The organism is Mucilaginibacter sp. 21P, from assembly GCF_019331605.1.
Lineage (GTDB): Bacteria > Bacteroidota > Bacteroidia > Sphingobacteriales > Sphingobacteriaceae > Mucilaginibacter > Mucilaginibacter achroorhodeus.
On the sequence record NZ_CP063061.1, the window covers coordinates 1,152,969 to 1,614,341 of the forward strand.

The 461,373-nt window shown below is 43.5% G+C and carries 445 protein-coding genes and 1 pseudogene (2 of these 446 running past the window's edge); 232 read left to right on the forward strand and 214 right to left on the reverse strand.

The window, feature by feature from the left end; all coding sequences use genetic code 11:
* The 7 genes from INP83_RS05030 to INP83_RS05060 all read left to right on the forward strand — a co-directional run.
* On the forward strand, window positions 1-202 hold the 3' portion of the coding sequence (locus INP83_RS05030; protein ID WP_219126543.1) for a hypothetical protein. Its footprint begins 83 nt before the window's first position; the window shows 202 of its 285 coding nt (coding positions 84-285); its start codon lies beyond the left edge, outside the window; it ends in the stop codon at window positions 200-202.
* A 232-nt stretch (window positions 203-434) separates the two neighbouring features.
* Window positions 435-725 (forward strand): hypothetical protein, encoded by a 291-nt coding sequence (locus INP83_RS05035; RefSeq protein ID WP_219126544.1) that lies wholly within the window; start codon window positions 435-437, stop codon window positions 723-725.
* A 9-nt stretch (window positions 726-734) separates the two neighbouring features.
* Window positions 735-2,573 carry an AAA family ATPase gene (locus INP83_RS05040; RefSeq protein ID WP_219126545.1) on the forward strand — a complete coding sequence of 613 codons (1,839 nt, stop codon included), beginning with the start codon at window positions 735-737 and terminating at the stop codon, window positions 2,571-2,573.
* 232 nt (window positions 2,574-2,805) lie between these two features.
* Window positions 2,806-3,252, forward strand: coding sequence for a hypothetical protein (locus INP83_RS05045; RefSeq protein WP_219126546.1), 447 nt, complete (start codon window positions 2,806-2,808; stop codon window positions 3,250-3,252).
* Window positions 3,249-4,205, forward strand: coding sequence for an IS1595 family transposase (locus tag INP83_RS05050; protein ID WP_219126547.1), 957 nt, complete (start codon window positions 3,249-3,251; stop codon window positions 4,203-4,205). Before INP83_RS05045 ends, INP83_RS05050 begins: the two co-directional genes overlap by 4 nt.
* 2 nt (window positions 4,206-4,207) lie before the next feature.
* Window positions 4,208-4,414, forward strand: coding sequence for a hypothetical protein (locus tag INP83_RS05055; protein WP_219126548.1), 207 nt, complete (start codon window positions 4,208-4,210; stop codon window positions 4,412-4,414).
* A gap of 95 nt (window positions 4,415-4,509) precedes the next feature.
* Entirely contained in the window at window positions 4,510-4,806 is a 297-nt protein-coding gene (locus tag INP83_RS05060; RefSeq protein WP_219126549.1) for a hypothetical protein, read from the forward strand.
* Here INP83_RS05060 and INP83_RS05065 read toward each other — a convergent pair.
* Complete coding sequence (locus INP83_RS05065) at window positions 4,781-5,308, reverse strand: hypothetical protein (RefSeq protein WP_219126550.1); 528 nt, start codon at window positions 5,306-5,308, stop codon at window positions 4,781-4,783. The genes INP83_RS05060 and INP83_RS05065 overlap by 26 nt on opposite strands.
* A 4-nt stretch (window positions 5,309-5,312) precedes the next feature.
* Window positions 5,313-5,543: a helix-turn-helix domain-containing protein gene (locus INP83_RS05070; protein WP_219126551.1), complete on the reverse strand. Its 231-nt coding sequence runs from the start codon at window positions 5,541-5,543 to the stop codon at window positions 5,313-5,315.
* Between the two features lie 75 nt (window positions 5,544-5,618).
* On the opposite strand from INP83_RS05070, the gene INP83_RS05075 reads away from it, so the two are divergent.
* From INP83_RS05075 to INP83_RS05090, 4 genes are all read left to right on the forward strand, one after another.
* Window positions 5,619-5,954, forward strand: a complete 336-nt coding sequence (locus INP83_RS05075; RefSeq protein ID WP_219126552.1) for a hypothetical protein — start codon at window positions 5,619-5,621, stop codon at window positions 5,952-5,954.
* Between the two features lie 218 nt (window positions 5,955-6,172).
* Window positions 6,173-6,436: a hypothetical protein gene (locus INP83_RS05080; protein ID WP_219126553.1), complete on the forward strand. Its 264-nt coding sequence runs from the start codon at window positions 6,173-6,175 to the stop codon at window positions 6,434-6,436.
* A gap of 32 nt (window positions 6,437-6,468) precedes the next feature.
* A complete protein-coding gene (locus tag INP83_RS05085) occupies window positions 6,469-7,596 on the forward strand; it encodes a hypothetical protein (protein WP_219126554.1) in 1,128 nt (375 codons plus the stop codon).
* A gap of 209 nt (window positions 7,597-7,805) precedes the next feature.
* The gene (locus INP83_RS05090; RefSeq protein ID WP_219126555.1) at window positions 7,806-8,582 is read left to right on the forward strand and encodes a DUF1835 domain-containing protein; all 777 of its coding nucleotides are present in this window, start codon (window positions 7,806-7,808) and stop codon (window positions 8,580-8,582) included.
* On the opposite strand, the gene INP83_RS05095 is transcribed toward INP83_RS05090, so the two are convergent.
* Window positions 8,579-10,555, reverse strand: a complete 1,977-nt coding sequence (locus tag INP83_RS05095) for a thiamine pyrophosphate-dependent enzyme (RefSeq protein WP_219126556.1) — start codon at window positions 10,553-10,555, stop codon at window positions 8,579-8,581. The genes INP83_RS05090 and INP83_RS05095 overlap by 4 nt on opposite strands.
* A gap of 58 nt (window positions 10,556-10,613) precedes the next feature.
* Here INP83_RS05095 and INP83_RS05100 point away from each other — a divergent pair, with 58 nt between their 5' ends.
* Window positions 10,614-11,462 carry a DUF4198 domain-containing protein gene (locus INP83_RS05100; RefSeq protein ID WP_219126557.1) on the forward strand — a complete coding sequence of 283 codons (849 nt, stop codon included), beginning with the start codon at window positions 10,614-10,616 and terminating at the stop codon, window positions 11,460-11,462.
* On the opposite strand, the gene INP83_RS05105 is transcribed toward INP83_RS05100, so the two are convergent.
* The 19 genes from INP83_RS05105 to INP83_RS05195 form a co-directional block, all read right to left on the reverse strand.
* Window positions 11,459-12,007 (reverse strand): dihydrofolate reductase family protein, encoded by a 549-nt coding sequence (locus INP83_RS05105; protein WP_219126558.1) that lies wholly within the window; start codon window positions 12,005-12,007, stop codon window positions 11,459-11,461. The genes INP83_RS05100 and INP83_RS05105 overlap by 4 nt on opposite strands.
* A 6-nt stretch (window positions 12,008-12,013) precedes the next feature.
* On the reverse strand, window positions 12,014-13,399 hold the full coding sequence (locus INP83_RS05110; RefSeq protein ID WP_219126559.1) for a LutB/LldF family L-lactate oxidation iron-sulfur protein: 1,386 nt from the start codon (window positions 13,397-13,399) through the stop codon (window positions 12,014-12,016).
* A gap of 134 nt (window positions 13,400-13,533) precedes the next feature.
* Window positions 13,534-15,114, reverse strand: coding sequence for a M28 family peptidase (locus tag INP83_RS05115; RefSeq protein WP_219126560.1), 1,581 nt, complete (start codon window positions 15,112-15,114; stop codon window positions 13,534-13,536).
* Window positions 15,115-15,142: 28 nt separating this feature from the next.
* The gene (rpiB, locus tag INP83_RS05120) at window positions 15,143-15,577 is read right to left on the reverse strand and encodes a ribose 5-phosphate isomerase B (protein ID WP_146269219.1); all 435 of its coding nucleotides are present in this window, start codon (window positions 15,575-15,577) and stop codon (window positions 15,143-15,145) included.
* Between the two features lie 249 nt (window positions 15,578-15,826).
* On the reverse strand, window positions 15,827-16,687 hold the full coding sequence (gene tatC / locus INP83_RS05125; protein ID WP_146269218.1) for a twin-arginine translocase subunit TatC: 861 nt from the start codon (window positions 16,685-16,687) through the stop codon (window positions 15,827-15,829).
* A 73-nt stretch (window positions 16,688-16,760) separates the two neighbouring features.
* Window positions 16,761-18,095 (reverse strand): acetyl-CoA carboxylase biotin carboxylase subunit, encoded by a 1,335-nt coding sequence (accC, locus tag INP83_RS05130; RefSeq protein WP_146269217.1) that lies wholly within the window; start codon window positions 18,093-18,095, stop codon window positions 16,761-16,763.
* Window positions 18,096-18,211: 116 nt separating this feature from the next.
* Entirely contained in the window at window positions 18,212-18,694 is a 483-nt protein-coding gene (gene accB / locus INP83_RS05135; protein ID WP_219126561.1) for an acetyl-CoA carboxylase biotin carboxyl carrier protein, read from the reverse strand.
* A gap of 156 nt (window positions 18,695-18,850) precedes the next feature.
* Window positions 18,851-19,840, reverse strand: a complete 990-nt coding sequence (locus tag INP83_RS05140) for a beta-ketoacyl-ACP synthase III (RefSeq protein ID WP_146269215.1) — start codon at window positions 19,838-19,840, stop codon at window positions 18,851-18,853.
* 11 nt (window positions 19,841-19,851) lie between these two features.
* Window positions 19,852-20,790 carry a phosphate acyltransferase PlsX gene (gene plsX, locus INP83_RS05145; RefSeq protein WP_219126562.1) on the reverse strand — a complete coding sequence of 313 codons (939 nt, stop codon included), beginning with the start codon at window positions 20,788-20,790 and terminating at the stop codon, window positions 19,852-19,854.
* A 16-nt stretch (window positions 20,791-20,806) separates the two neighbouring features.
* Window positions 20,807-20,998 carry a 50S ribosomal protein L32 gene (gene rpmF / locus INP83_RS05150; RefSeq protein ID WP_146269213.1) on the reverse strand — a complete coding sequence of 64 codons (192 nt, stop codon included), beginning with the start codon at window positions 20,996-20,998 and terminating at the stop codon, window positions 20,807-20,809.
* 12 nt (window positions 20,999-21,010) lie between these two features.
* Window positions 21,011-21,532 (reverse strand): DUF177 domain-containing protein, encoded by a 522-nt coding sequence (locus tag INP83_RS05155; protein WP_219126563.1) that lies wholly within the window; start codon window positions 21,530-21,532, stop codon window positions 21,011-21,013.
* Between the two features lie 306 nt (window positions 21,533-21,838).
* The gene (locus INP83_RS05160) at window positions 21,839-22,822 is read right to left on the reverse strand and encodes a pyruvate dehydrogenase complex E1 component subunit beta (protein WP_146269211.1); all 984 of its coding nucleotides are present in this window, start codon (window positions 22,820-22,822) and stop codon (window positions 21,839-21,841) included.
* Window positions 22,823-22,918: 96 nt separating this feature from the next.
* Window positions 22,919-23,623 (reverse strand): peptidoglycan DD-metalloendopeptidase family protein, encoded by a 705-nt coding sequence (locus INP83_RS05165; RefSeq protein ID WP_219126564.1) that lies wholly within the window; start codon window positions 23,621-23,623, stop codon window positions 22,919-22,921.
* 4 nt (window positions 23,624-23,627) lie between these two features.
* Window positions 23,628-24,005 carry a 30S ribosome-binding factor RbfA gene (gene rbfA, locus INP83_RS05170; RefSeq protein WP_117391900.1) on the reverse strand — a complete coding sequence of 126 codons (378 nt, stop codon included), beginning with the start codon at window positions 24,003-24,005 and terminating at the stop codon, window positions 23,628-23,630.
* A 237-nt stretch (window positions 24,006-24,242) separates the two neighbouring features.
* Window positions 24,243-25,469, reverse strand: a complete 1,227-nt coding sequence (locus tag INP83_RS05175; protein WP_219126565.1) for an FtsX-like permease family protein — start codon at window positions 25,467-25,469, stop codon at window positions 24,243-24,245.
* Window positions 25,470-25,495: 26 nt separating this feature from the next.
* Window positions 25,496-26,131: an MBL fold metallo-hydrolase gene (locus INP83_RS05180; RefSeq protein ID WP_146269208.1), complete on the reverse strand. Its 636-nt coding sequence runs from the start codon at window positions 26,129-26,131 to the stop codon at window positions 25,496-25,498.
* Between the two features lie 116 nt (window positions 26,132-26,247).
* A complete protein-coding gene (gldD, locus tag INP83_RS05185) occupies window positions 26,248-26,844 on the reverse strand; it encodes a gliding motility lipoprotein GldD (protein WP_219126566.1) in 597 nt (198 codons plus the stop codon).
* On the reverse strand, window positions 26,820-27,623 hold the full coding sequence (locus tag INP83_RS05190) for a shikimate dehydrogenase (RefSeq protein WP_370630585.1): 804 nt from the start codon (window positions 27,621-27,623) through the stop codon (window positions 26,820-26,822). Before INP83_RS05190 ends, gldD begins: the two co-directional genes overlap by 25 nt.
* A gap of 57 nt (window positions 27,624-27,680) precedes the next feature.
* Window positions 27,681-28,328, reverse strand: coding sequence for a methyltransferase domain-containing protein (locus INP83_RS05195; protein ID WP_219126567.1), 648 nt, complete (start codon window positions 28,326-28,328; stop codon window positions 27,681-27,683).
* A gap of 151 nt (window positions 28,329-28,479) precedes the next feature.
* Between INP83_RS05195 and INP83_RS05200 the strand changes: the two genes are divergently transcribed.
* From INP83_RS05200 to INP83_RS05210, 3 genes are read left to right on the forward strand one after another with little or no spacing between them, the layout of a single operon-like run.
* Window positions 28,480-29,679, forward strand: a complete 1,200-nt coding sequence (locus INP83_RS05200; protein ID WP_219126568.1) for a glycosyltransferase — start codon at window positions 28,480-28,482, stop codon at window positions 29,677-29,679.
* 44 nt (window positions 29,680-29,723) lie between these two features.
* Window positions 29,724-30,944 (forward strand): HAMP domain-containing sensor histidine kinase, encoded by a 1,221-nt coding sequence (locus tag INP83_RS05205; protein WP_146269203.1) that lies wholly within the window; start codon window positions 29,724-29,726, stop codon window positions 30,942-30,944.
* Window positions 30,922-31,437, forward strand: coding sequence for a DinB family protein (locus INP83_RS05210; RefSeq protein ID WP_219126569.1), 516 nt, complete (start codon window positions 30,922-30,924; stop codon window positions 31,435-31,437). The genes INP83_RS05205 and INP83_RS05210 overlap by 23 nt, the downstream gene beginning before the upstream one ends.
* A gap of 43 nt (window positions 31,438-31,480) precedes the next feature.
* Here INP83_RS05210 and INP83_RS05215 read toward each other — a convergent pair whose 3' ends face one another.
* Window positions 31,481-31,837, reverse strand: coding sequence for a DUF6249 domain-containing protein (locus INP83_RS05215; RefSeq protein WP_255563259.1), 357 nt, complete (start codon window positions 31,835-31,837; stop codon window positions 31,481-31,483).
* A gap of 329 nt (window positions 31,838-32,166) precedes the next feature.
* Here INP83_RS05215 and INP83_RS05220 point away from each other — a divergent pair, with 329 nt between their 5' ends.
* From INP83_RS05220 to INP83_RS05230, 3 genes are all read left to right on the forward strand, one after another.
* Window positions 32,167-32,748 carry an RNA polymerase sigma factor gene (locus INP83_RS05220; protein WP_219126570.1) on the forward strand — a complete coding sequence of 194 codons (582 nt, stop codon included), beginning with the start codon at window positions 32,167-32,169 and terminating at the stop codon, window positions 32,746-32,748.
* Window positions 32,745-33,251: a hypothetical protein gene (locus tag INP83_RS05225; protein ID WP_219126571.1), complete on the forward strand. Its 507-nt coding sequence runs from the start codon at window positions 32,745-32,747 to the stop codon at window positions 33,249-33,251. Before INP83_RS05220 ends, INP83_RS05225 begins: the two co-directional genes overlap by 4 nt.
* A 316-nt stretch (window positions 33,252-33,567) precedes the next feature.
* Window positions 33,568-34,425, forward strand: a complete 858-nt coding sequence (locus INP83_RS05230; RefSeq protein WP_146269199.1) for a DUF2911 domain-containing protein — start codon at window positions 33,568-33,570, stop codon at window positions 34,423-34,425.
* A 60-nt stretch (window positions 34,426-34,485) separates the two neighbouring features.
* Here the strand turns inward: INP83_RS05230 and INP83_RS05235 are convergent, their stop codons facing one another.
* The 4 genes from INP83_RS05235 to INP83_RS05250 form a co-directional block, all read right to left on the reverse strand.
* Window positions 34,486-35,427: a cation diffusion facilitator family transporter gene (locus tag INP83_RS05235; RefSeq protein WP_219126572.1), complete on the reverse strand. Its 942-nt coding sequence runs from the start codon at window positions 35,425-35,427 to the stop codon at window positions 34,486-34,488.
* Window positions 35,428-35,483: 56 nt separating this feature from the next.
* Complete coding sequence (locus INP83_RS05240) at window positions 35,484-37,190, reverse strand: sodium:solute symporter (RefSeq protein ID WP_219126573.1); 1,707 nt, start codon at window positions 37,188-37,190, stop codon at window positions 35,484-35,486.
* A 111-nt stretch (window positions 37,191-37,301) separates the two neighbouring features.
* Window positions 37,302-37,502, reverse strand: a complete 201-nt coding sequence (locus tag INP83_RS05245; RefSeq protein WP_219126574.1) for a hypothetical protein — start codon at window positions 37,500-37,502, stop codon at window positions 37,302-37,304.
* A gap of 65 nt (window positions 37,503-37,567) precedes the next feature.
* Entirely contained in the window at window positions 37,568-40,081 is a 2,514-nt protein-coding gene (locus tag INP83_RS05250) for a PIG-L family deacetylase (RefSeq protein ID WP_219126575.1), read from the reverse strand.
* A gap of 171 nt (window positions 40,082-40,252) precedes the next feature.
* On the opposite strand from INP83_RS05250, the gene INP83_RS05255 reads away from it, so the two are divergent.
* The gene (locus tag INP83_RS05255; protein WP_219126576.1) at window positions 40,253-40,714 is read left to right on the forward strand and encodes an acetyltransferase; all 462 of its coding nucleotides are present in this window, start codon (window positions 40,253-40,255) and stop codon (window positions 40,712-40,714) included.
* Between the two features lie 18 nt (window positions 40,715-40,732).
* On the opposite strand, the gene INP83_RS05260 is transcribed toward INP83_RS05255, so the two are convergent.
* From INP83_RS05260 to INP83_RS05270, 3 genes are all read right to left on the reverse strand, one after another.
* A complete protein-coding gene (locus tag INP83_RS05260; RefSeq protein ID WP_219126577.1) occupies window positions 40,733-41,536 on the reverse strand; it encodes an alpha/beta hydrolase in 804 nt (267 codons plus the stop codon).
* Between the two features lie 154 nt (window positions 41,537-41,690).
* Window positions 41,691-42,782 carry a serine hydrolase gene (locus INP83_RS05265; protein ID WP_219126578.1) on the reverse strand — a complete coding sequence of 364 codons (1,092 nt, stop codon included), beginning with the start codon at window positions 42,780-42,782 and terminating at the stop codon, window positions 41,691-41,693.
* Window positions 42,783-42,903: 121 nt separating this feature from the next.
* Complete coding sequence (locus INP83_RS05270) at window positions 42,904-43,536, reverse strand: polysaccharide deacetylase family protein (protein ID WP_219126579.1); 633 nt, start codon at window positions 43,534-43,536, stop codon at window positions 42,904-42,906.
* A 92-nt stretch (window positions 43,537-43,628) separates the two neighbouring features.
* On the opposite strand from INP83_RS05270, the gene INP83_RS05275 reads away from it, so the two are divergent.
* Window positions 43,629-45,074 carry a TolC family protein gene (locus tag INP83_RS05275; RefSeq protein ID WP_219126580.1) on the forward strand — a complete coding sequence of 482 codons (1,446 nt, stop codon included), beginning with the start codon at window positions 43,629-43,631 and terminating at the stop codon, window positions 45,072-45,074.
* Between the two features lie 21 nt (window positions 45,075-45,095).
* Window positions 45,096-46,430 carry an efflux RND transporter periplasmic adaptor subunit gene (locus tag INP83_RS05280; RefSeq protein WP_219126581.1) on the forward strand — a complete coding sequence of 445 codons (1,335 nt, stop codon included), beginning with the start codon at window positions 45,096-45,098 and terminating at the stop codon, window positions 46,428-46,430.
* Between the two features lie 254 nt (window positions 46,431-46,684).
* On the opposite strand, the gene INP83_RS05285 is transcribed toward INP83_RS05280, so the two are convergent.
* Complete coding sequence (locus INP83_RS05285) at window positions 46,685-47,674, reverse strand: IS110 family transposase (RefSeq protein ID WP_219124727.1); 990 nt, start codon at window positions 47,672-47,674, stop codon at window positions 46,685-46,687.
* 702 nt (window positions 47,675-48,376) lie between these two features.
* Between INP83_RS05285 and INP83_RS05290 the strand changes: the two genes are divergently transcribed.
* Window positions 48,377-49,003, forward strand: coding sequence for a LysE family translocator (locus INP83_RS05290; protein ID WP_219126582.1), 627 nt, complete (start codon window positions 48,377-48,379; stop codon window positions 49,001-49,003).
* A gap of 95 nt (window positions 49,004-49,098) precedes the next feature.
* On the opposite strand, the gene lepB is transcribed toward INP83_RS05290, so the two are convergent.
* Genes lepB through INP83_RS05315 form a run of 5 tightly spaced genes read right to left on the reverse strand, consistent with a single transcriptional unit; the run spans window position 49,099 to window position 53,449 of the window.
* The gene (lepB, locus tag INP83_RS05295) at window positions 49,099-50,223 is read right to left on the reverse strand and encodes a signal peptidase I (RefSeq protein WP_219126583.1); all 1,125 of its coding nucleotides are present in this window, start codon (window positions 50,221-50,223) and stop codon (window positions 49,099-49,101) included.
* 29 nt (window positions 50,224-50,252) lie between these two features.
* Complete coding sequence (dapB, locus tag INP83_RS05300; protein ID WP_219126584.1) at window positions 50,253-51,002, reverse strand: 4-hydroxy-tetrahydrodipicolinate reductase; 750 nt, start codon at window positions 51,000-51,002, stop codon at window positions 50,253-50,255.
* Window positions 51,003-51,014: 12 nt separating this feature from the next.
* Window positions 51,015-51,710, reverse strand: a complete 696-nt coding sequence (locus INP83_RS05305) for a DUF5683 domain-containing protein (RefSeq protein ID WP_219126585.1) — start codon at window positions 51,708-51,710, stop codon at window positions 51,015-51,017.
* A 9-nt stretch (window positions 51,711-51,719) separates the two neighbouring features.
* Window positions 51,720-52,640, reverse strand: a complete 921-nt coding sequence (locus tag INP83_RS05310) for a ParB/RepB/Spo0J family partition protein (protein WP_146269158.1) — start codon at window positions 52,638-52,640, stop codon at window positions 51,720-51,722.
* Window positions 52,641-52,648: 8 nt separating this feature from the next.
* On the reverse strand, window positions 52,649-53,449 hold the full coding sequence (locus INP83_RS05315; protein ID WP_146269159.1) for a ParA family protein: 801 nt from the start codon (window positions 53,447-53,449) through the stop codon (window positions 52,649-52,651).
* Between the two features lie 280 nt (window positions 53,450-53,729).
* On the opposite strand from INP83_RS05315, the gene INP83_RS05320 reads away from it, so the two are divergent.
* Window positions 53,730-54,251, forward strand: coding sequence for an NADPH-dependent FMN reductase (locus tag INP83_RS05320; RefSeq protein WP_146269160.1), 522 nt, complete (start codon window positions 53,730-53,732; stop codon window positions 54,249-54,251).
* A gap of 5 nt (window positions 54,252-54,256) precedes the next feature.
* Here the strand turns inward: INP83_RS05320 and INP83_RS05325 are convergent, their stop codons facing one another.
* Together INP83_RS05325 and INP83_RS05330 are read right to left on the reverse strand one after the other, a co-directional pair.
* A complete protein-coding gene (locus tag INP83_RS05325) occupies window positions 54,257-56,203 on the reverse strand; it encodes a gliding motility-associated C-terminal domain-containing protein (RefSeq protein ID WP_219126586.1) in 1,947 nt (648 codons plus the stop codon).
* A 65-nt stretch (window positions 56,204-56,268) separates the two neighbouring features.
* On the reverse strand, window positions 56,269-58,215 hold the full coding sequence (locus tag INP83_RS05330; RefSeq protein ID WP_219126587.1) for a gliding motility-associated C-terminal domain-containing protein: 1,947 nt from the start codon (window positions 58,213-58,215) through the stop codon (window positions 56,269-56,271).
* A 144-nt stretch (window positions 58,216-58,359) separates the two neighbouring features.
* On the opposite strand from INP83_RS05330, the gene INP83_RS05335 reads away from it, so the two are divergent.
* Together INP83_RS05335 and INP83_RS05340 are read left to right on the forward strand one after the other, a co-directional pair.
* Complete coding sequence (locus INP83_RS05335; protein WP_219126588.1) at window positions 58,360-59,673, forward strand: sorbosone dehydrogenase family protein; 1,314 nt, start codon at window positions 58,360-58,362, stop codon at window positions 59,671-59,673.
* Window positions 59,674-59,743: 70 nt separating this feature from the next.
* A complete protein-coding gene (locus INP83_RS05340) occupies window positions 59,744-61,822 on the forward strand; it encodes a TonB-dependent receptor (RefSeq protein WP_219126589.1) in 2,079 nt (692 codons plus the stop codon).
* A gap of 152 nt (window positions 61,823-61,974) precedes the next feature.
* Here INP83_RS05340 and INP83_RS05345 read toward each other — a convergent pair whose 3' ends face one another.
* From INP83_RS05345 to INP83_RS05360, 4 genes are all read right to left on the reverse strand, one after another.
* On the reverse strand, window positions 61,975-62,640 hold the full coding sequence (locus INP83_RS05345; protein WP_219126590.1) for an RDD family protein: 666 nt from the start codon (window positions 62,638-62,640) through the stop codon (window positions 61,975-61,977).
* 264 nt (window positions 62,641-62,904) lie between these two features.
* On the reverse strand, window positions 62,905-63,918 hold the full coding sequence (locus INP83_RS05350) for a LiaI-LiaF-like domain-containing protein (protein ID WP_219126591.1): 1,014 nt from the start codon (window positions 63,916-63,918) through the stop codon (window positions 62,905-62,907).
* A gap of 3 nt (window positions 63,919-63,921) precedes the next feature.
* Complete coding sequence (locus INP83_RS05355; protein WP_219126592.1) at window positions 63,922-64,536, reverse strand: PspC domain-containing protein; 615 nt, start codon at window positions 64,534-64,536, stop codon at window positions 63,922-63,924.
* Between the two features lie 23 nt (window positions 64,537-64,559).
* Window positions 64,560-65,264 carry an SDR family oxidoreductase gene (locus INP83_RS05360; RefSeq protein WP_219126593.1) on the reverse strand — a complete coding sequence of 235 codons (705 nt, stop codon included), beginning with the start codon at window positions 65,262-65,264 and terminating at the stop codon, window positions 64,560-64,562.
* Between the two features lie 92 nt (window positions 65,265-65,356).
* On the opposite strand from INP83_RS05360, the gene INP83_RS05365 reads away from it, so the two are divergent.
* The 6 genes from INP83_RS05365 (at window position 65,357) to INP83_RS05390 (ending at window position 70,335) form a co-directional block, all read left to right on the forward strand.
* Entirely contained in the window at window positions 65,357-66,088 is a 732-nt protein-coding gene (locus INP83_RS05365) for an ABC transporter permease (protein WP_146269169.1), read from the forward strand.
* Window positions 66,085-66,837: an ABC transporter ATP-binding protein gene (locus INP83_RS05370; protein ID WP_219126594.1), complete on the forward strand. Its 753-nt coding sequence runs from the start codon at window positions 66,085-66,087 to the stop codon at window positions 66,835-66,837. Before INP83_RS05365 ends, INP83_RS05370 begins: the two co-directional genes overlap by 4 nt.
* A gap of 111 nt (window positions 66,838-66,948) precedes the next feature.
* Window positions 66,949-67,839, forward strand: coding sequence for a class I SAM-dependent methyltransferase (locus INP83_RS05375; RefSeq protein WP_219126595.1), 891 nt, complete (start codon window positions 66,949-66,951; stop codon window positions 67,837-67,839).
* An 80-nt stretch (window positions 67,840-67,919) separates the two neighbouring features.
* Entirely contained in the window at window positions 67,920-68,987 is a 1,068-nt protein-coding gene (locus INP83_RS05380; RefSeq protein WP_219126596.1) for a hypothetical protein, read from the forward strand.
* An 86-nt stretch (window positions 68,988-69,073) separates the two neighbouring features.
* Complete coding sequence (locus tag INP83_RS05385) at window positions 69,074-70,039, forward strand: Gfo/Idh/MocA family protein (RefSeq protein WP_219126597.1); 966 nt, start codon at window positions 69,074-69,076, stop codon at window positions 70,037-70,039.
* 44 nt (window positions 70,040-70,083) lie between these two features.
* On the forward strand, window positions 70,084-70,335 hold the full coding sequence (locus INP83_RS05390) for a hypothetical protein (protein ID WP_219126598.1): 252 nt from the start codon (window positions 70,084-70,086) through the stop codon (window positions 70,333-70,335).
* A 144-nt stretch (window positions 70,336-70,479) separates the two neighbouring features.
* On the opposite strand, the gene INP83_RS05395 is transcribed toward INP83_RS05390, so the two are convergent.
* Together INP83_RS05395 and truA are read right to left on the reverse strand one after the other, a co-directional pair.
* Window positions 70,480-72,234 carry an ABC transporter ATP-binding protein gene (locus INP83_RS05395; RefSeq protein WP_255563305.1) on the reverse strand — a complete coding sequence of 585 codons (1,755 nt, stop codon included), beginning with the start codon at window positions 72,232-72,234 and terminating at the stop codon, window positions 70,480-70,482.
* A gap of 142 nt (window positions 72,235-72,376) precedes the next feature.
* Complete coding sequence (gene truA, locus INP83_RS05400) at window positions 72,377-73,144, reverse strand: tRNA pseudouridine(38-40) synthase TruA (RefSeq protein ID WP_219126600.1); 768 nt, start codon at window positions 73,142-73,144, stop codon at window positions 72,377-72,379.
* Between the two features lie 73 nt (window positions 73,145-73,217).
* Between truA and INP83_RS05405 the strand changes: the two genes are divergently transcribed.
* Window positions 73,218-73,685 (forward strand): DUF4293 domain-containing protein, encoded by a 468-nt coding sequence (locus INP83_RS05405; protein ID WP_219126601.1) that lies wholly within the window; start codon window positions 73,218-73,220, stop codon window positions 73,683-73,685.
* 41 nt (window positions 73,686-73,726) lie between these two features.
* Here the strand turns inward: INP83_RS05405 and INP83_RS05410 are convergent, their stop codons facing one another.
* Window positions 73,727-74,602, reverse strand: a complete 876-nt coding sequence (locus tag INP83_RS05410; RefSeq protein ID WP_219126602.1) for an alpha/beta fold hydrolase — start codon at window positions 74,600-74,602, stop codon at window positions 73,727-73,729.
* A gap of 99 nt (window positions 74,603-74,701) precedes the next feature.
* Here INP83_RS05410 and truB point away from each other — a divergent pair, with 99 nt between their 5' ends.
* On the forward strand, window positions 74,702-75,403 hold the full coding sequence (truB, locus tag INP83_RS05415) for a tRNA pseudouridine(55) synthase TruB (protein WP_219126603.1): 702 nt from the start codon (window positions 74,702-74,704) through the stop codon (window positions 75,401-75,403).
* A 109-nt stretch (window positions 75,404-75,512) separates the two neighbouring features.
* Here truB and INP83_RS05420 read toward each other — a convergent pair whose 3' ends face one another.
* The gene (locus INP83_RS05420) at window positions 75,513-76,463 is read right to left on the reverse strand and encodes a bifunctional riboflavin kinase/FAD synthetase (RefSeq protein WP_219126604.1); all 951 of its coding nucleotides are present in this window, start codon (window positions 76,461-76,463) and stop codon (window positions 75,513-75,515) included.
* Window positions 76,464-76,622: 159 nt separating this feature from the next.
* On the opposite strand from INP83_RS05420, the gene INP83_RS05425 reads away from it, so the two are divergent.
* The 5 genes from INP83_RS05425 to INP83_RS05445 all read left to right on the forward strand — a co-directional run bounded on the left by INP83_RS05425 (window position 76,623) and on the right by INP83_RS05445 (window position 81,915).
* Complete coding sequence (locus INP83_RS05425; protein WP_219126605.1) at window positions 76,623-77,666, forward strand: DUF2157 domain-containing protein; 1,044 nt, start codon at window positions 76,623-76,625, stop codon at window positions 77,664-77,666.
* Window positions 77,667-77,879: 213 nt separating this feature from the next.
* Window positions 77,880-78,758 (forward strand): ABC transporter permease, encoded by an 879-nt coding sequence (locus INP83_RS05430; RefSeq protein WP_146269182.1) that lies wholly within the window; start codon window positions 77,880-77,882, stop codon window positions 78,756-78,758.
* An 83-nt stretch (window positions 78,759-78,841) separates the two neighbouring features.
* Window positions 78,842-79,120, forward strand: coding sequence for a DUF3098 domain-containing protein (locus tag INP83_RS05435; protein ID WP_219126606.1), 279 nt, complete (start codon window positions 78,842-78,844; stop codon window positions 79,118-79,120).
* Window positions 79,120-79,914, forward strand: a complete 795-nt coding sequence (locus INP83_RS05440; protein WP_219126607.1) for an undecaprenyl-diphosphate phosphatase — start codon at window positions 79,120-79,122, stop codon at window positions 79,912-79,914. The genes INP83_RS05435 and INP83_RS05440 overlap by 1 nt, the downstream gene beginning before the upstream one ends.
* 159 nt (window positions 79,915-80,073) lie before the next feature.
* Window positions 80,074-81,915: a DEAD/DEAH box helicase gene (locus INP83_RS05445; RefSeq protein ID WP_219126608.1), complete on the forward strand. Its 1,842-nt coding sequence runs from the start codon at window positions 80,074-80,076 to the stop codon at window positions 81,913-81,915.
* A gap of 98 nt (window positions 81,916-82,013) precedes the next feature.
* Here INP83_RS05445 and INP83_RS05450 read toward each other — a convergent pair whose 3' ends face one another.
* From INP83_RS05450 to INP83_RS05460, 3 genes are read right to left on the reverse strand one after another with little or no spacing between them, the layout of a single operon-like run.
* On the reverse strand, window positions 82,014-82,346 hold the full coding sequence (locus INP83_RS05450) for a hypothetical protein (protein WP_219126609.1): 333 nt from the start codon (window positions 82,344-82,346) through the stop codon (window positions 82,014-82,016).
* Window positions 82,347-82,402: 56 nt separating this feature from the next.
* Window positions 82,403-82,750, reverse strand: coding sequence for a hypothetical protein (locus INP83_RS05455; protein ID WP_146269187.1), 348 nt, complete (start codon window positions 82,748-82,750; stop codon window positions 82,403-82,405).
* 26 nt (window positions 82,751-82,776) lie between these two features.
* Complete coding sequence (locus INP83_RS05460) at window positions 82,777-83,784, reverse strand: NAD(P)H-dependent glycerol-3-phosphate dehydrogenase (RefSeq protein ID WP_146269188.1); 1,008 nt, start codon at window positions 83,782-83,784, stop codon at window positions 82,777-82,779.
* Between the two features lie 853 nt (window positions 83,785-84,637).
* Between INP83_RS05460 and INP83_RS05465 the strand changes: the two genes are divergently transcribed.
* The 8 genes from INP83_RS05465 (at window position 84,638) to INP83_RS05500 (ending at window position 92,764) form a co-directional block, all read left to right on the forward strand.
* Window positions 84,638-85,627, forward strand: a complete 990-nt coding sequence (locus INP83_RS05465; RefSeq protein ID WP_219124727.1) for an IS110 family transposase — start codon at window positions 84,638-84,640, stop codon at window positions 85,625-85,627.
* A gap of 171 nt (window positions 85,628-85,798) precedes the next feature.
* Complete coding sequence (locus INP83_RS05470) at window positions 85,799-86,722, forward strand: cobalamin-binding protein (RefSeq protein WP_219126610.1); 924 nt, start codon at window positions 85,799-85,801, stop codon at window positions 86,720-86,722.
* 74 nt (window positions 86,723-86,796) lie between these two features.
* Window positions 86,797-89,346 (forward strand): family 20 glycosylhydrolase, encoded by a 2,550-nt coding sequence (locus INP83_RS05475; RefSeq protein ID WP_219126611.1) that lies wholly within the window; start codon window positions 86,797-86,799, stop codon window positions 89,344-89,346.
* Between the two features lie 143 nt (window positions 89,347-89,489).
* Window positions 89,490-89,786, forward strand: a complete 297-nt coding sequence (locus INP83_RS05480; RefSeq protein ID WP_219126612.1) for a hypothetical protein — start codon at window positions 89,490-89,492, stop codon at window positions 89,784-89,786.
* Window positions 89,787-90,013: 227 nt separating this feature from the next.
* On the forward strand, window positions 90,014-90,178 hold the full coding sequence (locus INP83_RS05485; RefSeq protein WP_219126613.1) for a hypothetical protein: 165 nt from the start codon (window positions 90,014-90,016) through the stop codon (window positions 90,176-90,178).
* Window positions 90,179-90,254: 76 nt separating this feature from the next.
* The gene (locus tag INP83_RS05490) at window positions 90,255-91,121 is read left to right on the forward strand and encodes a nucleoid-associated protein (protein WP_219126614.1); all 867 of its coding nucleotides are present in this window, start codon (window positions 90,255-90,257) and stop codon (window positions 91,119-91,121) included.
* Window positions 91,122-91,298: 177 nt separating this feature from the next.
* Window positions 91,299-92,147, forward strand: coding sequence for a hypothetical protein (locus tag INP83_RS05495; RefSeq protein ID WP_219126615.1), 849 nt, complete (start codon window positions 91,299-91,301; stop codon window positions 92,145-92,147).
* Window positions 92,148-92,161: 14 nt separating this feature from the next.
* Window positions 92,162-92,764: a hypothetical protein gene (locus INP83_RS05500; RefSeq protein WP_219126616.1), complete on the forward strand. Its 603-nt coding sequence runs from the start codon at window positions 92,162-92,164 to the stop codon at window positions 92,762-92,764.
* A gap of 65 nt (window positions 92,765-92,829) precedes the next feature.
* Here the strand turns inward: INP83_RS05500 and INP83_RS05505 are convergent, their stop codons facing one another.
* The 3 genes from INP83_RS05505 to INP83_RS05515 are packed head-to-tail and all read right to left on the reverse strand — an operon-like array spanning window position 92,830 to window position 94,748.
* Window positions 92,830-93,459: an RDD family protein gene (locus INP83_RS05505; RefSeq protein ID WP_219126617.1), complete on the reverse strand. Its 630-nt coding sequence runs from the start codon at window positions 93,457-93,459 to the stop codon at window positions 92,830-92,832.
* An 8-nt stretch (window positions 93,460-93,467) separates the two neighbouring features.
* Window positions 93,468-94,079, reverse strand: a complete 612-nt coding sequence (locus INP83_RS05510) for an RDD family protein (protein ID WP_219126618.1) — start codon at window positions 94,077-94,079, stop codon at window positions 93,468-93,470.
* A gap of 42 nt (window positions 94,080-94,121) precedes the next feature.
* Complete coding sequence (locus INP83_RS05515; RefSeq protein WP_219126619.1) at window positions 94,122-94,748, reverse strand: DUF4159 domain-containing protein; 627 nt, start codon at window positions 94,746-94,748, stop codon at window positions 94,122-94,124.
* Between the two features lie 226 nt (window positions 94,749-94,974).
* Here INP83_RS05515 and INP83_RS05520 point away from each other — a divergent pair, with 226 nt between their 5' ends.
* From INP83_RS05520 to INP83_RS05560, 9 genes are all read left to right on the forward strand, one after another.
* Window positions 94,975-95,970 carry a MoxR family ATPase gene (locus INP83_RS05520; protein WP_219126620.1) on the forward strand — a complete coding sequence of 332 codons (996 nt, stop codon included), beginning with the start codon at window positions 94,975-94,977 and terminating at the stop codon, window positions 95,968-95,970.
* Window positions 95,971-96,090: 120 nt separating this feature from the next.
* Window positions 96,091-96,969, forward strand: a complete 879-nt coding sequence (locus INP83_RS05525) for a DUF58 domain-containing protein (protein ID WP_219126621.1) — start codon at window positions 96,091-96,093, stop codon at window positions 96,967-96,969.
* Between the two features lie 73 nt (window positions 96,970-97,042).
* Complete coding sequence (locus INP83_RS05530; RefSeq protein WP_219126622.1) at window positions 97,043-98,500, forward strand: BatA domain-containing protein; 1,458 nt, start codon at window positions 97,043-97,045, stop codon at window positions 98,498-98,500.
* Window positions 98,493-100,610: a hypothetical protein gene (locus INP83_RS05535; protein WP_219126623.1), complete on the forward strand. Its 2,118-nt coding sequence runs from the start codon at window positions 98,493-98,495 to the stop codon at window positions 100,608-100,610. Before INP83_RS05530 ends, INP83_RS05535 begins: the two co-directional genes overlap by 8 nt.
* 29 nt (window positions 100,611-100,639) lie before the next feature.
* The gene (locus INP83_RS05540; protein WP_219126624.1) at window positions 100,640-102,364 is read left to right on the forward strand and encodes a hypothetical protein; all 1,725 of its coding nucleotides are present in this window, start codon (window positions 100,640-100,642) and stop codon (window positions 102,362-102,364) included.
* Window positions 102,365-102,509: 145 nt separating this feature from the next.
* Complete coding sequence (locus INP83_RS05545) at window positions 102,510-104,147, forward strand: TldD/PmbA family protein (RefSeq protein ID WP_219126625.1); 1,638 nt, start codon at window positions 102,510-102,512, stop codon at window positions 104,145-104,147.
* A 4-nt stretch (window positions 104,148-104,151) separates the two neighbouring features.
* Window positions 104,152-105,483, forward strand: a complete 1,332-nt coding sequence (locus tag INP83_RS05550; protein WP_219126626.1) for a TldD/PmbA family protein — start codon at window positions 104,152-104,154, stop codon at window positions 105,481-105,483.
* 78 nt (window positions 105,484-105,561) lie between these two features.
* The gene (locus INP83_RS05555; RefSeq protein ID WP_219126627.1) at window positions 105,562-106,554 is read left to right on the forward strand and encodes a phosphotransferase; all 993 of its coding nucleotides are present in this window, start codon (window positions 105,562-105,564) and stop codon (window positions 106,552-106,554) included.
* A 2-nt stretch (window positions 106,555-106,556) separates the two neighbouring features.
* Entirely contained in the window at window positions 106,557-107,417 is an 861-nt protein-coding gene (locus INP83_RS05560; protein ID WP_219126628.1) for an NAD(P)-dependent oxidoreductase, read from the forward strand.
* Here INP83_RS05560 and INP83_RS05565 read toward each other — a convergent pair.
* On the reverse strand, window positions 107,414-108,217 hold the full coding sequence (locus tag INP83_RS05565) for a hypothetical protein (RefSeq protein ID WP_219126629.1): 804 nt from the start codon (window positions 108,215-108,217) through the stop codon (window positions 107,414-107,416). The genes INP83_RS05560 and INP83_RS05565 overlap by 4 nt on opposite strands.
* A 173-nt stretch (window positions 108,218-108,390) precedes the next feature.
* Here INP83_RS05565 and ispG point away from each other — a divergent pair, with 173 nt between their 5' ends.
* Window positions 108,391-110,457 (forward strand): (E)-4-hydroxy-3-methylbut-2-enyl-diphosphate synthase, encoded by a 2,067-nt coding sequence (ispG, locus tag INP83_RS05570; protein ID WP_219126630.1) that lies wholly within the window; start codon window positions 108,391-108,393, stop codon window positions 110,455-110,457.
* 114 nt (window positions 110,458-110,571) lie between these two features.
* Here ispG and INP83_RS05575 read toward each other — a convergent pair whose 3' ends face one another.
* Entirely contained in the window at window positions 110,572-111,714 is a 1,143-nt protein-coding gene (locus INP83_RS05575; RefSeq protein ID WP_219126631.1) for a glycoside hydrolase family 26 protein, read from the reverse strand.
* A 308-nt stretch (window positions 111,715-112,022) separates the two neighbouring features.
* Here INP83_RS05575 and INP83_RS05580 point away from each other — a divergent pair, with 308 nt between their 5' ends.
* From INP83_RS05580 to INP83_RS05590, 3 genes are read left to right on the forward strand one after another with little or no spacing between them, the layout of a single operon-like run.
* Window positions 112,023-112,751 carry an ABC transporter permease gene (locus INP83_RS05580; RefSeq protein WP_255563306.1) on the forward strand — a complete coding sequence of 243 codons (729 nt, stop codon included), beginning with the start codon at window positions 112,023-112,025 and terminating at the stop codon, window positions 112,749-112,751.
* A 6-nt stretch (window positions 112,752-112,757) separates the two neighbouring features.
* The gene (locus INP83_RS05585) at window positions 112,758-113,531 is read left to right on the forward strand and encodes an ABC transporter ATP-binding protein (protein WP_146269130.1); all 774 of its coding nucleotides are present in this window, start codon (window positions 112,758-112,760) and stop codon (window positions 113,529-113,531) included.
* Between the two features lie 16 nt (window positions 113,532-113,547).
* Window positions 113,548-114,537, forward strand: coding sequence for an MlaD family protein (locus INP83_RS05590; RefSeq protein ID WP_219126633.1), 990 nt, complete (start codon window positions 113,548-113,550; stop codon window positions 114,535-114,537).
* 60 nt (window positions 114,538-114,597) lie between these two features.
* Here INP83_RS05590 and INP83_RS05595 read toward each other — a convergent pair whose 3' ends face one another.
* Complete coding sequence (locus tag INP83_RS05595; RefSeq protein WP_219126634.1) at window positions 114,598-116,397, reverse strand: hypothetical protein; 1,800 nt, start codon at window positions 116,395-116,397, stop codon at window positions 114,598-114,600.
* A gap of 138 nt (window positions 116,398-116,535) precedes the next feature.
* Between INP83_RS05595 and miaB the strand changes: the two genes are divergently transcribed.
* The 12 genes from miaB (at window position 116,536) to INP83_RS05655 (ending at window position 129,925) form a co-directional block, all read left to right on the forward strand.
* Complete coding sequence (gene miaB, locus INP83_RS05600; protein WP_219126635.1) at window positions 116,536-117,975, forward strand: tRNA (N6-isopentenyl adenosine(37)-C2)-methylthiotransferase MiaB; 1,440 nt, start codon at window positions 116,536-116,538, stop codon at window positions 117,973-117,975.
* A 33-nt stretch (window positions 117,976-118,008) separates the two neighbouring features.
* A complete protein-coding gene (locus INP83_RS05605) occupies window positions 118,009-118,374 on the forward strand; it encodes a four helix bundle protein (protein ID WP_219126636.1) in 366 nt (121 codons plus the stop codon).
* Between the two features lie 70 nt (window positions 118,375-118,444).
* Window positions 118,445-119,692 carry a sigma-54-dependent Fis family transcriptional regulator gene (locus INP83_RS05610; RefSeq protein ID WP_146269125.1) on the forward strand — a complete coding sequence of 416 codons (1,248 nt, stop codon included), beginning with the start codon at window positions 118,445-118,447 and terminating at the stop codon, window positions 119,690-119,692.
* Window positions 119,693-119,701: 9 nt separating this feature from the next.
* Window positions 119,702-120,259, forward strand: coding sequence for an LptE family protein (locus tag INP83_RS05615; RefSeq protein WP_219126637.1), 558 nt, complete (start codon window positions 119,702-119,704; stop codon window positions 120,257-120,259).
* A gap of 11 nt (window positions 120,260-120,270) precedes the next feature.
* On the forward strand, window positions 120,271-122,163 hold the full coding sequence (locus INP83_RS05620) for a hypothetical protein (RefSeq protein WP_219126638.1): 1,893 nt from the start codon (window positions 120,271-120,273) through the stop codon (window positions 122,161-122,163).
* A gap of 11 nt (window positions 122,164-122,174) precedes the next feature.
* Window positions 122,175-122,537: a preprotein translocase subunit SecG gene (gene secG, locus INP83_RS05625; RefSeq protein ID WP_146269122.1), complete on the forward strand. Its 363-nt coding sequence runs from the start codon at window positions 122,175-122,177 to the stop codon at window positions 122,535-122,537.
* Between the two features lie 246 nt (window positions 122,538-122,783).
* Window positions 122,784-123,080, forward strand: a complete 297-nt coding sequence (groES, locus tag INP83_RS05630) for a co-chaperone GroES (RefSeq protein WP_219126639.1) — start codon at window positions 122,784-122,786, stop codon at window positions 123,078-123,080.
* A 110-nt stretch (window positions 123,081-123,190) separates the two neighbouring features.
* Entirely contained in the window at window positions 123,191-124,822 is a 1,632-nt protein-coding gene (groL, locus tag INP83_RS05635) for a chaperonin GroEL (RefSeq protein ID WP_146269120.1), read from the forward strand.
* A 384-nt stretch (window positions 124,823-125,206) separates the two neighbouring features.
* Window positions 125,207-126,046, forward strand: a complete 840-nt coding sequence (locus tag INP83_RS05640; RefSeq protein WP_219126640.1) for a mechanosensitive ion channel family protein — start codon at window positions 125,207-125,209, stop codon at window positions 126,044-126,046.
* A 247-nt stretch (window positions 126,047-126,293) separates the two neighbouring features.
* On the forward strand, window positions 126,294-127,550 hold the full coding sequence (locus INP83_RS05645; protein ID WP_219126641.1) for a pyridoxal phosphate-dependent aminotransferase: 1,257 nt from the start codon (window positions 126,294-126,296) through the stop codon (window positions 127,548-127,550).
* Window positions 127,551-127,613: 63 nt separating this feature from the next.
* Window positions 127,614-128,324 carry an SAM-dependent methyltransferase gene (locus tag INP83_RS05650; RefSeq protein ID WP_219126642.1) on the forward strand — a complete coding sequence of 237 codons (711 nt, stop codon included), beginning with the start codon at window positions 127,614-127,616 and terminating at the stop codon, window positions 128,322-128,324.
* A complete protein-coding gene (locus INP83_RS05655) occupies window positions 128,324-129,925 on the forward strand; it encodes an FAD-dependent monooxygenase (protein WP_219126643.1) in 1,602 nt (533 codons plus the stop codon). The genes INP83_RS05650 and INP83_RS05655 overlap by 1 nt, the downstream gene beginning before the upstream one ends.
* A gap of 79 nt (window positions 129,926-130,004) precedes the next feature.
* On the opposite strand, the gene INP83_RS05660 is transcribed toward INP83_RS05655, so the two are convergent.
* From INP83_RS05660 to INP83_RS05710, 11 genes are all read right to left on the reverse strand, one after another.
* Window positions 130,005-130,529 carry a hypothetical protein gene (locus tag INP83_RS05660; protein ID WP_219126644.1) on the reverse strand — a complete coding sequence of 175 codons (525 nt, stop codon included), beginning with the start codon at window positions 130,527-130,529 and terminating at the stop codon, window positions 130,005-130,007.
* Window positions 130,530-130,574: 45 nt separating this feature from the next.
* Window positions 130,575-131,303, reverse strand: coding sequence for a hypothetical protein (locus INP83_RS05665; protein ID WP_219126645.1), 729 nt, complete (start codon window positions 131,301-131,303; stop codon window positions 130,575-130,577).
* Window positions 131,304-131,415: 112 nt separating this feature from the next.
* Window positions 131,416-132,117: a LytTR family DNA-binding domain-containing protein gene (locus INP83_RS05670; RefSeq protein WP_146269113.1), complete on the reverse strand. Its 702-nt coding sequence runs from the start codon at window positions 132,115-132,117 to the stop codon at window positions 131,416-131,418.
* Window positions 132,118-132,121: 4 nt separating this feature from the next.
* Window positions 132,122-133,318: a sensor histidine kinase gene (locus INP83_RS05675; RefSeq protein ID WP_219126646.1), complete on the reverse strand. Its 1,197-nt coding sequence runs from the start codon at window positions 133,316-133,318 to the stop codon at window positions 132,122-132,124.
* A gap of 70 nt (window positions 133,319-133,388) precedes the next feature.
* Complete coding sequence (locus INP83_RS05680) at window positions 133,389-133,988, reverse strand: tRNA-(ms[2]io[6]A)-hydroxylase (protein ID WP_255563260.1); 600 nt, start codon at window positions 133,986-133,988, stop codon at window positions 133,389-133,391.
* A 56-nt stretch (window positions 133,989-134,044) separates the two neighbouring features.
* Window positions 134,045-134,356, reverse strand: a complete 312-nt coding sequence (locus INP83_RS05685) for a type II toxin-antitoxin system RelE/ParE family toxin (RefSeq protein ID WP_219126647.1) — start codon at window positions 134,354-134,356, stop codon at window positions 134,045-134,047.
* Window positions 134,350-134,487 (reverse strand): hypothetical protein, encoded by a 138-nt coding sequence (locus INP83_RS05690; RefSeq protein WP_219126648.1) that lies wholly within the window; start codon window positions 134,485-134,487, stop codon window positions 134,350-134,352. Before INP83_RS05690 ends, INP83_RS05685 begins: the two co-directional genes overlap by 7 nt.
* Before the next feature lie 66 nt (window positions 134,488-134,553).
* On the reverse strand, window positions 134,554-135,126 hold the full coding sequence (nadD, locus tag INP83_RS05695) for a nicotinate (nicotinamide) nucleotide adenylyltransferase (RefSeq protein WP_146269111.1): 573 nt from the start codon (window positions 135,124-135,126) through the stop codon (window positions 134,554-134,556).
* A 48-nt stretch (window positions 135,127-135,174) separates the two neighbouring features.
* The gene (locus tag INP83_RS05700) at window positions 135,175-135,543 is read right to left on the reverse strand and encodes a four helix bundle protein (protein WP_219126649.1); all 369 of its coding nucleotides are present in this window, start codon (window positions 135,541-135,543) and stop codon (window positions 135,175-135,177) included.
* A 39-nt stretch (window positions 135,544-135,582) separates the two neighbouring features.
* Window positions 135,583-136,152 carry a guanylate kinase gene (gmk, locus tag INP83_RS05705; RefSeq protein ID WP_219126650.1) on the reverse strand — a complete coding sequence of 190 codons (570 nt, stop codon included), beginning with the start codon at window positions 136,150-136,152 and terminating at the stop codon, window positions 135,583-135,585.
* Window positions 136,153-136,245: 93 nt separating this feature from the next.
* A complete protein-coding gene (locus INP83_RS05710) occupies window positions 136,246-137,121 on the reverse strand; it encodes a YicC/YloC family endoribonuclease (RefSeq protein WP_255563261.1) in 876 nt (291 codons plus the stop codon).
* A gap of 200 nt (window positions 137,122-137,321) precedes the next feature.
* On the opposite strand from INP83_RS05710, the gene INP83_RS05715 reads away from it, so the two are divergent.
* On the forward strand, window positions 137,322-138,044 hold the full coding sequence (locus tag INP83_RS05715; RefSeq protein ID WP_219126651.1) for a hypothetical protein: 723 nt from the start codon (window positions 137,322-137,324) through the stop codon (window positions 138,042-138,044).
* Between the two features lie 42 nt (window positions 138,045-138,086).
* A complete protein-coding gene (locus INP83_RS05720; protein WP_219126652.1) occupies window positions 138,087-138,446 on the forward strand; it encodes a four helix bundle protein in 360 nt (119 codons plus the stop codon).
* A gap of 39 nt (window positions 138,447-138,485) precedes the next feature.
* On the opposite strand, the gene rnc is transcribed toward INP83_RS05720, so the two are convergent.
* The 3 genes from rnc to INP83_RS05735 are packed head-to-tail and all read right to left on the reverse strand — an operon-like array spanning window position 138,486 to window position 140,738.
* Complete coding sequence (gene rnc, locus INP83_RS05725; protein WP_146269106.1) at window positions 138,486-139,211, reverse strand: ribonuclease III; 726 nt, start codon at window positions 139,209-139,211, stop codon at window positions 138,486-138,488.
* 9 nt (window positions 139,212-139,220) lie between these two features.
* Window positions 139,221-140,474, reverse strand: a complete 1,254-nt coding sequence (gene fabF, locus INP83_RS05730) for a beta-ketoacyl-ACP synthase II (protein WP_146269105.1) — start codon at window positions 140,472-140,474, stop codon at window positions 139,221-139,223.
* A 24-nt stretch (window positions 140,475-140,498) separates the two neighbouring features.
* Window positions 140,499-140,738, reverse strand: coding sequence for an acyl carrier protein (locus INP83_RS05735; protein WP_067058906.1), 240 nt, complete (start codon window positions 140,736-140,738; stop codon window positions 140,499-140,501).
* A gap of 390 nt (window positions 140,739-141,128) precedes the next feature.
* Here INP83_RS05735 and INP83_RS05740 point away from each other — a divergent pair, with 390 nt between their 5' ends.
* Together INP83_RS05740 and pyk are read left to right on the forward strand one after the other, a co-directional pair.
* Window positions 141,129-141,548: an IPExxxVDY family protein gene (locus tag INP83_RS05740; RefSeq protein ID WP_219126653.1), complete on the forward strand. Its 420-nt coding sequence runs from the start codon at window positions 141,129-141,131 to the stop codon at window positions 141,546-141,548.
* Between the two features lie 64 nt (window positions 141,549-141,612).
* A complete protein-coding gene (gene pyk / locus INP83_RS05745) occupies window positions 141,613-143,049 on the forward strand; it encodes a pyruvate kinase (protein ID WP_146269103.1) in 1,437 nt (478 codons plus the stop codon).
* A 205-nt stretch (window positions 143,050-143,254) separates the two neighbouring features.
* Here the strand turns inward: pyk and INP83_RS05750 are convergent, their stop codons facing one another.
* From INP83_RS05750 to INP83_RS05760, 3 genes are all read right to left on the reverse strand, one after another.
* Window positions 143,255-143,767 (reverse strand): thioredoxin family protein, encoded by a 513-nt coding sequence (locus tag INP83_RS05750; protein WP_219126654.1) that lies wholly within the window; start codon window positions 143,765-143,767, stop codon window positions 143,255-143,257.
* A gap of 130 nt (window positions 143,768-143,897) precedes the next feature.
* Window positions 143,898-144,167, reverse strand: a complete 270-nt coding sequence (locus INP83_RS05755) for a hypothetical protein (RefSeq protein ID WP_146269101.1) — start codon at window positions 144,165-144,167, stop codon at window positions 143,898-143,900.
* A gap of 442 nt (window positions 144,168-144,609) precedes the next feature.
* Entirely contained in the window at window positions 144,610-148,533 is a 3,924-nt protein-coding gene (locus tag INP83_RS05760; protein WP_219126655.1) for a methylmalonyl-CoA mutase family protein, read from the reverse strand.
* Between the two features lie 652 nt (window positions 148,534-149,185).
* On the opposite strand from INP83_RS05760, the gene INP83_RS05765 reads away from it, so the two are divergent.
* The 7 genes from INP83_RS05765 to INP83_RS05795 all read left to right on the forward strand — a co-directional run bounded on the left by INP83_RS05765 (window position 149,186) and on the right by INP83_RS05795 (window position 160,628).
* Window positions 149,186-152,380 (forward strand): SusC/RagA family TonB-linked outer membrane protein, encoded by a 3,195-nt coding sequence (locus INP83_RS05765; RefSeq protein ID WP_219126656.1) that lies wholly within the window; start codon window positions 149,186-149,188, stop codon window positions 152,378-152,380.
* 13 nt (window positions 152,381-152,393) lie between these two features.
* Window positions 152,394-153,896 (forward strand): SusD/RagB family nutrient-binding outer membrane lipoprotein, encoded by a 1,503-nt coding sequence (locus INP83_RS05770; protein WP_219126657.1) that lies wholly within the window; start codon window positions 152,394-152,396, stop codon window positions 153,894-153,896.
* 136 nt (window positions 153,897-154,032) lie between these two features.
* Window positions 154,033-154,983 (forward strand): TIGR01212 family radical SAM protein, encoded by a 951-nt coding sequence (locus INP83_RS05775; protein WP_255563262.1) that lies wholly within the window; start codon window positions 154,033-154,035, stop codon window positions 154,981-154,983.
* Between the two features lie 202 nt (window positions 154,984-155,185).
* Window positions 155,186-156,424: an acyltransferase gene (locus tag INP83_RS05780; protein ID WP_219126658.1), complete on the forward strand. Its 1,239-nt coding sequence runs from the start codon at window positions 155,186-155,188 to the stop codon at window positions 156,422-156,424.
* 14 nt (window positions 156,425-156,438) lie between these two features.
* Window positions 156,439-157,743 (forward strand): acetylxylan esterase, encoded by a 1,305-nt coding sequence (locus INP83_RS05785; protein ID WP_219126659.1) that lies wholly within the window; start codon window positions 156,439-156,441, stop codon window positions 157,741-157,743.
* Window positions 157,744-157,752: 9 nt separating this feature from the next.
* Complete coding sequence (locus tag INP83_RS05790) at window positions 157,753-158,598, forward strand: hypothetical protein (protein WP_219126660.1); 846 nt, start codon at window positions 157,753-157,755, stop codon at window positions 158,596-158,598.
* Window positions 158,599-158,606: 8 nt separating this feature from the next.
* Window positions 158,607-160,628: a tetratricopeptide repeat protein gene (locus tag INP83_RS05795; protein ID WP_219126661.1), complete on the forward strand. Its 2,022-nt coding sequence runs from the start codon at window positions 158,607-158,609 to the stop codon at window positions 160,626-160,628.
* A gap of 243 nt (window positions 160,629-160,871) precedes the next feature.
* Here the strand turns inward: INP83_RS05795 and INP83_RS05800 are convergent, their stop codons facing one another.
* Complete coding sequence (locus INP83_RS05800; RefSeq protein WP_219126662.1) at window positions 160,872-162,515, reverse strand: M28 family metallopeptidase; 1,644 nt, start codon at window positions 162,513-162,515, stop codon at window positions 160,872-160,874.
* A gap of 414 nt (window positions 162,516-162,929) precedes the next feature.
* Here INP83_RS05800 and ileS point away from each other — a divergent pair, with 414 nt between their 5' ends.
* The 4 genes from ileS (at window position 162,930) to INP83_RS05820 (ending at window position 167,781) form a co-directional block, all read left to right on the forward strand.
* A complete protein-coding gene (gene ileS, locus INP83_RS05805) occupies window positions 162,930-166,313 on the forward strand; it encodes an isoleucine--tRNA ligase (RefSeq protein WP_219127581.1) in 3,384 nt (1,127 codons plus the stop codon).
* Window positions 166,314-166,691, forward strand: a complete 378-nt coding sequence (locus tag INP83_RS05810; protein WP_146269093.1) for a TraR/DksA C4-type zinc finger protein — start codon at window positions 166,314-166,316, stop codon at window positions 166,689-166,691.
* Window positions 166,692-167,297, forward strand: a complete 606-nt coding sequence (locus tag INP83_RS05815; RefSeq protein WP_146269092.1) for a lipoprotein signal peptidase — start codon at window positions 166,692-166,694, stop codon at window positions 167,295-167,297.
* Window positions 167,298-167,589: 292 nt separating this feature from the next.
* Complete coding sequence (locus INP83_RS05820) at window positions 167,590-167,781, forward strand: DUF4834 domain-containing protein (RefSeq protein ID WP_370630586.1); 192 nt, start codon at window positions 167,590-167,592, stop codon at window positions 167,779-167,781.
* 105 nt (window positions 167,782-167,886) lie between these two features.
* Here the strand turns inward: INP83_RS05820 and INP83_RS05825 are convergent, their stop codons facing one another.
* A complete protein-coding gene (locus tag INP83_RS05825; RefSeq protein ID WP_219126663.1) occupies window positions 167,887-168,078 on the reverse strand; it encodes a hypothetical protein in 192 nt (63 codons plus the stop codon).
* Between the two features lie 98 nt (window positions 168,079-168,176).
* Between INP83_RS05825 and INP83_RS05830 the strand changes: the two genes are divergently transcribed.
* Window positions 168,177-170,648: a YfhO family protein gene (locus INP83_RS05830; protein WP_146269089.1), complete on the forward strand. Its 2,472-nt coding sequence runs from the start codon at window positions 168,177-168,179 to the stop codon at window positions 170,646-170,648.
* A 220-nt stretch (window positions 170,649-170,868) separates the two neighbouring features.
* Here INP83_RS05830 and INP83_RS05835 read toward each other — a convergent pair whose 3' ends face one another.
* A complete protein-coding gene (locus tag INP83_RS05835) occupies window positions 170,869-171,384 on the reverse strand; it encodes a DUF2911 domain-containing protein (protein WP_219126664.1) in 516 nt (171 codons plus the stop codon).
* 273 nt (window positions 171,385-171,657) lie between these two features.
* Between INP83_RS05835 and INP83_RS05840 the strand changes: the two genes are divergently transcribed.
* Window positions 171,658-173,310: a glycosyltransferase family 39 protein gene (locus tag INP83_RS05840; protein ID WP_219126665.1), complete on the forward strand. Its 1,653-nt coding sequence runs from the start codon at window positions 171,658-171,660 to the stop codon at window positions 173,308-173,310.
* Here INP83_RS05840 and INP83_RS05845 read toward each other — a convergent pair whose 3' ends face one another.
* From INP83_RS05845 to INP83_RS05860, 4 genes are all read right to left on the reverse strand, one after another.
* Window positions 173,311-175,692 carry an MG2 domain-containing protein gene (locus tag INP83_RS05845; RefSeq protein WP_219126666.1) on the reverse strand — a complete coding sequence of 794 codons (2,382 nt, stop codon included), beginning with the start codon at window positions 175,690-175,692 and terminating at the stop codon, window positions 173,311-173,313.
* 211 nt (window positions 175,693-175,903) lie between these two features.
* Complete coding sequence (locus INP83_RS05850) at window positions 175,904-176,098, reverse strand: hypothetical protein (protein WP_146269085.1); 195 nt, start codon at window positions 176,096-176,098, stop codon at window positions 175,904-175,906.
* Window positions 176,099-176,182: 84 nt separating this feature from the next.
* Complete coding sequence (locus INP83_RS05855; protein ID WP_219126667.1) at window positions 176,183-178,675, reverse strand: TonB-dependent receptor domain-containing protein; 2,493 nt, start codon at window positions 178,673-178,675, stop codon at window positions 176,183-176,185.
* A gap of 88 nt (window positions 178,676-178,763) precedes the next feature.
* Window positions 178,764-179,177, reverse strand: a complete 414-nt coding sequence (locus INP83_RS05860; RefSeq protein ID WP_146269083.1) for an EamA family transporter — start codon at window positions 179,175-179,177, stop codon at window positions 178,764-178,766.
* A 175-nt stretch (window positions 179,178-179,352) separates the two neighbouring features.
* On the opposite strand from INP83_RS05860, the gene INP83_RS05865 reads away from it, so the two are divergent.
* Together INP83_RS05865 and INP83_RS05870 are read left to right on the forward strand one after the other, a co-directional pair.
* Window positions 179,353-180,378 carry a fatty acid desaturase gene (locus INP83_RS05865; protein WP_146269082.1) on the forward strand — a complete coding sequence of 342 codons (1,026 nt, stop codon included), beginning with the start codon at window positions 179,353-179,355 and terminating at the stop codon, window positions 180,376-180,378.
* Window positions 180,379-180,448: 70 nt separating this feature from the next.
* Window positions 180,449-181,354 carry a hypothetical protein gene (locus tag INP83_RS05870; protein WP_219126668.1) on the forward strand — a complete coding sequence of 302 codons (906 nt, stop codon included), beginning with the start codon at window positions 180,449-180,451 and terminating at the stop codon, window positions 181,352-181,354.
* On the opposite strand, the gene INP83_RS05875 is transcribed toward INP83_RS05870, so the two are convergent.
* Window positions 181,351-182,100: a hypothetical protein gene (locus tag INP83_RS05875; RefSeq protein WP_219126669.1), complete on the reverse strand. Its 750-nt coding sequence runs from the start codon at window positions 182,098-182,100 to the stop codon at window positions 181,351-181,353. The two genes, INP83_RS05870 and INP83_RS05875, sit on opposite strands and share 4 nt — an antisense overlap.
* Window positions 182,101-182,294: 194 nt before the next feature.
* On the opposite strand from INP83_RS05875, the gene INP83_RS05880 reads away from it, so the two are divergent.
* The 6 genes from INP83_RS05880 to INP83_RS05905 all read left to right on the forward strand — a co-directional run bounded on the left by INP83_RS05880 (window position 182,295) and on the right by INP83_RS05905 (window position 186,620).
* Window positions 182,295-182,936, forward strand: a complete 642-nt coding sequence (locus tag INP83_RS05880) for an RNA polymerase sigma factor (protein WP_219126670.1) — start codon at window positions 182,295-182,297, stop codon at window positions 182,934-182,936.
* Window positions 182,933-184,228, forward strand: a complete 1,296-nt coding sequence (locus tag INP83_RS05885) for a hypothetical protein (RefSeq protein WP_219126671.1) — start codon at window positions 182,933-182,935, stop codon at window positions 184,226-184,228. Before INP83_RS05880 ends, INP83_RS05885 begins: the two co-directional genes overlap by 4 nt.
* Before the next feature lie 4 nt (window positions 184,229-184,232).
* Complete coding sequence (locus INP83_RS05890) at window positions 184,233-184,775, forward strand: YceI family protein (protein WP_219126672.1); 543 nt, start codon at window positions 184,233-184,235, stop codon at window positions 184,773-184,775.
* A gap of 22 nt (window positions 184,776-184,797) precedes the next feature.
* Window positions 184,798-185,745: a DUF5777 family beta-barrel protein gene (locus tag INP83_RS05895; RefSeq protein WP_146269076.1), complete on the forward strand. Its 948-nt coding sequence runs from the start codon at window positions 184,798-184,800 to the stop codon at window positions 185,743-185,745.
* 11 nt (window positions 185,746-185,756) lie between these two features.
* On the forward strand, window positions 185,757-186,200 hold the full coding sequence (locus tag INP83_RS05900) for a ubiquinol-cytochrome c reductase iron-sulfur subunit (RefSeq protein WP_146269075.1): 444 nt from the start codon (window positions 185,757-185,759) through the stop codon (window positions 186,198-186,200).
* 147 nt (window positions 186,201-186,347) lie between these two features.
* Window positions 186,348-186,620 (forward strand): hypothetical protein, encoded by a 273-nt coding sequence (locus tag INP83_RS05905; protein WP_146269074.1) that lies wholly within the window; start codon window positions 186,348-186,350, stop codon window positions 186,618-186,620.
* Window position 186,621: 1 nt separating this feature from the next.
* Here the strand turns inward: INP83_RS05905 and INP83_RS05910 are convergent, their stop codons facing one another.
* The 8 genes from INP83_RS05910 to INP83_RS05945 all read right to left on the reverse strand — a co-directional run bounded on the left by INP83_RS05910 (window position 186,622) and on the right by INP83_RS05945 (window position 194,376).
* Window positions 186,622-187,770 (reverse strand): MFS transporter, encoded by a 1,149-nt coding sequence (locus tag INP83_RS05910; RefSeq protein WP_255563263.1) that lies wholly within the window; start codon window positions 187,768-187,770, stop codon window positions 186,622-186,624.
* A 64-nt stretch (window positions 187,771-187,834) separates the two neighbouring features.
* On the reverse strand, window positions 187,835-188,371 hold the full coding sequence (locus INP83_RS05915) for a hypothetical protein (RefSeq protein ID WP_219126673.1): 537 nt from the start codon (window positions 188,369-188,371) through the stop codon (window positions 187,835-187,837).
* A 104-nt stretch (window positions 188,372-188,475) separates the two neighbouring features.
* On the reverse strand, window positions 188,476-189,174 hold the full coding sequence (locus tag INP83_RS05920) for a DsbA family protein (protein WP_219126674.1): 699 nt from the start codon (window positions 189,172-189,174) through the stop codon (window positions 188,476-188,478).
* 213 nt (window positions 189,175-189,387) lie between these two features.
* A complete protein-coding gene (locus tag INP83_RS05925; protein ID WP_219126675.1) occupies window positions 189,388-189,600 on the reverse strand; it encodes a heavy metal-binding domain-containing protein in 213 nt (70 codons plus the stop codon).
* A 2-nt stretch (window positions 189,601-189,602) separates the two neighbouring features.
* Complete coding sequence (locus tag INP83_RS05930) at window positions 189,603-191,042, reverse strand: PepSY domain-containing protein (protein ID WP_219126676.1); 1,440 nt, start codon at window positions 191,040-191,042, stop codon at window positions 189,603-189,605.
* Window positions 191,043-191,045: 3 nt separating this feature from the next.
* Entirely contained in the window at window positions 191,046-193,391 is a 2,346-nt protein-coding gene (locus INP83_RS05935) for a TonB-dependent receptor (RefSeq protein WP_219126677.1), read from the reverse strand.
* A gap of 129 nt (window positions 193,392-193,520) precedes the next feature.
* Window positions 193,521-193,892, reverse strand: a complete 372-nt coding sequence (locus INP83_RS05940; RefSeq protein WP_219126678.1) for a hypothetical protein — start codon at window positions 193,890-193,892, stop codon at window positions 193,521-193,523.
* A gap of 121 nt (window positions 193,893-194,013) precedes the next feature.
* On the reverse strand, window positions 194,014-194,376 hold the full coding sequence (locus tag INP83_RS05945) for a hypothetical protein (RefSeq protein WP_219126679.1): 363 nt from the start codon (window positions 194,374-194,376) through the stop codon (window positions 194,014-194,016).
* Window positions 194,377-194,730: 354 nt separating this feature from the next.
* On the opposite strand from INP83_RS05945, the gene dnaK reads away from it, so the two are divergent.
* Window positions 194,731-196,638: a molecular chaperone DnaK gene (dnaK, locus tag INP83_RS05950; protein ID WP_219126680.1), complete on the forward strand. Its 1,908-nt coding sequence runs from the start codon at window positions 194,731-194,733 to the stop codon at window positions 196,636-196,638.
* Between the two features lie 223 nt (window positions 196,639-196,861).
* Here the strand turns inward: dnaK and INP83_RS05955 are convergent, their stop codons facing one another.
* Together INP83_RS05955 and INP83_RS05960 are read right to left on the reverse strand one after the other, a co-directional pair.
* Window positions 196,862-197,611: a bifunctional 2-polyprenyl-6-hydroxyphenol methylase/3-demethylubiquinol 3-O-methyltransferase UbiG gene (locus INP83_RS05955; RefSeq protein WP_219126681.1), complete on the reverse strand. Its 750-nt coding sequence runs from the start codon at window positions 197,609-197,611 to the stop codon at window positions 196,862-196,864.
* Window positions 197,611-198,138 (reverse strand): serine acetyltransferase, encoded by a 528-nt coding sequence (locus INP83_RS05960; protein ID WP_219126682.1) that lies wholly within the window; start codon window positions 198,136-198,138, stop codon window positions 197,611-197,613. The genes INP83_RS05955 and INP83_RS05960 overlap by 1 nt, the downstream gene beginning before the upstream one ends.
* A gap of 39 nt (window positions 198,139-198,177) precedes the next feature.
* Between INP83_RS05960 and INP83_RS05965 the strand changes: the two genes are divergently transcribed.
* Both INP83_RS05965 and INP83_RS05970 read left to right on the forward strand, forming a co-directional pair.
* A complete protein-coding gene (locus tag INP83_RS05965; protein ID WP_219126683.1) occupies window positions 198,178-199,509 on the forward strand; it encodes a glycosyltransferase family 4 protein in 1,332 nt (443 codons plus the stop codon).
* Window positions 199,506-200,258, forward strand: coding sequence for a glycosyltransferase family 2 protein (locus tag INP83_RS05970; RefSeq protein ID WP_146269062.1), 753 nt, complete (start codon window positions 199,506-199,508; stop codon window positions 200,256-200,258). Before INP83_RS05965 ends, INP83_RS05970 begins: the two co-directional genes overlap by 4 nt.
* Before the next feature lie 158 nt (window positions 200,259-200,416).
* Here INP83_RS05970 and INP83_RS05975 read toward each other — a convergent pair whose 3' ends face one another.
* Both INP83_RS05975 and INP83_RS05980 read right to left on the reverse strand, forming a co-directional pair.
* The gene (locus INP83_RS05975) at window positions 200,417-202,237 is read right to left on the reverse strand and encodes a serine hydrolase (protein WP_219126684.1); all 1,821 of its coding nucleotides are present in this window, start codon (window positions 202,235-202,237) and stop codon (window positions 200,417-200,419) included.
* Window positions 202,224-203,858, reverse strand: coding sequence for an amidohydrolase (locus INP83_RS05980; protein ID WP_219126685.1), 1,635 nt, complete (start codon window positions 203,856-203,858; stop codon window positions 202,224-202,226). The genes INP83_RS05975 and INP83_RS05980 overlap by 14 nt, the downstream gene beginning before the upstream one ends.
* Before the next feature lie 218 nt (window positions 203,859-204,076).
* Between INP83_RS05980 and mutL the strand changes: the two genes are divergently transcribed.
* From mutL to INP83_RS06010, 6 genes are all read left to right on the forward strand, one after another.
* Entirely contained in the window at window positions 204,077-205,942 is a 1,866-nt protein-coding gene (gene mutL, locus INP83_RS05985) for a DNA mismatch repair endonuclease MutL (RefSeq protein ID WP_219126686.1), read from the forward strand.
* 38 nt (window positions 205,943-205,980) lie between these two features.
* Window positions 205,981-206,697, forward strand: coding sequence for a rhomboid family intramembrane serine protease (locus INP83_RS05990; protein ID WP_219126687.1), 717 nt, complete (start codon window positions 205,981-205,983; stop codon window positions 206,695-206,697).
* 35 nt (window positions 206,698-206,732) lie between these two features.
* Window positions 206,733-207,608, forward strand: a complete 876-nt coding sequence (locus tag INP83_RS05995; protein ID WP_219126688.1) for a rhomboid family intramembrane serine protease — start codon at window positions 206,733-206,735, stop codon at window positions 207,606-207,608.
* 3 nt (window positions 207,609-207,611) lie between these two features.
* Window positions 207,612-208,724 (forward strand): endonuclease/exonuclease/phosphatase family protein, encoded by a 1,113-nt coding sequence (locus INP83_RS06000; RefSeq protein ID WP_219126689.1) that lies wholly within the window; start codon window positions 207,612-207,614, stop codon window positions 208,722-208,724.
* A 45-nt stretch (window positions 208,725-208,769) separates the two neighbouring features.
* Window positions 208,770-210,263, forward strand: coding sequence for a cysteine--tRNA ligase (gene cysS, locus INP83_RS06005; protein ID WP_219126690.1), 1,494 nt, complete (start codon window positions 208,770-208,772; stop codon window positions 210,261-210,263).
* A 93-nt stretch (window positions 210,264-210,356) separates the two neighbouring features.
* Window positions 210,357-211,220: a hypothetical protein gene (locus INP83_RS06010; protein ID WP_146269054.1), complete on the forward strand. Its 864-nt coding sequence runs from the start codon at window positions 210,357-210,359 to the stop codon at window positions 211,218-211,220.
* Between the two features lie 82 nt (window positions 211,221-211,302).
* Here INP83_RS06010 and INP83_RS06015 read toward each other — a convergent pair whose 3' ends face one another.
* Together INP83_RS06015 and INP83_RS06020 are read right to left on the reverse strand one after the other, a co-directional pair.
* Window positions 211,303-212,265 carry a MoxR family ATPase gene (locus INP83_RS06015; protein ID WP_219126691.1) on the reverse strand — a complete coding sequence of 321 codons (963 nt, stop codon included), beginning with the start codon at window positions 212,263-212,265 and terminating at the stop codon, window positions 211,303-211,305.
* Window position 212,266: 1 nt separating this feature from the next.
* Window positions 212,267-213,688, reverse strand: a complete 1,422-nt coding sequence (locus tag INP83_RS06020) for a peptidylprolyl isomerase (RefSeq protein ID WP_219126692.1) — start codon at window positions 213,686-213,688, stop codon at window positions 212,267-212,269.
* A 152-nt stretch (window positions 213,689-213,840) separates the two neighbouring features.
* On the opposite strand from INP83_RS06020, the gene INP83_RS06025 reads away from it, so the two are divergent.
* Both INP83_RS06025 and rdgB read left to right on the forward strand, forming a co-directional pair.
* A complete protein-coding gene (locus tag INP83_RS06025) occupies window positions 213,841-214,458 on the forward strand; it encodes a hypothetical protein (protein WP_219126693.1) in 618 nt (205 codons plus the stop codon).
* A 1-nt stretch (window position 214,459) separates the two neighbouring features.
* Window positions 214,460-215,041: an RdgB/HAM1 family non-canonical purine NTP pyrophosphatase gene (gene rdgB, locus INP83_RS06030; protein WP_219126694.1), complete on the forward strand. Its 582-nt coding sequence runs from the start codon at window positions 214,460-214,462 to the stop codon at window positions 215,039-215,041.
* Here rdgB and INP83_RS06035 read toward each other — a convergent pair.
* Window positions 215,038-217,629: an OstA-like protein gene (locus tag INP83_RS06035; protein WP_219126695.1), complete on the reverse strand. Its 2,592-nt coding sequence runs from the start codon at window positions 217,627-217,629 to the stop codon at window positions 215,038-215,040. The genes rdgB and INP83_RS06035 overlap by 4 nt on opposite strands.
* 49 nt (window positions 217,630-217,678) lie before the next feature.
* Here INP83_RS06035 and tilS point away from each other — a divergent pair, with 49 nt between their 5' ends.
* Both tilS and INP83_RS06045 read left to right on the forward strand, forming a co-directional pair.
* Complete coding sequence (tilS, locus tag INP83_RS06040; RefSeq protein ID WP_219126696.1) at window positions 217,679-219,013, forward strand: tRNA lysidine(34) synthetase TilS; 1,335 nt, start codon at window positions 217,679-217,681, stop codon at window positions 219,011-219,013.
* Window positions 219,010-219,495: a hypothetical protein gene (locus tag INP83_RS06045; protein WP_219126697.1), complete on the forward strand. Its 486-nt coding sequence runs from the start codon at window positions 219,010-219,012 to the stop codon at window positions 219,493-219,495. The genes tilS and INP83_RS06045 overlap by 4 nt, the downstream gene beginning before the upstream one ends.
* A gap of 65 nt (window positions 219,496-219,560) precedes the next feature.
* Here the strand turns inward: INP83_RS06045 and INP83_RS06050 are convergent, their stop codons facing one another.
* From INP83_RS06050 to INP83_RS06115, 14 genes are all read right to left on the reverse strand, one after another.
* The gene (locus tag INP83_RS06050; protein WP_219126698.1) at window positions 219,561-221,174 is read right to left on the reverse strand and encodes a capsule assembly Wzi family protein; all 1,614 of its coding nucleotides are present in this window, start codon (window positions 221,172-221,174) and stop codon (window positions 219,561-219,563) included.
* 12 nt (window positions 221,175-221,186) lie between these two features.
* Window positions 221,187-222,323 (reverse strand): GDP-mannose 4,6-dehydratase, encoded by a 1,137-nt coding sequence (gmd, locus tag INP83_RS06055; RefSeq protein WP_219126699.1) that lies wholly within the window; start codon window positions 222,321-222,323, stop codon window positions 221,187-221,189.
* Between the two features lie 75 nt (window positions 222,324-222,398).
* Entirely contained in the window at window positions 222,399-222,962 is a 564-nt protein-coding gene (locus INP83_RS06060) for a DUF3109 family protein (RefSeq protein WP_219127583.1), read from the reverse strand.
* A 9-nt stretch (window positions 222,963-222,971) separates the two neighbouring features.
* Window positions 222,972-223,754 carry a DUF3108 domain-containing protein gene (locus INP83_RS06065; protein WP_219126700.1) on the reverse strand — a complete coding sequence of 261 codons (783 nt, stop codon included), beginning with the start codon at window positions 223,752-223,754 and terminating at the stop codon, window positions 222,972-222,974.
* Between the two features lie 34 nt (window positions 223,755-223,788).
* Window positions 223,789-224,304, reverse strand: a complete 516-nt coding sequence (locus INP83_RS06070) for a DUF2480 family protein (protein ID WP_219126701.1) — start codon at window positions 224,302-224,304, stop codon at window positions 223,789-223,791.
* 80 nt (window positions 224,305-224,384) lie between these two features.
* A complete protein-coding gene (locus INP83_RS06075) occupies window positions 224,385-226,490 on the reverse strand; it encodes a peptidylprolyl isomerase (RefSeq protein ID WP_219126702.1) in 2,106 nt (701 codons plus the stop codon).
* A gap of 97 nt (window positions 226,491-226,587) precedes the next feature.
* The gene (gene lptC / locus INP83_RS06080; protein ID WP_219126703.1) at window positions 226,588-227,163 is read right to left on the reverse strand and encodes an LPS export ABC transporter periplasmic protein LptC; all 576 of its coding nucleotides are present in this window, start codon (window positions 227,161-227,163) and stop codon (window positions 226,588-226,590) included.
* A gap of 9 nt (window positions 227,164-227,172) precedes the next feature.
* Complete coding sequence (locus INP83_RS06085) at window positions 227,173-228,495, reverse strand: hypothetical protein (protein WP_219126704.1); 1,323 nt, start codon at window positions 228,493-228,495, stop codon at window positions 227,173-227,175.
* A complete protein-coding gene (locus INP83_RS06090; RefSeq protein ID WP_219126705.1) occupies window positions 228,488-229,231 on the reverse strand; it encodes a type III pantothenate kinase in 744 nt (247 codons plus the stop codon). Before INP83_RS06090 ends, INP83_RS06085 begins: the two co-directional genes overlap by 8 nt.
* The gene (gene purQ, locus INP83_RS06095) at window positions 229,231-229,923 is read right to left on the reverse strand and encodes a phosphoribosylformylglycinamidine synthase subunit PurQ (RefSeq protein ID WP_146269038.1); all 693 of its coding nucleotides are present in this window, start codon (window positions 229,921-229,923) and stop codon (window positions 229,231-229,233) included. Before purQ ends, INP83_RS06090 begins: the two co-directional genes overlap by 1 nt.
* Window positions 229,924-229,968: 45 nt before the next feature.
* Entirely contained in the window at window positions 229,969-230,955 is a 987-nt protein-coding gene (locus tag INP83_RS06100) for a DUF6427 family protein (RefSeq protein WP_219126706.1), read from the reverse strand.
* An 83-nt stretch (window positions 230,956-231,038) separates the two neighbouring features.
* Window positions 231,039-231,230 carry a hypothetical protein gene (locus INP83_RS06105; RefSeq protein ID WP_219126707.1) on the reverse strand — a complete coding sequence of 64 codons (192 nt, stop codon included), beginning with the start codon at window positions 231,228-231,230 and terminating at the stop codon, window positions 231,039-231,041.
* A gap of 368 nt (window positions 231,231-231,598) precedes the next feature.
* Window positions 231,599-232,591: a glycosyltransferase family protein gene (locus INP83_RS06110; RefSeq protein WP_219126708.1), complete on the reverse strand. Its 993-nt coding sequence runs from the start codon at window positions 232,589-232,591 to the stop codon at window positions 231,599-231,601.
* A gap of 41 nt (window positions 232,592-232,632) precedes the next feature.
* Window positions 232,633-233,487, reverse strand: a complete 855-nt coding sequence (locus INP83_RS06115) for a UDP-2,3-diacylglucosamine diphosphatase (RefSeq protein ID WP_219126709.1) — start codon at window positions 233,485-233,487, stop codon at window positions 232,633-232,635.
* Between the two features lie 499 nt (window positions 233,488-233,986).
* Here INP83_RS06115 and INP83_RS06120 point away from each other — a divergent pair, with 499 nt between their 5' ends.
* The 3 genes from INP83_RS06120 (at window position 233,987) to INP83_RS06130 (ending at window position 236,000) form a co-directional block, all read left to right on the forward strand.
* A complete protein-coding gene (locus INP83_RS06120; RefSeq protein WP_146269034.1) occupies window positions 233,987-234,460 on the forward strand; it encodes a ribonuclease H-like YkuK family protein in 474 nt (157 codons plus the stop codon).
* 155 nt (window positions 234,461-234,615) lie between these two features.
* Entirely contained in the window at window positions 234,616-235,461 is an 846-nt protein-coding gene (locus INP83_RS06125) for a sulfurtransferase (RefSeq protein WP_219126710.1), read from the forward strand.
* A 71-nt stretch (window positions 235,462-235,532) separates the two neighbouring features.
* Window positions 235,533-236,000 carry an SRPBCC family protein gene (locus INP83_RS06130; protein WP_146269031.1) on the forward strand — a complete coding sequence of 156 codons (468 nt, stop codon included), beginning with the start codon at window positions 235,533-235,535 and terminating at the stop codon, window positions 235,998-236,000.
* A gap of 1 nt (window position 236,001) precedes the next feature.
* Here INP83_RS06130 and INP83_RS06135 read toward each other — a convergent pair whose 3' ends face one another.
* Window positions 236,002-236,616 (reverse strand): HAD family phosphatase, encoded by a 615-nt coding sequence (locus INP83_RS06135; protein WP_219126711.1) that lies wholly within the window; start codon window positions 236,614-236,616, stop codon window positions 236,002-236,004.
* Window positions 236,617-236,727: 111 nt separating this feature from the next.
* Here INP83_RS06135 and INP83_RS06140 point away from each other — a divergent pair, with 111 nt between their 5' ends.
* Window positions 236,728-236,913, forward strand: a complete 186-nt coding sequence (locus tag INP83_RS06140) for a hypothetical protein (protein ID WP_219126712.1) — start codon at window positions 236,728-236,730, stop codon at window positions 236,911-236,913.
* On the opposite strand, the gene INP83_RS06145 is transcribed toward INP83_RS06140, so the two are convergent.
* Window positions 236,910-237,686, reverse strand: a complete 777-nt coding sequence (locus tag INP83_RS06145; protein ID WP_219126713.1) for an SDR family oxidoreductase — start codon at window positions 237,684-237,686, stop codon at window positions 236,910-236,912. The genes INP83_RS06140 and INP83_RS06145 overlap by 4 nt on opposite strands.
* A gap of 45 nt (window positions 237,687-237,731) precedes the next feature.
* Between INP83_RS06145 and INP83_RS06150 the strand changes: the two genes are divergently transcribed.
* Genes INP83_RS06150 through INP83_RS06165 form a run of 4 tightly spaced genes read left to right on the forward strand, consistent with a single transcriptional unit; the run spans window position 237,732 to window position 239,978 of the window.
* On the forward strand, window positions 237,732-237,932 hold the full coding sequence (locus INP83_RS06150) for a hypothetical protein (protein WP_146269027.1): 201 nt from the start codon (window positions 237,732-237,734) through the stop codon (window positions 237,930-237,932).
* Entirely contained in the window at window positions 237,929-238,294 is a 366-nt protein-coding gene (locus INP83_RS06155; RefSeq protein ID WP_146269026.1) for a diacylglycerol kinase family protein, read from the forward strand. The genes INP83_RS06150 and INP83_RS06155 overlap by 4 nt, the downstream gene beginning before the upstream one ends.
* Window positions 238,284-239,000, forward strand: coding sequence for a DNA repair protein RecO (recO, locus tag INP83_RS06160; RefSeq protein ID WP_219126714.1), 717 nt, complete (start codon window positions 238,284-238,286; stop codon window positions 238,998-239,000). The genes INP83_RS06155 and recO overlap by 11 nt, the downstream gene beginning before the upstream one ends.
* Before the next feature lie 27 nt (window positions 239,001-239,027).
* On the forward strand, window positions 239,028-239,978 hold the full coding sequence (locus INP83_RS06165) for a hypothetical protein (protein ID WP_219126715.1): 951 nt from the start codon (window positions 239,028-239,030) through the stop codon (window positions 239,976-239,978).
* 3 nt (window positions 239,979-239,981) lie between these two features.
* On the opposite strand, the gene INP83_RS06170 is transcribed toward INP83_RS06165, so the two are convergent.
* The 9 genes from INP83_RS06170 to typA form a co-directional block, all read right to left on the reverse strand.
* Entirely contained in the window at window positions 239,982-241,076 is a 1,095-nt protein-coding gene (locus INP83_RS06170) for an AI-2E family transporter (protein ID WP_219126716.1), read from the reverse strand.
* 69 nt (window positions 241,077-241,145) lie between these two features.
* Window positions 241,146-241,388 (reverse strand): hypothetical protein, encoded by a 243-nt coding sequence (locus INP83_RS06175; RefSeq protein ID WP_219126717.1) that lies wholly within the window; start codon window positions 241,386-241,388, stop codon window positions 241,146-241,148.
* A 243-nt stretch (window positions 241,389-241,631) separates the two neighbouring features.
* Window positions 241,632-242,549 (reverse strand): glycosyltransferase, encoded by a 918-nt coding sequence (locus INP83_RS06180; RefSeq protein ID WP_219126718.1) that lies wholly within the window; start codon window positions 242,547-242,549, stop codon window positions 241,632-241,634.
* Between the two features lie 37 nt (window positions 242,550-242,586).
* On the reverse strand, window positions 242,587-243,357 hold the full coding sequence (locus tag INP83_RS06185) for a class I SAM-dependent methyltransferase (protein WP_219126719.1): 771 nt from the start codon (window positions 243,355-243,357) through the stop codon (window positions 242,587-242,589).
* Window positions 243,358-243,366: 9 nt separating this feature from the next.
* The gene (locus INP83_RS06190; RefSeq protein WP_219126720.1) at window positions 243,367-246,840 is read right to left on the reverse strand and encodes a gliding motility-associated C-terminal domain-containing protein; all 3,474 of its coding nucleotides are present in this window, start codon (window positions 246,838-246,840) and stop codon (window positions 243,367-243,369) included.
* A gap of 101 nt (window positions 246,841-246,941) precedes the next feature.
* A complete protein-coding gene (locus tag INP83_RS06195) occupies window positions 246,942-247,595 on the reverse strand; it encodes an FkbM family methyltransferase (RefSeq protein ID WP_219126721.1) in 654 nt (217 codons plus the stop codon).
* Entirely contained in the window at window positions 247,592-248,911 is a 1,320-nt protein-coding gene (locus INP83_RS06200) for a flippase (protein ID WP_219126722.1), read from the reverse strand. Before INP83_RS06200 ends, INP83_RS06195 begins: the two co-directional genes overlap by 4 nt.
* A gap of 164 nt (window positions 248,912-249,075) precedes the next feature.
* The gene (locus INP83_RS06205) at window positions 249,076-250,077 is read right to left on the reverse strand and encodes an Ig-like domain-containing protein (protein ID WP_219126723.1); all 1,002 of its coding nucleotides are present in this window, start codon (window positions 250,075-250,077) and stop codon (window positions 249,076-249,078) included.
* 136 nt (window positions 250,078-250,213) lie between these two features.
* Complete coding sequence (gene typA, locus INP83_RS06210) at window positions 250,214-252,025, reverse strand: translational GTPase TypA (protein ID WP_146269015.1); 1,812 nt, start codon at window positions 252,023-252,025, stop codon at window positions 250,214-250,216.
* A 360-nt stretch (window positions 252,026-252,385) separates the two neighbouring features.
* Here typA and uvrA point away from each other — a divergent pair, with 360 nt between their 5' ends.
* Window positions 252,386-255,232, forward strand: coding sequence for an excinuclease ABC subunit UvrA (uvrA, locus tag INP83_RS06215; protein WP_219126724.1), 2,847 nt, complete (start codon window positions 252,386-252,388; stop codon window positions 255,230-255,232).
* Between the two features lie 2 nt (window positions 255,233-255,234).
* Here uvrA and upp read toward each other — a convergent pair whose 3' ends face one another.
* Window positions 255,235-255,891, reverse strand: a complete 657-nt coding sequence (gene upp / locus INP83_RS06220) for a uracil phosphoribosyltransferase (protein WP_219126725.1) — start codon at window positions 255,889-255,891, stop codon at window positions 255,235-255,237.
* A gap of 305 nt (window positions 255,892-256,196) precedes the next feature.
* On the opposite strand from upp, the gene uvrB reads away from it, so the two are divergent.
* The 7 genes from uvrB (at window position 256,197) to INP83_RS06255 (ending at window position 262,740) form a co-directional block, all read left to right on the forward strand.
* A complete protein-coding gene (gene uvrB, locus INP83_RS06225) occupies window positions 256,197-258,224 on the forward strand; it encodes an excinuclease ABC subunit UvrB (protein ID WP_146269012.1) in 2,028 nt (675 codons plus the stop codon).
* Between the two features lie 126 nt (window positions 258,225-258,350).
* Entirely contained in the window at window positions 258,351-259,025 is a 675-nt protein-coding gene (locus INP83_RS06230; RefSeq protein ID WP_146269011.1) for a tol-pal system YbgF family protein, read from the forward strand.
* 92 nt (window positions 259,026-259,117) lie between these two features.
* The gene (gene ribH, locus INP83_RS06235; protein WP_219126726.1) at window positions 259,118-259,615 is read left to right on the forward strand and encodes a 6,7-dimethyl-8-ribityllumazine synthase; all 498 of its coding nucleotides are present in this window, start codon (window positions 259,118-259,120) and stop codon (window positions 259,613-259,615) included.
* A gap of 208 nt (window positions 259,616-259,823) precedes the next feature.
* Complete coding sequence (gene ytxJ / locus INP83_RS06240; protein WP_146269009.1) at window positions 259,824-260,153, forward strand: bacillithiol system redox-active protein YtxJ; 330 nt, start codon at window positions 259,824-259,826, stop codon at window positions 260,151-260,153.
* Between the two features lie 292 nt (window positions 260,154-260,445).
* On the forward strand, window positions 260,446-261,324 hold the full coding sequence (gene lipA / locus INP83_RS06245; protein ID WP_219126727.1) for a lipoyl synthase: 879 nt from the start codon (window positions 260,446-260,448) through the stop codon (window positions 261,322-261,324).
* A gap of 25 nt (window positions 261,325-261,349) precedes the next feature.
* Window positions 261,350-261,904, forward strand: coding sequence for an RNA polymerase sigma factor (locus INP83_RS06250; RefSeq protein WP_146269007.1), 555 nt, complete (start codon window positions 261,350-261,352; stop codon window positions 261,902-261,904).
* On the forward strand, window positions 261,904-262,740 hold the full coding sequence (locus INP83_RS06255) for an anti-sigma factor domain-containing protein (RefSeq protein WP_219126728.1): 837 nt from the start codon (window positions 261,904-261,906) through the stop codon (window positions 262,738-262,740). The genes INP83_RS06250 and INP83_RS06255 overlap by 1 nt, the downstream gene beginning before the upstream one ends.
* A gap of 243 nt (window positions 262,741-262,983) precedes the next feature.
* Here INP83_RS06255 and INP83_RS06260 read toward each other — a convergent pair whose 3' ends face one another.
* A complete protein-coding gene (locus INP83_RS06260) occupies window positions 262,984-264,489 on the reverse strand; it encodes an NAD(P)H-hydrate dehydratase (RefSeq protein ID WP_219126729.1) in 1,506 nt (501 codons plus the stop codon).
* A 111-nt stretch (window positions 264,490-264,600) separates the two neighbouring features.
* Between INP83_RS06260 and INP83_RS06265 the strand changes: the two genes are divergently transcribed.
* The gene (locus tag INP83_RS06265; protein ID WP_219126730.1) at window positions 264,601-265,296 is read left to right on the forward strand and encodes a YjjG family noncanonical pyrimidine nucleotidase; all 696 of its coding nucleotides are present in this window, start codon (window positions 264,601-264,603) and stop codon (window positions 265,294-265,296) included.
* Window positions 265,293-265,817 carry a DinB family protein gene (locus INP83_RS06270; RefSeq protein WP_219126731.1) on the forward strand — a complete coding sequence of 175 codons (525 nt, stop codon included), beginning with the start codon at window positions 265,293-265,295 and terminating at the stop codon, window positions 265,815-265,817. The genes INP83_RS06265 and INP83_RS06270 overlap by 4 nt, the downstream gene beginning before the upstream one ends.
* A 56-nt stretch (window positions 265,818-265,873) precedes the next feature.
* Here INP83_RS06270 and INP83_RS06275 read toward each other — a convergent pair whose 3' ends face one another.
* A complete protein-coding gene (locus INP83_RS06275) occupies window positions 265,874-267,535 on the reverse strand; it encodes an SUMF1/EgtB/PvdO family nonheme iron enzyme (protein WP_219126732.1) in 1,662 nt (553 codons plus the stop codon).
* A 213-nt stretch (window positions 267,536-267,748) separates the two neighbouring features.
* Here INP83_RS06275 and porV point away from each other — a divergent pair, with 213 nt between their 5' ends.
* Entirely contained in the window at window positions 267,749-268,933 is a 1,185-nt protein-coding gene (gene porV / locus INP83_RS06280; protein WP_219126733.1) for a type IX secretion system outer membrane channel protein PorV, read from the forward strand.
* The gene (gene ispF, locus INP83_RS06285; protein ID WP_219126734.1) at window positions 268,934-269,416 is read left to right on the forward strand and encodes a 2-C-methyl-D-erythritol 2,4-cyclodiphosphate synthase; all 483 of its coding nucleotides are present in this window, start codon (window positions 268,934-268,936) and stop codon (window positions 269,414-269,416) included.
* Window positions 269,417-269,431: 15 nt separating this feature from the next.
* On the opposite strand, the gene INP83_RS06290 is transcribed toward ispF, so the two are convergent.
* Window positions 269,432-270,241, reverse strand: coding sequence for an esterase family protein (locus INP83_RS06290; protein WP_219126735.1), 810 nt, complete (start codon window positions 270,239-270,241; stop codon window positions 269,432-269,434).
* A 133-nt stretch (window positions 270,242-270,374) separates the two neighbouring features.
* On the opposite strand from INP83_RS06290, the gene INP83_RS06295 reads away from it, so the two are divergent.
* From INP83_RS06295 to INP83_RS06330, 8 genes are all read left to right on the forward strand, one after another.
* Window positions 270,375-271,082, forward strand: a complete 708-nt coding sequence (locus tag INP83_RS06295) for an esterase family protein (RefSeq protein ID WP_219126736.1) — start codon at window positions 270,375-270,377, stop codon at window positions 271,080-271,082.
* Window positions 271,083-271,197: 115 nt separating this feature from the next.
* On the forward strand, window positions 271,198-272,331 hold the full coding sequence (locus INP83_RS06300; protein ID WP_219126737.1) for a RimK family alpha-L-glutamate ligase: 1,134 nt from the start codon (window positions 271,198-271,200) through the stop codon (window positions 272,329-272,331).
* A gap of 157 nt (window positions 272,332-272,488) precedes the next feature.
* Complete coding sequence (locus tag INP83_RS06305; RefSeq protein ID WP_219126738.1) at window positions 272,489-273,586, forward strand: carboxylate-amine ligase; 1,098 nt, start codon at window positions 272,489-272,491, stop codon at window positions 273,584-273,586.
* A 100-nt stretch (window positions 273,587-273,686) separates the two neighbouring features.
* Entirely contained in the window at window positions 273,687-274,532 is an 846-nt protein-coding gene (locus INP83_RS06310) for a type 1 glutamine amidotransferase (protein WP_219126739.1), read from the forward strand.
* A gap of 158 nt (window positions 274,533-274,690) precedes the next feature.
* Complete coding sequence (locus tag INP83_RS06315; RefSeq protein WP_219126740.1) at window positions 274,691-275,887, forward strand: hypothetical protein; 1,197 nt, start codon at window positions 274,691-274,693, stop codon at window positions 275,885-275,887.
* A 56-nt stretch (window positions 275,888-275,943) separates the two neighbouring features.
* Entirely contained in the window at window positions 275,944-276,105 is a 162-nt protein-coding gene (locus tag INP83_RS06320; protein WP_219126741.1) for a FeoB-associated Cys-rich membrane protein, read from the forward strand.
* A 47-nt stretch (window positions 276,106-276,152) separates the two neighbouring features.
* Window positions 276,153-279,536 carry a glycosyltransferase gene (locus tag INP83_RS06325; protein ID WP_146268992.1) on the forward strand — a complete coding sequence of 1,128 codons (3,384 nt, stop codon included), beginning with the start codon at window positions 276,153-276,155 and terminating at the stop codon, window positions 279,534-279,536.
* A gap of 80 nt (window positions 279,537-279,616) precedes the next feature.
* Window positions 279,617-280,918: an esterase-like activity of phytase family protein gene (locus tag INP83_RS06330; protein WP_146268991.1), complete on the forward strand. Its 1,302-nt coding sequence runs from the start codon at window positions 279,617-279,619 to the stop codon at window positions 280,916-280,918.
* A gap of 109 nt (window positions 280,919-281,027) precedes the next feature.
* Here INP83_RS06330 and INP83_RS06335 read toward each other — a convergent pair whose 3' ends face one another.
* On the reverse strand, window positions 281,028-281,825 hold the full coding sequence (locus tag INP83_RS06335) for a lytic transglycosylase domain-containing protein (RefSeq protein WP_255563264.1): 798 nt from the start codon (window positions 281,823-281,825) through the stop codon (window positions 281,028-281,030).
* A gap of 233 nt (window positions 281,826-282,058) precedes the next feature.
* Between INP83_RS06335 and INP83_RS06340 the strand changes: the two genes are divergently transcribed.
* Window positions 282,059-283,462, forward strand: a complete 1,404-nt coding sequence (locus INP83_RS06340; RefSeq protein ID WP_219126742.1) for a pseudouridine synthase — start codon at window positions 282,059-282,061, stop codon at window positions 283,460-283,462.
* A gap of 157 nt (window positions 283,463-283,619) precedes the next feature.
* Window positions 283,620-284,753 (forward strand): lactonase family protein, encoded by a 1,134-nt coding sequence (locus tag INP83_RS06345; RefSeq protein ID WP_219126743.1) that lies wholly within the window; start codon window positions 283,620-283,622, stop codon window positions 284,751-284,753.
* 74 nt (window positions 284,754-284,827) lie between these two features.
* Here the strand turns inward: INP83_RS06345 and INP83_RS06350 are convergent, their stop codons facing one another.
* From INP83_RS06350 to INP83_RS06370, 5 genes are all read right to left on the reverse strand, one after another.
* The gene (locus tag INP83_RS06350) at window positions 284,828-285,316 is read right to left on the reverse strand and encodes a hypothetical protein (RefSeq protein WP_146268988.1); all 489 of its coding nucleotides are present in this window, start codon (window positions 285,314-285,316) and stop codon (window positions 284,828-284,830) included.
* A 65-nt stretch (window positions 285,317-285,381) separates the two neighbouring features.
* Window positions 285,382-286,518: an N-acetyl-alpha-D-glucosaminyl L-malate synthase BshA gene (gene bshA, locus INP83_RS06355; RefSeq protein ID WP_219126744.1), complete on the reverse strand. Its 1,137-nt coding sequence runs from the start codon at window positions 286,516-286,518 to the stop codon at window positions 285,382-285,384.
* 207 nt (window positions 286,519-286,725) lie between these two features.
* On the reverse strand, window positions 286,726-287,139 hold the full coding sequence (locus INP83_RS06360; protein ID WP_219126745.1) for a hypothetical protein: 414 nt from the start codon (window positions 287,137-287,139) through the stop codon (window positions 286,726-286,728).
* Between the two features lie 87 nt (window positions 287,140-287,226).
* Window positions 287,227-287,472, reverse strand: a complete 246-nt coding sequence (locus INP83_RS06365) for a hypothetical protein (RefSeq protein ID WP_219126746.1) — start codon at window positions 287,470-287,472, stop codon at window positions 287,227-287,229.
* A gap of 108 nt (window positions 287,473-287,580) precedes the next feature.
* Complete coding sequence (locus tag INP83_RS06370) at window positions 287,581-288,270, reverse strand: SIMPL domain-containing protein (RefSeq protein WP_146268984.1); 690 nt, start codon at window positions 288,268-288,270, stop codon at window positions 287,581-287,583.
* Window positions 288,271-288,617: 347 nt separating this feature from the next.
* Here INP83_RS06370 and INP83_RS06375 point away from each other — a divergent pair, with 347 nt between their 5' ends.
* Together INP83_RS06375 and INP83_RS06380 are read left to right on the forward strand one after the other, a co-directional pair.
* Window positions 288,618-289,718: a DNA replication/repair protein RecF gene (locus INP83_RS06375; RefSeq protein WP_219126747.1), complete on the forward strand. Its 1,101-nt coding sequence runs from the start codon at window positions 288,618-288,620 to the stop codon at window positions 289,716-289,718.
* The gene (locus INP83_RS06380) at window positions 289,711-290,001 is read left to right on the forward strand and encodes a DUF721 domain-containing protein (protein ID WP_219126748.1); all 291 of its coding nucleotides are present in this window, start codon (window positions 289,711-289,713) and stop codon (window positions 289,999-290,001) included. The genes INP83_RS06375 and INP83_RS06380 overlap by 8 nt, the downstream gene beginning before the upstream one ends.
* Before the next feature lie 4 nt (window positions 290,002-290,005).
* On the opposite strand, the gene INP83_RS06385 is transcribed toward INP83_RS06380, so the two are convergent.
* Entirely contained in the window at window positions 290,006-290,206 is a 201-nt protein-coding gene (locus tag INP83_RS06385; protein WP_146268981.1) for a hypothetical protein, read from the reverse strand.
* Between the two features lie 142 nt (window positions 290,207-290,348).
* Window positions 290,349-290,768 carry a nucleoside-diphosphate kinase gene (locus INP83_RS06390; RefSeq protein WP_219126749.1) on the reverse strand — a complete coding sequence of 140 codons (420 nt, stop codon included), beginning with the start codon at window positions 290,766-290,768 and terminating at the stop codon, window positions 290,349-290,351.
* Between the two features lie 124 nt (window positions 290,769-290,892).
* On the opposite strand from INP83_RS06390, the gene INP83_RS06395 reads away from it, so the two are divergent.
* The 5 genes from INP83_RS06395 to INP83_RS06415 are packed head-to-tail and all read left to right on the forward strand — an operon-like array spanning window position 290,893 to window position 295,803.
* On the forward strand, window positions 290,893-291,903 hold the full coding sequence (locus INP83_RS06395) for a bifunctional oligoribonuclease/PAP phosphatase NrnA (protein ID WP_219126750.1): 1,011 nt from the start codon (window positions 290,893-290,895) through the stop codon (window positions 291,901-291,903).
* Window positions 291,904-291,917: 14 nt separating this feature from the next.
* Window positions 291,918-292,883 (forward strand): FKBP-type peptidyl-prolyl cis-trans isomerase, encoded by a 966-nt coding sequence (locus INP83_RS06400; RefSeq protein ID WP_219126751.1) that lies wholly within the window; start codon window positions 291,918-291,920, stop codon window positions 292,881-292,883.
* Between the two features lie 56 nt (window positions 292,884-292,939).
* Window positions 292,940-293,926, forward strand: coding sequence for an FKBP-type peptidyl-prolyl cis-trans isomerase (locus INP83_RS06405; RefSeq protein ID WP_219126752.1), 987 nt, complete (start codon window positions 292,940-292,942; stop codon window positions 293,924-293,926).
* Between the two features lie 50 nt (window positions 293,927-293,976).
* A complete protein-coding gene (locus INP83_RS06410) occupies window positions 293,977-294,744 on the forward strand; it encodes a TatD family hydrolase (RefSeq protein WP_219126753.1) in 768 nt (255 codons plus the stop codon).
* Between the two features lie 39 nt (window positions 294,745-294,783).
* The gene (locus INP83_RS06415) at window positions 294,784-295,803 is read left to right on the forward strand and encodes an asparaginase (RefSeq protein ID WP_146268975.1); all 1,020 of its coding nucleotides are present in this window, start codon (window positions 294,784-294,786) and stop codon (window positions 295,801-295,803) included.
* A gap of 109 nt (window positions 295,804-295,912) precedes the next feature.
* Here the strand turns inward: INP83_RS06415 and INP83_RS06420 are convergent, their stop codons facing one another.
* On the reverse strand, window positions 295,913-296,623 hold the full coding sequence (locus tag INP83_RS06420) for a LytTR family DNA-binding domain-containing protein (RefSeq protein ID WP_219126754.1): 711 nt from the start codon (window positions 296,621-296,623) through the stop codon (window positions 295,913-295,915).
* Window positions 296,620-297,636: a sensor histidine kinase gene (locus INP83_RS06425; RefSeq protein ID WP_146268973.1), complete on the reverse strand. Its 1,017-nt coding sequence runs from the start codon at window positions 297,634-297,636 to the stop codon at window positions 296,620-296,622. The genes INP83_RS06420 and INP83_RS06425 overlap by 4 nt, the downstream gene beginning before the upstream one ends.
* 219 nt (window positions 297,637-297,855) lie before the next feature.
* Here INP83_RS06425 and INP83_RS06430 point away from each other — a divergent pair, with 219 nt between their 5' ends.
* The gene (locus INP83_RS06430) at window positions 297,856-298,662 is read left to right on the forward strand and encodes a hypothetical protein (protein WP_146268972.1); all 807 of its coding nucleotides are present in this window, start codon (window positions 297,856-297,858) and stop codon (window positions 298,660-298,662) included.
* 8 nt (window positions 298,663-298,670) lie between these two features.
* On the opposite strand, the gene INP83_RS06435 is transcribed toward INP83_RS06430, so the two are convergent.
* Window positions 298,671-299,231: a cysteine hydrolase family protein gene (locus INP83_RS06435; RefSeq protein ID WP_146268971.1), complete on the reverse strand. Its 561-nt coding sequence runs from the start codon at window positions 299,229-299,231 to the stop codon at window positions 298,671-298,673.
* A gap of 245 nt (window positions 299,232-299,476) precedes the next feature.
* Here INP83_RS06435 and INP83_RS06440 point away from each other — a divergent pair, with 245 nt between their 5' ends.
* The 5 genes from INP83_RS06440 (at window position 299,477) to INP83_RS06460 (ending at window position 306,949) form a co-directional block, all read left to right on the forward strand.
* Window positions 299,477-300,754, forward strand: a complete 1,278-nt coding sequence (locus tag INP83_RS06440) for a BamA/TamA family outer membrane protein (RefSeq protein WP_255563265.1) — start codon at window positions 299,477-299,479, stop codon at window positions 300,752-300,754.
* A gap of 8 nt (window positions 300,755-300,762) precedes the next feature.
* Window positions 300,763-301,122, forward strand: a complete 360-nt coding sequence (locus INP83_RS06445; protein WP_146268969.1) for a hypothetical protein — start codon at window positions 300,763-300,765, stop codon at window positions 301,120-301,122.
* Between the two features lie 161 nt (window positions 301,123-301,283).
* A complete protein-coding gene (locus tag INP83_RS06450) occupies window positions 301,284-303,638 on the forward strand; it encodes a TonB-dependent receptor (protein ID WP_219126755.1) in 2,355 nt (784 codons plus the stop codon).
* Between the two features lie 116 nt (window positions 303,639-303,754).
* The gene (locus tag INP83_RS06455) at window positions 303,755-304,534 is read left to right on the forward strand and encodes a phosphatase PAP2 family protein (protein WP_219126756.1); all 780 of its coding nucleotides are present in this window, start codon (window positions 303,755-303,757) and stop codon (window positions 304,532-304,534) included.
* Window positions 304,535-304,621: 87 nt separating this feature from the next.
* Complete coding sequence (locus tag INP83_RS06460) at window positions 304,622-306,949, forward strand: S9 family peptidase (RefSeq protein WP_255563266.1); 2,328 nt, start codon at window positions 304,622-304,624, stop codon at window positions 306,947-306,949.
* A gap of 70 nt (window positions 306,950-307,019) precedes the next feature.
* On the opposite strand, the gene INP83_RS06465 is transcribed toward INP83_RS06460, so the two are convergent.
* The 6 genes from INP83_RS06465 to INP83_RS06490 form a co-directional block, all read right to left on the reverse strand.
* Window positions 307,020-307,424, reverse strand: a complete 405-nt coding sequence (locus INP83_RS06465; RefSeq protein WP_146268965.1) for a heme-binding protein — start codon at window positions 307,422-307,424, stop codon at window positions 307,020-307,022.
* Window positions 307,421-307,945 carry a hypothetical protein gene (locus INP83_RS06470; RefSeq protein WP_219126757.1) on the reverse strand — a complete coding sequence of 175 codons (525 nt, stop codon included), beginning with the start codon at window positions 307,943-307,945 and terminating at the stop codon, window positions 307,421-307,423. The genes INP83_RS06465 and INP83_RS06470 overlap by 4 nt, the downstream gene beginning before the upstream one ends.
* An 11-nt stretch (window positions 307,946-307,956) precedes the next feature.
* Window positions 307,957-308,883 (reverse strand): TIGR01777 family oxidoreductase, encoded by a 927-nt coding sequence (locus INP83_RS06475; protein WP_219126758.1) that lies wholly within the window; start codon window positions 308,881-308,883, stop codon window positions 307,957-307,959.
* A gap of 10 nt (window positions 308,884-308,893) precedes the next feature.
* A complete protein-coding gene (locus tag INP83_RS06480; RefSeq protein WP_219126759.1) occupies window positions 308,894-309,709 on the reverse strand; it encodes a DUF393 domain-containing protein in 816 nt (271 codons plus the stop codon).
* Window positions 309,710-309,791: 82 nt separating this feature from the next.
* Entirely contained in the window at window positions 309,792-310,298 is a 507-nt protein-coding gene (locus INP83_RS06485) for a GbsR/MarR family transcriptional regulator (protein ID WP_146268962.1), read from the reverse strand.
* Between the two features lie 243 nt (window positions 310,299-310,541).
* On the reverse strand, window positions 310,542-312,053 hold the full coding sequence (locus INP83_RS06490; RefSeq protein ID WP_219126760.1) for a cryptochrome/photolyase family protein: 1,512 nt from the start codon (window positions 312,051-312,053) through the stop codon (window positions 310,542-310,544).
* Window positions 312,054-312,301: 248 nt separating this feature from the next.
* On the opposite strand from INP83_RS06490, the gene INP83_RS06495 reads away from it, so the two are divergent.
* Complete coding sequence (locus INP83_RS06495; protein WP_219126761.1) at window positions 312,302-312,745, forward strand: hypothetical protein; 444 nt, start codon at window positions 312,302-312,304, stop codon at window positions 312,743-312,745.
* A 23-nt stretch (window positions 312,746-312,768) separates the two neighbouring features.
* Here INP83_RS06495 and INP83_RS06500 read toward each other — a convergent pair whose 3' ends face one another.
* Window positions 312,769-313,914: a glycoside hydrolase family 130 protein gene (locus INP83_RS06500; protein WP_219126762.1), complete on the reverse strand. Its 1,146-nt coding sequence runs from the start codon at window positions 313,912-313,914 to the stop codon at window positions 312,769-312,771.
* Between the two features lie 98 nt (window positions 313,915-314,012).
* Window positions 314,013-314,609: a dihydrofolate reductase family protein gene (locus INP83_RS06505; protein WP_146268958.1), complete on the reverse strand. Its 597-nt coding sequence runs from the start codon at window positions 314,607-314,609 to the stop codon at window positions 314,013-314,015.
* Window positions 314,610-314,829: 220 nt separating this feature from the next.
* On the opposite strand from INP83_RS06505, the gene INP83_RS06510 reads away from it, so the two are divergent.
* Together INP83_RS06510 and INP83_RS06515 are read left to right on the forward strand one after the other, a co-directional pair.
* Window positions 314,830-316,284 carry an SGNH/GDSL hydrolase family protein gene (locus tag INP83_RS06510; protein ID WP_219126763.1) on the forward strand — a complete coding sequence of 485 codons (1,455 nt, stop codon included), beginning with the start codon at window positions 314,830-314,832 and terminating at the stop codon, window positions 316,282-316,284.
* Between the two features lie 115 nt (window positions 316,285-316,399).
* Window positions 316,400-318,073: an RluA family pseudouridine synthase gene (locus INP83_RS06515; RefSeq protein WP_219126764.1), complete on the forward strand. Its 1,674-nt coding sequence runs from the start codon at window positions 316,400-316,402 to the stop codon at window positions 318,071-318,073.
* A 59-nt stretch (window positions 318,074-318,132) separates the two neighbouring features.
* On the opposite strand, the gene INP83_RS06520 is transcribed toward INP83_RS06515, so the two are convergent.
* Together INP83_RS06520 and INP83_RS06525 are read right to left on the reverse strand one after the other, a co-directional pair.
* Window positions 318,133-319,155, reverse strand: a complete 1,023-nt coding sequence (locus INP83_RS06520) for an LLM class flavin-dependent oxidoreductase (RefSeq protein WP_219126765.1) — start codon at window positions 319,153-319,155, stop codon at window positions 318,133-318,135.
* Window positions 319,156-319,270: 115 nt separating this feature from the next.
* Window positions 319,271-320,776, reverse strand: a complete 1,506-nt coding sequence (locus INP83_RS06525; protein ID WP_219126766.1) for a hypothetical protein — start codon at window positions 320,774-320,776, stop codon at window positions 319,271-319,273.
* A gap of 130 nt (window positions 320,777-320,906) precedes the next feature.
* On the opposite strand from INP83_RS06525, the gene yiaA reads away from it, so the two are divergent.
* The 4 genes from yiaA to INP83_RS06545 all read left to right on the forward strand — a co-directional run bounded on the left by yiaA (window position 320,907) and on the right by INP83_RS06545 (window position 322,559).
* Window positions 320,907-321,374, forward strand: coding sequence for an inner membrane protein YiaA (gene yiaA / locus INP83_RS06530; RefSeq protein WP_219126767.1), 468 nt, complete (start codon window positions 320,907-320,909; stop codon window positions 321,372-321,374).
* A 241-nt stretch (window positions 321,375-321,615) separates the two neighbouring features.
* A complete protein-coding gene (locus tag INP83_RS06535; RefSeq protein WP_219126768.1) occupies window positions 321,616-321,963 on the forward strand; it encodes a hypothetical protein in 348 nt (115 codons plus the stop codon).
* Window positions 321,964-321,988: 25 nt separating this feature from the next.
* Window positions 321,989-322,147, forward strand: a complete 159-nt coding sequence (locus INP83_RS06540; RefSeq protein ID WP_219126769.1) for a hypothetical protein — start codon at window positions 321,989-321,991, stop codon at window positions 322,145-322,147.
* A complete protein-coding gene (locus tag INP83_RS06545) occupies window positions 322,137-322,559 on the forward strand; it encodes a hypothetical protein (RefSeq protein WP_219126770.1) in 423 nt (140 codons plus the stop codon). The genes INP83_RS06540 and INP83_RS06545 overlap by 11 nt, the downstream gene beginning before the upstream one ends.
* A 39-nt stretch (window positions 322,560-322,598) precedes the next feature.
* On the opposite strand, the gene INP83_RS06550 is transcribed toward INP83_RS06545, so the two are convergent.
* A complete protein-coding gene (locus tag INP83_RS06550) occupies window positions 322,599-323,786 on the reverse strand; it encodes an FAD-dependent monooxygenase (RefSeq protein ID WP_219126771.1) in 1,188 nt (395 codons plus the stop codon).
* Window positions 323,787-323,937: 151 nt separating this feature from the next.
* On the opposite strand from INP83_RS06550, the gene INP83_RS06555 reads away from it, so the two are divergent.
* Entirely contained in the window at window positions 323,938-324,654 is a 717-nt protein-coding gene (locus tag INP83_RS06555; RefSeq protein WP_219126772.1) for an SDR family NAD(P)-dependent oxidoreductase, read from the forward strand.
* Complete coding sequence (locus INP83_RS06560; protein WP_219126773.1) at window positions 324,655-325,287, forward strand: flavin reductase family protein; 633 nt, start codon at window positions 324,655-324,657, stop codon at window positions 325,285-325,287.
* A gap of 56 nt (window positions 325,288-325,343) precedes the next feature.
* On the opposite strand, the gene INP83_RS06565 is transcribed toward INP83_RS06560, so the two are convergent.
* Genes INP83_RS06565 through INP83_RS06585 form a run of 5 tightly spaced genes read right to left on the reverse strand, consistent with a single transcriptional unit; the run spans window position 325,344 to window position 327,953 of the window.
* Window positions 325,344-325,976 (reverse strand): nitroreductase family protein, encoded by a 633-nt coding sequence (locus INP83_RS06565; RefSeq protein WP_219126774.1) that lies wholly within the window; start codon window positions 325,974-325,976, stop codon window positions 325,344-325,346.
* Window positions 325,977-325,987: 11 nt separating this feature from the next.
* On the reverse strand, window positions 325,988-326,410 hold the full coding sequence (locus INP83_RS06570) for an organic hydroperoxide resistance protein (protein ID WP_219126775.1): 423 nt from the start codon (window positions 326,408-326,410) through the stop codon (window positions 325,988-325,990).
* 21 nt (window positions 326,411-326,431) lie between these two features.
* The gene (locus INP83_RS06575) at window positions 326,432-327,109 is read right to left on the reverse strand and encodes a type 1 glutamine amidotransferase domain-containing protein (RefSeq protein ID WP_146268947.1); all 678 of its coding nucleotides are present in this window, start codon (window positions 327,107-327,109) and stop codon (window positions 326,432-326,434) included.
* Between the two features lie 23 nt (window positions 327,110-327,132).
* Window positions 327,133-327,534 (reverse strand): DoxX family membrane protein, encoded by a 402-nt coding sequence (locus INP83_RS06580; protein ID WP_146268946.1) that lies wholly within the window; start codon window positions 327,532-327,534, stop codon window positions 327,133-327,135.
* The gene (locus tag INP83_RS06585) at window positions 327,534-327,953 is read right to left on the reverse strand and encodes a MarR family winged helix-turn-helix transcriptional regulator (protein ID WP_219126776.1); all 420 of its coding nucleotides are present in this window, start codon (window positions 327,951-327,953) and stop codon (window positions 327,534-327,536) included. Before INP83_RS06585 ends, INP83_RS06580 begins: the two co-directional genes overlap by 1 nt.
* Before the next feature lie 355 nt (window positions 327,954-328,308).
* On the opposite strand from INP83_RS06585, the gene INP83_RS06590 reads away from it, so the two are divergent.
* The gene (locus INP83_RS06590) at window positions 328,309-329,850 is read left to right on the forward strand and encodes a VCBS repeat-containing protein (protein ID WP_219126777.1); all 1,542 of its coding nucleotides are present in this window, start codon (window positions 328,309-328,311) and stop codon (window positions 329,848-329,850) included.
* 376 nt (window positions 329,851-330,226) lie between these two features.
* Here the strand turns inward: INP83_RS06590 and INP83_RS06595 are convergent, their stop codons facing one another.
* Window positions 330,227-331,390, reverse strand: coding sequence for a hypothetical protein (locus INP83_RS06595; RefSeq protein ID WP_219126778.1), 1,164 nt, complete (start codon window positions 331,388-331,390; stop codon window positions 330,227-330,229).
* Window positions 331,391-331,680: 290 nt separating this feature from the next.
* Between INP83_RS06595 and INP83_RS06600 the strand changes: the two genes are divergently transcribed.
* Genes INP83_RS06600 through INP83_RS06610 form a run of 3 tightly spaced genes read left to right on the forward strand, consistent with a single transcriptional unit; the run spans window position 331,681 to window position 333,183 of the window.
* A complete protein-coding gene (locus INP83_RS06600) occupies window positions 331,681-332,283 on the forward strand; it encodes a hypothetical protein (RefSeq protein WP_219126779.1) in 603 nt (200 codons plus the stop codon).
* A gap of 37 nt (window positions 332,284-332,320) precedes the next feature.
* Window positions 332,321-332,608: a hypothetical protein gene (locus INP83_RS06605; RefSeq protein WP_219126780.1), complete on the forward strand. Its 288-nt coding sequence runs from the start codon at window positions 332,321-332,323 to the stop codon at window positions 332,606-332,608.
* A 5-nt stretch (window positions 332,609-332,613) separates the two neighbouring features.
* Entirely contained in the window at window positions 332,614-333,183 is a 570-nt protein-coding gene (locus tag INP83_RS06610; RefSeq protein WP_219126781.1) for a PDZ domain-containing protein, read from the forward strand.
* A 416-nt stretch (window positions 333,184-333,599) separates the two neighbouring features.
* Here INP83_RS06610 and INP83_RS06615 read toward each other — a convergent pair whose 3' ends face one another.
* The 3 genes from INP83_RS06615 to INP83_RS06625 all read right to left on the reverse strand — a co-directional run bounded on the left by INP83_RS06615 (window position 333,600) and on the right by INP83_RS06625 (window position 336,224).
* On the reverse strand, window positions 333,600-334,712 hold the full coding sequence (locus INP83_RS06615; protein ID WP_255563267.1) for an AI-2E family transporter: 1,113 nt from the start codon (window positions 334,710-334,712) through the stop codon (window positions 333,600-333,602).
* Between the two features lie 104 nt (window positions 334,713-334,816).
* Window positions 334,817-335,287 (reverse strand): DUF2147 domain-containing protein, encoded by a 471-nt coding sequence (locus INP83_RS06620; RefSeq protein ID WP_219126782.1) that lies wholly within the window; start codon window positions 335,285-335,287, stop codon window positions 334,817-334,819.
* A 22-nt stretch (window positions 335,288-335,309) separates the two neighbouring features.
* Window positions 335,310-336,224: a universal stress protein gene (locus INP83_RS06625; protein ID WP_219126783.1), complete on the reverse strand. Its 915-nt coding sequence runs from the start codon at window positions 336,222-336,224 to the stop codon at window positions 335,310-335,312.
* Window positions 336,225-336,697: 473 nt separating this feature from the next.
* On the opposite strand from INP83_RS06625, the gene INP83_RS06630 reads away from it, so the two are divergent.
* Both INP83_RS06630 and INP83_RS06635 read left to right on the forward strand, forming a co-directional pair.
* Window positions 336,698-338,443, forward strand: coding sequence for an APC family permease (locus tag INP83_RS06630; RefSeq protein ID WP_219126784.1), 1,746 nt, complete (start codon window positions 336,698-336,700; stop codon window positions 338,441-338,443).
* A 9-nt stretch (window positions 338,444-338,452) separates the two neighbouring features.
* Complete coding sequence (locus INP83_RS06635; RefSeq protein ID WP_219126785.1) at window positions 338,453-339,337, forward strand: mechanosensitive ion channel family protein; 885 nt, start codon at window positions 338,453-338,455, stop codon at window positions 339,335-339,337.
* 181 nt (window positions 339,338-339,518) lie between these two features.
* Here INP83_RS06635 and INP83_RS06640 read toward each other — a convergent pair whose 3' ends face one another.
* Window positions 339,519-340,736 (reverse strand): DUF2254 domain-containing protein, encoded by a 1,218-nt coding sequence (locus INP83_RS06640; RefSeq protein WP_219126786.1) that lies wholly within the window; start codon window positions 340,734-340,736, stop codon window positions 339,519-339,521.
* 274 nt (window positions 340,737-341,010) lie between these two features.
* Between INP83_RS06640 and INP83_RS06645 the strand changes: the two genes are divergently transcribed.
* The 6 genes from INP83_RS06645 to INP83_RS06670 all read left to right on the forward strand — a co-directional run bounded on the left by INP83_RS06645 (window position 341,011) and on the right by INP83_RS06670 (window position 348,576).
* On the forward strand, window positions 341,011-342,891 hold the full coding sequence (locus tag INP83_RS06645; RefSeq protein ID WP_255563268.1) for a mechanosensitive ion channel family protein: 1,881 nt from the start codon (window positions 341,011-341,013) through the stop codon (window positions 342,889-342,891).
* Between the two features lie 45 nt (window positions 342,892-342,936).
* Complete coding sequence (locus tag INP83_RS06650) at window positions 342,937-343,332, forward strand: hypothetical protein (RefSeq protein ID WP_219126788.1); 396 nt, start codon at window positions 342,937-342,939, stop codon at window positions 343,330-343,332.
* A gap of 110 nt (window positions 343,333-343,442) precedes the next feature.
* Window positions 343,443-345,686: a bifunctional alpha,alpha-trehalose-phosphate synthase (UDP-forming)/trehalose-phosphatase gene (locus tag INP83_RS06655; protein ID WP_219126789.1), complete on the forward strand. Its 2,244-nt coding sequence runs from the start codon at window positions 343,443-343,445 to the stop codon at window positions 345,684-345,686.
* 6 nt (window positions 345,687-345,692) lie between these two features.
* Window positions 345,693-345,908, forward strand: coding sequence for a hypothetical protein (locus tag INP83_RS06660; protein WP_219126790.1), 216 nt, complete (start codon window positions 345,693-345,695; stop codon window positions 345,906-345,908).
* Window positions 345,909-346,004: 96 nt separating this feature from the next.
* Window positions 346,005-347,249, forward strand: a complete 1,245-nt coding sequence (locus INP83_RS06665) for a sodium:proton antiporter (RefSeq protein ID WP_219126791.1) — start codon at window positions 346,005-346,007, stop codon at window positions 347,247-347,249.
* A 4-nt stretch (window positions 347,250-347,253) separates the two neighbouring features.
* A complete protein-coding gene (locus INP83_RS06670) occupies window positions 347,254-348,576 on the forward strand; it encodes a TIGR00341 family protein (RefSeq protein WP_219126792.1) in 1,323 nt (440 codons plus the stop codon).
* Window positions 348,577-348,886: 310 nt separating this feature from the next.
* On the opposite strand, the gene INP83_RS06675 is transcribed toward INP83_RS06670, so the two are convergent.
* The 5 genes from INP83_RS06675 to INP83_RS06695 are packed head-to-tail and all read right to left on the reverse strand — an operon-like array spanning window position 348,887 to window position 351,341.
* On the reverse strand, window positions 348,887-349,111 hold the full coding sequence (locus tag INP83_RS06675; protein ID WP_219126793.1) for a hypothetical protein: 225 nt from the start codon (window positions 349,109-349,111) through the stop codon (window positions 348,887-348,889).
* A 9-nt stretch (window positions 349,112-349,120) separates the two neighbouring features.
* A complete protein-coding gene (locus tag INP83_RS06680; protein WP_219126794.1) occupies window positions 349,121-349,357 on the reverse strand; it encodes a hypothetical protein in 237 nt (78 codons plus the stop codon).
* A 7-nt stretch (window positions 349,358-349,364) separates the two neighbouring features.
* Complete coding sequence (locus tag INP83_RS06685; RefSeq protein ID WP_219126795.1) at window positions 349,365-349,739, reverse strand: hypothetical protein; 375 nt, start codon at window positions 349,737-349,739, stop codon at window positions 349,365-349,367.
* A gap of 47 nt (window positions 349,740-349,786) precedes the next feature.
* Window positions 349,787-350,854, reverse strand: coding sequence for a DUF932 domain-containing protein (locus tag INP83_RS06690; RefSeq protein WP_219126796.1), 1,068 nt, complete (start codon window positions 350,852-350,854; stop codon window positions 349,787-349,789).
* A 31-nt stretch (window positions 350,855-350,885) separates the two neighbouring features.
* A complete protein-coding gene (locus tag INP83_RS06695) occupies window positions 350,886-351,341 on the reverse strand; it encodes a single-stranded DNA-binding protein (RefSeq protein WP_219126797.1) in 456 nt (151 codons plus the stop codon).
* A gap of 385 nt (window positions 351,342-351,726) precedes the next feature.
* Between INP83_RS06695 and INP83_RS06700 the strand changes: the two genes are divergently transcribed.
* A complete protein-coding gene (locus INP83_RS06700; protein ID WP_219126798.1) occupies window positions 351,727-352,794 on the forward strand; it encodes a PAS domain-containing sensor histidine kinase in 1,068 nt (355 codons plus the stop codon).
* A 128-nt stretch (window positions 352,795-352,922) separates the two neighbouring features.
* On the opposite strand, the gene INP83_RS06705 is transcribed toward INP83_RS06700, so the two are convergent.
* From INP83_RS06705 to INP83_RS06730, 6 genes are all read right to left on the reverse strand, one after another.
* Window positions 352,923-354,014, reverse strand: a complete 1,092-nt coding sequence (locus INP83_RS06705) for a PepSY domain-containing protein (protein WP_219126799.1) — start codon at window positions 354,012-354,014, stop codon at window positions 352,923-352,925.
* An 8-nt stretch (window positions 354,015-354,022) separates the two neighbouring features.
* Window positions 354,023-356,203, reverse strand: a complete 2,181-nt coding sequence (locus INP83_RS06710) for a TonB-dependent siderophore receptor (protein WP_219126800.1) — start codon at window positions 356,201-356,203, stop codon at window positions 354,023-354,025.
* Between the two features lie 105 nt (window positions 356,204-356,308).
* Window positions 356,309-357,277 carry a DJ-1/PfpI family protein gene (locus tag INP83_RS06715; protein WP_219126801.1) on the reverse strand — a complete coding sequence of 323 codons (969 nt, stop codon included), beginning with the start codon at window positions 357,275-357,277 and terminating at the stop codon, window positions 356,309-356,311.
* A 12-nt stretch (window positions 357,278-357,289) separates the two neighbouring features.
* On the reverse strand, window positions 357,290-359,638 hold the full coding sequence (locus tag INP83_RS06720; protein WP_219126802.1) for a TonB-dependent receptor: 2,349 nt from the start codon (window positions 359,636-359,638) through the stop codon (window positions 357,290-357,292).
* 129 nt (window positions 359,639-359,767) lie between these two features.
* Window positions 359,768-360,124, reverse strand: a complete 357-nt coding sequence (locus INP83_RS06725; protein ID WP_255563269.1) for a hypothetical protein — start codon at window positions 360,122-360,124, stop codon at window positions 359,768-359,770.
* Window positions 360,125-360,340: 216 nt separating this feature from the next.
* The gene (locus INP83_RS06730; protein ID WP_219126804.1) at window positions 360,341-360,709 is read right to left on the reverse strand and encodes a response regulator transcription factor; all 369 of its coding nucleotides are present in this window, start codon (window positions 360,707-360,709) and stop codon (window positions 360,341-360,343) included.
* Window positions 360,710-360,954: 245 nt separating this feature from the next.
* On the opposite strand from INP83_RS06730, the gene INP83_RS06735 reads away from it, so the two are divergent.
* Window positions 360,955-361,314: a response regulator transcription factor gene (locus tag INP83_RS06735; RefSeq protein WP_219126805.1), complete on the forward strand. Its 360-nt coding sequence runs from the start codon at window positions 360,955-360,957 to the stop codon at window positions 361,312-361,314.
* A gap of 1 nt (window position 361,315) precedes the next feature.
* Window positions 361,316-361,840, forward strand: coding sequence for a DUF892 family protein (locus tag INP83_RS06740; protein WP_219126806.1), 525 nt, complete (start codon window positions 361,316-361,318; stop codon window positions 361,838-361,840).
* Window positions 361,841-362,493: 653 nt separating this feature from the next.
* Here the strand turns inward: INP83_RS06740 and INP83_RS06745 are convergent.
* The 5 genes from INP83_RS06745 to INP83_RS06765 form a co-directional block, all read right to left on the reverse strand.
* Complete coding sequence (locus INP83_RS06745; protein WP_219126807.1) at window positions 362,494-362,862, reverse strand: VOC family protein; 369 nt, start codon at window positions 362,860-362,862, stop codon at window positions 362,494-362,496.
* An 89-nt stretch (window positions 362,863-362,951) separates the two neighbouring features.
* On the reverse strand, window positions 362,952-363,389 hold the full coding sequence (locus INP83_RS06750) for a hypothetical protein (RefSeq protein ID WP_219126808.1): 438 nt from the start codon (window positions 363,387-363,389) through the stop codon (window positions 362,952-362,954).
* A 156-nt stretch (window positions 363,390-363,545) separates the two neighbouring features.
* Entirely contained in the window at window positions 363,546-364,247 is a 702-nt protein-coding gene (locus tag INP83_RS06755; protein ID WP_219126809.1) for a MarR family winged helix-turn-helix transcriptional regulator, read from the reverse strand.
* Window positions 364,248-364,393: 146 nt separating this feature from the next.
* Window positions 364,394-364,813: a nuclear transport factor 2 family protein gene (locus INP83_RS06760; protein WP_219126810.1), complete on the reverse strand. Its 420-nt coding sequence runs from the start codon at window positions 364,811-364,813 to the stop codon at window positions 364,394-364,396.
* Between the two features lie 48 nt (window positions 364,814-364,861).
* Window positions 364,862-365,743: an alpha/beta fold hydrolase gene (locus INP83_RS06765; RefSeq protein WP_370630590.1), complete on the reverse strand. Its 882-nt coding sequence runs from the start codon at window positions 365,741-365,743 to the stop codon at window positions 364,862-364,864.
* Window positions 365,744-365,821: 78 nt separating this feature from the next.
* On the opposite strand from INP83_RS06765, the gene INP83_RS06770 reads away from it, so the two are divergent.
* Window positions 365,822-366,829 (forward strand): AraC family transcriptional regulator, encoded by a 1,008-nt coding sequence (locus tag INP83_RS06770; protein WP_219126812.1) that lies wholly within the window; start codon window positions 365,822-365,824, stop codon window positions 366,827-366,829.
* A 43-nt stretch (window positions 366,830-366,872) separates the two neighbouring features.
* On the opposite strand, the gene INP83_RS06775 is transcribed toward INP83_RS06770, so the two are convergent.
* Entirely contained in the window at window positions 366,873-367,451 is a 579-nt protein-coding gene (locus tag INP83_RS06775; RefSeq protein WP_219126813.1) for a TetR/AcrR family transcriptional regulator, read from the reverse strand.
* Window positions 367,452-367,539: 88 nt separating this feature from the next.
* On the opposite strand from INP83_RS06775, the gene INP83_RS06780 reads away from it, so the two are divergent.
* From INP83_RS06780 to INP83_RS06790, 3 genes are all read left to right on the forward strand, one after another.
* Complete coding sequence (locus tag INP83_RS06780) at window positions 367,540-368,757, forward strand: FAD-dependent monooxygenase (protein ID WP_219126814.1); 1,218 nt, start codon at window positions 367,540-367,542, stop codon at window positions 368,755-368,757.
* Between the two features lie 750 nt (window positions 368,758-369,507).
* On the forward strand, window positions 369,508-370,488 hold the full coding sequence (locus INP83_RS06785; protein WP_219126815.1) for a BtrH N-terminal domain-containing protein: 981 nt from the start codon (window positions 369,508-369,510) through the stop codon (window positions 370,486-370,488).
* Window positions 370,489-370,566: 78 nt separating this feature from the next.
* On the forward strand, window positions 370,567-370,938 hold the full coding sequence (locus INP83_RS06790; protein WP_219126816.1) for a VOC family protein: 372 nt from the start codon (window positions 370,567-370,569) through the stop codon (window positions 370,936-370,938).
* A 121-nt stretch (window positions 370,939-371,059) separates the two neighbouring features.
* Here the strand turns inward: INP83_RS06790 and INP83_RS06795 are convergent, their stop codons facing one another.
* The 5 genes from INP83_RS06795 to INP83_RS06815 all read right to left on the reverse strand — a co-directional run bounded on the left by INP83_RS06795 (window position 371,060) and on the right by INP83_RS06815 (window position 374,665).
* Window positions 371,060-371,626 carry a GrpB family protein gene (locus tag INP83_RS06795; protein ID WP_219126817.1) on the reverse strand — a complete coding sequence of 189 codons (567 nt, stop codon included), beginning with the start codon at window positions 371,624-371,626 and terminating at the stop codon, window positions 371,060-371,062.
* A gap of 67 nt (window positions 371,627-371,693) precedes the next feature.
* Window positions 371,694-372,572: a hypothetical protein gene (locus INP83_RS06800; protein ID WP_219126818.1), complete on the reverse strand. Its 879-nt coding sequence runs from the start codon at window positions 372,570-372,572 to the stop codon at window positions 371,694-371,696.
* Between the two features lie 3 nt (window positions 372,573-372,575).
* A complete protein-coding gene (locus INP83_RS06805) occupies window positions 372,576-373,289 on the reverse strand; it encodes a hypothetical protein (protein ID WP_219126819.1) in 714 nt (237 codons plus the stop codon).
* Between the two features lie 61 nt (window positions 373,290-373,350).
* The gene (locus INP83_RS06810) at window positions 373,351-374,247 is read right to left on the reverse strand and encodes a GNAT family N-acetyltransferase (RefSeq protein WP_219126820.1); all 897 of its coding nucleotides are present in this window, start codon (window positions 374,245-374,247) and stop codon (window positions 373,351-373,353) included.
* A 40-nt stretch (window positions 374,248-374,287) separates the two neighbouring features.
* Entirely contained in the window at window positions 374,288-374,665 is a 378-nt protein-coding gene (locus INP83_RS06815; RefSeq protein WP_219126821.1) for a VOC family protein, read from the reverse strand.
* 225 nt (window positions 374,666-374,890) lie between these two features.
* On the opposite strand from INP83_RS06815, the gene INP83_RS06820 reads away from it, so the two are divergent.
* The 4 genes from INP83_RS06820 (at window position 374,891) to INP83_RS06835 (ending at window position 379,891) form a co-directional block, all read left to right on the forward strand.
* The gene (locus INP83_RS06820; RefSeq protein WP_219126822.1) at window positions 374,891-375,727 is read left to right on the forward strand and encodes a phytoene/squalene synthase family protein; all 837 of its coding nucleotides are present in this window, start codon (window positions 374,891-374,893) and stop codon (window positions 375,725-375,727) included.
* Window positions 375,724-376,215, forward strand: a complete 492-nt coding sequence (locus tag INP83_RS06825) for a hypothetical protein (RefSeq protein ID WP_219126823.1) — start codon at window positions 375,724-375,726, stop codon at window positions 376,213-376,215. The genes INP83_RS06820 and INP83_RS06825 overlap by 4 nt, the downstream gene beginning before the upstream one ends.
* 5 nt (window positions 376,216-376,220) lie before the next feature.
* On the forward strand, window positions 376,221-376,757 hold the full coding sequence (gene idi, locus INP83_RS06830; RefSeq protein WP_219126824.1) for an isopentenyl-diphosphate Delta-isomerase: 537 nt from the start codon (window positions 376,221-376,223) through the stop codon (window positions 376,755-376,757).
* Window positions 376,758-376,945: 188 nt separating this feature from the next.
* Entirely contained in the window at window positions 376,946-379,891 is a 2,946-nt protein-coding gene (locus INP83_RS06835; protein ID WP_219126825.1) for a lantibiotic dehydratase, read from the forward strand.
* 37 nt (window positions 379,892-379,928) lie between these two features.
* Here INP83_RS06835 and INP83_RS06840 read toward each other — a convergent pair whose 3' ends face one another.
* Both INP83_RS06840 and INP83_RS06845 read right to left on the reverse strand, forming a co-directional pair.
* On the reverse strand, window positions 379,929-380,666 hold the full coding sequence (locus tag INP83_RS06840) for a LytTR family DNA-binding domain-containing protein (RefSeq protein WP_219126826.1): 738 nt from the start codon (window positions 380,664-380,666) through the stop codon (window positions 379,929-379,931).
* Window positions 380,663-381,748, reverse strand: a complete 1,086-nt coding sequence (locus INP83_RS06845) for a sensor histidine kinase (RefSeq protein ID WP_219126827.1) — start codon at window positions 381,746-381,748, stop codon at window positions 380,663-380,665. The genes INP83_RS06840 and INP83_RS06845 overlap by 4 nt, the downstream gene beginning before the upstream one ends.
* Before the next feature lie 101 nt (window positions 381,749-381,849).
* Here INP83_RS06845 and INP83_RS06850 point away from each other — a divergent pair, with 101 nt between their 5' ends.
* The 17 genes from INP83_RS06850 to INP83_RS06930 all read left to right on the forward strand — a co-directional run bounded on the left by INP83_RS06850 (window position 381,850) and on the right by INP83_RS06930 (window position 394,498).
* Window positions 381,850-382,014, forward strand: coding sequence for a hypothetical protein (locus INP83_RS06850; RefSeq protein WP_219126828.1), 165 nt, complete (start codon window positions 381,850-381,852; stop codon window positions 382,012-382,014).
* A gap of 110 nt (window positions 382,015-382,124) precedes the next feature.
* Window positions 382,125-383,192, forward strand: coding sequence for a hypothetical protein (locus INP83_RS06855; protein ID WP_219126829.1), 1,068 nt, complete (start codon window positions 382,125-382,127; stop codon window positions 383,190-383,192).
* Between the two features lie 90 nt (window positions 383,193-383,282).
* Window positions 383,283-384,116 (forward strand): RteC domain-containing protein, encoded by an 834-nt coding sequence (locus INP83_RS06860; protein ID WP_219126830.1) that lies wholly within the window; start codon window positions 383,283-383,285, stop codon window positions 384,114-384,116.
* Window positions 384,117-384,218: 102 nt separating this feature from the next.
* Window positions 384,219-384,743, forward strand: a complete 525-nt coding sequence (locus tag INP83_RS06865; RefSeq protein ID WP_219126831.1) for a hypothetical protein — start codon at window positions 384,219-384,221, stop codon at window positions 384,741-384,743.
* Between the two features lie 64 nt (window positions 384,744-384,807).
* Window positions 384,808-385,089 (forward strand): DUF4134 domain-containing protein, encoded by a 282-nt coding sequence (locus tag INP83_RS06870; protein WP_255563307.1) that lies wholly within the window; start codon window positions 384,808-384,810, stop codon window positions 385,087-385,089.
* Window positions 385,086-385,574, forward strand: coding sequence for a hypothetical protein (locus tag INP83_RS06875; RefSeq protein ID WP_255563270.1), 489 nt, complete (start codon window positions 385,086-385,088; stop codon window positions 385,572-385,574). Before INP83_RS06870 ends, INP83_RS06875 begins: the two co-directional genes overlap by 4 nt.
* Before the next feature lie 10 nt (window positions 385,575-385,584).
* Window positions 385,585-385,890, forward strand: coding sequence for a DUF4133 domain-containing protein (locus INP83_RS06880; RefSeq protein WP_219126833.1), 306 nt, complete (start codon window positions 385,585-385,587; stop codon window positions 385,888-385,890).
* Window positions 385,877-388,336 (forward strand): TraG family conjugative transposon ATPase, encoded by a 2,460-nt coding sequence (locus INP83_RS06885; protein WP_219126834.1) that lies wholly within the window; start codon window positions 385,877-385,879, stop codon window positions 388,334-388,336. The genes INP83_RS06880 and INP83_RS06885 overlap by 14 nt, the downstream gene beginning before the upstream one ends.
* Window positions 388,333-388,638, forward strand: a complete 306-nt coding sequence (locus INP83_RS06890; RefSeq protein WP_219126835.1) for a hypothetical protein — start codon at window positions 388,333-388,335, stop codon at window positions 388,636-388,638. Before INP83_RS06885 ends, INP83_RS06890 begins: the two co-directional genes overlap by 4 nt.
* Window positions 388,635-389,294 carry a conjugal transfer protein TraI gene (locus INP83_RS06895; RefSeq protein ID WP_219126836.1) on the forward strand — a complete coding sequence of 220 codons (660 nt, stop codon included), beginning with the start codon at window positions 388,635-388,637 and terminating at the stop codon, window positions 389,292-389,294. Before INP83_RS06890 ends, INP83_RS06895 begins: the two co-directional genes overlap by 4 nt.
* Window positions 389,281-389,970: a hypothetical protein gene (locus INP83_RS06900; RefSeq protein WP_219126837.1), complete on the forward strand. Its 690-nt coding sequence runs from the start codon at window positions 389,281-389,283 to the stop codon at window positions 389,968-389,970. Before INP83_RS06895 ends, INP83_RS06900 begins: the two co-directional genes overlap by 14 nt.
* A 22-nt stretch (window positions 389,971-389,992) precedes the next feature.
* Complete coding sequence (locus tag INP83_RS06905) at window positions 389,993-390,598, forward strand: TerB family tellurite resistance protein (RefSeq protein ID WP_255563308.1); 606 nt, start codon at window positions 389,993-389,995, stop codon at window positions 390,596-390,598.
* Window positions 390,599-390,611: 13 nt separating this feature from the next.
* On the forward strand, window positions 390,612-391,820 hold the full coding sequence (gene traJ / locus INP83_RS06910) for a conjugative transposon protein TraJ (RefSeq protein WP_219126838.1): 1,209 nt from the start codon (window positions 390,612-390,614) through the stop codon (window positions 391,818-391,820).
* A 5-nt stretch (window positions 391,821-391,825) separates the two neighbouring features.
* Window positions 391,826-392,443, forward strand: a complete 618-nt coding sequence (traK, locus tag INP83_RS06915; RefSeq protein ID WP_219126839.1) for a conjugative transposon protein TraK — start codon at window positions 391,826-391,828, stop codon at window positions 392,441-392,443.
* Window positions 392,440-392,667 carry a hypothetical protein gene (locus tag INP83_RS06920; RefSeq protein WP_219126840.1) on the forward strand — a complete coding sequence of 76 codons (228 nt, stop codon included), beginning with the start codon at window positions 392,440-392,442 and terminating at the stop codon, window positions 392,665-392,667. Before traK ends, INP83_RS06920 begins: the two co-directional genes overlap by 4 nt.
* A gap of 5 nt (window positions 392,668-392,672) precedes the next feature.
* A complete protein-coding gene (gene traM, locus INP83_RS06925) occupies window positions 392,673-393,698 on the forward strand; it encodes a conjugative transposon protein TraM (protein ID WP_219126841.1) in 1,026 nt (341 codons plus the stop codon).
* 35 nt (window positions 393,699-393,733) lie between these two features.
* Window positions 393,734-394,498: a hypothetical protein gene (locus INP83_RS06930; RefSeq protein WP_219126842.1), complete on the forward strand. Its 765-nt coding sequence runs from the start codon at window positions 393,734-393,736 to the stop codon at window positions 394,496-394,498.
* 47 nt (window positions 394,499-394,545) lie between these two features.
* Here INP83_RS06930 and INP83_RS06935 read toward each other — a convergent pair whose 3' ends face one another.
* Together INP83_RS06935 and INP83_RS06940 are read right to left on the reverse strand one after the other, a co-directional pair.
* On the reverse strand, window positions 394,546-395,589 hold the full coding sequence (locus INP83_RS06935; RefSeq protein ID WP_255563271.1) for a macro domain-containing protein: 1,044 nt from the start codon (window positions 395,587-395,589) through the stop codon (window positions 394,546-394,548).
* Window positions 395,590-395,592: 3 nt separating this feature from the next.
* Entirely contained in the window at window positions 395,593-396,228 is a 636-nt protein-coding gene (locus INP83_RS06940; RefSeq protein ID WP_219126843.1) for a DUF4433 domain-containing protein, read from the reverse strand.
* A gap of 417 nt (window positions 396,229-396,645) precedes the next feature.
* Between INP83_RS06940 and INP83_RS06945 the strand changes: the two genes are divergently transcribed.
* The 8 genes from INP83_RS06945 to INP83_RS06980 all read left to right on the forward strand — a co-directional run bounded on the left by INP83_RS06945 (window position 396,646) and on the right by INP83_RS06980 (window position 403,021).
* Complete coding sequence (locus INP83_RS06945; RefSeq protein WP_219126844.1) at window positions 396,646-398,184, forward strand: SulP family inorganic anion transporter; 1,539 nt, start codon at window positions 396,646-396,648, stop codon at window positions 398,182-398,184.
* Window positions 398,185-398,421: 237 nt separating this feature from the next.
* Window positions 398,422-398,643: a helix-turn-helix domain-containing protein gene (locus tag INP83_RS06950; RefSeq protein WP_219126845.1), complete on the forward strand. Its 222-nt coding sequence runs from the start codon at window positions 398,422-398,424 to the stop codon at window positions 398,641-398,643.
* A 249-nt stretch (window positions 398,644-398,892) separates the two neighbouring features.
* Entirely contained in the window at window positions 398,893-399,867 is a 975-nt protein-coding gene (locus INP83_RS06955) for a DMT family transporter (protein WP_219126846.1), read from the forward strand.
* Entirely contained in the window at window positions 399,860-400,240 is a 381-nt protein-coding gene (locus INP83_RS06960) for a YidH family protein (protein WP_219126847.1), read from the forward strand. Before INP83_RS06955 ends, INP83_RS06960 begins: the two co-directional genes overlap by 8 nt.
* A 139-nt stretch (window positions 400,241-400,379) precedes the next feature.
* Window positions 400,380-400,637 carry a hypothetical protein gene (locus INP83_RS06965; protein WP_219126848.1) on the forward strand — a complete coding sequence of 86 codons (258 nt, stop codon included), beginning with the start codon at window positions 400,380-400,382 and terminating at the stop codon, window positions 400,635-400,637.
* Between the two features lie 98 nt (window positions 400,638-400,735).
* A complete protein-coding gene (locus INP83_RS06970; protein WP_219126849.1) occupies window positions 400,736-401,704 on the forward strand; it encodes a YihY/virulence factor BrkB family protein in 969 nt (322 codons plus the stop codon).
* A 40-nt stretch (window positions 401,705-401,744) separates the two neighbouring features.
* Entirely contained in the window at window positions 401,745-402,308 is a 564-nt protein-coding gene (locus INP83_RS06975; RefSeq protein WP_219126850.1) for a Crp/Fnr family transcriptional regulator, read from the forward strand.
* 50 nt (window positions 402,309-402,358) lie between these two features.
* A complete protein-coding gene (locus INP83_RS06980; RefSeq protein ID WP_219126851.1) occupies window positions 402,359-403,021 on the forward strand; it encodes a hypothetical protein in 663 nt (220 codons plus the stop codon).
* Between the two features lie 250 nt (window positions 403,022-403,271).
* Here INP83_RS06980 and INP83_RS06985 read toward each other — a convergent pair whose 3' ends face one another.
* From INP83_RS06985 to INP83_RS07015, 8 genes are all read right to left on the reverse strand, one after another.
* Window positions 403,272-403,781 carry a hypothetical protein gene (locus INP83_RS06985; protein WP_219126852.1) on the reverse strand — a complete coding sequence of 170 codons (510 nt, stop codon included), beginning with the start codon at window positions 403,779-403,781 and terminating at the stop codon, window positions 403,272-403,274.
* Window positions 403,782-403,965: 184 nt separating this feature from the next.
* A complete protein-coding gene (locus INP83_RS06990; RefSeq protein WP_255563272.1) occupies window positions 403,966-404,595 on the reverse strand; it encodes an alpha/beta fold hydrolase in 630 nt (209 codons plus the stop codon).
* Window positions 404,568-404,894 carry an alpha/beta fold hydrolase gene (locus INP83_RS21160; RefSeq protein ID WP_255563273.1) on the reverse strand — a complete coding sequence of 109 codons (327 nt, stop codon included), beginning with the start codon at window positions 404,892-404,894 and terminating at the stop codon, window positions 404,568-404,570. Before INP83_RS21160 ends, INP83_RS06990 begins: the two co-directional genes overlap by 28 nt.
* A 1-nt stretch (window position 404,895) precedes the next feature.
* Window positions 404,896-405,801 (reverse strand): NmrA family NAD(P)-binding protein, encoded by a 906-nt coding sequence (locus tag INP83_RS06995; RefSeq protein WP_219126853.1) that lies wholly within the window; start codon window positions 405,799-405,801, stop codon window positions 404,896-404,898.
* A 74-nt stretch (window positions 405,802-405,875) separates the two neighbouring features.
* Window positions 405,876-406,436 carry a Crp/Fnr family transcriptional regulator gene (locus INP83_RS07000; protein WP_219126854.1) on the reverse strand — a complete coding sequence of 187 codons (561 nt, stop codon included), beginning with the start codon at window positions 406,434-406,436 and terminating at the stop codon, window positions 405,876-405,878.
* Window positions 406,437-406,686: 250 nt separating this feature from the next.
* Window positions 406,687-406,902 carry a hypothetical protein gene (locus INP83_RS07005; RefSeq protein WP_219126855.1) on the reverse strand — a complete coding sequence of 72 codons (216 nt, stop codon included), beginning with the start codon at window positions 406,900-406,902 and terminating at the stop codon, window positions 406,687-406,689.
* On the reverse strand, window positions 406,902-407,525 hold the full coding sequence (locus INP83_RS07010; protein WP_219126856.1) for an SOS response-associated peptidase: 624 nt from the start codon (window positions 407,523-407,525) through the stop codon (window positions 406,902-406,904). Before INP83_RS07010 ends, INP83_RS07005 begins: the two co-directional genes overlap by 1 nt.
* Before the next feature lie 2 nt (window positions 407,526-407,527).
* Window positions 407,528-407,776, reverse strand: a complete 249-nt coding sequence (locus INP83_RS07015) for a hypothetical protein (RefSeq protein ID WP_219126857.1) — start codon at window positions 407,774-407,776, stop codon at window positions 407,528-407,530.
* A gap of 282 nt (window positions 407,777-408,058) precedes the next feature.
* Here INP83_RS07015 and dinB point away from each other — a divergent pair, with 282 nt between their 5' ends.
* From dinB to INP83_RS21165, 5 genes and pseudogenes are all read left to right on the forward strand, one after another.
* Window positions 408,059-409,216 (forward strand): DNA polymerase IV, encoded by a 1,158-nt coding sequence (gene dinB, locus INP83_RS07020; protein ID WP_219126858.1) that lies wholly within the window; start codon window positions 408,059-408,061, stop codon window positions 409,214-409,216.
* Window positions 409,217-409,219: 3 nt separating this feature from the next.
* Window positions 409,220-412,162: a DNA polymerase III subunit alpha gene (locus INP83_RS07025; protein WP_219126859.1), complete on the forward strand. Its 2,943-nt coding sequence runs from the start codon at window positions 409,220-409,222 to the stop codon at window positions 412,160-412,162.
* Between the two features lie 5 nt (window positions 412,163-412,167).
* Window positions 412,168-412,395, forward strand: coding sequence for a hypothetical protein (locus INP83_RS07030; RefSeq protein ID WP_219126860.1), 228 nt, complete (start codon window positions 412,168-412,170; stop codon window positions 412,393-412,395).
* Window positions 412,382-413,053 carry a GNAT family N-acetyltransferase gene (locus INP83_RS07035; RefSeq protein ID WP_219126861.1) on the forward strand — a complete coding sequence of 224 codons (672 nt, stop codon included), beginning with the start codon at window positions 412,382-412,384 and terminating at the stop codon, window positions 413,051-413,053. The genes INP83_RS07030 and INP83_RS07035 overlap by 14 nt, the downstream gene beginning before the upstream one ends.
* Window positions 413,050-414,032, forward strand: a pseudogene (locus tag INP83_RS21165) (nucleotide kinase domain-containing protein). The gene INP83_RS07035 and the pseudogene INP83_RS21165 overlap by 4 nt, the downstream one beginning before the upstream one ends.
* 7 nt (window positions 414,033-414,039) lie before the next feature.
* On the opposite strand, the gene INP83_RS07050 reads toward INP83_RS21165, so the two are convergent.
* The 3 genes from INP83_RS07050 to INP83_RS07060 all read right to left on the reverse strand — a co-directional run bounded on the left by INP83_RS07050 (window position 414,040) and on the right by INP83_RS07060 (window position 416,385).
* Complete coding sequence (locus INP83_RS07050; RefSeq protein ID WP_219126864.1) at window positions 414,040-414,693, reverse strand: alpha-ketoglutarate-dependent dioxygenase AlkB; 654 nt, start codon at window positions 414,691-414,693, stop codon at window positions 414,040-414,042.
* Window positions 414,694-415,029: 336 nt separating this feature from the next.
* Window positions 415,030-415,293, reverse strand: coding sequence for a hypothetical protein (locus tag INP83_RS07055; protein ID WP_219126865.1), 264 nt, complete (start codon window positions 415,291-415,293; stop codon window positions 415,030-415,032).
* Between the two features lie 405 nt (window positions 415,294-415,698).
* Complete coding sequence (locus INP83_RS07060; protein WP_219126866.1) at window positions 415,699-416,385, reverse strand: ADP-ribosyltransferase; 687 nt, start codon at window positions 416,383-416,385, stop codon at window positions 415,699-415,701.
* Between the two features lie 117 nt (window positions 416,386-416,502).
* On the opposite strand from INP83_RS07060, the gene INP83_RS07065 reads away from it, so the two are divergent.
* Window positions 416,503-418,209 (forward strand): hypothetical protein, encoded by a 1,707-nt coding sequence (locus INP83_RS07065; protein WP_219126867.1) that lies wholly within the window; start codon window positions 416,503-416,505, stop codon window positions 418,207-418,209.
* 19 nt (window positions 418,210-418,228) lie between these two features.
* A complete protein-coding gene (locus INP83_RS07070; RefSeq protein WP_219126868.1) occupies window positions 418,229-419,551 on the forward strand; it encodes an HNH endonuclease in 1,323 nt (440 codons plus the stop codon).
* 287 nt (window positions 419,552-419,838) lie between these two features.
* Here the strand turns inward: INP83_RS07070 and INP83_RS07075 are convergent, their stop codons facing one another.
* A complete protein-coding gene (locus INP83_RS07075) occupies window positions 419,839-421,497 on the reverse strand; it encodes a DUF4209 domain-containing protein (RefSeq protein WP_219126869.1) in 1,659 nt (552 codons plus the stop codon).
* Between the two features lie 53 nt (window positions 421,498-421,550).
* A complete protein-coding gene (locus INP83_RS07080) occupies window positions 421,551-423,221 on the reverse strand; it encodes a hypothetical protein (protein WP_219126870.1) in 1,671 nt (556 codons plus the stop codon).
* Between the two features lie 110 nt (window positions 423,222-423,331).
* Here INP83_RS07080 and INP83_RS07085 point away from each other — a divergent pair, with 110 nt between their 5' ends.
* Entirely contained in the window at window positions 423,332-427,636 is a 4,305-nt protein-coding gene (locus INP83_RS07085) for an NACHT domain-containing NTPase (protein WP_219126871.1), read from the forward strand.
* A gap of 76 nt (window positions 427,637-427,712) precedes the next feature.
* On the opposite strand, the gene INP83_RS07090 is transcribed toward INP83_RS07085, so the two are convergent.
* The 4 genes from INP83_RS07090 to INP83_RS07105 form a co-directional block, all read right to left on the reverse strand.
* Window positions 427,713-428,573, reverse strand: coding sequence for a restriction endonuclease (locus tag INP83_RS07090; protein ID WP_219126872.1), 861 nt, complete (start codon window positions 428,571-428,573; stop codon window positions 427,713-427,715).
* 97 nt (window positions 428,574-428,670) lie between these two features.
* Window positions 428,671-429,474: a hypothetical protein gene (locus INP83_RS07095; protein WP_219126873.1), complete on the reverse strand. Its 804-nt coding sequence runs from the start codon at window positions 429,472-429,474 to the stop codon at window positions 428,671-428,673.
* A gap of 36 nt (window positions 429,475-429,510) precedes the next feature.
* A complete protein-coding gene (locus tag INP83_RS07100; RefSeq protein WP_219126874.1) occupies window positions 429,511-430,338 on the reverse strand; it encodes a hypothetical protein in 828 nt (275 codons plus the stop codon).
* A 613-nt stretch (window positions 430,339-430,951) separates the two neighbouring features.
* Window positions 430,952-431,176, reverse strand: coding sequence for a helix-turn-helix domain-containing protein (locus INP83_RS07105; RefSeq protein WP_219126875.1), 225 nt, complete (start codon window positions 431,174-431,176; stop codon window positions 430,952-430,954).
* Between the two features lie 333 nt (window positions 431,177-431,509).
* Between INP83_RS07105 and INP83_RS07110 the strand changes: the two genes are divergently transcribed.
* From INP83_RS07110 to INP83_RS07125, 4 genes are all read left to right on the forward strand, one after another.
* A complete protein-coding gene (locus INP83_RS07110; RefSeq protein ID WP_219126876.1) occupies window positions 431,510-431,767 on the forward strand; it encodes a hypothetical protein in 258 nt (85 codons plus the stop codon).
* 139 nt (window positions 431,768-431,906) lie between these two features.
* A complete protein-coding gene (locus INP83_RS07115) occupies window positions 431,907-433,199 on the forward strand; it encodes a TlpA disulfide reductase family protein (protein ID WP_219126877.1) in 1,293 nt (430 codons plus the stop codon).
* A gap of 12 nt (window positions 433,200-433,211) precedes the next feature.
* The gene (locus INP83_RS07120) at window positions 433,212-436,397 is read left to right on the forward strand and encodes a SusC/RagA family TonB-linked outer membrane protein (protein WP_219126878.1); all 3,186 of its coding nucleotides are present in this window, start codon (window positions 433,212-433,214) and stop codon (window positions 436,395-436,397) included.
* Between the two features lie 3 nt (window positions 436,398-436,400).
* On the forward strand, window positions 436,401-437,750 hold the full coding sequence (locus INP83_RS07125; RefSeq protein ID WP_219126879.1) for a RagB/SusD family nutrient uptake outer membrane protein: 1,350 nt from the start codon (window positions 436,401-436,403) through the stop codon (window positions 437,748-437,750).
* A gap of 34 nt (window positions 437,751-437,784) precedes the next feature.
* Here INP83_RS07125 and INP83_RS07130 read toward each other — a convergent pair whose 3' ends face one another.
* Window positions 437,785-438,075 carry a hypothetical protein gene (locus tag INP83_RS07130; RefSeq protein ID WP_219126880.1) on the reverse strand — a complete coding sequence of 97 codons (291 nt, stop codon included), beginning with the start codon at window positions 438,073-438,075 and terminating at the stop codon, window positions 437,785-437,787.
* 141 nt (window positions 438,076-438,216) lie between these two features.
* Window positions 438,217-438,675 carry a MauE/DoxX family redox-associated membrane protein gene (locus INP83_RS07135; RefSeq protein ID WP_219126881.1) on the reverse strand — a complete coding sequence of 153 codons (459 nt, stop codon included), beginning with the start codon at window positions 438,673-438,675 and terminating at the stop codon, window positions 438,217-438,219.
* A gap of 417 nt (window positions 438,676-439,092) precedes the next feature.
* On the opposite strand from INP83_RS07135, the gene INP83_RS07140 reads away from it, so the two are divergent.
* Window positions 439,093-440,481, forward strand: coding sequence for a HAMP domain-containing protein (locus INP83_RS07140; protein WP_219126882.1), 1,389 nt, complete (start codon window positions 439,093-439,095; stop codon window positions 440,479-440,481).
* Window positions 440,482-440,550: 69 nt separating this feature from the next.
* On the opposite strand, the gene mobC is transcribed toward INP83_RS07140, so the two are convergent.
* From mobC to INP83_RS07165, 5 genes are all read right to left on the reverse strand, one after another.
* Window positions 440,551-442,491, reverse strand: a complete 1,941-nt coding sequence (gene mobC, locus INP83_RS07145; RefSeq protein ID WP_219126883.1) for a conjugal transfer protein MobC — start codon at window positions 442,489-442,491, stop codon at window positions 440,551-440,553.
* An 11-nt stretch (window positions 442,492-442,502) separates the two neighbouring features.
* A complete protein-coding gene (locus tag INP83_RS07150) occupies window positions 442,503-443,711 on the reverse strand; it encodes a relaxase/mobilization nuclease domain-containing protein (RefSeq protein ID WP_219126884.1) in 1,209 nt (402 codons plus the stop codon).
* On the reverse strand, window positions 443,678-444,085 hold the full coding sequence (locus INP83_RS07155; protein WP_219126885.1) for a hypothetical protein: 408 nt from the start codon (window positions 444,083-444,085) through the stop codon (window positions 443,678-443,680). Before INP83_RS07155 ends, INP83_RS07150 begins: the two co-directional genes overlap by 34 nt.
* A gap of 145 nt (window positions 444,086-444,230) precedes the next feature.
* Window positions 444,231-444,491 (reverse strand): hypothetical protein, encoded by a 261-nt coding sequence (locus INP83_RS07160; RefSeq protein WP_219126886.1) that lies wholly within the window; start codon window positions 444,489-444,491, stop codon window positions 444,231-444,233.
* A gap of 165 nt (window positions 444,492-444,656) precedes the next feature.
* Complete coding sequence (locus tag INP83_RS07165) at window positions 444,657-445,259, reverse strand: ParA family protein (protein WP_219126887.1); 603 nt, start codon at window positions 445,257-445,259, stop codon at window positions 444,657-444,659.
* Between the two features lie 312 nt (window positions 445,260-445,571).
* Between INP83_RS07165 and INP83_RS07170 the strand changes: the two genes are divergently transcribed.
* From INP83_RS07170 to INP83_RS07190, 5 genes are all read left to right on the forward strand, one after another.
* On the forward strand, window positions 445,572-446,216 hold the full coding sequence (locus INP83_RS07170) for a Crp/Fnr family transcriptional regulator (RefSeq protein WP_219126888.1): 645 nt from the start codon (window positions 445,572-445,574) through the stop codon (window positions 446,214-446,216).
* Between the two features lie 72 nt (window positions 446,217-446,288).
* Window positions 446,289-447,092 carry a sulfite exporter TauE/SafE family protein gene (locus INP83_RS07175; RefSeq protein WP_219126889.1) on the forward strand — a complete coding sequence of 268 codons (804 nt, stop codon included), beginning with the start codon at window positions 446,289-446,291 and terminating at the stop codon, window positions 447,090-447,092.
* Window positions 447,093-447,245: 153 nt separating this feature from the next.
* Entirely contained in the window at window positions 447,246-448,661 is a 1,416-nt protein-coding gene (locus INP83_RS07180) for a rhodanese-like domain-containing protein (RefSeq protein ID WP_219126890.1), read from the forward strand.
* A 107-nt stretch (window positions 448,662-448,768) separates the two neighbouring features.
* Window positions 448,769-449,311, forward strand: coding sequence for a YeeE/YedE family protein (locus INP83_RS07185; protein WP_255563274.1), 543 nt, complete (start codon window positions 448,769-448,771; stop codon window positions 449,309-449,311).
* A gap of 3 nt (window positions 449,312-449,314) precedes the next feature.
* Window positions 449,315-449,728 (forward strand): DUF6691 family protein, encoded by a 414-nt coding sequence (locus INP83_RS07190; protein WP_219126892.1) that lies wholly within the window; start codon window positions 449,315-449,317, stop codon window positions 449,726-449,728.
* 308 nt (window positions 449,729-450,036) lie between these two features.
* On the opposite strand, the gene INP83_RS07195 is transcribed toward INP83_RS07190, so the two are convergent.
* The 4 genes from INP83_RS07195 to INP83_RS07210 all read right to left on the reverse strand — a co-directional run bounded on the left by INP83_RS07195 (window position 450,037) and on the right by INP83_RS07210 (window position 452,786).
* Window positions 450,037-450,303 (reverse strand): helix-turn-helix domain-containing protein, encoded by a 267-nt coding sequence (locus INP83_RS07195; RefSeq protein ID WP_219126893.1) that lies wholly within the window; start codon window positions 450,301-450,303, stop codon window positions 450,037-450,039.
* 186 nt (window positions 450,304-450,489) lie between these two features.
* Window positions 450,490-451,023: a GNAT family N-acetyltransferase gene (locus INP83_RS07200; protein WP_219126894.1), complete on the reverse strand. Its 534-nt coding sequence runs from the start codon at window positions 451,021-451,023 to the stop codon at window positions 450,490-450,492.
* Between the two features lie 19 nt (window positions 451,024-451,042).
* Window positions 451,043-451,756 (reverse strand): LytTR family DNA-binding domain-containing protein, encoded by a 714-nt coding sequence (locus INP83_RS07205; protein ID WP_219126895.1) that lies wholly within the window; start codon window positions 451,754-451,756, stop codon window positions 451,043-451,045.
* The gene (locus INP83_RS07210; protein WP_219126896.1) at window positions 451,749-452,786 is read right to left on the reverse strand and encodes a sensor histidine kinase; all 1,038 of its coding nucleotides are present in this window, start codon (window positions 452,784-452,786) and stop codon (window positions 451,749-451,751) included. Before INP83_RS07210 ends, INP83_RS07205 begins: the two co-directional genes overlap by 8 nt.
* A gap of 166 nt (window positions 452,787-452,952) precedes the next feature.
* Between INP83_RS07210 and INP83_RS07215 the strand changes: the two genes are divergently transcribed.
* The 5 genes from INP83_RS07215 (at window position 452,953) to INP83_RS07235 (ending at window position 458,566) form a co-directional block, all read left to right on the forward strand.
* Window positions 452,953-455,397 (forward strand): outer membrane beta-barrel family protein, encoded by a 2,445-nt coding sequence (locus INP83_RS07215; protein ID WP_219126897.1) that lies wholly within the window; start codon window positions 452,953-452,955, stop codon window positions 455,395-455,397.
* 12 nt (window positions 455,398-455,409) lie between these two features.
* A complete protein-coding gene (locus tag INP83_RS07220; RefSeq protein ID WP_219126898.1) occupies window positions 455,410-455,832 on the forward strand; it encodes a DoxX family protein in 423 nt (140 codons plus the stop codon).
* Complete coding sequence (locus INP83_RS07225) at window positions 455,829-456,440, forward strand: NAD(P)/FAD-dependent oxidoreductase (protein ID WP_219126899.1); 612 nt, start codon at window positions 455,829-455,831, stop codon at window positions 456,438-456,440. The genes INP83_RS07220 and INP83_RS07225 overlap by 4 nt, the downstream gene beginning before the upstream one ends.
* 555 nt (window positions 456,441-456,995) lie before the next feature.
* Window positions 456,996-457,574 carry a Crp/Fnr family transcriptional regulator gene (locus INP83_RS07230; RefSeq protein WP_219126900.1) on the forward strand — a complete coding sequence of 193 codons (579 nt, stop codon included), beginning with the start codon at window positions 456,996-456,998 and terminating at the stop codon, window positions 457,572-457,574.
* Window positions 457,575-457,645: 71 nt separating this feature from the next.
* A complete protein-coding gene (locus tag INP83_RS07235; protein ID WP_219126901.1) occupies window positions 457,646-458,566 on the forward strand; it encodes a DUF4267 domain-containing protein in 921 nt (306 codons plus the stop codon).
* 179 nt (window positions 458,567-458,745) lie between these two features.
* On the opposite strand, the gene INP83_RS07240 is transcribed toward INP83_RS07235, so the two are convergent.
* The 4 genes from INP83_RS07240 to INP83_RS07255 all read right to left on the reverse strand — a co-directional run.
* A complete protein-coding gene (locus tag INP83_RS07240) occupies window positions 458,746-459,990 on the reverse strand; it encodes a type II toxin-antitoxin system HipA family toxin (RefSeq protein ID WP_219126902.1) in 1,245 nt (414 codons plus the stop codon).
* Window positions 459,991-459,994: 4 nt separating this feature from the next.
* Entirely contained in the window at window positions 459,995-460,303 is a 309-nt protein-coding gene (locus INP83_RS07245) for a helix-turn-helix domain-containing protein (protein WP_219126903.1), read from the reverse strand.
* 163 nt (window positions 460,304-460,466) lie between these two features.
* Window positions 460,467-460,991 (reverse strand): ORF6N domain-containing protein, encoded by a 525-nt coding sequence (locus INP83_RS07250; protein ID WP_219126904.1) that lies wholly within the window; start codon window positions 460,989-460,991, stop codon window positions 460,467-460,469.
* A gap of 29 nt (window positions 460,992-461,020) precedes the next feature.
* On the reverse strand, window positions 461,021-461,373 hold the 3' end of the coding sequence (locus INP83_RS07255; protein ID WP_219126905.1) for a site-specific integrase. 862 nt of this gene lie beyond the right edge of the window; only the last 353 of its 1,215 coding nucleotides appear in the window; its start codon lies beyond the right edge, outside the window — the gene reads right to left on this strand; it ends in the stop codon at window positions 461,021-461,023.

Below are 461,373 nucleotides of genomic sequence, written 5' to 3' on the forward strand. Positions count from 1 at the left end.
CAATCCCTCTGGTAACGTAGATGAAATTCAATTTGGTGATTACTCTGTTCAGGAATTTAAGAAAAACTATCTTAAGGTTTTTAAACAATTACAGGCAGAATTAGAGTCCGGATTAGGGCTAATGCTACCTAACCAAGAAAATTTTAATAACGAATTTTCGTCGGTTACATTAGACATCGAAACAGCAAATTTTGGTAATTAATGACAACAGTGACCAAGAAGAGATTAGTATGAATCGATGCTAAACGAAGATTCTTATACATATCTATTTTGTTAGAAAGAATCTTGCGTCAGTTACGTGATGCAGCCATTACTCGCAAAAATGTAATCCGTGTTAGAGATTGGTTTTGATTTATAAATAGTAAATTATAAATTTATAAATCAAGTTGGATATGATGACCATATTTAACAATTAACTAAATCTAAACCTTACTATGATTACCTTACTTACTAAAGCAATTCAATCCCAATTTTTAATAGAATTTGAATATGATGGCGGCATCCGGGTTGTAGAACCACATTGCCACGGATTATCTTTAAAAGGAAACCATGTATTAAGAGCTTATCAAGTCGATGGTTATTCATCTACCGGAGCTTATGGATGGAAACTGTACGATATATCTAAAGTCACGACCATAATTATCAGAGAAGATATATTTCCATCAGTTAGAACTGGATACTCAAAAGGTGATAAAGGAATGATTAGTATTTATTGTGAGTTATAACAGATTAAAATGATACTGGAAGAATTTTCCTTGGAAGGGTATAGGTGTTTTTTTAATCCCACGATTATACCATTTCACAATTTAACTGTCTTAATAGGGGAAAATGATAGTGGCAAATCAACTGTACTCAAAGGACTAAATCTATTTTTAAGTAAATTCAATCAGCAGGATGATGATTTTTACAATTTAGGTGACGTAATTTCTGAGACATTTACCCTTTCGGGAAAGTTTAAAATCGACGTTAATGACGCTTCGGAAGTTTTAAAACCTTTTATTATAGATGAATTTGTAGAGTTTAAAAAAGTATATACAAAAGCTCAGGCTTTTCGTTGCTATTCTAATAAGAAAGTACTCGAAGATGATGAATTAGAGAATTATCTATCCCTAAATGCTAATGAAACGCGTGATTTACTAAATCGACTCGGTTTGCCATCAAAAGCAAATCAAGAAGAACGAAGGGCAGAAGTGAAGGCTTATCTTGATGGAAAGTGGGAGGAATTGCCAAAAAAAATATCTGAAGTCGAAGTCAACTTTAACACAATTAGTCAATTTTTACCCTACTTCCAGTACTATGGAAGCCACGATTATGGTAATCCGCAATTGTTAGTTAAAAAGACACTTGAGAATATAATTAGAAGTAGATTTTACGATGAAAATAATGAACTGAAATCATCTGCAATTCGAAATATCAGGGGAGGCTTACTTCAAAAGTTGAATTCAAGCATTGAACAAAATCTATTATCTAAAATTCAGAAATATAATTCTAAGATAAAAAAAATCCAAGGTAGGATAGATATCGACTTTACTCAAGGTTTAAGTTTTCAAGGTCTTGAACTTGACGAAGGTCAAGGCTTTAAATTGGTTGACCAAAAAGGCGAGGGGTCAAAAAAAAGGTTATTCCTTTCTATATTGGAGTGGGATAAAGAAATTCAAATTAACAATCAACAGAATCGCCCTGTTATAAGAGCATATGACGAACCAGATTTGAATCTCCATTATGAGGCGCAACGGAAGATGTTTTATGCAATTTCAGAAGTGGTGAATAACGTCCACTCAAATGTGCAAGCAGTTATTGCTACTCACTCTTTAACAATGATTGACAGAGCACCTTCCCATGCTATAAATCACATAATACAAACTGAAGGAATATCAACGGTGCAATTTCTTCAAACGAACGGAGATGCAGACATTAAAGCTTTTTTAAATCAAATAGCAATTATTGGAGGAATTAAAAACAGCAGTATCTTTTATGAAAAATGCTTTTTGATTGTTGAAGGCGACAGTGAAGAAGCCAGTATAGGTAAAATTTATAAAAAGCTATATAACCGGACTTTATCTGAAGATGGTATTGTATTGATAAACCTTCAGACTAATGGAGCTTGGTACAATTTTTTAAAGCTACTGAGAAATAACAAAAAGCATTGCACAGTTATGCTATTAGACACTGACACACAAAATGCAGAATGTGGTGCATCTGTTACGGTTGCCAAGTTAAATGAGCTTGGATTTGATGCTGACTTTTTAAACAATCAAGTATTTTTTGCAGGCGTGCAAGAGTTTGAAGATTTATACCCTGACAGAAGAATTAGAGATGTTTTTAATTATTTATACCCTAAACCTACAAAGCGTAAATGGACTTTACGAGACATTGAAAAGATAAGAGTTGACTATCAAAAAATTTCTAAAGGATTCAAGGACGAGACACTGAAATACATTAAACATCACAAAACTTCATATAAGAAACCGGAATTTGCTATGAGAATGGTTGAAATAATGACCGCTCAAGAAATACAAGCTATTCCGGTGCTAAGTAATTTATTCATTAAAATTGAAAATATTTTAAAATAAAACCTTTAGTGCTCTCGTAACTGAAATCAATGGTTTTCTAATTCACCAGATTGCACCTTGTATTGTTAGGCTTTTGCTCGGTCAGTTATTTATAATTAATTTTTTTGCCATTTGATATATCAAACTTACTGACAGTGAGTGGGTTTGATACATCAAATTTCATAGAAGTAGAATTTGAAAAAAGTGTAAAACAAATCCACTTTAAAGTGTTTTATGCGACCAAATTTTACGCATGAAACAAAAAATTATAACAAAAGTCAAAGAGGCGCTGTTCCGCCTACATTCTGACGTCAGACCTTACTACGAAATCCTTAAGCTCATTGAGGACATAAGACCTGATACCGAAACCCTACAACATTCTAAAGCCAAAAGGAAATATGAAAGAGGTACGATAACTTTAGACGAATTATCACCAGTTACACGGCGAGTTCGCAATTCCGGGGAAAATTTACAAACCCGCGTACTTAGCGCGATAACTGAACTCGGTCGGTTTGTAAGATTGGGGGAAATATTGGAAAAAATAAAAATTGAAGATGTCAATTTCTCAGCAAGTATATCTCCTGCTCTGACTCAACTTAAACAATTAGGTACTATCAAGAACTATAAGCCGACAGGTAATAGGAAGCTGACTTATTGGGGGCTTACTGAATGGGAATGGAAGGATGAATCTAAAGCATGAGCACTTTTACTGAGTTTACCGGGTTATACAGCCTAATAGAATACTTCAAAGATGAAAAAACCTGCCACCAATATATCGCTGAAAAACGATGGAACGGTTTGATGTTATGCCCGCACGTTATGTGTGATGGAGAAGAAGCTTATGTATTTAAGGACGGGGTGAGATATAAATGCAAATCCTGTTATAGAATCTATACTGCAAAAACGCGGACAATATTTGAACATTCCAAGTTGCCCTTAAAATTATGGTTCATTGCTATGTATCACGTGATGTATGATAAGGGTATTAGTAGCATACAATTCTCGAAGAACTACCACATATGTCAGAAAACAGCATGGATACTTCTTCAAAAAATCAGAACTGTCTTAGCTAAAATACCTCACGACACAACGTTGGAAGGAGTTGTTGAGATTGATGAAGCCTATATCGGAGGAAAGAACGGGAACCGACATCACCATAAAAAAACAAAGGTTATAAAGGATAATGAAGACCGAGAGTTTCAAGACAAAACAACCGTTCTCGGTTTAATGGAACGCGGTACCGGGTTTGTTAAAACTTTTATAGTTGACAATCGTCAAAAATCAACGCTAACGAAAGCAATCTACAAAACGGTACTCCCCGGCTCAACGATAATGACCGATGAATGGCGTGGATACAACGATGTAATTCATCATTACAACAGGCTTGTTGTCAATCACAAAAGCCGTCAATACGTTAAAGGCGACATTCACACAAATACTCTGGAAGGATACTGGACTATCTTAAAGCGTATGATTAAAGGAAGACATCATTGGGTTTCAAAACGGCATCTGAGTAGATATTTAGCAGAAAGTGCCTATCGCTATAATAGTCGGCTTAAAAATGTAGGCAGCAAGTTCGATGAATTTATAAACGGGTGCTCTAAAGTGATAATTCGCGTTAAACAATTAATGGGTATAGGTTTAGCTATTTAAGTATGAAAGATATCGAAACGGTCTCTCTGAGAGAGTTAGAGCACGGGTATTTTATGGACTTAGTTTACGATTATATGAAACGTAATGACGTGTTGACATTTGATTTTCACTACGATAAACGACATCCAGAAGAAAGCGGCGAAATTTTAGTTTATGACCCGCACAGTGATTGCGGGAATAGTAAGCAAATATTTATTCAGATTGAATAATCGCTTTTAGCCACTACAACGCTTGTGCAACTTAATGTTTTTGATTTGATTTTTGGGCTTTACTTAAAATCTTTTGTATCATATTTTTAACAAATATGAAATTCAAAGAAATACATCCTGAGGTAACTTTAGATAGTAAAGCATTCTTAAAACAAAAGAAACTTTATAATACTTTAATCAAAGATTTAAAGAAAGCTGTGGTCAAGTACAACGTCAAAAGCAATGATGGTTATGGCGCGTCGTTAATTAGTTACAACGATTTAGTTGAATTTTCGAAGCTTGGGAACATACATGATGCCAAAACTTTTTACCAACAAATAGACAATTTTTGGAAAATGAATATTGCTCTTACATATCGATTAGCACCTATTCCTCTCGAAGACTTGCTCTAATTCGATTATTTGCATCGGTCAATAGGTAAACTCCGTTTTCCTCAGTTATCAATAGTGGTGCGTTATCTAACTGAGATTCCAGGAAGAATTTATGCTCCAATTCGATAATTCGATATTGGGAATATGGCGTATCTGAAATAATCAATGTATCGTTTTTAAAAACATAAGATATGTTAGAATCTACCTCCCGGAATTTCTTTACTAAGAAAACCTCTTTCAGCCTAATGAGCGGCAGCGCATAACCTATGCTATCAATTATTTTTTTCAACTTGACTGTTTTAGGTTCGAGAGCATTTTGCAAGTTTCGCAAGGCATGGAGTTGTTCAATATACTTTTCCATTTGTTCGGCGTTATCAAAATAGAGTAAAACATCATCATTTGTGCCTCCTCTAAACCCCTTTTCAGGTGCAGGTATCCCATAGGATTCAAAATCTGTGGTAGCCAAGGAATAAAACGGTTCAGTTTTTTCTTGAGAAGAAATGCTAACTTCATTTAACTGCATAATGTTACTTTTCTAAAAGTTTGCTTGGTTCAATTTCCAGTGCCTTTGCTATCAAATAAATCATGCTTACTGAAGTGTTTATTTCAGCTAATTCTATCCGCGCAATCTGGCTGTAGCTCACGCCCACTAAATCAGCGAGTACCGTCTGACTGATATTAGCTTTAAGTCTGTACTTACGCACATTTGTAGCCAACATTTCTATAGCCAGTGGTTCAACTATATGGGTTTTTGCCATCTAAGCAAATCTCCACATACCTGTTTTTGGATATATAGCATAAATGCTATATAATTGTATTAATTATCATTTATTATGAACCAAGACCCATATCAGAGTTTTAAAAAAGGCATCAAAGATGATGTGAAGAATGCGGCAATGGGCTTTTATCTTATAAGTGGATTAGCCTTGCTTGGCATTGTTCTCTTCTCCATTTTGCTTAATGCAATAAAGAGTAAGACAATGGATAGTAGTCTGCGTCTGTGGCTGATAGTTGGAGTAGTTGTAATCGCATTATTGATGATTTTAAGTAAATCTTTGCGAACGCGAATTATGCAAGGTTGGCTGATTTTACTAATCGGGATACCAATATGTTTTGTGCTTTTTATAGTTGGTTATTTACTGTATACAGTTATCGCAAATCCCCTCTGATTCTTATGAGTGAATATAAATCTGAATTTTTAGTGATAGAGGAAACATCTAACGGAAGATTTATAGCAGCGTTAGAAAACGCGTCGGGGCAAGGATTTATGGTTGTGTCTTCTAATATAACTCCGTCTCAATTCGTAGGAGAGATTATATATTATGCTTTAATGAGCAAGAAATCACATAGGAGCGAATTAAGAGAAATTCCGGTTTTAAAACTTTGAATGTTAAGTGTTTTAGTATTTTTGCTTTATAAATATAAAGCTATGCTACCATTAGACATCATCAAGAAAGCCTTCAAAAGTACAAAGCACAAAATTACCTCGAATAATTCAAAGGTTGTTAAGTTCACAATAGCCTCAGGATTGGATTTTAATAAAACACAACAGGAAATCTTTAATGGGGTGGTTTTATTAAAGCCAGAATTAAACACAGAAATTAAAATAATAGTTGAGCAATTAAATACAGCAGAGATGACTATAAAATAGATTTAAGCTGTTAGTAAATCTTATTTCTCTTCTTGGTTACCGTTGTCATTAATTACCCAAATTTTAATAGCTATCTCCAAAATTTTGTCAATCGAAATTATGCAGCCGAAATCTTAAAAAGATTTATTTATTATCAAATAAGGCAAGGCTTTTGGAATAAATCTGTCGTAAAACAACATAATGTTGATGTTGAAAAGCTAAATGAGGCACAGGAAGAACTAATACTCGTCCAAAAAAGTCTAAGTGAAAACCTACAAGCTTTTGAATCTTTAAAAAAGCAGATTAATGATCGACTAAATGAGTTAACGTCGATCTATGAAGAGAAAAATACACAGAGTAATGAGATAACAGGTTTTAGGGAAACTGCGAATTTAGATTCAAGTTCTATTACTACTTTATTAACAAGCGCAACAAGCAAAGAGAGAGAAATTTCTGGATTTGTAGGAACCATTAAAAGCAAAGTCAATGATGTCGAATCTGACATATCAAATTACCAAGATGCCTTTGAAAATATAAAAAAGCAGAACAAAGATTTAAGTGATCAATTAACCCAAAACTTAGATGATGCAATTGAGAATCTCAAAACCGCTAAAGAGGGAAATGAATATATAACCAATCAAAAAGAAACCATTAGTAAATTAATTGGTTTGGCAGCAGATGGGTCATTAGGATATAAATTTGATAGCAGAAAGTCAGAATTACAAAAAGGGATAAAGTTTTTTTGGCGATGGGCGGTGCCAATTAGTGTCTTAATTGCATTAATTTGGGTAGTCGTCGTTTTTACAAAACTAAGTGCCCATTTAGGAAATGAATGGATTAATCTACTTGTCAACGTAGTCAAGACAGCACCAGCATGGATTTTAGTAGGGTTTGTTTTTTCACAATACGGTAAGGAGCGAAATTTACAAGAAGAATATGCGTTTAAATCGGCTATCGCTATGACGTTGACATCCTATTCCCAGATGTTATCGGAAAATGACGCGAGTGACAAGAAAGCAAAATCTTCAAAACAAGAGATGCTTTTGAAATCAATCGAAAATTTATACACTCAACCAATTTTGAAAAATGATAAAAGTGAAAACATTAAACTACTGAATTCGAAAGAACTTGTGGATTCACTCAAGGCCCTCGCTGATATGTTAAAAAGTATGAAAAATTAGTCGCCTTTGTTTTAAGGAAACAAAATACTTACATCATTAAATTATGATTTCCAGTTTTAAAAAAGTATTGTTCAATGAAGCAAGAATAATTTTGGCTATCAGGTTCATGTAAAGGCTATTTATCAGTAATGTTTAAATTAAACAAATGGAAAAGATACGATGTTAGCAATACATTAAGTTAAGCAAATGCCGTTACCTATCTAAAAATCATGAGCAACATTCTGCACATTCTAAACGGCGATGCCACCCTGCATGGTTTTGAGCGCACCGGTATTGATGGTGACGTACTGGTTTGGCGCGAAGTTCTATCGGAAGGGCCATTGTTGGAGAACATCAATTCTGCTGGTTTTTGGAACAACCGAGCGACTTGGATAGGTGAGAATTTCGGCGAAACTGCTGAAGACTATCAACAAAAAGTAATTGAACCATTGTCTAAACTAAGTGCCGATTATGAGGAAATAGATCTTTGGTTTGAGTTTGACCTCCATTGCCAGGTAAATATGCTGGGTGTTATGATGATGCTTTCGCAACATACTGATCTTAACGAGCGGAGCATTTACCTGATATGCCCGGACAGCTTTCCTAACAAACACGACTTTCGCGGCATGGGCGAACTGACTGGCGACGAGATGGAATACCTGTACGATACTATCCGCGTGCAGCTAAGCGCTTACGATTTTGAACTCGCCACCGAAGCCTGGGATGTTTATATTGCCAGAGATGCCACCCTGTTACAAAACTGGCTGGCAGCAGAACGTTTCTGGGGTAACCTGCATTCGCTGCAAGCAGCGCTGAATGCCCATCTCAAACGCTTGCACACCGACGCAAACGGGCATAATTATATTGAGCAGAAATTATTGGAGATATATAATCGTGGTATTAAAGACCGCCCATCTATTCACCAGCAATTTTGGAAAGCCGAACCTATTTATGGAATGGGGGATAGCGAGCTGAATGGTTATTTAGATAAGTTGGGGATAGGCTAAAACTTAATTAGCTTTTCCATCATCTCTTCCAATCTCGCTTTAGCCAGAAACTGGTCTTCCAATGCTTTGTTCATTGGTATAGCTGTATCAAGGCTGGCGCATCGCATTACCGGTGCATCAAGATATTTAAATAAATGTTCGCCAATGTAAGCGGCAATTTCACCGCCAAAGCCGCTGGTTAGCGTATCTTCATGCAATACCATCACCTTAGAGGTTTTCTTAACGGTTTTTTCTACTGCTGCTTTGTCCCATGGCTGCAAGCTGCGAAGATCAATGATCTCGATAGATTGATCGGGGTGGTTATCGACATACTCAATTGCCCAATGTACACCCAAGCCATACGTGATGATGCTTGCCTTGGTTCCTTCTCGTATAACACGGGCTTTGCCTATTTCCACAAAATAATCGTCGTCCGGCACGTTGCCGCTAATGCTGCGGTAAAGGGCCTTATGTTCAAAATACATTACCGGGTTAGGGTCGTTAATAGCGGCCATCAATAAACCTTTGGCATCATCAGGAAAGGCCGGGTAAACTACCTTTAATCCCGGCGTTTTAGTGAACCAGGCCTCGTTGCTTTGGGAGTGGAAAGGGCCTGCACCGCTACCCGCCCCCGTTGGCATCCTTATCACTGTATCAACGGTTTGGCCCCACCGGTAATAGGTTTTGGCAAGGTTATTTACTATCTGGTTAAAGCCGCAGCTCACAAAATCGGCAAACTGCATCTCCACCACCGATTTATAACCATTAATAGCCAACCCCATCGCCGTACCAACAACGCCCGATTCGCAAATAGGAGTGTTGCGCACGCGGTCTTTGCCAAATTCGTCAACAAAACCCTGTGTTATCTTAAAGGCCCCGCCATACTCGGCTATATCCTGACCCATTATCACCAGGTTTTGGTGAGCTTGCATACTAAAACGCAAAGCATCAGATATGGCATCAATATAGCGTTTATCCTTGCTTGTTTCTGACGGTACGTGCCGTGGTGTATTAAACAGCCGGTACATTGCCTGCTCTTCTGTTTGCACGTGGGGTATAATATCAGGCTCGTTAAATACCTTTTCAATTTCGGTATCTATGAGCGATGTAAATTCATTTCTAAGATATGGTACCCACTCGGGCCTTAACACCTGTTCATCCAGCAGGAATTTTTCAAAGCAATCCAATGGATCTTTCTGCTTCCATTGTTCGATTAAGTGTGGTGGTACGTATTTTACACCTGATGCTTCCTCGTGCCCGCGCATACGGAATGTCATGCATTCGATGAGTACCGGGCGGGGATTCTCCCTTATCTCACGCGCCAGTTCACTAATGGTTTGATAAACTTCCAATACGTTGTTGCCATCAATGCGGCGGCCCTCTATGCCATAGCCTACAGCCCTATCGGCCAAAGTTGCGCAACGGTACTGTTCGTTTGTTGGGGTAGATAGCCCGTAGCCGTTATTCTCTATCAGGAATATAACCGGTAAATCCCACACGGCGGCAATGTTCAGCGCCTCGTGAAAATCGCCTTCGCTGGTTGCCCCTTCGCCTGTAAAAACAAGCGTGACCTTTTTCTCTTTTTTTAATTTATGGGCAAGTGCAATACCATCGGCCAGAGCCATTTGCGGGCCAAGGTGCGATATCATGCCAATGATCTTATGTTCCTGCGTGCCAAAATGGAAAGAGCGGTCGCGGCCTTTTGTAAAACCTGATGCCTTACCCTGCCATTGCGCCATCAGGCGCGATATTGGGATATTGCGCGATGTAAATACACCCAGGTTACGGTGCATAGGCAAAATATACTCGTCAGCATCAAGCGCAAGCGTGGCGCCAACGGAGATAGCTTCCTGACCGATACCCGAAAACCATTTGCCAATACGGCCTTGGCGAAGCAGTATCAGCATTTTCTCTTCAACCAGCCGGGGCAATAACAGTTTCTTGTAAAACGTTATTAGTCCGTCGTTATCTATATTTTTCCGGTCAAAAATCATTACGTAAAGCTAAGAAGTTTTTAAAACTTTGTATGTTTGAACAATTCACTATTTCGCTATGAAGCAACTGTACGTTAGGTCCCTTTTATTTTTTGCCCTTATTGCACTGGTAAGCTTTGTGCCTGATCATTTTCTGGTGCCAGAGCATTTCTTTCTTAAAAAAGGCGACACTATAAATTTGCACCTGGTGTTAGGTGAAAACCTGGCCGGCGAAAGTGAAGTCCCCTACACGGCAAAACAAACTACCAAATTTGCTATATATGAAGGCAAAAAGGTTACTGACCTTACCAAAGTGACAAAAGATAACAGCAAGCCTTTGTTGAAGTATAAAGTTGAGAATAACGGCCCCGTGCTTATTGCTTTAAATAATAACGAGCTTAACGAGATACCACGAGAAGACTTTCTGGCATTTTTAACCGAACAAGGTTATGATGATATTGCTGATAAGCTTAAAAACAGCAACGCTTTAAATTTTACTGAAAAGTATAACCGTTATATTAAAACCCTGCTTACCGTTGGTGATGCAGGCGGTAGTGAGCATAGTAAGGTAATAGGCGATGATTTTGAGATAGTATTAAAACAAAACCCATACAAGCTTAATTACGGTGAAGACCTTACCGCAACCGTAACATTTAAAGGCAAGCGTTACGATGGCCCGGTTTGGTTGTATATTAAAGCTTCATCAGGGAATATCTATCCGCAAAAACTGGCTACAGATGGTGCAGGTCGGGTTTATATGAATATCAGTCGCGAGGGTGTATACATGCTGCGTGCTACCAAGTTTGAGGCGTCGAAAGGAAAAGATGCAGATTATGAATCATGGGTGGCCAGCTACATCTTCTCATTCCGCAACCATGATGACGAACCAAATACCTATAAAGAGTTTGGCTTTGGTGATAAGCATTAAAGCAGCGGCAGGGTCTCAGGATTAAACCAGGGCTTCAGTTCATACCTTACTTGTAACAGGCCTGAATCGTATGCCTTGCTTTCCAATAAGTTGAGTTGTACCCGGCTTTTGATCTCCTGGAAAAGCGCTTTACCTTCACCCAGTACAATAGGGTGGATAGCCATTAACAATTCGCTTACCAAACGCTTTTGCATAAATATGGATATCAGTTCGGCGCCGCCGAAAAGCCAGATATCACCGCCTTCAGCATTTAAAATGGCGTCGACTTTGGCATCAAAATCATCGCGACTGATCACCTTGAATTTTTCATTTTCTTCAGGCTCCAGGCTATCTGAAAAAACGTAGATATTGGGAACCGGGAACATGTCCAGATCATTGCGGATGATCTCAAAGCTTTTGCGGCCAATAAACAGTGTATCCGTGTTGGCGTAAAAGGCTTCCATGCCATAATCCTGGTCGTTAAAACACCAGTCGTACTCGCCGTTTGGGCCTTCAATAAACCCATCGAGGCTCACGGCAACATTCATGATCACTTTTCTTCTCATAAAATCTTATTGCTGCGGGCGCTGACCCTCTTTCCATTGCTGACTAAAAGATTTTTCGGCAACCTTTGGCATTTCTTTGTAATGTCCCCATGATTTTTTGAAGAAGGTACGAAGCATCCAGTTTTTCAGTTTACCACCAAAGAAGTCGGTAAGTTTGCGTTTAAGCATACCTTTGGTCCATGCCTGCCAGCCCAGTTTTTCTACTACCGGTGCCAGCCCTTCCTTAACCGAATCGCGGCGGTTTAGCAGCAGCATTTTGTGTATGTCGATCTTAACCGGGCACACTTCGGTACATTTACCACAAAGGCTCGATGCAAAGCTGAGGTGCTTAAACTCCTGCATACCCCTTAAATGCGGGGCGATAACCGAACCAATTGGGCCACCGTAAGTATAATCATAAGTATGGCCGCCAATGTTTTGGAAAACAGGGCAAACGTTTAAACATGCGCCACATCGAATGCAGTATAAGCCCTGCCGCTGCTCTTTTTGAGCGAGCAAATTAGTGCGGCCATTATCAAGCAAAACAACATACATTTCTTCCGGGCCATCGGTTTCGTTAGCCTGGCGTGGGCCGCTCAATATGGTATTATAAACGGTAAGATTTTGGCCGGTACCATGGGTAGCCAGCATTGGCCAAAAAGTGTCCAGGTCTGCAATTGATGGTATCATTTTTTCGATACCCACAACGGCAATGTGTATTTTGGGGAAGCTTGTAGTTAAGCGCGCATTACCCTCGTTCTCGCTGATGGCGATACTGCCTGTATCGGCAATTAAAAAATTAGCACCTGATATGCCTACGTCTGCCTGCAAATATTTGCTGCGCAATATCTCGCGGGCTTTTTGGGTAAGCTGCTCTGGTGTGCTATCTATAGGGCTGCCAAATTTTTCATTAAAAAGTTTGGCTATGTCCTCTTTAGATAAGTGCATGGCAGGGGTAACCATGTGGTAGGGCTCCTGGCCCAGCAGTTGCACAATATATTCCCCAAGGTCGCTTTCAAGGGCTTCAATACCATGTTCTTCTAAAGCCGCGTTGAGGTGTATCTCCTCGGTAGCCATAGATTTTGATTTGATAACCGTTTTTGCGCCTGCCTTTTGAATAATATCCAGGATCTCTTTGCGGGCTTCTTCGGCATCATTGGCCCATATTACCTTACCACCGCGTTTTTGGAAGTTCGATTCAAACTCCGGTAAAAACTTATCCAGGTTTTCCATCACCCGCCATTTGATGGTGTGGCCTTTCTTTTTGGAGTGGTCCAGGTTGGCTAAGCGGGATTTGCCTTTTATGAAAGACACATCATACTTATCAATGTTGTTATTGATAATGCGCCTGTGTTCTGTTTCAAAGGCTTTTTGCTCTGATGCTACCAAAAAATCTTCTGCCGTGCTTGCCATGTATGCGAAAGTAAGTAAACCTGATAAAAGTTTTATGATATGTTAAAAATACAACAAGGACAGGTTAAACAAATAAGGGATATAAACAAAAAGAGCGGCCCAAGGGTCGCTCTTTTGTTTTAAACAGGTACTATTTATCTTGTGCCTTTTGCGGCGTCGGCTTTGTCAACAACCGGGCGGGCATCACGGTTAGCCAGTTCCCAACCGGTGTAAAAGGCCAGTTGCGCACGTTTAGCTAATAGCGGGAAGTTGATCTTACTTACTTCATCGCCAAGGCCGTGGTAATCTGCGTGTACACCGTTAAAGTAGAATATAATTGGCACGTTGTAACGGGCAAAGTTGTAATGATCTGAGCGGTAGTAGAAGCGGTTTGGATCGTTAGGATCATCATATTTGTAATCCAGCTTCATTTTGGTGTATGTGTTGTTAGCTGCCTCGCCAATTTTATGCAGATCAGAGCTTAGCATGTTTGAGCCGATAGAATATACGTAGTTAGCAGAATCCGGTTTGCCAACGTATTCTTCACCAACACGGCCGATCATGTCAATGTTTAGATCGGCAATAGTGTTAGCCAACGGGAAAACAGGATGATCTGTGTAATACTCAGAACCTAATAAGCCTTTCTCCTCACCAACGTTGCCTAAGAACAAAACGCTGCGGCGCGGGCCTTTGCCGTCTTTCTTAGCTTGAGAAAAAGCACGTGCGATCTCCAGGATACCAGTGGTTCCTGAGCCATCGTCATCAGCACCGTTGTAAACCTTATCAGTAGCACCAGGCTTGGTATTTAAGCCGATATGGTCATAATGTGCAGAAAATACCAAAACCTCATCTTTAAGTTTTGGATCGCTGCCCGGCATAAAGCCTAATACGTCTACAGCTTTTACATCTGTCTTGGTTGAACTTATGGTTACATCTGCAGTACTTTTTACAGCCTGAGATTGTTTTGCAGTAGCTGCAGCCTCTTTAAGTTGGGCAAACGTTTTGCCACTTGGTTTTAAAGCTGCATCAGCAACCGGCCCTGTTACAATAAATAATGGAGCAGTGGTAGCTTTAGCAGCCGCGTCATCCCCTTTTTTAAGTGAAAGCTGACCGGCACCACTTGGATTTACACCGTTAAAGCGTGCAAGTACAGCGCTAACGCCTTCATTTGCAGCCAATATCAATGCAGGCTTTTGCTCTTGTATAGCTTTAACAATAGCACGGCGCCCTTCAGTCATGCGGTAACTGGTGTTGGCGGGTTTGCCTGCTTCAGGTTTGTCTTCGTTTATCCAAAGTACCACTTTGCCTGCCAGGTTTAGGCCGGCTAATTCTTCCGGTGTACCAAAACCAACAAATGCAACTTCGGTAGCATTTACCTTGGCATCAGCAGCACCCTGGAAAACAAAATCCTTCCAGTTCATGAAGCTTTGGCCGTTGATGGTTAAGGCGCTAACATTAACAGTGTTTTGCGTAAGCGGAACATCTAAAAAGTAAGAGCCTTTTACAGGAGCCTGCAGGCCTAATCTTTTAAATTCGGCTGCAATGTAATTAGCAGCCATTTCGGCACCGCGTTTGCCTGTCTCGCGGCCTTCATACTCATCTGATGCCAGTATGCTCAGGTGTTTTTTTGCATCGGCAGGGGTAATTAGATTACCGTACTTAACCGCTGTTGGGTTTTGTGCACATGCCGATGCCGTTATAGCAACGCCGGCTACCCATAATGATACTTTTTTCATTGTTTATTTTAAATAATAGGTCAGTTTGTTAGCAGCTTATTTTGTCAACCCGCCTTGCGTGGCGGCCACCCTCAAATTCTTCGGTAAGGAAGGTCTCGATCGTTTTCTTAACCTCTTCAAGGCTCATGTGCCTGGCAGGCAGGCAAAGTACGTTCGCATTGTTGTGGGTGCGTGCGGGTATGGCAACATCCTGTTTCCAGCATAAGGCAGCGCGTATGCCCTGGTGTTTGTTAGCTGTCATAGCTACGCCATTGGCGCTACCGCAAAGCAGGATGCCAAAATCAGCTTCTCCTTTTTCAACTGCGGTGGCAACAAGGTGTGCAAAGTCAGGATAGTCGGCAGAGTCAGAAGAGTAGGTTCCGTAATCTTTAAAAGAAATGTTATCAAACATGCCCAAGATGGCTTGTTTGTAATCGAACCCGGCATGGTCTGCACCAATGGCTATCTTTAACCCATTTTTCATCAGCTCAAATTTAAAGTTTAAATGCGTAGCCGAAGGTAAAGATTTTGTTGGAAAAGGGGCGTGTGTGCGGAGGATAATATGAAATGAGAAAAGATGCATCTGCTGCTTTGTGGTCTTGGCTTGTTGAAGACCTGTATCAGCGATAAGTGTTTCAATAGGCTGACCGTAACAACCCTATAAAGCAAATGCCGGATAACGAAGCTTACTTCATTATCCGGCATTAAATTCTTTATTGGATATTGCCAAGGCTTATTCGCCTGCGACTTCCCTGGCTAATTTGCGTTTTTCGACTACACCTGCTACCACTATACCAACTTCGTAAAGCACAAATAGCGGTATACTTACAACGGTCATGGTAAGCATATCGGGCGTTGGCGTAATTACTGCCGCGATGATAAGGATAATAACAATTGCATAACGACGGCCGCTACGCATATATTTTGGCGTTAAAATACCCAAGCTCGATAAAATATAAACCAAGATTGGCAGTTGGAAAACCGCACCGCTCGCCAGTGTCAAAGTAGCCACCGAAGAAATGTATGAATCAATAGAGAACCAATTCGTGATTTCGGGGCTGATGGTGTAGCTGGCAAGGAAGTTAACCGACATGGGGGTGATGATGTAATACCCGAACATGATACCGATAACGAAAAGTGTGGTAGCATAAAATACAAACCCTCCTGCTGCTTTGCGCTCTTTTTCGTGTAATGCCGGCTTAATAAAGCGCCATACCTCCCAAAGCAAATAAGGGAACCCTAATACCATGCCTATCATCAATGCTGAATTGATCTGTAACGTGAACTGGCCTGCCATCTCGTTATTCATCAATTTAACAGGTATTTCATGTACACAGAAGCCATCACGATGCAAAGCATCTCCCAACTTACAAAGCATCCGGTAGGTCCAGAAAGTTGGCTTTGCGGGGCCCATGATAATTTGGGAAAATATGAAATCGTAGTAGTAGAACGCAACGCCCATGAAGATACAAACTGCAATGGCAGACCTAACAAGGTGCCAGCGCAATTCTTCAAGGTGGTCAAAGAACGACATTTCGGCCTCCATGTTCTGGCCTTTTTCCTTAATTGCTTTTATTAATTTGTTATCGCTCATTTGCATGTATCCCCACCTTTAACGTGGGGATATTATTTACGTTGTATACTACTAAAAAGATTTTTTGAGCCTGTTAAAACTCAAAGGTTTCCATAAACTTGGTTGTAAAGTTACCCGCACGGAAGTTAGGATCTTTTAACAACTTTAAGTGGAATGGAATGGTAGTTTTAATACCTTCAATCACAAACTCGCTTAACGCACGCTCCATGGTTGATAGTGCTTCCTCACGGGTTTGTGCTACACAGATAACTTTCGCTATCATCGAATCGTAGTTTGGCGGAATCACATAACCACTGTAAACGTGGGTATCTATACGTACGCCATGGCCACCCGGCGAGTGGAAGTTTGTTATTTTACCCGGCGAAGGGCGGAAACCGTTTGCAGGGTCTTCGGCGTTAATGCGGCACTCAATAGCACACATTGTTGGCTCATAGTTTTTACCTGAGATAGGGATACCAGCAGCAACTTTGATCTGCTCCTTTATAAGGTCAAAGTTGATAACCTCTTCGGTTACCGGGTGTTCTACCTGAATACGGGTGTTCATCTCCATGAAGTAGAAGTTGCGGTTCTTATCAACCAAAAATTCTACTGTACCTGCACCCTCATACTTAACGGCTTTGGCACCTTTTATGGCGGCCTCACCCATTTTTTTACGAAGTTTTTCGGTCATGAACGGAGATGGTGCCTCTTCAACCAATTTCTGGTGACGGCGTTGTATTGAGCAATCACGTTCTGATAGGTGGCAAACTTTACCGTACTGGTCACCTACTACCTGTATCTCAATGTGGCGTGGGTCTTCTACGTACTTTTCAAGATAAAGGCCATCATTGCCGAATGCTGCGCCGGACTCAGCTCGTGCGCTGTCCCAGGCTGCTTCAAATTCTTCGTCTTTCCAAACTACGCGCATACCACGGCCACCACCACCGGCAGTAGCTTTAAGTATAACAGGGTAACCTATTTTTTTAGCAATGCTGATACCTTGTTTAACATCAGTTAACAAACCTTCTGAACCAGGAATGGTTGGTACACCAGCCTTTTTCATGGTTTCTTTAGCAGATGATTTATCACCCATGGCATTGATCTGGTCGGCAGTTGCGCCGATAAACTTAATGCCGTACTCAGCACAAATAGCAGAGAATTTTGCATTCTCAGACAAGAAACCATAACCCGGATGTATTGCATCGGCGTTGGTTAATTCTGCTGCTGAAATGATATTGGGGATATTTAGGTAAGAGTCGCGGCTTATTGGCGGGCCGATACATACAGCTTCATCAGCAAAACGCACATGAAGGCTGTCACGATCAGCGGTTGAGTATACAGCTACGGTTTTGATGCCCATTTCCTTACAGGTGCGAATAATACGCAAGGCAATTTCACCACGGTTAGCTATTAATATTTTTTTAAACATGATTCTAATTTGAAAATTTGAAAATGTGTTTATTTGAAAATTCTTTGATCTTCAAAGTATAAGCAGTTGGTTTGAGGCTGACATTGTCAAATCTTCAAATCAACTAATTTTCAAATTTACTTAGGTTCAACTAAAAATAACGGCTGGTCGTATTCAACCGGAGAAGCGTTCTCAACCAATACTTTAACAATACGGCCTGATACTTCAGATTCAATCTCGTTGAATAATTTCATCGCTTCGATGATACAAACTACTTTACCTGCGCTTATTTCGTCGCCAACGTTAGCAAAACTTGGTTTATCCGGCGATGATGAACGGTAGAAAGTACCGATCATCGGCGATTTAATGGTAATGTAATTGCCGGTATCTGCTGCTGCAGGCTCTGGTGCTTCAGTTGCTGCCGTTGCCGCAGGTAAACTTACAGGCTGTGGTGCAGGTGCCGCTGCCAACGGTGCCTGTGCAGGTACTGTGGCATTTACATAAGTAGGTGCCTCATTGGTTTTTATAGTGATTTTAAAATTTTCCTGCTCGATAGAAACTTCATTAACGCCTGATTTTGATACGAAGCGTATTAGATCCTGAATTTGTTTAATATCCATAGTAGCGATAATTGGTTTGGATAAAATTAGTTATTTAAATGTGCAATGTGCAAATATGCAGATGTGCAGGTGATTTTTACTTATTTATTGTTAACATGAAGTATTTCAAGATGTTTTGAAATGCAGTTTGCATCTTTCCACACCCAAAGCACTATGTTAGTACGCCCACTTTAAAAAGATAGAACCCCAGGTAAAGCCGCCACCAAAAGCCGCTAATATAAGGTTATCGCCTTTTTTAAATTTGCTTTCCCATTCCCACAGGCACAAAGGTATGGTACCATTGGTAGTGTTGCCGTAGCGTTCTATATTAACGATAACCTTTTCAGGTGTTAAGCCTATACGGTTGGCGGTAGCATCGATAATACGCTTGTTAGCCTGGTGCGGTACCAGCCATGCAATATCATCACCGCTCAGGTTGTTACGCTCCAGCACTTCGGCAGCAACATCAGCCATGTTGGTTACAGCAAATTTAAAAACCGCTTGCCCTTCCTGGTATGCATAATGTTCTTTAGCATCAACAGTTTGATGGGTAGCAGGATGCAAAGAACCGCCTGCTTTCTGGAAAAGTAACTGAGCACCGGCACCATCACTTTTCATTACGGTGTCAATAATGCCATAACCCTCTGTATTGGGCTCAAGTAAGGCACAGCCACAACCATCCCCAAAAATGATACAGGTTGCCCTGTCCTGGTAATTAATGATAGATGACATTTTATCGCCGCCTACGATCAATACTTTTTTATGCTTGCCGCTCTCAATGAACTGGGCGCCGGTAGTTAAGCCAAATATAAAGCCTGAACATGCTGCCTGCAGATCATACCCCCAGGCGTTTTTTGCACCTATTTTGTGGGCAAGTACGTTGGCAGTTGCCGGGAAAGGCATATCAGGTGTGGTAGTACAAAATATGATCAGATCGATCTCTTCGGCAGATATGCCGCGTTTTTTCAGGAGGCCTTCAACAGCAGGTACTGCCATATCAGAAGTAGCAAGGCCTTCGCCTTTTAATATCCTTCGCTCCTTTATACCGGTACGGGTGGTTATCCACTCATCGTTGGTCTCCACCATCGTTTCCAGCTCGTGGTTGGTTAAAACGTAGTCTGGTACGTAACCGTTAACGGCGGTGATAGCAGCAGTAATTTTGCTCATTCTGTGATTTTTTACTGAAAAGCCAGTTTTATTTTGTCAACAAGATTGGTCTCGATCATGTTTTTAGAAAGGAGCACCATATTCTTGATAGCCTCGGGGCTTGAGATGCCGTGGCCAACAACAACAGGGGCGTTTACACCTAAGATAGGGCTGCCGCCATATTGCTCATAATTAAAACGATCAAGAAATTCGTCTTTTAACTTCTTTTTAAGGGTAATAACGTAAAACGATTCTGCCAGTTTAAGGATCACGTTTCCTGTAAAGCCATCGCATACAATAACATCGTTATTATCGTTAAACAGGTCGCGGCCTTCTACGTTGCCCACAAAGTTAAATAATTTGGTATCCTTCATTAAAGGGTAGGTTGCAAGGCTTAATAAATTGCCTTTTTCCTCTTCTTCGCCTATATTCATAAGCGCTACACGAGGGTTTTGGATACCATAAACAGATTCGGCCAGCAGGCTGCCTAAAACGCCAAATTGCAAAAGCGTATCAGGCTTGCAATCGGCATTGGCTCCTACATCTAAAATAATACCCAAACCTCCTTTAAGTTTGGGTACTATGGTAGTCATGGCCGGGCGTATAACGCCGGGTATATTTTTTACGCTGAACATACTGCCAACCAGCATAGCACCTGTATTCCCTGCCGACGAAAATGCATCAATAGCACCTTCTTTAAGCATCTGGAAACCTACGGCAATACTTGAGTTGGGTTTCTGTACAATCGCTTTAGTTGGGTGTTCGCCCATACCAATAACCTCGGTTGTATGTACAAACTCAAAGTTATCGGCACTAAAGTTATTTTCATTGAGAATAGCAAGGGCTATATCCTTGGCGCCAATTAGCACAAGCTTTTGCCCGGCGGTTAATGTTTTACAAGCTTCGATGGCCCCTAAAACTGCCGCTTTAGGAGCGTAATCACCGCCCATAATGTCTAAGCCAATCTTCATTCTCAGAAAATTAAACTTAAACTGCTACTGCTTTCTCAATAAGGATTTTGCCGTTGAAGTAAACGTTACCATCAACAGTGTAAGCTCTGTGCGGCAAGTGTACTGCGCCGGTAGTTTGGCAAGTAGTTAATGAAGGAGCGTCAGCTTTGTAATGCGTTCTGCGTTTATCTCTTCTTGATTTTGAAATTTTGCGTTTTGGATGTGCCATAACCTTTTTGTATTATTTTAATTTTTTGAGCGCTTCCCATCTCGGGTCTGCGTTCTGTTCCTGTTCATCATTTACTGAAAGCTTGTTTAAGTTTTTCAGCATTTCCTCATCACATTGTTTGCCGTCGCCCTGGTTGCTGCAATTTGCAATAAACGGCATTGAAACGGTAACATATTCATATATCAACCCGGCAATGTTTATCTCATGATCATTTTTGCCAAGGGTAATAATTTCATCATCTTCGCCCATTTCGTCTTCAGTGAAGCGGGCAATTTGCTGCTCTTGAATATCAACCGGCTGCTGGTACTCTGCCAGACACCTGTCGCAGGTGGCGGCAACCGTACCGGTTATGTCAAAATTAAGGATAAGCATCGTTTCCTGCTTATCAAGCTCTAATTTGCATACCAGGTTAGCCTTTTTTACCAGCGAATATTCAAACTCGCTGAAAAACTCGTCGTTTATCTCGTATTCAAAATAATGCTTGCCCAGCTTTAGGCCAGAGAACGGTATTGAATATGTGCGTAGCGATTTCAATGAGCAACAATTAGCCCGCAAATGTAGGTATTTTTATTAAAACAGGAAAGTGTTTTTTTAATAAGGCAAAGGGTTAAAGAGGAAAGGTAAAAGGTGCGCGAAAATAGTACTCTATTGTCGTTTCGAATAAGCTACAGCAAGAAGAAATCTTCTACGTTATGCGCTTACTTGTTGTATGCAGAAGATTTCTCGTCGCCCCTGCACTCAATAAGCCCGCCCTTCTGCTCTGTCGAAATGACAAAAAGCGGCCTTAAAACAAAAACGCCCTCAGTAAGCGGGCGTTTAAATATATCTGTTTACTGCTAATTACTTAGCAACGTACATTACCTCTTTAACGGCCTTAACCAGGCGCTCTGGGTTTGGTAAGTATTCCTGGATAAGGGTTGGTGCGTACGGCAATGGTACGTCGCCACCGGTTAAGCGCAGGATAGGTGCATCTAAATAATCAAATGCATCTTTTTGTACCTTAAAGGCAACCTCAGTAGCTATTGAACCTAATGGCCAGCTTTCTTCGATGATCACTAAACGGTTTGTTTTCTTAACCGATTCGATAACGGTAGCGTAATCAATAGGGCGAACAGTACGTAAGTCTATAACTTCAGCATTGATGCCTTCTTTTTCTAATTCGGCAGCAGCAGCAATAACCACTTTCATGATCTTACCAAAGCCTACCAACGTAACATCAGTACCTTCTTTAACAACTTTTGCCTTGCCTAATTCTATATAGTAGGTTTCTTCAGGCACCTCGCCTTTATCACCATACATTAATTCAGACTCCATGAAGATCACCGGGTCCGGATCCAAAATAGATGACTTTAAAAGCCCTTTTGCATCATACGGATTTGATGGAACCACAACCTTTAAGCCCGGGCAGTTAGCATACCAGTTTTCAAAACACTGGCTGTGCTGCGAGCTAAGCATACCTGCGTTACCGGTAGGGCCGCGGAATACAATTGGTACAGAGAACTGACCACCACTCATTGACATCATTTTAGCTGCGCCGTTGATGATCTGGTCAATAGCTACCAACGAGAAGTTAAACGTCATGAACTCAATGATAGGGCGTAGGCCATTCATGGCCGAACCGATACCGATACCTGCAAATCCTAACTCAGAGATAGGCGTATCAATGATACGTTTTGCACCAAATTCATCAAGCATACCCTGGCTTACTTTGTAGGCACCGTTGTATTCGGCAACCTCTTCGCCCATAAGGTAGATATTCTGATCGTTGCGCATTTCTTCCTGCATGGCTTCACGTAGCGCTTCTCTGAATTGTATTTCTCTCATTATATTATTAAAATGAAGTTTTTAGCGAGGCAAATATAAGCACTAATGTTAAATATGCAATCGGTATGTATGCATAATAAACCCGTTACATAAAGCTTACGCTTTTATGGCATTAGCAAAGTTTAAAACCAGCTCCGGGTCAGGAATGTTTTGGTCATACTCGCCTCTGCGGCTATAATAGCCTACCCCGGGATAATCGCCATTTGCATCGCCAATATCCAGCATTAGTTGAAAATGAAGATGCGGCGGCCAACTGCCGTTTTCAGAAGCATCACCCAAAGTTGCTATCAGCTGGTTCTTCTGGATCACCATACCTTTATGCAAGCCCTCAATGCTTTTGCGACTTAAATGACCGTACAAGCTATACAGGGTAAAGCCGGTAAACTGATGCAGCAGGATGATGGTTGGCCCATAATCGCCAAAATTGTTGTTATCTGCAAAGCTATGAACGGTGCCAGCAACAGGCGCATAAACCGGCGTGCCAGCCGGCCCCCAGATATCTACCCCCAGGTGCAGGCGGCGCGGTTCACCATCTGCATTAAAAAGCTGACTGCGATTATAAACCGAACGATGTTCCATGTAGCCACCAACTGCATAACGACAATTGTTAACGGCCAGGCGACCATCCACCCAGGCGCTAAAAGCAGCGGTATCTGCTAATAGCTCTGGTGTCAGTTCTGTATTTGAAATGGTAAGATCAAGCGGGTACAGTTTATCATGTACAGGATCCAGATCTACCAATTTCCCAAAAGCGTTAGGATTTGCCTTTATATAAGCTGCCAGCTTTTCGGTAGCAGTCATCAGCTTAGTTTTCGTCGGTATCAGGCTGGCGGTCTTCCTTGCTTATTTTATCGAATATCTTGTCCATACGCTCAACGTACTCATTGGTATCATCCACAAAAAACTCAAGCTGCGGGATAACCCTTACCTGGTCTTTAATGCGCGCGCCCAATTTATAACGTATCTCTGATGCGTGCGACTTTACGGTTGCCAGCGACTGCTGCGTATTGGTATGATTAAAAAAGCTGAGGAAAACACGTGCAATTGCCAGATCTGGCGTAACGCGTACTTTAGTGATGGTAACCAGTGTGTTTGGCAGGTAGTTCATGCCCTCGCGCTGAAATATTGCGGCCAGGTCTTCCTGAATTACCCCGGCAAATTTTTGCTGACGTTTAGATTCCATAGTATTGTAACGCCCTTTGGGCGATTGAGTTTTTAATTAATTGATAAGCCGGGTAATACCTAAAGCTATGATTTTATTTTAATAGTTACTGCTGGGATAACACCCTAATCCCTGTTGGTTAAAATAACTTGTGTTAACTGCCCGCAGATTTGACTCACCCCGACATCGCTCTCGCTTGTTGCCCCTCTCTTCGCTGCGCGGAAAGAGGGGATCGAATAAGCTTTCGACTTTGAACTTTTACAAGTCTTTCTTAAGCTCATCCAATTGCCTTACGCTTAAACGTGCGCTTATACCTGAAGCGATAACCGCTATACCTATCACGGTTAAAAAAACAAGGCCAAAATCGCTTAGTTTAAATGCTACCGGATAGGCATCCAACACAGACAGACTTGAGCCCATTTTGATCAGTTTGAAATACATCTGAGCCAAACAAACGATGGTACCAATAGCTAAGCCTGCAACGCACCCAATAAGCGATATCATCATCCCCTCTAAAAAGAAGATGCCTTGTATCAATGATTTATTGGCACCAAGGCTGGTTAAAATGGCAATGTCCTTTCGCTTATCTATCACCAGCATAGTCAACGAGCCTACAATGTTAAACAGCGCTATAATAAGCACAAAAACGAGGATCATGAATATTGACCAGCGCTCAAAATTGATGGTTTTGTACAAGCTGGTATTCTGCTCCTTCCTGTTTTTAACCGTGTAGTTCTTTTCAATTTTTTCAAGGATGCTTTCCTGCACTTCATCCAGATCGGTGCCCGGCTTAAAGTTAATGTCTAAAGAGGATACCCGGTTTGGTTCGTCAAGCAGGTCGCGGGTAAACTCGAGCGGTGTGATAACGATATCATCAAAATCAGCCTGTATGCCAAACACGCCCGAAGGTTGTATTGAACGGAACACAAAATCGTTTATGGGATTGGTTGAGTTGCCGGCAGTACGTTTTGGCGAAAAAACCTGCATGGGCGTAAACTGGTCTTTCAAACTTACACCAAGGGAACCTTGCACCGTTGCGCCGATGACGGCATAATCTGCACCCTTATCTTTAAGCGTAAATGAACCGAACTGTATAGTACTATCTAAATGGCGGCCTTTTAAAAAATCGTCGCTTACGCCTTTAACGGTACCTATGAAAGAACGATCGGCATATTTGATCAACGCGCGCTCCTGCAACACTTCGGTAAACGAAACAATGCGCGGGTCTTTTCTAAGCGCTTGAAAATATGGCTCGTCGGGATTAAAGGTCTTACCGAGGCGCGGTTCTATCTTAAGCTCGGGTGTAAAGTTGCTGTACAAACTCAGGATCACCTTTTCCAAACCGTTAAAGACTGACAAAATAATGATCAATGCCGCACTACCCACCAATACACCCAACATGGATATACCCGATATGATGTTAATGGCGTGTGTTTGTTTCTTAGAGAACAGGTAACGCTTAGCTATGTAAATGGAGGTGTTCAATGTGCTTGGATGATTGCCTTTATAACCTACAGATAGGGATTATGTTGTTTTTCGAAACCGATTGTTGTTTCGGGACCGTGGCCAGGATAAACGGTACAATCATCAGGCAGGGCGAAAAGTTTTTCTTCGATGCTTTTGATAAGTGTAGAATAGTTGCCACCCGGCAGATCGGTACGTCCGATACTTTGGCGGAATAGCACATCGCCCCCTATCAAAATATTATCTTTCTTATCGTAAAAACATAAGCTGGCAGGCGAATGGCCCGGTGCAAAGATCAGCTCTAACGTGGTATCCCCGAAGATTATGGTGCCGGTTTCCGGTAGAAAGGTATCAGGCAAAGGCGAAGCATCGTACCTGAAACCCATGGCCGGGGCATATGCCACTACAGCAGCAAGCGTTTCTGATTCCCCTTCATGAAATTGAGGTTTTAGTCCGTACTGCTCAAACACAAAGCGGTTGCCCAGTATATGGTCTACATGGCAGTGTGTATTCAGTAGCAATACCGGTTTAAGGTTATTATCCTTAATAAAATTTACAACGGCATCCTGCTCGGGCCGTGTATACATACCCGGATCGATGATAGCGCATTCGCCTGTTTCATCAAAAAGGATATAGGTATTCTCCTGGTAAGGATTATTAACAAAGGACTGAACTTTAGCCATGGGGCAAAGGTAGGGTATTGAGTTGAAAGGTAAAGGGTGAAAGCTAAAAGGCAAAAGGTTTTTGCGGGCGGGGATTACAAAACCCTTAACCTTTCGCCTCTTATCTTCTAACTTTCCTATTTCCACTTAAAACTCTTGATCATCACATCTACATCCTTTTTGATAAAAGTAAGAACAGGCTGTATCGAATCGAGGCGTGGCTCAGTATTGAAATATAGTGCGCCCCTGAGATAATGCTTGGTGCTATCAGTAAGGAAAAACTGGGCGGATGATGCAGCATTGCCGTCGATAGTGTAATATATGCCGTAAACTTTACGATCGGGGTAGTGGATAACGCCTTCGTCAATGGAGGTCGCTTTTACCGTATGTTTAAAGCTAAGTTTATGCGCGTCTTCTATCAGTTCATTGAATTCCTTTTTAGATGTTACAGGCTGATAGCTTAAGTGCAGTGTTGCATTAAATTGCGGGAACTGGATATTTTGCCAGCAGAGCTTAGCCCCGGGCGACTTGTCGGCCTCTATTTTACCATAAACAGGATATTGAAAGGTAAACGGACAACCCTGGTTATATTCCTGGTAGGCCTTTTTAGGAAACTTGATGCGGAAATATCCACGGGGCTTAGGCGAAAAGTCGTTACCACCGCAACCAACCGCTAAGAAAGCGAAGGTTAGCACCATCAGGAAACCTTTTATTTTATTTTGTTTGAATTCCATATTTCCCAGGCTTTTTCGGCTTGTAAAACCAACATTTCGTAACCGTTTTTTATTGTTGCGCCGTGTTCTGCACCCTTCTTTAAAAATAAGGTTTCTGCAGGATTATATACCAGGTCAAACAATACATTTCTGTGTGTAATTGCTTCGTAAGGTATAGGAGGGCACTCATCAATATTGGGGTAGGTGCCCAATGGTGTTGTGTTGATGATAAGCCTGTTTTCTTGAATGTGCTCGGCTGTTAATTCATCAAACAAGATGCCGCCTTCAACGCGCTTACGCGTAACGGTGGTATAATTAATTCCCCTGTTCTCTAACGAACATTTAACCGCTCGCGCTGCGCCACCGTCCCCAAGGATGAGGGCTTTATCGAAACTATCATTTATTAATGGCCCTAAGGAAGTATCGAAGCCATATATGTCAGTATTATGGCCTTCAAGAAACAGGTCGTCATTATTAAATGCAACCTCGCCGGAGAAAGCGGTGGAAACCGGGCTCTGTGAAATTACCTTAATACAATTTACTGCGCCAACACGTTTGGCGTCGTGTTCAATCCAATCCAGGTGTTTTAGTACAGATATTTTGTGTGGGATGGTAACATTTAAGCCACATAAATGTGGATGCTTATGTAACAGCTTTGGCAGGTCGTTAATATTTTCTAAAGGATAAAGTTCGTAAGTACAATCTTCAATCCTCTCTTTCTCAAATTTTTCAGTAAAGTATTTTTTTGAGAATGAATGCGAAAGCGGGTAACCTATGAGGCCAAAATGTTTCATCGCCATAATATTAACACAAAAGATGCTGCAGGCATCAGCTGTGCGACAATATTAACGAATTAATTATTTTATACACTCAAATTTTACCACCAGTTCCCAGCGCTTTGGATTTTCAACCAGCTTAAACATCGGGTCGGCAGAATCATTAAATTCACAACGGCGAATGTTCTGAAAACCGGCGTCACGCAATTCTTTTTCGGTCGATTCCCAATCCCAAAGCCAAAGGTGCTCCAGATAGCCAAACAGATGTTTAGCAACTGCCTTAAAATTGCGCGGGCGTACCTCTACGCCCATCATCATCCTTTTTATCAGGCGGACAGACGCTTCAGGATCATGCTTAACGTCTTTGTCAGTGATATAATCCCGCACTAAAACTTCCAGATCCGGCATAATAATGCGGAATATTCCGCCTGGCTTCAGCATTTTATAGGTATTGCGCAGCGCTATTCTGAAATGCTCTAATGACATATGTTCGAGTACGTGCGAACAGTACACACCATCAGCAGAACCGTCCATAATGCCCGGCAAACCTTTGGTTATATCGCCATATTTTACGTTTTTATCAAACACCTGGCCTAGGCTTTTCTTTAGTAAAAATCCTAAAACGGGTGTGTTTTGGATTACCAGGGTGGGCGATACATCAAAGTTTTTCCATTCGGCAGGTGCGGTTTGGCCGCAGCCGTAGTGCACGTAAATTTTGTTATCAGACATTTGTTATCTTGTGGCAGTGTTAACGGGTTTAAAGGTAATCCAATTTTAACTAACAAGCCTATAGTTTAAACGTGTATTTATCACTTTAGGTTACATAAAACACATCCATATATAACACTTAGCCGTATAAAGTAAAAATTTATTACACCCCATGCTTAACAACCGAAATATACTTTGCATTAGTGGTACTGAGTGGAATGGCAACTATATTAAGGCAGTTGTAGAATTAATGAAAGTGTTATCAGTAAACAACAACGTGTTGTTTGTAGAGAACGCCTACACTTACAAGGATGCCCTGATGGGTGTAAACAACAAAGATAAGATAGACTTTAAACAGGTGTTGGGCTTAAAAAGCCGCATACGCACAGTACAAACAGAAGGAGATGGTACGGTGCACGTACTATTCCCGCCGCTGGTTTTTCCTGTAAGTTTTCTGTCTGACGGGCCTTTGTACCGTCAGTTGCTAAAATTCAATGGTTGGTTGCTAAAACGAACCGTTAGAAAGGCGCTGAAAAAATTGAACATGCAGGATGATCTGATTAACTTCACTTCATTTAACCCGGGCATGGGTGCCATGACAGGGAGAAAGTTCAACGAGAAGTCGCTCATATACCATTGCTATGACGAGATCAAAGGTGCGCACTCCTGGTTAAGTCGGCATGGTTTGCGCCTTGAAGCCATATTTATGAAAATGGCTGATGCGGTAATTGTAACATCGCAAGGACTTTACGAAAGCAAAAAAGACTTTGCCAAACAGTGCTTTATAGTGAAAAATGCCGTAAAGGTTGATCTGTTTAAGAAAGGTTTTAAAGCAGAGCCAAACCGCTCAAAAACGGTAATAGGTTATGTTGGCACCGTTGACGATCGAAGCAACTATGATATTTTAGAACATTTGTTCACCAACATGCCCGATGCAGCATTTGTATTTGTTGGCCGAATTTTGAGCGAGCGAGGGGTTAACATCTTAAAAAAATATCCCAACGTTAAAATAGAGGGTGCCAAACGGCCCGAGGAATTACCTGCCTACCTGCAAACCTTTAGCGTAGGCATTATTCCATTTGTAAAGGATGATCTTACCAAGGGCATTTATCCCATGAAGATAAACGAATATTTGGCAGCAGGGTTGCCTGTAGTGAGCACCAATTTTGGTGACATAAGCGATTTTGCCAGCCTGGTTAAGATTACCGATGATAAGCAGGATTTTTTAGAAGCCTTACTTGCCGAAATTGGCAATGACAATGCTGAAAAGCGCACCGCTCGTTTAAAAACTGCCGAAGGCAACACCTGGAACAAACGTACCGAAGAATTGTCTGATGTTATTGAACGCGTTGAGGCCGGCTTAAAACGTTAAAGATTTTTCGCCCCGTTCAAAAAAATGTGTTATTTACCTTTTCTATGAACCCGTACGAACAGAAACGCCGCTGGAAATATTTTTTGCTTGCCTTTGCCGTAGTTATTGCCAGCGGCTCGGTGTTTTATACCAGTTATCTGGTAAAAAAGATCTCTCAAAGCGAGCGTACCCGTGCACAGGTATGGGCGTTAAGTATGAAACAGCTCGCCAATACTTATGATAACGACTTCTTAACGTACGTTTTGGCTGTGCGGGATAGCCTTGTAGTACCAGCAATTGTAACAGATACCAAGGGCGGTATCAAATTCGTGCGCGGTTTAGACTCAACCAAAACCTATATTAAAATGGATGCGCAAGAGGCAAAACTTGCGCACAAATGGTATGACCCGCAATATTTTAAGGATGAGCTGGAGTATATGAAAAGCCAGCATGAGCCGTTCAAAATAACCATGCTGAACGAGCCATACCTCGTTTATTACAAAGACTCGGCATTATTAACCCAGTTAAAGATCTTCCCCTATATACAGTTATCTGTTATTGCTATATTCTTATTAGTGGCTTATACTGCCTTCAGTTCGTCAAGAAAGTCGGAGCAGAATCAGGTTTGGGTAGGGCTTGCGAAAGAAACGGCGCACCAGTTAGGCACGCCAATATCTTCGCTGATGGCCTGGATAGAGTTGATCAAAGAGAAATTTAATGCGGAGACCGACCCGCTGATGGCAGAGATGGAAAACGATGTGAAGCGGCTGGAGATAGTTGCCGATCGTTTTTCTAAGATAGGCTCAAAACCACAATTAGAGGAGCATTCGGTTTATGCGGTTGTTAAAGAGTTTGTTGATTATTTTAAAGTGAGAGTAAGTTCCCGTATCACTTTTGAAATGACGGGTAACCGCAGGTTAATAGCCGGTTTAAACATACCGTTATTTGATTGGGTGTTAGAGAACCTTTTAAAAAATGCCGTAAATGCCATTGAGGGGCCAGGCACTATTCGCGTGCAGATCACGGGAAATAAGCAAAAGAAATTAATTTTTATCGATATAAGCGACAGTGGAAAAGGTATACCGCGGTCAAAATTTGATACCGTTTTCCAGCCGGGTTATACTACACGTAAACGGGGGTGGGGGCTTGGTTTGTCACTAACCAAACGGATCATACAAAATTACCACAACGGGCAAATATTTGTGAAAGAGTCTGAAGTGGGCAAGGGAACAACTTTCAGGATAGTACTAAAAACCATGAAATATGATAAAGAGGCCAAACTCTGATGACTACGCGCCATATGCGGCCAACTATGTAATCCTTGTTCCGGAAGGAACGGATGTGCTGGCCCTACTTGCGGAAAATCAACAGGCATCATACAGCCTTTTCAGCGGCCTTTCTGAAGAACAGGCTATGTTTGCTTACGCAGAGGGTAAATGGACTTTAAAAGAAGTGCTCGGCCATATGATAGATACGGAGCGTGTATTCTCTTTCAGGGCATTTGTATTTTCACGGGAAGATATCTCCCTGCCGGGATTTGACCAGGAAACTTATGTTGCCAGTACGGATTTCAATAGCCGCAAGATAGCAGACCTGGCTAAGGAATTTAAAGCTGTTCGTGAGGCTACTTTATATCTTTACCGCTCTTTCAGTGAAGAGCAATTAGGCAGATCAGGAGTGGCCAGCGGTGCGCTTGTGAAAGTTGCTGCACTTGTTTACATGACCGCCGGGCATGAGCTTTATCATCTTAATTTAATACAGGAAAAATACCTGCAATAAAAAAAGCGCCGATAAGGCGCTTTTTTTATTTGTTTAAAGCCTTTTACTCTTTGTCCCGGTTATTATAAAGCTCTTTTTTCTCGATAACATAAGAGAGCACTAAGCCAAAACCTCCAAATACAGCTATCAATCCGAAGTAAATTGCTTCGTTCTCATCTCTCGTTGTGCTAAATACTGTGCGGTCTAACAGATAAGCGACAAACAAACCCAAACCGGCACCTATCAGTAATAATCCCCATTTAAGGTTCTGCCATGGAGCTGGTTGCGGTTTGTAACTGCGTGGGTCCATACCACGCTCAATCATCGCCATGCGTTCACGGTTTTTGATGTATACAATTCCAAAAATCATGGCAAACAGGCCCAGCGGCACTAAGATCGGTATTAATAATTCTCCAGGCATAATATTAATTTTTAAGTTATTTCTGTAATGTGATACACCACTGTGGTGTATTTGTATGCTATGACCACATAATTTTCAAGCAGGTTACACCCGGCATAAAAATATTTTCGGAAGAATCTTTATTTGTTTTCTTAGCAGTAAGTGACGGTTGTTGAATAAGCTAAGAAGAGTTTATAAATAATACAATATCGGAAGCTCTTGCAATATGGGCAAAAGATATATAATCCCGCTACGTTGTGCTTTGCTCATTATTATGTGATACTGTTTTATTAATAAAGTAAATTAGCGTGTAACCTGGTCCAGAAAAGTGTAGTCAGAGATGGCGTAATATGCAAAGCAAGCTTGCTGATATAGAACTGATAATACAAACTATCAATGGCAACCAATCGGCCTATGCTGATCTGGTTAAGCGCCACCAACGGTTTGTATTTACGCTTGCCTTGCGTTTTACAAAAAGCCGCGAAGATGCAGAAGAAGTGGCGCAGGATTGTTTTGTTAAAGCATACCGGTCGTTAAATTCATTTCAGCAGCAATCTAAATTTAGCACGTGGTTGTACACCATTGTTTATACCACTGCTATGACCTTTCTACGAAAGAAACGGGTGGACACGTCTTCAATTGATGATGAGCAAACGTTTTTACAATTAGAGAATAAGCCAGGCGGCTTTGACGAAAATAATGCGGAAAACAGGTCGCGGTCTTTTTATTTGAACCAGGCTATTGAGCAATTACTGCCCGATGATGCAGCAATAATCACCATGTTTTACAAGGGCGAACAATCGCTTGATGAGATTGCACAGGTGATGGGTATTGAGGCGAACACCGTGAAGGTTAAACTTTTTAGGGCGCGCCAGCGTTTGAAAGAAAAGCTGGAGCGCAATTTAAAACACGAAGTTAAAGAACTGATATGAACAGCATTGAAGAAAAACTTTGGAACTATATTGATGGCAGCTGCCCGCCGCAAGAACAGCAGGCCATTGAGAAACTGATTGCGACAGATGAAATCTATCGTAGAAAGTACGATGAATTGCTGCAGCTAAATAACGAGTTTATGTTGGCAGAAGTTGACGAGCCGCCAATGGCTTTTACTTACAATGTAATGGAGGCTATAAGAACCGAAAAAGCGATGCAGCCATTAAAGGCTCGTATCGATGGTCGCATAATCTGGGGGATAGCTGCTTTCTTTATTATAACTGTGGTGGCGATGCTTGCCTATACGTTAGGCACAGTAAATTGGTCATCAGGGGCATCTGTGGTTAAACAAGTTGAGCTGCCGGTACAGTTAAATGCAAATAAGCTGAACGGGATATTCACCGGCCCGATAGGAAAGGGATTTTTGTTTTTTTATATGGTAATGGGATTGTTCTTTATTGATTACTATTTGCGACGCCGCAATATGACAAAACCGCAATGATTGTCACACTTTGGGTACAAAATTTCTGATATTACTTAAAAGCTTACGCCAGGTGGCTATAATCGTAATAGCTGAAAGTGCTTGTTAGTGTCTGCAAGACACATTTGGATACAAATGCTAAACTTTGGTACAGTCTTTGTTAAATACTAAGCATACCGGTAAACTTACCGGTTAATTGTGATAAGGTTTAGGTTGAAAGTCCTCCGGAGCAAGTCTGGAGGGCTTTTATTTTTTTAGCCCTTTTTCATAACTGTCAATTAAACCTTTTCATTAAAAAATCATCTTTCAATTATTACCTTAGTGGTAAAATACAATAATGAGAAAAGCCAAACTATATCTTTTTGCTGCGTTTTTAACGTGTGCAAGCCTAAATTTATTTGCGCAACAGCAGGAACCGCGCATCCCGGAAGCAAGTTCTACTCAAACCATTATACAGGATTTTGGATTAGGAAAAATTACAGTAACCTATTCGCGACCAAATGTAAAAGGCCGCAAAATATTTGGTGGCATTAACCCATACGGACAAGTTTGGCGCACAGGTGCCAATGCCGCCACAACTATCAATTTTACTGAAAATGTGATGTTAGAAGGCCATAAAGTGGCTGCAGGCACCTATGCTTTGTTTAGTATACCTGAAAAAGATAAGTGGACCATTATCCTTAATAAAACGGTAAAACAGTGGGGTGCTTACGATTATAAACAGGCTGATGATTACCTGCGTTTTACGGTTAAGCCTATCAATGTAAAGGAGAAACGCGAGACCTTTACCATCGCCTTTGCTAACTCTACCACAAAAAGTACAGATATGTACATTATTTGGGACCATACCGCAGTGCCTATCAGTATGCAAACTGATGACGATGCCCAGATAACTGCCAACATCGAAAAACTGATGCAGGGCGAGATCAGGAAGCGCCCTTATTTCAACGCGATACAGTATTACTACGAAAACGATAAGGATCTAAAAAAAGCAATGCAATGGGCTATTGAAGCCGAGAAGCTTGAGCCAAAAGCACCATGGTTCAAATTATGGAAAGCTCGTATACAGCTAAAGATGGGTGATAGGGCAGCTGCCATAGCAACCGCGCAAGAAGGTATCAAACTTGCAAAAGCAAGCAACGACGACGAATACGTTAGATTGAACGAAGCAGTTATTGATCAGGCTAAAAATTAATTGCGGTGCAAACAGTATGCCTCCGATAGTCGGCAAATAATAGAAAGCTCTGGGTAAATCTCAGGGCTTTTTTATTTCGCTTACAAAGCTGCCGGGCAAAAGGCTGTAAGTTTGTGGCTGGATGAATACGAGCTTTATCAACGGGTAAGCTTGTTTAATAGCTTTTCGTATCCTTTCTATTGATGCAGTTATATCTTCCGTGTCAATAGCCGGTTCAAAATCAATGATCAGCATTAGTATCACGTCATCAGGCGCCTGGTAGGTCGATAGCACATTTACAACTTTGATAACAGCTTTATCCTGCTCAGCAAGTGTGCATATTTTACGCTGTGTTTCGGGTGCAATGCCTTCACCCATCAGCAAGCTCCGGCTTTCTCGGGCCAATATCGCCGATGTAAATACCAGTAACAATCCTACCAAAACTGATGCAACGCCATCCAGATAAGGCAAGTTAAAATTATGGCCTATTACCATTAGTATAAATACGATGAGCAAACCTAAAACTGCCGCGCCATCCTCAAACAAAACCAGGAAACTACTTGGGTCTTTGCTTTTAACAATGGCTTTCCACCAACTAAGGCCATTGCGCACCTGGTTAAATTCTTTGGCCGCAATTATAAATGAGCTCCCCTCAAATATCAGCGAGAGGCCTAATACAATATAATTCCAAAGCGGGTTTTCTACGGGTTCTGGCCGGATAATATGCTGAATGCCCTGGTAAATGGAGATGCCTCCGCCTAAGCCAAATATTAATATAGAGACTATGAACGACCAGAAATAAAGTTCTTTACCATACCCAAACGGGTGGGTGGCATCGGGTTCTTTCTTACTGCGCTTAAGTCCGTACAGCAGTAAAACCTGGTCTACGGTATCTACTAAAGAATGGATGCCTTCCGATATCATCGAAGAACTCCTGGTGAACCCTCCGGCTATAAATTTAGTTACAGCAATAAGCAGGTTGGCAATAAGCGCACTATATATTGATTTTCTGTTTTTAGCCATTTAGCAGTTGTGTAACTACTAAAGTTTAAAACGGCATTTCTGTTTCAGAAATTAGTTTAAGCTTTTATCAGATCAGACTTGTTGCCTGGAGTAGCGATGTTGATGATAACAGCAATGATGATAACTCCTATGCAGCCAATTGCATTAAGCCAAAGGTAGGCAACCGTTTCGTAATAACCCATCACGCAAATAATGGCCTCCGTAATTACTGCCGCTATAAATACCGGCGTTGCTCTTACGTTTTTTAGATAAAAGGCAACTACGAAAACTCCTAAAATTGTGCCGTAGATGTAAGAGCCTAACTGGTTAACAGCCTCAAGCAAGTTGCCTATCTTACTTGCGTAGAGCGCCATACCTATACAAACTAATCCCCAGAATAATGTAGATAGCCTTGATGCCATCACATAATTCCGTTCAGATGCGTTGGGTTTTAAAACGCGTTTGTAGATATCAACTACGGTTGTTGAAGCAAGGGAATTTAACCCGCTGGCCGTTGAACCCATTGATGCCAGAAATATGATGGCGATAAGCAAACCAATTAAGCCTTTAGGCAGGTATTGCGTAACAAAGGTTAAGAACACATAATTAGTATCGTTAACATTATCATTACCGCTGCTTTTTTTGATCACACTTACCGCTTGCTTGCGGATAGTATCCAGATTGGCATTAGCTGTTTTGAGCGCAGCTTTGGCAGAAACTAACCGGGAATTGTCGGCACTTTTTTCGGCCTTACTAAAGGTTTCTACTATAGCCTTCTTTTCAGCAAAGGCTTTATTATAATCGCTTTCGAGTTTATTAAACGCATTTGCATATGGCGTTTTCTTTATCTGCTCAACTTCGTAATTATTAAAAAAAACCGGCGGGCGATTAAATTGGTAGAACGTGAAAACCAGCACACCTAAAAGCAGTATCAGAAACTGCATGGGTATCTTGATAAGCCCATTCATGATGAGGCCCAAACGGCTTTGACCAACTGAGCTGCCCGTGAGATATCGGCCAACCTGACTTTGATCAGTGCCGAAGTAGGAGAGCTGCAGAAAGAAACCGCCAATGATGCCGCTCCAGATGTTATATCGGTTATTGGGATCAAATTTCCAATCAATGATATTCATGCGGCCTTCGGTACCGGCAATCTTTATGGCATCAATAAAGCCAACTTGTTTCGGCAGCAGGTATACCACAAAGCAACCAGCAGTAAACATCCCCAAAAAAATGATACTCATTTGCAGCAGTTGCGTATACGATACGGCCTTAGCACCACCGTAAACGGTGTAAAAAAGTACCAGTCCGCCGATGAAAAGTGTAGTGTAAGTGGTATTGATATGCAATATGCCAGACAGGATAATGGCTGGGGCATAAATAGTGATGGCAGTTGAAAGCCCACGCTGTATCAAGAAAAGCAATGCAGTTAAAGCACGGGTTTTAAGGTCAAACCGTTTCTCTAAAAACTCATACGCGGTGTAAACCTTAAGGTGATGGAATATAGGCACAAAGGTGATACACAGCACGATCATAGCCAGCGGCAGGCCGAAGTAAAACTGTACAAAGCGCATCCCATCACTGTAAGCCTGCCCCGGAGCCGATAGAAAAGTTATAGCGCTGGCTTGCGTTGCCATAACAGAAAGGCCTACATGGTACCATGGTAAGGAGCGGTCGCCGGCCAGGTAATGATCTATATTATTACTACGGCCACTTTTCCAGATGCCGTAGCTAACAATACCCAGCAGGGTTAGGGCAAGAACTATCCAATCGGTTAAGCTCATTCAAATGCATTTGTAATGAGCCAAAATATAAAAATTAAAAAAACCAGCCATACGATAACTATACCGTAAAACTGGTTCCAGTTTTTTATGAATGAAGGAAGGTCTGTTTCGTTAGACCTCTTCACGGCCTTTCACTAAAAATTTAAGGAAAATAGCTGCAGTTAGTAAGCCTAAAACACCACCAACAGGTATCCAGATAAAGCCTCTTTCAATAACAGCGCCTACAAATAAGCCACATACCAATGCTACAAGGTAATAGATATAATCGTAGCTTTTTTCTTCTTCGTGATGTGGGTGATGATGATGTGACATAGTATGTTAATTATATAATGCGTTGCAAATTTAAATTAATAACCAATTGCTGCCTAATGCAATTATCAGTTTTTAGGCTTACTCAATAAATTTATAAATAAGCGGTAAGCGCCGGGTACACCTGCAGGCAATTCTCTAAAGAAAGCCAGCGATGTATACACAAAACGCCCTTTGCCATAATTTGTTACAAGAAGGGAACCTTTGTTGGGTGCCATCCCGGTATCGTTCATTTGCAACGGGGTAGCATATTTACTGTCGATATTGTCAGCAAAATAAAGGCCTCGCTCTTGTATCCATCCGTTAAAGTCGGCATCTGTTATTTTGTTTGGATAATTTAACGCCGGGTTCTGCTGATCGGTAAGTGTTACTTTCGCATCTTCCTCGGTAACGCGCTGGTTTACGATATTGAACGGATAAGGCCCTATATCGCGGGTGACCAAGCCATTATTTACGTTGTATTGCACCACTACATTACCACCATTTTTTACATATTCCATTAATCGCGGCTGCTGGTATGCAATACGTTGGTTAACATTAAATGCCCTCACGCCAAGTACAATGGCATCATATGCTGACAGGTCGCTGTTAGCAATTTCATTTTCGTTTAAAATGTGCATATCATAGCCAACTTCACGTAACGACTCTGGGATCAGGTCGCCGGCGCCGGGAATGTAGCCTATTTTTTTGCCAGCTGTTTTCAGGTCGATGCTCACCAATTTTGCCTCTGCCGGCGGAAAAATTGTGATAGCAGGGATATGGTTATACCGAATATCTAAAATGCTTTGCGAGGAAGTTTTACCATTCGCAATCACTTCTGCCTGTAATTGCGCCGTGCTGGTTTTAGTGTCATTAGGTGCAATGCTAAACGCCGCAGCCCATTCATCACCTTTTTGCTTGTTGCTAAAATCGATCTTCGCCGGGCTGATCTTCCAGCCGTTGACCGGCTTTAAGTTAATGCTGCCACTAACGTTGGTAAAGCTCTTTAATTTAAGCTGAACTGTTTGTGGTTGCGTGCTGTTAAAAATGTAAACCTTTTCGGCAATGTTGGCCGTTACCGGAGGAGTTATTTCTAATGGCTGATAGATCTCACCGCGAGCTGGATCAACGTACTTATAATCGATAACACGTTTATAACGGAGCGTTTTGCCGTAGATATTGAAGCTAAACCAAATGGCCGGGGCATCCGGGTTCTCCGGGTTACCAACCTTTTTGTCATCATTTATAGCATAGCTGCCTAAACTGCGTGGCGACTCCAGCCAATAAGGCTGTGAGACCCTTTCAGCGGGTAAGGTATAACCCCAATTCTTTAGCTCGCCTTTTTTCAAGGTACTATCTGCATGACCAATAAATGTGTCCGAATTTTCAAAGCCAAAAAGTTTGATTGGTATTTCCCCGTTGTTTATCGCCTGTAGTTGAACATCGATTTTATCTCCTACCGCATAAACGGGCTCTTTAGCGTACGCCTCAAACCACAAACCAGCACACTGCGCTATCAGGTCTTTAAGCTCTTTTGTTTTTTGTTTGTGCCAGTAATCGTAGCTTGAGTTGGCTACTTCGGTTAACCTTACAGTTTGGAAAGCTTTGTTGGTAGCTACGGTTTGGTCAATATCACCCAACAGGTCTACCAACGATTTTACTGAAGCCTGCGGTGCATCGCTGTTAAATGCTTTGTTGATAGCCGCCAATTTAGTTGCGATGGCTGCGCCGAACGGGATCCTGTTCCAGCTTACATCCACGCCATCCATCAGGTCGGTTTTAGGGGCATCGCCTAAAATGGTTTTAAAATATTCAAAGGCATCACCCCGCTGGCGTGCCGAGCCAAAGCCCTGGGTTTTGTGGTTACTGCGGCTTTCAGCAGCTATTTCGCCATAGCTTTTGCCTAATACGGGGTTGTAACCACCTACGTTTATCTTAAACTGATCTGGCGATGTGGTGTTTACGCTGCCAAAACTAAACGTATTCCATAACAAACGTTTTGCCTGCCAAACGCCAACATATTTTAATTGCTCCGGGTAGCGCTTTGGGTCGGCGGCGGCACTGAATGCCTCCTGTGCTAATATAGCTGAAGCCGTATGGTTGCCGTGGCCTCCCTCACCTGTTGTAGGGAAACGGCATATCATCACATCGGGCCTAAAGTTGCGTATCACCCATACCATATCACCCAGCACTTTATCCTTGTCCCAAAATTTTAAAGTTTCTTCGGGATTTTTAGAAAATCCGAAGTCGTTAGCGCGGCTAAAAAACTGCTCTGCGCCATCTACACGGCGGGCAGCAAGTAGTTCCTGAGTACGTATCAAGCCCAGCAGTTCGCCTTGTTCTGTTCCTATTAGATTTTGGCCACCGTCACCGCGGGTAAGGGACAGGTAACCGGTGCGGTAATGTTTCTCCTGAGCCAGGTAACCCAATAATCGTGTATTCTCGTCATCCGGGTGGGCGGCTATATACAGTACGCTACCCAGTACGTTAAGCTTTTTAAGATTTTGTTTGATAGAACCGATATCAGATGGCGGTGCGGTTTGGGAGAAGGCCCTTGAGCAAACTATCAAAAGGGTAAACGTTAACGGCAATAGGCGTTTCATGCCCGCAAATATATCTGAAAGATAGCGTGATATATATAAGTTAATTGTAAAACGATGCTTTGGTAACGGTGCGCGGTGTTCACGTTCACGCCATGAACACTCGTGAACACCGTGAACGGTAGTTTATAAATTAAGAAGCTATACCTAAGGTTAATTTTTTATCTTTAGCGTATGCAGACTACCATCCGCCAACCACAAATTAGTGAATACCCGCTGTTGCTTGATCTTTGGGAAGCATCGGTAAGGGCAACTCACCATTTTCTTGCTGAAGGAGATGTCGAATTTTATCGGCCGCTGGTTGCTACCTACCTGCCCTTACTCAAGGTTTACTGTGCCGCCGATGATAATGGTATTAACGGTTTTATAGCCATAGGTGAGGAAATGATACAGGCTTTATTTGTGCACCCGGATGCAAGGGGAAAAGGTATAGGAAAACTACTGATAGATCATGCAATTGTACAGCTGAATATCATCAAGGTTGATGTTAACGAACAGAACCAGCAGGCGCTGGGCTTTTATGAACGTTTGGGTTTCAGGGTAATTGGGCGCAGCGAAATTGACGGAGCAGGCAAACCATATCCTATTTTAAATATGGAATTAAATTACGAACTATCAGATTATCCTCAGCCGTAGGCTAAATAACGTTATACCTTACTGCTTTATCCACCAGGCGTAGAACACTGCAAAGGCTTTACGCCATTGGGCTTCATTATGTTTAGCATTTTTCACGATCAAAGGTGCAGGCACATGACCACGATCAAATTCCTTAGCCGATAACAGGCTGTCCATCCGCGCCACATAGGTTGTCTCGTCGCCTTCCTGATCGCCGCAGGCCAGGAAAAAACGATTTTTGGTAACCGGTTTCTCTGTTGATACCATTTTATACATATCAGGTGCTATCCAGAATGATGGAGAAAATACCCCAGCCGTACCAAATAACTGCGGATATTTAACCGCTGCATACATGGATATCAAGGCACCCATCGAGCTGCCAGCTATAACCGTGTGCTTCGCATCCTGTAATGTTCGGTAAGTGCTGTCTATATGCGGCTTAAGGGTTTTTACAATAAAATCTGTGTATGCAACACCCTCCTGTTTGCCATACTTGCTATCCCATGCATTATATTCCATAATGCGGTTAGGCCCGTTATTAATGCCTACAACTATCACTTGTTTTTTTGCAGGATAGGTTTTTAATAACGAATCGATATACCAGCTAAATGCAGGGTCTTTTGTACCGCTGAAAAGGTTCTGCCCATCGTGCATGTATATCACTGGATATTTTTGTTTTGACGAAGCGTAGCCTGCCGGCAGATAGATACGCAGGCTGCGGTCGCGGTTTAGTTGCGGGATATGGATATTCTCTGTTACGATCCTGGCGGTATCCTGTGCAATGCTCACAGAGGAAGCGGTAAGCAGTGCAAGCGTCAAAAGCTTAAGGCGAAGTTTTAGCATGCCATTAAATTAGGCATAAATCCGGCTATTGCAAAGCCTGGTAGCAACTCAGTTTGTATTCACTTGTTTTGACGATGATGATCTTGACTACTCCGGCAGCATCAAAATTTTTTGTACTATGGGTGTCGTTTAAGCCGTTTATACCCCAGCCTCGTCAGCGTTTAATAACCGTATCAGTTAAGTAAGCATTCAGAATATCTAAACGCATTTGGTTAAGTATTGCGGTGTCTGTATTGCTTAACAAAATTAAAGTGATATCTCTGTCCGTAAGATGCACCCAGTTAGATTCGTTACCGTATCCACCGCCCTGCCGCTCCATAAAGATGGTGTTAAATTTGCCTATTCTACGAGGATATATCCATACTCCAAATGCAACATCGCCCAACTTAGGGTAAGCTGTCATCATCAGATCAACAGTTTGTTTTTTTAATAGATGATAATCGAAAATGCCCTTATCAAATTTAAGCAGATCTTGTGGTGTTGAATACATGGCACCTGCTGAGAAATGATTATCAATATAGTGGTTTGTTGGCATGATGATAGCATTTACATCATCTCCATTATGGTAGTAGCCTTCAGCCAAATTGGGGATGATATCCTCGTGCCCGTAATAACCGGAGTTATCCATGTGCAGCGGTTGTAAAATCTGCTGGCTTAGTACTTTTTTAAAAGATTTATTATATAATTTTTCGATAATGCGCCCTAAGATAATATAGTCGCCGTTGCTGTAGTTGAATTTGGTACCTGGAGTATCGATCAGCTTTTCTGAGCAGTAGCGGTTAATAAAGGTATCCACAGGCCAAAGATTCTGATCATAAGCTTCGGGAATATATTTCGGATCCATCTCCTTTAGATAGCGACCACTGCTGTAGGTAAGCAGATTGCGGATGGTAACCTTATGAGCAGCCTCACCTTTATATTCAGGATAGTAAGCCGATATGGTAGAATCAAGACTGAGCCTACCTTGTTCATATAATTGAAGAATGAGTACGGCAGTAAAAGTTTTAGTGACAGAGAAGATCTGAAACCGTATTTTGGATGAAAACGGGATATCGTAATGACGGTTTGCTATGCCAGCGTATTTAACGTATACCGGAATGCCTTTTTTGGCAATCAACACTGCACCGTTAAAGTTTCTATGTCGGACGCATGAATCGAGTATCTGGTTAAGATGTTTAAATTGGGCGCTGGCGCAATTTGTAATGAGCGAAAAAATAATCAATATCAGATATACAATTCGTTTCATTTTTGGAGAGGTCTAATTTCAGTAATAAATCAAAAAGCGCACGTAAGATATTTTAAATATAGCCAGCATATTACTGAAAGATATTTTAATCGAATACTTGATCCTTCGCGGAAAAGTTAAGTCAAATTGAGGCACTATCCAAGGCCTTAAAAGTATAGCCTTGTTCGCTAAAATGCTCCAATACCTTTGGCAGGGTGTACTCCATTTTAAGGTAAGCCTTAATACTATCGTGAAAGAGCACTATTGAACCGTCGCCGGTGTTTTTGAGCACATTGTCCAACGCCTCATGTTTTTTTAAGCCGATGTCAAAGTCGCCGCTAAGCACATCCCACATGATGATCTTAATGTCCGGCCTTGCCTGTTGCAAAAGTTTTACCTGCGACCGCTTGATACGGCCGTAAGGCGGGCGAAACAGGGCGGTATCCATCAACTCCGCAGCCTTAAGGTAATTCTCCAGGTAAACCTGGTCATGGGTGTCCCAGCCGCGTAAATGATTATAGGTATGATTACCGATAGAATGCCCTGCTTTTTTTACCTCTTTATAAATGTCAGGATGTTTGCGTACGTTATCGCCAATGCAAAAGAAAGTAGCCTTTGCATCATACTTTTTTAAAATATTTAAAACGAAAGGTGTAACAATGGGTATAGGGCCGTCGTCAAAAGTCAAAAAAATAGAACGGGTACCCGGTTCGGCATTCCATATCAGCTGCGGATAAAGTTTTTTTAACCACCAGGGGGTCTTTACCAGGTACATTCTTGAGACAAAGTTAGCTGCTTAGCTTAATACAAATTAATGCATGGCTCGCAAGGTAATTATCAGTTACTTTACAATTGTACACAATTAATATGAAACTAAACTTACAAGTCACAAAAGTAACCATTGCTTGCCTTATTGCATTGTGTGGCTTTAATTATACGGCCAAGGCGCAGGAAGTTATAACCCTGCAGCACGCTATTGACCTTGCCCTTGAGCGTAACCTAAATATAAAACAGGCGCAATTTAGCGAGGCATTATCTGAGGAGAATTTAAAGCAATCAAAATATAACCTGCTTCCAAACTTAACCGCGGGCCCGCAGGCATCATTCAACTTTGGCCGTAATATCGACCCTTCTACCAACCAGTTCATTAACCAGCGTATTTTCGCATTAAGCGGAAACATAACCTCGCAGGTGACGCTTTTTCAGGGCGGGCAGTTACGCAACCAGATCATCGAAAACAAGTTATTGCTTAATGTAGACCGCAGCAACACTACAAAAATTAAGAACGACCTTATTCTGAACGTTGTAACGCAATACCTGCAGATATTAACCAACCAGGATTTAGTAACCGCTGCACAGCAGCAGATAGATGTGGCCAAAATTACGGTAGACCGCGCGCAAAAGAACTTTGACGTGGGCAACCAAACCCTGGCCGACCTGGCACAGGCCAAAGCCCAGCAATCAACCGCCGACCTGAATTATACTACGGCTGAGAACCAACTGGAGCTATCTATACTTACGCTTAAGCAATATATGGAGATGCCGCCGGCAACACCTATAAGCTTTGAGAAACCGGATATCAGCAAGTTTCGCCAGTTGGCAACTTCGTTTAATGCCGAAGAGGTGTTGAAAACAGCACTGGCTGTTAACCCCGATGTAGGCCTTGCCGAAGCCCGCCAAAAAGCCACCGCCCAGGACATTAAAGTAGCACGCGGAAATTATTACCCAAGCATTGTGCTTTTTGGCCAGGTAGGTTCTAACTATTCTGATGCGCGGAAACTGGTATCGGGCGTGGTACCTAACGGCCGGGCAGATACTGTTGGCTTTGTTGGTGGCAATACCGCTAACCCGGTAACCATACAAGGCCTTAACCCTGTATATTCAAACTACAGGTTCTTTAAGCAATTTGGTGATAACTTTAACCAATCGGTTGGGTTAAGCTTGCAGATACCCATCTTTAACCGATTTACAGCGCGTACTTCAGTCAGAAAGGCAAAGATCACTAACGAGAATGCCATTGTTGGCGTGCAATTGGCCCGCAATAACTTAAGTAAGATAATTTACCAGGCAGTTTGGGATGTGCAGGCAGCAAATAAAAAATACCAAAGCACTATGCAAACTTATACAGCTAATAAAGAAGCCTTTAACGTGATACAGCAGCGCTACAACGTTGGCCTGGTTAACTCGCTTGATTATAATACATCGCTTACCAATTTAAATAAATCGCAGTTTGATATGATCAACGCGCAGTACGAATTGGTATTCAGGAATAAAGTAATTGACTACTATCTCGGAAACCCTATAACTCTATAATCTCATAACCCTAATACCATCATGGGAAAAACTACTAAATATATTCTGTTCGGCGTTGGCGGCTTGGTTGTACTGCTAATTGTGCTAAAGGCTGCCGGCATTATCGGTAAACCACAGCTTACCCAGGTTGCCGTTGAAAAGGCCGAAAGTCGCGATATTAATGAAACGGTATCTGCCAGTGGTAAGATAAAACCGCATATTGCTGTAAAAATTAGTCCCGAAGTATCGGGTGAGGTGGTAGAACTGCCTATCAAGGAAGGTGATGTGGTTAAGAAGGGCCAGCTGCTGTGCCGTATCCGCCCGGATATTTTAAAATCGGGTTACGAGCGTGCCGTTGCATCTTATAATACGCAAAAGGCCAGCGTTGGTAACTCAGCACAAATGCTTAAGCAATCTGAAGCGTCTTTTGCAAATCAACAATCAACCTATAAACGCAGCAAGGAACTTTTTGATAAGAAAGTGTTGACCATAGCCGAATTTGATAAAATCAAGGCTGATTATGAAAGTGCAAAAGCAGCGCTTGAGGCAGCACGACAAAATGTTATCGGGTCGAAATTTGGTTTAGAGCAATCACAGGCATCTGTTAAGGAAGCATCAGATAACCTGGCAAAGACCACTATCTATGCACCGGTTGATGGTGTGGTCTCAAAGCTTTCTATCGAGAAAGGCGAGCGCGTATTAGGTACCCAACAGTTTGCCGGTACCGAGATCATGACCATATCTGACCTTACCAAAATGGATGTTAACGTTGATGTGAACGAGAACGACATCAACCGCATCAGCGTAGGTAACAAGGCCCAAATTGAGGTTGACGCTTTCCAGGGTAAAAAATTTGAGGGTGAGGTGATAGAAATTGGTAGTTCTGCAAACGTTGTAGGCACTAATGCCGACCAGGTGACCAATTTTACGGTGAAGGTTAGGATCACAGCGCAATCTTACATGGATATCTTAAGAAAGAACGCCGAGAACCATTCACCCTTCCGCCCCGGATTGACTGCTACTGTTGATATCAATACCAATCATGTAAAGGCCTTATCAGTACCAATACAGTCGGTAACCACCCGCGAGGATAAAAACAAAGACAAAGCTCCTGCTAAAGAGGGCGACGACGACAAAAAGAAAGCTTCTGAAGCACCGGCCAAAGAATACGTATTTGTTTTGCAAGGCACTAAAGTGAAACAGGTTGAAGTAAAGACCGGCATACAGGACGATACTTACATACAGATACTCTCCGGCCTTAAAGGCGGCGAAGAAGTTGTATCAGCGCCGTTTGCAGCTATTTCCAAAACGCTAAACGATGGTATGCAGGTAGAAAAAGTTGATAAATCAAAACTGTTTACGGACACGAAGAAATAAGTCTTTAAGAGATTACGGATGTAAGGACAAAGGATAAAAGACTTTGTCCTTTTTTTGTATGTTTCCCCACCATGTTATTACGAGCGATAGCGCGGACAACCGACCTTAGGGAGCTCATTGATACAATAACTTAAAATAAAATCATCAATAATCTCGTAGGTAGTACTTCGTTAGGAATGGTAGTAGCTTTATGATCGTTAGTGGATGTACTTTTTCTTTTTTCCGCAAAAGATTTCTATGATAAAAACAAATTCTTATGCAGCAATTTTCGAGCTGTATGGTAGATCTTTATTTATCACAGAAACAATACGCTGTAATATTTTATTCCGCAGTGCATTGATGACGCTCATTTTGTTTTTTCCTTCTTTCACTTTCCTTTGATAGTATTGGTACATTTCGCAATTTTTGTTTTTAACTATGGTCAATGCTCCCAGATGCAATAATGATTTTAGTTGTTTGTTAGCCATCATGCTGACCCTTGTCCTTGCTTTCACTGAAGTGCCCGAAGAATGTTCAAACGGGGCCACACCGCAATAACAGGCCAGTTGTTTAGCGTTGGTAAAATTCCTCATTCCGTTACTATAGGCGAGTAAATACCAAGCTGTTATTGCACCTACACCGGGTACAGATAACATCAGGTCATACACTCGCTTCATATCACCCTGAATGCTGATCAGTTTTCTTATGATCGCCTCTGCTTTTCGGATGCTTGTATCGATGCTGTTGATAGCCGGTTGCAGAACGCGTTTCATTTCTTTCGCCTGTGCAGTAAGTCCCATATCCGCAAACTCATTTACCGGCTGTTGCAATTGTTGCTTTTGCTTAATAAGCCGGTCCCTGAATGAGAGCCAGTCTTTCAACTTATAGATCATCTCTGATGGTTGTTCGGTGTCCGCTTCGCTATGGTGTTTAGCTGCATAAGAAGCAATACGTACTGAATCTACTTTATCGTTCTTGCCTCTTTGCAGGCCGATCGACCGCTTTATCTCAACGGGCATCACAACCCAGACCTTGTAACCGAGGCCAAACAGGTAAATCATCAGCGGACGGCTGTACAAACCAGTGTTCTCCATACAAAAAAGCGTTTGTTCGGGCAACATCTTTTCCAGGTTTACCCACTTCAGCAGTTGCTTATAACCTTTGGTGTTGTTACTGAATTTACTGTACAACTTACATCCCTCTGAACTCAACAACGTCACATCTAATGTGGCCTTGGATACATCAATTCCTGCAAAATAGTTCATAACTTTATTTTTGATAATCATCTGTAACCGGTACTGAACGTATTTCAATTCCCTGATAATAGGTAATCACACCTCAATTTCTATTTGAAAATGTGTTCAGTAAGCAGCAGGGTCTTCAATCTTTTGATAGGCATGCACGCCTTAAAAAGTCACATAAGAACATCCTGCTGCTCTGGTTACTATTTATGAATAATAAACAAGTCTAAGGGAAAAAGTACCAAAAAGAAAACTCGCGGCTGCCGCAAAATGCTTTAAAGTTTCTGCTAAAGCAATGCCTGTGCTTACCGCCTTTTGCGAAGGCCGCATAGGTTCGGTTGCGTTAGGTTCGTTACGATATTTATATTCTACTTTCTTACTTTTTTTTCTCCTTGTCAGCAAAAAAGCTTCCGCCGAAAGCGGGCAGAACAATAGCGGCCTTGTGCGTTGGCAAGGGCATAGCAATACTTGCCAGAAGAGATGGCCATTAGCGAACGAAGTGGCGGCAAGATTTTGCAGCCCGTGGTTCTGCCCGCTTGCAGGGCAATGGCTTGTGCGCAAGAAGTCTCTTTGCTGACTTGATCTTTTGCTTCTTTTGTATCAAGACAAAAGAAGTAGCCCCTGCGGCAATGAGCAGAATGTCAACGCCCCCGACTAACAACCCACCAATTAATTCGTTAACATGAAAAAGCTTTTAATTTAACTATTAAACATATCTTTACGCCAATGATATTCCTGACCTTTTTCATTGGCATTATTGCCAATTTTATAGGGTACATACCCCCCGGAAACATAAATCTTACCCTCGCCCAGATCACCATTAACCGTGGAATGAAACAGGCGCTTCAGTTTATCATTGCTTTCTCCTGCGTTGAATTTTTCTTTACTTTTTTTGTGATGCTTGGGGCCAAGTGGCTGGCAGAGCAGGTGCGTTTAGATACCATAATAGATTGGGTGATGGTGGTGTTGTTCACCGTTTTAGGGATAGTCGCCTGGCGCGCTCGCAACAAGCCACCGCAAACCACATATTCTGATCATGCGGCTATCAAATACGGTATCCTTTTGGGCTTTCTTAATCCTATGCAGATACCTTTCTGGATGGTGACAGGCACATACCTTATTACCCACGAGTGGATATTAGATCAGAAACTGCCATTGGTTATTTTCAGCATTGGTTCGGCATGCGGGGCATTTATTGCGTTGTTTTTGTATGCCAAGTTTGCAGGCTACATTAAGAAGAAATTTGAATTAAGTAACCGTTTGATAGATACCGGGATCGCCATTTTATTTTTCTCCTTTGCGGCGTATCATATCTTCAAACAGATCTACCTGGCGTTCTTCAAGCATCATTAATTAGGGCTTTGGCGCCCGGTAGTCCGAATTTAACAATCTGCTTAAACTATTATAAATTCAATAAAAAAGCCCCGCTTTTAGCGAGGCTTAAGGTTTTAGTGGATGCCCATAAACAAGCGGCTCCAGCGTATCTTGTGGAAGAAGGAAGCATTATCATCCCAACTCATCCATACAAACAGCGCCTTACCAACAATATGGTCCTCGGGAACAAAGCCCCAGTAACGCGAGTCTAATGAGTCGTGGCGGTTATCACCCATCATCCAGTAATAATTCATTTTAAAGGTATAGGCGGTAGTTTCCTTATCATTGATAAATATCTTACCGTTCTCTATCTTCAATTTATTGCCTTCGTAAACCTCAATGGCACGGCCGTAAAGCGGCAGTGTAAGGCTATCCAGCTTAACTGTCCAGCCCTTTTTAGGGATGATGATAGGGCCGTAATTGTCAACGTTCCAGTCATAACCCTTATTTTTAGGATTAAGTTTGTATTTAGGATAAGCAGCCGGGAAAACAGGGTTAAAAGGATCTGCAATACCCGGTTGTTTAACGTTAGGCGTTACAGCCTGTACGTTATTAATACGCTTAACTTCCTCGGCAGTGGCCTTGGTCATGGTTGGCGGGGCGCCTTCATAATTAGATACACCAAGGTCGGCCAAAACATCCGGGTTGATTTCCATACCGGTTGTTTTAATGGTGTAGTCGGTTTGCTCGCCCGGAGGGTTAGGCGCAGCTTTACCATTTACATACACCTGTGCGTTTATTAACCTGAGCGTATCGCCGGGAGCGCCCTGGCAGCGTTTAATGTAATTTTCTCGTTTATCAACCGGCCTAAAGTACGGCGAATCAGCCTCCATCGGATAGTTAAACACAACCACGTCGCCTTTTTTTACCTCACCCAAGCCCGGCAAACGATAGTATGGCAACTTAACGCCATCCCAGTAAGCTTTTGTGCCGATGATAGGCATGGTATGGTGTGCAAAAGGGAATGCAATAGGCGTCATGGGTGTGCGTGCACCGTAATTAACCTTGCTTACAAACAGAAAATCGCCAACTAAAAGCGAGCGTTCCATTGATGGGGTAGGTATGGTGTAAGCCTCTATAAAAAGCGTACGTATCAAAGTAGCAGCAACAACCGCAAAAATGATGGCCTCGGTCCACTCGCGGGTGGCGCTTTTCTTTTTAGCGTGTTCTTGTTTCTTTCTCCAAAATTTCCAGTTCATTACTTATATTTTTCGCAGCAAGTTAATTACTACTTATTAAAATCAAACATTTCTTCAATAGAGTGAAAGCCCTTTTTATCCTGTATCCACTCGGCAGCTAACACTGCACCCAAGGCAAAACCGTTGCGGTTGTGTGCCGTGTGCTTAAATTCAATGGTATCAACCTCCGAATCGTAAATAACGGTATGTGTACCGGGCACGCTCTCAATACGTAACGATTCTATCAAAACCTCGTTAGCCGGCGTTACTTCAGTATTAGGGTGATCATCGCCTACCAGTACATTTTTCCAGTTTTGTTTGCTTTCAAGGTTGTCTATAATACCTTCGGCAATGGTAATGGCGGTGCCACTTGGCGAATCAAGCTTTTGCGTATGGTGTATCTCTTCAACCTGTACCTCGTAATAAGGGTAATTGTTCATGATACGCGCCAGCATCTTATTTACGTGGAAGAAGATGTTTACACCTACGCTGAAATTGGTGCCGTATATAAGCGATGCCTTGTTAAACTCACACTGCTCTTTAATCTTCTCCATTTCGTTATGCCAGCCAGTAGTGCCAACAACTATGGGCACGCCTGCACTAAAACACAATTCAATATTATTTAACACTGTTGATGGTGTACTGAATTCGATAGCTACATCAGCCTTTTGAAGATTTTCGGCAGTTAATTCGTTGATGTTATCTTTGTCTATCTTCAGGACTATCTCGTGCCGGCGGCTAAGGGCTATCTGCTCAATCATTTTGCCCATTTTGCCATAGCCTAACAGTGCTATCTTCATTTGTGTAAGTGTTTATAGCGCAAATGTAATTTTTAATCCGGGAATATAAGAACTCATTGAGGTTGCCGCATACATGGGCTGATTAATAAAGGCAGGGCTAATTTTGAATGACAGGTTATCATCAACCGTATAGGCGTTTATAAATTTGGCCTCGATATAGGCCTCAACAGCCTGCACACCCCATACCACTAAAACGCTAAGGATACTGATCTGGAAGTTACGCTGGTAGTTACTTGATGCCTCTTGCAATTGGGTGGAGTTTGCGTTGGCATAAAGCGCAACTTCGCGCTGATATTTTATGTAATCTGCATAATACAGATCGCCGGGTTGTGGTATACCGCCTGTATTTTTAATGCGCGTAAGCGCCAGAAACAGTTTGTAATTTTTATAGCTATCAACTATTGAATAACCTAATGCACCTAAACCGGCATAAATAGCCGGAACTTTCCACCAGACACCTTTTTTATTATATAGCTGTCCCCAGCCGGGTATTATCAAAGATCGCCTAACGGCAAGGCTTGGGCTATGCGTGCTATCAGGGTGATACGTTGGCTCTTTTTTAATTTTGGGCTTAAAAACTTCCTGTTTAGGGTTGGCTTTAGGCAGGGTATCTGCCTTTGCTTTTGCAGCCAATGTATCGGCCGTTTGGGCCATAGCAAGGGTTACAAATCCTACAAGAAACAAGGTAGCTAAAAGTTTTTTGATCATGATAGTGGTTTACCAATCCAGCATTTCCAATATACGGCCCAGATCGTCTTCGGATAAGAACGGTATTTCTATTGATCCATTGCCCTGGCTATTAACTTTTAAGCGCACCTTGGTGCTAAACTTTGATGCTAGGTCATCCTGTATCTTTCTAAGTTGATAAGGCAGGTCTTCAGGCTGTTTACCTTCTTTTTTGGTGGGTGCTTTTTGTATTTCCCTAACCAGTTCTTCCGCTTTACGTACAGAAAGTTCATTCTTGATGATCTGCTGATGGATATACAATTGCGCAGCAGGGTCTTCAACGGCTAAAAGCGCTTTGGCGTGGCCCATACTTATCTCATTATCGCGCAGCGAAGCCTGTATGCTTGGCGGTAACTTTAACAAACGCAGGTAGTTGGTTACAGTAGAGCGGTTTTTACTTACACGGTCGCCAAGCTCTTCCTGTTTAAGGCTACATTCGTCTATCATCCGCTGAAAACTTAGGGCAACCTCAATGGCATTCAGGTTCTCGCGCTGTATGTTTTCTATCAAAGCCATCTCCAGCATCTGCTGGTCGTTGGCAGTGCGTACGTACGCTGGTATTTGCGTAAGGCCGGCCAGTTTCGATGCACGCAACCTGCGCTCGCCTGATATTAACTGATAAGCATGTGCGCTAACTTTACGTACGGTAATGGGCTGTATCAGTCCTTGCAATTTTATTGACGCTGATAGATCGGCAAGGGCCTGCTCGTCAAACTCGGTACGAGGCTGAAAAGGATTGACCTCGATCTCGCTGATCTTTATTTCGTTAATGGAGCCAAGGCTATCCACCTCAGATACCGGGCGCGGAACGGCCTGCCGTGCTTCGTTATTTTTATTAGGAAGTACGCTCGGGGTATCATTCAACAAAGCACTAAGGCCTTTACCCAAAGCGTTTCTTTTCTCTGTACTCATAAATTAAATTAAGCGGTTACGGTGGCCAGTTCTTCGTCTTTAACCAAGCCGTTCTTGCGGATGATCTCGCGGGCAAGGTTAAGGTAGTTTACAGCACCCTTACAATTGGCATCGTGCATAATTACCGATACGCCAAAACTTGGCGCTTCGCTTAAGCGGGTATTACGCTGTATAATGGTATCAAATACCATATCCTCAAAATGGGTGCGTACCTCATCTACCACCTGGTTTGACAGGCGAAGCCTTACATCGTACATGGTTAACAAAATACCTTCAACCGCCAGTTGCGTATTTAAGCGCGACTGTACAATTTTAATAGTATTTAACAGCTTACCCAATCCCTCTAATGCAAAGTATTCGCACTGTACAGGAATAATAACTGAATCTGCCGCTGTTAGCGCGTTAATGGTGATCAAACCCAGAGATGGAGAACAGTCAATGATGATAAAATCATATTCATCACGCACGCTGTCTAAAACCGCTTTCATTTTGTACTCGCGGCTTTCCATGTTTATCATCTCTATCTCGGCACCTACCAGGTCAATGTGGGCAGGCAAGAGGTCGAGATTAGGTGTATCTGTTTTCTGAATAGCATCATGCGGATCGATCTCATTGATGATACATTCATATATACTGTTCTTAATATTGCGAGGATCGAAACCAATACCAGAAGTTGAGTTGGCTTGCGGGTCGGCATCAACCAAAAGGGTTTTAAACTCCAATACGGCCAGGCTTGCTGCAAGATTGATAGAAGACGTAGTTTTTCCAACGCCACCTTTCTGGTTGGCTAATGCAATAATTTTACTCATTCTTTATCTCCAAAAAATTATATAAACTGCGGTTTTTTATCAACGAAAAACAGGCACATAAATTTCTATGTTTGTACTGTTTTTTATCCGCTGCTAAAGATACGGATTAAAACAATTGAGAAATTAACAGTTTTGCCAACTTACAAACATAATTGGGTTTGGAAGATTAGTGATTAGAGAATAGAGATTAGGGTCGCATGTGATTTATTTACAGCAATCTATGAACGTTCCAATCGCAATAGAAACTAATCTCCAATCACAAATCTCTACTCTCTAAAAAATGATAACAATCATAGCATCTACCAACCGCCCCGGAAGTTCTACCCTTAAACTGGCGCAATATTACCAGCGGCAGCTTGCAGAAAAAGGAATGGATGCCAAGCTGTTCTCATTGTTAGAACTTCCCGGCAGTTTAATAGAGACAGACCTTTACGGCAAACGCAGCGAGGTCTTTACGCCCATACAGGAAATGGTTACCGCTACTGAAAAGTTCCTGTTCATCATACCCGAGTATAACGGCAGTTTCCCGGGTGTGCTTAAGGTTTTTATTGATGCCTGCAGTTTTCCGGAAAGCTTTTACGATAAAAAGGCGGCGTTGGTGGGCCTTTCATCCGGCAAGTATGGCAACATCCGCGGTATTGATCATTTTACCGGCGTTTGCCATTATTTAAACCTGCATGTGATGCCGCTGAAATTGCACATCCCATCCATCCGTACTGAAATGGATGCCGATGGTAACCTCTACAAAGAAGATACGCGTAAGTACACCAACGAACAAATAGATAAATTCATCAGGTTTTAAGTTTATCATCGTATAATTAGCACCCAACCTGACAGTGGTTTTGTACCGTTGTTTAAGTTAATAACGTAATAATATGTGCCGGAAGGCAGATTGTCGCCGTTTAGCTTACCATTCCAGGGCGTGGTATAACCGCGACTAAAAAACACCTGCTGCCTGTTGCGGTTGTAAACTGCCGTTGTGCTTTGGGCATAAGTGAATAAAGCTTCTATGTTCCAAAGATCGTTCACCCCATCGTTATTAGGCGAAAATGAATTTGGGATAATGATCTTCTTATACACCCTTACAAATACTGACTTGATAACCGGTTCACAGATAGGTGAAGTTACCGTTAAGGTGTAGATAATATCATCAGTAGGGTTTACAATGGGCGTAAGTGTATTAGGATTGCTCATGGCTGTTGTGGGGCTCCAGCTAAAGCCTGTGAAATCGCCGGTTACGCTGCCATTTAAGGTTGTTGATTGCCCTTCAAAAATAGCCTTTGCATTGCCGGCACTAACTACCGGCGGCTTGTTCACTACAATGGTTATAGAGTCGGTCACGGAGCATCCATCGGCATTAAAGGCGGTAAGTTTGTAAGTAGTTGTCTTTGTAGGTGAAGCCGCGGGGTGGGATGATGCGGCATCAGACATGCCGTCTGCAGGATACCAACTATAGGTGTTTGCTCCGCTTGTTGTAGCTTTCAATGAGCTGGCTCCACCTTCACATATCAGTGCATCGGCCGCTATTGATGAGATCACCGGCCTTGGTATCACGGTTACCTGTACAGATTTTGGCGTTGAACAACCAGTTTCAGAGATAACTTCAACATGGTACTCACCGGCATTTGAAAGAATAACATTATCTACTACCAGCGGGTTGGCAATTACGCCCGCTGCAGGCAGGTTTGGGCCGGTCCATTTATAATTAGCCCCGCCGGTAGCTGATAAGATTAACCTTTCGCCCTCGCACACTTTTTTTGGCAATATATCCAGTGGGTGCGGATAATCATTTATAACAATGCTGACAGGATTAGAGTATATTCTGCAATTAAGGCTCGCCAGGTTTCCTTCATGTGCAATACCTAATCTATATCGATAAGTGCCAATCGGATAACCCGGTGGAAAAGACCGTAATAATAATGTGGATTTTTCAGCATCAAGATCAATCCAGCCGGCCTCATTTTTGTTTTCCTGCCAAACCATGTCATACCCGGCTGGGGGCGTCGCTGTAATAGCGTAATCTCCCTTATCTCCCACACATTGATTTTTAATGGTGCCAGTTGGCTGGTTTAAAAAACCTGCTTGTATTGTATTTGATATACATGGCCTAAAGCTTATATCATCCAGAAGCAAGTCGTTACCATTGCCGCCGGGGGCATTATTCACCATTTTAACAATCACTGACGTAGTATGTGCCGGCGTTTCAAAAAACACGCCGTATTTCTCCCACCCGTTATCGTCGCTTGTTTCGGGAATGGTTATTGGAGAAGATTGCGTGATTATTTTTCCGTCCAGATCGGTGATAATAAATGTTACACGCGGGCTTATAATTCCCGGCTGGTTCGGTTTCATCAAGTTTAAGATATAGGCCGAAAACTCGTAACCAGTTTTCTCACACAATGCCCCTACATCGGTACCATCAATATTTGTGTTTTTTGTAAAGAAAACCTTATCAGCAACTGCGTCAGCGTTTACAACCATCATGTAACCATTATTGCCTGTATGATCGCTAAGAACCCGGTGCCACGTTGCATCATGACAACCCGTTTCGGTTTTTGATATGGAATATTGCCCATCCTCAGGACAAGAACCCGCCTTGTAGATATAACCGGTTACAGGAAATTTTGGCGTGTCACCAGAGCCAAAGTCGAATTTAAAAACAGGATCGCCTAAACTCCCGGTACAAACCTGGGCCGATAGATTGTTGCAAAATAAAATCAGTAATAGAAAAAGGAGCCTGAAACTTAATTGCATTATAAATTCTGCAGATGCGTCTAAATTATACGTTTACAAAAGAGTTATGAAATATAAACTGATTATTATCTGATCAGCAATACCCATCCTGATAGTTTTGAAAGGTTGTTCTTTCTATCGATAACGTAATAGTAAGTGCCGGCTGGCAGTTGCTTGTTGCCAAGCGTTCCGTCCCATTGCTTGGCGTCTCCTACCGTCCTGAAAACCTCCTGTCCGTTGCGGGTGTAAACGCTTAGCACACTTTCCGGATAGGTGTAAAGTTTTTCAATTCGCCAAAGGTCGTTTACGCCATCGCCATTTGGTGAAAAGCTGTTAGGGATCAGGAGCTTTTTAAATACTTTCACATTCACAATGTCCGTAACTTCGCCGCATTGCTGCGATTTTACATGTAGGGTGTAGGTTAAGTCTTCTGTAGGATTAACAGTTGGCGTTAGCGAAGTGGGATTGCTGATATCATCTGCCGGGGTCCAGTAGTAGGTTATCTCACTGCCGTTTGCAGAGCCTTGTAATTTGATCGGTTGGCCTTCTTCCATACTTAGATCCGGCCCGGCATTTACCAATGGTGGATCCAGCACAGTTACTTTAGCGCTACGTTCCTTTACACACCCACCGTTACTTATAGCTACAATATATTCTGTGGTAACCTTGGGGCTGGCAGTGGGGTTTGCTACATTATCCTTATCTAACCCTGTTGATGGTGTCCACTTAAAAATCGTGCCGCCGGTAACCTTTAGTTGCACACTTTCTCCCCTGCAAATAATCGGTACTGTATTCTCTACCACAGGGTTAAGCGCCGGAAATACCTTTACCTGTGTCGATGAAGTTATCGAGCACCCGTTTTGCGTGATGGTAACGGTGTAAAGCCCCTCATAGCTTTTGTCGGCACTAAGGGCAACATCCAGCCTGGATTGCGTAGAATGTGATCCATCAGGCAAGGTCCAGTAATAGTCAGAGCCGCCTTGTGCGGGAATTGATAAGATATCACCTTCGCAAAAGGTACTCACCGGTGGTAAACTGAATGTCGGATTTTTCACCACATCAACCGTTATAGGCAGCGAAAACGTTTGGCAATTAAGCGAACCGCCCGGTGCGCTAAGTACACCCGCCCTAAATTGATACTTACCAACCGGCGGGTTTTGAAATTCTGTAACCAGGTCTAAGGTTGCATTAGTTTTACCCGGCATATTTATCCAGCCTTGCTTGTTAAAATTAAACTGCCATTGATACTGGGGCGTTACCACGTTGTGCGCAAAAGCTTTTAAAACGTACGTTTGCGGACCGGCATTTAAACAGAGCTGTAAGCTTTGTGGGCCGGTTGGGCTGCCTTCGCCTGCATCAATTTGCGGGCCTATTGGTTTAACGGATATATCATCCATCGCAAAATCATTGCCTGATGTGCCTGTAAGGCTGTTGTTCTCCAGTGTTACTATCACATCGCTGCCGTCTGCCGGGGCCGAAAAATCACCATAATATTCTGTAAAAGTGTCTGAAGTTATGGCTTCGGTAGCTCGGTTTAGCAGAAGTACACCGGATGTTGCAGATCTGGCCACCAAACGTGTGTGGGGATCAACATAACCTGCAGGCTTAGGCATGCCGATGTTGATATTTTCAATAAATACCGAGAATCGGTATTGGGCACCTGCACAAAATTTGGCGGCTTCTATACGCCTGCGATAGTAAACAACAGGTTTATCGTCGCCGTTCACCATCATCAGGTAACCGTAGGGGTTGGTATCGGTGTGGTCAAAATTAATGGTCTTAAAAGTGTCGCCGAAGCAATTGGAAGAACTGTTCAATATTAAATAGGCGCCGTTTGCCGGGCATCTGCCGACAATGCTGGCCGATATCATATCGGTGCGGCCCGCCGGTAGGGGCTGACCAACAGGAGAATAATTTGTACCATGCCCAAAATCTTCCTGCACCACGGGGTTGCCAAGGCTCACCTGTGCTTTTACTTTAAAAGTAAATACAGTAGTTAACGCTATTAGCGTCAGTTTGTAAAAGGTTCGCATTGGTGCAACCCGGGCAGGGTTTAATCAAATATAGCTTTACAATACCGCATTCGCAAACTGCTCACCGGCAATCAATTACTCATTAAAGCTAAGCGGCAAACAAAGTGTTAATCTGTAAGTTATTTATTTAACTAAAAGTCTACCATGAACAACCATTTTACCCTTGCAGCCGCTTTTGTTTTATTACTTACTGCCTGTGAGCAAAAAAAGCCCGACCCGGCAAAGGCGGATAGTGTTGCCACCACACAGCAGGAGGTTAAATTGCCTGCGCCATATGAGACCAAAGCGGTAAAAAATTATTGCAAGGTAATTGGCTGGCCTGCCGGTAAAATGCCTGTAGCACCTGCAGGTTTCACGGTAAGCTTGTTTGCCGATACCTTAAAGAATCCACGCAATATTTATGTAGCCCCTAACGGTGATATTTTTATTTCTGAAGCCAACACTGAAGCGCGGGGCGTTAAAAAATTAGGCGCAAAAGTTTTAGGCGTTGCCCAATCACAAAACTTAGGTAAGAGCGCCAACCGTATCACTTTACTGCGCGATACGGATGGTGACGGTAAAATCGATTTCAGGCAGGTTTTTCTTTCAAACCTCAATCAGCCTTATGGCATGCTGGTAATTGGCAACGCATTTTACGTAGCCAATACCGATGGACTTTGGAAGTATGATTATAAACCGGGGCAGGATAAGATGACTACGCCCGGTAAAATGATATTAGCGTTGCCTGCGGGTGGGTACAACAACCACTGGACACGCAACCTGCGCGCTAACGCGGATGGCAACAAAATTTTCATTGCCGTAGGATCAGGTACCAATATAGCCGAGCACGGTATGGATGTGGAAAAACGCCGGGCAAATATTTTAGAGATAAACCCGGATGGCAGCGGCGAGCGCGTGTATGCAAGCGGTTTGCGTAACCCTGCTGGTATGGATATACAGCCCGGAAGCGGAACACTTTACACTGTAGTGAACGAGCGCGATAACCTGGGCGACGAACTGGTGCCCGATTATTTTACCAGCGTTAAAGAGGGTGGCTTCTACGGCTGGCCATGGGCTTACTTCGGCCAGCACGAAGACCCTCGCCCGGAGGTTAAACGCCCGGATATGGTAAAGAAAACCATCGTTCCCGACCTGTCATTAGGGTCACATACCGCATCATTAGGATTAGTATTTTATAATGCGGCGCAATTCCCGGCTAAGTATAAAGATGGTGCCTTTATTGGCCAGCATGGTTCCTGGAACCGTTCGGTGCTATCGGGCTATAAAGTATTGTTTGTTCCATTTGCTAACGGGAAAATAAGCGGCAAGCCGGAAGACTTCCTGACGGGTTTTGTAGCTAATGCCGATAAAAATGAGGTTTATGGCCGCCCGGTCGGCGTGGCTGTTACTAAAGACGGATCGCTACTGGTAGCAGATGATGCCAGTAATAAGGTTTGGCGTGTAAGCAAATCGAAATAAAAAAAATTAGAAAAGCTTTAACGTAGCCCCTGCATATCTGAGGGGCTATTTTGTTAGCTTAGCGTCCAACATGAAGAACTTTTACCTCGGCACTATTTTCTGCTTTTCCTTTTGCATTGCTGCACAAGCGCAAAATGGCAAAGCCAAGCAAACCGATACGCTGAGGCAATTGACCCCCGTTACCGTTCGTGCTTATTTAACGGAGCAACCGGCTATCAGTGTACCGGCATCTATAAGCGTGCTTGGGGCAGCACAATTAAGGTTACAGCCCGATAACTCATTTGTTACTGCATTAAACACCGTACCCGGGGTGCGTGCAGAGGAGCGCTCGCCGGGGAGTTATCGCCTAAGTATCCGCGGTAGTTTGCTGCGCTCGCCTTTTGGGGTGCGTGATGTAAAGATCTATTTTGATGAGATACCGCTAACCGATGCAGGTGGCAATACTTACCTCAACGCAATTGATATAGGCAACATACGGCACATAGAGATTTTGAAAGGGCCGGATGGTAGTTTATTTGGCGCCAACTCAGGCGGTGTGGTTTTGCTGAGTCCGGTAAGTAAAGTTGATGGCACCTATTTAAATGCGGGTATCAACGGTGGCTCGTATGGCTTATTCCACCAAAAAATATCGCTTCAAAAGCAAAGCGGCAATAACAGGTTCAGCCTAAATCAATCTTACCAAACTTATGACGGTTACAGGCAAAACAGCCGTATGCACCGTTTGTACCTGCAAGCTGGTGACACTTACAAATATGCGGAAAATAGCGAGCTGAGGGCCATAGCCTTATATTCCGATCTTAACTACCAGACGCCCGGCGGCTTAACTCTTGCCCAGATGCAGGCAGACCCACGCTTGGCCAGGTTGCCTACGGCTACGTTGCCCGGCGCAATTCAGCAAAAGATAGGCATTGATACTAAAATGTTTTTGGGTGGCCTTGTTAATGATGCCCGTTTGAGTGATCGCATAAGCAACGTTTTGGCAGTTTATGGCAGCCATGTTGATTTTGTCAATCCTTTCATCACCAATTACGAGCAGCGCGATGAGAATACCTACGGATTACGAAGCTATTTTACCCTTGCAGCTATCCCCAAAGAAAACTTTGACTGGAAACTGAACCTGGGTACTGAGTGGCAGCAAACCAACTCGCTCATCAGTAACTATGATAACAATGGCGGAGAGAAAGGGAACGTCCAGAAGATAGACCGCATCAACACCGGCCAGCATTTCTTTTTTACGCGCTTTGCCGCAGATATTTTTAAACGCCTGCATGCCGAAGCCGCAGTAAGCTTAAACTATTACGGCTATAAATTCCGTAACCTGCAGCCGCTTAATGAGAGCACTACAAACACCCGTAACTTTGATGCCGTGCTGATGCCGCGACTGGCGTTATCATACCAGGTCACAACCGATTTTATCTGGCGTGCATCGGTAAGCAGGGGTTACTCCACACCAACCACGGCCGAGGTACGCCCCACCGATAATATCATCAATACCGCTTTGCAAGCACAGATAGGCTGGAATTATGAGACCGGCTTCAGATTGCGTAACAGCGATGAAAGCATGCTGTTAGATGCTTCCGTGTTTTACTATCGTCTCAATGGTTCTATTGTGCGGCAGTTAAATCCAAATGAAACGGAGTATTATCTTAATGCTGGCGGCACTAACCAGCCCGGCTTTGAACTGGCTTTTACGGATTGGCTCATCAAACGCAACATTGATCAATTTGTACGCGGCCTGCAGTTTAATACAGGTGTATCTATCAGCCGCTTTAAATTCAGGGATTATAATGTGGCAGGATCCAGTTATTCGGGCAACCGTTTAACGGGCGTACCACTCGAGGTGATCGTTTCGTCCTTGTTGCTCAATATGCCTTTAGGTTTATCTGCTTTTGTGCAGCATAATTATACCTCCTCCATACCACTTAACGATGCTAATACGGTTTATGCCGCAAAATATCACCTGCTGCAAGCCAAAGCATCGTGGCAAACAAAAGTGAGCAATAAGACCAAACTTGAGCTTTACGCAGGCGCCGATAATCTTCTAAACCAGCGCTACAGCCTGGGTAATGATCTTAACGCTGTTGGTAACCGCTACTTTAACCCTGCACCATTGCGTAATTACTTTTTTGGGGTGAGTGTAAGTTTGTAAGTATTCAAACCCTGTCATTGCGAGAAGTCACGATGGCTATAGGGATGATGCGGCAATCTCATCGCGTTTGACATGCATGCGAGGAGATGCCACGCTACGCTCGCAATGATAACTTGAAAAATATCTCTGCTCTCCTTTTAGGGGATAGGTGTCTACTCGTCCAGCCTATCTCTTATGGTTAGCGTATCTGCTATCATATCGTGCAGGCACTGTTGTTTGGCATTAAAGAAACACAACAGATAACCGATGAAAAATATAGCGGTAGAAATAATCTTGGCTGCATTACGGGTAAGGGCTTTTGAGGTGGTAAGCCTGTCGCCATAAACATCGCACACTCGGATTCGTAAGAGCTGTTTGCCTATAGTCCCCTGCTTTGGGCCACTCTCCAACTTAACGTTGTAAAAGAATTTAGCAACAGGTGTTAGTGATACGATACCCATAATAATACCCATACGCAGCATCTTATTATCCTCACCCGGGATAAAGATGTAGAGCATCAGCATCACTACAAAAGCTGCAAGCACAAAAACGGCAAACACTAGCAGCCAATCCACAACCGCTGCAATGGCGCGTTGATCAAAGCTGCCGAAGTATTGCATGGTTAAAGGGCGGCGTTGAAAACCTAACAGTTCTCTTAAAGCCGGGATCTCGTGCGCCTCTTTATAATCGATCATTGCATCGGTTTTTACAAAATCGCCTGGCTTGATATTATGTTGGCGTAATTCGGCAATGGTAAACGGACCTTGCGGTTTACCATCTATAACCAGTATGTAATTATCAGCTACTGACGGATCAGGAAAAGAATTGCCGGCTTGCATTGGATGTAAAAGTAATTAAAAAGAGGGCCGATTGATAATCGCGCGCATAGTTTACTCACCCCGACATCTCCGCCATGCGGCGGCTCGTCGACCCCATCCACGCAAGCGTAATGAGGGTAAGTGATTTAGTATTTCACCCTCTTTTCGCGCAGCGAAGAGAGGGTGGTCCAGCGTAGCGAAGACCGGGTGAGTCAACTATGCCACCTGCAAAAACAAAAGCGTCCCCACCAACACGGCAGGGGCGCTTTTTAAGAAAAACTGTAATTAATAACGACTCACTTTAAAATCAGACAGGCCACCTTTCATCACGATGAACATTTTGTTGGCTGCGCTGTCAAAGTTCGGAGTTTCATAGGTGCTGTTACCTTTGTCGGTAAAGCCCGGGAAACTATCAGAAGATAAGCCTGTGCTGGTTTTGATCTGCACTGCTGCACCTTCAGGTACTTTTATATCAATTGATGATACGCCTGTTGCAACTTCAATCCGGGTGGCACTAACCGGCATACCCATTCTTACATCAAATTCTCCGGCACCGCCATTAATATTAAGGTTTCGCACGCGGAATTTTGAAAGGTCAAAATCAACTTTGGTTGCACCTGCTTTTACATTGATGTTCCAAACTGGTTTAGCGTTCAGCTTCATAGTAGCAGCGTTGGTATTATCGCTATCCCATTGGATGTTGCCTTTTTTATCTTTCATGCGTAGCTGAACAACTGGCATGCTACCTTCCATGGTATGGCTGTACACAAAACGGTTAAAGAACTCTTTTGTATTAGCCTCAAATAATTGTGAGGTTGTATCTTTTAAAATATATTCTGTACCGCCACCGTTAACCTCGAGCCTGGCTTCTGCCGTGCCGGGTTTAAATGATTCTACATAGTTACTGCTGCCGTTAACCTTGGTGATCGAGTGGCTTGTGGTATCATTGTCGTTGTCGTTGTCATCACTGTCATCATCCATGTCAAAATCTTTATCACGATGGTTCCAGCCTTTTTCACTAAGGCGCCAGTGCCTGTCAAACGGCGAGAACCACGGGTTTTTGAAATGGCCGAATATAAGCAGTGCAAAACCCAGTATAACAACACCTATTTTAATGGCACTTGCCCAAACTGCTTTATTGTTGGCTAAAACCAGGTTAACGCCGGCCATTATCAGGAATATTGGCCAAAGGTGCCAAAGGTTACCCCAATGAAAATCTATAATGTTAAAGTTATCTAAAAGGAATATGACTCCTATGCCTACCAGGATAAGGCCCGGTACCAATTTATCGCTTCTCATGGCTTATAAAGTTGAGGTGTTATTGTCTTCGTGTTTGTTATTATCGGTATCAGTTTGTGGCGCAGCTGTGCTAAAATCTGCTTCCTTTTTTTCCTGCTGAAAAGCTTCCGGATGTTCCCAGGGTTTCTTTTTTCCGCTGAATATAACCGCTAAACCAGCTATTACCAATGCAATTGGCCAAAGCAGATCAAAATCAAAATCAGGAATAAAATCAAGGTTATCAATTAAAAATAAACTGCCCAAAACTATCAATATGGCACCGAATATCATACCCATGTTGCTTTTCTTTTGAGGCGGGTAAGCAAAGGGATGGCCTGCCTGGTTAACTGGAGGCACGGTATAATCTACCTTAATATCGCCATATGGCTGGCTGTATCGGCTGTCGTAGCCAGGCATCGGGTTCACACCGGGCTTAAACGGATCGCGGTAGCCAATTGGTTTTTTTGGCAGCACTATCCATAAGATAATGTAGGGAATAAGGCCTACACCTTTTAATACCAGGGCCAAAACAAATACTAATCTTACAATAGATACATCTACATTAAAGTACTCTGCCAGGCCTGCGCAAACCCCACCAATTGATTTGTGTTGTTCGTCGCGATACAGTTTCTTTTCCATTTTATTTAGTTGTTAAGTAGTGTTTATATCTGGCCCGGTGCAGGTCTGATGATCATTTCGTCAACATTGGCGCCGGCGCTCATACCAAGTACGTTTATTATTGCCGATGCCACATCCTCGGGAAGTATCATGGTGTTTGCTTCAACTTCAACACCCTTCCACGAATCTGTTAATGTTGAGCCCGGGATCACTGCGGTGACTTTAACACCATGCTCCTGCATTTCGAGCCTCATTACCTTATTAAGACCAAGCAAAGCGTATTTGGTTACACTGTACATACCCGCCACTGCTATGGGGTTTAGCGATGCTACCGAGCATATATTGAAGATATGCCCTTTACCGACAGAAACCATTCGTTTACCGAAGAAACGGTACAGTTCATAGGCAGGCATCAGGTTAGTATCTATCTGTTTCTGGAAGCTGTCATCACTATCATTTAGTATGGAAACATGCTTGTACATACCTACATTATTCACAATAATGTCGACGAAGCCCATGTTTTTCTCGGTGAATTCGGCAAATTTTTTTAGCTCATCGTGCTTACTGCAGTCGGCAAGGGTGATGTAAACCTGTATAGCGGGGTTAATATTTTGTAACTCAACTTTAAAATCTAACAATTCTTGCTCGTTGCGAGAACAAATTGAGAGGTTTATTCCTTGTTTAGCAAAAGCAACAGATACCGCCCGGCCTATGCCCTTGGTGGCACCGGTTATAAGTGCGTTTTTCATGTGTTTTTATTTAAAGTTTAAATTAAGGCAAATACCCGCAGGTATGCAGCTTAAATTAAAAAATGTATTTTTAGCAGATTTTTACCCTATCTATGTTCACAAGTTTTGGAAAATATATACTGCTCCTTCGTTTAAGTTTTAAACGTCCCGAGAAGTTTAAAGTATACTGGGCAGAGATAATGCGCGAGATGGTGTCTGTGGGCATAGGCTCGTTAGGTATCATTGCCATCATTTCAATATTTATTGGTGCGGCTACTACTATACAGGTGGCCTTTCAGTTAGCCAGCCCATTGGTGCCGCTAAGTATTGCCGGTAAGATCTCCCGCGACTCAAACATCCTGGAGTTTAGTCCAACCATATCATCATTGGTACTGGCTGGCCGTGTAGGGTCAAATTTCGCTTCTCAGATCGGTACCATGCGGGTAACCGAGCAGATAGATGCCTTGGAAATAATGGGTGTTAATGCACCGGGATACCTCATATCTCCTAAAATTATTGCAGGCATTACTATGGTACCTATTTTGGTTATCGTATCCATTTGCCTTGGTATCACAGGTGGTTACATTGCCTGTATGGCCGGAAGCGAAATAACACCTTCAGACTATGTTGCAGGCGTGGTTGATGGCTTCGATGGTTTAACCATCCGTGTAGCATTGGTTAAAGCTTTCGTATTTGGATTTTTGATAGCATCAATTTGTTCATACCAGGGCTTTTACACTTCAGGCGGTGCGCTTGAAGTAGGCCAGTCGGCTACGAGAGGTGTAGTTTACAGCTGTGTGATGATTTTATTTGCCGACCTTGTTATAACCCGTCTAATGCTATGATCGAAGTTAAGGATATTGTTAAAACCTTTGGTGAAAACGAGGTACTAAAAGGCATTTCGGCAACCTTTCAAACAGGTAAAAATAACTTGATCATCGGTGGATCAGGCTCAGGTAAAACAACCATGCTTAAATGTATTGTGGGTTTGCACGAACCAACCAAAGGAAAGGTGTTTTTTGATGGTGAGAACTTTACCGAAATGGATTTTGAGCAGCGCGTACCCATCCGTACGCAGATAGGTATGCTTTTCCAGAACTCGGCTCTGTTTGATAGTATGACGGTAGAGGAGAACATCATGTTCCCGCTTAATTTATTTACCAACCAGTCTGTATCCGAGAAACGCGACCGTGCCAATTTCTGTTTAGAGCGTGTTAACCTTAAAGGGCGTAACAAATTGTACCCGGCTGAGCTATCCGGCGGTATGAAAAAACGTGTGGGTATTGCACGTGCCATATCAATGGAACCCAAATACCTTTTTGTGGATGAGCCAAACTCCGGCCTCGACCCAAAGACATCTATATTAATTGATGAATTAATTGCCGAACTGACCATAGAATACAAGATGACCACCGTTGTGGTTACACACGATATGAACTCGGTAATGGGTATCGGCGATCATATTATATTCCTGCACCAAGGCCAAAAATGGTGGGAAGGATCAAATAAAGAAATAGCCCATACCGATAACCAGGAACTTAACGACTTTGTATTCGCCAGCAAATTTATGCAGGCGGCTAAGGAGAAGTTGTAGTCAGTAAATAGTAGCAAGTATCAAGTCGCAAGACTTAAGTCGCTTCAAATTTGTAGTTTTGCGCTTTGCAAGTATCTTAATACTTGATACTAATTACTTGATACTTTAAAAATGATCAACCTTCTCACCCCAGCCCACTGGAAAGATTACGAGCTGATAGATTGCGGCGACTTTGAAAAACTGGAACGGTTTGGAAACCTGATATTGATACGCCCCGAGCCCCAGGCCGTATGGAGCAAAGCCCTTAACCAAAGCGAATGGCAAAAACTGCATCACATACGGTTTAAAGGCCGTAGTGCAACCGCGGGCGACTGGGTAAAAAAGTCTCCCCAGGTGCCCGATCGCTGGCATATCGAATATAAGAACGATGATGTAGTTATAAAATTCCGCCTTGGCTTAACCTCGTTTAAGCATGTTGGTATTTTCCCGGAGCAGGCTGTTAACTGGGATTACATATCGGGCAACATCAAAAAATTTACCACCCCAAACCCAAAGGTGCTTAACCTTTTCGCCTATACAGGCGGCGCATCGCTTATTGCGAGAGCTGCCGGTGCCGATACTACACACGTCGACTCGATAAAACAAGTGGTTACCTGGGCTAACGAGAACCAGGAACTGTCAGGCATCAAAGACATTCGGTGGATGGTTGAGGACGCCCTGAAATTTGTTAAACGCGAGGTGAAACGCGGCAAAACGTATAACGGCATTATCCTTGATCCGCCGGCTTACGGCAATGGCCCCAACGGCGAAAAATGGAAACTGGAAGATAACATCAACGAGATGATGACCGATGTTATCAGCCTCTTAGATCCCGAAGAGCACTTTCTTATCCTCAACACTTACTCGCTTGGTTTTTCATCAGTCATTATAGAGAACTTGATTAAGAGCGCATTCCCAAAAGTGGAGAACCTGGAGATTGGTGAACTATACTTACAAGCAACAGCGGGCCCCAAGCTGCCACTGGGGGTGTTTGGAAAATTTTTTAAAAATAAGGCCTCATAAGGCTGCTATTTCTATCTTTACATTGGTAAAACTCAAACAATACTAAACACTTAAACAACTTGCGTTCGCAACTACCTTTTATGAAATTCAAAAACGTTCTATTTACAGGCCTCATACTAACCCTGTCATTGGCCATTCTCAGTAGCTGCGGTAACAGCGGTACAGATAAAAAAGGCGGCACCGCCTCTGATACTTCTAAGAAAGCAAAAGCAGCCGGCGATTCTCCGGACACGCTAAGTGTAGTTAAATCGAGCTACCCGCCAATTGATAAAGCTAAATACGATTCGTTACTAAAGTTTAACGCACATAATGATACCAGTGGCCGCTGGCCGGTAAAAGGCACGCCATACCCATTAGGTGGCGCTATACTGCCATTTAAGCGTATTGTTGCTTTCTATGGTAACTTATACTCTAAAAAGATGGGTATCCTTGGCGAATTGCCCCCTAATGAAATGCTTGCAAAGCTAAAAGGCGAAGTTAAAGCCTGGGAAAAAGCAGATCCTAAAACACCGGTACAGCCTGCATTACATTACATTGCAGTTGTTGCGCAGGGCGATGGCGGTAAAGATGGTAAGTACCGTTACCGTATGCCATTTAAGCAAATAGACAGTGTATTGGTATTGGCTAAAAAAGCACATGCTATTGTGTTCCTGGATGTGCAGGTAGCTTTATCAAATATCCGTGCCGAATTACCTTTATTTGAGCAATACCTTAAAATGCCGCAAGTACACTTTGGTATGGACCCTGAGTTCTCGATGAAAGACGGAACCAAGCCGGGCAAAAAGATAGGTACTTATGATGCAGATGATATCAATTATGTATCGGGCTATCTGGCCAATATTGTTAAAAAGAATGGCCTTCCGCCGAAAATATTGATTGTGCACCGCTTTACCCGTAAAATGGTAACCAACTACAAAAACATCAAATTACGCCCGGAAGTACAGGTTGTAATGGATATGGACGGTTGGGGCGAGCCTGATCTTAAAACAGGCACGTACCGTTACTTTATCAACCAGGAGCCGGTACAGTTTACAGGCTTTAAATTATTCTACAAAAACGATATTAAAAAGGCACCGCACCACATGCTAACGCCGCAGGAGGTATTGTCGCGCTATAGCCCATATCCGCTGTACATACAATACCAATAGTAAGTCAAAATTCAAAAGTAATAAGTCAAAAGCCTCAGTTAATTCAGCCGAGGCTTTTTTAATTTTGAATTTTTACTTTTGACTAAATGACGAAGTTCGGTATAATAGGTTGCGGGCGCATTGCGCAGCGTTTTGCGGAAGGGATAAAAGCATTGCCTGATGCCGAGCTTGCTGGCGTCTATTCGCGCCGGCCAGAGAGTGTTGCGGCTTTTGTTACTGAGCATGGAGGCATCCCTTTTGACAGTGCGGAGGCTTTGCTTACAAGCGATATCGATGCGGTTTATATCGCTACGTTGCCGGATAGTCATGCGGCTTACAGCATTGCAGCTTTCCGTGCAGGCAAGCATGTACTTTGTGAGAAGCCTGCCACCATAAATTTAAATCAGCTTGATGAAGTGCTGGCGGTTGCGAGCGAAACAGGCTTGCTTTTTATGGAAGGAATGAAACCGCCTTTTTACCCGCTTTACCAAAAGCTGAAGGAGCATCTCGTGAACGACCCCATAGGGAAAACAGGATATGTGCGGGCAGGTTCGTCAGTGGCAGATATCGATCCAAACCATCCCAACTTTAGCTACGAGCTGATAGGCGGCAGCCTGATGCAGATCGGCATTTATGAGGCTTTCCTGGCTATCGACTGGTTAGGAAAAACTGAAAATGTGCAGGCGATGGGGCGTTTTAATGGTACGGAACTGGATATGTTCAGCGTTTTCCAAACCATGCACCAAAACGGGGGATACGCGCAACTTTACAGCGGCTTTGATCTTCATGGAAAAGGCGATGCCCTGATCTGCGGAACCCTGGGCAATATCACCATCCACAAAAACTGGTGGAATCCTGCCAAAGCGACCATAGATTATCTTGACGGCCGGGTGGTAGAGCTTGATGAACCTTTTACCGCAGGCGGATTGAATTATGAAATAGCGCATTTTTGTGAACTCATTAGGCAAGGCAAAACCCAAAGCCCTATCGTTAGCCATGAGATGTCGAGGCAAATGATCGCTATGATAGATGAAGCGAGGCGGCAGGTAGGATTGAAGTATCCCGGCGAATAGCTTGCTGCAAAACAACCTTTTCGTTTTTGCTGTGTTATCTTTACATGACAACACCAGCAAACAACCACGATAAACCATCATCTTCTGATACGCCAACCAAACGCCCAAATGATAACGGTAACGAAAGTGTAGTGCGTAAGGAAGACGAACAATACAATGCCGACCAGCCCGAGCAGGAAAACATTGCCAAAAAAGCAGAACGTGAGGAACAACCTGTTGATCCGATCAAGAATCCCCCGTCAAAAGATCAACCTGATGCATCAGATGATGATGAGCGGAGATTGGAATCGAAGTAGGAAAATAAAAATGTCATTTCGAACGAGGAACGAGGAGAAATCTTCTGCACGGGAACTATTGCGCGTAGAAGATTTCTCGTCACCCCCTTTTCTCATCCCCACTCTTCTGTTCGCTCGAAAAGACATGGCGTTTTGAGTAGAAACTCAAATACTTTTCGCTATACCTGCCGAGTTAAATTGCAGATCGTACAATTTACGGTAATAACCACCCTCTATACGCAACAGTTGCTGGTGGGTACCCATTTCCTTTATCTCACCATGGTCAAGCACGATGATCTTATCAGCGTTTTGGATGGTAGATAGCCTGTGGGCAATAACAATAGCCGTGCGTCCCTGCATCAGTTTATTGATGGCGTTCTGGATCAGGATCTCAGTCTCAGTGTCTACCGATGACGTGGCCTCGTCCAAAACCAATATTGCCGGGTTATAAACCAGGGCCCGTATAAATGATATCAGCTGCGCCTGCCCTGCCGAAAGCGTGGAGCCACGTTCCATTACGTTATAATCATAGCCTCCGGGTAAACGCTCAATAAAATCATGTGCACCAACGTCTTTTGCAGCTGCAATGATCTGTTGGCGGGTAATGTCTTCGCGGTTAAGGCTGATATTGTTGCCAATGGTATCGGTAAACAGGAAAACATCCTGAATAACGGTGGCAATTTTTGAACGGAGGTAATCAACTTTATAATCGCGGATGTCGTGCCCATCTACCTTCACATCTCCCCTGCCGATATCGTAAAAACGGTTAAGGATATTTATAGTAGATGATTTGCCGGCACCTGTTGCCCCTACCAAAGCCAGGGTCTCGCCGGGCTTAACGTGGAAGCTGATATCTTTAAGCACCCAATTTTCATCGTTGTAAGCAAACCAAACGTTGTTGAACTGAATATCGCCCTGCAAAATTGATGGGGCAAGTTTACCTTCGTCAGGTGCAACATCGTCGGTATCCAAAACCTTAAAGATGCGGTCGGCGCCTACCATCCCCATTTGCAGGGTGTTAAATTTATCTGCCAGTTGGCGTATCGGGCGGAAAAGCATGTTCAGCAGAACAATGAAACCGGTTATTACACCTGGCGTAATGCCATTCGGCGAGGCCGAAAGAGTGTGCATTTGCTGGTCGTTTAATATACGCTTACAGCCGTACCAAACCAGCAAGGCTATACAAACAGCAAACAGTATCTCCACAACCGGGAAAAATATAGAATAATACCAGTTTGAGCGGATGTTGGCATCGCGGTATTTTTTGTTTACATCTACAAATTTGCGCATCTCCTGCTCCTCCCGGGCAAAGTATTGGATGATGCTGATACCGCTGATGTGCTCGGCCAAAAAAGTGTTCAATTGCGCCACCTGTGTACGTACTTCCTGGAACGATGATTTAATAGCCTCTTTAAAGACATAGGTTGATGCAAACAGGAAAGGCATCGGGATCAACGTAATCAAAGCGAGTTTCCAATCCTGCCACAGCATATAACCAATAACGGCAACAACCAATAACAGATCGCCCATAATGGATATTAACCCCTCAGAAAAAATATCGGCAATGGTTTCCAGGTCTGATACAGTGCGGGTGATGAGCATACCGATAGGCGTACGGTCGAAATATCGTAAACGCAAGCTGGTGATGTGGTTAAAAACATCCTTACGCAGATCACGGATAACGGATTGACCCAAGGCGTTGGTAGAGTATGTTTGATAATACTGGGCAATGGTTTGTACCACCAGTTGTACCAGCATAAGGCCTATCATAAAAACAAGGCCGTTATAGTCGTTACCTAAAATATATTTATCCAGGGTTATCTGTATCAGGATAGGTTGTAGCAAAGCTACACCCGCCAAAAAGATAGTGAGGATAGTGGCGATCACAAACACCCGGTTGTAAGGCGCAACGTAGTGCATAACGCGCTTAAGCAACTTCCAATCAAAGGCCTTACCGGTAACGGTGCCCCCTCCGCCCCCTGAAGGGGGAATTTTTGATTTGCTCTCTTTATCCTGTTTCGCCATTTTTATATTCTACTCCCCCTTTAAGGGGCTGGGGGGCTTAATACTTCACTTCTGTTAAATACAAGCCGCAGGCGGGTACACTGGTGCCAGCGTTGCTGCGGTTTTTGCTTTCAATAATATTGCGCACTTCTTCGGGTGCTATATCACCGCGGCCAACCATCATCAGTGTGCCTACTATAGCCCGCACCATATTTCGCAAAAAACGGTCGGCCGCAATTTTAAATACAATACCGTTGGGCGTTTGTTCCCAGCGGGCATTTACAATTTTACAATTATTGGTGAACACCTGGGTATTGCTTTTGCTAAAACAACTAAAATCTGAGTATTCCATGATAATTGCCGCTGCCTGGTTCATTAAATCCAGATCTGGCATATCGCGCTGCAACCACGACCAGTTGTGCAGGAACGGATCTTTCTGAAAATGTATGTGGTACTCATAAGCACGTTGCGTAGCGCTGAAACGGGCGTGCATTTCATCGCTTACAGGAAATATCCTGCTAACAGCTATGTCATAAGGGAGCAGGGCGTTTAACCCCCTAACCCCCTGAAGGGGGGATTTTGGAAGTGCGTCTTCGGCTGCCCCTTCAGGGGACTGAGGGGCTTCAAAATGCGCAAAATACTGTGTGGCGTGTACGCCGGTATCCGTACGGCCGCAGCCAACGGTTTCTATGGGCTGGCGCAGCAAAGTGCTTAATGCCTTGTTTAACAACTCCTGCACGGTTATGGCATTGGGTTGTACCTGCCAGCCGTGGTAATTGGTGCCATCGTAACTTAATTCAATAAAATAGCGTTGGAGGTTTGCCACGGGGCAAAGTTAGCATTACCATTTTAGAATTACGATTTACCGTTCTATCTTTGAGCACCTTTAAAAATCAAACATGTTACAACGTATCCAATCTATATATTTATTATTCGCGTCGCTGGTATTGTTTGCTTTATTCATTTTCCCATTAGCCCATGGCTTATTTGTGGATGGCAAATTGATTGATGTTACGGTAACCGGCGTTACTGAAAACGTTAACGGCGCAGATAGACCAGTCCAGTCTTTTGTGGCGCTTACCGTGTTGACAGCCATTGTAGGGTTGATACCTCTGGTGATCATCTTCCTTTACAAAAATCGTAAACAACAGATCGCGCTGATCTATAGCACCATCCTGGTACTGATAGGCTACAGCTTCTGGATGGCCCAAACCGTTAAGAAAGTAGTTGGCCCTATCACCCTGGAATACCGCAATATGGGCATAGGCTTGTTTCTTACCTCGCTAAGTATCATCCTGCTGATATTTGCCGCTAAAGCCGTTCAGCGCGACGAAAAGCTTGTCAAATCTGCCGACAGGTTACGCTAAACAAAAAGAGACGCATTACATGCGTCTCTACATAAATTGCGTTAATTGAACCTGGCCGTTTTCTCAATCGAACGATAGGGCTTTGCAAAAAAGTCGCTAACCACCTGGTTAAATATATCCCTGTAAAATATTGGTGTAGAGTGGCCCGAGTTTGGCAATATCCACAGGTAAGCCTTCGGGATGTTCTCAAATATTTCTAAAGTATGGCGTGTGGTGATCACATCATGGTCGCCGCCAATAACTAAAACAGGGCAGCTTATCTTTTTCAGATCCGCAGTTTTAATGTTCGGTTCGTACGATAGCAGGTGCATCAGCTTTAGTTGGTTCTTCATTTCAGCCGGCGGGTTCTTCATCTTCTTTAATGAATCGGCTCCTTTTATATTTTCTGCCAAAACCATTTTCTGCACAAACGGATCAACAGCCGTAGTATCAGGGCGAAGATTAGCACCCGTAACAGCCAGCTTGTTTACTTTATCGGGATGGCGCATGGCTAATAAAAGACCTTCAATGCCGCCATCGCTCCAGCCTATTACATTGACATTTTTGATCTTCAAATGGTCGAGCAATCCGTTTAGGTCATCTGTGATCATTTCGTAACTTAATGAGTCCGCACTATCAACGGTTTTGCCCTGGGCACGGCTATCTGCCAGTATCACCTGGTATTTTTTGGCGAAATATGGTATCTGAAACAGGAAGTTATTGATAGAACCACCGTTACCATGGATGATGAGCAGTGGTTCACCTTTACCATAAACTTCATAATACATTTTGATACCGCGTATGTTAGCATATTTACCAACAGCAGGGTTGCGGCCATACTTTGTAGTATCCATCATTTTGCGGATATCCTGCGCCCGGATAGCGGCTGTGCTCAACATTGATAGCACCATGAACATCAGTAAGGCAATTCTTTTCATTGTGATTGTGGGTATTTGAGTGTGATACTAATCTAAGTTTAAAATTCGGTACTTTTGCCGGCTAATTAAGCCTGTTTTAAGCAGGCTATTTGTTATATAATGTTCAACTCTATACAAAATTTTGCCGACGGGAAATTGCTGCTGGTAAACAAGCCCTACAAGTGGACCAGCTTTGACGTGGTAGGCAAAATTCGTAATTCGTTCAAACCACTAAAACTAAAGGTTGGCCATGCCGGCACTTTAGATCCGCTGGCTACCGGCCTGCTCATTATCTGCACAGGTAAAATGACCAAGCAGATTGATACCTTCCAGGCAGAGGAAAAAGAATACACCGGCACCATGGTGCTGGGGTCAACAACACCAACTTACGACCTGGAAAGCGAACCTAAAAAGCTGTTCGAAGTTGATCATATTACCCATGAACAGATCTACGCCGCCTGTGCGCAATTTATGGGTGAGATACAGCAATACCCACCTGCCCACTCTGCAATCAAGGTTGATGGCGAACGCCTTTATGAAAAAGCCCGCCGGGGTGAAGAAGTTGAACTTAAAGCCCGCACTGTAACCATCAACGAGTTTGAGATAACCCGCGTTGAACTGCCCGAGGTTGATTTTAGGGTAGTATGCAGCAAGGGAACTTACATCCGCTCATTGGTAAATGATTTTGGCAAGGCGCTTAACAATGGTGCCTATATGTCGCGCTTACGCAGAACCCGCAGCGGCAATTTCAGGATCGAAGACGCGCACGAAGTGATGGAGTTGGTTGGGAAGATAAGGGAGTTGAAAGAGCCGAAAGAATAGCGCTAATTTAAAAATTTCATTGTGAGGAGCGGAGCGACGCGGCAATCTCGTCGCGTTTATCTGTAAGAGAGGAGATTGCTACGCTGTCGCTCGGAATGACAAAAGGCTCTTAAGCATCAAACTGCGGCCCATCAATCACCATCAGCGCCAGCACATCTTCCCTGTCTTTACCTAACTGTACCACCAGCTCGTCAAGTGAGGCAAATTTGATATCGCTACGCACAAAATGCAGGAACTCCATGCGTAGTTGCTGGTTATAGATATCGTCACTAAAATCAAAGATGTTAACCTCAATGTTTCGGCTCATGCCGTTCACTGTTGGGCGATGACCAATGTAGGCCATGCCTTTGTATTGCCTGCCGTTCACATTTACGCGCACGGCAAAAATGCCGTCATCGGGTATCAGCTTATAGCTTTCTTCTATCAAAAGGTTTGCTGTGGGGTAGCCAAGCTGGCGGCCTAATTGGTCGCCTTTGATCACTTTGCCCGTGATAAAGAATGGATATCCCAGGCACTCGTTTGCAATATGGATATCATTCTCCAGCAAGGCCGTACGTATGCGTGTCGAACTGATGGCTACATCGTTAATATCCTGCTCAGGTATTTCTACTACCTCAAAGCCATAACGGGGAGATAATCTTAACAGATCTTGCAGACCACCCTGGCGGTCTTTTCCAAAACGGTGGTCGTAACCTATCACAATTGTTTTGGTTCCTATCTGGTTCACCAAGATATCACGGATATACTCTTCAGCAGTTTGATTTGAAAAATCGCGGGAGAAAGGTGTGATGATCAAATGGTCTATACCTAATTGCTCCAGTAATTCAGCCTTCTCATTTATGGTATTGATAAGTTTAAGGCTTTCGTCTTCAGGATGCAATATCATCCTGGGGTGCGGGAAAAAAGTAAGGATTACTGTTTCGCCGCCTGTACGTTTAGCCAGGTCTTTGATGTGCGCTATGATCTTACGGTGCCCAATGTGCACCCCATCAAACGTACCAATGGTAACCACGGCATTTTCAACGCGTGTAAAATCGTTTATATGATGGTAGATCTTCATAACTGCGGCAAAGGTATAACGACAAACTAAATTGCCGAAAGGTTTTTAGTTATTTTATGAAACAAAGCTCGCGCTTAACCCTCTTAAAAAGAATGTTCTGTAAGGCCTGTTTGGGTTGATATTGGGGCGGGAATTATAATTTATTACTTTAGCACTTACATGGCCAGGTTAAACCTTGATAAGCAGGAGAGCGATTTTTTAAATAACACCATTGCCCATTGGGAAAAGGAAAACCTGGTGGATGCCGACCAAGCTGCGCGTTTAAGGCAATCTTATGAAGTTAAAGGGTTCGACTGGATGCGGCTGGCCAAGTATAGCATTTGGGTGGCCCTTTTTTGCGGTGCCATTGCCATTGGGTCGTTATTTGTAAATAACGCCGTGCTGGAGTGGATAAAAACACTTTATGATACGCCCGATATCGTAATAAGCCTGATATGCGCTGTTGGTGCGGTGGGTTTATTTTACCTAGGCCGACAACGAGAGAAACGCCATCCCGAGCAGGTTTTCAGCAATGAAGGAACTGTTTTTTTGGGGGTATTTTTTACCGCTTGCTGCATTGCTTACCTGGGTAAAACGTTTGATGATGGCTCAGGTCACTATTCGCTGCTTTTTCTGATTTCGATAGTTGTTTATGCTTTCCTTGCTTACCGCATGCAATCGAGGTTAATATGGCTGTTTGCGCTGGTATCATTTGGCAGTTGGTTTGGCACCGAAACAGGCTACCAAACTAATTGGGCATTTTATTTTCTGGGGATGAATTACCCGCTGCGTTTTGTAGCCTTTGGACTGCTATTGGTTGGGGCTTGCCATTTGCTCAGGAATAAAAAGTGGTTCAGCCATTTCTGGGACCTTACCTACGTAGTGGGTATGCTTTACCTGTTTATGTCGTTATGGTTACTAAGCATATTTGGCAACTACGGCAGCCTTGATACCTGGTGGCATATCAAACAAATAAGTTTGTATTACTGGGGCATTATCTCAGCCATCGTAGCCGGTTTGTTCCTGCTCTATGGTTTAAAAAAGAAAGATGTGATAGCCCGCGAATTCGGCATCACCTTCCTCATTATCTCCATATACACCAAGTACTTTGAGTATTTTTGGGAAAGCACCAACAAAACGCTTTTCTTCGCCATATTAGCGCTGTCATTTTGGCTGGTTGGCCGCAAGGCAGAGAAGATTTGGAATGTTAAGATCAATGATTGAACTTCTACATTTTAGTCTCATAACAACTTTATCAAAGCTTTGGCAGCCTGAAGCTATCCCTACAGCTCACATTACCGTTAAATATTGTTAATTATAAAACATAAACTTTTACCTTTATAGCTGGTTTGTTAATTTCGCAAACTATAAGACTGGGTGTAAGGTATTAGGGTTGTCTCATATCTCACATCTAAAATCTCATATCTATAAGGGCACATGGAAGAATTTGAAGCAAGCGCATCGGCGAAGAAAACCAAAACCATATATATATCAACCGTATTTGGTATTGCTATGGTATTACTGATGGTTGGCCTGCTGGGTTTGATATTAGTACACGCCAACAACCTTTCGCGCTACGTAAAGGAGAATATCGTGTTGAATATTTTTATGGATGACTCTGCCCATGAGACAGACGTACTGCAATTGCAAAAACAACTGGACGCCAACCCCATGGTAAAGCAAACGCAATATGTAAGTAAAGAACTTGCTGCGCGTAACCTGCAGAAAGACCTTGGTGAAGACTTTGTGAAGTTTTTGGGTTACAACCCGCTTTCGCAATCGCTTGATGTTTACTTAAAGGCTGATTACGCCAATAATGCAGGTATTGATAAATTTAAAGCCGAGCTACTGAAGAACAAACTGGTTAAAGAGGTTAAATATCAGCAATCACTGGTAGATCAGATGAATGCTAACATCACTTCCATCAGTTTAATAATTGTGGTTTTTGCGGGCATATTTGTGATACTTTCAGTGGCGCTTATTAACAATACCATTCGCCTGGCTATTTACTCCCAACGTTTTTTGATCAAATCAATGCAGTTGGTTGGTGCAACTAAAGGGTTTATTCGCAAGCCATTTTTACTTTACGGTTTATGGCATGGTTTACTGGGCGCTTTAATTGCCATTGTGATACTGGTAGGTACGCTTTACTTTGCCAATCAGCAGATACCAGACCTGGTGATACTGCAAAGCCCGGTAGAATTTGGCTTTGTGTTTTTGGGGGTAATTGCTATCGGCATTTTCATTTCAGGGTTCAGTACGTTCTTGGCAGTTAACAAGTTTTTACGTTTAAAAATATACGATCTATATAGGTAGTCATTGAGTCATTAGGCTATTGAGTCATTAGTACTCATAACCATTACTCATTCACACCATCACTCATTTCACTCATTAAAAAGATGGCATTAAGAGAAACAAAAACAACAGGTAAAGCTGCAACACCAGCTGCAAAAAGCACTGAAGCGCCTGTGAACACCATACCTACACAATTTGTATTCAGTAAAGACAATTATATGTGGCTTATCATAGCCATTGCGGTGGTTGCCTTTGGTTTTGTTTTAATGAGCGGCACTACTGATATTTACAGCACTACCAAAATTGTGATAGCGCCCATCGTGGTTTTAGCCGGCTTCGGCATCGGTTTTTATGCCATCCTAAAAAAGCCAGCCGCTAAATAATGAACATTATACACGTTATAGTCCTTGCTATTATTGAGGGACTAACTGAGTTTTTGCCGGTATCCTCAACCGGGCACATGATCATTGCATCATCGGTAATGGGTATAGCAACAAATGATTTTGTAAAGCTATTTACCGTTGCTATACAGTTAGGTGCTATCCTATCGGTGATCATTTTATACTGGAAGCGTTTTTTTCAATCGGTTGATTTTTATATTAAACTCATCGTAGCGTTTATTCCCGCCGCTGTATTTGGCTTGCTTTTCAGCAAAAAGATAGACGCGCTATTAGAAAGTGCACTTACTGTAGGCATCACATTATTTATTGGCGGTATTATCCTCTTGTTCGTAGATAAATGGTTTAACCACGCGGATGTAAAAGAGGAGAAAGCCATAAATAACCCAACTGCGTTTAAAATAGGCCTGTTCCAGTGTTTGGCCATGATACCGGGTACCTCACGCTCAGCAGCTACCATTGTTGGTGGTATGGCGCAGAAGCTTAGCCGTAAAGCAGCGGCAGAGTTCTCTTTCTTTTTAGCCGTGCCTACTATGTTTGCCGCAACCGGCAAAAAACTGTATGATTTTTACAAGGAAGGGCACCGCTTTACCGGCGAAGAAATTAAGCTATTGGCCGTGGGCAATATCATAGCTTTTATAGTTGCATTATTAGCTATCAAAACGTTTATTACCTTTTTAGAAAAACGTGGCTTCAGGTTATTTGGCTGGTACCGTATATTGGTAGGCGGCGTTATTATTATCCTGTATATGACCGGGCACAATCTTGAAGTGATATAAATTTGGCAATTTATCTGCCTGATTTTCTGTTTTTTACACTTTAAAACTGCAATCCTACTGTCATCATTGTTAAATTGATGGCCAATATTTGATTTACAAAAAATTAAACGTACTTTTGCACCCGATTTGGCGATGTTGCCAGATTCGTTATTTTAATTCATGAACAACCCATTTATTGAACTGGGAATCCGTCATGATATTGTTAATGCCATCTCTGAATTAGGATTTGAAAATCCTACTCCAATCCAGGAACAGTCAATCCCGGTATTGTTAACAGGCAGCAACGATTTTGTCGGATTAGCCCAAACCGGGACCGGTAAAACAGCTGCCTTTGGACTGCCGTTATTAGAACTATTAGATTTCGAAGAAAATCATCCGCAGGCTCTTGTTTTATGCCCAACTCGCGAACTTTGTTTACAGATCGCGAACGACATTAACAACTACGCCAAAAAAATGAACAACGTACATGTTGTTGCCGTTTATGGCGGTGCAAGTATCAGCGATCAGCTGCGTCAAATTCGTCGCGGTGTGCAGATCGTTGTAGCTACACCAGGCCGTATGCTGGACATTATTAACCGTAAGGCGATAGACTTTTCGCAGGTTAAGTATGTTGTTTTAGACGAGGCAGATGAAATGCTCAACATGGGCTTCCAGGAAGATATTGACAATATTTTATCAACCACTCCCGACGAGAAAAAGACCTGGCTGTTTTCGGCCACTATGCCTGCTGAGGTAAGAAGAATTGCAAAAAAATACATGGATAACCCTTTTGAGTTAACCATGGGTACTAAAAATACAGGTAACGCTAATATCGAGCATGAGTACTACGTAGTACGTGCCCGCGATAAATACGCTGCCTTTAAACGCATTGTTGACAATAACCCTGAGATCTTCGGTATCGTATTTTGCCGTACCAAAATTGAGACCCAGGAAATTGCCGAAGCGCTTATTAAAGACGGTTACAATGCTGATTCTTTACATGGTGACCTTTCGCAGCAACAACGCGACAAAGTAATGAAACGCTACCGCGAACGCAGCCTGCAGTTGTTAATTGCAACTGATGTTGCCGCACGTGGTATTGATGTTAATGACGTTACACACGTAATTAACTATTCGTTACCTGATGAGATAGAAAACTACACACACCGTAGCGGCCGTACTGCACGTGCCGGTAAAACAGGTGTATCTATCGCTATTGTAAACAGCAAAGAGCTGGGTAAGATACGTCAGATAGAGCGTGTTATTGGTAAAAAGTTTATCAAGGCTGAGATACCTTCTGGTTTCGACGTTTGCGAAAAACAACTTTTTGCCCTTGTACACAAAGTACATAATGTAGAGGTTAACGAAAGCCAGATAGAGCAATACATCCCGCGTATTATGGATGAGTTTGCCGAGCTGAGCAAAGAAGAAATTATTAAACGATTTGCATCGCTTGAGTTTAACCGCTTCTTAGAATATTACCAGAATGCACCGGATCTTAACGCCCCTGCTGATGATTTCCGCAGCAGAGAAGGCGCAGCTCAAGGCGATCGCTTTAACCGCGATGGCATGCGTTCAGAATACACACGCCTGTTTATTAACTTAGGCAGTGTTGATGAGTTTAACCGCGGCGATCTGCTGGGTTACATTTGCAACAACGCTAAGATAACCGGCCGTAACGTTGGTAAAATTGACGTTAAAGGTGTTTACTCTTTCTTTGAAGTAGTTAATGCCGATGTAGATAACGTAATGAACAACTTTAAAGGTATTGACTTTAAAGGCCGTCCGGTACGTATCGAGATATCAGGCGAAGGTGTTAGCAGCAGCAACCGTGGTGGCGGTGGTGGCCGCCGTGAAGGTGGTTATCAAAAACGCGAAGGCGGTTACCGTGGCGACAGGCGCGAAGGCGGCGAACGCCGCGAGAAAAGCTTTGCCGGTGCCGGCGCTAACAGCGGTGGTGGTTTCCGTGATTTTAGTGGCAAACGCCGCGAAGATCGGCCAGAGCGCCGCAAAAGGTTTTAGTTTAGTTTAAGTATGCCTGCGGTTTAAAACCGCATGGCATCATGTTTTTAGTTTTGTTTTTTCATAAAGCCTTCCGCCACAAACGGAGGGCTTTTCTTTTATTTACTAAATTCAACAGCCACAGTATCATCAGGCATAATCAAGCTAAGGCTATGGTCATCAAGTTTCTTGATCACAAATTTGGTATAAGGCTGGTTGCCTTCAAAAGAAGTAAATATAGTATCGGCTTTCATAAAATAATCCTCGGGGATGGGCGCCTCACCATCTGCCATGGTAAATTGCTTATCGGTTATTTTAAGGGTGATAGCGCCGTCTTTAGATTTCCACGTGCCATGCAATCTTTTATCGGTTTTTCTATTGGTATGGCAAGCGCTCATGCCCAGTACTACTGCGCCGGTTACGTGTATAAATACGAGTGCAAAAGTTTTCAATATGGTATAGGTAGTTAATAAAAGCACCCGCTTAAGCGGGTGCTTTTGTATTGTTATTACATTTCTGCCGGTTTGTTTTTCAACCGTGCTTTAGATACGTAAACATGATGGCCTTTTTTGTTTACGTAGTAGTACTTAGAGTCCTTATCGATGTAAATAGTTTGTCCTTGTGGCCCTACTTTATCATCGTATTTTTTATCAGCAACAGCTGAAGCACCTTTTGAAGCAAGCTCCGCAGTTTTATTACCAACTGTTTTACCGGCTTTTTTGGTAGCTTTCCAACCTTTTTTTGCTGTCATACCAACCTTTTCGCCAAAGGTGGTGTCTTTGTGGGTTTGTGCCATAGCCGACGATGCTGCAAACAACGTAGCAGCAAACAAGGCTGTTTTAAATAGTTTTTTCATGATCGGATATTAAATTAACTACCCTATCAACTCAATTTCTCTGCCAGTTTTTGCATTTCTATTGCAGGCGAGGCCTTCTTGTACAAAATAGCGTAAACAGCCTCGCATATAGGCATTTCTACCTTGTATTGTTTATTCACCTCGTGTAGGCAATTTACTGCATAGTAGCCTTCTGCGATCATGTTCATCTCCAGCTGCGCCGACTTAACTGTATATCCCTTACCTATCATGTTACCAAAGGTACGGTTGCGGCTAAACTGCGAGTAAGCGGTAACCAACAGGTCGCCAAGGTAGGCCGATTCTTTGATGTCCCTGTCAATAGGGTGTACAACGTTTACAAAACGCTCCAGCTCACGTATGGCATTTGATATCAATACCGACTGGAAGTTATCGCCATAACCAACTCCGTGGCATATGCCGCTGGCCATGGCGTAAACGTTCTTTAAAACAGCACCATATTCGGTCCCATAAATATCGTCAGAAACAACGGTTTTAATGTACCGCGTACTTAGCATACCTGCAAATGCAGCAGCAAGCTCTGTATCCTGGCAGGCAATGGTAAGATATGATAGTTTTTCAAGCGCTACTTCCTCAGCATGGCAGGGACCACTGATGACCAATATTTTTTCAAATGGCACCTGGTACGTTTCATGCAAAAATTCACCGATGATCTTGTTCTCGTCGGGTACGATACCTTTAATGGCCGATACGATATTTTTGCCCTGCAGATCTTCTGCTGTTATGCCCGTTAATGCCTCTTTTAAAAAAGCCGCCGGTACATTCAGTAATATAAAGTCGGCGTCACTGATCAGTGGTTTGATATCAGTTCCTATATTCTCTGCATCAAGTTTTATTTCAACAGAGCTTAGGTAATGTGGGTTATGACGAAAGTTTTTAATGTAGTCCGCTGCCTCAGCGTTACGCATCCACCATGATACCTCTTTAGGCATGGTGTTATCGGTAAGCATTTTGATGTTAGCAGTAGCCCAACTGCCACCGCCTATAACAGCAATTTTATTGATTTGCTTAAGCATGTATATGATTAATGTCCCTCCCGGCCATTCGGTTTGCCGGTGCCGCAAATTAGTGAAATTATACGTAGAAGCCGAAAGGATTTACATTCGTCATTAGCTGTTCTTGATAGTGTTTTAGGTAGCCAAAGGAATCACTATTGAATATAGGCCTTTGCTTTGATCAATGTTAGCCCGCTCAATTGCCGCGGAGAGCTACTTCTTTTGTCTTGATACAAAAGAAGCAAAAGATCAAGTCAGCAAAGAGGCTTCTGGCGCATAGGGCCTTTACCCTGCAAGCAGTCAGAACCACGGGCTGCAAAATCTTGCCGCCACTTCGTTCGCTTATAGCCCCCGCTTCAGGCAAGTATTGCTATGCCCCTACCAACACACAAGGCCGCTATTGTTCTGCCCGCTTTCGCCCCGAAGCTTTTTTGCTGCCGAGAAACTCCTTTTTGTCATTCTGAGCGAGAGCGAAGAATCTATAATACACCGCGCATTAATATAGATGCTTAGTTCCTCAGCATGACAGGGTTACTAACCGCTTAGCAATGAACCTAACGTAACCGAACTCATGCGGCCTTCGCAAAAGGCGGTAAGCACAGGCATTGCTTAAGCAGAAACTTAAAAGCATTTTGCGGCAGCCGCGACTTTTTTTTGGTGACTTTCCCTTAGACTTGTTTATTATTCATAAATAGTAACCAGAGCAGCAGGATGTTCTTATGTGACTTTTTAAGGCGTGCATGCCTATCAAAAGATTGAAGACCCTGCTGCTTACTGAACACATTTTCAAATAGAAATTGAGGTGTGATTACCTATTATCAGGGAATTGAAATACGTTCAGTACCGGTTACAGATGATTATCAAAAATAAAGTTATGAACTATTTTGCAGGAATTGATGTATCCAAGGCCACATTAGATGTGACGTTGTTGAGTTCAGAGGGATGTAAGTTGTACAGTAAATTCAGTAACAACACCAAAGGTTATAAGCAACTGCTGAAGTGGGTAAACCTGGAAAAGATGTTGCCCGAACAAACGCTTTTTTGTATGGAGAACACTGGTTTGTACAGCCGTCCGCTGATGATTTACCTGTTTGGCCTCGGTTACAAGGTCTGGGTTGTGATGCCCGTTGAGATAAAGCGGTCGATCGGCCTGCAAAGAGGCAAGAACGATAAAGTAGATTCAGTACGTATTGCTTCTTATGCAGCTAAACACCATAGCGAAGCGGACACCGAACAACCATCAGAGATGATCTATAAGTTGAAAGACTGGCTCTCATTCAGGGACCGGCTTATTAAGCAAAAGCAACAATTGCAACAGCCGGTAAATGAGTTTGCGGATATGGGACTTACTGCACAGGCGAAAGAAATGAAACGCGTTCTGCAACCGGCTATCAACAGCATCGATACAAGCATCCGAAAAGCAGAGGCGATCATAAGAAAACTGATCAGCATTCAGGGTGATATGAAGCGAGTGTATGACCTGATGTTATCTGTACCCGGTGTAGGTGCAATAACAGCTTGGTATTTACTCGCCTATAGTAACGGAATGAGGAATTTTACCAACGCTAAACAACTGGCCTGTTATTGCGGTGTGGCCCCGTTTGAACATTCTTCGGGCACTTCAGTGAAAGCAAGGACAAGGGTCAGCATGATGGCTAACAAACAACTAAAATCATTATTGCATCTGGGAGCATTGACCATAGTTAAAAACAAAAATTGCGAAATGTACCAATACTATCAAAGGAAAGTGAAAGAAGGAAAAAACAAAATGAGCGTCATCAATGCACTGCGGAATAAAATATTACAGCGTATTGTTTCTGTGATAAATAAAGATCTACCATACAGCTCGAAAATTGCTGCATAAGAATTTGTTTTTATCATAGAAATCTTTTGCGGAAAAAGAAAAAGTACATCCACTAACGATTCACAAAATCACTGCTATTCCTAACGAAGAACAGAACATCACTATAATAAGCTAAATACGGCCAGGGTACATTATTAACGTTACTCTCAAAAAATCGCATATTTGCAAACTATGCCAGAAAGAATTGTATCACTACTGCCTGCCGCTACGGAAATTGTTTGTGCCCTGGGATTGGAAGACCGTTTGGTTGGCCGCTCGCACGAGTGCGATTACCCGGAGAGCGTACAACAACTGCCGGTATGTTCTGAAGCGAACATTCCTGATGGCTTAAGCAGTGCCGAAATTGATGTGAAGGTAAAGGAAATACTGGCTGATGCACTATCCGTTTATACCGTAAAGCGCGAGGTGATCAAAAGCCTGCAGCCTGATGTGGTGCTCACTCAGGCACAGTGCGAGGTCTGCGCCGTTAGTTTGCCCGAGGTTGAACAAGCCCTGAGCGATTACCTGGATAACCCCGCACAGATCATCTCCTTACAACCCAATAGTCTTGAAGAGATTCTTAACGATATCAAACAGATTGCCGGTGTTTTAGGCGTAGCCGAAAAAGGCGAACAACTTTTAGAAGATCTTACCGAACGTATCGACATTATACGCCATAAGCTGAAGTTTATGGAGGTAAAACCTACCGTAGCCTGCGTAGAATGGCTGGAACCAATGATGATCTCCGGCAACTGGATCCCCGAACTGGTGAGTATTGCAGGTGGCACACCAGTACTGGCGCAGGCAGGCAAGCATTCCCCTTATGTGGAATGGAACGATATTGTCGCCGTCGACCCTGATATCATCCTGCTGATGCCTTGCGGTTTTTCTATAGAACGCACGATGCGCGAAGTTGGCTTGTTGTTAGCCCAACCAGGCTTTGCTGAGCTGAAAGCCGTTAAGAACAACCGCGTTTACATTGCCGATGGCAACCATTATTTTAACCGCCCCGGCCCGAGAATAGTAGACTCGTTGGAGATACTGGCCGAGATCATTCACCCAAAGCAATTCATATTTGGTAATGAGGGGAAGGGCTGGGTTAAATTCGTACTTTAAAAAATATTTTAAAAAGTAGGTTATTGCGCTGGTTTACTGGCTATATTTACGATTAAAACAAACCTGAATTAGCCATGCGCCGTTTTATTGCCCTTATCGTTATTGCGTTTGCAAACGTTGCCGCCTTTGCTGCCGCCCCGGTTTTTAATGTTAAAAACTTGAGCCTTACCTGGGAGGTGGTTGATAACAACTACAAAAACAAACAGCAATCTTTAACGGCGCTTATCATCACCAATAATGGTACAGAAACACTGCCTGCCGGTGGCTGGAAGATCTACTTCAATTCGTCGCGCAATTTTATTGCAGATGCCGTTAGTGGTAATGCCAAAGTATTGCAGGTAAACGGCGACCTCTACAGCATTACCCCAAACCAAAACTTTAAAGCCATTAAACCCGGCGAAAGCGCCCGTATCGAATACATCTGCGAGAACGTTGTGGTAAATTATACCGATGCCATCGAAGGCCCTTACTTTGTTTGGGATGCCTCGCCTGATAAAGGCTACCTTCCCGGCAACTTCATCATCAAGCCCCTCGATCCAAAATATCCCGGCCTGGTTACGCCCGAGGTTATTTACAATCAGAATAAAAGCATTATTGATATCCCTGCCGATAAACTGCCCAAGATCGTCCCGCTGCCGTTGAGCTACCAGGAAACAGAAGGTATGTTTAAACTCGAACCAAGTGCAAAGGTGATCAGCGCCGACCCTCGTTTCGCTAAAGAGCAGGCCAAACTGAGCGCTTTTTTAATGAAGGCCTTTGGTATGCAGTTCACGTCGGTAGCTGCAAGCAACACCATAACGCTGGGTTACAAGGTTGGATTTGGTAAAGAGGGTTATGAGTTGAGTGTTAAGCCTAACGCCATCCAAATAAACGCCACTACTGCAACCGGTATGTTCTACGGTATACAATCGTTAAAGAACCTTTGTCCGTCCGCAGTATATGCCGATAAGCAGAAAAGCCTGGAGATTCCTTGTGTAGAGGTTAAAGACTCGCCGCGCTTTGGTTACCGTGCCGTGATGTTGGATGTTGCCCGCAACTTTCAGAGTAAGCAGCAGGTATTACGCCTGTTAGATCTGATGGGTGCTTATAAATTAAACACCCTGCACATGCACCTTACCGACGATGAAGGCTGGCGCATAGAAATACCATCACTGCCCGAGCTCACTTCCGTAGCATCAAAACGTGCCCACACGCTGGATAGCAAAAACTTTTTGCCGGCATCGCACGGCTCCGGTCCGGATTTTAGTAATCCTGCCGGTACGGGCTTTTATACCGTTGCCGATTACATCGAGATATTAAAATACGCCAACGACCGCCACATCACCGTAATGCCCGAGATCGAGACGCCCGGCCATGCCCGTGGTGCCATTAAAGCCATGCAGGCGCGCTACAATCGCCTGGCGGCTGCCGGTAAAAAGGCCGAAGCTGCTAAATATCTTTTGTATGATACCGGAGACCAGTCGGCTTATCGCTCGGTACAGTACTGGAATGATAACGTGATAGACGTTTCGTTGCCATCAACCTATACTTTTGTTGAGCGCGTGGTTGATGACCTGGTTGCCATGTACAAACAAGCCGGTGCGCCGCTGCCTGCCATCCACTTTGGTGGCGACGAGGTGCCTGCACACGTGTGGGAAAAATCGCCGGCTTACGAGGCGCTTAAGAAAACTCACCCCGAAATAAAAAATACCGGCGACCTGTGGTATTACTTCTATGGCCGCGTGAACAACATCTTAAAAAAGAAAAACATTACCCTTTCCGGTTGGGAAGAAATGGCCCTGCGCAAAACCACGCTTGATGGCCGCCCTGCTTACGTGCCCAACCCGCAATTTGTGAACGAGGGTATGCAGGTTGATGTATGGAACAACGTATTGGGCGACGGGCAGGAAGACCTTGCCTATAAACTGGCAAACGCTGGCTACAAAACCGTGCTTACCTGCGTTACCAACCTATACTTTGATATGGCCACCTACAAAAGCTGGGACGAACCCGGCTACTACTGGGGCGCATTTTTGGGTATAGATAAATTCTTCTCGTTTATCCCTTTCGATTATTTTAAGAATACCGATGTGGATAAGAACGGCAAAGCTATCGACCGCCGGATGTTTGTTGGCAAACAGCGCCTTACCGACTATGGCAAGGAGAACATCATAGGCCTGCAGGGTGCGCTTTGGGCCGAAACCGTTAAAACGCCGCAGCAAATGGAATACATGATATTCCCTAAGCTGATTGCCCTGGGCGAACGTGCCTGGGCCAAAGACCCTGCCTGGACAACTGAGCTCGACTCGGCCAAGGCCAAACAAATGTATAACGAGGATTGGAGCCGATTTGTGAACGTGCTGGGCAAACGCGAACTGCCGCGACTGGCTTACGAAGGCGGCGGTTACGCCTTCAGGATACCAAAGCCCGGCGTTATGCTTAAGGATGGAAAATACTACGCTAACGTGCAGTACCCTGGCATGGTGATTCGCTACACCACCAACGGTGCCGAGCCAACCGCCGAGAGTCCGCAGTATACCGGCCCGGTTGATGCCACAGGTACAGTTAAGTTCCGTGTGTTTGATGCTAAAGGCCGCGGCGGCAACATCGCCCAGGGAGCGGAAAATGATAAACCGGCGATATAAAAGCCTCACCCCAAACCCCTCTCTCCAAAGGAGAGTGGCTTATAACATCATTCCTTCACGCGTCATTGCTTCGTGCCTCGCAATGACGCGTTTATTTGCTGTTGTCCTGGATAATTCAAAAAACTTGTTAACTTCATTTCATCATGATTGCCCATTTTATTCAGCATCGAGGTAAAGGCCATTGGGTATTGGCTGCTCCATTAATTATTGGTGTAATACTTTTTGTACTTACTGATGCAATTGGCTACGGTGAGAAATACGTACGTCCGGCAACTTTTTTTATTTCAGCAGCTTTTATCTGGTTCTTTGATAAGGGGCACCTGTTACTGCAGGTTGGCCGCAACATTAACCGGGGGCAAAATACATTGATGTGGATAGACATGAAGTTTTGGGCTATCCCGTTTGCTATAGCAGGTGCTATTTCGTTAGCTGTGATATAAATAAATCAGTTCCCCTCTCGAGAGGGGCCAGGGGTGTGTTTATGGGCCATGCAGAACGTAATATACTTCACAATTTGTCATGGTGAGCCTGTCGAACCACACTATCCCGCTGGCAGGTCTTCGACAAGCGCAGACTAACAATCTCATCTACCATCCATAACTATTTGCTAAAAATATTAGTAAATATAAGCCATGGTTGTTACCTTTGTTTGAAAGCGATAACCATCATGAGCACTACCGAACAACTAAGCCAAGAGCGCCTGCAACTCCTAAGCGAAGCCCTGGAACTGCTGGAAGACATGAAAATAAAAATGGCCCTCTTTGAGCGCCAATACTACAGCAAACTAAAAGCAAAGGCGGAGAAGGTTGGAAAGAAGGGTGAAATTATTTGAAAATCAGGTGTTTTTACGGTAGTTATAATTCTCTTTTTTTATGATATTTATAACACTTTAAACCAAATAATTCACAATGAAAATAATATTTAATTCTTTGCATAAAATAGATATCGAGAATAATCTAGTCGAATTTATGCCTCACTCATCTGACAAGAATGACCTCGATGGTTATGTCATGGAACTAGTAACTAATATTTTATCTGGTTCCGATAGAAAAGGATATCATTTTCGAAGCGATAGTACTGAAGTGCGGACTTTATTGACGGAAATTTTAGATAACAATAAAACGGATGAAAAGCATTACGATACGTTATCCCAAAAGATATCTAAGCGCCTTCTAACTATGGAAAAATCTTCTCAAGCCAAGGTAGATAAGTTGGGCATAGAAATATTAAAAGGAGTATTAGTCGTTTCATTAATTGAATTTGACGACAAAACATCTAAAATCATTATATCAAAAGCCGATCACAACGACTTTATAGATTCAATTACTTTTAGAAGAACATCGGGACTGCCAATAAGAAAAAAAATTTATAAAGCTTTTATTTCTGAATTTAACGACAAGAGAGAACTTACAAGGACTTCTGTCTATGACACCAATTCAGTTTTTTCTGTTTATTGGTGGAGAGACTTTTTGGAATTGACAGAAGTTTACACTGACGAGCACAACACAGAAACTGCATTTGCTGTGTTGAATAGTAGAATTTTGGCTCCTTTAAAAACGAGTTCGAAAGCAGACTATATAAACCTATGGAACACAACAGTGCATTACTTCAGAACCAAAAAAGAATTTGCGCTTGAAGATTACATTGATAATGTCATAAAAGAATATAGGCCTTTCAATGACAAGATTGATATTAATGATATTGAAAAAAAGCGAGGAAATTATCTGAAAAGGGCAAATTTGATAGTAGATTTCAGATTGTACCCAATCTGTTAAATAAAAGATTCAAAAATACTATACCGTTGACACCTCAAATAGAATTGTTGTTAAAGCAAGATATTAACGATATTTCCAGCACTATTCGTCCACATAAAGAGGGTGACGGCTCTAAATGGGTAATGATTAAATCTGACACAGGTTACGAGCATTTTCAGAGAGAAATGAGCAAGTAGAATGGCAATTGATATCAATGAATTCATTAAATTATTTGCTTTTGCGCCAGCGAATTTCATAGAAGAAAGTTTTAAAGAAGTTAGAATTCGCTTTACTGCAAACGAATTAGTTCAAATTTCCAATGAAATAGGTCAAACAGATTCTATATCGTTTCTCAACGACAGAGATCTATTAAAGATATCTGTTTTCGTGGGAGATGATGATCCTATTGATTATTACTCCCCAGGAAGCACTGTCAATTTTTTTCGAGAGGTTTTTAACCGATTAGAAATTAGAGAAGACGATGAAAAAATTGAAATACATTTCGATATAATTAAGAAAACGGTTTACGGCATTCTTTCAATCTATTTTCCCGACAAATTTATTGAATACGTGTCTGACCTTGAATTAACTGAAGTTCTTCATGGATTGCATAATGAATTTCAACAGGAACAAAAATTAATTTTGCAACCGCTTACCGGTAAACTAACTTTTCGGACAGCGACGATTGCAAGTGATATAAATAAGGTTGATTCGCGATTTATGTCCTATGAAATGAGGGAATCTAGAGTTGCTTCGTTGAATTCCATAGGAAACTTTAATCTAACTAATAGCTTTAAATTCATACCGGATGATTTTCATATTTTAGAATGTTCCAACCAACAGCTTAAGATTCTTTTTAATAAAATTTGTGCGATTTATTCAACAGCATATTTGTTTGACATAATTGCAGTGTCAAAATCCATTATCGATTACAAGCTTAATGGATATAAGACTATCATTGGTCAATTAGACTTCCGAATATTGCGTGAAAGACATCTTGCGGAATATTTCAGAATTTATGACTGGACGTTCAAAGGGGAAATTTAAATGATAAAGTCGGCTTGGCAAGAAACATAATTTCTTTACATTTAGATAATTCCAAGGGTATTGAAATTATTGGAAATCCTTTCCAGTCTATTCAATCGAGTTACAAAGTATATGAAAAACAAAACATTAAGCAATATATAGAAATTAGAAATAAGATATCAGATCAACTTTTAACGTTTCATGATAGAGCAAATAAAATAGTTGAATCTTTTGCTTCTGGCTTTCAAAAAAGTGCTCTCGCGCTCATTAGCTTTTATATATCTGCCATTATAATTAAACTTATAGGAAAGCCTGTATTTAAAGACATATTTACCATTGACTCAACTATCTTGTCTAGTGTATTCATTTGTTTTTCTTATATATATTATCGAATAGCATTATGGGAAGTTAAAGAGCAACGAAAAAGGTTTATCGGAAGTTATAAAAATATGAAGCAAAGATATCTAGATTTGCTTGACGTTGAAGACATAAAGAGAATACTAAATGATGATAAGGAGTATTATGCAGACTTGTCTTTTTTAGACGACAAACAACAGAAGTATGCTAATTTATGGAAGTACTATTTGTTAGGTCTTTTTATAGTTACCACAAGCTTGTTTTTATATTACCATCATTGAATATTACCCCAACCAAAAAGGCCCCTGCGTACACAGAGGCCTTTCATATTTTATCTCAAAACTGATTACCTATTCTTCACCAGTACATAAGCTTTGGCCCATTTGTCGTGCCAGGCTTGTTTGCGGTCGTCCCATAGTACCCACAGGTAGCCGATAAATAGTGCCGTGCCCGATACAATTTTGCCAATGTTGCGGGTTAGTGCCCTAAAGAAGCTTAGCCTGCGGCCGTCGGCATCAACCACCGTAAGCCTGAAAAGCTTTTTACCCAAACTGCCCTGCAGCGGCGAAAACTCGCAGATGGTGTGGTACATAGCCATCACCAAAAAGGTGAGCAGGTTAAACTGCATCATGGTGCCCAGGTCGTCAACCGTGGCGCCGCCGTTTAGGGCGCGTTTATATATGGCATCAAAACTCTCCGGTTTCAGTAATGCTATCGGGTACGACATAATGAACGAGTCGGCAATGTAAGCCAGCAGGCGCCAGCCAAACCCTGCCAGGTTATCCTCGGTAGGGAAGTAGTAACCACGAGCCTCAAAATAATGGAACAGCTCCGGCATGTCTGATGCACGCTGCCAGTCTGCGGCATTAGGGCTTAGTATCAGCGTGTCGGCATCAATATCGGCCTGCATGAGTTCCTTAAGGGTAAACGGGCCTTCCTCGGTTTTATCTCGTGCTATGTAGTAGTTCTCTTCCATTTAAAAAATCATTTTCTTCTAATGACGTAGGCCTTCGCCAGCTCATCATGCCATCCCTGTCGCTTATCGTCCCAAAGGATACGTAAAAATCCTAATCCAAAAATTATACTGGATAATATCTTGCCAAAATTACGGCCAAGTGCGTTGGCAAAGGTAAGGCGTTCGCCCTTAACATCCACTACGCAAAGTTTACAAGCTACTTTGCCAATGCTGCCCCGTAGTCTACTTGATTCGCAAGTGGCGTTGTAAAGACTCGCTGATAAACCAAAAAATAAATTTAACCCATTTTCATTAGCAAAGCCCGCTGATGGAGCTACTAAATAAACAAAAAGATTATACGCGAGTGACAACATCATTACCGAAAGTATCACAATTGCTGTATCAATAAGGTACGCCAGGATCCGCCATCCAAAGTGGGCATAATTACTTTTGTTAGGCGGATAAATGCCGCGGTTCTCAAAGTAGTAGTTAAACTCGGGCAGGTCTATCATTTCCTCCCAGCCGGTAGCAAGCGGCGAAAGCACCATGGTGTGCACATCAAGCTGCATATCCATAATTTCGTACTGGGTAAAAGGGCCGGTTTGCTCGCTGCCTTGCATTAAGTAATAAGTATTGATCATGATGGCTAAGGTTTTAAGGGTATTAAGATAAATATTTTACGCTTAAGAGTTTAGCGCATACATAATAATATTTACCCCAAATTTGGTGTTGTCCTCGGCCAGGAAACGCTTATTTCTAAAATCGTAATCCCACTCGCAGCCGTAGTCCTTGCTGCTGTATAAAACGCCTATGCGGCCGTTTATCTCAATGGCTTTCAGGTAATCGTGCACCAGGTCGTCGCCCCAGCCGTTAAGCTCAAATGAGGTGGTAGGCGGCCCTTTCTCAAATTTAAAGAAAGAGCTGTACAGCTTATGGTTATTGGGGATCTTCTTTAATGCCGTTGGACCGAATAGCGCTGCCATCTGCGCCTCAAAGGATTTAGCGAAAAGTCCGTCGATATCGTGGTTGCAATCGTCAACAAAAACAAAGCCCCCGTTTTGTACATACTGCTTAAAGTTGGCTTTCTCCTTGGCATCAAACTGAACCAGCTTATGCCCGCTGAGGTAGCAAAAAGGATAGTTAAAAATGTCGTCGCTGCTTAGCGGGACAACCTTCTCCTGCGGATTAAAGGCAACGGTAGTATACTCCAGCAACGAGTTAAGCAGGTTTGATGGCATGCGCTGGTCGGTATCCCAGTCGCCGCTGTGGTAACTGAGCCGGGTGAAAGTAAATTTTTGCGCCTCTGCCATAGCTGCTAAAATTAACACAAATATTTTGCCCCGATCAGTGCAGATGCTACAGCCGGTGTAAAGTTTTAGATACTTAGCGGGGTGGTTATGCTAAAATTGCTGTGAATAGCTATCTTGTGGACTCACATGCCTCACCCCGGCCCTCTTTAAAGGAGAGGGAGTTTATACTCCCTTAAAGATAGTTCCCTCTCCTTTGGAGAGGGTTAGGATGAGGCTTTTTACAAAAATGCAACTAACTGAACAACAAATTAAATCCCTCCTGGCCAAACTGCCGGCGTTAAAAACCGAGATACAAAAGGTAATTGTGGGGCAGGATGCCATACTGGACGAGCTGCTGGTGGCTTTCCTGGCGGGAGGCCACTGCCTGCTGGAGGGTGTGCCCGGACTGGCGAAAACGCTGATCGTAAAAACCATGTCGCAGGCACTGCAACTGGCTTTCAGGCGCATCCAGTTCACCCCCGACCTGATGCCTACCGACATCATTGGTACCGAGATACTGGAAGAAGACCATGCCACGGGCAAGCGTTTCTTTAAGTTTAACAAAGGCCCCTTGTTTGCCAACATCATCCTGGCCGATGAGATCAACAGGACGCCACCCAAAACGCAGTCGGCATTGTTGGAGGCCATGCAGGAGTTTGAGGTAACCTGCGGCGGGCAAACCTATCCGCTGGATAAGCCCTTCTTTATACTGGCTACCCAAAACCCTATTGAGCAGGCCGGCACTTACCCACTGCCCGAGGCACAGTTAGACCGTTTTTTATTGTTGGTGAAAATAGGCTACCCAACCGAACAGGAAGAGTTTGAAGTATTGAACCGCACCACCGGCATCCGCAATGCCGATGTACAGGCCGTTATATCTGCCGAAGAGATTATACAAGCCCAGGCGCTGGTAAGGCAGGTAACCATCAATGAAGATCTGACAAGGTATGTTAGCCAGCTGATACGCGCCACCCGGCCGGATACCAGCACGGTAAGCTACGTAAAGGAATGGGTACGCTGGGGCGCAGGCCCGCGCGCAGGCCAGGCTTTGATACTAACCGCCAAAGCACGCGCCCTGTTAAAAGGCCGCTACACCGTTTTGATGGAAGATATCCATGCCATGGCACCGGCCGTACTGCGGCACCGTATCCTGATGAACTTCAGAGCCGAGGCGGAAGGGATAAACTCCGATAAGGTAACAGAGGAATTGATAAAGGTAGTGGAAAGGAAGGGTTCTTTATAAATCATGTCATTGCGAGCGAAGCGCGGCAATCTCAGAGGATAAGCACGCTGACCTGCCTGTTAGATTGCTTCGTCGTTCCTCCTCGTAATGACATGGCTTTTTACCCAATAAAATATCACCATGCTCAACCCTAAAACATTAACCACCATAAAGGATTTGCTGCTGCTGGCGAAAACGGTTGTTGATGGCTTCATGAATGGGTTTAATAAAAGTACACTGAAGGGGCCGGGACTTGAATTTTCACAATATCGAAGCTACCAGCCTGGTGATGACCTGCGCTGGCTGGATTGGCGTATGTTTGCCCGTAGTGATAGATATTACATCCGCGAATCGGAGACAGAGACCAGTATTTCGGTGCGTTTCCTCGTTGATGCCAGCGCATCAATGAACCACGATGATGACGGAATAGCCAAGATAGCTTACGCCAAAATGCTGGTGGCTTCGCTGGCATGGCTGGCCAACCTGCAGGGCGATGCCGTAGCACTCAACGTGTTTCAGAATGGCAAGCTATTCTCGCTGCCGTCCAAACCCGATCCACAACATTTGCAAAGGTTGTTCTACCATTTAGAGCAGGTAAAACCGGGCGGACAATTCACCAGACCAGCCCACTACAAAGAACTCTTTGCCAGTAATAATCGTAAGGAATTATTGGTATTTATAACCGATATGTACCAGGCCAGTGGTGAGATATTCTCATTGCTGAATACGCTTGCTGCCTTAAGGCATGAGATCATCGTGTTCCACCTTATGGGGCAAAACGAACTGGACTTTAACTTTAAAGGCTACACCACACTGGAAGATATGGAAACGGGCGAAACCATCCAGGTGAATGCCCAAACTGCAAAAACCGTCTATAAAGAAAAGCTAAAACAACATCTTGACGTCATTAAGGCTGAGCTGCTTGGCAAACGCATTGCCTATCGCATGCTCAGCACCTCCCAGCCGCTTGATGAAGCCCTGAGAGAATTTCTGGTCCAACGCAAAAAGGGGTTGATATGATAGACTGCGGGTTAATTTTAAAACAATTAAAGAAAGTCCTCTCCTTTGGAGAGGATTTGGGAGAGGCTTTCTAATGCAATTCCTTTCCCCCATATGGTTTATCTCATTGGCAGCGCTAAGCATTCCGCTGGTGATACACCTGTGGAATATCAGGCCGGGAAAAACGTTGAGAATAGGCAGCATATCGCTTATCAGCGAAGCATCAAAAGCAAGCAGTCGAAGCCTCAAGCTATTGGAGATCCTGCTGCTGATATTACGCTGCCTGCTACTGGCGCTGATCACTGCATTTTTGGCAAAGCCGGTATGGGAGAAGATCAATTCGGCTTCCAAAGCCAAAGGCTGGGTGCTTATTCCGAAAGAGAACTTTAAAGAGACCTATTTCAGGTTTAAACCGCAGGTAGATTCGCTCGTTAGCAAGGGGTATGAGTTTCATTATTTCAGTAAAGGCTTTGAAAAGCGCGATAGCACAAAACAACAAGTCGATACTGATTCTAACACTAACTACTGGAGCTTGATTAAGCAGCTTGAGAGAATCGGGCAAGGCAGACAGGTTTACATCTTCAGTCCGAATTTTAAAAAGCATTTCAAAGGCAGCAAGCCATCGGTAAGCATTAATCTAAAATGGCAAACCTACACCCCGGCAGATTCTGTAAGTAGATGGATAGTGTCGGCTGCATTCACAAACGATGGCAGCATTAAGGTAACCGATGGCACAAGCACTCCAAGCGGCACATCGTACATCAACATCCTACTAAAAGGCAATGGCGATGCCGTGCACGCCGTCCTCACCCAAAACGGACGGACAACGGTAAGCTTTAAAAACAGCAAAGAGGAGCCCATGCTGGTTGATACAGCTACACAGCGTATTGCCATTTATAATGATAAATATCCTTTAGATGCGCAATATCTGAAGGCTGCGCTGGATGCAGCAACGGCTTTCCATGGCACTAAAACAACCATCAAACAGTACAGTAACACAATCATACCCAATAAGAAGACCTGGCTTTTCTGGTTGTCCGAAAAGCCTGTGCCTGCAGCATTAGCTAATAATGCAAAGCACATTTTCGCTTACGCTGATGGGAAACCCATAGAGGTCAATTCCTGGATTGAGCCGGGACATATTGCTTTGAACAAACGTGTTGCTGCAAGTAAAATACAACAGCTCATTTGGACAGATGGTTTTGGGGATGCCATTCTATCTCACTCCCCCTTGAGGGGGCAGGGGGGCTTCTACCGCTTCTACACCCACTTCAACCCGGCCTGGAACAACCTGGTATGGAGCGATGATTTCCCTGCAATGATGCTAAAGTTGCTGTATCCGGAAACTGACAGCCAACCAAACAGCCACGATCGCCGTATCCTTACTGATCAGCATATACAGCCGGAGGTGGTTAAAGCTGCTTCGCACACATCTCCCTATCGCGTAAGCGAACAAAAGGATGTTTCAAGATATTTCTGGCTGTTGTTAATGCTGATATTTGCTGCAGAACGCGTGTTGAACTTTAAACTTAAACAACAGGAAAATGGCTGAGCAGGCAGGCTTACATAAAATACAAAGCCTGCGCAGGCGGTGGGTGACCTACCAGGTGCTGGAGGCCGTGCTGTTTGCGGCCTACGCCGCTCTGTACGTAGGTGCTATTACCTATTATTTTATCTCGCCGAAACTGCTTTGGGGTATACTCACGTTTCCTATTGCCTTATCGTTGATATTGCTTTTGCGTAAGCCTTGGCAAATGTCTGATAAAAAGATAGCCGCCTTCCTGGATAAAGAATATCCTGAGCTGCAAGAAAGTACCCAATTGTTGCTGATCCCCGCGCAGCAGCAAAATACCTTGCAACAATTAGCCTCGGCAAAGGCTGCGGAGACTTTAAGCAATTTAAAGGTATCTCATAAGCCATTTGCAAAGAAACTTGCTGTTGCTTTTGTTGCCTTGCTGGTAGCTACCGGCTTTATTTGGGCCATGGGTGAATTGTTCTATGTCGATCAGATCCTTTACACGCATGACCGCGATGTGGCCTTTTGCGCACCTGAAAAACCGGAAGTGCTGCTGCCACAGGTTAAGGGTGTCCACATCACCATTACACCACCGGCTTACATCAGCCGTACGCCGTTTACCTGGGATAAATTTAACATCACCATTAACGAAAACGCAAGCCTGCGTTGGGATGTGAAAACCAATGTGAGCGTTAAGGCACTTTCCCTCATTTTTAACGATGTACAGGAATTGAAGCTCCAACCCTCAGCAGATGGTAAGGAATGGGTGGGCAGCAAACAGCTAAGCAAACCCGGTTTTTACCAGGTAAAGGTGGATGGCAAACTATCCGACCTTTATCGCATCATTGTGTTAAAAGATGCCCCGCCGGTTATCCATATCAAAACGCCGAAGACCTATACGTACATCGATGCAGGTGAGGTACAGCGGGTAAATATCAGCGCTACGGTTGATGACGATCATGGCATCATCAACGCGCAGCTTGTTGCAACCGTAGCCAAAGGTCGCGGTGAAGGCGTTAAGTTTACTGAATATAAAATTCCGTTTGCGGAAGAATTCAGAGGGCAGAAAACTAAATACGATCTTGCTAAATTGATAGACCTGCCATCTCTGAAAATGGAGCCGGGTGACGAGCTTTATTTTTACCTGCAGGCGCAGGATACCTATCATCAGCAAAGCCGCTCTGATGTGTTCAAGGTGAGCATACAGGATACTGCGGAATTGTTGAGCATGACCGGCATGGTAGCAGGATCGAGCCTGAAGCCTGAATTTTTCAGGAGCGAAAGGCAGATCATTATCGATGCTGAGCAATTGCTCAAAGATAAAGACAGCATCAGCGCAGAGAAATTTAACATCCGCAGCAATAACCTGGCGATAGACCAAAAGTTGCTGCGCTTGCGTTACGGCAAATTTTTAGGTGAGGAAGCAGAGGACGAGATAGGCAAAGGCAATAATGACCTGGATAACCCGGAAGATTTCAGCAATGCCAAAAAGATATTGAAAGAGTACACTGACGACCATGACAATGCCGATGATGCAGGTTTGTTTGAGCCAACCATAAAAGCGCAGCTTAAAGCCACTCTTACTGAAATGTGGAAGGCCGAACTGCAACTGCGCCTGTACAAACCTGCTGCGGCGCTGCCGTTTGCCTACAAAGCGCTGCGATTGTTAAAGGATCTGCAGCAGAAATCGCGTGCGTATGTGGCAAAAACGGCTTACAACCCGCCACCATTAAAAATGGAGAAACGCCTGAGCGGCGAACTAGACAAGGTGACTTCGCCAACTGATAAGCAGGAAATAAAAGCTACTGCGGACAGGCAAGCTGCCCTGCGTAATGCTGTTGCTGTATTGCAAGATCTTAAAAAAGGCATGATACTTAACGCTACGCAAAAACATATTCTACAATTGGCAGATCAAAAGCTGAGCGAAAATGCCTCGGCGCAGCCGGGCGTTTATTTGCAAGCATTAAACGCTATGAGGCGTGTCCTGGCTACGTCCGCACCAAAACGGACGGACATAGAGCTGGTTGAGCGCGCCATTCAGAAAAGTTTATCGCCACTGAAGCCCGCACCAACATCGGCACAGTCGCCTGCCGATATGGGGCTATCTAAACAATATTTCAAAAACCTTAAAGCCTTGAACCGTTAATGCAAAGCTTGCCGCCATATCTTGTTATTATGGTTAGCGCCCTGGCTGCCATTATCTTTGGCTGGCTGGAGGTTAAACGGCGAAATAGATCGCGGTTGGGGTTGCGCTTGGCGGCGGTATTGATAGTAGTGGCAGCTTTGGCATGCATTGCCTTACCGCTTAAATACAACGCTACGCAAAGTGTCAACCAAGCTCAAAAACATATCTTACTCACATCCGGCTTTGACAACGACAGTCTGCCTACGGATATCAATAATCACATTTATACCTTAGATGCATCGGTAAATAAAAGATTCCCCAAGGCAAAGCTACTTACCGGATTGGATGAGTTACCTGATTTAAAATTGCTGCACATTTACGGCGATGGTTTAAAGCCATATCAATTAGAACAGTTGGAGGGAGTACCTATCGCTTTCCATCCATCATCTAAACCGCACGGTGTAATTGCTGCAAGTTGGCCGGAGAAAGTTAAAGATGGCGATAATTTGCAGGTACAGGGCTTGTATAACAATATATTGAACAAAAAAATTAAGTTAACCTTAAAAGGATCGGCAACGGCTCTTGATTCTGTCACTATCGAACCAAGATCTGAGGCTAAATTCAACCTTTCGGCTAAGCCAAAAGCCACTGGTGAGTTAGTTTATCAGTTATATGTCGATACTGCTTTGCAGGGTGATGTTCCGGTGCAGGTTATTCCTACTAAAACGCTTAAGGTATTGATGCTTTCGGCTTCGCCGGATTTTGAAACCAAGTTTTTAAAGAACTGGTTGGCGGGTAACGGCTATGCCGTAGCCATGCGCACAGTTATAAGTAAGGATAAATACAATACCGAGTTTATCAATTTGCCACAACCTAACATCAATAGCCTGTCAGCAACCATCCTTAATAAATTTGATGTGGTTATTGGTGATCTGTCTGTTTTGGCTTCACTGAACCCGGCAGAAGCAGCAGTGCTTAAACAGCAGATAAATGATGGCGGCTTGGGTGTCATATTACGGGCAGACAGTACTGATAAAAAAACGTGGCTGCAAAACGGTTTTGCTGTCGATAGGCCATCCGGCAAGGAAGCTTCGCCGGGTTTTATTAGTATCGGCACCCAAAAGAGCAGATCGGGTAAATTGCCGGTTGGGGCCGCATACATCAACCATAATAACGGTACGCAGGCTTTAGCTAAAACAGGTGCTAAAACAGTTGCTGCCATAGCGCAAGCGGGCGCAGGGAAGGTTGTATTTAATATCGTCAACAACAGCTATAGTTGGGTATTAGGTGGTGACAAAGAAGACTATGCCTGGTACTGGTCGGCGCTTATCAGTAACGCAGCGCGTAAAGCAGAACCAGATCCGTTAAAAATAACCTTCTCCTCACTTCCTGTTACCGGCGAACCGGTAAAATTCAATATTGATCGTGGCGATAGCGGCCCCATACTTATCAACAACGAACGTGTTGCCCCAGAGCAGAGCCAGTCCGTTCCGTTCTTGTGGTTTGCGGACGGACAAACAACGGCTCCCGGCTGGCAAACATTGCAAAGCGGTGGCCATTCGGCCTTATGGTATGCCTATCCGGGCGACCAATGGCTGGGCATACAATCCGCTCAAAAAATTGCCGCTACTACGGCTTATCAATCAGCCCATCCTATATTATCTGATGTAACAAAACAGATACAAGAAAAAATTAGGATTGACGTGCCAAAAATTTATTTTTATATGCTGCTGCTTGCAGCTTGTACTTTCCTGTGGATCGAGGCTAAGCTTTAAAGCCTCACCCTGCCCTCTCCATGGGAGAGGGTTCAAAAAGTCTTATATTAAAGTCCTCTCCTTTGGAGAGGATTTAGGTGAGGCAAACTATGTTTTTATTTAAACCGTCTTCCCCGGTTGGGAATTAATTTTTGGAGGACAAACTTTGAGAAGAAGAGATTTTATTTATCTGACGGGTATTGGAGCCGGTGCCATGGCCCTGCCGTCGTTAAACAGTTATGGCAACACCATTGATGTGCAGCGGGCGCTTGAGGGTATTGATGTAAGCCTTAAAAAGCAACTGGCTGATGCAGGCTTAAACACCGCAAAATCTGCCGGGGCAAGTTACGCCGATGTGCGCATTGGCCGTTACCTTAATCAATTTGTGATAACCCGCGAGAACCGGGTCATCAACGTAGCCAACACCGAATCATTCGGGGTGGGCATACGCGTTATTGCAAATGGCTGCTGGGGCTTTGCTGCCACTAACGAGGTAACCAAAGAAGGCATTGCCAAAGCTGCACAACGTGCAGTTGCAGTTGCCAAAGCCAACGCTAAACTGGGCAGTGCACCGGTACAACTGGCACCACAAAAAGGCTACGGTGAAGTAAGCTGGAAAACGCCTATCGAAAAGAACGCATTTGAAGTACCTATTAAGGACAAAGTCGACCTGTTATTAGGTACCAATGCCGTTGCCATGAATGGCGGTGCAAACTTTGTAAACTCCATGATATTTGCCGTTAACGAGCAAAAATATTTTGCCTCAACGGATGGCTCTTATATAGACCAGGACGTTCATCGCCTGTACCCAACTTTTACCGTGACCAAGATAGATGCGGCAAGTAACTCGTTTGAAACGCGCCGGTCGTTAAGTTCGCCAGTGGGTATGGGTTATGAATATCTGACGCCGCTTGCCGATCAGAAAATATCTTCCATTACGCCGTTGTACAAACAGCGTTACGATATGCTTGAGGATGTAAAGTTTGCTACAACACAGGCTGCAGAAAAGGTAAAATCAAAAAGTGTGGAGCCGGGTAAATACGACCTGGTTTTAGACCCAAGTCACCTTTGGTTAACTATCCACGAATCGGTAGGCCACCCAACCGAGCTTGACCGCGTGTTAGGTTATGAAGCCAACTTTGCAGGTACCAGTTTCTTAACATTGGATAAATGGAAATCGGGCAATTTTGCTTTCGGCAGCAAGAACGTAAATATTGTTGGCGATAAAACCCAGGTGGGTTCGCTTGGTGCTGTAGGTTATGATGATGAGGGCGTTGCCTGCAAAAAATGGGATATCATTAAAGATGGCATCCTGGTAAATTACCAGGCCATTCGCGATCAGGCGCATATTATCGGCTTAAAAGAGTCGCAGGGCTGCTGCTATGCACAAAGCTGGCAGGATGTGCAGTTCCAGCGTATGCCAAACGTATCGTTACAGCCGGGCAAAACGCCAATGGCCGTAAACGATATGATCAAAAATGTGGAAAAAGGCATTTACATTATTGGCGACGGGTCCTTCTCTATCGACCAGCAACGTTATAACTTCCAGTTTGGCGGACAGCTTTACTATGAGATCAAGAATGGTAAAATTGTAGGTATGCTTAACGATGTGGCTTACCAGGCTAATACCCGTGAGTTCTGGAACTCATGCGTGGCAGTGTGCGACGAGCGCGATTACCGTTTGGGCGGATCATTTAACGATGGCAAAGGCCAGCCAAGCCAAAGCAGCGCGGTATCGCATGGTTCATCAACAGCAAGGTTTAACGGTGTTAATGTAATTAACACAAAAAGAAAGATCGGATAAGCATATGCCTATATATACAAAAGAACAAGCGCAGGCTTTACTGAAGAAAGTACTTAGCTATTCAAAAGCCGAAGAATGTGAGGTGAACCTTGGCGGCAGCGAGGGCGGTAACGTACGTTACGCGTTAAACGCCGTTTCAACAGCAGGCGATATCAGCAATGTTGGCTTAAGCGTAACATCTGTTTACGGAAAAAAAGCCGGTTCAGCATCTATCGACCAGTTTGACGATGCATCATTGGAAAGGGTGGTACGCCGTGCGGAGGAACTGGCCCAACTGGCTCCTGAAAACCCGGAGTATATGCCGATGCTTGGCCCACGAGAATTTAAAGAATCTATCACCTTTAACGCAAATACCGCGGCCATGACGCCTGAGAGCCGTGCGGATATGGTTGGTAAAAGCTTACAGGTATCTAAAGATAGCAAACTGAACGCGGCTGGCTTTTTGGAGAACTCAAGTGGCTTTAATGCCATGATGAACTCGAAAGGTTTGTTTGCTTATAATAAAAGCAGTGATGTTACTTTCTCAGTTACTACTCGTAATGAAGCAGGTACCATCTCCGGCTATGCGGCACGCGGCTTTACTGACGTTTCTAAATTAGATACCGCCGCTGCAACACGTGTAGCTTGTATGAAGGCCAATGCTTCGGCCAATGCAAAGGCGTTGGAGCCCGGTAAATATACGGTGATATTAGAGCCTGTTGCAGCCACATACATGATGGAGAATATGTTCCGTTTTGATGCGCGCAGCGCCGAAGAAGGCCGTAGCTTCCTGAGCAAAAAAGGCGGGGGTACCCGTTTGGGCGAGCAATTGGTTGATCCGAAAGTTACCATCTATTCAGACCCATTCAATCCTGATCTTCCTGCCTCAACCTGGAATGGTGATGGCTTACCCCGCGAGAAAACGCTATGGATAGATAAAGGCGTGGTTAAAAACCTTTCTTACTCCCGTTACTGGGCGCAGAAGAAAGGCGTTGAGCCTGTTCCCGGTCCATCAAATATCATCATGCAGGGCGGCGACGCTACTTTAGAAGATCTGATCAAAAGTACAGAGCGTGGTATCCTGGTATCAAGGTTATGGTATATCCGTATGGTTGATCCGCAATCGTTACTGCTTACAGGCCTTACCCGCGATGGTACGTTCTATATCGAAAATGGCAAGATCATTCACCCGGTTAAAAATTTCAGGTTTAACGAGAGTCCGGTAATTATGCTTAACAATCTTGAAGCGTTAGGTAAAACCGAGCGCAGCATCAGCGTGGAGAGCTACCGCAGCTACCTGATACCACCAATGAAAATTAGGGACTTTACATTTAGCTCGTTGTCCGACGCGGTATAATCAACCTATTAAATAATTTACGCCACTGCCCATAAGCAGGGGCGTTTTTTGTTTATTTGTACCCCCAATATTAAACCCATGAATACCTTTCCTGTCGTTAGTTCTATTTTAGCCCCCAATATTTTAGCGCCTTATGTACAAGATGTTTACAATCTTGATACCGGTGTAACATGCAAGCTGCTTAAGGCAGGTGTTAATCATAGCTATCTGATCAATGATCAGGGCAGGCAGAAATATGTATTCAGGGTTTATAGCTTTGGCTGGCGCAACAGGCTTGAAATTGAGGAAGAATTGAGGTTGCTTAATCTGCTAAAGGACAACAATATACCGGTTAGCTATGCACTGCCTGATAGCGACGGCATTTACGTACAGGAGATATATGCTCCCGAGGGCATGCGTTACGGTGTATTGTTCACCTATGCTGATGGTGAGAAACTATTGAACTTCCCGGCAGATGTCCACTATTCCGTAGGGCGGATCATGGCGCAGATTCATCAACTAACGGAGGGCTTCTCACTCAAACGGAATACTTACACGGCAGAACTGATGCTGCAACGATCCGTAGAGCAGATCAAGGACTTTCTTCCCGAATCTTCCGCCGAAATGCATTGGATGCTTTCTACGCAACAAACTTTACTCAAACTGTGGGCCCATGCTGATGATAGCCAATTGCGGAAAGGTGCAGTGCATATGGATTTGTGGTTCGATAATATGAATATAACCGCAGAGGGCAAGATAAATTTATTTGATTTTGACTTTTGCGGTAATGGCTGGCTTTGTTTAGATATTGCCTACTATATCCTCCAGCTTTACAGCACCGAGAAAGTTAACACGGAACGTAACGAAAAATTGAACAGCTTTTTAGCGGGCTACGAAAGTATTTCGCCTATAAATGATGAGGAGCGCCGCCTGCTGCCTATGCTTGGGGTTAGCATGTATTTCTTTTACCTGGGTGTACAGTGCGAAAGATTTGAAAACTGGTCCAACGTTTTTTTAAACGAAACCCATTTAAAACGGTTTATTAATTTGTTGGTTAAGAAATATTTCGACGACCACGTACTTACATCATAAATATGAACACAACAAAGATCGGTTGGATAGGCCTCGGCCTGATGGGAACTCCGATGTCGCAGCAATTGCTTAAGGCAGGTTATCCTCTTACAGTGTATAACCGGAGTAAAGAGAAAGAAGCAGGATTAAAAGAGCAGGGCGCAAATACCGCATCAAGTCCTGAAGAATTATTAGGGCAATCAGATATCATCATCATTATGGTGACTGATGATAAAGCTATCCGCAGTGTTTTTGAAGGCGAAGACGGCTTATTAGCCGGCAAAGGTGACGGAAAAGTGATCATCAACATGAGTACGGTGTCGCCTGCTATCAGTAAAGAAATGGCGCAGCAATGTAAGGCACATGGGCTTAGCTATCTTGATGCCCCTGTATCCGGCAGTGTAAAACAAGCAGAAACCGCACAACTGGTGATTATGGTTGGCGGCGAGCACAACGTATTTGAAAAGGTTAAACCGGTTTTAGAAACAATAGGCAAGTTGGCCTTAAATGTTGGCGACACCGGAGCAGGTAACGCGGCAAAGCTTGCCATAAACACGCTGTTAAGCTTTTACACACAAGGACTGGCTGAGGCGCTTATTCTTGCAAAAAATAACGGGATAGAGCCACAAGTGCTGCTTGAGCTTTTAGGTAATGCAGCCATCGCCAACCCATACACCAAGCTAAAGGGCGAAGCCATCGTAAACAATAATTTTAAACCGGCATTCAGCTTAAAAAATATTTTAAAAGACCTTAAACTCTCGCGGGATATCGGTTTGACTACACCTTTAGGCAAAACAGCTTTAGCAACATTTGAGGCCGCATCTCAAAAGCATGGCGACGAAGACCTGATAGCCGTTTATAAATATTTGAATGGCGATAACTAATCGCGTTTGCGTTTCAGGGTATAAGATGGCTTGTTAGATTTAATGTGTTCGGCATCATCATACAGGTACAGGATTTTCTTGTTGATGATAAATGAATAAGATTTTTGGCCGGCGGCATTCATGTTAAAGATGATCTCGTCATGGCTGTGCTGCGGATCGGCAATATGGTCGTTCTGTACAAAATAGGTGTTTAAGCCGGGCAGGCCACTAACTTTGCCATCATCGGTGAAACGGGCGTTGACAGGCTTGCCTGTTGCATCTGTTCCCTGGTAGTTTCCGCTAAGTATTGCCTGGTTGATCATCAGGTTCATGGCAGTTGCAAGATCACTTACCTTATTTTCATCAGGTGCTTTAATGTATTGGGCGCTACTGGTTTCTTTTGTTCTGTTGTCGTAATGATAGATGATAAGCGTGGTATCGCTATTTTTAAGCTTGTAGCTCAACTCGTCATTACCAAAAACAATGGTTGTGGTATTTCTGCCGGGTTGAAACCTCAAGGTTAAAGTTTCGCCCTCATGGTTATTTACCACCGCGGCCACAGGTATGCTATCGCCCTTCATTTTTGAAGTATCGATGCGGAATACGGTAACGCCCACGCCATGGTCAACCGCCTCCAGTGGTGATTTGCTTTTCTTTACCTTTTTAATGTAATCCTTTTTAACCCAGGTGCCATTTATCAGTGGTTTAAATTGCTGTACCAGTTCGGGGCCCTGGTTAAGTGGTTTATCAGCACTTTGCTGGTTGTTATCGCAACTACAAAACAAGACGGCGGATAAAACAAGTGGTACAATACGCTTCATGCAGATAGTTTATAATGCCTAATATAAACTTTATGTTATCAAAAAACATGCTACGGAAGCGTATTGTTAAAACTTGGGGGTTTAAAAACTATTCGGATATCATACTGTACTATGATAACGTTTAACTTCTAAACTTCTTTCGTAAATTTGTGCTCATCTAATTCCACGCCTGCATGAATGCTGATGCCGTTAAAGTGCTGCCCGGTAAATATTGTAATTCGCTAACAGATTATTCGCGCTTCGTTACTCGCGAAGTATTTATTGGCGATGTGCCTATGGGTGGCAATAACCCCATCCGCATACAAAGCATGACCACTACCGATACCATGGATACAATTGGTACCGTTGAGCAGACCATCCGTATGGTTAACGCCGGCTGCGAGTATGTGCGCATTACCGCACCAAGCATTAAAGAAGCCAATAACCTGGCCGAAATAAAAAAGCAGCTCCGCATGCGCGGATGCAATGTGCCGCTTGTTGCCGATATACACTTTACGCCTAACGCGGCCGAAGTTGCTGCCCGCATAGTAGAGAAAGTACGTGTAAATCCCGGTAACTACGCCGATAAAAAGAAATTTGACCAGATAGACTATACCGATCTTGAGTACAGGGCCGAGTTAGAACGCATATTTCAAAAGTTTAAACCTTTGGTGGGCGTTTGCAAGGAATATGGTACTGCCATGCGCATAGGCACTAACCACGGCTCACTAAGCGATCGCATCATGAGCCGTTATGGCGATACCCCACAGGGGATGGTAGAAAGTGCCATGGAATTTATCCGCATGTGCGAGGAACTGAATTACTATAACCTGGTAGTATCCATGAAAAGCAGTAACCCGCAGGTTATGGTACAAGCTTACAGGTTACTGGTTGAAACCATGGTGGCCGAAGGCATGAATTACCCGTTACACCTTGGCGTTACCGAAGCCGGCGACGGTGAGGATGGCCGTATCAAATCTGCCGTGGGCATAGGTACATTATTGGAGGATGGCCTCGGCGATACAGTGCGCGTATCATTAACCGAAGAACCCGAAGCAGAAGCGCCGGTTGCAATTGCTTTAGTTCAGCGCTACGCGCTTAGAAGTCAAAAGTCAAAAGTCGAAAGTCAAAAGAATGAAACAACTCCCTCTCCTTTGGAGAGGGCCGGGGAGAGGCTTTTATACTCTCCATACGAATATAAAAAACGCGAAACCTATGAGGCCAACGCCTTTATAGGTGGGCATATGGTGCCGCGCGTAGTTATTGATCTGCAGCACGCTAATCTTAAAGATCCATCGGTGTTGAATGCAGCCGGCTACATTTATTCGCCGTTGCTGGATAAGTATAACATGGGTGAGCAATCTGTTGATTTTGTTTTCCTGGGCGATAGCTTGCCATCGTTTAACATGCCGGGCAACTTGCGCCAGCTTTACAACTACAATACCTGGAAAAAGCTTGCCAATAAAATGCTTTGCCACCCCCTGTTCACGCTTGAAGAATATACTGCGGCAGACGCAGACCGTTCATCGGCACTTAACCTGGTACGCATAACTCATGCCGATTTGGATACCGACGCTTTTGGCGCTATTCCTTTAGACAGATCTTTGGTATTTGTACTGGAAACTACCGAACTTCACGGAATGGCCGATCAGCGTTCGTTCTTCCTTAAAATGCTGGAAATGGGCCTCGATATACCGGTTATTGTTAAGCGTACTTATGATTTTGAAAGCCCAAATCCAAAATCCAAAAGTCAAAACGAGGAAGCGGATCTCGCATCTCACATCTCAGATCTCAATACTAATTTACAACTCTTCGCCTCAACAGACCTCGGTGCTTTGCTGGTTGATGGTTTTGGCGACGGTATATGGATTGATGCACTTCAATTGCCGTCAGGTATAATAACTTCAACCGCTTTCGGTATTTTACAGGCTACCCGCTCGCGTATCTCTAAAACAGAATATATCTCGTGCCCAAGCTGTGGCCGTACCTTGTTTGATCTGATGGTAACCACACAAATGATCCGCAGCCGTACAAGCCATCTTAAAGGATTAAAGATCGGCATTATGGGCTGCATAGTAAACGGCCCCGGTGAAATGGCCGATGCTGATTACGGCTATGTTGGTTCGGGGCCGGATAAGATCACGCTGTACCGCGGCAGGGAAGTGGTGAAGAAAAATGTGAATACTGATAAAGCGCTTGATGAACTCATTGATATCATCAAAAGCGACGGGAATTGGATTGATGCGGTGGAAGATATTTAACCACCTGACCCATCATTGCGAGCGATAGCGCGGCAATCCCCTACTTACAGAGCAGCTCTACCAATGGAGGATTGCCACGTCGGCTACGTCTCCTCGCAAGGACGAGGCAAGAACTTACTTCTTCAACACATACTTCCCATACACTCCCAGTGGTGCTATCCTATTCTCAAATATCACCTGCGGACTGGCGAAGAACTTTTTGAAATCAGCCTCGCTTATCTGTCCTGGGTAGGGTGCGTAATAATGATCCGGGCGGCCGTTGCGCCAAATCATAACGTATGATGGCTGATGGTTAGCAAGTATGGGTTGCAGCACGGTGGTCCACCAATTGGCTTGCGGAATTTGTTCATATCCTGTCTCCGGTAAGCAGGTAAGCTTATTATTTCGTTTGGCAATGCCATCAATAATGCCCAATCGTTTATCAAGGTTGTATTTGTAGTCTTCAATATTTTTATAGCAATAATTATCGAAGCCGATAAAATCTACATAGCCGTTGCCGGGATAGCGCTGTAAAAAATCGGTCTCGCTGTTAAAATCGGCTTCAGAGAATACAATGAGCAGGTTATGCAACTTTTTAGTTTGGCGCAGGTAATCGATAGTGAATCGCCATAGCTGCTTAAACTCTTCCGGGCTGCTTGTGTTGGCACACCACCAAAACCAATTGCCGGTCAACTCATGAAAAGGGCGAAAAAGGATAGGTATCTGTTCTCCGTCATCACCTTTTAGGTCGGCCATGTAGGCGGCTGCCTTATCAAGCCATTGCTTATAGGTCTCGTGATGCTCCCCGCAGGGCAATATGGTTGCAACGGTACGCATGCTGGTATCCCAGGCGGTTTTACCATTGGCAGGGTTATCCATGTGCCAGCAAAATGTATTGATGCCGCCCCGGCGGTAGGCCTCCTGTACCAGTTGTTTTTGATATTTAAAAGGTACGCCGTTTATATCGCGAACGCTGTCGTGTTCTATCTTAGCCAGGTCCCAGCCGTAAATGGCCGGATAGGTTCCGGTAACGCTTTTTACGTCAGACTGATCTTTCACAAAGCACCAGCCAACGCCATAAGCAGTATCATCATGGTGGCCAAATATGGTACCTGCCCCTTTAAGGCGCTGCATACTGTAGTAAAGTTGCCTGGTTTCGTTAGTAGCTTGCGGGTCGCTGGGGTTAAATAACTGTGCATTTGCCGGCAGCCAAAGTGTTAGAAAAACCGTTATCAATAAAAACAAATACCGGCGGCAGATACTAAATCGCAAACTCATTTCACCTCAATTTTAAAATCTAAGACAAAGTTTAAAGGCCATGAATGAGAAAGTTTGAACGTTCCTATCCCTAATCAAATCATAGCCCCAATTATTATACAACATACTTGTGTATCAACTTAATGCCTGCATTAAAACAATTATTACAATTAACTGATTTAACTTTTGAAACAAATCGGTCAATCCGGGTTTCTATATCTTACGTAAATTATACCTTTGCCCAGTTAATGGAAGGCACAGAATCGACATCAGGCACAGCGCTATCGCGCTTTAAAAAAATTGGAAACGCAATATCAGATTTTTTCCTGATGCTGTACCGTATCTATGCCTTTGTAATTCGTTTTTTTAAGGAAGTTTTTCTACCGCCTTACGAGTTTAAAGAAGTGGTAAGGCAATGTTATGAAACCGGCGTTAGGTCATTCACGCTGATAACCCTTACCGGTTTTATCATTGGGGTTATCTTTACCAAGCAAAGCCGCCCTTCACTCACAGAATTTGGTGCAACATCATGGCTGCCGTCACTGGTATCTATCGCTATCATGAAGGCACTTGCACCATTGGTAACGGCGCTTATCGCAGCCGGCAAGGTGGGTTCAAGCATAGGTGCGGAATTAGGTTCTATGCGGGTTACCGAGCAAATTGATGCTATGGAAGTATCCGGCACCAAGCCCTTTAAATTTTTGGTATGCACACGTGTTATTGCCACAACATTCACTATACCATTGTTAGCTACTTATGTAGCACTTATTGCCTTGTTCGGCGGGTATTTGAACATAGCACAAAACGAGGGCACCAGCTACGCTACGTTTATTGAACAGGCCTTTGAGCCTATAACCTTTGTGGATATTTGGGCATCGTTGGCTAAGGCTGTAGTTTTTGGCTTTACTATAGGTATAGTTGGATGTTACCAAGGGTATAATTCAACCAAGGGTACCGAGGGCGTTGGTAAAGCTGCTAACGGCGCAGTGGTAACAGCAATGTTTATTGTGTTTATTGAAGAAGTTTTAATTGTACAGATAGCCGGATGGTTCCGCTAATATAAAATGGAAAAGCAAAAGGCAAATATCGACATGAATAACGAGGTGATCCGCATCCGCGGGTTGCAAAAATCGTTTGGCGATTATCACGTATTGCGCGGTATCGATCTTGATCTTTACCAGGGCGAGAACCTGGTTGTATTAGGCCGATCAGGTACGGGTAAATCGGTATTGATAAAACTGATATCTGGCATGCTTTACCCTGATACCGGCACCATAAACGTGTTAGGGAATGAGTTAACCACCATAACAGAAAAGGAAATGGAAGCATTGCGTATCCGTATTGGCTTCTCTTTTCAAAACAGCGCATTGTATGATAGTATGACGGTGCGCAAAAACCTGGAGTTTCCATTAGTGCGTAACCGCAAGGGCATCACCCGCAAGGAGATAGACACCAATGTACACAGCGTTTTGGATGCGGTTGGCTTATCGCAAACCATTAACCAGATGCCGTCAGAACTATCTGGCGGGCAGCGTAAACGTATCGGTATAGCGCGTACACTGATCCTTAACCCGGAGATAATGTTGTATGATGAGCCTACGGCTGGTTTGGACCCTATCACTTGTATTGAGATAAACGAATTGATAAACGAAGTGCAGCAGCGCTATAATACATCATCAATAGTTATTACACACGACCTTACCTGTGCTAAAATGGTGGGCGACCGTGTGGCGATGTTGCTTGATGGACAGTTTCAGCGGGTTGGTTCTTTTGACGAGGTTTTTGCAACGGATGATGCCCGCGTGAAACCTTTTTATGATTATAATTTTATAGAATAAAGATATAGTATCCATTATGGACGCAGCAGAAAGTAAAAAATCAATAATTGTAGGGGTATTTGTGTTTTTAGGCGTTGCAGTATTTGTACTGGGCGTACTAACCCTTGGCGGGTCACAAAAAACCTTCGTAAAAAGCATTCACATCAGTTCAAAGTTTAACGATGTTGCAGGGCTTAAAAAAGGTAACAACGTGTGGTTCTCCGGCGTTAAGGTGGGTACCATTAAAGAGATCAAATTTACAGGCCTGCACGAGGTAGATGTGATCATGAGCATAGATGCAGCAACCCAGTCTTACATTCACCGTAACGCAGGTGTGCGCATTAGCAGCGATGGTTTTATCGGTAACAAGATCATCGTGATAGACGGCGGCAGCCCGCAGGCGCCTATTGTACAGGATGGTGATGTTTTACAATCAGAAAAGTTATTGTCTACCGATGATATCATGAAAACCCTGCAACAAAATAACCAGAACATCCTGGCCATAACCAATGATTTTAAAACGCTGAGCAAAGATATTTTGTCAGGTAAGGGTACCGTTGGTGCATTGCTTGCAGATAGTACCATGGGTAACCAGTTAAAGCTTACCATGCGTAACCTGGCAAGTGCAACAACAAGCGCATCAAAAATGGCCATGCAGTTGAACAGCTTTAGCCAAAAGATAAATACCAAGGGGGGGTTTGCTGATAACGTACTTACAGATACCATTACATTCAATCGTATCCGTTCATCGGTTACCAAATTGCAGGAAGCTGCAGCAAATGCCAGCACACTTACAGATAACCTGAATAAAGCATCAAACAAGCTTAACACCACTGATAATGCCCTGGGCGTCTTGTTAAATGATCCTAAAATGGCAACGCAGGTAAAAAGTACTATGAACTACTTGCAACAAAGCTCAGTAAAATTAAACGACGACCTTGAGGCAGTGCAGCACAATTTCCTGCTTAAAGGTTTCTTTAAAAAGCGAGAGAAAGCGAAACAAGACAGCTTGAAAAAAGCAATGTAAAAATAACAAAGGCGATGAGCAATCATCGCCTTTGTTATTTTAAGCACTATTATTTCTACATCAATTCTTCTTTTCCTTTTTTAGCTGCTCTCTAAAATTCTTATCCTCTTTCTCTTTTTCCTTTACTGCTTTTTTGATGATCTTCTCTTGCTCTTTCTTGTCTTCTGTATCCTGCTGCGCGTTCAACCGTTTCTCTTGTGCCGGGCCTACACCTGCGCAGTTCTTAATTCCATTAAGCAGCACATGCCATACTGTTTTAAAGAAAGGAAAGTTCTTAGGACGAATGTAAACCACGTTAGCCAGTCGGGGCGTAGTATTGCCGTCATCAGGGTTATCGTGCTTAAGCACAACGGTATTTACCAGGGCTGTTAACAGCGTGTTTTTAGTGTAGTTGGGCCGAAGCATGTCTACGCTTAGGTCTTTATATAAAAGTGAGACTGTACCTTTAGAGATCTTTTGTGTGCTGTAGACATTAAAGTCAAGGGAAGTTAAATGGCCCTTAGTAACTTTCACCATACCAAGCGGCATCAATACCGGGTTTATAGCCAATAAGTCCATCGTGGCAAGATGGCCTTTATAACGGTAACTGTAGGCCGCATCGCTTAAATTAAAAGCAAAGTGGATATCGAACCTACTGTTTCCCAAAAATGTGCTGCTGATATCTGCAGTGGCAATGTTGTTCTTTTGAAGCAGATCCTTCCGGTTTGTAATATTTAATAATCTTCCGTTGGTGTTATTGAATTTAAGGTGACCAAATTTCATCGTATTTTGGTTCCGCTCAGCGTAGCTAAAATTCATACGTTTTATTTCAAGCGTATCTACATTGACAGGAAAAGGAATTTTATTACGGATAGCCCAATTGGGGAATGTGACAAGCCTGTCTGTAGTTGGCAAGGGGCCATTGTAGTTACTATATAAACCAAAATTACCTTGATCAATTATAAGTTTTTGTACGTCAATGCTTTGGTCTCGCTGAAAGCCATCGTAATCAAAATTGTACAATACCATATTATCGATATGGAGATCGAACCTGTCGTTTTTGCTTTTGCTAAAAAAAGCAGGGTAAGCTACAGGTATAAGATCAATCCCCTTAACAATTAGTTTTTTTGTTTGGGTTGAGAGCTCTGCTGATCTCACCTTAAATGTGTACAGCCCGTCGGTAGATTTACTATTGTAGTTGTAAAATTTGGTTGTGATATTTTTAAAGAACAAAAAACGTGTAGTATCACTTTCAGATGTGGAATCTATCAGCAAGTTGCTACCCATAATATCCATATCTTTCAATTCGGATATGGATGGTTTGGGCCCGGTATAGTCAATATTTTTTAAATGGACGTCACCGAGCCTCAATTCGCCCACGCTTACCAGCTTAAAGGTCTTTTCAATCTTTTGATAAAGCGTTCGGTCATCTTTTTTATTACTATCGGGTTTATTGGCGTATTTGCTTGCGGTTATATCAGGCTTATCCAACGCAATGCGTGAAATTTGCAGATTTTTGTTGAACAAAAGGTCCGTTATTTTTACACCCGATATTATAAGGCGTTGCACTTGTAGTTGATAAAGGCTGTTTGGGACACGCTCTTTCTGCTTTCGTTTTGCTCTATAGACATCCACCGAAGGGTTTAAACGGATACTGTAGAATGTTGCCCTACCGCGGAGTACGTTTAATTTTATATCGCTAAAATCAATACTGTACATGCTGTCGCTGCCCTTGCTTACAGCGGTTTTTAACTTTTCAGAGAGTTTATTTTCGAGGTAATTGTTGAGAAATAGCACAGGTATCAGTAGCACTATCAAAAATATTCCCGATGCTATGAGCAGCATTTTGAGCCACCTGTTCTTCCTTATCGTGTCTGCCATAAATAATGGTGGCTGTAAGCGTTTCTTATTCCTTAAAGTGTTAACAACAGAAAACCGAATTTGTTAAGCGCTGACAAACTGTCACGCTGGTAATGAATTTTTATGTATTTTTGCGGTTCATTTTTTAAGATCTTAATAATGGAATTCCTTACACCGGATAAAACGCACGACGAGGCAAGGCAGGGAGAGGCTTTAGTATTAGAGCCCGGTGAAAAAAACCTGGGACGCAAACTTTATATTGAAAGCTATGGTTGCGCTATGAATTTTTCTGACAGCGAGATAGTTGCATCCATATTGGCCGAAAAGGGTTTTGAAACGACAAGCGATTTTAATAACGCAGATGTAGTTTTTATCAATACCTGCTCAATCCGCGAGAATGCCGAAACCCGTGTTCGTAACCGCCTTAAAGAGTTTGCTTATGCCAAGGGTAAAAACCCCGGTATGGTGGTAGGTGTATTGGGTTGCATGGCCGAGCGCTTAAAATCCAAATTCCTTGAAGAAGAAAAGTTGGTGGATGTAGTTGTAGGCCCCGATGCTTACCGCGACCTGCCAAACCTTATAGATAAAGTTGACGGAGGGCAAAAAGCAGTAAACGTTCTGCTTAGCAGGGAAGAGACCTATGCTGATATTAACCCTGTGCGTTTAAACAGCAATGGTATTAATGCATTTGTGTCAATCATGCGTGGGTGCGATAACATGTGCTCGTTCTGCGTGGTGCCCTTTACCCGCGGCCGCGAACGCAGCCGTGACCCACATTCTATTGTAGCGGAATGCCGCGACCTTTTTAATAAGGGTTACCGCGAGGTTACTTTGTTAGGGCAGAATGTAGATTCATATAAATGGAGTGCCACACAGTCGGCAGATGGTAGTGAGCAGTTAGCAGAGCAGCCTATTGTAAACTTTGCTGACCTATTAGAAATGGTTGCGCTTATTGAGCCTGATCTGCGTGTGCGCTTTTCTACCTCGCATCCAAAGGATATCACCGACGAGGTTTTACATACCATTGCTAAATACGATAACATTTGTAATTATATACACTTACCGGTGCAAAGCGGTAACAGCCGTGTGCTTGAGCTGATGAACCGTACGTATGACCGAGAATGGTATATGGGCCGTGTGGATGCTATTCGCCGGATTATTCCTGATTGTGCCATTTCAACAGATATCATCACCGGTTTCTGTACTGAAACTGAAGAAGAGCATAATGAAACACTCAGCATGATGGATTACGTACAGTATGATTATGCTTACATGTTTATGTACAGTGAGCGCCCGGGCACCTTGGCAGCAAAACGCTACGCCGATGACATACCTGAACCTATAAAAGCTGTGCGTTTGAACCAGGTGGTGGCAAAACAACGCGAATCATCGCACTATCGCCTGCAGCAACATGTTGGCAGGGTTGACAGGGTGCTGATAGAAGGTTTCTCAAAAAAATCAGACCAAGACTATTGCGGCCGTAACGACAAAAATGCCATGGTCGTATTCCCCGTACAGGAAGGCTACAAGCCTGGCCAATACGCCAATGTACTGGTAGAGAAATGTACCTCGGCTACGTTGATTGGAAAGATCATATAAGGGAGTCAAGACGACAAGAGGCAGGAAACAGGAGTGAAACATAATTTCAAAAGTCTACGAATTTGGCAAAAGGCAACGGACCTTACGGATTTCGTTTATGACTATTGCAAAGTCCTGCCAATTGAGGAGCGCTATAATCTGATAGACCAGCTTAACCGCTGTTCGTGTTCGATACCCTCAAATATTGCTGAAGGCTCCGGTAAGCGGACCAAAGCACATTTTGCAGAGTTCCTGACGACGTCGTTAACATCGTCGTTTGAGTTAGAAACGCAACTACTGATTTGTGAAAGAAGAAAATATGGATCTTCTGACAAACTGAAGCAGTGTTTGGCTTTTGTTATTGAATTGCAAAAAATGATCTTCAATTTTAGAGGATACGTACTTAACGGAGATGATTAAAAAATGAGTCAGTAAGTGGGCGAACCTTCTTGTCTTGGTTCCTAACATCCTGATTCCTGATTCTATCTAAATGGATATTCAAGAAATAAAACAACGCTTTGGTATCATTGGCAACTCGCCGTTGCTTAACCGGGCTATAAATATTGCAAACCAGGTTGCACCTACTGATATTTCGGTATTAATTACCGGTGAAAGCGGTAGCGGTAAAGAGGTTTTTTCACATATCATTCATCAGATAAGTGCACGTAAGCATGGTCCCTTCATAGCAGTTAACTGCGGTGCCATCCCTGAGGGAACTATCGACTCAGAACTTTTTGGTCACGAGAAGGGTGCCTACACCGGCGCTATCGGCGAGCGTAAAGGTTACTTTGAAACGGTAAACGGTGGCACTATTTTCCTGGATGAGATAGCAGAGATGCCTTTGGGTACGCAAGCGCGCTTGTTGAGAGTTCTTGAATCAGGCCAGTACATCAGGGTGGGTTCATCCAAAGTGGAAAAAACCAACGTACGCGTAATAGCTGCAACCAATGTTGATGTTTATGAAGCTGTAAAGGCAGGAAAATTTCGTGAGGATCTTTACTACCGTTTAAATACCGTGCCGCTGAAGATACCACCTTTGCGTGAGCGTAAAGAAGATATCTTCTTGTTATTCCGCAAATTCACGTCTGATTTTACCGATAAATACCGCACGCCGCCTATCCAGTTAGATGATGATGCGCAGCAGGTACTGATCAATTATTCGTGGCCCGGCAACGTTCGCCAACTAAAGAATATGGCAGAACAGTTGGCCGTTTTAGAGCGTGACCGCGTGATTACTGCACAGACATTATTAACCTATATCCCGCATGAAACCAGCAGAACAAACCTGCCAATGCGTTTGGATAACCAGCCCAAAGAAGATTTCTCTGAACGCGATATCCTGTACAAAGTACTGTTTGATATGAAGCGCGATATGGTAGAGTTAAAAAAACTGGTTGCAGATATTATTGAACATGGTGGTGTTAGCCATGCCCACCAGCATCACCCGCAAGCTATTACCCAGCTTTACCGCGATATTGAACTACCTCAGGCAACCATTCCCGAGTCGCAGTTTACGTTGCAGCAGCCGGTGAACAATAATATCAGCAGCGGTAATAACAATTTCGACATTGTTCATCATACCGAAGAGGTTGAAGAATCGTTATCACTGGTAGACAAAGAATCAGACCTGATACGCAAGGCGCTTAAAAAGCACAAGGGCAAACGCAAACTTGCCGCTAATGAGTTGGGCATATCTGAACGCACCTTGTATCGTAAAATAAAAGAGCTAAATTTATAACAGATAAAAATGAGCAAAAAGCTGTTGTTTAAGTTATTGACCGGGTTGTATGTGATGGTATTGCTTTTTACATCATGCTCATATAAGTTATCGTTAACAGGTGCATCTATCCCTGCCGATCTTAAAACTGTAGATGTCCAGTTTTTTGAAAATAATGCTCAATTGGTTGTACCCACACTTAGCCAGAACTTTACCGAAGCTTTAAAAGCACGGATACGAAATACCACTGATATTAAAATTGTACGTGGCGATGCTGATGCAGTATTTAGCGGCGCTATAACAGGTTACAGTATAGCGCCTATATCAATTGAGGCTACAACCGGCGGGCAACGACCCATCGCAGGAGCAAGCCGTTTAACCATCACAGTGGCAGTGAAGTATGTAAAATATATTTACAAGGATGGTAAAAGAACCAGTGATCCTGATAAAATCCTTAGTTTTGATGAAACCTTTACGCGGTTTGCAAATTACAGTGGTGACATAGCCTCGCAGGAGCAGGGCTTGATAGCTGATATAAATAAGCAATTAACGGAAGATATTTTTAACAGGGCATTTGCCAATTGGTAAAAACAACAAAAGTGGATCAATACATCGATAACAGGCAAAAAGAAATTTTCTGGAACTTGTTGGCCAACCCGGCCGATGATGGCGCTGCGCAATTGCAAAGTTTAGAGCGTTTGCTTGCCGACCATCCGCAAAGCGCTGTTTTGCATATGTTAACAACCAGGGCTAACGGTGGAAAGTTTGCCGGCAAGGCAGCTGCTTATATTTCGCCAAGGCTGCTGCACAAGTACATTACCAATGCGCAGGAGTTGCCGGTTGTTGAACAAGCAAGTATTACCGACCTTACTTATCTGTCGCATGGCACCACGCAAACCGGAGCAACGCAAAGCGAGGGGTCGCGACCAGCAGATGCTGTTTTAGTTGATCCTTACGAACAGCTTAGAGAGACAGAGGTAGCAGAGACACCGCAAGAAGAAAGCCAACCGGAAGTGATAACCGAACCCCAAGTTCAAACAGCTGAGCCGGTTATTGAAGAAGAACCGCAGGATGTTGAGGAAGGGCCTGTTTCAGAAGAAGGCAGTGATATCGTCACCGATGTTATCGTTCCGGAAAAATCTGAGTCTGATAACATTGATGAAGAGCCAATAGAGGAAATTTCCGAAGCGCCGTTTGTGCCTGTTAATGCCGCCATTGAAGCGCCCCAAACAGAACCGATTATTCAGGTTGCGGATAGCGAACCGGTTGAGGAAAAACAAGTTGTTCCTGCAAACGAGCCGGTAACTGTTGATCAATTACCGGAAGCCCCAGTTGAGCAACCTGCGGCTCACGATTTAAACGACGAAGCACCTGCTGAAACCAAAGTTGAGGAACAGGCCGTTGAACAGCCTGCTGTAAACGAATACCGTTTTGCACCACGTTTCCCTAAGCGCGAGGCACCCGCTGCTCAGGAACATGAGCAGCCTAAAGAGGCAGAGCCAATTGAGGATGAAGTTTATGATGAAATAGTTGGCATTGACGATATTGGTTTCAAACCTGTTACCTCTGAACCCAACGCTGACACTGCAACTGAACATCGCTTTAGCGAACCTGCTACCGAAGCCGGTATGGAGGAAGAAGAGCCTCTGTCTGAAGTGCTTTTCCATCAGCCCGATGGTGAGGTAGAGCCTACGCAAGACGATAAAGCAAACGACATTCATAAGGAAGAAGAAAAGCTTATCCTCGGTGGTATTGTGGGCGGGGATTACCTGTCTTTCGATAAAAAGCTGGATGAATTACGCGAAGCCAGCGGCTATGTAGCGCCACGGTTTAAACCCCAGGAAGAGGAAGAGCGGCCTGAACCTGACGAGGCACAAAAAGCCCCTGAACAAACAGGGCCGGCAGCACAGCCGGAGCAACCTGTTGCACATACCGAACAAGCTGCTGCCAGTCATATCGACCCTAACCATGTGTCTCGGTATGATGACGACAAAATGCCGTATACGTTTTTATGGTGGCTTGATAAAACCCGTAAAGAGCATGCTGAGAACCTGAGGCCTTATGCTGAGACGGGTTTGCAACAAGTGCCAATCGGCGGTAATCAAAATTTAAAACGTCCGGATGAACTGCAACAGCAATATTTTGAGAACATATTTAGTCTTACCACGGTAAGCGGTGTGGAACGTGATCCTGAACAGGAGCGCGTACAGTTTAATCCGGAGAAAAAGGAGGATGTTATTATCGAACGCTTTATACAAACTGATCCGCAGATAAAGCCGCTTTCGGCAGATAAGCTGGACAATGAAAATAAGGCCAAGCGCAGCTCTGAAGATAGCAACGAAGTAGTGACAGAAACCCTTGCCCGTATATATGCCGACCAAATGCTATATCATAAAGCGATAGCTACTTATAAAAAATTAATATTGAAATTCCCGGAAAAAAGTACGTACTTTGCAGCCCGGATTGAAGAGTTAGAAAAGAAAACCAATTGATATAAAAAGAAATGTATTTAGTATTAATCGTAATCACGATAATTTTGTGTGTGCTTTTAGGCCTTATCGTATTAATCCAAAACCCTAAAGGCGGTGGTTTGGCATCAAACTTTTCAGGTTCGTCGCAATTAATGGGCGTACAAAAAACCGGCGACTTCCTTGAAAAAGGTACTTGGGTACTGGCAATCGGTATTATGGTATTGTCGCTTGTTATTAATGTATCTGTTAAAGGTGGTGCACAAAAATCAGAAGACCCTGCGTTAATGGAGCAGATCAAAAAAGCTTCTAAACCTTCTGCAGCGCCTGCAACTACAACCCCGGTCATGCCTGCACCAACCAATACACCGGCTCCGGCTAAAAAACCTGCTCAATAACAAGCAGTAAAATAATATAGGCAAAAGGCTTTGGACACGTCCAAAGCCTTTTGTGTTTATTAAAGTTGCCGACTGACACGATGACACCCGGCGTTAAGTGCACTTTAACTGGTTGTAACTAAATGCCATAAAAAGTGACAATAAAACAGAAAAATATGCCAATTTTAGCGCCCCGGCTTGCTTGGCACAATTGCTGTGAAAAGCAAATCACAAAACTTAAATTATATAATTCAAAATAACATTACTATGTCATTAAACATTAAACCAAGTGCAGACAGAGTGGTTGTTGAGGCTGCTGCTGCAGAAACCAAAACCGCTTCTGGTATCTACATTCCGGAAACAGCGCAGGAGAAACCACAAAAAGGCACTATCGTAGCTGTTGGCCCTGGTAAATACGCCGACAACACAGGTACATTGATCCCAATGTCAGTTAAAGTGGGTGACCAAGTATTGTATGGCAAATATGCCGGCACCGAGATCAATATCGACGGTAAAGAGTATTTGATTATGCGTGAAACAGATATTTACGCAGTTTTTAATTAATTAAATGTTGAAAGGTTGGACGTTGAAATGTTATAATCAATACAACAGCAACGATCCGCACCAAACCTTAAAACCTTACAACTTTATAACACTACAACAGAACAAAGAAAATGGCAAAACAAGTTAAATATAATGTTGAAGCCCGCGATACTCTAAAACGCGGTGTTGATATCCTGGCTAACGCCGTAAAAGTTACTTTAGGCCCTAAAGGTCGTCACGTAATTATTGACAAAAAATTTGGTTCACCTGCTGTAACTAAAGATGGTGTTACTGTAGCAAAAGAAATTGAACTGAAAGACCCTATTGAAAACATGGGTGCACAAATGGTTAAAGAAGTAGCGTCTAAAACTGCTGATATAGCAGGTGATGGTACTACTACAGCAACCGTTTTAGCTCAGGCTATTGTTACTGCGGGTATTAAAAACGTTGCTGCCGGTGCAAACCCAATGGATTTGAAACGCGGTATAGATAAAGCCGTTGCGCAGGTTGTTGCTAACTTAAAAGAGCAATCACAAACTGTAGGCGAAGACAATAACAAAATTAAACAAGTTGGTTCTATCTCAGCTAATAATGACGAGGTTATCGGTTCGTTAATTGCTGAGGCGATGCAAAAAGTAGGTACTTCTGGTGTTATCACCGTTGAAGAAGCAAAAGGTACTGAAACTGAAGTTAAAACTGTAGAAGGTATGCAGTTTGACCGTGGTTACCTTTCTCCGTACTTTGTAACCAATTCTGATAAAATGGAAGTGGAATTAGAAAGCCCTTACATTTTGATCTACGATAAAAAGATCTCTTCAATGAAAGAGTTGTTGCCAATACTTGAAAAACAAGTACAAACCGGCAAACCACTTTTGATCATTGCTGAAGACTTAGACGGCGAAGCGTTAGCTACCTTGGTAGTTAACAAAATTCGTGGTTCACTAAAAGTTGCTGCTGTTAAAGCACCAGGCTTTGGCGACCGCAGAAAAGCAATGTTAGAGGATATTGCTGTATTAACTGGTGGTACCGTGATCTCTGAAGAACGCGGTTACAAACTGGAAAGCGCTGACCTTTCAATGTTAGGCCAGGCTGAAAAGATCTCTATCGATAAAGATAATACTACTATCGTAAACGGTGCAGGTGATGCTGAGCAGATCAAAGGCCGTGTTGGCGAGATCCGTTCACAGATCGAAACCACTACATCTGATTACGACAAAGAAAAACTACAAGAGCGTTTAGCTAAACTATCAGGGGGTGTTGCCGTGTTATACATCGGTGCTGCATCTGAAGTTGAGATGAAAGAGAAAAAAGACCGTGTTGATGATGCTTTACATGCAACCCGCGCTGCGGTTGAAGAAGGTATCGTAGCAGGTGGTGGTGTTGCTTTCATCCGTGCAGTTGCGTCATTAACTGATCTTAAAGGCGCTAACGAAGATGAGAATACTGGTATCCAGATCATCCGTCGTGCTATCGAAGAGCCTCTTCGCCAGATCTGTGAGAACGCAGGTATCGAAGGTTCTATCATCGTTCAAAAAGTGAAAGAAGGCTCTGCTGACTACGGTTATAACGCACGTACCGACAAGTTTGAGAACCTGATAGGTGCTGGTGTAATTGACCCAACTAAAGTAAGCCGTGTTGCATTAGAAAATGCTGCTTCTATCGCTTCAATGTTGTTAACTACCGAGTGTGTGTTAGCAGATGAGCCAGAAGACGAAAAAGCTGGTGCTCCACCAATGGGCGGCGGCATGGGCGGTATGATGTAATATCATTAAGTCTAAAGTTAAAATCCAAAAGTCAAAAAAGACATAGGAATTATAACCTTAGACTATCGACTAAATAAAAGAAACCCTTGTACGGTAAAACGTACAAGGGTTTCTTGCTTTTGGGTGATTGATTGGCCCTTATGTATCATTTTAGTCACCAAAAAGTCCTGGAGGGCGCTAAAACGTTAAGCTGTGTTAAATGTTTGTTACATAATTTGGGTTTGGTTTTTTGGGCATAGGCTTTGCTTTTAACGCTGCATGAAACAAATAGTGCATAAAAAGAGACATTTACACAGCCGGATAGTGGAGTGGGTGCTGTATAAAGGCCCCGAGCTATTTGTAGCACTTTACAGTTAATAAATAGTATTATTTTTAGCTCCAATTATGGAGCTCGAATCTTTCTACAATACTTTTCACCGTTGGCTCATTAACAGAGGCCCGGTTTACGCTTTCGGTATTATTGTTTTACTTGTCGGTTTTTGGGTAATATCATTTATCCGGGCCAGGTTATTACAACGCTTAAGCAACCGCAAGGTTAATTCATCTTTACAGCCTTTTATTCTTAGTCTTTGTATTACGGGAATGTATGTACTGCTGATCATCAGCGTGCTTAACATTGTAGGGTTCGAGCTCACGCTGATCAACACGGTGATAGGTGCTTTTGGTGTTGCAGCAGGTTTGGCCTTATCGGGTACTTTGCAAAACTTTGCAGGTGGTGTTTTGATATTGTTGTTAAAGCCATTCTCCATAACGGACAGCATTAAAGCGCAAGGGCAAGAGGGAACAGTTACATCTATCCAGTTGTTCTATACTGTACTGCTTACTGCGGATAACAAAACGGTAATTATCCCCAATGGTAAATTATTTAACGAAGTTATTGTAAATATTACCCGCGAGCATAAACGTCGCTTGGATTTCGAGCTCAAATTGGGCTACGCAGCAGACATAGATAAGGTAAAAGACATCATCAACAACATCATAAAATCAACGCCCGAGGTACTTACCGAACCTATAACCCGGGTAGGTGTGAGCGCTTTGGAGAACGATGGTATGCGCTTTATTATAAACGTATGGGTAGAGCCTGCCAATTATCTAACCACCAAAATTTCCTTGCAGGAGCGCATTGTTAAAGAGCTTTCCGCCGCAGGCGTTAAACTCCCCGGCACCGGTGACCCGAGCGGCGCAGAGTTGATACAAGCGCTGGTAAACAGGACTAATAGGTAGTAGCCGTTTTCCTGAGCAACGTAAGGCTTGATGAATATACATAAGATGTGATTTTTTGGGTGTATAGGATCTCTCGTTGTGCTTCGCAGAGACTTACACTTCTGCCCGCTCAAAATATAATCGTAGCCTGATCTTTAAAATCTCTCCTATCTCAGGGAGAGATTACCACATTTAATTGTTTGGTGTTCACGATTGCTTCGCGATTTCGAGGGGGCTTTCCTATCTTTGGCGCTCAATATATCTTATAATGAAAATATCAGTATTAGCACAAAATCTTCATGGCTCTGAGATCATCAAAATAGCCGGAGAGATAAACGAATTGAAAAAGCAAGGCCAGAACATTGCCAATTTAACGATTGGTGATTTCGACGCTGATATTTATCCTATCCCGGCTGAACTGCGCGATGGCATTATCGATGCTTATAATCATAACCAAACCAACTATCCACCGGCAGATGGTATGCTTAGCTTGCGCGAAAGTGTGTCATCATTTCTTAACCGCACATTAGGTTTGGATTATGCTGCCAACCAGATACTGATCTCGGGCGGATCGCGACCATTGATATATTCTACTTACCTGGCCCTGGTTGACCCCGGCGATAAAGTGGTTTTCCCTACACCATCATGGAACAATAACCATTACTGCGACCTTACCGGTGCCGAAGCAGTATTGGTAGAAACCCGCCCTGAAAATAATTTTATGCCTACGGCAGAAGAGATCCGCCCGCATTTAAAGGGCGCTACTTTGCTGGCTCTTTGTTCTCCGCTTAACCCAACCGGTACCATGTTTGATAAAAAGGATCTGGAAGAGATATGCGACCTGGTGATAGCCGAAAATAAAAGCAGGAGTGCCGATGAGAAACCATTGTACCTTTTGTATGATCAGATCTATTCTCAGCTAACGTTCGGTGAGTACAAACATTACGACCCGGTAACGCTTCGCCCTGAATTAAAAGATTATACTGTATTCATCGATGGCGGCTCAAAATGCTTTGCTGCTACAGGTGTACGTGTAGGTTGGGGCTTTGGCCCGGCGTTTATCATCAATAACATGAAGGCCATTGTTGGCCACATGGGTGCATGGTCGCCGAAGGCAGAACAGGTTGCCATGGCCGAATACCTGAAAAACGATGATTTTGTAAACGGTTATCTTGATACGCTTAAAGGCAGGATACAAGCCAGCCTGAACACCTTGCATCAAGGTTTCCAGCAGCTTAAATCAGAAGGCTTTGCGGTGGATTCAATAGAGCCGATGGGTGCTATATATCTTACCATTAAATTAGACTACACCGGCAAAACAACCCCGGATGGTAAAGTATTGGAAAATAGCGCCGACGTTAATTTTTACCTGATAAAAGAAGCAGGCGTTGCCTTTGTGCCATTCTCTGCATTTGGTACCGGCGAGGAAGTTACCTGGTTCAGAGCATCGGTTGGTGCAACCACGCTGGAAGATATCGAGCAGATGACACCAAGAATCAGAGCGGCATTAGCTAAACTCAAATAACGATACACTATCCTCAAAAAGCCCCCTATTATGGGGGATTTGTGAAGGCTATATACTTGTACCATGCCAAACGGAACACTCTACCTTATACCTGTACCCCTTGCTGATGAAGCTGCGGCTAAATCTTTTACGCCGTATCTTACCGATACGATCAACAGTATTAAGGAATATATTGTAGAGAATGAGAAAACTGCCCGCAAGTTCCTGAAACAGGCCGGACTTAAAACACCACAGAGCGAATTGCTTATACACGATTATGGCAAGCACAATCGCGATAGCGGGCTAAAAGATTTTTTTAAGGGCTTGATGGCAGGCAATGATGTTGGTTTGATGAGCGAGGCTGGTTGCCCCGGTATAGCTGATCCTGGTGCGGATATTGTTGCTGAGGCACACCGCAAGGGAATAACGGTGGTGCCATTGGTAGGGCCAAGCTCCATTTTATTGGCGCTGATGGCATCGGGATTTAACGGGCAAAGCTTTACTTTTCATGGGTATTTGCCCATAGATAAAGCGGATCGCGCTAAACGCATTAAAGATCTTGAGAGTGCGGCTGAGAAGCATAAGCAAACTCAGCTGTTTATAGAAACACCATTCCGTAACGATAGCTTGCTGCAGGAGGTTTTAAAGACTTGTAAACCTAACACCCGCCTTTGCATTGCCTGCGATATTACGGCCCCTAAAGAATTTATCAAAACACAAACCATAGCAGCCTGGCAAAAACAGGTACCCGATCTGCGTAAACGCCCGGCAATATTTTTGCTGTTCCATGCCTGATGCTGAACCCGCCGCAACATACCAGTGTGCTCATTGTAGGGGCAGGTCCATCTGGCTTAATGATGGCTGCACAACTGCTGCGTTATGGTATACAACCGGTTGTTATAGATAGCAAGCAAGGACCAACAAACCAATCAAAAGCGTTGGCTGTACAAGCCCGTTCTTTGGAGATATACCGCCAAATGGGCGTTGTTGATAGATTATTGGATGAGGGTAAAAAGGCAAAAGGCTTAGCCTATTACAAGGAAGGTGAACACCTTGCAGAACTCGATCTCGATCAAATTGGCGACCAGCAAACGCTATACCCATATATACTCCTCTATCCGCAAAGCAAAAATGAACGCCTGTTACTGGATTTTCTAACGCAAGCTGCATGCCCGGTTTATTGGCAAACATCGCTTGTATCGTTACGCCAGTTAGGCGCTAAAAGCGAAGCCAGCTTACAGATAGATGATCAAACTTATCAGATTACCTGCGATTACGTAATTGGTGCAGATGGCGCGCATAGTATGGTACGCAAGCAAATGGGTATGCATTTTAGCGGTGATACCTACAAGCATAAGTTTTTTCTGGCAGATGTTAAGCTAAGGTCGGTTATTGATGATCAATTGATCAGTTTATACATAGATAGACGAGGCTTCGCCGGGTTTTTTCCATTACCGGAGACTGATAGCTTCAGGATATTGGCCAGTTTGCCGGATGAGTTGGAGAACGAAGAAAGCCCCACGCTTGATACTGTTTTACCTGCGTTAAAAAGTATTTCTAAAAAGGACTTGCAGATAGAAAAAGTTAACTGGTTTACCATCTATAAACTACATCACAGAATGGCTACCCAATTTAATGATGGTAACTGTTTCCTCGCAGGTGATGCTGCACATATCCACTCGCCGGTTGGCGGGCAGGGCATGAATACCGGTTTACAGGATGCTTACAACCTGGCTTGGAAACTGGCTGCGGTTATCAACGGACAAATACTCCCCAATATCCTTAATAGTTACGCAGAAGAAAGAATGCCGGTAGCAAAGCAATTACTGAACACTACTGATAGGGTCTTTAACGTGGTAACCTCCCGAACATGGTTTGGAAATATTCTAAAAAAATATGTTGTGCCGCGTGTACTTAAGTTTGGCTGGGAGAAAGAAAGCACCCGTAATTTCTTTTTTAAACGGGCATCACAGATCGGGATCAGTTATCGCGAAAGCAAACTGAGCCTTTCATTAGGCAGACCGACGGAAATTAAAGCCGGCGACAGGCTGCCTTATCTTGAAATTTTCGACGAAAAGAAAAAAACCAAGACCGACCTTCACAGTTGGTGTGCTAAGCCCGGTTTTACACTACTTACCTTTGGGCATGTGCAGGAGAGCTTTTTGTTTACTATAGCAAAATGGCTTACGCAGGATTACAATGGCGCCATTAACTTTTTTCATTTGCCTTACTCGCCGGCTAACCAAAAGGTATTTGATGTGCTGCAGATACCGGAAGGAACCCGCAAAGCTGTTATTGTAAGGCCGGATATGCATATCGGTTACCTGAATGACCTGATAGATATCAGCATGATGAATAATTACCTGCGTAATGTGGTTGGTTTTAAAACCCCATAAAAAGTTATGCCCCCGCAATCGCTGCAGAGGCATAAACACTAAACCAAACACTAATTATGAAAAAATCGGGGGTATACCGTTATGCAGCTAAAGCATTTTGTTTGTTTAAAACATTGCTGCCAACAGGTTGATAGCTGCTTATAGCCAGGTGGTCTTGCATCTTTATGGTAAATGTTGTTTCGCCTTTGTTGGCAGATAGCACAAGGTATTCGCCTATGGTGTTCAAAAGCAGTAACTCGCCGGTAATGTAGTTAATAGCAACTTTATGCGCCTTAATATCTGTTATATCAGATTCTATCAACTCCATTTGGGGCACCTCAAAGTTGATGCTGTTGCCCAGCGTATCGGTGAGTGACGGTATCTTATTCTTCAACGTTTCAATAAAATAGCCTATCACAAAACTGAGTTTGTAGTGTAACGAATTGGCCCGTCCATCGTTATTCTTCATCTCGCTGAACGTTTTTAAAACATTACCGGGGTTATATGCCTGCGACTTGAGTAAAAACTCCCGGTAAGAAGCAGAAAGAATGTTGCGCTCAAAATCTGTTTTGGCCGATGAATCGATAACCTGTTTGTAAGTAAGTTTGATGATAGCTTTTGACATGGCGATAATTTTTTTTGTGATCGAAATATATGTTGTCCCGGTGATCTATAATGCAATGCCGAATGTATACGTACCTTTGTAACCTGCTGCAATGCTGCCTGTTAATGATGGCGTTTCGTTAGCCAGGTCGGTAGCCGAGTTGCCCAAAATGCCATCATTGGCGTTTCGGGTAGTATTTACGCCTACGCCGTAATGCGTATGCACCGCGTCGGAGATATTTTCAGGAAAGGCAAACTGCGCTGTTTTCTTCATTACATTATTAACAAAGATCTCAAAGTGAATATGTGTTGCCCGGCCCTGGTACCACCCCGGATAAACGGTGGTAAAGGTTACAGCACCCTTAGAATCAGTGGTTTGATAACCGCGTAAAAAGGTTTCGCCTACAAAGCTTTTACCATTTTGGTTACCGTAACCAGAGTAATATCCATCTTTGCTGCAGTGCCATATGTCAACCCTGGCATTTTGTACTACGTTACAATTGTCGTTAGTATTAACAACTAAAAGGTTAAGCACCAACGGTACACCTGTTTGTCCGCCGGTGATGTCAGATCGGTCAAGGGGGTTTTTCAATTCACCTCCGGGGTAAGGGTAAGGGCCTTCTACCTCGGTTGGGGTAACCCGGCAGGCACTACTGCCCGTGTTGGTGTCTGCCGATGTTGTGGTGCCTGTGCTGTCGATTGCGGTATCTGTTGAATCTTTTTTACAGGCATCTAACAGCATTGGGGTTGCCGCGGCGGCAATGGCAAATGATCTTAAAAAATGTTTACGCTCCATATTACAGAAATTAGCAGGGGTGTGTTTATTTGTTTCTGTAAAAGTAGAACGCTAATAACGGGGACTGAAGCGGGTATCGGTAAACGCCTGTTTTGTGTCGATTACTGCAGATTTACTTCATTTTCATCCAGCGGCGCGCGAAATCAGCATAGCTGTCGCTTACCGGTAATTCAACGGTAGGGAGTTTAATTTTGCGGTTTTGTATAGAGATGATCTTGTTTACCGGCACAATATAGCTGCGGTGAATACGCTGAAACCTATCCTCCGGCAGTTTCTCTAAGACCCGCTTAAGCGGCATCAGCGTTAGTATGGTTTTATCAAACTGCAGGTGTATCTTAATATAGTCTTCCATGCTCTCAATGTATTCGATATCCTTATGGTTTATCTTAACCATTTTGTATTCCGAATAGACATATAAGCTTTCGCCCTCCCCATCACCATTGGTTGCATTTTTGTACCGGTGGTAATCAGCGGCTTTCTCAATAGCCTTACCGAAACGTTTAATATCAATAGGCTTAAGCAGGTAGTCTACAGCTTCCAACTCAAAGCCCTCAAACGCAAAGTTTTTGTATGCTGTAGTAAATATCACCATGGGTTTGTTCTCCAGCGCACGCACCAGGTCTATACCCGTAATATCGGGCATGTTGATATCGATGAATAGCAGGTCGATAGGATTGTTACGCAGGTATTCCGCACCGTATATGGCATCCTCAAAAGTTTGCATAAGGTTCAATGATGGAAACTTTGAGATATAATTTTTTATCAACTCCAGTGCCAGCGGCTCATCATCTATGGCAACACATTTCAATTGCATATCATCAGCTGTATAAGGTAATTATCACGGTGAATTGGTTATTCTCCTCGTTGATGTTGAGGATGTGTTTACCGGGATAAAGATATTTTAATCTTTCGCGTGTGTTGTTAATGCCGATGCCGGTACGTTCCAGATTTTGGTTTCGTTCAAATATCGGGTTCACACAAAGGAAGGTGATGGTATCAGGTTTAACAAGCAGGTTTATGTCGATATTGCTTTGGTGCTGTTTGCTTATGCCATACTTAAAAACGTTTTCTACGAAGGTCATTAGCAGTAAGGGGGCTATCTTTTTGTTTGCAAGATCGCCTTGCACGGTAAAGCTTACAACCGTTTTTGCACCCAGGCGTAACCGTTGCAGATCAATGTAATTGGAGATACAATTAACCTCATTTTGCAGATCTACCAGGTCTTCTCTCACATCATCGGTAACGTAGCGCATGATGTTCGATAGCTTCATGATGCTATCTGCCGTATACTCGTTATTGGTAATGGCAAGCGTGTAGATATTGTTAAGTGTATTGAATAAAAAGTGAGGATTGATCTGTGCTTTTAAGAAAGATAATTCTGCACTTGCCTTTTCGGCCTCGGCACTGATTGCTCTTTGCTCTGTTGTTTGCCATTGCACTACGGTTTTGATAGCGGTACTCAAAGCCATTATCATCAGGAACAGGAATAAACTTGAAGAATCAAAATGTTTTCTTCTGCCATTACGCCAGCGCTCTCTGAATTGCGGAGGAGGCATCCCTCCGGGGTACATTTGCGACCTTTGAGCGCTGTCAGGCTGCATATTCGGCGGTGGCGGCGGCTGTTGACCATTGCTATCCGGTGTAAAACCTGGTGGCATACCTGCAGGCGGCATACCAAACTGCGAAGCCGCCATTTGTGCAAAAGCTTTTTTGTTAATGCTGTGCAACAACTTATCGTAAGGCTTAAGAACGTATACTACGCTAAGCAGACAAAAACAGATGACGGCATAGTCAATATATTTTTTCCTGAGGAAAAACCGCGGAAAAAGGAAGTTGGTGTTGAGATAGAATAAGGCAATATAGGTAGCACAGAACATCCAATAGTATGGCGACACGATGATAGTGCCCATGGAAACATTGCCATCCGGGCCGTTCAAGAACAACAGCGGGAAGGCCATGAACAATAACCAGCAGGCTATATGTATGAGTACCGAAAAGGTTTTTAAGCGTAGCATCCCCAAAAGAACTGTTAATCAGCTTAAAAATAAATAAAGTATCGGTAAGCGGGCAGTATGTGTGGACGAATTATCCGTGTATGGTTTCGGCCTTGCCGTAGTTTTGGATAACCTGGGCTTCAAAAGCCAAAAATGCTGTCCAGCGTTTATCTACATCAACATCAACAGCATACTTTTTAGCCAGGCGGATAAAGGTGGCATAGTGGGTAGCTTCACTCGCCATCAGTTCATAGTAGAAATCGGATAGTTCTTTATCTTCAATGTTTTCTGAAAGAACTTTGAAGCGTTCGCAGCTACGCGCCTCGATCATGGCAGATAGCAAAAGGCGGTCTATCAATTGTGCCTCGCGGCCACCGCCAACAATCATAAATTTGCGCAACTCATTAACGTAGTCATCCTTTCGTTCCCGCCCCAAGGTATAGCCGCGTTGAATAATGATCTGGTGAACGCGTTTGAAATGTTCCATCTCTTCCTGCACCAAGTCGCACATCTCCTGTACCAGGTCACTAAGGTTAGGATTTTGTACAATAAGTGTGATGGCATTGCTGGCAGCTTTTTGTTCACAAAAAGCATGATCGGTCAGCAATTCTTCAATGTTACTTTCCACAACATTTTTCACCCACAACGGATCAGTAGGTAATTGCAGCTTCAAAATGGTTTTCTCGTTCACAGGAGCAAAGATAGAGGTTATGAGCGGAAAGGTGAAAAGACTACGGATAAACGTTACTAATCCTCAGATGAAAATGCATTATTATTTTGAAAACTTCGAGAATGATGATGTATGGAGAGAATGTTTAATTGCTTATCAGAAATGATCTCATCAATAATTCTGTAATTCCTGAAGATCACTTCTCGTATGTGCTCATTACCTAATTCCGGAACCATCCTGCCAGCAAGAATTTGATTTGGTATTTTGTTTATGGCATCAATTATCTTCGCTTTGTCCAAATTAGCGTAATACACAGAATCTCGTTTGATATAAGCTACAATGTCTTTAAGAACGGTACGTGCAGAAGGAGATATGATAATTTTTACCATGAATCCATTTCGCGTTTCAAGTCTTCCCAGTCGATACCTTTACCTTCAGCTATTTCTCTTTGACCAGTTTCTATTTTTTGTAAAATAATCACCCTTTCTACTAAATCATCGACTGAAAAGGTATCCGGCATGTGATCCACTAACTCTTTAACTTTTTTTTGGTAAGCATCGTTACTCCTTTTTATAAAAGTACAAAATTACTTATACAAACTTTTGCTCTCTATAAACTTAAGAACAGGATCGGGCACGAAAAACTGTATGTTCTTTTTTTCTTTGATGGATTTTCGGATAAATGTCGCTGAGAGTTCCATCAACGGTGTCATGGTGATGGTTACTGATGGATGAGATGCAAACTCAGCATTTTCATACCCGGGGCGTGGGTAAACAAATATCTGGTAATCGCGCAGAATGAGGTTATAATTCTTCCACTTGTGCAAGGTAACCAGGTTGTCAGAACCCATGATCAGCGCAAATTCGTGTTCAGGATATTTTTCTTTGAGATGGGCAAGTGTATCAATGGTATAAGACGGCTGCGGCAGCTTCAACTCCACATCGCTTACCGAAATATTTGAGGCATTCTCGGTAGCCAGCTTAGCCATCTCTAAACGATCATAAGTATTGATGAGGTCTCCGTATTTTTTTAAAGGGTTTTGCGGCGATACTACTAACCAAACCTTATCCAAAGCGGTATGGTTAGCCATGTAGTTGGCAATTATCAAATGCCCGATGTGGATAGGATTAAATGAACCGAATAGTAAACCAATCTTCATAAGTTTGCAGTTTTCAGTGAGCAGTTTGCAGTAAAAACCTAAATTGGTTCATAAAGCGCCGAATTTTTCCGGATTATTAATCATGAAGTGAAGCAGTTTACCAACTTCAATTGATTGATTATTTACACGGGTAAACTCTTGTTCTGAAATGTAATTGCAGGCAAGTGAAAATTCTAACCAGCCTTGTGTTTCGCTATTTTCCATATCTGCATCTGTTAGCTTGCTGATAAAATGATTGGGATAACGGCGCTTTCTGTAAGCTTCTATCATACAAATATTAACCGACCTTGATGAACGTCTAATCTGATCAGTTAATGAGTACGTTTCTTCTTTTGGAAATCGCTTAGTCATTGCAAAAATTTCCATTGCCAGCTCGAAACTCTTTTGATAAAGGAGAAGGTCTTTATAAGTGCCCATCGATAAATAATTTGCAAACTGCCAACTTAGAACTGCAAACTATCCCCCGATAAACTTAGTTACCAATTCCTCAGCTTCTTTACAAGCTGTCTGAAGATCGTAATTTTTAAGGATAATATCAAACTGAGGTGCGTAATTTAGCTCCTTTTCTGCTTTTGCAAAACGTTCCTGCAGCTTTTCGGGGCTATCAGTCCCGCGGCCGGTTAAGCGTTCTATCAACACCTCTAAAGATGGCGGCTGTACAAATATAGCCAGCGCCTGGTCGGCATATTTGCGCTTAAGGTGCATGCCGCCCTCTACGTCAATATCAAATATTACCGTTTTACCTGTAGACCATATTCGCTCTATCTCCGTACGTAAGGTTCCGTAAAAAGTACCGCTGTAAACTTCCTCAAACTCAACAAATAGTTTTTTAGCAATGCGATGCAAAAATTCTTCTTTGCTGATAAAGTAGTAATCAGAGCCGTCTTTTTCATCGCCGCGCGGGGCGCGTGTGGTAGCCGAAATAGAAAACTCCAATTCGGGTATTTTGCCCAGCAGGTGGTGCACTATAGTTGTTTTACCTGCGCCCGACGGGGCCGAAAATATAATGAGTTTTCCTTCTTTCATTATTGTTGGAAAGTTAAAAGGTTACAATGTTTGAATGTTATAAGCTTGATTATCTTAACGTTTCAACCTTATAACATTTAACCTTAAAACCATTTATAGTACATTCAATAATTGTTCTTTAATTTTCTCCAGCTCTTCTTTCATGCCTACAACCAGTTTTTGGATGTCGGCATCGTTTGCTTTTGAGCCAAGGGTATTTATCTCACGACCGATCTCCTGCGAAATAAAGCCAAGCTTCTTACCATTGGCGTCGGCAGCCTTAAGTGTTTCAAGGAAATAGTCGCAATGGCTTTTAAGCCTTATTTTTTCTTCGGTTATATCCAGCTTGTCTATGTAGTAGATCAGCTCCTGTTCAAAGCGGTTTTTATCTACGTTTTCAGAACCAACAGCTTCAGTTAGAAACTGGTTCAACCTTTCGCGGATAACCGGTATGCGTTTAGGCTCCGCTACTTCAACAGCGGCAAGGTTATTCAGGATTATAGCTATACGCTGCTTAATATCATTCTCCAGCACATTACCCTCGTCTCTTCTGAATTTCTGGAAAGCGGCCAAGGCTTGCTGAAAGGTCTTTTCAACCTGTTTCCATTCATCATCGTTAACGGTGTCCTCATCGTACTTAACCACTTCAGGTAAACCAAGAGCCAGTTGAAATAGGTTTGCTGACGGCTCTCCAACTTCTTCGCTAACGCTTTTAAGCTGGTTGTAGTAGTGCATTAAAAGGTCGCGGTCAATCCCTGCAGCTTTTACATTGGCACCGGTTTGTTCTACATTAATGCTCAGGTTTACCTTACCACGTTCTATCTGCTTGCTGCATTCGTTTCGCAGTTGAAACTCTTTTTCAGAAAACATTTTGGGCAAGCGTAAAGACAGCTCCAGGAATTTGCTGTTCAGCGATTTAAGCTCGACGGTATATTTAACATTGCCGGCATCGAAAGTGGCAATACCATACCCGGTCATGGACTTTATCATGTGCAAAGATAAAGATTTTAGGGGAAATTGGGGTAATAGAGATCAGAGATTGGTGATCAGCGATTAGGCAATACAAATCATCGTGATATAACCATTAACTGATCTCCATTCAGTAATCTCTAATCGTAACCACAAACCTTAACATTTTTTCACATTTGGCAACCATGTACATTTTGTACTTTTACTACGTTTAAATTTATATGCACCTTAGGTTTCTATCATTCTTAATTATCCTGTTATGTTTATCGGTTGTGGCGGGGGCCCAAACCGGCGTAATAAAAGGTGTTATATATAAACGCATCTCTTCTGAAAGGCTTAACGCGGTGGCTGTGACAAATATTAAAACCAACGTATTTGTAATGTCTGATGATCTGGGGAACTTTTCTATCAGCGCAATGCCCGGCGACACACTGGAATTTACCAAAAAGGGATTTACACCGCAAAAACAAGCGGCATCGGCTTACGGAGGTTTGGTTGTGTACATGCAGCCCTCAATGGAACTCGCGGAAGTAAAGGTGGTTGGGCAAACCAAAAAGCAGGAACTTAACGAGGTGATGAAAGATTACCGCAAGCAAGGCACCTTCTACAATGGTAAACCTCCGGTGTTAACAATGCTTACCAACCCAATAACCGGCTTATATGAGCTCTTTGGCAAAACTCCAGGCAGGGCCAAACGATTTGCTGCATATCAGAAAAAGGAACTGGAAGCCAGTGAGGTCGACCGGCGTTACAACCGCCCGTTTGTAATGCGCGTGACCGGAGAAGCAGATAGTACAAAAGTGCTTCAGTTTATGAACTTTTACCGACCCAGCTTTGAAGACCTAAAGCAATGGGGCGATTATGACCTTATAAAGCACACCAAGATACAGTGGGAGTATTTCCAAAAAAATGGGGGTAAGGATAGATTGCAGAAATTGTATTGAAGATTAGAGGTTGGAGATCAGAGATTAATTAGCTATCTTAATATGGCAAGTTTTACTGATCTCGATGTTTGGAAAAAGGCAAGGCTTTTGAGAAATAATATTACAGAGATTACGAGAGAATTTCCAGTTGAAGAAAAATATCGTTTAGTAGATCAAATTATTCGTTCATCACGATCCATTGGAAATATCATTGCAGAGGGGCATGGACGGTTTCACTATCTTTACGCGTCAAAATTTCTAATAACTGCGAGAGGTTCTTCTTCGGAAACAATTGATCACCTGATAATAGCGTTAGATAATAATTTGATTAGCGTAGAAATGTTCGATTGCTTGAAGGCTGATTGTGAAGAATGCTCAAGTATGATAAACGGTTATATTAGTTATCTTAATAGCAAGGCTTAAAGTTAACTAATCTCTAATCTCCAGCCTCTAATCCTTAAACTATATCCCTAACGCAGCACAGGCTTTCTCAGCGGCCAGCTTCTCAGCGTTTTTCTTACTGAACTCTTTGCCAGATCCCAATATTTCACCGTCAACATTTACCTGTATGGTGAACAGTTTGGCACTTTCGCCTTCCAAGTTAGTGGTTAGCTCAAAGGTAATATCCTTGCCATGGCGCTGGCACCATTCTATCAGTTTACTTTTAAAATTAGTTTCGGTTTGCTCAAGGGTATGGATATCAATGTGAGCTTTGATAATGTGGTTCACCAGGAAGTGGCGGGTAAAATCGTAACCTTTATCCAGGTAAACGGCACCAACAAGCGCTTCAAAGGCATCACCTAATAACGAACCCTGGCGGCCATTGGCCAATATCTTGGGGTCAAATTCTATCAGCTTATCAAAGCCCAATTTGCGCGCAAGCTGATTGAGGTTATTGCGGCTAACAATTTTTGAGCGAAGCTCGGTTAGGAAACCCTCATCCTCGTAAGGGTAAAGTTTAAATAGCACTTCGGCCACTACACTGCCCAAAACGGCATCCCCGAGAAACTCGAGGCGTTCGTTACTGTTCTTTACACCCTTGCGTATATTTTGCGCAACCGACTTATGGCGAAAAGCCAGCCGGTATAACGACAAATTGCCCGGCACAAAGCCGAGCAAATTCTTTAAAACCTTAACGTATTTTCTATTGGGCGAAAGGTATAGCTTATAAAAGCGGCTAATTGGCATCCAATGAGATTAATCCTGGTATTTTCTAAATATAACCGAAGCGTTATGGCCACCAAAACCGAAGCCATTGCTTTGCGCTACATTAACTACACGTTTTTGCGCCTTGTTAAATGTAAAGTTAATTTTAGGGTCAAACGCCGGATCATCAGTAAAGTGATTGATGGTTGGCGGTATAATATCGTTTTTGATAGCCAAGATAGCTGCAATTGCTTCAACGGCACCGGCAGCACCTAAAAGGTGACCAGTCATTGATTTGGTTGAGCTGATGTTGATATCATAAATACGATCACCAAACGCATCTGTTATTGCTTTAACTTCTTGCGGGTCGCCAATTGGGGTTGATGTACCATGTACGTTAACGTAATCAACATCGGCAGGCGTTAAACCGGCATCCTCAAGGGCCGCTTTCATCACCAAGCAAGCACCAAGTCCTTCAGGGTGTGGGGCAGTCATGTGGTATGCATCGGCGCTCATGCCGCCGCCAACCATTTCAGCATAAATTTTAGCACCGCGAGCTTTCGCGTGCTCCAATTCTTCTAAAATAATGGTACCTGCACCTTCACCGGCAACAAAACCATCACGATCCAGATCAAACGGACGGGATGCAGTTGCAGGGTCATCGTTACGGGTACTTAGCGCGTGCATAGCGTTAAAACCACCAATACCGGCTTCGTTTATAATAGCTTCAGACCCGCCGGTAATAAACATGTTTGCTTTACCAAGGCGAAGGTAATTGAAAGCATCAATAAGCGAATTGTTGGATGAAGCACAAGCGGAAACCGTTGTGAAGTTTGGCCCGCGTAAACCATATTTAATGGAGATATGGCCCGGTGCAATATCGGCTATCATCTTTGGGATAAAGAACGGATTGAACTTTGGCGTACCGTCACCTTTTGCAAAGTTAACAACCTCATCCAAAAACGTTTTTAAACCACCAATGCCCGATCCCCAGATAACACCTATGCGGCTGGTATCAAGTTTTTCAAAATCTAAACCGGCGTCTTTAACAGCTTCTTCTGTTGAAAATAAAGCATATTGTACAAATGGGTCAAGCTTACGTGCGTCTTTACGACCCAGAAAGCCATCGGCATCAAAATTCTTTACCTCACAGGCAAACTTGGTTTTGAATTTTTCAACATCAAAACTCTTAATAAAGGCAGCGCCGCTTACCCCATTAATAAGGCCGTTCCAATATTCTGCAACGGTATTACCAATCGGAGTAAGCGCTCCAAGCCCGGTTACTACAACTCTTTTAAACTCCATTTAACAGTCTTAAGGAGCTTTAAATTAAGCTTTAACGTTTTTTTCTAAGTAAGCAACAGCCTGGCCAACAGTGCCGATTGTTTCAGCCTGATCATCAGGGATAGCCACGTTAAATTCTTTTTCAAACTCCATGATTAATTCCACGGTGTCTAAAGAGTCAGCACCAAGATCGTTGGTGAAGCTTGCTTCTGGTGTAACTTCACTTTCGTCAACACCCAGTTTTTCCACGATAATAGCTTTTACTCTTGAAGCGATATCAGACATAGTCTTTATGATTTAATGATTAATAAATTCAGTGCAAAGAAAAATAAATTATGTTAAATATCAAATTGCAAAAACTTATACAATAAATGGCTAACACCTGTTTATTGTAAAAGGTTTGTTTTGAGTTCCTAATGCCTCAAAAGTAATCAAATTGTACAGAGTAATAAATAAAAATGTAGTTAGCCAAAATTAAGCTATATTGGTGATAATGAGGTGCAAAGCAGTTTTGTGTAGGTGAGTTTTATTTAAGCACACTTATTTTAAAGGCAAAATGGGTAATAGCTTCTGCGTTTATTATAACGTTTGGTATGCCTGTGCCGTTAAAACAAAACTTTATGGTTAGGTTAAGCTAAGTGTTTGTACTTTTGCTCATCAATAAAGTAAAGCCGGTTGAATAGGAAAATATTAAAGTTTGAGATAGATCTGGATTTTGTATTGATAGCCATCACTACATCACTGAAAGATTACCGCATTTGTTATCATATAAACAAATGTTTGAATTTTAATTTTACCCGCGTTGATGACCTGAAACTGGATAGTGGTAACTACGGCAACGAGATGCTTTTCTCTTTCTATAATTACAGTTGGGAAAACACCGAAACGGATTTCTATTTTATTGGTAATAAGGGAACTGAGGGTTACCTGGTGCCCGAAATGCGTGAGGCAGACTATTTTTTAATGATCAAAAACTACATTGATGATGAAGACCTGGAGAACATCATATCATGCCTTAATAAGATACCGGAAATTGTTGCAGCCGTAAAGATTGACCCAAAAAAAATAAAATCACGGGAAAATCTTTTATTTTAGCCAAAATTTTAAAAATGTGTATTTAGTACACATTCATCCAAATAGCCTGAATTAATCTGAGAATATGAATTTTAATTATAATCGTACCAAGATCGTTGCTACAATGGGCCCTGCGTCGGCCAAGAAAGACACATTATTGGCAATGATAAGGGCTGGTTTAAACGTTTGCCGCCTTAATTTTTCTCACGGTAAAACCGAAGATCATAAAAAAGTAATTGACATTATTCGCGAGATAAACGCGGAATATAAAACCAACGTAGGTATTCTTGCCGATCTGCAGGGCCCTAAGATCCGCATAGGCCTTGTAAAAGATGGCGGTATACACCTTGTTAACGGTACCCGCATTAATATCACTACCCACGAATTAATTGGTGATGATAACCAGATCTACATTACTTACCCAAGCTTTCCCCAGGACGTACAGGCAAACGAGATCATTTTGCTTGACGATGGTAAACTGCAATTACGCGTAATTGATACCAACCGTAAAGATACAGTGGTTTGTGAAGTGGTACACGGCGGTATATTAACATCACGTAAAGGTGTTAACCTTCCAAATACTAAAGTATCTATCCCAAGTTTAACGCCAGAAGATATTGAGAACCTTCATTTCGCCTTAGAGCAGGATGTAGATTGGATAGGCCTTTCGTTTGTGCGTACCGGTGCTGATATTGTTGATCTTAAACGCATCATCCGCGAAAGCGGCAAAGGCGCACGTGTTATCGCTAAAGTTGAGAAGCCTGAGGCTATTGACAATATAGATGATATTATTGCCGCTACTGATGCTGTGATGGTAGCCCGTGGCGACCTGGGTGTTGAATGCCCGCTTGAGGAAGTACCGTTGTTGCAAAAAATGATCGCAAGAAAATGCCGTGACGCATCTAAACCTGTTATTGTTGCAACACAGATGCTGGAATCTATGATCACAACTCCACGCCCAACACGTGCGGAGGTTAACGACGTTGCCAACTCTGTATTAGACGGTGCCGACGCGGTAATGCTTAGCGGTGAAACATCAGTTGGTGAGTTCCCGGTTATTGTTATCGAAACCATGGCAAAAATCGTTCGCAATGTTGAAGAATTGGGCTATCCGTTCAATGCTGCCAAAGCGGAGAATAAAGACACCGCTTCTTCAAACTATTTAAGCGATGCGCTTTGCGGTTCTGCCGTTTATTTGGCAGAGCATACCAACGCGGTAGGTATCGTATCGATGACCACTTCAGGTTATACCGCTTTTGAGATATCAAGCTATCGCCCTAAAGCTGGTACTTATATCTTCACATCAAACAGGCAATTATTGAACTCGTTGAGTTTGGTTTGGGGTGTACGTGCGTTCTACTATGATAAACTGGAAAGCACCGACCAAACTATTGCTGATGTTAACGCGATACTTAAATCAGAAGAATTGCTTCGTCCTGGTGATGTAGTTATCAATACTGCTGCCGTGCCAATTGTTAAGCAAGGTAAAACCAACATGATCAAAGTTAGTGTTATTGAATAGTTGTGAGTCTTCAGTCTTTGGTCGAAAGTCCGAAGGTTTGATATAAAGGAAAAAGGGTTAAGCGATGAGCTTAACCCTTTTGTGTTATACTCAAACTGATATGCTGAGAAACTAAGCATCTTTAAACTGTGCAGAGAACGCGGTCAGATTCTTCGCTGTCGCTCAGAATGACAATTATATCCAGAGCCCAACTAATCTCCAATCTCTACTTAGCCTTCTCTTCGTAGCTTTTAGGATCAAGTGCCGCCGGCGACCATCCTTGCAAAAACTCCATTACTTTTGCTTTGCTATGGCCCTTGCCTTCTTCAAGATAACCGGAGTTTTGGGTATGGAGGCGATTACCTTCCCCATCCAAAACCACAAATACCGGGAACCCAAAGCGTTGCGGATATCCTAAACTTGCCAGCACCTTTTCATTCTTATTTTCGGGGCTGTAGTTTACGTGTAATACTACATAGTTGTCTGCAAGATACTTGCTAAGGTCTGCATCCGTAGTAACCAGGTTGTTGAACCGCAAGCACCATATACACCAGTTACCACCTATTTGCAATAACACATTCTTGTGCTCAGCATTTGCTTTTTTGATTGCAGATGTAATATCAGCTTTAGCATCTGCCGCCGGGTTGTAAATTTTAGGTGCATCTGCCTTTTGAGCGTCTTGTGCCTTAACACTTGCCGCAGTAAACGCAAGTGCGGCTATCAGGATAATTTTTTTCATTTGTTAGTAGTCTTTCTGCTAATATACTGCAATGCGCAGTTGGTGAATATACTTTTAAAGTAAATATGCTATTACAAAAAAGCCCCTCAAGGTATTACTTGAGGGGCTCGAGAAATTTTATAGGTTATACTTAGTGCGCGTAACGTTGCATTCTTAAAGTATTTGGCATGTTTTGCCCTTTCATCTCTGCAACCGGTTTACCCTTTCTATGGTTAACATTGGTATTAACAGAATTATGTTTTTCGTTATTTCTCATCAATCTGCGGCGGCGTTGTTTTAAACGGTAACGCTCGGTCCAGTGGTCAAATGTACCTGTAAGCGCTAATATACCACCCACCACAAACACAACCATCATAAAAACCACAAAGAGGTGTAATAAATTCGATAACAGATTTTCCATAACGTATAATATATATGTACAATAGATGTGAGGCAATCACCGTGCCTGTTTTTAGCAGTTGTAATTTTCAATTGTAACAAAAGCGTTGTTTTGCACCGTCAGCTGCGTTGGTATTTAACCCGTTTTAGTGACACTTTATTGTAATCTATACGGCCTGGGTTGCTGTTGCAGCGTTGTTGGTTGCTGTAAATAGCTGTAAACAAGGGTAAAAAAATTATACTTTGGTTAAAGTTTGTTAGAGACTGCAGTTGTATAGTTAAGTTTTTTGATTTTTAAGCGAGATTTGAAAAACATTTGGGATAGGCTGCGTTTACAATTTCGCGGTAAGGTATTTCCACAACTTGGGGTAAATTAAACCACAGTGAGCCGCCTTCCAACACGCGTATATTTTGGGCCGGCATAAGGCTCTGCGTGTGGTGATAGTCTTACTCAAACACCTATTTTACATGTTACGCCTGTATTGCCCGCCAACTTCGTAGAGGGCATGGCTTATCTGGCCAAGTGAACAGTATTTACATACTTCCATCAACTCCTCAAAAATGTTTTTGCCGGCAATAGCGGCCTGTTGCAAATGCTTTAACAGATCTTCTGCTCTGTCGGCATTACGTTGATGGAAGCTTTCCAGGTTGGCTATCTGCGCCCGCTTCTCATCCTCAGTAGCACGGATAACTTCTGATGGGATGATAGTTGGCGATCCTTTTTTGTTAAGGAAAGTATTTACACCGATAATAGGGTATTCGCCTGTGTGTTTCAGGGTTTCGTAATACAAAGATTCTTCCTGTATCTTGCTGCGCTGGTACATGGTTTCCATGGCGCCCAGCACGCCACCACGATCGTTGATGGCTTTAAACTCGGTGAGTACAGCTTGTTCTACAAGGTCGGTCAATTCTTCGATAATGAATGCGCCTTGAATAGGGTTCTCATTTTTTGCGAGACCCAACTCGCGGTTAATGATCAGCTGTATAGCCATTGCCCTGCGTACCGATTCTTCGGTTGGGGTGGTGATAGCCTCGTCGTAGGCATTGGTGTGCAGCGAATTGCAATTATCATAAATGGCGTAGAGCGCCTGCAAGGTGGTTCGGATATCGTTGAAGTCTATTTCCTGTGCATGTAAAGAGCGGCCGCTGGTTTGGATATGATATTTAAGTTTCTGCGATCGGTCGTTGCCCTTGTACTTGTTCTTGATGGCCTTAGCCCAGATGCGTCTTGCTACACGTCCGATCACCGAATATTCCGGATCGATACCGTTACTGAAGAAGAACGACAGGTTGGGCGCAAAATCATCAATATGCATACCGCGGCTGAGGTAATACTCAACATAAGTAAAACCATTGGACAATGTAAAAGCCAGTTGAGTAATAGGGTTAGCACCGGCTTCAGCAATGTGGTAGCCTGAGATAGACACCGAATAAAAGTTTCTTACTTTTTCATCAATAAAATATTGCTGAATGTCGCCCATCATCCGCAGGGCAAACTCGGTACTAAAAATGCATGTGTTTTGTGCCTGGTCTTCCTTCAGAATATCGGCCTGTACGGTGCCTCTTACAGTTGATATAGCTTTTGCTTTGATTGTTTGATAAACATCCGCCGGCAAAACCTGATCGCCGGTTAAGCCCAGCAGCATTAAACCAAGGCCGGAGTTGCCGGGTGGGAGAGTGGATGCTAAGGAATTGGTCGCCTCTAAATCTTCCGTTGTAGAAGCCTCACCTAAATCCTCTCCAACTTTAGCCCCCTCTAAATCTCCCCCGATAGGGGAGACTTTCATTTGTTCATTAGAATAGATATTTCTCTCGGGTTGCGATTTTAATTTTTCTATAACTGTATTTACAACCGAATTTATATCTGACGTCACTTCATCGTTGTTGAAGCGTAACACATCAAACCCGTACTCTTTTAAAACCCGAGTTCTTACCTCATCCTGTTCTTTTGTAAATTGATGATATCCTCCGTCAACTTCTATCACAAGGCCTTTTGATAGTGATACGAAATCAGCAATGTATCCATCGATAGAATGTTGACGCCTAATTTTAAAACCGGTTTGTTTTGACCGTAAGTGTTGCCATAACAAATCTTCCACTATGGTAGGATTTTTTCGATTCTCAACAGAATTAGCTTTTAATATATCCCATAACTTCAGGTCGGCAGTTTGAAAATTCTGTTTAAAGTCTTTCACTCCCTCTCCTTCGGAGAGGGTTGGGGAGAGGCTTTTTTTCAGAATTGAAATACCTACTCCATACACCGGTCTCTTCAACCCTTTATCATCGTATAATTCTTTAAACTTTGCCTCAACCAAATGCTGCAAGTTGTTTTCTATGATGTACTTTTCGCACTGCTGATCTATGGCGGCATTCATGAAAAAGCCGAGCAACATAGGTGCAGGGCCGTTGATGGTCATGCTGACCGAAGTAGATGCATGGCAAAGGTCAAAGCCTGAATACAGTTTCTTTGCGTCATCAAGCGTGGCGATACTAACGCCGGCATTGCCTATTTTTCCGTAAATATCCGGTCGTACGTGTGGGTCCTCGCCGTAAAGCGTAACTGAATCAAACGCCGTTGATAGCCTGTGCGCGGGCTGACCGAGTGAAACGTAGTGGAAGCGCTTGTTTGTACGTTCGGGACCGCCTTCACCGGCGAACATACGCGTGGGGTCCTCACCTTCGCGTTTTAAAGGGAATACACCTGCAGCATAAGGGAATTCGCCGGGAACATTCTCAGTTAATAGCCAGCGCAATATGTCGCCCCATGCTTCATATTTGGGCAGCGCTATTTTTGGTACCTTAAGTTGTGAAAGAGAGGTATAATAGAGCGGTTGTTTTATTTCCTTATCCCTTACTTTATATATAAAGTTATCGGCCTTGTATTTGGCAACGGTTTCCGGCCACTCTTTAAGTAGACGCCTGCAATCAGGATGCAGATGTTCTTCCAAATTACTGTAGATCTTTTCCAATTCGGATTTGAAACCTTTCGTTTCAATCTTATCCTCGGTAATTTCTATCGTCCCTTTTATGTTATATAATTGCTGCGCTATGCGGCGTTGTTCGTTCACCCAATTAGTATAAGATGCGCTGCTTTCAGCTATCTCCGCCAGGTAGCGTATCCTATCCGGCGGAATGATGTAGATCTTTTCAGATTCTCCATCCTGATTGTTTAAAGGTTGCTCTTTACCTTCAAAAATATCTACACCGGTTTTGTCTCTCAGTTTGGCCGCAAGCGCAGCAAACAGCATGTTCATGCCAGGGTCATTAAACTGCGATGCCATGGTGCCGTAAACCGGTATATCTTCGTCTTTGGCCTCAAAAAGCATATGGTTGCGGCGGTATTGCTTGCGCACATCGCGTATGGCATCTAAGGCACCACGTTTATCGAATTTATTAAGCGCAACCAGGTCGGCAAAATCAAGCATGTCAATTTTCTCTAACTGTGTTGCAGCGCCAAATTCAGGGGTCATTACGTAGAGCGACAAGTCGCAATAATCGGTGATCATGGTGTCAGACTGGCCTATTCCACTGGTCTCAACGATCACCATATCATAACCAGCAGCTTTACAGATGTCAATAGCTTCCTGGACATGTTTGCTTAACGCAAGGTTGGCCTGGCGAGTAGCCAGCGAACGCATATATATCCTGGGATTATTGATGGAGTTCATCCTTATCCGGTCGCCAAGTAAGGCCCCACCGGTTTTGCGCTTACTTGGGTCAATAGAAATTATAGCAAGCGTTTTATTGGTATGCAGCAGATAACGGCGTACAATTTCATCAACCAGGCTTGATTTACCTGACCCACCCGTTCCGGTGATACCAAGTACAGGGACCCGGAGCGAAGTGCGGGGAGAGGGAACAGGAGTGTAGTTGCCTTTTTCAGCGGCGGATATGAGCCGTGCAATTTGTTTGATCTGATCCGCACCCTCACCGATCTCTCGCTCTGCTAAAGAGAAATCGCACTCCTGCATCATATGGTTGATCATGCCTTGTAAACCCATCCGGCGGCCATCATCCGGCGAATAGATCTTACAAATGCCATAGGCCTGTAATTCGTCTATTTCTTTTGGCAGGAAAACGCCGCCACCACCACCAAAAATCTTGATATGTCCCGCTCCGCGTTCCCGCAAAAGGTCATACATATATTCAAAATATTCAACATGCCCGCCCTGGTAGCTGGTGATGGCAATGCCTTGTACATCCTCTTGTATGGCGCAATTAACTATCTCGTCAACACTTCTATTATGCCCCAGGTGTATCACTTCCGCACCTGTACTTTGCAGGATACGCCTCATGATATTTATGGTAGCATCATGGCCATCAAATAATGAGGCTGCAGTAACCAGGCGGATCTTATTTTTAGATTGATACGGGGCAATACTTTCCATTACAGGCTATTATAATTGGGAGTAAGCAAAAATAGGATTTTTTAATCAGGCATAGCAAATACGCTACGCTCACCTACATCTATTGGCACAATAGTTTAATTTTTCCTGATTGTTAATGATGAAGGTGTCCTGTTAACACAATAGAAATTTTAACGAAAAAAAATGTCAGATATGTAAAATTGATGTTACCTTTGGGTAATAAACCGATTGTTTAATCGAAAATTTGACCAATACAACTCGTTGGTTTATAGTGTAAAAGGGTAGAGATTTAACCTTTTCGCCGTGCTGGCATTGTTTTAGGCGGCACCTGTTCTAATCAATTTTTAATTTTTGGTGATACCCCTTAATCAAAAATTAATAGATTTGCGATGTTGATGTTCGTGATCGATGGGATTTTAAACTCGTCGTCATGCGTTTGCAATAACCTGAACCTTAACGACCAATACCCATACCCCTCCTAATTTACTATTGGCTTAAACCAAGTTGTTAAGACTTTTTTTCATGCATAATTGCGCGTGCTCAATAGATATTTCACGCTTGTTGTTCTTTATAAGATCAGTTAATTAGTTAAGCAACCTTCTTGAGGCGTAGAAGGTTGTTTTTTTTGTTAAAGTGCTCAAACTAAAATCGTTTATGAATAGGAGTGAAAAGTATGAATAGAACATTATTACTCATTTTTTTTCTTTTTAATGTTGCCGTTGCGGCAGCGCAAAACAGCACAGTAACGGGTACCGTTACTGCCGCCGCCGATAAAGGCATATTGCCCGGTGTAAGCGTGCGTGTAAAAGGCAGCCAGGCTGGTACTGTTACCGATGCCAATGGCCGGTACTCTATCGGTGTGCCATCAAGCTCTTCAGTGCTTGTTTTTTCGTTTGTGGGTTTCGCACCACAAGAAGTAGCCGTAGGTGGCCGCTCAACTGTTAATGTTGCCCTTGCAGAAAGTAGCCAGCAACTTGGCGAAGTAATTGTTACGGCCCTTGGCATCTCACGTTCAGAAAAATCTGTTGGTTACGCTGCACAGCAAATTAAAGGTGAAAACCTTACCATGACGCGCCAGCAGGATTTCAATACATCATTAGCCGGTAAGGTTTCTGGTGTGCAGATACTTGGTGGTTCAGGTGCTAAATTTGGTGCATCAACCATTCGTATCAGGGGTATCAACTCATTACAGGGCGGTAATCCAATCTACGTTGTTAATGGCGTTATTACTGATCCAAACGCAATCAACAATGATGACGTTGAAACACTTACTGTACTAAAAGGCCCTGCAGCTACCGCATTATATGGCCAACGTGCATCTGAAGGTGCAGTTGTTATTACACTTAAGAGAGGTTCAAAAAAAGGTATCGGTGTTACCGTAAACCAAACAACCACACTTGAGCGTGTTTACACCTTACCACAATACCAAAACGAATATGGTGGTGGTACCAGCCAAACCTGGAATGTTTATAACTACAAAGCAGGTGATCCTGATTATCTGAAAGGTTTTAATGGTATCAAATACTACAACTATTCTGTTGATGAGAGCTGGGGCCCAAAAATGGATGGTACGCCTTATGCGCCATGGTATTTCTGGGATCCGTCAAATCCTGACTTTGGTAAGCTAAAACCATTTGTTGCGCAGCCAAATAACATCCGCGATTTCTATCAAACCGGTGTTACCACTAACAACAACGTAGCTTTTGCGAAAGCAGGTGATGATTACAACACCCGTATCTCGTACACAAACTTAAACCGTACAGGTGTTAGCCCTAACACTAAGCAAAGGCGTAATAACCTTAGCTTTAACGGCGATGTAAAACTTACTGATAAATTAACAGTTAGCGCAAACATCAACGTATTCCAGGAAAATTTGAAGAATGTACCTACCGAAGGTTACGGTACACAAACTGCGGGTTCATTTAACCAGTGGTTTCACCGCGACCTTGAAATGGATAAGTTGAAAAACTACCGCAGGGCGGATGGTACTTATACCACCTGGAACATTACCGGCCCAACTGATCTGACGCCTAAATATTGGGATAACCCGTACACAGAGGCTTATGTTAACACATCAGAAGCTAACAGCAACCGCTTATATGGTAACGTTACCGCTGCTTACAACTTCAGAAAAGATCTGAAACTTTCTGTTATAGCACGTGGTGACTATTTAAACCGTGATGCTAATAACAGGGTAGGTTCTTACACGCTTAATCCTGATTCATACAGCGAGAACACTTACCAGTACAAAGAATACGATTACGTGGCATCGTTAGAGTATGACCACATGTTTGGCAAAGATCTTTCTTTCCGGGCAGGTGCTTATGCCGAATCGAGACAAGATGTTACCAAGTATTTGTTTTCTGGCACCAACGGTGGTTTGTCTGTACCGGAATTATATACTGTAGGTAACTCTTTAGACCGCCCAAGCACCACGTCACTACATAGTAACAAAGTAGTTAACAGTGCTTACGGTTATACTTCATTCGGTTACAAACAGTTCTTGTACTTAGATTTGAACGTAAGGAATGACGTTTCTTCTGCTTTGCCAACAGATCATAACTCTTATTGGTATGGTGGTGCTTCCGGTTCATTCGTGTTTACTGAGTCTGGTTTAATTCCTAAGAATGATGTACTTTCTTTTGGTAAGATCCGAGCTTCGGTAGCTAAATTGGGATCCGATCTTGATCCTTATCAGATTTATCAAACCTATACGCTAAGCAGCGTTCCTTACGGTAGCAGCCCGGTACAATTTGTGCCTAATACTTTGCCTAATGGTAACCTGAGGCCTACGTTATCAACTTCTTACGAATTAGGTACTGAGTTACACTTCTTAAGAGGCGATCGTATCCGTTTAGACTTCAACTACTATCACCGTAACACTAAAGATCAGATACTTAACCTGCCTGTTAACGGTAACACCGGTTACTCTGCTATTACTATCAACGCTGGTTCGATTGTTAACCAGGGTATCGAGATCTCATTAGGTGGTACGCCGGTTAAAACAAGTGATGTTACTTATGATCTTAACTTTAACATTGCGTTTAACCGCAATAAAGTTGTTCAATTGTATCCTGGTTTTAATACGCTACGCAATTCACCTGAAGGTGCTGGCGGTGCTACACTATCAGGTTATCAGGCAGCAGGCTCAACAGGCTTCGGTTTCGTAGGTTCGCCAAGCTTCTCTGTAAACAGTGTGGTAGGCCAGCCTTACGGTCAGCTTATTGGTTCTGGTTTCCAGAGAGATAAATCAGGCAACATTGTTGTTGATGCAGATGGTTACCCTGAGCGTAATGACAACGTAAACCTGGGCAGTATCCTACCTAAATTTACAGGTGGTTTTACCAACAACATCAATATCAAAGGTGTTAACGTTGGCTTCTCTCTCGATTATCAATATGGTGGCAAATTCGTATCTGTAACCCAACAAAATCTTGCCGGTTCAGGTCTTGCCATGTCAACCATTGGTAACAACGAGAACGGTGTTCCTCGTCGTAACGACCCTGCAGCAGGTGGCGGTACATTGGTTAAAGGTGTGCATGAAGATGGCACCCCTAACACCACTTACGTTGATACCCGTACCTTAAATGAACAGGTTTACAGCCAGATTTGGGAGCAATACACTTATGATGCTACCTACATTAAATTAAGGGAAGTAAGCGTGGGTTACAATTTGCCAAAACGCTGGTTTGGCCGTTTCCCACTACAATCAGCAAGGTTCTCCATCGTGGCTCAAAACCCATGGTTGATCTATACTAAAGCGAGAGTTAAGGGTATTGATCCGTCGCAACTGCAAACATCTTTTTATGAAGGTGGCCAGTTACCGGCAACACGTACCATTGGTTTCAACCTTAATTTAAACTTTTAAGAAATAGACATATATGAAAAAGTTTTTAAATAAAGTTATGGTTGTATTTGTTGCAGGTGCTGTTTTAACATCATGCAAGAAAATAACCGACGATATAAACATCAGCCCTAACCAACCTGCAAATCTATCTACCGGTTATGCACTTACCAGTGCGTTACAATATATAGGTGGTACAGGTGGTGGTGGTGCTACAACTAACATCAACAGCTACGCCGGTGAGTTATATTCGCAATATATTTCTGAAACGTACTATACCAATGAATCAAGGTTTGCACTTGCGCAATATGATTACCAGGGATATTACACCGGCCCGCTTACCGATCTTAAGCAGGTAATTGATTTTAACACCAATGATAAAACCAAAAACCTGGCTACCACAATCAGATTTGGGTCAAATGCTAACCAAATAGCATCCGCACGCATTCTTAAAGCGTTCATATTCCTTACCATGACTGACCGTTGGGGCGATATCCCTTACTCTCAGGCTTTGCAGGGTAATGTTAATTTAACGCCTAAGTTTGATGCTCAGAAAGATATCTATACAGATCTTTTCAAAGAGCTTACAGAGGCGCAGGCTCAATTTGATGATGGTGCACCGCTTACCGGCGACGTACTTTTTGGTGGTGATAACACTAAATGGAAACACTGGGCAAACTCGCTGCGCGCCGTTATGGCATTGCGCTTAAGTAAAGTTGACCCGGCAACTGGTTCAGCAGAATTTAAGAAAGCTGTTGCTGATGGCGTAATGACCTCAAATGACGATAACGCAACTTACCAGTACCTATCTGAGCAAAATAACGAGAACCCATACTTTGGTAATTACAGAACAAGGTATGACTACGCAGTTAGCAGTCAAACTGTAAATACGATGAAAGCTAACAGTGACCCTCGTTTACCTGTTTTTGCAGAAAAAGCAAACACAGGCGACTACATAGGCTTGCCTTATGCTACGCAAGGTGATGACTTAAACAACTTTAGCATCGGTAACAGGAGCGGATCTACTATTAAAGCAGGTAATATTTCACAAATAGGCCTTGCTTACTCAAGCCAAAACAGCCCAACTACCTGGACAAGCTATGCGCAAACACTTTTTGCCGAGGCTGAAGCAGCTCATTTGGGTTGGATACCTGGCGGCGATGGACAAGCTGCTACTTACTACACTCAAGGTATAACAGCATCCTTAGAGCAAAATGGCGTAGATGCTGCATCTATCACCGCTTATCTTGCAAAACCGGGTGTTGTTTTCAACGCGGCAAACGCAGTTGAACAAATCGTTACGCAAAAATGGTTAGCTAACTATCTTGGTGACGGCTGGGAGTCATGGTCTGAGTACCGTCGTACCGGTTTCCCAAGGTTGCTTGACCCTGTTCCAACTGCAGTAAGTGCTGATAAACACATACCACGCAGACAACAGTATCCTCAATCAGAAAACGACCTAAACAAAGCAAATTACAACGAAGTAATTGCAAGGCAAGGTCCGGATGCTTTGAGCACACACGTATGGTGGGATAAATAACCGATCATATAAACCTGATCTATAAAAGGGTGGCACAGCGGAAGCTTGCCACCCTTTTTGTATTTAAAAGTCATCTTTTCTACCAAAGTCATCAAGCCTTTACCGCCAAAACAAAAACCGTATCTTTGCGGCTATCATGATGTTATCAAACCAGGCAGGTGTACAGTGGGAGAAAGGTTACAATAATTACGGGCCGTGGCTTCGCGAGAAGTATAAGGGCAAACGCGTGTTTAAGGTAATTGTTGATGGCGGTTTTACCTGCCCCAACCGCGATGGCAGCAAAGGTTATGGAGGTTGTACTTATTGCAATGTAGATTCGTTCACACCATCTGTAAGCCGTAATGCCACTACCGTAAGGCAGCAGGTAATGGAAGGCATGGAACGCGCCCGCAAAGGCAATAAAGCCGATAAGTTCATTATCTACTTTCAGCCTAACACCAACACTTATGCGCCTGCGCATTATTTAAAGATGATGTACGATGAGGCACTTAGCTATGGTACCGAAGATATTGTTGGTTTAAGTGTAGGTACCCGCCCGGATTGTATCGACTTTGAAAAAGTGGCTTTATTAGAGAGCTACACCGATCGTTTTGATGTTGACCTGGAGATGGGGATGGAAAGTATTTATGACGATACGCTTGCCCAGATAAACCGCGGTTGCAGCCATGATGAATTGCTGAAAGCCTTAAAACTGTTAGAGAACAGTCCTTTAGATATTTGTGTGCATACCATTTTCGGCTTGCCGGGAGAGACAAAAGACATGATGCTGGCATACGCCGATGAGATCAATCGCCACCAACAGATCAAGTTTGTAAAGTTTCACCACTTACATATAGTGGAAGGCAGCGTAATGGGTGTTAAATATAAACGCGAACCATTTAAACTTTTCAGCCTTGATGAGTACGCCGATTTCCTTTGCGACCTGTTACCATTGGTTCGCCCGGATATTGTGATACAGCGCCTGTTCGGCCTCAGTGATCGCGAATTGTTGATAGCACCCAATTGGGGTTTAAAAAAGAGCGAGATACAGTACCGGATAGATCAGCGCATACTCGAGCGTGGAGTAGTGCAAGGCAGCGCTTTGTAGATAGTTGCACAACTGCGCAGATGCGTTTAAACATAAAACGCTGTCATTGTTATTCCGTATTTCTCTAAAGTGGTTTTAAACAATTAGCCCATAAAATCCTTAATTCAGTATTTGATACCCACAAGAAAATAGCAGTTGGTACTTCCTTTGTATAACTATTAGGAACAATTTACCGTAAAAATTAAATTCAAATACTGTTTTGGTGCAAAAACCTTTACAAAATTACATCCCGGCTTTAACAGGCGTACGTGCATTAGCAGCGTACCTGGTGTTTATATCACATTACGCGTACGCGTTTGATGAAAAATTTCCCCAGGGCGTGCAACGTTTTCTTAATGAATTCCATATCGGGGTAACCATCTTCTTTGTTTTGTCAGGGTTTTTAATTGCGTTCAGGTATTTTGATAATTTTAAACTAACCGGTGATTGGTTCAAGCAATATTTAAAGAACCGTGTAGCGCGTATTTATCCAATGTATTTCCTGCTTACGGCAGGCGCTTTCATATCTTACTATTTTACCCGCGATCCAAAAACGGTTAACGGCTTTGGCAGTCCGGTGGGTTTGTTCTTTATGAACATCACTTTTGTTCGCGGATTTTTTGATCAGCTTAAATTTACGGGCATAGCGCAAGGCTGGAGCCTTACTGTTGAGGAATGTTTCTATTTTTCGGCACCATTTATATTCTACTTTGCAAAAAAATACAACAAATTCTGGCTGCAGTGGGCTGTGGTTACACTGTTTGGTGTTGGGCTGGTAATGATATTCAGGAATGTTAACTGGTATGGTTTCTTCGGCAACTTTACGTTTATGTTCTTATATACTTTCCTGGGTCGGTGCTTCGAGTTTTTTGCAGGGATTCAGCTTGCATTGATTGTAAAACGCAGGCAGGATAAAATTGACGGGCATGCTAAAACCTGGTTTACTTATGGCGGCTTTCTGGCCATATTTGTTTGCGTATGGATCATGTCTATCCTGCCAATCCCGAAAGGCGAGGTGGCAGGTTTGCACCATCCGTTTGGTATTGTTACCAACAACTATCTTTTAGCTACATCCATTGCCGTGTTTTTCTATGGTTTACTTACCGAGACCACCGTGCTTAAAACGATACTCAGCTTTAAATTTGTTGAGTTGCTGGGCAAAAGCTCTTACATTTTTTACCTTATACACCTGGGTTGGATGTATGATCTGTTCCACAATTATCTGAATAAATGGAACGACGATATTTTTGAACTCTACGATAAGTGGGGTAAAGACTGGAACTCGCCCTTCCAGTATGATAACCTGAATGTGCTTTACGGCTTCATTGTATTAAACGCCGTCTCTATACTGTTGTTTAAACTGGTTGAGGAACCGCTGAATCATTATATCCGACAGTCGGATTTTTTGATCAAAAATAAAGCACGTAACCCTGAGAACAGATCGGAGGCCATTAAAGCTTAAGTTTTATTTATACTATGTTAATCAGATCAAATAAGATATTTTTCATGTTGCTTTGCATCTTCACCCTTGCGGGCATAAACCATGCCCTTGCACAGGATGATGAGGAAGAAGGAATTTCGACTGTGCTTACCGCAGGTAACAAGAACGCCATTTTTGGTGATCATGCCAGCTATACCTTCGAGGTGAAAAATCCTACCAATAACCCGCAAACAGGTACGGTTTCCTACATTATAACCCAGCATGGTAAGGACATCAAAACAGCATCGCAGAAGGTAAATCTCGGCAAGAAAAGCTCGGGGAAATACAGTTTCGAACTGCCATCGCTGCCAACAGGTTTCTATAAGGTTAACTTTATGGTTAACGTATCTGAGTATGACGATACTACCCGCAGGGTTTTTGGTATCCGTCCAGAAGAGATACGCTCTAAATATCAAAAACCTGCAGACTTTGATTCTTTTTGGAATAAAGCCAAAGCAGAGCTGGCCGCGGTTAAACCTAATTTTAAGGTAACGCCAATGCCTAAAATGAATACAGATAACCGTAAGGTGTTCCTGATAGAAATGCGCTCGCTGGATAATTACCTGATAAAGGGATGGATGACAGTGCCGAATAATCCCAACCCAAATCGTAAATTTTCGGTACTGTTGGGTTTGCCGGGCTACCAGGTTAACCTGATGCCCATAACGGGATTGGATGAAGACCTGGCCATTATTACATTAAACGTAAGAGGGCAGGGCAACAGTCGCGGCCAGATAGACACCCGCCGCGATGAATTTATATTTTACCGGATAGAAGACAGGGATAAATACGTTATGCGCGGCGTTATAATGGATTGTTTACGCGCCATTGATTTTATCTACGCGCAGCCAAATTTAAAGCACGATAATATCCTGGTATCAGGCGGTAGTATGGGTGGTTATTTGGCGCTTGCTACGGCATCGCTTGATAAAAGGGTTAACCTGTGCTCTGCCCAAAACCCTATACTTTGTGATGTAAATAATCTGGACGGTGAAGTTACCTGGCCTATCAGCGATATTAAGAAATACATACGCACTCAACCAGGGTTAACCCTGGATAAGGTGATGAGCAACCTTAACTACTATGACGGTAAAAACTTTGCAGAAAATATAACTTGCCCCTCCATAATGGGTATAGGTTTATTAGACCCTTACGCACCGCCTTATAACGAGTATGCCACTTACAACGTAATACCCGGGAAGAAAAGGATGATGGTATTTAAAGACCTGGGGCACGAGATATCACAATCATATAAAGACCTTGAAGGGCGTTGGATGCGCGACCATTTTGCACTATTTTAAGCTTACGACATGACAGTACCTAAAACTCACTTTAAGATATTTTTATTAGCAGCAAGCTTTATGTTGCTGGCTAACACCAGCAGTTTTGCGGGTGGTTTCCCGGTAAGGCCAAAGCGGTTATTGCTGTCGCCATCTGTTAGCTATTTTTATGCAAACAGCGGTTGGGATTCGTTACGCCGCAGAACGCCTTTTGCTAATAATGGGCAGTTCTCATCAATAGGTTTTTCGCTTTACGCGGAGTATGGCATAAGCAGGCGCTTAACCGCAGTGGCTTTGCTGCCTTATGTGCGCAACACGTATGAAGATATCAACTCGAAAACAACCAGTACTGGTTTAACCGACCTGGAAATAGGCCTGCGTTATTATGTGGCCAACATCAATTACATCTATTATTTTACTGTGCAGGGTACGTACATTACACCATTGTACAATGATCTTACGCTGGGTTACCGCGAACAGGGCGCTGAAATTAAACTTGCCTTTGCAGGTAGCGGTAAAGTTTTAGGGAAGAACTATTATTTTACATTGGAGAATGGCGTACGCCAGTATTTTGGTCCTGATGGCCCAACCCAGGACCGCTACACCGGTACCTTTGGTTTAACGCTGGATAGGCGTTTCCATCACCAGCTCTCGGTATCATTGGGTGGCTTTTACTCATCAAGTAACTTTACCAGGTTTTCGCCCATATTGGCTGTAAATAAAAACTTTGCATTTAACCAGGCAACACTTACTTATGGTTACACGGCAAACAAACGCCTGTCGTTTTTTGCAACTGGGGGGCATTTCATAAACGGCCGTAATACCGGCTATGGCACCACGGCATCGTTCTCTGTTTTAGTTAAGCCTTTCAGATAATATTTAAGATGGTAAGATTTACAATAGCTTTTTTACTGCTGCCGTTTTGCTGCCTTGCGCAAAGCGCGGAAACCTACATTGGCGTAGGAAATACCGAAGCTAATATTAAAAATTATCGCCAGGCTATTGTTGATTTTAGTAAGGCTATAGAAATAGAGCCTAACAACGCTAAAGCCTATTTCTATCGCGGTAACGCATACAATAATATAAAGGACGCTGACAAGGCCATAGCCGACTATACAAAAGCTATTCAGTACGACCCTAATAATGCCTTTGCCTATATGTACCGCGCTAATATCTATAATGATAAAGGCCGGTATAACGAAGCCATTGCCGATTTTGATAAGGCAATAGCGCTTAACCCACGGGCAGATATGTATCACTACCGTGCTAATGCCAAAGCAAACATGGGCAATCACCAGGGAGCGGTAGATGATTTTACCAAAGCCATTTCACTTGACCCGCGCGACCCGTCATTATACGAGTACAGAGGTGTTGCCAAAGCTAATTTAAAGGATAACGAGGGTGCTATTGAAGATTTTAATAAAGCAGTTGCGCTTGATCCAAAGAACTCAGACCTGATCTATTACCGGGCAAACTCTAAAGGTAACATGGGTGATTACCGGGGTGCTATTGCAGATTACACCGTAGCATTGGCGCTTAACCCTAAAAATGCCGACGCCGTGTTTTATCGTGGCAATGCTTACGGAAACCTTAAAAATTACAAAGCAGCCGTTGCCGATTACAAAGCAACCATTGCTTTAAACCCACGGATGCCTAATCTGTACAAGTACCTGGCCAATGCTTTAAGCAATAACAATGATAAGAAAGGGGCGCTGCAGTATTTTGGCGAGGCCATAAAACGAGACCCAAACAATGCCGAGCTGTATCTTTATGATGGTTTGGTTAAATATAACCTTAATGATAAACAGGGGGCGCTGGCAGATTTTGATAAGTCGATAGAATTGAAGGAAACCTCAGATGCTTTTCAGAACCGTGCGGATCTCAAACTGGATATGAGGTCTTTTGAAGATGCCAAAGACGATGCCGACCGCGCCATCGAGCTGGACGCAAAAAATGCTTATGCCTACGTAAGCCGTGCCCGTGCCAACCTGGAGTTGAAAGACACCACCGCAGCATTGGCTGATCTTAACCAGGGAATAAAAATGAACCCCTCTAATGATTATTCTTATGTATTGCTGGGTAACATTGCGGCAGGGAAACATCAGTACGATGCTGCTGTGGGCTATTACAACAAAGCATTGAGCTACAATGGTGGTGATTCTGAAACATTATTAAAACGCGCAGAAACGCGTTTAAAAGTTAACGACCGTGAAGGTGCGCTTGCCGACTACAAGCGAATTGCGGCCATTGACAAAGACGATGATAACCTGCGCGACAGGTTTGTACGATCAATGGTGAAAGCTCAATTTTACAACGAAGGTTTGCCTTTGTTTAATACGCTGGTGAGTAAAAACCCTAAGAACGCTAATTACCTGATAGGCAGGGGAGCCGCCAAACAACATACCGGCGACCTGCAGGGCGCCATTGCTGATTACAACGCAGCACTTAAGTTGGATACTGCTTCATCGCAGGCTTACTTTAACCGCGGCAGCGCCAAGTTTGATATGAAGGATAATAACGGTGCATTGGCCGATATTGCCAGGGGTATTAAGATAAATGACGGCCAGGAAGATGCTTATTTTATTCGCGGGCAGATACGTTTGGCTATGCAAAACTACCAGGGCGCTGTCGATGATTTTAACAGTGCCATATTTATTGACATGAACAACACTGTTGCCTATGCGTGGCGTGGACTGGCCCGAAGCCTGGCCGGTGATACCCAGCGCAGCAACCTTGATTTTAATTACGCGCTGAAGATAGAGCCTAAAAACCCGGAGATCTACCTGCTTCGTGGCCGTGCAAGGGTAAACCAAAAGGATACAGGCAACGCCTGTACTGATTTTAAACAAGCCGTTAACCTCGGCTCAAAGGCCGCCGCTGCTCAAGTGGCACAATATTGTAAATAGAAACTATTAACTAACTGATCTATAAAAACCAAGGCCGGGCGCAATGCCCGGCCTTTTATGTTTTATCACTTAGCGCCTACTGACAGGATCATGTCAGCGTTCACGGCGTTCACGATGTTCACAAGTGTTCATGGCGTGAACGTGAACATTACCCTTGTCATACTGAGGAACGAAGCATCCGTTCTACGACTTACGGCGTTTTCACTGGATTCTTCGCTATCGTCCAGAATGACATAATTAAGCCTATTTCCCCATCGCTTTATCTCTCACCGCTTTAAACTCCGAGCCTTTTTTCCAGCCCGGGAAGGTAGTTTCATTGCTCAACTGTACGCCGAGTTTGTACATTAGGTCGGTGGTCTGCGCCATGCCACGGGTGTCCATAGCATCGCTGTACTCGTCTGATGGTTGGTGGTAACGCTGGTCGTTGTATTCTTTTAGCTTCTCTTTACCAAACTCTTCACCACGCTGTATGCTTTTGGCCCCGTTGTGCAGGTCTAAAGCGGGTACACCAACTTTGGCAAAATTGAAATGATCGGACCGGTAGTAACTTCCCGAGCCTGGGTTCTCATCACCTACCACATCCCAACCTTTGGCTTTGGTCAGTTTGATCACGTAGTCATCCAAGTCGTTCTGGCCTTTTCCGGTGATGGAGAAGTTGCTGGTTTCACCAAAGTCTGACAGCGCATCGAGGTTCAGATCAGCCACCGTTTTGATAAGCGGGTAAATAGGATGCGTGGCATAGTATTCTGAGCCTAACAAGCCTTGTTCTTCGGCAGTAACTGCAAGGAAAACAATAGAGCGTTTAGGCTTCTCTTTTTGCGAAGCAAACTTTTTAGCAACCGCCAAAATAGCGGCTACGCCACTGGCATTATCAACCGCACCGTTATAAATGCTGTCGCCTTTAGCATCAGGTTTGCCAATGCCAAAGTGGTCCCAGTGAGCGGTGTACAGTATGGTTTCATCCGGGCGCTCGGTACCTTGGATGATACCGATAACGTTGTTTGATTTTGAGTATTTCAAATTGTTTTTCAAGTCGAGCGAAACGCTGCTGCCTAACGCCACCGCTTTAAAATCCTTACGGCGTGCATAGTCACGGATGTTGCCGTTGAAGCCGGCGCTTGCCAATAATTTAGTAGCGGCCTGTTCGCTTATCCAGCCCTCAACCTTGCAGCGGTTCATGTGCTTATCGGCTTGTTGCAAATAAAGTTTTGAGCCTGCAAAGCTGTTTTGTATCACCTGCCAGCCGTAGCTTGCCGGTTCGGTTTGATGGACGATGATGACACCTGCAGCACCCTGGCGCGCGGCCTCTTCGTACTTGTAGGTCCAGCGACCGTAGTAGCTCATTGTATCGCCTTTGAATAACTTTTCCGGCGCTTTAAAACCGGGGTCATTTACAAGTACAATTACGGTTTTGCCTTTTACATCAAGGCCTTTGTAATCGTTCCAGTTAAATTCGGGCGCTACCACACCAAAACCGGCAAATACTAAAGGTGAATTTTTAAGGCTCAAGGTATCCTGCTCGCGGCGGGTTGAGGCGACAAAATCCACACCCGGTTTCAGGTCCATAGTAGTTTTGCCACTGATGCTCATATCATTTGCGGTAGAAGTGATCTCTACCATCGGCACTTCCTGGAAATAACTGCCATTGTTACCCGGCTCAAGGCCGAGCTTCTTGTATTCAGATGCGATGTAGTTAATGGTTTTTTCTTCGCCCTTAGTAAACGGTTTGCGGCCCATCAGGGAGTCGTTAGCCAATACGGCTATGTGATGTTTGATGTCTGCCGCAATACCTGTATCGGCAGCAATGGTTTGGTTTTTATCAGTATTACCGGCGCATCCTGCAAAAAGCGCGGCTGCGGCAACAATAGCTATTGCATTTATTTTCATAGTAAATATGGGTTTTAATTCAAATATAGGAATTTTACTCACCCGGTTTTTGCTCCGCTCGACCACCCTCTCTTCGCTGCGCGAAAAGAGGGTTAGAAGACTTTGTCTATTCACTCGCAATGACGCGGTGTTGAGTTTGCGTTAGCGATAGTAGCGGATACCGGCCCCGAGCCTAATGCCTGTGCGCGTATAATTAGAATAGCGCGGGCAGGAGGCAACGCCCAAAAGCCCCCTCTAAATCTCCCCAACAGGGGAGACTAAAAAAAGAAAAGCTTCTTATAGCCCCTCTCCTTTGGAGAGGGGTTTGTGGAGAGGCTTCCGTGTAAAGCTTTATGTCTTTATAGTAAAACATATACCTATTCACAATTAAATTGCCTATTTTTGCAACCTTTAAAATTCGAGTTGAACATATTGATGTACAAGGAATATAAGCAATTAGATCTATCGAAAACGGGTAAAGAAGTCCTGGAGTTCTGGAAACAAAACAACATCTTCTCCAAAAGTATCAGCAGCCGGCCGGCAAGTAACCCCTACACTTTTTATGAGGGCCCGCCGAGCGCAAATGGTATGCCGGGTATTCACCACGTAATGGCCCGCTCTATTAAGGATATTTTTTGCCGTTACAAAACGCTTAAGGGCTACCAGGTTAAACGTAAAGGTGGCTGGGATACCCATGGCCTTCCTATAGAGCTGGCTGTTGAGAAAGCCTTGGGCATCACTAAAGATGATATAGGTAAAAAAATTACCGTTAAAGAATATAACGATGCCTGCCGTAAAGAGGTAATGCGTTACACCGACGTGTGGAACGACCTTACCGAAAAGATGGGCTACTGGGTTGACCTTGAAAACCCGTACGTTACCTACGAGAACGAATACATTGAAACCCTTTGGTGGATACTGAAGGAACTTTATAAAAAAGACCTTTTATACAAAGGTTATACCGTACAACCTTACTCGCCAAAATCGGGCACAGGCCTTAGTTCGCACGAGCTGAACCAGCCGGGTACTTACAAAATGGTGAAGGATACCACCATCACTGCGCAGTTTAAAGTTAAACGCGACGGCGATTCTGAATTCCTGTTTAACGGTGTAAATACCGATGTGTTTATCCTGGCCTGGACGACTACTCCGTGGACTTTGCCTTCAAACTGTGCCTTGGCCGTTGGTGAGGATATCACTTATGTAAAGATCAATACTTTTAACCCATACACTTACAAGCCTGTTTGTGTGGTATTAGCTAAAGAGCTGATTAGCAAATACTTTAAAGCCGATGGTGAGAACGCTTCTTTTGATGATTACAAAGGCGGCGATAAAATTATCCCATGGCAAACTGCCGGTGAATTTAAAGGCAGCGACCTGGTAGGCATCCACTATTACCAACTGATGCCTTATGTAACTAATGAAGACCTGCAGAAAAATGCGTTCCGCGTTATCCCTGCTGATTTTGTTACTACAGGCGATGGTACCGGTATAGTGCACACTGCATCAGTTTTTGGTGCGGATGACTTTAGGGCATGTAAGGAGAACAACGTGCCATCGGTGATGGTGAAGGACGAGAACGGTAAAGATGTGCCACTTGTTAACAAACAAGGCCGTTTTGTTGCCGAAGTTACCGACTATGCCGGCCATTACGTTAAAGAAGAATATTATACAGATGCTGAGCGCGGCGCGGCGGACTTTAAACCGACCGACGTGCTGATCTCTATCAAACTAAAAGAAGAGAACAAAGCATTTAACGTACAAAAATACGAACACAGCTACCCGCACTCATGGCGTTCTGATGAGCCGATACTTTACTATCCGCTGGATAGTTGGTTCATCCGTACCACTGCCGTTAAGGACAAGATGGTGGAGCTGAACAAAACGATTAACTGGAAACCAGAGAGCACTGGCACGGGCCGTTTTGGTAACTGGTTGGAGAACCTGGTTGACTGGAACTTGTCGCGCTCACGTTACTGGGGTACCCCGCTGCCTATCTGGCGCGAGGAGAACGGTGGCGAAGAAAAATGTATAGGCTCAATTGCCGAACTGAATGCCGAGATAGGGAAAGCTATCGCCGCAGGTTTTATGCCTGAAGGCTTTAAGCTGGAAGATATGCACCGCCCTTATGTGGATGATGTGATCTTAGTATCATCAACCGGCAATAAAATGATCCGCGAGACAGACCTTATCGACGTTTGGTTTGATAGCGGGGCCATGCCATATGCACAATGGCATTTCCCTTTTGAGAACAAAGATGAGTTTGAGGCCGCTTACCCTGCAGATTTTATTGCAGAAGGCGTTGACCAAACCCGTGGCTGGTTCTTTACCCTGCACGCCATAGCCGTAATGCTAAGCGAAGCAAGCGACGAGGTGAAAGCCGTTAATGAGAAGGTTGGTAACCGCGGCATAGCCTTTAAAAACGTTATCTCAAACGGTTTGGTGCTGGATAAGAACGGTAACAAAATGTCTAAACGTTTAGGCAATGGTGTTGATCCGTTTGCTACCATTGAACAAGTTGGTGCCGATGCTGCCCGCTGGTACATGATCAGCAATGCATCGCCTTGGGATAACCTGAAGTTTAATACCGAAGGTTTGGACGAGGTGCGCCGTAAGTTCTTTGGTACGCTTTATAACACGTATTCGTTCTTTACACTTTACGCCAACATCGATAAATTTAAATACGAGGAAGCGGAGATCGCTATTGAGAACCGCCCCGAGCTTGACCGTTGGATCTTATCATTACTAAACACCCTGAGTGCCGAGGTTGACGGCTACTATGCCGACTTTGAGCCTACCAAGGCAGCACGTGCTATACAGGAATTTGTTGATGCGCATTTGAGTAACTGGTACGTACGTTTAGGCCGTCGCCGCTTTTGGAAATCAGATAATTCTGACGATAAGCTATCGGCATACCAAACACTTTATACTTGTTTGATAACCATCAGCAAACTGATGTCGCCTGTTGCGCCATTCTTTGCCGAGCGTTTATATACCGACCTGAACAGTGTAACCGGTAAAGAGGAATTTGAATCGGTACACCTGGCTTACTTCCCTGAGTACCACGCCGACCTGGTAGACAAAGCTCTGGAAGAGCGTATGCAATTAGCGCAGGACATATCATCATTGGTGCTATCATTACGGAAGAAAATAGAGGTGCCGGTCCGTCGTCCTTTAAGCAAGATATTATTGCCTATCCTCGATAAAAACTTTAAATTACAGGTTGAAAAGGTTAAGGAATTGATCCTGTCTGAGACCAATATTAAAGACATTGAGTACATCACCGATACCGCCGGTTTCATCAAGAAAAAGATAAAACCAAACTTTAAAGCCCTTGGTGCTAAGGTAGGCAAGGATATGAAGGATGTAGCTGCTGCCATAAACGCCTTCAATCAGGACCAGATAACAGAGCTGGAAACTAATGGCTCCATCTTAATACTTGATACTAAGTACTCGATACTATCATCAGATGTAGAGATCATAGCCGAGGATGTTCCAGGATGGCAGGTAGCCAATTTAGGTAAACTTACTGTGGCGCTGGATGTTACCATCACAGAAGAGCTAAAAGAAGAAGGTTACGCCCGTGAATTTGTTAACCGCGTACAAAATCTGCGTAAAAGCAAAGGGTTTGAAGTTACAGACCGTATCACCGTACAAGTGAATTGCGGTGCTGAGATCTGGAAAGCCATTGAGAGTAATATAAGCTACATCTGCGCTGAGGTATTGGCAGATAGCATAACCCAGGCTACCGACCTTGCCGATAGCGAAAAGGTAGTTATAGACGAATTTGAGATATTGATAGCCATAAATAAAAGTTAAATGGAACACGAAAAAACAAGATATTCTGATGCTGAGCTGAAAGAATTCAAAGAACTGATACAAGAAAAATTACGCAGCTCTAAAGAAGAGTTGGCTGCATTGGCTTCATCGCTAAGTTCGCCTAATGCAAATGGCACTGATGATACTGCAGGTACTTACAAAACACTTGAGGATGGTTCTGCCACGCTTGAGAAGGAATCGATAAACCAACTGGCTGCCCGTCAGAAAAAATTTATCGAACAGTTAGAAGCCGCATTGGTACGTATCGAGAACAAAACTTACGGTATTTGCCGCGAAACCGGTAAACTGATACCTAAAGAGCGCCTGCGTGCCGTGCCGCATACCACGCTGACTATGGAAGCTAAACTAAAGCAATAGATGAAGGCTGCTTATACAAGACCGTTTTTAACTGCTGCATTTATCATCCTGCTGGATCAGATCATCAAGATCTGGGTACGAAAACACATGACTTTGGGCGAAGAGATCCATTTTCTCGGCGACAGAGGCATGCTTCACTATACCGAAAATAACGGTATGGCTTTTGGAATGGAGTTAGGCGGCGAGTTTGGCAAACTTGCATTAACGTTATTCCGTATTGTGGCAGTTTTTGGTATCGGATATGCGCTGGTGCATCTGATAAAACATAAATACCACCGTGGTTTAATTATGATGGTAGCCCTGATATTGGCCGGTGCCCTGGGTAATATCATTGACTCGACGTTTTACGGCCTGATATACAATTACGCGGGTATCTTCCATGGCCGCGTGGTTGATATGTTCTATTTCCCACTATTGCAAGGCCACTTTCCTGATTGGTTCCCGATATGGAAAGGAGAGGAGTTTATCTTCTTCCGCCCGGTGTTTAATCTGGCAGATGCCGCTATCTCCATCGGTGTTATCATGATCCTGATCAATCAGAAGCGATACTTCAAGCATGAAACGCCTGAGGTTAGTTACCCCAACAGCGAAATGGTAGAAGAATAAATTTGAAAGCCCTGCAGCGATGCAGGGCTTTTTTGTTGCCAAAACGATGTTAATTCGAACAAGCGGCAACGAAGAGAGATCTAATTGCGCGATACTTTCAACGCATATGATTGCTTCGTTCCTCGTAGCGGCACTGTCTCATCTCATCTATTTTTGACACTTTCCCAAGTAAACTATCAGGTTAAATTATTCGTTATATACTTATATTTGTATACTGACTAATGATAATGCCATGATATTGATACGTTTTCTAATTATAACTATCTGCTCTCTTTATATCATACGTAGCCTGGTGCGTATATTTTTGCCGATGCTGTTCCAGAGTGTTGTAAACAAAGCGCAGGAGCAAGCGCGTCAGCAACAAAACCAATACCAGCCACCCCGCCCCGACGGTAAGATCCGTATTGACCATATGCCCGAACAGCGCAAAAGTTCTGTACCTGACTCTGAAGGGGAATTTGTAGATTACGAGGAAATAAAATAACCTGAGCCTATGCTTCCCGAGGGAATTTACAAGAGAAGAAAGAACCATAACAACACGCCACCAACAGTGCTTCTTGTTATTACAAATTGCATTGTACTGGCTCTGCTAACACAACTTTTTACCGGCTGTAACAGCATCAATAATTTTTTTTGGGGCGCTTTGGCCATCCTTGCACTTTACAACGTTTACACTATAAGGCGTAATCCGGATGAGTACACTTGGCTCAACGGCATCATCTACGTGGTAAGCATCGGGATGATGATATTGCTTTTCTTTTACTTCCAAAACCAGCCTCATAACTGCTGATTCTGTAAAACTTATCATTTTTAATCTCATCCATTTTTCTATTTTTGGGAGATTTTACGATTATAATACTATTCCCTAAAGAAGTTTAAATGAACAACTGGATAAAGCGCAATGGCGGGCATCTGATAGTTGCTGCAATTTTTTTCGTTCTAACGTACGCCTATTTCTTAAACCCTATTATGCAGGGTAAGATCTTATACCAGGGCGACGTTTTGCAGGCAAAGGCGATGCAAAAAGAGATAATGGACGTAAAGGAAAAAACCGGCCACGCACCATTATGGACCAATCAGATGTTTGGCGGTATGCCAAGCTACCAAATATGGGCCAAATACGGTAAAAACCTAACCACTTACGTTATTGATGGCTTAAAGGGGATATTCCCTAATCCGGTTGATACGGTTCTGCTGTATTTGTTCGGCGCATATATGCTATTTAATACCCTGGGTTTAAAACGTTGGTTAGCTGCCGCTGGTGCGGTTGCGTTCGCTTTTTCATCATACAACTTTATTTATATTGAGGCAGGGCACGCAAACCAGGCTTACGCCATTGCATTCTTTGCGCCTTTAGTTGCGGGTATCATCATGACCTTGCGCGGCCAATATATCCTCGGCGCTTCGCTCACAGCGTTTTTCCTGGCCATGGAGATCCGCTCTAACCACGTACAGATGACCTACTATCTTGTTCTGGCTTTGATCATCCTTGTATTTATTGAACTGTACCACGCTATTAAAGCTAAAACTACTGCGCAATTCTTTAAGGCAATTGCTTATTTGTCTGTGGGGACAATTATTGCAGTGCTGGTAAACGCCGGGTCACTTTGGACTACCTACGAATACAGCAAGCTTACTATACGCGGTAAACCTAATTTGAAAAGCGAGACCACGGCACAAAGCACCGGCCTTACCAAAGATTATGCCTACCTGTGGAGCGAAAGCCCAACCGAGATATTTACCTTTTTTATACCCAACGCATACGGTGGTAGCAGTAGTACTACGATGGGTGAAGATTCAAAAGTTGCCAAAGCTCTGATCGATAAGGGAGTTGATCCCGGTCAGGCACAACAATTTGCTTCGCAGCTACCGTTGTATTGGGGTAACAAACCAAGCACTGTAGGCCCGTGGTATTTTGGCGCTGTAGTATTCTTCTTTTTTGTACTTGGTTTGATCATCATTAAAAACCGTATTAAGTGGTGGTTATTGGGTGCCGTTTTGTTGAGTGTATTTTTATCATTCGGTAAAAACCTTCCTTTTATATCTGATTTGTTTTTTGATTACTTCCCGCTATATAATAAGTTCCGCGCAGTAGAGTCTACCTTGGTCATCGCATCGCTTTGCTTCCCAATACTGGCTTTCCTGGCGCTTAACGAAGTATTTGAAAATCCAGATAAGGCATACATTTTTGCAAAAGCCAAACTGGCGTTCTACATTACCGGTGGTATTACCTTATTGATGATCGTTCTACCTGGACTTGTGCTAAGCTTTAAGGGAACTGAACACCAAAATCTTATCAACAATTTAGCGCAGTTGTTTCGTGGTGATATGGGAGCGGCCAATTCTGTTGCCGGTGCCCTTGTCGAAGACCGCCAAACACTTGAAAGGCAAGATGCTATACGTACGCTGATCTTCATCGCAATTGCTTTTGGTTTGGTATGGATAGTTATCAAACAAAAGATCAATACTACGTTTGCGGCTATAGTGGTATTAGGTGTGGTGCTGATTGATATGTGGAGCGTGGACAAACGCTATTTAAAGGACGATACCTTCGTATCAAGTGATGTGATAAACCAGGCTTATGTACCGCGCGAGGTAGACGAATTTATCATGCGCGATAAAGACCCAAACTTTAGGGTGATGGACCTGAGTTTGAGCGATCCTTTCCATGATTCGCACTCTTCTTATTTCTATAAAACAGTTGGTGGTTTCCATCCGGCAAGGTTGCGTCGTTTTGATGAAATTGTAGAAAATCAGTTCTCCAAAAGCGTAAACCATGATGTACTGGATATGCTGAATACTAAATACATCATCACTGCCGACCCTAAAACAGGTACTGCCAATATGCAAACTAATAACACGGCCTGTGGTAACGCATGGTTTGTTAAAAGTGTTAAGTATGTGAGTGGTGCTGACCAGGAAATGCAGGCCATCAGCAGCTTTGATCCTAAGAACGAAGCGATGATCGACCAAAGCTTCAAGAAAACTGTTGAAGCTAAAACCTTGGGTTATGATGCCAATAGCTCTATCAAATTAGTAAGTTATGAGCCGGAGCATTTAGTATACCAAAGCGGTTCTATGGCTAACCAGGTGGCTATATTCTCAGAGATATTTTACGATAAGGGCTGGAAAATGCTGATAGATGGCGTGGAGCAACCTTATTACCGTGCCAACTATGTCTTACGTGCCGCTACTATACCTGTTGGTAATCATAAAGTGGAATTTATATTCCATCCGGCATCGTACTACACCGGCGAAAATATCTCTTTAGCAGGTTCGGTATTATTGATACTTGCCCTTGGCGGTGCGGTATATACGGAACGTAAGAAAACCCAGCCGGCAAAAGCTTAGTTAGTTCCCCAATAAAATTGAAGGCGATGAGAGATCATCGCCTTTTTTATTTTCTAAATATTGCATTGCGGGGAGCGACAACAACGTGGCGATATCAATTGGGCGGATCGAGTAAGCTTATCAATTGATATTGCAGCGCTATCGCCCACCGAAAAAAATATTTATAACAAACAAGGCCACGAACTACCGTGGCCTTGTTTGTTTATCTTAAGTTCTGCAATTATTTGATACGTACAGGAACAGATAATTTATCCCAGCTAAGTGTAAAACCTTTTTTGTTCATTTTGTAAACCAAACGCTCGTTCATTGCAGACGGCATAGGTTTAACCATTACGCGTAGGGCATCCTGGCTTTCATCATATTTAAAGGCGCCCCATTGTTTAGCGGTCTTATTGAAGATGATGGTCCATGTGCTTGCAGTTGGTATAGCAAATAATGCATATGTGCCTGCAGTTAGTTTTTTACCCTCAACCGTAATGTCTTTTGTGGTGGTAAAAGTAGTAGCTTCATTAGCACCGGTGCGCCATACTTTGTCATATGGTACCAGCTCGCCCCAAACCTTGCGGCCTTTTACAGACGGGCTGCCATAATTAATGGTGATAGTTGAACCGTTAATGGTTGCACTAACGCTATCGCGCGGACTCTGCATAGGTTTGTTTTGCGCAAAAGAAATTGTAGCAAATAACATAGCGCATACAAACATCGCTGTATGCTTAAACAGATTGGTGGTTTTCATTTTTTAGATGATTTAGTTTTTCTTGGTGGCTAAGATAGTATATAAACTTAACCAGCTAAAAATTATTACGTTAAGCTTTTGAAAAGTGAAATTTGGCACGATACGTGCGTTACAACATATGAATTCACATTGCAGTTAGGAATAGACCGAAAGGTTAAAACAATTGTTGTGAGTTTTTGCCCTTGTCGCTCTTTCGGGCGACAGGGGTTTTTTGTTTTATAACTCTCACCGTGGCTCGACAAATTTAGCGTTACAAAGCTATATTTGTCTGTAATGAGCAATAGCCCCAAGCGTATATATATAGTGCTGTTAATATTGGCGCTGATAGTAAACTTCGCCGGTTTAAACGCGGGCTTTTTTACCGACGACCCCGGGCTTTATGCATCCATCGCTAAAAATATTGTTAAAAAAAGCGACTGGCTGCAGCTTTTTACCTACAACACCGATTGGTTAGATAAGCCTCATTTTCCTTTTTGGATGGCGGCATTGTCGTTTAAAGTTTTCGGGATAAGCGCTTGGGCGTATCGCCTGCCTGCATTACTTTTCTTCTGCCTGAGTTTGCTGTACACCTGGCTGTTTGTCCGCAAGTACTATGGTAAAGACAGTGCATTTATTGCTGTATTGATATTAGCCACTGCCGAACATATCATTATCTCCAACATAGATACCCGTGCCGAGCCTTATCTAATGGCGCTGGTAATAGGTAGTATTTATCACATCAGTCAGTATAAAAACAAAGGCACGCTTAAGCATTTTATCTTAGCTGCCTTACTTACAGCTTGCGCTATCATGACCAAAGGGCTTTTTGTGGTAGTAGCGATCTATGGCGCACTACTGGGGCAGATGATAGCCGAGAAACAATTTTTGAAACTTTTTAGCGGCAAGTGGCTATTGCTTTACCTGTGTACTGTTGTTTTTACGTTACCTGAATTCTATGCACTGTATGTGCAGTTTGATCTTTATCCGAAAAAGTTGGTGTTTGGCAGGTACAATGTAAGCGGCATCCGTTGGTTTTTGTGGGATAGCCAGTTTGGACGTTTTGCTAACAATGGGCCTATTCATCAAAAAAAGTCAGGCGATCCGTTCTTTTTTTTGCATACCATGCTATGGACGTTTTTGCCCTGGTGCCTGATGTTCTATTTTGCGGTTTATAAGAACGTAGCAAAGCTGATCAGGAAAATTAGCCTGCCGGAATATTACACCTTTGCAGGCGGAATGTTACTGCTGCTGTTGTTTTCACTCTCAAGGTTCCAGCTGCCGTTTTACACCAACATTCTTTTCCCGCTCTTTGCCATTATGATGGCTCCTTATATGCTATCGGCGTTGACAAGATCTGAAGAAAGATTAAGGAACGCGTTCTTACTAATATTTGCCATTGCATTGCCACTAATAATTATTGCTGTTCACATTTTACTTAGGCCAGCAAGCAGTTTGTTGTTCATTGTGGATGTTATGCTATTCGGCGCGCTTATTATCTGGCTTATCAAACAGCAAATACTATCAGCTTTAAAGGTTTTTGCCTGCACATGCTGTGCGGCATTATTCGGAAATTTTTATATGAATACCGTTTTCTTCCTTAAAATGGCATCTTATAATTCACAGATCCAGGCGGCTAATTTTATAAATCAACCACTATTTGCCAATGCCAATATTTACAGTTTGAGGCAATCAAACAACAGCTTCCAGTTTTACTGTAAAAAACCGGTTAATTACATTGGTCTTGAAGATTTCGGCAAGTTCTCGCCTAAAGGAAAATCCATATTTTACGCCAGCCAAGCCTCTTTAGACCAGCTGAGAAACGAAAGTGCGCAGTTTACCATCATTGCTACTTTTGTAGATTATCCGCAAGAGAATATCCTGCCTAAGTTTATTAACTACAAAGCCCGGCAACAGGTATTGTCAAAGGCCTACCTCATTACTAAATAGTTACTTTACGGTGTATCGATAAACAACCCTGCCGAGGCGCCCGTTATTATTGATCCCTTCAAGTATTACACGGTAGTTACCTGGCACGGCATTATTAAAACTGAAGGATGCTCCGCCACCGCTATCAGTTGCGATATTAGACTTCCACAAAATTGTAGGGCGTTTGGATTTATTTATTGCAAATGAGGGTTGATAAACCGGGTTGTAAAAACTGCGTGCATTATAGTAACCCTGGGGAGTTACAGATATAATGCCCGGAGCCATTTCCTGGCTTATGGGTTCGGCCTCGGCTCCCTGCCTGGTATTAATGATTATTACCCCGGCACCGGCACCCATGCCATAAATCGCTGCATTGGTACCCTTTAGTATCTCTATGTTATCTACGTCTTGTATCATAACATTATCTATGGAGCCTCCCTGACCAAGCAACCCGTCCACCACTACCATCATGGGTTCTCTTACATAGTTGCCATTTGCAACCACACCACCGGTACGTAAAAAAGCCTGCCCGTTAATAAAATCAACTCCGCGAATTATATTTTGTAAGCCTTGTGACAAGCTTGTTGCACTGGGTATATCTTTTCTAAAAACAACCTGATCAGCATTACCTGCGCCTATTAGACTGGTGGTATGATAGCTTGCACCGGCTTTTCTTTTTCCTGGTTTACTCATCGCTAAATTTACAGCTACATTATTTCCTGTTGAACTGTAATTTGATCTGTCCACAACTTGAACCGGTTCCCTTGTTGGAGAAACAGGCGCCGGGTTGTAGGTTTTTTCAATAGTTACCATGGCGTTTTTACGAATCGATTTATTCTCAACGTTAAATATAAACTTACTTCCGTTGTTAAAGGATACATTGTCAAAAACAAAATTTCCGTCTTTGTCGGTAGTGGCCTGTGCGCTTTGATTAGCATCCGTTAGTACGGAAACTTTTTCATTGGCAATAGGCTTGCCCGCCTTTGTGGCCAGTTTACCCTTTAGCTGTAAGTTACTTTCAGGTTGATAATTGTTTGCAGCAGGCTTTTCAATCTGCGTTTTTACTAAACCTTTGTAACCCTGGGTAAGCAAAAACAGATCAAGGTTGTTGCGTGTATCTGCATTGTTTTTTTCAAAATAGTAACCTGGCTGCTCTATGTAACCGCGAATATCGGAACTAAGTAACAGGTACGATAAAATATTATCTGTCGCCATATCCTTGCATGGATCTTCGTCCTCATTTACAACCGCTGCTGAGAAACTACCTCTTTCGCTACTGCCTGTATTTTGCTTGACATTGACATTAAGGGTCACCTTTTCCCCGCTTTGGTAGATCTGTTTATCAGTTCTAAGATCTATGTTAAGACCATCATTGCCGTTGATAAATAACATCCGTTCGCCTACTTCCATCTCGTCAGGGCCAAACAAAATAACAGTTGTTAAGCCGGATGGAAAATCCTTCTTAGGCATATCAAAGCCAATTATCTGGTTATCTAATGCTGTTTTAACCGTTTTAACTATTCCCGCAGCGGAAATAACAACGGAAATGTTTTTATTCTTATTTTCCAGATAATAAGCTTTGGTTGTATTGATATCTACCGAAAACTTTGCAGAATCTGAATTATTAACTGTCATGGCAATGCCGTTGGCTACTGGTTTCAGCAGATCCACTGTAGATGACGAGCCATCGGCAAAGTTTAATTTTGCGCGGTAGGTTTTACCTGCGATAGCTGTTAAATAAAATTGCCCCATGCCCAGATGAGCCGATCTTAATTTAGCGACAACTACATCATTGTTGTCGACCACCACGCCATGCACGTCAATGCCTAAACCATTATCAGCTACTGCCTTAAACGCAAAACGGGTGGGTATACCGGCTACAAATACCCCTGCTTCCGCAAAAAATTGCATATCGGGCTTGCCGCCTGCATTTTGCGGTTTAGCAGCCGATATGGTGCTATTGACAGGTATAGTGCGATAAAAAAAGTTGTTATCCCTATAGTTACGCATCCAATTGGTATACGCCCTTACCCGGTAATTGCCTTTTTGAAAATAAGCAGGTAAGGCAAAATCGCCGGCGGCAGTTCCGTTTTGCGTTTGCAATAAGATCGATTGTATTATCGAGTCGCGGTCGCTTATCAGATCAACATGCAGCACGCCGCTTACCTTTGATGGTTCGTGTTTTTCTCCAGTTGTTAAATATGCCTTAAAATACATAGTATCGCCTGCATTGTAGCACGCTCTGTCAAAGTGTAAATAGGCTTTCTCGATAAAAGAGTTCGCTGCTGCGGCTTTTAAGTTCTGTACAAACTCATCCGCATTTGCAGGGCTTGATGCCACCTGCGCGCTTAATGGCAATACAAACCCCAACAGGGAGTAAACGCAAAGCAAGGTCTGTCTCATATTTCCTGTGATTTAGATCAAACCGGGCGTTGGATACCCGGCAATAATTGGTATCTAAATATACTGATTTTGAGGGGAATAAGAAATTAACACAAGCCAAAGCCAAATAGGTATGTATTGCACGCCTACTTAGGTAAGAAAAGTTATCCCGGCTGAACGACGTCTTAAGGTTATAGCTTATCGATATAGCATAAAATAACGCTTCGTTAGATCAATTGTCGGCTTTTATTTCTTCCCAATAAACCGTGCCATGGTAGAGGCCATTTTTGCTGGCTACCTGGAATTTAACCTTTTCCAATTCTTCCTTTAACTTCTCGGTAGGGAGGCCTGCGTTAAGCGAGGTGTAGAAAATTACATACCCAGTCTTACTGTTTATGAATTTAAAGTGTTTGTCAGCAGTATTCATAGTAATAATGCTTTATTATATAACTGCGTTCTTTAAATTTTAGTTTGTAAAAAGGGCGGTTATTTTTGTTAACCGCCCTTTTTATTATTTACCGCCGCCGCTTTCAGGAATATCCGTTCCGCCATTATTATCGCGGCCCTCTTTCTCCTTGTCTTTGGCAAAATCAAGCTTACCAAATTTGTAGCTTAAAGTGATCCCGAACGAACGTAATGGCATCTGCCTCAGGCTTTCCTGATTAAAGCTTACACCCGTAGTGGTAGAGTATTGATCAACATATTTATTAAACGGATTATTTGCTACCAAACCTATGCTGGCCTTCTTATCCCAAAACTGTTTACGTACTGCAAAATTGTACCAAAAGAACTGCGGCCTTGTGCCTTGTAACGTTCTCGCGCTGGAGTTGTAGTTGCCAAATATCTCAGCCATAAAATTATTAGGGAACTGATAATTAGCATTTAGGTTTATGCGATAGTTAAAAGCACTTACGCGTTGGATAGCATTATTATTAGCAGGGTCTGGTGCGGTGTTCCAGCGGTTGGCAATAAAAATATTGCTCCGCAGGTTAAGTTTACCAACAGGCACAGATGCAAATATATTACCACCCAACGTGCTTTGCGTACCACGGTTAGCACGCTGGCTAAGCAATACGTTGGTATACCTGTCTCCATTGACAACCAATGTATCAAACTGGGTGGTATATTGCTGTATATCATCTTTGTTATGGCGGTAAAAACTACCTACATAAAAATTAGCGCCGCTATTGAACGATCGATTGTAACCCAGTTCAACACTATTGCTTTTCTCTGGCTTTAAGTTAGGATTACCTGTGCTGATGTTGTGTGGGTCACTGATGTTATAGAAAGGATTTACTTCGCCGTAATCAGGGCGCTCTATCCTGAATGAGTAACTCAATTTTATGCTTTGCGTTGCATCCAGTTTATGTGAAATAACCGCCGATGGCGCCACAGTGTTGTATCCAGGAATAACCACGCCGGGGAAATTGGCGTTGGTTGTGGTATACTCATTACGCAAGCCCAATTTCACATCCAAAAAATTCTTGAATAACGATGCCGTTGTAGAGATATAACCGGCGTAAATGTTACGCTTATAGTTAAAGCCGTAAGTTTGGTTGGCGTTGTTTAAATAATTCCCGGCAGCATCGAGCGTATCTGTATTAATGATATTGGTAAGGTTTTCTAAAACCACTTTTGCACCGCCTTCCAAACTAAAGTTTTTGGTAACCGGGTGCGTATAATCTAATGAAATGTTGGTTTCCCTGTCCCGGCCTGGGTTATAGCCCCTTGTGCCGGTAGCGGTCATCATTGGCGCATCATAATCCTGGCGTTGAAAATAGTTTACGGTGTTTTTACTACTGCTGGTGGTAATTAAAAACTCTAACTCCTGGCCTTCTTTTGCAAAGGTCTTCTTATAGTTTAAGCTGAGATCGGTAGAGTAAGCACTAAAACGGCTTTCAGAATTTCTGACACTGTTAAGGTCGTTCAATAAAGCTCCTGATATACCGTACAAACTTTCTTCCTGGTTGGTAATGCCTTTATTGCTGTTGCCAAAATGATCAAAACCTACAGAAGCGGTAAGGTCGTCTTTTGGGGTGATGCTCCAGTTGAAACTTAAGCCCGATTGATAGCCACTGCGTTTAGTATCTGCGTACCCATCCTGGAAAAGTTCGCTTCTGCTACCATCCGGATTACTGGATGTACGCTTATTCGTATTCAGCGCCCTGGTATTCAGCATAGCGTTGCCGCTAAAAAATGCGTTAACACCAAAATTCCCTTTGCGGGCGTTCAGGTTAAAAGATCCATTCTCCTGGCGTGTACCTGCTGTTAGGTTAACACTTCCATTAATACCCGATACCTTACTATCCTTTAAAATAATATTAATGATACCACCTGTGCCTGCTGCATCGTATTTAGCGCCCGGGCTGGTTATTACCTCTATACTTTTAATCTGGCTGCCCGGGATGGCCTGCAAGGCATCGGCAAGGCTTGCCCCAAAAATACTGCTTGGCTTACCGTTGATCAAAAAACGGATATTAGCATTACCCTGTAGCTCCACGTTGCCATCAATGTCAACAGTTACTTGCGGAACTTTCTTTAACACATCAATAGCTGCCCCGCTTTGCGCCGTAAGATCATTTTGGGCATTGAATACCATTTTATCAATACGGTTTTCAATTATCGGTGCTTTGGCAATAATATCTACTCCCTTTAACTGGTTTTGGTTAGGTTGCAAAAGCACAGTGCCAATGGTAGCAATACCGCCATCTTTAACTATAACATGCTCAACTATGTACTTTTTATAACCTAAAAAATCCACGGTAACACGGTAGTCACCTGCCGCTATGCTTTGTATGTTGAATGTGCCTTTTTCATCTGTACTAATGCCATTGAACGGGCTTGTACTGCCTTGCTTAAATACAGATACTGTAGCGTAGTCTACCGGTTGTTGCGTGGTGGCGTCTATTACCTTTCCAATCAATTTACCTTTGCCCCCGGTGTTTTGGGCAAAAGTGCAGAACGATAACAGGATAAATGAAACTGACAGGATGTAACTACGCATAATGGCCTATAATGGAGGCGCAAATCTCCACAGAAAAATCCGATTAATGCGGAGGTTTCGTAAATGTTACATACACACTAAGGCAATGTTAAAAAATAAGCACAATGCTGCCGCCGATGATCAATAAAGCGCCCAAAGCATTCTTTAAAGTGAGTTGCTCGCCCAAAAACACTACAGACAAAACAATTGCCAATGCCACACTCAGTTTATCAACAGGGGCCACTTGCTGCACCTTACCAATTTGCAATGCCTTAAAATAAAATACCCATGATAACCCGGTAGCACAACCGGAAAGGATAAGAAAGGTCCAATTGAGCCGGTTAAGCGTTTGGATGCCCGTTTGTGCGTGCTTAAAAAACACAATTGACCAGGCAAGTACCACTATCACAACAGTACGTATTGCCGTAGCTAAGTCGCTGTCAATGTCCTTGATGCCTATCTTAGCAAAAATTGCAGTTAGTGCTGCAAATACAGCCGAAAGTAAAGCGTATATCCACCACATAGTTTTCTGTTTATCTAATTATTTGGCTTGCTATTCAAAAATTAATGTTATTTTAGTCAAATATATTTCGTTAAGATTAACAATAATTGATTTTTTAGCCGTATTTTTAAAAAATATTTATAGTTGAAATACAACCGTTGTACGGAATTGTTATCTTCAACGTTTTAACCCTAATATGAAGAAAACAGATTTTATCTACTCGCAGGAGTCCGAACCGCATCGTATACGTACAAAGAAAATTCTTAAGCAGTTCCCACAGCTACGAAACTTAATAGGTAAAAATCCAAAAACCATCTGGGCTATCTTAGGCATTGTTGGCTTCCAGGTAGCATTAGCATGGTTTCTTCGCGATCAATCTTGGTGGCTTGTTTTTGGCGCAGCCTATCTGCTTGGGGCATTTGCAGACCATGCTTTGTTTGTAATGATACATGAGTGTACCCACCAGTTATTATTTAAAAATCGTAACGCTAACCGCTGGGCAGCCATACTGTCAAACTTACCGCAGGTAGTGCCAACGGCAATGTCGTTTGAAAAATATCATATTAAACACCACTCTTTCCAGGGTATACACGAGCTTGACGCCGATCTGCCAAACCGTTGGGAAGCCAAACTGATAAGCAACTCATTTGTGGGTAAAGCTATCTGGTTATTGTTTTTCCCGCTATTCCAGATCTTCCGCCTTTCCCGCTTACGCGAGATCAATCCTTTCGATAAATGGATAGTGATCAACTTTGTGGTACAAATGGCTTTTAACGTAGCTATATGGTACTTTATGGGCTGGCAATCGGTTGTTTTCCTGGTGGCAAGCTTCTTTTTTTCTGTTGGTTTACACCCGCTGGGCGCACGCTGGGTGCAGGAGCATTACCTTACCCACGGCGAGGAACAGGAAACTTACAGCTACTATGGTGGTTTAAATAAAGTAGCATTTAACGTAGGCTTCCATAATGAGCATCACGATTTTCCATCAATACCATGGAACAGGTTGCCAGAGATAAAAAAAGCAGCACCTGAATACTATGATACGCTGCACTCGCACCAATCATGGACCAAATTATTTTTCCGTTTCCTTTTTGATAAAGAGATATCGTTATTTAACCGCATATTGCGTAAAGAACGCGGCAAGGTAACCTTGAAGGACGTTTCTAAGCCTGATGCTGAGATCGTTTACACAGAGAAAACAACCCTCATTGTTCAAGACTAATAACTAATTATAAACTTAAATTAGAGCGGCCTGTAATATATGGGTCGCTTTTTTGTTATATAAGCTTACTATGGTCAGATCAAGAGCTGTTAAAATAATTGTCCCGCTTGTTGTATTGGTGTTTGTTGCAGCATTTGCCAAACACCGCTTTATCGACAGCAAAATGCAGCCCGAAGGCAATTTGAAAGATAAAGCGATGGACGAAACATCGGGCATAGCAGCTTCTACTATCAATCCCGATATATTTTATGTACATAATGATAGCGGCGACACCAGTCGTTTTTTTGCAATAGATGCAAAAGGAAATCTTAAAAGCACCATTTATTTTAAAGGAAATGAACAACCTCCGGGCGTAACAGATTGCGAAGATATTGCCGTTGGCCCCGGACCTAAAAAAAAACAGAGCTACGTTTACCTTGGTGATATAGGCGATAACGCTGCGCACAGAAAAGCTATCACCGTTTACCGTTTCGCAGAATCAGCAGCCTGGGCAAGTGCCGGCAACACAGAAGCTAAACCAATAGCTTTCACTTATCAATATCCTGACGGGCCAAAAGATGCAGAGGCTATGGCCATAGATCCGCTGCAAAAACTGCTTTACATTGTTACCAAACGTGGCGACAGCGTTGGCGTTTACACGGCCCCGCTCAACACTGGTGAAGGGGATACTACAAAACTCACCTTTAGAGGCAAATTGTTTTTCTCGGGCTTAAAGCCTTTTAAATGGATCACCGCTGCAGACATATCAAAAGATGGCAGCCAGGTATTGGTTAAAAGCTATGAACGGGTTTACTATTGGCGCAGGCAAGGCAACGAGGCTATTTGGCAAACACTGCAACACCCTGCCCGTGAGTTACCATACAAACAAGAACGCCAGGGCGAAGCTATCGGCTTTAGCGCAGATGGTAAAAGTTATTACACTACCAGCGAGGGCGTTTTTGCCCCCATATACCACTATTCTTCTCCCGATAATTAACGGTTTTTTATAAGGGCCTGGTAGTTTACTTTGTCAAATTCAAACTCGGGCATTTTGGCGGCTTTGCAATAATTTACCACCATATTGTAACTACCGGCACTTTGGCGTGGCACATACATGCGGTAGCGATAAGCAGGCGGTAGCTCGGTATCTTCCCAAACACTTAGTTTTGTTTTAGGATCAATAATGTAAATATTGATGTTTGATTTTTTTACAAATTGGTAAAAAGGTGGTGCTTTGAGGTTATATTTATTATTACCTATCTTTTTAAAATCATTTAATACATGCGGCTCGGGGCCTTCTTCGCCTCGGTAGATGATCGTGCTATCAGTAATCATTCTTTTGTCTGCATTTCCCCAATCAGCCGGTGCATATAGGTAGCGCTCGCCCCTGTAAGTGTAAACCGGCAGCCACTCGTTAGGCAGCCCGGCCAGGTCATATTTTTTTAGCGGCTTTGGGTTACGCACCTTTAATACCCTATACGCTTGCTTATAGTTCACAGTATCGTAATGGTCAAACTTAAAATTTACCAGATCTTTAAAGATCTGTGCAGCATGATTTTTCTCTACATAAACTATGTGGTAATAATCTTTGGTCTTCTCTTTCTGCAGAAACATGGTATCGGTTGCTGCAGGTGCGGTGGCTGTTTTTGCGATGTCTTTTTTTGCGGTATCATCAGCTTTGTTGTTGTTATTGCCGACACAGGCCGTAAGTAAAAGCGGTATCAGGTAGAGTAATTTTTTCATAGTTGTATTACCTTATTAATAAACAAGCGTAATAATTACTTCAATATTATTCATTATTTCCTGATTATTTTTGAAGGATCATTGCGATTATTAAATATCAAAAAAAATTTAATCGGAGGCAACCTTAGCAACACCTGCTGCGTGATGTATGCAGATAAGGTAAAATTCGGGGTAGTTAACAGATAAACCCAAATATGGGCGAAGAAGAATTACGAGAACTGGTAAGCGGCTGTTTAAAGGATGACAGGTTAAGCCAAAAGCTGTTATATAAGGCTTTTTATGGCTTTGCTATGGGCATCTGCCTCAGATATGCCAACAACCGTTACGAAGCTTCTGAAGTGATGAACCAGGGTTTTTTTAAGGTTTTCAAAAACCTGGAGAAATACGATAAAGCCAAACCTTTTAAAGCCTGGCTCGGCCGTATAATGGTAAACACTTCCATAGATTATTATCGAGCTAATCTTAAAGTTGCCTATACGGAAGAGCTTGATAAGGCAGAGCACGTTAATGACAATGATTACGCAGATAAAAATTTAAGCTATAACGAACTGCTTGAGATGATTACCAGGCTGCCACGGGCATACCGCACCATATTTAACCTGTTTGCCATTGAAGGCTACACACATGAGGAGATTGGCGAAATGCTGAACATCAGCGTGGGGACATCAAAATCAAACCTGCACAAGGCACGTGAAAAATTAAAGGTAATGATAGCGGAAAGTGAGCGTTTGCCCGGATACCTATCAAAACAATCAGGAGACAACATTATAACAGTAAACCAAACAAATACACCCAACCTGTCCGTATCTTTTTTTAGCAGAAACAACAAGAAATGAAAGAGGAAAAAGAAGATAGTATTGATAAATTGTTTAGCCGCGGCCTTAGCGACCCGGGCGACAATGCATCATACCGCGAGGCGGATTGGGACAAACTTGAAGCTATGCTGGATGGCCGAGCCCCTAAGGCCGGTGGCATCCCTAAAAACATTATTTATCTCATCACTACCATTGCAGCAATGCTGTTGATCGTAATTGGATTGGCTTACTTTAAGGGTGATAATAAAACCACAAACCAACAGGTAACAACTAAGAAGCCGCAGATAAAAAAAGACTCAACTAAAAACGGTTCGCCCGTGCAGCAACAGGAAGTTCTCGCAAGTGGTACACTTTCGGCCGGTAAAAACAGCGTAGTTAGTGCAAATGAAAAGAGCCGTAAACGTAAATCGTTCTTCACCTTATCTGCTGCACCGGGCAACCGTATGTTTAATAATGGCATCATTGTGCCACATTATACAGGTGAGCCATTATTGAAAGATTCTGCAAATAAAAGTTTAGTAAGGAGCAGCAGCAACGAGCCTGCTATCACTTACAATAGCATAAAGCGTGACACAACACCGCCAGATCCGGCGGTGAACCTCGCAGCACTGAAACATGCTGATAGTGTGATCAACGGCGTTAAAAGGACGGAGTTGGTATCGGTTGTAAATGATATTAAAAAGCCTCTTAAAACAGTTGGAACGGCGGTAAGCTATCAACCTACTTTCGCCATGACGATTGTTGCTTCACCGGATGTAAACAGCGTGAACGGTTTAAGTAATACCCGCGTGGGTACAAACGCAGGTTTAATGTTTACGGTTGGCTTATCAAAATGGACCATTAGCACGGGCGCGGTTTATGCTGATAAACCTTACGCTGCGCCGTTCTCCGCCTACTCATCAGCCTATAAATTTTCAACAAACCCCAGTGAGGTTTATGCAAGCTGTGCCGTGCTGGATATTCCACTTAACATTGGTTACCGGGTTTATAATAAAAATCGCAATAAGTTCAGCATAGGTACCGGTCTGTCATCTTACTTTATGCTGCGAGAAAATTACACTTTTGATTATCCACCAAATGGGGTGCAGGGACCGGCTACCTACAATATCCGCAATCAAAACCAGCACATATTTGGCATACTTAATTTAAACGCTACTTATCAGCGGGATATCAATTCGAGGTTCGGGATAGCTATACAACCTTACATGAAATTACCGCTCACAGGTATAGGCTACGGCAAGGTCAACCTCCAGTCGACAGGGGTTGCAGTGGGAGCTACATGGAACATAATATCGGGCAAAAAACCTAAGTAAAAACATGAAACATATCGGGTTAATTTTACTCGTCTGGTTTGGGATAAATCAGGCGGGGCAGGACATCTATGTCTGTAAAAATGCAGTTGTAAACATCTATTCGAAGGCACCGATTGAAGACATCGAAGCCAGATCTGCTAAGGGGACATCCGTGCTGAACACCACAACAGGAGAGGTTGCATTTGCGGTGCCTATCCGCTCTTTAAAGTTTGAAAAGGCCCTGATGCAGGAGCATTTTAACGAGAACTACATGGAGAGTGATAAGTATCCTCAGGCATCCTTTAAAGGCAAAATAAATGAAAAGATAGATACCGGTAAAGATGGAGTTTACCCGGTTACCGCTACAGGTGTGTTTGAAGCGCACGGTGTAAAGCAAAACCGCACCATACCGGGCAAAATAACCATCAGCGGCGGTAACCTTGCATTAACCAGCGAGTTTATGGTGGCTTGTAAAGACCACAAGATAGACATACCCACACTGGTATTTAAGAACATCGCCGAAACTATAAAAGTGAACGTAACGGCGGCATACTCGCCTAATAAATAACAAAAACTCCCTCACAATAACCATGAAAAGATCCCTCTTATTTGCAGCATTGCTGTGCTCGGCAATTATGGCTTCTGCGCAAACAAAATCTGATAGTACTACAAAAGCCAGCAGTACGGATTCATTAATGAACACGCTAAGCTCACCCGAAAAAGGCGAACCTGTTATTGCAACCTTTAAGGCAACCCGCCTCATATTTTCGCAAACCACCGAGACCGTAAAAAAGAAAGAACTCAACTTTTTGGTGATACACCGCTTTGGCGACATTGCTGGCGCACAGGGTGGCGGCAAAACCTTTTTCGGGCTCGATAACTCTTCGGACATTTACATTGGTTTTGAGTATGGCATCAGCGACAACTTTAACATAGGCCTTGGCCGAAGCAAGTATGAGCAGCTGATAGATATGCACCTTAAATACTATCTACTGCACCAAACCACCGATAATAGCGTACCGGTAGCGGTAAGTTTATTTCTGAAGGGCGGTTTTAAACCCTACCATGTTGAAACCAACATTTACGACAATTTTGCCAATCGTTTCGCCTACTTTGCACAAGCTATTGTTGCACGCAAATTCTCAAGCGCTTTATCCTTGCAGATATCTCCCTCTTACGTAATCGACAATATTCCCTTCCCGCTGGCGCCAACAAACGAAAATAACTTCTTTGCTATATCAGCTGCAGGCAGGCTCAAGTTCTCTAAACGCATGGGTATCGTATTGGATTATTTTCATCCCTTTTCCAGGTTTAGGAACAACAGCGTAGATCCTAAATTTTATGATGGGTTAGGCGTGGGCCTGGAGATAGAGACAGGTGGGCACGTATTCACTATCAACTTAAGTAACGCCCAGGCCATATCAGAGATCAACTACATGAGCAACACAACTTCAAACTGGGCTAAAGGCCAGTTCAGGTTAGGTTTTACCATTTCAAGGATATTCGACTTTAACAAGAAACATAAATCAGCTTACTAAACAAAAAACTCATGAAAAGGCAAGAATTTCTTTCAAAATTAGGTATCAGTGTAGCTGCTGCATGCATTGGCTGTGAAGTAGTTAGCTGCACAAAAAATAACCCGAGTGCTATTGATGATAAGGGGGGCGACAATAATCCACCATCGTCGGGGGCTGTATTATCTGCAGATCTAAGCAGCGAGTTACAAACCGTGGGCAGCTCAAAAGTGGCCAATGGCGTTATCATTGTTAGGTTAGCTGCGGATAATGTACCTGCTTCTTTTACCGCAGTACAGGTGGCCTGCACACACCAGGGTACGGCTATAAATTTCAATAGTAACCAAGGTGTTTTCATTTGCCCTAATCATGGCAGCGAGTTTACCACAACCGGCGCTGTTAAGGTTGGCCCGGCCACACAACCACTTAAAAAGTACAACGTAGCTATCGCAGGTAGCAATTTAACGGTTACCGCATAGCATTTAACATTGCAAACGGCCGGGCAGCATAACGAAAAAATTTGAGGGGTTATTTCGGGATGCCGGCCGTCTTGCTTTTACATTCCATAATTTCAGAAAAAACTTAATGGCGCAGGCCTTGTTCTTATTAGCAAACTAATAATTGTAATGATGAGTGCCTACCAGCAAAAATGGATAGATATATTGCAAGCAGCCAACTTAAAAGGCTGGGAGATAAAAGCCGAAGGAAATGAGATACATGTTGAGATGCCGCATGTGAGCGATCTGAAATTGATAAGGGATAACTTACCGGCAACACTTGCTGCATTAGCACTGGACATTAATTTACCTCCCGAGCGTTTAAAGTTTATCTTCCACAACGGATACGAGAACTTTGAGTACGTGCTTAACCCAAGCGCCGAGGAACTTAACGAGGAATAGCTTAAATTTTAGCTTTGGTGGAAAATGCGGTTACGCAAACGCCCATTAAGGCAATTAGCGTAAAAGATGCGCGTAGCGAAAACGCACCTGCGATAAAGCCGATTACCGGGGGGCCAACCAAAAAGCCCATAAAGGCTATGGTAGATACCGCCGCAATAGCAACACCCGGCGACATGGTTTTTGACTTACCTGCAGCACTGTAAACTAACGGTACTACAGATGATACGCCAAAGCCTACCAGTAAAAATCCACCCAAAGCGGTGTAAATATGTGGGAAGATAACAGCAATGGCCAAGCCTGTTGCCGTAAGCATACCGCTCAATTGCAGGGTTCGCTTTAAGCCAAACCTGTGCGAAAAGCTGTCGGCTACAAAACGCCCTGTTGCCATGGTAAACATAAAGGCAGTGTAACCCAAGCCCATAATTTCTTGAGGCGCGAGCACTACCTTTTTAAAATAAATAACGCTCCAATCGAACATTGCACCTTCGCAGATCATAGAACAGAATGCGATAAGCCCGAGTTTAATAAGCGATTTATCAGGCATTACAAATGCCGGTCCTGCACTTGCGGGCTTATCAAACTTAAGGAATCTTGAGGTCGCTACAATGGTTAGCAACACCACCAGCATGATCATCACGAAATGATGCAGTGGTACAATGCCGCGGCCAATCATAAAAGTACCTATGGCTGCACCGGTAAACCCTGCCAGGCTCCATAGGCCATGAAATGAGGCTAAGATAGGCCTGCCATACATTTCCTCAGCAGCAACGGCTTGGGTGTTTACAGATATATTGACCGCATTGCTGGCAAAGCCAAACAACAATAAGCAGCAAATTAATTGAATAGTATTGGTGCAAAGTCCTAACACCGACAACGTAATGCAGTAAATGGTAAGCGAAGCAATTAACAAATTACGGCTGCCTATGCGGGTAATTATCCAACCGGAAAATGGAAGTGAGCAGATCAACCCAACCGGAAGAGAAAACAAAACACCGCCTAATGCGGCATCACTAAGTTTAAGCGTTTGTTGTATGGTTGCTATACGCGATGCCCAACTGGCAAAACAAAGCCCGGTCATAAAGAACATTACGCCAACTATTGCACGTAGCGTTGTTCTCGAAAATTTATAAGTTGGTAATACTGCGTTCAATTCAATGTGTAAATGTTACACAAATATAACTATATCCTTTTTAGGAATTAGGTCTGCTTTGGGATTATTGTTGTATGTTGAACGAACCTCTGATAGATTCTTTATGACCACTGCTATTTACAACATCAGCGGTAAAGCCCCCTTTTATCGTTCCTTTTGAATACTGATCCATGGTTGATACCGTTACCTCTACCTTACCTGTCTCGCCGGGAGGCAAACTATAGTCAAGGTAGCTGAACAGCAGTAGATCAAACGTTCCAGTTTTATCGCCTACATAGGAAAAGGTTATTGAATCAGAATTAAGCAATCCAACAAAACCAAGTATGCCTGAAACATCGTTGTACATTACCTGGTTAAAAGTTTGAATACCGTTAGCGCTGTTAAGTTGTATCCTGATGGTGTTTGTGCCGCCGATTGGTAAACCTATACTATTTACCGGTTCTGGTGTGCCTGGGTTAGTACCCGTGCCCGGATCTGTTACTTTAGGGCCATCTGTTATAGGTATTAAGTTGGCCGGCAACACAGGCGGATCCATTTTGCAACTGCTAAAGGCCACACACAAAGTTGTAGCCAATAATATTTGACAGTAAATTTTTTTCATACACTTAACATTTACACTGCGCAGCAAGGTTTTTAAGACTTAATGATCTATTACGAAAGATCACTGCCTAAAGTTAATGTTAAGGTAAGAATATTTTGTGCAAATCAACAGTTACCATCAGGGCCGCATACTGGTCCATCTATCACTTCAAACGCGCTACGCTGCTGTCCCCACTCTTCGTAAGCTTTCTCAAGGGTTTGCGTAAACACCGGTGCAGGCTGTGCGCCCGATACCGCATACTTATCGTTCATTACAAAAAACGGAACGCCGCGTATGCCCAATTGCTGCGCTTCATTTATATCCCTCCTAACTTCGTCGGCAAAGGCATCAGATGCGAGCGTTTGTTTTACCAATTCAGCATCGAGGCCAATGGAAATGCCAAGCTCAACAAGCGTAGCATCATCATCGGTATTTTTGCTATCGGTAAAATAGGCTTTAAAAAGTGCTTCTTCGGCAGCATCGCCTAAACCATGTTGTTTAGCCAGGTGGCCAAAACGGTGAGCTTTAAAACTGTTTGCCACCACGGCGTTTGATAAGTTGTAGGTTAAGCCAACTTCTGCCGCCATTTGGGTAACATGCTGGTCCATTTGATGCACATAATCTTCTGTCCAGCCTTTTATTTGGGCAAGGTATCGTGTGTGGCTAACACTGAGATCTGTTTTCAGATCAGGGTTTAGCTGAAAACTTTTCCATTCTACCTCAACTTTATCTTTATGAGGAAACTGTTGCAACGCCTCTTCAAAACGGCGTTTGCCGATATAACAGAAAGGGCACATCACATCAGACCATATCTCAACTTTCATAAGCTTTTTATTTTTGATAAAGTTACGATCAGGAGAAATGTGAAGGGTAAGGGGAAAGTCAAAAATTGACTCACCCCGACATCGCTTCGCTCGCCGACCCTCTCTTCGCTGTGCGAAAAGAGGGTAAGGAGTTTTCTTTTACCCTCTTTGCTGCTTGTAGCAGAGAGGGTGATCAAGCGTATCGTAGAACGCGTCAGTCAACCGGGCCGCGGATTACTTGGTCGTATCGCGCTCAACCAGTTCCATGCCGCATTTGCTGCAGGTGCTCGGTTTGTCTGATGTTACATCAGGATGCATAGTGCAATAGTACTTGCCTTTAGGCTTTGCGACCTCTGTGGCCTTTGCATCTTTTTGTGATGATGAATTACACGCAGTGATGCTCAACGCTGCCGCTGTTACGGCTAAGATCAAAATGTATCTTCTCATAATTATCTGTTTTTTAAAAATCCAATAAAGCCAAATACCGACACAACCAAAATGCCTAACGCTGCTAACATGCTGGCAATGTCCCGCACGTTTTTTCCTGCCCAGGCCATGCCAAAGTATTTGTGTAAAAATATGAACGATAACCCTTCCGCCCTGTCTATACCGGCAACCTTTGCAGCCAACTGGGAGGTTGTAGTTTCAACATACCAGTTTTCGCCATTGGGATAGCTGATTTGCTGCACCGGCAAACGTTTATTGATGAAACCATACTCATTTGTAAATTCACGTATCTGGGCTGTCTTAACCTTACCATCAACATTCTTCTCCGGCTCGGCACCATAATAGGATGCAAGGTAGTTGGCATACATGGCATCACCATTCTCAAGTACAGCACCGTTATCCACATCGAAATATCGCACTTGCTTTTTGGTGCTATTTAACTGGTAAAAAGTTCGTCCGTTAAATTGAACTAATCCGACGTTTTTAACCAGGCTATCCTCAACAGGGAGTGAAAGATTGGATGTTGTCAGTTGAGCTGTTTTCACCATTTGCCTGATGCCCGACTTGGCGGCATGCTTGTCATTAGCCAGTTTAACGTACAGGTGAAACGCCCCGCTGACTGTAAAAGTAAACATAACCAACGACACGGCTAAACCTAACTGCCTGTGAAAACGATGCACAAATCGGGTGTCTTTACGTTTATCGCGGCGGCGGTTCTCAGTGGCTGTCTTAAATTTTTTCCAGAATAAACCATAAACCGTAAGCCCCGATATGAGGGATAACAGCATTATCCCAACGATAATCAATAACACTACTACCCTGAACTGCTCACCGGCTATAGCAGCCAGGAACTGCCATGTATGCAATTGTTCAAACACAACCAGCATTGCTTTGCGGGTGTTGTTATTAAAGGTGCCCATACGGCTCTGGCCGGTTTCGATGTATACATCCATTCCATCAGGGCGGTCAAATGAAATTTTCCAAACCGGCAACAGATGGTTTATCGGCTGATACTCGGCATCAAAAGCTTTTTGGATAGTGATGCTTGTAATTTTGGATGTACTATCCTGCGTGAAATATCTTGCGAGATAAGTAGCGTAAAGCCTGTCGCCATTAGCCAACACGTCACCCGTGTTAGCCGAATAGTATTGGTACGTACTATCCATACCCATCACCTGGTAATAGGGTTGTTCTTGATAAGTTATTGTACCAAAATTAATGAAACCGGGCACCTTATTCTTATCCAGCACCTGCTTAAGCGATAAGGCTGGCTTTACCTGCAGAGGCTGCGATTTATAAATTTCTCTGGCAATGGTAGGCCTAAACCAGTTTGACATGAACGGGTGCGAAAGGCCGCTTAGCGTCCACATCATGACAGGGATAAGGGCTATTAAGCCCAATATCCTATGCCATTTATAAAAGTTTTGTTTTGCAGTTGCCATCTCTTAATATTTTGCAAATGAGTAGCTGATACCTAACGAATACACCCTCGGCGGCGCAGCGTTATAGGTATCGCCATATTGGTTACTGGTAACCGTTGTTGCATACAGCTTATTGGTTAAGTTAAGCACGTTAAACCAAATACCGCAACCTTTAAGCGGCCCGCCTTTTACGTCAAAGCCGGTACGGGCGTTAAAAAGATCATACCCGCCATAGGTTTTGGTATTAGCAGGATTGGTAAAATATGAACCAATGTGTTGCCACTCTCCGGAAATGCGGAAACCGTTTAGATAAGCTGGTTTGTAAGTGATCTCGCTGTTTGCTATCCAGTTTGGTGCATTAGCCATGCGGTTGCCGTTGTATACCAGTACGGTGTTTGTCCCCGTCGCATAATTGGCTCTTACTTCGCTGTAATCGCGGTAGGTATGCCATGCATTGGTACCGCTGAAACGAAAAGCCAGCTCTTTAACCGGCGCAAAAGCTATGGAGTATTCCACACCGCGATGCCGGGTAGCACCGGCGTTTTGATTCTGAGTAGTATTATCGGGCAGCAACTGGCTGATGATCTCATTACGGCCTTCCAGGTCATAAACCGATAGTTCCAGGTATAACTTTTTATCAAAGGCAGCAAACCAGCCGCCTGCTTCGTAATTGTTAAATGTTGCCTGTTTAAGAGGAGTTAGCTGGCGGGCGCTGTAAAGGTCTCCTGTCTCTGGTGGCTGAAAGCCAACGCTGTAATTTGCGTACAAACCTTTGTTGTTACCAAAATTATAGGTTAAGCCCAATTTAGGAGCTACAATATTAAAGTCGTTCGTTTCCTGCTGCTTGTATTTACTACCACTGGTGATGCCGTTAGTAAAATTATAATGGATCCTGTCGTAACGTAAACCCATAACTATTCGTAAGGCATCAGTTGGCTTGATCTCGTACTGTGTGTATGCAGCGGTGTTGAATAATTTAATGCGGTAGTTGTCAATATACTTGCCAGTATTGGTATATCCTGTGTAGAAATTATTCGCCACATCTTTCTGAATGTCGAGATATTTGGCATAGTAAGAGCTCGGGCTGTTATCCATGTACGCACCTATTATCAACCTCGAATGCAGGAAATCGAAGCCCTGGCGGTGCTGGGTTAATATGCCAATGCTGTGGAAGCTTTGGTTATTCTCCTGCCCGTTTGAGCTTACATAGTTGCCGGCATTATCCCTTACGTCAGAAATAAAATAGCTTGGTAACTGGCCGGTTGAATTGTTGCGATAGAATAGCGTAAAGAAAGTATTGCTCTTATCATTCCACTTATGATCTAAACGTGTATTGGCGCGCAGGGCTTTTACCTCGCGATAAGTGAAGCGCTGATTTGCACCGTACTTTCTGCTGTAAAATTTGGCGCTATCTAAACTGCCCGGTGTTTGGGTATTCAAATAATTATAAGCCAGCGAGGTGGTTAAGCGGGTGTTGGCATCAAAATCATAAGTTGTTTTAAAATTGCCGCTGCGTTTATCAAAGTCAGTGTAATCCTGCCAGCCATTACGTTGGCGGGCCAGATAGCCGCCTACGTACAAACCAAACTTACCACTGCTGAAACCACCATCTGCATCAACCCTGCGGTAATGGTAATTATCACCTTGTAAGGAAATATTACCTGCATAACCTGCGGGCGGCCCTTGCGTTATGAAATTGACCGCACCGCCTACAGCATTACTTCCATATAGAGAAGAGGCCGGGCCTTTGATCACTTCAATATCGCGTACACCGCTCATATTTATTTCGTATAGTGAGTTGTGATTGAAAATGCCCGTAGGACGAATAGGCAGACCATCTTCCATATAAAGATAAAGCGCATTATAAGTGATAGGTTGGCGAATAGCCATAGTGTGCTGCTCGTTACCGAGGTCGACCATGTAAACACCGGTTACCTTGTTCAGTAGCTGATAAAGTGCAGTGGCTTTGGTATCGTGGATCTGGGTAGCGTTTATTTTGCTAATGGCGATGGGCGCATCCTGCCTTGCCTGCCTTTCGCGGCTGGCAGATACTACTACCTGCTGCAGGTCGATAGTGGATGGCTCCATCATTACATCAATGGCTTTACCATCTGCGACACCGATTATCTGCGGGGTAAAGCCAACCATGGCAAATCGCAGGGAAGAAACGTTTTCAGCCTTAATTTCAAATTTACCTTTGTTATTTGTAGTGGTTAATACAGCACCGGTAGCGTTGTTGCTTATCATTACGCCCGCCAAAGGTTCATGGGTACGGGCATCTGTAACGGTACCATGCAGGTTATTTTGTGCAAAAGAAAATGCACTAACCATACACAGTATTATGGTATATAATAATGTAGAGAGTTTCATAAAAAAGTGTTCGATAGCCTGCGCAAACAGGCATCAAGTAGAAAAATACAGTCGGGTGCAAATGCACGGTTGCGCAAGCCTTTAAAGGATGCGTCAAAAACTGTAACCTGTAAAATGAATTATACTTTTTTATGCAAGCCGGGGCGGCTGATAGATATCACGGATCTGTTGCGGCAAAGCAATGCGGTGATTTGGGACTTTGGTAACCGATAGCAGCACATTGTAAAAAGTAACCTTATTAGCCTGATTGTAGAAGGCTTCCTGAAAAAGGTTCTTTTGTGCCTGGCGCTCCTCTGTGCTTTTGTTTTCTTCGGCCTGCTTTAATTTCTTCATGAAATAGCATTTGCCATTACAATGCAGCTGAGGTTTGTTACGGTTCTCGCAAAGCTTTGTCGCAATGTAATTACGGTTCAGCTCAAAACCCGCGTAGATAAAAAAACGCGAGAAGTTGGCCGATACCAGCGCTACAATCAATAAGTAAGCGGTTATGCGTTGCAACATGGGCGCAAAGGTAAAACTTGTTAGCTACATTAAAGCACAAAAATGTGCTTTACTAAACAGCATTACGAACAAAAGCCCCGCCGGGTTGGCAGGGCTTAATTAAATTATAATATGGTTAAGATTATTTTGCGCGTTTAAGTACAAAATGAGATTTGCTGCCACCAAAATCAATGTCCATAGCACAAGAGTCTGCATATGCTTTTCCTTTGTGTGGGTAATCCGTACCGGAAACGTTTACGCTGAAGGTAAAATCGTCGCCCATCACTTTACCGTTATCAATAGCAATCTCGCCCATCTGTGAGGTGGCCGTACCTGTCAATTTATCGCCATTAACTTTAAAATTATAAGATACATCAAGGGCGTTACCATCTGGCGTGCTGATGGTGCCGCTCCATTTGCCGTTAATGTCTGCAAAAACTGCTGCAGCAACACAAACTGCTACAAAGCATGATAGTAAGATGGTTGTGAATAATTTTCTCTTCATGTTCAAATTGATCTATAGTTTATAGCTCTAAGATAGCGTTTTAATTGAACCAAATTATAAACAGGAGATTAAATTGGTGATTAGTTAATTATAGGGTAGAGGCAAGACTTCAATTGAGTAAGTAATGTTTTGAAAGAGCTTAAATACATAGTCATACTTAATCTCTGATTACAAGTTAACTAATCTCTTCCTTTTTCCCTGCCAACCTGTCACCGAAAAGTAATCACTGCCTGACTGATTGTACAAGTACTGACACTAAATTATTTGATTTTCTGCCAAAATAATATTGGCACAAGCATTGATAAATAGTGGGAGAAACAAAACATTAATCAATAAAATATCAATCATCATAATATGTCTAAAATAATTGGAATTGACTTAGGAACAACCAACTCCTGCGTTGCAGTAATGGAAGGTAACGAGCCTGTAGTTATTGCAAACAGTGAGGGTAAACGTACTACGCCATCCGTTGTAGCTTTTGTTAACGATGGTGAGCGTAAAGTAGGCGATCCTGCTAAACGCCAGGCTATTACAAACCCTACAAAAACTATCTATTCAATCAAACGCTTTATGGGTAACCAGTTTAATGAGGTTACTAATGAAGTTGGTCGTGTACCTTACAAAGTTGTAAAGGGCGACAACAACACTCCACGTGTTGAAATCGGCGACCGTAAATATACTCCGCAAGAGATCTCTGCCATGATACTTCAGAAAATGAAGAAAACAGCAGAAGACTTTATTGGATCTGAAGTTACTGAAGCGGTTATCACCGTACCTGCATACTTTAATGATGCACAACGCCAGGCTACTAAAGAAGCCGGTGAAATTGCAGGCCTGAAAGTACGCCGTATCATCAACGAGCCTACTGCTGCTGCCCTTGCCTACGGTTTGGATAAAGCACACAAAGACATGAAAATTGTTGTGTTTGACTGCGGTGGTGGTACACATGACGTTTCTGTACTGGAGTTAGGTGATGGCGTTTTCGAAGTAAAATCAACCGATGGTGATACTCACTTAGGTGGTGATGACTTTGACCAGGTGATCATTGACTGGATGGCTGACGAATTTAAAAGCGACGAAGGTGTAGACCTGCGTAAAGACCCAATGGCTTTACAACGCTTAAAAGAAGCAGCTGAGAAGGCTAAAATTGAGTTATCAAGCTCAACTCAAACTGAAATTAACCTGCCATACATTACTGCAGGTGCCGAAGGCCCAAAACACCTGGTTAAAACTTTAACCCGTGCAAAATTTGAGCAATTGGCTGATAGCCTGATCAAACGTACTATCGACCCATGTAAAACTGCTTTGAAAAACGCAGGTTACAGCGCATCAGATATCGACGAGATCATCCTGGTTGGTGGTTCAACACGTATCCCTGCTATTCAGGATGCCGTACAAAAATTCTTCGGTAAAGCACCGTCAAAAGGTGTTAACCCTGATGAAGTAGTAGCTATTGGTGCTGCTATACAAGGCGGTGTATTAACCGGCGAAGTAAAAGATGTGTTATTGTTAGATGTTACCCCGCTTTCATTAGGTATCGAAACCATGGGCGGTGTGATGACCAAACTGATAGAATCTAACACTACCATCCCAACCAAAAAATCTGAAACGTTCTCAACTGCGTCTGACAGCCAGCCATCAGTAGAGATCCATATCTTACAAGGTGAGCGCCCAATGGCATCTGCTAACCGCACCATAGGCCGTTTCCACCTGGATGGGATACCACCAGCACCACGCGGTGTGCCTCAAATTGAAGTAACCTTCGATATTGATGCTAACGGTATATTACACGTATCGGCAAAAGATAAAGCTACCGGGAAAGAGCAAAAGATCCGTATCGAAGCATCTTCAGGCTTAACTGATGCTGAGATCAAGAAAATGAAAGATGAAGCTGAAGCCAACGCTGATGCCGATAAAAAAGCAAAAGAAGAAGTTGAAAAACTGAACAGTGCTGATGCTTTGATCTTCTCTACCGAGAAACAGTTGAAAGAATACGGTGACAAGATACCTGCTGATAAAAAAGCGCCTATCGAAGCCGGTTTGGAAAAACTGAAAGCTGCGTACTCTTCTAAAAACTTAGAAGAAATAGAAACAGCACAAACAGAGCTGAACACTGCCTGGACAGCAGCTTCTGAAGATATGTACAAAGCTTCTGCTGAAGCAGGCCAACAGCCGGGTGCTGATGCAGGCCAGCCTCAAGGTGGCGAACAGGGCGGCAATGCCGATAACGTAACTGATGTTGACTTCGAAGAGGTTAAATAATCGGTTCTCCTGATAAATTGAAAAGCCGGAACATTAAATGTTCCGGCTTTTTTTGTGCTCATTTCATAAACCATGTCGTTGCGAGGAGCGCCAGCGACGTAGCAATCTCATCGCGTTTATATCTTTAAGCGACGAGATTGCCGCGCTATCGCTCGCAATGACATAACACTTGAAAGCAATGACTCAATGACAGCGAAGTATAATGACTCAATACCAACGAAGCCTACAACGTTGCTTTCACCACTATATACGGCGACAACGATTTACTATCTATGGGTATAATTTTAGTGAACACCTTACCAACAATCCATATCGCTTTAACAATCCCTTTGGCAATGGCCGATTGTTCTGATTTATTTTCCAGCCAAACGGTAAACTTGCCGTGGTAGTAAGTTTCAATATCTTTTAAACCCAAGGCTTTGCAGCTATCGCGCAGCAAGTTAAGGTTCATGCTACTGATGTTGTGCTTATCGTAATTCTCTTTGTCGAAGTTTTTTTGAACCCAACCGTTAACAGCTTTAAAGTTAGGCAGCGTTATAAATAAGGTTCCGCCGGGCTTTAAAAACTTAAGGTGTTCTTTAATGATGAATTGCGTGTCATTAAAATGCTCTATTAACCCAAAAGAGAGCACCATATCAAATTTCTCTTTAGGCTCATAAGTAAACAGATCGGTTTCGATGATATCGATATCGCCGGGCTTAAGCTCATTGACGGTAAGCAGTTGATCTATCAGTTCCTGATGGATAAAATAATCCAGCAGCGTAGTTCTAAGATGCTGATATTTTTTTAGATAAATGGAATAATACCCCGGGAAGCCCCCTAACTCAATGGCATTTTTGATGCCCTTTTCCTTGATGATCTTGCCCAGTATATCGCCAAAAACGTAATTAGGCTTGATCTTAAAGATCAACCCCTTGCGCGATTCCCAAAACGATTTCCAAAAAGGGCGGTCGGTAAGTAAATTATTATCCATCAGATGCTTTCAATTGGGCTCTCTACCCTGTTATTAAATACCCGCGCCGGGTTCCCAACCGCTACGCTGTTATTGGGTATGCTTTTTACTACCACGGCACCGGCACCAATGGTTACATTATTACCAATTACTATATCTCCTATTATGCAAACGTTAGCGCCTACATCAACATTATCACCCAAGCGAGGGCAACCGCTAAGCGAACCGTCTGCCATTTTTTTGTGGCCTATTACAACGCCATTCCGTAGCACGCAATTCTCGCCGATGACTACTTTGTTATTAACAACAAGGCCCTGACCGTGATAGAAAACAAAGTTAGGCCCGATGGTAAGTTTACGCGGCAGTTCAACGCCTAACGTCCATTCTACAAAAAAGCGGTAGAACATCAGGTAAGGGAAAAAGATGATCTTGCTGAGGGTATATGTGTTAATGGCATTCACCAGCCTGAACATGGTTAGCACCAGGCGCCCCTTCACGTTGCCGCGGTTAGCCCTCCAATCCTGGAATATGTAGCTAAAGAAACCCATTTATTTTGCCGATGATGCTTAAACTTCATTTAAACGCAAATGAAGCAATCAAAAGTAAAATTTTTATATTTAGTATCATTATACTTGCCGCGGGAAATGAAGGTTGCACTCATAAATACATCTGATGCAGGCGGGGGCGCAGCAGAGGCCTGCATGCGCTTGCTTAACGCCCTTAGGCAACATGGCATTGAGGCAACCGTGGTGGTGCAGGAACAGCGCCGCCAGGCCGAGCATGTACATGGCGTTAACCAAAGCTTTTTTGGAAAGCTGAAAGCGCGGTTCAATTTTTTGTTGGAACGGATTCCCTATATTTTATTTGAAGAACGCGAGAAGGCTGTACGCTTTGCATTCTCAACTGCAAACGTCGGTACCGATATAACCAAGGATGATGTGATCAAACAGGCGGATGTTATACACATTCACTGGACAAACTCCGGCTTCCTTTCTGTACAAGATCTTAAAAAACTTCTTGCGTTAAATAAACCAGTGGTTTGGACGCTCCACGATATGTGGGCCTTTACCGGTGGCTGCCATTATGCAGGCCCTTGTAACCACTTTAAAAACCAGTGCGGCAATTGCTATTTCCTGCGTGATCCACAGGATGACGACCTGTCGCATAGCGGATGGCTGCGTAAAAGTAGTTTGTTCGAGCAGGCGAAAAATCTGTCTATCGTAACCTGCAGCCATTGGTTGGGCGAGGTAGCCATGAAAAGCAGCCTGCTTAAAGGTTTTATGATTGAGGCTATCCCTAATCCTATTGATACGGAAGTATTCTCGCCTAAAGATAAAGCAGCCATGCGTGCCAAGTGGAAAGTAACCGATAGCGCTAAAGTGATCTTGTTCGGTGCCGCTAATATTAATGACCGCCGTAAAGGGATAAATTTCCTGGTGGAAGCTTTAGATCATTTAAAAGCTTTATCTGCTGATGAGCGTGTGGAGATTGTGATCTTTGGAAAAAACAAGCATTTCGATACTTCAACGCTACCATTCCCGGTGCACCAACTGAATACGATTACATCTCCATCAGACCTGGCAGAGATCTACAGCCTTGCTGATGTTTTCATTTCGCCTTCGGTAGAAGATAACCTGCCCAATATGATTATGGAAGCTATGGCCTGCGGAACGCCCGTGGTCGCCTTCAATACCGGCGGCATTCCTGACCTGGTAGATCACTGGACCAATGGCTACCTTGCTGAATTTAAATCATCATCAGATCTGGCAACCGGCCTGCAAATGTTGCTTAACACCCATGAGTGGGACAAATATTCATCTGCGGCACGCTACAAAGTGAAACGTGTTTTTAATAACGAGAAGGTTGCCGGTCAGTATATCTCCCTTTACCAATCAGTATTAAAGCCCGTAAACGGATGAAACAGCCCGTACTTTCGGTTATAACCATTGTATATAACAATGTTCGCGATATTGAACGAACTATGCTATCTGTTTTGAATCAAACCTATCCGGATATCGAGTATATTGTTATCGATGGCGCATCAAACGATGGGACGTTGGATGTAGTTAAAAAATACGAAGACAAGTTAGCCAAACTTATCAGCGAAAAAGACAAAGGCATTTATGATGCCATGAATAAGGGGCTTGTGTTAGCCACAGGCGACTACATTATCTTCATGAACTCGGGCGATGAGTTTTATGACACCAACACAGTTGCTAAAGTATTTGCTGCTTCGCCAGATGCCGACATTTACTACGGCGAAACCGAAATGGTTAGTGACGAGCGCCAAAGCCTTGGCCGCCGCCGACACAAAGCTCCTGAAAAGTTTAACTGGCGAAGTTTTAAATATGGTATGAGCGTTAGCCATCAGGCAATTTACATTAAGCGCTCCTTGGTAGAACCATACGATCCAAAATATCAGCTCAGCGCTGACATTGACTGGATCATCAAAGCAGCAAAGAACGCAAAGAAGATCGTAAAGGTTGAAGGCTACGTTGCCAAATACTTGGTAGGAGGTATGTCAAAAGCCAAACACCGCCAAAGCCTGCTGGAGCGTTTTGATATCATGAAAAGACATTACGGTTTGGTACCGACGCTTTTTAATCACGGTGTGATCGCCTTTAACCTCGCCTGGTATTGGCTGCTGAATAGAAGGACGAACGATTGATCCTATCGTCGTCCTGAACTTGTTTCAGGATCTGAAAGTTTGCAAATTCTTATTAAAAAAACATCAAAGCGAACTTCTATTGCAACGCACTCTTTTTGATTGCAAAAAAAAGGGTGGCCTCTTGTAAGCCACCCTTTCATCATGCTATGTTCACGATGCTACATTCCTTTCTGTATTGCCTCGTAAACTGCATCCTGTATGCGCGGGCGTATGTTTAAACTACCAAGTTTGTTACCCACATTAGGATAAACACGGTTGGATAAGAAAACATACACCAGGTTATATTTAGGATCTACCCAAATGCAAGTGCCTGTAAAACCGGTATGTCCGTAAGTTTGGTCTGATGCCAGTTTTGATGGGTAATGCCTGTCGGTAATTGGATCCCAGCGGTCAAAGCCAATACCACGGCGACTAACCGCGGATTGTTTCGAAGTCCATAGGTCAACCGTTTCCGGTTTAATATATTGGACACCGCCGTAGGTGCCGCGGTTAAGCATCATCTGATAAAGGATGGCTATATCGTTTGCGCTGGCAAATAGGCCTGCGTGCCCGGCAACGCCGCCCATTAAAGCTGCAGTTGGGTCATGTACGTAGCCGTCAAGCAGTGCTTTACGGTCTTTCCTGTCATCTTCTGTTGGCGCAATTCGTACAGCCGGGAAACGCATTAGCGGCAAAAAACCAGCGGTTTGCATGCCAAGCGGATCATAAAATTTCTTTTGTACGTAAAGGTTAAGCGGGGTTGATGTAATAGTTTCAACTATTTGCTGCGCGAATATCAAACCTACATCACTGTACACATATTGGCCGCGGGTTTTTACCGGCGAGGTTAACATTGCCGGCAGCATCACATCCTCGAAATAATTTCTTCGCAGGTAATAACCCTCGTTTACTTTAGTTGGGAAAGCTGCAGATGAGTCAACGGTATGGTCAGTAGGTTTTACAACTTCAAAGGTTTTAATATCCGGTATAAGGCCTGCCTGGTGTTCTAATATTTCGCGGACAGATAAAGTTTTTTTATTAGTGTTGCGGGCTATAGGCATATAACTGCCGATGGTTGAGTCGAGGTTTAGTTTACCCTGATCGTACAATTGCATGGCCTCCATCGTGGTAGCCGATATTTTAGTCATGGATGCAACATCGAATATATCAGTTATCTTATCCTGTATACCATTGTCATACATGTGGTAGCCATATGCTTTATTGAAGATCACCTTTCCATCCTTGGCCACTAATACTACACAGCCTGGCGTAGCACGCTGCGCAATGGCCTCGCGGGCGATGGCATCTATGGCGCTGTTCAGGTTATCGGCATTAATACCGGCATCTTCCGGTACAGTGTATTGCAAACGAACTTTTGAAGTAATAAAGCCCGTATTAGCAGCATATTTAGGCGAATAGCTTTTAGTGAGCCTTTGCGTTATCGAAACACCGCCAAATATGGCCTGTGCGCTAAATAAAGCCGAAACAGGTGATACCCTTGCCGACCAGATAACAGGAGCTGTAATATCATTCAGTTGAACAAGTGAAGCGCTGTTACCAATGAATGATATCACCACATCCTTCATTTTCTGATTATTTTTGATGAACTGGATGATCTGCGGATTACTCAATTCAGCGTCGGTAAGTTGGAGGATAAGCGTTTGATAAAACTTGGTGTCCTGTACCAGCATATCAAGCGGTTTGGCACCCATGTAATCGGTTCCATTTATCACATCAACTTTGGCATACTTGTTTAAAAGGCTGTCAAAGCCAACGGCATAAGCTGTAGAGAAATGGATGCTCGCTATCCTGTTGTTATCCAGGTTACGTAGTGGAATAATATTCTTTTCGTTGTTAAGCAATACGGTGGCCTGCTCTGCAGACCGCTGTTCATTTACATATGCTTTTCCGGTAAATGGCTGTGGCTGCGCACAAGCCGAATGAACTAAAATTAACCCGAACAGTGCAGTTAAGTATAAACCGCGCTTATTTTTTCTCATAAACCTTAACACCATTTACAAACGTTTTTAACACTTTAATTTTTGGCAACTCGCTGCCCCTGGCTTTCATGATATCCTGGTCGAGGATAACGAAGTCGGCAAATTTGCCCGGCTCAATACTGCCCTTTTCCTTCTCTTCAAAATTTGCTTTGGCTGCCCATATGGTCATGCCGCGCAGGGCTTCCTTGCGGTTAAGGGCATTCTCCATTTGAAATCCCCCATCCGGCTGGCCCTTTAGATCCTTTCGTTCAACTGCAGCATAAAACGTGTACATAGGATTTATATTTTCAACCGGGAAATCGGTACCCAAGGGAATCCATCCATTTTGCTTAAGCAGATTTTTGTAGGCATAAGCCGTTTTAAGCCGATCAGCACCGAGGCGTTTAACTGCCCATGCCATGTCTGATGTAGCGTGTGTAGGCTGTACAGACGGTATAATGTTGTTATCGCCAAACAGTTTTATGTCCTCTGGTGAGATGATCTGCGCATGCTCAATTCTCCAGCGTTTATCATTCTTACCTTTCAGGTTCTCTGCATATATCTTTAAGATCATTCTGTTGGCAGAGTCCCCAATGGCGTGCGTTGCCATCTGGAAACCATGTTCGGCAATTTTTTTAGCAACCTCTTCAAAATGTGTTTTTTGGCTCAACAAAAATCCGTTCCATTTAGGTTGGTCGGTATATGGTTTCAGCAAACAGGCCCCACGCGAACCCAAAGCGCCATCGGCATAAACCTTAAAGGCGCGTACATTTAAACCTGGTGTTTTATAGGCGCCACGTTTAAACAGGTAGTCATAATTTTCTGGTTGATCTGCCAGCATCAGGTACAGGCGCATCTTAAGGTCGCCTTTGTGCTGAAGTTGCGCAATTACATTTATAAGCTGGTAAGGAACTCCGCAATCATCAACAGTGGTTAAGCCTACAGCAAAGCAGTTCTTTTGAGCATCCAGCAGGGCAGCCTGTATCATCGGCTCGGTTGGGGTAGGTATTTTGCGGGTAACAATACCAACGGCGTTATCCACCAAAATGCCTGTTAGCTTGCCATTGATGGTTTCAATGGAGCCACCTATAATTTTTTGTCCGGGCTTAACACCCGCTATATTCAACGCCGCCTGGTTTGCAATAGCTGCATGGCCGTCAACTCGATTCAAAATAACCGGGCGTACAGGGAATAGCGAATCTAGCTTTGCCTTGTTAGGGAATGCTTTGTTTGCCCAGGTGTTTTGGTCCCAGCCCCATCCAACTATCCAGCCTTCTGTTCTATGGGTAGCATAATTTTTAACGGTATCCAATGTGGCCTGCCAGCTTTTAAGACCTACTAAATTTGCGTATTGCAAGCCCAGCCCATACTCCATAAAATGTGCGTGAGCATCAATAAACCCCGGATAAACCGCTTTGCCCTGCGCATCTATCACCTCGCGTGCCACGTATTTATCTTCAAGCGAGTCTATGTTACCAACTGCCTGTATCTTGCCATTGCTCACTACAAATGCATTTGCAGTAGAAAAAGTACTATCGACGGTGTAAACAACAGCATTTTTGATGAGCAGGTCGGCGTTATATTCCTTTTTGGGTTTGCAAGCGGCTGCAAGCAATAGTATTGCGAGGAGAGGTTTCTTCATATTGATAAACAGGCGGATGTAAATATTGTCAACACAAATAGTATATACAACTATGTAACCGTAAAGTTATGCAATCAAATAATTAATTTAGCACCTGAAAAGGTGGTTAAAGAAAGCCTCGCCCCAAACCCCTCTCCAAAGGAGACGGGCTATACCTTTTTAACCCTTTCCTTTGGAGAGGGCAGGGAGAGGCCGAACAGAGAAGGGAAGATTTTTTAATGCCAGATATAATTCAGCTTTTACCGGATGCCGTTGCCAACCAGATAGCCGCAGGTGAGGTGGTGCAACGACCAGCATCGGCAGTAAAAGAATTGATAGAGAACGCTATAGATGCCGGTGCCGATAAAATTCAGCTGATCTTAAAAGATGCAGGTAAGGCCCTGATGCAGGTAATTGATAATGGCTGCGGCATGAGCCTAACTGATGCGCGTATGTGCTTTGAGCGCCATGCCACATCGAAGATCCGCAAGGCTGAAGACCTTTTTGCCATCCGTACCATGGGTTTCAGGGGAGAGGCAATGGCATCTATCGCGGCTATTGCACAGGTTGAATTGAAGACCCGCCGCCATGAAGATGAGTTAGGAACATGTATCCTTATAGAAGGGTCGGAAGTGATCAGTCAGGAAGCTTGCTCAGCGCCTACGGGCACCTCCATTTCGGTTAAAAACCTATTTTACAACACCCCTGCCCGCCGTAACTTTTTAAAAAGTAACCCAGTGGAGATGCGTCATATCATTGATGAGTTTCAGCGTGTGGCGTTGGCTAATCCGCAGATATTTTTAACCCTGCACCACGACGGGCAGGAAGTGTACCATTTGCCCGCGGCATCGCTTAAGCAGCGCATTGTACACTTGTTTGGTAATAACTATAACCAGCGATTAGTGCCGGTTGAGGAGGATACGACCATCATCAAACTGCATGGCTTTGTTGGCAAACCCGAATTTGCGCGTAAAACCCGAGGCGAACAGTTCTTTTTCGTAAACAACCGGTTTATAAAGGATAATTACCTTAACCATGCGGTACTGATAGCTTTCCAGGAATTATTGCCTGATGATACTTATCCGCTGTATGTATTATTTATTGACATTGATCCGGCCAAGATCGATATCAATGTGCATCCTACAAAAACGGAGATCAAGTACCATGATGAGAAATCTATTTATGCAATTATTCGCTCTGCGGTAAAGCGTTCGTTAGGAAAATATAATATTACACCAACGCTTGATTTTGACCAGGAGAATAGCATCGGTCACCTTATCACCCCAAAACCTTTTGAGGAGATTGTGCAGCCGAGCATTGCTTTTAATCCGGATTTTAATCCTTTTGCTACAGAGAAGAAAACGAACGAGCGCGAACCTGCGTCTTATAGAAGTACCGGCGTAAGTGATCACCGTACAGCCATCCCGCGTAACTGGGATACGCTTTACGAAATAGCCAAAAAGGAAGAAACGCAACAGTATGAATTACATCAGGAAACGGCTACCATGGCAGTTAATGAGCAGGATGTAACTAAAAACAGCGAAAAGCAATTCTTCCAGGTGCATAACAGGTATATACTTTCGCAGATAAAATCAGGGTTTATGCTGATAAGTCAGCAGGCAGCGCATGAACGTATCTTATACGAGCGTTTTTTACAGCAATTGCAAAACCACTCGGGTGTTAGCCAGCAAAGTTTATTCCCGCAGTCGGTTACACTAAACAGCGCCGATTTTGAGTTATTGAAAGAACTGTTACCTGATATACGCGCTTTGGGTTTTGATATACGCGAGTTTGGCCGTAACACCGTTGTAGTTGAGGGGATTCCTGCCGACCTTACCAATGCTAACGAACACGAATTGCTTGAGCAGTTATTGGAAGGTTTTAAAAACAACCTGGCCATCCTAAAGTTAGATAAGCGTGATAACCTGGCACGTTCGCTTGCCCGTAATGGCGCCATGAAAGCCGGCACAAAGCTATCAATGGAAGAGATGAACCAACTGGTAGATCAGCTTTTTGCCTGCCAGATGCCAAACCTTGCCCTAAATGGCAAACCGGTTATCAGCACGGTAACACTTGTAGAACTTGCCGAACGATTTGAAAAATAGCAGCAATGCTTAAACCATAATTACAATAATAGAAAAGGATGCAATCACCATTTGCCAATTTAACGCCGGTTGTAAAAAACCTCATCATTATAAATATCATCTTTTTTATAGCAACATATGCTTTAGCAAAAGTGATTGATATGGAGGCTTTATTCGCTGCGTATTATCCCGCTTCGCCTTCTTTTAAACCCTGGCAGCCCATAACCTACATGTTTATGCATGGCGGGTTATCACACATCTTTTTCAATATGTTTGCCTTGTTCTCTTTTGGGCCATTGCTTGAATATGCTTTAGGTTCTAAAAGATTTTTCAATTACTATTTCATCACCGGCCTGGGCGGCTACGTATTGTACATGGCTGTACAGGCTATACAGATACATGCTATCACAGGCTCGTTCTCTGTACCAAATGCAGGTGTAGAAGCATCTTACTTTCAGTACGGAGGCGGTCAGGAAGCCGCCCAAAAATTATACACGCTGGTGAATATGCCAATGGTTGGTGCATCGGGTTCTATATTTGGTGTATTGGTGGCTTTTGCAATGCTTTACCCAAACCTGGAGATGATGATCATCTTTATACCGATCCCTATAAAAGCCAAATACGTAGTTATCGGTTATGTGGCTATAGAGCTGTTCTCTGGTATAGGCAGGTTTGCAGGCGATAATGTAGCCCACTTTGCACATCTGGGCGGGGCTTTGTTTGGCTTCCTGCTAATTAAGTTATGGAATATAAAGCGCCCCAACAATTTCTATTGATAATGGTTTAATTGTATATAATAGTGGAGTAGGTTATGAGTACGCTTTGGCAGGACATCCAATATAAAATGTTGAAATCGCATAGCAGGTTAAGCCTGCTAATTGGCGTAAACGTTATACTTTTTCTGGCGGTTAACATTGTCTCGGTGATCTGGAAACTTGCCAATAACATGGGCGATGATACGATAATGTACTACACCAATGAGTACTTGCTGTTACCTGCCTCATTACCCAAACTCGCTCACCGCTTTTGGACGCCTTTCACCTACATGTTTATGCATGCGGGTTTTTTTCACATCCTGTTTAACATGCTTTGGCTGTATTGGATGGGGCAGATATTTGAAGAATACCTGGGTAATAAACGCACTATCGGATTATATATCTTCGGCGGCCTCGCAGGCGGTTTACTGTTTGTAGCTGCGTATAACCTGATACCCGGATTTACCAGGATAGACGCTGCGGCTAACGCCACTGTAGTTGGGGCATCAGCCAGCGTTATGGCTATAATCATTGCCACCGCTACGCTGTTGCCCAATTATACCATCCAACTGTTTTTGATCGGTCCGGTTAAATTAAAATGGCTGGCTATATTTTACATTGTGATAGATTTTATAGGCATAGCAGGTGCCAACGCAGGTGGAGAAATTGCTCACCTTGGTGGCGCGCTTATGGGTTTCATTTATATTAAGCAGTTGCAACGTGGTAATGATTGGGTAGGGGGAATCACCAAACTGTTTGCACCTAAGCCTAAACTTAAAGTGGTAAGCACCAATTTTTCAGCAAAAAAAGCTGTTGCCGGCGTACCACATCAGGATGAGATAGACAGGATCTTAGATAAGATATCAGCTACAGGTTACGATAGTTTAAGCAAACAGGAAAAGGAAAGCCTTGATAGCTTAAGCAAGCATTAACAAATGAAGTTTAGAGACAGGAACCTTCCTTTTATTGATAAACTATTTCTTTGGATAAATTACCTGCTTTGCCTGGCTTTGTTGATAAGCTACCTGGCACCGGTAACAGATCCGCGTAAGTTTTGGCCAATAGCTTTCTTTGGGCTTGCTTACCCGCCGTTATTGGTTGGTAACCTGATAATGATAGGGTATTGGTTATTAAGAAGAAGATGGTTTGTTCTTATTTCTGTAATAAGTATCCTCGTTGGCTGGAATGTGCTTGCCAATAATGTAGGTATACGCCTGCCCGCAGGCGAAAGCAGCACGCCTCCGCAGCACCAGCTTAGGATCATGACCTACAATGTGCATGATTTTAAACGTTTTGGCGCCAAAAACGATGTTTCAACAAAGCATGAGATACTCAATCTGATTGGCGAGCAACAGCCTGATGTGATAGGCATGCAGGAGTTTTTTACCAAAAAGAAAGGTATTTATAATATGATAGACTCTTTAAAGCAGGTGATGCGGGCCCAGTATTATTATTTTGAGCCTACCATGACCAGCCAAAGTGAATCTATCGGCTTGGCCATTTTCTCTAAATTTCCAATTAAGGCTTATGGTTTAGTACAACTGTCTGAGAAGAACAGTGGAAACCAATGTATTTATGTAGATATACAGAAAGATAGCACAATATTCAGGATGTACAGCGTTCACTTGCAGTCTATCAAATTTGAGCCCCAGGATTATCAGTATCTTGATAAGTTGTCATCAAAAGGCAAAACAGACATTGGCGCTACAAAAAGGGTGGGCTATAAATTAAAGCTTGCGTTCCAAAAACGGGCCGATCATGTTTTTATCATTAAGAACCACGCTAAACAATGTCCTTATCCATACATCATTTCCGGCGACTTTAATGACACTCCATCTTCATTTGCGGTAAACCAAATGGCGAAAGGATTAAAAAACGCATTCAGGGAAAAAGGTGCAGGATTGGGCCGTACTTATAACGGTGCGTTCCCCAACTATCAGATAGATTATGTGATGGTTAGCCCGCAATTTTCAGTGGCCGAATATAAGATCATCGAGAAGAAATTGTCAGACCATTATCCTTTAAGCACCGTTGTTTCACTAAAATAAAAACAGCCAAATAAACTCAGCGCGTAAAATTGTAAGTTTGCCCTCATGACGGAACAAAAACTGTTTGTTTACAACTCGTTAACACGTACCAAAGAGGAATTTATCCCGCTTAATCCAGGCCACGTTGGCATGTATGTTTGCGGGCCTACTGTATATAGCGATGTGCATTTGGGCAACTGTCGCACATTTATTTCTTTCGATCTTATCTACCGTTATTTATTGCACCTGGGCTATAAGGTGCGTTATGTACGCAATATAACTGATGCTGGTCACCTGGAAGGCGATAGCGATGAAGGCGAAGACAAAGTATCCAAAAAAGCCAAATTAGAACAACTGGAGCCAATGGAGATCGTACAGAAATACACTGTAGATTTTCATAAAGTAATGGAGATATTTAATACCCTGCCGCCAAGCATTGAGCCCACCGCAACCGGCCATATTATTGAGCAGATTGAATTGGTAAAAACCATATTGGATGCAGGTTTTGCCTATGAAGTTGGTGGTTCTGTTTATTTTGATGTAGAGAAATATAGCGAGACCCATGATTACGGCGAACTTAATGGCCGTAAACTGGAAGACCTGCTGAACAATACCCGCACCCTTGGCGGCCAGGATGAAAAACGCGGTAAGCTCGATTTTGCACTTTGGATAAAAGCGAAACCCGAGCACCTGATGCAATGGCCGTCGCCATGGGGAATGGGTTTCCCGGGCTGGCACCTGGAATGTTCTGCAATGAGTAATAAATACCTGGGCCATCAATTTGACATTCACGGTGGTGGTATGGACTTAATGGCTACTCATCATACTAATGAAATTGCGCAAAACATTGCTTGCTGCGGAAAAACGCCTGCGCACTATTGGGTACATACAAACATGCTTACGGTGAACGGGCAAAAAATGTCAAAATCAGTAGGTAACAGTTTTTTACCTTACCAGCTTTTTACCGGTGAGCATGCCTTGCTTAGAAAAGGGTATAGCCCAATGGTGATGCGGTTCTTTTTTATGCAGGCCAGTTATCGCAGTACAGTTGATTTCTCAAACGAGGCAATTGATGCTGCCGAGATCTTTTACAAAAAACTGGCAGAATCAGCTAAAAAACTTGCGGCATTACAGCAACAGAAAATTGGGAATATTGACGAAGAGACCGATAAGACTATCAATGGATTTTGTGATGATTGCTATGCCAGCATGAATGACAATTTTAATTCGCCTAAAACGTTAGAGGCTTTGAACAATCTATCAAAGTGGATCAACTCGTATGCGGCCACTACCCGTAATTCGGGGGAGATACGTACAGAAACTTTTGACAGGTTACGCAAAACTTATAACGCTTTCTTTTTTGATGTGCTGGGTTTAAAGTTAGAAGACACTGAAGGTGGCGATACTGATGAACTAATGCAACTGATAATAAAGCTGCGTAATGAAGCGAAAACAAATAAAGATTACGCTACATCAGATAAAATAAGAGAAGGCCTTAAACAGATCGGGTTTCAGTTAAATGATAGCAAACAAGGCACAACCGACTGGATAAGAATTTAACAAAAATTAAGAAAACAAATTGGCACAGGTGATATTATGTAATCAGTTTTAAATTAATATTAACTTGCCCTATCAAATCTATACTATCTAAGCATGAAAAAATCATTACTGGTTGCATTAATACTTTCCGGAACTGCTCTTGGCGCTGCTGCGCAAGTTAAGGTATCTGTAAACGATGTTGTTGCCGCCGAAGAAAGTTTTAATAAGAGTGTTGCACGTAAAGGCATTAAAGAGGGCTTTTTATCAGTTGCTGATCCTGAAGGGATCGTGTTCAGGCCAAACCTTGTAAAGATATCCGAGTTCTATGGTGCTATTGATAAGCAACCGGGTAAACTCACATCTACACCAAAATTTGCACGCATATCAGCTAATGGCGACCTTGGTGTTACTGCAGGCCCTTATGTTTATCAAAATGGTAAAAGCGATGACGACAAGATCTATGGTGATTACATTTCTGTTTGGCGTAAAGACCTTACAACCGGTGTTTTCAAATTGCTTATCAATGTAGGTGAGCAACACCCGGAACCTGAGCAGGAAGCTACTGTTGACTTTAAAGAGCCTGACTTAACAAAGCAAAAGGCCGCAAGTAAAGACCCGTTTGCGGGTAAGAAGATACTTACCGCAAATGACCAAACCTTAAACCATTCATTAGAATTATCTACACTGGCTGGTTACAAAGAGTTTTTAAGCCCGGAGGCACGTTTTTATTTTCCTGGTTTTGAGCCGGTAACAGGTGTTGACAAGATATTAAAATTTGTTGCCAACGAGGCTATTAATATTACAGCCACAACGGTTAATACAGGCCGCTCAAGCAGTAACGATCTGTCTTACTCTTACGGTACAGCCCGCATTAAAAAAGGCAACATTGTTAATAACTACAATTACGTACGCGTTTGGGAAGCTGATGACAATCATCGTTGGAATCTGTTATTAGAGATATTCTCAACTATCGAATAATAGTTGAATTAAATAACGTCAACAAAAAAGTCCTGATAAAATTATCAGGACTTTTTTGTTGACGTTATTTAAACGCTAAGATTTAGAATAGCTGCTCAATGATGTCATTTGCAGATAAGCCATCGGCTTCGGCATGGTAGCTACGAACTATGCGATGGCTTAAGATAGGTTTGGCTACTGCACGTACATCTTCAATATCAGGAGAGTATTTACCGTTTAAAACAGCATGGCATTTTGCCCCAAGTATCAGAAATTGTGACGCCCGCGGGCCTGCGCCCCAGTTAAGCAGGCGTTTTATTTGTGGTGTGGCCAACTCGCCGTTGGGGCGTGTTTTACCAACCAGTTTCACGGCGTATTCCAGCACATTGTCGCTCACGGGAATGTTCCTTACCAATTGCTGAAAATAAGTTATCTGCTCTGCATTAAGCTTTTTGTTAACACTTGCTTTAACCGTACCTGTGGTGTTTTTAACTACTTCAAGCTCTTCCTTAAATGATGGGTAGCCAAGCGTAACGTTGAACATAAAACGGTCTAATTGCGCTTCAGGCAGTGGATAAGTGCCTTCCTGTTCAATGGGGTTTTGAGTTGCCAACACGAAAAATGGCTTACTTAAAGTATGGGTAATGCCAGCGGCTGTTACCGCTTTTTCCTGCATGGCCTCAAGCAGTGCGGCCTGGGTTTTAGGCGGCGTACGGTTTATCTCATCAGCCAAGATGATGTTAGAAAATACCGGGCCTTTGATAAACTTAAAATTGCGGTCTTCACCCAAAATCTCCGATCCGATAATATCAGATGGCATCAGGTCGGGTGTAAATTGTATGCGTTTAAAATCAAGGTCTAATACCTGTGCTACGGTTTGCACCAGTAAGGTTTTGGCAAGGCCAGGCACACCAACTAAAAGACAATGGCCGTTGCTGAAGATAGAGATGAGCACAAACTTGATCACCTCATCCTGCCCAACTATAACCTTACTTATTTCGGCACGTATTTCCTGATAAGCACTTTTCAATGCATCAGCGGCCTCAACCTCTGAGCGGTATTGCATATTATTTGTTGGTGGTGGCGGTTTTAGCAGGAGTTGCATCAGCCACGCTTGCCGTAGTTTTTGCAGATGCTGCAGGCAGCCATCCTTTCAACACGTCACAGCTCTGATATCCCGGATCTATTTTGATGTAGGTTTCTTTACGGCGTTTTTCAAACCACTGTGCAATAGTGCGATTAAGCTTATCGTTCATGGCTGCATCTTTCAGCTTGGCAAAGTCTTGCTCCATGTTAGCTTTATGAGCATTAACGGCTGATTTAAGGTAAAGTATCTTGTAGCTCTTTTTATTAGTTTGAGGATCAGTAAACAGCTGAGGTTTTGAAATGCTACCCACTTTCATGGTATCAACCACAAGCGCAATTTGCGGATCAAGCTTATCGGTTGGGATAAAAGTTGTACGGGTCTGTACGTTCTCAGCATTCAACATCATACCACCGTTATACTTGGTTTCTTTATCATCCGAGTAAAATGCTGCAGCACTTGAGAAATCCAGTTTCTTCATGGCAAGTAATGATTTGTAAACACTATCTGCAGTACTATGTGCACGATCAAGACTTGCTTCGGTAATGGTAGGAATGATAATGATGTGCCTTGCGTGTACTTGTTCGCCACGGCGTTCTATCACCTGCAAAAAGTGGAAACCAAATTCTGTTTCAAATACAGGCGAAATCTCACCTGCTTTAAGTCTGAAAGCGTTGGCGGTGAATTCTTTGGCCATTTGCTGGCGGTCAAAGAAACCAAGATCGCCACCTTGCTGTGCAGAACCATCTTGTGAATAAATCCTGGCGAGGTTCGCAAAATCTTCGCCCTTTTTAACGCGCTCGCGCAGATCAGTTATTTTTTTACGTGCCGATTCTTTCTCTTCTTTTGAAAGTTTAGGTTGGAAAACGATTTCGCCAACTTCTACTTCCTTATTGTAAGTCGGGATACTGTCTTTAGATATCTTATCAAAATAGTTTTTCACATCTAAAGGCGTAACATTTACCTTTTCAGTGATCTTGGCGCGCATACGCTGGGCCACTAAAGACTCTTTTATATCCGGGCGCATCTCATCTTTGTACTGGATGATAGAACGGCCCAGGAACTGTTCCAATTGCTCCTGCCCGCCAGCGCGTTGTAAAAACGAACGCATACGCCTGTCTACCTCGTTATCTACCTCATCATCTTTTACCTGCACACTATCAATAACCGCCTGTTGTGCCAAAAGCTTTTGGGTAAGCTGGTTTTGCAGTATAAGGCATTTAATGCTTGGGTTTGGCTGCTGGCCGCTAACAATATATTGTGCGTACTGTAGTTCTACGTCAGATTGTAAAACTATACTGCTACCCACAACAGCCGCAATTTTATCAAGCGTGCGTTTTTGCTGTGCATTGGCAACAGTGATAATCAACAGTATATTTAAAAGGGAAAGTCCTAATTTTCTCATGTAATGTTATAAACTAAAAGCGGGAGAGTGGCTCCGTAAGTATGCAAATTTCGGTAAAATTTATCAATATTAATGTATAATTGAACCGTTGTGCGAATATGCTCATAAAGCTTCAACCCAAATAGGTATTTTTGGTTAAAATTTGTTAAAATATGAGAGTTGAGTATCCACAAGCCTACCGCTTTATATTGCAGGAAGATCTGATTCTGCTGCCGCAGGATAGGCTTGCTGTAAGCGATATTACATCAGAGGATAAGGAAGCGCAACTACCGTTATCACCAGATGTCGTTAGCTTAGGCGAGTTCACGGATAATCAAACTCCTAAAGTTTCAGAACAACAAACCACCGCAAACCCTGCCGCGGTTCAAACTATTAAACAAACGGAAAACACCGGATTTAAGTACTTGGGCAGCAATCAAAAACAGTTTTTGATCTTGGTAAACTACGCTAATGAAGAATATATAGCTGCCGGGCACTTAACTGCACTGGAAAGCATACTTGCAAGGAAGGGTTTAACGCTTAAAGATGTAGCGATACAAAATTTAAATAGTATCGCTCCGGTAAAACTTTCCGATTTAGTGAGCCATTACAATCCCACGAGGTTGTTGATCATGGGGGAAGATGCCTTGCCACAAGGAATAGGAAACCTGCCTTTAAATAAACCCGTGCAGGGGAAAAAGATACACGTACTGTACAGTTTTAGCTTTGATGAAATGATGAGCAGTAACGATAATAAGAAAGCTTTTTGGGAACAAATGAAATCGCTTTAATATGCAACAGTTAGTTTTTGCCACCAACAATAAACATAAACTTGAAGAAGTAGCCGCCAAAGTAGGTGATAAGCTGAAACTGGTTACCCTGAATGAAATAGGCTGCCAGGATGATATTGCTGAAACCGGCCATACATTCTACGAAAATGCATCTATTAAGAGCCATTACATATTTGAGCATTACGGACTCAATTGTTTTGGTGACGATAGTGGATTGGAGATAAATGCTTTAAATGGTGGGCCCGGTATATATTCTGCACGTTACGCAGGCAAACATGGCGACCATGATGCCAACAACAGCCTTGTGCTGCAGAAACTATACGGCCAAACAGATCGCAGGGCTCGTTTTCGCTCGGTTATATCGCTGATATGGAACGGTGACGAGCATTTTTTTAAAGGCGTTTTAGAAGGTACCATCAGGCAGGAACTTAGCGGCAACAAAGGTTTCGGTTACGACCCGATATTTGAGCCGGATGGTTACGATATTACCCTTGCCGAGATGACCGTGGACGAAAAGAATGCTATTAGTCACCGCGGGCAGGCTGTGGCTAAATTGGTAGCATTTTTAAAGGAGCAAAACTAAAGCTGCTTTGTAACTACCGTATCCTTCTTAATGTTTTTAGGCGCCAGTGGTGAGGTGTTATCTTCACGCTGCCTGTTTTGTATTGGCGCAGGTACCACGTTTGTAGTGTCGGTGTTTATTCTAACCGGCACCTTTACCTTTACGCTATCGGTGGTGTTATTTGCAGGCACAGTCTGTTTGTTGCTTTTGCCAACCGTTGTTTTTGATTTGCCCGACGTGTTAGTTGCCGGTGCACTCAAAGGTGGTTTATTGCGTAGTGAATCTAATGTCCTGGTTCCTGTTGGCTTAGTACCCAGTTTAGCAACAGCAGGTTTTTTTGATGTTGGATTACGCGCTTCCATCTTACGGCGGTAGGATGGAAGGATAGCTTCTTTTGATGCAGGGCGTTCCTTCGGTTTCCAGATAAAACCTTTTAATACCTTGTCTTCCTCCGTAAATTTCGACAGCGGCCCATAACGGTGTTCCGGCTTTGTCAAGAATACGATGGTTGACGCTTTGTTGTTCTTAAAATGAACCCGCATGCGGCTGCTTACAGATCGCTGCATACCGTCAACTTTTTTTAAACTGTCACGGCTAAAATAGATACTCTCAGCATTGCCTACCACAAACATCCTGTCGAGCTTATCATTCAGAAAATACCCTTTCATGCGCTTGCCCGCAACCTGGTTAAAATGCGTGGAATCGCCTTCTTCTATGTTGACTATAAACGATGACGGATACATGGTTAGGTTATCCATCTTTTTATTTTTCATTTGCACCATTATGGTATCTCCCGATAGCTGTGAGTTTTGCGCCCACAGTATCGGGTTCACATACATGCGTAAGGTAGAATCTGCATAACTGTAGAACATTGAATCGGACTTAGCCTGCAGGTCAGACTTGAACATCTTAGCGTTGTGATAAGCTTTTACGATCCGTATCCTGGCGGTATCTTTTAATGCCAGCGGTGGTGTGTAAAACAGCGGATCCTGATCCAGATCCTCGTCATCATCTCTTGGTGCGCTACCATCGCCGCCTGCTTTCGGCTGCTTTGCGGCAACCTTGCCGTTCGCACTGGTAACACCGTTTTTGCTCGCCGCAACAGATTTATTTTTTGCAGCTTTAGCTGCTGCCGAATCCGCTCTGGCCTTAAGCATAGCAGCAAAGTAATCGCGATGGATTATAAGAGAAGTATCTCTGCGTTGCCATGGCGGCAGATAGATCAAAGTTTTGCTATTGACGGAAGATTTCTTTTTTGCCTTCGCAGTGGTATCACGTACTGGTTTGGCCTGCATAGCCTTGTAATCCTTAAAGGTCACCATCTGCGATTCAAGCGTATCGGCAGAAATAAATACCGAATCACGCTTAATTTTTTGAGGTGGCGCAACGATAGTCTTGTTCTTGGTGGTATCAGCAGCCTTTTGGCCGGACAGCGATTTTACCGACATTGTACCAGCAGGAGGCTTTACTGCTAATAGGTCTGCCTTCTTTACCAAGCTGCCTGCCTGTGTTACAGCCTTTTTTACAATGTTCTTTATACCTGCCGTATCTGATTTTACCGAATCTTGATTTGGAATGGGCAGCGATTTAAGCGGTACACCATTCTTTGGCACGTTGGCGGCTGCGTTTTTAATAATATTGGTTTGCTCCTTTGAAGAAACTTTTGATCCTTTTGCTGGGACTATCTTAACCGGGGTGGTATCTGTTTGGGTAGTGTCTTTCTGCTCTGTTACAATTATCACGTATGGGTCTTGCGTAACAACAACACGTTCCGTAGCGCGGTAGTAATCGGCCAGTTGGCCTTTAAGCGTCATGTTTTGTTTTTTATCCTTAAACACGATGTTTTTTATAGCCCTGCCATATCCCTGTGCCCTATCATAAAATAAGCTGTCGCCGGTAAGGGTCTTGGTATCCTGCTTGTAAAGGTTCTTCTTACCAAAAAAAGCTTGCTCCGTTGCCGTATTGTAAGTGCCGTTCTCCGTATAAAGGGTATCTTTTTTTTGCTTAGTATCGTAAATGTTGGTAGGCCCGTAAAAGAAAGCAATGCGGCTGCCAGTGTTGTACCGCAGCGTGTCGGTCTTTATCAGGGCATCCGGTGTAACTAAAACCACATTGTACCTGAAATATGAATCGCGCGAGTAGGCAAAATAATAGCCGTTTTTGCTGGTAAGCGTATTGTCCTTGTTTATCAGTTTACCACCACCTGTATATGTTCCTATGCGTGTTGCCGTATTATAAGTAAGGTAATTGGTTGTAAGTATTGCATCTTTATCAACCATGCGCACATTATCTGTAAGAATAGCTATTTTGGTGTTGCCGTTGTAATTGAGTTTATCTGAATAGATGTTTAGTGTATCGCCCTGGGTGATATGCACATTGCCAAATGCATCAAAGGCGTTATCCTGTGCGTAGAAGTATCCGCTGTCTGATCGCATGGTAGAAAAATCCTGCGTAAAAACACCCTGGAAAACCTTAACCACATCCTTGCCGTTAATTTTTACTAACTGGCTATTTTTTGACGAGATCAGCTTAACAACAGATTTTTTTTTCTGTGCTGAAACTGTTGAGGTTAGCAGTAAAAGTAGAGCGCTAAGGATGTATTTTATCACGTTGCAAAATTAGTTTTTTGCGGGGCTTATTAAATTAATAATTTTGGCCATGCTGCCGGTTAAACGCTTTATTGATTTTGTTGAACAAAACAGGCTTTTTAAGCCCGCCGATAAAGTGCTCGCAGCAGTAAGCGGAGGCATGGATTCCGTGTTAATGGCGCACCTGCTCAAAGCAGCAAGTTACAATTTTGCCATAGCCCATTGCAACTTTATGCTTCGCGGTGCTGATGCTGATGCCGACCAGCATTTTACCAAACAAATGGCTATTAACCTCGGCGTTCAGTTCCATACCATCAACTTTGATACAGCTCAATATGCTCGCGAGCATAAAGTATCTATCCAGATGGCTGCCCGAGATCTGCGTTACCAATGGTTTGAACAATTGCGCCTGCAACATGGTTTTGATGCCGTTGCACTTGCTCACCATCAAAACGATACGATCGAGACTATATTGTTAAACCTTACCCGGGGTACAGGCATAGCTGGCTTACACGGTATTTTGCCGGTTAATGGCAATCTTGTGCGCCCGTTGCTTTTTCTTTCGCGGGATGAGATACAGACCATAGTAGAGGCCGAAGGTTTAAATTATGTGGAAGATGCTTCCAACGCATCAACAAAGTATGCGCGAAATAAATTAAGGCATAAGGTTATACCTGTTTTAAAGGACCTTAACCCCAACCTTGAGGCAACGTTTGAAAATAACCTGCGTACGTTTAGGGAACTGGAGATGCTGTTGGATAACCAGGTAAATTTGTTGGCCAACGAACTGCTGGTTTCTCATGGGGATAATACAAGCATTTCAATAGAAAAGATTAATCACCTGTCACCAAAACGATTGCTGCTTTTTAAATTGCTGCAGCGCTTTAACTTTACCGAAGGTACGGTTGATGACCTGCTGACCGCATTGCACAAGCATTCCGGACGTAGATTTGAAAGCCCCACACACAACCTTGTAGTGGACAGGCAGGATATCATTATAACTGGGAGGAATGATATGGAGCCTGATGATATTATCTTTAATGAAACAGACCATGAACGAAAATGGGGCAACTACCGCATCAATATTCTCCATGATGATAGCCCTATTATAGTACGTGATAATCCACTGGCTGTTTCTATCGATGCATATAAATTAATTTATCCGCTTAAAATAAGAAGATGGCAGCAAGGTGATACATTCTATCCCCTGGGGATGAAAACGAGGCAAAAGCTAAGCGATTTCCTGATCCAGCAAAAAGTGCCGTTACATGTAAAGAAAACTGTTCCATTATTAATAAACGGAAACGGAGATATTATGTGGATAGGTGGCTACAGGTTAAACGACAAATACAAAGTGAGCGCTTCAACCAAAAAAGTTACTATATTCGAATTGTTTAAAATATGAGTGAAAAAGCCGTTTTTGTAGAAAAGCAATACCTTGGCCGCGAGTGGATACCTATAACCATCAGGCTGGTGCTGGCGCTATTTTGCTTTGCCGCGTATTTTTTTACCGATGAGCGCGAGCGTAATGGCGATCTGCTGGCCATTGTTGGCTTTGTCATTATCATCATATCCATTATCATGGGTTTTCTGTTGCACTTTAGTACTACTGTGAAAAACAAAAGTGTGCTTTTAGATGGCTTATGGTCAACCCGGCGTGTTAAGATAGACCTGAACAGCATTATTAAAGTAGAGAAGGGAACTTACAGTCGTTACCTTTTTAACAACCCGGTTTACAATCTGCACACCAAAGGAACAATTCGTTTTTACGCAGCCGGTAACGATGCCTTACACCTTACAGACAGGGATGGTTTAATCTACATTATCGGTTCGCAACATGCCAACGAATTTTTAAGAGCTATTAAGGCAGAGATGAAAGAAGCCTGATAGGAAATGCTCAATAAACAACAAAGGCAGCCATTAGCTGCCTTTGTTGTTTATGAAAGTTAAATTCAATGCGTTTTGTAGCTGGCGAGATCAGTATAAATATTCCTGAATGAGCTGCGGACGCCAAAAGTTATCATGCCAGTTTTATCGTTAAACTGGCTGTTTTTTTCGTTACGATAGATTCCGCCAAGCTCGAGGCGTAAATTATATTTTGGATTAAGCATGTAGCTTACCTTGCCTTGCAGGTAGATCATGTTAGTGGTTAATCCCTGGCCGATAATGTTGTTATCCTGATGCACAGGTTTTGTATACGGTTGAAAAATATCTTTTCCGTAATTGTCACCATCAACGTCTAACCCATAACGTCCGTAATCTACTTCGCCCATAAGGTTGAAGCGTTTGTAAGAATAATTTAACAATCCAAGTACTTCACGGAAATTAGCACCCCAGGGATGGGCTAATGGTTCGCTGTTAGCAGAGTAATTTAGGATAGATGCTCTTTCGCTAAAAGTATAAGGCCTAACTGTATTGTGTTCTACCAGGTAATTAAGGTTTTTAATTCCAAACAGGTTTGCACCTCTTAAGCCTAACTGATATCCAAATTTATTACGCACACTTCCGGTGTTCTGAAAAAACTCTTTTGCTTGAAATTCATCAAGGGAGAATTGGCCGTAGGCTGTTACGCCATCGGTAATTTTGTATTTTGAAGTAAATCCAATAAGTGCATTATCAGGTGAGCCGTTTGCAGCTTCAACCGGGCGAAGGAAAATGATCGGATTAATATAATTAAAATCAAACCCGTGTTTATGCCCCTCGTCATCAACATCACCCCAAATAACAGAATCAAAGAAACCGATAGATAAACGTTTACTGATATTCCAGTCTAAATAATGGAAAACGCCCCATTTGGCACGGTCGGTAAACTGATCGCTTGTACTTGCCGGGTCATCAAAACGTGCCCACATAGCCATGTAAGTTACGTTGCCCAAATTTCCAGTTAATTTCAGGAAGGGGTAGGGTGAGGCGTAATCAGACAGAAGCAATGAGCGGTAGCCGTCACCTATAAAAGTTTTATCGCGCCCGGCGGTGATGTTTAAGTATTTATTAGGCGTGTAAGATGCAATTGCAGTTATGTAGTCCCAACCGTAAGCTCGATGGTTGTTGTTAAATGTGCCTGCGTAAGCCATACCAGGCATTATACCTACCTGCCGCACATATGTTGAGATATAGTCTGGTACCTCAGCACGGTTAAGATAACCGGTAACATTATAGAAAAATTTATCACTTACGGTACCGCCAACCTGCAGGCCTAAAGAACTTTGCCACAGATTTTGTTTTTGGGCAAAATCTCGCCCGATAACAAAATCAGGTAAAAGATCAGCATAAAATGTAGAGTTTTGGCCTTTTACATCTATTTGATGCTCATTAAAGAGCTTCCTTAAAAAAACGTTGTCATACTTTCCTGTACCATAATTCATGATAGAATCATATCTGCGTCGCAGTAATGAATCGGTTATAAAATAGGACTGTACAGCCGAATGTATCCTTGTTTTAGTAGAGTAGATATCCGCATCAAACTTCTGATAGAATTGGTAGGAATAAGGTTGGTAAACCGCCTGAGCGCGTGCTACCCCGGCCGCAGCCAACAACAAGCTGATGCTGATAAATATTTTTTTCATAGAAAAGTCTTACTATTCAAAGTAATTTAAAGTTTTGAAGCCGCCATTCTTCATGTATTCATCTTTTTTGGCGAGATGCAGGTCTGACTGCACCATATCTGTAACCAAGGCCTGGAGGTCATATGTTAATTCCCAGCCTAATTCATTTTTAGCGTTTGAAGGATCACCTATAAGCAGGTCGACCTCAGTTGGGCGGAAATATTTTGAATCAACCCTTACAATGGTTTGCCCAAATTTAAGAGCATCGGTATTAAGACCAAGCGAGATTGCTTTATCTTGATCAATATCAATTATAACGCCTTTCTCATTCTCGTCTTTTCCGCTAAATTCAATCTCTATACCCAATTCGCCAAATGCCATTCTTATAAAATCGCGAACGGTTGTGGTAATACCGGTTGCAATAACATAATCCTGCGGTTCATCCTGCTGCAACATCAGCCACATGGCTACAATGTAATCTTTAGCGTGGCCCCAGTCGCGCCTGGCATCAAGGTTGCCCATATACATGCAATCCTGCAGGCCCAAACTTATTTTTGCAACAGCGCGGGTGATCTTGCGGGTAACAAAAGTTTCCCCACGTATAGGGCTCTCATGATTGAACAGGATGCCATTACAAGCATACATGTTATACGCCTCGCGATAGTTTACAATTATCCAGTAGCCATATAGCTTAGCAACCGCATAAGGGGATCGCGGGTAAAAAGGCGTGGTCTCGCTCTGCGGCACGTGTTGCACCAAGCCATAAAGTTCTGATGTTGATGCCTGATAAAGCCTTGTTTTATCAGTTAAACCTAATAAACGTATAGCTTCCAATATACGCAATACGCCAATGCCATCGGCGTTGGCAGTATACTCGGGCGAGTCAAAGCTCACTTTAACGTGGCTTTGCGCACCCAAATTATATATCTCATCGGGCTGAATTTCCTGTATCAGCCTGGTTAAGTTCATAGAATCAGTTAGGTCACCGTAATGCAGAAAAAATCGTGCACCGTTCTCATGCGGATCATGATAAAGGTGGTCTATCCTATCTGTGTTAAAAGATGATGCACGGCGTTTAACGCCATGTACCTCATATCCTTTTTTTAGTAAAAATTCAGCTAAGTAGGCACCATCTTGTCCTGTTATGCCGGTTATCAAAGCTTTTTTCATTTACAAACTTTAGAAAGTGCAATATTATTAAATTAATTGTAAAAGCTTGTAAAAACCAGCAGTGGATGGTAGTGCTTAAAGATGTTCTACGGCTTCTTCCAGTTCGCGATACCATTCTTCGCCGTATTTGCGGGTAAGCGGCCCCTTTAAAAATTCATGCACGCGTACCTTCAGCTCATCGCCAAAGGTGCAGGCAGGGCTGCAAATACTCCAGCGGTCGTAATTTAAAACATCAAACTCAGGGTATGCCGTAATGCGGATGGGATATAAATGGCAGGAAATAGGTTTTTGCCAATCAATATCGCCGGCTTCGTAAGCTTTCTCAATAGCGCATTTAGTAATCCCGTTCTCCCAGGTAACGTAGGCGCACTCTTTATTGGTATCAACACAAGGCGTGGTGTAATCGCCTTCAAAATCAGTTACGTGGGTACCTATTGCTTCAATGGTAGCAATGCCCTTGCTTGTCATGTATGGCTTTACTTTAGGATAAATATCCTTGAGTATTTGCAATTCATTATGGTTAAGTGGGGCACCAGAATCGCCTTCAAGGCAGCAGGCACCTTTGCATTTATTTAGGTTGCAAACAAAGTTATTTGATACTACATCTTCATGCACCAGCACGCTGCCAACTTCTATCATCATAAAATATTATTTTTTTACAGGATTAAGCGGATATTTTAAGCCGCTTGCCTGTGTGAGATCCATGGTTAAGCTACCTACAACTATCTCAACGTTGGCCTTAACCGGGATACGGTTCTTATCATCAGTGATCCACAAATATAGCTTACTGTTCTTTTTAAATATACGCCCGGGAATTATTGTAGGGCTAAATTTTAAACAGTTGAAGGTGCCAAGGTTGCATTTAGTCTGTTCCTTGCCAAGGTAAGTGATGGTAAGTGGGTGAATGCCATCCTCCAGGAAATATCTAAGGGTTAAAACATCGCCTACTTTTAATCCTGTTATATCAATGTTTCGCGCGTAGTAGTAGCACGATAGGAAATCGAACACATCTCCTTTAAAAGGGAATTGCCCCTTATCGGCAGTTATGATATTCTTTTGCCTGTCAAAAGTTACTTTATCAGTGTGGCGGTACTTGGCCTCTTTTCTGTTTTCCCAGTAATAATACGGAAGTAGGGTGGCAGGATCTATATAACTGTGGTACTCGTTTCTTACATTAAACAAAAAGTTAAATGTGCCCAGGGTTTTGGCTTGTGCGTTGATATGTAAAACTGGCCGCCCCTCAAACTTTAGCGGACTATCTTCAACCTTAATAACCGTTTCTGCAGCACTTAAAAAACCGTATCGCAATTTGTAGGTTATCTGCTCTCCCGCTTTAAAGGCTACCTCTTTTGTTTTGGTAACCTGCTCTTGCGCCCACGCGCCCGCTGTATTGCATAGTATTAATAACAGGGCGCTTATAAATTTCTTCATTTAATCGTTTTAGACGCAGTTAGCATGCTACGGTTTAATCCCGGCGCTTGTAGATGGGCACTGTTGAACATGGTTCGCCAAACATCAGGCTTTTAACAACGAGTGTTAATTTCTGCGTCAATTCAACATACGCCGACACAGGTACTGGCACGTCACCACAGCCTTTTATTACAATGCGCTGATCGCGATATTGTTCAACATCCAAGTCTTTCACTGCCTTTACAAATAGCACCGTTTCTAAAACATCTGCATCACCAAATACAACTTCTTTTGCGTAAGGTGCCATTTTGTTGGCTAACAGCATGTAAGCCCAGGCAGGTACTATAGCATCTGCAGTACAGGTTACGGCCACATACTTATCCTGGTATTGTGCCCAATCATGGCTCTTCACAAACTCACGGAAATCTTTTTCCCTAAGGATGAGCCCGTGGAACAGATTTTCTTTAATATCATAAACCACCCGCTCGCCTGCAACATAAAATTGCGCAGGATCTAAGGTGACCAAACCGCTTTGCGCAACTTTATTGATGATATTTTCCTGTATTTCCATATCTGATAGTACCTGTTCTAAATAAAAAATCCGGCAGAGCTATAACGCAGCTGCCGGATGTAAAATTACTTTATTTTATGTTACAAGAACTTAGCTCTGTTATCTTTTACATTAGCCTTATCTTTTAAGGCATCAAGTAAAGAACCGGGGGTGCGCTGTGCCAATACCTGGCTCAGCTGTTGTTTCTCTCTTACAGTGTTAGTTAGCGGCGCAGGGTTTACAAAGCTTTCTACCGTGTAAACATACACGCCGCTTTGGCCTTTAATTGGCGCTGATAATTTATTTGGCTGCGAACCGAAGATAGAGCCTACAAGCAGATACTCTGCTGATGAACCTGGTAACACAGGGTTAGCAAATACGATATTTTGAACAGGAGTTACTTTGCTGCCTGCTTTTTGAGCAACCTGGTCAATACTGGTTGATCCATTTAATGCAGACTGGAATTTCTCTGCCAATTGTTTGCCTTTAACATCAAGCAATACAGCCGGCTCAATTTGTTTTTTAATAGCGTCTAAAGGTAAAACACCTTGTGGCTTAATATTGCTTAAACGGGTAACAACATATTGATCGCCTACGGCGAACACCTGGTCACCAATGGCGCCTTTATCTGCACCAAAAGCCCATTTAACTATCGGTCTTGCGTTATCAAGGCCTGCTAAACTTGACGCAACACCGGTTACATCGTCAGAAGTTTTAACAGCTAATCCTGCTTTTTTAGCTTGCGCAGTAAAGTTATCTGAGTTAACTGTAGCCAAAAATTGCTGCGCTTTTGCGTAAGCTGCGTTTTGAGTTTCGCTGCTTGGCGTAAGCGACTTATCTATAACAGCAACTTTAACTACTTTAGATGAGCCTTTTTGGCTTTCTATTTGCAAAAGGTGCACACCAAATTGAGATTTAACAACTTTAAGGTCTCCGGCTTTGCCATCAAAAGCCGCATCCTCGAAAGCAGGGATCATGGCACCACGGCCAAATGTGCCAAGGTCGCCACCTTTAACAGCAGAGTTTTTATCGATTGAGTAAGTCTTAGCCAGTTCGTCAAATGATTTTCCGCCCTGGATCAATTTTTTCAACGAATCTGCCTTTGCAACAGCTTTATCCATACCGCCTTCAGTTGCAGGATTTAGTAAGATGTGACGCGCTTTAACTGAGTCCGGTCCAACTTTAGTATCAATTAGTTTGGCTATTTTATATTTGCCGCCGGCAAGGTATGGTCCGTAAACGGTACCTTTTGCTGCATTGAACATCGTAGAATCAAGCGTTGGGTCTAATTGGCCTTTCTTTGCATATACTAACGGTGTTTTTGTTTCAGCATTGATCTGTACAAATAATGAATCGTTAGGAGCTGATTTGAATGATGCAGCTAATTTCTCTACCTGATCTTTGATAGCTGCACTATCTTGTTTAGATGGGGCTGCATTAAAGCTTACGAACTCAAAGCTGCGGGTTTCTTCAGGGTTTTTAAACTGGCCTTTGTGCTCATTGTAGTAAGTGCTATAATCGTCATCAGTAAGCTTAATTTTGCTATCCGGTAAGGAAGCATAATCAAGTACAGTGTACTTGAAGTTAGCCAGCTTGTTCTTATCAGTGTAATCGTCTTGTGCCTCAAGCGAGTTTACATACAGGCCATTGCTTACCAGTGCAACGTATTTTTGTTGTCTTTTAGAATCGATAACGTTTTTAACAAAGTTGCCCCATCTTTCAAACTCGGCAGCAGGCACTTTGCCTGAGTTGATATAAGAAAGAAACTGGTTAAGTTTACCTTTGTCGAATTTGCCGGTTTCGTCAGTAAATTGGCTTTGTATCTGCTGGTCAGGATTGTTGCCGCTTATCATTGATGCGGTTTCGGCCTCACCAACAACTAAACCTAATTTATCGATCTCCTTTTTCAAAAGGATGCCGGTAAGTAATTGGTTCCAGGTTGTATTTTGAATGTAGTCGGTAACCTGTGGGGTTAGCGGCTGATTATATTGCTGCCTAAACTGATCTGTACTTGCTTCAATACGTTGGCTAAAATCTTTGTAGTCAATCTTTTCGCCATTTACTTCGGCAACAGTGGTTGCGTCACCTCTAAAAAAAGAACTGCCGCTGTGTACAACTTCACTTCCAATAAAGGCTAAAAGCGCCAATCCAATAACAAATGCGAGAATTTTTCCCATCCTGTCTCGCAGGTAACTCATGATACCCATACAACTATTCTATATAATTTTTTTCTTAAAAGAGGCGCAAGATACAATTTTTACTAAACTTTTATGATACAAAAGTTTGCGTAATAATTTGCTCTTTTTATTGAGCTTCTTCGCCGTTTACGTGGATAACAGCGGTGGCATTTTGGAAGACCGGATTTTTAAGCCCAATGCTTTCAAAACTTGTACCCTCCATTTGGTCGCCAGTAGGCTTAGTCATCAAAACCTTTTTGTTGGAGTATATTTTATTGGTCTTACGGTCCCAGATCAATTCTTCCGATTGATATTTGGTACCCTCGTCATTTATCGCAACTACGTTGTGTTTAAATTTCGCCATTTCTTTGGCGTCGTAGTAGTAACCGGTATCAGCAGTTACCGTACCTTCCGGGTTTGTGGTGCCATTGAAAAGCAAAACCTTTACACCTTTAGGCATAAACTTATGTGCTGTGCTGTCCTTAGTATCGTATTCGTAAAGTAGCGGAGTAAGTAAGCGTGCCTTTAGGACAGAAGAATCGTTCAGGATCATATCAACACCCGTAGTTCGCTGTATGGGCTTTGTGGCATCAGCAGCTGCAATTGCGCGCACTTTGTTCAGGTCGTTCTCACAAGCGCTTATGAATAAGCCAATGATCACAACAGGTGTATACAGCAAACAGTTTTTTAGTCCGCCTGGCATTACCCTAAATTAATCAAACCTGTATTTCTGGAACCACTTATCGTTAAGTGTAAACGATAGATGGATATTAACATAGTTTTCTCTGATCAAACCGTTAACGAGTGTTCCGCGTCTGCCAACTTCAGCACCCACGTTGATCTTATAAAAACTGCTATTGTTAGCCCTTAAAGGAAGCCCAAGGCCTGCGGTAACGGCATAGCGTTTTATATCAGTATCGTTTATTTTCATGTACGTTTGGTCGTAAATAAAGCCTAAACGGTAATCTACCGATGCAAAATAATTATTTAACGAGTTTGAATTTGGTGTAATCTGGCCGCCAACGTTCAGCGTACGGCTATCCTGCAAACCACTGTTCACGCCGGCAATGGTTAGTTTTGACCAATTGCTCATCGAGTAATCAGCTCCGATCAAATACTTGCCATCATATTGGTAAGAAACGCCAAAGCGGTTGATGTTAGGTAACCTGATCTTTGCAGCGGCTTGCTGATTGTTAACAGAAGTATCAGTTGCCACTCCCTCGTCACCATTTGCACTGCGGAAATAACTGCTTACAATATAACTGCGCTGGCTGTTAAGATTAGTAGAGGCCGCGCCCGAGTATCCAAAGGTTAAGTGCCTGCGTGCCGAGAAGTTGAAAGCGTATTGCAAACCGTACTCATAGTTCCAGCCTTTAATACTGTTGCTTTCCTCGATGCGCGAATTATGAACGCCCGCTAAATTTGGTATCTCAGTTGATTGTGATTCTTTAAGATTACCAAATATGTAAGATGCATTTGCACCAATTGAAAGATTCTTGCCTATTTTAAAACCATAACCAACGTGGAAACGGGTAAGGCCGCCATCGCCGTTGTAGATATAGTTAACAGCATTGGTATCAACTGCATTACCTGTACCCAGATTTGAAGCGACTGACCTGTAGCTGTAACCTAACTCGCTATAAGGCATTAAGCCAAAGCTAAGAGCAGAATTTGCTGTAACCGGTATAGCAAATGCAACGTGGCTCAGCCTAAAGTTGGAATTGATTTGTGATGGAGAGCCGTTTTTTTCGAGCGTGTTAAAACTGCCGTAAAGACCTATATCAATGGTAGTAAGGTTTACATAAGCGTAAGACGCCGGATTGATGATGTTAACGTTGTTGAAACCGCTTATACGGTTTGTTGCAACACCAATACCACCCATAGCAAGATTTTGCGGTAATAACGCAGGATTGATATCACCCAGGCCATAACGAGAATATGGAGAGCTGGTAGTGGCTGTACTTTGCGCCTTTACGCTAAGTGTTGCTGTGCTAAGTAAAAATAGTGCCGGTAATAACCTTAAATATTTAGTCATTATGCTTGTTTATCGCTGCGTTTAATCCTTTAAGAACCAGGTACGGTTCAATTTTAACATAGGGGGCAAAGATGCTATTTTTCAATAGAGTATCAAAAAAAATACTGTCGCCCCCGTGCAGTATAATGTTGTACCCGGCACCTTGTTTTATATACTCAGATATGAAGCCTTGCAGCTCATATTTTATTCCATTTTGTATGCCTGACCGTATGGCCGAGGCGGTGTCTTCGCCGTAGGTTGCATCAAATTTTTCATCCGCAGTTAATAGGGGCAAAGCAGCTGTATAATAGTTAACCGCTTTATAACGCATATTTAAGCCTGGTGATATACTGCCGCCAAAATAATTTGCTGCTGTATCAACAAAATCGTAAGTGATGCAAGTGCCGCCGCCTATGATGATGTTGTTATGCGAAGGATATAAATAATGCGCCCCAATTACAGCGGCCCACCTGTCGGCACCAAGTGTTTGAGGTGTTTTATAGTGATTGTTGATGCCGGCAGTTATCTGGCTGTTAAACTTTGTAATGTTAAACTTATCGGCCAAAATGCTTTGCCATGCATCTTTAGTTTGTTTTACTGATGAAATGATAACATTTGCAAAACTGCGCCCGGCAATAATAGCGTCAATGTCACTTAAATCAACGTGTTCATATTGCTTAGCCTTTATCAGATCGTCGTTTTCAAAAACAGCGATCTTTGTGAAGGTGTTGCCAATATCAACGGCCAGGTTAAACATTAAGCGTTAGCCAATGACAAAATCGACTCAAATATAGCTAAGCCATCCTGGTTGCCCACCAAACTTTCAGAAGCACGCTCCGGGTGTGGCATAAAGCCGAACACGTTACGCTCTTTATTGGTGACACCTGCAATGTTCTCTAATGAACCGTTAGGGTTGCTTTCGTCGGTAATGTTTCCGGCCTCATCGCAATAGCGGAACAACACCTGATCGTTGTCATTAATGCTTTTCAACACGTCAGCGTCAGCAAAATAATTTCCTTCGCCATGCGCTAAAGGTATTTTGAGTGCTCGTTGCGGGTCGATGCCGCGTGTAACCATTGAATTTTGGGTTTGTGCCCTCATGTAAATGTTGCGGCAAATAAACTTGCGGTTCTTATTGTGCAACAATGCTCCCGGTACCAGGCCGGCCTCTGCCAATATCTGGAAACCATTGCAAATGCCCATTACTTTACCACCTTTTGCAGCAAACTGGATAACCTCTTGCATAATAGGGGAGAAACGTGCGATAGCGCCGGAACGAAGGTAATCGCCAAAAGAAAAACCACCCGGTAAAACAATGAAGTCGGCACCTTGCAGGTCATGGTCTTTGTGCCATAAACGTACCACTTGCTGGCCCATTACGTTCTGCAGAACGTGAATGATATCTTCATCACAGTTTGATCCGGGGAAAATTACTACACCAAATTTCATGTTACAAAGCTAACATAACCGCTGAAATTTGGACGAATGTAATAGTTAAAAAGTGTTAAACTGGAAATATATGATGCTGATAAGCAGCAGTAAATAAAGGCTTTCATAAAACCATTTCCGGCTGGCGTTTACAAAATAGTATGCCAGAAACACAGACGCAGGCACTGCACATAGTATGAAATGCGTTAAACTGAACCGGCTTTTTACATAAAATGATAACCCGCCAATTACAAATATTACCAGTAACAACTGAAAAGATTTGCGCACCTGTACGTAGCTTTTGTAGTAATTTTTCTGGAAATAAAAGAAGAACAGACCTATGATAACAATCACCGGCACCAGCACCAGGTAGTTTAAATATTTTATGTTGATGCTGTTTGGAAATTTAGTGCCAAGCGGCGCCCATATCTGGTAAAAGCTGCCCAAGCGGTTATTCAGATAATAAAATACAGCGAAGAAGAAAAATACGGTAGCATAACCAAGTACACCTGAGATCCATTCGCGCCAGTTAAATGGTTTAAAAATGATAAGGCCTATCCAAATGGCCAAAAACAGGTATACGTAAGGTAAATAGATAACCGTACCAATCGCTACGATCATTCCCAGATCATAAGCTGTAGATTTTGCATCTTCTCCTTTATAAAAACTGAATAGCTTAAACAGCATCCATATGAGCAGGAAGTTGCATAGTAATGGTGCACTCAATATTAAAAACTGCGGAAACAATGCCGTAACCGTAACATACATTAATGATGGCAAAAAAGTTGATCTGCCAAGTAAGTTGTACTTATTAACCAGGAAATTTAACAGTACAGCTTGGCTTAATATCAGCAAGCCTGCAATGAAAACGTTTTCAAAAGGGGAAAATGCGTACTCATAACCAACGGGTAGCAGCAGCCTTGCAAAAGGCTCAACAGAAATAAACTGCAGTTTATCAGGGGCCTCAGCGATGTAGCCGATACGAAAAATAAACACCAGGATAGCCAGCCAAAGAACATTAAGTGGATTAAAGGACTTAAAAATATTGATCATAGCGTTACCTGCAGCGCGGTAAAATTAACAGAAAATATTAGAGTATAGGGAATGTATAGGTGTAAAACAGATCCTATCTGACTTTAATGAGCAAAACTAAATCTATCCCAGTGTTTCATTAGGAAAGGTATCAGTGTATGCGAAGCTTGTGGATGTAGTTTTTCTTTTTCCGCAACAGAAAAAGTACCAAAAAGAAAACTCGCGGCCTTCGCAAAATGCTTTAAAGTTTCTGCTAAAGCAATGCCTGTGCTTGCCGCCTTTTGCGAAGGCCGCATAGGTTCGGTTGCGTTGGGTTCGTCACGATATTTATATTCTTTTTTATCTCCTTGTCAGCAAAAAAGCTTCGGGCGAAAGCGGGCAGAACAATAGCGGCCTTGGGCGTTGGCAGGGGCATAGCGATACTTGCCAGAAGTAGGGGCTACGAGCGAACGCAGTAGCGGCAAGATTTTGCAGCCCGTGGTTCTGACCGCTTGCCGGGCAAAGGCCTGGTGCGCAAAGAAGCCTCTTTGCTGGCTTGAATTTTTGCTTCTTTTGTTTCAAGACAAAAGAAGTAGCTTCTGCGGCAATAAGCAGACCAAGTTAAATAAAGTACAAACCAAACAACAGGAATGCCGATCCGCTAACCTGCCAGACAATTTTTCGATTACCTTTGCCTTGCATATTTCTTCACCATCTCATCAACGATCTGCGCCGTTTCATCTGGGAAATCAACAACAATACGATTGTCATTGGCCAGCCAGTTGTTGATACGCGGGACGAAATCATGCCCGATGGTGTGTATCACCTCAACGCCAAGCTTAGATGCGGATAGTGCGTTGCATTGTTGTTCGTACTGGCCTCTCATAGGGATCATCAAAACTTTTTTACCGAGGTAAAGTGCTTCTGCAGGCCCTTCAAAACCGCCGCCTGTAAGCAGGCCGGTACAGCTGGCCAGGCTGGCATTAAACGCCTCGTTATTCACCGGGAAGATTTGAACATTACCCTCCCGATATTGGGTTTTCTGGCGCTTGCTGAATATCTGCCACTCAACATCGCTGGTTTGGCTCAGATATTTTACCAGGGTTTTATCGCTATAAGCAGGCAGGTAAACGGCATAGTGACCTTTATCTGATGTTTCCATTTTGCGGATATCACTACGTATAACCGGGGTATGGATAAAATGGTCATACCGCTCAAAGTGAAAACCGATATGGTGGGTGGTAGGGGAATAGTATTTGAACAACCACTCGGCATAGTTCCATTTTTTTGGCCGGGGCGTTTTATCTGATACAAACGAGCATTGGTGACTTAATGATACTGACGGTACTTTTTGCAAGCGACAAGCCCATGCACTAACGGGCTCAAAATCATTGATGATGAGGTCGTAATCGTTAAGCGGCAAGCTGTGCATATCTTTCCAAAGCTGCCTCAAATCCATGATCTTGAAGGTGGCCCAATTATCAACGCCGCCATTTTTGCCGAAAACAAAGCTAAAGCCGTGAAATTTATATTTAAGCGGCTGCGACAGGCTCACCTCCGCTTCGGTTCCGCTAACCAATAGGTCAACCTCGCCGTATTGTTGCAGTAAAGGCACAATCTCGCGGGCACGGCTTATGTGGCCGTTGCCTGTACCCTGTATACCGAACAATATTTTCATGAGGTTGAGATGAGCAGCAAATATAATCGCTTTAGTAAATCTTAATGCGTTTCCTGCTTAAATCTTTCTAAAAGGCTGCGCACGTCTAATTTGGCATCAAGGTCTTCCGCGTCGGTTGTGTCGTCGTCTTCAGTCTCCTGTTTAAAGTCATCAGGCTGATATTTAAATATGTCCCACTTTTTGTTGTTGTACTCCAAAGCAGTAAGGCTTTCAACCCAGTCGCCACTATTTAAGTAAGTAACCTCGCCTGTGCCGTTTGTTGCTTTAATTTGGCGCATTTCGGCATGGTGAATGTGCCCGCAAATAACATAGCTGTAAGATTTTTCCACAGCCAGGTCCGCGGCGGTTTGCTCAAACTGATTGATGAACTTAACAGCATCTTTAAACTTTGCTTTTACCTTTTGCGAAAAGCTCATTTTGGGTTTACCCATTATAGTTAAGAACCAGTTTGTAAGGCTGTTGATCAGTATCAGCGTATCATAACCTATTGCACCTAATTTAGCCAACCACTTTGAGTGCTGCATGGTAACGTCAAAAACATCACCATGGAATATCCAGGCTTTATGGCCATCGATATTTAAGACGATCTTATCCAGTAGTTGAAAAGTGCCCAGGTTAAAATCAGTGAATTTACGCAGCATCTCATCATGGTTGCCGGTAAGATAATAGACCGGGACACCCTCGGTGACAAATTTGAGGATACGGCGCACTACCTTCATGTGTGCCTCTGGCCAGTATGACTTACTGAATTGCCAAATATCAATGATATCCCCATTGAGGATAAGCATTTTTGGCTTAATACTTTTTAAATATTTGAGGAGTTCTTTTGCGTGGCAGCCGTAGGTGCCCAGGTGTACATCAGATATAATTACAATATCAACTTCGCGCTTTGCCATCTAAAACATTGAGGCCGGCATGGCCTGATAATTTTTGATTGGTATTGGCTGGCAATGCAAACGTTCAGAAAGATCTTTCTTCTTCCTCGTCTTCATTAACCTTTAGTTCGTAAGGGCTTAAATAGAATGCACCCAGCAATACCAGTAATCCTATTACAAACAAGTAAGCAAATTCAAAATTCATCTTTCCTTATTTTTACAAAAGTCGGGTAATCAAATTATTATAACGTTAAGACTGTGTTAAATGTAAAAGGTTACAACCCGCTCTAAAATAAAATAGCCTGTAGTTGTAAGTGAAAACAAGAATCTGAGCTAAGGATGTAGAAAAGGTCAACTGTAATTAGTGCGTAAAGTGTTTTTGCGCCAGCTAACATGTTAGCAATCAAATAAATGTTAACAAATAAATCATCGCTTCATAACGTTTATAAAATAAGTTATCGCTTATTTTTATGGACTTGTAACTGGTCATTGAATTAAAAATTAACTAAACCCAATTTTTATGACCTGGAGAAAATTTAGCGGCGAGGTGATCCAAACACCTATTCTTGAAGAAGTAGAAGCAGCTATTGAGCGCGAAACATCCCTCGGCAACAAGCTTAAAGTTTGTATTGGTACAGATTCGCAGGTAAAGGGAGCGATTACTGATTTTGCTACCGTTATTGTGTTCATCCGCGAGCAGCGTGGTGCTTTTATGTTCATCCACCAGGAGCGTACATCGCAAAAAATGAGCATTAAGGAGCGTATGTTACACGAGGTACAAAAATCAATTGATATCGCCTACAAACTTTGCGACCTGCTTGACCTTTACGATGTGGAACTTGAGGTACATGCCGATATTAACACCAACCCAATGTTTAAAAGCAACCAGGCCTTGCATGAGGCTATGGGGTATATACTAAGCATGGGTTTTGTATTTAAAGCTAAACCCGAAGCCTTCGCAAGCTCATGCTGTGCAAATAAGATGGTTCAGTGACGAGTTGATCAGGAATCTGTGATTAGAGATTAGTTAGCTGCGGTTTCATTTCTGCTGAGGTTTTTCTAACTTGCCTTTAATTAGGCAGGCAGGGGCTTGATCGCCGATAATGAGACCTGATCTCTCACCTCCAATTAACTAATCTCTGAAAAACCATGTCCCCATTAATAGAAATTACCGACCCTAAAATATATGATCCTGCTGTTGTGTTGATAGATGTGCGTGGCGGCGCTGACGCTCACGAACGCTATTTGCAGGGGCATTTACCAAACGCAATTTTTGCTTCGCTTGATGATGATCTGGCCGATCATCCTGAAGATGCGGCATATGGCGGCCGCCATCCGCTGCCTAACCTACACGACTTTGCTGCAACGTTACAGCGCTGGGGCCTTACGCCCGATAAGCACGTTATTATTTATGATGATAAAAATGCCGCTATGGGTGGTGCAAGGCTGTGGTGGATGCTGCGTTCGATAGGGCATGATAACGTGCAGGTGATAAACGGCGGTTTAAAAGCAGCTACAGACGAGGGTGTTGAGTTAAGTACTGATGACTATAAGCCCCAGCCTGCAGCCACCCTTTACCCTGTTGCCGATAGTTATAAAAACACCGTTGATATTGAAGAGGTTAAAAAGGCCGCTAAAGACGATAACCGTGTTGTTATAGATGTGCGCGAAGGTGCCCGGTATCTTGGCCATACTGAACCTTTAGACCTGGTTGCCGGGCACATACCCGGCGCGGTAAATTTGTTTTACAGTAATAGCTTATCTCCCGAAGGAAAATACCTTACTGCGCAGGCCTTAAAAACTTTGTACCAGAACACCATTGGCAACATTAAACCCGGCGATGTGATAGTGCATTGTGGGTCGGGAGTTACGGCCTGCCATACGCTGCTTGGTATGGAACACGCAGGTATAGTCGGTCCGCGTTTATACGTTGGCTCATGGAGCGAATGGAGCCGCCGGGATTTACCAATTGCAACTGAAGCCAACGGACTGTAAGTTATCATCAGAATATTAAGCAATAAAGAAGTGATAGCCAACAATCTTAGGTTTGCCCTGTTAATGAGTACGTGAAAACATACGCGTTAAAATTTAAACAGAACATCCCGATTAGTATTGATGAAGCCTGGGATTTCTTTTCTTCGCCGCTTAACCTTCAAAAGATTACTCCGGAAGACATGAAATTTGTGGTGACATCAGATTATACCGCCGAAACCAAAATGTATGCAGGTATGATCATCACATACAAAATATCGCCGCTGCTGGGCATTAAAATGAGCTGGATGACCGAAATTACCCACGTAGCAGATAAGCAGTACTTTGTAGATGAACAGCGTTTTGGCCCGTACGCCCTATGGCACCATCAGCATCACTTTAAGGAAATTCCGGGCGGTGTAGAGATGACTGATATCTTGCATTATGCTATTCCATACAGCGTTGTAGGCACTATAGCCAACAATGTTTTTGTAGGCAAAAAGGTTAAAGATATTTTTAAATATCGCACTAAGGCTATCGAAGATATGTTCGGGAAGATGTAATTCAGATTTTATCGATGCGCACCCACTGCATATCGGCGGCAATTGCAGCCTGTACGCCCGGTTCGCCATCCTCAAACACAAGGCATCTTTTTGGGTCTACGCCCAATTTTTCGGCTGCGGCCAAAAACGGATCAGGGTAAGGTTTGCCATTGGGTGTTTCGCCTGCGCACACTAGCACCTCTACCATATCTAATATTCCTAAAACGCTTAAAGTTTTCTCAACAGATCTGCGGCTGCCGCCACTTACAACTCCAACACGCACCTTACCGGCATGGTTCTTAAGGTGGTTGACCACGTAATCAATCGGCTGGGTATGCTCAATAAACTCGTTAAAAAATATCTTTTGCTTGCGGCCGGCAAAATCTGCCGGATCAAAATTAGTGTTATAGCGCTTATTTATTTCGCCTATCACATTTTGGGTAGGAAGGCCGGCAAACTCATCAATAATATCTCCTTCTATAACTACGCCTTCATCGGCAGCAACACGAATGTAACTCTGTTTATGCGCACCCATATTATCTGCAAGGGTACCATCGCAATCGTATAAAAATGCCTCAAAATCTCCTGATGAAAGTTTGGTAAGGGCTTTATATTTCTTTAGTGAAGTAGCTTCCATTTCGGTTGCAAGTATAACAAAACTTAAAACAGTGCCATGTCAAAAGTATATTACCATTAGATTGAAAAATAACTTTTTCTGCCTAACTTGTGTAACCAATAATTAATTACGATGAAGCCAAATATTATACTGCTTATAACCGGCCTGGTGTTGGCAGGGGTGCTTACCCTGATAAGCATCAAAACAACTAACTATAATACCGAACGGTGGACCAGCGTAGGTGCTGGTTTTGTAACCGGCGTATTGCTTTTAAAAGCGCCAAAGGCTCTAACGCAGCGCAAAAGGCAAGAGGTTTAATAGATACTTCTTCCTGCGCCGCCATCGATCTGTATGGTTTGTCCGGTGATGTAGGCGGCTTGCTCTGATGCCAGGAAGGTAACCAATGCAGCCAGTTCTTCGGGATTACCGATACGGCCCAGGGGAATGTTTTTGGTTTTCTCCTTTATAGCTTCTTCCGGATCAACATCCTTAGGTAACGTGTGTTTAATACGATCGGTAAGTATAAAACCCGGCGCTACGTTGTTTACCGTGATATTATAAGGCCCAAGCTCGTCTGCCATTAGTTTCGCCATACCAACAACGCCCATCCTCATCGTGGTTGATAATATCGAATTTGGCAATACAGATTTCACCGACCCGCTGATGATATTGATGATGCGCCCGCTCCCGGTAAGTTTCATATATGGGAGTACCAGCCGCGATGTACGTGCCATGCTTAGCAAATTAAGGTCGAAAGCTTTTTGCCATTGCCCGTCATCAAAGTTTTCAAACTTATCAAACGGTGGCCCACCCGCATTATTTAATAGTATATCTATGCGGCCGTAAACGGCAACAGCTTGCTTTACAAACTCATTAACACCTTCGGCATCAGCAACATCAACCCGGATAGCCGTTACCTCGTTGCCGGTTAAGTTGCGTATGTCCAGGGCCGTTTTGTTTAATTCTTCAGCGTCGCGGGAGCCAATGATAACTTTTGCGCCTTCGGCAGATAGCGTACTGGCAATAGCCTTGCCCAATCCCTTGCTGGCGGCCAGTACAATGGCCACTTTATCGGTTAGTTGTAAATCCATAGCGTAGAAATGCTTTGCTGAGCAAATTAAATATATTTGCAACAAATGAAGAATCAATTAAGGCGTACGGTGATCTTGTTGGCTGTTGCGTGTGTGTGTTATTGGATAGTGGTTTTCTTCGCTACAAAAGAAAATACCGACATGATGAACATTTTACGGGGTGCTACCGCCGGTTTTGGCCTGGCTGGCTGCATTAGCTTTTTAATGATGCTGTTTGGTAATTTAAAGAAGAGCCGCGCCAAATGAAAAAGCTCATCCGCAGTTTTGGTTTTGCGTTCAAAGGGTTTAAGTATGCCTTTGTTACGCAACAAAATTTCAGGATACATGTTTTTGCAGCTTTAGCGGCAAGCGCTTTGGGCTGGTGGCTGCATATTAACGCTAACGAATGGCAATGGATAATACTCTGCATCATGCTTATGCTGGTTACCGAAATGCTGAATACCGCCATAGAAACGCTTACAAATCTTGTATCACCAAACTATAATAAACTTGCCGGTCACGTTAAGGATGTAAGCGCCGGGGCAGTTTTGCTGGTGGCAATTTTCTCACTTATCACCGGCTGTATTATTTTTATCCCGAAGATCATCACGCTTATCAATGCTGTATAAAACCAGAGGCATAGTTTTTAAAACTACTGATTACAGCGAAAGCAGCGTTGTTGTACAGATCTTCACTGAAAAATTTGGTCTGCAATCATACATCGTAAATGGCGCTAAAAAGCCAAAAGCTAAAATAAGCCGCAACATGCTGCAGCCTCTCCATTTGGTTGATATGGTGGTTTATCACAAGGCCAACGGCAACGTACAGCGTATCTCAGAGTTAAAAAATGTCCCCGTTTTGCAAGGCGTGCCTTATGATGTTATCAAAAGCTGCATCGCCATGTTCCTTAACGAGGTGCTTTACAAAGCTATTAAACAGCAAAGCGCAGACGAAAACCTGTTTGATTTTGTATTTAATGCCATAGAACTGCTTGACCATAAAACCACCGGACTGGCCAACTTTCACTTGCTCTTTCTGATTCAATTAACACGCTACCTGGGCTTTTACCCTCACGGTAAACCCGCCGATTTTTTTGATATGAAGGATGGTGTTTTTGTAAATTATAAGCCTGATACGCTTAATTACTTATCACCGCCGCACACCAAAAATTTCTACCACTTGCTGCAAAGCACTTTTACAACCATCGATAGCGTAAAACTAAGTAACGACGAACGCCGTTATCTTATCAATAAACTGCTGGAATACTATGCCATGCACATAGAGGGGTTTGGTAACATCCGCTCGCACGAGGTTTTGGAAGAGGTTCTGGGTTAGATACATATAATTATATAATTTAGCAGCATGTCTGTCACGTATAAAAACGCTCTTATACTTTTAATCGCATCTATATCAACCATAACCGCTTGTAAATACCGCTCGCAAGGGCCGGGACACGGTGAAAAACCCATAACTTCTTTTAAAAGCGTGGAGGGCATTACCTTCATAGAGGTATCGCGCAGGCAGAAAAGTAACGGCTTATCCTATAACGAATACGGTTACCACCTGACACCAGACTGGCGCTTACGCTTCGTATCAGATGATTCGGCAGCATTGTATAGTCCGCAGAAAGATGCGTTTTTCAACTTTCCGCTGGCGCTGGGTACCGATTCTGTTTTTAACATCGCGCATGCCTTCCTTAAAATGAAAAAAATAAGTAAGGATAGCCTGGTGTTTGATTTGTTAGAGGCGCAGGGCGATTCGATAGACATCCATAAATCGCGCGTGGTGATGAAACTATATTCGGAGCCATATATAAAAAGGACCGGAAAGGATCTGAAACAATTACAAGCCGCCAGCAAGAAAGATACTTTGTTTGTTCGTGGACTGGTTAATAAGGCAAATGCTGACATTAAAAAAGCTTTCGCTGCAGCCAATCCGGTACAACTAATCAGCAAAAACCCCAACCTGCAGGTTACCAAGCGCAAAACCAAGCCAAGCCTTTTGGATAATAAATACGCTACCGATGACGATTACCTTACCCCAACTTACGATATAGTGATCCATAAGGCCTATCAGGATTTTGATTATTCATTTGAGGCTACTGTTGACTCAGCAGGAGTTTGGCATTATAACAAACCGCTCGTTCCTTTTTTGGGCGATGACGATGCACAGGCTAATTACATTAAGGTGTCAACGGCAATCATGAATACTTACCTTAAAATGTTTATGACAACTATTCCCGGTGAAACACTCGGGATGAAGCAGGCCAGCACCATATCGGTAAATGTTAAGGGCATTAAAGCCGCCAAATAGGGTTTATTTTTTTGACTTGAACAACCTGGTAAGGAAATTTCCTTCTTCACCCTTCTTTTCCTTTGGCGGCCCTATCAGGAAACCATAATCATGCAGAGGTTCAAAATTATCGCAGATGATTTTAAAGATGCCTAACATTGGTACGGCCAGTATCATGCCGGGTATACCCCATACAGCCTCGCCAACAACAATGATGAGGATAGTGAACAACGGGTTGATGTTGAGCCTGTCGCCCACTATCAGCGGTTCAAGCACATAAGTTTGCAATAGCTGTACACAGCCATAAACTATCAGTACACCAAAAACGATTTTGGTATCGCTGCTTTGCGCTAAAGACATCAATACCGTAATAGAGGTGCCTGTGATATTACCAGCAAAAGGTACCAGCTCCAGCACACCGCAAAGTATGGCAAAGAATAATGCATTCTTAACACCGACAATGCTGAAACCTATGCCGTACATGATCCATAGCATCACGATCATTAAGGCCAAACCACCCAGGTAACTTTGTATCACTTTGCCGGCGTTATCCAATACCCTTTCTGTAGTTGGCTTATCTTCAGTTTTGAACAACCTTAATACAAATTTTTTAAAATGCGCACGGTAAAAAATGAATAAGAAGGTATAAACCAACACCAACACGGTATCAACCAGGATACCTGCAAATGAACCCAACAGGGTAGTGATCATTCCGGCAGCCTGCCCCATGCCACCTGCTTGTTGTTCTTTGATTATCTTTTGCTGCTCTTTATGCGAGATACCAAAATGCTGTTGTATATAATCTTTAGTAGAATCTATAAGCTCATTTATCCGTTGTTCAATTTTTGAAAGGTCGTCTAACAGATCTGTGAGTTGATATTGCAATAACGTAACGATCCCTGCTACTAAAGCAATTAACGATACTATACTTAAAGCAGAAGATAAGCCATTACCCAAACCTTTTTTCTGGAGCCAGTTGCAAACCGGCAGTAACAGCAGGGCTAAAACCAAACCGAAGGTAAGCGGCACCAATACAACCGAGCCAAAGTAAAGCACAACAAAAGTGAGAATAAAAAGCAGTAATATGCGAAGAGTTTGGTTGAGGTATTGAACGGTCATAGGCGGTAGGACTGAGTGAAAATATAAAGAGCACAAAAGAATTTGTGCTCTTTAATTGGATAAGCAATATTATCCTAAAATACGTTTCTTGATGTAATCTATCGCCGAGTCGGCAAGTTCGTTACCCCCTGTTTGTACCAGGCAACCATCTTCCTGAATGGTAAGTTCAGCATTGATGTTGTTGTCTATTTGTACGGTTAGTTTATTTTGTTCCTTTTCAACTTTGCAGTTTACTTCGCGGCCAGAATAGTGAATTTCAAACTCGTATTTGCCGTCACGTTCTGCCGGTGCGGTATCTTTATCTTCCTTCATTGGTTTAGCATTTATAGGAATAACACCAAAAAGTACACCAATGTTTCAGAAACAAAAAAGAGAAAACTTATGGTTTTCTCTTTTCGTGTTTTTACTGACCTCATTATTTATCATAAAGAACAATTGGTTGGAGTAGATAGATAACAATTAAGTCAAATATAATATCTATATACTAAGTAGACTAATTTTTATGAATAATATTTGCTAACAATCAAGAAAAACACCATTTACTTGTTGATAAACCTACCCGCGAGAAAAGTATTTAACTTTCAGTTGTTTAGCTCTGCGTATTAAGCGTTGTAATATTGAACCTTTCCTGTTACTTAAGAAGTATTTTATTGCATCATATGCCTTTTCATTTTCCTTTATCAGATCCGGGAAATATGAAACAGGTTGTTGAGCTACATGTGTGCTGTACATATTTTCTATGTTGGAGTGAGTACCGCTGCCATCGTGGCCAATGTTATGCACCAGCGACCGGGAAGGGTTCAGGGTAAGTCCGCCATTTAAGAAAACAGATGCGTACCAGCGTATAGCCCAGGAATTATTTTTGCCGGCCTTAAAATCAAGCATCTGTTTCCAGAAGTTCATGGTGCCTTCAATGGAGAATTGATTGATCTTTTGCTCATCAAATTTTGGGATGAGTTTATCAATATCCGGTTCAAAGTTTTTCCAGGCGCTATCCCAGGTAGCCCAGCCCCAACTAAACGCGGCGCGGAAAAAGAAAGTCTCCGGCAATTCACTATTCTCCAGCGGAAAAATATAAGAGCTAATGTGCATTACCTTGTCATCGTTTTGGTAACGTTCCAAGGCATCGTTGAAATACTTTAAAGTGTATGGCGATGATACCAGATCGTCTTCAAACACAATTACCCGCCCGTGGGTATTTACCAGATCAGTAACCCCGCTGATGATAGACTTTGCCAACCCCAGGTTACTTTCTCGTTCAATAAGTTTTATAGTTTTAAAGCCTGTAACCTCCCGGGCAATCCTACGGACTTCTAACACGCCTGGTTCATCCTTAGCAGTTTTGGCACCATCCGAATAAATAAACAACTCGCTCTCTGAAGCAAGCTCGTTTTTTCTCAAATGAGCAAGCGTTTCGCTGGTATGATCGGGCCGGTTATAAACAAAAAGCGCTATGGGAGCAGGAGATGTCAATTAGTGAATTATTGAGTTAATGATTAATGATATCGACTTAGAATATCTCAGCCTGCTTATCGGTTTTGCTGCATAATACCGTATAGGCATTGGCAAATTTTTCTTTGTAGGCCGAACTTAATTTTATTAGCGTGTTTTTCACGGCAAATTCTGCACCTATCTTAAAACTTTTCAAAAAGTTCTTAGCTTTTTTCTGGTTGATGAAAGTATTAAAGCGGGTAACCTCAGGGGCTATGATGGATGTAAGGTCTGCTTTAATTTCAAAGCCTTCTGTTTGCAGCAGGTACCGTAATGAAGTGGGAGTATAAACATTGATATGTCCGTAGGCCAAAAAATGTTTAATGCGTTTATCGACATTGGTTTTATAATCAATAGGTACTTCTATAACAAAGTTTTTCGCTACCCTTTTGATCTCCCTAAGCAACAAACGTTCGTGTTCTACATGCTCCAAAACATGCGATAGAATGATGAGGTCGAAAGAGTCATCTTCAAAAGGTAGTTTGTACCCATCAAAGATCTGTACCGATGCCAGGTTTTCGATCTGCCTGTTGGCAATGTGGGCAACGCCGCTCTCAGATATTTCTACTGCGTGATATTCGGCCGCAAAACCGGCATCTGATAAGTATTTCAAGATGCTGCCATCACCGGCACCAACCTCAAGCACTTTGATGAATTTGTGGACACTGCTAACTCCGATGATATGCTGCGCCTTATATTTAGCGCCAAGCATACGCCATTCTTCATCATGCTTTTTGTAGAACTCGTCATAAGCAGTTTTTACGTTACCGCTAAGTTGGGATACCTGCATATCGCAATATTAATAAATAACTGTTATCCAGCCCGATTTTTTTGCTTTATTATCCTCCATACTTATCACGTAATAATAAACAGCTGCAGGCAGTTTTTTACCATTGTAGGTAGCGTCCCAATTTTTTGAAGCCCCCCTTGCTGAATATACCAGTATGCCAGCCCGTGTAAAGATCTGCACGTTTGCTTTGGGGTAATTCTCGAGATTTTTTATCACCCAGGTATCATTTACGCCATCGCCATTTGGGGTAATGCTGTTAGGTATCTTCAACTCATTATTTACGGTAACTTTTACAGTAGCCCATGCGGGGCAGCCGGCAGCATTTGTTGCCGTAAGTGTGTATGTGGTAGTGTTTAAGGGGGCCGCAACAGGGTTTAGCGTAGTAGTGTTGCTTAAACCCGCTGCAGGCGACCATACATAAGTTGTATTTGGGCTAACACTTCCATTGAGGGTTGCTTTTTCGCCTATCTCGATCACAACCTCGTTACCGGCGCTAACAATTGGCTTGCTGCTGATATGTACCGAGTTACTGCCTTGTGATGATGCGCCGCAAACGGTTTGTACAATACTCCACGAAAATTTAATATCCACATCGACAGGTACGTTGATTAACGTCACCTCGGGGTTGTGCATGTTTGTGCTGTTGAACGGGTTGTATCCGGCTGGCCCGGTTAAGCTCCATGTACCTGTTTCGTTACTGTTTGGTGGCGTAGCGATTAACGTAACCTTTGTTTGCCCGCATGACACCGGTGCAATACTTACCGAAGTAAGAGTGACATAACCCACATAATCTATCTTTACGGAATTGCTGATTACCCTGCAATCGCCGGAGATAGCCACCCTGGAATAATATTGCCTAACAGGGCTAATAAAAGTAAACTGGAAATCTTTTTCAGTAGCACCGTTTACAATTTGCCAGCTGTTATTATCGGTGCTTACGCGCCATTGATAAGTGAAAGTACCGTTGCCACCTGCGGGTGTACTGCCTGTTATAGTAACATCTTTATCACCTGTTGCGCATATTGTATTGGTGGTAGTGCTAATGCTGTTGTTATTTATTTGCGGATAGATATTAAGGTTAATATATGGCTGGTAATTTATAGTGCCGCCAACAGTTGTTTTTCGCCTGTAATTCTCAACAACTATTGCCGGGAATGTATTTGATATTGGCGCGATATAGTCGCTATTTGCCCCTTGGCTACCAACTGATTGCCAGGTTCCGTTAGTATATTTCTCCCATTGATAAATTGCTCCACTTGTCTCGTTGCCCACTAATAAAATATTAAAAGCATCATTGCAAACATTTAACTCTTCAGGTACCGATTGGGTGATAACAACATTGTAATAGATTATAGAACAAGCATTACTAAGCGAGTAAGTTACAGGCGACGTGAAATTACGTGCTACCCCTGATGCGGGGCTAAGAGTGCCGCTGTTGATAATGATATTGGGTGATAAACCTGTAAGGTTTGTTTGCGGCGATACGGATATGGTTATAGTATGGTTTGTTTGATCAATTACTGCCGGCCCATTTTGCCCTGTCACCGCAAAGCCGGTTATTTTACTGCTGATGCCATTAGTGATAAGTACCGAAGCACTGCTGGTTTGGTCGCAAGTGGATTTACTGATAGTCCAGGTAAAATCAAATTCAGCGTTTAGTGGCATTCCGGTGATCACTGCGTTAGGGTCATGTATGTTTGACGCGTTGAAAGGGTTATAACCTGTAGTTGAAGTAACAGACCATGTGCCAGTTTCGCCTAAGCCCGGCGTATTACCGGTTAAGGTATAAGTACTTACGTTGCATAAAGTAACCGGAGGCCCAACGGTGGCTGGCGTAGGGCCGGGTATATAATCAAGGGTGATAACATTACTGTAAGCTTCGCAGTTGCCCGTTTTGGTTATTCGCCTTATCATTAATTTTTTGGTAAGGGTTAAGCTTATTGTCCAGTTTTGGAGAAAAGCGTTGGCCTCGTTATGCCAGGTTATGCCATCTGTACTGGTTTGCCATTGGTACGCAGAATATCCGAAATAACCTGAAGGCACGTTACCGAGAAAGAAAAAAGTTCTGGCGGTATTGCCACATGCAACAGGTTGATCAACTGAGATCTCATTTTGTGCGGTTGTGGGGCTGATGACCACTTTATAATAAGAATCATAAGTAGTAAAGCCCGATTTAGTAACTGCTCTTCGGTAATTTCTTATCACATCAACCCCGCTTAAATTTGATGAGCTGTTGGTGTTGTAATCAGCACTGTTTGTAATACCGGAGGCAGGCTCCCAAACGGTGCCTTGTTGTATTTGCCAGGCATAGCTTGTTACCGGTAAAGTTACGTTGGCGCCCGCCATAGTTACCGTGTTGCCAGGGCATACGTTTATAGGCGTAACAATATTTTGAACTTTTACATCAACCGCATAAGTAACATCAGAACAGGGGTTAACCAATTTGTAATAAACCCGACCGGTAAAATCTCTTGTTGTATTTGCCGCAGGCACTGTATTGGTTACAGGTGTAGTTGTTATCTGAGGTGTTAACGCCGTTAGGTCGGTACCGTCGGCAACCGTAATTTCTACTGTTTTATCAGTATTATTGATAACAGGGGGGGCAATTTGTTGTGGTAAGGTAAAACCTGTAATTAGCGATACTCCATCGTAAACAGTAACCGCTTTTGATGCCGACGTTACGCAGCCCGATGCATTGGTTACAGTAACTGTATAGGTGCCACTTGTATGGAAAGTGTTCGTAGGCTGGTTAGGTGTGTCACCACCACTCCATTCGTAAGATACGCCTCCACTTGCTGTTAGTTTGGTGCTTCCGCAGGTTGCTGCACCTTCTGCTATATTGATATTAAACGGCTGCGGCCTTATGCCCCAGGTTAAATTGGTATAATATTCTGGTGTGTTAGAATCAATGGTGACGCAGGTAAAATCGCCGGGGAACATAATTATGGCATAACCTTCCGTTCCAGTAATTTTTGTATTACTATCGTAAACCATGCCGCCACCATCATACAAAACCACGTAAGGCGTTGAAAAAGTAAGCGACGCACTTTGAGGTAACGAACTCCCTAATGAGGCTAATAGTAACACAGGATTAGTCACCTTTCTGGAGAAACACATGGTGGTTGTGCCACCAGGCCCTGCAGCCCATTCTGTTTTTGGGACAGTCGAATTTGGAATGGTGGATGGATAACCGCTAAGCCTGCTATTAAAAGAGTAAATAGATGGTGTGGTTCCAAATGTATAATTGGCAACCATGTTGATGTCTATGGGGGTGCCGTCGGCATCAATTACGCTGCCTGTTAAGCTGGTAACATTATTTTGTGCAGGCCAGGTTGCCCAATTTACATCATAACAATTTGCAAAAGGTTTTAATTGTCTTAAAATGTTGCCCGTAGAATCATTTAAACCATGGCTAAAGACCATCCGTACTTTACCTGCAAACGCAGGGGCGACAAAAAATATAATTGCTAAAAAGGTAATCACGCCAATTTTTAAAAGATGGCGTAAATACAAGGTTAACGAGTTCGCCGCTAAGGATAACAAAGGTTTAGGTGATTAATAGGGTGTAAAATTATAAGGTCAACTCATATTGCAAGGCAGTTATCCGTTTTGTAAAATATAGATGTTGATTTTCTATAAAATAAGCCCGGGGAAATGCCACTAAATACTAAATGTTTAAATCCCTGCTCAATTAAGAAATCGACACCGTCTTTGTAATCGGCTCTTTCAGAATCATCCAACACCATTACACCATTAACAGATAAGGCTGGCAAGCCCTGCTTGCAGCAATTTACACGGTCGCGCCCGTCAACAATAATAATATCAAACTTCTTATCAAGCTTAACAGGCATACGGCAATAGTCACCATTACGTACTAATTCACAATAGATCAGTTCAGCATTTACTGGTTTTTTTCCAGATTGCTCAATTTTATCAAACCATTCTTTATCGTGTTCAACAGATACCACAGCACCTGTATATTTAGCATAAAAATAAGTTGAATTGCCAGAGCCAAATTCAAATACGGTATGCTGTTTATTAAGCCGGTCTTTTATAAAATCGATAAAAGAGTAAGTTACCCAGGGGATAGGATTGCCTTCAGCATCAACCGGCGATCTGCTGTCAAAAGCCTTGAACCAGCCTATATCATTTAAATACCCTTTTTTATCGAATGATAATAGCGCACGTAAATGCGACGGGTTTGTAAGAACTTTTATAAGAGATGAAATCGTACTCAACGTTTTGCGATTTTTTGGAACAGTGAAATCAAAAATAATGATTTAAACATCATTAAACCCTGCTTGTGAACTTTTGGAATAAAAATGATGAAGAAAGTTGATGAAGCATAAGCTATTAATGTAGCAATTGCAGTACCCATCATACCCATAGTTGGGATAAGTAATAAGTTAAGCGCTATGTTGACTATCGCGCCAAAGCCGGTTCTGATAAAACTAAGTTTTGCAAAGTCTTCGGCAATTAATTGCTGACCGTTGGCCACACCCAAAAACACAAATAACCCAGACCAAATGTGCACAGCAAGTACAGGTGCCGCGTAGGCATATTCGGGTTTAAATAATTTATAGATCACCGGAGATGCAAAACTAATGATAACAGCCGCCGGCAAACTGATGTAGACCATTAGATCATAAAGATTTTGCAACCTTTTGCGATAACGATTAACATCATCCCTTTTGGCATTCAGTATTGCAGGAAATAGCGTGCTCACAATCACAGAAGGAATAAAATACCAGGCCTCACTGAATCTCACAACTGTGGCATAAGCTCCTGCTTCGGCGGCGTTACGGATATTTTGCAGCATTATTTGATCTATACGCATGTAGATGGATACCATTACGCCTGATATGATAAGCGGCCAGGAAAACTTAAGTAGCTTTTTTGCAAGTGTTCCTTTGAAAGACCACCTACTTATTGTACGGCCGTCACGTTGGTAAGTAATTAAATATCCTGCAGAAAGCATTATCCAATCAAATAAAAACGCGTAAACGAACCACAAAACAGGTGCATGATAAAAATAAATCAGAGTTAGTTTGATGGCTGCAGATATCAAATATGATATTACTTGCACCTGCATAATATATTTTGATTTTACTTCCGACTGAAAATATGGATCAATAATATTTGCTGATTGTATCACACCGGTGAAAGACAGGATGAAAACAAATAGGTAAGGTGTGCTTTTAGCCGGATAAATCTGATAAGCCAAAAAGATAAGCGGTATAGCAGTTAAACCCGCTATAAACTTTAATGAAAAAGCTGTCCCTAAAATCCGATCACGGTTATCAGGATGCTGGTGAAGTTCCTTGACAACATACTGATCAAGACCTAAAGATGTAATAGCTTGAAAAAAATAAACGTAGGTAATTGCGCCGTTTAAAATACCATTAAGCTCCAGATGCAAATAGTTTGCTATTTGGATGTTAACAAGCATTGTGATAATCAAACTCCCAACCCTACCAATAAAGGCCATACCGGTATTTTTAAAATACTTTTCTACAGCAGCTTTATCAAATCCGGGAATATTAGGTATGCGCATTCAGGGTGTAAAGATAGTTGTTAGATTTTAGAGATTAGTTAAACGGAGATTAGAGATTAGATTTCACAAAAAAAGGTACCCTTAGAAACGATACCTTTTGAATTTTAGATTTAATGTTTAGTCCCGCGATTAAAACTTATCTCCTATCATCAATATCTTATTAACTACTGCTGTTTATGCAACACATTGGTCGCGTCTAACCACCACGCCTTTCCATCGGGGGTAACTGCAATATTTGTCCCACCAGGTAAATTAAGGTCCTGCCACCTGTAATAGCTATCAAATTTAAAAATACCTGATGCTGCGGAACTTGTTAGTTTTCCAACAACAAATACAGAACCGTTGGCCCCTATACCAATATCTGAGGCTAATATGTTATTGAAAGGCTCCCACAAATAAGTGCCACCATAACGGTAAACGATGTTTGATTTATTTACAACCCAAGGGATACCGTCTGGCGCTACCGCTATCCTGGTACCGGCACAGTCGGGCTTATTTTCCCAATTTGAGCCGGTCCAGCTCATAATATTATTGCCACCGGTTGGGGATGTTTCAATATTACCAATCGCAAAAATGGCACCGTTAGCACCAATAGCAATGTCAGTAGCTGTACCCGGCTGTTCTATCCAGGCCGTTCCGCTATATTTTAGCACTTTGTGATCCTTATTAATCACCCAAGGTGTTCCGTCAGGTGTAACAGCCACTCTTACAGCTCCGCAATCAGGGAGTTTAGTAAGTTTATTGTTTACCAATTTCGAAATGCTGTACCCACTTCCTGCGGATGTACTATCTGTACCAATGATAAATACAGATCCATCAGCGCCTATGCCGATGTCTTTACCTTCTATAACCATTGGTATAACCTTAACCTGGCAAATGGCTGTAATGTTGTGTTGTTTGCTTTTGGCGGTCATGGTGGTTGTGCCTTCTTTCAAAGCTACTATTACACCTTTTTCGTCTATAGAAGCAACCGTATTATCTGATGATGTCCAGATGATCTGTGTAGCGTCGTACTTAGATGCAAGCAACTGTTTACCGCTGCCAACTTGTAAAGTGAGATCTGTGTAATTTAATGTGATAGCATCCGGTTGTATCTCAGCATTTTTTACACAACCGCTGAACATTACCGGAATAATGTAAAGTAGGATAAGGAAAAATCTTTTCATATGTAAGGTTTATTAATATATAGATATTGATTCTTCTTTTATTTTAAGACTCAGAATTAAAACCCTAATAAAAAAGGCATCCATAACGGATGCCTTTAAATTATTTAATGTTAAAAGATTAACCTATAACCTCTAATTATTGGCTTACAAACCTTTTAGCGTTTATTTTGCGCTCGTTCTCATTAAGGTATATCTTACGTAAGCGAATGCTTTGCGGGGTTACCTCAATGTATTCATCAGCCTGGATATACTCCATAGATTCTTCTAACGAGAATTTAATTGCAGGTGCAATACGTACGTTGGTATCGCTACCAGATGCACGCATGTTGGTTAACTGCTTGCCTTTGGTTAGGTTAATAACCAAATCGTTATCGCGAATGTGCTCGCCTAAAACCTGGCCTTCGTAAACATCAACACCCGGATCTACGTGGAAACGACCACGATCCTGTAATTTATCGATAGCGAAAGCTGTGGTTTTACCTGTATCCATAGATACCAATACACCGTTCAAACGACCAGGAATCTGACCTTTCCAGGGCTCGTATGCTTTAAAGCGGTGTGCCATAATAGCCTCGCCACCTGTAGCAGTTAATACGTTGTTACGTAAACCAATAATACCACGTGCAGGGATGTTAAACTCCAAGTGTTGTAGGTCGCCTTTTGGCTCCATTACCAATAGGTCACCTTTACGTTGTGTAACCAGTTCAATTACCTTACCGGCAACATCACCCGGAACGTCAACTATCAAGGTCTCAACCGGCTCACATTTAACACCGTCAATTTCTTTAACGATAACCTGTGGCTGGCCTACCTGTAACTCATAACCTTCACGACGCATGGTCTCGATAAGTACCGACAAGTGAAGGATACCACGACCGTACACCAGGTATGAATCCGGCGACTCGGTTTCAACAACCTTAAGTGCCAGGTTTTTCTCCATCTCTTTGTACAAACGATCGCGTAGGTGGCGCGATGTTACAAATTTACCCTCTTTACCAAAGAATGGTGAAGTGTTGATGGTGAACAGCATGTTCATAGTAGGCTCATCAATTTTGATAACCTCTAATTGCTCCGGTTTATCAAAATCGGCAATTGTATCGCCAATGTCAAAACCATCAATACCAACAACGGCACAGATATCGCCCGAGCTAACTGAAGTAGCCCTAACTTTACCCAAACCTTCAAAAGTATAAAGCTCTTTAATACGTGTTTTTTGAATAGTACCGTCGCGTTTTACCAAAGATACCGGTTGGTTTTCTTTAACCGTACCACGAGCAACACGGCCAATTGCAATACGACCAACGAAAGATGAATAATCTAATGACGTGATCTGCATTTGCAATGTACCTTCTTCAATAGGAGCCGGAGGGATGTTCTCCAGGATAGCATCCATCAATGGGAAAATATCCTGCGTTGGTTTTTTATAGTCGGTGCTCATCCAACCTTGTTTTGATGAACCGTAGATAACCGGGAAATCCAGTTGCTCTTCGGTAGCTTCAAGGTTAAAGAACAATTCAAATATCTGTTCGTAAACCTCTTCGGGGCGGCAGTTTTCTTTATCAACTTTATTTACAACCACTATTGGTTTAAGGCCTAAAGCCAATGCTTTTTGCGTTACAAAACGCGTTTGCGGCATGGCGCCTTCAAAAGCATCACAAAGAAGCAATACGCCATCTGCCATTTTCAACACGCGCTCAACCTCGCCACCAAAGTCGGCGTGGCCCGGGGTATCAATAATGTTTATCTTCACATCCTTGTAACGTACCGATACGTTTTTAGACACGATAGTGATACCGCGCTCGCGCTCAAGGTCGTTGTTGTCAAGGATAAGCTCGCCTGTTTCCTGGTTGTCGCGGAAAATGGCGCAGCTATGTAAAATTTTGTCAACCAAAGTGGTTTTACCGTGGTCAACGTGTGCGATGATCGCAATATTTCTGATTTTTTGCATGAAATGCCGCCTTATAAATTTTGCGCAAAGATACAGTTAATTTGCGGGATAAGAAAACCCTTTAAGCTTTTTACAAACGCTTGATTTTTACTTAATTATTTGATAATCTTATTTACAGCGTTTATGCCGGTTTTATCGCCATAAATCGCTTGGATATGTAAACAAGGTAAAGCTATAATTTATTTAACTAACATAGTTAGATGCGTTTGAATGTATCGTTTAATGTAAATGTAATTATGAAGATGGTGACTTGGTTAACCCTATGAAAGCCCGACAGTTTTACGTATATTTGCGAAAATTTTTAGCAATGCGCTTATAGCCTAAAACTAAGCCGCATTTACAATGTTTCCTTAAAGATATATGAACGAAAAAATAATAGATCTGGGCGAGCAAAGTGAGGTTGAGGTTTATGGTGCCCGGGTACATAATCTAAAAAATATCGATGTTTCTTTTCCGCGCAACAAGCTGGTTGTAATTACCGGCCTTAGTGGCAGCGGAAAGTCATCGTTGGCCTTTGATACCATTTACGCTGAGGGCCAGCGCCGTTATATGGAAACATTTTCGGCTTACTCACGCCAGTTTATGGGCGGTATGGAGCGCCCGGACGTTGACAAAGTATCAGGCCTTAGTCCGGTTATTGCTATTGAGCAAAAAACCACCAGCAAAAACCCCCGCTCAACAGTAGGTACCATTACCGAGATATACGATTTTATGCGTTTGCTTTTTGCCCGCGCAGGTGATGCCTACAGCTACACCACCGGCGAAAAGATGGAGCGCATGAGTGAAGATCAGATACTTAAAACCATTTCTGAAAAATTTGATGGACAGCCGGTAAACATCCTGGCGCCAGTAGTAAAGGCTCGTAAAGGACATTATCGCGAATTGTTTGAGCAGATCCGCAAGCAAGGTTATCTAAAGGTTTATGTTGACGGCCAGATAATGGACGTTGAGCCCAAAATGCAGCTCGACCGTTATAAGATCCATGATATTGATATTGTAGTGGACCGACTGATGGTTAGCGAAGCAGATAGCAAACGACTGTTCACTTCGGTACAATCAGCCTTAAAAACTGCTAAGGGAATTATTCGTATTGCTGATAAGGACAATAACGTTGCTTACTTTAGTAAATACCTAATGGACCCGGTATCGGGCATCTCTTACGATGAGCCACAGCCGAATACCTTTTCATTCAACTCGCCTTATGGTGCTTGTGAAAAGTGTAATGGCTTGGGATATATTTTTGAAGTAGACGAAGCTTCGGTTATACCTAATCCCAAACTGAGCATCATTAACGGTGGTTTGGCACCTATTGGTGAGTACCGCGAAACGTGGATCTTCCAGGTTTTAAAATCATTGGCTAAAAAATATGAGTTCTCGTTATCTACCCCGATAGAAAAGTTAACACGCGACCAATTGGATATCATATTGAACGGCACGCCAGATATGATAACCGTTGCCGTTGAGTACAATAAGTGGAATGTTCAAAGCTATCAGATCACGTTTGATGGTATCATCCGTATGCTGGAAGAGCAACAGGAACGCCGCGGCGATGAGGGCATGGACGATATGGAAAACTATCGTGTATTGCGTACTTGCCCGGTTTGTAATGGCGCCCGTTTAAAGAAAGAATCGCTGCATTTTAAGGTTGATGAGAAGAATATTTTTGAACTGGCATGCATGGATATCACCACGCTTGATGCCTGGTTCACCGGTTTGGAAGATCGCCTTAATGAACGCCAGAACGTTATTGCCAAAGAAATATTAAAAGAGATCCGCGCTCGTATAGGCTTCCTGCTTGATGTAGGTTTGAGCTACTTGACGCTTGACCGTACAGCCAAAACGCTATCAGGCGGCGAAGCGCAGCGTATCAGGCTGGCTACGCAGATAGGCTCACAGTTGATGAATGTAATGTATATTTTGGACGAGCCAAGTATCGGCCTTCATCAGCGTGATAACGAGCGTTTGATCAACGCCTTAAAAAACCTGCGCGATCTGGGTAATACCGTACTAGTGGTTGAGCACGATAAGGACATGATACTGGAGGCTGACCACGTGATTGATATGGGGCCGGCGGCAGGTGTGCACGGGGGGACTGTTGTTGCACAAGGCACGCCCGCTCAACTAATGAACGCTACTACACTCACCACATCATACATTAACGGCAAAAAAGAAATTGCCATCCCAAAAAAACGCCGGGAAGGGAATGGTAAAGTCCTAAGCCTAAAAAAAGCAACCGGGCATAACCTCAAAAAAGTTTCGGTTGATTTCCCATTGGGTAAATTGATAGGGGTAACAGGTGTATCGGGCTCGGGTAAATCGAGTTTGATCATCGAGACTTTATATCCTATCCTTAACCACCACTTTTTCCGTGCTAAGAAACATCCGCTGCCTTATGATAAGATAGAGGGGCTGGAAAACATTGATAAAGTTATCGAGATAGATCAGACGCCTATTGGCCGTACGCCGCGTTCAAACCCGGCTACTTATACCGGTGTGTTCTCTGATATTAGGAATTTATTTGTGGCCCTGCCGGAGTCGCGCATACGGGGTTACAAACCCGGGCGTTTCTCTTTCAACGTAAAGGGTGGCCGTTGCGAAACATGCCAGGGTGCGGGTATGAAAGTGATAGAAATGAACTTTTTGCCGGATGTACAGGTTCCATGCGAAGAATGCCAGGGCCGCCGTTATAACCGCGAAACTTTGGAAGTGCGTTACCGCGGCAAATCCATTAGCGATGTGCTGGATATGAGCATTGAAGATGCTACGCCATTTTTTGAACACATTCCATCTATCTACCGTAAGGTGAAAACTTTAAATGATGTGGGTTTAGGGTACATTACACTCGGCCAGGCCTCAACAACCCTATCAGGCGGTGAAGCTCAGCGTGTAAAATTAGCTACCGAGCTTTCTAAAAAAGATACCGGTAACACTTTTTACATTTTGGATGAACCAACAACAGGTTTGCACTTTGAGGATATTAACGTGTTACTTGGCGTATTGCAGCAACTGGTTGATAAAGGCAACACGGTACTGGTGATAGAGCACAACCTTGATGTAATAAAGGTAGTAGACCACGTAATAGATGTTGGTCCCGAAGGTGGTGCAGGCGGCGGCAAGATCCTTTTCAGCGGCACCCCCGAAGGCCTTTGCAAAGTAAAAGATAGTTTTACAGGTAAGTTTTTGAAAAAGGAAATGGGGATAAAGTAGGTTTACGCCTTCTCCCCAAACGCCAGGTCACCGGCATCACCTAAACCGGGAACAATGTAAGCTTTACTGGTCATTTCATCATCTACGGCACAGGTGCAAATCTTAGCTTTAGGTAGGTTAGCGCGTACATGGGCAATACCTTCTGTGCTGGCAATAATGCAGGCGATATGCAACTGCTTAATATCATAAAGCGCCATCAGTTCTTTACAAACAATAACCATACTTTGCCCGGTTGCCAACATGGTATCACATAAGATCAGCGTTTTTCCGGTGAGATCAGGGCTGGATATGTGATTGAGCTGAATGGTGAACGATCCGCTCTTTTTTACTTTTCTGAAAGCCGTTATAAATGCCGACGGCGAACGATCAAAGAAATTGATAAATCCTTGGTGAAAAGGTAGGCCGGCGCGCATAATGGTGCCTATCACCGGCGCATCTACCAGCATATTTACCGGCGCAATGCCTAAAGGGGTTTGTACTTCCTGCTCGATGTAGTCAAGTGTTTTACTTATTTCATAAGCTAATATGCCACCTAATCGTTCTTGATTTTGTCTAAAGCGGAATTTATCCTGTTGAATGTTCGCATCCCTAAGCTCTGCTAAAAATTGATTGGCAATACTATTGGTTTTGTTAAGAACGAATGGCTGTGTTGTTGGCATGGTTAAAGATAATGATTTCAGGAAAGCTTTGCTAACTTATGGACTCACCCCAGCCCCTCTTTGCTTCGAAAAGAGGGATTTTGTTTTTCGCTTCACCATCTTTTCGCGCAGCGAAGAGAGGGTCGACGAGCGTAGTGATGTCGGGGTGAGTAAAATAATGCGTGGGCTTTTTACTCTTGACATACCCTTGTCACTAACCCGCCTTTCCTTTGCACTACAATGTCGAACATTGCACGGTCAAAATCGTTAACTGATATTGCCGGTCATTAATTAACTAAACGTTTATACGTATTTTTGTTTAACGCATGGATTTTAAAATAACCTCTCAATATGTACCTTCCGGCGACCAGCCAGAAGCTATCCGCCAACTGGTTGATGGCGTAAACAACGGCGATCAGTTTCAAACCCTGCTCGGTGTTACGGGCTCAGGTAAAACTTTTACTATCGCAAACGTAATTGAGCAAACGCAAAAGCCAACGCTGATATTAAGCCATAACAAAACTTTGGCGGCACAGCTTTACGGAGAATTTAAGCAGTTCTTTCCGGAGAATGCGGTGAACTACTTTGTATCTTATTATGATTATTATCAGCCGGAGGCGTTTATACCTTCGTCTAATACTTATATAGAGAAAGATCTCCAGATAAATGAGGAAATAGAAAAACTCCGCCTGCGTACAACATCAGCATTAATGAGTGGTCGCAGGGATGTTATTGTAGTCTCATCTATATCCTGCATCTATGGTATGGGGAACCCGGAAGACTTTGCCGCTTCTGTATTTAAATTTGCAGTAGGCACCCGCGTAAGTCGTAATGCGTTTTTGCACCGTTTGGTTGAGATATTGTATGCCCGCACCACTGCAGATTTCAAACGCGGAACCTTCAGGGTTAAAGGTGATACCGTAGATATTTTCCCGCCTTACCTGGATTACGCTTACCGCGTTTCTTTCTTTGGTGACGATATTGAAGAGTTAAGCAGCTTTGATATTACTACCGGCAAAACCATTGAGAAAACCACGCACATGGTGGTTTATCCGGCAAATCTTTACGTTGCCCCGCGAGATCGTTTTCAGCAATCTGTTTGGGCTATACAGGAAGAGCTGGAAGTGCGCAAAAAGCAATTTATAGATGACCAGCGTTTCATCGAGGCCAAACGCCTTGAGGAAAGGGTTAATTACGACCTGGAGATGATACGCGAGTTAGGGTATTGTAGTGGTATAGAAAATTATTCACGTTTTTTTGATGGCAGGCAGCCAGGCATGCGCCCATTCTGCTTGCTGGATTACTTCCCCGATGATTACCTGATGGTGATCGATGAAAGCCACGTTACTGTGCCACAGATCAGGGCTATGTATGGTGGCGACAGGTCTCGGAAGATATCATTGGTTGAGTATGGTTTCCGTTTACCGGCGGCTATGGATAATCGCCCGTTAAACTTTCAGGAGTTTGAACGTTTGGCACCGCAAACTATTTATGTAAGCGCAACCCCCGGCGATTTTGAACTGGAAAAATCTGAAGGGGTGGTAATAGAACAAGTTATACGCCCTACCGGATTGCTTGACCCTGTTATTGATATCCGCCCGGTAATTAACCAGGTGGATGATCTGCTGGACGAGGTTGATAAAACTATCAAAGCCGGCGACCGCGTATTGGTGACCACCCTGACCAAGCGCATGGCCGAAGAACTGGCTAAGTACATGGATAGGTTAGGCATAAAATGCCGTTACATCCACTCAGAGGTAAAAACCTTGCAGCGTGTAGAGATATTGCGTGGACTGCGTTTGGGCGAGTTTGATGTACTAATTGGTATCAATCTTCTGCGTGAGGGGCTTGATTTACCCGAAGTGTCTTTGGTAGCCATTTTAGATGCTGATAAAGAAGGTTTTTTACGTTCCGAGCGTTCGTTGATACAAACGATAGGCCGGGCGGCCAGGAACGATCGCGGAAGGGTAATTATGTATGCCGATACTATTACCGAATCGATGCAGATCACAATTGAGGAGACAAATCGCCGCCGCGAAAAGCAAATTAAATATAACGAAGAACATGGAATAATCCCTAAAACGGTAGGCAAAACCAAATCGGAAATAATGGAGCAAACCTCTGTTGTGGACTTTAAAGGTGGTGTGCAACAGGCATATGTAGAGACGGAAGTGGCAACGCTTGCTGCAGACCCTATAGTGCAGTACATGACCAAAGCCGATCTGAAAAAATCTATCGAGAACACCCGTAAAGACATGGTTGCCGCAGCCAAGAACATGGATTTCCTGCTGGCGGCCAAGCTGCGTGATGAGATGTTTGCCTTGGAAAAAATGATGGAAGAAAAGTTTTCGTAGCCATTGCATCCATACGTCATCTCAAATATCTGCACGCCTGAAATTTGCGCATCTGAAATCGGCAAAACTTTAATTTGCTAAAAGGTTTGAAAACCGTATTTTTGCAAACTTAATTTTAAAATACAGATGTCAGCAACGGAGGTAAAAACTAAAACTGAAGCAGAGAAAGCACGTGTTGTAAAGGGCGGAAGTTTTGTTCAGGAAAACCAAAAAAGCTTGTTATTTATTGCAGCAGCAATTGTTGTAATGATTGTTATTTATGTGGCTTATCTTAAACTTTACCTGGCCCCGCGTGAAGGTAAAGCGGCGAACCAAATGCACGTAGCACAAGATTTTTGGGCTAACAAGGAATGGGATAAGGCCATTAACGGCGATGCAGGTTATCCTGGTTTTAAAAAGATCATTGCTGATTACAGCAACACCAAAACTGCTAACCTTGCTTATTTTTACCTGGGTACCGCATATCTTAACAAAGGCGAATACCGCCAGGCTATTGAAAATTTAAGCAATTTCCATGGTGATGATAACATGGTTTCTGCAGAGGCACTTGGTGCTACAGGTGATGCCTACGTTGAATTAAAAGATTACGATAAGGCAGAAACCTACTTTAAAAAAGCTGCAGACAAAGCTTCAAACAAATTCTTAAGCCCGCTTTATCTTAAAAAGTTAGGCTTGGTTTACGAAGCTAAAAAAGACAAAGCTGCCGCTGCTGAAGCTTACAAAAAAATAAAATCAGATTATCCTGAAAGCGCCGAAGCTCAAAGCATTGATGCTTACATTGGCCGCGTTGAAGCAAAATAATTTCACGCTGAGATCATAATATTAATAATGCCTGCCGCAAGCAGGCATTATTTGTTTACAACATTTATATTTAGCACAATTGCATAAATAACATGGCTACCCAATTAAAAAACCTTTCCGATTTTTCAACCGCGAGTGAAATACCATCAGCAGAGAACTTTAGCTTCGGCATTGTTGTAGCAGAATGGAATGCAGAAATAACTCATGCACTTTATAAAGGCGCTTATGATAGCCTTGTAAAATATGGAGCGAAACCGGCGAACATATACTCGTACCCCGTTCCGGGCAGTTTTGAGCTTACTACAGGGGCAGAACTACTGTTAAAAAACAAAAAAGTTGATGCTGTTATCACGCTTGGCTGTGTTATACAAGGAGAAACCAGACATTTTGATTTTATTTGTGAGGCAGTTGCAAATGGAGTAACAAACGTTGCCATAAAATACTCAAAACCTGTTATATTTGGGGTGTTAACCACTGATAATCAACAACAGGCGATTGACCGTAGTGGTGGTAAACATGGCAACAAGGGCGATGAAGCGGCCGTAACTGCCATAAAAATGGCTGATTTAAACAAAACCCTTACCACATAAAGTAGTACAAAATACCAATATAAATGAAAAAGATTTTTTACATCGCAATTATTGCACTCACGCTTGGCGGCTTGGCTTCATGTTCAAATAAGCTTTGCCCTGCTTATGGTTCTTACCCTAATCACCGGTAACCACAACCAGTCAGAAAATTAAGGTAGTTTTACACTGTTTTTACTTATAAGAAACATTATAACACTATTTTTGCGCTATGGAATGGACAAAGTTGGAAACGGCTGATCAGCTGGAAGGTATTAAGAATAAACAAGGCTTTAGCCTTATTTTCAAACATAGCACCCGTTGCTCTATCAGCATGATGGCTAAACGCCGTTTCGAGATGGATTGGGATAGCTTGCCGGCAGATATGCCAGTATATTTTCTAGACCTCATCCAACATCGTGATATTTCTAACAAAATAGCTCAGGACTTTTCAGTCCATCATGAGTCACCGCAAATGCTGGTTATTAAAGATGGTGAATGCATCCTTGACCAATCGCACGGATCGATCTCCGTTGATGAGGCGATGAGTGTAATGGCGTAGTAGAGAAGCAAGAATTTTAAATTCAGGAATCAAGATATTTTTAAGTCCACGGGGTTTTTCCTGGGGACTTTTTTTGTTTATACATCTATACGATAATGTCAATTGCGAGCGTAGCTCGGCAATCTCATAGGCGACAATTACCTCACGCATCATTGCTCATCAATCTATAAGATCGCCATGTCGCTATCGCTCCTCACAATGACATAACTGGATAAAGCCTATATTATCGTTTCTGCGTAATATTCGTTCACGTTGCGGGTGCACCTACTCCGTTTTTCGCTATTTTTGTAGCATGATTGATTTGCCAGTAGTACCAGCAAACCCGCCGCAACGTAAGCCGGATTGGTTGAGAGTAAAACTTCCGGTAGGGAAAGAATATGCGCACGTTCGTGGTTTGGTTGATGAGCATAAACTTCACACCATCTGCGAAAGCGGCAATTGCCCAAACATGGGCGAGTGCTGGGGCGCAGGCACTGCAACCTTCATGATATTGGGTAACATTTGTACCCGTTCCTGCTCTTTTTGTGCCGTAGCTACGGGAAGGCCGCTTGCTGTTGATACTAACGAACCTGAGCGCGTTGCCAACTCGGTAAAACTGATGCAGGTTAAACACTGTGTAATTACCTCTGTAGACCGTGATGATCTTAAAGATGGCGGTTCTATTATTTGGGCAGAAACAATTAATGCAATTCGCCGCGAAAGCCCGGATACAACGCTTGAGACCCTGCTTCCTGATTTTCGCGGAATATGGGAAAACCTTGACCGTGTTATAGCTGTTCGCCCCGAAGTAGTGTCACACAACCTGGAAACTGTTCGCCGTTTAACCCGCGAAGTTCGCATACAGGCAAAATACGATCGTAGTTTAGATGCCCTTCGCAGAATCTCTGCAGCTGGTCTTCGTACAAAATCAGGCATTATGCTTGGTCTTGGCGAAAAGGAAGAAGACGTACTTGAGGCGATGGATGATCTGCTTGAAGCAGGCGTTCACATTCTTACCCTTGGGCAATATTTGCAACCTACCCGCAACCACCACCCGGTAGTTGATTGGATACATCCTGATCAGTTTGCATCCTATAAAGAATGGGGCCTGAAAAAAGGATTTAAGTACGTAGAAAGCGGCCCGCTGGTAAGGTCTTCTTACCATGCAGAAAAACATTTGTTTGATATGTGATGTTTCCTTTCTATCTTACTGCGATTTGAGCCCAAAACGTAAAATATCACTATCAGAAGAAGAACTGATACAAGCGCTGCGCAACCGCGAGAAAATTGCTGTTGAGGCTTTGTATGACATGTACTCTGCATCGTTGTACGGTGTTATTGTTCGGATTGTAATTGATGAGGAGCTTGCCGAAGATATTTTGCAGGAAACTTTTGTGAAGATCTGGAACTCTTTTTCTGGTTACAGCGCCGAAAAAGGTCGTTTGTTTACCTGGATGGTAAACATTGCCCGCAATTTATCGATAGATAAAGTAAGATCTAAAGATTTTAGAAACCAGGGCAAAAACCAAGAGCTTGAAAATAACGTAACTTTCATTGACGAACAAAGGAATACGGTTTACAATCCTGAACTGTTGGGTATAAGGGATTTAGTACAAACACTGAAACCCGAACAAAAATCTATCCTCGACCTCGTTTATTTTAAAGGGTATACACATGTGGAAGCTGCCGAAGAACTCGACATTCCATTGGGTACTATTAAAACACGGTTGAGAATGGCTATTCAACAGCTCAGAAAACATTTTAATGAATAGTGGAAGACGTTAAGGCATATATTGAATCAGGAGTGCTGGAGCTTTATGTTCTGGGGGACCTTACCCCGGACGAAAGGCTTGAAGTAGAGCGGATGGCCCTGAAATATCCTGCCGTGAACGCAGAAATTGCCGAAATAGAAAAGTCAATGGAAATGTACGCACAAGAACATGCCATTGAGCCATCTGAAAATCTTAAAGACAAAATAGTTAACAGCACCTTGGTTAACCTCGGCGACGATAGTATATTTACAAAACAGCGTAAACACACTGATGAGATAGCGTACGAGGATGACAATGTTATAACCATGCCTAAGCGTACACAATTTTACAAGTATGCTTTTGCAGCCTCCGTTGCTTTATTGCTTATCAGCATTTATGGATTGGTGAACCTTTACAGCCAGCTGCAGGAATCCAATACCCAATTGGCGGTTCTGCAGGCTGATAAAACCAAATTTGCAAATCAGGTTAATTTAAAGGATGAGCAATTAAAGCTTTACCTTGATACTAATTACCACATAGTAAGGCTTAAAGGATTACCAAAAACGCCATCGGCTTCCATGGTACTTGCATGGAACCCATCAACCCAAAAGGTTATGGTTGACATGAATGCCGTGAAGTTACCAAAACACGATGCCGAACACCAGTACCAGTTGTGGGCACTGGTTAAAGGTAAGCCTGTTGATATGGGTATATTTGACAATGCAGCTGTTGATAGTGCCATTGTTAAAGAAATGAAGAATGTTGCCTCTGCCCAGGGGTTTGCAGTAACACTTGAACCCAAAGGTGGCAGTATTAACCCTACGTTAAACCAGATGGTAGTTATTGGTCAGTTCTAAAATAATATATAAGTACTTATAATAATAACAAACGAAGGCCGAATTCTATCAGAATTCGGCCTTCGTTTGTTAAATTTTTGTTAAATATTATATTTAATATAAAACTTTCTAATATTTCGCGTTGTTAACTGTAACGAATGACCGCGAAGCGCGTCATATATACAGTTAGTTAGAAGTATGTAGTTCTTTATAAGATCAGTTAATAGTTTGAAAAGCGAATGTCTATACTTGCATTCGCTTTTTTTATGCAATTAACTTTGCCATGGTTGATGGCAAATGGTTTGCTACTTGTTGGGGCAATACCACCTTTGAACGGTTGGGCAAAGCCAATTCATCACCTGCCTTGCCGTGGATGTAAATGCCTGCTAAACACGCCTGCTCCTGCGTGTAATGTTGCGCTAAAAGGCTTGTGATAATCCCTGTAAGTACATCGCCCATGCCTCCGGTTGCCATAGCCGGGTTTCCTGTCGAATTAAAGTATAATTTCCCTTCCGGCGTTGCAATGATGGTGTAATCGTTTTTTAAAGCGATATAAATCGTCAGCTCTTCGGCTTTAGCTTTTGCCTTTTGTACACGTTGCCACCAGTTTTGGTGTTCACCGAATAAACGGTCAAATTCTTTCATGTGAGGGGTAAGGATGCTACCGGTTGGCAGTTCGTTCAGCAATTGTTTATTATCTGCCAATACATTCAAAGCGTCTGCATCTATCACTACCGGCTTTTTGTAATGCTCAATAATGTCGTTTAACAACTGCAACGTATCGGTGCTTTTCCCCAAACCGGGCCCAATGCCTATGGCAGAAAATTTATCCCATGCTATAGCAGGCAATTCTTCGTCTTTACGAATAAGCGCCATTACTTCTGGCATAGAACTGTTCAGGGCAATTAGGCCACTTTGAGGTATACAAGCAGTTGTTAACCCGGCACCAGCATGTGCACAAGCCGAAGATGCTAACAAGGCAGCACCCATAGTTTCATCCTTGCCCGCTATGATGAAGGCATGGCCATAGGTTCCTTTATTGCTGAAACGCTTGCGGGGTTTTAAGATCTTCCGTATATCCTCTCGCTCCACCAAATAATAGGGCGTATCAACTGCATTGATAAACTCTTCACTCAAACCAATTTTTACCACCTCACAGCAGTCAATGTAAGGCCCCGACTCTGGCAGTAGAAAATTGATCTTGGGTTGTTGAAAGGTAATAGTTATATCCGTTTTCAGAATAGTGGCTTCTTTCGGTATCTCCGCATCAGTGTAAAACCCTGTCGGCACGTCAACGGCAACAACGGTTGTATCAAGCTTATTCAGGTGTTCTACCAGATTTTTATAATCACCCGCCAGCGGCTTATTTAAACCACTGCCCAGCAAAGCATCGATAATAATATCGGCTTGCTCGCTAAAATCAGTCTCGCCCTTGTTGATCTCTGTTATTTTAATATGGGTAGCTTGTAGTCTTTCAAGGTTGGTGTTAAAATCATTGCTGGGTTTATCAGAAAATCGGATAACCTTCACAGTCAAATTTTTGAAGCCATGCTCACCCAGGATACGGGCAATGGCTAATCCATCTCCGCCGTTGTTACCTGTACCGCAATAAACAGCTATGCTTTGCTGCTTGTCCTGAAAATGATTGACAAACCAGCCTACAAATGCCTTAGAGGCCCGCTCCATCAGATCGACAGAGCTTATTGGTTCATTTGCTATAGTAAAGGCATCGGCATCCCGAATTTGTTTTGCAGTGAGTAATGGTAGCATAATAATGTAAGTTAGTATTTGCCGGGTTTGTTTGTAAATAGTGGCTAATAAAACTATGCAACGATAATAAGCTTTAAAACTTGTTTAGCTTTACACCGTTTTACAATTGCCATGAAAACTTACCGCCATATTTTCTTCGATCTTGACCATACCATTTGGGATTTTGATAAAAATGCTGAAGAAACCCTGCAGGAACTTTATGGCACTTATGAATTACAGGAAGTTGGTGTTGATTCTGCCGAGGTTTTTATAGAAACTTATACTCGCCATAACCACACACTTTGGGCACAGTATCACCTGGGGCTAATTACAAAGGATGCCTTACGCGAGGCCCGTTTTAAGAGCACCTTTTTAGAGTTGGGATTAGCGCCTGATAAGATTCCCGCTAATTTTGAAGATGCTTATGTAAAGCTTTGCCCTACCAAAACCAATCTTTTCCCGCATGCGCACGAAACGCTGCGTTATCTGCAGGATAAATACACGCTGCATTTAATATCAAACGGTTTTAAAGACTCGCAGGCACTAAAATTAGATGGTTGCAATTTGGGAGGGTATTTCAAAAACCTGATCATATCTGAGGATGTTGGCGTTAACAAACCCGATCCCCGGATATTTGATCATGCGGTTAAAACAGCAGGCGCTACAATCGAAGAAAGCGTGATGATAGGTGACAGTATAGAGGCCGACATCCGTGGAGCGATGGCTGTTGGTATGGATGCTATTTATTTCAATCCGTTTCACCTGGATAAACCGGCAGATGTTAAAGTACAAATTCACGATTTAAAAGAGTTAACTTTAATGTTATGAACCTTGTTAATGAGCGCCGCGCTATTGATGAAGCTTTGAGCAGCTACCGCAACTTGCTTGAAGATATAAACGAAGATCGCTTTATCGAAACACCATCAAAGGGCGGTTGGAGCTATGCTGAGGTTTATGACCATATTTTAAAAGCAACACTCGCTTCGAGCATTGCGCTGGAACGCTGTACTCATAACGTGTGCGCGCCAACCAGATCCGGGCCAACATTAATAGGCCATTATGTGCTTCTTTCAGGTACTTTCCCGCCATTTAAACTGAAAGCCCCGCCAGAGATGGAGGCAACAGTTAAAAAGATATCCAGGGAAGAGGCTAAAAACCTTATCATAAAAGCACGTAAACGACTTGATGGTATTGTGGCCCCCCTTAAAACAGCCAAACCACAGTGGCGCAATAAACATCCGCGTATGGGTATGTTAAATGCCTGGCAATGGTTAAAATTCATTCGTATCCACCTTCAACATCATTTGAAACAACTGGAGCGCATCAAGGCAGATTTTAACAGACCTTAATCCATAAAAAAAGCCGATCCCATTTCTGAATCGGCTTTTGATATCTAAAAAGTGCTTTACCTCGCTTTAAACGGTTTTGCCTTTTTAACCGGTAAATGTGGCTTGCCTTGAGGGTGTATCTCCGGTGCGCCCACCATGGTCATAGCGCAGCGGAAACCTATTTCGGCACTGGATTCGTCCTGGTCTTTAAAACGACGGGCGGCCGGGTTTAACCAATAAGCCATATCGTTCCATGATCCGCCCTTGTAAACCTTAGAATGGTCGTTAACCATGGTGGTTGTACCATATAGGGCAGTATTCACGGTATCTCTAAAGCCACGGCTATCTGCAGTGTAAGCTTTGCCTGCAAGCGGGTCTTTGGTTGGAGTTGCGCCATTAGCAGGTTGTGCACCGTTGCCATTAGCGCCCGCTTGTTGGTTAGCTGCTGTAGCCTGTCCGCCTTGTTGTAAGGCCAGCATTTCGCTGTATTTCAATTTCTTGTTAGATTTTGCTGCGTCTTTAATCGGCCTGCCGTATTTATCTTTTGCATAAAGGCCTTTTGCCGGGTCGGCAAGGCGTTTGTTGGTAAATTCATTACCACGGAACGGGTTAAAATCGTCCACATCCTCAAAAGAGGTTTGGCGGTAGGTGTCAGCAACCCACTCGTTCACGTTACCAGCCATGTTATATAAACCAAAATCATTTGGCTCGTAAGACCGTACTGGTGCGGTAATATCCGCTTTATCATTTAGTCCGCCACCCACACCGGCGTTATCACCGCTGCCACGTTTAAAGTTAGCTAAGATCAAACCGCGGGTTTTGCTTTTAGGTGAGCGCACGCCAAGGCCATTCCATGGGTAAACCTTACCATCGTTGATGTTCTCAAACTGCGTATTGCCTGCAAGAGATAATGCAGCATATTCCCACTCTGCTTCAGAAGGCAGGCGGTAACCTTGTTTCACAATACCGTCTTCCATGCGCACAGGGCGTACAGCACGTCCGTTTTTGCCTGTACCATTTGCTTTAGCATTAGGGTTAAGGTCGGTTATCATTTTCTTACCATCTATGCCCTGGCCACGGTATTGTCCGTTCAAATAAATATCAGTGTTAAAAGGCTGGTCGGCTCCGGTACCGGCTCCAGCGTTGCCCTGGCCTTGTTTACTTGCTTTATCTTTCCAGCTTACCAGGTTACCGCGCTCGCGCAAAATATTCTCGTTGGTACGGTCGGTACGCCATATGCAATACTCTTGTGCCTGGTCCCATGTTACACCCACAACAGGATAATCCTGGAAAGCAGGATGGCGCAGGTAATTGCTTACATAAGGCTCATTGTAAGATAACGGACTGCGCCATACCAATGTATCTGGCAGGGCGTTGTAATACAATTCGTTATCGTTAGGGAAAGTAATATTTATCCAATGCAGGTAATCCAGCCAATCCTGGTTAGATACCTCGGTCTCATCCATGTAAAAAGAAGGCACAGTTACCCTCCGGCGGATGTTGTTATACTCATAGGTGATGTCCTGATCGGCACTGCCGCCAAGTACAAATGTACCACCCTCAATAGGGACAAGACCAGGGCCCGGAGAAGGGTGGTTTTGCCTGAAACGCAAGTACCCGCCATTTGTCCTGTCATTATAGGTAATGCCGGTTTTTTGCGACTGCTCCTTTTTACTGCAACTGCTTAGCATAAAGCCTAAGCCCAACATCACTAAAGCAGTATTGGTAAGTAATCTCATCTTCAAATTGTAAATATTTGCTGGTAAATTTATAAAAAATTAAATAACAAACTGAGCCTAAAGGACGCCAAAAGCCACATAGACTGTTGCCTTTATACGTGTTAATTTTGCTTGCGGTTACATTTTTTTGAAGCACTCGAGATGAGGCTATTGTCTTTCATAATTGCATGTTTAATTTATCGCTTATTTGTTTAATAACATTAAATTGCACCAATGAATTTTCTTAAGCCAAAGTGCATCTTGTTATATTTATTGTTAGGCATGCCTGCAATTGTTGCTGCACAAAGCTCAACCGGTGTAAATGGTAGCAACACCAATGCAATACCAACAGCCGTTCCTTTCCTTAATGTAACGCCCGACTCGCGCTCTGGTGCAATGGGTGATGCCGGTGTGGCATTGTCGCCGGATGCAAATGATAACTATTGGAACCCGGCTAAACTTGCTTTTTTAGAAGATAATCATAACGTATCCGTATCCTACAATCCCTGGCTACGCCATTTGGTGCCTGATGTAAGCCTTTCTTATTTAAGCTATGCCTATAAAATGGATGAGCGTAATACGATCGGGGCTTCTTTCAGATATTTCAACCTGGGATCGATACAACTGATAGACAAGAACCAGGTTGATATGGGTACTTACACGCCAAACGAGTTCTCTTTTGATGTTGCCTTTGCACGTAAGTTTGGTAATAATCTATCCTTAGGCTTGCAGGCAAGGTACATCTACTCAAATTTTAATAATGGCTCTTTTATAACAGGTAGCGGCCAGCCTAATAAGGCCGGTAATGCTTTTGCTGCCGGTGTGTCTGCTTATTACACAAAGCCCTATGGCGATAATAAGACCTTTTCTTTTGGTGGTAACATCTCAAACATTGGTACCAAGATCACTTATGCAGATAACGGTACCAGCTACTTTTTACCAACCAATTTAAAACTCGGTGTTGCAAATAGTTGGAAACTGGATAGCCTTAATAAGTTCACGGTAGCATTTGACGTGAATAAACTCCTGGTTCCTACGCCGCCTATTAGGGATGCGCAGGGCAACATTGTTAAGGGGCATGATGACAATGTATCTGTGCCGGCAGGTATATTTCAATCATTTGGAGATGCGCCGGGCGGGTTTAGCGAGGAATTAAGAGAAATTACATTGTCTCCTGCGGTTGAATACATGTACAACGATATGCTTGCCATACGTGCAGGTTATTTTTACGAGAATCCGCAAAAGGGTGGTCGCCATTATCTTACAACAGGTTTTGGGGTTAAGTACAAAGATTACCGTTTTGATTTTGCATACCTTATAGCGAGCCAGCAAAATAGTCCGCTTGCCAATACCCTGCGTTTTACATTATCAGCTAACTTTGGCGGCGTAAGCAATGCCGCTACAGCGGCAAAAAAATAAATGACTAAAATTAAAGTAGGCTTTGGCTTTGATGTACATCAGCTAAGGCAAAACCACCCATTTGTATTAGGTGGCGTAAACCTTGAATATACCAGTGGTGCATACGGCCACTCTGATGCAGATGTAATGCTGCATGCAATTTGTGATGCACTGTTAGGTGCAGCCAACCTGCGCGATATAGGTTATCATTTCTCCAACAAAGATGACCGTTGGAAAGGTATCAGCAGCCTTATCCTTTTACAGCACGTTGTTAAGCTGATTGGAGAAAAAGGCTGGAAGATAGGCAACATAGATGCTATGGTTTGCCTTGAAGCTCCTAAGATCAATCCTCACATCCCGGCTATGCAGGCCAATATTGCGCAAGCCGCAGGTATCGATGTTGAAGATATCTCCATTAAAGCAACTACCAACGAGCAGCTCGGTTTTATAGGCCGCGAGGAAGGTGTGGTTGCCTATGCCGTTTGTTTAATACAGAAAGATTAATTACCCTGTAACACTTTATTTCCCAAACGCCCAGCACAAAAACTTAGGCATGGCTTTGCCCCATGTTGCGGTGTCATGCGTGCCATTGTGCATCTCCAGGTACTGAATATCGTTGCGCTGTACACCTTTGGCTAAAAGCTCTTTGATGATGTCGATAGTATCGTCAATAGAATCGATGATACCGTTATTATTGCGGTCGGCGGTTTCATCTTTGGTGCCGGTTTGCAGCCAAAATTTCAGATCGGGTTTTGTTGCGGCATTTTTGATAACTGCATGCATAATGCGGTCGTCATTGGTGTAGCCCTTACCCAGGTCTTTGCCTCTCCACCAGAAAGAGCCGGAGAATGTTCCGACTTTTTCAAATACCTGCGGATTGTTCCAGGCAATGTCAAAGGCGGATAATCCACCTAAAGAAAATCCTGCGATCGCTGTACTTTCAAACTCATCCACACCCGTTTCCGCTTTAATAAATGGAATAAGCTCCTTTAAAATAAACTCCGTATAAAGCGCCGCTTTGCTGCCACGCTTTTTAAAGTCGGGGTTACCGGCTACGCCATATTCCTGCAGCCGCTCGTCATTAGCATGTATAGCTACAACCAGCACAGGCTTAATAGTATTACGGTCGTAAAGTTGCTCAAGTGTATCAATAAGCCCAAGTGCGTTCACTTCCTGGCCATCGTTAAGTAGTAACAAATTCAAAGGTTCGGTAATTGCATCTGCCTGTGGCTTAAGCAGGGTGCAGGTAATATCCCGGTCAAGTATCTTAGAAGTAACTATCAGTTCCTGTTCGTCAATCATTATCGCTGTCTCTGTACTGTAGTACATAGGTGTTTTTAAATTTAAGGGGACAAAAATAAGTTTTAAAGTTTACCAAAAGCTTAAAACAGAATTATTTGGCATAATGTTGACATTAACATCCAAACCCATTAACTTACCTTTTTAATTTAACCACCGGCAATTGAAGGAGCAATATCATCGCTGGCACTCGCCAAATTTAAACCTCGACGTTGAGATGCTGGTTTTTGGTGATCGTGGTTACCCGGTGATTTTGTTCCCGACTACGAAGGGCGCATATTATCAGAATAAAGACCACGGACTGATTGATAGTGTGCGATGGTTTATTGATGAAGGCCTGGTAAAGATCTACTGCCCCTCAACCTTTGATGACATTACCTGGTACGATAAAAGCATCCATCCCGCAGACCGCGCGCGACGATATGCCTGGTACGATAAAACGCTGCTTGAAGAGCTGGCACCATGGGCCATGAATGAAACGGGAGTAGGCAAGGTAGCCGTTGCCGGATGCAGTTTTGGTGGTTACCATGCTGCCAACTTTGCCTTTAAACATCCTGAGAAAGTAGGACACCTGTTGAGCATGGGTGGCGCTTTCGATATCAGAATGTTTACCGATGGTTATTATGATGACAACATATTTTATAATAATCCGGTAGATTACTTACCGGGCAGCGACAACTGGGCGCTTTGGCAAATGAACATCATCTTAGGTACATCAGACTGGGATATTTGCAAGGAATATAACCTTACGCTATCTCATATTTTAAATAACAAAAACATCAATCACTGGCTGGATATCCGGCCTGATGGCAAGCACGACTGGCCGATTTGGAAAGAGGTGTTCTCGCATTATTTAAGTACGATAAAGTAGAGATTGGAGATTAGTGACCAGAGATTAGGAACAATTTTTTTAGAATTTAGAGATCAGAGTTTAGAATTTATCCTTCATTAGGATTTAGATTTTAGGATTTACATATAAAACTACCATGAAAAAAATAGGCATTTTATTTGGGCAGGAAAATTCATTTCCACAGGCATTTGTTGATCGCATTAACGAAAAAGCAGAGAAAGGTATCAGCGCCGAGTTTGTGCGCATTGATAAAATGCTTCAGGGCGAGCCGCTGGGCTATTCGGTAATTGTTGACCGTATATCGCAGGATGTGCCTTTTTACCGTGCATCGCTTAAAAATGCAGCTATCACTGGTACGGCGGTTATTAATAACCCATTTTGGTGGAGTGCTGATGAGAAGTTCTTTAACAACGCCCTCGCTACTAAAATAGGCGTGCCGGTACCAAAAACAGTGTTACTGCCATCAAAAGATCATCCCGATAATACAACTGACAAATCATTCCGTAACCTGGCTTATCCGCTGGATTGGGAAGCAATGTTCAATTACGTTGGATTCCCGGCCTACATGAAACCCTTTGATGGTGGCGGCTGGCGCGATGTTTACAAGATTAGTGATGCCGAAGATCTTTGGACAAAATTTGCCGAAACCAAGCAGCTGGTAATGTTACTGCAGGAAGAGATCATTTTTGATGATTACTTCCGCTGCTACTGCATTGGTGGAAAGCACGTGCGAATCATGCAATACGAGCCGCGTAACCCGCACCACTTGCGTTACGAGCATGGGAAAGCACCGGCATCTAAAAAAATGCTGGAAACCATTACCGATTATGTTTTGCGCCTAAATCAATACTTAGGCTACGATTTTAACACCGTTGAGTTTGCCGTGCGTGACGGCATTCCGTATGCAATAGACTTCTGCAACCCCGCACCTGATGCCGAAGTGACCAGCGTGGGCCAGGAAAATTTTGATTGGGTAGTTGAAACCGCAGCAAGCTACGCCATAGAACGCGCCAAAAAGCAAAAAGACGACCGCGATAACCTTACCTGGGGCGAATACCTAAAAACCTCTGTTGCGGGTAAAGAATTGTACGTTGCAAAAAATATCAGTCTGCAAGCCAATCCTGTAACAGAAGGTCCAATAGATCATACAATAGCTCAAGAAGGCAAGGCGAAAAAGAAAGCGGCGCCTAAGAAGGCAGCGGCAGCGAAAGAAGAAAAGCCTAAAAAGGTTGCCGCCGAAAAAGCAGCACCTAAAAAAACGAAGAAGTAAGTCACCCCGACTATGCTTCGCTGGTCGACCCTCTCTGCTGCGAAAAGAGGGTGAAAATTAAATTCTCTCTTTCCGCTTGCGGAGAGAGGGAGGTCGAGCGGAGCGACGACCGGGTGAGTCAAAACGAGCTGATACAACCAATAACCCCTAACCAATTATGAATGAGTTCACCTTAGGTGTTGAAGAAGAATTTATGGTGATTGACCCTGTGACCAGGGAACTCACATCGCACGAACAGAAGATTGTTGATAGTGCGCAAAAGATACATGAAGACCAGGTGAAGGCCGAAATGCACCAGGCTGTGGTTGAGGTGGGCACACACATTTGTCGTAACACGCAGGAGGCTCGAGCGGAGGTAACCAAACTACGTGGCACCGTAGCCCAACTGGCTGGCGACCTGGGCCTGCGGATAGGTGCCGCGGGCACGCACCCATTTTCGCACTGGCAACATCAACTGATAACAGACCATCCGCGATATTTTGAGATAGTGGATGAGATGCAGGAAGCTGCACGCTCAAATCTTATCTTTGGGTTACATGTGCATGTGGGCATCCAATCGCGCGATATGGCCATACACATTGCCAACCAGGTGCGGTATTTTTTACCGCACGTATATGCGTTATCAACCAACTCGCCATTTTGGGAGGGTCGGAATACAGGATTCAAATCGTTCCGCACCAAAGTGTTTGATAAATTCCCAAGGACGGGAATACCCGATTACTTCGGCAGCATTGAAGAATACGACCGGTACATCAAATTGCTCGTAAAAACCAACTGTATTGATAACGCCAAAAAGATCTGGTGGGATATTCGCGTGCATCCATTCTTTGAGACCATTGAATTTCGCATTTGCGATTGCCCCATGTTGGTTGATGAAACCATCGCTTTTACAGCATTGTTCCAGGCTTTGTGTGCCAAGCTTTATAAACTTAGAGCGCAGAACATGAAGTTTATAAATTATTCCCGCGCGCTAATTAATGAAAATAAATGGCGTGCAGCACGTTACGGTATAGATGGTAAGATGATAGACTTTGGCAAGGAGATGGAAGTTAACACCCGTTCGCTGGTGTTAGAGTTGCTTGATTTTGTTGACGATGTAGTTGATGAGCTCGGTTCGCGTGATGACTTGGCCTACGTGCACAAAATATTAGAGCACGGCACCGGTGCCGATAGGCAACTGGCTGTTTACAACCAAAGTAATAACTTTGTAGATGTGGTTGACTATATCACATCACAAACGTTAAAAGGGATTTGAAGACTCACCTAAATCCTCTCCATAGGAGAGGACTTTAAAAAAAGATTTTAGAACCCTCTCCTTTGGAGGGGACAGGGTGAGGCCTAATTAAAAAAAGATTATGAACACTGACAAACCGGAAATTAAGGTAGCCATATTAGACTTATACGATGGCGTGGCAAATGAGGGGATGCGGGGTTTCCGGGAGATACTGGAGCGCTACAAAACGCAGCACAATTTAAATTTAAGCTACCAGGTTTTTGATGTACGCGGTAAGGCAGAAGTGCCGGATCTGGGTTTTGATGCTTATATTTCAAGCGGTGGTCCGGGCAGTCCGCTGGATAGCGAAGGCAGCGTTTGGGAACGCAATTATTTTAACCTGATTGATCAATTGGAAGATCATAACCTGGGCAACAGCGCCGATAAAAAGCATGTTTTCTTTGTTTGTCACTCTTTCCAGTTGATGTGCCGCAAGTATGGTTTGGGTGAGATCAATACCCGGCGGTCGTCGTCTTTTGGCGTGCTGCCTGTGCATATTGTTGGCAACGGGAATAATGAACACATATTTGATGGATTGAGCAATCCCTTTTACACGGTTGATTCGCGTAGCTGGCAAGTGATAAATCCAGATGAAAAGCGTTTTAAAGATTTAGATATGGAGCTGGTTGCACTTGAAAAGGAGCGCCCGTATGTTGACTTGCCCCGTGCTATGATGGCGATAAGGTTTAGCCCGTACTTTTTTGCAACACAATTTCATCCGGAGGCTGATGCGCACGGAATGAGCATGCTGTTACAGCGCGAAGATAAAAAAGCCGACGTGATAGAAGAGCACGGCGAAGCGAAATACAACGAGATGATAGAGCGCCTGGAAGACCCGGATAAGATAGTACACACACAGCACACTATCATTCCCAATTTTTTGAATGAGGCATTGCTGAAGTATGAGAAGTTGGAACCAAGAGTGTAAGACGGTGCATCAATATATCAAATGTCATTGCGAGGAGCGTCAGCGACGTTGCAATCTCATAGCGAGATTTAACATACATATCCTATGAGATTGCCACGCTATCGCTCGCAATGACATAGTTTGGCAGTTTGTACGTATTATTTAAAACATCATCAGCCATGAACCCATCTGTCAGAACCATATTTAACCAAAACTTCACTGAAGAAAAATATGCTGATTTTCTGGTCGACCTTAATGCAGGACTGGATAAGCCGGTAGAGTTTCGCGTGGCAGAAACGCCCGTTTTCCTAACAGACGATTTTAGGGATAAACTGGTACAGGCAGGACAGGAGATAATAGATGTTGTAACCGCACCGGGCTTCAAGGAACTGAGTGAGCGTGCCATACCCGATAAATGGCGCGTTGCCAACGAGAATGACCATCCCCACTTTATCGCGCTGGATTTTGGGGTTTGTAAAGATGAGGCAGGCAACATCGTTCCTAAGCTGATAGAGATGCAGGGCTTCCCGTCGTTGTATGGCTTTCAGTTGCACCTGGCCGAAACTTATCGTCATACCTTTAATGTGCCTGGTAATCAAACCATTTTTTTTAACCAGCTAAGTAAAAGCAGTTACATAGATCTGCTTAAGGAAACCATCTTAGGCCCATACCAGCCTGATGAAGTGGTACTGATGGATGTAAACGCGCCCGAACAAAAAACCGCTGTTGATTTCTATCTTACAGAACGATACATTGGTACCCCGATAATTTCACTTACTGATCTGATACAGGAAGGCGATCGGCTTTTTTACAATAATGCTAATGGTGAAAAAAAACGGATAACGCGGATCTATAACCGCCTGATATTTGACGAAATAGAAAGTGATCAGAACATATTTGATAAAGTAGTTGATATACGCCAACCGCTTGATGTGGAATGGATAACGCATCCAAACTGGTTTTATCGCATCAGTAAATACACCATGCCATTCCTAAAAGGGAATTATGTGCCGCAAACACAGTTTGTAAATAAGCTGGCCACCATTCCTGATGATTTGCATAATTATGTGCTTAAGCCGCTGTTTAGTTTTGCTGGGCAGGGTGTTATCATTGATGTAATGGATGATGATATAGAAAAACTGCCTGACCCTGAGAACTGGATACTGCAGCAAAAAGTTGATTATGTGCCCGTTGTCGAATCGCCGGATGGTGGCGTTAAGGTGGAGATAAGATTGCTGTATCTTTGGCCCGATGGGTATAATAAACCTACCCTTGCGATAAACCTGGCAAGGTTAAGCAGGGGTAAAATGATTGGCGTACGCTACAATAAGGATTTCGACTGGGTGGGCGGCACGGTGGCTTTTATGCATAAATAGCTTTTTATACTTTTTTGCCGTGCATAACGTATATATTTAATACTTAATTTTGTAGCATGAATATTCAGGTTGTTATCATAGCCATATTATTTATTGTAGCTATTGCTTACGTTGGCCGCATTGTTTATAATAGCTTATTTGCAAAAAAAAGCTGTGGCGGTAATTGTAAGTGCGATGTCGATTTTTCTGGTATAGAGCCGGGCAAACAATCAAAATAATACACACAACATAACCACCTCATCAACTTAAACTTCAAGATCCATTAATGTCCTCAAACAACAGGCAGATATTTCAGGCCGATAACCCCGGAAGGTGGAACCGTTTTAAATGGCTTAGTCGTGTATTACTTATCGTTTTTGTAGTCGGCGTTGTTGCTGCCGTTATTACGGTAACATCAAAAGAATACCCTGCATTGCCGGTTTTGGATCCTACACCAAAACGGATAGCCAAAGAAGACCTTAATGCTTTCAAAAAATCTAAAAGATACCGCGATTTTACAATCGAAAAGGCGGAGATAGAGCAACTGGCACGCGCGCGCCGTCTGCACCAGCTCAAGCACCCAAACAACGCTAGGCGTATTAACGCAGCTTTTTATAAAGCATGGGAATCACAGGCTTACACATCCCTGGTAGAGAGTATGCCTCACCTGGATATGATCATATCTGAGGGTTTTTCTTTTTCGCGCAATGCTGATACGCTCACTACTGCCATTGATACCGGTTTGATCAACGTAAACAAGCGCTTTAAAAAGCAGGTACTTGTTACCTTATCCAACTACGTAAACATTGATAATAAAACCGGCGAATTTGATACCAAGGATGTACAGCGCATCTTTAAAAGCAAAAAGTTGCGTACCGCTTTCATCAACAGTATGGTGGGGGTGTTAAAGCATTACAACTTTAATGGTGTTAACGTTGAGATTGAAGATATTAAAAACCGTAACAGCAAAGAGTATATTGCCTTTCAGAATGATCTTTACCGGATATTTAAAGCCAATGACCTGCTGGTAACACAAAACGTTGCTCCTGATGATGAAGAGTACGACCTTAAGCGCCTGCAGCATGTAAACGATTATTTGTTTGTGATGGCCATAGATGAACACAACGACGGCACCAACTCCGGCGACGTGGCTCACCAGCACTGGGTAGAGGAGATTTTGGATCATGTTTGTTCTCTTATACCGAGCGAAAAAGTGATCTTAACGCTTGCCAGCGGCGGGTACGATTGGCCCGAGGGTAGCGTTGGGCAATCCATAGGTTATCAGCAGGCAATAGGTACTGCACAGCAGAAAAATAAAAAGATAATTTTCGATTCCAACTCGGCCAATTCACACTACACTTATTTAGGTAATGATGGTCTCGACCACACCGTTTACTTTGCCGATGCAGCTACCAACTTCAATGTTATGCGCATGGCTGACGATTGGGCAACGGGTGGCGTGGCCCTTTGGCGCTTAGGTGGTGAAGACCCGCGCTTGTGGACCTTCTTCCGCAAAAACCTTTCGATAGACTCGTTAAAGAAAACCGGCGTCGAGATAAAAAGGCTAACAACCGTAGGTTTAAATAATAACATCAGTTACGCTGGTGATGGCGAGGTGCTGGACCTGATAACTGTACCTAACAAAGGAGAGATCGATATTTCGATGGATCCGAAAAATTTTATCATTACCAGTCAGTACTATAAAACTATACCCACCAAATACGTTATCCGCAAGTATGGTTACAAGCCGGGTAAAATTGTTCTAACTTTTGATGATGGTCCCGATCCTGATTATACGCCACGGATATTAGATATTCTGAAGCGTGAGAAAGTTCCCGGATCTTTCTTCGTGGTGGGGTCAATGGTAGAGAAAAATATACCTCTGCTCAAACGTATTTATGATGAAGGATATGAAATTGGTAATCACACGTTCTTTCACCCTGATATTTCTACCATAAGCCTTGAGCGGGTTAATCTGGAGCTTAACTCCACCCGTAAGTTGATCGAATCGGTAACCGGGCATAGCACCATACTTTTCCGCCCGCCGTTTAATGCCGATGCCGAGCCGCAAACGCTTGCAGAGGTTATCCCGGTGGCCGAGAGCCGCAGACAAAGCTATATTACCATAGGGGAGTCTATCGACCCATGGGATTGGCAGCCTGGCGTTACAGCTGATAGCATCATCGCCCGTACCATTCGCCAGAAAGACAATGGCAGTATGATTCTGTTGCACGATGCGGGTGGTGATACGCGCGAAGAAACGGTGAAGGCTCTCCCGGCCATCATCCATTTCTTTAAAAAGAACGGCTACGAGTTTACCACCATTGCTGATATCCTAAATAAAAAGAAGATCGAACTGATGCCGGTAGCTACCGATGAGCAGAATTTCTGGGGGCATTACTACGATATTGTTGTGGTAGGGTTCTTCCTGGGTAATAAGTTCTTCTTCTACGTGTTCTTGTTTGCGATATTCCTGGCAATGGGTCGTATTATCCTTATAGGTATACTGGCAACAAGGCAGTTTAATGATAACAAGAAGATACAATACACGGCGCATGAATTGCCGCCGATAAGTATTATTGTGCCGGCTTATAATGAGGAAGTAACGGCAACGAAAACCATCGAAAGTTTGCTAAAGACCGAATACCCGGTATTCAACATCATTTTTGTCGATGATGGTTCAAAAGATAGTACCTACAAAGTGGTAAGCGAAGCTTATGCAAATCACCCTAAGGTAACGGTGCTCACCAAGCCTAACGGGGGCAAAGCTTCTGCTTTAAACTTCGGTATAAGCCATGCAACCAACGATTATGTGATCTGTATCGATGCTGACACCCAGCTCAAAAATGATGCTATTTACCACATGATGACCTATTTTACTGACGAGCAGATAGGGGCAGTGGCAGGTACGGTGAAGGTGGGTAACGAAACCAATATGATCACCAAGTGGCAGTCGTTAGAGTATATAACCGCTCAAAACATGGACCGCCGGGCGTTTGACATCATTAATAGTATTACGGTTGTGCCTGGCGCTATTGGTGCTTTCCGCAAGTCGGCTATATTCAGGGCTGGCGGTTTTACTTATGATACGCTTGCGGAGGATTGTGATCTTACCATGCGTATCCTTAAAGAAGGCTACGTAGTGAAAAACTGTGCCGAAGCGATAGCCTACACCGAAGCACCTGAAACATTAAATGCACTGCTTAAACAACGTTTCCGCTGGAGCTTTGGCGTTATCCAGAGTTTCTGGAAAAACCGGGATGCTTTATTCAATAGCAAGTTCAATTACTTTGGTATGGTTGGGATGCCTAACATCCTGATCTTCCAGATCATCTTGCCGCTATTTTCACCACTGGCCGATCTCATCATGATATTAGGTTTATTCGGTAGCCACCCTGAAAAAATGCTGGTATTTTATGTAGCATTCCTGCTGGTCGATTTTATAGTGGGTGCAATCGCTTTCCGTATGGAAAAGGAACCGTACGGTAAATTGGTATATCTGATACCGCAGCGCTTTATATGGAGGCAACTGATGTATTACATCTTATTCAAATCTATCCGCAAAGCTTTAAAAGGGGAGTTGAACACATGGGGTGTATTAAAACGTACCGGTAATGTGAAAGTGAAAAAGGCAGGGCTCGTAGGCGGCGGAGACGAGCCACCGGTTTAATATACATTAACGTTGATAATGGCTTAACGCAAGATTAATAATGCTGAAGTTCTTTTGCGGACAATTTAACTACTCCTCAAATGAACAAAAATTTACTAACTATTCTTGCTGTTGCTGCCCTTAGCTTTAGTGCTTGTAAGAAAGACCGTGTTGCAATTGATCCGGTTACCACGGTAAGCTATCCTGATATGGCAGAGGCATCAGATCCTGCTGTGCTTTTTACTACTGCTGCCGGTGTAAAAGTTTACAACGGTGGTTTTGGTTCTGCTTTGGCTGCTGATCCTAACGACCCAACCGTATTTTACCTAATGACAGACCGTGGCCCAAATGTGGCCGGTACTGCTGCAAACTCTATAATATTAGGCAAAGCTGATTTTACCCCGGCAATTGGAAAATTCCGTTTAAAGGATGGTAAACTCGTTTTAGAGCAAACCATTGCCTTTAAAAATGCTGCCGGCGCCAACCTTAATGGTTTGCCTAACCCAACAGGGCAGGGTGCAACTGGTGAGGTACCTTACGATCTTAACGGTAATGTTTTACAAACCAGTGCCGATGGTATCGACTCTGAAGGCCTTGTGCGTGCCGCAGACGGCTCTTTTTGGGTGAGCGACGAATACGGCCCGCACATTGTCCATTTTGATGCTACAGGCAAAACTATAGAGCGTATTAATCCATTTGGCACCGGCACCGGCGGAAGGAAGATCCCCTTGGTGTTTGCAAAGCGTCGTGCTAACCGCGGTATGGAAGGCCTGGCTATCACACCTGATGGAAAAACACTGGTAGGTTTAATGCAATCGCCAATGTACAACCCATCAAAAGCAGCAATCGGCAACTCTGTTGTGTTGCGTATTCTTACTTATGAAATTGCAACCGGCAAAACCAAACAGTACGCTTACCTAATGGATGATCCATCGCTCACCGGCTGTAGCGAGATCACGGCCGTTAACGCAACCACGTTCCTTACTATCGAGCGCGATGGCTTATATGGTGGTGCTGCAACTAATCCGGCAAAATTTAAAAAGATCTTTAAGATCGATATCAGCAATGCCACGGATATATCAGACCCTGATAACGGAGCCAATGGAAAACTTTACGGTGGTAAAACGGTAGAAGAACTGGGTACCACAGCTGGTCTGCAAGGTGCAGGCATCACCCCAGTTACAAAAACATTGGTTTTAGATCTTTTAAAAGACCTGCCAACTGTTTACCCGCATGATAAGGCCGAAGGTATCACGCTGCTTCCGGGAAACATCCTGGCTATATCAAATGATGACGATTTTGGTGTGGTGGATAATGGCTCAAATACCTTTGCCCAAAAGCTATTGCCGTTAACAGGCAAGGTAGACCATAACAGCATTTATTTTGTAAAAATCAAGCTGTAATAAAAAGGCCTAATTAAATTCTTATAAACGCTATGGCGTATAAAACAAAGGCCCCCGCCAACTGGCAGGGGCCTTTTCATTTTTTGTGCTCCGTAATTTATACAATTACTTAATTGTAAGCTACCAAAAAAGATGGCAGCTGATGTAGATGATTATAGCTGTAAAAGTTCTTATAACCGTATTTTTCAGGGTTCGTGATGATCTCCTTCATGGCTATAAGTTTGTAAACGTAAGAACCGGTTTCGCGGTTAAGGCTCATGCGGAAATAATTATCCTCATTTTGCTTGTTAATGGCGCGTTCCAGTTTAATAGAACCATTGTTGTAAGCGGCTGCAGCAAGCGTCCAGCTGTTAAACTCCTGATAAAGCTCTTTGATATACTTACAAGCTGCTATGGTTGATTTGCGCAGGTTAAGGCGCTCATCAACCCGGCGGTTAACCCTTAAGCCATAGGTGCGGGCGGTACCGGGCATAAATTGCCATACCCCACGTGCACCCTTTGGCGACGTACCTCCACGTAAGCCTGATTCAACTAAAGGCACATATTTAAAATCTTCGGGTATGCCGTAAGCTCTTAAGATTGGCTCGATAATTGGAAACATTTTATCGGCTTTAGCATGTAACACGTTTGACTGTACAGTTTTATACCTGTGTTTTGCTATCGATTTCTTTAATTTAAAATCTACTTTTTTGTCGTCAAGCGGTAGCGCTTCGTCAGCAAAATTGTAAGCCGCTTCTTCTGCTTCAGCGGGCTTGCTGAAAAGGAGATTTGCAGGTACTAAAACAATGTGTTTTGCTGCCGGCATAACCGGTGTTGTACTGAAAATGTTGAGTGCGGAAATGATAACCATCACTACGATTACGGAGCACGTAATTAAGTGTTTTTTAGTCATTTCTTTTCTATCCATTAATTAAACATTTTGGTAAGATGTGCGGCAAAGGTACGTTATATGAGGCAGACTGTCAAACAGTTAGTAGGTACTTAGTGTTTTGAGAATTTAAAAAAGGGTACAAAATCGGCGTTTAAAGTGGTTTAAACGCCGATTTTTAAATAGCTAAAAAAAATTAAATTAGCGGGTTAAAATCCCGGAAATTTCGTACTTTTGACCCTTCACGCTGCGAAAGCGCAAAACAAAAATATATGGTATTTAAAAGACCAACCGGTAATCGCGACGATAAGCCAAACAGAAATTCAGGCAGCCAACGTGGCGGTGCCGAAAGCACAAAAAGAACGTCTTCTTCCGCTCCTTACGGAAGCCGTGACGCGGATAATAAACCGTACGGTAACAGAAGGCAAAACACAACAAATCCAAAACCATTTTCCCGCAAGGCAGAGTTCGGCGATAAAGAACCGGGCAAGCGTTTTGATGCGTCATCAGCTGGCGACAGAAAACCATATGCCGGGAAAGGCAAGCCATATACAGGCCGCCCCGAAGGAGGCGACCGCCCATACAATGCACGCCCTACCGAGGGTGACCGCCCAAAGCGCAATAACTATGGCGAACAAGCAGGCGGTAAAAAAGCATTTGGTAAAGGCAAACCATACGCAGGCAGGGCTGAGAACAGCGACCGCCCTTATGGAACTCGCTCAACCGAAAAAAGTGACCGCCCTTATGGCGCACGCCAGACAGAAGGGACAGATCACCCTAAAAAATCATTTGGCGAAAGCCGTGGCACTGGTTATACCAACAGCACGGGTAAAAAAGATTTCAAAAGCACAACATCAGGTTACAGAAAACGCGAAGGCAGCGAATTTGAAAGTGGCAACGAAGGTTCTTCAAGAACTATGCGCAGCCGCAAGAATGCACCTGCTGCAAAGGCTAAAGACGATGGCCTGATAAGGCTGAACCGTTATATCGCAAATGCCGGCATATGCAGCCGCCGTAAAGCGGATGAGCTGATACAGGCAGGCGTGGTATCTGTAAATGGCGAGGTAGTATCTGAACTGGGTTACAAAGTTGATCCGAATAAAGACCTTGTACGTTACAACGGTGAGCCGCTTAAACGCGAGCGCATGGTTTACGTATTGCTAAACAAGCCAAAAGATTATATCACCACTACTGATGATCCGCAGGAGCGCCGTACGGTTATGCACCTGGTAGAGAAAGCCAGCCGTGAACGTATTTACCCCGTTGGCCGCTTAGACCGCAATACAACCGGTTTGCTGCTAATGACCAATGATGGTGATTTAGCGGATAAGTTATCGCACCCACGCAATAACATTGTTAAACTATACAATGTAGAGTTGAATAAAAGCCTGACCCAGGGCGACCTTAACAAAATAGGTTTTGGTTTAGAACTGGAGGATGGTTTCATTAAACCGGATAGCGTATCTTATGTAACCGGTGGAACTAAGAAAGAAGTAGGTATCCAGATCCATAGCGGTAAAAACCGTATTGTACGCAGGATATTTGAATCATTAGGGTATGAGGTTGTAAAGCTTGACCGTTCGGTTTATGCAAACTTGAATAAGAAGGACCTTCCTCGCGGCCGTTGGAGATATCTTGATGAGAAAGAGATCATCCAGTTAAAACACCTGGTATAATACAATAATAGTGAAGGGCGCCTGATAAGGCGCCTTTTGTATTTAAACTTAACGGTGTGCGGCGGAGTCATACCATCATCAGGCGAAATGTAAAATTTTGTAAAGCTGTTATAAAATCAGGATTTTACTACCTTGCATTCATAAACCAGATTTCTTGATGAAAAAGATTTTATTTTGCGCTTTGGCAATGTTCCCTGGGCTGGTTTTTGCTCAGAAGAAACACATGGGACCAAAATCATACGACCTTGTGGTAGGTACTTACACCAGCGGCACCAGCAAGGGTATATCGGTATATCGTTTTTACCCGGAAAGCGGCAGGTTGGCTTACTTAAACCAAATTGAAGGTGTAAGCAACCCGTCGTACTTAGCGGTATCAAACAACAACAAATTTATTTACGCCGTTAACGAGAATGACCAGGGTGAGGTAAGCGCATTTCATTTCGATGGTAAAACCGGCAAAATGGATTTCATTAACAAGCAATCTACCCTTGGTGGTGCGCCGTGTTATGTATCTGTTGACAAAGGGCAAAAGAACCTTTTGGTTGCAAATTATTCAGGCGGCAACATCGCTGTGCTGCCATTGAATGAGGATGGCTCTATTGCCCCGGCTGCGTTAACCATTGCTGGCGATAGCAGGAAACTGGGTCCTAACAAAGAGCGCCAGGAAAAATCACACGTACACACAGCAGTATTATCACCCGACGAGAAACAGGTTTTATATACAGATTTAGGTGCCGACCAGATCCACATAGCTAAATATAAAGCAGCTAAGAAAGATCAAATTTCACAAGGCACGGTTATTTCAGTTAAGCCGGGCGATGGCCCAAGGCACATAGCTTTTTCTAACGATAAGAAGTTTATGTACCTGATTACGGAGATGGGTAGTTCGGTTGTGGTGTTCGACTATAATAACGGCAAACCTAAGCAACGCCAGGAAATATCTTTATTGCCTGATAACCCTAAAGGACAAACCGGTGCTGCAGACATTCACTTATCGCCAGATGGTAAGTTCTTGTACGCATCAAATCGCGGAGATTATAACGATATATCTGTTTTCTCGGTTAACCCGGAAAACGGCGAACTAGCATTCGTTCAACGTACGCCATCAGGTGGTAAAGGCCCGCGTAATTTTATTATTGATCCTTCAGGTAAGTTTTTGCTTGTAGCACATCAGTATACCAATGACATTGTGGTATTCAAGATAGACCAGGAAACCGGCAAATTAATACAAGCAGTTAACCGTGTTGAAATTGGTAACCCGGTTTGTTTGAAATTTGCTGCCGTTGAATAACTCAGCAACCCCATAAAAAAGAGAAAGCCCGAAGCATTATGCCCCGGGCTTTCTCTTTTATGTTAAATGCAGGATTATTGCTTTGTAAAGGTATAAACTACATAGCCTGTACCGTTACCTACGGCAACAGGTGATAACAGGCTCATGTTTGTGCTGGTGATCTGGCCGATATTAAGGCGGTAACCTTCTGCAACGTTTTTAGCTTTATCGCCTTCAAACAATTTTTTGAATTGGAATTGTGTGCCACCGTTACCATTGAAAACAGACCAGAAAATAGTTTGCGACTGGCCATTGGTAAGCGAGTACATGCCATTACCGCTGTTTGTTAACTTCCAGGTGCTGCCTATGAAAGCTGCGGGTGGTGCTTGGTCAAATACATTTTGTACTGCATTTGGTAAAAGGCCTTGGTAGCTTACATCGTTACAAACCCAGGTACCTACAAATTTACCGCGTGATACATTACCAGACGACATGCCCGATTGTGTGTTTTGAGTAGATGAGCAGGCTGAAATAACAAAGGTTAGGGCTAAGACTGCAATTGCTGTTTGGAATATCTTTTTCATGGTTGATTTGGTTATAATTTTTTGTTGTGTGTGTTTTTGCTAATAACACAAATCAAGCCAAAAGGTTACTGGTGTTTGCTGTTTTCTATTACTTCTTCGTAATAGCGCTCATACAGCGGCATTATATTACTTAGTTGCAATTGTTTAGCTCGTTCAAGCGCATTTTCCTTAAACTGCTGTAAGCGTTCATCATCTTCCAATATATATATTGCTTTCTCGGCCATTCCCTCAACGTCGCCAACATCTAACAGGAAACCGGTAACACCTTCTATATTTAGCTCAGGAAGGCCACCCGCATTACTGCTGATGACCGGTACTTTACAGGCCATGGCCTCAAGAGCCGCCAAGCCAAAACTTTCTGATACAGACGGCATCAGGAAAAGATCGGCAACAGATAATATCTCTTCAACTGCATCCTGTTTACCCAGAAAACGCACATGCTCGCTTATGCCCAAAGAGCGACTTAATTTTTCACAAGATGAACGCTCACCGCCATCGCCAACCATTAATAACTTGGCCGGTATGGTTTTAATAACACGGGCAAACATCTCAATCACATCTTCCGTACGTTTAACCTTGCGAAAGTTGGATGTGTGTACCATTATCTTTTCGCCGTTAGGTGCGATCGCTTTTTTAAAGTGATCCTTAGGCTTAAGGCTAAAGCGCTGCATATCGATAAAGTTAGGTATCACACGTATATCTTTCTCTATCTTAAAATATTTGTAGGTATCGGCTTTTAAATGTTCAGACACTGCTGTTACACCATCAGATTTATTGATGGAAAATGTGACTACGGGCTTTAGCGTGTTATCCTGGCCCACCAAAGTAATATCGGTACCATGCAAGGTGGTTATAACCGGTATGCTAATGCCATAGGTAGCTAATATTTGTTTGGCCATAAACGCCGCCGAAGCATGCGGTATAGCGTAATGTACGTGCAGCACATCCAGTTTTTCAAAACGTACTACATCAACAAGGCGACTTGCAAGTGCAAGTTCATAAGGCGGATAATCAAACAGCGGATATTGTGCAACCGAAACCTCGTGGTAAAAAAGATTTTCAGAAAAGAAATCTAACCTGGCAGGCTGGTTATAAGTAACGAAATGGATCTGGTGGCCGCGGTCGGCGAGGGCTTTGCCCAACTCGGTTGCTACAACGCCGCTACCACCAAAGGTAGGATAACAAACTATTCCTATTTTCATTGAAATTGAAAGATTTAAGCCCTCGAAACAGGGCTTAGAGGCCATGCTTTAGAGCATGCAAGTTTAACAGCATTTTATTATAAATGTGTTACAGCGGTGTAAAATGATTGTGGCAGAGGCGCCGGGGCCAATTGAATGCATCAACAGCGTCGGCGTCATCGCGCGGAACGAAGCAGAATTACCTTATAAAATAGAGTTTAAGATAAGTTAGTTACCTACACCAGCCACCCACTTCAATAATGAAGCATCGATGATGTTATTGATGGCGTTAAGAGTAGCATTGCTTTTAGATTCCTTCTTCAGGTCGTCATGATAGATCAGGTGATCAACGCCTAAAACTTTAAGGGTAGAATCAGCACGCGGACTTTCTTTTTGCTTGTAGCAGCAGATCTTAATGTTTTTGTAGAAAACATTTGATTGTAAACGGCGCAGCACTCGTTCCATATGATCGCCCATGTGTGCATGGTCAAACAATATCACGTGGGGCTTAAGCTCGTGTATGGTTGGGAATATCGTGGTAATAGCTGAAATATGTTTAACGTTATCGTACTCGGCCAGTAACTGGTCGGGGAATATGCTCGGCGCTACCAAAAGAACTTTTTTGGAACGGGTACGTATCATGGTCAACTAATTAAGGGGTTTGTAAAGATAAAACGTATCTTTTACAATGTCAACCATTTATACGCACAAGTGGGCAAAAGGATACTGTTAATGTACAGGTCGGGCATCTGCAGTATCAACTGCGCTCCGGCCAGATGGATCTGCATTACCGCCGTTCATCTTACCGCTATCATTCTTGGTACTGTCGGCAGCCTTTGTGTTGTTAGGGTCGCCGGTGCCTGCTTTTGCAACGGTATCTTTTGTTCCGCCAAGCGTTGCATTGCTGCGATCGCCACAGGCAGTTAATGTTGCAGAAAGTATTAGTACAACTGCTATATATTTTAAAGCTTTCATTGGGCCGTTTGGTTTGTTAGTTATTATTTAACATGCCCCTAAACCAAATGTTTGCAACAAAAAACGGCGGACCATAAAGCCCGCCGTTTAACTTATATATTGATCTGATTATTTTATCTCGAAAATAGCATTGATCTGGAAGCTCAGTTTGATCTTACGTACATCAATGTCAGACTCAGGCGTAGCATCACCAGCCATATTGGCCTTTGCCATAAACATTACGTTACGTGGCTGTGGGAAGTTGCTGTTGTCGCTTTCGGTGATGTTGAGTGCGCTTCCAAGTTTATCGCCCAGGCCGTTAACTAAAAATGCTGCCTTATCGCGTGCAGATAATAAAGCTTGTAGCTTAAGCTTGTTTTTGATCTCGTTTATTTTAGAGTAATCGTAACTATCGATGTTTGTAGATTGTATGCCTTTTGCATCAAGTTTGGCAATTATCTGGTTAAACTTGTTTAGGTCATGAAATTTGATTCCATAGGTTTTGCTCGCCAGAAAGTCCGGGTTCTTTTTCTTTTCGGTTGTATAGTTCCATGATGACAGGCTGTTAACGGTAAAATCTTCTTTAGGGATACCTGCCTGCGCAACGGCTTTTTCCAGTTGCTGCTCTAATTGTGTAATGGTTACTTTGGTTTTGCCATTCATGTATTCTTTAAGCGAAATACTAACGTTGATAATATCTGGTGTAACCTCCTGCTCGGCAGTGCCGGTAACTTCAATTTTGCGGCGTAGGTCGGCGCTTTGTGCAAAGGCGCCAAGGCTGGTTAATGCGAATACGGCTAATAAAACAAATTTTTTCATAGTACTTAGTGTTTGTTATGTAGATATTATTACGGCAATAAAGTTTAATATGAAACAGAAAAAAATAATATATATGGCTTTAAACTGATGAGTGAGGATTGTGTTTGATGCCCTCTCTAAATTGCGAAGCATTCATTAACATCCATAATGATCACTCGTGAATAATCTTTCCGGATAGCGGAGATTTTCAACACATTTTACTCACCCCAACATCGCTACGTTTGTTGACTCTCTCTTCGCGGCCCGAAAAGAGAGTAAGTTGCTTAGAAAAATCACCCCCTCTTTGCGAAGCAGAGAAGGGGCAGGGGGAGAGTCCCAAATAAAAACTGTAAATTTGGTCTCTCACTATGTACCTGCAACACCTCTCTTTTATCAACTTTAAAAATTACGCCGAAGCAGAGCTATCACTCGCCGAAGGGGTAAATGCTTTTGTTGGTAATAACGGGGCTGGCAAAACCAATTTGCTTGATGCGGTGCATTACCTTTCGCTTTGCAAGAGCTACTTTAACCCTATAGATAGTCAGCAGATAAAACAGGGCGCTGATTTCTTTATGATCAACGGGACGTTTCAGAAAAACGGCGGAAAAGAAGTGGTTGCCTGCGGTGTTAAGCGTAATCAAAAAAAACAATTTAAGCGAAATAAAAAGGATTACCAGCGACTTGCTGATCACATCGGACTGTTGCCTTTGGTGATGATCTCTCCATACGATATAAGCATCATTATAGAGGGTAGTGAAGAACGCCGTAAGTTTATAGACAATGTGATTTCGCAAACGGATAGCAAATATCTGGATGAACTGATAGCTTATAACAAGGTTTTAGCTAACCGCAACAGTCTCCTAAAGCAAATTGCAGATACCGGCCGCTATGACCCGGAACTGCTAAGTATTTATGATGAGCAACTGGTATCATCAGGCACGCGCATATTTGAGAAACGCCGTGTGTTTATGGATGCCTTCACGGAAATATTTAACCGCCATTACCAGTTTCTAAGTCAGGATGCTGAGCGTGTTGAGCTGGCTTATGAGTCGCCCTTGTTGCAGGATAACTTTGCCACTCTGCTAAAAAAAAATATGGAGCGCGACAGGATATTGGAGCGTACGTCCCTGGGTATCCATCGCGACGATCTGCAGTTTAACATTCATGGTATGGCCATGAAAAAGTTTGGCTCTCAGGGCCAGCAGAAATCGTTTTTAATAGCCCTTAAACTTGCCCAGTATACATTTTTAACGCAAACAAAAGGCTTTAAGCCGCTACTGTTATTAGATGATATTTTTGATAAGCTTGATGATAACCGCGTTACCAAACTGATGCAAATGGTATCAAACAATAACTTTGGGCAGGTTTTTATAACCGATACCAGTATGGAACGGGTGCAGGCTATTTTTGAAAAAATAAATGTTGAGGTGAAATTATTTAAGGTAACGGAGGGTAACATAGATGCGTAAGGCTAACGATAAATCTATCAAGGATGCCATTGAGCAAATGCTTAATGTTTATAAGATAAAACGCCGTTTTGATGAAACCCATGTGGTAGCTGCCTGGCCTGATATTGTGGGCAAAAGCGTTGCTAACCGTACTAAAGAATTGTTTATAAGAGATAGAAAGCTATTTCTCCGTATCGAATCATCAGTTATCAAAAATGAACTGGTAATGATGCGCCAGCAGATCATTCAGAAAATAAACGATGAAGCTAAAAGTACTTTGGTTGATGATATAATCTTTTTGTAAAAGATTATCTGCTGCGTGAGTAGCGTAAACGATGGCTTACTTTACGGAAGCTATCATCCATTATCTGCGAGAAAGCCAAAAGGAAAATACCGGGGAAAATAAAGGCAAACTGCGCTTCTGGGTGGTTACGAAAAATATCCATTGAAGCAACTACGATACTTACGATAATGATGGAGTAAATAACATATTTGAATACTAACTTCATGGTAATTGGCTTTCGTAAAACGCAGACTATCTTTGCGTTGTAAAGATAAAAAATCAACTTTAACAAAACAAATTAAAATATGTTAAAAAGGGTTGCAACGCATTTGGTTACAACCCTTTGTTTTGTAAAGTGCCTTTAACGCTTAGAAACGCTCAAATGCAGAGAAAAAGAAGTTGCCTTCGATCTCGGCATTTTCATCAGAATCAGATCCGTGGATGGCGTTTGCATCAATTGATTTTGCAAAACGGTTGCGAATAGTACCTTCTTCTGCCTTGCTTGGGTCGGTAGCACCGATAAGTTTACGGAAATCTTCAATAGCGTTATCTTTTTCAAGTATAGCTGCTACAATTGGGCCTGATGACATAAAGCCAACAAGATCATTAAAGAAACCACGCTCTTTGTGCACCGCGTAAAATTCGCCGGCTTTTTCTGCAGGCAGTGCAGTATACTTAAGGGCTACAATTTTAAAGCCTGCTTTAGTGATCTGATCAAGTATTGCACCAATGTGGCCGTTTGCTACCGCATCGGGCTTTATCATTGTAAATGTTCTGTTAGTTGCCATGTAAATCTACGTTGTATTTGAGGGCGCAAAATTAGCGTTTTATAACTGAAACCTAAAGCTTTTGCTTTAAATATAGTGCGCGTATTTGATTAATTTATTTAGCTTTGCCTTTCTTTAAAAATTGATGTTGGATTTAGCCTCGCTTACAGATTTCTTATCCCAGCCCCGCAAAGTAGTGATCACCACCCATCATAAACCTGATGGCGATGCTATGGGCTCATCATTAGGGATGTACAATTATCTGATACAGCAAGGCCACCATGCAAAGGTGATAACCCCAACAGATTACCCCGATTTTCTTACCTGGATGCCGGGTAACGAAGAAGTAACCATCTTTACAGAAAACCAGGAACTATCAGCTCAATTGGTAGCAGAGGCTGAGATTATTTTTTGCCTTGACTTTAATTCATTAAACCGAATTAACGAACTGGGCGAACTGGTTAGGGCGAGCAATGCTTACAAGGTAATGATAGACCATCACCTGGAGCCTGAAGATTTTGATGATTACCGCCATTGGGACATCAAAGCTTGCGCTGCTGCGCAACTGGTATACACATTTATTGCAGATCAGTTAAATAACAAGGCACTTATCAATAAAGACGTAGCTACTTGTTTGTACACCGGCATCATGACGGATTCCGGATCATTCAGGTTACCAAATACCACATCAGAAGTACACCGCATAGCTGCAGAACTGATAGACGCCGGCGCAAATAACTCCCGCATCCATGAGCTGGTTTATAACAGCGCATCTGAAAATCGTTTGCGCTTTTTAGGCTACTGCCTGGCTAATTGTTTAGAGATATTGCCTGAATATAATACCGCAATAATTGCTGTAAGCAAACAAGATATCCAGCGTTTTGACGTTAATACCGGCGATACCGAGGGTATTGTTAACTACGCTTTGTCAATAGCGAGCATACGTTTAGCAGCTTTCATTGTAGACAGATCTGAGAAAGTTAAATTATCCCTGCGCTCAAAAGATGAATTCCCGGCTAACGAGATCTGTAAAAAATACTTTGCCGGCGGTGGTCACCGCAATGCGGCTGGCGGGCAGTCTGACGAATCTTTGGAAGCAACCGTAGAGAAATTTAAATCTATTTTACCCTCTTATAAAAAACTATTAATACAGTAACATTAAAAACAGAAATGAGAAAGAACTTAATGATAATGGCAGTTGCCGCCCTGGCATTTGCAGGTTGTAAAAGCGGTTTTAAACAAGCCGACGGCGGTTTGCTTTACAGCTTCCGTACAGATAAAACCGGTGCTACCATTAAAGAAGGCGATTTTGTAAGTGCAGACCTGGTTCTGAAAAACGAAGCAGATTCTGTGATGGGCAGTACTTATGATATGGGCCGCCCTGCACCGCTTATCTACCAAAAACCACAACGTAAAGGTGATATCACTTCTATATTCCCGTTATTGAGCGAAGGCGATAGCGTAACCATTAAAGTGAATATTGATTCAATGTTTACAAAAGGCCAGCCAAAACCTCCGGGTCTTAAAGGTAAATACCTTATTTATGAAGTCAAAGTTCAAAAAGTAATTGCCAAAGGCGGCGCAAGTGATCCTGTTTTCCAAAAACATATCAGCGATTACTTCCAGGCGCAAAAAGAGGCAATGTTGAAAAAAGAACCTGCCGCTATGAACAAGTATGTTGTTGATAAAAAGCTGAATGTTACCAAAACAGCATCTGGTATTATGTACCAGATTACCAAACCGGGTAGCGGCCCAAACATCCAGGTTGGTGATACAGCAGTGTTAAACTATACCGGCAGATTGTTGAATGGTAAAGTATTTGACAGCAGCTTACCAGAGGAAACTAAAAAGATAAAAGGTTATGATCCTCGCCGTAAACCGGAGCCAATTAAAGTTAAGGTTGGAGCAGGCAATGTTATCAAAGGCTGGGACGAAGGCTTGTTGTTGCTAAATAAAGGTGCAAAAGCAACTTTTGTTATCCCATCAGAGCTTGGCTATGGCGAGCAAGGCATAGGTAATGGCGTTATACCAGCATACGCTCCGCTTACATTTGATGTGGAGATCCTTAATATTATCAAAACCGATCCTAACGCACCAAAGGCTACGCAGCCAATGATGATGCCGCAGGGAAGATAGTTAGTTATTTAATTTACAGCCTCCCGGCAAACCGGGGGGCTTTTTTTATTTAAAAAATGAAGAAGATAGTTTATCTGCTGGCATTAACAGCTTTAACGTTTAACGCGTCAGCACAATTCAAAAAGGCTGATAACGGCGTTCAGTACCAGATCATTTCGCAAACGCCAGGTCGTAAGCTGGCCCCTAATGATGTTATTACATTTAACGTTGTGCAAAAGAACGATAAGGATTCTGTTCTTTTCAGCACGTACAAACAGGGACAACCGGTAAAAACTCAGATCAGGGCAACCAATAATCCGGCAGACCTGATGAATATTTTTACGCTGATGAGCGTGAACGATAGTGCATGTGTAAAAGTGCCGGTAGACTCCATATTTAAAGGGCACGAAGAACAAATGCCGCCTAACTTTAAAAAAGGTAGTGATGTGGTTTTTAATCTTAAAATATTAAAAGCTCAAACCCTTGAAGAGGCAATGGCGGAGCGTAATGCTGCCATGGCAAAAATTAAGGCTGAAGTTGAAAAGCGCAAAGTAGAAGAAGCCGGTTTATTAGCTAAATATATAGCGGACAATAAATTGTCGCCTAAGACAACGGCATCTGGATTAAAATATATTGTAAGAGAGGCTGGTGCAAAACCAAAGCCGCTTAACGGCGATACCGTATTTGTTAATTATACAGGTCGCACTATTGATGGTAAGGTTTTCGACAGCAGTATTGAGGCTGATGCAAAGGCAGCAGGTTTGCAGCAGCCCGGTCGTTCTTACGAACCTATCAGTTTTGCATTGGGTTCGCACCGCGTTATCCCCGGATGGGAAGAAGGGCTTGCCTTGTTAAATGAAGGTTCTAAAGCAATGTTCCTTATTCCGTCTAACCTGGGTTATGGCGACCGCGCCATGGGCGATGATATTAAGCCATACTCAACACTGATCTTTGATCTTGAACTGGTGAAAGTAGTAAGGGTTAAACATGCACCAGCCGCTAAAACATCTGTGAAAAAGAAAACCAGCTTAAGGAAGCGACCTACAACCAGGAAGAAAAGTTAAAATGACACATCAAAAGCCTTCGGTAACGAAGGCTTTTTTATTTTTGTACCATGGTATTAATAGATACACATACCCATTTATATTACGAGGCAGATGAAGCCAAACGCGATGAGCTGATGCTGCGCTGCAAGCAAAATAACATCGACAGGCTGTTTTTGCCTAACGTTGACGCTGCATCTGTACCACTGATGTTTGATCTGCTAAAGGCTTATCCGGATAACTGTTACCCTATGCTGGGTTTACACCCATGTTCGGTAAAAGAGAATTGGGAAGAGGAACTTGCGGTGATACAGCCTGCTATTCATCAGCATAAAATATATGCTATAGGCGAAATAGGTATTGATCTGTACTGGGATAAAACTTTCCTTGCCGAACAGATACAAGCCTTTAAGCTGCAGATTAAGTGGGCCAAAGCCTTGAACCTACCCATTGTGATACATTGCCGTGATGCCTTTGATGAGGTGTACCAGGTTTTACTTGATGAGCAGGACGATAAACTGCGTGGCATATTCCATTGCTTTAGCGGTACCCTTGAACAGGCCCACAAAATAATTGATCTGAGTTTTTATCTGGGTATTGGCGGCGTGGTTACTTACAAGAATGCCGGACTGGACAAAGTGGTTGAACAGATAGATCTGAAACACATTGTTTTAGAAACTGATTCGCCATATTTAACACCGGTGCCTTACCGCGGTAAACCTAACGAAAGTTCGTACCTGATATATGTTGCCCAAAAAGTTGCCGACCTGCATAAAACCTTTGTTGAAGAAGTGGCTGAAATTACCACAGCCAATTCAAAGGCCGTTTTTGGCATATAATAACTATATTTACCGCCGTTAACCCCGAAATAATCCTAAATGAGCCAGATCCTGATCATCTATACCGGAGGGACAATCGGTATGATGAGCGACCCTGTTACAAAAGCACTGGTACCCATTAACTTTGAACAGATAATGGACAACGTGCCCGAGCTTGAAAAGCTTAATTGTAAAATCAAAGTCCACTCGTTTGAGCAGATCATCGATTCATCAAACATGAATCCTCAGATTTGGGGTGAATTGGCAGCACTCATCGAAGCTAATTATGAAGAGGTTGATGGCTTTGTAATCCTGCATGGCTCTGACACCATGGCCTACACGGCATCGGCTTTGAGCTTTATGCTGCAAAATTTAAATAAGCCGGTTATTTTCACCGGGTCGCAATTGCCTATCAGCGCGGTACGTACTGATGCTAAGGAAAACCTGATGACGGCTATTGAAATAGCAAAAGCAAAAAAGAACGACCGCTCGCGTGTGCCGGAGGTTTGTATCTATTTCGATTATAAACTTTTCCGCGGCAACCGTGCCTTTAAATATAACTCATCAAAGTTCGAGGCATTCCGCTCACCAAATTATCCGATATTGGCAGAATCTGGTGTACACTTGCGTTTCAGTGTAAATGATATTCGCCAGCCGGGCGAAGGTCCGCTTAAGATCCATAACCACATGGTTAGCGATGTTGCTGTGCTTAAACTTTACCCCGGAATTGGTCCCAAGGTGGTTGAAGCCGTTGTGAATGCCGATGTACGTGGCATCGTAATGGAGACCTTTGGCGCCGGTAATACCACAACCGACCAGTGGTTTGTTGACCTGCTGAAGAACGCCATCGACTCGGGCAAAGTGATATTGGATATCTCGCAGTGTAAAGTAGGTTCGGTTGAGCTTGGCCGCTACGAGACCAGCAAACAGCTTAAAGATATTGGCGTAGCCAGCGGTTACGACATGACCTTTGAAGCTGCTGTTACCAAAATGATGTACTTACTGGGCGAAGTCATCGACCCGGTAGAAGTAAGGCGCTGCCTTGAAAAAGATCTTAGGGGAGAGCTTACGGAGTCATAAGACCGCTTTTTCGTTTCATTGCGGCGGGCAGTGTTCACGTTCACGGCATGAACACTCGTGAACACCGTGAACGCTGACAGGATTTTGTCAGTATAATTTGCGATTACTTTCAAAACATCCTCTTGGTCACAACTTCCATAAACCCGTCCCTGAATTTATCACTTACAGGTATTTGCTTGCTGCCAATATAAATGTGGTTGTCTTGTACCTTGCTGAGTAAACTCGTGTTAACGATGTAAGAATTGTGCACCCGGACGAAAGGCGGCTGTAATTGCGCTTCTATTTCTTTTAATCTGCGGTACACTAACAACTCTTCTTTGTTGGTTACCAAACGAACATATTCTTTCTCTCCTTCAAAGTAGAGCACTTCGTCAAGTGATATCCGGCTTAAAACCTTGCCAGATTTGATGAAAAAATAATTGTTGTTAATTTGATCGGGTAATTCGGCAGGTGGGGTGTTCGTTGTAAAGGCAGCTTCTATTTTTTGTGTTGCCGCTAAAAAGCGTTTAAGCGTAATAGGTTTAAGCAGGTAATCAATGGTTTTAAACGAATAGCTATCGGCAGCATGTTCGGCATATGCTGTTGTGAAAACTATTTTAATTGAAGTAGGTAATAATGCGGCTAACTCCATGCCCGTTAGGTGGGGCATATTAATGTCCAGAAATACAAAATCGACCTGCTTCTCTTTTAAAAAGGCTAATGCCTCTAAGGCATCATAACACTTGCCCATCAGTTGCCAGTGGGTAGTTTGAGCTATCAAAACTTCCAGCAGGTATACCGCGTTGGGTTCATCGTCAATAATTAAACACTTTAAACTCATGCCAGCGGGATATTTAGCTTTGCCCTAAATTCTTTACCTAAGTTAGAGGTAGTCAGTTCAAAATTGTTACCGTACAAAAGTGACAGCCGCTTATGCAAGTTACTTAGCCCAAATCCCGAGGAGTTTTTCGCAGAATGTTGTGCGGGGATGTTGTTGGCTACAGTATATAACAGCCTTTCGTCCTGATAAATTAATGTGATAATGCATTTATTATTAGCGCTGCTTTTATCAATACCGTGCTTAAATACGTTCTCAATAAATGTCATCAGCAACATAGGAGGTACACTAACATCAGGGAAATTCTCTTTAATGATCTCAATCTCTACGCCGTAGCGTATCCTTATTTTTTCTAACGCGATGTAGTTCTCAATAAAACCGATCTCTGTTGAAAGGCTTACCTTATCTTTACGACTCTCATCAACAAAATATCGCATGATCTCCGATAGCTTTTCTATCAACCCCGCCGTACGGGGCGACTCCAGGTAAGCCTCGTAGTAAATATTATTAAGCGTATTGAATAAAAAATGGGGCTGTACCTGTGATTTTAGCAGGTTGAGCTCTGCCTGCTTTTTTTGAGCGATGATCGCGTCTGATTGCTGTTTTAGCACAAAATAAGCTATGGCTATCCTGAAAATAAAGCTAAGCAAAAACACCATAACGCCGCCCAGTACAAAGGTGAGGATAGCTTTGTTGCTCATTGGCTCGGGGTGTTTGGCAAACAGCGTGTTGTAAATATGCATAGTTACAAACGCCCGGATAAACCCCATACCCGCCAGGAAAATTATCACCGCGGCTATGTAAAGCACGATTTTCCCCTTCTGATACAACCGGGGGAAAAACAGCAGGATGTTGCCGTACACAATGGCCGCGTAGAAAGCACTGTTAAGCAACGCATAAACTGCTGCCTGCAGCATACCATCCATAGCTGTTAGCGACAAGAAAAGTACCAGGTATACAAATCCCCATATCATCCATTGCAGTTGCGATAATGTAGGCTTTGGCTTAAATAACATCCTTAAAAATATGAAGCTTTATTTGGCAGACGGTGCTATTTAAACAGAGCACCTTCTTTTTTAAACTATAGACCATTTTTCTTCAATAATGTTACCGCAATGCCACTTATTGAAAGTTGCTGCCCATCTGTTAGAAATACCGGGCGAGAGGTTGATTTGAATATTTTGATTGCACGCTAAGCCGCAGTTTTGTGCCATAATAAAAACCTATCATAACAAATGAAAGCAACAACCATTACACTATTAGGCCTGGCGGCAATTCTGCTATTTTCGGCTAAGTCACAGATGGCACACGCACAGGTAGATACCATTCGTGTTAATGATCACCGTTTAAATACTGCTGCATTGAAACCCGGCTTGCGGCAGTACCTCGTTTATTTCCAAAATACAAAAATCCCCAAGATGTTAAGATTTTGGTTTTGGCTCCGCGATACTAAAATAGGCCAGCGAAACGGCGAAAAAGTTTTTGCTACCACACAGCATTGGTATGGCAGTGATACCATCAGCTACCGTAGCGGTTACTCAATAAATCGCGCATCTGATTTTGCACCGGTCTACCACTCTGAAGTCATTAACGGAAAAATGGGTGCTTACAACTGGTTTGCTGATAAAGTTACAGGTGCTGATAGTATTGCCACCAATACCAAAAAGGATTTTAAACTTGAATTTGATAAGCCCTGTTTTAATTGGAATTTGGACATAGAAACATTTGAGATGCTGCCACTTGAGGCAGGTAAAACCTTTGCCATTAACTTTTACGATGCAGGTTTTGGCAAACCAACATTTGTTAATTACAAGGTAACCGGCAGCGAGGTATTGTTAACCTACAACGGACAAAAGATAGATTGTTGGAAACTCTTTAACGAAAGTGATAACGCAGGCAGGCACTTTACGCAAACATTTTGGATAAGTAAAAAAGCCCACGAGTTTTTGAAGGAGGAAGACAGCTTCCCTGGTGGCTATCGTTACAAGGTAAAAATGCCGGCCGCCGCTGCAGATATTTCATCAAGATTTCAAAAGCCGTAAACCGGAGATCAATCTAATCCTTCGCACCATTCATCAATAGTTTTCATTCCGGCTTGCCGTGGGAATACTTTGGTTAAAAGTACACGGTGGGTTTCCTCATCGGCATCAAAACAACCGTCGGCAAGTATGGTAAGTTGAAGATCTTTATCTGCAGCTTCTCTCGTGGTGGATAATACTACACCACTGGTTGATACTCCCGCCAGCACCAAATGCTTTACGTTTAAACCGCGCAATACTACATCAAGGTCGCTGCCGGTGAAAGCGCTAAAGCGTTTTTTGTAAACGATTATGTCGCCCGTCTGGGGCGCAACGTCCGGATGAATATTTGCAAAATCAGGATTATCAAACCGTGAGCGCGCAGCGTCAAAAAATTGGTTGTTGCTGCTTACTTCGGGCGTACCGGGCCTAAATGATAATGCCACATAAATAACAGGTATCTGATGAGCGCGCGCTGCATTTGCCGCTTTGTTTACGCGGTCAAGCAATTCAGCCAACTTGTCGTTGGGCATACCGGCTAATATTGCAGGTTGCAGGTCCATCAATAATAAAGCTGTATTTGCTGTTGCCATGGTTATATTAATATTATTAACATAACGCTAAAAGCGTACTGCTGTTGGATGTGCGGCAGAAAATCATGCTATTGTTACGATAATTGTGCAACAAACCTTGGTGAAGGTCTGTTAAATGTCAAAAACTAAACTATGTGTAACTTTGCACAAAATAAGATGTTACCATTACCTAAAACAAAGCTGCTTTGAGTAAAAATCTTACATACTTGCTCTCAAAAAAAATATTAGGTGTTATCAGCACTGTAATGATGGTTTTGATTACCAACATTACTTATGGGCAAATAACACCAGCAGATACGATTAAGGCCGATTCATTACAGAAGATTGCTAAGATCAAAAAGAACAATAATACTGCCGGGCAATATGATGTGGGCGATCTGTTTAAATACCTTTTCCATCCCCATAGAAAACCCGACTCCGTTAAGAAGAAAGCATCGGGTATTACCATTATCCCTAACATCGCATCAAACCCCAGCATTGGTACGCAAATAGGTATAAAGGCAGTAGCGGGCAGGGTATTGGGAAATAACCCAAATACGCTGATGTCTGTAGCGGCTACCTCGGCATCCATCACTACTAAAAACATCATCTATTTTTATCTTACACATAACATTTATACGCCGGGTAACAAGTGGAATTTTCAGGGTAGTTTAGTTGCTGCCAAGACTGTTACGCCTGATTTCGGCCTTGGCATAGGGCGTGGCGCAAATGATGGTAACCCCGAAGATCTTATCCTTACCAACCCGGGCAGAAAGCCCTATGTGCTTAACGCGCAGTATTACAGTTTTCGCGAGAAGGTTTATAAACAGATAGATAAAGGCTTGTTTGTTGGGGCAGGTGTTTCGTTTGATGTGCGCCGGAAGATCTATGATAAGAACAACGCGGATTCCGTATTAACGCCTTACCGCATCTACAACCAGCGCAACGGTTTTGAGAACGATCATTATGCCTCAAATGGATTTTTAGCCAATATACAATACACTACCCGCGACAACCAGAACCGTGCATATACCGGTATTTATGCCGATGCAGGGGTAAGGGTAAATCAAACCTGGATGGGTAGTACAAAAAATGCTGTTCAATTTAATACCGATTTTAGAAAGTATTTCAGCCTGTCTGAAACCAATCCCGAACATGTGCTGGCTTTCTGGAACTGGACATCATTTGTAGTGGGTGGCGCACTCCCTTACCTCGAATTATCCGGTACCGGCAGGGACGCCAACTTCCGCAGCGGCAGGGGCTATACTGTTACTTACTTTAAGGGGACGCAATATTTCTACTCAGAGATGGAATATCGTTTCCCGATAACGAGAAACAAATTCCTGAGCGGTGTTACATTCTTTAATATCCAGAGCGCTAATGATGATCTGGGGACAAAACTATTTGATGTTTGGCAGCCCGGCGGCGGTGCGGGTTTACGCGTGCTATTTAATAAAGCCACCCGTACCAACCTTTGTATAGATTATGCCTGGGGTAAATACGGTGCCCGCGGTTTGTTTCTTGGTTTAAACGAGGCTTTCTAAATACTGATATGATCAAAGCTTACCTACTTACTACCGGTGACGACGGTCACTCGCACGTGCAAACCGGCCATTTAACCGATGCTGTATTTTACGATGCCAAAAGCATCAGCTTTAAAGAAACTGCACCTCATTCGTTTTTAGACTGGCACACCGCCCCAACCAACCAATATGTAATATGCTTAACAGGTACGCTCGATTTTGAAACGCATACTGGTGAAAAGTTTACGCTTCATCCCGGCGAGGTACTCATTGCTAAGGATACCACAGGTACCGGCCATGTTTGGCATATGCAGGGGCAGGATCCATGGCGACGGGTTTATGTACCCTTTGATGAAACAGAAGGGTTTAATTTTAAAGCAGACGAATAAAAATTTAGCAGTATTTATTAAATATCAGCACAGCGGCCTTAGAGCCGTTTTTTTATTACCAGTACTTTGTTGATGTTATTTAGATTAATTAAAAATAACTATTGACAATGATGTCTTTTTGGTGTTTCTTTGCCGCTGTTTAGAATCATTCAAAATAAGGCATGAAGAAATTTTTATCCCTCCTGATTACCATAATTACTATTTCGGGCGCTTTCGCTCAATCACAGCACGGCAGCGTGAGCGGTGTTGTTACCGCAACAGATGGCAGCCCCGTTGCTTACGTATCCGTAGCTTTAAAAGGCACATCATACGGCGCATCAACTACAGATAAAGGCCATTTTCGTATAGGCCGCATTAATCCCGGTACTTACACCGTTGTAGTTAGTGCTGTTAACATGGCATCGCAAGAGAAAGATGTTACTATAATAGCCGGCCAAAATGCAACGGTAAATTTTATGCTCGACCTAAATACTTCACAATTGAAAGAAGTAATGGTTAACGCACGTACCAACAGCGTTAAAATGGATAACCCATCACAATCTTTACGTCTGCAGGAGCCATTGCTTCAGGTACCGCAAAACATACAGGTGGTATCGGCACAGTCATTAAAAGAGCAGCAGATCATCAGCATGAGCGATGGTATTGTGCGCAATGTAAGTGGTGCGTTCAGGTTAGAGCACTGGGGCGATCTTTATGCCAACATAAACATGCGTGGTTCGCAGGTACAGGCATTCAGGAACGGTTTCAATATCGTTACTTCTTTCTGGGGACCCTTAACTGAAGATATGAGTTTTGTTGACCATATAGAATTTGTTAAAGGCCCGGCGGGTTTTATGCTCTCAAGCGGCGATCCGAGTGGTTTGTACAACGTGGTAACTAAAAAGCCAACCGGCCAAACCAAAGGCGAGTTTAGCTACACAACCGGCAGCTACAACCTTAACCGGGCAACACTTGACCTGGATGGCAAACTGAGTAAAGACGGTAAACTGTTGTACCGCCTAAACTTGTCAGGCCAAAACAAAGGCTCGTTCCGTGCTAACGAGTTTAATAACCGTTATGTGATTGCGCCGGTAGTGTCATACCATGTTGATGATAAGACCAAACTTACGGCCGAGTATGTTTACCAGCGTGCAAATATGTCAAATGTTGGTTCTTACTATGTATTCAGTCCTAACGGTTATGCGCAATACCCACAAAGTTTTACCGCTTTACCGTCTGGTTTGCCGCCAACCAATATCAATGATCATAGCGTAACGCTGAACATGCAAACCCAGTTAAGCGACAACTGGAAACTTACCGCACAGGCGGCTTATTATAACTACGGGCAAAATGGTTCATCTATGTGGGCTGATAGTGTTGGCCGCGATGGCAGGTACATCCGCAGCATTGGTATCTGGGATGCAAAAAGCACCATGTCTTTAGGTCAGGTTTTCCTGAATGGTAAAGTTAATACCGGCTCAGTTGTACATAAGATATTAGGTGGCGTTGACCTGGGGAACAAGGTTTACAATGCCGATTATAACCAATCGCACCCGCTTGATACCAAGGATCAAATGTTTGATCCGCTGAACCCTAACCTGGGCGTGCCGCCAAATGGTTACCCGGTGTTTGACAGAAGCACCAACCTGGAAGCGCGTGCCGCTGCAGGCTTTGGCTATATCGCAAGTACTTACAGCAGCCTGTATGTGCAGGATGAGTTAGGCTTTTTTGAGAATAAATTACGCTTAACTTTAGCAGGCCGTTACACCTACATCAAAATCTCTAACTACGGCGGTCCCGAGCCAACTGCCAAGCACTTCACGCCGCGTTTAGGTTTAAGCGTGTCAGTAGACGAGCGTACCGCTTTATACGGATTGTATGACCAAGCCTTTACGCCTCAAGTTGGCAGGTTAGCTGTTGGCAGCGTTAAACCGCTTACTGGTAATAATATCGAATTTGGTGTTAAAAGAGACTGGGCCGATGGTAAATGGAATACCACTTTAGCTGTGTACAGGATATTGAAAAACAACGAGCTAACTGCTGATCCTAATGCGGATCCCAATGCCGGATTAAGTGTTGTATTAGGCCAGAAACGCGCGCAGGGTGTTGAGTTTGATGTACGTGGCGAGATTGCACCTGGGTTTGATGTAACCGCTAACTACGCTTACACCGATTCAAAAGTTACAAGGTCTGTAGTAACGGGTGTTACCGTTCCATCTTTCGCTAAGCATACTGCAAATGCGTGGTTAACTTATAAACTACAAGGTGGTGCATTAAGAGGTACCGGTGTTGCAGGCGGGTTTACCTTCCTGGGCGACCGTTCAACAGATGCACCTGCGCCACTTAAAATGGACAACTATTTTAAACTGGATGGCGGTTTATTTTGGGAAGGGAACAAGATGCGCATCTCGGCAAACGCATTTAATATCTTAAACAAATATTTATACAGCGGTTCTTATTATGCCTTCTTGCAATCATATTACTACCAGGCAGAAGCGCCGCGTAACTACCGTTTATCTATCAATTACAAATTTTAAGCGTCCCTGCTATCTACCTACAAATAGAAAAGACCGGCTTTCTCAAAAAAAGCCGGTTTTTTTTGTTTAACAATTTGGGTAATATTTTGTTAATATTGGCTTAACACAAAACTATAGTGAAGAAAATTTTATTCACCTTACTGATATTAAGCTCTTTAAGCGTGCAAGCGCAGGTGAAGGATACCACTAAGGTCGATTCATCAAGCTTGCTGGCCTTGCCGGACACCGTACGAAAATTACGCAGTTCGCTACCTGCTTACATCCCGCCGGCGGTTTTTATCACTTATGGGGTATTATCTTTCCCGGTAAAGGCTATCCGTAACCTGGATCATAGCATCTATAACGATCTTATCCAGGACGTGCCAAATTTCAATTATCATATAGAGAATTATTTTCAATACGCGCCGATAGTGATGGTTTATGGTTTAAACTTAGCAGGCATACATGGTAAGAATACTTTTATCGACCGTACCATACTCATTGGTATGTCTGAGGGGATAATGGCGCTGACTACCTTCAGCATTAAAAAATTCTCGCATCGCTTACGTCCCGATGGTTCTAACTATTATTCCTTTCCATCAGGCCATACCGGTAATGCTTTTGCCGCTGCCGAGTTTATGGCGCAGGAGTACAGCGAAAAATCAATATGGTACGGTATTGCAGGTTATTCGTTTGCAACAGCCACAGCCATCTTGCGCGTTTACAACCGCGACCACTGGTTCAGCGATATTATTGCCGGTGCCGGCTTTGGTATTATTTCAACCAAGTTAGCTTATCTCATCTACCCGCTTTTCCGCAATAAGTTGTTTCATGATAAACACTCTGATAAAACAAGCATCATTATGCCATCGTACTCCAACGGTATAGCAGGTTTCTCGTTTGTTAAACAGCTCTAATAAGTGTAACAATCATTATACGCTGCTTAAGCTGTAAAGCACAAGATTTTGCTTTATTTTGTTCTGTTTAAACTAACTGACTAAACAATGAACAAATATTTACTTACGGCTGCTGCAGTTGTTTTTGGCTTAAGTGCGGCTGCACAGCAGGGCGGGGCGCTTACTGCTAAAGATTATGAGCACGCGGAGAGCTTTCTGGCTTATAACACTATGCCGCTTGTTTACAGGGCCAATGTAATGCCTAACTGGCTGCACAACGGTAAATTCTGGTACCGCGTTACTACACCTAACGGCGCTGAGTTTTACCTCGTTGATCCTGCGAAGAAAACTCGCAGTAAAGCCTTTGACGAAACAAAGCTGGCGACGGCGTTATCTTCTGCCGCTGGCACAACTTATAGTGCGGATAAACTGCCGTTCATGAGTATTGGCTACACTGCCGATGATAAATACGTAACTTTTAATGCCGACGGAAAGGGATGGAAATACGACCCGCAAGCTAACCAGGTAACGGCCGATAATTCCACAACAGAAGCCGTGAAGCCTGCACGCTTAACCGGCAGGGCGGCCCGTGGTGGTGGTAATGAGGTTTTATCTCCGGATGGTAAAAAGGCTGTATTTATCAAAGATTATAATCTGTGGGTGCGTGATGTAGCTAATAATTCCACTACACAACTAACTACCGATGGCGTTAAAGATTTTGGCTACGCTACCGATAATGCAGGCTGGACGCACAGCGATCGCCCGATAGTTTCATGGTCGCCGGATTCTAAAAAGGTAGCAACCTTCCAACAGGACCAGCGCAAATCAAGCGATATGTATTTGGTAACTACCAATGTGGGTAGGCCTACCTTGAAAGCCTGGAAGTATCCTTTGCCGGGTGATAAGGACATCACCATGATACAACGCGTTATAGTTGATGTAGAGAATCCTAAAGTTGTACGCTTCAATATTGCGCCAGATCCTCACCGCGCTACCTTAAGCGATGATATTGCCAGCAGCGGCAGCTTGGATGATGCTGATTGGAAACCAGACGGAACCGAGTTTGCTTTTGTTTCCACATCACGGGATCACAAGAATGAAAAGTTCCGCATTGCTAATGCACAAACGGGCGTTGTGCGCGATGTATTCGAGGAGACTGTAAAAACACAATACGAATCTGGCTGGGGGGCCATCAACTGGCGGTATTTACCTGCATCAAAAGAGATCATCTGGTTCTCTGAACGCGATAACTGGGGGCACCTTTACTTATATGATGCTACCACCGGTAAGTTAAAGAACCAGATAACCAAAGGCAACTGGATAGTAACTAAGCTGCTTAAGGTTGATGAAAAAAATCGAATGCTTTATTTTATGGCAGACGGCCGCGAACCAGGCAATCCTTATTTTGCGCATTTGTACAAAATAGGGTTTAATGGCAAAGGCTTAACGCTGCTTACGCCGGAGGCCGGTAACCACGTGATAAGCTTTTCTCCGAATGAGCAATACTTTGTGGATACTTACTCACAGCCCGATGTACCACAGGTAAGCGTTGTGCGCGATCTGAACGGTAAATTGATCAGCAATTTAGAGAAAGCAGATATCTCACAACTTGTTGCAACCGGCTGGAAAGCGCCGATACCTGTAAAAGTAAAAGCGCATGACGGCACTACTGATATTTACGGCTTGGTTTTTACGCCAACTAAAATGGATGCAGGTAAAAAATATCCTGTGATAGATTACATCTACCCTGGTCCGCAGGGGGGCAGTATTGGCAACTGGTCTTTCGGGCCATCGCGTAATGATAACCAGGCACTTGCCGAATTAGGGTTTATTGTGGTGGCTATCGAGGGTACCAGCAATCCGCTGCGTTCAAAAAGTTTCCATGATATGAGCTATGGCAACATGGCCGAAAATACACTGCCGGACCAGATCACGGCTATCAAACAATTAGCTGCGAAATACCCTATCGACACTACCAAAGTGGGTATATGGGGCCACTCGGGTGGTGGTTTTGCTACAGCAACAGCCATGTTCCGTTACCCTGATTTCTTTAAGGTAGGTATATCAGAATCGGGCAACCATGACAACCGCAACTACGAGGATGATTGGGGCGAACGCTACGACGGTTTGGTTGAAAACTCCGACTATGACGCTCAAGCAAACCAAAATTGGGCTAAGAACCTTAAAGGTAAACTAATGCTGGTACATGGTATGATGGATGACAACGTACCACCCTACAATACTCTGTTAGTGGTAGAAGCACTGGAGAAAGCCAACAAAAGTTTCGACCTTGTGATTTTCCCTAACAGTGCACATGGCTACGGGGCTTACTCGCCCTACATGATGCGCCGCCGCTGGGATTACTTTGTAGAGAACCTGTTAGGCCTTAAACCGCCTTACGATTACCAGATGGGTAAACGAACAGTAGGGCGATAAATAGTTCTCAGGCCTTGCAAATTTTTGCAAGGCCTGAGAACTATATCTGCAAGGATTTTATGTTAGTTGTTTAAAAATTTGATGACTCGTTAGCAGCAGAAGCTACTTCATGATCTTGTTCTACAGTGCCGCCTGATACACCTATGGCTCCAATGATTTTACCGTCGCTATTTTTTAATACAACGCCACCGGGAAAGCTTATTAATCCACCGTTAGAGTGTTCGATGTTATAAAGCGGGCCGCCCGGTTGCGATAATTTACCTATCTCGCCGGAGTTCATGTCAAAGTAACGTGCCGTTTTAGCTTTCTTTATGGCGATATCAATCGATCCAAGCCATGCGTTATCCATACGGTGAAATGAAACCAGGTTGGCCCCTTCATCAACAATGGCGATGTTCATAGCTACACCAATTTCTGTAGCTTTAATTTTTGCTGTATTCGAAAGTTTCTCTGCTTGCGCTAATGTGATACTCATAATTCTTGGTTTGAAAGTTTAACAGGCGTTGCGTAAGGTTGTTTTGTCCTATCTAATTGTTTTAAGTATATACGCACCTTTAACAACGGTATCAAACAAATTACCCCGAATGAGCAATCTATCAGTCGCCAGAAAAAAGGGATATGCCTGATGCTGCCGGCAATAAAAGCCAGCGGAAAAATGGCTATACTGGCAATTATGCCAAATTGAATTATCCAGATGTTCTTCACCGGATCACGCAGCGGACCGATAAAAAGTACCGCCAACAGCAGGTGAGCAAATGCCAGCCAATCAGTTCCATAAGATAAATACGGATATGCAGCGTTTGTAGCTTTAACTGCATTGTAAACGGTATTTAGCCAGTGTTGCGCATGGGCAGACATAAAGCCCGAGTTGGTGCTAAGCCAGGCCAGTTCTGTTTCGATAGGGAAGGCCGTGATGCCGTTTAAGGCCAGGCCAATAATGATCATCCATATCAATAGCTTAATACGTTTTTGTAATTGTTTCCGGTTGGTTGGCATGATAGATCAGGTTAAGATTTGATGCTCAGCAGATCATGGATGGCATGGGCAGCTTCGGGGTATTGGAATTGGTAGCCGCTATCTAAAAGTAGTTTCGGGTAAACCCATCTGCTTTTAAGCACCAGTTCCGTTTCGGTACCTATAAGGGCAGCGCCGATCTCCAAGAGCCATTTGGGAGAAGGCAATCCAACCGGGATGCCGTAAGTATCGCGAATAATGCGCATCACTTCGGTATTGGGCAGTGCGTTTGGTGATGTTACGTTAACAGAACCATTAATTTCCGGATGATCGTAAGTCCACTCCGTAATGGCGGCTACATCCTGTTCGTGTACCCAGGTTACGTATTGGCGGCCATCGCCTTGCTTACCGCCGAGGCCAAATTTAACAAGGTTGCAAAGCGCCGGGAAAGCACCGCCATTTCGGCTCAACACAATACCTAAGCGCAACGCAACTTTGCGCGTTTTGGGCGTTTGTTGCTCAAAGAAAGTTTGCTCCCACTGCTTGCAAACGTCTATTGAAAAGCCATAACCGATCTCCCCGGTTTCTTCATTTTGCGGACGGTCTTCTGCATGGCGGTAAATAGTTGCTGATGCGGCATTGAGCCAAAGCGCAGGTGGATTTTCTGATCTGGCTATAACTTCACCCAGCAAACGGGTAGGTACCAACCTTGAACTTAGTATCTCTGCTTTATTCTTATCGGTGTAGCGGCAGTTTACGTTTTTACCACACAGGTTAATGAGTATATCTGACCCGTCCAGTTCCTTTATCCAATCTCCGGCCGTTTTAGCATCCCAAACGACGGTACGGATGTTACCTTGAGGGGCTTTAGGCTTGCGGCTCAGTATCACTATCTCATTCGCCTTATCGCTGTAATATTCGGCCAGTTTAGTGCCAAGGCTGCCGGCACCTCCTGCTAATATGATCTTGTTGAATTTCATGATGATAAGTTTAAATATACAAAATAGCACCCAGCACTGCCGCACGGTAAACCGCCCAGGTAATGGTTAACCACCAGCCAATGCCCATTATTTTGCTTCTGCGGATGTGTTCAAGGAACATAAGGCCTGCTACGAGCAGAAAGTAAAGGGTATAGAATAACGGATGCATGCCAATAGCACTGCTAAATAGCACCACAGGCAACAGCAACAGGCTACCACCAAAAGAGATGGTCATCATGTTACCTAAATATTCCCAGCGTTTTTTATTGAACAACAGGCTGATAAAAATACCCTGGAACAAGATCTGGCCGCCGCAAATCAGGTATTCACGGTAGGCGCTGCCAATTGGTACCATCCCTTGCAATAAGGTTGCGTAGTTGGTAAGTATTGCAGCTGTAATAAACCAGGTGAAAAGCAGGTAAGCTATGCGGTAGCGGAGTTTAAAAGTAGGCTGATAAATATAATTCTCGGTATTTGCAGGGATAATTACCCTGCGGTTGTAAGATATAAAAGCATATACCTTACTCATTAGCCAAACAAAGGGTGTAAAATTAAATAGCCCTTTAAATACCGGCCACCTATTACCCAACACTCTGAATAAGCTTTTTATACCATAAGTAACCTCGCCGGTTTGCCGGTTCACTAATGCAATTTCATCTGCTGCGCGCTGACGGTTAACCAGCGGACAAGCATCTGGTGCCAATTCCTGGTAGGGTGCCCTGCCGGCAGCATCAAGCATCCCGGTTTTTACAAATGCTTTAGTGTAGATTTTGCACATAGGGCATTCAGCATCGTAAAGTATAGTGTAATTGCCAAGTGTTTTCATGATGGATAGGTTTATAGATGTTATTATTTATATGTTTCGTATTTTCAGTAAATATTGAAATGTAGTAAGCAAAAAAAATGTCCTATTTGAACATTTTAAAAATCGACCCCCAAAACCAGCTTTCATCTGCTTTAAGCATGGTATCAAGCATACGGTCAACGTTTTTAGACATTTTGTTGATGTCTGTCATAGATTTATTGAATGTTTTAAAGTCAGGGTCGTTCTTATCGCCTTTTACCTGTACCAGTTCTTCCAGGGTTTTTAAAACCGGCTCCAATTCGCGCTTGCGGCGCTCTTTTGCAACCTGGCGGGCAATGTTCCAAATGTCTTTATCTGCGTAAAAGTACTCCTTGCGTTCGCCAGGCTTCAATTGCTTTTCTACCAGGCCCCAGCTCATCAGATCACGCAGGGTCATGTTGGCATTACCGCGAGATATACTAAGTTCCTCCATCACCTGTTCGGTAGTTAAAGCATCTGGTGTTACCAGCAGCAGTGCATGTACCTGGGCCATGGTGCGGTTAATACCCCATTCTGAGCCTAACTTGCCCCATGTTTCTATAAATTTTTGCTTTGCTTCTGGTAATTGCATGTACAAATGTAAATACTTTTTTTTAAACTTTCAAAAGTTTTTGAAAGTTTATTTTTAATCACCTTATATTCGTCAACCAGTGTGTCATTCTGAGCGAGAGCGAAGAATCTATTATTCATCATCCGTACTGGCGATAGATGCTTCCCTACGTTCAGCATGACAGGTTGTTTTAAGGTATTTTAACCCTCTTTGCTGCTTGCAGCAGAGAGGGTCAACGAGCGAAGCAAAGTCGGGGTGAGTAAACTATTCGCGCTGCTTATCTAATCGCTTCAAAAACTCCTCTGCATTATGCAAATGGCGTTTCTTTTTAGCCTCATCCATTTTATCGAAGGATCTTACCAGCATACCCAGTCGCGGGTTTTGGGTGAAAAACTTGCGGTGCTTGTGCATAAAACGCCAGAACAGGCCGTCCCAGGTTTCCTGCCAGTCGCCTTTGGGCCAGTTACCCATCTTCATGAGGTAGTTGCTGCCGCTAATGTAAGGTTTGGTCATCATCAATCCGCCATCGGCAAATTGTGTCATACCATAGGTATTGGGTACCATTACCCAGTCGTAAGCATCTATATACATTTCCATAAACCAGCGGTACACATCATCCGGGTCAAACTCACATAAGAGCATAAAGTTTCCCATGATCATTAAGCGCTCAATGTGGTGGCTATACCCGGTGTGCAGCACGCGCTTTATCACAATATCAACAGGTAAAATTCCGGTTTCGCCCGTCCAGAACGTCTTTGGAATACGGCGTTTAAAACCCCAGTAATTTTTAGTGCGCTGTTTTACACCTTCGCGCTCATAAACCAGATGAATAAATTCGCGCCAGCCCATAACCTGTCTTATAAAACCCTCAAGCGAGTTTAAAGGTATGTCATTCTCGGCTGCATAATCCAGGGTTTTATCTATTACCTCCTGCGGGTCAAGCAAGCCGGTATTGATGAGCGGCGACAGAATAGAGTGATATAAAAAAGTTTCGCCGATGACCATCGCATCCTCGTAAACCCCGAATTTTTGAAAGCGGTTTTTCAAAAAATCCTTAAGCCAAAGTTGCGCTTGCTGATGGGTTACCGGATAAAAGCCACCGATGTTTCCAAAAGGCGAGCGGGTATCGCCGTAGTTATCAGGGTAATGTTTTTCTACCCATGTTATGGCGTCCTTTACATATTTATTCTCCGTAGGAGGGTTTAGCATGGGTACTATCTCATTCTTCGGGAATTTTTGCCGGTTCTCAACATCATAGGTCCATTTTCCGCCAAGCGGCTTGTCTTTGCCCTCTAACAATATGTTACGCTGTTTACGTTGGGCGGTGTAAAAATCCGTCTGGAAATAAGTTTTACGGCCGTCAAAGTAATCGGCCACTTCTTCGGCGCTGTTCAGGAAGTTCGGGCTATCGTATTTCTTTATGCCGACATTTTGTTTTTCGCAGGCTGATACAATGCGTTTTCCCAACCAATCATCTGCAACGTGGGCGTAATGGATGTTATCCACGCCTTGTTTAACCAAATGGGGGACGAGTTTGCGGATATCGCAAAGCTTATCCGTTGCCTCAATGTAAGTTACATTAATGCCCTGCTCTTTTAGAAAATCGGCATAGTATTGCATCGATGCCCGATGCAGCACCAGCTTTTTCTTGTGAAAATTATATTGATTGAAGAACAGACCTTCCTCGATCAGATAAACAGGACGACCTGCACCAACTGCCGGGTGTTTCTTAAATAACTGATGAGGAAAAATAAGGGTAACTGCCGATGGACGCATGCATAAGCAACATGGCGAAAGCTGAAATGGTTTGGCTAACTCTTAATCTTGCAGAGGTTGAAATTCGGGTAATCTATATGATAAGCAAGTCATAGCTATCGCATAATCCTCAACTTTTAATCATTGAGAAATCAGATTAATAACATTGGTTAAAATTTTAACAATCAGCCGCAAAAGAGACGAAAACTTAGAGCTATAGGGAATGCTTTTTGTAAAATTGTGTCCCCTACTAATTTAACCTGTTCTAAATGAAACTAATTAAACAAGTACCTTATCCAGGGACTACTTTTAAAAAGTACATTATTAGTACTGTGGTGTTTTTGCGTGCTGTTGTGTTTGATGTTAATGCTCAACAGGGTTGCCTTTTTAACGGTGCGGTTTACACCACTTACAACAGGTATATATTTATTTTCGTTGATCTTTCGTACTATTCCAATCCAATTTCCGCCAGTTGTCCTGTCCCTTCTACACCAGCCAACACGTATTTGTACACCTTTAATCCATCTGGTTCTTGTTCAGCAGGGTCGGGACCTTCCTTTTTTCCCAATGTAGGGACTTTAGTAAGTTATCAGATGAGGCAATGTCCTTTAGACGATTTTTTGCCTTTACTGTTTTCAGGAATCGCTTTTATAGGTATTTGGAAAATGAGGTATCGTTATCCTGTGTATCAAAAAAGCAAATCAAGCATCTAATCCAGACTGGTGTTATAACTGCCTTAATTTATCGGATCGGCTTTTGCGGGCTTGGTAGGATCATAAACCGCTACGCAGACCCTCGAATCAGCAGCACCGTAGTACAGGAACCATTTCTTTTTAAAATAAGCCATACCTTCCAGGAACACCGTACCTGCCGGGTATTGTCCGCTTTTTTCAAATGAGGCCATTGGGCGCATAAACGGCACATCCAATCGGGTGATAAATTTTAGCGGGTCATTCTTATCAAATAAGCCTTGCCCGGCGCAGTAGCTGTTCGGCGTAAAACGCTTGTCGCCATCATTGCCTGCTTTGTTTTTGCCGTTGTAAAGCAACACAATTCCTTTATCAGTTATGATGGCCGGCGGGCCGCATTCGGTCAACTCGCTATCAAAGTAGCCTTTACGGGGCGAGAATAGTTCAGTTAAATTACCATCAGGGTTAACAACCGGTGTCCAGTCTACCAGGTTGGTTGATGTTGCAGCATAAACGTGTAATTCGCCCCAGTACATCCAGTATTTGCCTTTTACTTTGGCTACAACTTGTTTACCATTAACAATTTTGGTAAGAATGGACGCTGATTTATGCGGGATGTTCAAGAACCTTCCCTCGTAAGCATCTTCAAAAATCGGCCCGTGTTTGATCCAGTGTTTAAGATCTTTTGATGTAGCTACACCAAGGCGCGGCACATCACGGTTCCACTGTGTATAGAAAACCACGTAGGTGCCGTTAGCGGTAACAGCAACGCGCGGGTCTTCGCAGCCACCCGGCCATTCGTATTTTTTCTGGCTATCGTTATCCGGGTAGAACACCGGCGTTTTATCACGCTTAAAATGTAAACCATCTTTACTTATTGCGTAACCTAACCTTGAGGTGCGGTAACCTATACCAACCCCCGATTTATCTTCAGAGCGGTAAAGCACTACAATGTTACCCTTGTAAACCGCGGCGCCGGGATTAAAGGTGTCGTTAGATTCCCAGCCCACATATTTTTTAAGTAAGGGATCCAGGAAGCGCGTTGTGCTATCAGGTGAGATGATAGGGTTTAGTGTAGTTTCGCGCTCAAAGCCTCCTAATGCCCATGCGGGTAACCGGTTCACTTCCTGCGCTAATGCGCTGCCTGTTAAAAGACATAATAGGACTAAGCTTTTAATGAAGATGTTTCTCATATTGGTTTATTGGCGATAAACAAATATATACATCTCTATCTATCAAAGTAAAAAAGCCGCTAAAAGCGGCTGATTAATTCTCAAGCGATACGGAAAAACTATTCCGGGCTTACGGAGCCGGTCTTAACTTCACCACTTTTTTTGTAGTTGGTAACAATAACCCCCTTTGGTGTTATATGGCTTTCAACCAGTTCAAATTCTTTAGGCATGGCATCGTTACCAAAAAGCTTTTTGCCATTACCCAGGATGATGGGGTAGATGTTTAGCCAAAACTCGTCGATCAGATCGTTTTTCAATAGCAGTTTAACCAATTCGCTGCTGCCCCATATTTTAAGGTCGCGACCTTCGGAGTTTTTAAGTTGCCTGATATCATCAACTGTTTTCAGAAAATGCGAATTTTCCCAGGCAGATTCGGTAAGCGTGTTAGAGAAGGCATATTTATTCACCTCCATAATGCCCGGCCAATACTGCGCGTTCTTTGGCCAATATCCTGCAAAAATGTCGAAGGTTTTGCGGCCCAGCAGCAGATCGGCAGGTTCTAATTGTTTCTGCATTGCTTTTCCCAATTCCTCATCGCCATATGGAGCTGTCCAGCCGCCAAATTTAAAATCGTTTGAAGTATCTTCTTCGGGGCCGCCCGGGCCTTGTATTACGCCATCTAATGTGATAAACGATAATAAGATTATTTTTCTCATGTGATCGATCTCCTTGTTTTAGTTGTTTTGATAAGTCAAATCTCGGGATAAATATATAAGCCGGCGAGGTGTGAAAATGACGAATGATAGGGCTGTTTGCGACTTTTAGATTTTAACAATATATACAAGCTGATCGGAGTAATAAAATTTATTTTTTAGTTGTTAAAACGATTTAGCAAATTTTATTTAATATTGTTTAGGATTTAATTAGTTAACTAAAATGTTTAAACAGTACACGTGTTTACGCCTTAAAAAAGGATTCACTAAAAGCTTATTATTGATATCATTATTTGGCAGCAGTATTACAATGCAAAGCTGTTCAAAAAAGATTTTGCCGAACGTTCCGCAAAATGCCAAATTATTTAAGGCCGGTGATAGGGTGGCTTTTGTTGGTAACAGCATTACGCATGGCGGGCGCTACCATCAGTATATCTGGTTATATTACATGACGCGATTTCCCAACCTGCGTTTTACCATCATGAATGGTGGTGTAGGAGGCGATATTGTGGCCAATATCAACAATCGTTTCGATGAAGATATCCTTACCAAGCAGCCAAATAAAATAGACCTTACCTTTGGAATGAATGACTCTGGTTTTTTTCAATACATGACCGGCGACTCTGCTAAGATATCAGACCAGCTATTTGCAAAATGTGACAGTGCTTTTAAACTTTTGCAAGCAAAGCTAATTCAGCATAAAGAGATCAAAACTACTTTGATGAGCGGTTCTCCTTACGATTTTACTACTAAGGTGATAAACGGTAACGGTTGGCGCGAGAAACCTGCCACCTTTGAACGTATTGTGCAATTGCAGCATGCCACGGCAGCTAAGAATAACTGGCCGTATGTTGATATTTATCACCCAATGGACAGGCTGAACAAGCAATACCAGCAAACGGATCCAAATTTCACCCTTAGCGGAAGTAACGACAGGGTACACCCTGAATCTTACGGCCATTTAGTTTGGGCCTACCTTTTCCTTTGCAACCAGGGTTTAAAAGGAATGGAAGTAGCAGATTTTACTGTTGATGCAGCAAACGCTAAAGCTGTGACATCGGTAAACTGCAGCATCAGTAATGTTAAGGGTAATGCACAAGCTATAAGTTTTGATTATTTGGCAAATTCGCTGCCTTTCCCGGTTGATGAGGAGAAACATAACGGCGATCATCACCCCGCATCATATGCACTCAATTATGTGCCGTTTACAGATGACCTGAACAAAGAGGTGCTGAAAGTACGAAGCCTTGACGGTAATTATGAATTAAAAATAGATGATAAATCGATGGGGCATTTCAGCGCAGCCGACCTGGCAAAAGGTGTAAACGTGGCGCTGATCACTAATACACCGCAGTATCAGCAAGCACTGCAAATATTAAAGTTGAACGAAGAACGCGGCTCGGTTGAGCGCGAGACACGAGATTACGCCGTGCAAGTATATAATTTCGCAAGGGCTAACGGCATTAAAAAAGATAATGACCCGGCATCATGGGCAAAAATGCGTGAGCTAAAGAAAACCAACGGCTGGATAAACAATGACCTTTATGAACGCGGCAGTAATCCCGCTACCCAAAAAGCTTGGCAGGATAAAATGAACAACCTCATCAACCAGATATATGCAAGCAATAAACCGGTAAAACATAAGATTGAGTTAGTGAAAATTACCGAAAACCAATAACGCAACAATTTGATTTAGAAGCCTGCGGACGCGATGTTTGCGGGCTTTTTTCGTTTCTGTGGACGTGGCAAATTTGAATTACTGTACTTTTGCAGAAAAATTGAAGGTGCACAACATGGTCGGCAAGGTAATTTATTTTGATGAGAGCGAGATTGAGGGGATAGACCTGCCCGCGCGTTTTACCTTTCCGTTTTTTTACGAGCCACACCCGCTGGCGCTGATCGCATCAGAAAAGCTTAAAAATTATCTCCAGGGCCAAACCGATCTCGACCATAATTTTGGTCTCGACCGAGATGCCGAAGGCACAGCTATCGGTAAAATGTTCGGCGTTTTGATAGTTCAAGATGAGGAAGGTAAGTTGGGCTACTTATCCGGGTTCTCGGGCAAACTGGCCAATTCTAATGATCACTCTTATTTTGTGCCGCCGGTATTTGATATGCTTACCGAGGATGGCTTTTTCTTAAAAGGCCAATACATGCTTAACGATATCAACCGCGAGGTTAAAGAGATTGAAGCCAATCCGGACTATATCGCTTTACAGCAGCAGCTCAAAAATTTAATAGCGCAAACGGAGAAAGATTTAGCTTATTTTAAGGGTCAGCTAAAAGCTAATAAGCTCGACCGCAAAAAACAACGCGAAGTGCAAAAGCAAGCACTCAGCGCTGAAGCTTATATAGCGTTTGAGGCCCTGATGATAAAAGGAAGCCTGCACGATAAGCATCAGCTAAATTTACTGGGTGCCAGGCACGAGGAACAATTAGATAAACTTAGGAGCCGGATAGCAATCTTTAGCGATAGAGTAGAAACCTTGAAGAAGCAGCGCAGGGAAATGTCGGCTGGCTTGCAGCAGCAGCTTTTTGAGCAATATGTTTTCGTGAACCAGCAAGGGCAAACTAAAAGTTTGCATGATATTTTCAGCGAAACGGTTTTAGGCGTGCCATCGGCGGCAGGCGAATGCGCTACGCCCAAGCTATTGCAATATGCTTTTCTGCAGGGCTACACACCTTTTGCCATGGCAGAGTTTTGGTGGGGAACCTCTCCAAAATCGGAGATAAGGGTGCACGAGCAGTTTTATCCCGCATGCACCGGTAAATGCAAACCCATCCTTAAACACATGCTGGAAGGTATTGAGCTAGATGATGATCCGTTGCTCATTAATCCCGGTGAAAATAAACCGCTGGATATTGTTTATGAGGACGAACACTTTGTAGTAGTAAATAAGCCGCACGGGTTATTATCCGTACCCGGTATCAATATTACCGATTCGGTTTACACACGGCTAAAACAGCGTTTTGAGACAATTGAGCCGATGATCATCCACCGGCTGGATATGGCTACGTCGGGGTTATTGGTAGTTGCCAAAACAAAAGAAGCGCATAAGCATATACAGCAGCAATTTCTTAAACGCACAGTAACCAAACGTTACACGGCACTACTTAATGACATAATTAGCGATGCAGAAGGAGAGATCAGTCTGCCGCTAAGGGGCGACCCGGAGAACCGGCCCCGCCAACTGGTATGTTTTGAACATGGGAAAAAAGCGGTAACAAAGTGGAAAGTAGTTGACAGACAAAACGGCAAAACCAAGGTGCATTTTTGGCCGCTTACGGGCCGTACCCACCAGCTTCGAATGCACGCCGCCCATGAGAGAGGCTTAAATGCCCCAATTTTGGGCGATGACCTTTACGGCATATCCGCAGATCGTTTGCATCTGCACGCCGCTTATCTGGCGTTCACTCACCCTGTTTCCGGAGAAGAAATGATTTTTGAGATCGCCGAGGATTTCTAAAAATCAAAAGAGCAACCCTATAAGTCGCTCTTTTGATTTTATTATATTTCTCAAATCTATTATCGCCAGCCTAAGCCAGGGGCAACATGGTCCAGTATGGATGACAGCACATGTACATTATAATCAACCCCTAAAGTATTAGGAATTGTTAAAAGTACTGTGTCTGCTTCTTGTATGGCCTCGTCCTTTGCCAATTCTTCGATCAGCCTGTTAGGCTCGGCTGCATAGCTGCGGCCAAATACAGCAAGGGTATCACTTTCAATGTAGCCGAATTTATCCGTGCTTTTGTTATCGCGGCCAAAGTATAGCCTGTCCTGGTCGTTCATTAAAGCAAAGATCGATCGGCTTACCGACACGCGCGGTTCGCGTTGATGACCGGCATTTTTCCATGCTTCTTTAAAAAGGCGGATCTGCTCGGCCTGTTGAATATGGAACGGCTTGCCGCTCTCGTCGAACTTTAATGTAGAGCTTTGCAGGTTCATGCCATTTTCTGCCGCCCAAACTGCGGTAGCATTTGTTGCTGCGCCCCACCAAATACGTTCGCGTAAGCCGGGTGCATAAGGTTCTAAACGTAGTAAGCCCGGCGTGTTAGGAAACATGGGATTGGGGTTAGGTATCGCGAAACCTGCACCATCTAATTTACTTAAAAATTGCAGCACCTTTTCGCGGCCCATATCTGCATCTGTCTGGCCTTCTGCGGGTTCATAGCCAAAGTATCGCCAGCCATCTATAACCTGTTCCGGCGAGCCTCTGCTTACGCCCAACTGCAAGCGCCCACCAGATATCAAGTCGGCAGCGCCTGCATCTTCAACCATGTATAGCGGGTTCTCATAACGCATATCTATCACACCAGTCCCGATCTCTATCTTACTGGTTTTAGCGCCAATGGCAGATAGCAATGGAAATGGTGATGCTAACTGTGCAGCAAAGTGGTGGACACGAAAATATGCTCCATCAAGGCCGATCTCCTCAGCAGCTACTGCAAGGTCTATCGACTGCAGCAGTGTATCGGCTGCGGTGCGGGTTTGATAAGCCGGGTGATTGGCCCAATGCCCAAATGATAAAAATCCTATCTTTTTCATATTAAATCTCCGAAATCAGATCATTAAAGTAAAGATAACGATACTACATTTAAAATAAATGTTTAAACATATAAAATTGCTTTTGCATGTCTTTTTGAGATAGATGCTGTTCTGTTTATTTGTTAGTATGAAGTTGATTGCCTTGGATTATTGATAGCAATACATAATATGCAGATCTCTTTTCTATCTGGGCAATGAGCCAGGCTACGAAACTTGTAATGAACAGATCACTTTTCTGCTCGTTTTGCAATAGTTGCATAACATCTTTTTTGTAAGCCGCCTCTGAAACGATATCCGGGTTTATAAGGTACTTTTCGACCAGCTTAATAAAAATGATCACCCGCTCTTCTGATGTTTGCAGCAAGTATTTTTTGTACCGGCGTTTAAAGCTTTGCAATCTTGAGGTTGCCGGATCTATCTCATCAAACTGCGCCCATATTAGTATCTCCATCAGGTTTTTCCTGATGGTCCACAACATCCCCATTTTCTTTTCGTACCAGGCATCTGTATGGTTAAAATGGCTCAATTGTTTTACACAACGCTTGTTGCCGCATAGGGCCCAAAACATAGTTAGGCATAAACGATGATCCTCGATATCTTCCTGTTTAAAGGTTTGCCTGTTCTTCCTGAGCGATTGTTCCAGCGTGAAAATAGCGTCTTCTGCAAAACCGGTGTAGAATAGATTTAAAGCGTGCAATAGTTGATAGCGCAGGTAGAAAACCCAATAGAACCGCGTATCTGTAAGCATCAGGCACATCATATCCTCTAAATAGGCTGCGCTTGTTTTAAAAACGCGTGTTCTTAAATGATAATTCGCTAATAAATATAACATGGACAGATGGTAGAACAGGTAAGGCTTTTGGTTGGCTTTCTGGCTTATAAAGTTTTCTGTCGCTGTTATAAATTTTGCTATCAGTCCGTAGTTATGGTTTATAGCGGCGTATTCGTTAGCTATAAGTAATATCTGGTAAACTGATCTGTAAGTTTGCAGGTCTTTCGTAGAGATCTGATAGTTTTTGATAGTCGTGACCATCAGCTCAGTAAGATCTACTATCTTACCTTTAAGATGTATCTCCTGTAATTCCGTCCGCAGGTAAGCATAAGCCATGTTTAGCTTTGCTTCCCGCTGCATATTTGTTTGGTTAAGGTTAAAACGCTCAATAAGACCTTCAAACCTTTCGGCACCATGCAAGTGCGCATATTGTATCTTTAGCGAAAGCAACTCGTTGAGCAGGTTAAATTGCTCCAAATGTTCTGCGAGTTTTTCTGCTTTATCCAGGCATTTAAAACCCAACCTGGTTAGATCATTCTCTAATAAGAAGCGCCCAACAACAACCAATCTTAGTGAATCATAAGTATCAGAACTATCGTCTTCAAAAGTTTTTTGCGAAAGAAACAAAAGCAGGTTATCCTGCAATCTTTTACGCAATGCATGGTATGCGTCGTTATTTTTTTGACCTTTGTATAATTTATTTTTATGATTTATATCATCAGTTTCTATAAATTTAAGTAGATCTAAATTCTTGACATCGGTTCGTTTGTTTTTACGTTGTAGAAATGCTTTGAATTGCCTTTTGTCATCAATATCAAGTAAATCATTAAGTGCCGAAAGTGAATCCATTCTTTAAATTGTAGCCGTTTTGGTATAAAAATAATAAAATATATCATCAGTTTGAATGATATTATTGTTTTAGTAGCTCCGCAGTTCACCGCACATTTGCTTCCATATCAACAACAAAAAAATTAAAATTATGGAACCGCTACAAAACAGAACAGAAGAGACATCATCCATCCTGAAACATGGAGACAGAACCAGGAATCCCTTTAAACCAACCCCGGCATTTATAGGTGCATCCTGGTTTGCATTATTGGTTGGCATAACAGGCTATTGTATTGGCTTGTGGAATGCAGATATACAGCTTAACGAAAAAGGGTACTACTTCACCATATTGCTATTTGGCTTATTCGCAGTGATTTCCGTACAGAAAAGTGTGCGCGACAGGGCCGAGGGACTAACGGTGTCTAACCTTTACTATGGCATAAGCTGGTTTGCAACCATAGCTGCGATGGTATTACTAACAATAGGTTTATGGAATGCAGGACTGGCCCGAAGCGAGAAAGGCTTTTACGCAATGGCGTTTTGCCTGAGCATGTTCTCCGCCATTGCCGTACAAAAAAATACCCGCGACGCAAAGATGTTTGAGGATAAAGAGTTGTAACGTAGCGGTTGCCACCCCCGCAGTGTTCGCTAAGGTGAACCTGCGGGGTTTATTTTATAGCAATAAAGATTATCCTTAATAACCTAAATCTTGTACAAAAAAGCAAAGCCCGGGGAAGTTTTCCTACCGGGCTCTATTGATATTTTCAGAATTTAATTTTGAAATTACAGCGTTTTGATAAAATTATTTAAATAAAATATATATTTGAAATAATATTATTTGGCACAGCTTATCTATCACTATGAATTCAACTTCTATAATTAAAACATTAAGTCAAGGTTTATTTTTGTTGATGCTGCTTTTTAGCCTGGTAAATTGCAAGCAAGGTAACGCAGCTAAAAACGGTAATAAAAAAGAACGAATTTCTTTTAAACCGGTATTTGATATTAACTATATAGAGGTGGCCCGCAGGTTAGATAACGGCTTGTCGTTTAATGAGGATGGATACCAGTTAGAGCCCACCTGGCAAATAAAATTTGTGTCTGACGATTCGGCTTCTATCTATAGTCCGACAAAGAAAGCGTCAATCAATTTTCCCATAGCCCGGGGAATCGATTCTATTTTTTACGCGGCGAAGGTTTTTTTTTAGGGTAAAAAAGATAACACGTGATAGCATGCTGTTGCAGCTTATTGAGGCGAAGGAAGATTCTATAGACCTGCGGGGGGCTAAGTTATACATGACCTTTTATGCCGAGAACTTTATAAAAGATATAGTACATAAAGATTTGGCGACATTAAAGGCCCCAACCTGGCGCGATACCAATGTTTGTTAAAAACCTTATTGACTCTGCAGAAAAAGATTATAGTAAAGCTTTTTTCGCGCGGCAGCCAGCTGTAGTAACAAGCAAGAGCAACTCCATTAAGATAGAAACGCTCCGTGTAACAGGTAATATACTTGAAACCAACCCAACGGATAACGATTATATGTATCCCACATTTAATATCTCTATAAAGCACGCCAAAAAAGATTTTTACTATTCCTTTTCAGTAACAGTTGATAGCCGGGGTGGCCTGCACTATGAGAAACCCATGGTACCCGGCAATAACCTTTATTACATTTCGCACTCAAAAGCGATATTAGATAAATACTTGAAGCGATATTTAAATGTTAAGCCCGGCTCAACATTGGGTATGGTGCATCCCAGCAGTATTTACTTACATGTGAGAGGGAAAAAGGACATGTGATGGTGTGAAAAACATGGCCGAAAAAAGATGCTGTAACCGTTAAATCTTAGGTAATTCTAACTCCTCTTTTGGCTTCTTTTTATCCTTCCCAAAAAGTTTCATAACAGCCTTGAAAAATTTACTGCCAGCAACCCTGAATGCAGTATTTAGAATGGCTACACCCATTTTCGACCGTGGATAAACTAAATTAGGAACGCCCGGCGGCAGTTTTTGTACTTTGGCAACATAGGGTCTTAACCGGTTTTCGTACGCTTTAAACGCTTTGGTATGATCGGTGTTGCGGGCAAGTTCTGTGGCAACTATGTAAGCACCGGCAATTGCAAGGTCGGTACCTTTACCGCCAATTGGGGTTACGCAGTATGCAGCATCGCCTATCATGGCAACCCTGCCTTTGTGCCATCGTTTTGCCTTTACCTGGCTCAGCCTTTCCAGGTAAAGATCCTCAGACTTATTTATCGCTTCGGTTAGCCTCGGTGCTTCCCAACATACATTTTTTATTTTATCAGTGAGCAATTTTCGTTGCTCATCAAGCGGAAGCTTTTCATACCCACGCTCCGGCGATCGGAAATTTACAGATGCCCGTGTTGTACCATAATTATCTGGCCGTATTAAAAAAACAATGCCACCCGGTGCGTTACACCAACGAGCCCATTCACTATCAGTGGCTGCCTTTGGCGCTGTGAAATATGATGTGTACACTCCCAGATAAGCGAAGCTTACCTCATTACCAAATACCTTTTGCCTTGTGGCAGAACCGATACCTTCGGCGATAATAAGCAGATCGAAATTTTCTTTTGCACCGCTTTTGAATTCAACCTCAACGTGGTTGTCCAGGTTGTTTACGGCAGTGATGTGGTCGTCGAAACGGATATCTGCATTCGCCTTTGCCTTGTTATAGAGAATCTCAACCAGATCGCCACGCAAGATCTCCAATTCCTGGGTCATGCTAAAAGCATCGTCTTTTGAAAATTCAGCTACAACTTTGTTTTTTGTAGTTACAAACTTGATACCAACTTCAGTGGTGTTGGCGGCTTTTATCTTTTCTTCAAGCCCCATCATCCTCACTACTTCAACAGCCGGACCTTTCACATCAATATTTTGGCCACCTAAGCGGAGATCGCCACCTTTCTCGATGATGGTTACATCAAACCCATATCGCTGTAACCAATAGCTAAGCGTTAGGCCCGCAATGCTGGCACCAGAAACCAGTACTCTTTTTTTGTCCATGTAGAAAACTGCCTTAAAGTATTTGAAGTAGTAAGTAGACGTTTGGCGTGGCAGAAGGTTTGAGTATCACGCTATTGTTCACCAACACATCGCACGGAATAAAGGAATTGTGAGGATAAAACCAAAAAGGCGTTTTTGCGATTATAGGTATATGAATTTTGAAGGCAAAAATGTTTTAATTATCGGTGGCAGTTCCGGTATCGGGTTATCTGTGGTAAAACAGCTTCAGGCGCAAAAGGCGGTGGTTTATCTTATCTCCAGGTCTTCATCTGAAGAGTGGGGACCGGATGTTCATTTTCTGTCTGCTGATGTTACAGGCGAGATGGGTGATGTGGAAGCATTTTTACCTCAGCAGTTACATGGGTTAGTCTATTCGGTGGGGAGCATTAATCTGAAGCCTTTTAACCGGCTAACGATGGATGATTTCATGACCGATATGCAGCTCAATCTTTTTGGAGCGGTAAAGGTGATACAGCAGACACTTAAACAGCTAAAAAATGCAGCAGGGAGTTCTGTAGTTTTAGTAAGTTCTGTTGCCGCCAGTACCGGTATGGCTTATCACGCCAGCATTGCAGCAGCAAAAGGAGCGGTTGAAGGTTTTGCTCTTTCGCTTGCTTCAGAACTGGCCCCGGCAAAGATCAGGGTTAACGTAGTAGCGCCATCTTTGACAGATACCCCACTTGCGAAAAATTTACTCAGTACACCGGAGAAAAGAGAGGCATCAGAAAAAAGGCACCCTTTAGGGAAGATCGGAAAACCCGAGGATATCAGCCGGGCGATAACTTTTTTGCTGTCGGAAGAAAGTGAATGGATGACCGGACAGGTAATGCACGTTGATGGTGGTATGGGAAACTTGAAAATGCTTTAAATGAAGAATTTTAAAAACGATGAGATAGGTAAAATGGAAAAGTTTTACCGCATGAACCTGATCAACAGCCTTATTGGTTTCCGCGCACTTAATTTGTTAGGCACAGCTAATGATGACGGCGTAAGTAATCTTTGCATTATTAGTTCAACTTTTCATCTTGGCGCCAACCCACCGTTAATTGGGTTGGTAATGAGGCCACAACGCGAACACAACGACACGCTGAAGAACATCCTTTCCTCAGGCCAGTATACGCTTAATAACATCCTACCTGATTTGTATAAGCAGGCACATCAAACCAGCGCCAGCTATCCCTCGGGCGATTCAGAATTTAAGGAATGCGGCTTTGAGGAGTTGTATATTGATGGTTTTAAAGCTCCGTTTGTGCAAGAAGCAAATGTCCGGATCGGGTTGGAGTTAAGAAAAACAATAGATGTGGACTTGAATGGCACCACCATAGTTATTGGCAAGATAATGTACATCCTTACCGAAGATGGCCTGATTGGGAATGATGGCATGATAGACCATTACAAAGCAGGAACGATCACTGCTGCCGGATTAGATAGTTATTATACTATAGATCCTTTGGGTAGATTGGCATATGCCAAGCCTTACGTTGCGCCTCATGAAATTTAAATTGAAAATAAAATAGCCTATTAAAGTAATTTTAACAGGCTATTCTCTTTTGTAGCTTATTTAACTTCTATTACAAAGTCTTCGGTTGGGTTGCGTACTTTTTTCATCGGTGCAAGCCAATCGTTTTCGTCGCGGTAACCTAAGTACAGCAGGGTTACACTTTTTAGGCCTAATGATTTAAGGTCGAGCAGTTCATCCACCAGCGCATTGTTAAAACCTTCTGCCGGGGTGCTGTCTATCCTTAGTTCGGCCGCTTGTGCAATAGCCATAGCAAAAGCGATGTATGATTGACGGGCAGTGTGCACAAAGTTCTCCTCCGCGCTTTGGTTAAGATAAAGGCTTTTGATCTTATCTGTATAGCTGCTAAACCTTCCCTGGGGCAAGCCCCGCTCATCGGTTATGCGGTCATAAATGCTGTCTATCCGTTCGGCACTATACCTGTCCCAGGCTGCAAATACCAGCACGTGCGAGCAATCAACCATCACCTCGGGATTAAGGGAGCTTGGTGCGAGCTTTTCTTTTATCTCCTGGTTAGACACAACCAGCACACGAAACTGCTGCAAGCCTGATGATGTAGGTGCTAATCGAGCGGCTTCAACAATTTTATCGATATTTTCCTGGCTTACTTTTTTAGTCGGGTCATACTTCTTAGTGGCATATCTCCACTTCAGATCTTCTATTAATGACATTGTATAAATTTTTAATTATTGGTAACTGCTAACTTCACTTCGATGTTACCACGAGTGGCGTTAGAGTAGGGGCATATCTGGTGTGCTTTCTCTACCAGTTCTTTAGCTTTTTCAAGTTCAGTTTCGCTAACGTTCACATCAAGCTCAACGGCAAGGCCAAAACCTCCCGCATCGTTTTGACCGATGCTTACCTTTGCAGTAACAGCCGTGTCGCCAGTAGAAACCTTTTCTTGTTTGATCACTAAGTTAAGGGCGCTGTCAAAGCAGGCTGCATAACCTGCAGCAAACAATTGCTCTGGATTGGTATGATCATCGCTGGTGCCGCCAAGTGCTTTGGGCATCCTGACTTCCAGGTCTAATACGCCGTTGCTGCTTTTTACATGGCCGTTGCGGCCTCCGGTTGCGGTTGCTTCCGCAGTATATAGTGTTTTCATTTTTTAGGTCTTCTTAAATAATTATTTTAAACGGGCGATCATCTTTTCTGCAACACCTTCTGATGACGCAGGATTTTGTCCGGTTATCAATAAACCGTCTTCAACCACATGTACGCCCCAGTCGTCGGTTTTACTGTAATTTCCGCCCAGGTTTTTCAGTTCGTCTTCAACCAGGAATGGCACAACATCAGTCAGTTTTACTGCCGCTTCTTCGGTATTTGTAAACCCGGTAACATCTTTTCCTTTTACAAATGACTCGCCATTCTCAAATTTCACATTTTTGAAAACGCCCGGCGCATGGCAAACTGCACCCACTAATTTTCCGGCGTTATAAAAGTCGAGGATCAGTTGTGCCGACTTCGTATCGTTAGCCAAATCCCATAGCGGGCCATGGCCACCTGGGTAAAATATCGCATCAAAATCAGATGCATTCATTTCATCAAGCTTATGGGTGTGGGCAATTATATCCTGCACCTTCGCATCGTTGTAATAACGTTTGGTAGCTTCGGTTTGTGCAGAAGGCGCTTCGCTGTTGGGGTCAATAGGTGCCTGGCCGCCTTTTGGGGTAGCTACCACCACTTCGTAACCGGCATCTGTAAACTTGTAATAAGGTGCGGCAAATTCCTCAACCCAAAAACCTGTTTTGTGGCCTGTATTGCCTAATTTATCGTGTGAGGTAACTACAAATAAAATTTTCATCGGTGATTTTTTAAAGTTATATGTTATTGATTTTTGTTTTTAAGCGCGTTGGTGCTCCAAAGCGCCCATAGAATAAGGATCGGCTGAAAAAAGAGTCTGATGAGCCTTGCGTTATCGGTATTGAGGCCGAAGGCGTTTACTTTATTAACATACTGAGAGACATTGCCTGGGAAGATGAGTATAAAGAAAATGGCTGCTGTAATGCCAACCCATTTTTTGTACTTTACTGCAAAAATGAGCGCTAAACCCAAACTTATCTCTACAATGCCGGATAACACGACTGTCAGGTCCGGGTTGATAGGCAACCATTTAGGTACCTGCGCCAAAAACTCCGTACGGTTAAAGGTAAGGTGACTTACACCCGCAAAGGTTAAGAAAGTACCCAGAACTATGCGGGCTATATTCTGTATTTTGGTAGTGCGCATTATTTGCCTAAAACTTTATTTAAAAGAGTGCGTAGTTGCAAGAGTTCATCAATAGAAACATTTGCGCATTTCACTAACTCCATTGGGATATGCTTTGCTTCTTCTTTCAATTGGCTGCCTGTGGTTGTCAAAGAAATCATGACAATACGCTCGTCCTGTGTGCCCCTTATTCGGTTTACAAGTCCTTTCTGCTCTAATCTTTTCAATAACGGGGTAAGGGTGCCAGTATCGAGGTATAACTTTTCTCCTAACTGGTTTACGGTTTGCGTTTTATGTTCCCACAATACCATCAGCACCAAGTATTGCGGATAGGTAATATCTAATTTGGCCAGCAGCGGCCTGTACAAATTTGTCAGGTTTCTGGAAAAAGCATACGCAGGGAAACAGATCTGATTTTCGAGCTTTAATAAATCTTCCATGGTGTTATAACGATGCAAATCTATAAATGTTTTGCACAATATAATTTTGTAAAATATTTATGGATATGGCTTTTCTATTTACGGCAATGCAAACGCTTTCAGCCATCCACGTAACCCAATGCTCAAGCTGTTTATTAGCTAATAAGAAATTAAAGAGAGATATCTGAGCAACTCAAAGCTTTAAAACTAATAGTACAAGCTTTGAGTTTGCGTTGCATCAGCCTTTCAATATTATCAAACGCTTTCTTCGAGCATTTAGATCAAGTAATTTCTTTATTACATCAATTTTGAAGGAGTTTTTGGTAGTACCTTTCCAGTTGAGTCATATTTCTTTAAAATTAACAATAAGCGCGCGATGGGTGGTAGGCTAACGAAAGTTTTATTCAGTAGTTTGTATTTAGGTGTAGCTTTAGTAGGCTTCAATTCGTTTACCGTTAAAAAAAGTGTTACCATCAAAGATGATGGAAAAGGGCTGTTTACAACCTATTGCGCCATTTGCCATATGTTACCTAACCCGGCAAGTCTTACAAAAAATATATGGCAATTGCACGTGCTACCCGTTATGGCCAGCAGAATGGGGATAATCTATCCAAATTATGACCCATTAAAAGGCCTTTCTGAAGAGGAACGGAAGATAGTTAACAAAAATGCCATTATCCCTGAAAATCCAATGTTGACAGATAAACAATGGGACCAGCTAAAAAATTACATTCTTAAAAACGCTCCGGATTCAATTCCATTAGATAGAAGCCGTTTAACCAGGGATAGTAAACTAACGCAATTTGTAAGGAACGATGTGCAGGTAGACGAGCAGCTACCATCCTTGATAACAGGTTTAAAGTATGATAAGGATACAAAGAAGTTATGGATAGGCAGCTACTATAACAAGGTTTTAACCTGGCAACCGCGTATTGGTGTGGTTGATATTATCCCAACCAAAAGCCCGGTTGTTGATTTTAGTTTTTATAAGGGCGATGTTTATTTCACCCAGATTGGAAAGCTTTATCCTACAGAGTTAAGTACCGGGCAGATCACAAAGAATGACGGATCTTCAGTGTTGGCTGGTGCATTACACAGGCCGGTAAATACCGCGGTAGAAGATCTTAATAACGATGGCACGCCTGAGATCGTAGTATGTAATTTTGGTAACAAGTTAGGGTCACTATCGTTGTTTAAAAAAGACAAAAAGGGAAAGTACAAGGAGGATGTATTGCTGCCACAGGCGGGAGCTATTAAATGTTATGTGCAGGATATGAATGGCGACGGCAAGAAGGATATTGTTGCTATGTTCTCCCAGGGTGATGAAAGTGTTTACATTTTCTATCAAACGGATAATCTAAAATTCAAAGCTAAACGAGTGCTGCGTTTCCCGCCAAACTATGGTACTACCGATATGGTACTTACAGATTATAACCGTGATGGCCTTACCGACATTATAACTGTACATGGTGATAATGCCGATTACTCAAACATATTGAAGCCTTACCATGGCGTTAGGATAAATATCAACGAGGGCAACAGTGTATTTGCAGAAAAGTTCTTTTATCCTATACATGGCGTAACACGCGTGCTGGCCGAGGACTTTGACAAAGATGGCGATATCGACCTGGCGGCAAGCGCATTTTTTCCTGATATGGGACCATTGGTAGATGAATCTTTCGTTTATCTTGAAAACATGAATAGCGCCAAATACAATTTTAAAGCTTACAACCTAAAAAGTGACGTGCCATTAAAAAGTTTAACGCTTGAAAAAGCCGACATAGACGGCGATGGAGACGTTGATATAATAGCAGGAAACTTTGCACAAAGCCCGGGTGCGGCACCGCCTGAACTGGATAAGAAATGGAAAGCCGCTACCTACGGCTTAATCATCTATTTAAATACACTTAAAAAGTAGATGTTTTACGGGCAGGTTTCAGGACCAAACTTATCCTGCTATTGTTAAATAATATTATTTTAAAAAAGCACAATCACTTATACCGATCAAAAGGCCTTACATGTTGATGTAAAGCCTTTTGATATTTTATATTCTACCTGGCGGAGAGGGAGGGTTCAGAACCCACCTCTGTATTGTATTCATTTTTAGTTTGTTATGAGTTTGCCAATATTTGACTCACCGCATGACGCACCAGTTTTTTTCTTCTCTTTTTAGAGCCGTAAATCTTAAATAAAGATAATAAATTTAAGATCATAATTAAATTTTTGGCGTAATTTACTTGATCGTATAAAGGGCGCTACAATCGTTATACAATATTTAAACCAGAAACAATACATCAGGTATTCGTTCCTTTTTGATCTGCGTAAGGCTTATTATACAATGAATTAGGCTTCAAATAGATCACATTTCGCTGGAAGTCAAGTACTGTATTGAATTTTTTTAAGACATCACTTCCTAAATAATGCACGTTAGCTCCTGGTAGTGGTTTGCCTTGCGTCATGATCTGTGCCGGAACGTTTCTTAAAATGAACTTTCCGATCTTCAGGCATTCCAAATCAGCAGTGATAACGGGCAATTCATTACCTCTTGTTCCATGCATGATGACTTTTTTGATTACCGGCATTTTACTGACTGGGAACTTTGAAGCAGAAAGCGCATCATTATCCAGCATCACCGCCCTTTGATAGCCCAGGTCAAAAAAGAATAAGCTTTTGTTTTTTACACCATTTTGCCTGATCTCGCTTTCTATAAAAGGTTTGTTTTTGATATACGTGAGCTTGAATTTTTGATATTCCGGATCGTTGATGATGTGCTTAGGCATTTGGGAATGAATAAACATTCTATGGTTGTCATAATCCAATTCTACGATCATGCCGTCAAATAGATTCCAGCCAAGCAGGCCATCTACTTCGTTACCGGCTAAAGAGATGTCATACAGTTTGCTGTTATAACTGTTATGTCCTACTCGTATAGGGTACTCTTTGCTATATAATTGGGGTTGTGTTTTAACCTTATGTTTGAGGCTTTCTGTGATGATACAAACTTCAGTAGCCCCGCTATCAAAATTAAGCAATAATGAATCAATTCCATTAAGTACCACGGGGACATAATTGGTATTATATCTGTTGATGAAAAAGGGAATTGTATCATGGATGACAATTGATGATCTGCTTAGATCTTTAAGTTCAGGACATTCTATACGGGTAAGGCAAGAGTCCTTTTCATTCAGCAGTACGATAAAGTCTTTGTGCTGGCCCGGTGCCAGTTTGAAACGAATAGAATCCAAGTCTGTAATGAATTTGATTTCTGCAGGTCTTGCCAGCTTACCTGTAGAATGTACATCCAGCTTGATTTTGGGGTTAATCCCCCAATTAGAAATGGCACCAAATTGCTCATAGATCCTGGCCTGCTTAGATGTCGCTTTGATCACAGGCAATCGATGTTGGGCGATCAAACCAGAAGAATGGATGATCATTGCCAGTATAAACAGATATCTCATAAGTTCAGTGTTAGAATTGAGGTCAATTGAACGCTGATGCGACGATAACTCGTAATTTGAAACTAAAGTATGTATTCTATTGTGAAAGACGGCTCCTATTATTCTAAGAATTCAATTTAGTTTTCTGAACTTCTGAAATTTCTCCTAATTGGTGCAATACCGAGCTTAGCGCTTGTAAGGACGTTTATGCTTAAACAGTAGTTTATTTGAAAGAAAAATGGACTCGGATATATCAAATTTTCAATTGCCTGTCACGATTCCGGTAATAAAACGTCTTAACTCTCATAAGCATGATCAAAAAACTATATTTTTTCATTTTGATGCTAGTAGGCCAGGCTTGTTATGCTCAATCGATTTCGGCCCGCTTAAATAATAAAGTCATTTCGTTTGATGGCAAGAATGATCTAAATGAGGATTTAAAATTTAATCATAATAGCACCTATCTAATAAAGGTCTACCAGGAAAACATTGATATCGAAATCAATCTGTACGATAAAGAGGGTAAAAAACTCGCATCAACCGATCTGGCCGATGGAAATAAGGGATATGACAAATTGGAATACGCTGTAACACCCTCGAGAATTTACCGATTGAACATCAGGTCGGTCTCACCTCAAGCTGTCCCGAACGGTATCATTAAAATAAACATTTCTACCTTGAGTAAGGCTGAACTCAACCGTAGGAAAAGAATCGCTAAAGAAATGGAACCGGAAAATGCCAAAGATGTAACGACCATTGATATCAAACATTTTTGGGAAGCTTATGACCATTTGAATCGTGCTAAGAACTACCAGGATAGTGTACATATCATTCAGGCTGATTACCTGGGCAGATATGAAACAAGGCGTATCGGGTGCGAGCGGTACCAAAATTTACCAGTATGCAACGAATAGGACCTTGCAACTTAACTCGTCGGTTTCCATATCTGGTGTGAACTTCGTTCTGGATGATCTGTCCAGATTGAATGCCACGGTAGGCCGGAAATTTGATGGGATCATCGGCAACGACATTCTGAAGAACTACCTGACCGTGATCGACTTTACCAAACGACGTTTATTGTTATACCCATTCGATCAAAAGCTGGATACTAAGGGCTACACGGAGATCGGCTTCAATTTTTCCGACGGTCGACCTATACCCGAATTACCGGTCAGCATTAAATTGTTGACGGAGACAATTTGTCCGGCAATGTGCTTTATGATAGCGGCGCGGGGCTGACGCTCATGGTGAATACGCCATTTCAGCAGAAAAATGATCTGATGCGCAAAGTGGGAAAGCGAGTTGAAAGCACACAGGATAATCTAAGCGATAAAAGCGTCACAACGTTAGCCGCTATCGGTGGTTTGAAGTTAGGGCCTTTTGATTTTAACCAAAAACTACGAGTGAACATTTCCACCGATCAGGCAGGTGCCAGTGCCTACGAAGGTTACCTGGGGATATTAGGAGCTGAGATCATCAACCGTTTTGATCACATCATTGATTATAAGGCTAAGCGGATCTATCTCAAACCAAATTATCTTTATAAACAGAAGTTCGTTGCCGCCGTGCCTCCGGTGAAATTATGTCTGAAAGATCATAAGGTCATTATCTCCAGCATTATCAAAGATTCGCCTGCTTACCGTAGCGGGTTGCGCGAAGGGCAGACAATCGTTTCGATCAACGGCAGATCGAATACAGATCTGCAATTTTATAAGGAAATGATGCTTAAAGAAAATGAAGAGGTCGAAGTGGCCTATCTTGATGCCAACGACCGTCCAATCAAATGCCGTTTTAAGATCGAAAAGCTGCTGTGAGATCTTGCTTAAATTCGGAGGTTCCATATAAATACCAAGCATGAAACGTTGATGACTGGTGGTCTGTAATGTTTAAAGTAACAATCTAAGAGCGCTTCTCTTATTCATTGGACATGTTTGCTATTAACACGAAGCAGTGAGTAACAAACTTGAACTCGCTCTCATTTCGATCATTTTACAGGCCATCTTGCAGGTTACCCGTAACCTTTTTCAGGGTTGATGTATTCTGGTGACGGGATCTACAAATCGCTGAGATATCTATAACCGATATTGGGCGTGTCAAATATTCCAGGGGTACTGCCTATGTTAATTACTTTATCCAGAAACAAAGTATTTGCTTTGCAAGCTTTGATCGGTCGTCTTTGAATTGCAATAAATGCCTGCTGGCCAAATGTTAATATCTAAAGTCCAACAATTTAATTAGACTTTTTTTTGAACCAGGCCTTGATCCTGGACCAAAGCGGTTTTTGATCCCGGCTTTCATCATCATTGCCAATGAGGTAACCGTAAGGTTTGAGCGGCTCGATATGATCGAATATAATTTTAAGCATCCCCAATAGCGGAATGGCGAGTACCATACCGCCGACGCCCCAAACGGCTTCGCCTACGATTAAGACGAAAATGGTAAAGAAGGGATTAACGTCGACATCTTTGCCGACGACCAGCGGTTGCAGTATGTAGCTCTGAATGAACTGCACTAGCCCATAAGTGATCAATACCTGGATGACCATGGAGCCGCCGCCGCCCTGTGCAAGCGCCATCATTGCGGTCAACGTGGTACCGGTAATATTGCCGACAAATGGAATGATCTCCAGAGTGCCGCAGAGAATGGCAAAGAAAAACGCGTTCTCTACACCGACGATAGAAAATCCTATGCCATACATAATCCAAAGGCAAACGATCATTTTTGCGAGGCCGGAAAGGTATTTCTGCGCTACACCGGTGGCTTCATTCATGATCATGCTCGCTTTTTCCTCCTGCTGATCACCGGCCAGTTTCAGGATAAAACGCTTAAAATGACGGCGGGCGCTGATAAAAAGAAATACATAGATCAGCATTAAGACAGCGGTGGTCAGCGAGCCCAGGAAACCGGTAGCCAGCGAGGCCAGGTAGCCGGCGGCACTTCCTGCCCCGGATGAGCCCTGTTTTTTGATCAGCTGCTCCTGCTGCGCTTTGGAAACACCAAACTTGTCGTTCACCGTTTGCTGTAGTCCGGTAAGTAGTTTTTTGATCTGTTCCTCTACCTGGTTCAGGTTGGTCTGGATATTGGATACCCGCCAGCTAAGCAAAAAGACAAAACCGGCGACCGCTGCCAACAGCACCAGAATGCAGATTACGGCTGCGACCGTCCGGTTAACTCCATTTTCTTCAAGCCAGCGGCTCAAGGGCAGCAGTAGCATGGCGATGATCGCGGCGAGCGCGACGGGCACCAGGATTCCGGCAGTGAAATACAGCCCGCTGAAAATAAGGAACAACAGGAAAAGATAAAGAACCGGCTTTAGCGGGTCTGGATATGTTTTTGTCATCATGTATCAATTGATCGCTCCTGTTGTTTTGCAAGGCTATGGTCTGCGGCTACTACATAGAGCAATGGTCTGTTTTTGCAACAGCGTTAGTCCGGTAATGGTTTGGTTTACCTAATGCGGTGAAAGATCATGCTTTTACCGATCCATTTGAAATGCCAGTAACCCCGCACTTTAAGCAAACCTTTTTTATTTATGGAGGCGGAAGCGTTCCATTCCTTACCATGCTTGGAATCATAAACCTTGCCGTTTTCCCAGGTTCCTTTATCAGCCTTATATTCAAGATCGCGCAAAATGCTCATGCCTAGTATGGTCCGGTTTCGCAACTTTGGATCAGGATTACGCTTATCTTTCCAGTAGCTCATCGGCTTGCCTTCCGTATCACTGAACCAGATGATCTTCGCTTTAAATTCCTGATGCTCCATATAAATACGAATACGTAATGACTTAGCCTGATTCTCCCAATCGCCGCAAATGCGCTGGCTTGCAGGAAAGTTCTGAGCATATGAAGCTTGGTTAAAAAGAACCAACGATAGATAAGAAAGAAAAAGGTATATCAGTGGCTTTTGAAGAGATAACATCTTAATTAGATCATTCACCTACTTAATAGTTTAATTGAAGTTTGCTGGAATGAACTAATTTAAGCGGGCTTTCAACCTTTGCTTTGATCGGCTGATCTTTAACGAACAGTACGGCCACTTCAGTATTCCGGATCATGCGCTGGGTGAAACTGCCGAAGAAAAATTCTTTCAGATCACGGCGTGTTTTTGCTTCAATGACGAGCAGCCCGGCATTTTTTTCGCGGGCGATCCCGATAAGTTCTTTTACAACATTAAGGCTATAAACGGAACTACGGCTAACAGATCCGGCGATCGCCTGAAGTCTCCATTTGATCCGTGCTGCCAGTTCCCTGATCGGATTCAGCAGACCCAGGTCTTGCTTTTTTACCATGCCGATGACCGAAACATCAGCATGGTTTTTCTTAATGATGCTGCGTGACAGACGCAACTTGTTGACCGCGTCCTCTCCGCCAAGAACAGGAAAGATAATGTCACTAAACTGGTCAACTGCTTTTGCAGCTGGTACGGTCAGCAGATGTCCCGTGCTGTTTTGCAGGACCTTGTAGGGCAGGCTATCGATCAGGTAAGAATCTTTGGCAAGTTCCGGGTCTGTTCCCATCACCGTGATGTCTGCATTTAAATAATTCGACACCTCCGCGATCAAGATCGCACGGTGTCCGGTCTCAATATGCAAGCGGCAATTAACCTGATGGCTGCTGCGTATCGCCATAACGATCTTATCGAGTAATACTCGGTCTTTCTCCCAAACATCTTCTATCATTGGGGCGATGGTCACTAACTGTCCCATCTCCGGGTAATAATGCATCAGGTCTTGTACGTACAATAAATGCAAGACAGCATCATGTCGTTTAGCCATTTGTATAGCAGTGTTCAGGGCGTTAAGTGATGTGTCGGAAAGATCAATAGGGATCAATATATTTTTGATTTCAGTATTCATAACTTTAGAATTTAAGGGTTAATAGATCCAGGTGATCGCGGACGGATCTCCTGCTGAAGTATGCTTAATATACGAAAAAAAAGTGGGATCACCAAATTTAAACCGACCTTTTTGTAAGCTTTTGCGGTGTTCGTTCAGGTCAACAGTGCTAATTTCTGTTCATCAGTTGTCTATTTATGATAGTTGAATGATGCATAATACCGGTCAAAAAGCGATCGCCGACCAACCGTTTTTAGAATTCACGATGACGCTAACTTTTGAAGCTCCGCGGACTTTGCTTTTATGAAAACAGTACAAAGCGGAAGCTTTGTTTCGTGTGAACGATGTTGTTATCGCTGCATCTGACATAATGCTTGATCATGATGATCAAAAGATCCATGAACAGGTTATTTACAGGCCCTGAAATCGAGCTTTCCAAACAAAAGCAATCTTTAATGTTTGATACTATATCAACCAGCACCTAAGGCCGGCCGATGAGTAAAAAGAACATAACACTACATAAGCTGAATGAATTACAGGCTACCGCTATATCCGGTAACGATATCAGTTCTTCTTGCCTGTATGTTTCCGCGCTGACCATTGCTTATGCGGGCCAGTATGCCTGGATATCCCTGCTGGTGGTGGCCCTTGTGCTTTTTTTGTTCCGAAAGATCTATGGCGAGGTGGTCGGCGCTTTACCTTTGAATGGTGGTGCCTACAATGTTTTACTTAATACGGCCTCCAAACGGACGGCTTCCTTTGCCGCCTGTCTGACCATTTTATCTTACATGGCTACCGCCGTGATCTCGGCTTATGAGGCTATGTTCTATTTTCACGATATTGTGCATGACCTTCCCCTGATCCCGGCAACGATCATGATCCTGGTCATCTTCATGATGCTCACGATCATCGGCATCGGCGAGTCCGCCTTCGTAGCCGTCATCATCTTTATCACCCATATCGCTTCGCTCGTGCTGCTCGTGCTGTCGGCCTGCTGGTTCGTAGTACAGCATGGTACCGGCATTTTCCTTTCCAACTGGCACTTGCCGGTCACTTCAGGAGGTGTCGCCACCGCTTTATTCCTGGGCTTCTCGGCGGCCATGCTGGGCATTTCAGGTTTTGAAAGTTCGGCGAATTTTGTAGAAGAGCAAAAGCCTGGCGTGTTTCCGAAAACGCTGCGTAATATGTGGGCGGTGGTCAGTTTTTTTAACCCTGTGATCGCTTTACTGGCCCTTGCTGTCCTTCCTATGGCAGCAATTAGCGGACATCAGGAATCGCTGCTTTCGTTTATGGGAGAAAAGGCCGGCGGTAATTGGCTTAGTCACCTCATCGTGATCGATGCCGTACTGGTATTGAGCGGGGCAGTTTTGACCTCCTATGTGGGTGTGACCGGCCTTGCCGAGCGGATCACGCTGGACAGGATCCTGCCCAATTTCTTCCTGGCTCAAAATCGCAGAGGCGTAAATTACCGCATCGTGATCGGCTTCTTTTTATTATGCGTTTCCATCTTGCTGGTTACCAAAGGCGATCTGGCAAGTCTTGCAGGGGTCTATACGTTTTCTTTCCTATTGGTAATGGCTTTGTTCGGCGTGGGCAACCTGCTTTTGAAGGCAAAACGGGAAAAGTTGCCACGGCCCGAACGTGCCACGGTCATATCCGTCATCATCGCTATAGGCTTTATCATCACAGCCTTCCTGGGTAATATGCGGCTGAATCTGCCATCATTCTACGTATTTATTCAATATCTCATTCCAACGGTCCTGTTCGTGTTGTTAATGTTAAACCGTGTGCGAGTGATCAGGTGGCTGATCTTCGCGGTGAGTTATGCCGGTCAGCCTTTACAGCGGCTGGTAAAACGAACGATACGACCTTACAGAACTTTGATCAAATTGAATTCGCAGGAATTGGTGTTCTTCACCCGGGGGGACAATGTGGCCATCCTCAACCGTGTGATGATCTATGTGGAGGAAAACGAAGCGACCAAGCGCCTGAAGATCGTCCATATCGCCAATGAAGATAGTAATAATGACAACTTGAAAGTAGACATTGAAGTACTGGATCGGGCTTACCCGGACATTGATATTAATTTCGTAGAGATCGAGGGACAGTTCGGTCCGGAAATGATAGACCGGCTGTCGGAGGAATGGGGCATTCCGAAGAACTTTATGTTCATCGGTGCGCCAGGTAACAAATTTCCGTATCATGTTTCGGAGCTCGGAGGGGTTAGGCTTATCATGTAAATGCTTTTTATGGATATAGATCATGCATACCGACTAATAACAGAAAAGCTGACACTTTGGACCAGGGAGTTCATTCGTCTGCTGCCCAACATTTTTTTGGCCGCTCTGATAATGACGTTTGGCTTCTTTATCGCCAGATCAGCCAGCAAAGCCCTTCAGCGGTTGATGCGGCGATTCATTCCTAACCAAACGCTGGATAACCTTTTTGGCTCGCTTATATACCTGTTCTTACTGGGTGTATTCTTTTTTATTGCACTCAGCATATTAAAACTGGATAAGGCGGTCACCACCATTTTGGCGGGGGCAGGTATCGCCGGACTTGCGCTGGCCTTTGCATTTCAGGACATTGCCGCTAATTTTATGTCCGGGATCCTGATCTCTATCCGTCGGCCGCTCAATGTGGGAGATATCGTGAAGGTCAAGGACTATATGGGTAAAGTGGAGGAGATCAACCTCCGTGATACCATCGTACGCACTTTCCAGGGACAAATGGTGATCATTCCCAATAAAGACGTATTCCAAAATCCCATCGAGAATTATTCGATGCTGGGTAAAAGAAGATTTGACCTGAGCATCGGCGTGTCTTACGGAGATGATCTGGATAAAGTTAAGACGGTAACGCTTGCGGCTGTAAAAGATATCCCGGGCCTTTGTGAGGACAGCGAGGTCACTATGTTTTATCAGGAGTTCGGGGACAGCTCCATCAACTTTGTTATCCGGCTTTGGGTAAACTCACCTGAGCAGCCTGCGTTTCTGCAAGTCGGCAGCGAAGCCATTATGCGGATCAAGAAGGCTTATGATGAGAACGACATCATGATACCGTTTCCGATCAGGACGCTTGATTTTGGTATTAAGGGTGGTGTTCCACTGAGCGATATGAAAGAACGGAAATAATTCACATTACCTCGGTTGGTTTAAAATCTGCGTGTCATACAACGCTAGCTGTCGTCCGCTATTTCTCAAGGTAAAATGTTTAAGGACCTGACTGCCGACCCATCTACCGTTATCTGTTCTACCCGGATAACGGCCTTTTGATCAAACCGCCATGCCGTCTGTTGTATAGATGATCAAGTGGCTAAGCAGCAACAGCTTTATCCTTAAAAGCCTGCAGGATCTGGTGATGGTTCCCGGAACTATCTTGTTGTCGCAGCTGATCGGCCAGGTGCTTTATTGCATCCTTTACGTAGCGGTCATCTTTGCCGTAGTGGCAGATCGGTCCGATACAATCTTCAAACAATTCCTCAAAAGTAGCCACCTGCTGACGGATACGTGGATCACCATTCTTGTCTCTGATAATTTCCGGCAAGCAATGAGAGAGCCTGTAGGCGAAAAGGTCTGACAAGGCATTGATGGCCAGCACCGCAGTAGCGGGATCATTGATACCCGGACTCAGCGCCTTAATGGCCACTTCGGCCAATTGACGAAAGCCATATTCAGGATTCACATCGATCGGTTGACCAGGAAAAAAATCTATATTGAGGTAAATGTCTCTTTTTACTTCCTCTGTCAGGCCGGTGACTCCATAGATCTTTAAAAAGTCTGACCCTTTGATGAGATAGGATCCTTTTTGATGAAGAAGATCGATCTTCAACTGTTGTTGGGTCGCCAATTGCATTAGCGTCTTTTCATTGAAGCCCTGGTAATAACCTGATTCATTTGCAGGTAGTATGAAGGATCCCGCAGGGTCATCTTCAAGCTTTTCATCGACAGTGCTACAAAAATGCTTTTTCATAGATTCAAGTGTTTGCGTCTGCACCCTTTTGATGACCGTTTCGAATTTCACGGTCTGCGTAACATAATCCAAAAAGTAGATGAACAGAAAAATGTCGGCAACGGTCAGGATGATGAGCAGGTAGATGCTGATCGCCGGCACATAAACGCCGCTGCTGATATCACGGATGGTACTTAAAAGGAAGAGTGCATAAACTATGGTGCCGATATAACAACCCAGTACCACCTGCTGGAACCGGTTACCGATCATACTGTTCAGTATGCGGTTGCTCATTTGTGATGCAGCCTGGTTAAGAACGATCATGACCATGGAGAAACTGAACACCGTCAGAGAAATGATGCCGCCTGCAATTGTGGTCAAAATGGACCTTGCCGTACTGGCATCTTTAAGACTAAGCCAGCTCAATTGCTGCTTGAACTGTTTTCCCGAAGGAGAAAAATCTATCCGCAGCATGATGACCGATAATAACAAATAGACTACGGCAATGATCGCCGGGTAAAATGCGATACTGCTGGTGATCTTATTATAATGCTTACGCAGCCATTTGATCAATATTTTCATATGCGGGTCGTTTACCTTGATAAAAACAGAAGCGAACAAATAGTTTGTCTAATCCGTATTGTAATAAGTGTATTTGCGTATCTTATCTATTGAAAGGATCACTTGTCGAAGATCGACGGTGGCGCGATCCTATGTTGCGGCCAAAGGAAAAAGATGATCCGATCAACGGTTAGACCACACTTTTTATACATTTATGTAGATTTTTAAGAATTAATAATATTACCTATAGAGGCTGATGATCAAAAACATACGTTGCTCGAGATACTTATTGTTAATGACCCTGACGGTACTATATCTTGTCAGGCCGCTGACAGGCTTTGCACAGCAGGACAGTCTTCAGCAGCGGAAAGATTCTTTGGACAACGCTCGTTTGGACAAGCAATCAGCCCGTGTCAAACAGTTCGCTGCGGAACGGCTGGCCGATTCGCTCAAACGGGTGGAACTGGAGGCAAAAGTGGCAGAATTGAGTAGCACGGATAATCTCAAAAAAGCGGAATTGCAAAAGCAGCTCGAGCATATTCGGCAACAGGATTCGGTGAAACGCAGCCGACAGAAACATGAAGTAGATTCTCTTCGCCGCTTCATCAAAGGATTCCCGGTGATGCTGATGCAAGATACTTTGTTCAAGATCTATGTGAGGCAGGGTAGCTTTACCGCACAGGACAGAGCCGCTGCCATTAGTGCCCGCATTAAAGGTTTGGGAGAACGTTTCAATTTTAATACAGACTCGTTGAAACTTGGTCCTGCTGAACTCAGCACCGATATCGTTTACGGAAACTCACTCCTAATCTCTGTATCTGACCAGGACGCACTCTGGCTCAACACCAGCCGTGAACAATTAGCGACCAGGCTGCGTAACGTCATTGCTGACGCCGTGGTCAGATATCAGAACGAAACGAGCTGGCAAAATCTGGTCAAGGAAGGCCTGCTGGCCTTCCTTGTGATCGTCGTTGTTGCGCTGATCATTTATGGTGTTAACCGTTTGTTCCGTTCGATCCAGGTTAAAGTGGTCAGATCGCAGGGTACCTACATCAAAGGTTTTAAGTTAAAGAATTACGAGGTATTCAATTCCGACCAACAGCTAACCGTGATCAGCGCCCTGCTGACACTGGTCAAATGGGTGGTGGTTCTGCTGGTACTCTACCTGGCTCTGCCGGTATTGTTCGGGATCTTTCCCTTCACCCGTGAATTGTCCAACCGTTTGCTTGATTACATATTAGATCCGGTCAGGCGCATTGCGCTGGCGGTTTGGAACTATGTGCCTAACCTGATCACTATTATTGTACTGGTGGTCGTATTCCGTTATGTGATCCGCTTGCTCAGATATTTAAAGACGGAGATCGAACGGGGACAATTGCACATTCCAGGCTTTTATGCAGATTGGGCGAATCCGACCTACCAGATCGCCCGCGTACTGGTATTGGCGTTTATGCTCATCGTGATCTTCCCTTACCTGCCCGGTTCGGATTCGCCTATCTTTAAAGGGGTTTCCGTTTTTATGGGCGTGCTCTTTACTTTTGGCTCCGCAGGCGCGCTCAGCAATGTGGTGGCGGGGCTGGTCATGACCTATATGCGGGCATTCAAAGTCGGTGATCGGGTCAAGATCGGTGACGTGACGGGTGATGTGATCGAGAAGACCGTTCTGGTGACCCGGGTTAAAACAATCAAGAATGAATTGATCTCGATTCCGAATTCGACCGTGATGTCCAGCCATACGACCAATTACAGCAGCGAAGCTCCTACCGCTGGGCTGATCATTAATACTACCGTAACCATTGGTTATGATGTCCCCTGGCGTCAGGTTCATCGCCTGCTGATCACTGCGGCTGGTCAGACCATTCATATCGAACAGGACCCTGCCCCCTTTGTGTTGCAGACAGGACTGGAAGATTATTATGTGAGCTACAACATCAATGCTTACACTAAAGAGCCTAATAAGCAGGCGCTTATTTACTCCAGCCTGCACGCCAATATCCAGGATTGCTTCAATAAGGAAGGGGTCGAGATCATGTCTCCGCACTACCGGGCGGTACGTGACGGCAATGTGACCACTGTTCCTGCCGAATATTTGCCCGATGACTATGAAGCGCCGGTATTCAGGTTGCCCCGGAGGGACAGAGGCGATCAGAAGCCGGAGCCTCCGGTGAACGACTAGCCCTAAAATTTGGTTTTTTGCACGAATATTGTTACATTAAACCATATGATATTAAAAAAGTGGCTAATCTTTCTGGTTTCCGCCTGGCTGATCAATACATTGGTCTGTTTCCACGGTGCTGAACTGTTCGATGCCCAACCCGCCAAAGGGTTCACTTATATCATCAATGGTCATGCACCGCAAAATCTGGTGGTTTGGCTGGGCAAGCAGACAAAAGTGACGGATAGTGATGGCGCTACGAAGCCGCTAAAGATCAAGTTCAGGTATCGCTATCTTCACTCACCTTATCAGTCGCTGCTTATCTACTGGCGCCGTGCTGAAATGATCTTATGGCAAGCAGACAGCTTTGCAATGATCATCAAACGGGCAATGCGAACAACCAGGTCATTGGTTTCCGCCCAGCTATCTGCAATTCCCATCTTCCGGCTTACGCCGTTCTGATCATCCCGGTCAAAACTGCTATCCATTATTTTTTTACCGGTCAGCACAGTTATGCGCAAGCCATTGCTTTGCGCTGATTTTTCATGGCCATAAACTCTGAAAAAGACCTTATGTCGAAATTACTTATTATATCTAACCGCCTTCCGCTTACTATTGAGAAGCATGGGGAAACTTACACCTGCCGTCAATCTTCAGGTGGTTTGGTGTCCGCCATTGATGCTTTCCTTTCACAAACAGAAAATGATCGATTTAATCGGCGTATCTGGGTTGGCGTGTCGGAATACCCTGAAAAAACATGGATGGCTGCAATTCCATCAGCAGCCGGTGAATACGAGTTTTTACCCATATTCACACCCGCTAAACAATACGATCAATATTACAATGGCTTTTCAAACTCAGTGATATGGCCCTTGTTTCACTATTTCCCATCTTTTGCCGACTACACGCCATCCTTCTACGAATCTTATAAGAAGGTGAACGCCAAATTTGCGGAAGAACTGGCAAAGGTGATCGATAGCGAAGATACCGTGTGGATCCACGACTATCATTTATTGCCGTTGTCCGGTATGTTGCGCAAGCAGTTCCCAAGGCTCACTATCGGTTTTTTTCTTCATATACCGTTTCCGTCATACGAGCTATTTCGGCAGGTACCGCGGGAATGGCAGCAAGAATTGCTACAGGGTATGTTAGGAGCCGATGTGATCGGCTTCCATACGACCGAGTACCTCAAACATTTCTGCAACTGCGTTTCTAAAGTATTAAAAACACCGGTATCAAATGATATTATCTACTGGCAAGACAGAGAGATTTGTGTAAAAGCGATACCGATCGGGATAGATTATGAAAAGTTTCAGGAAAAAGCCGCTGACAGGACCGTATTGCTTAAGCGGTCTGAATACCTGCGGTCGAAGCAGGACAGGAAACTGATTTTCTCCGTGGACCGGCTGGATTATACAAAAGGCATATTCAACCGGTTAAAAGGGTACCGCGAATTCCTGGTACAAAACCCGGGGTACCGGGGGAAGGTGGTTTTCACACTGGTGATCGTGCCCTCAAGGGATAACATCAGCAAATATGCTGAACGTAAGAGAATGATCGATGAATATATCGGTAACTTCAACAGCCGGTTCGGCAATATCAGCTGGCAACCGGTCATTTACCAATATGGCCATCTTACTGTTGAAGAACTTGTCGGGATGTATACAGCCTGCGACCTCGCCCTGATCACACCGATACGTGACGGAATGAATCTGGTCGCTAAGGAATTTATTGCATCCCGGCGTGACCGGCAGGGCGTATTGGTGCTTAGTGAAATGGCCGGCGCCGCAGAGGAACTAACGGAAGCTTTGCTGATCAACCCTAATGACCGGCTGGAGATCGCCCGGATGATCCGTCAGGGACTGGAAATGAGTACCAGCGAACAGGAGGCCCGCATGACCGCTATGCAGGAAAAGATCCGTACGTCTGATGTAAATAATTGGGCAACATCATTCTTTCATACACTTGACGAAGTAAAGGATCAGCAGCAGCAGAGAATGCCAAAACTGCTTGATAATTTCGCAAAGGCCAGGTTATTGGAAGATTATAAAGCAGCAGATAGAAAGCTGTTCTTGCTCGATTATGATGGTACGCTGGCACCGTTCTGCGCAGATCCCCAACTCGCTGCACCTTCTCCTGAGGTACTGCAAACTTTGGCTGAACTTAGCGCCGACCCTGGCAATGAGATCTACGTCGTTTCAGGCAGAGACAGCGATACGCTGGCAAAGTGGCTGGGACATCTGCGGGTAGGTCTCATTGCAGAGCACGGCCTGAAGCAGCGTTCTGTCGATGAGGATTGGAAAAAACGAACAGGCATCGATCCGGGGCAAGCACTGGCTCCTGTTCAGCAACTTATGGAGCGTTTTACCCAAACCTGCCCCGGGTCATTTGTGGAATGTAAAGAAGCTTCAGTAGCCTGGCATTACCGTAAGTCTGATCTTACGCTTGGACCGATCAAAGCCGCACAACTGCATCAGTTAATAGAGAAACAGATCGACGCCTCGACGTTGAGTGTGCTGCAGGGGCATAAGGTGCTGGAGGTAAAAGCAGCGACAATTAATAAGGGCAACGCTGTTACTGCGATATTACACGGACAGGCTTATGACTTTTTATTATGTGCCGGCGATGACCGGACCGACGAGGATATGTTCCGCCAGCTTCGCGGACGATCGGATGCTTTTACCATCAAGATCGGGGCTGAGGCATCTCTTGCTGAATATAACCTGTTAACGCCTTACCTGATGCTGGAATTGCTGCAGCGAATAGCGGTATGCGGAGCATCGCTTAAACAAAACGAATTATCAACCATTAAATAAAATTATATGAAAAAGTCAATTGGGATCATCATGATTGTATTGGGCGCTGTTATGCTCATCTGGACCGGCTTTACCTATATAAAGAAAGAAAAAGTGGTAGACGCAGGCCCTATACAAGTTTCAGCCGATAAGGAGAAAAGTGTTAACTGGCCGCCGTATGCCGGGGGCGTACTGCTGCTAGGCGGCGTAGTTTTGCTGGCAACCGGCCGTAAAAGCAGGTGATCCGGCATCAGACAACTCTTATCAGCGGCGTTAAAACGCCGCTTTTTTACGTGGCCATGCGGCAAGAATGTATCTTAGACAATTCGATCCTGAACAATGAACATTAACGAAATTCTGACGATCACCATCGTACTGGCGGCGATCTTTGCTTATATCAACCATCGGTACATCAAGTGGCCACCTACCATCGGAATCATGATCCTGTCACTTGGCGCTTCTTTAGTGCTGGCTGTTTTAGGGCCTTCACATTCCCTTTTGTCCAAAAAAGCCGTTGAACTGGTCACTTCGATCGATTTCCAAGAGGTGCTGATGAACTTTATGCTGAGCTTTCTGCTGTTCGCGGGCGCGATACACATTGATGCGCAGAAGCTCAGAGCGCAGGGCTTACCGGTCATTGTCCTGGCCACTGTCGGCATCCTGCTGTCCACCTTTATCGTCGGTGGTTTGATGAGCGTTGTCTTTAACTGGTTCGGGCTCAAAGTTCCGTTTATCTACTGCCTGTTATTCGGCTCGCTGATCTCACCGACGGATCCTATTGCGGTATTAGGCTTATTAAAGGCCGCTAAGATACCGGCAACCCTGGAGTTGAAGATCTCCGGCGAATCACTGTTCAACGACGGTGTGGCGGTGGTGATCTTCATAACTATTATTGAGATCGCCCGGTCCGGTGGAGCCGACATTTCGCTCCTCGATACTTCCAAGCTTTTTTTGCAGGAGGCTGTTGGCGGGTTGGCCTTTGGTGCTGCCGTAGGCTACATTGGCTTTCTGGCCCTGCGGTCCATCGACGACTACAAGGTGGAGGTCCTCATTACTTTGGCCATTGTCATGGGCGGTTACTTTGCTGCCAGTCACCTGCACGTATCCGGCCCTCTGGCTATGGTGGTGGCGGGTCTCATTACCGGAAACAAGTCGAAGGCCGAAGGCATGTCTGATGTTACCCGCGATTACCTGGGCAAATTTTGGGAGCTGATCGACGAGATATTGAACGCCATCCTGTTCTTACTGATCGGTTTTGAAGTACTTGTCATTAAGGTGAATTCGACCTTGTTGCTGATCGGCGCCATAGCCATTCTGGTGGTCCTGCTGGCCCGCTGGTTATCGGTTATTTTGCCGGTTACCGTGCTTCGACGCTGGGTCAAATTCGAACCCAATGCGGTGACCATCCTGTCCTGGGGCGGCTTGCGTGGGGGAATATCCGTAGCACTGGCTTTATCACTGGGTAACGGGATGTTTCGGGATGAGTTCGTACTGATCACTTACGTGATCGTCGTTTTCTCTATACTGGTTCAAGGGCTGACCATCGGGAAACTGGCCGGTCGTTTGCAGCAAAAAAGTACATAGCATCATGGGAGAGATTTCAAAAGCCATACAAAACTTCATAGCACACCGATTCAGCCTGCAGGAAGACCGAGCAGAAGAACCAGTTATTATTGAATCGATACGTAAGAATGTAGATTTTAAAGGTGCTAACCTTTGGGCGTTGATATTTGCCATTTTCATTGCCTCCATCGGCCTTAACGTCAATTCGACAGCGGTGATCATTGGAGCCATGCTGGTTTCTCCGATTATGGGCCCGGTAATGGGCATTGGACTGGGAATAGGGATAAACGATCTTGAACTGCTTAAAAAAGGAGGAAAGAACCTGCTGGTCGCTACCTTATTCAGTATTCTTACCTCGACGATTTACTTTTATGTTACACCGCTTCATGAAGCGCAATCAGAACTTCTGGCACGTACATCGCCATCGATATGGGATGTATTTATCGCTTTTTTTGGTGGATTAGCCGGTATGGTCGCTGCATCCAGGAACGAGCGGAGTAACGTGATCCCCGGCGTAGCCATTGCTACCGCCCTGATGCCGCCACTTTGTACCGCAGGCTTTGGTCTGGCGACCGGCAACTGGCTGTTTTTTTTGGGCGCGCTCTATTTATATTTTATTAATAGCGTATTCATCGCGATCGCAACCTTTCTGATGGCCAGGTATCTTAAACTGAGCAGAAGGCATGTAGAGAATCCGGACACGGAAAAGAAGGTAACCCGCTACATGGTCATGGTGGTACTGGTCACTATTATTCCCAGTATCTACATGGCCTATCGGATCGTAGATAAAAGTATCTTTGAGACCAATGCCCGGAGGTTCGTCGACGAACAATTTCATTTCGCCAAGACGCAGGTAATTTCGCGCTCCTATCGATACAGCACAAAGGAAAAAGAGATCGATCTGCTATTGATCGGGAACGAACTTAATAAAACACAAATGGACTCGCTTCGACTGCATTTGAACAGCTATAAACTGCAGGGGGTGAAACTGAACATCAGGCAGGGCCTAAATGCCAAGCAGGAGATCGACTTCTCGCAGATCAAGGCCAGTATCATGGAGGACGTTTTCAGCCGGCAGAAAGTTGCGGATACGATCCGTAAAGCTGCCGCTTCGCGTGCGGTAGCTGATACTAACGTCTTACAGGAATTGAAGGTGCTTTATCCTGGGATACGCACCTTTGGCACGAGCGATATGGTGATTCACTCGGCTTCAGACGGTGAGCGAGATACCGCAAGGGTCGCCGTTGCTTCTTTCGGTGGCACAATGAAAGAAGCAGACCGGAAAAAATTACAGAAATGGCTTCAGGTAAGATATCGTTCTGATCGTATCAGGCTGGTCGTACAATAAGGAAAAGATCAAACATATCATGCAGTGTTGGCATCATTCTCGCTGGCTATTCCTGCAATGGCCGGGCATTTAGAGCATCGCGTTATTTACCAAAATTGAGACCATCTGTTCCACGCTGCCTACAAGTTTTTTTTATATAATAATTATAGTTAAGCATCTTCAAACCCTGTTTCGTGGCTTCTTCCGCCAGTTTTGGAGCAATTTGGTGAGTTTCAGTCCGATTCATAAAGGGCTTCAAAATGGCTATCAGTGAATTTTTTCAGTTTGGAGTCGTTTTGAATGGTTGTCGTTAGTTAACCATTCAATGAATTTAAAGATCTAAACGCAGGTGCACTGTGCTATCTGGAAAGATCGGGAAGAAAAGATGTTCGTCATATGTCTTTGAGGTCAGCAGCATGGGCGGCAGGTCATTCTTTTCATTCGTTTGGCGAACGACCGCCGAAACGGTCTGAACGCCTTTGTCATCGGTATGGATATTCAGCAGGATATTGCCTTTGTGCATGCCTGCTATCTGTTCAAAAAAGTTCGTTCTCATGTTATTGCTTTAAGTGGCTAACGCTGCGATGGCCAGTAAAATCAAGCCTGCCCATCTGCAGAGTTTGCCGATCATTAATAAAGTTGTTTCTAAAATTCCCGTGATCACTGCCTTACGGTAGCTGCTGAATTGTTGTAAACCGCAGTTTCCCCTGCGATTGAACCTGCGCCTGCCGACGTAATATCGAATCAGCAGGTAAAACAGGATCAGTCCGATACCGCAAACGATCATCTTGTGGTTTTGCATCTTCAAATCAGTTAAATAAGAGATCAACCGCCAGTTTAAATTTCGGGTCGCTGTGTTTCCCTTTAGTCGTGTATTGCAGTAAGAGGTGGCTCATAAAGATGGCACCATAGCCATCGAAAAGCTGTTCTGCGAAAACGACACTGCTTTGTTCCAGTTTACGGCCATATTTCTCGATCCTCAAATGGGCATCTTTGGATAGTTCTATCCAAAATGCTGCTGTGAATAATTGATCTTTCCAATTTTCGCTGATAATATCTGCATTGTTAGCGATAAACAGGCAGGTCTCACGGGCATAGTTAAGGAACTGCGGTATTTCGGTCAGCATCAGGGCGTGCAGCAGTCTTGCTTTCTGCACGTTGTTCATTGCTTTTAAGGGTTGCATTTTTTAATGTTTAGTAGATGCAGGGGATCGCTCCCCTGCATAAAGGGTTAATTTAAATTGAGTGCGTCCGCACCGTTCCTGGCAAATGAGGTACAGAGGTCAAATGCGACCTGCGCGCGCTGTTTGGCAGTGCCATCCATGATGCTTTTCAATTTTGCATCGCCGTCCTTGAATTTGCGGACATTTTGATAGTAGCCCGTAATGGCGTTGTAGGCACCGAACAGCGTTCCTGCGGTCGTTTCCATTTGTTGGGTCGGGTCACCCATCGCATAAGTAAATGCGCTATCCACGATATTGGTATACGTAGTGGACAATTTGTCCAGCAAGCCCAATTCGAGGTTGTGTATGACCTCTTTGTTAGGAGCCATTGCGACCTGTATCAACTTTTTGACCTGCTTATCCGTGATGCGTACCCTTGACCAGTAATTGAACAACTCCTGTAATTCCTCGCCTGCCTTGTGCGAAATGCCCATCAGTGTGTGCGCCTGTTTAAGCCTGTCATTAGCAGAAGCGGTGTGCCTTATTTTAATGCCCGCGCTTTGGTTCCTCATGGCAGCGTTAAGGGTATTCTGACATACTACGCGCACAGGTGTAAAGGCTGCGGTGATCGAGCCAAAGCCATCATGCGAGGTGGTCAGGAACAGGTACTGTTCGATCAGGTCTTGTTTGCCGACCTGTATATGGTCAGGTAATTTAGCCGTAATGAAGATGCGCTCACCCTTGCCTAATGCGCCTGCGGTCTCGTATTTGATACCCTCGCCACCACCGACGATAGCATCAAAGAACTGGAACGCATCGGCATTCTGTACCACTTCGTAATCTTTGCCCACTACACCCAATACGCTGTTGTTATCGTTGCGCACGGTCGCATAATAGTTCGGTACAGCTATTTTGCTCAAGGCGAAATCCGGGTTGATCTCGTTCAGTTCATTATTCAGTTCGTTGGTGAACAATGGCCTTTTTTCCACCTGATAGTCCAATCCCGCAAAGCGCATCGCTTCCGCGCTCGTTGGGTGATCGGCTACGATCTGCCCTAATCCGTGCCATGCTTTTTCCTTTACGCTGAAAAAACTGTGTTTACCTGTCTGCTCGTTATAATTCAAATGGTGTCCCATGATCTTCTTTTTTTAATTTGTGAATGAATGGTTAGTTACGGTTCGCTTTACGTCCTCCATTGCCTTTTGATGAGTTAGCAGCCGATGCGCCAAGCAGATTGATCTCGCGCGTGTTGAACTGCAGGCCTGCCATGAGTTCACCGTCCCGTGACACCCATGCTTTCGCATACATTTCACCTGAAAGCTGCACCAATAGCCCTTTGGTCAGGTAGGGGGCGATCTTCGTTCCCCGCCAGTAAGCGCAATCAATAAAAGTGGTTTGTTGCCTGCGTTCGCCGTCCACCTTGTACGTGCGGTTTAGGGCCACCCTGAACCCTGTTAGTTCCTTGTCCGAGTTGGTCTTTCTCACGGCAGCGTCCGCTACCAGTCTTGCTGTAATTTCCATGTTGTTAAAATTTAAATGGTTTCTGAACTGCTTTCCTTGTTTGCCCTGCGACCCTTGCGGCCTGAATTTTTTCAAAAGAAAAAAGGGAAAAAAAGAAAGCACTGGGAGCCGTGACGGGTAAGGGACGGGAGAACTATAAGTCCCGGAGGGTGGCCGCAGCGGAGCGGAGGACATTATGCGTTCGTACGGTCCGGCCGTTACGACCTCCGCGTCCTTTTTTACCCTTTTTCTGAAAAATGAATGATCAGTTTATTTTCAGTGTGAGATCTGTTGACTTTTTATTCGTTGGAAATTTTGCTGCTATCGTTTTCCTAAAGTTGCTGCGCTGTGTCATTGCAGTTACGCTGTAAGCAAATTGCTCAGAAGCCGAATCTTCAATTATCTTGTCAACGCTCAGTGTTTAACGGACCATGCTTTTTTACTAAGCTGACTCGTCCGCAAGTTTCTGTTCGCTAATATTAATAGTATCTTTATAGAAATTTATTTCATGGACCAGGATCAGACCTTATTCGTTTCACAGGAAAGTTTGGACATCGCGTTGAACCATGCCAAACTCGGATTTTGGGAACTGGACCTCGTTAATACCAAGATGACCTGCACACCGCAATGCAAGATCAACGTTGGTGCGGAAGGTTGGGCGACCGTGAGTTATGAAGACCTGATCGGTAACATCATCCCGGAGGACCGGGAAAAGATGCAGGCTGATGTCGCCGTTGCCATGTCGCCGGGCCAAGGAACCTATCACTCTGAGTATCGGGTCATTCATCCTGACGGAGCACTTCACTGGATCGAGGCTAACGGAAAGGTCCTTTATGAAAATGGTGAACCGATCCGGATGGTCGGGACCACGCTGGATATTACCGCAAAAAAGGACATGGAGATGCTGAAGGATGAGTTATTGAGTACGGCTACCCATGAATTAAAGACCCCTGTGACGGTGATCCGTGGCTATCTGCAATTGCTTCATAAATTTGTACAGGATTCGGGCGACGAAAAGTTCACGGAGATCTCCCGCAAAAGCCTGTCAGCGGCAGAGCGGATGACACGACTGCTTCAGGACATCTCCGGTCCGGCAGGCCGTAAAGGCGATCAGCTTGTATTACAGAAGCAACCGTTTGACGTTCATGCACTTTTGCACGAGATCGTAGGGAGCATATCCATCGTCAGTCCAACACATTCCTGCCACGTCAAATGTTCAGACCCTGTCTTCATCTCAGCTGACCGGGACCGCATCAGTCAGGTCCTGATCAATCTCCTTACTAATGCAATTAAATTTTCACCTGATTCTTCCGGTATCGACATAATGGTCGATGATATGCAGGATCATATCATGATCAGTATCCGGGACCGTGGGATCGGGTTATCCGGTACTGAATATGCCAAAGTATTTGAAAAGTACTACCGGTCTGAGAGCGTTATCAATAAGATCGAAGGCTCAGGGATAGGGCTTTATCTATCCAGTGAGATCATCACCAGGCATGGCGGTCGTATATGGGCAGAGCAACCTGAAGATAAGTTGGGAAGCAGGTTTGTCTTTACTCTGCCAAAACCCTGATCGCAAATTCAGGGATTCCTGTTATTACAGACCTGTCAATGATAATTTAAGGTGCCAGATCGTTCCCAGACGGGGGCGGACTGATCAAGTCTATGTCGATCAACAGTAACTTCATTTGGAAAGTACATCTATGAAGATCTCTTCAACCAAAGTAAAGCACCCGTCACCGATAAAAGCCCAGGCAATAATCCAAGAACAACATAAAACCAACGGATATAGTCGCCCCCATAGAAGCCGATATGCAGGTTATAAACCTCGGTTTCGAAGCGCTGATCAAAGCCTTGCTTATCGATATCAGACAGTTTTTTAAATCGCCCGGTTACGGCATCAAAAGACAGGCCGCTGGCCTTGCCCTGTAACAGGAAAAAGCCTGTTGTCGGCAGCGACCCTCTAACCAATACATCAACTCCTTTGGTTGTCGGAATATTTACGGCGATCGGCTTAAAACCGGGTGCGATCTTTTTAGCGCTTGCGACCATCGAATCGATGTTTGCCGGTACGGTATAAGCTGCCTGGTATTTTGGTAAAGTCCATTGTTCCGGGGTAAAATATTCCTTCAGCATCCAGAACCCGGTAAAAAATAAAACAGCGGTAAAGCCCAAAGACCAAACACCTAAAATGCGGTGCAGTGATGAAACAGCCGTGCGCCGATTCTTTAAATTCAAACCGGCCCTCAACCGGAAAGCCTGCCAGAAATGTTTACGGTAAACAACAGCACCTGTTAATAATGATAACAGCATCGCGATACCCATCATACCACTCAATAGCATACCGGGTATACCCAGCTGTAAACTGTAGTGCAAGGTATATAGCCAACGGAAAAACGAAGGCCTTAACGATCCGTAACTGCCTTCCCTGATGATCTGCCCGGTATAAGGGTTAACAAATACATAGTACAGGTAATTATCCGTCAGCTTTTGTTGCCGCTTGTACAGCATGAATTCGTAACAATCAAATTGATCTGCCGGAAAATCATGTATGACTAATTTTCTCAGGTTCGGATGCGTACGTAACACCATGCGGTAAAGCTGGTCAGCCGGTTGTGGCTGACCAGCAGGCTTTATCCGGTGTAATTCCGGGTTAAAGTAGCGGTCCAACTGGTGCCTGAACATCAGCAGGGAACCGGTGATACCATAAAGCAAAAAGAACAAACCTGCAAAAAGCCCAATCCAGCCGTGCAGCTTAAATGCCGTTTTCGTTAATCTCTTTTTCCAGGCCATCTGATGCACTAAAAGTTAAAGCCTAAATTCAATCTCAACTCACGCGGCGGATATGGAACATAGGCATAGGTGCCCACGGTACCGGATGACGGCGTGATCCAGGCACTGCCATAATTGAAGCGGTTCAATATATTATTGACAATGGCATTGACCGAGTAACGGCCATTCGTCCAGCCGAGACCACCGTCCAGTCTAAATACCGGTGCCAGTTCCAATTTTTGCAGTTCATACCGTCCGGCACGTCCTACCTGTAACTGGTAGCCGCCGGAAACCGAGAACCCTTTTAGGGCAACACCCGGTAGCTGATAGTTGAGCCAGGTATTCTGGATATGCTTCACCCGGAACGGGGTTGCCAGGCCTACACGCAGCGGGTTGGCATCTTTGGAAATATAACTATCCGTATAGGCGTAATTCACCACGGCATTGAGGCCTTTTATGATCTCTCCCTTCAAATCGAACTCCACACCTTTAGACAGTGTCTGGCCCAGTTGGCTTTGAATATTGGTCGATGGATCGGTTACTTTAACATTGTCGCGAATGATACGGTAAACCGAAACGGTGGTATTCCACTTGCCGCCTGCCCAGTCTTTCTTTAAACCTGCTTCCAGATTTTTTCCTCTTAATGGTTTAAATGCTTCGCCGGTTGTAGTACTCACGCCGCTTTGCGGGGTGAAGGTCTGGTCAAACAGCCCATATACCGAAAAATCAGGCAAGAGGGAGTAACTTAGGCCAACTTTAGGTGTGAAAGCGGTGTTATCGGTGCTGCCCAAACCTGTTTTTACCGGGTTTTTCTGTACGTCCGTATTGGAAGAAGTCAGCCTGGCCGCGAGTGTCAGGCGCAGCTTATTGTCCAGCATCCCGAGCTCATCCTGTGCGTAAACCGCCTGGTAGCTGATGGATTGCTGATCGGTCGCTATATCGGACAGTTTACCTGTGCGGACGTTGGGATCAAAGCTGATCCCGTATACCGGGTTATAGGCATCCAATGGATACAGGGTTTGGTTAGCGGTCGGGTCGTTAGATCCGGAATAGGATAGAAAATGCTTGCGGTTCACGTCAATACCGCCCAGGAAATGGTGACTTAAGATACCTGTATTGAACTCCCCGCTGATATAAGGCTGTATGGCGAGCACGTCGGTATTCAGCCGCTCATAGGTAGCCCGGCGCATAATGAGGTCAGGCTGCTGCGCGTTGTATCGTGAAACAAAAAAATACGTACCCTCCAGATGATCTTTGGCATAGGCCGTTTTTACCGTGAGACGCCAATGGTTGTTCAACTCGTTGTAATAGCTCAGGAAGCCATTGTTCTCGGTTGATCTAAAGGGTTGCTTGTTAGGGTCATTGATCGTAAAATCGCGCGGCAGCGAGGCAAAGCCATCCGGTGCAAACACAGTTGCAAAGTATTGCTGAAACCGCTGGTCCTGATAGATGTATTCTGCTGAAACAGAGGAATGATCATTGATATTATATTTCAATACCGGGTCCACCGTTACTTTATCATTAAAGTTATATTTCTGGAATGACCTGTCTTTTTGCCCGACGGCGTTGAGCCGGTATTGCCATTTACCTGTCCGGTCCAGGTTGCCATCCAGATCAGCGCTGAGTCTGTACAAATTGAAACTCCCGGCAGTAAAGCTGAGCTGGTTGGAGCGCGTCCCCATCGGTTGTTTGGTCAAGACGTTGAAGGAACCTGCGGGGTCGAACAACCCGTTAATGAAACTGGACGGCCCTTTGATGAATTCTACACGCCCGATGATGGCTGCGTCCTCTGCGCTTGGCCCCGCATAGATCATGGAAATATCCATCCCATTACGTAAGGGCGTGATCTGCGCGCCCCGCATATACACGTAAGGCGTGTACAGGTCGGCATTGTTATTACGCACGGCACCGCTCACATTCCGGGTGATACTTTCATTAAGGCTGACGGCCTGCTGGTCCGTGATGATGCTCTGGTCAATTTCCTGGATGTTTTGTGAAAGCTTCAGCAGCGGCGTATTCACTTTTAAAGCATTGGAAGCCCTGTCCGTTTTATATCTTTTATAATATTTGGAGGTAACGGTTACCTCTTTCAGGTTATGCGTGGCTGTATCTTTTTTTACAGAAGCCGTGTCTTTTTTTGCCGGTTTAATTTGTTGTGCGTAAACACTGCCGGATAGTAAAAGGCTTATGATGATTAAAAGTTTATTCATTTAACTATTTGTTCTATGGATAGCCTTAGCCGGAAATGTTTTGAAAACCTGCCGGCAATTGGCACATCCTTAGTTATGATTTGTCCAAAAAATAATTGTTATTCGTTAGTGTGTATGCAACTGATACGCGGTCGGATTTTTCCTGAAACCGGCTTTACAGCGTGCGGAGCAAAAGCCGATGATTTTGCCTTGGTAATGCACGGTATCGGCATAACCGGCTAAGGCCATTCCGCAAACCGGGTCTTTATCGTTATCAATTTTAGCTTTTGCCGCTGACTTTTCAGGATGCAGCAAAGGATCTAAGGCGCTATCGTACATGGTGCGCACACTTTCGACGATCGCTTTATCCGTATTGTGCTCACTGCCACCTTTAACCGGCGGTTGCGGGTCGTACTCCAGGTCAAGCATTACCGTTTGGGTATACTTTTCACCCATAATGTCGTTGATTAGCCCCAGGCTCATATCAATACCTGCAGAAACGCCTGCACTTGTCCAGTACTTCCCGCTATGCACATAACGCTTGTCCTGCGCCGCAATACCGAACTGATCTTTCAGGAGCTGCTTGCCATACCAATGCGTAGTGGCCTCTTGGTCTTTCAACAGGCCGGTTGCCGCCAGTATCCAGGCACCGGTACAAACACTGGTGGTGTACTTCGAATGGGCATCGATGGCTCTGATCCAGTTTAACAATGCGGTATCCTTCGTAGCGGCATAGGTCTCATTTAATCCTCCGGGGATCACCAGGATATCCAATTGCTTTACTTCGTTGATGGAGGTGTCACACAGTACTTTCATACCGTCACCGGTAGTGATCAGTCCTTTATGACGCCCTACAAAAAATACTTTGGCACCCATCAACTCACTCAGTACATGATATGGGCCCATCGCATCCAGTACCGCGTAATTATCATACAGCAGGATGCCTACCGTTTTGATCTGCACTTTTGGTTCCGGTAACATGGCTGCCATTTGTTCTTCCTGGCCTTTTGGTGAGGCAGTTCCTGTATCTTTTGATTTGTCTTTACACGCGGCGACCATCAGGATGAGGGTCGCTGCAAAGAATAGTTTTTTCATCAGCTTTTCTATTTAAAATTTAGCGATCAAAGTTGTTCCGTAGGTTCTCGGGCTGCCCAACAGGAAAGTGCCGAAGGAGCCGTAAGCCACGTACTTTTTATCCGTGATGTTCCGCGCCCAGAAATTCAATTCAAAGTTCCTGGTGCTGATGCCCGCTTTGGCGTTGAATAAATTATAGGCAGGCTGGCTTAAACCGTTCACAAAATCAAAGTAGTATTTGTCGATATAGCGATATTCACCACGAACGAAAGCCGCTAATTTTTGCTTGCTGCCCGCGAAATCATAGGTGTACTGCGCTGCCAGCATCGAGCTGATCGGCGGCGTGTTAATAGGCTGATCGCCTTTATAATTCACTACTGCTTTCGCATCTGCACTATATAGCAATAGCGAAGCATAACGCGCATGGGAATAGCTGGCATTCCAGTCGATTTGCAGGCCTTTTACCGGCAGGGCCGTTACTTCCAGTTCCACACCCTTATTATGCATTTCACCCACATTCAGGATCAGCGCGTTAATGCCGTCCATGGCAGTACTGATCTGCTGGTTATGCTGTTCGAGGTAAAAAGCGGTCAGGTTGAATTTTAGCTTATTATTGAAAAGCATGTTCTTCCAGCCGATCTCGTAATTATCCGAATGCTCCGGCTGGTAAGGAACTTGCGCCGGATCGGTCGCATTGGTGTTTAAGCCGCCTGCACGAAAGCCCCTTGCATACGAACCGTAAAGCAGCATGTTATCCTGCAATTTATAGCTCAGTACGAATTTGGGCGTCACCGCGTGAAAGCTGGCCCGGTAATCCGCATTCGGGGTTAATAAAGTTGCCGGGGCAGGATCTTTCTGGTAATCGGTATACTGGCTAAGTCCACGATTTTCGTGGTCGTACCGTATGCCCGCAGTGAAGTCCAGTTGGTTAGTTAACGAATAGGTCGCCTGCCCGAAGAAAGCATAACCTTTGTTGTTGCCGCGACTGTTACCGATGGTGGTAAATGGCGCGCCGGAAGCAGGGTCAAACTGCACATAATCCGGCCCGTAAAATGTCGGCGTGACCGTGTGGAGATTTTGCGTGAAACCGTAGGTGCCGGCTACCCATTTAAGCTTACTCTGACTTGCGGATGGAGAGCTAAATCGAACCTCCTGTGTAAAAACGTGCTGCCGCTGATCAGGGGCAGTACTCAAAGCATCTAATGGGCTGAAATCATAGTCAACGCCCCGTCCCTCGTAGTACTCATGCCAGTTGATGTATGAAGACACCGAAGTAAAGTTAAAATTCCTGCCATAGTAGTTGGCCGCCAATGAGGTGTTGAAGTTGTTCCTTCGTTCCACATTGGTGTTGTTGGTATTGACCTGGTACGGTTTGGAAAAGACATCTTCAATTGATCCTACCCAAGGGAAGCTGCCTTTGTCATTATCGTTCTCCGTTTTGACATTCAGCGCAAGCGACCATTGTTTAGCCGGGATATAACGCAAATTAAAGTTCCCGGAATAATCCTCTCTTCGGTCAAAACCGCTTTTCGTAAAATCATTATAATAGATCGAGCCGCGGTGATTGTAGGTAAACGAACCGCTGGCAAACAGCTTGTCTTTGATGAGCGGTTCTGAAAGACTGACCGTATAACGTTGTTGTCCGTAATTCCCAAAAGTCATTTCCGCGTAGCCGGACGGCGTATTACCCGGCTGTTTGGTGGTGATATTGACCACGCCGCCGTAAGCATTACGGCCATATAAGGTTCCCTGGGGGCCGCGCAGGATCTCAATGCTTTGCACATCATTGAATAAAGGGGGTGCTGAAAAGTAGTCGAACTGGTAAACACCGTCCACGTAAGTAGCTACGGCCTGTTCGTTGGAAAAGCCCATTACGCCTCGAATGTTAAAGAAATTTGAGCTGGTGCTGTTGCCATGTTCTACGACGAACAGGCTTGGCGCAATGGCGGTCAGGTTGGTGATGTCCCACAGACGGTACTCCCTGATCTGTTTAGCATCTAAAGCCGTGATCGCTGCCGGGATCTTTTGTATCGCTTCCTGGCGCTTTTCGGAAGATACCGTTACTTCATTCAATTGACTGCTGCTTTCTGCCAGCTTAACATCAAGAGTCAGCATTTGGCCTTTTCTTAATTCAAAGGCTTTCAATTGCGAGGCGTAGCCGATGGCTGAAACACTGATGGTATAATTCCCATCATGTAAATTATCGATGCTGTATTTTCCCTGTAGGTCTGTCAGATCGCCATCATTGGTATTGAGTAACTTAACGGTTGCCTTAACAATGGCTTCGCCGCCCGTAGCTGTGACCGTGCCCTGCACTTTTGCAGATTGGGCAAGTACAGGTACGGTAAATAGAATAATAAAAAAAGTATATAAAGATTTCATCAGATCGCGTTAGTGGCCATCGGTAACGCACAGCAAAACAGGGCTGCTTTATCCGAAAGCCGAATAAATAATGGTCGCATACAGACAAACCGTAGTTTGTCGCATCGATACAGTAAATAGATATTGGTATTAAGCGATCTTCTTGGGTGGTCTGAAGATGGTGTCAATATAGCGGCTGCTGTATTGATAGGTGTAAGCGGGGAAACCGCTTTCGGCTGTCTCTAAAATTTTAGGAGCTATAGATGCAAATTGAAATGATTCCTGAAAAAAGGAAACTTCCAGGCGGTTCAGGTTGTCTTTCGCTTCCTGCTTTTTCTCATTTTCCTGGGCCTGGTGGATCTTTTTCATGAAATAACACTTGCCATTACAGTGCATCCAGGGTCGGTAACGGTTAATACAAAGCGTTTCTGCGATATACTTTTGGTTCATCTGAAAACCGGCATATACCATAAACATTGAAAAGTTGGAACTGATCAATGTTAACATTAGCAATATGGCGGTAAACCGTTTGAACATCGGCGCAAAGGTATATCATAAATACGCTGAGTTTTCAAACATTTTATTAAAAATATTCAAAAGGATGAACGTTTTGATAATAAAACAAAATGAGAAACGGACAAAAGTTTATTCCACGAATACATCAGCTTAATTGAGCCTCCGTATTCATTATATTAATTATTAGGGAAAGGAATTTGTTAAAAATCAAGCAAGCTTGAAAACCTGCTCTACTAAATCAGTCACATCAAATGGCTTTGAAATGTAGTGGTCAGCATTACAGTATTTTTCGTGTCTGGTATGCCAGCCATGAGTTGCCGAAACAATAATGATCGGGGTATTAGCGGTATCGTCAGCACTTTTTAAAGCTTTACAGATATCGCGTCCGTCCATATCACCAAGCATAACATCAAGCAATATAATATCAGGAGAAAACGAGCGGACTAACTGCTCAACATCTTTGCCGTTATCAGTGGTCAGCACCTCACAACCCTCCGAATCAAGCACGATACTGATGATCTCCAGGATATCATGATCATCATCAATAACCAGTACTTTTTTCTTTCTGTTATGCATTTATACTTTGACTAAAAATATTAACCAAAATCATTCAACTTAGTTTTAATTTTTGATGTTCAGATAAATAGGTTGTTTGTTATATAAACAGGACAGCATATAAAAAAATCGAAGCAGAATTGGTCTGTGAGTAGTATGGGATCAGACTTACGCTGCTATTGCAGCCTCTCTTAAAGGATTTTGAAACATCAGGCGTACGTTGGATATGTTTTTGCTCAAGGTTATTTCGGAAAGTGAGCAAGCTGATGAAAAGAATTCTTGTTATTGATGACGACGAAGATCTGCTCGAGATGTTTAACATCATCTTTAGAGAAGCAGGGTTTAATGTAGTCACTGCGAACCACAGTGACACGGCAAATCGCATTTGGGAGATTGGTCCTGACCTGGTCATACTTGACGTAAGGTTGAAAAATTCACCGGAAAGCGGAGCAGACATTTGTCAGCGGATTAAGAAACGATTTGGAATCGCAAAAATTCCTGTATTATTGGTTTCTGCGGAAACCGATGTTAGTCAGATCGCATTTAATTGTGGGGCAGATGGTTTTGTAAAAAAGCCTTTTGATATTCCCAGCCTTTTACGTGAGATCCAAAAAATGATCAATTGAAATGGAAGAACAACCCGGACCGGCGAAAGCCATTACCCTTGGGGAAGAAAACTTGAGAAGATTTTTTGTAGGGCACCTGAATGTGATCTATGCTGCCAAGTCACATTTGGTTCTAAAGCTTCCGACAATTGTTGAAGAGGTACACTACCATGACCTGAAGGAGGGTATTTTAGATACCATCAGCGATGTACAGAAACAAATGGTCAGGGTGGAGATGATCTTTGAAATGATCGAGGAAAAAATGGACCCGGTAAGCTGCACCGGTATGGTCGGCATGATTGACGAAGCCTTTGAGGCGATCGGCCGTCACAGGGATGCTGATCATGGTTTGCGGGATCTTGCTATTGCCAATTATATGCAGCAGATAGAAAGTGTGGAAGTAGCTTCCTTCCAGATCTTAGAGATGGCTTCAGTAAAGATCAAAGACAAGCAGATCAAACATCTATTAAAAGAATGTTATGATGAAGCCCGTGCCGACCGAACGTTAATGTTACTCATTGCTGCTAAGTATATTGTCGCTAAGTGATTGCTTTTGCCATTATGATCTAATGATCGAAGAAAAATATTTTATTCTTAAGTATTCTCTTGATCTAAGGACGTTTCATAAAATATTCGTCTATTAGCTGGTGCTAAAAGCTCGACATCATCGTACTTTCATAGAAAAGCAGATATTCCGGCATTATAAGCAAGCGCAGCATATAGAGAATGGTCCCATATCGAAAGCATCTATGTCTTGATGACTGGGAATTCTTTGCAAACTTCAACTGTCAACTCCAGACCACCTTTCGGGGCATATTCATATCGGACAGCAATACATCACATCGAACTCCCTTTCGCAGCAAGGCCAGCAACTCAACGCCGTCTGAGGCTGATCCTTTAATTTCAATGTCCTTAAAATTGACTAAATAATTGATCAAACCAAGATTGACTATTGGGTGGTCTTCAGCGATAATGATAAGTATCAATAATTTGATAGGCTTAAGATCAACAAATGTTATGTAGTTCCGGAAGCAGCATCAACTATTTATAGTATAAATACTCTTATCGGTATCTATACTGTTAATTGCTCAATTACAGAACGGCCTTGCAAGTGGAAGATAGGATTTGAAGTCTAATTTACGGTGATCACGTTCAAGTGAACTAAATGCAATTCGAAGAAAGACTATCTTAAAATAATCATTATTGTGCCTTGTACTGAAGAAATTCAAACCGGTTATCAAAAGGATCAAAAAAGGAAAATCTATCCATGCCCGGAATTGCAATATCCTCTTTGATCCTGACACCATTTTCAACAAGGTGTTTCCTGGCTTCTTCCAGGTTTTTTACCTGAAAAGCGGGATGGCGCTTCGAGTGGTTGATCTCGTTCTCCACGCCGATGTGTAACTGGATATTGGCTACTTGGTACCACAAGCCACCATTGGGGATCAATGCCTCGGGTTTACTGATCTCTTTGAATCCAAGTATCCCGGTATAGAATTGGCGAGCCTGATCTTCAGCGCCAATGGGTATACAAACCTGTATGTGGTCCAATCGTTCAATTGTTATCATAATTTGTACTTAATACTTAATAATCATACGTAAATTAATGATCGATAAGTATAGCACCCATATTAGATCGGGATTAAAATGAACGATCCTCAATCTGAAGTTAAATTAGCCATACGTTCAATACCTGCATGAACACCTTTTCTGATCATATCGCCATAACCTGATCCAGGTAGGTCTTTCAGGTGATCAGCTGCAGTTTGGTAATATTTTAATGCAACTGTGAATTGATCTAGATCCTCATGGCATTTCGCGATGTTAAGGTATAATGAAGGCAGGATCGCTAAAACGGACTCATCTTTGATCTGTAAGGCATAACTTAACGCCGTTTGATCCCATCCGAGTTTTTCTTCAACAGAATTTTGATGGCGTGCCAGATAATGTGCGGCAGTAAATTTTTGTACGTTATTGACGGCGATATTCCAGGCTTCTTGGAATAAAGCCATGGCTTGTGCCGGTTTAGCTTCGCCTTCTAGTTCCATACCTTGTGCACAAAGTTTTACGACCGGATCATCAGCGTCAAATGTCATTGTGTAAAGTGCTTAGTTTGATCAAGTCAGAGGATTGCTTCCAAGGTCAAATATTAAAAATATCTAGTGCCTATTTTTGTATAAAAGAAGATATGTTTCATGCCAACGTCTCCTGCATCACTGCATAATGATGTATTTTAAAAGCCCAGGTCCATTTTATTTAGGCTGAAGAAAAGCCTGCAATTGTTGAATGTCCATATTCCTGATCTCCGCATATTCGCTTCTATGAAAGATGTCCAGTTTTTGCAGGATCGCCAAAAGCATATCTCTTTCGTCGGTAGCCAAGTTATGTACTAACAATTCAGACACCAACCCAAGTTTTTTAAACATGGATTCTAAAAGCCTCTTTCCGTTCTCCGTTATCTTCAGGCGCTTGCTTCTTTTATCTAATCCATCATTAAATTGTACCGCCAGCTCATTAGCCAGTAACCTACGGATGATCTCGGTCCCTGAAGTTTTCTCTTGGAAGTTCTGATTGATGAGTTCGCTTTTGGTGATGCTCGTGATGTTATAAAGCATGGCCAGGTAAGAAAGCTCTTCAAGGGTTTGCAATGGTGTATTTTCGAATGCTTTTTTAGCGTAATTGCGTGCATGCCTGTTGATCAGCAGTAACAACCTGCTGATATTGTTCTCGACATTCTTTTTTTTGTCCAGGTTGATCACATCAGATTCCCTTTGTTCTGGTTTGATGCTGATCTGGTTTTGCTGTGAACTGTGAGCGACCTCCTTTGGTTTGCTGCGGTTTAGATAATCCTGGAAATCCTGCATCGTCAGGTCTTTTTCAAACCCATGCTCGTTTTCCAGTTCCTCTACGAGATGTATTAATTGAACCAACAAATTGTAGTTTTTCCTGTGCATGTACCAAAGCAAAGATCAAAGGTGTAATTATTTAGACCATATCGAAAATCTAAACTAAAAAATTACACTTAGATCCCGTAATGTGCAATGATCATGTATCTGCCTCAGAGTTTATTATATTGGACAACTCGAATTTTTAAGGTGTTTTAGTCGGGCTTAAGAGCTTTTACAAGGGCATGGCTATCCTCTAAAAACCGATAGTAGACGATCAGGCCATCCTTAATTCGAAAGTGTGCTGAAAATGGAGAATTATAGTCCTTCCCGGTCGCCAGCATAGTAGAAACAAATGTACCTGTAACAACGCCAAAGTCCCCGCCCGTAATTAGGTGTTCAATTTCGAAGGCTTTGGATTCAATGTTAACCAGTAGCAGATCAAAAAAATCTTTCACCTCTCCTGAAGTTGTTCGATATCCCAGCCAGGGTGCTAAAGATTTTTCACCCGGTATAAACCAATCGATCTTTGGTGCGAATTTACCTGCGATCTTTGTGGTATCGCGAGAAGCTAATGCATTATAAAAATCTTCAATTACCCTTTTAGTCGTTATTGTTTCCCTATCGTATTCCATAGTAGTTGCATTATTTAGATCTTATGTATGACAATTAACTCAGTTCTGTTATTCATTGATAAATGCAATAAGATCTGAACACACTTTCTGCCAGGCACTGATCTGTATGCTGTGTGCTTCGTTCGGATAGGTTTTCAATTTTGCATTAGGTAACAGCTCTCTGGAAGGTATTGCGGTAAGCTCCAACGGAGATGAGCGGTCATCCTCGCCATGCTGCAATAATACAGGTATCGTTATCCTGGAAAGTGTCGTTCTCAGATCTGCGAAGAAAAGCAGTTGTTGTAATTCGATCACGGTCTTAAGGGATGCCGACGTGGTCAGGTTGACTGCCCAGTCGATCATCTCGGAAGAGATATCCGTGTGTTTACTTGTAAGATTAAAGAATTGTTCAGCCAGGCTCTTGACAAATGCCGGTTTGTCCTTTTTCATGGCGTCAATAGCAGCGTGAAGTAGATCCTCATCCATTCCGTCTTGATTGGTTCCATCCTTTCGCAGATAAGGTGTCGTTGTAGCGATCAGGCTGGCTTTCACAACTTCTTTGGGTTGATGCGTAGCCAGATAATGAGCAATGACCGCACAACCCATCGAATGACCTACGAGTACTACATCCTCCAGTCCTAAACTAGAAATTACTGAGCCAAGGTCATTTCCAAGTGTCTCGAGGTCATATCCGCTCCAGGGTTGGTCAGATCTTCCACATCCGCGTATATCGTAAGCAACACACCGGAAACCATTGTCGCATAATTCATTCATGAGGTATTCCCATGAATCCGAAGCCAGACACCAACCGTGTACCAGTAAGATGGGATTTCCTTTTCCCCAATCCTTGAAGTGTAAGCAGACATCATCAGAAATTTTTATAAATGCCATATCATTTGTTTTTCGTGTCTGACAAAGGTGATTTGAAAAGTCTATCGGTAAATTGCTCATAAACGACAATTGCTTACCATTTTGCGACAAGGCTAATATTTAGCAGACGGAGCCTTTATCTTTGTCAGAGAGATAGACATGAATAAAAACTTTAACGTGATCGCGGCAAGTATGATAGCTTACTTCGCTTACCGCGAATTACCTTCCGACAGGCTATGTCGATCAGCAGGGATCGACAAGGGCAGTATGTTCGAAGACGCTACTATGATCAGTGAAGAAAAGATAAGAAATCTTTGGGTGAATGCAGTAAAGCTGAGCAACGATCTACTTTTTGGTCTTCATTTTGGTGAATCCTTGCAACTCTCCGCGCTCGGTATCGTTGGTGAATTGATCAAGACGTCTCGTGATGTAGGGACAGCAATTACAGCCGCAGCAAACTTGATATCCACCATTACACCGCTATTCAGGATGGAGATGTGTTCAGATGAAATCCATTTCGTTATCAAACTTCTTCCCACCGAACGTTATGATCATAATGACCCGGTTTGCGGGCAGATCCGCGATTTCCTGACCGCATTTACGATCCATGAGCTCGATGGGTTGACCTTAAAAAAGATACGGCCAGTAAGTGTCATTTATCCAGCGGACAAATCTAATGTGCCGGAATACGAACGGGTCCTGCGGTGCAAACCGTCTATCGGTGATCATGTCGGGATAACATTTGAGATCCAAGACTGGGATATGCCGATCATCACTTCGAATTACGAATTGCAACAGCTGCTATTGCAAAGCAATGCTACAGTTAAAGATCGCATGAGTAGTGAGGTTTCCTTTAAAAATAAGGTAACGAACTACATGCTCTCCAATGCATATTTAGGATTACCGTCTATCGAACAACTTTCTTCCAACTTTAATATCAGTAGTAGGACCCTGCAACGCAAACTCAGCGTTGAAAACAGCAATTTTCAGCAGATCACCGACAATGTGCTAAAACGTCTTGCCATTTCCTATCTAAAGGAAGGATCACATACGTTAAAAGAAATTGCTTACATGCTAGGTTATAATGACCCAAGCGCCTTCTCAAGGGCTTTTAAAAAATGGACAGGCTTTCCGCCAGCGACCTATCAGCGAAATGAGGAGCATTGATCGACGACCAATTCTTGCCAATAAGGGCCTGGACGATTAATATTTACTTACCGGTGCTTATCAAAATGGTCTCCACGATCTCTTTAACATAAGAACGAAGTGAGGCCTCGTTGTTTAATTGCAGCCCGGTAAATGCTTTTAGATCTGCTGATGATGCTGAAATAGATGCCAGGGATGCGTACAATAAAGACACTTTAAGTTTCAATCGATCCGTGTCTTTCTCCAGTTTTAACTTTTCAGCTGTTTCAAGCATGGTCAGAAAGACCTTTTGGTTAGTATCATTGGTCTGGTCGCTTCCAAGCGTATTCCATACCCTGGTCCTGGCAAATTCCGGATACCTGATACATCCCTCATGTAAGAACACCACCAGATCGATCAGCGGGGTAATTCCTGAATGTTTATCCATCGGGTGCGCCATTAACCAGTTATCAATATTCCTGGTCATGATCTTTTCAATGGCAGCATTATAAAGTATTTCCTTGGTGCTGAAATAATAATGAATGGCGGCAATATTCACGCCGGCTGCTTTAGCGATCTCGCGTACCGTTACGTCTGCCATCGGTAAACGGAGCAACATTTCTTCGGTGACCTGAATGATCTTCTCTTTTGATGCCTTAGCCATTAGTTCTATGTTTTATTTCAATCGCTGTAACAAATCTAACAAAATTAAGTCATTGTTTTAAACGGTGTTTAATTTTTGATTTTACAAAATGAAAAGCAAGACAATATTGATCTCCGGTGCAAGTATTGCCGGGCCAACGTTGGCCTGGTGGCTGAGCTATTATGGTTTTGATGTCACGGTCGTTGAGCGTGCGCCAGAATTGCGGAGGGGTGGTTATAAGATCGATCTACGCGGAGCGGCGGTCGAGGTCATTAAACGTATGGGACTTTATGAAAAGGTCAAGGATGAACAAGCCGGGATGACCGGAGCAGCCTTTGTTAACGACAAAGGAAAAATTTTAGCCCGGTTACCGGCAAACCTGATCGGCTTACGGCAAAATGATGATGTGGAACTTATGCGCGGGGATCTGTCCCGAATCATCTATGAAGATACGGTCACCAAGTGTCGTTATCTGTTCAATGATTCGATAGATACGATAACTGAACAAGGCGAGCAGTTAGCAGTTACCTTTAAAAATAGCCAATCCCAACTGTTTGACCTGGTGATCGGCGCTGATGGGATACATTCGCATGTGCGTTCATTGGCGTTCGGACCTGAATCAGCCTTTATGCAAAACCTTGGTGATTACTTCTTTGCCATATACAGCGTGCCAAATTACCTGAAACTTGATCGCAGCGAATTGTTTTACGCCAAGGCTGACCGTGTATGTAATCTTTACAGAACCCGGAATAGTGCGGATGCCAAAGCCTTGTTTATCTTTCGTTCACCTGGATTTAATTATGACTACAGGAATCAAACCTTGCAAAAAGATCAGCTCAAACAAACTTTCGCAGATATGGGTTGGGAGGTCCCCAAGGTGCTTGCTTACCTCCATGAAGCGCCAGACTTTTATTTTGACACCGTGCAGCAAGTACACATGAAGGCTTGGTCATCCGGCAGGATCGCTTTATTAGGCGATGCTGCCTGGGCGCCTTCTTTAGCTTCGGGGCAGGGAACCAGTATGGCTGTAGTGGGTGCTTATGTATTGGCCGGTGAACTTTTTAAAGCGCAGGGAGATCATCAAATAGCTTATCCTTCTTATGAAACTGCTATGCGCCCTTTTATTGAAAAGAACCAGCTATTAGGCAGGCATGTTAAGCAGATGGTACCATCATCCAACTGGCGTTTGCGTTTACAGTTGATGATGATCAGACTAATGCCTTACCTGCCGATGGGCAACCTGATCATTAAGAAAATGCTGGAAGAAGTAAGTGTTGCGGCAAATGGGATCAGGCTTCATGATTATAAGCAGCTGATCATTACATAATACTTTATGTCGAAAGTTAGGGAGGTGTTACCAGCATGATGATCTTGTTGGTGTATCAATCTGGATTCTTATATTTATTTAGGTAGCGATTTTGTGTTGGCTTCTATTTCTTTTTGTATCAACGTCAAAGCAATTTTTAAACCTTTGATCCTGTTTATAAGCAAAGTTGATTGGGAATTCCTCTTAGTCAATTTTTTTAGAGATTCCTCACATTTATGCGTTAGCGAAGTGATTACAGTGTTTGCCTGGATCAAATCTGATTCTGAATAATCGTTCATTTTAATCGAATTAAGGCTTTTTTTATTTAAGCCAACTTTAAAATTACGTATTATATTTTATAACCGAACATCTATGTAAAAATGTTAAATTTAAGACAGAGATAAACCTGATTTTAAATAAGTAAACGCTAATTGGGTTAAATCAATTGAAGCTCCATATGGAAAATCTGTTCAACACTTACCTGCCGGAAAATTTCACAACGTAACGCCATATTCCTAATCGGATCTTATAAAGTTGGTGAAAAGTTTGGTGCAAAAGTTAAACTGACGGATTGCTAATGACTAATTTGTATAATGAATGTAAGAAAGAAGTGCCAAAAAATCTTCTTTAAATTATAGACTCGAAATATTCCAAACAATTTTGAAGCAGACATTGATGTTGATGAGGTCTGAGTCGTAACTTTCTATCCTGAATTATTCGAAAGGCTAACAAGATAGAGAATCCTCAGTTAATAAAGACAGTGCCACTAGTATGAAAGTAGAAAACATAAAAGCATTTGACGGACAACATTGCGAGACCACAGCAACAGGAACTTTGTTGCGACAAATCGGAATTGAACTTTCTGAACCAATGCTTTTTGGAATTGGACAAGGACTTGGTTTTATTTTTTGGAATATGAAATCAATGGATTTTCCTTTCATTGGCGGACGAGTGAAAACGGATTTACTAACACAAAATATTGCTAGAAATCTTAAACTTGAACTGACAGTTAAAGAAACTTCTTCAACGCAAAAAGCTTGGGACAACGTAAAGCAACTAATTGACAGTGGAAAAATTGTTGGACTGAAATTAGACTGTTTTCATTTAGAATATTTTTCAAAACCATTTCACTTTGCAGGACATTACGTTGCTATTTATGGTTACGACAATGAAAACGCTTTTTTGGTAGACACTAAACAACAAGGTAGGCAAGTGAAAACAAGTTTGACAAGTTTGGCGAAAGCCAGAGCAGAAAAAGGATTAATGTCTTCTAAAAATCTTTACTATATTTTAAACAAGACCAATGAAGAATTTGAAATTAAAACAGCCATATTAAATTCAATTCGGAACAACGCAACGGACTATATCAATCCGCCCATAAACAACATTGGTTACAAAGGAATTTTAAAAACAAGCAAAGAGATTTTCAAATGGTTTGATACTAGTAAAAACATAAAAGCCGAATTTGAAACTTGTGCCATGATTATGGAAAAAGCAGGAACAGGCGGAGCATTATTTAGAAATTTATACAGAGATTTTCTGAAAGAAAGTTACGAAATTCTACAAATCGAAACGCTTGAAAAAGCACATGGTAACTTTGTTGATATCGCAGAATTATGGACACAAATTGCAGAATTATTCATAAAAGTTAGCAAGACAGAAAACAGGAAATATATTGAACAAGCATCAGAAGTATTAAAACAACTATCAATAAAAGAAAAATTAGCAATGGAGTACTTGGCGAAAATTTAGCCGAAACGCTAATGAAGAATACCAAACCGGTAGGACTATAAGTAAATGCTAATTTAGTTAGATCAATTAGAATTCTCTATGGAAAATATATTCAACACCTACCTGCCTGAAAAATTTCACAACGTAACGCCATACATTTTTTCAGAAGAGCCTGAACGACTGATCAGCTTTCTGAAAAACGCTTTCGGAGCAAAGGAAATTCATCGTTCTTTAAATCCGGCAAATGGTGACCCGGCCAATTGTATCGTTTGTATGGGAGATAGTTGTTTTATGATCAGTCAGGCCAGGGGCGAATTCTTGGGCATGAGAACAGCACTTTATCTTTTTGTAGACGATGTTGAGGCTATACATCAAAACGCTGTAGAAAACGGTGCTACGGTATCATTTGAGCCGGCATACATGCCCTATGGTGACAGGCAATCCGGTATTATCGATCCAGCAGGTAACTAATGGTGGATTTCTAAAAGAGAGCTTAAAAAGGGATATCATGAGTAGCGGCTATGGCTGTAAAGGGTCGGGAGCAACGACCTTCAACTATTCTTTAACAATTACAGAAAGTCCTTATCAGATATCAAAATGTGTTTTGGTGACCGGGAAAGTAGCTGTCTAAGACTGATGTAATGAAGTTAGATTTCGCTGCCGTATACAACTCCCTGTCGTTTTGATATCTTTCAGCTAACTGAGCTTTCAGATCAGCATATTCTTCGACCAATGCCGGATGGGCAAGAAGAATATTCCTGAATCTTTTGATCAATTCATATTTTCCTGATCCGGATAATATCAAGTGGAGGTGTGCGAACCGGCGATCGTCGACAACTTTAACGAACGTTCTTCGATGATATCGTTCAGCATCTAATTCCAGGGGGATCAGGTGCCAATCTTTTTTCCCCAATACCAACAATATATTCTCAGTTTCTGAAAAGTCAGGGACGGGATATGCCAGATCGATTATCGGCTTTGCCGCCAACCCAGGTACGGCAGTACTACCAACGTGGATCAAATGATCAGGGTCAAAGGAGTATAACCCGGTAAGTTCAGTTACCAGCCGTTCATATTTAACAGGCCATTCGGGGTTGTAAGGTTCAATATGAACCTGTTCCGTTGCCCACTTGGGCCAGTTTGTTGATTCGTTGTTCATGATTCCAACAGTTGAGCTATCAATACCAACACCTGCTTATAGAAAATCAACGCTATGTCTCTTATAGTTAACGAATCACGTCCTTAAAAGCTCCAATTTTCCCACATTCGAGCGCTACAAAGATATACTCATCACCGATGGCAAGTCCATGGGGTTCGGAGTTTTCGGTTGGTAGGTCAAATTCAACCATATTGCCATTTAAATCTATGCTTGCGATCTTATTAGCTCCCCATTGCGTAAACCAAAGTTTATCTCCTTTTTTATAGGTAATGGCATGAGGTTTGGCATTTGGCGTAGCTAGTTCATATTCCGTAATGGTATTGTCCGGATTTACCCGTCCGACTTTATTTCCCAATATTTCTACGAACCAAATGGTGTTTTTCGGTCCCAAACAAATTCCAACGGGGCCTGATCGCTCTGTGGGTATAGGTATGTTTTTAAAGTTTCCCTGCTTATCTATCTTTCCAACCGAATTAGCCTGGTTCAGCGTAAACCATACATTCTCATTTTCATCGATCGTTATAAAGCTGGGATAAGAATTATCTATCGGTATGGTAAATTCAGCATATTTAAGCTTCGAGTCAAGCTTACCTATCTTGTTGGCATTCATTAGCGTAAACCAAACAGAATCATCTTTTGGGTTATGTGCAATGCCAAACACGCCAGAATTCTCATGTTCTAAATCATGTTCTTTTATATTCCCGGAATAATCAATTTTGCCTATTTTATTGCCAGTAGTTTCCGTAAACCACAACGCGTTAGCGCCTTTAACAATAATCGAGAGTCCTGCGTTTTCTGTGGGTACAATAAATTCAGAAATAGTCCCTTGTGATGTAACCCTTCCGATCTTGTTCCCTTTGTTTTGCGTAAACCAAAAGGCGTCATCCTCTCCAAAAACAATACCGTATGGCGAACTATCTTTGGCTATCTCAATTTCTTTTATCATATATTACTTCTTTATTACGTTACCTTTTTCATCCAGGGACTGAATTAACGGTTCGTTCTTTTGATCAATGAATAAGCGTAACCTTGGTCGGCCTTTTGAGTCGGTCAGGAATAGCCCCACTTCACCATTTTTGTTTTTGCCAAGGAACATCCTTTGTGCAAGATGTCCCTCATCTTTGTAACGTTTAAGTCCCCGGGCATAGGCACTGGTATCTTTCAACTTTTTCAGCGAATCGAAGTAGCTGATCTGCCCGGAAAGCGGCAGTTCATCGCGGTCGTTCAGCGTAAACCCGTAACTTCTCAACGGCTTACCGGGCCGGTTCTCCTGATCGTAACTTAAGGTCATGATCTGGTCGTTCTTATATTGATCCATTGTCATGAACATGGCGGCCTCTTTCTTATCTCCATTATAACCCAACCCGCCGCATTCGTCCCCCTCATCGTTAAAGAACAGGAGCCCTGCAGGCCTGTCACGTTTAGGCAGGTCTTTATTATCCATCCGCCCCGGATGCTGACGGGCACGGTTACTGATCACCATACGTAGCGTGCCATCAGCTTCAACAATGTTGATCCTTTCAGCCGTAAGTTCTTTACTTTGGCTGTTTCCTTTAAAAAAGCATACGCCGATCAGCACGATCAGTAAAATGGTAACCCCGATACCATATCTTTTTAAGATCCTAACCTGCCTGGCCAATTCTTCAACAGCTATATTTTGCATAGATGATCGTTTTAAATAATGAGATAAAGAGCTATTAACGTAGCAAAAGAGCAAAGTGATATTAAGCGTTATCTTCCCAGATCACCTGTATGATCTGCCATTTGCCTTCATGTTTCATGAAGTGTAACATTTTATTTCCGCTGCCCCTGTAATCATTACCCTGAAGCACCCCGCTTTTCTCATATCTGGATAAGCGTTGGGCAATTTGGCCAATGATCCTGGTTTCAGCCTGAACTTCATATTCGCTGAAGCCGGTCAATGTCCCATCGGTCAGGATCTTCTTCCTTGGTTCGATGAAAGACCCCAGGTCATAGATCTCTGCCCCGTCGGCCGTTTTCTTGATGATCTGTGCCTGCTCATGGCAAAGTTCAGTGATAAGGTCAAATTGCGGAGCTTCCGCTGTGTTGGTAAATAATGCAAAGAACGCTTGCGTAAGTTTATCGATCTGCACCTGGTCTGCACTTAACGCATATTGGCGCAAAGCTTTATTATCTACTTCCAATGTAGTTTCATAAAAAAAATTCAGCTTCTCCAACAATTTGATGGACCGGATATTGGCTTCTGTGGTGATCGCCAGGATCTTGTCTGCCAGTAAAGGTTCGGGCAATGCATGCAGCACCGCTTGCGTAGCTTCGGCTGAGTAACCTTTGCCCATGTAGCTTTCCAGGAAAGCAAAGCCGATATCATAATGGTCCAGGTATGGTCGCTTGATCAGGGTAATGATGCCAATAGGAATACGCCCGTCCTTTAATCTGACTGTCCAGTACTGTATGTCAGGATTAGCGATGACCTTCTCAATATAACCAATGGCATCAGTTCCCGACCGGACATTACGGTCACCTATAAAGCTTAGCCAGCCGGGAGAGTTGACCAGTTCAAAGATAAAACTGTGGTCGTTTACGCTTAGTTCGGTTAAGTGAAGCCTTTTGGTGCTTACCTCGGAAATACTATCGATCATAGGTTGTAATATGGTTAGTTTTTTAATTAACGCTCGTTAATTAAGGTTTTATATGAATGTTGTTGTGGCTCAATATATTGATCAACCGTCCGAAAGGGTCTCGTGCATAAAATCGGCGTACACCCCAGGGTTCATCTGTCGGGCCATATTCTATAGGAATGCCAGCTTCGTACATTAGACGATAAGCTGTGTCTATGTCGTCAACTTCTATGGACAGGTCAGGAACGTCTGTACCTGAACCACCTTGCGAAGCGAAGCTAACCTGTACACTCATTTTTTCATCGTTGCCATAGGTAGCGATCCAACCGTGATCCATTAACAGGTCAAGCCCTAAAATGTCACTATAAAATAGTTTTGCAGCTGGTGGATAAGGCGCTTTGAAATTGGCCACAATGCGTTTAACGGTTATTTTCTTCATTACATTTCAATGTCCTGTTGCTAAATAAAATTATTCAAATCTTCCTGAAATATCAGCGCTCTTGAGGCGCAAAAAGTTCCTTATCAAAAGTTCACTAAAAATAAGTACAATTTTGTAATAAAAATAAATTAATACATATTTGTACTATAATAAAGCTTGTATCATTGGGTTTTATTGGCCTGAAGCCTGATATCAATGCGGTAAGCAACGATCAATTTGTAGAAAATGAAAGAAAGATTTGATGTGTTATCTGCCACCTGCAGCCGGGCTACAACGAGATTGTACAGCACAAGCTTCTCGCTTGGTATTTATTTCCTGGAAAAGGAACTCAGAGACCCCATATATGCAGTGTACGGATTTGTCAGACTTGCTGATGAGATCGTTGACAGTTTTCATGATTACCCCAAAGCCGAGTTGTTCAACGATTTCAAAACGGATTGTTTTCTGGCGATCGAAAGAGGGATCAGCCTTAACCCTGTCTTGAATTCATTTCAACGGGTAGTTAATCAATATTCCATAGATCACGATCTGATCGTGAAATTTCTACAAAGCATGGAGATGGACCTTTCAGAACAGGTTTATAATACGGCTAAGTATGATGAATACATCATGGGATCAGCGCAGGTGGTCGGACTGATGTGTCTTCAGATCTTTACCAACGGTGACCGGGAACAATTCGAGCGGTTATGCTCACCCGCAATGAGACTGGGGTCGGCCTTTCAGAAAGTGAACTTTCTGCGTGATGCGAAAGTAGATCATCAGGATCTAAGCCGAAATTACTTCCCTGATGTAGACCTTGCAAAATTTTCTGATGTGCATAAAGCAAAGATCGAAGAGGAGATCAAACAGGAATTTAAAGAAGCGCTGAAGGGGATCAAAGACCTGCCCGACTCTTCCCGGAAAGGGGTTTACCTGGCTTATGTATATTACCGGCAGCTTTTCCGGAAGATCTCAAAAGTTCCGGCAAAACGTGTGATGACAGGACGGATCCGTGTTTCCAACTTTGAAAAATTTTGGCTGATGCTGGATTCTTTGGTCAAGTATCAACTGAATGTGCTGTGAAGTTATTGTTCGGATGCCTTGTATTAGTTTACTGTTATTGGTTACCGCCGCAGATAAATGATCTGCCTGAGATCAGAAAACTTGCTGCCGGGTCTACCATTGACAATAATCAGGCGCGTAAGTTCGCCGCTGCGATGGTATCTGTCAGTTCGGCCGATGCCCCGGTGATGATCTGTTACAAGGGGGCAAGCGTCATGATACAAGCCAAATACGCCTTTAACCCTTTTGTGAAATTCGAAAAGTTCAAAACGGGTAAAGCACTGATCGAACAGGCTTTTCAACGCGACTCAAGTAACGTTGAAATTCGCCTGATCCGTTATTCGATACAAAGCAACCTGCCTGCTTTCCTGGGTTATCATTCAGAAATAATAAATGACAGGCTATATATTCAGAGGCATTTCGGTGAATGCCAGGATGCCGAACTAAAAAAAATGATCTTAAGTATTCAGTCTTTATCAGGAACGCGAGCTAATGGATCAAAACTATAGGGCAATTGGAAGATAGAGTAATTCTTGTCGATATCGATGGTCATATGACCGGAACAATGGAAAAAATGGCTGCCCATGAAGCGGGCGTGCTTCATCGTGCCTTTTCCGTTTTTGTATTTAATTCAAATGGACAGCTATTATTACAGCAAAGGGCTTTCGAAAAGTACCATTCAGGTGGAACCTGGACAAATACCTGTTGCAGTCACCCCAGACCAGGTGAAAAGACGGCGGATGCCGCCCATCGACGCCTGATGGAAGAAATGGGGATGAAATGCGACATAAGAGAATACTTCCATTTTATTTACCGGCACGAATTTTCTAACGGTCTGATCGAGCATGAATATGATCATGTTTTCATTGGCTATAGTGATCAAATACCTATACCCGATAATGCCGAGGTCGCAGATTTCAGGTACACAGACACGGAGGATCTCAAGGGAGATATCGTTAATGATCCTGATAGTTTTTCCCCCTGGCTGAGGATCTGCCTAGACCGCGTTACCGCTATCGTAAAGCAGAGGTCGACAGAAGGCATCAATTGAACATTTGCATATCTATAACTTTAAAACCGTTACATCTTGTTCGTTCCGATCTCAACCTGATCCCAAGCTATACCATATCTGCAAATTGCCTTCCGTTTTTAGGTTTAATATTACACACGGTTCTATGCTAGTCAAACAGTTGCTATCCGCTTTCGAACCAAAGAAAAATTAGAACACAACTTTTCCCTATGGATCATTTCTCATTTTATAAGAACCTGCTTTTGCGGTCGCCTGTCGGAAGTGCGGCGCGTTATACCCTCGACGTTGAAAAGATCCTGGCAGATGAAGTATTCACAGATGCTGTTTCTATTGCATCCCCTTCGTTTTATAAAAGGATAATACAGGAAAAGAAACTTGATCCGCGTACGATCCTGACCCTGCGCAAATATTATAACAGGTTCTGTTTCAGGCCTACGCCGTTCGGCTTTTTCGCCGGTGTAGCGCTCACCAGTTGGGCTCAACACAGATCTCCCGAAGCAGACAGACAACTATCTATATACGTCACTGCTGATCGTCACCTCGATCATCTGCTTAGGGAACGGTCTTTACCCTGTCCAGATGATCTCATGGAACCGAATCCGACGCTTTACAGCGTCCAACGGGAGTTCCGCTTCATCCAGACGGAAACCGATCCCATCACAGGCAAGCGACAGTATTTACTTCAGGCAACGGATCGGACGTCGTTACTTGCTCGATTAATACGATTTTGTAAGGAAGGGAGATCAAGGAAAGAACTGATCGGTCTTATTCAGCGTGACAGCGGATGCGAGCTTGGGGAAGCAGAAGATTACCTTTCTTTTCTGACCACTAATCAGATCCTGTTAGGTAAACAAAGATCCGGAATAACGGTGGTGACCGATGGTGTAGATAAGTTTCCTGATTTTACTGGAACTTATGATTGGTGTTCCGGTAAAGTGCATGATCTTTATCAAGCTGCCAGCAATTCACTGAACGGATCGATCCGGTATGACCGCCCGTTATTGAATGTGATCAGTTTCTGGGAAAGCCCATCCTGCCATATCGATCTGAAGGTGCAACATTCACTTAGTGATGGTCTTTGGGCGATGGAGCAACTGGCAACCCCATACCAAGTTCCCGCTCTTAAAAGGTTCGCTGATCAATTTCAGGCGCATTTTGAGGACCGGGAGATCCCAATACTGGAAATACTTGACCCGGAGACAGGAATCGCTTATGGTGTTTTGGAAAAAGAAACAGGAAATAATTTGCTGGAAACATTTGACATTGATCGCAGGGTTGAGCACAATACCTCTAACGAATGGACCGCTGTACACCGCTTCCTGCTTAATGCCTGGCATGATCAGGCAGGACGGGATCATGACGTTATACAACTTGATGAAAAGGCACTAAAGCAAATCAAACGGAGTAGTGAAATCAATGGGACCTCCGGTTTTGGGGTTTTATTTAAAGAATCATACGATCAGGTGTGGATCGATTCTGCCGGCGGCTATCATACGAACGCGTTGATCGGCCGGTTTACGACAGCGAATGAAGCGATCAGAAATGCAGCCAGGGAAATGGCATTACAAGAGCAGCATCTTAATCCAGATATCATCTTTGCTGAAATATTGCACCTTACCGACCTGCGTACAGATAATGTTAATCGCCGGGCTCAGATACTGGATATGGAAATACCGATAACAGCGGCAGCTTCAGTTGGAAGGGAGATGCAGATCGCACTGAATGACCTGATGGTAAGCGTGCAAGATGGACAGGTGCTATTACGTTCTTTATCCCGTGGATCAATGGTCCTACCCAGACAAAGCTCGGCCTATAATCACGGGATCAATGATCTTCCTTTATTCCGTTTTCTGGCAGACCTGCCTTACCAATATGCAGCACCGCTGCGTACACTGGATATGATCCAATTGTTTCCAGGGCTAGATCGGTATCCTCGCGTGTCATACAAGCAAACCGTCTTGTCACCGGCAAAGTGGGTATTGAATGCGGATGAGATCGGCCAGATCAAGAGTGATCCCCATTACTTTACCATCATCAAGGCGAAAATGAATTTACCTGACCATTTCCTGCTGACAGAAGGAGATCAGCAGTTGTTGTTCAACAGCTTATCCGATGCCGAGGTGTCCATGTTTATTGAATGCATTGGAAAGGCATCCCAAGCTATATTACAGGAGGTACCTCTAAATAGAAGAACGGGAATGCCTGTTTGCGAGCAGTTCAACGCTTTTGTGCTGCCGGTTAATCCGCTGAAGCTGCCTGATCTTCCATTAAACAGTGATCCTGATAGGTCAAACAAAAGAAAATTCATTCCAGGGTCGGAGTGGTTATATGTAAAGATCTATACTTCACGTTTAGGTACAGATGCACTTTTAAGGGAATTATGGCCTTTTCTGAAACGGCAACTGCGCCAGGGTTACGCTACTAAATGGTTCTTTGTACGGTATGAAGACCGGGGACCCCATCTCAGGCTCCGTCTGTTGATCGACCGGGCAAAACTTGGCCAGATCATGGTCGAATTATGCGATTTATTTGAGCGGAAGGTCGAACGGAACGTCATCAGGGAATTTCAGGTAGACACTTACAGCAGGGAATTGGAGCGCTATGGTGTCCATGATTTTGAGGTAGTGGAGGATCATTTCTATGCCAGTAGTAGGTTGGTTCTCCGGTATTTGACCATGCCGCAGGCAAGGGCGTCCAATGATCGTATTCTATTTGCATTAATGGTCACGCACAATTTGAGCAGATCGGCTTTTCCGGATGAAGATAGCCTGATGAGCTTTTACCAGCAGCGGTATCAACAATTGGCAAGCGAGTTCAGCGGTGACAAATTGCACGTGGCGCTTGATAAAAAATACCGTGAAATAAAAACAAGGATCAGCGAGGTTATGGAAAATAAGGCTTTTTTCGCCTCGATCAGGGTTAACAAGTGGTTTATCTTTTGCCTAAGCACCTACCTGAAGCTTCTAAAACAGGTCGATCAGAAAGGGCCTCAACATCTGCTATTGGTAAGCAGCCTGATCCATATGCATCTCAACCGGCTGTTCATTACAAAAAGTCGCCAGCAGGAAATGGCTGTATTTTATTTCCTGGCTAAACATATGGCGGGAACAAGGGCTAAAAGAGCAGCCGGAACTGGAAAATACGGTCACGCTTAGCCACATTTAGCCGACTTCATAGATCTTAATTGACCGCTTATGAAGCCCGGTTCGATCTAAGCAAGGCACTATCCATGTATTCAAGAAATAACTGCTTATAATTTTCACCCATTGGCAGGAAGCGGCCATCTGCCAGCCCGACCTGGTTACGTTCAATGATCCTTGCAAAATCGATGTTGATCACGAACGACCGGTGTATGCGCATGAATTTATTCGTAGGTAGATGTTCCAGGATCTCTTTCAAGGTGAGGTAGGTCATATGCTTGCCGTTGACCGTATGGATCTGTATATAATTGACCGCACCTTCTATAAAGATTACTTCATCGAACCTGATCCTGAACATTCTGCCTTTGATCTCACTTTTAATGTTGAAATAGTCTGCTGTTTCCAATGCCGGTGGTGCGCTTGCCCGTAGCCATTTGCGTTTCACTCTGTTAATGCATTTGATAAAGCGTTCATAATCTATAGGCTTAAGCAAGTAATCATAAGCGTCTTTTTCGAACGCCTGAATGGCATACTGCGGATAAGCGGTAGTAAATACGACCGTGGTATAAAGATTGATCATATCTGCAAGCTCAAGACCGGATAACTGCCGCATATCGATGTCTATGAATGTGATCTCAGGTACGTCCTTACCGGTAAGAATATCGATAGCCTCAACCGGATTTTCAGAGTAGCCGCTAAGTTCCAGTCCCGGTGTGGCAGCAATGTGATTTTTCAATAAGGCGATGGCATCTGATTCATCGTCAATGACATAACAGCGTATCGGCTTCATAGTTGTATGATTAATTCTGCAAAATAGTCCTCATCATTCTCTCTGATAACAAGTTCGTATTGTCCCGGATAGATATTGTTCAATCGCTTCCGCAAATTCACCAAACCGATCCCTGTAGATGGATGCACGGCCGGTCTTTTCTTGTTAACCGTCTTGAAGGATAAATGGTTCTCATGGATGACAAGTTCAGCTACAGCGGGATGATCCGGTTCTCCGCATTCGCCGTGTTTGATCATATTTTCAACCATGGTGAGCAATGCAAGTGGCAGAATGGACAGTTCGTTTAACGTCCCTTTTTGATGGTACGACAAATAGCGCTTGTCCCTGAAACGCAGGCGGTCAAGTTCGATCAGATTCTGTACCTGTTTGACCTCTGTTGCAAGGCTCACTTTTTTATCCTTTTCATTGCCGGCGGTGATGGAATACCTTAATAATTCTGATAAGAGCATGATCCCTTTACCTGCACGATCCGACAATTGGTATACCGCGTAGTAAATGAAATTGAGGGAATTAAACAGGATGTGTGGACTGATCTGATTTTGCAGGTAAGCGTTCTCCATGGAAATATACTGGTTCGTTAATTCCAGATTAAGGTTCCGTTGTTTTAATTGCTCTATCTCCAACTGCCTGGCCTGATCGCGTAAATGGGTCACGTAGAGCAGTGCCCAGTAGGCTATACTGAATCCGATAAAAAAGATCAGCCGGAACAAGTTGGAAAGCAGATATGCGCGGGTAAACATGGTAGCGTGCAACGAAGGGTTATAGCCCCCTTGCAACACGCTGTCCAAAATAACCTTTAAGGCTCCAAAAACAATGATCTCTGCCAAGATCAATAAGGTGGCTATCAGATAGGGTTTACCTGACCTGTGAAAACTGTAATTCAATATCACATGGGCATTAAAGTAAAACAGGCCAATATAGAGGAGATAATAAACGAAGTAATGAGTATAATGGCCGTTAAGTCCTACGCTCGCGGCAATACAGAGCAATTCATAAACGATAAATACTGACCATACCAACAGGTGGTAGCAAACCTGCTTTTTGTTGGGTGACAAGTTCCCATTTTCTTTCAAAACGGTCATTTTTATATCGTGATAAGGTTTCTACATAGGGCAAATGCCTTTCTGCGTAATAAACTTTTATTAAAATCAGGGGAAAATAGTTTTGCTCAAAACGTCATATTATGAGAACGAGCAAAGCAAAAAAACTATCCAAAAGGCTAATGACCATTACTGATTTCAGCAGCATCCCTCATCAGGAAAACCCGACAAAGGACACTTCAGACACAACAGCTACGATGACCATCATCGTCACTACGATCAGCACACATGCAGGTCTGAAAAATTAAATTAAAGTTAATAAAAAGTAACTGGTTACAGATAGTAAACCAAATGCAATTACTATTCAAAAAGGAGACTGATCTTGTTCAAGCGAGAGACACATCAACTGGAAGCGGTGGTGGGAGAACTCTTAATTTCCGCGACCGACTGGCAAGCCGACCAACTGGCTTCCTGGAGGGACCGCATGCTCAAGGCGATCGAGGATCTTCAAAAACGTCTGTCCGGTCAATTTTTAAATGCGTTAAAGGAACAGCCGCTGAAACGCTATTTGCATTTCCACCAACGTTACCTGATCCATCTTTCTGATCGTCTAACAGATCTCCGTAGTCAAAGCGCTGGTTTATCCTCAACGATAGCTAACGTTATCAACGAGGTTCTTGAGGGTATCGAAAAGGTACTGGATAATGCGAAGGAGCATTTTGGGGAGGGTTTTGACCTTTCCGCTTCTGTATCACTATATCATAAAGAAAGATCAGCGCAGATCAGGTATTCTTTTTCGATCCCCAATTGTGATCAGCGAACATATGGACTACTGGAAGCGGTAGCTAACACATTGAATGAACTAACTGAACCAAATACGCAGCGGAAACCAACTTATTACGAAATGCTTTTTGCCCATAAGATCAGCAGCATCATAGCTCAACTATTGACGATGACAGCTATCGATAGCCGCCTGCTTTTCGACCGGCTTTATATGGAAAATTTCAATGCTCCTGCCTTTGCCCTTTGGTATCAGCAGGATGTTCTTGAAAGTATAAGCGGACTTGATGGTGCTGCCCGTAAACAGTTCCTTAATCAAGAGATCAATAGATTGCTGCTTACCGGTATACCACCTCGACAAGGTTTTCATGAAGACCGGCTCTCCATCAATGAAGAACTTACACGCTGGGTCGTCAAAGTAGCTACGTTAGATACGGGGGCTGTCCAGCAATTGCCGCTTGACCTGTCAGTAACCCAGATCGGTCTTTTTATCAGGCTTTGTCAACAGACCGGCTGTTTTCATGAGCAAAGTATATCCGGTCTTCTACGCTTTTTCGTACGGCATTTTACCTCTAAAAAGCAAACCCATATCTCACAGAAAAGCCTCGCTAAGGCTTTTTATAATGCTGATCAAACGACGGCGGCGACTTGCCGGGCCTGGTTACAGCGCATGATAGACCAGATCAATAAACGATATTTTCCATAATGAGCCTATGTAACACATTGACACAGCATTGTTAGCTACACCAGCCACGAGTGCGGGTGGCATTGCTGACTTTAATTAAACGATAATGATATGATCGCAAAATTCAGCGAAAGGCTTTATGCGGACCTGATGAGGGACCTCAACGAGTTCGTACTGGAGGAAGATAATATGATCAGGCGTTTAGAAAGATCGGTAAAAAGCTGCGTCAAATATCTCCTGCGCCTTAAAGAGTTTTGTAAGGAGCATGACCCATCAACTCCCGCGGAACAAATCGAATTCTTTAAGCACATTAAACCCAAATTCAAGTCACAACTGATCTTTTACCAATCACTGCTGAATATAGAGATCCGTAAACCGATCGGGGAAGAACAGGTGATCTGTGCTTATCTGAACAATGAGTTGAAGGTGCTCCATCATTTCTTTGAAAGTAACCTTTCATTTTACCAGTATGTGCGGACCGAAGCCACCTATCTTGATGAGTATTATTTTGTCCGTGGATCTTATGATGTGCATCTTGATCCTGACCAGTGTGTGGTCGATTTTGACCCCTCGTTCAGTACTACTCATGATCATAAGCTTGCCCAGGTGATCGCGAGCGAATTATTGCAGGACCACCTTCAGCAGGATATCCTGCGTATCACCCAACGGGAAAGCAATGCACAGGCAGGTGCAGAAATGCGTGACTTTGACTGGAAGCAGACGAAATGTGCATTGATCGAACTGATCTACAGCTGGCATGCTACAGACGCGTTCGGTAAAAAAAGCCTTAAAAGCATTGTTAAATTTATTGAGCGGGCATTCAATGTTTCGCTGGGTAATTTCTACGATACTTATGACTGGTTGTGCGGTCGCCAGGCACCAACCGCTTATCTCGACGAGATGAAAGAAGCATTTCTTTTACGGGCACAGAAACGATTGCGATAAAAAAGCAGGACTCCGACTCGGATAAACTCGGAGTAGTGAGGCGTCCAAACCAGGGAGATTTGTATCAACGCTGCAATGGAGCAGCGCTGTAAATCTAATGTTATGTTAGCACACATCTCCTGGACGACCTATCTGCTCAGCGTACTGGCAGCGGTCCTCGTCTATTATTTGTGGTTCGGCATTCAATTCTATCGGAAGGGGATCGCCGGAAATTTCGACAGTAATTTCGGAACGAACAACCGGCAGTCGTTTACCCCGCCGATCGCTCCCGTCATGGGTGCCGTCGCAGAAGAACCTGAAAAGGTAACGAACTCAGATGAGTTAGTATTCGGCGAATCAGCACCAGATGAATCAGTTGGTGATCAACTTAACAGTTATGACGAGCCAGATCGCCTTCGCTTACGGAAAGAGGCAGAAGCGTTGATCAGTGTGATCGCTGAATCGGCAGAACCCAAAGCGCATTTTCTCCTATTAGCCGGACTTCTTACTGAGAAATATGCATCGGTCACTGATAGTGAAGACCGGGAACAGATCGTTCAGCGTTTCCTTGATCCGTCAAACGGATTTGCCTTTGAATTAAAGGCTGAGGATCTGAATGAATTATGGCGTGAACCAATCAATATCTAAAATCATGAAATCAAAATCTTTTTATGAGCAAAATATTGCGGTAAGGATAATCGCAGTATTTACAATGATCTGTTCTTTGATCACCTTAACCTTTATTTCTGCGGCTGCGCAGGATGGGAATGCTGGTATCACCGAAGCGACCAACCAGGTCAAAAGTTATTTTGACACCGGTACGAACCTGATGTATGCCATCGGCGCGGTAGTGGGCCTGGTGGGTGCGATCAAAGTATATAAAAAATGGAGCGACGGAGAACATGACACCGGTAAGGTGGCTTCAAGCTGGTTTGGCGCCTGTATTTTCCTGGTGGTCGTTTCTACGGTACTCAAATCATTTTTTGGCGTATGAAAGCAACGATCGATCATATTCGCTGCCCGCTGCACCCTCATACTTTATCGGTGCGGCCGATACGCAGATGGGTCGAGGACCACTGTGAAGGCAGCGTGCTGAATTTATTTGCCGGAAGAACCCGGCTTGATGTAGACGAGATCCGAAACGATGCGGATCATGACGCCGATGCAGACTTTCATCTGGACGCACTTGAGTTTTTGGAGCGCTGGCAAGGCGGCCCGTTTGACACCATTCTGCTTGACCCGCTTTCGTCCATCCGCAAAAGCGAGAACGCTGATCAGACAAGGGTAGCCAGATATTTCCGTGCGCTGAAGGATGCCATCGTAAAACAGCTTAAACCCGCTGGAAAGGTCATCACTTTCGGCTATCATACGATCGTCATGGGGAAAGGCCGCGGATTCGAGTTGGAGAAGATCGGCGTATTCAGCCATGGCGGGGCTGCTCATGACACGATCGCCAGTGTAGAACGGTATCAACTTTAAAAAACCGGTCATGTATCAGATCAATAAAGGTATTAACCGGCCTATCGAGTTCAAGGGACTCAAGGCCCAGTATATCTGGTATCTGGGTGGCGGTTTGGTTTCGCTGCTTGTGCTGTTCGCCATCTTGTACCTGGTCGGTTGCCCGGTCTACGGATGCGTGCTGATCATCGGCGCATTGGGCAGCGCGCTCTTTTACCAGGTCTTTAAACTGAGCCACCGTTATGGTGAGCATGGGCTGATGAAACGTGGCGCCAAACGCTACCTGCCCGACTATCTCAAATTTCAAACAAGGAGGTTATTCTATGAAAAGCGCTGAACAAGTATTTCCGATCTATAAGGTCGAACATGATACCTTGCTCTCCATGCAGGGGGAACTGACGGTCGCTTTCGAGGTGGTCCTGCCGGAACTGTTCACGATGTCCCATGATGAATATACGGCCTTTCACCAAGCCTGGGTAAAAGCGATCAAAATGCTGCCTAAAAACAGCGTGTTCCACAAACAGGACTGGTTCGTTACGGCGAAATACGAAGCTGATTTTACAGGCCGGACCTTCCTGAGCCATGCCAGTGAACGTTTTTTCAACGAGCGGCCGTACCTGGCGCATCATTGCCTGGTGATGCTGACCAAACGCCCAGAGAACTATAAACCGGTCATCACAGCGACCAGCAGCCTGCTTCGCAAGCACATTACACCGAACGAGGCCACCTCAACAGAACTGTTCAGGGATTTTATGGATAGCGCCGGGCAGTTCAAAAGGGTGCTGAAAGACAGCGGCCTGGTCAAGGTAAAGCGGCTGACCGACAGTGATCTCGCCGGAACGCTGGTTAGTCCAGGTATCCTGGAGCAGTATTGTTTCCTGATCAGCAAAGACGCAGAGCCGGTCTTAAAGGATATCCATCTGAAAGACGAACTGCGGATCGGCGACCAATATTGCCAGCTCTACACACTGGCCGAAGCCGCCCACCTGCCTGCCTTATGCGGGCCGAGGATCAGCTATGACCCCTACAGTACGGACAAAACGAAATTCAGTACCGGCTTTGCCAGCCCGGTAGGTGCGCTGCTCAATTGCAACCACATCTATAATCAGTACCTGTTCATTGAGGATGCAGCGAAGACCATCAAAAAACTGGAAGCCAAGAAACTTCGGCTGCAATCATTATCGGCCTATTCCCGTGAGAATGCGATCGGCAGGGATGCGACCCAGGACTTTCTGAACGAGGCGATCAGCCAGCAAAGGCTGCCGGTGAAAGCGCATTTCAATATTCTGGCCTGGGCGGATGACAAAACTGACCTGAAAGAGGTCAGGAATAAGGTCAGTTCCGCACTGGCCCAACTGGACGCCCAGCCTAAGCAGGAAACAGATGGTGCTCCGCAGATCTGGTGGGCAGGGTTGCCCGGTAACGCGGGCAACTTCCCGATGAACGATACTTTCGACACCTTCGCAGAACAGGCCTGCTGCTTCTTTAACCTGGAAACCAATTACCGAAGCAGCCTGTCACCCTGCGGCATCCGCCTGGGTGAACGCATCTCGGGGAAACCGCTTCACGTTGACCTGAGCGATGAGCCCATGAAGCACGGCATTACGACCAACCGGAATAAATTCATCCTGGGGCCGTCAGGCAGCGGTAAAAGTTTTTTCACTAATCACCTGTTGCGCAGCTATTTCGAACAAGGTGCACATATCGTCCTGGTCGATGTAGGACATAGCTATGAAGGTTTATGCGAGTTCCTAGACGGTTATTACTTTACTTACTCCGAAAAGAAGCCGATCAGCTTTAATCCATTTTATGTGGCGGAAGGTGACGCGCTGGATACCGAGAAAAGGGAGAGCATCAAAGCTATGATCCTGGCGCTTTGGAAAAAAGAAGATGAAGGGGTGCAACGTTCCGAATATATTGCCATATCGGATGCCCTGTTCCATTACTATGCGTCAGATCCGGCGTTTCCCTGTTTCAATTCCTTTTACGAGTTTTTAAAAGGAACTTTCTATGGGACGATGAAGCAAAGTAAAGTCAAGGACCAGCATTTTGATATTGATAATTTGCTGTTCGTACTCAGGCCATATTACAAGGGCGGGGAGTACGATTATCTGCTCAACGCTACTGAAAATCTTGATCTGCTGAATCGGCGATTCATCGTTTTTGAATTGGATACCATCAAAGATCATCCGATCCTTTTTCCGGTCGTAACCCTCATTATCATGGAGACGTTCGTCAGCAAGATGCGCAAACTTCCAAAAGATGTCAGAAAGATCATTTTGATCGAAGAGGCCTGGAAAGCCATTGCCCGGGAGGGAATGGCTGAGTATATCAAGTACCTGTTCAAGACCGTCCGTAAATACTTTGGTGAGGCGATCGTGGTCACCCAGGATATCGAGGACATCATCAGTTCACCGGTGGTCAAACAAGCGATCATCAATAACAGTGACTGTAAGATCCTGCTGGACCAGCGTAAGTACCAGAATGACTTCCCGAAGATCCAGCAACTTTTGGGTATAACAGATAAGGAAACTGCGCTGATCATGAGCATGAACCGGGCGAACGATGAACGCTACAATTACAAAGAGGTCTTCATCAGCCTGAATGGCCAGTTGTCCAAGGTCTACCGGACGGAGGTCAGCCGGGAAGAGTACTGGACCTACACTACAGAAAGTTCAGAAAAAGCCAGGGTCAAAAAATACCAGGCCAAATACGGCGATATCCGCAAAGCGATCGCAGTTATTGTCCAGGAAGAAAAGCAAACCAAAAACGAAGCGGTATGAAAAAGTCAATCATGATCCTGGTCGCGGCCACACTTTTCGCCGCTTGCCAGACCAAACCAAATTATAACGGCGTCTATGTTGCTCACCTAAAAGGTCAATACTCCATAGCTGATGATACGTTGATCGTAAAAGATGATATAGTCACCAGGCGTACCGGGTTCAGGAAGATCAGAAGCGGGATATTAAAAAGTAAGGAGTACAGTGCAAAGGTCTTTAGGCTGAACTCATTGGATGCTCCCTTGATCCAATTTGGAAATGGCCAATTAACATTTGGAACAACCATTTATAGAAAATTGCCATGAAAAAGCTGAAAATCCTATTAGTAGCCGTCCTGCTTGGTGGTAGTCTGAACAGCCAGGCCCAGGTCCAAATCGTGACCTCGATGGTCAAAAGGGTGATCAAGGCCATCGACCTGAAGGTACAACGCATGCAAAATAAAACGATATGGCTGCAAAATGCGCAGAAAACGCTGGAAAATGAATTGTCCAGGTTTCGGCTGACCGAGATATCCGGCTGGTCCGAAAAGCAGGAAAAACTGTATGGTGATTACTATGACGAACTGCTTAAGGTAAAATCCACCATCGCCTATTATCAGCGGATCAGGGATCTGGCCGGGAAGCAGGTCGCAATAGTCGGCGAGTATCAGCGGGCCTGGAAACTGTTCCGGTCAGATGGCCACTTTAAGCCCGGTGAATTAGTAGAGATGGAGCGTGTCTATGTTGGTATCCTCGACGCGGCGATGAAGAACCTTGATCAGATCATGCTGGTGATCAATCCCGGCAAAACGCAGATGACCGACCAGCAGCGACTGGAAATGATCAACCAGGCGGGCGACCAGCTGGACGAAAACTACAGTGACCTCAGGCAATACAATAACCAGAACTTAATCCTGACGCTGCATCGCAGCAAGGACCTGAATGAACTACAAACCCTAAAAAACTATTATGGACTGCATTGAAGCAACATGGAAAAAGGCGAAAGCCCTGCGTAAACGCAGCCGGCAATTACTCGCCTTTGCGGTCTTTACCGCCGCCTTGAGCCATACAGAGGCCTACGGCCAGACCTTCTCCGAATGGTTCAAGCAAAAGAAAACGCAAAAGCAATACCTTTTGCAGCAGATCAGCGCACTGATGACCTACCGGCGATTTGCCTCAGATGGCTACCAGATCGCTAAAGGAGGCTTGGGTTCCATTGGTCGTTATGTTGGCCAGGAATATGACCTGCACAGTGATCATTATCAAAGGTTAAAGACGGTTAACACCGCTATAAAAAGCGACCCGCAGGTCAAAACGATACTGTCCAGGCAGCATGATATCCTGGCACTGACCAGCCAGGCGAAAGTGCAGAACGGGTTAACACCTAACGAAAGCAGTTATATCAAAAAGGTATGCGCTGCTTTGATCGAAGACTGTGATGGGTTGTTGAATGACCTGCAAACTGTGGTTAACGATAATAAAGTGACCATGAGTGACGAAGAGCGGCTGCGCCAGATCGGAAGGATCTGCCGGTCCATGCAGGACAATTACCGGTTTGCCCAATCTTTTAACGATCAGCTAAAACTATATATGCTGCAAAAGGATCAGCAACAAAAGGATGTTAACACAATAAAGCAATGGTATGGAAAAGTTGATTAAGGTCTTTCGCATCGCTGTGCTTATGGGCGTGCCATTATTCGTTTCAATTTCTGCATCTGCTCAGGACCAGGAATTACAGCAACTGATGCTGAATATTGAAAAGCTGACCCAGTTCAAAGCGATTTTGTCTGACATGAAGACCGGTTTCCAGATCTACCAGCAGGGTTATGGTGCCATTTCCAATTTATCGAAAGGGAATTTTAACCTGCATAATCTGTACCTGACCGGCCTGATGGCGGTCAGTCCGGCAGTGCGGAACAATCCAAGGATCCGGCAGATCCTCGATCAGCAAAGTGATCTGCTGAATGAATACCAGCGCTACCGATCCTTGTTCCGGCAAAGCGGCAGCTTCAACGCCAATGAGCTTCAATATATCAGCAAGGTGTTTGACCAGTTGGTCAGGCAAAGTAATGAGAATATCGATGACCTGGCCAGTGTCACTACTTCGAACAAACTGCGGATGTCGGATGACGACCGGCTCCGGGCGATCGACCGCATCTACACCGGCAGTACTGAACAGTTACAATTCCTGCGCTGGTTTAACCGGAAGGCTGTCCTGCTGAGCCTGCAACGCAGTAAGGAATTACAGCAAACGCAGACGCTTAGGCGGCTGTACGGCATTGACTAAATCCTAAAAGATCATGAACAAGAAACTTTTATTCAGCGCTTTGATCGTGCTGACAGGGACAGTTTTTCCCTTATTTTCCAGAGCGGACGGGCTGGCGAACGATGTCCACGGCCTCCAAGGCGTATTGGACCAGGTCTATGATGACATGCTGCCAATGTGCAGCCAGTTGATCGGCGTAGCCAGGGGGATCGCTGGTTTTGGAGCCCTTTGGTATATCGCAGCCCGTATCTGGCGGCATTTGGCGAATGCAGAGCCGGTCGATTTTTATCCTTTGCTCCGCCCGTTCGGGCTCGGGCTGGCTATCCTGCTTTTCCCGACGGTCATCGAGGTAATTAATGGGGTGATGAAGCCGACGGTGACCGCGACCAGCGGGATGGTACAGAACTCCGATGCGGCGATCAGCAAGCTGCTTGAGGAAAAAGAAGCCGCCATTAAGAAAACCGATACATGGCAAATGTATGTCGGCGACGACGGCGAAGGCGATCGTAGTAAGTGGTATAAGTACACCCATCCGAATGATCCAAATGGAGAAAATGATGGAATGCTGTCAGGTTTAGGGAATGATGTTAAGTTCGCCATGGATAAAGCCAGCTACAAATTCCGCAACAGCGTCAAGCAGTGGATGAGCGAGGTATTGCAGGTGGTCTATGAGGCCGCGGCGCTTTGCATCAATACCATCCGCACCTTTTACCTCGTGATCCTGGCGATACTTGGCCCGATCGTCTTTGGCCTCGCCGTCTTCGATGGCTTCCAGCATACGCTGACCGCCTGGCTGGCCAAGTATCTCAATGTATTTCTCTGGCTCCCCGTCGCCAACATATTTGGATCCATCATCGGAAAGGTTCAGGAAAATATGCTGAAACTGGACATCCAGCAGGTAAACGGTGCAGGCGATACCTTTTTCAGTTCCACAGATACCGCTTACCTGATCTTCCTGCTCATTGGTATTGTCGGCTATTTCACGGTGCCTGCGGTGGCCGGTTACATTGTCAATCCCGGAGGCAACAACGGCTTACTCCATAAGATCACCAGGCTGACCGCGATCAGTGTCAACAATGTCAGCACGGCTGCATCGCAGGGTGGCAGTGCGCTCGGCAGCCGTTTGAGCGACGGCGCAACGAACGTCATCAATACGCCTGGCTATATCAAAGGAGGCTATCAGTCCGCAAGCACCGGCAATTCGCACCAGGCAGAAAAGATCAATGGAAACCCTAAAAATTAAAGATCATGTTTACCCATCTCAGAAATATCGAAAGCGCATTCCAGCAAAACAAAAAGATCGTGGCCCTGGTGATCCTGACCAGCGCATGTATATCGGTCGCAGCGATCTGGTTCGCCTTCAGCGCCTATCAAAAGGCCAGCAGCCACGTCTATGTGCTGGCGAACGGTAAAGTGTTGGAAGCTGTCTCCGCCGACCGGAAAGACAATATCCCGGTAGAGGCACGCGACCACATCAAAATGTTCCACCATTACTTTTTTACCCTCGATCCGGATGAAAAGGTTATTGAAGGGAACATTAGCAAAGCCTTATACCTGGCAGACGAAAGCGCCCGCAACCAGTACAATGACCTGAAAGAGAAAAGCTATTATAATAACCTCATTTCCGGTAATATCAGTCAGCAGATCGATGTGGATAGTGTCCGGCTGGACATGAACACCTATCCGTATTATTTTAAATGCTACGCCACGGAGAAACTGGTCAGGGCGACGTCTACCATCCACAAAGTACTGGTCACGCAAGGCTACCTGCGCAATGTCAGCCGCTCGGACAATAACCCGCATGGATTCCTGATCGAACGCTGGGAAACGCTTGCCAACCGGGACACCACGATCAGCAAGCCATGATACGGGAGCTCATTCATCGACTCAACAACTGGTACAACTCGCGTGGCAGTTGGACACAGATGGGGGTGTTGTTCGGCTTTTGCGTAACCTTTCTGATCACGCTTTGGCTGGCGATCACCTGTATCCGCTTTGATGCAAAACAATTTGACACGAAAATTCCGGTGAGCATCGGCAAGGCTTCCGGCCCGGCGATGATTCACCCGGAACCAAAAAACAATAAATAACTATTATGGAAAAGCAACGAAAATTCTACCTGGTATTACCACTATTGGTCGTACCATTTCTGACCATGGCCTTTTGGGCGCTTGGCGGAGGTAAAGACAGCGGACAGCGAGCAGTAGTCGCCAAGGGACTGGATACGAACCTGCCTGCAGCGCAATTCAACGATAAAAATAAGACGGACAAGATGGCGATCTATCAGGCCGCAGGGCGGGATTCCTCACAGGATGGCATCAGCCCGGCTTTCTTAAAGCAGATGGGGCTTGATAAAAACACGGTTACCCTGACAGATTCCGGCGCAAGTGCAGACGACCAGGCTACGAAACTTCAAAGCAAACTGGCAGCCCTCAACCGGCAGATCAACCAACCGGAGGTAAAAAGTGAGCAGGAAGATGATGATGAGCCGGAACCTGCTCAGGTCAAACATCTGAAGAAGATGATGCGGAAACTCGATCGCGAAAGTGTCGGCGGCAACGATCCGGAGATGAAGCAGCTTGATCAAATGCTCGATAAGATCCAGGCGATGCAAAATCCAAGTCCTGCTAAGGCAGCACTTCCCAAAACAAACAGTGAAAAGCCGTTTCGGGCGATCCCAGCGGTCATTGATGGCAAGCAAAAGATCGCAAATGGAGCTGCCGTCAAAATGAAGCTAACGGACAGCATGCGGATCAAAGGACAATTGTTGCCCCAGGGTCAGATCGTATTTGGATCCGCACAGATCGCTAATCAGCGATTGTTTATCACTATCCGGAATATCCGACTTGATACCCAGATCATCCCGGTGGACATGACGGTTTTCAGCGAAGATGGAATGCCGGGTATACCAGCCCCTGAAGCAGTATTGAACGGCGTTGCTACCGAAAATGCAGATCAGACCCTGCAAAGCATGCAGATCATGAGCATGGACCAGTCACTGGCTGCCCAGGCAGCTGCCGGGGGTATCAATGCCGCCAAGGACCTTTTCAGTAAGAAGGTCAAAAAGATCAAAGTGAAGCTAACGGACAAATACCCGGTGCTGATCAAGATCAACAGATAACAACCTAACGAAGATGTGCTATTAAATTAAAGATCATGAATACACAAAATGCAGAATTCCTAAAGAAGACCTTACTGAACCTGGGGTTTGGTGAGAAATTGAATGATGAGCTGGACAAAAAGATGGACGGAAAATTGCCGGAGTTCCAGCTGACTACTCAAAATGAGTATAACGGAAAGCAGGTTGACTACAAGCTTCATTTCAAAGCCGGTGACAACAATGACATGTACTTTTTTAATAAGTACGATGCATCCGTCAAGCCTGAAAACAGCGAGGCCTTGAAACAGACCTTTTACATCAATAAAGGGAATGGCGTAACCGCTAAAGAAGCTTTCAACCTGATGGAAGGCCGCGCCGTACATAAGCAGCTTTATAGCCAGGAAGGTGAAAAGTACCACGCCTGGATCAAACTGGACAAGGAAAATCTGACGGAAGGCGGTAACATGAAGATCCGTTCCTGGAATGACAATTATGGTTTTAAACCGGAAGAAGTGCTGGTCGGTAAAGGAATTAAAGAAATGACCACTGACCAGGGCCGTGACAACCTGCTCAGGTCATTAAAAAAGGGAAATGCGCAGCAGATCACCGTTGAGCGGGATGGCAAGGAAAATAAGTATTTCATTTCTGCGAACCCGCAATTTAAAACCATAGACCTATACGATCACCAGATGAAAAAGATCAAGCGGGAAGAATTGCTCAAACCGGAAAATTCCAACAGTAAAACCCAAAAACAAAGCACGCAGCAAAAGGAGGAGCTGCCGGGAAAAAAGCATAATAAAAAAAGGAGTCAGAGCGTATAATAATAAAGGGGGCATACGCCCCCTTTATTATTGATAAATGTCTTATATCAGGCTGACGGCAATGAACTTTTATGTCGCTGTAGATGGTCATATGCCCTCGCGATACTTTCTTTTTTGAAAAGCTCACGCTTGCGTTCTGTCCATAAGTTCGTAGCTACTTCCTCTACGGTGTAATTAGGATGCTCTGCCAGCAAAAATGCGACAGAAGCTAATATTTCCAGGGAAAGTTCAGAAGTAAAGTTTTGCAGGAAATAAAGCAGGCTTTGAAGGCGGTCTTGTTCTTCCTTTGGCATTTGCTGTACAAAGCGGTTAACTTCATCCCATGTTTCGTAATTCAACTTGAGGGGTTCAAAAGGCTTTGCCTCGCCCTGTTCCAAACCTTTCAGATAAACACCATTCAAGTGATATAGAACCTTTTCAACGCCTACCGCATAGGGGCCGTAGTGATGCGCCTTAAAATCAAGTTTCAGATCTTGTCCCATGCGCTGAAGGAAATAAGCAAGTTTATTAGCTGCGAATAGACTACTGTACTCTCCAAAGCTCTCGAATGCGAATAGGCAATAAAGTAAGGCGGCTCGTGAAGAAGTAAGGTGCGGTTTCTTTTTAGGCTCCTGTTTTTGTAATATTGCCTTTATCGCGGCGTTAGGTTCGAAGATCTGTATGTCTGCAGGGAGGTCTTCCAGTGCCTTTATGATCATTGGTTTAACCTTACTCCAATCAAGCCCTCCATTTCCCGCACCTAAGGGTGGTATAGCTATACTCTTGATCTGATCATTAACAATTAGCTCGCGCAGCGCTTTTAAACCTGTTTCAATATATTCATATTCGGAAGGTTGGCGCCAATGAGTTTTAGTGGGAAAATTGATAATGAGTTTATTACCATATAACAAGTTGGAGTCATGTACCGCCAATAATTTGCCCGGCACAAGTTCATGTCTTTTACAAGCGGCCACGTATACCTTATTGTTGTGGGCAAAAGCCTCCTTGAATTGCAAAGCGATACCTTTACCCATGACACCTACGGTATTAACAGTATTGACCAGTGCTTCCGCATCAGCCCTTAATAAGTCTCCAGTTACAAAGTTGATCATGATCTAAAAAAAGTATTCGGGTATAACATTGACTTTTATCATTTTTCCGGCGCTGTTAACTTGTTGCTGTGTCCAAGCCGCCATTTTTTCAGAACATACACATATCGACTCAAAAAACTCTGAGGGCACCACATCTTTAACCAAAAATTCTGCCTGATATCTTCTTGGCCGGTCATAGTCGTCTGATTTGGCGAACCGACTGTTTTGAATGCATTCCCAATCGATCTTGTCAAGCTGCCTGAGGCTGCTATAGTGATTGCTTTCGCCATCATTTGCCTGGCCGTCGGTGAAAAACCATTTTGGTTGTGTGGCAAGTTCCTCGATCAGACACCGGATCACAACAATTTCTTCACGAGCCCGCTTTGGCATCCTTGGTGCATAATAACCAGTAATGATATTGTACAACATGATCGAATGTGGTGTCAGGTAAAAAGGGACATAGTCACCAACATTACCATAATCAGCTAATCTGACCGGCGTAGTAGCACGTACATCAATGATTTCCGGATTTCCAATACCAATAAATGCAGGATCTGCGCTTTCGTGATTTTTGGTTACCAGCCCATGCACCAATATATGTGCAAGATTGTCCCGATGCGTGATCCGGTAACAAAATTTTTCATGGGCATTGATCGGCATGCAGGAGACAGGTATAATATTTGCAAAATAACACAATTATTTCAATACCTAATGTAAGCGTATGTGGCTGGTGAAGCGTGTCTCTTGATAGGCAACTCCACTTAAGTCTTCTTTAGCACGAGAAGCATGCGAAGAAAAATAGTGGATTTAAGCGATTATAGTAAAGAAGTCAACTTGTCACAGTTTCTTAAAAGTTTAAGTTTCCTAATCAATCGGAAATGGTTACTTTCGCAACTGTAATGAAACAAGCTATTTACGATAGTCCGCTTACACCACCCTGAATTACCTCCTATAATTCTATCTGCTCACCCATATCATGGGTGATGATTTACCGCTATTTTATTATTGATCGCACGAGCTTTTCATGTATCTCCTATCAGATGCTGAATATGTCTTTGCTTAATTAATTTTTTTTCCATGCCAAGTTTCAACTGGTCTTTATTCGACTTTTCACAAAAAATAAATTATAAAAATGAGATCCTGGCCGGCCTAACTGTGGCCATGACCATGATGCCCGAGTCATTGTCATTCGCCATATTAGCTGGTTTTCCTCCGTTGGTCGGATTGTATGCAGCATTCACAATGGGACTGGTCACCTCCATATTTGGCGGCAGGCCTGGACTGGTCTCTGGTGGTGCCGGCGCAACAGTGGTTGTACTGATCGCACTCATGCGATCAAATGGTCTTGAATATGTATTTGCAGCTGTAGCCCTGGCCGGAGTGATCCAGGTGCTTGTTGGTCTGTTCAAATTGGGTAAGTTCATTCGGCTGGTGCCCCAGCCGGTCATGTATGGGTTCGTGAATGGCCTTGCTGTGATCATCTTTATGGCTCAACTTGAGCAGTTCAAGACGGTGGTGAACGGACACGAGGTCTGGTTGTCCGGTACGCCGTTGTATGTTATGGGCGGTTTGGTGGCCCTGACCATCGGGATCGTGGTCTTATTTCCAAAGCTTACCAAAGCCGTACCACCATCGCTGGTCGCGATCATTGTCGTTTTCCTGGTGGTTTTGGGATTTGGTATCAGCACGAAAACGGTTAGGGACATCGCTGCTGTGAGCGGTGGATTTCCACCGTTCCACATCCCACAGGTGCCATTTGAGATCGATACGCTGAGGATCATCTTTCCATATTCCCTGATCATGGCCTGCGTGGGCCTGACAGAAGGCTTGCTAACCCTTAATCTGGTTGATGAGATGACTGGTACGCGGGGCAACAGTAACCGTGAAGCGCTGGCGCAGGGCGGTGCTAATTTTCTGAATGGATTTTTCTACGGTATGGGCGGTTGTCCTATGATCGCCCAGACGCTGGTCAATCTCTCCGCAGGGGCCAGGGCAAGGCTATCCGGTATCGTGGCTGCATTAACTATATTGGTGATCATCTTGTTCGGTGCACCGATCATCGAACGTGTACCAATGGCGGCATTAACAGGTGTAATGATCATGGTGGCCGTAGGTACGTTTGAATGGATAAGCTTCCGCATCATCAATAAAATGCCCAAGCAGGATGTGTTCGTTGGAATTCTGGTGGCGGTCATTACGGTTTGGCTGCACAACCTCGCGCTGGCTGTGTTGATAGGGGTAATTATTTCAGCTTTGGTGTTTGCATGGGAAAGCGCCAAAAGGATCAGGGCAAAAAAGTATATAGACGCTGCAGGCGTAAAGCACTATGAGATCTATGGCCCGCTGTTCTTTGGTTCAGTGACCGCCTTTAATGAGAAGTTCGATCCGGCTAATGACCCAATAGAAGTAGTGATCGATTTCAGAGAAAGCCGGGTTGCAGATATGTCGGCAATCGAAGCTTTGAACAAATTAACAGAGCGTTACCGCAAGGCCGATAAAAAATTGCATTTAAGACATCTCAGCGAGGATTGCCGGATATTGTTACAAAATGCTGATGATGTTATCGATGTCAATATTTTGGATGATCCGACCTATCAAGTAGCAGGTGACCGGTAATAATGTGTAAGATAAAGATCGGGATCGATTTTGATTAGCTGAAGCTGTTTTCCGGAGCATTTTGAATGTATATATCTTCCGGTCTAAACAGCTTTAAAAATCAATTTGATCGCATTTTAACCGCTCTGCGATCGTAAAATACGGCATCCTTATTGTAGCAAGAATAGTTGCTGAACTGGGTTCCCGCGCCCCTCAGTTGACATCAAAGCCGGCATCACCGATCACCCATGGAAGCAGATGAATAGAAGATATACAAAACAAAGTTCAGCGATCGTCGCAAACATCAGAGCGATACGTATCAAAAAGGAATTGTCACAAATTCAGGTAGCTTCAAAATTAGAGATCTCACAGAATGCTTACAGTAAACTGGAATTGGGATATTGCAAGCTACGTGTCGATCAGTTGATCTGTATATCAGAAATACTTGATGTGCCGGTGCAGATGCTCATAGATATATGATGAGAACTGGGTTGCGCTAAATTTAGTTACTGATCAGCATTTTTTTATGTCCTGTAAGTCTAACAGAAGTTACGTCTGTGTGAACGGCTCCGAATCAGGTGAGGTACTGTAACAGCGATCGGTTGACTTTTAAAGATCTAATATGTTACTTTGTGCATTGAATAGGCAATGCCTGTTCATTGTGATAAGGTTTAGGTTGACGCCCCGTTGCAGCGAGTGCAAACGGGGCGTTATTTTTGATGTAAACCCGTGATCGAAACCAATCTGTTGCTGAACAGTTATCTGATCATGGCAGGAAGTAAAACTTCAGGAATAACGTATATCCAGCTATTTGCCGGAATGGCATTGTTTGGAAGCGCAACTCCCCTAAGCGGCCTTGTCACCAAGTCTTTTCCCGTTTTTATTGCTGGTGGATCCCGTGTACTGCTCGCCTTTTTGGTTATTTGGCCGTTTATCGATTTAAAAAATATCAGCAATTATAAAGGTAGGGACCGCTGGCTTTTGTTCGGGATCGCGCTTTTTGGAACACTGGGTTTTACTGCTTTCATGTTGTATGGTATGAAATTGGTGAGTGGTGTGACCGGCAGCGTGGTGATGAGCACAACACCTGCTGTAACGGCCATTGCTTCCGTTGTTTTTTTTAAAGATACTATCACATGGAAAAAACTGCTGGCGTTGTCATTAGCTATCGGCGGAGTGGTCTTGTTACAGATCTTTCGAACGGATCAAAACAATGCTGATGTTCAGCATCCCTGGCTGGGCATGCTGCTGATCTTTGCCGCTGTATGCTGTGAAGTAAGTTATACATTGATGGGTAAGGCACTGACCAAAAACTATCCTCCCGAAGAGGTGGCGGGGCTTTCGGCTATGATAGCCTTTATTTTGTTCATACCACTTGGTATATGGCAATTTCCAAAGTTCGAGACCGGTGAATTGAAGCTTGAGAACTGGCTTAGCCTTGGGGCATATGGTTTGATCACGATGGGGCTGGGTTCGGTGCTCTGGTATAAAGGCATTAGTAAGGTAGAGGGAAGTGTGGCTGCATCCTTTATGGGCGTAATGCCAGTTAGTGCATTAGCCCTATCTTACATGCTACTACATGAGCGCTTTCAATGGATACATCTCGCCGGGTTCTCCTTGGTCTTCTGTGGTGTACTACTGATGATCAGCGTGCATAAAGCTATGGCCAGGCAGATGGAAAAAGGAGAAGGCAAGCATGGATGACAACACTCACAAAGGGAGCGTCAGTGATCATCTGGCTAACGAGCGTACTTTCCTTGCGTGGGTCAGAACGAGCATCGCCCTGATGGGTTTCGGTTTCGTGGTCGTTAAGTTTTCCTTGTTCGTCCGGCAGTTGTCCATAGCGGTCACAGGACATTCGGTTACACCAGTAACAGGTTTCTCCGGAGTGATCGGTTTCTGTTTAGTCGCTATAGGAGCCCTGGCAGCTTTGATCGGTTATCTGAGATACCGGCAGGTGGAAAAGCATTTATTGAAAGCAGATTTCAAGCCGCATTCGACGTTATTACTCATATTGACGATCTTCGTGATCGCAGGCAGCATGCTGTTACTATATTATTTGCTTCCGAATCTATGACCCAGCTTTTTGACATATCCCTTTAACTCATTTCTACCAGGACATGAAACGATCCTGTATGATCTGTTAAAAAAATTTAATAGAACGAAAAATCATGGCGGCATTTCAAACATATAGGTTGTGGGATCGTTAGGTTTTAATGGAAACATTCGCAGCCAAAGTAATAGAACTCTTAAGGGAGAAGTGTAGTCATGCAGATCAGTTGAGTACTTTCATGGGTCAACCGGTCTTTTCGGTTCCAGCCAAAGGGGTGAGTGAATTAGCAGCTCTGCAAACGGAGATCAAGGATCTGATCGACACTCACTTTCCCGACCGTGAAGAGGACGTTATGATCACGATCAGAAGAGAAGGAATGGAAGATAGCGGATTTAGAGTTTGGAAAACAAAACATTCCTGATACCCGAAGGAAAGTATAGCAATAAGCATTAAACTAACAACGGGCATCTCTTTCGAACAGGATCTTCATCGACATTCACCATCTAAACCGATATTATTATGGCTTTAAAGGATTACTTTACCAAAAAAGCGTTTAAAAATGGAGCCACGATCATGAAAGCCGCTTTCAAGGGCTTTAGTGATGATATGGCGATGAAATACAGCGCCTCATTAGCTTATTATACTATTTTTTCTCTGGCACCATTACTCCTGCTGACCATTTCTATTGTAGGTTTAGCGCTTGGTAAAGATGCGATCCAGGGAAAACTATTTTATGAGATCAATGGCCTGGTCGGTAAAGAAGCTGCCGAGCAGATCCAGGAGATGATCAAAAACCTGCAAACCAGCGGAAAGTCGACGATCTCGGTGATCATCGGTGCGGTAACACTGGTCATCGGAGCAACAACGGTTTTCGGAGAGATCCAGGAGTCGATCAATCTCATCTGGCAGGTCAGGCCCAAACCGAAGGTCGGCTGGATCAAATTACTCAAGAACCGGCTCTTATCCGGTTCGATCATCATTGCGATCGGTTTTCTGTTACTGGTTTCCCTGGTCATCAATGGCGCATTGCTTGCCGTCAGCGACTATTTAAAACATTTCCTGCCAGATTTCACCGTAACGCTTTTCAATATCATAAATGCATTGATCAGTTTCGCAGTAATTACGGTTTTGTTCGGTGTGATATTTAAAGTTTTACCCGATGCTAAAGTAAGCTGGCGGGATGTTCGTTCCGGAGCGTTATTTACGGCCGTGCTGTTCATGATCGGCCGTATCGTGATCGGCATCTATATTGAAAAGAGCAGTACAAGTTCTACCTACGGTGCAGCGGGATCGTTGATCATCATCTTACTTTGGGTATACTACACCGCTGCGATACTATACTTCGGAGCGGAATTTACACGTGCATATGCAGACTTTTACGGCGTAAAGATCGAACCGGCGGAATTCGCTGTTCACATCGAGTTTAAAGAAGCGGAAGAGAATGTGAAAACAGTACCACCGAAACATGATATCGGCAAAAGTAGTTAGCGGGCTTCGTGTTTTCCATTAAACCCAAGATATGAGATCAATGACACGGTTACCTGAATTTGCTGATTCCCTCTCACCGCTGGATGACCCATCCAGAGAAGCGCTGAAAGCAGCGATCCGAACCATGCACTTTGACAAGGGCGACTATTTATTGGAATCGGGACGGGTCTGCAAATACATTTATTTTATTGAGGAGGGATTGGCTAAAACCTCTTTTCATAATGGTGAAAAAGAATTTATCATGCGGTTCTTTCCAGAGCATTCCATATTCACGGTGCTGGACAGCTATGTGCAGCGGACACCTTCAACTTATAACATCATCGCGCTGGAGCCAGTGACGGTTAGCTTTATTTTTAGAGCAGATATGGATGATTTGTGTGCCAGGCATCATAGCATCGAAAGATTCCTGCGTTCGCTCGTGTCGTTAGCTTCGATCAATATGATGAAAAGGATCAGTGAAATGCTGGAAGAAGATGGCAAACAGCGCTATGAACGTTTCATCTTCGAACAGGGCAAGCTATTAAAGCGGATCAGCCTGGCCGACCTGGCGGCCTACCTCGGCATCACACAAGTTTCGCTAAGCCGGATCCGGGCCATCCGGTAGTTTTTATCATATGATAAATAATTGCCGGTAACTAATCGGCAGGTTTGCGTATGCAAACATCAAAAAAAAGTCAACAGCTCAGCCTGGTTATCGCAATTCTGTGCTGTATAGTATTACCCTTGATCGGTTATATTAAGATCGGGTTGCCACCGGTGATCATTGTCGGTGGGTCAGCAATCCTCGCATTTTTTCTTTGGTATTTCACTTATTTGAAACATCCCGTTGAACCGGAGGTCATTCTGCCACTTTTCATTTTCACGGTCGCCGGCCTGCAGACCCATATCATTGAAGAATATCTGAGCGGTTTTGGGCCTGCAATGAGCAGGCTCTTCGATATTCCCTGGAGTGAAAGAAGTTTTCTGATGGTCTTTGCTTTGGTAGGGCCTACCATCTACACACTGACCACATGGGGCTTATATAAAAAGCTTCCGCTTGCTGGCTTTGTAGCGTGTTTCATCTTTATCGGCCCCGGTGTCGCGGAGTTTACACACTTCATTTTTCCGCTCATCAGTCCTCGGTTGGAGCCGGACAACGTCAATTCGATCAGCCGCGAAATAAAGGGCGTACAGATCAACAGCATGCCGAACTATTATTACAAGACGACACACAGCTATTACTTCGCCGGGATGTATACGGCCATTTTGCCGATGGTACCGGGTATTTATGCGATCCGGCGTTTGATCAGGGTGCGTCAAACAGATAAGCGTAATTGATCGTCGCAAAAATCAGCAAGTCCAGATCCACTGCTGTAGTTTTTTACTAACAGAGCGTTAACGGTATCGCTCTAATGAAGATGATAAGATCGCTTCATATTAAAAATAGCTGTTCCCTGAATTACCTCATACTTCCAACCTAGTCTTTTGAAGCGCGCTCAGAGTCACAAATAAGTTAAGGTATTAACCCTTTCATCCGCTTCGGTTGATGAATTTTAAGGTGAATATTGATTGAAATGGTCATGATCGACTATTTGCAATAGGTTGCCTCGAAGCGCCCTTTAACATCAATGTTGTTCTCGGTGTTTATGATATTAACATAGCCAGAAACCTTGTCATTAGTTATGCTGGTTATCGTAATTGATGATTGCGCATTAGCATATAAAATACCTGTTGTACCGGTCTGATCAGCGGGATCGTTGACCAGGATGTATGTATCACCATTTGAGAATGTCCCCACTTTTTTTGGTACGGTCAGTCGCATGGCAAATTCATTCACTTTCGAACTGCAATTTTTGGAACTGTTGTCAGATACATATATTGCAAATAGGTCATCAGGGCGATAATTATTCATGCTAAAATTGGTATAACGCTCCAAACTGACCTTGGCGGTAAATGCCTTGCTGTATAGTGTTCCGGTTATAGCAGGAGGAATGGATTCGACGGGCGCCGGCTGGTCTTTCTTTTTACAGCCCAATAAAAAAATGAATAAGGCAAGGACAAATAAGCAGCGTTTATATAGTAGGGAATGCAATTTCATCTGATGGTTCGTTTTAAAATGAAGGTAAACCGGTAACAGGGTTTTAGCGACTTTTGTTTGATCTTCTATATCCTCACCAAATGATTCATAATGTAAAACTGGGTCACCGTAAAGCCCTCCAAGATTTCTAAAAAGCTTAAGGCTGAGGATCAATCTTTCCAGTGATGATTAGCATATATCCATTTTATTCATCACCAAGTTTTATTTTTTTTAAAAACACCATGATCGCCTCATTTACACCAGACGGATCTTCTTCAAACATGTAGTGTCCGGTATTTTTTAAATTCACCAATTCATAATTTTCTGCTAAGGCTGGTAAAGCGTACTGGTAAAAGCCGGAAGAAACATTGCTGGCTATTCCTAAAACTGGCATCTGGAGCTTCGAATAATTTTTGGCGTCTTCAATATCCTGGCTAAAAGCTTGGTACCAGGCGTTAGAAGCACGTATACGTTTCGGCTGATCGTAAACTGATGCATATATATCCTTTTCGAAATCAGTCATTTTAGAACTGTCCACCATTACGTAATCAAAAAGCCAGTCGAGCAGGTATCGGTAACGCCCTTCGAGCAATTTTTCAGGTAACGCTTTGACCTGATTAAAGCTCATCCACCAAGTATATGGCTGCTGAAGATCTATCTTTTCATTAAAGGTTCCCGCAGGTGGAAAAAGTTTCATTTGCATCATGCCTTCATTGGGATGAAGGCCGTCAGCAAGGATCAGTCGTTCTACAACTTCCGGGTAGTTGTGCGCCAGGCTGGCTGCCACCATGCCGCCTATGTCATGACCTAACACGTATGCCTTATTGATGTCCAAGTTACCATCAATTCGTACACATCAGCAGCCATCGTTCTTTTATCATAGCCTGACGGTGGTGTTGCTGAACTGCCCATACCTCTAATGTCTACGACGATGACCCTGAAATGATCAGACAAAGGCACAGCTAAAGAACGATAAGAATACCATGTTTGCGGCCAACCAGGCAGACATAACACAACGGGTCCATTACCCCCGCTGTCTACGAAATGTAATTGCGTGCCATTCACACCTACTATATGACTTGTAAAGTTCGGCCAATGCTTAACCAATTCTTCGTCAGTAAATTTCTTTTCCATGTTATGCTTTTTTGTTGTTGATTCCTTTAAGTGTCGTTTCTGCAGTTTGCCATATTAACCCGGCATACCTGTCATTATCCAAGGCGTTGTGATGCGCAGTAAACATGCTGTAGAGATATTGCATCTGCTGCCATTGCGGGTATAACTGTTTTTCTCCTTCTGGATCTCCTGCGCGTATTATTTTGATATATGCCGAGAATTGCTCCAGCGTGCCCTGTTCATTAAGTTCAAAAGCCTCCCCAAAGATGCTTTCGGCGAGTATTGCCAGTTTGGTCGGGGCAATTTGAAAGCTTGCGATACGTAAGAATCTTGGTGCATTACCATCTAATGCTGCACACGCAGTAAAGGCGGCCGTATCTTCTACAGTGGTGAAGTCGATCTGCCAATCAGCTTTGCCGGAATAGTAAGTTATTGATTTTGACTTCGTATCCAGTAGCGGGATACCATATTGTAGAACATAGGCAAAAGCTCCGTTTAGTATAGAGGTAGCACGGATGTTACCGGCTTCAAGAATGGCCTGGAACTCCCTGCGAAGGTCAAAATTCCTGTTTTCGCCCGTTTGTATTTTGGTGAAATCTGTACAGAAGTCCGATGGGATAAATCGGGGAACGCCTGCCTTGATAGCGGCATGCAGCAAATGGCTTTGTGCCATTATAATTACATCGCTAAGGCCCGCAAGTACCGATACGACACATGATACGCCATTACAGGCTGCAATTAACTGTTTTTCGTCGTCAAATTGAACTGTGATAACCTCCACGCCGGACTCGCGCAATTCAACTACCTTTTCCGAACTGCTTTCTTCCCGCACAATGGCACGCACCCGTGCTCCTTTAATGCGCAGTGATCTGCATATTTTGCCACCTAAATCACCGGTAGCTCCAGCAACTAAAATAAGATCCTCCATAGTTTTAAAGTATTTGTCCAGCAAAACTATGAGGATATCAACCCATTCGACCTACCATTTGGTAGAATACGCATTTAGCGCAGATTTTTCCGAATGCGGCTCAAGGCATTTGGGGTTATGCCGAGATAGGAGGCCATCTGTTTGACGGATATCAGCTGCATGAAGCCCGGCTTTTTTAAAAATTCGAGATAGCGCTCTTCAACGGTCATGGTTTGGAAACGTATGATTTCATCGATCATACGAATTGCCATACCTTCCCACATTTTGCGGCCAAATTCCTGCCAGGCAGGAATTTTTTTGTAAAGCAGTTCCATATCTTTTTTACTGATACAGTATAATTCTGAATGCTCGACCGCCTCAATATTGAATCTGGTTGGTCTTTCCGGACTCAAACTGGAGATCTCTGTGAAAAATTCTCCAGGTTGTACGATCCAAGCGGTAAGTTCATGGTCCTCGTCATAGTAAAAGCGTAGACCCCCGCTTTTCAAAAAATAGTATAACGTCGCTGTTTGCCCGCGTTTGAGCAGCAGATCTCCTTTGTCCAATGCTTTGGGTCTAAAAAAACTGATGACGGATGTAAGATCCTCTTCGGTCAAGTTGACCCTTGAGATCAAGAATTTTTTTAAGTCTTGCATGAAAAGCCTGAACCTCTAAAATAGGGATAAAATTTTTTTTACGGTATTAAAACAAAGCGGTCTTAGAATGTCGTAAAGTGACCAATAGTCACTTTAATGGTCACAAAACATAAACATCTAACTAAAGCGAAAAGGGAATTCAGTCCTTTTGTACAGTTATGTTTAAATAATGTGATCGTCTGACAAATCATTTGAACCTAACGAAATCATCCGGCCCGATCTGTTCTTAAATCTTGATTTTGTTTCGTCCTCAGGCGTTGACGGTTTGTAAAACCGGCCAATGCCCGAACGGCAATGCTTCCGTATCGACATAGGTCAGATCGATCGGTGCTAACTCCGGGTAATCCAAAGGTATAGCTTCAAGTGTTGTACGATAATTCCGGTCGATGGTACAGTGATCAAGCAGACGTGAGGGTATTTGAGTACGCGCTATTTGCGACAGGCGTTCTTCGGTTGGTTTTTCCATCAACCACTCCAGGCCAGTTCTTCCGTTAATATCGTTGGCATGCGGTTCTTTGAGTTGTGTATCTGGGACATTACGGTATTTGCTTCCGTGATACCGATCGCTACCGTATTGACGAATTGGCTGGTTTCCGGGTCTAACCATTCATTGTAAAGTCCTGGTAAGAAGAAGTATTCATGATCTTTGACGCTGACCTGGTAAGGATACTTGATCTGTTCCTTCAATTCCTGTCCTTTCTTGCCGATCTTTGGAACGTGACGGGATTCAACAATGCCGGTTGAAAGTACAAGACAGCGTCTGTTCTTGGCCGCATCCGCCCACATCGAGCGTTTACCATCTTCTTTCAGAAACAGGTTCTCCGACCTGAAATTAAGCGTCGTGTATTTCGCCCTGAAAATATTTGCTTCCGTTCTCGTCTTCACAAAACCCGGCACATATCCCCATTCGGCCTGCGTGATCTCAAAGTCTTTCCCGTCCGCAGAAGGGACAAGTATCGCGCAAGGTGCATAATTGAAACCATTATGAACACCTACGTTTAGAAAGTTGTATTTCTTGACCGGTTTTGCTAATCCTTTTAATTCGATGTATTCAGCCCGGCTAACGCGCTGACCGTTGTAGTAACACATACTTACTCCTTTTTACTCCTGATATATTGGGCAATTAGCTTGCCTGCCTGTTCTGCTTCTTCCTGACGCCCTTCAGGGATCGATGTCCAGAATTTAACGTCTTTATTATCCTTTGCGACCGTTATGGTCAATGGTTTTTGATGACCATCATACTGCAAATGAAAGATACGCCTGCTTTTGATCTCTGCTTCGGTGACCCTTGCGGTCTTTCCCTGGAATTGAATCTCAAATGGTGGTTCGATCTCCCTCATGTTGTATAAAATTAAGTGTTTATCAAATGAAATCAAAGATCATCCATCCGGCTTAGAAAAGTTACCGGTGAGATCACCGCTTCTATTGCCTTTGATGTCAAATGATTATCGGCTGCTTTAAAGGGCCTTTCAAAAATAATTCAAAAATCATTTTAAATACTAATATTTTTAGCATTAGTTTTGTTGAATAATTCAGGGGTAGTCATGATGAATTATAGATGCTAATAACCTACGTGCGATCTATATAATTGAAAATGAAGGCAATACAATAAACTAAAAAGTATGAGCACTGACCGCCAGATCATTCATTTGGACCAGGATGCATTTTTTGTGTCTGTTGAAATGAGGAAAGACCCCCGCTTATTAGGACGTCCTGTGATCATTGGCGGACTGTCAGATCGGGGTGTTGTTACCTCCTGTAGTTATGAAGCGAGGAAATTCGGCGTTCACGCTGCGATGCCGGCACGACTGGCCAAAAGGCTATGTCCGCAGGGGATCTGGATCAGGGGAAACATGGATGAATATTCCAAAGCATCACATGAGATCACGGAGATCATCCGGGAACAGGTACCCCTGTTGGAAAAGGCCAGTATTGACGAGCATTACATCGATATGACCGGGATGGATAAGCACTTTGGTACGCTTAAGTATGCACGGGAACTGAGGGGTAAGGTCATTAAAGAAACCGGGCTGCCTATTTCGTTTGGCTTGTCCGTGAACAAAACGGTTTCCAAAATGGCGACGAACGAATGCAAGCCTAATGGTGAACTGAGCGTTGCGCGTCCAGGCGTGCGGCCTTTTCTTGATCCGCTGTCCATCCGCAAGATACCCGGCTTAGGCGAAAAGACCTTTATCAAGCTCAGCGATATGGGTATCAAGAGTATCCATACCCTTTCACAGATACATCCCGAATACATGATCAGTATTCTGGGTAAGAACGGCCTGTGGCTATTGCAGAAAGCGCAGGGGGTAGACGATTCCCCGGTCGTTCCATATCACGAGCAAAAAAGTATCGGTACGCAATCGACATTCAGCAATGACAGTATTGATATTCAATCGATCAATGACCTGATGACTTCAATGGTGATGGAACTTGCTTTTGAGTTGAGGCAACAGAAAAAGCAAGCGGCCTGTATCACGATCACCATACGCTATTCCACTTTCGAAACGGTGTCCAAGCAGGCCCGTATCGGCTATACCGCGTTGGATGGCGTGCTCATCAACAAAGCCAAAGAGCTTTTCAAGCAACTCTATCAAAAGCGATTACTCATTAGGCTTATCGGCGTACGTCTGTCAAACCTGGTCAACGGGTTTGAGCAGATCGATCTATATGCAGAGTCGGAAGAGCAATACAGCCTTTGTCAGGCCATGGACAAGATCAGACGCAGGTTTGGCCCGGGTTCTATCAAGTTAGCATCAGGTATTGACCTTAAATTGTAAGCCATGTACCTGAACGTTCATTCCCAATATAGCCTACGTTACGGAACGATGTCCATCCCTGCACTGGTGGAGGAGGCATTGGCCCGGGGTATCACGCAAATGGTGCTGACCGACATCAACAATTCCACCGGGGTGATGGAATTTATGCGGGAGTGTAATGATAAAGGTCTAAAACCGGTTGGTGGGATAGAATTTCGCAGGGACAAGCAGCTGCTGTATATCGGCATCGCAAGGAACAAAGAAGGCATGCGGGAACTCAACGAGTTTTTGAGTGAGCACAACCTGGAAAAAAGAGTATTGCCCGATCATGCGCCCGTATTCAGCAATGTGTTCATCGTTTACCCTTACAGTTACGGTGGTGAGTTGAAGACGAATGAGTTTATCGGTATCCGCTTTGATGAGCTGAATAAACTGTATGGCCGGAATCTCGATGAGATCAGGGAAAAGCTGGTTGCTTTACAGCCGGTCTTTGTGCTTGACAAGGTCGGTTACCGCCTCCACGAATATTTGCGAAGTATCGATCTGAACACGGTATTGACTTTGGTAAAGCCGGAAGATACGTGCAGCCCAACGGATATGTTTCTGCCGCCCGGTCAACTGGAAGCTAAATTCTCGAGGTATGCCTTTATCCTGGACAACACCCGCAATCTGATCAGTAACTGCGTCATGGATTATCCCAAAGGGCGAATCAACCTGAACCGGCGAACCTTTACCGGTAGCCGGGCTAACGACCGGGAATTATTGACGAAACTGGCACTGAAAGGTCTCGAATATCGGTACGGCAAAAGTAACAAGGTCGCCCTGAAGAAAGTTAAGCACGAGTTAAAGGTCATCGATGAACTGGATTTCTGTGCCTACTTCCTGATCACCTGGGATATCATCCGCTATTCATCCTCACAGGGATATTATCATGTTGGCCGGGGATCTGGCGCGAACAGCATCGTTGCCTATTGCCTGAAGATAACGGATGTTGATCCGATCGAACTGAACCTGTATTTCGAGCGTTTTTTGAATGCGCAACGCACCTCGCCGCCTGATTTCGACATCGATTATTCCTGGGATGAACGCGAAGATGTGCAGGACTATATCTTCAAACGCTATGACCGCCATCACACTGCTTTGCTGGGTACGATGTCGACCTTCAAAGACCGGAGCATTATTAGGGAGATCGGTAAAGTAATGGGACTTCCCAAGGCGGAGATCGACAGTTTTACTGATCCCCGGCAGGCGGAAGCTAATAGGAACAACCCTACGTTCAAAAAGATCCATACCATCTATGGCCTAATGGCCAATATGCCGAACCAGCGTTCTATTCATGCCGGGGGTGTGCTGATCACGGAAGAACCGATCACTTACTATACCGCACTTGACCTGCCGCCGAAAGGAATGCCGACCGTGCAGTGGGACATGTATGAAGCAGAAAAGATCGGTTTTGATAAATATGATATTCTCAGCCAGCGCGGGATCGGCCACATTAAAATGGCGGTGAAACTGATCGAAGACAACCAGCAGCGTAAGATCGACATCCACCAGGTGAAGGTCTTCATGAATGACGCCAGGGTCAATGCGCAACTTAAAAGCGGGAATACGATCGGCTGCTTTTATATCGAGTCGCCGGCAATGCGGCAGCTGATCAGGAAACTGGATTGTGATAATTATCTAACATTGGTCGCCGCCAGTTCGATCATCCGTCCCGGTGTCGCCAGTTCCGGCATGATGGGCGAATACATTAAATATCATCATGCACCTGATACCGTAAAATACCTGCATCCTGTGATGAAGGAACAACTGGAGGAAACCTACGGCGTTATGGTCTACCAGGAGGATGTGATCAAGATCTGCATCCACTTTGCCGGCATGGACGGAACGGATGCTGACATCTTAAGGCGAGGCATGAGCGGCAAGTACCGTTCAAAAAAGGAATTTGACCGGCTTGTTCAGCGATTCTTTGAGGAAGCGAAAAAGCTGGGCCGTCCTGATGATGTGGTCGCGGAAGTCTGGCGGCAGGTTTCTTCATTTGCAGGCTACAGTTTTTCTAAGGCCCATTCGGCCAGCTTTGCGGTGGAGAGCTATCAAAGCCTGTTCCTGAAAACCTACTATCCTCGGGAATTCATGGTGGCTGTTTTGAATAATTACGGTGGTTTCTATACGAGGTCATTATATATCCACGAACTGCAGAAAGCAGGAGCGATAGTGCATCTGCCCTGCGTCAATAACAGTGACAGCATCGTTAACATCAGTGGCATCGATGTCTATTTGGGTTTCGTCGGCATCCTCGGATTGAATGATCACTTCATTCAATTGATCCCGGAAGAACGAACAGCGAATGGCCCTTACCAGAGCCTCGAAGACCTGATCAAAAGGACCGGAATCGGCCTGGAACAAGCGATCATACTGATACGGGTGGGTGCCCTGCGTTTTACCGGAAAAAGCAAAAAAGAACTGCTCTGGGAAGTGCATCTGTTGATGGGAACCAAAGTGAAGTCGACCAATGAGGTGGAACTGTTTGTAGTAGAGACTAAGAATTACAACCTGCCGGTACTGGTCAATACGCAGCTTGAAAATGCTTACCATGAACTCGAACTTTTAGGCTTCCCCCTGAGTATGTCTCCATTCGATCTTTTGCAAACTGACTATCGCGGAGAGATCGGTGCGAATGACCTGATCAACCATGTCGGCCAATTCGTAAAGATGGTAGGCAGGTATGTCTGTGAAAAGCCGGTGCCGACGAAGAACGGCAAGATGATGTGGTTCGGCTCTTTTCTTGATGTCGAAGGCAATTTCTTTGACACTGTCCATTTTCCGAATTCAACGAAGACATATCCCTTCAATGGTGCAGGTTGCTATCTGGTCTATGGAAAGGTGGTTCAGGAATATGGCTCCCCGAGTATCGAAGTAACGAAGTTCGCAAAGCTTCCGATCTTAACAAACCCAGTAATTGACTGAGCAATATGGACAGATTTAAACTAAGTGGCGAAATAGCAGGTAAAGGAGTAGAGATGCAATTTGACCTGAAGAAAATGCCTGGTGAGAAAGGCCCGACTTACATGGTTTCTATTGATGGATTGTTCCGGGGTTATGTGACCAAAGGGATATCCGGATCATATGTGAAAATGTTCAATTCGGACGTACCTGATGAGTGCCTGCTAATCATCAATGAAAAATTTGTCAAGGTGTAGGGGTTCAACACGAAAAAAAACATGCCTATTAGTCTGCCCGGTAAATGAAGCAAATCAAACAATCGCCTGGTTTTCCGGTTTAGCCAGCGTAATATTCACCATTACGATCAACCTTAACATGCCGCAGATCGATCTTGAACTTGATGACCTTTCCATATGTCGTATTGATCAAATATCATTACATGATTACCCCGAATTGGCTTGTGACATATTTGAATTGTTATCCGACAAGGCTACATTACGTTTCATTCCTGAAAAGGAGATCGCTGATCTTAAAAGTGCCCGGCAATGGCTCATCACTTCGCTGATGAACAGCCAATGCGGACGTAACCAAACCCATTTGATCCACTCGAAGGCGTCGGGCGAACTGTTAGGTATCGTTGATATTATTCCGCCGAAGGTCGCGAGGGAACACTACACGCTTGATGACTATCCGTTTTTTATCGAGTTCTACTTGAAAAGCAGTGTATTTGGACGTTCGATCATGTCGTTGCTGCTGCCGCAATTAGTGACTAAACTTCAGGACCGCGGCGTCCACCCCCTCGCTGCTGTCGTTAACAAAAAGAATATTCCTGCCCGGAAAGTGTTAAGCCGGTCAGGCTTTGCGTTCGAACATTCCTTTGACCAGTTCCAGGACCTTTATTCGCTTAGTGCATGAACATTCAGGGCAGCAAACGGCTTCCTGTCCCGTCGAAGGTATTTGACACCTACTGGAAGCTCGCTGCCGCGCGTCAAGAGATATTTTTTGCACGGCTTGCCGGCAAAGACCAGTTAACTGATGACCCGATCTTGCGCAAACACAAATTCACGAATGCTTACCGTGCGGCTGACCGGGTAAGTCAATACCTGATCAGGAATGTCATTTATGACCAGGACAGGCCGCCGGAAGAAATACTATTTCGTATCATTCTCTTTAAACTGTTCAATAAGATAGAGACCTGGCAGCTATTCGAGCAGGAGTTCGGGGAAGTGAGCTGGAAAGACTTTCGATTTGAACGCTACGCCAAACTGTTGAATGAAGTTATAAAAGCCGGTGGGCCGATCTATTCCGGCGCGTACCTGATGAGCTCTGGCACCTCTGCTTATGGCTACTCCAGAAAGCATGAGAACCATCTGAAGCTGATCGAACACATGATGCGTTCGCGTTTGGCCGACCAAATACAAAAGCAGCATCAATGGAGCAGGTTTATGAGCTGCTTTTAAGTTACCCAACCATCGGTAAATTCCTGGCTTATCAGTATGCGACCGACATCAATTATAGTACGCTAACCGATTTTAGTGAAATGGAGTTTGTGATGCCTGGTCCCGGTGCAAGCGACGGCATCCGGAAATGCTTTGTTGATCTTGGAAGTCACAGTGAAGCAGATATCATCCGTTATGTAACCGACCGGCAGGAACAGGAGTTCGAGCGGTTGGGTATCGACTTCAAGACATTATGGGGAAGACCGTTGCAATTGATCGATTGCCAGAACCTGTTCTGCGAAACAGATAAGTATGGCCGGGTTGCTCATCCTGAGATCAGCGGCCTATCTGGTCGTACCAGGATCAAACAGGTCTATTGCCGGACCGACCATGAGATCGACTATTTCTTCCCGCCAAAATGGGGACTGAACGATCGTCTGCATGAATTGCCCTGATCATCGATCAGCCTTTGCTTAACTGAGCGATCTGCTCTGCGCTGATGCTAAATTTTTCTTGTAAAAGTCGAGCGACCTTGCCGTTGGGGTCGATCGGGTGCACCTGTTTAGGTTTGACCTTCCTGTAAGTAATGGAAACCCTCCGGTCGCGGTGATGCACTTCGCCATCTATCTTGTCTTTTTTACGCGGAGGGATAGCATGTTTCCACTTTTTGCGGGCATCATCCTGCATGACATAAATTGACCGTCTTGGAATCTCGATATCAAACACTTCGTGACCAATGCCTTTGATAAAGCGCATCACGCAGATGCTTCCCAGATTTACACCACAAATCTGATTTTCGTAATAAGCCCGGTCCTTATGTGGCTTGATACCTTCACCAGGCACGTACTCGTTAATGATAACCTGGTCCGGTTGCAGATCAATGATCTTCTGCTCCACCAATTCAACTGATAATTGATGGAGCAGCGGCGGCATGGCAACAGGAAAAGGAATCAAAGGGTATGGCTTTTCCAGTTCGTTACGATAACCATAATATTGCAGCCTCCTTAAGTAATCAACAATCCATGTCTGGCTATCGATCTCTTTCATTAACTGAGTTTCCCTTGCCTCATCTATAAAGTCCGGGTAGACAAATAATCCTGGTAATCCTGTCTCCATTATAACGCTTTAGTATTTGATCTAACCGTTGAGCGTTGAAATGGTTGGGGATGGTAATAGTTAAAGTGTCATCCAACGACGGATAATGTTCAGTTATCCATTATTCGACTTTAATTAAATATGGCAAAATTGTGTCTAAGAATCCGTTGCCTTGAACAGCTTTTTGTTGCTGAAAACTTAAAGTAAAATAACCAAAGATATCCCCATGTAATTTTTGTCAATAATATTACTTGTGATAATCTTGCTGGCGGCTCCGCCAGGCGGAGCCCTTGAACCCGCTTTTGATATTGCAGATTCCCAATTTGATCAATAGCCAATCAATGCGCCGAGAGGTAGTTACCAACTCACTGGCGTAACGCGCTGAAGATCAATGTTGGTGTTTGCAGGATCTAATGGAACCTGCATAAAACTCTTCAAGCTCTGCGGAGAAATACAGGGTGTTGCCTCCCGCTCGCGAATGACGCATCCGAATTGGTCATCCCGGTTGGCACGGCAGCATTTCCCGGTCCGATGTACGCGTATAATGGTAAAGTGTTTATCGGCAGCCAGTTCAATCAGCTCGACGCTCCCAAAACGTTTGCGCAAATTTATATGTGACATATTAAAGAGAATGTGGGATAGCGTTTTGATCGTACTTATAAATCGAAGTTTACTAGCATTTGATAGATTATTTCAGCTAAGTTTGTATGTGCTTGTTGGCAAGCCTGCTCGTTCGTGCAAAGATTTCATCAGCCATTCGTCAACCAATAATTTGAAGGGCAGGTTTGCGCAAAAATTACAGAGATAAGAAAGAAAATTGTATCGTTTGAGGAAAGCGTCGACAGACTCGCTTTGCTTTAGACAGATTGGGACTATAGAAAAAGGAATTTTAGTAACACTTCAATCAGCAGTACAGTTCAAATTGCTCCCGCGTTAAAAGTTTACGCGAAAGAACTTTCGGATTTTGATTTTGAGCTTATCAAACAACCGCCTACAAGGAAACAGCGTAAAGGGAAATAGTACCTGTCAATCAAACAAACCTGGTTTTTCTTTCTGATTGGCGATCTTTAAATTGCGATTATAGTTTAAGACTTCGTCAGCCTCTGCTGCCGTCTCCTCCATTTCAACAATTAGCCGGTCATCTTTTTCTACAATTGACTTTATTAGCAACTTTGTGCCTTTAACAAATAACACTTCGTTCTCTATGGCATTGTTTGTTGATCTCGATATATCACGGGCATTACTTTCCGATTTGAGCGTTTTGATCCCGTAGATTAATTTTTCAGAAATCCATTCATCCTTGGAAGTCGACATGTAGCAGGGATCGATTAATACCTTTCCCTTTTTACTTTCAAAATAGGTTTTATAGGGATTTATATCTTCCACGTATTTCGTCATCCGGTAAACAGTTTGATTATTATAAGGAGGAACTGATTGTAAAGCTTTCAGCAGCGCTTTGTCATAGGCTGCAACCTTAACTGTTAAGTCAAGGTAATTACCTCTTATTGCTCTGTTTAATGCTTTGCTTAAGTCGCCGGAATAATTAGTAATGGCATCGGCATCGGCAAGTGAAATGCTGCCATCAATTACATCTTTGAGATTGGCAGTTTTAGCAGGGTTTTTCAAATATTCTTTAGTGAGAGGAACATACCTTTTGTCGTAAATACCGTCTTCGTTTTTAGCCGCTTTGATTTTTTCTTGATTTTTATCCATAGTGAATAAAAAGGTGAAAACTTAGCAAAGTTAAGCTATTTGTAATTTTTATAAGGTCGTCATTTAGAACGAATGCCAACCATTATATTTGATTTGACTTAAACCAATTGTCATAAGATGCAGACACCGAAATATCTAAATGTATTAATAAGCTATAAAGAATTATTTGGAACAGATGGTACGCAAGAAGAAGCTAAACAACTGATCGCAGGGATCAATTCCGCCACCATTCTATACAAATTTGCCCACATAAATTTGTACATGTATCTGGCACAACCAGGGCCGGAAGGGAAGGCACTACAGCTCAAAATGCTGAAAAGCTTCCTTTCATTTACAAACATTGAATTTTCGAAGCGATTCTTAGTAGCCATAAACGAGGTCGAAGCCGACGGGCAATGGCCAGCGGTCTTTTGGGAACATTCCACATTATTGTTCTTTGATTTGATCTTTGAAAACTTTGTTGACGGTCCCGTGCAAAGGCTCTCCGAAATAGAAACAGAGAATATCCTTAAAGCTTATCTGATTATCAATAGCATAACCAATAACCGTTTCACCGTAACTCAGGAAGAAATTCAGTCCGCTGTTGAACTGGACAAATTGGAGGACATTTTTCTTCCTCACTTCATCTACCAGCGCGATTACGAATCGAATCTGGATTTTAGCAACCAACTTAACAGAGGCGTAGAGCTTTTTAAATATTTAGAAAGCTCTACGGTATATAGACCTTACGTTCAAGGCTACTATAATTCCTTACAGGTAAAAGATTATAAAGACCTCTTTTATAATACGCTGACGGTTTGGGCTCAGGCGGAAATTGACGGTCCTGTTGGTGATCGCAGAGCGCAGATATCATTTTCCCAGCTATTGCCACTTACCAATATCGCTTTCATTGACACATTGGCGATCAACGGTCAACTGCAAAATTATAAGTCCGATAAAAGTTTTACGGCAATAAGGCAACAACCATTATTTAAGATTGGGCCTACAGAATATTTGATACTGGACATCAACTTTTTGAACGACAAACTTTACAAAGGTCAGCTTTTTAGTTTCAACACCTTCCTTAAAACAAACGGTTATCGGGGTAATTTTCTTTCCGTAAAAGGAAAGGAGTTTATGGAGGATATATATTTCCGAGCATTAATGTTAAGGTGCTTCCCCACATTCAAGAATTTAAACGGAGATGAGGCTGTCAAAATCGACGGCGGCGAACTTTGCGATCATTACGCTAGGAAGGTCAATAAGGTGCTGTTGATAGAGTTCAAAGATGTGCTATTGAACGCTGATATTAAAGAAAATGCTGATTCAGCAGCGATCGATTTAGAACTGAATAAGAAATTTATGGCTAATCAGTCCAATAGCCCAAAGGGCATTACCCAACTTTATAATGCTGTCAAATATCTTGAGACAACAGACGTCGTTAATGATACCTTAGATCGCACTTCTAAGACCGATATCTATCCGGTAATTGCTTATACAGATCGCTCGTTTGGCCATGATGGCATTAATAAAAAGTTCAGACTCGAATTCCGCAAATTGTTGGAACAAGACACTTGGGTAAACCTACATATCAATGATGTGTGCTTTGTTAACCTTAATTATTTTGAGGTACACGAACAATACTTAGCAGGAGAGTTGATTGACATCTTTAAAATGTTTGATGAATTCGGCAAATATGTCGATCAACCTGATAATAGCCTTACCCGGTTCGAAGTCTTTTCGCGTGCGTACTTTGAGGAGAATGATTTGCCGGATATTAAAGATAATCCAATATTCGCCTCAAATGTTGCAGCGATCATGCCTCAGCCAAATCCTGAAAACTAATTGATCAAAATCGATAGACATGGCCGATAAAAATAGCACTGAAAGCAAGTCAGAACCTGAAAAGTTTAAGTTGGAGTTTTTGCTTAAATCTTTGAATGAGTCATTTGGATTTAAGCTCGCTACCCGTAATCCAAACAATATTCACAATTTTTTTCAGGCGTTTTTGGGCATTTTCCCCGGCGTGCTTGATTATGAAGCCCGAACGATCACTTCATTAACGGTGGTGACGGATGAAATGCGAAGTAATTTGCGTGCATTTGTAAGCCAACATGAAGCAAAATTGAAAGTGCTTAATGGAGTAGAATCTTTTATTAGCCGCCTGTCAAATGGGGACCAGTTATTTATCATACCTCAAATCAAACCTACACAACAGCAAAGTATTGCTTTGCATAATTACTTGGTTGCGGAGGGTGATAAGGAAAAATACATTCAGCTTAGCGCTCAGACTAATGACATGTTTAAAGACCTAATGGAAGATTACCTGTTATTTCCTTATGGCGCTAAACGTCAGACAATCGGAGAACCAATTAAGGCAAACAGGGTTTGTCGATTTTGTAGTAAGAGCATGCCGGAAGTTACTTTTACCAAAAAAGCCCATGCCATATCGGAAGCACTGGGAAATAAAACTTTAGTGCTCACAGAAGAATGCGACGATTGCAATCAGAAATTTGCTACAGCCATTGAACCGGAATTGATCGAATACTTTGCTCTTAATAGAGCCATTTACGGCATTAAAGGCAAGGGTGGTGCAAAAAACTACGAGGGAAAAAACTTTAAGATCTTTCGCGATGAGAAATTAGAACTACATTATTATGATAGTAATAATAATGGCGATCCGGAAGAACGTCGGGGGGTGGATATGCCCGGGGAAATTACCTTGGAAAGCAATAAGGAAGTCGCCAAACAAAATATTTACAGGACGCTCGTCAAGTATGCACTGAGCGTAATTGATAGTAATTATTTAAAGCATTTTACAAAAACGATAAAGTGGATCAACGCAGACTTCGACGCCGATAAATTGCCGCCCGTCGCAGTATTCTTCTTTGATACGATTATTGACCAACCAACTATTACGCTATACATCAGGACAAGCGAAAAAATGGAATTCCCATTCGCGGTTGCAGAGTTACACTTCGCTTTGAGTAAATACTGCTTCATTATTCCATTCTCAGACAAGGACGATAAAGGCTTTTTTACTCAGGAAACTTATCAGGTTTTCTTTGACAAATTTAAACACTACACGTTGTTAAAGAGCTATGCTACATTTACCGATCTTTCTGACCCGGTCTCAAAGCCCTTTGCTATGCGTATAAATTTTGAAATGAAAAATAAAGGGGAATAACCTATATAAACGGTTAAACTCGGCTCTTATTCTGTTCAATATAATTGTAGTACTGCGATCTTTTAGAATTGGTCAATGGCAGCTTATCAAAATTAAAGCCGAATTGCTCCGCCGACAATTCAAGTCCAATACAGGCAAAACCCCAGATAAGATCATTATTAATATTCGGTAATCGTTCAAGCGCATTAGTAAGTCTGTCTTCTGCATTTGGATGTCGCCCTTGCCCCCTGTTTACAAGCTGATGGAATTAGAGATATAAACAGGAGGCGTTTCAATTAAAAACTGAGTTAGACAGATTGTTTTAAAAGATACTTGTCAAGTTGCAGGCTTAATTTTAATGCAAGCCACCATGTGTAAAATCCAGCAGGAGCGAAAAAACGCGAGGTGCTATATTTACCGTGGGCTACCAAGTTTCTAATGTTGTTGCCAAACGATTCATTTAGCAATCCTTCCAGGTCAAATAGTAGATCTTCTGTAAGAATCTCTTTCAAATGACTAAAAAAGAACGCCAGGCTATTCTCAGACTGAATATCTTCCAAGATTTTCTTTGTAATTATTCCATGCGTTTTGAGTACATACCGCAACCCGTTTTCGATCTGCGGAATCAACAATTGAACCGCGACGGCAAAATTTCCGCAAAAGCCATGGTATAGCCCGTGGGTGAAAATATCTATTCGGTCTTCAGGAACAAATTCGCTATTCTCAATTAGCCAAAATATCTCCGTCTCACTTATCGCGAACTTATCGGTAAATTTATCGTAAGCCGGTCGCAGTAATGTTTTACAATGTATGTCTCTCGTCATCGCCGCATCTCTGTAAATAAGATCAACATTATCGGGGCTTACTGCGACAGTGTTTCCTTCTTCATCGGTCATAGTTGATCCCATGAACTTGAGAAATAAATACTCCTCAGTTTTATCTTTCAAATCATCGACGAATTTCTGCTTAACAGGAAATTCTCGATCGATGAGCCAATATATTCCCTGAAACACATGTTGAAAGTCAGGAATCTCAAATTCTAATTTCTTCAATGGTATTGGTGGCAACTGGCCGATTTTTTCCTGTTGCTGCGCCGCCAATTTTAGAATCTCGACCATCTTTGTTCGAAGTCCTTCAGTTTCAAAACTCTTTATCTTCAATTGGCTGAAAACTCGAATGCCTTTCTTGTATAACTCAGCTACCGAAAATAGTAGAGCGTTACCCCGTAAATGGTATTCATCCGCCTCCATAATATAGCCTCTCGCAACTTCTGTCCCGAATGTCAAAGAATCGTTTGGTAATAATAACGCCAGCACATGGTTGCATTCGCGGTAATGCCTAAATTCTCTTAGGCTCAAAAATGGCTGAACAGCAAGCTTTATTTTATTAGTTAACAATTCATACTTCTCCTGGTCCATTAGAAGGGGAATCATTTCTTCACTTAACTTCGTAATTGAATAGCAATCACCCATCATATCTGCGTCCATTGTGTCCTGCCAGATCGGATTTGCGATCTCTTCCAAAAGAGCTGTCCTGCCTTTACCTAAACTGGATAAAATCCTTAAAATCCGGATGTAGACGTCCCTTTTTTCACTCAAACTTTCATGTTCCGCAGTTAGTGACAAGTAAGCTTCAATTGATCTTTTAGCATTACTGAACTTATCCTTCCTATTGATCTGCAAAATGTCATAGAAATACGCCCGGATGATTGGATTGATAATTTGGGGGGTTATTTCCGTAAGTACAGCCAACGTTTCCTGTCCGGGCCGATGTTCATTGATATCCTTTACTTTACTGTTACCATTCAAAAGATCAAGTTTTAAGACCGCCTCTAAGTAGGTCATTAACTCTCGCTCGCTTTCGCTTAAATTGATATCTGCTAACTTTCTCTCGATTGTTAATTGTATTTGACCGAGTCTGTGGTCGGCATTGAAATTTAAATTTAGGATGCTTGCAGCGTCGTTCATATTGTTGATGAGATTTTGGTCTTTTATAAAAGGCTCGTTTGAATATGCTGCGTCTATTTTGTTTGGTTAAAAATGGCTTTGATTTGGTCTGCGATCGCCAGTTGATCTTCTTTATAAATCCCTTCGAATCCAATACTATAATTGTCGAAATCGGCCATTGCCTTGCTAAAATTGGCAGTAGAATTTACCTTTAACCACTGCTTTTTCCTTTCCCGGGTTCCTTTGTGGTAGCGTAGTATCGCATCCTTTAAAAGCCTCTTATTCTTACTCAGCAATTTGCTATTCTCGAGAAAAAAATCACAACTGATCATCGTCACCGGCAAAATGGCTTTGAATTTTGATGAGAGCTCAATTGAGAGCTCAGGGCCATTATTGATGATGAAATCATTGACAGCTACTACACCTGCATGTGGTTCAGAATAAATTATTATTGGATAAATTTTCAATTTTTTTAACGGGATGCTAATCTCAAATAATTCCTCTGGATGGTCAGAAAGATGTTGAAGACATTTATGTAATTGAACAACTCCTTTTTTATCGCTTATAAAATTATCGTTCAGGTACTTTTTAAAAGCATTCAGATTCTGTTCCTGCCAATCTTTATAATGAACCGTCGATGTCTTGATCTCTATAATGAAAATATCGGTCTCGTTTAAAATGAGCGTCATATCCGGCGTTTTTTTGTCGTCTGATGGGATCACTCTATATCCTTTTTGATGAAATGATTGGAACACTTTTCCTAACAGAAATTTCTCCACGTAGTAGCCAAAAAAAGCCTGGAAGCTCGACTTTGAAAACTGTGGGATGTAAGACGACAACGATCCCTCTTTAAACAGAAAATAGCCCCAACCCAACTCAGAGATCAACGATAGATCATGAGTTCCTGTGAAACTCAAATTGCCATTTGACAAACGGATAAATGGTTTCATCATGATATCAAAGATTGAAAAGGCAACATCGTTTTTTCCAGGCTCTAATACCAAATTCAAATTGTAAAGTGTTTGATAGATGGGATCCTCCGGCGGGATGCAGATCAAAGGATCGCTTGTTTGAATTCGTTTATCTTGCTCGATCTGTAAAGCTAGGTATAGCAAGCTAACATCGCCCAGTTTGTTAATTCCAAGCATTTCGCAAATCGCTTTTTCAAACGCCGGATAACCAGTCCCTGTAATTTGTTCCAAAAAGTCTATAAAAATGGCTTGCTTCATCCCACCAGTACGAACAAAGCTCGCAGAATTGGCGCCGTTCATATCCTGCATCATCATTATTTGCCATAGAAGATCATGGGTATCAGATTTTTCACCAATACCGATTTGTCGAAAATGATGCTCATTATAGATCATTATCGTTTCCAATACGGCCAAAGCGATGTAATCAGGACGCTCATACATAGGCTCCAAACTCGTTTCAGTTTTCTGGAATAGGTCAACCAGGATTTGGTTTACAATTAAAGGCGTAGTTAGAAAATGCTTAGGGAAGCCATCGAATACTAAATGTCGGAACCGTTCACCATGTGAATCCGGCAGTTTAGAAACAAACCAATTGATGAAGGGATTATTAATATCTCGCTCACTGCTTCGGGATAGCGTCATTTTTAAACGGCAGAACAAATTAAATACAACGTCTCGATTCAACCCGTCTAATCGCTCAACGTTTTTTTCGGGGATGTCATTTTGAGGATAGAATGCGGAATAGGTTAATACCGCGTGATACTGTTGATCCATTTAGCATTTATAATTGATTAAAGATAATGCTTTAAAAAGCACTAAATCTGTCTTTCGATGTCTCTATCTTCAAAATATTGATAAAAATGCCGACCTTAACCTTACCGATTATGCCAGAAAATTATCAAGAAATAAATCAAAAAGAATTCTTAGCCGACTATGAAGATTTCGCCATTATTCCTCCGGCGAAGTATAATTTTGATCAGTTACCATTCAAAGATCTCCCTCCACGCAGATTTGAGCAATTATGCCTTAAATATTGCTATAAGAACTATGGCATGGAACGCTGTACGCTTTATGGAAAGCCAGGTCAAAAGCAGTTCGGGCTCGATATTTTGGTTACCGGGGAAGATGATGATTATATACTTTATCAGTGTAAACGGGTAAACGAGTTCTTGGGCACCGACCTTGCAGATGCTATCAAAGTTTTTCAGGACGAAAAGCATCAGGAAAAATGGTACGCAAAAACTTCAGAATTTATTCTATTTTCTTCAAATGAATTGATTGAAACCTCCTTTGTCGAGGAAATGGAACGTCAACGCAAAGCTTTACATGAGGTAGGCATAAAGCTAAATAAATTAGGCAGTATCGAACTATCTGAACTTTTGAAAAATGAAGTTGAGATTGTATATGAGTTTTTTGGAGAACAATGGGTTAAAGGGTTTATTAAACCTGAAATATATCAACCCTATTTGGCAAACCTTGTCATCTTACCGGAAAAGAAAATTTATAGTGAGGTACGGGACTACATCCCTCGAAGTTTGACAAATCCCGAAAAATCTAAAGATAGTTTAGGATATAGGTTTTACGATGCAGTGCCGTTGACCGATTATATCAAAGAGCTTCATGCGGATAATAAGCCTGCAAGAGTGATGATTCGATCAGATGCGGGACTTGGGAAAAGTAAAGAGCTGGAACATCTCGCAAATCTTTATAGTAAGCCAGGCAGGTATTATCCGGTCATCATTCGCCTCAAATTGTACCAGGGCGACCTGGAAAAATTAATTGGCGCATTCTATGAATTTTGGAAATCAATACCCAGGTCAAGGCTTTTTTTGCTTTTCGATGGATTAGATGAGGTTCCGAATATTCACCTGGACACCTTCATCTCGCAGTTCAATCTGTTTTTGCAAGAGTATGAAGCAGCAAATATTTTGGCGACTGTGCGTAATAGCTTTTCTCTGCGTTCTGTTGGAGATGGCGTTGACGAGAATAGTGTTTTAAAGCCGCAATATCTCAAACCTCTCGATCAACGGGAAATTGAGAAATATATAGCAAATCGAGGCAATTCCAGTATTCAAATCAAGCGATTTCTGGATCTTTGTGTTGACAGACGTCTGAGCGATCTCCTCAGTAATCCTTTTTACCTCAAAAACTTAGTCGATTTATACCAACATGCGTCCCTTAAATTCCCTGATGACCGGGCTGATGCGATAGCACAGATCATAACTTTAAAGATGGAGCAAGATCGTTTCAAGTTTCCATCAATGCCATCAGCCGATCGCTTTTTACTTCTTGGGAAAAAATTAGCGGTCTATCTGACATTGACAGGCAGGAATTCTTTTCCGGAAAGCCAACTGACCGAGCTAACCGATCTGAATATTTCTGAGATCAGATATTGCTCACTGTTTAGTTGTGAAGAGAATGACAATACATTATCTATCTATTTTGAACATAATAACTTTCAAGAATTTCTTACTGCCGCATATTTAAGTAGTTTAAGCTGGTTAGAACTAAAACAACTTCTTTTCCATGAACCGGCCTTCTTGATTCTTAAGCCCAGGCTGGTTAATACGGCTAATTATCTATTTACTTTGATGGATAAGGATAGTGAACTATATCTCAATTTCTTCAATACCTTGAAAAGTCATAATACCGAACTTCTGTTGAAGTTTGAGAAGGATAAGATTGACTCAAATACGCGTTTCGAGATATTTAGGTACTTGGTGCTGGAGGGTAAACGGGAAGGGATAAATTACCTTCGTGGAAAGTACGAAGTAGAAGAGCTATTAGCCTATGTTCTACACAGTCCAACAATTCTGAATTTTCTCTTTGAAGAGCTTGAAGATCCGTCAAGTTCGGCTATCCATAGACTTTGCTTGTTAGAGATATTGAGGGATCTCAATACAAGTTCTATTATCAGAAAAGAACGAAAATATCTTCACCTCTTACTAAAGAATATCATTAAATCTCAGGAAACGCCGGCAGTCCATGACATGGCGATTGATGTCATGGTTCGCCATCTCTTCGTTGACGATGCAGATATAAACTTGTGTGTTAAGAAATGCCCCAACAGAAACACCAAGATTGTCCGTGAGAACATTCTCAAAATGATCAGAATTGGTGGGGATGGAAAGTATTTTGACTACATTTTAGAAAGCGCTGACTTACTTTTCCGAACTGACAGCAATACTTATTCCCAGTTAGGGAATGATTTTCTCGAAATCGTCCTTAACTTACTCAATCCAATTACTGGAGTTAAATGGTTAGCCTTCGCAAAAACTAACATAGAATTATTAGGAATTCTATTAGATGGTCTTTACGATCCGTCGGAACGAATGGTCATTCAACAAATCAACCTGAAACTTGCCACACTATATAAGCAAACTAAAAATGACGTCATATTGGACGACTATATGGAGTTTGTTCACGCTATACACCGCAATCTTTCTGAAGGTAAATGGGGAAATCTTGCCTTATTCTTTATTAACACTGATACAATTGAAAGGGCATTTTTTGAATTGCTGAAGAAAGAAGATACCGTTTTGTACCGAAGCTCGATCGGTGCAGACCTTGCAAATCCAACGATCATAGATCTTTTGATAGAAAAAGTTCGTTCTGGGGTGATACCTCAAGATTATATAAGATTAACCGGTAACTTTATTCATTACTTTAAACGATTCGACCTATTCAACTACCTTAAAGATCAAGTGAATTTGTTGCTACCTGATTTCTTTAAACCTGTTGTCGAAACACAAGTTAATTGGCACGAGTTGAATGAACGGCGAACTGCGAGAGATTTCGAGCTATTAAAAGGTAAAGAAATTTTTCTTGCAGAAGCCGCAATGATTTTCAAGGAAGTAGCACGACTCAAAGATTTTGAAGATGATTGGTTTAATCTCGAGTATAGTGAGAAAGCTGAGATTAAAAAGATCGTTACCAATAATATTATTTTTCGAATGATCGAACGCGGGCGTATTACTGGCTACAACGCTTTTGTTGAATGGATTGATAAGTGGAATTGGGATTACTACGTATTTACCCAACTGACCAAGTTTGCGTTGGAAATGAAAAAGGTGATACCTGAATTTTGGTCTAATTGGATGCAACTATATGTAACTAATGTATTGTTATCGGAAATAGATTTTAAAAAATCTTTGAAGAAACTTGATAATGGTGGATATACAACAACGAATGGAGCAAGGCAAATACGTGGTCTATTCATGGCTGATTTTATAGTGCTGCCGCAAGACGTACTCTTTGACATACCAATCTCTGACACAAGTGGTTTCAGTCAGTTGAAGCCTTCGCCGGTTAAAAAAGACTATTTATTTTTAAAGGTCATTGACAAAGTCGAAGACGTCGATGCTTTCAAACAGCGTATTCTTGTCAACTTAACAAAAGATTTCCCAGTACCAATAGTACTTGAAACTCACTGTAGCATTTGCAATTACTTACAGATAGTTGAGGCTATACCATTACTGATCGATCATTTGCGGAAAAAATCAACCCCTACAGATGTTAAAGAGTCAATTGTGATTACCTTGAATATGCTTGACATTGATCCGGTCATTCTCGTAAACGAACTAAAGGAGTTGACAACCATTACAGCTCCCTGGCATTGGGAATTATTTAAGCCAGTTTTCAATGAGATTGTTAGCGGGAACATCATTTGGGATCAATCAGAATGTCTTAATTTGATTGAAAGGTCAATTCAAAAAAATAAAAACGAGTCCCGTTTAAAATGGCGACTTATCAAATCTGCACTAAAGTTGGGGTCTAAGAAAGCAGCAGATCAATTCTTTGCATTTATGGGCAACACCAAGAGTTGGAGTGATTATGCAGATGTCGAAGCCAAAGACTTCACTAACGTTGTTACTTATGATCCTAAGAAATTAATAACCAAGTGCATAAGTTTGCTCAAAGAATCGGTATTGAATAAAACGAGAGAACGACCAGAAATGGTCGAACGTTTTGTAACCCAGCTCATAAGGCAAATCGCAGTACAAAGTTATGACCTGATGCTGTTTTCGCTGAGTAGCTATGAGTCTTTGATTGTTAAACTTATCGCCATTAAACCGGAATTGGTTCACCTCCGTTGGTACGAAAAAGATTTGGTTAGCGACTATTACATTCAAGCTGCAACATTCGAAGAGGAAAATACTGTGCTTAACATGATAAGATCAATTACATAATCGGACGCGTTGCCCAGATAATGGTTAGATGAAGCTTTCAGAAAAAAAAGATACGAGAACAGATTGCGAGGTTATCCTAACCAGGATGTGACAGGTTCCAAATTAAACCGCTTTTTGACAATGCCAAATGCCTTTTATCAAATAGTTCGTTCATGATCATCCAAACCTGATCAGTTAGTGCAAATGACCTTTTTGAGCTTTTATCAAATTTTGCAAAGTGTCCCGTGATGGATATCCGTTGAAAAGACGTTTCCCCTTCATCGTGTTTCAAAAGCAGTTTCCGGTTGAGAGGATAATCTATCGTCATTGTTTTTAATAGCTCGCCCCGTCTTTGTCTCTCTTTGGAAAATTCCCCCAGAAATTTACTTAGTGAAATGGTGTTTCCATTAAGATCATGAAGTATTACGTTGTGCATGGCAAACATTTCTTCTTCATTCGCGACGTTAATCCTCTTATCACCAAAATCTACGCTGGTAACAACGGCACGAGAGACAATGGCACCGATGTTAATATTCAGGGTACCGAGCTCAAAAGTCTTGTTGTACGCGTTATCATTTTCACCGGCCTCCCACAATTCAACAAGCTTTATGCCTTTGTAAGCAGCGTAGGTAAGGGTATTTGGCGTATATCCAGACTTGCAAACTATAATGCCACTTGTTATATCTGAATCCTCCATGATACCAGCCAGCTTCATAACGACATCTTTATCAACTTTTTTATTCCAGTACTTACATTCTATAGCGGTGAGTAACCTTTTCTGACCGTCGAATTGTTCAGTTAAGACGTCAACCTGATGTTTAATCGTGGATTTTCCTTTAATTTTACAATTCTGGCCATAACCAATTATTTTAATTCCATCGCGTTTTCCAAGTGAAGTGTAGATATATTTGGTAATAGCTTCGTATTCCTTCCAATCAAGTTCGTATTCTTCCGCCATGACTTTTTTGCGATTTTTTGGGTTGTTAGATGTGGTTTCTAAGCATAATAAACAGTTCCAAATCCTGATTTCCAGTATTAATGAACAAATCAGCAATTTATTTGGTCGGGCCGTTACTTTCGCCGGTTTTGACAGCTCCGAGGTCATCCCATGTTTTTAACTTAACCTTTGCAACATTTTCCGTCTCGTAAAGCATTGGCATTTCCTTGTTATATGGCAGGGCAGCGTGCATTTCTTTGATCAACGACCTTGCTGAGTCAACGAGCTTAAATATTCGCGGCTGTAATAGTTGGTGATCGATTCTATCTTCAGTTTTTATATCTTTCGGCGCGACATTTCGGGTGTGAATGACCTCATTTCTGATATCCTCTAATTTGCTGAACGTTGAGTATGATTTGAATTGGCCGGGGTCCTTCATTTTTAAAGCGTTCGGTAAAATTTGCCTGAGCTTTTGTGTCGTGGATTTCCACCGCTGAATTTCCTTTACATCCCATATTCTCTCACCATCTTTTCCTTTTTCAGTGTAGCTATATCCCGGTGGTATCAACGCATTACATAAGCATTCGACAGCAGTGTAAGCCATGATAATAGCAACCTTCACATGCTCAAAGTAATCATATATCTGGGTTATTTCGTCGTTGGCCAAAACGTAAAGAGTTCGAGTTGAGAGCTTTGGTTCGATTAGATTTTGATAAAGTGACTTTGCGAGTTTCAATTCGCGATCGGATGCGTTTAGATACATTGCAGTGGCATTCGGCATATCGAAACGAATCGTTGATTTGCCAATTCTGAGTGTGGCGATCTCTTGCATAGCAATATCTTCATTGAGATCTTCAACTTCATAGATCAGTAGTTTTGCCTTTCTTTTATCCGAAATATGGTGTGTTATTCCATCTGCCATGTCCTAAAGTTTTTAGTTGCATTTATGATGCGTTATCTATTCGTTATCCAAAGTAAAATCCACGCGTTGATAACCGTAAGAGATGTAAAGATAGGGGGGCTTTAAAGCTTCCTGTATATCGTTTTGAATAATAAATCCTCGTCGATATTTTGTCTCTTTTAAAATTTTCCCTTCCTTGTCAAATTGACGCTCTATTATACCGCTGATTTTGAAAATCTCATTATTGAATGACCCAAACTGTAGTGCTCCGCCAACTGCCTTATCTTTCTCAGACAATATGACTTTTTTGATGATTTGCAGCGGAGTCAATCCGGGTTCGTTTTCAGAAACCTCTTCTCCTAATTTACTACCGGAGCCAAAAAACAATAAGCCATCTTCAGTCAATATTTCTTCGAAGTCATAGGTTATGTTGTCGGGGTTAATCGTTGCAAATAACCTCATTATTCTGACTCTTTTCTCATGCAGACAATATCCTCCGAGTATGATCTCACTAAGTCCGTTTTTTTGAAGGATTGGCACAAGTTCTTCTGAAACCCCCTTGTAAACTTTAAATACCAAAGCACCGATTGAAGGAATTGACAAATCGGATAGATTTGTCATCACAGTTATGTTATTCAAAACTTCACTAATTGCATCTTTGACTGAGTAGGCGTTTATTGAACTTCCCACTACAGCGAGGCCAAATTGAGTTTCGTAGGCCCATTTATCGAAGTCAGCTTTTGAACTTGCAGGCTCTTTTATTCTAAAAGGAACAGCGAACAACTTGATGCCTTTATCCATGTAACCTGCGTCTCCAAAGGAAATCCTTGAATCAGCACTAAATGAAACTCTCTCGCCATCTCTCTTAACAATTACTAACGTCATTATATAGATTTCTAGAAACTAAGCTAAATAAAAGTAATATATCAATGTAACGATTTTGACGACACCCTTGTATGCGCTTGGTTGAGCTCGAAACAGTTACCCGGTCAAAACCATCCGGATTTTTTTAGTATTTTCGGGTCTATATCGGTATTTTTGTACCATTAGAGAGGTGAAACACTAAAACGGCGACCATGGCCTGATGAATTCATCGTAAGCAATTGAAATTTTGCACGAAATAGAAATATGTGAGTGTTGCCCAGGTGAGCGCAAGATTTAATTAATGCAGTTTCTTCGCAAAAGAAAGAATGTCTTATCTATAGGCGATTTATAGCTTCGTATAGCACATTCCGGCATTTGTATGGACGATAGGTTCATCCTAACTTCCGAAGTAGCTCAAAGTAGTTCCCATGTGCAAAGCACAATATCTAGTTTTTTGACACCGAAACAAAATTAAATGATAGTCAAGAACAGATAACTATTTATTATCTACGTTAAATCTTGGAGAGATAGACATTCCTTTTAGCCCAACAAAATCTAAGCGTTAAGGATTGCAGGGTATAGCCCGCAGTACAACGAGGACTTGTAACGAAAAGCCTGGGCCGGAGGCAACGCCCTATTCAAAGTCTAACAAATCCTTTGCCGTTAGTGAAAAACCTTCAGCTATTTTTCGAAGAGTTTTTAAGCGGATATCAACTCTTCCTTTTTCAATATTGATGAGTTGATGGTGTTCAATATCTGCGATCAATGCGAATTCTCTTACGCCCAAATTTTTAGCAACACGAAGACCCTCGATCTTCTTGCCCAAGCGTTTTTTAAATTCTTCATCACTAATTGACATTAGTGAAAGATGAACTTAGTTGGAAAAAATATTGGTACATAATTTTGTACCAGTGGCCAACTTTTTATACATTAGTGTTTTAGATAAAAAATAGATGTAAATCTTTAATTATTTTTGCGACTCTTCATGATTTTTAAGAAGCATTCGCACTTAAACTCGCTCTGGAAAACTGGTAATTTTATAGAACCGAGTCGATAAGTGGAATGCTCACGCTATAGGCGTGGGCTCACTTATTGGTTCATGGTATACCAGTACCTCCAGAGCAATAAGACGGGTTCCACGCCTTCCTTTTGCTTCGCAAACAAGACGTCACCCTTCTTTAACAAACAGGGTATGGCCAAAGTCAAAACCATTTATTCCGCACCGATGCTCAGCGCCCGACAGGCGATGGACAAGCTGCTGCTTTCCATCGGGGACGAAGAGGTACGTGCGGAACTCCAGAAATGGCTTCATGACGGCCTTACCGGCAGCGGTTCCACGCTGCACCGACTCCGTCCGGAACAACTCACGCTGTTCCTGGACAAACTGCCCGATCTTCTGCTCGCGCTGTACTGCCAACAACAGGAAGATCAGAAAGGAGAGCGACCATGAACCCTTTCAAAAAAGATCCCTGGTTCTACGTCCTGTGCCCGCCGGACTAAATAGCCGGTCAACGGCAACCTATGTCAGTTAATAGTTAAATACCGGTTGCCGTTCTCCTTTCCTTTTTACTTACCCGAACTAAACGAACATGAAAAAATCGATACTCCTAAGTGTCCTGGCCGCGCTTTGCCTTTTCGGCAGCGTGAAAGGACAGCAAACGACCGGCCTGCAGACCGGCGACCAGGTCCCGGACCTGCTGATGACGAATGTCATTTATTCCCCTCAAAATCCCTTAAAACTCTCCGATTATAAAGGCAAACTCCTGCTGCTCGACTTCTGGGCCAGCTGGTGTTCCAGCTGTATAGAGAACCTGCCGAGGATCGAAGGAATTGCAGCAAAATACAAAGACCGGTTCGCGGTACTGGGCGTTGACGATGAACCCAGGGCTAAGATCGAACAATTCTTTAAGACCAAGAGCCACAACGGCCAGCCCTATGAGTTCACGACGACCTATGCCGACACCACGCTGAGAAAATGGTTCCCGCACCAGACGATCCCCCATTGCGTATGGATAGCCCCCAACGGGACGGTGATCGCTATCACGGGTGCCGCAGAGGTTACCGAACAAAGCGTACTGGCTGCGCTGGACAAGCACCCGCTGCAATTGACGACGAAGAAAGACATCGATCCGCAGCAGCCCCTTTTTCTGAACCAATGGTTCACGGCGGACAGCCTGCAAAGCTACTTCCTGTATGTCAAAGGCTCATACCCCGGAACCGGTACCAGCTCCCCGGTGCGGATACGGGGAAAAGATACGATCGGCCAGGCTTTCACGAATATGGATGTGCTGACGATGTACGAGACCACGGCTACGAGGCAGCTCAAAAAGTGGGGCGAGAACTATAACACGAAACGCCTGCTGCTGGAAACACCCGATTCAACGAAACTCCGCCTCGAGAACCACCAGGTCAGGTATGTGCAAAGCAACCCGAGCCCTTATGCCAACAATGTGGATATGATCGTGCCCAGGTCACAAAAGGACTCCGTGTTCCTGCTGCTGCTGAAAGCGCTGAACCAGGCTACCGGTTACCAGGCCCGGCTGGAAAAAAGAATGACCACCGTGCTTGCCCTGCAACGGACCGGCAAAGACCAGGAGCTGATCAGCAAAGGCGGATCGCCCGTTTATTTGCAATTCAACCAGGGCCCGGCCAAAGCGACCAACCAACCCATCAGTGCGATCATCGCCAGGCTGAACAGCCTGCCGGAGATCAAGCCCCTCATCACGGATGAGACCGGCATCAGCACGAAGGTCGACCTGACATTCTCCGGGAAAACCGATCTCAAAACGATCAATGAAGACCTCGAGAGACAAGGCCTGCGTCTGACCCCGAGAAAGGTCATGCTCAACAGGCTGGTCATCAGCGGACATGCCAAAAATTAAACCCTAATTCCCATGAACAAGATCATCCTCATCCTATTCACGATTTTCAGCCTGCAGGCGGGAACAGCATCCGCGCAGCAGCGCTTCAGCGGCACGGTCCGTTCCGCGACGACCCAGGCCCCGGTCTACGGGGCGACCATCAGCACCGGGGGCAAAGCCCTGACCAGCAGCGACAGCACCGGTAAATTCAGCTTTACCCTCCCGGACAAACAGGTCACCATCCAGGTCAGCAATGTTGGCTTTATCGGCAGGCAGGTGACACTCAACGCCGGATCCCCGGCAGTCATCCAACTCGAAGAGACCGCTTCCCAGTTGTCCGAGGTCACAGTCTCGACTGGTTACCAGCAACTGCCGAGGGAACGGGCGACCGGCAGTTTCGCCCAGATCAGCAAACCCCTGTTCAACCAGCAGGTATCCACGACAGTGCTGCAACGCCTGGAAACGATCACCAGCGGATTACAGGTAGACCGTTCCACCAGCGCGGCGGGCAAGATTCAGATCAGGGGACTGAGTTCCATCAGCGGCCCGCAGGCACCGCTGATCGTGCTGGACAATTTTCCTTACGAAGGCAGCCTGGATAACATTAACCCGAACGATGTCGAAAGCATCACGGTGCTCAAGGATGCCGCAGCCGCTTCGATCTGGGGCACCCGGGCCGGTAATGGCGTAATCGTCATCACTACGAAGAAAGGCCACCTGAACCAGCCGCTCACAGCCGAATTGAACGCGAACGTCAGCTTTGGCGAAAAGCCCCGCCTGGGCTATATCCGGCAGATGAACAGCAGCGACTTCATCGACGTTGAAAAGATGCTTTTCAGCAAGGGCTACTATGACGGGATGCTTAGTGATCCCGGGCAACCAGCCGTCACCCCGGTGGTCGAGCTGCTGAACCAGGCACGTTCCGGCAGCATCACCCGGCAACAAGCCGATGCGGAGATCAATGCGCTGCGTAATGTCGATGTACGAAACGATTTTAACAAATACCTCTACCGCACGGCGGTGAACCAGCAGTATGCGCTTAACCTGATGGGCGGAGGGAAGGACCATTCCTGGCAGCTCTCCGGCGGTTACGACAAAAATATTGACAACCTGCGTGCCGCCTACGACCGTGTCAGTTTGCGGACCAGCCATACGCTGCAGTTCAAAGACCTGCAACTGAACATGGGGCTGACCTATACGAAGAGCAATGCGAACACCGGCGCACCCGCTTACGGGCAGGTGCAATACGGTTACGGCAGTTTGTACCCGTATGCTCAGTTCGCCGATGCAGGAGGCAATTCGCTGCCGATCGTGCGCGATCACCGTTCTTCCTATATCGACACGGCAGGCCGGGGCAAGCTGCTTGACTGGAGATATTATCCGCTGGAAGAATACCAGCATACCCGGACCGGTACCGGCTTGCAGGACCTGGTGGCCAACATCGCGGCCAGCTACAAACTGCCCTTCGGACTGAGCGCCGACCTGCGCTACCAGTATGAGCGCCAGCAAACCGACGGCAGAACCCTGTATGACCAGCAAAGCTATTATACCCGCGACCTGATCAACCTGTTCTCGCAGATCAACCCGGCGAACGGGCAGGTGATCAGGCCGCTGCCCTTGGGCGGCATCCTCGACCTTAGCGTCGGCACCCTGACCGCGCATAACTTCCGCAGCCAGCTGAACTTCCGAAACCACTGGGGAAAGCACGAGGTCAATGCCCTGGGCGGCTTCGAGGTCCGGGAGATCGCCAGCGGGAGCAACAGCAACCGGCAGTACGGCTACAATGATGATAACCTCAGTTACGCTAATGTCGACCTGGTGGGCACTTACCCGACCTATATCACCGGTTATGCCATCAACATCCCGGATAACCGCGCCAATGCGGCCAGGAACAACCGCTACGTATCGACCTTCGCCAATGCTGCGTACAGCTATGATAAACGCTACACCTTTTCGGTCAGCGCCCGGCGTGACGCTTCGAACCTGTTCGGCGCGAATACGAACGACAAATGGATGCCGCTGGGTTCAGCAGGCCTAGGCTGGAACGTTTTCAATGAAAAGTTCTACCACAGCACGTTCCTGCCATACCTGAAATTACGCGTCACTTACGGCCTGAGCGGGAATGCCGACCCTTCGCGGACAGCGATCACGACACTGCGCTACAGTTCCATTTCGCCTTACACCCAGACCCCGATCGCGACCTTTGTGAACTATGCCAATCCCGACCTGAAGTGGGAAACTTCTAAGATGTTCAATGCCGGGATCGATTTTGGGCTGAAGGATAACCGAATCAACGGGTCGGTCGAGTACTTTCATAAGAAAGGCACCAACCTGTTCGGGCGTGCGGAGATCGACTATACCGCAGGGATCGGCACGACGGTGGTGAAGAACGCAGCGGCCATGTCGGGCAACGGACTCGATCTCGAGCTGAACAGCATCAACCTGGAGGGCAGCGTCCGCTGGACCACGCAGTTGCTGTTCAGTGCCTACCATGACCGGCTGGACCAGTATTACCTGTCCGCGACCACCGCACAGAACCAGGTGCAGAGCGTTCCGGTGATCTCCGGCGTGATCGGCAAGCCGGTTTATGGCATCTATGCGTACCGCACAGCCGGGCTGAACCCGCAGAACGGCAACCCCAGAGGATATCTGAACGGGCAGTTGAGCGAAGACTACACCGCCATTGAAAATGCCGACTATTCGACCTTGAAGTATATGGGACCAGCGGTGCCGCAATATTATGGTTCGCTGGGGAATACCGTGAGCTGGAACAACCTTTCGCTGACGGTCAGACTGTCTTACAAGTTCGGATATTATTTCCGGCGAAGCTCCATCCAGTATGAAAGCCTGTTCTCGACGGGTAACGGCCATTCGGACTATGCGCTCCGCTGGCAGCAGCCGGGCGATGAGGCGCACACCCCGGTACCGTCGATGATCTATCCGAGCAATTCGGCACGTGATGCGTTCTATGCCGGGTCCGAATCACTGGTCGAGAAAGGCGATCACATCCGTATCCAGTATGTCACGCTGAGCTATGACCTGAACAGGCAAAGACAGCGCTGGCTGCCGTTCAGGACAGCGCAGGTCTATGTGAATGCCAATAACCTGGCTATCCTGTGGCGCGCCAACAAAGCCGGGCTGGACCCGGAGTATGATTATTCCTCCACTTCGCTGCCACCGTCCCTGCTGATCGCGGGAGGTTTCCGCGCAAACTTTTAAGCCATGAAGAAACACTTGTTACTCCTGATCGCAGCCGCATCGATGATCGCCGGCGGCTGTAAGAAATACCTTGATGAAAAGCCCGACCGATCGCTGGTGGTCATTTCCGCTACGGCAGACCTGCAGGCATTGCTGGACAATTACAGCACGATGAACAATGCCGATCCCGGTTCGGGGGAGGCCAGTGCGGATAATTACTACCTGACCGATGCGGACTGGGCCAGTATAGCTTCGGAACCCCAGCGCAGACTGTACACCTGGGAAAAGGACCAGGTGATCGCGCTGACCAGCAATGACTGGTCCAATGCCTACCGGACGGTCTATTCCTGCAATACGGTACTGGAAAATGCGGACCGGGTCGCAGACCCCAACAATAACTACGAGACCGCCAATATCAAAGGACAGGCTTACTATTACCGGGGCAAAGCCCTGCTGCAATCCGCATTGCTCTGGTGCCTGGCCTACCGATCTTCAACGTCACCTACCGACCTGGGTTTGCCGCTGCGGATGACCACGGATTTTAACACGGAGGTACCAAGGTCGAATAATGCGCAGACCTTTGCTGCGATCACCACTGACCTGATACAGGCGGCAAAACAGCTGCCGGTCACCCAGGCTTCGGCCTATCGTCCCGGCAAAGCAGCCGCGTTCGCGCTGCTGGCGCGGTGCTATCTTTACACCCATAATTATGATCTGGCCGGTAAATATGCCGACTCTGCGTTGCAGATCAAAAAGGACCTGCTGGACTTTAATACCTTGTCGGCCTCGGCTACCTACCCGATCGCCCGGCAGAACAAGGAAGTGCTGCACCAGTCGATCATGGTGCTGCCGCAACTGATCAGCGCGACAAAGGCGAAGATCGACAGCAACCTCTACCGGTCATATGCCAGCAATGACCTGCGCCGGACCATCTTCTTTAGAGACAACCGAAACGGCACCTATGCCTTTAAGGGTAGTTATGATGGCAGTGCGGCGTTCTTTTCCGGTGTCGCGGTGGATGAAGTGTACCTGACCCGGGCAGAGTGTTATGCCCGCGGCGGAAAGATCACGGAAGCGATGGCAGACCTCAATACGCTGCTGGTCAACCGTTACAAGAAGGGAGCCTTTATTCCCCTGCAAGCCGCAACGGCAACTGATGCACTGCGCTTCGTCCTGGTAGAAAGAAGGAAAGAATTATTGATGCGGGGCATCCGATGGATGGATATCAAAAGACTGAATACCGAGGGGGCTAACATCGCACTGCAACGAAAGCTCAACGGCGCGAATTACCTGCTGCCGCCGAACGATCTGCGGTATGCGATCGCTATCCCGGAGAACCTGATGCGCTTTGGGATCGAACAGAACCCGCGGTAAACAAAAAGGGAGAGCGCCGCTCTCCCTTTTTGCATTAATTCTTGGTCGCTGCCGCATCTGCCAGCACCTGTTCATCTTCAGGTCTTTCCTCCAGCCAGCTGCTCAGGCTCTGGTTGATGGAGATATAACATGGCCGTACATTAGCATTGCTGCAGCCGGTCGGCGGCGTGGTGATGGCGGTATATTTACTGGCATCATGCATTTCCGCTGCCGTACCGTCGAAGCGATAAAGCGAAGCGAAAGTGGTTTTCTTAGCAGGTGTGGTGAATGCGCTGGCTGCGATCGCGATGGCGATGGCTGCCATTCCAAGGATACTTTTTTTCATGGTCATGGTCTGCTTTGTTGAATCAAAAAGCAGGAAAAACTTTAGGTTAAAAAAATGATGGTGCCTACTCTGTTGACGGGTTTTCGGCAACTCCTGTCCATGTTCCTTCACCTGGTGAACGGCTCACGGCATTTCCTCAGATCACTCTTTGCCAATGACGCTCCTTTCCCTGTTAATGGTGTATATGCCGATGCAGCTTAACAGCAAGAAAAAAAGGTTGAACAGGAAATGTACCTTCCAGCTCATGTGTTGTAGTACACCGCCGCAGGCACAGGGCATTTTCAGAAAAAGGCCAGCCGCAGCGACCCCTGCATAAGCGGTGAACAGCGACATGAGTATCGCAGCGATCAGAAATCCTGTTACCCGTAATGATCGAAATGATAGCAGAAAGACCACCAGCAATTCCAAAGGCGGGATCACATAAACCAGTAGGTCAGCGAACCAAGCAGAAAATACCTGGCTGTGCATCTGTGAACTGAATTCGGAAAAACTGAACAGCTTAGCGAAAGCAGTATAAGTGAACAGGGCTATCAGCAACAGTGCACAGCCTTCCGCGATAGGGCTAAGGTAAGATCGTTGATGTTGTCGCACAGTTGCCATGTTCAGGTCTTTTTCATCAAAGTAACCGTAAACTTAAATGCAAAAACAGGTGCAAAAAGGGGGTTATAGAATTACGATCAAAAGCTGCCCAATGCGGCGTCATATTGCCATTTAGACCGTTGATCGACTCAATTAAAGGCAATAAGGTCTTAAATCAAGGCCATAATGCTATACCTCTTTCAGGAATACTTAAACATATCACAACAGGTCACAACTATGGCCCTGATCTAAAAATCCTTAAAAGCACTCCTTTGTGGAATAAAGCTCAAATAAGGGTTGACCGTGAGCAATAATCAATTAAATACCAGTTAAATTAGCAATATCAAAAGAAGCCGGTGATCCATTGTCTGGCGCATCAACTTCCTCGCTAAATGATTTATGTCTATTGCCAACAAACTGTACTTTACGGTTGGGATCATGGCGGTGCTTATTATCATCGAGCTTTGCACTTTGCGTTTCTGCCTGCATACGCTTTCTGCGATCAGGGGATATGTGAATGGTGAGGCACTTTGGTCAAAAGCGCAGCGGGATGCCAGTTTACAACTACGTCTTTATGCAACATCCGGCAAGGAAGTGCATTATCGCTCTTATCTGAAAAGTATGCAGGTGCCTTTAGGTGACCGGCAGGAAAGGATCGCACTACAGCAGGCTAAACCTGATCTTGAAATGGCGAGGGCAGGTTTATTACAAGGCCGGAATCATCCGGAGGACATCGACGAGATGATCAGCCTGATGCAAAATTTCCATGAAGTTTCTTACTTGAAGCGCACGATCTATTACTGGGAGAAAGCGGAGCAAACCTTACTTAAGCTGATCCCTATCAGCGAAGAATTACACAGAGCGATAAAGAGCGGGCGGATCACGCCTGCAGATCGTATCGCTTTTACAGACCGGATCGATCAGATCAATACCGAGATCACACCATATGAAGAAGGTTTTTCTTACACGCTTGGTGAGGGTTCGCGATGGTTGGAAAACCTGGTGTTCCGGATACTGTTCGGCCTTGCTTTGACAGTGGAGGTTACCGGGATACTGATCGCTGTATCGATCAGCAGGAATATTCAGAAAGGTCTTGGGGAGATCATAGCGGTGGCAAAAAAATTAGCCCGCGGCTCGTTGACGGAAAGGGTGAAAGTCAGCTCAAAGGATGAGATCGGGGTGCTCGGAAATGCTTTTAATATTATGGCTGACCACCTTCAGTCGACGATCGATAGACACCAGGTTTCGGAAAATAATCTGCGATCATTTTTTAACAGTACGAGGGCCTGCCACCTGCTTCTTGACAAGGAGCTGAAACTTTTGTATTTTAATCAGACGGTATTAGCATTTGCCCGGGAACATTGCCAACTCGAATTGAAAATAGGACTGGAACCGCATCAATGGCTATCAGCCAGCAGGCTAAAAGATTTTACAGAACAGTGCAGGCGGGCCATGAATGGTGAGATCATCCATGAGGAAAAGGAGATCACCTATCCCGACGGAGAAAGTTTTTGGTGGTCCCTGACGTATGAAGGCGCGCGTAATGCAAACGGTGAGATAATTGGTGTGACCTATCATGCGATAGATATTACCAAACGCGTCAATCAGGAACAAGCGATCATCGCTCAAAACAGATCACTGACGGAAATCGCTCATATGCAGTCCCATGGGATGCGGCGGCCGGTCGCCAACATTATTGGCCTGATCGAAATGTTCGAATCGGATGATTTTAAGATCAGCAATGAAGAGTTGATGCTCTTCAAAAAAAGTATTTATGAACTAGATGACCAGATCCGGAATATCATCGGTGAAACACAGCGCAACTAGCCAGGTGATCGGGGTGGCTTTGTGATGATGAATAAGGAGCAGTCATCAGTAGAGGACATTAGATCATTTTTATTTTGACTTCAACTCCCGGTCAATGATCGATGCAATGTCCTGTTTGATATTTAAATAGTTCGAAAGTACTTTTTCATGAGTGATCTCCCGAAGAACAGGAAGATTTTCATACGCCCTTTCCTCCGAACGGATCGCTTCGTGGTCATTAATAATATGGTTATGAAAAATTTTCAGGTCCACAGGCTCATCCGGGTTATCGGCCACTATACCGACGAACTCACCGGATGAAAGTGTCGCGATCTTTGAGGCGGGAACAGCATAATCAAGCTGGGTTGACCGGCTCACGGAAGTGTCCTGGCTGTTGATGGTCAGGCTTTGTTTTTCCTGGTTGATCTTACCGAACCGCTCGCTCAGTTGCTTGGCCGTATCACCCGTTACCTGGCCGGAGATCACGTTACCTACGATGTTCATAATTACTTCTGCCTGATCCCGGCCATAATCTTTTTTCAGCTGGCTGTAATCCTGGACGGCCAGCGTTGTTGCGACCTTGTTGGACCGCGCGGTCGCGATCAGGCTGTCGATGTTGTTAAAGTAAATGGTCGGGAACTCGTCAAAGATGAGGTTGCACTTGAGCTTGTTCTTTTGATTGACCAATTTGATCGCACGTGCGATATACAGACTCAGTACCGCACCGTACACCTGCTGTTTGAGCGGATCGTTCCCTACGCAGATCACTTTAGGGGCATCCGGGTTATTCAGATCCAGTGTAAAGTCATTCCCGGACATCACATAGTATAATGCCGGCGACGCAAGCCTCGCCATACTGATCTTGGCGCTCGCGATCTGCCCTTCCAATTGGTCGGTCGCCTCGTTTCGCCAGGCGGAAACGAATGGGTTGATCAGTACTTCGACCTCCGGTTCTGTCTGCAATAACGCGAACAGGTCATCATATTCTGCCTGCGCCAGTTCGATGACATGAGGTAAGGTACAAAATTTTCCGTCCTGGTATTTGCGGAGAAACCAGATCAGGGCGGTCACAAAATTGATCGGCGATTGTACAAAGAAGTCGCTTTGCTTTTTGATCCAGTCGCGGTTAAGGCCGAGCATAAAGGTCAGCGATGATTCCATCGCATCGGTGATGTCGTGCATGCCCGCAGGATCAAGCGGGTTGCAGCGGTGTGTGCGGGAGAGGTCCTCAAAATTAATGGTGTAGAACTTAGCCGGGGTCTTATAGCAATGGCTGTATCTGCGCAGGGTATTGTAAGCGATCCGGCTGAGGTCATCATATTTAAAGTCATATAATAACATGGCAAATCCTTTCCGGATGTGCTGGGTAATGATATGGCGGATGATAAAGTAGGATTTACCGGCACCCGGACTGCCCATGACCAGCGTCCCCCTGAAAGGATTGATGATATTGATCCAGCTTTTCCTGACGTCTCCTTTGAGTGTATATGCTGCCGGGAGATTGATGGCATATGGATTTTCAAGCTTTCGTTCTTCCTGTGGAAAGGTCTCATTATAATGGTTGAAGATGTCTGTGTTCAATTCGATGTTCAGCAAGCGGAATAATTTAGAACCGGCAGCAATGAGGATAAGGTAACCGGACACGGTTGCAAGCATGTAAAGTCCGTTCTTGAGATCGACCGGGCCATTTATTTTTAGCAACAAACCCGATAACCAATAGATCATCATACCCATCCCCCCATAAGTAAATACCTCCTTTCGGGTGATCTCCGTGTCCTTTTTCCCTTTACTGCCGATCAGGGAAACGAGTAAAAGAAGCAGGATCGCAGCCTTGGCGTAAAGAACAGAACCGAAGATCGGTAGACGGGCAATATGACCCAAAACGGCGTTAACGATCTTCCAGGTCGCGCCATGATCTTTAAATGTTTGATAACAGCATAGGTACAGATGTATGACCAGCATACTTACACTGAGCAGCCGGGTAAAGTCGATGACCTTACGCAACGCTTGTTCATTTTCTCCCGTTTGCATGATTTTTTGAATTAAAGTTTTAACCTTCTTTTCTTTTTCTTTTTTGGACGGAATGCAGGCGAGGTGTTTTCATCAGGTACCCTTTCAAACAGGGTAGTTAAGATCTGGCTGTCATTATTCTTCAGATCGACCGGTGAACCCGGAGGCATGATGACCTCTTTATTAGTCTGCCTAGTATAGCTGTGATCATCGGTCAATCTCGCTGCGATCGCAGCAGCCGCGTAGGATCTGCCCAAGTCACTTCCATTGAAGACCACTTTATACTGATGATCCACCAGGGTAAATCCGTAGATCATACCTGTGTCTGTTCGCCGGATTACCGCTATGACGTCTGATCTGGCAAGGAGGCGGATCAGATCGTTTACGGAAGTGCTGCGGGATAATGCGGCATCTACCTTAGCCCTGACCGCTTGTTTATCCGAACGCCGGAGCGCTTCATTGAGTTGAAAACGTTGTTCAAGCAACTTCAATGTTGGCCTTTCAAGTAACCTACTAGCCTTGAGCGGCGTGCCGATCTTGTTTCCATTGGCATCTGTGATCCAATACCGCAGTCCGTTATTTCTGTACATGACAGAAGATCTGGTGCCCCGGTCAGCTAATACGTGGTAATGCTGCAGGATCGCATTGAGTTCGGGCAGACTGGTAAAGCGATAATCATTGACCACTGTGCGCACGACCTGCTCCACTGCTTTTTTTGATGACCCCTGACCATAGATCACCGGTTCGATCTTTGGCTTGTTGATCTGGCTTGCCGCCTCTGCTTTGATCAGTCCGAATTCCACTTCGATCGCTTTCCGGGCTTCTTCGGATCTGGTCTTACCCAGGTTATGCAGCGATATCCGGACTCCTTCACGGTCGATGTTGGTCGTCAGAATATGGATGTGCGGATGACCAGCGTCAAAATGCTGATAGATCAGGTAGGGTTGAGCGCCAAAACCGATGCCTTCCATATACCGTCCTGCGATATCGATCAAGCGATCCTTGGACAGATCTTCGCTAACTTCAAAGTTCAGGGAGATATGGACAGTATTCGTCCATACCCGCTGATTACGCCCGGCAAGGTCAGTAAGCCGGAACAATTTGTCCCGGAAACTGAGATCATCCAGATCCTTGCTGTAGCCTACCGCCTCCAATAATTCTGCCCGGCCATCGGCCACCTTTACCTCATTGTAAGATAAAGCGCCCTTCAGGCTTTTTCCGCTCCTGATCTTCGCGACCATATGTCAGCAAATTTTGCGATCCTCGACTTGATCTCCGTAATGGACGGTTCGAGCTTAGCGTTGATCAGAGAAAGCAACCCCATCCATATACGGTGATCGGCCTGACCGTGGGCTGCGTTGATGTTCCGTACCGCCTGGTTCAAATTGTTGCCGATCGCATTGAGTTCTTTTCTTAACAGGATCAGCTCTTCCAGCATATCGTCCATGGCTTTGTCCCGCGTCAGTACGGTGACCGGTTTTCCCAGGATCAATGCACGGGCATACTCACTTAAATTCTGAAAGGTGGTGCGCTTATACTTGTTGACAAGCACTTCCTCTTCACTTGGCCGCAGACGGATCTTCATCCATTTTGACCGGTTCTCGTGTTCGTTCATGATGTCTTCCTTAACCGACTCAGGAGGTTGAGGTCAGACCCGCCCGACTTTGGAGGCAACGGGCAAGATCCGTTTGTGGTACAAACGTACATCTTGCTTCCTGCAAAAAGACAGCAGTGATCCTGACCTTAGTTCAATTCCGGGGTCATTGATTTTTAAAATTCCTATTCTTCAGGTATTCCCTGAGTGCCTGAATATTGAGTTCCTTAAGCGTGATATCTGCTTCAGCAGCGTAGGCCTTTAATAGCTTTTTAAGCGACCAGGGTATCCAGTTGTTAAATCTCGATTTCTTCTCTGTTTCTTTTGTCACGGCTTTCACAGGATGTACTGTTTGTATCGGTGTAGCCGGCGTTTCTTTCTTAAGTTTATCGGCCAGTGAACCGAGCTTGCCTTTATAATCTGTCATTACTTTTCGTTTTATGTAGCATCCTGCAAATGAACAATTGGAGATAAGTAGAATTGTACAAATGAATATTCCTTCAAATGAATAAATGGCCAATACTGCATTTATTCAAATATTCATTTCTCTAAATGGGCAAATGTTATTTTCCAGTGTTGTTCTTTTATTCATTCAACTGATGAGCTCAACGATCTCTTCGGCAAGACCAGTGATCTCATGCACTGCCTTGACATCGGTACCCTGTAATATACCACCGGTCATAGAAGATCGGGCATAACTGACCCGGTCATAGATCCGGGTATTGAGTAATGGCGTACCCAGGTTAAGTAAAAGGTCATAGACCTCCTGCGTTAGACCGGAACGCGGCTTCAACATATTCAGGACAATGCCAGCTTTAAGATTTCCATTTTTTGCCTGCGCAAATTTGACCAGCGCTAAGGTCGCGCGGATAGCCATGACATCGAAGAACCCGGCTTTGGTCGGGATTAGTACGAAGTCCGAACCGTCGAAAAGGTCGGCCAGGCGATTAGAAAGATAGGGAGGCGTATCTACGATGACCAGGTCATAAGGTAAAGCAAGTATATCCTCAAGCCGGTCAGGTGACAAAATTTCGATGTCATCAAATTCATCTTTGATATGGTAGATGCTTCCCTGCAGATCGGCATCTATTAACGCAACTTTTAATTGATCCTTAAAGGACAATGCAAGGTTTAATGCCAGGGTGCTTTTTCCGACCCCGCCTTTTTGATGTGCCAATGTGATGATCTTTGCCATTTTCTTTTAGATCGATGTTCAAATACAGATCTGAACAAGTGAATAATTGAACAATTGTATAGCAAAGGTCTGACCTATGACGGTGGGTAACATCCGAGAATGTCCGAGTCGGATAGCATTTTTTTGCTCTTATTACTGATCGGCATTCATCTACGGGCGATAAATTTTATATGAAAAGATTTAAGCCTGAACATGAGTGCTCTAATTTTACAAATAGGCCTTATTTTTTGGTATAATTCCAACTCATCTTTACACGATCTTTGCCAATGAGTGGGCTGAGGCAGACCATCCAATTATTAAATATTTTTCAATATGAGTGACAAAACGAATTTAGAGCATTTTATTGACAAGAATTTTCCGCAGTTCGAGCCAGCCTTGAAAAGATTTCTTGTTAACAGTGCATCATTGATCCGTATACCCGCGGGCGAAGTTGTCATGCGCCCAGGTCAGTATATAAAGAACATGATGATGATCGTAGAAGGTAGGGTAAAACTATACCGCGAAGGCGAGGATGGCGGCGAGTTCTTTATGTACTACCTGGAGCCGGGTAATGCCTGTGCGCTCACAATGATCTGCGCGACCAAACAGGAAACCAGTGAGATCATGGCGAAAGCCATTGATGATACTATCGTACTGTCTGTGCCCATTGGTTTAATGGATACGATGATGACGACTTACAAAACCTGGCATTATTTCGTGCTGGAAACCTACCGGTCAAGGTATGAGGAATTGTTGGTGGTCATAGACCATATCGCTTTTAAAGACATGGATCAGCGTTTGTTCTCCTACCTGCAAAACCAATATCAAAAAGTAAAAGCTCGGGAAATAAAGATCACGCACAGTGAGATCGCCGCCGATCTCAATTCATCCCGAGAGGTGATCTCGCGCTTGCTGAAAAAAATGGAACAGCGTGGTGACATTGCTTTGTATCGCAGCTACATTGAATGGAAAAAATAACAGGCCAGGTGACTTAAGTCACCGTCTTTGTTATAGTCTCACACCGATGTTTGTGTATCAATATTTACGCACATGGAGATCATCGCATACGCAGCTGCAGCATTCATTGGAATATCTTTAGGACTCATTGGTGGTGGCGGTTCTATCATGACCGTGCCGGTTTTGGTGTACCTGTTCGGCACCAATCCTTTGCTCGCGACCTCATATTCATTATTCATCGTTGGCTCCACCAGTATGGTTGGTGCTTACAGCAATTACCGAAAAGGATTAGTAAGTTTTAAAACAGCTTTGCTATTCGGCCTGACATCGATCAGCACCGTTTTTTTAACCCGAAAGTTCCTCATTCCGTTAATACCTGAACACATTGCGCAATTCGGGTCGTTCGAGTTGACGGCTGGCATACTGACCATGGTATTATTCGCTATTTTAATGGTGGCTGCTGCAGTTGCAATGATCAACAGTGGCCGTAATAAGGAAGCCACTAGGAGTGTCGGCAAAACGGAACTTAATGTGCCCAAGCTGTTGGGTTACGGAATTACGATCGGGCTTGCTACAGGCCTGTTAGGTGCAGGAGGCGGCTTTCTGCTGATACCTACACTGGTATTACTGGTAGGACTGCAGATGAAAGAAGCCGTAGGAACATCGTTACTCATCATTGCCTTGAATTCCCTGGTCGGTTTTACCGGCGACCAGGGCCACTTCCAGATCGATTGGCCTTTTCTGATCAAAGTTACAGCCATTGCCATTGCGGGGATATTTATAGGTGGTGCCATTAATAAAAATATAGACGGCTCTAAGCTTAAAATAGGGTTTGGCTGGTTCATACTCTTAATGGGCATTCTCATCATCACTAAAGAACTCATCCTGAATAATTGAACGACGTGCACTATTCCGGGCCACTGTGCTGGCGGATGTACGGTATACGATCTCCGCCAATTAATTAATTAACGAATGAGGTTAAGTGACATTTGTCACCGTCCGCAGGAGCCGGCGCTTTCGATATTTGCATAAAATATTATAAATGACATCATGATCATTGAACAAATATATACGGGTTGTTTAGAGCAGGGCGCTTACTACATCCAATCTGGAAATGAAGCTGCCATTATAGATCCCCTTCGCGAGGTTGAACCTTATATTAATAAGGCCACATCGGCGGGCGTACAGATCAAATATGTTTTTGAAACGCATTTTCATGCCGATTTTGTTTCGGGACACCTTGACCTGGCGCAAAAAACAGGTGCTCAGATCATCTATGGTCCGAAGGCCGAAACGGGTTTCCATGCCTACGTTGCACACGACCACGAAGAGTTTAAGGTAGGTGAAGCCATAATAAGGGTTTTACATACGCCAGGCCATACCATAGAGTCGACCTGTTACCTGCTGATCGATGAAGCAGGTAAAGAAACAGCCCTGTTTTCGGGTGATACCCTGTTTATCGGTGACGTGGGTCGGCCAGACCTGGCTCAAAAATCCGACAGTCTGACAAAGCAAGATCTTGCCGGATATCTGTACGAATCGTTACGCGCAAAAATCATGACCTTAAGTGATGATATCCTCGTGTATCCTGCACATGGAGCCGGATCAGCCTGTGGTAAAAATATGAGCAAGGAGACTTCTGACACCTTAGGTAATCAAAAGAGAAGTAATTACGCTTTGCGTTCAGACATGACGAAGGCCGAATTTATTGCCGAGGTAACCCAAGGCTTACAACCGCCGCCTGCGTACTTTCCGCTTAACGTAAAAATGAACAAGGACGGTTATGAGAGCTTTGAAAAGGTGTTATACAGAGGGATGCGACCGCTCACGCCTGACAATTTTGAAATAGTAGCCAACGCAATCGGTGCACTGATGCTTGATACAAGGGATGCCCAAAGCTTCGCCAAAGAATTTATTCCTAATGCGATCAACATTGGAATTGATGGAAGTTTTGCGCCTTGGGTAGGTGCGCTGATCCCGGATATTGATATGCCGATATTGCTTATTGCCGAGGATGGCCGGGAGGAGGAAGTGTTGACACGCCTTGCCCGGGTAGGTTATGACAATGCCGTTGGGTTTTTACAAGGCGGTGTAGCTGCCTGGAAAGCGTCAGGCAAAGAGACCGACAGCATCCGTTCGGTAACACCCGAGGAGTTGAATGATATAAGTAAGCAACAACCTATCGAGATATTAGATGTGCGCAAAGAAAGTGAATTTACGGCTGAGCACCTGCTTGATGCCGAAAATTTCCCACTTGATCATATCAATGATCACTTGGCTAAATTGGATCGCAAAAAGACCTATTATGTTCATTGTGCCGGGGGCTACCGCTCTATGATATTTAACTCCATGTTGCGTGCCCGTGGATTTGAAGATCTGGTTGATGTAAAAGGCGGTTTTAAGGCTTTAAAAGGATCGGGTGGGTTTGAAATAAGCAATTATGTGTGTCCAAGCACCTTGTTATAGTGTGTTTAGGTATTGATGTGATATTAAACTGGCCAGTGCAGATAATGCCTGGCTTAAATACAGATTCGATAACAATATTAAACTTATAAATAAAAATGCTTGACTTAATGAAACAACCCTGGCCCTGGTATACATCGGGCTTAGCCATCGCCGCAATAATGGTCACACTGTTGTACTTTGGTAGATCATTCGGTTTTTCGTCAAATCTGCGGACCATGTGTACCATTGCAGGCGCAGGTAAACGCACCCCATTTTTCGATCTTGATTGGCGTACACAAAAGTGGAACCTGCTGTTTTTGGCAGGGTCAGTTATAGGAGGTGTTATCTCGTCAACCTTGCTTAATAGTGGCCAGCCTTTGCAACTCGCACTTGCCACGATCAAAGATCTGAGCGCGTTAGGTATTCATTTTGATGGACAGCTCAATCCATCACAGTTGTTTAGCCTTCAGGCCTTATCGGTAAAAAACGTTTTGCTCATGCTGGCTGGTGGCGTTCTGGTTGGGTTTGGCTCGCGTTATGCAGGCGGGTGTACCTCTGGCCATGCTATCAGCGGACTGTCCAATTTGCAACTTCCATCGCTGGTTGCTGTTATTGGTTTCTTTGCAGGTGGGCTCGTAATGACCCATTTACTTTTACCCCTGATCTTTTAACTTATGAGAGGATCTAAATTTATTCTGGCCGGTATTGCTTTTGGAATAATTATGGCTAAATCTGAGGCGATATCTTGGTATCGCATTCAGGAAATGTTTCGCTTTCAGTCGTTTCACATGTACGGCATTATTGGTACAGCAGTGACCTTCGGCGTGCTTGCAGTATATTTAATTAAGCGGTTTAATTTCAAAGATTCGCAGGGCAACCCAATTTTTTTACCCGATAAAGATAAAAGCTGGACCAAATACATTTTAGGCGGGCTGATTTTTGGGTTAGGCTGGGCGCTAACCGGTGCTTGTCCGGGGCCTATGTTCGTCAATGTTGGCTACGGTTATCTTTCTATGATCCTGGTCATCACCGGAGCTTTGATTGGTACTTATGTTTACGGAATAATAAGATCAAAGTTGCCGCATTAGCACATAAGCTTTGAACTGGTGCTGAATCTAAGGACAAATTTGGATCAAGCAACCTTGATAATAATTATATGATGATTGGTATTTTAAATAACCGTAATCATCGAGTTGTTTGATGCATTTATGGTAAGTTGCAATAGAGTTTATGTGGGATAAGCGCATTAAATCCTTCCTGAAAATCTTGAATCTACTATTGTAGTTGCTCTTACTCCATCGAGAGATCACTGCTGCATAAAGACTGATGTGACTGGGAAGTAATCGTTCATCTTTGATAGCCTTTTCTAAAAAGGCATTCATGTGCTTGATCGCGTTCATCTTTGACCTCCTTCAAGCAACTTCAGTATCTCCTCCCGTTTGTAATACATGATCCTGCCAACACGGCTATAACTCAATGTGCCGTTAATGCGTAGCGTTTGTAAGGTGCTTGCTGATATCCGAAGTAGTTTCCTCACTTCATCGCTTTTTAACCACTGTTTCATTTGTGTACCGGGAACAGCGATGATGTTTTTAATATCTTCTAATAATTGTTGCCTGAATTGTTGCAGGTCATCTTTTGTTAAAATGTCGATTGCTGCCATAACTTGAAATCTTTCAACAAAGTTATTCGACCATTGACTCTTGAAACTCCGATGCACTCCGAGTCGGATAAAGATTTATTATAAAAATATGGGAAAATAAAAGTTGGAAAAAAATCGTGACTAAAAGCTTTTAACTTTTAATGTGTTTTTCTTTGTAGCAAGATCAACAATTAAGGTTAAATGACATTATTTTGCCTCTTGCCAATTCCTTTTTAAGAGTGCATACTGCAATGTGTTTACATAGATTGGATTCCCGTTACTATCATTGATAAAAGAGATATACTCTTCGAATAACCCTTCCTTGCGCATACCAAGTCGTTCACATAACTTTTGAGAAGGTAAATTATCATCCTCTACATAACAATATATCCTACGTGCACTTTTCTCATAGAAAAGGTAGTTGAATAAACCTTTCGCTGCTTCTTTAGCGAAACCTTTTCCTTGATAAGCTGGATTAAAATTCCAACCGATATTGTAAGTATCTCCTTCTTCAATGGCAAACAAGTGCCCGATGAGCAGATCATGGTCATTCAGGCAAACCGCGAACTGCGTTGGGTCTTGCTGTTTTCTTGAAGCTTCCAGCAAAGCCTCCTCCATTGTAGCCAACTTTTCGTCAGCGAAGCAATTCACTGTCGGGCTATAAAGGTAACTGAATAGCTGAGCGGCGTCAGATCCACTGAATTGCCTTACCACTAACCTGTCGGTTTGATAGAATTCCATTTTATTTTCGATGTGTTGCTTATTTCAATTTCTCCATCAACTCACGGCGATAGGTGTTACCGATAGGTATCGCCGTGCCGCCAGCCATTTCCAGTTGACCGCCGGATAGTTTTTTGATCTTGCTAAGCGATACGATAAAAGATTTGTGCACACGCTGGAAGATCAGAGGGTCGAGTTTTTGCACGATCTCTGTTGTTGTTACAGGGCTAAGGAACGTTTGCTTATCGGTGTATACTTTAATGTAATTGCCCCAGCTTTGTATATAGATCACCTCTTTACTTTCAACTCTTATCAGTCCACTATCCACTTTCAATAGAACAGATGAAGAGGGCACATTGCTGTCATCTACCGAAATTACCGAAGCCGATGTTTGCATTCGTGAATAGGCGTTGTCGATCGCCTGGATAAATCGCTGAAATTCGAATGGTTTGACCAGGTAGTCCACCACCCGGTATTCGTAACTTTCCAACGCGTGCTCCCGGTAAGCGGTCGTTAAAATGACCATAGGTGGGTTGGAAAGCGATCTTAACATCTGTAAACCACTAAGTCCTGGCATGTTGATGTCTAAAAACATCAGGTCAACCGGATATATGTGTAGGTGCTCCAATGCTTCTAAAGCATTGTAAAAGGAATCGGTTACTTCAATATGCTTTAAATTCTGAAGGTAGTGTTTTATTACGAGGTGAGCTCCTTCCTCGTCGTCGACGATAATACAGGAAATTTTTTTAGCCATGAGCAAGTGCGTTTAATTGAATAAATAACCTGGTTCGAAAAATCTCCGCATCTGAAGTAGCAGACAGTTCATATTTACCGTCATAAAGCATTTTTAGTCGTTCGCGGATGTTGACCAACCCTATCCCCGTAGAAGGCGTGGTCAGGTTCTGATCAGGCATCGAATTTTCAATGTACAGATATAAACGGCCGTCCACAGCACGGACCTTAATGTGGACGAACCAATCCCTTGTTGCTGTGACGCTATGCTTAAAAGCGTTCTCAACCAAGGTGATCAATATCAATGGAGCAATAGTATATGATCGTAAAGCCCGCACCTCGTCCTCAATAAGATATTCTATTTTACATCTTTTGCCGACGCGCTCCTGTTCCATGGCGATATAGTTATCGATGAATTGGAGTTCGTCAGGAATGCTAACCTGGTCTTTAGTGCCGCTTTCTAATTGATAACGCATTAAAGCTGAAAGCTTAAGGATGAGATTAGGCGTACGTCCAGGATCTGTCAGACTTACTGCATAAAGGTTGTTGAACATATTAAAAAAGAAATGCGGGTTGAGCTGGGCATGCATGAATTTGAGATTAATCTCGCTCAATAAGAGCTGCGCTTCATTCCGCTTCTGTAATGCGCTCGAATATTGCCTGACCAGGAAGATCGATAAAATGGTGAAAGTGCTGATAATGCAAAGCACAAAATGATAAAGCATCCCTTTGATCAGTGATTCGCCATTTCCAAAGATCTCAGGGGCAATCCAGTAATAATCAAGAACCATCAAGATCGCGGAAACGATCAGTGTAGATATGACAAAGAGGAAAAAATACGCTTTATGCCTTTTCGCCAGAAACAGCGGGAAAAGCAAACGGCGGTGCAATTGCGCTTGCCCATATAGCAAGGAGAAAAAAATCAGCCCTTTAACAAGATCCATTAGAGTATCCATCTTCATCCACTCATGCAGCATGGTCAACACGAACATGGCGACAAAGATGATCAGCTCCTGGAAAGTCCGGGTTTTATAAAACTTGAATTGATTCATGATCGATCAGATCATTGCGGATCTGTTAAACAAAAATCGACCATTTAGAACCAAGTTCCAAAGTTTAATGATGAACGCAGTTCGTCATCTTTCCGCAGCGCTTTGTCATTAATTTTTTCGAGGCCGCGCTCTTAACAGGAGCTTTGGCTTATTAAACGTTACTAATATGTTCAAATCAATAATTTACAGCTTACTGGTCGTCTTATCGCTGACCATTAGTTTTGAAGTTACCAAAGCACAGGGACAAAGCAGTGCGGTGCCACCTTCAAAGATCACCGGCCTGGTGATCGATTCACTGACCAAACAACCCGTCGAGATGGCAACGATCAGCTTGTCGGTCAACGGTAGGATCATTCGTTCCGTGGCTTCAGATATTTCAGGGAAATTTTCGTTCCCGATACCGGGGAACAGCCCATATGTGATAATTGCTTCTTTTATCGGTTATCAAAATTATACCAGTATGCCTTTCAACGGAGCTAAGCACCTGCTGATCGCACTTAAAAATAATGCCGCCTCACTCAATGAAGTGATCGTGAAAGCAAAAACACCCCCATTACAAAACAAAGGTGATAAGTTGATCTATAATGCTGTTGCTGACATCAGTAACAAAGCCGGATCAGCCACAGATGTACTAAGAAAAGTACCCATGCTCACCGTTGGTGGGGACGGTGAGGTAAAACTACGCGGCAACTCAAATATTAAAGTCCTGCTTAATGGAATGCCATCCGGGATGATGGCTAAAAACCTGAAAGAGGCTTTAAAGATGATACCGGCCAGTTCTATTAAATCCATAGAAGTGATCACCTCTCCGTCCGCCAAATATGAAGCAGAAGGTGCAGCGGGAATTATCAATATCATCACTAAAAAGACGATCAAAGGGACCAATGGCAGCGTAGATCTGAGCGGTGGTAACCTGGAGCAATCTGCCAATGCAGCGTTGAATGTTAATCGGGAAAAGTTTGATTATAGTATTAACCTGAACACCAACCGAAACCAGTTACGTACCATGTCTATGTTGGAAAGAACATCCCTCGCCAACGGGCAACAGGCAGGTTCACTAGACCAGCGAAATGATGCGACTCAATATGACCGTGGAACCAGTGCCGGCGGTAGCTTCAACTATCGTCCGGATAGTTCACAAAAGATCGGAGCGGACCTGTCCTACTGGCGTGGCAGCTGGCCAGCAAAAAGTTCGCTATATAATCGCTACGCTGATGCTACAGGTTTGTCTGAGTACAACCAGCAAAGCCGCCAGTCCGGTCTTTTTAACTACTATGAACTGGGACTGAATTACCAAAAGAAAATGCGTAGGAAGGGACAGGAGCTGGATATCCGGGGACTCATCGGTAAGGCTGACGAACGTTCGGACTACTTGACCAATCAATTCGATCTAACCGGTTTCAAGTATTTTACCGAAAGAGGGCCCAATACCGGTAAGACGTGGGATACCGATCTCCAGGCTGGCTATGCGCATCCTCTAAATGAAAGTGGAAAAAGCCTTTTGGAAACAGGCGTAAGATTTACGCGCGCCAGTTCGCAAACCGCTTATGAAGTATTTAATAATCTTTCTAAGCCAGGAAGTGAACAACTGGATAGGATCGGATCCCGGTCAGACGCTATGAACTACTTCCAAAATATTTATGCTGGCTACGTAAGCTTGAGATTGGAAACCGGCAAACAATGGATCATCCGTCCGGGGCTGAGGTTCGAAGAGACATCGATCAACAGTAGCTTTAAAAGTAACCAGCCTTCGTTTATTTCAAGTTTCCATAACTGGGTACCCAACCTGCTGATCGCAAAAAAACTGAATGACCAGCACGAGTTCCGATTTAATTATACTGAGCGCATCCGCAGGCCTTTTATCTGGGACCTGAACCCCTATGTCAATGCAAGTGATCCAAGGAACCTTACCTCAGGTAATCCCCGGCTGCGACCTGAAAAAACAAGGATGTTGGAGCTGGGACATAATTACACCGGTAATTCTGGTCTAATGCTTAACAGCAGCGTCTACTACCAGTCCAACAATGATGCGATAGAGTCTTTCACCACTGTCAATGCGCAGGGCATCTCTCTGACCACGCCGAGCAATGTCGCTTCAAGCAAGCGACTGGGCAGCAACATTAACGCCTCTTTGGAAGTCACCAACGACTGGACGATCAACGGTGGCCTGGAGCTTTACCGCGTTTGGTTCAAGAGCCCGACCATTTCTGTTAGTAATAGCGGCAATTTTTACGCTGTTAATTTTAATACTGCTTACACGCTTCCAAAGGCTGTTACGCTACAACTGTCAGGTGATTACAGCAATGGATTTGTTACCCTGCAGGGCCGAAACACCGCTTACTGGAATTACCGGATATCGGCACAAAAAGAATTTCTTAACAAAAAAGCAAGTGTATTGATCAGCTTGAACAACCCTTTTCAGAAAACCTTCCTTCAACGCAGTTACACTACAGCACCTACATTCAGGGATAACCTGACCAGCAACCTTTATAACCGGGCGTTTACCGTAGCATTTAGCTGGAAGTTCGGGTCTGTGAAAAGTAAACCAACCAGCGAAGAAAAGGCAAGGGACGAAGAAGTTCCGAGCTCAAGACGCCGTGGTAAATTGTGATCAAATATTATTATGCAAGACATCAAAACACAATCGAACGTATCAGTCTCTATGCTGCTGATACGCCTTTCGACCGGCGGTCTGCTGTTATTTCATGGTGCCGCTAAATTATCACATGGGCACAGTTTTATCCGGGAGATACTGGCAGAAAAAGGCATGCCTGAATGGCTATGGTTAGGCGTTCCGCTGACCGAAGTGTTTTCACCGGTGCTTTTATTGCTGGGTGTATTCACACGCATGGCCGGCGCCGGCATTGCCCTCCCGATGCTGATCACGATCTTTCTTGCACACATGCCGGGGGCATTCAATAATACTGATACAGGCGGCTTAATGGTTGAATTAAACCTGATTTATATGTCAGGTGCCTTATCCATCGCATTCGCTGGCCCGGGTAAATTCCGCGTTTATAACCCCTCAACATATTGGTTGCAATGATCGATCTGTCAATTCTCCATAATTTGCTAACCGAAAATGGCACCTTAGCCTATGCCGACCTGATAATTGCAGCTGATGGGGCAAATTCCAAAGTCAGAAGATATGTTACCGACATTGAGCGCATTTGCGCAGGTATTACCATTATGGAAGGAAATGTTTATAACGCAGCTACAAATGCACCGAGTTTATGGGAATTGACCTCCGGTGGAAAAGTTTTTGCCCATTGGAACGGTAAAACGATTGTTCTAAGTGCAAAGGGTGAAGGCTCGCTCTCGTTTTATACTACCATTAAAGAGACAGCGGAATGGGTAAAAGACCCGGGTATTGATTTTACGGATAAAAAGCAGGTGTTTACCTGGTTCAAGCAGCGCTTTGCTGATTGGAGTGATGCTTGGCAAGAAATATTTATTACTGATGAATCCTACTTTGTTCATCGTCCGCAGTATTATTTTACAATTGATCAATCCTGGCAAACTCGTTCAAACCTAACCTTACTCGGGGATGCGGCCCACCAGACGCCACCTTCTGGAGATGGTGTGAATCAGGCTATGCTGGATGCTGTAGATTTATATGAAGCCCTTTGCATGGAAGATTTTAAAACAATATAGGAGGCTATTGCCGCATATGAACGTAAAATGCTTGACAGGACCTCTGTAGTAAACAAGGAGGCGTTAGAGTTGGTAGATGCCATGCAATCCGATAACAATCTTCAGTTTATGCTTAACTTCTTTAACGGCTTCCAGAAGCATTGAGCAACGCAGAGGGTCAAGGCACCTGAACTTGTTGTGATAAATCCATCAGCCATTGGTGTTAAAATTTAGATTTTTAAATTTATTTAACCAGCGAGTTTGTGTTGACTTCTATTTCTCTTTGAATTCATGTCAAGGCGATTTTCAAGCCTTCTATCGAAATTATCTATTATCATCCTTGACCGAACAAGTATATTAAAGTTTTTAATTTTTTAAACTAGATACTACCCGTCAGCTCAACAGACTTATTACTTAGTATAATTTGCTACCTTAAGTGGAGGTCAGCTTTTGTTGCCCTCTGCTTGATATCGCAAATTAGGACATCTAAAGTCACAGATACGCTTTTATGATAAAAGGTACGTTAAACTATTTAGTATTTAATTTTAAGATCTTAAAGTACAATTAGAGAAAACGATGATAGATCTATTGTTAAAGACGATTGAAAAAGCAGTAGTCATAGATAAAAATGAGAAAGAACTCATTGCCGGGCTTTTTCATGAAAAAAAATATGGGAAGGGCGAATATTTTTTGAAAGAAGGCGATGTGTGTAAGTACGTTGGATTTATGATCAGTGGCGTGATGCGCTATTATATTAACGATGATGGAGAGGATAAGACTTATGGATTTGCTAAAGAATCTGAATTTATCTGCAACAATGAAAGTTTTCTTCCCCAGTTGCCATCACGCCAAAGTATCCAGGCCCTGGAGGATTGTAATTTATTGGTCATCGGATACAATGATCTTCAAAGATTTTATATATCATTTAAAAACGGTGAACGTTTTGGAAGGCTTGTGATTGAGCAGGTATTTATAAAGACCTTACGGGGATTTAATTCTTTTTATACAGATTCCCCGGAAATCCGTTATGAAAAATTTGTTAAGGAATATCCCGATTTGTTGCAGCGAATTCCGCAGTATTATATTGCTTCATATGTCGGCGTCAAACCGCAATCGCTGAGTCGTATCCGGAGTAGAAATCTAAGGCGGGAATGAGTTATTAACTCAGGTGCATGAACGGTGAAAACTGTACAAATAACTTTGTTGTGAACTTAAAAATAAAGATTATGACAACGAGAATTTGTTACTGCATTTCATTGATAACAGCAGCAGGACTTCTATTTATAGGCCTGAGATTTTTGATCTCACCGGTTAAAGCCGAATTTGATTACGGTATTTCCGTTAATATGCAAACTGATTATTCTTTTCACTACATCAAAGGAATTCGGGATTTATTTTCGGGTATTCTTCTGATGCTCCTGGTGTTAACAAAGCAAAGAAAGGCATTGGCTTTGACACTACTTGCAGCGACTGTTGTTCCACTGGGTGATTTAATGATTGTTATGGTCAAAAATGGAGGCGATTGGCAACATGGCATAGCTCATCTGATCGCTTTAGCGATCTGTTTGATAGTCGGCCCCATACTCTTAATGCAAAATCCGAAGAAAAATGCAACGGATAGTGAAGCTTACTTCAATTTAATTCATTCTGCTGTTGATGGTGGACCTAGAGTGATTGAATGTGATCTGCTTCCGGGAGCAAAAACACCCTGGCATTATCATACATCATTTTCAGAGAAATTTGACGTCCTGAAAGGTGAACTGGAGGTAGGGAAGGCTGGCAAACGTTACCAACTCAAAGCTGGCGATCATATAATTATTATGGCCAACGAAACACATCTTTTTTACAACAGGTCTAAGGAGGTATGCCGGGTAAGGACGACCATAGATCCAGGCAATTTTCAATTTGAACATGCCTCGCTAATCATTTCGGGTCTGATGAAGGACGGTCTTACAAACAGTAACGGAATACCGAAAAAGCTTTCAGATCTAGCTCTGTTCATCTACCTTAATAACTCTAAAATGACAGGAGCGATGAAAATTGTAGAACCAGTATTAGCTTTTATTGCAAACATTGCTATAAAAATGGGGCGGCTTAAAGTTCTTGAGGAAACCTATTGTAAGAAGGCTGATCCTAACACAATTTGATAGATATAACAATAAATTTAATCAGCTTTCTGATAAATGATTAACGACTAGTGAAATTTGCAAAGTTTAAATTGCTGTGTTCATTAAAAAGTAGGGAAAAGTATTATCTATCTACGGGTGTTAAGACACCCGTTTTCTTAACACTTTATACTTGGGTTTGAGTATAAAATCTTTAGTACCTATGATTCGAATGCATCAGCCATCAATTCCTGATCCCGACGTGAAAGCCCGATGTTTGCCGCGACATCCCGCCAGGTTTTGACTGCCTCTTTAATTTCTTCCAGGCGTTTTGTTGCATTCGCTGAATTCAGTCGAAAAAAAGTAGCAACCTCAAGCGCAAGTTCCGTATCCAGTGAATTATCGTCCTCAGAAATGTTCAAGGTAAGACCTGTTCCATAGGGATTAGGATTTATATCGTATGCCGGTGATAGGTCCCAACCGCCGTCACGAAGTAGGAAGCCATGGTTTCTAAGGTGATCATCCGTGTTTTTGACCAGTATATTGAAAACGATCCGGCTCCATAATTCTTTCAAGTTTTCATCGACATTTCTTCCTTGTTTTTGTATAACCGAGACAAGGTCCAGGTAACTGGCGCCTGTGTTGAAGTCTGCACCATCCTGCTGCCCCAATAAGGTCATCGCCGAGGCGAAATGGATCCGTATTTGCTGCATGCGGTCAAAACGTTTGCTTAGGAAGGTATAGTGATTTCCTGAGAATTTTTGTACCTGAGCATCCGGTACCTTCAGTCCGGCTGTTCTTGCCAATCTCAACACTACCATTTCCCAGCCTGCCATGTCATATTCGTCAGTGACACTGGGGAATTTAGCGATCCAAAGGTCGCCTTCAGGATCGGTAACGCTGGCTTTAGGACGCGCCCCGCCAAGCGAAGCGCCTGGTGCCATTAGCATATTTAACCATTTCAATTCTTCTGAGTCATCTTTTGCTTTATCCCGCTCAACTTGCTGACTGGCAAACTCCAGGTCGCGCAGGCTGACCCATGGCGGTGCAGCAAGGGCTTGTTCGTCGTTCATAAAGATGCCTTCAGGATTAGTCTTGAAGCGTAGTCCGCCCATACGTATCCCGTCGAATACGCCGAGTAAAAAATCTTGTTCGAAAAGTGGCCTGGCCTTGCGTTCCTCTCGACGGGCCAGGATAGCTTCGCGTCTTTTCATCAGCACACGGCCCCAGCGGTCAGGCGAGGAATCCAGGAACATTCCAAAATTTGGTTTCCCGTCGTTCAGGTACTGCGGACCGGCAAACAACTGTAAATCGGGATCAAGCAGCTGCGCCTGCGGGTTCTGTAACCACGTTGCGTTGTAATTAAAAGAAAATATCTCTTTGCCACGTACCAATTCGGCATGCAGCACACCGATTTGTGTAGTTGCATCTAAGCCATTCCAATCGGCGTATACGTAAATTTCCATAGCATTACTTCTTTGGTGAGCGTTCTCTGGTGATTAATCCGGCATCCTGTAATTTTCTGCCCAACTCGTCATCTGAACCCAATTTTAGAAAATCCTTTTCCAGACCCAGTACAAACAAAACCTGGAAGTAAGCACCCATGGTAACAGAGGGTTTGCCTTTCTCTACCTGCCATAATGTAGACCTACTGATCCCGGCACGTTCACTGACTTGCTCCATGCTCAATTTACGCCTTAAACGGGCTAACTTGAGATTCTCTCCAAACTCTGTCAATACGCGTTGCGCTTTAGGTAGCAGGATCAATTCATTTTTCATAACGTTTTATATAATGAACAAAAATACGTTATAATGTTTAATTTATAAAACACTAATTATGAAAAAGAAATGACCAAGACAATTGTTAATATTACTTTTATCATTAAATGAAGTGATCAAATTAAAAGGATCCCAATTTGAGATCCTTTTATTTATTCCGCTGTTAATTACCTTTTAATTTGAAGCCGATCGGCTCACGGGGTTCATCATTTTGATGAATTAATTGCTTTAATGCCCGAAAAATGGATTGTATATCGTCATCATGCTGAACAATCAATTTTTCGATCTGTTCGAATTTAAGAAGTAAATCCTTCTGCGAGAGCAGCATTTCTCTGAATTTCACGAACACTTCTATGATCTTGATGCTCATGTCAATTGCTTGCTGACTTTTAACGACGTTGGCAAGCATAAGAATACCATGTTCGCTAAATGCGTATGGTAATGCACCGCCTAATGCTTTACGTGAAGGTATCACATTTTGTGATACCATAGCATCGACCTCTTTATCTGTGAGCTGAAACATGAAATGGCTGGGGAAACGTTCAATATTTCGTTTAACCTGCTGTCTCAAACGTATCGGGATCGTGCCATACATTTCAGCCAGATCTTTATCGAGCATAACCTTAATGCCCCTTATCAAATATATTTTTTCAGCGATCATCTGATCGCTTGTAGCTAACTCATTCATAGTTGAATTTTTTTGATCATGTTAAAGCTTTATGCACCAATCTTCGCCTTGAGGGCCTGCATGTCCTTACTTAATTTGATATTAAGCACTTTCGCATACTCCTGGGTCGTTTTAATACTGGAGTGGCCAAGCATAACTGAAACACTTTCAATGGGAACATCATTGGCAAGGGTCACGGTGGTAGCGAAAGTGTGCCTGGCAATATGGAATGTCAACTCGGTCTTGATCCCACACATCTCTGCGATCTCCTTGAGATAATCATTTACTTTCTGATTAGATGGAACTGGGAAAACCAAACCAGAGTTAGCACACTTAGGGTGATACTCATACTTCCGCATCAGGTCAATGGCCTGCGGCAGCAAAGGAACCCTTGTCGGAACAT

What these genes read in the sequence shown, in the direction of transcription:
- INP83_RS06835 (WP_219126825.1), top strand. Translation starts at nt 376,946, where the DNA reads ATGGATCATTTCTCATTTTATAAGAACCTGCTTTTGCGGTCGCCTGTC.
- INP83_RS06920 (WP_219126840.1), top strand. Translation starts at nt 392,440, where the DNA reads ATGATACGGGAGCTCATTCATCGACTCAACAACTGGTACAACTCGCGT.
- INP83_RS05210 (WP_219126569.1), top strand. Translation starts at nt 30,922, where the DNA reads ATGATAAAGAGGCCAAACTCTGATGACTACGCGCCATATGCGGCCAAC.
- INP83_RS06465 (WP_146268965.1), bottom strand. Translation starts at nt 307,424, where the DNA reads ATGAGTATCACATTAGCGCAAGCAGAGAAACTTTCGAATACAGCAAAA.
- dinB (WP_219126858.1), top strand. Translation starts at nt 408,059, where the DNA reads ATGAGCACTGACCGCCAGATCATTCATTTGGACCAGGATGCATTTTTT.
- INP83_RS05260 (WP_219126577.1), bottom strand. Translation starts at nt 41,536, where the DNA reads ATGCTAAAACTTCGCCTTAAGCTTTTGACGCTTGCACTGCTTACCGCT.
- INP83_RS07170 (WP_219126888.1), top strand. Translation starts at nt 445,572, where the DNA reads ATGAGTGACAAAACGAATTTAGAGCATTTTATTGACAAGAATTTTCCG.
- INP83_RS05585 (WP_146269130.1), top strand. Translation starts at nt 112,758, where the DNA reads ATGGAAAAGCAAAAGGCAAATATCGACATGAATAACGAGGTGATCCGC.
- INP83_RS06540 (WP_219126769.1), top strand. Translation starts at nt 321,989, where the DNA reads ATGCTGTTGCAGCTTATTGAGGCGAAGGAAGATTCTATAGACCTGCGG.
- INP83_RS06435 (WP_146268971.1), bottom strand. Translation starts at nt 299,231, where the DNA reads ATGGCAACAGCAAATACAGCTTTATTATTGATGGACCTGCAACCTGCA.
- INP83_RS05360 (WP_219126593.1), bottom strand. Translation starts at nt 65,264, where the DNA reads ATGAAAAACGCACTTATAACCGGTGCCACCAAGGGCATAGGCCGGGCG.
- INP83_RS05750 (WP_219126654.1), bottom strand. Translation starts at nt 143,767, where the DNA reads ATGAAAAAAATTATCCTGATAGCCGCACTTGCGTTTACTGCGGCAAGT.
- INP83_RS06445 (WP_146268969.1), top strand. Translation starts at nt 300,763, where the DNA reads ATGATCAAAGCTTACCTACTTACTACCGGTGACGACGGTCACTCGCAC.
- nadD (WP_146269111.1), bottom strand. Translation starts at nt 135,126, where the DNA reads ATGAAGATTGGTTTACTATTCGGTTCATTTAATCCTATCCACATCGGG.
- INP83_RS05435 (WP_219126606.1), top strand. Translation starts at nt 78,842, where the DNA reads ATGGCATTAAGAGAAACAAAAACAACAGGTAAAGCTGCAACACCAGCT.
- INP83_RS06310 (WP_219126739.1), top strand. Translation starts at nt 273,687, where the DNA reads ATGAACACTGACAAACCGGAAATTAAGGTAGCCATATTAGACTTATAC.
- INP83_RS05470 (WP_219126610.1), top strand. Translation starts at nt 85,799, where the DNA reads ATGCCAGAAAGAATTGTATCACTACTGCCTGCCGCTACGGAAATTGTT.
- INP83_RS06405 (WP_219126752.1), top strand. Translation starts at nt 292,940, where the DNA reads ATGAAGAAGATAGTTTATCTGCTGGCATTAACAGCTTTAACGTTTAAC.
- INP83_RS05560 (WP_219126628.1), top strand. Translation starts at nt 106,557, where the DNA reads ATGAACACAACAAAGATCGGTTGGATAGGCCTCGGCCTGATGGGAACT.
- INP83_RS05810 (WP_146269093.1), top strand. Translation starts at nt 166,314, where the DNA reads ATGGAACACGAAAAAACAAGATATTCTGATGCTGAGCTGAAAGAATTC.
- INP83_RS05960 (WP_219126682.1), bottom strand. Translation starts at nt 198,138, where the DNA reads ATGGGTTTCTTTAGCTACATATTCCAGGATTGGAGGGCTAACCGCGGC.
- INP83_RS06305 (WP_219126738.1), top strand. Translation starts at nt 272,489, where the DNA reads ATGAATGAGTTCACCTTAGGTGTTGAAGAAGAATTTATGGTGATTGAC.
- INP83_RS05385 (WP_219126597.1), top strand. Translation starts at nt 69,074, where the DNA reads ATGACGAAGTTCGGTATAATAGGTTGCGGGCGCATTGCGCAGCGTTTT.
- INP83_RS05905 (WP_146269074.1), top strand. Translation starts at nt 186,348, where the DNA reads ATGATGAGTGCCTACCAGCAAAAATGGATAGATATATTGCAAGCAGCC.
- INP83_RS05900 (WP_146269075.1), top strand. Translation starts at nt 185,757, where the DNA reads ATGAAAAGGCAAGAATTTCTTTCAAAATTAGGTATCAGTGTAGCTGCT.
- INP83_RS05675 (WP_219126646.1), bottom strand. Translation starts at nt 133,318, where the DNA reads ATGCTACGCTTAAAAACCTTTTCGGTACTCATACATATAGCCTGCTGG.
- INP83_RS05970 (WP_146269062.1), top strand. Translation starts at nt 199,506, where the DNA reads ATGAAACAGCCCGTACTTTCGGTTATAACCATTGTATATAACAATGTT.
- INP83_RS05995 (WP_219126688.1), top strand. Translation starts at nt 206,733, where the DNA reads ATGAGTACGCTTTGGCAGGACATCCAATATAAAATGTTGAAATCGCAT.
- INP83_RS06610 (WP_219126781.1), top strand. Translation starts at nt 332,614, where the DNA reads ATGGTGAATACGCCATTTCAGCAGAAAAATGATCTGATGCGCAAAGTG.
- INP83_RS05535 (WP_219126623.1), top strand. Translation starts at nt 98,493, where the DNA reads ATGGCTGAGCAGGCAGGCTTACATAAAATACAAAGCCTGCGCAGGCGG.
- INP83_RS06450 (WP_219126755.1), top strand. Translation starts at nt 301,284, where the DNA reads ATGAAGAAATTTTTATCCCTCCTGATTACCATAATTACTATTTCGGGC.
- INP83_RS06800 (WP_219126818.1), bottom strand. Translation starts at nt 372,572, where the DNA reads ATGATAAAAGAAATTGAGATAGCCAAAGATAGTTCGCCATACGGTATT.
- tilS (WP_219126696.1), top strand. Translation starts at nt 217,679, where the DNA reads ATGCTGCCGGTTAAACGCTTTATTGATTTTGTTGAACAAAACAGGCTT.
- INP83_RS06110 (WP_219126708.1), bottom strand. Translation starts at nt 232,591, where the DNA reads ATGAAAATATTGTTCGGTATACAGGGTACAGGCAACGGCCACATAAGC.
- INP83_RS06720 (WP_219126802.1), bottom strand. Translation starts at nt 359,638, where the DNA reads ATGAAATCTTTATATACTTTTTTTATTATTCTATTTACCGTACCTGTA.
- INP83_RS06815 (WP_219126821.1), bottom strand. Translation starts at nt 374,665, where the DNA reads ATGAAGAAAATAACCGTTAAACGCATTGTGGCCAATTTCAAAGCGCCT.
- INP83_RS07240 (WP_219126902.1), bottom strand. Translation starts at nt 459,990, where the DNA reads ATGGAAATTTACGTATACGCCGATTGGAATGGCTTAGATGCAACTACA.
- INP83_RS06485 (WP_146268962.1), bottom strand. Translation starts at nt 310,298, where the DNA reads ATGCAATTACCAGAAGCAAAGCAAAAATTTATAGAAACATGGGGCAAG.
- INP83_RS05290 (WP_219126582.1), top strand. Translation starts at nt 48,377, where the DNA reads ATGATATTCCTGACCTTTTTCATTGGCATTATTGCCAATTTTATAGGG.
- INP83_RS05250 (WP_219126575.1), bottom strand. Translation starts at nt 40,081, where the DNA reads ATGAAACGCCTATTGCCGTTAACGTTTACCCTTTTGATAGTTTGCTCA.
- INP83_RS06900 (WP_219126837.1), top strand. Translation starts at nt 389,281, where the DNA reads ATGGACTGCATTGAAGCAACATGGAAAAAGGCGAAAGCCCTGCGTAAA.
- INP83_RS05440 (WP_219126607.1), top strand. Translation starts at nt 79,120, where the DNA reads ATGAACATTATACACGTTATAGTCCTTGCTATTATTGAGGGACTAACT.
- INP83_RS06790 (WP_219126816.1), top strand. Translation starts at nt 370,567, where the DNA reads ATGGAAAATATATTCAACACCTACCTGCCTGAAAAATTTCACAACGTA.
- INP83_RS07120 (WP_219126878.1), top strand. Translation starts at nt 433,212, where the DNA reads ATGAACAAGATCATCCTCATCCTATTCACGATTTTCAGCCTGCAGGCG.
- INP83_RS06740 (WP_219126806.1), top strand. Translation starts at nt 361,316, where the DNA reads ATGGAAGAACAACCCGGACCGGCGAAAGCCATTACCCTTGGGGAAGAA.
- INP83_RS06375 (WP_219126747.1), top strand. Translation starts at nt 288,618, where the DNA reads ATGTACCTGCAACACCTCTCTTTTATCAACTTTAAAAATTACGCCGAA.
- INP83_RS05115 (WP_219126560.1), bottom strand. Translation starts at nt 15,114, where the DNA reads ATGAAAAAAGTATCATTATGGGTAGCCGGCGTTGCTATAACGGCATCG.
- INP83_RS07090 (WP_219126872.1), bottom strand. Translation starts at nt 428,573, where the DNA reads ATGGCGGAAGAATACGAACTTGATTGGAAGGAATACGAAGCTATTACC.
- INP83_RS06505 (WP_146268958.1), bottom strand. Translation starts at nt 314,609, where the DNA reads ATGAGAAAAATAATCTTATTATCGTTTATCACATTAGATGGCGTAATA.
- INP83_RS05405 (WP_219126601.1), top strand. Translation starts at nt 73,218, where the DNA reads ATGTTACAACGTATCCAATCTATATATTTATTATTCGCGTCGCTGGTA.
- INP83_RS05075 (WP_219126552.1), top strand. Translation starts at nt 5,619, where the DNA reads ATGAACCAAGACCCATATCAGAGTTTTAAAAAAGGCATCAAAGATGAT.
- INP83_RS05095 (WP_219126556.1), bottom strand. Translation starts at nt 10,555, where the DNA reads ATGATTTTTGACCGGAAAAATATAGATAACGACGGACTAATAACGTTT.
- dnaK (WP_219126680.1), top strand. Translation starts at nt 194,731, where the DNA reads ATGTCTAAAATAATTGGAATTGACTTAGGAACAACCAACTCCTGCGTT.
- INP83_RS06550 (WP_219126771.1), bottom strand. Translation starts at nt 323,786, where the DNA reads ATGGACAAAAAAAGAGTACTGGTTTCTGGTGCCAGCATTGCGGGCCTA.
- INP83_RS07200 (WP_219126894.1), bottom strand. Translation starts at nt 451,023, where the DNA reads ATGGAATTCTATCAAACCGACAGGTTAGTGGTAAGGCAATTCAGTGGA.
- ribH (WP_219126726.1), top strand. Translation starts at nt 259,118, where the DNA reads ATGGCTACCCAATTAAAAAACCTTTCCGATTTTTCAACCGCGAGTGAA.
- INP83_RS05200 (WP_219126568.1), top strand. Translation starts at nt 28,480, where the DNA reads ATGCTTAACAACCGAAATATACTTTGCATTAGTGGTACTGAGTGGAAT.
- INP83_RS06020 (WP_219126692.1), bottom strand. Translation starts at nt 213,688, where the DNA reads ATGAGAAAATTAGGACTTTCCCTTTTAAATATACTGTTGATTATCACT.
- INP83_RS06390 (WP_219126749.1), bottom strand. Translation starts at nt 290,768, where the DNA reads ATGGCAACTAACAGAACATTTACAATGATAAAGCCCGATGCGGTAGCA.
- INP83_RS05665 (WP_219126645.1), bottom strand. Translation starts at nt 131,303, where the DNA reads ATGGAGCGTAAACATTTTTTAAGATCATTTGCCATTGCCGCCGCGGCA.
- INP83_RS06425 (WP_146268973.1), bottom strand. Translation starts at nt 297,636, where the DNA reads ATGTTATTTAAGCCAAAGCCTACATTATCGCAACTGCAATGGATGATA.
- INP83_RS06620 (WP_219126782.1), bottom strand. Translation starts at nt 335,287, where the DNA reads ATGTTATCTCTTCAAAAGCCACTGATATACCTTTTTCTTTCTTATCTA.
- INP83_RS06985 (WP_219126852.1), bottom strand. Translation starts at nt 403,781, where the DNA reads ATGAAATTGCATTCCCTACTATATAAACGCTGCTTATTTGTCCTTGCC.
- INP83_RS05940 (WP_219126678.1), bottom strand. Translation starts at nt 193,892, where the DNA reads ATGTTGCAACGCATAACCGCTTACTTATTGATTGTAGCGCTGGTATCG.
- INP83_RS06755 (WP_219126809.1), bottom strand. Translation starts at nt 364,247, where the DNA reads ATGCACAGGAAAAACTACAATTTGTTGGTTCAATTAATACATCTCGTA.
- INP83_RS06710 (WP_219126800.1), bottom strand. Translation starts at nt 356,203, where the DNA reads ATGAATAAACTTTTAATCATCATAAGCCTTTTACTATCCGGCAGTGTT.
- accB (WP_219126561.1), bottom strand. Translation starts at nt 18,694, where the DNA reads ATGGATATTAAACAAATTCAGGATCTAATACGCTTCGTATCAAAATCA.
- INP83_RS07050 (WP_219126864.1), bottom strand. Translation starts at nt 414,693, where the DNA reads ATGGAGACAGGATTACCAGGATTATTTGTCTACCCGGACTTTATAGAT.
- INP83_RS06520 (WP_219126765.1), bottom strand. Translation starts at nt 319,155, where the DNA reads ATGAAAAAGATAGGATTTTTATCATTTGGGCATTGGGCCAATCACCCG.
- INP83_RS06760 (WP_219126810.1), bottom strand. Translation starts at nt 364,813, where the DNA reads ATGGAATACGATAGGGAAACAATAACGACTAAAAGGGTAATTGAAGAT.
- rpiB (WP_146269219.1), bottom strand. Translation starts at nt 15,577, where the DNA reads ATGAAAAATGGGTTAAAGATAGCCATTGGTGCAGACCATGCCGGGTTC.
- INP83_RS06370 (WP_146268984.1), bottom strand. Translation starts at nt 288,270, where the DNA reads ATGAAAAAATTTGTTTTATTAGCCGTATTCGCATTAACCAGCCTTGGC.
- INP83_RS05070 (WP_219126551.1), bottom strand. Translation starts at nt 5,543, where the DNA reads ATGGCAAAAACCCATATAGTTGAACCACTGGCTATAGAAATGTTGGCT.
- INP83_RS07155 (WP_219126885.1), bottom strand. Translation starts at nt 444,085, where the DNA reads ATGAACGAACACGAGAACCGGTCAAAATGGATGAAGATCCGTCTGCGG.
- INP83_RS06770 (WP_219126812.1), top strand. Translation starts at nt 365,822, where the DNA reads ATGAATAAAAACTTTAACGTGATCGCGGCAAGTATGATAGCTTACTTC.
- INP83_RS05645 (WP_219126641.1), top strand. Translation starts at nt 126,294, where the DNA reads ATGAAAATATCAGTATTAGCACAAAATCTTCATGGCTCTGAGATCATC.
- INP83_RS06865 (WP_219126831.1), top strand. Translation starts at nt 384,219, where the DNA reads ATGTTAGCACACATCTCCTGGACGACCTATCTGCTCAGCGTACTGGCA.
- INP83_RS07205 (WP_219126895.1), bottom strand. Translation starts at nt 451,756, where the DNA reads ATGGCTAAAAAAATTTCCTGTATTATCGTCGACGACGAGGAAGGAGCT.
- INP83_RS06895 (WP_219126836.1), top strand. Translation starts at nt 388,635, where the DNA reads ATGAAAAAGCTGAAAATCCTATTAGTAGCCGTCCTGCTTGGTGGTAGT.
- INP83_RS05240 (WP_219126573.1), bottom strand. Translation starts at nt 37,190, where the DNA reads ATGAGCTTAACCGATTGGATAGTTCTTGCCCTAACCCTGCTGGGTATT.
- INP83_RS06875 (WP_255563270.1), top strand. Translation starts at nt 385,086, where the DNA reads ATGAAAGCAACGATCGATCATATTCGCTGCCCGCTGCACCCTCATACT.
- gmd (WP_219126699.1), bottom strand. Translation starts at nt 222,323, where the DNA reads ATGAAAAAAGCTTTGATAACCGGCATAACAGGACAAGATGGTGCCTAC.
- INP83_RS05520 (WP_219126620.1), top strand. Translation starts at nt 94,975, where the DNA reads ATGCAACTAACTGAACAACAAATTAAATCCCTCCTGGCCAAACTGCCG.
- INP83_RS05690 (WP_219126648.1), bottom strand. Translation starts at nt 134,487, where the DNA reads ATGCCGGATACCTTTTCAGTCGATGATTTAGTAGAAAGGGTGATTATT.
- INP83_RS06850 (WP_219126828.1), top strand. Translation starts at nt 381,850, where the DNA reads ATGAGAACGAGCAAAGCAAAAAAACTATCCAAAAGGCTAATGACCATT.
- cysS (WP_219126690.1), top strand. Translation starts at nt 208,770, where the DNA reads ATGACGGAACAAAAACTGTTTGTTTACAACTCGTTAACACGTACCAAA.
- INP83_RS05890 (WP_219126672.1), top strand. Translation starts at nt 184,233, where the DNA reads ATGAAACATATCGGGTTAATTTTACTCGTCTGGTTTGGGATAAATCAG.
- INP83_RS07235 (WP_219126901.1), top strand. Translation starts at nt 457,646, where the DNA reads ATGACAACGAGAATTTGTTACTGCATTTCATTGATAACAGCAGCAGGA.
- INP83_RS05285 (WP_219124727.1), bottom strand. Translation starts at nt 47,674, where the DNA reads ATGAACTATTTTGCAGGAATTGATGTATCCAAGGCCACATTAGATGTG.
- INP83_RS05275 (WP_219126580.1), top strand. Translation starts at nt 43,629, where the DNA reads ATGAAACTAAACTTACAAGTCACAAAAGTAACCATTGCTTGCCTTATT.
- INP83_RS05105 (WP_219126558.1), bottom strand. Translation starts at nt 12,007, where the DNA reads ATGAGAAGAAAAGTGATCATGAATGTTGCCGTGAGCCTCGATGGGTTT.
- INP83_RS07085 (WP_219126871.1), top strand. Translation starts at nt 423,332, where the DNA reads ATGCCAGAAAATTATCAAGAAATAAATCAAAAAGAATTCTTAGCCGAC.
- rdgB (WP_219126694.1), top strand. Translation starts at nt 214,460, where the DNA reads ATGCAACAGTTAGTTTTTGCCACCAACAATAAACATAAACTTGAAGAA.
- traK (WP_219126839.1), top strand. Translation starts at nt 391,826, where the DNA reads ATGTTTACCCATCTCAGAAATATCGAAAGCGCATTCCAGCAAAACAAA.
- INP83_RS06795 (WP_219126817.1), bottom strand. Translation starts at nt 371,626, where the DNA reads ATGAACAACGAATCAACAAACTGGCCCAAGTGGGCAACGGAACAGGTT.
- INP83_RS06945 (WP_219126844.1), top strand. Translation starts at nt 396,646, where the DNA reads ATGCCAAGTTTCAACTGGTCTTTATTCGACTTTTCACAAAAAATAAAT.
- INP83_RS06515 (WP_219126764.1), top strand. Translation starts at nt 316,400, where the DNA reads ATGGTCGGCAAGGTAATTTATTTTGATGAGAGCGAGATTGAGGGGATA.
- INP83_RS06045 (WP_219126697.1), top strand. Translation starts at nt 219,010, where the DNA reads ATGAGTGAAAAAGCCGTTTTTGTAGAAAAGCAATACCTTGGCCGCGAG.
- INP83_RS05975 (WP_219126684.1), bottom strand. Translation starts at nt 202,237, where the DNA reads ATGAGAAAAAATAAGCGCGGTTTATACTTAACTGCACTGTTCGGGTTA.
- INP83_RS06940 (WP_219126843.1), bottom strand. Translation starts at nt 396,228, where the DNA reads ATGCCGATCAATGCCCATGAAAAATTTTGTTACCGGATCACGCATCGG.
- INP83_RS05865 (WP_146269082.1), top strand. Translation starts at nt 179,353, where the DNA reads ATGAAGAAAACAGATTTTATCTACTCGCAGGAGTCCGAACCGCATCGT.
- INP83_RS06185 (WP_219126719.1), bottom strand. Translation starts at nt 243,357, where the DNA reads ATGCAGGTATCCCAACTTAGCGGTAACGTAAAAACTGCTTATGACGAG.
- INP83_RS07015 (WP_219126857.1), bottom strand. Translation starts at nt 407,776, where the DNA reads ATGAGGGAGATCGAACCACCATTTGAGATTCAATTCCAGGGAAAGACC.
- INP83_RS06345 (WP_219126743.1), top strand. Translation starts at nt 283,620, where the DNA reads ATGAAAAAGATTTTATTTTGCGCTTTGGCAATGTTCCCTGGGCTGGTT.
- INP83_RS06420 (WP_219126754.1), bottom strand. Translation starts at nt 296,623, where the DNA reads ATGAGTTTAAAGTGTTTAATTATTGACGATGAACCCAACGCGGTATAC.
- INP83_RS06155 (WP_146269026.1), top strand. Translation starts at nt 237,929, where the DNA reads ATGAAAAAGCTCATCCGCAGTTTTGGTTTTGCGTTCAAAGGGTTTAAG.
- INP83_RS06595 (WP_219126778.1), bottom strand. Translation starts at nt 331,390, where the DNA reads ATGAGATATCTGTTTATACTGGCAATGATCATCCATTCTTCTGGTTTG.
- INP83_RS06125 (WP_219126710.1), top strand. Translation starts at nt 234,616, where the DNA reads ATGTCCCCATTAATAGAAATTACCGACCCTAAAATATATGATCCTGCT.
- INP83_RS05720 (WP_219126652.1), top strand. Translation starts at nt 138,087, where the DNA reads ATGGCAAGTTTTACTGATCTCGATGTTTGGAAAAAGGCAAGGCTTTTG.
- uvrB (WP_146269012.1), top strand. Translation starts at nt 256,197, where the DNA reads ATGGATTTTAAAATAACCTCTCAATATGTACCTTCCGGCGACCAGCCA.
- INP83_RS06640 (WP_219126786.1), bottom strand. Translation starts at nt 340,736, where the DNA reads ATGAAAATATTGATCAAATGGCTGCGTAAGCATTATAATAAGATCACC.
- INP83_RS07055 (WP_219126865.1), bottom strand. Translation starts at nt 415,293, where the DNA reads ATGTCACATATAAATTTGCGCAAACGTTTTGGGAGCGTCGAGCTGATT.
- INP83_RS05055 (WP_219126548.1), top strand. Translation starts at nt 4,208, where the DNA reads ATGAAAGATATCGAAACGGTCTCTCTGAGAGAGTTAGAGCACGGGTAT.
- INP83_RS06395 (WP_219126750.1), top strand. Translation starts at nt 290,893, where the DNA reads ATGTTGGATTTAGCCTCGCTTACAGATTTCTTATCCCAGCCCCGCAAA.
- recO (WP_219126714.1), top strand. Translation starts at nt 238,284, where the DNA reads ATGCTGTATAAAACCAGAGGCATAGTTTTTAAAACTACTGATTACAGC.
- INP83_RS06750 (WP_219126808.1), bottom strand. Translation starts at nt 363,389, where the DNA reads ATGACATTTGACGCTGATGATCCGGTCGTAAAACTTTGTGCACAAGGT.
- INP83_RS06170 (WP_219126716.1), bottom strand. Translation starts at nt 241,076, where the DNA reads ATGACCGTTCAATACCTCAACCAAACTCTTCGCATATTACTGCTTTTT.
- INP83_RS05550 (WP_219126626.1), top strand. Translation starts at nt 104,152, where the DNA reads ATGCCTATATATACAAAAGAACAAGCGCAGGCTTTACTGAAGAAAGTA.
- INP83_RS05060 (WP_219126549.1), top strand. Translation starts at nt 4,510, where the DNA reads ATGAAATTCAAAGAAATACATCCTGAGGTAACTTTAGATAGTAAAGCA.
- INP83_RS06650 (WP_219126788.1), top strand. Translation starts at nt 342,937, where the DNA reads ATGATATTAAAAAAGTGGCTAATCTTTCTGGTTTCCGCCTGGCTGATC.
- INP83_RS06340 (WP_219126742.1), top strand. Translation starts at nt 282,059, where the DNA reads ATGGTATTTAAAAGACCAACCGGTAATCGCGACGATAAGCCAAACAGA.
- INP83_RS07130 (WP_219126880.1), bottom strand. Translation starts at nt 438,075, where the DNA reads ATGAAAAAAAGTATCCTTGGAATGGCAGCCATCGCCATCGCGATCGCA.
- INP83_RS06335 (WP_255563264.1), bottom strand. Translation starts at nt 281,825, where the DNA reads ATGGATAGAAAAGAAATGACTAAAAAACACTTAATTACGTGCTCCGTA.
- INP83_RS05825 (WP_219126663.1), bottom strand. Translation starts at nt 168,078, where the DNA reads ATGAGGCTGGTTTTGGAAGTAAAAGAAAAGCAATATCATCATCCCGAT.
- INP83_RS05920 (WP_219126674.1), bottom strand. Translation starts at nt 189,174, where the DNA reads ATGAAAGTTGAGATATGGTCTGATGTGATGTGCCCTTTCTGTTATATC.
- INP83_RS06905 (WP_255563308.1), top strand. Translation starts at nt 389,993, where the DNA reads ATGGGCGTGCCATTATTCGTTTCAATTTCTGCATCTGCTCAGGACCAG.
- INP83_RS06565 (WP_219126774.1), bottom strand. Translation starts at nt 325,976, where the DNA reads ATGTCATTAATAGAAGATCTGAAGTGGAGATATGCCACTAAGAAGTAT.
- INP83_RS06065 (WP_219126700.1), bottom strand. Translation starts at nt 223,754, where the DNA reads ATGAAGAAATTTATAAGCGCCCTGTTATTAATACTATGCAATACAGCG.
- INP83_RS05860 (WP_146269083.1), bottom strand. Translation starts at nt 179,177, where the DNA reads ATGTGGTGGATATACGCTTTACTTTCGGCTGTATTTGCAGCACTAACT.
- INP83_RS05050 (WP_219126547.1), top strand. Translation starts at nt 3,249, where the DNA reads ATGAGCACTTTTACTGAGTTTACCGGGTTATACAGCCTAATAGAATAC.
- INP83_RS05660 (WP_219126644.1), bottom strand. Translation starts at nt 130,529, where the DNA reads ATGTCAAAAGCTATCATCAAACTTACTTACAAACAGGTTATCGATTCA.
- INP83_RS05990 (WP_219126687.1), top strand. Translation starts at nt 205,981, where the DNA reads ATGCAATCACCATTTGCCAATTTAACGCCGGTTGTAAAAAACCTCATC.
- INP83_RS06590 (WP_219126777.1), top strand. Translation starts at nt 328,309, where the DNA reads ATGGGTGGTAGGCTAACGAAAGTTTTATTCAGTAGTTTGTATTTAGGT.
- INP83_RS06725 (WP_255563269.1), bottom strand. Translation starts at nt 360,124, where the DNA reads ATGTTAACATTGATCAGTTCCAACTTTTCAATGTTTATGGTATATGCC.
- INP83_RS05080 (WP_219126553.1), top strand. Translation starts at nt 6,173, where the DNA reads ATGTTAAGTGTTTTAGTATTTTTGCTTTATAAATATAAAGCTATGCTA.
- INP83_RS06880 (WP_219126833.1), top strand. Translation starts at nt 385,585, where the DNA reads ATGTATCAGATCAATAAAGGTATTAACCGGCCTATCGAGTTCAAGGGA.
- INP83_RS05875 (WP_219126669.1), bottom strand. Translation starts at nt 182,100, where the DNA reads ATGAAAAAATTACTCTACCTGATACCGCTTTTACTTACGGCCTGTGTC.
- INP83_RS05655 (WP_219126643.1), top strand. Translation starts at nt 128,324, where the DNA reads ATGCTGAACCCGCCGCAACATACCAGTGTGCTCATTGTAGGGGCAGGT.
- ispF (WP_219126734.1), top strand. Translation starts at nt 268,934, where the DNA reads ATGACTAAAATTAAAGTAGGCTTTGGCTTTGATGTACATCAGCTAAGG.
- INP83_RS05245 (WP_219126574.1), bottom strand. Translation starts at nt 37,502, where the DNA reads ATGTCACATCATCATCACCCACATCACGAAGAAGAAAAAAGCTACGAT.
- INP83_RS06150 (WP_146269027.1), top strand. Translation starts at nt 237,732, where the DNA reads ATGAAGAATCAATTAAGGCGTACGGTGATCTTGTTGGCTGTTGCGTGT.
- INP83_RS05430 (WP_146269182.1), top strand. Translation starts at nt 77,880, where the DNA reads ATGGAAGAATTTGAAGCAAGCGCATCGGCGAAGAAAACCAAAACCATA.
- INP83_RS06845 (WP_219126827.1), bottom strand. Translation starts at nt 381,748, where the DNA reads ATGACCGTTTTGAAAGAAAATGGGAACTTGTCACCCAACAAAAAGCAG.
- INP83_RS05455 (WP_146269187.1), bottom strand. Translation starts at nt 82,750, where the DNA reads ATGAAAAAACTATTTAAAACAGCCTTGTTTGCTGCTACGTTGTTTGCA.
- INP83_RS06885 (WP_219126834.1), top strand. Translation starts at nt 385,877, where the DNA reads ATGAAAAGCGCTGAACAAGTATTTCCGATCTATAAGGTCGAACATGAT.
- INP83_RS06315 (WP_219126740.1), top strand. Translation starts at nt 274,691, where the DNA reads ATGAACCCATCTGTCAGAACCATATTTAACCAAAACTTCACTGAAGAA.
- INP83_RS05425 (WP_219126605.1), top strand. Translation starts at nt 76,623, where the DNA reads ATGGCCAGGTTAAACCTTGATAAGCAGGAGAGCGATTTTTTAAATAAC.
- INP83_RS05460 (WP_146269188.1), bottom strand. Translation starts at nt 83,784, where the DNA reads ATGCTTAAGCAAATCAATAAAATTGCTGTTATAGGCGGTGGCAGTTGG.
- INP83_RS05395 (WP_255563305.1), bottom strand. Translation starts at nt 72,234, where the DNA reads ATGCACTACGTTGCGCCTTACAACCGGGTGTTTGTGATCGCCACTATC.
- INP83_RS06015 (WP_219126691.1), bottom strand. Translation starts at nt 212,265, where the DNA reads ATGCAATACCGCTCAGAGGTTGAGGCCGCTGATGCATTGAAAAGTGCT.
- INP83_RS05980 (WP_219126685.1), bottom strand. Translation starts at nt 203,858, where the DNA reads ATGAAGAAACCTCTCCTCGCAATACTATTGCTTGCAGCCGCTTGCAAA.
- ileS (WP_219127581.1), top strand. Translation starts at nt 162,930, where the DNA reads ATGTACAAGGAATATAAGCAATTAGATCTATCGAAAACGGGTAAAGAA.
- INP83_RS05830 (WP_146269089.1), top strand. Translation starts at nt 168,177, where the DNA reads ATGAACAACTGGATAAAGCGCAATGGCGGGCATCTGATAGTTGCTGCA.
- INP83_RS06860 (WP_219126830.1), top strand. Translation starts at nt 383,283, where the DNA reads ATGATCGCAAAATTCAGCGAAAGGCTTTATGCGGACCTGATGAGGGAC.
- INP83_RS05685 (WP_219126647.1), bottom strand. Translation starts at nt 134,356, where the DNA reads ATGGTAAAAATTATCATATCTCCTTCTGCACGTACCGTTCTTAAAGAC.
- INP83_RS05040 (WP_219126545.1), top strand. Translation starts at nt 735, where the DNA reads ATGATACTGGAAGAATTTTCCTTGGAAGGGTATAGGTGTTTTTTTAAT.
- INP83_RS05945 (WP_219126679.1), bottom strand. Translation starts at nt 194,376, where the DNA reads ATGAAGAGAAAATTATTCACAACCATCTTACTATCATGCTTTGTAGCA.
- INP83_RS05490 (WP_219126614.1), top strand. Translation starts at nt 90,255, where the DNA reads ATGAAAATAATATTTAATTCTTTGCATAAAATAGATATCGAGAATAAT.
- INP83_RS06380 (WP_219126748.1), top strand. Translation starts at nt 289,711, where the DNA reads ATGCGTAAGGCTAACGATAAATCTATCAAGGATGCCATTGAGCAAATG.
- bshA (WP_219126744.1), bottom strand. Translation starts at nt 286,518, where the DNA reads ATGAAAATAGGAATAGTTTGTTATCCTACCTTTGGTGGTAGCGGCGTT.
- INP83_RS06775 (WP_219126813.1), bottom strand. Translation starts at nt 367,451, where the DNA reads ATGGCTAAGGCATCAAAAGAGAAGATCATTCAGGTCACCGAAGAAATG.
- INP83_RS06300 (WP_219126737.1), top strand. Translation starts at nt 271,198, where the DNA reads ATGAAAAAAATAGGCATTTTATTTGGGCAGGAAAATTCATTTCCACAG.
- INP83_RS06785 (WP_219126815.1), top strand. Translation starts at nt 369,508, where the DNA reads ATGAAAGTAGAAAACATAAAAGCATTTGACGGACAACATTGCGAGACC.
- INP83_RS06330 (WP_146268991.1), top strand. Translation starts at nt 279,617, where the DNA reads ATGAACAAAAATTTACTAACTATTCTTGCTGTTGCTGCCCTTAGCTTT.
- INP83_RS05925 (WP_219126675.1), bottom strand. Translation starts at nt 189,600, where the DNA reads ATGAGAAGATACATTTTGATCTTAGCCGTAACAGCGGCAGCGTTGAGC.
- INP83_RS05575 (WP_219126631.1), bottom strand. Translation starts at nt 111,714, where the DNA reads ATGAGTTTGCGATTTAGTATCTGCCGCCGGTATTTGTTTTTATTGATA.
- INP83_RS07065 (WP_219126867.1), top strand. Translation starts at nt 416,503, where the DNA reads ATGCAGACACCGAAATATCTAAATGTATTAATAAGCTATAAAGAATTA.
- INP83_RS05835 (WP_219126664.1), bottom strand. Translation starts at nt 171,384, where the DNA reads ATGAAAACCACCAATCTGTTTAAGCATACAGCGATGTTTGTATGCGCT.
- INP83_RS05565 (WP_219126629.1), bottom strand. Translation starts at nt 108,217, where the DNA reads ATGAAGCGTATTGTACCACTTGTTTTATCCGCCGTCTTGTTTTGTAGT.
- INP83_RS05595 (WP_219126634.1), bottom strand. Translation starts at nt 116,397, where the DNA reads ATGGCAGACACGATAAGGAAGAACAGGTGGCTCAAAATGCTGCTCATA.
- groL (WP_146269120.1), top strand. Translation starts at nt 123,191, where the DNA reads ATGGCAAAACAAGTTAAATATAATGTTGAAGCCCGCGATACTCTAAAA.
- INP83_RS05315 (WP_146269159.1), bottom strand. Translation starts at nt 53,449, where the DNA reads ATGAGTAAAATTATTGCATTAGCCAACCAGAAAGGTGGCGTTGGAAAA.
- INP83_RS06780 (WP_219126814.1), top strand. Translation starts at nt 367,540, where the DNA reads ATGAAAAGCAAGACAATATTGATCTCCGGTGCAAGTATTGCCGGGCCA.
- INP83_RS06495 (WP_219126761.1), top strand. Translation starts at nt 312,302, where the DNA reads ATGAAACTAATTAAACAAGTACCTTATCCAGGGACTACTTTTAAAAAG.
- INP83_RS06265 (WP_219126730.1), top strand. Translation starts at nt 264,601, where the DNA reads ATGAAAACTTACCGCCATATTTTCTTCGATCTTGACCATACCATTTGG.
- INP83_RS06765 (WP_370630590.1), bottom strand. Translation starts at nt 365,743, where the DNA reads ATGAGCAATTTACCGATAGACTTTTCAAATCACCTTTGTCAGACACGA.
- rbfA (WP_117391900.1), bottom strand. Translation starts at nt 24,005, where the DNA reads ATGGAATCTAAACGTCAGCAAAAATTTGCCGGGGTAATTCAGGAAGAC.
- INP83_RS06475 (WP_219126758.1), bottom strand. Translation starts at nt 308,883, where the DNA reads ATGAAATTCAACAAGATCATATTAGCAGGAGGTGCCGGCAGCCTTGGC.
- INP83_RS05935 (WP_219126677.1), bottom strand. Translation starts at nt 193,391, where the DNA reads ATGAAACTCTCTACATTATTATATACCATAATACTGTGTATGGTTAGT.
- INP83_RS07185 (WP_255563274.1), top strand. Translation starts at nt 448,769, where the DNA reads ATGAAACAACCCTGGCCCTGGTATACATCGGGCTTAGCCATCGCCGCA.
- INP83_RS05855 (WP_219126667.1), bottom strand. Translation starts at nt 178,675, where the DNA reads ATGCGTAGTTACATCCTGTCAGTTTCATTTATCCTGTTATCGTTCTGC.
- accC (WP_146269217.1), bottom strand. Translation starts at nt 18,095, where the DNA reads ATGTTTAAAAAAATATTAATAGCTAACCGTGGTGAAATTGCCTTGCGT.
- INP83_RS05370 (WP_219126594.1), top strand. Translation starts at nt 66,085, where the DNA reads ATGATCGAAGTTAAGGATATTGTTAAAACCTTTGGTGAAAACGAGGTA.
- INP83_RS05870 (WP_219126668.1), top strand. Translation starts at nt 180,449, where the DNA reads ATGGTCAGATCAAGAGCTGTTAAAATAATTGTCCCGCTTGTTGTATTG.
- mobC (WP_219126883.1), bottom strand. Translation starts at nt 442,491, where the DNA reads ATGCAAACGGGAGAAAATGAACAAGCGTTGCGTAAGGTCATCGACTTT.
- INP83_RS06975 (WP_219126850.1), top strand. Translation starts at nt 401,745, where the DNA reads ATGACACGGTTACCTGAATTTGCTGATTCCCTCTCACCGCTGGATGAC.
- INP83_RS06010 (WP_146269054.1), top strand. Translation starts at nt 210,357, where the DNA reads ATGAAAAAATCATTACTGGTTGCATTAATACTTTCCGGAACTGCTCTT.
- INP83_RS06430 (WP_146268972.1), top strand. Translation starts at nt 297,856, where the DNA reads ATGAAAGCAACAACCATTACACTATTAGGCCTGGCGGCAATTCTGCTA.
- INP83_RS07180 (WP_219126890.1), top strand. Translation starts at nt 447,246, where the DNA reads ATGATCATTGAACAAATATATACGGGTTGTTTAGAGCAGGGCGCTTAC.
- INP83_RS05815 (WP_146269092.1), top strand. Translation starts at nt 166,692, where the DNA reads ATGAAGGCTGCTTATACAAGACCGTTTTTAACTGCTGCATTTATCATC.
- INP83_RS05840 (WP_219126665.1), top strand. Translation starts at nt 171,658, where the DNA reads ATGAGCAATAGCCCCAAGCGTATATATATAGTGCTGTTAATATTGGCG.
- INP83_RS06140 (WP_219126712.1), top strand. Translation starts at nt 236,728, where the DNA reads ATGAAGCCAAATATTATACTGCTTATAACCGGCCTGGTGTTGGCAGGG.
- INP83_RS05710 (WP_255563261.1), bottom strand. Translation starts at nt 137,121, where the DNA reads ATGATAAAGTCCATGACCGGGTATGGTATTGCCACTTTCGATGCCGGC.
- INP83_RS06525 (WP_219126766.1), bottom strand. Translation starts at nt 320,776, where the DNA reads ATGGATTCACTTTCGGCACTTAATGATTTACTTGATATTGATGACAAA.
- INP83_RS06060 (WP_219127583.1), bottom strand. Translation starts at nt 222,962, where the DNA reads ATGATAGAAGTTGGCAGCGTGCTGGTGCATGAAGATGTAGTATCAAAT.
- INP83_RS06385 (WP_146268981.1), bottom strand. Translation starts at nt 290,206, where the DNA reads ATGAAGTTAGTATTCAAATATGTTATTTACTCCATCATTATCGTAAGT.
- INP83_RS07025 (WP_219126859.1), top strand. Translation starts at nt 409,220, where the DNA reads ATGTACCTGAACGTTCATTCCCAATATAGCCTACGTTACGGAACGATG.
- INP83_RS05475 (WP_219126611.1), top strand. Translation starts at nt 86,797, where the DNA reads ATGCGCCGTTTTATTGCCCTTATCGTTATTGCGTTTGCAAACGTTGCC.
- INP83_RS06510 (WP_219126763.1), top strand. Translation starts at nt 314,830, where the DNA reads ATGTTTAAACAGTACACGTGTTTACGCCTTAAAAAAGGATTCACTAAA.
- INP83_RS06805 (WP_219126819.1), bottom strand. Translation starts at nt 373,289, where the DNA reads ATGCAAAATATAGCTGTTGAAGAATTGGCCAGGCAGGTTAGGATCTTA.
- INP83_RS05530 (WP_219126622.1), top strand. Translation starts at nt 97,043, where the DNA reads ATGCAATTCCTTTCCCCCATATGGTTTATCTCATTGGCAGCGCTAAGC.
- INP83_RS07245 (WP_219126903.1), bottom strand. Translation starts at nt 460,303, where the DNA reads ATGAAAAATGAATTGATCCTGCTACCTAAAGCGCAACGCGTATTGACA.
- INP83_RS05650 (WP_219126642.1), top strand. Translation starts at nt 127,614, where the DNA reads ATGCCAAACGGAACACTCTACCTTATACCTGTACCCCTTGCTGATGAA.
- INP83_RS06290 (WP_219126735.1), bottom strand. Translation starts at nt 270,241, where the DNA reads ATGTACTACAGTACAGAGACAGCGATAATGATTGACGAACAGGAACTG.
- ispG (WP_219126630.1), top strand. Translation starts at nt 108,391, where the DNA reads ATGAATGCTGATGCCGTTAAAGTGCTGCCCGGTAAATATTGTAATTCG.
- INP83_RS07250 (WP_219126904.1), bottom strand. Translation starts at nt 460,991, where the DNA reads ATGAATGAGTTAGCTACAAGCGATCAGATGATCGCTGAAAAAATATAT.
- INP83_RS05610 (WP_146269125.1), top strand. Translation starts at nt 118,445, where the DNA reads ATGGATATTCAAGAAATAAAACAACGCTTTGGTATCATTGGCAACTCG.
- INP83_RS06490 (WP_219126760.1), bottom strand. Translation starts at nt 312,053, where the DNA reads ATGCGTCCATCGGCAGTTACCCTTATTTTTCCTCATCAGTTATTTAAG.
- tatC (WP_146269218.1), bottom strand. Translation starts at nt 16,687, where the DNA reads ATGAGCGATAACAAATTAATAAAAGCAATTAAGGAAAAAGGCCAGAAC.
- INP83_RS05775 (WP_255563262.1), top strand. Translation starts at nt 154,033, where the DNA reads ATGATGTTATCAAACCAGGCAGGTGTACAGTGGGAGAAAGGTTACAAT.
- INP83_RS05505 (WP_219126617.1), bottom strand. Translation starts at nt 93,459, where the DNA reads ATGGAAGAGAACTACTACATAGCACGAGATAAAACCGAGGAAGGCCCG.
- INP83_RS06930 (WP_219126842.1), top strand. Translation starts at nt 393,734, where the DNA reads ATGAATACACAAAATGCAGAATTCCTAAAGAAGACCTTACTGAACCTG.
- INP83_RS06115 (WP_219126709.1), bottom strand. Translation starts at nt 233,487, where the DNA reads ATGGCAAAGCGCGAAGTTGATATTGTAATTATATCTGATGTACACCTG.
- INP83_RS06470 (WP_219126757.1), bottom strand. Translation starts at nt 307,945, where the DNA reads ATGCCAACCAACCGGAAACAATTACAAAAACGTATTAAGCTATTGATA.
- INP83_RS05800 (WP_219126662.1), bottom strand. Translation starts at nt 162,515, where the DNA reads ATGAAAATAAATGCAATAGCTATTGTTGCCGCAGCCGCGCTTTTTGCA.
- INP83_RS05365 (WP_146269169.1), top strand. Translation starts at nt 65,357, where the DNA reads ATGTTCACAAGTTTTGGAAAATATATACTGCTCCTTCGTTTAAGTTTT.
- INP83_RS05420 (WP_219126604.1), bottom strand. Translation starts at nt 76,463, where the DNA reads ATGAAGATCTACCATCATATAAACGATTTTACACGCGTTGAAAATGCC.
- INP83_RS06745 (WP_219126807.1), bottom strand. Translation starts at nt 362,862, where the DNA reads ATGATAACAATTGAACGATTGGACCACATACAGGTTTGTATACCCATT.
- INP83_RS05525 (WP_219126621.1), top strand. Translation starts at nt 96,091, where the DNA reads ATGCTCAACCCTAAAACATTAACCACCATAAAGGATTTGCTGCTGCTG.
- INP83_RS06410 (WP_219126753.1), top strand. Translation starts at nt 293,977, where the DNA reads ATGGTATTAATAGATACACATACCCATTTATATTACGAGGCAGATGAA.
- INP83_RS07070 (WP_219126868.1), top strand. Translation starts at nt 418,229, where the DNA reads ATGGCCGATAAAAATAGCACTGAAAGCAAGTCAGAACCTGAAAAGTTT.
- lptC (WP_219126703.1), bottom strand. Translation starts at nt 227,163, where the DNA reads ATGCCAGGCGGACTAAAAAACTGTTTGCTGTATACACCTGTTGTGATC.
- INP83_RS06075 (WP_219126702.1), bottom strand. Translation starts at nt 226,490, where the DNA reads ATGGGTATCATGAGTTACCTGCGAGACAGGATGGGAAAAATTCTCGCA.
- INP83_RS06890 (WP_219126835.1), top strand. Translation starts at nt 388,333, where the DNA reads ATGAAAAAGTCAATCATGATCCTGGTCGCGGCCACACTTTTCGCCGCT.
- INP83_RS06615 (WP_255563267.1), bottom strand. Translation starts at nt 334,712, where the DNA reads ATGATGACAAAAACATATCCAGACCCGCTAAAGCCGGTTCTTTATCTT.
- INP83_RS05755 (WP_146269101.1), bottom strand. Translation starts at nt 144,167, where the DNA reads ATGGAAAATCTGTTATCGAATTTATTACACCTCTTTGTGGTTTTTATG.
- INP83_RS06275 (WP_219126732.1), bottom strand. Translation starts at nt 267,535, where the DNA reads ATGAGATTACTTACCAATACTGCTTTAGTGATGTTGGGCTTAGGCTTT.
- traM (WP_219126841.1), top strand. Translation starts at nt 392,673, where the DNA reads ATGGAAAAGCAACGAAAATTCTACCTGGTATTACCACTATTGGTCGTA.
- INP83_RS06995 (WP_219126853.1), bottom strand. Translation starts at nt 405,801, where the DNA reads ATGGAGGATCTTATTTTAGTTGCTGGAGCTACCGGTGATTTAGGTGGC.
- INP83_RS06645 (WP_255563268.1), top strand. Translation starts at nt 341,011, where the DNA reads ATGACCCTGACGGTACTATATCTTGTCAGGCCGCTGACAGGCTTTGCA.
- INP83_RS06260 (WP_219126729.1), bottom strand. Translation starts at nt 264,489, where the DNA reads ATGCTACCATTACTCACTGCAAAACAAATTCGGGATGCCGATGCCTTT.
- INP83_RS07190 (WP_219126892.1), top strand. Translation starts at nt 449,315, where the DNA reads ATGAGAGGATCTAAATTTATTCTGGCCGGTATTGCTTTTGGAATAATT.
- INP83_RS06585 (WP_219126776.1), bottom strand. Translation starts at nt 327,953, where the DNA reads ATGGAAGATTTATTAAAGCTCGAAAATCAGATCTGTTTCCCTGCGTAT.
- INP83_RS05555 (WP_219126627.1), top strand. Translation starts at nt 105,562, where the DNA reads ATGAATACCTTTCCTGTCGTTAGTTCTATTTTAGCCCCCAATATTTTA.
- INP83_RS05110 (WP_219126559.1), bottom strand. Translation starts at nt 13,399, where the DNA reads ATGGCAAGCACGGCAGAAGATTTTTTGGTAGCATCAGAGCAAAAAGCC.
- INP83_RS06050 (WP_219126698.1), bottom strand. Translation starts at nt 221,174, where the DNA reads ATGAAAAAAATATTTATCAGCATCAGCTTGTTGTTGGCTGCGGCCGGG.
- INP83_RS05335 (WP_219126588.1), top strand. Translation starts at nt 58,360, where the DNA reads ATGAACAACCATTTTACCCTTGCAGCCGCTTTTGTTTTATTACTTACT.
- INP83_RS06705 (WP_219126799.1), bottom strand. Translation starts at nt 354,014, where the DNA reads ATGGCCTGGAAAAAGAGATTAACGAAAACGGCATTTAAGCTGCACGGC.
- INP83_RS06555 (WP_219126772.1), top strand. Translation starts at nt 323,938, where the DNA reads ATGAATTTTGAAGGCAAAAATGTTTTAATTATCGGTGGCAGTTCCGGT.
- INP83_RS05345 (WP_219126590.1), bottom strand. Translation starts at nt 62,640, where the DNA reads ATGCAAGCCGGCAATTCTTTTCCTGATCCGTCAGTAGCTGATAATTAC.
- INP83_RS21160 (WP_255563273.1), bottom strand. Translation starts at nt 404,894, where the DNA reads ATGGAAAAGAAATTTACTGACGAAGAATTGGTTAAGCATTGGCCGAAC.
- INP83_RS06675 (WP_219126793.1), bottom strand. Translation starts at nt 349,111, where the DNA reads ATGAGAACGAACTTTTTTGAACAGATAGCAGGCATGCACAAAGGCAAT.
- INP83_RS05205 (WP_146269203.1), top strand. Translation starts at nt 29,724, where the DNA reads ATGAACCCGTACGAACAGAAACGCCGCTGGAAATATTTTTTGCTTGCC.
- INP83_RS06440 (WP_255563265.1), top strand. Translation starts at nt 299,477, where the DNA reads ATGATGGTTTTGATTACCAACATTACTTATGGGCAAATAACACCAGCA.
- INP83_RS07160 (WP_219126886.1), bottom strand. Translation starts at nt 444,491, where the DNA reads ATGACAGATTATAAAGGCAAGCTCGGTTCACTGGCCGATAAACTTAAG.
- INP83_RS06935 (WP_255563271.1), bottom strand. Translation starts at nt 395,589, where the DNA reads ATGATCAACTTTGTAACTGGAGACTTATTAAGGGCTGATGCGGAAGCA.
- INP83_RS07060 (WP_219126866.1), bottom strand. Translation starts at nt 416,385, where the DNA reads ATGGATAAAAATCAAGAAAAAATCAAAGCGGCTAAAAACGAAGACGGT.
- uvrA (WP_219126724.1), top strand. Translation starts at nt 252,386, where the DNA reads ATGAACGAAAAAATAATAGATCTGGGCGAGCAAAGTGAGGTTGAGGTT.
- INP83_RS05220 (WP_219126570.1), top strand. Translation starts at nt 32,167, where the DNA reads ATGCAAAGCAAGCTTGCTGATATAGAACTGATAATACAAACTATCAAT.
- INP83_RS06270 (WP_219126731.1), top strand. Translation starts at nt 265,293, where the DNA reads ATGAACCTTGTTAATGAGCGCCGCGCTATTGATGAAGCTTTGAGCAGC.
- INP83_RS05375 (WP_219126595.1), top strand. Translation starts at nt 66,949, where the DNA reads ATGATCAACCTTCTCACCCCAGCCCACTGGAAAGATTACGAGCTGATA.
- INP83_RS06120 (WP_146269034.1), top strand. Translation starts at nt 233,987, where the DNA reads ATGACCTGGAGAAAATTTAGCGGCGAGGTGATCCAAACACCTATTCTT.
- INP83_RS06635 (WP_219126785.1), top strand. Translation starts at nt 338,453, where the DNA reads ATGGATATAGATCATGCATACCGACTAATAACAGAAAAGCTGACACTT.
- INP83_RS07135 (WP_219126881.1), bottom strand. Translation starts at nt 438,675, where the DNA reads ATGGCAACTGTGCGACAACATCAACGATCTTACCTTAGCCCTATCGCG.
- INP83_RS05540 (WP_219126624.1), top strand. Translation starts at nt 100,640, where the DNA reads ATGGTTAGCGCCCTGGCTGCCATTATCTTTGGCTGGCTGGAGGTTAAA.
- INP83_RS07115 (WP_219126877.1), top strand. Translation starts at nt 431,907, where the DNA reads ATGAAAAAATCGATACTCCTAAGTGTCCTGGCCGCGCTTTGCCTTTTC.
- INP83_RS05190 (WP_370630585.1), bottom strand. Translation starts at nt 27,623, where the DNA reads ATGGCGATGAAACATTTTGGCCTCATAGGTTACCCGCTTTCGCATTCA.
- INP83_RS06810 (WP_219126820.1), bottom strand. Translation starts at nt 374,247, where the DNA reads ATGATCGATAGTATTTCCGAGGTAAGCACCAAAAGGCTTCACTTAACC.
- INP83_RS05615 (WP_219126637.1), top strand. Translation starts at nt 119,702, where the DNA reads ATGAGCAAAAAGCTGTTGTTTAAGTTATTGACCGGGTTGTATGTGATG.
- INP83_RS05580 (WP_255563306.1), top strand. Translation starts at nt 112,023, where the DNA reads ATGCTGTACCGTATCTATGCCTTTGTAATTCGTTTTTTTAAGGAAGTT.
- INP83_RS06460 (WP_255563266.1), top strand. Translation starts at nt 304,622, where the DNA reads ATGAACAAATATTTACTTACGGCTGCTGCAGTTGTTTTTGGCTTAAGT.
- rnc (WP_146269106.1), bottom strand. Translation starts at nt 139,211, where the DNA reads ATGCCAATTAGCCGCTTTTATAAGCTATACCTTTCGCCCAATAGAAAA.
- INP83_RS05930 (WP_219126676.1), bottom strand. Translation starts at nt 191,042, where the DNA reads ATGGCAACTGCAAAACAAAACTTTTATAAATGGCATAGGATATTGGGC.
- INP83_RS06360 (WP_219126745.1), bottom strand. Translation starts at nt 287,139, where the DNA reads ATGATACGTACCCGTTCCAAAAAAGTTCTTTTGGTAGCGCCGAGCATA.
- INP83_RS05230 (WP_146269199.1), top strand. Translation starts at nt 33,568, where the DNA reads ATGAGAAAAGCCAAACTATATCTTTTTGCTGCGTTTTTAACGTGTGCA.
- INP83_RS06665 (WP_219126791.1), top strand. Translation starts at nt 346,005, where the DNA reads ATGAACATTAACGAAATTCTGACGATCACCATCGTACTGGCGGCGATC.
- INP83_RS05480 (WP_219126612.1), top strand. Translation starts at nt 89,490, where the DNA reads ATGATTGCCCATTTTATTCAGCATCGAGGTAAAGGCCATTGGGTATTG.
- INP83_RS05880 (WP_219126670.1), top strand. Translation starts at nt 182,295, where the DNA reads ATGGGCGAAGAAGAATTACGAGAACTGGTAAGCGGCTGTTTAAAGGAT.
- INP83_RS06670 (WP_219126792.1), top strand. Translation starts at nt 347,254, where the DNA reads ATGGGAGAGATTTCAAAAGCCATACAAAACTTCATAGCACACCGATTC.
- porV (WP_219126733.1), top strand. Translation starts at nt 267,749, where the DNA reads ATGAATTTTCTTAAGCCAAAGTGCATCTTGTTATATTTATTGTTAGGC.
- INP83_RS06165 (WP_219126715.1), top strand. Translation starts at nt 239,028, where the DNA reads ATGTCTGTCACGTATAAAAACGCTCTTATACTTTTAATCGCATCTATA.
- INP83_RS05195 (WP_219126567.1), bottom strand. Translation starts at nt 28,328, where the DNA reads ATGTCTGATAACAAAATTTACGTGCACTACGGCTGCGGCCAAACCGCA.
- INP83_RS07005 (WP_219126855.1), bottom strand. Translation starts at nt 406,902, where the DNA reads ATGGAAAAACCAACCGAAGAACGCCTGTCGCAAATAGCGCGTACTCAA.
- INP83_RS06580 (WP_146268946.1), bottom strand. Translation starts at nt 327,534, where the DNA reads ATGCGCACTACCAAAATACAGAATATAGCCCGCATAGTTCTGGGTACT.
- INP83_RS06025 (WP_219126693.1), top strand. Translation starts at nt 213,841, where the DNA reads ATGAGAGTTGAGTATCCACAAGCCTACCGCTTTATATTGCAGGAAGAT.
- INP83_RS06350 (WP_146268988.1), bottom strand. Translation starts at nt 285,316, where the DNA reads ATGAAAAAGATATTCCAAACAGCAATTGCAGTCTTAGCCCTAACCTTT.
- INP83_RS07080 (WP_219126870.1), bottom strand. Translation starts at nt 423,221, where the DNA reads ATGGATCAACAGTATCACGCGGTATTAACCTATTCCGCATTCTATCCT.
- INP83_RS06145 (WP_219126713.1), bottom strand. Translation starts at nt 237,686, where the DNA reads ATGGATTTACAACTAACCGATAAAGTGGCCATTGTACTGGCCGCCAGC.
- INP83_RS06570 (WP_219126775.1), bottom strand. Translation starts at nt 326,410, where the DNA reads ATGAAAACACTATATACTGCGGAAGCAACCGCAACCGGAGGCCGCAAC.
- INP83_RS05325 (WP_219126586.1), bottom strand. Translation starts at nt 56,203, where the DNA reads ATGCAATTAAGTTTCAGGCTCCTTTTTCTATTACTGATTTTATTTTGC.
- INP83_RS05955 (WP_219126681.1), bottom strand. Translation starts at nt 197,611, where the DNA reads ATGGATAATAATTTACTTACCGACCGCCCTTTTTGGAAATCGTTTTGG.
- INP83_RS05265 (WP_219126578.1), bottom strand. Translation starts at nt 42,782, where the DNA reads ATGAAACGAATTGTATATCTGATATTGATTATTTTTTCGCTCATTACA.
- lepB (WP_219126583.1), bottom strand. Translation starts at nt 50,223, where the DNA reads ATGAACTGGAAATTTTGGAGAAAGAAACAAGAACACGCTAAAAAGAAA.
- INP83_RS05640 (WP_219126640.1), top strand. Translation starts at nt 125,207, where the DNA reads ATGGAGCTCGAATCTTTCTACAATACTTTTCACCGTTGGCTCATTAAC.
- INP83_RS05765 (WP_219126656.1), top strand. Translation starts at nt 149,186, where the DNA reads ATGAATAGAACATTATTACTCATTTTTTTTCTTTTTAATGTTGCCGTT.
- INP83_RS07140 (WP_219126882.1), top strand. Translation starts at nt 439,093, where the DNA reads ATGGCGGTGCTTATTATCATCGAGCTTTGCACTTTGCGTTTCTGCCTG.
- INP83_RS05270 (WP_219126579.1), bottom strand. Translation starts at nt 43,536, where the DNA reads ATGTACCTGGTAAAGACCCCCTGGTGGTTAAAAAAACTTTATCCGCAG.
- mutL (WP_219126686.1), top strand. Translation starts at nt 204,077, where the DNA reads ATGCCAGATATAATTCAGCTTTTACCGGATGCCGTTGCCAACCAGATA.
- INP83_RS06400 (WP_219126751.1), top strand. Translation starts at nt 291,918, where the DNA reads ATGAGAAAGAACTTAATGATAATGGCAGTTGCCGCCCTGGCATTTGCA.
- INP83_RS06135 (WP_219126711.1), bottom strand. Translation starts at nt 236,616, where the DNA reads ATGGAAGCTACTTCACTAAAGAAATATAAAGCCCTTACCAAACTTTCA.
- INP83_RS05670 (WP_146269113.1), bottom strand. Translation starts at nt 132,117, where the DNA reads ATGCAATTGAAATGTGTTGCCATAGATGATGAGCCGCTGGCACTGGAG.
- INP83_RS05225 (WP_219126571.1), top strand. Translation starts at nt 32,745, where the DNA reads ATGAACAGCATTGAAGAAAAACTTTGGAACTATATTGATGGCAGCTGC.
- INP83_RS06960 (WP_219126847.1), top strand. Translation starts at nt 399,860, where the DNA reads ATGGATGACAACACTCACAAAGGGAGCGTCAGTGATCATCTGGCTAAC.
- INP83_RS07230 (WP_219126900.1), top strand. Translation starts at nt 456,996, where the DNA reads ATGATAGATCTATTGTTAAAGACGATTGAAAAAGCAGTAGTCATAGAT.
- INP83_RS06090 (WP_219126705.1), bottom strand. Translation starts at nt 229,231, where the DNA reads ATGTTTAACCTGGCCGTTGATATTGGCAACACCTTCACAAAGATCGCT.
- INP83_RS07000 (WP_219126854.1), bottom strand. Translation starts at nt 406,436, where the DNA reads ATGCAAGACTTAAAAAAATTCTTGATCTCAAGGGTCAACTTGACCGAA.
- INP83_RS06870 (WP_255563307.1), top strand. Translation starts at nt 384,808, where the DNA reads ATGATCTGTTCTTTGATCACCTTAACCTTTATTTCTGCGGCTGCGCAG.
- miaB (WP_219126635.1), top strand. Translation starts at nt 116,536, where the DNA reads ATGGAATTCCTTACACCGGATAAAACGCACGACGAGGCAAGGCAGGGA.
- INP83_RS07010 (WP_219126856.1), bottom strand. Translation starts at nt 407,525, where the DNA reads ATGTGTTACTACAACGGTCAGCGCGTTAGCCGGGCTGAATACATCGAA.
- INP83_RS05330 (WP_219126587.1), bottom strand. Translation starts at nt 58,215, where the DNA reads ATGCGAACCTTTTACAAACTGACGCTAATAGCGTTAACTACTGTATTT.
- upp (WP_219126725.1), bottom strand. Translation starts at nt 255,891, where the DNA reads ATGCCAACAACACAGCCATTCGTTCTTAACAAAACCAATAGTATTGCC.
- INP83_RS06365 (WP_219126746.1), bottom strand. Translation starts at nt 287,472, where the DNA reads ATGAAAGCTTTAAAATATATAGCAGTTGTACTAATACTTTCTGCAACA.
- ytxJ (WP_146269009.1), top strand. Translation starts at nt 259,824, where the DNA reads ATGGAATGGACAAAGTTGGAAACGGCTGATCAGCTGGAAGGTATTAAG.
- groES (WP_219126639.1), top strand. Translation starts at nt 122,784, where the DNA reads ATGTCATTAAACATTAAACCAAGTGCAGACAGAGTGGTTGTTGAGGCT.
- INP83_RS06625 (WP_219126783.1), bottom strand. Translation starts at nt 336,224, where the DNA reads ATGAATACTGAAATCAAAAATATATTGATCCCTATTGATCTTTCCGAC.
- INP83_RS05965 (WP_219126683.1), top strand. Translation starts at nt 198,178, where the DNA reads ATGAAGCAATCAAAAGTAAAATTTTTATATTTAGTATCATTATACTTG.
- INP83_RS05140 (WP_146269215.1), bottom strand. Translation starts at nt 19,840, where the DNA reads ATGAGCAAAATTACTGCTGCTATCACCGCCGTTAACGGTTACGTACCA.
- INP83_RS06085 (WP_219126704.1), bottom strand. Translation starts at nt 228,495, where the DNA reads ATGACTAAATATTTAAGGTTATTACCGGCACTATTTTTACTTAGCACA.
- INP83_RS07215 (WP_219126897.1), top strand. Translation starts at nt 452,953, where the DNA reads ATGTTCAAATCAATAATTTACAGCTTACTGGTCGTCTTATCGCTGACC.
- INP83_RS06840 (WP_219126826.1), bottom strand. Translation starts at nt 380,666, where the DNA reads ATGAAGCCGATACGCTGTTATGTCATTGACGATGAATCAGATGCCATC.
- INP83_RS07110 (WP_219126876.1), top strand. Translation starts at nt 431,510, where the DNA reads ATGGCCAAAGTCAAAACCATTTATTCCGCACCGATGCTCAGCGCCCGA.
- INP83_RS05770 (WP_219126657.1), top strand. Translation starts at nt 152,394, where the DNA reads ATGAAAAAGTTTTTAAATAAAGTTATGGTTGTATTTGTTGCAGGTGCT.
- INP83_RS05590 (WP_219126633.1), top strand. Translation starts at nt 113,548, where the DNA reads ATGGACGCAGCAGAAAGTAAAAAATCAATAATTGTAGGGGTATTTGTG.
- INP83_RS05090 (WP_219126555.1), top strand. Translation starts at nt 7,806, where the DNA reads ATGAGCAACATTCTGCACATTCTAAACGGCGATGCCACCCTGCATGGT.
- INP83_RS06105 (WP_219126707.1), bottom strand. Translation starts at nt 231,230, where the DNA reads ATGCGGCCTTCGCAAAAGGCGGCAAGCACAGGCATTGCTTTAGCAGAA.
- INP83_RS05885 (WP_219126671.1), top strand. Translation starts at nt 182,933, where the DNA reads ATGAAAGAGGAAAAAGAAGATAGTATTGATAAATTGTTTAGCCGCGGC.
- INP83_RS05510 (WP_219126618.1), bottom strand. Translation starts at nt 94,079, where the DNA reads ATGATCAATACTTATTACTTAATGCAAGGCAGCGAGCAAACCGGCCCT.
- pyk (WP_146269103.1), top strand. Translation starts at nt 141,613, where the DNA reads ATGAATTTTAATTATAATCGTACCAAGATCGTTGCTACAATGGGCCCT.
- INP83_RS06690 (WP_219126796.1), bottom strand. Translation starts at nt 350,854, where the DNA reads ATGGGACACCATTTGAATTATAACGAGCAGACAGGTAAACACAGTTTT.
- INP83_RS07220 (WP_219126898.1), top strand. Translation starts at nt 455,410, where the DNA reads ATGCAAGACATCAAAACACAATCGAACGTATCAGTCTCTATGCTGCTG.
- dapB (WP_219126584.1), bottom strand. Translation starts at nt 51,002, where the DNA reads ATGAAGATAGCACTGTTAGGCTATGGCAAAATGGGCAAAATGATTGAG.
- INP83_RS05280 (WP_219126581.1), top strand. Translation starts at nt 45,096, where the DNA reads ATGGGAAAAACTACTAAATATATTCTGTTCGGCGTTGGCGGCTTGGTT.
- INP83_RS06100 (WP_219126706.1), bottom strand. Translation starts at nt 230,955, where the DNA reads ATGATCAATATTTTTAAGTCCTTTAATCCACTTAATGTTCTTTGGCTG.
- INP83_RS05445 (WP_219126608.1), top strand. Translation starts at nt 80,074, where the DNA reads ATGAACAACCCATTTATTGAACTGGGAATCCGTCATGATATTGTTAAT.
- INP83_RS07100 (WP_219126874.1), bottom strand. Translation starts at nt 430,338, where the DNA reads ATGACGTTAGTAATTGTTAAGAGAGATGGCGAGAGAGTTTCATTTAGT.
- INP83_RS05735 (WP_067058906.1), bottom strand. Translation starts at nt 140,738, where the DNA reads ATGTCTGATATCGCTTCAAGAGTAAAAGCTATTATCGTGGAAAAACTG.
- INP83_RS05915 (WP_219126673.1), bottom strand. Translation starts at nt 188,371, where the DNA reads ATGAAAAAAATTTACTGTCAAATATTATTGGCTACAACTTTGTGTGTG.
- INP83_RS05355 (WP_219126592.1), bottom strand. Translation starts at nt 64,536, where the DNA reads ATGGAAAAGAAACTGTATCGCGACGAACAACACAAATCAATTGGTGGG.
- INP83_RS05180 (WP_146269208.1), bottom strand. Translation starts at nt 26,131, where the DNA reads ATGGCTAAAGTTCAGTCCTTTGTTAATAATCCTTACCAGGAGAATACC.
- gldD (WP_219126566.1), bottom strand. Translation starts at nt 26,844, where the DNA reads ATGGAATTCAAACAAAATAAAATAAAAGGTTTCCTGATGGTGCTAACC.
- INP83_RS06735 (WP_219126805.1), top strand. Translation starts at nt 360,955, where the DNA reads ATGAAAAGAATTCTTGTTATTGATGACGACGAAGATCTGCTCGAGATG.
- INP83_RS05410 (WP_219126602.1), bottom strand. Translation starts at nt 74,602, where the DNA reads ATGAAAAGAATTGCCTTACTGATGTTCATGGTGCTATCAATGTTGAGC.
- truB (WP_219126603.1), top strand. Translation starts at nt 74,702, where the DNA reads ATGTTCAACTCTATACAAAATTTTGCCGACGGGAAATTGCTGCTGGTA.
- INP83_RS07225 (WP_219126899.1), top strand. Translation starts at nt 455,829, where the DNA reads ATGATCGATCTGTCAATTCTCCATAATTTGCTAACCGAAAATGGCACC.
- INP83_RS07165 (WP_219126887.1), bottom strand. Translation starts at nt 445,259, where the DNA reads ATGGCAAAGATCATCACATTGGCACATCAAAAAGGCGGGGTCGGAAAA.
- INP83_RS07125 (WP_219126879.1), top strand. Translation starts at nt 436,401, where the DNA reads ATGAAGAAACACTTGTTACTCCTGATCGCAGCCGCATCGATGATCGCC.
- INP83_RS05045 (WP_219126546.1), top strand. Translation starts at nt 2,806, where the DNA reads ATGAAACAAAAAATTATAACAAAAGTCAAAGAGGCGCTGTTCCGCCTA.
- INP83_RS05515 (WP_219126619.1), bottom strand. Translation starts at nt 94,748, where the DNA reads ATGGCAGAGGCGCAAAAATTTACTTTCACCCGGCTCAGTTACCACAGC.
- INP83_RS06970 (WP_219126849.1), top strand. Translation starts at nt 400,736, where the DNA reads ATGGCTTTAAAGGATTACTTTACCAAAAAAGCGTTTAAAAATGGAGCC.
- INP83_RS06535 (WP_219126768.1), top strand. Translation starts at nt 321,616, where the DNA reads ATGAATTCAACTTCTATAATTAAAACATTAAGTCAAGGTTTATTTTTG.
- INP83_RS05715 (WP_219126651.1), top strand. Translation starts at nt 137,322, where the DNA reads ATGCACCTTAGGTTTCTATCATTCTTAATTATCCTGTTATGTTTATCG.
- INP83_RS06685 (WP_219126795.1), bottom strand. Translation starts at nt 349,739, where the DNA reads ATGCAACCCTTAAAAGCAATGAACAACGTGCAGAAAGCAAGACTGCTG.
- INP83_RS05790 (WP_219126660.1), top strand. Translation starts at nt 157,753, where the DNA reads ATGACAGTACCTAAAACTCACTTTAAGATATTTTTATTAGCAGCAAGC.
- traJ (WP_219126838.1), top strand. Translation starts at nt 390,612, where the DNA reads ATGAACAAGAAACTTTTATTCAGCGCTTTGATCGTGCTGACAGGGACA.
- INP83_RS06500 (WP_219126762.1), bottom strand. Translation starts at nt 313,914, where the DNA reads ATGAGAAACATCTTCATTAAAAGCTTAGTCCTATTATGTCTTTTAACA.
- INP83_RS05165 (WP_219126564.1), bottom strand. Translation starts at nt 23,623, where the DNA reads ATGACTGCTACCGAAAAGCTGGCAGCTTATATAAAGGCAAATCCTAAC.
- INP83_RS06320 (WP_219126741.1), top strand. Translation starts at nt 275,944, where the DNA reads ATGAATATTCAGGTTGTTATCATAGCCATATTATTTATTGTAGCTATT.
- INP83_RS06325 (WP_146268992.1), top strand. Translation starts at nt 276,153, where the DNA reads ATGTCCTCAAACAACAGGCAGATATTTCAGGCCGATAACCCCGGAAGG.
- INP83_RS05845 (WP_219126666.1), bottom strand. Translation starts at nt 175,692, where the DNA reads ATGAGACAGACCTTGCTTTGCGTTTACTCCCTGTTGGGGTTTGTATTG.
- INP83_RS06715 (WP_219126801.1), bottom strand. Translation starts at nt 357,277, where the DNA reads ATGAAAAAACTATTCTTTGCAGCGACCCTCATCCTGATGGTCGCCGCG.
- INP83_RS05495 (WP_219126615.1), top strand. Translation starts at nt 91,299, where the DNA reads ATGGCAATTGATATCAATGAATTCATTAAATTATTTGCTTTTGCGCCA.
- INP83_RS05255 (WP_219126576.1), top strand. Translation starts at nt 40,253, where the DNA reads ATGCAGACTACCATCCGCCAACCACAAATTAGTGAATACCCGCTGTTG.
- INP83_RS05160 (WP_146269211.1), bottom strand. Translation starts at nt 22,822, where the DNA reads ATGAGAGAAATACAATTCAGAGAAGCGCTACGTGAAGCCATGCAGGAA.
- INP83_RS06630 (WP_219126784.1), top strand. Translation starts at nt 336,698, where the DNA reads ATGAGTAAAAAGAACATAACACTACATAAGCTGAATGAATTACAGGCT.
- INP83_RS07075 (WP_219126869.1), bottom strand. Translation starts at nt 421,497, where the DNA reads ATGAACGACGCTGCAAGCATCCTAAATTTAAATTTCAATGCCGACCAC.
- INP83_RS06560 (WP_219126773.1), top strand. Translation starts at nt 324,655, where the DNA reads ATGAAGAATTTTAAAAACGATGAGATAGGTAAAATGGAAAAGTTTTAC.
- INP83_RS05700 (WP_219126649.1), bottom strand. Translation starts at nt 135,543, where the DNA reads ATGGGCACTTATAAAGACCTTCTCCTTTATCAAAAGAGTTTCGAGCTG.
- INP83_RS06680 (WP_219126794.1), bottom strand. Translation starts at nt 349,357, where the DNA reads ATGCAAAACCACAAGATGATCGTTTGCGGTATCGGACTGATCCTGTTT.
- INP83_RS06205 (WP_219126723.1), bottom strand. Translation starts at nt 250,077, where the DNA reads ATGAAAAGATTTTTCCTTATCCTACTTTACATTATTCCGGTAATGTTC.
- INP83_RS06700 (WP_219126798.1), top strand. Translation starts at nt 351,727, where the DNA reads ATGGACCAGGATCAGACCTTATTCGTTTCACAGGAAAGTTTGGACATC.
- INP83_RS06730 (WP_219126804.1), bottom strand. Translation starts at nt 360,709, where the DNA reads ATGCATAACAGAAAGAAAAAAGTACTGGTTATTGATGATGATCATGAT.
- INP83_RS05465 (WP_219124727.1), top strand. Translation starts at nt 84,638, where the DNA reads ATGAACTATTTTGCAGGAATTGATGTATCCAAGGCCACATTAGATGTG.
- INP83_RS05850 (WP_146269085.1), bottom strand. Translation starts at nt 176,098, where the DNA reads ATGAATACTGCTGACAAACACTTTAAATTCATAAACAGTAAGACTGGG.
- INP83_RS06950 (WP_219126845.1), top strand. Translation starts at nt 398,422, where the DNA reads ATGAATAGAAGATATACAAAACAAAGTTCAGCGATCGTCGCAAACATC.
- INP83_RS05035 (WP_219126544.1), top strand. Translation starts at nt 435, where the DNA reads ATGATTACCTTACTTACTAAAGCAATTCAATCCCAATTTTTAATAGAA.
- INP83_RS07095 (WP_219126873.1), bottom strand. Translation starts at nt 429,474, where the DNA reads ATGGCAGATGGAATAACACACCATATTTCGGATAAAAGAAAGGCAAAA.
- INP83_RS06070 (WP_219126701.1), bottom strand. Translation starts at nt 224,304, where the DNA reads ATGGAAATACAGGAAAATATCATCAATAAAGTTGCGCAAAGCGGTTTG.
- INP83_RS06175 (WP_219126717.1), bottom strand. Translation starts at nt 241,388, where the DNA reads ATGAAGGAAGATAAAGATACCGCACCGGCAGAACGTGACGGCAAATAC.
- INP83_RS07175 (WP_219126889.1), top strand. Translation starts at nt 446,289, where the DNA reads ATGGAGATCATCGCATACGCAGCTGCAGCATTCATTGGAATATCTTTA.
- INP83_RS05785 (WP_219126659.1), top strand. Translation starts at nt 156,439, where the DNA reads ATGTTAATCAGATCAAATAAGATATTTTTCATGTTGCTTTGCATCTTC.
- INP83_RS06200 (WP_219126722.1), bottom strand. Translation starts at nt 248,911, where the DNA reads ATGCGCATACCTAATATTCCCGGATTTGATAAAGCTGCTGTAGAAAAG.
- INP83_RS07105 (WP_219126875.1), bottom strand. Translation starts at nt 431,176, where the DNA reads ATGTCAATTAGTGATGAAGAATTTAAAAAACGCTTGGGCAAGAAGATC.
- INP83_RS05100 (WP_219126557.1), top strand. Translation starts at nt 10,614, where the DNA reads ATGAAGCAACTGTACGTTAGGTCCCTTTTATTTTTTGCCCTTATTGCA.
- typA (WP_146269015.1), bottom strand. Translation starts at nt 252,025, where the DNA reads ATGCAAAAAATCAGAAATATTGCGATCATCGCACACGTTGACCACGGT.
- secG (WP_146269122.1), top strand. Translation starts at nt 122,175, where the DNA reads ATGTATTTAGTATTAATCGTAATCACGATAATTTTGTGTGTGCTTTTA.
- INP83_RS05795 (WP_219126661.1), top strand. Translation starts at nt 158,607, where the DNA reads ATGGTAAGATTTACAATAGCTTTTTTACTGCTGCCGTTTTGCTGCCTT.
- INP83_RS05320 (WP_146269160.1), top strand. Translation starts at nt 53,730, where the DNA reads ATGATAACAATCATAGCATCTACCAACCGCCCCGGAAGTTCTACCCTT.
- rpmF (WP_146269213.1), bottom strand. Translation starts at nt 20,998, where the DNA reads ATGGCACATCCAAAACGCAAAATTTCAAAATCAAGAAGAGATAAACGC.
- INP83_RS06980 (WP_219126851.1), top strand. Translation starts at nt 402,359, where the DNA reads ATGCAAACATCAAAAAAAAGTCAACAGCTCAGCCTGGTTATCGCAATT.
- INP83_RS05235 (WP_219126572.1), bottom strand. Translation starts at nt 35,427, where the DNA reads ATGGCTAAAAACAGAAAATCAATATATAGTGCGCTTATTGCCAACCTG.
- INP83_RS07195 (WP_219126893.1), bottom strand. Translation starts at nt 450,303, where the DNA reads ATGGCAGCAATCGACATTTTAACAAAAGATGACCTGCAACAATTCAGG.
- INP83_RS05350 (WP_219126591.1), bottom strand. Translation starts at nt 63,918, where the DNA reads ATGAGAAGCGATAAATTGGTACCGGGCCTTATCCTGGTAGGCATAGGA.
- INP83_RS06660 (WP_219126790.1), top strand. Translation starts at nt 345,693, where the DNA reads ATGAAAAAGTCAATTGGGATCATCATGATTGTATTGGGCGCTGTTATG.
- purQ (WP_146269038.1), bottom strand. Translation starts at nt 229,923, where the DNA reads ATGAAATTTGGTGTAGTAATTTTCCCCGGATCAAACTGTGATGAAGAT.
- INP83_RS05760 (WP_219126655.1), bottom strand. Translation starts at nt 148,533, where the DNA reads ATGGAAAGTATTGCCCCGTATCAATCTAAAAATAAGATCCGCCTGGTT.
- INP83_RS05380 (WP_219126596.1), top strand. Translation starts at nt 67,920, where the DNA reads ATGAAATTCAAAAACGTTCTATTTACAGGCCTCATACTAACCCTGTCA.
- yiaA (WP_219126767.1), top strand. Translation starts at nt 320,907, where the DNA reads ATGGAACCGCTACAAAACAGAACAGAAGAGACATCATCCATCCTGAAA.
- INP83_RS05390 (WP_219126598.1), top strand. Translation starts at nt 70,084, where the DNA reads ATGACAACACCAGCAAACAACCACGATAAACCATCATCTTCTGATACG.
- lipA (WP_219126727.1), top strand. Translation starts at nt 260,446, where the DNA reads ATGATTGATTTGCCAGTAGTACCAGCAAACCCGCCGCAACGTAAGCCG.
- plsX (WP_219126562.1), bottom strand. Translation starts at nt 20,790, where the DNA reads ATGAAGATTGGCTTAGACATTATGGGCGGTGATTACGCTCCTAAAGCG.
- INP83_RS06480 (WP_219126759.1), bottom strand. Translation starts at nt 309,709, where the DNA reads ATGAAAACACTTGGCAATTACACTATACTTTACGATGCTGAATGCCCT.
- INP83_RS06575 (WP_146268947.1), bottom strand. Translation starts at nt 327,109, where the DNA reads ATGAAAATTTTATTTGTAGTTACCTCACACGATAAATTAGGCAATACA.
- INP83_RS05340 (WP_219126589.1), top strand. Translation starts at nt 59,744, where the DNA reads ATGAAGAACTTTTACCTCGGCACTATTTTCTGCTTTTCCTTTTGCATT.
- INP83_RS07150 (WP_219126884.1), bottom strand. Translation starts at nt 443,711, where the DNA reads ATGGTCGCGAAGATCAGGAGCGGAAAAAGCCTGAAGGGCGCTTTATCT.
- INP83_RS06230 (WP_146269011.1), top strand. Translation starts at nt 258,351, where the DNA reads ATGTCAGCAACGGAGGTAAAAACTAAAACTGAAGCAGAGAAAGCACGT.
- INP83_RS05310 (WP_146269158.1), bottom strand. Translation starts at nt 52,640, where the DNA reads ATGAGTACAGAGAAAAGAAACGCTTTGGGTAAAGGCCTTAGTGCTTTG.
- INP83_RS06415 (WP_146268975.1), top strand. Translation starts at nt 294,784, where the DNA reads ATGAGCCAGATCCTGATCATCTATACCGGAGGGACAATCGGTATGATG.
- INP83_RS05215 (WP_255563259.1), bottom strand. Translation starts at nt 31,837, where the DNA reads ATGCCTGGAGAATTATTAATACCGATCTTAGTGCCGCTGGGCCTGTTT.
- INP83_RS06965 (WP_219126848.1), top strand. Translation starts at nt 400,380, where the DNA reads ATGGAAACATTCGCAGCCAAAGTAATAGAACTCTTAAGGGAGAAGTGT.
- INP83_RS06820 (WP_219126822.1), top strand. Translation starts at nt 374,891, where the DNA reads ATGAAAGAAAGATTTGATGTGTTATCTGCCACCTGCAGCCGGGCTACA.
- gmk (WP_219126650.1), bottom strand. Translation starts at nt 136,152, where the DNA reads ATGAAAGAAGGAAAACTCATTATATTTTCGGCCCCGTCGGGCGCAGGT.
- INP83_RS06655 (WP_219126789.1), top strand. Translation starts at nt 343,443, where the DNA reads ATGTCGAAATTACTTATTATATCTAACCGCCTTCCGCTTACTATTGAG.
- INP83_RS06545 (WP_219126770.1), top strand. Translation starts at nt 322,137, where the DNA reads ATGTTTGTTAAAAACCTTATTGACTCTGCAGAAAAAGATTATAGTAAA.
- INP83_RS06000 (WP_219126689.1), top strand. Translation starts at nt 207,612, where the DNA reads ATGAAGTTTAGAGACAGGAACCTTCCTTTTATTGATAAACTATTTCTT.
- INP83_RS05305 (WP_219126585.1), bottom strand. Translation starts at nt 51,710, where the DNA reads ATGATCAAAAAACTTTTAGCTACCTTGTTTCTTGTAGGATTTGTAACC.
- fabF (WP_146269105.1), bottom strand. Translation starts at nt 140,474, where the DNA reads ATGGAGTTTAAAAGAGTTGTAGTAACCGGGCTTGGAGCGCTTACTCCG.
- INP83_RS06600 (WP_219126779.1), top strand. Translation starts at nt 331,681, where the DNA reads ATGATCAAAAAACTATATTTTTTCATTTTGATGCTAGTAGGCCAGGCT.
- INP83_RS05065 (WP_219126550.1), bottom strand. Translation starts at nt 5,308, where the DNA reads ATGCAGTTAAATGAAGTTAGCATTTCTTCTCAAGAAAAAACTGAACCG.
- INP83_RS05895 (WP_146269076.1), top strand. Translation starts at nt 184,798, where the DNA reads ATGAAAAGATCCCTCTTATTTGCAGCATTGCTGTGCTCGGCAATTATG.
- INP83_RS05485 (WP_219126613.1), top strand. Translation starts at nt 90,014, where the DNA reads ATGAGCACTACCGAACAACTAAGCCAAGAGCGCCTGCAACTCCTAAGC.
- INP83_RS07030 (WP_219126860.1), top strand. Translation starts at nt 412,168, where the DNA reads ATGGACAGATTTAAACTAAGTGGCGAAATAGCAGGTAAAGGAGTAGAG.
- INP83_RS07210 (WP_219126896.1), bottom strand. Translation starts at nt 452,786, where the DNA reads ATGAATCAATTCAAGTTTTATAAAACCCGGACTTTCCAGGAGCTGATC.